Origin of the sequence: Pseudomonas sp. NFACC10-1 (assembly GCF_900119195.1) — a bacterium.
Lineage (GTDB): Bacteria > Pseudomonadota > Gammaproteobacteria > Pseudomonadales > Pseudomonadaceae > Aquipseudomonas > Aquipseudomonas cerasi.
This window is the reverse complement of the sequence record NZ_FPJB01000005.1, coordinates 113,683-491,559: the sequence shown is the minus strand read 5'-3', so window position 1 is coordinate 491,559 and position 377,877 is coordinate 113,683. Positions and strand designations below refer to the sequence as shown.

Annotated in this window: 325 protein-coding genes, 2 tRNA genes, 2 other RNA genes and 7 pseudogenes; 147 read left to right on the top strand and 189 right to left on the bottom strand. The window is 59.4% G+C overall.

All coding sequences use genetic code 11. The features are described from left to right. From BT119_RS17455 to BT119_RS17445, 3 genes are all read left to right on the top strand, one after another. Positions 1-147: DUF2875 family protein (locus BT119_RS17455; protein ID WP_139271366.1), on the top strand; the 147-nt coding region annotated here is incomplete at its 5' end. Beyond that, positions 144-413 (top strand): PAAR domain-containing protein, encoded by a 270-nt coding sequence (locus tag BT119_RS17450; protein WP_072366447.1) that lies wholly within the window; start codon positions 144-146, stop codon positions 411-413. The genes BT119_RS17455 and BT119_RS17450, both read left to right, overlap by 4 nt. 80 nt (positions 414-493) lie before the next feature. Then, positions 494-1,009, top strand: coding sequence for a hypothetical protein (locus BT119_RS17445; protein WP_072366463.1), 516 nt, complete (start codon positions 494-496; stop codon positions 1,007-1,009). A 173-nt stretch (positions 1,010-1,182) separates the two neighbouring features. Here BT119_RS17445 and BT119_RS17440 read toward each other — a convergent pair whose 3' ends face one another. Both BT119_RS17440 and BT119_RS17435 read right to left on the bottom strand, forming a co-directional pair. Further along, on the bottom strand, positions 1,183-2,013 hold the full coding sequence (locus BT119_RS17440) for a mechanosensitive ion channel family protein (RefSeq protein WP_072366445.1): 831 nt from the start codon (positions 2,011-2,013) through the stop codon (positions 1,183-1,185). 121 nt (positions 2,014-2,134) lie between these two features. After that, positions 2,135-2,614, bottom strand: a complete 480-nt coding sequence (locus BT119_RS17435; protein ID WP_003304827.1) for a YajQ family cyclic di-GMP-binding protein — start codon at positions 2,612-2,614, stop codon at positions 2,135-2,137. Between the two features lie 169 nt (positions 2,615-2,783). Here BT119_RS17435 and BT119_RS17430 point away from each other — a divergent pair, with 169 nt between their 5' ends. Genes BT119_RS17430 through BT119_RS17420 form a run of 3 tightly spaced genes read left to right on the top strand, consistent with a single transcriptional unit; the run spans position 2,784 to position 6,379 of the window. Further along, positions 2,784-3,704: a putative 2-dehydropantoate 2-reductase gene (locus BT119_RS17430; RefSeq protein ID WP_072366443.1), complete on the top strand. Its 921-nt coding sequence runs from the start codon at positions 2,784-2,786 to the stop codon at positions 3,702-3,704. Between the two features lie 44 nt (positions 3,705-3,748). After that, the gene (locus BT119_RS17425; protein WP_003363997.1) at positions 3,749-5,785 is read left to right on the top strand and encodes a sensor histidine kinase; all 2,037 of its coding nucleotides are present in this window, start codon (positions 3,749-3,751) and stop codon (positions 5,783-5,785) included. A 15-nt stretch (positions 5,786-5,800) separates the two neighbouring features. Then, positions 5,801-6,379 carry a cob(I)yrinic acid a,c-diamide adenosyltransferase gene (locus BT119_RS17420; protein WP_072366441.1) on the top strand — a complete coding sequence of 193 codons (579 nt, stop codon included), beginning with the start codon at positions 5,801-5,803 and terminating at the stop codon, positions 6,377-6,379. A gap of 250 nt (positions 6,380-6,629) precedes the next feature. Here the strand turns inward: BT119_RS17420 and BT119_RS17415 are convergent, their stop codons facing one another. The 4 genes from BT119_RS17415 to secA all read right to left on the bottom strand — a co-directional run bounded on the left by BT119_RS17415 (position 6,630) and on the right by secA (position 12,335). Beyond that, on the bottom strand, positions 6,630-7,580 hold the full coding sequence (locus tag BT119_RS17415; protein WP_072366439.1) for a Nudix family hydrolase: 951 nt from the start codon (positions 7,578-7,580) through the stop codon (positions 6,630-6,632). Between the two features lie 2 nt (positions 7,581-7,582). Then, the gene (locus BT119_RS17410) at positions 7,583-8,209 is read right to left on the bottom strand and encodes a glutathione S-transferase family protein (RefSeq protein WP_072366437.1); all 627 of its coding nucleotides are present in this window, start codon (positions 8,207-8,209) and stop codon (positions 7,583-7,585) included. Between the two features lie 57 nt (positions 8,210-8,266). Beyond that, positions 8,267-9,484 (bottom strand): bifunctional glutamate N-acetyltransferase/amino-acid acetyltransferase ArgJ, encoded by a 1,218-nt coding sequence (gene argJ, locus BT119_RS17405; RefSeq protein ID WP_054082051.1) that lies wholly within the window; start codon positions 9,482-9,484, stop codon positions 8,267-8,269. A gap of 109 nt (positions 9,485-9,593) precedes the next feature. Then, complete coding sequence (secA, locus tag BT119_RS17400; protein WP_072366435.1) at positions 9,594-12,335, bottom strand: preprotein translocase subunit SecA; 2,742 nt, start codon at positions 12,333-12,335, stop codon at positions 9,594-9,596. Positions 12,336-12,640: 305 nt separating this feature from the next. On the opposite strand from secA, the gene BT119_RS17395 reads away from it, so the two are divergent. Continuing rightward, complete coding sequence (locus BT119_RS17395) at positions 12,641-13,096, top strand: DUF721 domain-containing protein (protein ID WP_003313540.1); 456 nt, start codon at positions 12,641-12,643, stop codon at positions 13,094-13,096. 104 nt (positions 13,097-13,200) lie between these two features. Here the strand turns inward: BT119_RS17395 and lpxC are convergent, their stop codons facing one another. The 18 genes from lpxC to rsmI form a co-directional block, all read right to left on the bottom strand. Then, positions 13,201-14,112: a UDP-3-O-acyl-N-acetylglucosamine deacetylase gene (gene lpxC, locus BT119_RS17390; protein WP_003364012.1), complete on the bottom strand. Its 912-nt coding sequence runs from the start codon at positions 14,110-14,112 to the stop codon at positions 13,201-13,203. Positions 14,113-14,224: 112 nt separating this feature from the next. Beyond that, positions 14,225-15,412 (bottom strand): cell division protein FtsZ, encoded by a 1,188-nt coding sequence (gene ftsZ, locus BT119_RS17385; protein WP_002555041.1) that lies wholly within the window; start codon positions 15,410-15,412, stop codon positions 14,225-14,227. 101 nt (positions 15,413-15,513) lie between these two features. Next, the gene (gene ftsA / locus BT119_RS17380) at positions 15,514-16,770 is read right to left on the bottom strand and encodes a cell division protein FtsA (protein WP_003364017.1); all 1,257 of its coding nucleotides are present in this window, start codon (positions 16,768-16,770) and stop codon (positions 15,514-15,516) included. Positions 16,771-16,784: 14 nt separating this feature from the next. Continuing rightward, a complete protein-coding gene (locus BT119_RS17375) occupies positions 16,785-17,654 on the bottom strand; it encodes a cell division protein FtsQ/DivIB (RefSeq protein WP_003364019.1) in 870 nt (289 codons plus the stop codon). 3 nt (positions 17,655-17,657) lie between these two features. Then, the gene (locus BT119_RS17370) at positions 17,658-18,617 is read right to left on the bottom strand and encodes a D-alanine--D-alanine ligase (RefSeq protein ID WP_044308994.1); all 960 of its coding nucleotides are present in this window, start codon (positions 18,615-18,617) and stop codon (positions 17,658-17,660) included. Beyond that, positions 18,614-20,074, bottom strand: coding sequence for a UDP-N-acetylmuramate--L-alanine ligase (gene murC, locus BT119_RS17365; protein WP_003424493.1), 1,461 nt, complete (start codon positions 20,072-20,074; stop codon positions 18,614-18,616). Before murC ends, BT119_RS17370 begins: the two co-directional genes overlap by 4 nt. Beyond that, complete coding sequence (murG, locus tag BT119_RS17360) at positions 20,067-21,137, bottom strand: undecaprenyldiphospho-muramoylpentapeptide beta-N-acetylglucosaminyltransferase (RefSeq protein ID WP_003431460.1); 1,071 nt, start codon at positions 21,135-21,137, stop codon at positions 20,067-20,069. The genes murC and murG overlap by 8 nt, the downstream gene beginning before the upstream one ends. Next, positions 21,127-22,341, bottom strand: a complete 1,215-nt coding sequence (ftsW, locus tag BT119_RS17355; RefSeq protein WP_003431463.1) for a putative lipid II flippase FtsW — start codon at positions 22,339-22,341, stop codon at positions 21,127-21,129. Before ftsW ends, murG begins: the two co-directional genes overlap by 11 nt. Continuing rightward, entirely contained in the window at positions 22,338-23,684 is a 1,347-nt protein-coding gene (gene murD / locus BT119_RS17350) for a UDP-N-acetylmuramoyl-L-alanine--D-glutamate ligase (RefSeq protein ID WP_044308992.1), read from the bottom strand. Before murD ends, ftsW begins: the two co-directional genes overlap by 4 nt. Positions 23,685-23,689: 5 nt before the next feature. After that, positions 23,690-24,772: a phospho-N-acetylmuramoyl-pentapeptide-transferase gene (gene mraY, locus BT119_RS17345; RefSeq protein WP_003431468.1), complete on the bottom strand. Its 1,083-nt coding sequence runs from the start codon at positions 24,770-24,772 to the stop codon at positions 23,690-23,692. Beyond that, on the bottom strand, positions 24,772-26,142 hold the full coding sequence (gene murF, locus BT119_RS17340) for a UDP-N-acetylmuramoyl-tripeptide--D-alanyl-D-alanine ligase (protein WP_003431469.1): 1,371 nt from the start codon (positions 26,140-26,142) through the stop codon (positions 24,772-24,774). The genes mraY and murF overlap by 1 nt, the downstream gene beginning before the upstream one ends. Further along, positions 26,135-27,598, bottom strand: coding sequence for a UDP-N-acetylmuramoyl-L-alanyl-D-glutamate--2,6-diaminopimelate ligase (locus BT119_RS17335; protein WP_072366433.1), 1,464 nt, complete (start codon positions 27,596-27,598; stop codon positions 26,135-26,137). Before BT119_RS17335 ends, murF begins: the two co-directional genes overlap by 8 nt. Continuing rightward, positions 27,598-29,325: a peptidoglycan D,D-transpeptidase FtsI family protein gene (locus BT119_RS17330; RefSeq protein WP_010427469.1), complete on the bottom strand. Its 1,728-nt coding sequence runs from the start codon at positions 29,323-29,325 to the stop codon at positions 27,598-27,600. The genes BT119_RS17335 and BT119_RS17330 overlap by 1 nt, the downstream gene beginning before the upstream one ends. Further along, positions 29,325-29,618, bottom strand: a complete 294-nt coding sequence (ftsL, locus tag BT119_RS17325) for a cell division protein FtsL (protein ID WP_003340690.1) — start codon at positions 29,616-29,618, stop codon at positions 29,325-29,327. Before ftsL ends, BT119_RS17330 begins: the two co-directional genes overlap by 1 nt. Beyond that, positions 29,615-30,556: a 16S rRNA (cytosine(1402)-N(4))-methyltransferase RsmH gene (rsmH, locus tag BT119_RS17320; protein WP_072366431.1), complete on the bottom strand. Its 942-nt coding sequence runs from the start codon at positions 30,554-30,556 to the stop codon at positions 29,615-29,617. The genes ftsL and rsmH overlap by 4 nt, the downstream gene beginning before the upstream one ends. Before the next feature lie 2 nt (positions 30,557-30,558). Further along, positions 30,559-31,014 carry a division/cell wall cluster transcriptional repressor MraZ gene (gene mraZ / locus BT119_RS17315; protein ID WP_002555055.1) on the bottom strand — a complete coding sequence of 152 codons (456 nt, stop codon included), beginning with the start codon at positions 31,012-31,014 and terminating at the stop codon, positions 30,559-30,561. A gap of 308 nt (positions 31,015-31,322) precedes the next feature. Continuing rightward, an RNA gene (gene rnpB / locus BT119_RS17310) (RNase P RNA component class A) lies at positions 31,323-31,680 on the bottom strand. 85 nt (positions 31,681-31,765) lie between these two features. Further along, a complete protein-coding gene (gene rsmI, locus BT119_RS17305; protein WP_003431476.1) occupies positions 31,766-32,635 on the bottom strand; it encodes a 16S rRNA (cytidine(1402)-2'-O)-methyltransferase in 870 nt (289 codons plus the stop codon). A 280-nt stretch (positions 32,636-32,915) separates the two neighbouring features. Here rsmI and BT119_RS17300 point away from each other — a divergent pair, with 280 nt between their 5' ends. From BT119_RS17300 to BT119_RS17285, 4 genes are all read left to right on the top strand, one after another. Next, positions 32,916-34,730 (top strand): penicillin-binding protein activator, encoded by a 1,815-nt coding sequence (locus tag BT119_RS17300; RefSeq protein ID WP_024662621.1) that lies wholly within the window; start codon positions 32,916-32,918, stop codon positions 34,728-34,730. Continuing rightward, positions 34,727-35,101, top strand: a complete 375-nt coding sequence (locus BT119_RS17295; RefSeq protein WP_170846025.1) for a YraN family protein — start codon at positions 34,727-34,729, stop codon at positions 35,099-35,101. The genes BT119_RS17300 and BT119_RS17295 overlap by 4 nt, the downstream gene beginning before the upstream one ends. Positions 35,102-35,272: 171 nt before the next feature. Continuing rightward, positions 35,273-35,866 (top strand): phosphoheptose isomerase, encoded by a 594-nt coding sequence (locus BT119_RS17290; RefSeq protein WP_003418801.1) that lies wholly within the window; start codon positions 35,273-35,275, stop codon positions 35,864-35,866. After that, the gene (locus BT119_RS17285) at positions 35,863-36,441 is read left to right on the top strand and encodes a BON domain-containing protein (RefSeq protein ID WP_003364054.1); all 579 of its coding nucleotides are present in this window, start codon (positions 35,863-35,865) and stop codon (positions 36,439-36,441) included. The genes BT119_RS17290 and BT119_RS17285 overlap by 4 nt, the downstream gene beginning before the upstream one ends. Positions 36,442-36,500: 59 nt before the next feature. On the opposite strand, the gene BT119_RS17280 is transcribed toward BT119_RS17285, so the two are convergent. The 4 genes from BT119_RS17280 to rplM all read right to left on the bottom strand — a co-directional run bounded on the left by BT119_RS17280 (position 36,501) and on the right by rplM (position 38,672). Then, positions 36,501-36,920 carry a ClpXP protease specificity-enhancing factor gene (locus BT119_RS17280; RefSeq protein WP_003313571.1) on the bottom strand — a complete coding sequence of 140 codons (420 nt, stop codon included), beginning with the start codon at positions 36,918-36,920 and terminating at the stop codon, positions 36,501-36,503. Positions 36,921-36,937: 17 nt separating this feature from the next. After that, complete coding sequence (locus BT119_RS17275; protein WP_003431480.1) at positions 36,938-37,555, bottom strand: glutathione S-transferase N-terminal domain-containing protein; 618 nt, start codon at positions 37,553-37,555, stop codon at positions 36,938-36,940. Positions 37,556-37,836: 281 nt separating this feature from the next. Continuing rightward, positions 37,837-38,229 (bottom strand): 30S ribosomal protein S9, encoded by a 393-nt coding sequence (gene rpsI, locus BT119_RS17270; protein WP_002555064.1) that lies wholly within the window; start codon positions 38,227-38,229, stop codon positions 37,837-37,839. 14 nt (positions 38,230-38,243) lie between these two features. Continuing rightward, the gene (gene rplM, locus BT119_RS17265) at positions 38,244-38,672 is read right to left on the bottom strand and encodes a 50S ribosomal protein L13 (RefSeq protein WP_002555065.1); all 429 of its coding nucleotides are present in this window, start codon (positions 38,670-38,672) and stop codon (positions 38,244-38,246) included. Positions 38,673-39,166: 494 nt separating this feature from the next. Between rplM and BT119_RS17260 the strand changes: the two genes are divergently transcribed. Next, positions 39,167-40,072, top strand: a complete 906-nt coding sequence (locus BT119_RS17260; RefSeq protein WP_161429478.1) for a GlxA family transcriptional regulator — start codon at positions 39,167-39,169, stop codon at positions 40,070-40,072. A gap of 58 nt (positions 40,073-40,130) precedes the next feature. On the opposite strand, the gene zapE is transcribed toward BT119_RS17260, so the two are convergent. The 3 genes from zapE to BT119_RS17245 all read right to left on the bottom strand — a co-directional run bounded on the left by zapE (position 40,131) and on the right by BT119_RS17245 (position 43,305). Then, a complete protein-coding gene (gene zapE, locus BT119_RS17255; RefSeq protein WP_003340671.1) occupies positions 40,131-41,225 on the bottom strand; it encodes a cell division protein ZapE in 1,095 nt (364 codons plus the stop codon). A gap of 62 nt (positions 41,226-41,287) precedes the next feature. Continuing rightward, a complete protein-coding gene (locus BT119_RS17250; RefSeq protein WP_054082044.1) occupies positions 41,288-42,637 on the bottom strand; it encodes a tryptophan--tRNA ligase in 1,350 nt (449 codons plus the stop codon). 38 nt (positions 42,638-42,675) lie between these two features. Next, on the bottom strand, positions 42,676-43,305 hold the full coding sequence (locus tag BT119_RS17245) for an alpha/beta hydrolase (protein ID WP_003364064.1): 630 nt from the start codon (positions 43,303-43,305) through the stop codon (positions 42,676-42,678). A 145-nt stretch (positions 43,306-43,450) separates the two neighbouring features. On the opposite strand from BT119_RS17245, the gene BT119_RS17240 reads away from it, so the two are divergent. Beyond that, positions 43,451-43,894 (top strand): Z-ring associated ZapG family protein, encoded by a 444-nt coding sequence (locus BT119_RS17240; protein WP_003364066.1) that lies wholly within the window; start codon positions 43,451-43,453, stop codon positions 43,892-43,894. A 112-nt stretch (positions 43,895-44,006) separates the two neighbouring features. On the opposite strand, the gene cysN is transcribed toward BT119_RS17240, so the two are convergent. The 3 genes from cysN to BT119_RS17225 all read right to left on the bottom strand — a co-directional run bounded on the left by cysN (position 44,007) and on the right by BT119_RS17225 (position 47,745). After that, positions 44,007-45,905 carry a sulfate adenylyltransferase subunit CysN gene (gene cysN, locus BT119_RS17235; protein ID WP_003364069.1) on the bottom strand — a complete coding sequence of 633 codons (1,899 nt, stop codon included), beginning with the start codon at positions 45,903-45,905 and terminating at the stop codon, positions 44,007-44,009. A gap of 10 nt (positions 45,906-45,915) precedes the next feature. After that, a complete protein-coding gene (gene cysD, locus BT119_RS17230; protein WP_003313577.1) occupies positions 45,916-46,833 on the bottom strand; it encodes a sulfate adenylyltransferase subunit CysD in 918 nt (305 codons plus the stop codon). A 153-nt stretch (positions 46,834-46,986) separates the two neighbouring features. Beyond that, complete coding sequence (locus tag BT119_RS17225; RefSeq protein ID WP_072366427.1) at positions 46,987-47,745, bottom strand: Nif3-like dinuclear metal center hexameric protein; 759 nt, start codon at positions 47,743-47,745, stop codon at positions 46,987-46,989. A 111-nt stretch (positions 47,746-47,856) separates the two neighbouring features. On the opposite strand from BT119_RS17225, the gene algW reads away from it, so the two are divergent. Then, the gene (gene algW, locus BT119_RS17220; protein WP_002555073.1) at positions 47,857-49,017 is read left to right on the top strand and encodes a Do family serine endopeptidase AlgW; all 1,161 of its coding nucleotides are present in this window, start codon (positions 47,857-47,859) and stop codon (positions 49,015-49,017) included. A 674-nt stretch (positions 49,018-49,691) separates the two neighbouring features. Here algW and hisC read toward each other — a convergent pair. The 10 genes from hisC to BT119_RS17165 form a co-directional block, all read right to left on the bottom strand. After that, positions 49,692-50,744, bottom strand: coding sequence for a histidinol-phosphate transaminase (gene hisC, locus BT119_RS17215; RefSeq protein ID WP_072366425.1), 1,053 nt, complete (start codon positions 50,742-50,744; stop codon positions 49,692-49,694). Then, on the bottom strand, positions 50,744-52,090 hold the full coding sequence (gene hisD, locus BT119_RS17210) for a histidinol dehydrogenase (RefSeq protein WP_058397322.1): 1,347 nt from the start codon (positions 52,088-52,090) through the stop codon (positions 50,744-50,746). The genes hisC and hisD overlap by 1 nt, the downstream gene beginning before the upstream one ends. Before the next feature lie 123 nt (positions 52,091-52,213). Continuing rightward, positions 52,214-52,849, bottom strand: a complete 636-nt coding sequence (gene hisG, locus BT119_RS17205; RefSeq protein WP_002555077.1) for an ATP phosphoribosyltransferase — start codon at positions 52,847-52,849, stop codon at positions 52,214-52,216. 153 nt (positions 52,850-53,002) lie between these two features. Continuing rightward, complete coding sequence (gene murA / locus BT119_RS17195; protein ID WP_002555078.1) at positions 53,003-54,268, bottom strand: UDP-N-acetylglucosamine 1-carboxyvinyltransferase; 1,266 nt, start codon at positions 54,266-54,268, stop codon at positions 53,003-53,005. A gap of 22 nt (positions 54,269-54,290) precedes the next feature. Then, on the bottom strand, positions 54,291-54,530 hold the full coding sequence (locus tag BT119_RS17190; RefSeq protein ID WP_002555079.1) for a BolA family protein: 240 nt from the start codon (positions 54,528-54,530) through the stop codon (positions 54,291-54,293). A gap of 115 nt (positions 54,531-54,645) precedes the next feature. After that, the gene (locus BT119_RS17185) at positions 54,646-54,951 is read right to left on the bottom strand and encodes an STAS domain-containing protein (RefSeq protein ID WP_003431491.1); all 306 of its coding nucleotides are present in this window, start codon (positions 54,949-54,951) and stop codon (positions 54,646-54,648) included. Then, positions 54,948-55,598, bottom strand: coding sequence for an MlaC/ttg2D family ABC transporter substrate-binding protein (locus tag BT119_RS17180; RefSeq protein ID WP_003364082.1), 651 nt, complete (start codon positions 55,596-55,598; stop codon positions 54,948-54,950). Before BT119_RS17180 ends, BT119_RS17185 begins: the two co-directional genes overlap by 4 nt. Before the next feature lie 10 nt (positions 55,599-55,608). After that, the gene (gene mlaD, locus BT119_RS17175) at positions 55,609-56,076 is read right to left on the bottom strand and encodes an outer membrane lipid asymmetry maintenance protein MlaD (RefSeq protein WP_003313587.1); all 468 of its coding nucleotides are present in this window, start codon (positions 56,074-56,076) and stop codon (positions 55,609-55,611) included. Continuing rightward, positions 56,076-56,873: a lipid asymmetry maintenance ABC transporter permease subunit MlaE gene (mlaE, locus tag BT119_RS17170; RefSeq protein WP_003364085.1), complete on the bottom strand. Its 798-nt coding sequence runs from the start codon at positions 56,871-56,873 to the stop codon at positions 56,076-56,078. The genes mlaD and mlaE overlap by 1 nt, the downstream gene beginning before the upstream one ends. Beyond that, positions 56,873-57,682: an ATP-binding cassette domain-containing protein gene (locus BT119_RS17165; RefSeq protein ID WP_003313589.1), complete on the bottom strand. Its 810-nt coding sequence runs from the start codon at positions 57,680-57,682 to the stop codon at positions 56,873-56,875. Before BT119_RS17165 ends, mlaE begins: the two co-directional genes overlap by 1 nt. A gap of 304 nt (positions 57,683-57,986) precedes the next feature. Here BT119_RS17165 and BT119_RS17160 point away from each other — a divergent pair, with 304 nt between their 5' ends. The 10 genes from BT119_RS17160 to BT119_RS17115 all read left to right on the top strand — a co-directional run bounded on the left by BT119_RS17160 (position 57,987) and on the right by BT119_RS17115 (position 65,026). After that, positions 57,987-58,961 (top strand): KpsF/GutQ family sugar-phosphate isomerase, encoded by a 975-nt coding sequence (locus BT119_RS17160; protein ID WP_003400250.1) that lies wholly within the window; start codon positions 57,987-57,989, stop codon positions 58,959-58,961. Further along, entirely contained in the window at positions 58,961-59,500 is a 540-nt protein-coding gene (locus BT119_RS17155; RefSeq protein ID WP_003413390.1) for a KdsC family phosphatase, read from the top strand. The genes BT119_RS17160 and BT119_RS17155 overlap by 1 nt, the downstream gene beginning before the upstream one ends. A gap of 8 nt (positions 59,501-59,508) precedes the next feature. Beyond that, on the top strand, positions 59,509-60,081 hold the full coding sequence (lptC, locus tag BT119_RS17150) for an LPS export ABC transporter periplasmic protein LptC (RefSeq protein ID WP_024661038.1): 573 nt from the start codon (positions 59,509-59,511) through the stop codon (positions 60,079-60,081). Then, complete coding sequence (gene lptA / locus BT119_RS17145) at positions 60,068-60,616, top strand: lipopolysaccharide transport periplasmic protein LptA (protein WP_002555088.1); 549 nt, start codon at positions 60,068-60,070, stop codon at positions 60,614-60,616. The genes lptC and lptA overlap by 14 nt, the downstream gene beginning before the upstream one ends. Continuing rightward, a complete protein-coding gene (lptB, locus tag BT119_RS17140) occupies positions 60,617-61,342 on the top strand; it encodes an LPS export ABC transporter ATP-binding protein (protein WP_002555089.1) in 726 nt (241 codons plus the stop codon). Between the two features lie 183 nt (positions 61,343-61,525). Further along, on the top strand, positions 61,526-63,019 hold the full coding sequence (locus BT119_RS17135) for an RNA polymerase factor sigma-54 (protein WP_003364093.1): 1,494 nt from the start codon (positions 61,526-61,528) through the stop codon (positions 63,017-63,019). Positions 63,020-63,094: 75 nt separating this feature from the next. Then, a complete protein-coding gene (hpf, locus tag BT119_RS17130) occupies positions 63,095-63,403 on the top strand; it encodes a ribosome hibernation-promoting factor, HPF/YfiA family (RefSeq protein ID WP_002555091.1) in 309 nt (102 codons plus the stop codon). 10 nt (positions 63,404-63,413) lie between these two features. Then, on the top strand, positions 63,414-63,878 hold the full coding sequence (gene ptsN / locus BT119_RS17125) for a PTS IIA-like nitrogen regulatory protein PtsN (RefSeq protein WP_003364094.1): 465 nt from the start codon (positions 63,414-63,416) through the stop codon (positions 63,876-63,878). Positions 63,879-63,880: 2 nt separating this feature from the next. After that, a complete protein-coding gene (rapZ, locus tag BT119_RS17120) occupies positions 63,881-64,738 on the top strand; it encodes an RNase adapter RapZ (RefSeq protein WP_003364096.1) in 858 nt (285 codons plus the stop codon). Positions 64,739-64,753: 15 nt separating this feature from the next. Next, positions 64,754-65,026 carry an HPr family phosphocarrier protein gene (locus BT119_RS17115; protein ID WP_003364097.1) on the top strand — a complete coding sequence of 91 codons (273 nt, stop codon included), beginning with the start codon at positions 64,754-64,756 and terminating at the stop codon, positions 65,024-65,026. Positions 65,027-65,050: 24 nt separating this feature from the next. Here BT119_RS17115 and BT119_RS27540 read toward each other — a convergent pair whose 3' ends face one another. The 4 genes from BT119_RS27540 to pmbA all read right to left on the bottom strand — a co-directional run bounded on the left by BT119_RS27540 (position 65,051) and on the right by pmbA (position 68,221). Further along, positions 65,051-65,185: a hypothetical protein gene (locus BT119_RS27540; RefSeq protein ID WP_255301235.1), complete on the bottom strand. Its 135-nt coding sequence runs from the start codon at positions 65,183-65,185 to the stop codon at positions 65,051-65,053. Between the two features lie 27 nt (positions 65,186-65,212). Further along, positions 65,213-65,824 carry a superoxide dismutase gene (locus BT119_RS17110; RefSeq protein WP_003364098.1) on the bottom strand — a complete coding sequence of 204 codons (612 nt, stop codon included), beginning with the start codon at positions 65,822-65,824 and terminating at the stop codon, positions 65,213-65,215. A gap of 1 nt (position 65,825) precedes the next feature. Further along, a complete protein-coding gene (locus BT119_RS17105) occupies positions 65,826-66,287 on the bottom strand; it encodes a tetratricopeptide repeat protein (protein ID WP_003364099.1) in 462 nt (153 codons plus the stop codon). Between the two features lie 587 nt (positions 66,288-66,874). Beyond that, a complete protein-coding gene (gene pmbA / locus BT119_RS17100; protein WP_072366423.1) occupies positions 66,875-68,221 on the bottom strand; it encodes a metalloprotease PmbA in 1,347 nt (448 codons plus the stop codon). 107 nt (positions 68,222-68,328) lie between these two features. Here pmbA and yjgA point away from each other — a divergent pair, with 107 nt between their 5' ends. Then, complete coding sequence (gene yjgA, locus BT119_RS17095) at positions 68,329-68,850, top strand: ribosome biogenesis factor YjgA (protein WP_003364101.1); 522 nt, start codon at positions 68,329-68,331, stop codon at positions 68,848-68,850. Positions 68,851-68,897: 47 nt separating this feature from the next. Here yjgA and tldD read toward each other — a convergent pair whose 3' ends face one another. The 8 genes from tldD to mreB form a co-directional block, all read right to left on the bottom strand. Continuing rightward, on the bottom strand, positions 68,898-70,337 hold the full coding sequence (gene tldD / locus BT119_RS17090; RefSeq protein WP_003400228.1) for a metalloprotease TldD: 1,440 nt from the start codon (positions 70,335-70,337) through the stop codon (positions 68,898-68,900). 2 nt (positions 70,338-70,339) lie between these two features. Continuing rightward, the gene (locus BT119_RS17085) at positions 70,340-71,185 is read right to left on the bottom strand and encodes a carbon-nitrogen hydrolase family protein (RefSeq protein WP_072366421.1); all 846 of its coding nucleotides are present in this window, start codon (positions 71,183-71,185) and stop codon (positions 70,340-70,342) included. Between the two features lie 48 nt (positions 71,186-71,233). Next, complete coding sequence (locus tag BT119_RS17080; RefSeq protein WP_072366419.1) at positions 71,234-75,049, bottom strand: YhdP family protein; 3,816 nt, start codon at positions 75,047-75,049, stop codon at positions 71,234-71,236. Between the two features lie 180 nt (positions 75,050-75,229). After that, positions 75,230-76,687: a ribonuclease G gene (gene rng / locus BT119_RS17075; RefSeq protein ID WP_003364105.1), complete on the bottom strand. Its 1,458-nt coding sequence runs from the start codon at positions 76,685-76,687 to the stop codon at positions 75,230-75,232. Next, on the bottom strand, positions 76,684-77,286 hold the full coding sequence (locus BT119_RS17070) for a Maf family protein (RefSeq protein WP_003431505.1): 603 nt from the start codon (positions 77,284-77,286) through the stop codon (positions 76,684-76,686). Before BT119_RS17070 ends, rng begins: the two co-directional genes overlap by 4 nt. A 67-nt stretch (positions 77,287-77,353) precedes the next feature. Next, entirely contained in the window at positions 77,354-77,845 is a 492-nt protein-coding gene (gene mreD / locus BT119_RS17065; protein WP_003364106.1) for a rod shape-determining protein MreD, read from the bottom strand. Beyond that, a complete protein-coding gene (gene mreC / locus BT119_RS17060; protein ID WP_371857179.1) occupies positions 77,838-78,905 on the bottom strand; it encodes a rod shape-determining protein MreC in 1,068 nt (355 codons plus the stop codon). Before mreC ends, mreD begins: the two co-directional genes overlap by 8 nt. 231 nt (positions 78,906-79,136) lie before the next feature. Beyond that, complete coding sequence (gene mreB / locus BT119_RS17055) at positions 79,137-80,174, bottom strand: rod shape-determining protein MreB (protein ID WP_002555108.1); 1,038 nt, start codon at positions 80,172-80,174, stop codon at positions 79,137-79,139. 205 nt (positions 80,175-80,379) lie between these two features. Between mreB and gatC the strand changes: the two genes are divergently transcribed. The 6 genes from gatC to BT119_RS17025 all read left to right on the top strand — a co-directional run bounded on the left by gatC (position 80,380) and on the right by BT119_RS17025 (position 85,838). Further along, on the top strand, positions 80,380-80,667 hold the full coding sequence (gene gatC / locus BT119_RS17050) for an Asp-tRNA(Asn)/Glu-tRNA(Gln) amidotransferase subunit GatC (RefSeq protein WP_002555109.1): 288 nt from the start codon (positions 80,380-80,382) through the stop codon (positions 80,665-80,667). Positions 80,668-80,681: 14 nt separating this feature from the next. Further along, positions 80,682-82,133 carry an Asp-tRNA(Asn)/Glu-tRNA(Gln) amidotransferase subunit GatA gene (gatA, locus tag BT119_RS17045; protein ID WP_004411689.1) on the top strand — a complete coding sequence of 484 codons (1,452 nt, stop codon included), beginning with the start codon at positions 80,682-80,684 and terminating at the stop codon, positions 82,131-82,133. Between the two features lie 10 nt (positions 82,134-82,143). Beyond that, a complete protein-coding gene (gene gatB / locus BT119_RS17040; protein ID WP_058416185.1) occupies positions 82,144-83,589 on the top strand; it encodes an Asp-tRNA(Asn)/Glu-tRNA(Gln) amidotransferase subunit GatB in 1,446 nt (481 codons plus the stop codon). 353 nt (positions 83,590-83,942) lie between these two features. Continuing rightward, positions 83,943-84,311, top strand: coding sequence for a septal ring lytic transglycosylase RlpA family protein (locus tag BT119_RS17035; RefSeq protein WP_072366415.1), 369 nt, complete (start codon positions 83,943-83,945; stop codon positions 84,309-84,311). Positions 84,312-84,389: 78 nt separating this feature from the next. After that, positions 84,390-85,421, top strand: a complete 1,032-nt coding sequence (locus BT119_RS17030; protein ID WP_072366413.1) for a calcium/sodium antiporter — start codon at positions 84,390-84,392, stop codon at positions 85,419-85,421. 33 nt (positions 85,422-85,454) lie between these two features. After that, positions 85,455-85,838, top strand: coding sequence for a carboxymuconolactone decarboxylase family protein (locus BT119_RS17025; protein ID WP_044308971.1), 384 nt, complete (start codon positions 85,455-85,457; stop codon positions 85,836-85,838). Here the strand turns inward: BT119_RS17025 and BT119_RS17020 are convergent. Together BT119_RS17020 and BT119_RS17015 are read right to left on the bottom strand one after the other, a co-directional pair. After that, entirely contained in the window at positions 85,835-86,776 is a 942-nt protein-coding gene (locus BT119_RS17020; RefSeq protein WP_054082035.1) for an AEC family transporter, read from the bottom strand. The two genes, BT119_RS17025 and BT119_RS17020, sit on opposite strands and share 4 nt — an antisense overlap. Positions 86,777-86,883: 107 nt before the next feature. Further along, on the bottom strand, positions 86,884-88,467 hold the full coding sequence (locus BT119_RS17015) for an alkaline phosphatase D family protein (RefSeq protein ID WP_060708943.1): 1,584 nt from the start codon (positions 88,465-88,467) through the stop codon (positions 86,884-86,886). A 157-nt stretch (positions 88,468-88,624) separates the two neighbouring features. On the opposite strand from BT119_RS17015, the gene BT119_RS17010 reads away from it, so the two are divergent. From BT119_RS17010 to BT119_RS17000, 3 genes are all read left to right on the top strand, one after another. After that, positions 88,625-89,641, top strand: a complete 1,017-nt coding sequence (locus tag BT119_RS17010; RefSeq protein WP_003431522.1) for a class I SAM-dependent rRNA methyltransferase — start codon at positions 88,625-88,627, stop codon at positions 89,639-89,641. A gap of 123 nt (positions 89,642-89,764) precedes the next feature. Continuing rightward, on the top strand, positions 89,765-92,749 hold the full coding sequence (locus BT119_RS17005) for a DUF748 domain-containing protein (protein WP_175550590.1): 2,985 nt from the start codon (positions 89,765-89,767) through the stop codon (positions 92,747-92,749). Then, positions 92,746-93,084: a DUF2845 domain-containing protein gene (locus tag BT119_RS17000; RefSeq protein WP_003364124.1), complete on the top strand. Its 339-nt coding sequence runs from the start codon at positions 92,746-92,748 to the stop codon at positions 93,082-93,084. The genes BT119_RS17005 and BT119_RS17000 overlap by 4 nt, the downstream gene beginning before the upstream one ends. 150 nt (positions 93,085-93,234) lie before the next feature. Here BT119_RS17000 and BT119_RS16995 read toward each other — a convergent pair whose 3' ends face one another. The 16 genes from BT119_RS16995 to rlmE all read right to left on the bottom strand — a co-directional run bounded on the left by BT119_RS16995 (position 93,235) and on the right by rlmE (position 109,247). Further along, entirely contained in the window at positions 93,235-93,588 is a 354-nt protein-coding gene (locus BT119_RS16995) for a BON domain-containing protein (protein ID WP_002555119.1), read from the bottom strand. Between the two features lie 288 nt (positions 93,589-93,876). After that, positions 93,877-95,982, bottom strand: coding sequence for a polyribonucleotide nucleotidyltransferase (pnp, locus tag BT119_RS16990; protein WP_003431526.1), 2,106 nt, complete (start codon positions 95,980-95,982; stop codon positions 93,877-93,879). Between the two features lie 175 nt (positions 95,983-96,157). Beyond that, positions 96,158-96,427, bottom strand: coding sequence for a 30S ribosomal protein S15 (gene rpsO / locus BT119_RS16980; protein WP_002555121.1), 270 nt, complete (start codon positions 96,425-96,427; stop codon positions 96,158-96,160). A 159-nt stretch (positions 96,428-96,586) separates the two neighbouring features. Next, positions 96,587-97,504 carry a tRNA pseudouridine(55) synthase TruB gene (gene truB / locus BT119_RS16975; RefSeq protein ID WP_003431529.1) on the bottom strand — a complete coding sequence of 306 codons (918 nt, stop codon included), beginning with the start codon at positions 97,502-97,504 and terminating at the stop codon, positions 96,587-96,589. 3 nt (positions 97,505-97,507) lie between these two features. Continuing rightward, a complete protein-coding gene (gene rbfA, locus BT119_RS16970; RefSeq protein WP_003364128.1) occupies positions 97,508-97,924 on the bottom strand; it encodes a 30S ribosome-binding factor RbfA in 417 nt (138 codons plus the stop codon). A gap of 159 nt (positions 97,925-98,083) precedes the next feature. Next, a complete protein-coding gene (infB, locus tag BT119_RS16965; RefSeq protein ID WP_003431531.1) occupies positions 98,084-100,609 on the bottom strand; it encodes a translation initiation factor IF-2 in 2,526 nt (841 codons plus the stop codon). A gap of 27 nt (positions 100,610-100,636) precedes the next feature. Continuing rightward, complete coding sequence (nusA, locus tag BT119_RS16960) at positions 100,637-102,118, bottom strand: transcription termination factor NusA (protein ID WP_003364132.1); 1,482 nt, start codon at positions 102,116-102,118, stop codon at positions 100,637-100,639. Between the two features lie 59 nt (positions 102,119-102,177). Further along, on the bottom strand, positions 102,178-102,636 hold the full coding sequence (rimP, locus tag BT119_RS16955; protein ID WP_002555126.1) for a ribosome maturation factor RimP: 459 nt from the start codon (positions 102,634-102,636) through the stop codon (positions 102,178-102,180). A 130-nt stretch (positions 102,637-102,766) separates the two neighbouring features. Next, positions 102,767-102,843 (bottom strand) — tRNA-Met (locus BT119_RS16950). 96 nt (positions 102,844-102,939) lie between these two features. Beyond that, positions 102,940-103,025: transfer RNA gene (locus BT119_RS16945), tRNA-Leu, on the bottom strand. Between the two features lie 46 nt (positions 103,026-103,071). Then, positions 103,072-103,452 carry a preprotein translocase subunit SecG gene (gene secG, locus BT119_RS16940; protein ID WP_003313628.1) on the bottom strand — a complete coding sequence of 127 codons (381 nt, stop codon included), beginning with the start codon at positions 103,450-103,452 and terminating at the stop codon, positions 103,072-103,074. A gap of 4 nt (positions 103,453-103,456) precedes the next feature. Next, on the bottom strand, positions 103,457-104,212 hold the full coding sequence (tpiA, locus tag BT119_RS16935) for a triose-phosphate isomerase (RefSeq protein ID WP_072366402.1): 756 nt from the start codon (positions 104,210-104,212) through the stop codon (positions 103,457-103,459). Between the two features lie 66 nt (positions 104,213-104,278). Continuing rightward, entirely contained in the window at positions 104,279-105,622 is a 1,344-nt protein-coding gene (glmM, locus tag BT119_RS16930) for a phosphoglucosamine mutase (RefSeq protein WP_003431534.1), read from the bottom strand. A gap of 16 nt (positions 105,623-105,638) precedes the next feature. Then, on the bottom strand, positions 105,639-106,490 hold the full coding sequence (folP, locus tag BT119_RS16925) for a dihydropteroate synthase (RefSeq protein ID WP_054082031.1): 852 nt from the start codon (positions 106,488-106,490) through the stop codon (positions 105,639-105,641). Positions 106,491-106,498: 8 nt separating this feature from the next. Beyond that, positions 106,499-108,403 carry an ATP-dependent zinc metalloprotease FtsH gene (gene ftsH / locus BT119_RS16920; protein WP_003364143.1) on the bottom strand — a complete coding sequence of 635 codons (1,905 nt, stop codon included), beginning with the start codon at positions 108,401-108,403 and terminating at the stop codon, positions 106,499-106,501. Positions 108,404-108,596: 193 nt separating this feature from the next. Beyond that, the gene (rlmE, locus tag BT119_RS16915) at positions 108,597-109,247 is read right to left on the bottom strand and encodes a 23S rRNA (uridine(2552)-2'-O)-methyltransferase RlmE (protein WP_054082030.1); all 651 of its coding nucleotides are present in this window, start codon (positions 109,245-109,247) and stop codon (positions 108,597-108,599) included. 103 nt (positions 109,248-109,350) lie between these two features. On the opposite strand from rlmE, the gene BT119_RS16910 reads away from it, so the two are divergent. Further along, positions 109,351-109,662 carry a YhbY family RNA-binding protein gene (locus tag BT119_RS16910; protein ID WP_003340569.1) on the top strand — a complete coding sequence of 104 codons (312 nt, stop codon included), beginning with the start codon at positions 109,351-109,353 and terminating at the stop codon, positions 109,660-109,662. Between the two features lie 78 nt (positions 109,663-109,740). On the opposite strand, the gene greA is transcribed toward BT119_RS16910, so the two are convergent. The 7 genes from greA to grpE all read right to left on the bottom strand — a co-directional run bounded on the left by greA (position 109,741) and on the right by grpE (position 119,810). Beyond that, positions 109,741-110,217 (bottom strand): transcription elongation factor GreA, encoded by a 477-nt coding sequence (gene greA, locus BT119_RS16905; protein ID WP_003400161.1) that lies wholly within the window; start codon positions 110,215-110,217, stop codon positions 109,741-109,743. After that, a complete protein-coding gene (gene carB, locus BT119_RS16900; protein ID WP_003431538.1) occupies positions 110,214-113,435 on the bottom strand; it encodes a carbamoyl-phosphate synthase large subunit in 3,222 nt (1,073 codons plus the stop codon). Before carB ends, greA begins: the two co-directional genes overlap by 4 nt. A gap of 136 nt (positions 113,436-113,571) precedes the next feature. Then, positions 113,572-114,708 carry a glutamine-hydrolyzing carbamoyl-phosphate synthase small subunit gene (gene carA / locus BT119_RS16895; RefSeq protein WP_003418841.1) on the bottom strand — a complete coding sequence of 379 codons (1,137 nt, stop codon included), beginning with the start codon at positions 114,706-114,708 and terminating at the stop codon, positions 113,572-113,574. 216 nt (positions 114,709-114,924) lie between these two features. Beyond that, positions 114,925-115,728 (bottom strand): 4-hydroxy-tetrahydrodipicolinate reductase, encoded by an 804-nt coding sequence (dapB, locus tag BT119_RS16890; protein WP_003431540.1) that lies wholly within the window; start codon positions 115,726-115,728, stop codon positions 114,925-114,927. Positions 115,729-115,749: 21 nt separating this feature from the next. Continuing rightward, entirely contained in the window at positions 115,750-116,892 is a 1,143-nt protein-coding gene (dnaJ, locus tag BT119_RS16885; protein ID WP_003395180.1) for a molecular chaperone DnaJ, read from the bottom strand. Between the two features lie 326 nt (positions 116,893-117,218). Beyond that, complete coding sequence (dnaK, locus tag BT119_RS16880) at positions 117,219-119,135, bottom strand: molecular chaperone DnaK (RefSeq protein WP_003431542.1); 1,917 nt, start codon at positions 119,133-119,135, stop codon at positions 117,219-117,221. 111 nt (positions 119,136-119,246) lie between these two features. Continuing rightward, entirely contained in the window at positions 119,247-119,810 is a 564-nt protein-coding gene (gene grpE / locus BT119_RS16875; RefSeq protein WP_003364163.1) for a nucleotide exchange factor GrpE, read from the bottom strand. A gap of 270 nt (positions 119,811-120,080) precedes the next feature. Here grpE and recN point away from each other — a divergent pair, with 270 nt between their 5' ends. Next, positions 120,081-121,754 carry a DNA repair protein RecN gene (gene recN / locus BT119_RS16870; RefSeq protein ID WP_072366400.1) on the top strand — a complete coding sequence of 558 codons (1,674 nt, stop codon included), beginning with the start codon at positions 120,081-120,083 and terminating at the stop codon, positions 121,752-121,754. Positions 121,755-121,798: 44 nt separating this feature from the next. Here the strand turns inward: recN and fur are convergent, their stop codons facing one another. Next, positions 121,799-122,206, bottom strand: a complete 408-nt coding sequence (gene fur / locus BT119_RS16865; RefSeq protein WP_003313643.1) for a ferric iron uptake transcriptional regulator — start codon at positions 122,204-122,206, stop codon at positions 121,799-121,801. Positions 122,207-122,304: 98 nt separating this feature from the next. Here fur and bamE point away from each other — a divergent pair, with 98 nt between their 5' ends. Further along, positions 122,305-122,826 (top strand): outer membrane protein assembly factor BamE, encoded by a 522-nt coding sequence (gene bamE / locus BT119_RS16860; RefSeq protein ID WP_072366398.1) that lies wholly within the window; start codon positions 122,305-122,307, stop codon positions 122,824-122,826. Between the two features lie 64 nt (positions 122,827-122,890). On the opposite strand, the gene BT119_RS16855 is transcribed toward bamE, so the two are convergent. The 3 genes from BT119_RS16855 to BT119_RS16845 are packed head-to-tail and all read right to left on the bottom strand — an operon-like array spanning position 122,891 to position 125,043. After that, complete coding sequence (locus tag BT119_RS16855) at positions 122,891-123,205, bottom strand: RnfH family protein (RefSeq protein ID WP_054082028.1); 315 nt, start codon at positions 123,203-123,205, stop codon at positions 122,891-122,893. Beyond that, a complete protein-coding gene (locus BT119_RS16850) occupies positions 123,198-123,632 on the bottom strand; it encodes a type II toxin-antitoxin system RatA family toxin (protein ID WP_003431552.1) in 435 nt (144 codons plus the stop codon). The genes BT119_RS16855 and BT119_RS16850 overlap by 8 nt, the downstream gene beginning before the upstream one ends. Before the next feature lie 7 nt (positions 123,633-123,639). Further along, on the bottom strand, positions 123,640-125,043 hold the full coding sequence (locus BT119_RS16845) for a sodium-dependent transporter (protein WP_024648070.1): 1,404 nt from the start codon (positions 125,041-125,043) through the stop codon (positions 123,640-123,642). Positions 125,044-125,156: 113 nt separating this feature from the next. Here BT119_RS16845 and smpB point away from each other — a divergent pair, with 113 nt between their 5' ends. From smpB to BT119_RS16810, 6 genes and pseudogenes are all read left to right on the top strand, one after another. Beyond that, positions 125,157-125,639 (top strand): SsrA-binding protein SmpB, encoded by a 483-nt coding sequence (gene smpB / locus BT119_RS16840; protein WP_003313649.1) that lies wholly within the window; start codon positions 125,157-125,159, stop codon positions 125,637-125,639. A 306-nt stretch (positions 125,640-125,945) separates the two neighbouring features. Next, the gene (locus BT119_RS16835; protein ID WP_003364180.1) at positions 125,946-126,230 is read left to right on the top strand and encodes a hypothetical protein; all 285 of its coding nucleotides are present in this window, start codon (positions 125,946-125,948) and stop codon (positions 126,228-126,230) included. Between the two features lie 110 nt (positions 126,231-126,340). Further along, positions 126,341-126,732, top strand: a transfer-messenger RNA (tmRNA) gene (gene ssrA / locus BT119_RS16830). Positions 126,733-126,819: 87 nt separating this feature from the next. Next, positions 126,820-127,764: pseudogene (locus BT119_RS16825) on the top strand (hypothetical protein); the annotation flags it as partial. Between the two features lie 93 nt (positions 127,765-127,857). Then, positions 127,858-128,748, top strand: a pseudogene (locus tag BT119_RS16820) (chromosome segregation protein SMC). A 269-nt stretch (positions 128,749-129,017) separates the two neighbouring features. Further along, positions 129,018-129,383: a histone-like nucleoid-structuring protein, MvaT/MvaU family gene (locus tag BT119_RS16810; protein WP_017708916.1), complete on the top strand. Its 366-nt coding sequence runs from the start codon at positions 129,018-129,020 to the stop codon at positions 129,381-129,383. Between the two features lie 588 nt (positions 129,384-129,971). Here the strand turns inward: BT119_RS16810 and BT119_RS16805 are convergent. The 3 genes from BT119_RS16805 to BT119_RS16795 all read right to left on the bottom strand — a co-directional run bounded on the left by BT119_RS16805 (position 129,972) and on the right by BT119_RS16795 (position 137,725). Further along, positions 129,972-130,913, bottom strand: coding sequence for a hypothetical protein (locus tag BT119_RS16805; RefSeq protein ID WP_072366394.1), 942 nt, complete (start codon positions 130,911-130,913; stop codon positions 129,972-129,974). 1,073 nt (positions 130,914-131,986) lie between these two features. Beyond that, complete coding sequence (locus BT119_RS16800) at positions 131,987-136,393, bottom strand: NACHT domain-containing protein (RefSeq protein WP_139271364.1); 4,407 nt, start codon at positions 136,391-136,393, stop codon at positions 131,987-131,989. A gap of 552 nt (positions 136,394-136,945) precedes the next feature. After that, positions 136,946-137,725, bottom strand: coding sequence for a hypothetical protein (locus tag BT119_RS16795; protein WP_083553794.1), 780 nt, complete (start codon positions 137,723-137,725; stop codon positions 136,946-136,948). A 371-nt stretch (positions 137,726-138,096) separates the two neighbouring features. Here BT119_RS16795 and BT119_RS16790 point away from each other — a divergent pair, with 371 nt between their 5' ends. Then, positions 138,097-139,353 carry an integrase domain-containing protein gene (locus BT119_RS16790; protein ID WP_072366392.1) on the top strand — a complete coding sequence of 419 codons (1,257 nt, stop codon included), beginning with the start codon at positions 138,097-138,099 and terminating at the stop codon, positions 139,351-139,353. A 257-nt stretch (positions 139,354-139,610) separates the two neighbouring features. Here the strand turns inward: BT119_RS16790 and BT119_RS16785 are convergent, their stop codons facing one another. Both BT119_RS16785 and BT119_RS16780 read right to left on the bottom strand, forming a co-directional pair. Further along, positions 139,611-142,316 carry an amidohydrolase family protein gene (locus BT119_RS16785; RefSeq protein WP_256573024.1) on the bottom strand — a complete coding sequence of 902 codons (2,706 nt, stop codon included), beginning with the start codon at positions 142,314-142,316 and terminating at the stop codon, positions 139,611-139,613. 7 nt (positions 142,317-142,323) lie between these two features. After that, entirely contained in the window at positions 142,324-145,041 is a 2,718-nt protein-coding gene (locus tag BT119_RS16780; RefSeq protein WP_072366388.1) for a hypothetical protein, read from the bottom strand. Between the two features lie 293 nt (positions 145,042-145,334). Here BT119_RS16780 and BT119_RS27530 point away from each other — a divergent pair. Beyond that, positions 145,335-145,478 (top strand): annotated as a pseudogene (locus BT119_RS27530) (GNAT family N-acetyltransferase); the annotation flags it as partial. Positions 145,479-145,660: 182 nt separating this feature from the next. Beyond that, positions 145,661-146,746, top strand: coding sequence for a GGDEF domain-containing protein (locus BT119_RS16770; protein WP_072366386.1), 1,086 nt, complete (start codon positions 145,661-145,663; stop codon positions 146,744-146,746). A 15-nt stretch (positions 146,747-146,761) separates the two neighbouring features. Here BT119_RS16770 and BT119_RS16765 read toward each other — a convergent pair whose 3' ends face one another. Next, positions 146,762-147,193 carry a GNAT family N-acetyltransferase gene (locus BT119_RS16765; protein ID WP_003368626.1) on the bottom strand — a complete coding sequence of 144 codons (432 nt, stop codon included), beginning with the start codon at positions 147,191-147,193 and terminating at the stop codon, positions 146,762-146,764. A 392-nt stretch (positions 147,194-147,585) separates the two neighbouring features. On the opposite strand from BT119_RS16765, the gene katG reads away from it, so the two are divergent. After that, a complete protein-coding gene (gene katG / locus BT119_RS16760; RefSeq protein ID WP_003431573.1) occupies positions 147,586-149,856 on the top strand; it encodes a catalase/peroxidase HPI in 2,271 nt (756 codons plus the stop codon). A gap of 90 nt (positions 149,857-149,946) precedes the next feature. Here katG and BT119_RS27910 read toward each other — a convergent pair. From BT119_RS27910 to BT119_RS27295, 9 genes and pseudogenes are all read right to left on the bottom strand, one after another. Continuing rightward, positions 149,947-150,213, bottom strand: a pseudogene (locus BT119_RS27910) (methyl-accepting chemotaxis protein); the annotation flags it as partial. Between the two features lie 9 nt (positions 150,214-150,222). Next, positions 150,223-150,954 (bottom strand): annotated as a pseudogene (locus BT119_RS27905) (PAS domain-containing protein); the annotation flags it as partial. Positions 150,955-151,346: 392 nt separating this feature from the next. Continuing rightward, entirely contained in the window at positions 151,347-152,525 is a 1,179-nt protein-coding gene (gene nhaA, locus BT119_RS16750) for a Na+/H+ antiporter NhaA (RefSeq protein ID WP_072366384.1), read from the bottom strand. Positions 152,526-152,690: 165 nt separating this feature from the next. Next, entirely contained in the window at positions 152,691-154,205 is a 1,515-nt protein-coding gene (locus BT119_RS16745) for an ABC transporter substrate-binding protein (protein ID WP_042930652.1), read from the bottom strand. A gap of 50 nt (positions 154,206-154,255) precedes the next feature. Further along, the gene (locus BT119_RS16740; RefSeq protein WP_003368633.1) at positions 154,256-155,236 is read right to left on the bottom strand and encodes an ABC transporter ATP-binding protein; all 981 of its coding nucleotides are present in this window, start codon (positions 155,234-155,236) and stop codon (positions 154,256-154,258) included. Further along, positions 155,233-156,237: an ABC transporter ATP-binding protein gene (locus BT119_RS16735; protein WP_072366382.1), complete on the bottom strand. Its 1,005-nt coding sequence runs from the start codon at positions 156,235-156,237 to the stop codon at positions 155,233-155,235. Before BT119_RS16735 ends, BT119_RS16740 begins: the two co-directional genes overlap by 4 nt. Continuing rightward, positions 156,234-157,097 carry an ABC transporter permease gene (locus BT119_RS16730; protein ID WP_044309452.1) on the bottom strand — a complete coding sequence of 288 codons (864 nt, stop codon included), beginning with the start codon at positions 157,095-157,097 and terminating at the stop codon, positions 156,234-156,236. The genes BT119_RS16735 and BT119_RS16730 overlap by 4 nt, the downstream gene beginning before the upstream one ends. After that, the gene (locus BT119_RS16725; RefSeq protein WP_072366380.1) at positions 157,094-158,041 is read right to left on the bottom strand and encodes an ABC transporter permease; all 948 of its coding nucleotides are present in this window, start codon (positions 158,039-158,041) and stop codon (positions 157,094-157,096) included. Before BT119_RS16725 ends, BT119_RS16730 begins: the two co-directional genes overlap by 4 nt. Continuing rightward, positions 158,041-158,196, bottom strand: coding sequence for a hypothetical protein (locus BT119_RS27295; protein ID WP_003368637.1), 156 nt, complete (start codon positions 158,194-158,196; stop codon positions 158,041-158,043). Before BT119_RS27295 ends, BT119_RS16725 begins: the two co-directional genes overlap by 1 nt. Before the next feature lie 183 nt (positions 158,197-158,379). Between BT119_RS27295 and BT119_RS16720 the strand changes: the two genes are divergently transcribed. From BT119_RS16720 to BT119_RS16705, 4 genes are all read left to right on the top strand, one after another. Next, complete coding sequence (locus tag BT119_RS16720) at positions 158,380-159,144, top strand: LuxR family transcriptional regulator (RefSeq protein WP_003368638.1); 765 nt, start codon at positions 158,380-158,382, stop codon at positions 159,142-159,144. A gap of 95 nt (positions 159,145-159,239) precedes the next feature. Further along, on the top strand, positions 159,240-160,163 hold the full coding sequence (locus BT119_RS16715) for a proline iminopeptidase-family hydrolase (RefSeq protein ID WP_044309451.1): 924 nt from the start codon (positions 159,240-159,242) through the stop codon (positions 160,161-160,163). A 267-nt stretch (positions 160,164-160,430) separates the two neighbouring features. Further along, positions 160,431-162,056: a methyl-accepting chemotaxis protein gene (locus BT119_RS16710; protein WP_003431594.1), complete on the top strand. Its 1,626-nt coding sequence runs from the start codon at positions 160,431-160,433 to the stop codon at positions 162,054-162,056. Between the two features lie 415 nt (positions 162,057-162,471). Beyond that, positions 162,472-162,972: a GAF domain-containing protein gene (locus tag BT119_RS16705; protein ID WP_003431595.1), complete on the top strand. Its 501-nt coding sequence runs from the start codon at positions 162,472-162,474 to the stop codon at positions 162,970-162,972. A gap of 13 nt (positions 162,973-162,985) precedes the next feature. On the opposite strand, the gene BT119_RS16700 is transcribed toward BT119_RS16705, so the two are convergent. Next, positions 162,986-163,441, bottom strand: coding sequence for a GNAT family N-acetyltransferase (locus BT119_RS16700; protein ID WP_072366378.1), 456 nt, complete (start codon positions 163,439-163,441; stop codon positions 162,986-162,988). A gap of 362 nt (positions 163,442-163,803) precedes the next feature. Between BT119_RS16700 and BT119_RS16695 the strand changes: the two genes are divergently transcribed. From BT119_RS16695 to BT119_RS16685, 3 genes are all read left to right on the top strand, one after another. Continuing rightward, the gene (locus tag BT119_RS16695) at positions 163,804-165,627 is read left to right on the top strand and encodes a sensor domain-containing phosphodiesterase (protein ID WP_003431597.1); all 1,824 of its coding nucleotides are present in this window, start codon (positions 163,804-163,806) and stop codon (positions 165,625-165,627) included. Positions 165,628-165,719: 92 nt separating this feature from the next. After that, positions 165,720-166,505 carry a sulfite exporter TauE/SafE family protein gene (locus BT119_RS16690; RefSeq protein WP_003368645.1) on the top strand — a complete coding sequence of 262 codons (786 nt, stop codon included), beginning with the start codon at positions 165,720-165,722 and terminating at the stop codon, positions 166,503-166,505. Positions 166,506-166,724: 219 nt separating this feature from the next. Next, positions 166,725-166,925, top strand: coding sequence for a hypothetical protein (locus BT119_RS16685; protein WP_003313743.1), 201 nt, complete (start codon positions 166,725-166,727; stop codon positions 166,923-166,925). 264 nt (positions 166,926-167,189) lie between these two features. Here the strand turns inward: BT119_RS16685 and BT119_RS16680 are convergent, their stop codons facing one another. The 9 genes from BT119_RS16680 to BT119_RS16635 all read right to left on the bottom strand — a co-directional run bounded on the left by BT119_RS16680 (position 167,190) and on the right by BT119_RS16635 (position 176,857). Further along, complete coding sequence (locus tag BT119_RS16680) at positions 167,190-167,384, bottom strand: hypothetical protein (protein ID WP_003431599.1); 195 nt, start codon at positions 167,382-167,384, stop codon at positions 167,190-167,192. 190 nt (positions 167,385-167,574) lie between these two features. Beyond that, entirely contained in the window at positions 167,575-167,814 is a 240-nt protein-coding gene (locus BT119_RS16675; RefSeq protein ID WP_003431600.1) for a PLDc N-terminal domain-containing protein, read from the bottom strand. A 244-nt stretch (positions 167,815-168,058) separates the two neighbouring features. Further along, a complete protein-coding gene (gene garD, locus BT119_RS16670; RefSeq protein ID WP_003368648.1) occupies positions 168,059-169,612 on the bottom strand; it encodes a galactarate dehydratase in 1,554 nt (517 codons plus the stop codon). 10 nt (positions 169,613-169,622) lie between these two features. Continuing rightward, positions 169,623-171,008, bottom strand: coding sequence for an MFS transporter (locus BT119_RS16665; RefSeq protein WP_003431603.1), 1,386 nt, complete (start codon positions 171,006-171,008; stop codon positions 169,623-169,625). Between the two features lie 165 nt (positions 171,009-171,173). Beyond that, positions 171,174-172,085 (bottom strand): 5-dehydro-4-deoxyglucarate dehydratase, encoded by a 912-nt coding sequence (gene kdgD, locus BT119_RS16660; RefSeq protein WP_044309446.1) that lies wholly within the window; start codon positions 172,083-172,085, stop codon positions 171,174-171,176. 280 nt (positions 172,086-172,365) lie between these two features. Continuing rightward, entirely contained in the window at positions 172,366-173,115 is a 750-nt protein-coding gene (locus BT119_RS16655; protein ID WP_003313750.1) for a FadR/GntR family transcriptional regulator, read from the bottom strand. Between the two features lie 114 nt (positions 173,116-173,229). Next, on the bottom strand, positions 173,230-174,948 hold the full coding sequence (locus tag BT119_RS16650) for an ABC transporter ATP-binding protein/permease (protein WP_072366376.1): 1,719 nt from the start codon (positions 174,946-174,948) through the stop codon (positions 173,230-173,232). An 89-nt stretch (positions 174,949-175,037) separates the two neighbouring features. Then, on the bottom strand, positions 175,038-175,601 hold the full coding sequence (locus BT119_RS16640) for a response regulator transcription factor (protein WP_003395104.1): 564 nt from the start codon (positions 175,599-175,601) through the stop codon (positions 175,038-175,040). Further along, complete coding sequence (locus BT119_RS16635; RefSeq protein ID WP_003431607.1) at positions 175,598-176,857, bottom strand: ATP-binding protein; 1,260 nt, start codon at positions 176,855-176,857, stop codon at positions 175,598-175,600. The genes BT119_RS16640 and BT119_RS16635 overlap by 4 nt, the downstream gene beginning before the upstream one ends. 192 nt (positions 176,858-177,049) lie before the next feature. Between BT119_RS16635 and BT119_RS16630 the strand changes: the two genes are divergently transcribed. From BT119_RS16630 to BT119_RS16585, 10 genes are all read left to right on the top strand, one after another. Then, on the top strand, positions 177,050-177,763 hold the full coding sequence (locus BT119_RS16630; protein ID WP_003419020.1) for an SIMPL domain-containing protein: 714 nt from the start codon (positions 177,050-177,052) through the stop codon (positions 177,761-177,763). A gap of 137 nt (positions 177,764-177,900) precedes the next feature. Beyond that, entirely contained in the window at positions 177,901-179,508 is a 1,608-nt protein-coding gene (locus BT119_RS16625) for an ABC transporter substrate-binding protein (protein ID WP_003431608.1), read from the top strand. A 257-nt stretch (positions 179,509-179,765) separates the two neighbouring features. Next, entirely contained in the window at positions 179,766-181,394 is a 1,629-nt protein-coding gene (locus BT119_RS16620) for an ABC transporter substrate-binding protein (protein WP_003431609.1), read from the top strand. Between the two features lie 321 nt (positions 181,395-181,715). Next, a complete protein-coding gene (locus BT119_RS16615; protein WP_072366374.1) occupies positions 181,716-183,308 on the top strand; it encodes an ABC transporter substrate-binding protein in 1,593 nt (530 codons plus the stop codon). Between the two features lie 156 nt (positions 183,309-183,464). Then, positions 183,465-184,844, top strand: a complete 1,380-nt coding sequence (locus tag BT119_RS16610; RefSeq protein ID WP_003368668.1) for an OprD family porin — start codon at positions 183,465-183,467, stop codon at positions 184,842-184,844. 82 nt (positions 184,845-184,926) lie between these two features. Beyond that, positions 184,927-186,522 (top strand): ABC transporter substrate-binding protein, encoded by a 1,596-nt coding sequence (locus BT119_RS16605; RefSeq protein ID WP_003431611.1) that lies wholly within the window; start codon positions 184,927-184,929, stop codon positions 186,520-186,522. 74 nt (positions 186,523-186,596) lie between these two features. Further along, positions 186,597-187,607 (top strand): ABC transporter permease subunit, encoded by a 1,011-nt coding sequence (locus BT119_RS16600; protein WP_003313766.1) that lies wholly within the window; start codon positions 186,597-186,599, stop codon positions 187,605-187,607. Positions 187,608-187,617: 10 nt separating this feature from the next. Then, a complete protein-coding gene (locus tag BT119_RS16595; protein WP_003431612.1) occupies positions 187,618-188,529 on the top strand; it encodes an ABC transporter permease subunit in 912 nt (303 codons plus the stop codon). Positions 188,530-188,539: 10 nt separating this feature from the next. After that, positions 188,540-189,508: an ABC transporter ATP-binding protein gene (locus tag BT119_RS16590; RefSeq protein WP_054081996.1), complete on the top strand. Its 969-nt coding sequence runs from the start codon at positions 188,540-188,542 to the stop codon at positions 189,506-189,508. After that, positions 189,508-190,482 carry a peptide ABC transporter ATP-binding protein gene (locus BT119_RS16585; protein ID WP_003313770.1) on the top strand — a complete coding sequence of 325 codons (975 nt, stop codon included), beginning with the start codon at positions 189,508-189,510 and terminating at the stop codon, positions 190,480-190,482. Before BT119_RS16590 ends, BT119_RS16585 begins: the two co-directional genes overlap by 1 nt. A 299-nt stretch (positions 190,483-190,781) precedes the next feature. Here the strand turns inward: BT119_RS16585 and BT119_RS16575 are convergent, their stop codons facing one another. The 3 genes from BT119_RS16575 to BT119_RS16565 form a co-directional block, all read right to left on the bottom strand. Next, complete coding sequence (locus BT119_RS16575) at positions 190,782-193,304, bottom strand: PepSY domain-containing protein (protein ID WP_072366457.1); 2,523 nt, start codon at positions 193,302-193,304, stop codon at positions 190,782-190,784. A gap of 36 nt (positions 193,305-193,340) precedes the next feature. Further along, positions 193,341-193,604 (bottom strand): hypothetical protein, encoded by a 264-nt coding sequence (locus BT119_RS16570; RefSeq protein WP_046718983.1) that lies wholly within the window; start codon positions 193,602-193,604, stop codon positions 193,341-193,343. 108 nt (positions 193,605-193,712) lie between these two features. Continuing rightward, positions 193,713-194,876, bottom strand: a complete 1,164-nt coding sequence (locus tag BT119_RS16565) for a type III PLP-dependent enzyme (protein ID WP_003368674.1) — start codon at positions 194,874-194,876, stop codon at positions 193,713-193,715. A 468-nt stretch (positions 194,877-195,344) separates the two neighbouring features. On the opposite strand from BT119_RS16565, the gene BT119_RS16560 reads away from it, so the two are divergent. Beyond that, positions 195,345-197,819 (top strand): M60 family metallopeptidase, encoded by a 2,475-nt coding sequence (locus BT119_RS16560; RefSeq protein ID WP_072366455.1) that lies wholly within the window; start codon positions 195,345-195,347, stop codon positions 197,817-197,819. Positions 197,820-197,859: 40 nt separating this feature from the next. Here BT119_RS16560 and BT119_RS16555 read toward each other — a convergent pair whose 3' ends face one another. Genes BT119_RS16555 through BT119_RS16540 form a run of 4 tightly spaced genes read right to left on the bottom strand, consistent with a single transcriptional unit; the run spans position 197,860 to position 201,302 of the window. Next, entirely contained in the window at positions 197,860-199,017 is a 1,158-nt protein-coding gene (locus BT119_RS16555; RefSeq protein WP_003368676.1) for an osmoprotectant ABC transporter ATP-binding protein OsmV, read from the bottom strand. Beyond that, positions 199,014-199,667 carry an ABC transporter permease gene (locus tag BT119_RS16550; RefSeq protein ID WP_003400010.1) on the bottom strand — a complete coding sequence of 218 codons (654 nt, stop codon included), beginning with the start codon at positions 199,665-199,667 and terminating at the stop codon, positions 199,014-199,016. Before BT119_RS16550 ends, BT119_RS16555 begins: the two co-directional genes overlap by 4 nt. Positions 199,668-199,680: 13 nt before the next feature. Then, positions 199,681-200,574: a glycine betaine ABC transporter substrate-binding protein gene (locus BT119_RS16545; RefSeq protein ID WP_003431617.1), complete on the bottom strand. Its 894-nt coding sequence runs from the start codon at positions 200,572-200,574 to the stop codon at positions 199,681-199,683. Between the two features lie 14 nt (positions 200,575-200,588). Continuing rightward, on the bottom strand, positions 200,589-201,302 hold the full coding sequence (locus BT119_RS16540; protein ID WP_003368680.1) for an ABC transporter permease: 714 nt from the start codon (positions 201,300-201,302) through the stop codon (positions 200,589-200,591). 344 nt (positions 201,303-201,646) lie between these two features. On the opposite strand from BT119_RS16540, the gene BT119_RS16530 reads away from it, so the two are divergent. Together BT119_RS16530 and BT119_RS16525 are read left to right on the top strand one after the other, a co-directional pair. Then, positions 201,647-203,230, top strand: a complete 1,584-nt coding sequence (locus BT119_RS16530) for a peptide chain release factor 3 (protein ID WP_003368681.1) — start codon at positions 201,647-201,649, stop codon at positions 203,228-203,230. 265 nt (positions 203,231-203,495) lie between these two features. Further along, entirely contained in the window at positions 203,496-203,738 is a 243-nt protein-coding gene (locus BT119_RS16525; protein ID WP_003368682.1) for a PA4570 family protein, read from the top strand. A 79-nt stretch (positions 203,739-203,817) separates the two neighbouring features. On the opposite strand, the gene BT119_RS16520 is transcribed toward BT119_RS16525, so the two are convergent. The 5 genes from BT119_RS16520 to BT119_RS16500 form a co-directional block, all read right to left on the bottom strand. Continuing rightward, entirely contained in the window at positions 203,818-204,435 is a 618-nt protein-coding gene (locus tag BT119_RS16520) for a BamJ family beta-barrel-assembly machinery protein (protein ID WP_003340445.1), read from the bottom strand. 152 nt (positions 204,436-204,587) lie between these two features. Beyond that, on the bottom strand, positions 204,588-204,896 hold the full coding sequence (locus BT119_RS16515; protein ID WP_003368683.1) for a DUF6482 family protein: 309 nt from the start codon (positions 204,894-204,896) through the stop codon (positions 204,588-204,590). Between the two features lie 108 nt (positions 204,897-205,004). Beyond that, on the bottom strand, positions 205,005-205,493 hold the full coding sequence (locus BT119_RS16510) for a TIGR00645 family protein (protein ID WP_003313787.1): 489 nt from the start codon (positions 205,491-205,493) through the stop codon (positions 205,005-205,007). Between the two features lie 211 nt (positions 205,494-205,704). Continuing rightward, entirely contained in the window at positions 205,705-206,034 is a 330-nt protein-coding gene (locus BT119_RS16505) for a PA4575 family protein (protein ID WP_032609169.1), read from the bottom strand. 167 nt (positions 206,035-206,201) lie between these two features. After that, positions 206,202-208,637 (bottom strand): Lon protease family protein, encoded by a 2,436-nt coding sequence (locus tag BT119_RS16500; protein WP_003368685.1) that lies wholly within the window; start codon positions 208,635-208,637, stop codon positions 206,202-206,204. Positions 208,638-208,913: 276 nt separating this feature from the next. Between BT119_RS16500 and BT119_RS16495 the strand changes: the two genes are divergently transcribed. From BT119_RS16495 to BT119_RS16480, 4 genes are all read left to right on the top strand, one after another. Next, the gene (locus BT119_RS16495) at positions 208,914-209,402 is read left to right on the top strand and encodes a DUF3015 domain-containing protein (RefSeq protein WP_002555221.1); all 489 of its coding nucleotides are present in this window, start codon (positions 208,914-208,916) and stop codon (positions 209,400-209,402) included. A gap of 62 nt (positions 209,403-209,464) precedes the next feature. After that, entirely contained in the window at positions 209,465-211,318 is a 1,854-nt protein-coding gene (locus BT119_RS16490) for an Lnb N-terminal periplasmic domain-containing protein (protein ID WP_072366369.1), read from the top strand. Positions 211,319-211,451: 133 nt separating this feature from the next. After that, positions 211,452-211,805, top strand: a complete 354-nt coding sequence (locus tag BT119_RS16485) for a lipoprotein (protein WP_003368687.1) — start codon at positions 211,452-211,454, stop codon at positions 211,803-211,805. Positions 211,806-211,878: 73 nt separating this feature from the next. Beyond that, a complete protein-coding gene (locus BT119_RS16480; protein WP_072366367.1) occupies positions 211,879-212,376 on the top strand; it encodes a GreA/GreB family elongation factor in 498 nt (165 codons plus the stop codon). Positions 212,377-212,436: 60 nt separating this feature from the next. Here the strand turns inward: BT119_RS16480 and ettA are convergent, their stop codons facing one another. Next, positions 212,437-214,101, bottom strand: coding sequence for an energy-dependent translational throttle protein EttA (ettA, locus tag BT119_RS16475; RefSeq protein ID WP_003368689.1), 1,665 nt, complete (start codon positions 214,099-214,101; stop codon positions 212,437-212,439). A 455-nt stretch (positions 214,102-214,556) separates the two neighbouring features. Between ettA and BT119_RS16470 the strand changes: the two genes are divergently transcribed. The 4 genes from BT119_RS16470 (at position 214,557) to BT119_RS16455 (ending at position 221,983) form a co-directional block, all read left to right on the top strand. Further along, a complete protein-coding gene (locus BT119_RS16470) occupies positions 214,557-218,321 on the top strand; it encodes a sensor domain-containing protein (RefSeq protein ID WP_371857180.1) in 3,765 nt (1,254 codons plus the stop codon). Between the two features lie 138 nt (positions 218,322-218,459). Continuing rightward, complete coding sequence (locus BT119_RS16465; RefSeq protein WP_003431621.1) at positions 218,460-219,452, top strand: helix-turn-helix transcriptional regulator; 993 nt, start codon at positions 218,460-218,462, stop codon at positions 219,450-219,452. A gap of 96 nt (positions 219,453-219,548) precedes the next feature. Continuing rightward, positions 219,549-220,484 carry a SphA family protein gene (locus BT119_RS16460; protein WP_032609173.1) on the top strand — a complete coding sequence of 312 codons (936 nt, stop codon included), beginning with the start codon at positions 219,549-219,551 and terminating at the stop codon, positions 220,482-220,484. Positions 220,485-220,531: 47 nt separating this feature from the next. Beyond that, positions 220,532-221,983 carry an amidase gene (locus tag BT119_RS16455; protein ID WP_072366365.1) on the top strand — a complete coding sequence of 484 codons (1,452 nt, stop codon included), beginning with the start codon at positions 220,532-220,534 and terminating at the stop codon, positions 221,981-221,983. An 84-nt stretch (positions 221,984-222,067) separates the two neighbouring features. Here the strand turns inward: BT119_RS16455 and BT119_RS16450 are convergent, their stop codons facing one another. Next, entirely contained in the window at positions 222,068-224,806 is a 2,739-nt protein-coding gene (locus tag BT119_RS16450) for a HopW family type III effector protein (protein WP_072366363.1), read from the bottom strand. Positions 224,807-225,148: 342 nt separating this feature from the next. Here BT119_RS16450 and glyA point away from each other — a divergent pair, with 342 nt between their 5' ends. Further along, complete coding sequence (gene glyA, locus BT119_RS16445) at positions 225,149-226,402, top strand: serine hydroxymethyltransferase (protein WP_003340745.1); 1,254 nt, start codon at positions 225,149-225,151, stop codon at positions 226,400-226,402. 106 nt (positions 226,403-226,508) lie between these two features. Here the strand turns inward: glyA and yjiA are convergent, their stop codons facing one another. The 3 genes from yjiA to BT119_RS16430 all read right to left on the bottom strand — a co-directional run bounded on the left by yjiA (position 226,509) and on the right by BT119_RS16430 (position 229,882). Next, positions 226,509-227,486 (bottom strand): GTPase, encoded by a 978-nt coding sequence (gene yjiA / locus BT119_RS16440; protein WP_003368700.1) that lies wholly within the window; start codon positions 227,484-227,486, stop codon positions 226,509-226,511. A gap of 95 nt (positions 227,487-227,581) precedes the next feature. After that, positions 227,582-227,779, bottom strand: coding sequence for a YbdD/YjiX family protein (locus BT119_RS16435; RefSeq protein WP_003313802.1), 198 nt, complete (start codon positions 227,777-227,779; stop codon positions 227,582-227,584). A 27-nt stretch (positions 227,780-227,806) separates the two neighbouring features. After that, positions 227,807-229,882, bottom strand: a complete 2,076-nt coding sequence (locus BT119_RS16430) for a carbon starvation CstA family protein (protein WP_072366361.1) — start codon at positions 229,880-229,882, stop codon at positions 227,807-227,809. 285 nt (positions 229,883-230,167) lie between these two features. Between BT119_RS16430 and BT119_RS16425 the strand changes: the two genes are divergently transcribed. Next, positions 230,168-230,542, top strand: a complete 375-nt coding sequence (locus BT119_RS16425; protein ID WP_003368702.1) for a PilZ domain-containing protein — start codon at positions 230,168-230,170, stop codon at positions 230,540-230,542. A gap of 14 nt (positions 230,543-230,556) precedes the next feature. Here the strand turns inward: BT119_RS16425 and radA are convergent, their stop codons facing one another. After that, entirely contained in the window at positions 230,557-231,924 is a 1,368-nt protein-coding gene (radA, locus tag BT119_RS16420; protein ID WP_002555235.1) for a DNA repair protein RadA, read from the bottom strand. Between the two features lie 196 nt (positions 231,925-232,120). Between radA and mscL the strand changes: the two genes are divergently transcribed. Further along, complete coding sequence (gene mscL / locus BT119_RS16415; protein ID WP_003368707.1) at positions 232,121-232,567, top strand: large-conductance mechanosensitive channel protein MscL; 447 nt, start codon at positions 232,121-232,123, stop codon at positions 232,565-232,567. A gap of 244 nt (positions 232,568-232,811) precedes the next feature. On the opposite strand, the gene BT119_RS16405 is transcribed toward mscL, so the two are convergent. After that, complete coding sequence (locus BT119_RS16405) at positions 232,812-233,588, bottom strand: ferredoxin--NADP reductase (RefSeq protein WP_003368708.1); 777 nt, start codon at positions 233,586-233,588, stop codon at positions 232,812-232,814. A 336-nt stretch (positions 233,589-233,924) separates the two neighbouring features. Between BT119_RS16405 and BT119_RS16400 the strand changes: the two genes are divergently transcribed. Together BT119_RS16400 and BT119_RS16395 are read left to right on the top strand one after the other, a co-directional pair. Continuing rightward, on the top strand, positions 233,925-234,158 hold the full coding sequence (locus BT119_RS16400) for a helix-turn-helix domain-containing protein (protein ID WP_003340758.1): 234 nt from the start codon (positions 233,925-233,927) through the stop codon (positions 234,156-234,158). Positions 234,159-234,288: 130 nt separating this feature from the next. Continuing rightward, positions 234,289-235,413 (top strand): methyltransferase, encoded by a 1,125-nt coding sequence (locus tag BT119_RS16395; protein WP_003431638.1) that lies wholly within the window; start codon positions 234,289-234,291, stop codon positions 235,411-235,413. Between the two features lie 93 nt (positions 235,414-235,506). Here the strand turns inward: BT119_RS16395 and BT119_RS16390 are convergent, their stop codons facing one another. The 6 genes from BT119_RS16390 to BT119_RS16365 all read right to left on the bottom strand — a co-directional run bounded on the left by BT119_RS16390 (position 235,507) and on the right by BT119_RS16365 (position 242,283). Next, the gene (locus BT119_RS16390; RefSeq protein ID WP_003368712.1) at positions 235,507-235,674 is read right to left on the bottom strand and encodes a DUF2474 domain-containing protein; all 168 of its coding nucleotides are present in this window, start codon (positions 235,672-235,674) and stop codon (positions 235,507-235,509) included. A 21-nt stretch (positions 235,675-235,695) separates the two neighbouring features. After that, positions 235,696-236,703 carry a cytochrome d ubiquinol oxidase subunit II gene (cydB, locus tag BT119_RS16385; RefSeq protein WP_003368713.1) on the bottom strand — a complete coding sequence of 336 codons (1,008 nt, stop codon included), beginning with the start codon at positions 236,701-236,703 and terminating at the stop codon, positions 235,696-235,698. A 3-nt stretch (positions 236,704-236,706) separates the two neighbouring features. Continuing rightward, positions 236,707-238,146, bottom strand: a complete 1,440-nt coding sequence (locus BT119_RS16380; RefSeq protein ID WP_072366359.1) for a cytochrome ubiquinol oxidase subunit I — start codon at positions 238,144-238,146, stop codon at positions 236,707-236,709. Positions 238,147-238,568: 422 nt separating this feature from the next. After that, positions 238,569-240,770 carry a xanthine dehydrogenase family protein molybdopterin-binding subunit gene (locus tag BT119_RS16375; protein WP_072366357.1) on the bottom strand — a complete coding sequence of 734 codons (2,202 nt, stop codon included), beginning with the start codon at positions 240,768-240,770 and terminating at the stop codon, positions 238,569-238,571. Then, positions 240,767-241,756 (bottom strand): FAD binding domain-containing protein, encoded by a 990-nt coding sequence (locus BT119_RS16370; RefSeq protein ID WP_044309423.1) that lies wholly within the window; start codon positions 241,754-241,756, stop codon positions 240,767-240,769. The genes BT119_RS16375 and BT119_RS16370 overlap by 4 nt, the downstream gene beginning before the upstream one ends. Beyond that, positions 241,753-242,283 carry a (2Fe-2S)-binding protein gene (locus BT119_RS16365; RefSeq protein ID WP_003368718.1) on the bottom strand — a complete coding sequence of 177 codons (531 nt, stop codon included), beginning with the start codon at positions 242,281-242,283 and terminating at the stop codon, positions 241,753-241,755. The genes BT119_RS16370 and BT119_RS16365 overlap by 4 nt, the downstream gene beginning before the upstream one ends. Before the next feature lie 265 nt (positions 242,284-242,548). Here BT119_RS16365 and BT119_RS16360 point away from each other — a divergent pair, with 265 nt between their 5' ends. The 5 genes from BT119_RS16360 to BT119_RS16340 all read left to right on the top strand — a co-directional run bounded on the left by BT119_RS16360 (position 242,549) and on the right by BT119_RS16340 (position 248,559). After that, the gene (locus BT119_RS16360; RefSeq protein ID WP_003368719.1) at positions 242,549-243,844 is read left to right on the top strand and encodes an NCS2 family permease; all 1,296 of its coding nucleotides are present in this window, start codon (positions 242,549-242,551) and stop codon (positions 243,842-243,844) included. Then, positions 243,841-244,926, top strand: a complete 1,086-nt coding sequence (gene trmA / locus BT119_RS16355) for a tRNA (uridine(54)-C5)-methyltransferase TrmA (RefSeq protein WP_003399943.1) — start codon at positions 243,841-243,843, stop codon at positions 244,924-244,926. Before BT119_RS16360 ends, trmA begins: the two co-directional genes overlap by 4 nt. A gap of 289 nt (positions 244,927-245,215) precedes the next feature. Then, positions 245,216-246,502 carry an MFS transporter gene (locus tag BT119_RS16350; RefSeq protein WP_032609214.1) on the top strand — a complete coding sequence of 429 codons (1,287 nt, stop codon included), beginning with the start codon at positions 245,216-245,218 and terminating at the stop codon, positions 246,500-246,502. 172 nt (positions 246,503-246,674) lie between these two features. Then, entirely contained in the window at positions 246,675-247,565 is an 891-nt protein-coding gene (locus BT119_RS16345; protein WP_003368722.1) for a KPN_02809 family neutral zinc metallopeptidase, read from the top strand. 4 nt (positions 247,566-247,569) lie between these two features. Next, entirely contained in the window at positions 247,570-248,559 is a 990-nt protein-coding gene (locus BT119_RS16340) for a hypothetical protein (protein ID WP_003368723.1), read from the top strand. A gap of 240 nt (positions 248,560-248,799) precedes the next feature. Here BT119_RS16340 and BT119_RS16335 read toward each other — a convergent pair whose 3' ends face one another. The 3 genes from BT119_RS16335 to BT119_RS16325 all read right to left on the bottom strand — a co-directional run bounded on the left by BT119_RS16335 (position 248,800) and on the right by BT119_RS16325 (position 250,965). Beyond that, positions 248,800-249,390, bottom strand: a complete 591-nt coding sequence (locus tag BT119_RS16335; RefSeq protein ID WP_003431646.1) for an HAD family hydrolase — start codon at positions 249,388-249,390, stop codon at positions 248,800-248,802. Continuing rightward, positions 249,387-250,256, bottom strand: coding sequence for an acyl-CoA thioesterase II (gene tesB, locus BT119_RS16330; RefSeq protein ID WP_003368725.1), 870 nt, complete (start codon positions 250,254-250,256; stop codon positions 249,387-249,389). The genes BT119_RS16335 and tesB overlap by 4 nt, the downstream gene beginning before the upstream one ends. Before the next feature lie 139 nt (positions 250,257-250,395). Further along, positions 250,396-250,965, bottom strand: a complete 570-nt coding sequence (locus tag BT119_RS16325; protein ID WP_003368726.1) for a GNAT family N-acetyltransferase — start codon at positions 250,963-250,965, stop codon at positions 250,396-250,398. A 120-nt stretch (positions 250,966-251,085) separates the two neighbouring features. On the opposite strand from BT119_RS16325, the gene BT119_RS16320 reads away from it, so the two are divergent. Together BT119_RS16320 and BT119_RS16315 are read left to right on the top strand one after the other, a co-directional pair. Next, positions 251,086-252,003: a histone deacetylase family protein gene (locus BT119_RS16320; RefSeq protein WP_054081982.1), complete on the top strand. Its 918-nt coding sequence runs from the start codon at positions 251,086-251,088 to the stop codon at positions 252,001-252,003. Positions 252,004-252,109: 106 nt separating this feature from the next. Next, complete coding sequence (locus BT119_RS16315; RefSeq protein ID WP_175469382.1) at positions 252,110-253,348, top strand: TIGR03862 family flavoprotein; 1,239 nt, start codon at positions 252,110-252,112, stop codon at positions 253,346-253,348. A 160-nt stretch (positions 253,349-253,508) separates the two neighbouring features. On the opposite strand, the gene BT119_RS16310 is transcribed toward BT119_RS16315, so the two are convergent. Continuing rightward, complete coding sequence (locus tag BT119_RS16310; RefSeq protein ID WP_003368731.1) at positions 253,509-254,837, bottom strand: RNA helicase RhlE1; 1,329 nt, start codon at positions 254,835-254,837, stop codon at positions 253,509-253,511. 62 nt (positions 254,838-254,899) lie between these two features. Next, complete coding sequence (yedA, locus tag BT119_RS16305) at positions 254,900-255,814, bottom strand: drug/metabolite exporter YedA (protein WP_044309420.1); 915 nt, start codon at positions 255,812-255,814, stop codon at positions 254,900-254,902. A 167-nt stretch (positions 255,815-255,981) separates the two neighbouring features. Here yedA and BT119_RS16300 point away from each other — a divergent pair, with 167 nt between their 5' ends. Continuing rightward, complete coding sequence (locus BT119_RS16300; protein ID WP_003368733.1) at positions 255,982-256,449, top strand: Lrp/AsnC family transcriptional regulator; 468 nt, start codon at positions 255,982-255,984, stop codon at positions 256,447-256,449. Positions 256,450-256,453: 4 nt separating this feature from the next. On the opposite strand, the gene BT119_RS16295 is transcribed toward BT119_RS16300, so the two are convergent. From BT119_RS16295 to BT119_RS16285, 3 genes are all read right to left on the bottom strand, one after another. Further along, the gene (locus BT119_RS16295) at positions 256,454-257,065 is read right to left on the bottom strand and encodes a 3'-5' exonuclease (RefSeq protein ID WP_003368734.1); all 612 of its coding nucleotides are present in this window, start codon (positions 257,063-257,065) and stop codon (positions 256,454-256,456) included. A 21-nt stretch (positions 257,066-257,086) separates the two neighbouring features. Next, positions 257,087-257,563, bottom strand: a complete 477-nt coding sequence (locus BT119_RS16290; protein WP_003313837.1) for an NYN domain-containing protein — start codon at positions 257,561-257,563, stop codon at positions 257,087-257,089. A gap of 397 nt (positions 257,564-257,960) precedes the next feature. Further along, positions 257,961-258,665 (bottom strand): DUF2076 domain-containing protein, encoded by a 705-nt coding sequence (locus BT119_RS16285; RefSeq protein ID WP_044309419.1) that lies wholly within the window; start codon positions 258,663-258,665, stop codon positions 257,961-257,963. Positions 258,666-258,862: 197 nt separating this feature from the next. On the opposite strand from BT119_RS16285, the gene BT119_RS16280 reads away from it, so the two are divergent. From BT119_RS16280 to BT119_RS16270, 3 genes are all read left to right on the top strand, one after another. After that, positions 258,863-259,525 (top strand): YciC family protein, encoded by a 663-nt coding sequence (locus BT119_RS16280; protein WP_003368738.1) that lies wholly within the window; start codon positions 258,863-258,865, stop codon positions 259,523-259,525. 33 nt (positions 259,526-259,558) lie between these two features. Further along, positions 259,559-260,701, top strand: a complete 1,143-nt coding sequence (locus BT119_RS16275) for an endonuclease/exonuclease/phosphatase family protein (RefSeq protein ID WP_072366349.1) — start codon at positions 259,559-259,561, stop codon at positions 260,699-260,701. A gap of 173 nt (positions 260,702-260,874) precedes the next feature. After that, entirely contained in the window at positions 260,875-261,123 is a 249-nt protein-coding gene (locus tag BT119_RS16270; protein ID WP_058398053.1) for a hypothetical protein, read from the top strand. A 164-nt stretch (positions 261,124-261,287) separates the two neighbouring features. On the opposite strand, the gene hrpB is transcribed toward BT119_RS16270, so the two are convergent. The 9 genes and pseudogenes from hrpB to BT119_RS16225 form a co-directional block, all read right to left on the bottom strand. After that, positions 261,288-263,822: an ATP-dependent helicase HrpB gene (gene hrpB, locus BT119_RS16265; RefSeq protein WP_072366347.1), complete on the bottom strand. Its 2,535-nt coding sequence runs from the start codon at positions 263,820-263,822 to the stop codon at positions 261,288-261,290. 780 nt (positions 263,823-264,602) lie between these two features. Further along, the gene (locus BT119_RS16260; RefSeq protein WP_003431659.1) at positions 264,603-266,222 is read right to left on the bottom strand and encodes a methyl-accepting chemotaxis protein; all 1,620 of its coding nucleotides are present in this window, start codon (positions 266,220-266,222) and stop codon (positions 264,603-264,605) included. Positions 266,223-266,470: 248 nt separating this feature from the next. Then, positions 266,471-268,048 (bottom strand): sensor domain-containing diguanylate cyclase, encoded by a 1,578-nt coding sequence (locus tag BT119_RS16255; RefSeq protein WP_072366345.1) that lies wholly within the window; start codon positions 268,046-268,048, stop codon positions 266,471-266,473. Between the two features lie 66 nt (positions 268,049-268,114). Next, a pseudogene (locus BT119_RS16250) lies at positions 268,115-269,396 on the bottom strand (DUF2254 domain-containing protein). A gap of 108 nt (positions 269,397-269,504) precedes the next feature. After that, positions 269,505-269,750: pseudogene (locus BT119_RS16245) on the bottom strand (ATP-dependent helicase); the annotation flags it as partial. A 119-nt stretch (positions 269,751-269,869) separates the two neighbouring features. Beyond that, the gene (hopI1, locus tag BT119_RS16240) at positions 269,870-270,886 is read right to left on the bottom strand and encodes a type III secretion system effector HopI1 (RefSeq protein WP_072366343.1); all 1,017 of its coding nucleotides are present in this window, start codon (positions 270,884-270,886) and stop codon (positions 269,870-269,872) included. A 95-nt stretch (positions 270,887-270,981) separates the two neighbouring features. Next, entirely contained in the window at positions 270,982-271,605 is a 624-nt protein-coding gene (locus tag BT119_RS16235; protein WP_072366341.1) for a glutathione S-transferase family protein, read from the bottom strand. A 49-nt stretch (positions 271,606-271,654) separates the two neighbouring features. Further along, positions 271,655-272,644: a DKNYY domain-containing protein gene (locus BT119_RS16230; protein WP_083553793.1), complete on the bottom strand. Its 990-nt coding sequence runs from the start codon at positions 272,642-272,644 to the stop codon at positions 271,655-271,657. A 126-nt stretch (positions 272,645-272,770) separates the two neighbouring features. Next, positions 272,771-273,154 (bottom strand): RidA family protein, encoded by a 384-nt coding sequence (locus tag BT119_RS16225; RefSeq protein ID WP_003340858.1) that lies wholly within the window; start codon positions 273,152-273,154, stop codon positions 272,771-272,773. 167 nt (positions 273,155-273,321) lie between these two features. On the opposite strand from BT119_RS16225, the gene BT119_RS16220 reads away from it, so the two are divergent. Beyond that, a complete protein-coding gene (locus BT119_RS16220) occupies positions 273,322-274,017 on the top strand; it encodes a tRNA (adenine(22)-N(1))-methyltransferase (RefSeq protein ID WP_305882279.1) in 696 nt (231 codons plus the stop codon). A gap of 340 nt (positions 274,018-274,357) precedes the next feature. Continuing rightward, positions 274,358-274,897, top strand: a complete 540-nt coding sequence (locus BT119_RS16215; protein WP_072366336.1) for a DsbA family protein — start codon at positions 274,358-274,360, stop codon at positions 274,895-274,897. A 9-nt stretch (positions 274,898-274,906) separates the two neighbouring features. Here BT119_RS16215 and BT119_RS16210 read toward each other — a convergent pair whose 3' ends face one another. Beyond that, positions 274,907-275,878 carry an alpha/beta hydrolase gene (locus BT119_RS16210; RefSeq protein ID WP_044309524.1) on the bottom strand — a complete coding sequence of 324 codons (972 nt, stop codon included), beginning with the start codon at positions 275,876-275,878 and terminating at the stop codon, positions 274,907-274,909. A 75-nt stretch (positions 275,879-275,953) separates the two neighbouring features. Beyond that, positions 275,954-276,880: a Gfo/Idh/MocA family protein gene (locus tag BT119_RS16205; protein WP_044309525.1), complete on the bottom strand. Its 927-nt coding sequence runs from the start codon at positions 276,878-276,880 to the stop codon at positions 275,954-275,956. Between the two features lie 285 nt (positions 276,881-277,165). Between BT119_RS16205 and BT119_RS16200 the strand changes: the two genes are divergently transcribed. Continuing rightward, positions 277,166-277,585, top strand: coding sequence for a hypothetical protein (locus BT119_RS16200; RefSeq protein WP_003368770.1), 420 nt, complete (start codon positions 277,166-277,168; stop codon positions 277,583-277,585). A 25-nt stretch (positions 277,586-277,610) separates the two neighbouring features. Continuing rightward, positions 277,611-278,504: a cation diffusion facilitator family transporter gene (locus BT119_RS16195; protein ID WP_054081967.1), complete on the top strand. Its 894-nt coding sequence runs from the start codon at positions 277,611-277,613 to the stop codon at positions 278,502-278,504. A gap of 6 nt (positions 278,505-278,510) precedes the next feature. On the opposite strand, the gene BT119_RS27900 is transcribed toward BT119_RS16195, so the two are convergent. Continuing rightward, positions 278,511-279,230: a DUF6515 family protein gene (locus tag BT119_RS27900; RefSeq protein ID WP_058398091.1), complete on the bottom strand. Its 720-nt coding sequence runs from the start codon at positions 279,228-279,230 to the stop codon at positions 278,511-278,513. Between BT119_RS27900 and BT119_RS27895 the strand changes: the two genes are divergently transcribed. Together BT119_RS27895 and BT119_RS16185 are read left to right on the top strand one after the other, a co-directional pair. Beyond that, the gene (locus BT119_RS27895) at positions 279,174-279,722 is read left to right on the top strand and encodes a hypothetical protein (RefSeq protein WP_371857178.1); all 549 of its coding nucleotides are present in this window, start codon (positions 279,174-279,176) and stop codon (positions 279,720-279,722) included. The two genes, BT119_RS27900 and BT119_RS27895, sit on opposite strands and share 57 nt — an antisense overlap. Positions 279,723-280,058: 336 nt before the next feature. After that, entirely contained in the window at positions 280,059-280,550 is a 492-nt protein-coding gene (locus tag BT119_RS16185) for an Lrp/AsnC family transcriptional regulator (protein WP_003419292.1), read from the top strand. 13 nt (positions 280,551-280,563) lie between these two features. Here the strand turns inward: BT119_RS16185 and BT119_RS16180 are convergent, their stop codons facing one another. From BT119_RS16180 to BT119_RS16165, 4 genes are all read right to left on the bottom strand, one after another. After that, the gene (locus BT119_RS16180) at positions 280,564-281,196 is read right to left on the bottom strand and encodes a pseudouridine synthase (protein WP_058398060.1); all 633 of its coding nucleotides are present in this window, start codon (positions 281,194-281,196) and stop codon (positions 280,564-280,566) included. 79 nt (positions 281,197-281,275) lie between these two features. Continuing rightward, positions 281,276-282,739: an AMP nucleosidase gene (amn, locus tag BT119_RS16175; RefSeq protein WP_003368777.1), complete on the bottom strand. Its 1,464-nt coding sequence runs from the start codon at positions 282,737-282,739 to the stop codon at positions 281,276-281,278. Between the two features lie 52 nt (positions 282,740-282,791). Continuing rightward, the gene (locus BT119_RS16170; RefSeq protein ID WP_072366330.1) at positions 282,792-284,441 is read right to left on the bottom strand and encodes an acyl-CoA dehydrogenase family protein; all 1,650 of its coding nucleotides are present in this window, start codon (positions 284,439-284,441) and stop codon (positions 282,792-282,794) included. A 122-nt stretch (positions 284,442-284,563) separates the two neighbouring features. Beyond that, complete coding sequence (locus BT119_RS16165) at positions 284,564-286,558, bottom strand: sensor histidine kinase (protein ID WP_046718968.1); 1,995 nt, start codon at positions 286,556-286,558, stop codon at positions 284,564-284,566. A 365-nt stretch (positions 286,559-286,923) separates the two neighbouring features. On the opposite strand from BT119_RS16165, the gene BT119_RS16160 reads away from it, so the two are divergent. From BT119_RS16160 to BT119_RS16145, 4 genes are all read left to right on the top strand, one after another. Then, a complete protein-coding gene (locus tag BT119_RS16160; protein WP_046718967.1) occupies positions 286,924-287,721 on the top strand; it encodes a hydroxymethylpyrimidine/phosphomethylpyrimidine kinase in 798 nt (265 codons plus the stop codon). A 23-nt stretch (positions 287,722-287,744) separates the two neighbouring features. Then, positions 287,745-288,362 carry a thiamine phosphate synthase gene (gene thiE, locus BT119_RS16155; RefSeq protein WP_003368782.1) on the top strand — a complete coding sequence of 206 codons (618 nt, stop codon included), beginning with the start codon at positions 287,745-287,747 and terminating at the stop codon, positions 288,360-288,362. Between the two features lie 256 nt (positions 288,363-288,618). Then, the gene (gene hemL, locus BT119_RS16150; RefSeq protein WP_003368783.1) at positions 288,619-289,902 is read left to right on the top strand and encodes a glutamate-1-semialdehyde 2,1-aminomutase; all 1,284 of its coding nucleotides are present in this window, start codon (positions 288,619-288,621) and stop codon (positions 289,900-289,902) included. Positions 289,903-290,198: 296 nt separating this feature from the next. Continuing rightward, positions 290,199-290,747, top strand: a complete 549-nt coding sequence (locus BT119_RS16145; RefSeq protein WP_003368784.1) for a tetratricopeptide repeat protein — start codon at positions 290,199-290,201, stop codon at positions 290,745-290,747. A gap of 42 nt (positions 290,748-290,789) precedes the next feature. On the opposite strand, the gene BT119_RS16140 is transcribed toward BT119_RS16145, so the two are convergent. Next, entirely contained in the window at positions 290,790-291,116 is a 327-nt protein-coding gene (locus BT119_RS16140) for a DUF1820 family protein (RefSeq protein ID WP_003368785.1), read from the bottom strand. Between the two features lie 139 nt (positions 291,117-291,255). Between BT119_RS16140 and miaB the strand changes: the two genes are divergently transcribed. From miaB to lnt, 5 genes are all read left to right on the top strand, one after another. After that, positions 291,256-292,584 carry a tRNA (N6-isopentenyl adenosine(37)-C2)-methylthiotransferase MiaB gene (gene miaB / locus BT119_RS16135; protein ID WP_003368786.1) on the top strand — a complete coding sequence of 443 codons (1,329 nt, stop codon included), beginning with the start codon at positions 291,256-291,258 and terminating at the stop codon, positions 292,582-292,584. 176 nt (positions 292,585-292,760) lie between these two features. Further along, positions 292,761-293,783 (top strand): PhoH family protein, encoded by a 1,023-nt coding sequence (locus BT119_RS16130; RefSeq protein ID WP_058417072.1) that lies wholly within the window; start codon positions 292,761-292,763, stop codon positions 293,781-293,783. Next, positions 293,776-294,276: an rRNA maturation RNase YbeY gene (gene ybeY, locus BT119_RS16125; protein ID WP_003368789.1), complete on the top strand. Its 501-nt coding sequence runs from the start codon at positions 293,776-293,778 to the stop codon at positions 294,274-294,276. Before BT119_RS16130 ends, ybeY begins: the two co-directional genes overlap by 8 nt. A 5-nt stretch (positions 294,277-294,281) precedes the next feature. Then, on the top strand, positions 294,282-295,124 hold the full coding sequence (locus tag BT119_RS16120) for an HlyC/CorC family transporter (RefSeq protein ID WP_003368790.1): 843 nt from the start codon (positions 294,282-294,284) through the stop codon (positions 295,122-295,124). 28 nt (positions 295,125-295,152) lie between these two features. After that, entirely contained in the window at positions 295,153-296,673 is a 1,521-nt protein-coding gene (gene lnt, locus BT119_RS16115; RefSeq protein ID WP_003368791.1) for an apolipoprotein N-acyltransferase, read from the top strand. Positions 296,674-296,739: 66 nt separating this feature from the next. Here the strand turns inward: lnt and BT119_RS16110 are convergent, their stop codons facing one another. After that, complete coding sequence (locus BT119_RS16110; protein WP_003368792.1) at positions 296,740-297,510, bottom strand: YdcF family protein; 771 nt, start codon at positions 297,508-297,510, stop codon at positions 296,740-296,742. Between the two features lie 113 nt (positions 297,511-297,623). Continuing rightward, positions 297,624-297,965 carry a hypothetical protein gene (locus BT119_RS16105; RefSeq protein ID WP_058417074.1) on the bottom strand — a complete coding sequence of 114 codons (342 nt, stop codon included), beginning with the start codon at positions 297,963-297,965 and terminating at the stop codon, positions 297,624-297,626. A gap of 312 nt (positions 297,966-298,277) precedes the next feature. On the opposite strand from BT119_RS16105, the gene leuS reads away from it, so the two are divergent. The 5 genes from leuS (at position 298,278) to BT119_RS16080 (ending at position 304,495) form a co-directional block, all read left to right on the top strand. After that, entirely contained in the window at positions 298,278-300,884 is a 2,607-nt protein-coding gene (gene leuS, locus BT119_RS16100) for a leucine--tRNA ligase (protein WP_072366324.1), read from the top strand. Between the two features lie 89 nt (positions 300,885-300,973). Further along, positions 300,974-301,579 (top strand): LPS-assembly lipoprotein LptE, encoded by a 606-nt coding sequence (gene lptE / locus BT119_RS16095; RefSeq protein WP_003368795.1) that lies wholly within the window; start codon positions 300,974-300,976, stop codon positions 301,577-301,579. 39 nt (positions 301,580-301,618) lie between these two features. Continuing rightward, complete coding sequence (gene holA / locus BT119_RS16090) at positions 301,619-302,656, top strand: DNA polymerase III subunit delta (RefSeq protein ID WP_003368796.1); 1,038 nt, start codon at positions 301,619-301,621, stop codon at positions 302,654-302,656. Between the two features lie 262 nt (positions 302,657-302,918). Next, positions 302,919-303,074, top strand: a complete 156-nt coding sequence (gene arfA, locus BT119_RS16085; protein ID WP_002555325.1) for an alternative ribosome rescue factor ArfA — start codon at positions 302,919-302,921, stop codon at positions 303,072-303,074. A gap of 83 nt (positions 303,075-303,157) precedes the next feature. Continuing rightward, complete coding sequence (locus BT119_RS16080) at positions 303,158-304,495, top strand: lytic murein transglycosylase (RefSeq protein ID WP_003368797.1); 1,338 nt, start codon at positions 303,158-303,160, stop codon at positions 304,493-304,495. A gap of 120 nt (positions 304,496-304,615) precedes the next feature. Here the strand turns inward: BT119_RS16080 and lipA are convergent, their stop codons facing one another. The 12 genes from lipA to BT119_RS16020 all read right to left on the bottom strand — a co-directional run bounded on the left by lipA (position 304,616) and on the right by BT119_RS16020 (position 316,023). Beyond that, complete coding sequence (gene lipA / locus BT119_RS16075) at positions 304,616-305,623, bottom strand: lipoyl synthase (protein ID WP_002555327.1); 1,008 nt, start codon at positions 305,621-305,623, stop codon at positions 304,616-304,618. Next, positions 305,616-306,272 (bottom strand): lipoyl(octanoyl) transferase LipB, encoded by a 657-nt coding sequence (gene lipB, locus BT119_RS16070; RefSeq protein ID WP_003368798.1) that lies wholly within the window; start codon positions 306,270-306,272, stop codon positions 305,616-305,618. The genes lipA and lipB overlap by 8 nt, the downstream gene beginning before the upstream one ends. After that, positions 306,272-306,547 (bottom strand): DUF493 domain-containing protein, encoded by a 276-nt coding sequence (locus tag BT119_RS16065; RefSeq protein ID WP_003368799.1) that lies wholly within the window; start codon positions 306,545-306,547, stop codon positions 306,272-306,274. Before BT119_RS16065 ends, lipB begins: the two co-directional genes overlap by 1 nt. Before the next feature lie 90 nt (positions 306,548-306,637). Beyond that, positions 306,638-307,798, bottom strand: coding sequence for a D-alanyl-D-alanine carboxypeptidase family protein (locus BT119_RS16060; protein ID WP_003431689.1), 1,161 nt, complete (start codon positions 307,796-307,798; stop codon positions 306,638-306,640). Positions 307,799-308,039: 241 nt separating this feature from the next. Next, positions 308,040-309,068, bottom strand: a complete 1,029-nt coding sequence (locus tag BT119_RS16055) for a septal ring lytic transglycosylase RlpA family protein (RefSeq protein WP_003431690.1) — start codon at positions 309,066-309,068, stop codon at positions 308,040-308,042. Beyond that, a complete protein-coding gene (gene mltB, locus BT119_RS16050; RefSeq protein WP_002555333.1) occupies positions 309,068-310,075 on the bottom strand; it encodes a lytic murein transglycosylase B in 1,008 nt (335 codons plus the stop codon). The genes BT119_RS16055 and mltB overlap by 1 nt, the downstream gene beginning before the upstream one ends. Before the next feature lie 17 nt (positions 310,076-310,092). Then, the gene (gene rodA / locus BT119_RS16045; RefSeq protein WP_003368803.1) at positions 310,093-311,196 is read right to left on the bottom strand and encodes a rod shape-determining protein RodA; all 1,104 of its coding nucleotides are present in this window, start codon (positions 311,194-311,196) and stop codon (positions 310,093-310,095) included. A 31-nt stretch (positions 311,197-311,227) separates the two neighbouring features. Next, positions 311,228-313,123: a penicillin-binding protein 2 gene (mrdA, locus tag BT119_RS16040; RefSeq protein ID WP_003431692.1), complete on the bottom strand. Its 1,896-nt coding sequence runs from the start codon at positions 313,121-313,123 to the stop codon at positions 311,228-311,230. 28 nt (positions 313,124-313,151) lie between these two features. After that, entirely contained in the window at positions 313,152-313,619 is a 468-nt protein-coding gene (rlmH, locus tag BT119_RS16035; RefSeq protein WP_002555336.1) for a 23S rRNA (pseudouridine(1915)-N(3))-methyltransferase RlmH, read from the bottom strand. 9 nt (positions 313,620-313,628) lie between these two features. Continuing rightward, positions 313,629-314,015: a ribosome silencing factor gene (gene rsfS / locus BT119_RS16030; protein WP_002555337.1), complete on the bottom strand. Its 387-nt coding sequence runs from the start codon at positions 314,013-314,015 to the stop codon at positions 313,629-313,631. A 60-nt stretch (positions 314,016-314,075) separates the two neighbouring features. Continuing rightward, a complete protein-coding gene (gene nadD / locus BT119_RS16025) occupies positions 314,076-314,735 on the bottom strand; it encodes a nicotinate-nucleotide adenylyltransferase (protein WP_161420682.1) in 660 nt (219 codons plus the stop codon). Positions 314,736-314,757: 22 nt separating this feature from the next. Beyond that, positions 314,758-316,023 (bottom strand): glutamate-5-semialdehyde dehydrogenase, encoded by a 1,266-nt coding sequence (locus BT119_RS16020; RefSeq protein ID WP_003431695.1) that lies wholly within the window; start codon positions 316,021-316,023, stop codon positions 314,758-314,760. Positions 316,024-316,308: 285 nt separating this feature from the next. Between BT119_RS16020 and BT119_RS16015 the strand changes: the two genes are divergently transcribed. The 3 genes from BT119_RS16015 (at position 316,309) to BT119_RS16005 (ending at position 320,471) form a co-directional block, all read left to right on the top strand. Then, positions 316,309-316,980: a DNA-3-methyladenine glycosylase gene (locus BT119_RS16015; protein ID WP_003368807.1), complete on the top strand. Its 672-nt coding sequence runs from the start codon at positions 316,309-316,311 to the stop codon at positions 316,978-316,980. 3 nt (positions 316,981-316,983) lie between these two features. Further along, positions 316,984-318,300, top strand: a complete 1,317-nt coding sequence (locus BT119_RS16010) for a bifunctional DedA family/phosphatase PAP2 family protein (protein WP_003431697.1) — start codon at positions 316,984-316,986, stop codon at positions 318,298-318,300. A gap of 137 nt (positions 318,301-318,437) precedes the next feature. After that, positions 318,438-320,471: a TadG family pilus assembly protein gene (locus tag BT119_RS16005; RefSeq protein ID WP_054081957.1), complete on the top strand. Its 2,034-nt coding sequence runs from the start codon at positions 318,438-318,440 to the stop codon at positions 320,469-320,471. Here BT119_RS16005 and BT119_RS16000 read toward each other — a convergent pair. Then, positions 320,468-323,248, bottom strand: a complete 2,781-nt coding sequence (locus BT119_RS16000) for a PAS domain-containing sensor histidine kinase (RefSeq protein ID WP_032609183.1) — start codon at positions 323,246-323,248, stop codon at positions 320,468-320,470. The two genes, BT119_RS16005 and BT119_RS16000, sit on opposite strands and share 4 nt — an antisense overlap. After that, complete coding sequence (locus BT119_RS15995; protein WP_072366322.1) at positions 323,238-323,693, bottom strand: TadE/TadG family type IV pilus assembly protein; 456 nt, start codon at positions 323,691-323,693, stop codon at positions 323,238-323,240. Before BT119_RS15995 ends, BT119_RS16000 begins: the two co-directional genes overlap by 11 nt. A gap of 75 nt (positions 323,694-323,768) precedes the next feature. Between BT119_RS15995 and BT119_RS15990 the strand changes: the two genes are divergently transcribed. Both BT119_RS15990 and BT119_RS15985 read left to right on the top strand, forming a co-directional pair. Then, complete coding sequence (locus BT119_RS15990) at positions 323,769-324,239, top strand: A24 family peptidase (protein ID WP_003431705.1); 471 nt, start codon at positions 323,769-323,771, stop codon at positions 324,237-324,239. A gap of 167 nt (positions 324,240-324,406) precedes the next feature. Then, positions 324,407-325,201 (top strand): response regulator transcription factor, encoded by a 795-nt coding sequence (locus tag BT119_RS15985; RefSeq protein ID WP_161428937.1) that lies wholly within the window; start codon positions 324,407-324,409, stop codon positions 325,199-325,201. Between the two features lie 7 nt (positions 325,202-325,208). Here the strand turns inward: BT119_RS15985 and BT119_RS15980 are convergent, their stop codons facing one another. Then, a complete protein-coding gene (locus tag BT119_RS15980; protein WP_072366320.1) occupies positions 325,209-326,864 on the bottom strand; it encodes a response regulator in 1,656 nt (551 codons plus the stop codon). Between the two features lie 264 nt (positions 326,865-327,128). Here BT119_RS15980 and BT119_RS15975 point away from each other — a divergent pair, with 264 nt between their 5' ends. The 6 genes from BT119_RS15975 to BT119_RS15950 all read left to right on the top strand — a co-directional run bounded on the left by BT119_RS15975 (position 327,129) and on the right by BT119_RS15950 (position 333,665). Then, positions 327,129-328,208 (top strand): DUF2333 family protein, encoded by a 1,080-nt coding sequence (locus BT119_RS15975; RefSeq protein WP_003431710.1) that lies wholly within the window; start codon positions 327,129-327,131, stop codon positions 328,206-328,208. Further along, positions 328,208-328,753: an NUDIX hydrolase gene (locus BT119_RS15970; RefSeq protein ID WP_003368817.1), complete on the top strand. Its 546-nt coding sequence runs from the start codon at positions 328,208-328,210 to the stop codon at positions 328,751-328,753. The genes BT119_RS15975 and BT119_RS15970 overlap by 1 nt, the downstream gene beginning before the upstream one ends. Before the next feature lie 188 nt (positions 328,754-328,941). After that, positions 328,942-329,313 (top strand): translation initiation factor Sui1, encoded by a 372-nt coding sequence (locus BT119_RS15965; protein WP_003313912.1) that lies wholly within the window; start codon positions 328,942-328,944, stop codon positions 329,311-329,313. A gap of 88 nt (positions 329,314-329,401) precedes the next feature. Then, on the top strand, positions 329,402-331,315 hold the full coding sequence (speA, locus tag BT119_RS15960) for an arginine decarboxylase (protein WP_003431712.1): 1,914 nt from the start codon (positions 329,402-329,404) through the stop codon (positions 331,313-331,315). A 230-nt stretch (positions 331,316-331,545) separates the two neighbouring features. Next, positions 331,546-332,682, top strand: a complete 1,137-nt coding sequence (locus BT119_RS15955; protein ID WP_003431714.1) for a contractile injection system protein, VgrG/Pvc8 family — start codon at positions 331,546-331,548, stop codon at positions 332,680-332,682. Positions 332,683-332,762: 80 nt separating this feature from the next. Further along, the gene (locus BT119_RS15950; protein WP_054081955.1) at positions 332,763-333,665 is read left to right on the top strand and encodes an alpha/beta hydrolase; all 903 of its coding nucleotides are present in this window, start codon (positions 332,763-332,765) and stop codon (positions 333,663-333,665) included. On the opposite strand, the gene BT119_RS15945 is transcribed toward BT119_RS15950, so the two are convergent. Beyond that, positions 333,659-334,999, bottom strand: coding sequence for an MATE family efflux transporter (locus tag BT119_RS15945; RefSeq protein WP_054081954.1), 1,341 nt, complete (start codon positions 334,997-334,999; stop codon positions 333,659-333,661). The two genes, BT119_RS15950 and BT119_RS15945, sit on opposite strands and share 7 nt — an antisense overlap. Positions 335,000-335,345: 346 nt before the next feature. Between BT119_RS15945 and BT119_RS15940 the strand changes: the two genes are divergently transcribed. After that, positions 335,346-340,292, top strand: a complete 4,947-nt coding sequence (locus tag BT119_RS15940) for an alpha-2-macroglobulin family protein (protein WP_072366318.1) — start codon at positions 335,346-335,348, stop codon at positions 340,290-340,292. Between the two features lie 312 nt (positions 340,293-340,604). Here BT119_RS15940 and BT119_RS15935 read toward each other — a convergent pair whose 3' ends face one another. Next, positions 340,605-340,898: a hypothetical protein gene (locus tag BT119_RS15935; RefSeq protein WP_003307908.1), complete on the bottom strand. Its 294-nt coding sequence runs from the start codon at positions 340,896-340,898 to the stop codon at positions 340,605-340,607. 95 nt (positions 340,899-340,993) lie between these two features. On the opposite strand from BT119_RS15935, the gene pbpC reads away from it, so the two are divergent. Continuing rightward, a complete protein-coding gene (pbpC, locus tag BT119_RS15930) occupies positions 340,994-343,342 on the top strand; it encodes a peptidoglycan glycosyltransferase PbpC (RefSeq protein WP_054081952.1) in 2,349 nt (782 codons plus the stop codon). Positions 343,343-343,468: 126 nt separating this feature from the next. Here the strand turns inward: pbpC and BT119_RS15925 are convergent, their stop codons facing one another. Both BT119_RS15925 and BT119_RS15920 read right to left on the bottom strand, forming a co-directional pair. Beyond that, positions 343,469-343,876, bottom strand: a complete 408-nt coding sequence (locus BT119_RS15925; RefSeq protein ID WP_003368825.1) for a response regulator — start codon at positions 343,874-343,876, stop codon at positions 343,469-343,471. A 41-nt stretch (positions 343,877-343,917) separates the two neighbouring features. Next, entirely contained in the window at positions 343,918-344,157 is a 240-nt protein-coding gene (locus BT119_RS15920) for a Flp family type IVb pilin (RefSeq protein WP_065350625.1), read from the bottom strand. A 320-nt stretch (positions 344,158-344,477) separates the two neighbouring features. On the opposite strand from BT119_RS15920, the gene cpaB reads away from it, so the two are divergent. The 20 genes from cpaB (at position 344,478) to BT119_RS15815 (ending at position 367,027) form a co-directional block, all read left to right on the top strand. After that, positions 344,478-345,437 carry a Flp pilus assembly protein CpaB gene (cpaB, locus tag BT119_RS15910; RefSeq protein WP_054081950.1) on the top strand — a complete coding sequence of 320 codons (960 nt, stop codon included), beginning with the start codon at positions 344,478-344,480 and terminating at the stop codon, positions 345,435-345,437. Positions 345,438-345,457: 20 nt separating this feature from the next. Then, the gene (locus BT119_RS15905) at positions 345,458-346,708 is read left to right on the top strand and encodes a type II and III secretion system protein family protein (RefSeq protein ID WP_054081949.1); all 1,251 of its coding nucleotides are present in this window, start codon (positions 345,458-345,460) and stop codon (positions 346,706-346,708) included. Next, positions 346,705-347,895, top strand: a complete 1,191-nt coding sequence (locus BT119_RS15900; protein ID WP_003368829.1) for a CpaE/TadZ family protein — start codon at positions 346,705-346,707, stop codon at positions 347,893-347,895. Before BT119_RS15905 ends, BT119_RS15900 begins: the two co-directional genes overlap by 4 nt. Further along, entirely contained in the window at positions 347,895-349,151 is a 1,257-nt protein-coding gene (locus BT119_RS15895) for a TadA family conjugal transfer-associated ATPase (RefSeq protein ID WP_003368830.1), read from the top strand. Before BT119_RS15900 ends, BT119_RS15895 begins: the two co-directional genes overlap by 1 nt. An 18-nt stretch (positions 349,152-349,169) precedes the next feature. Continuing rightward, positions 349,170-350,054, top strand: a complete 885-nt coding sequence (locus BT119_RS15890) for a type II secretion system F family protein (protein ID WP_044309561.1) — start codon at positions 349,170-349,172, stop codon at positions 350,052-350,054. A 1-nt stretch (position 350,055) separates the two neighbouring features. Beyond that, positions 350,056-350,940, top strand: a complete 885-nt coding sequence (locus BT119_RS15885; protein WP_003431722.1) for a type II secretion system F family protein — start codon at positions 350,056-350,058, stop codon at positions 350,938-350,940. A gap of 35 nt (positions 350,941-350,975) precedes the next feature. Next, a complete protein-coding gene (locus BT119_RS15880) occupies positions 350,976-351,713 on the top strand; it encodes a tetratricopeptide repeat protein (RefSeq protein WP_072366316.1) in 738 nt (245 codons plus the stop codon). Next, the gene (locus tag BT119_RS15875) at positions 351,710-351,982 is read left to right on the top strand and encodes a DUF3613 domain-containing protein (RefSeq protein WP_044309564.1); all 273 of its coding nucleotides are present in this window, start codon (positions 351,710-351,712) and stop codon (positions 351,980-351,982) included. The genes BT119_RS15880 and BT119_RS15875 overlap by 4 nt, the downstream gene beginning before the upstream one ends. Before the next feature lie 105 nt (positions 351,983-352,087). Further along, the gene (locus BT119_RS15870) at positions 352,088-353,875 is read left to right on the top strand and encodes a protein-disulfide reductase DsbD (RefSeq protein ID WP_256332946.1); all 1,788 of its coding nucleotides are present in this window, start codon (positions 352,088-352,090) and stop codon (positions 353,873-353,875) included. 129 nt (positions 353,876-354,004) lie between these two features. After that, complete coding sequence (aroQ, locus tag BT119_RS15865; RefSeq protein WP_002555369.1) at positions 354,005-354,457, top strand: type II 3-dehydroquinate dehydratase; 453 nt, start codon at positions 354,005-354,007, stop codon at positions 354,455-354,457. 76 nt (positions 354,458-354,533) lie between these two features. Further along, the gene (gene accB, locus BT119_RS15860) at positions 354,534-354,995 is read left to right on the top strand and encodes an acetyl-CoA carboxylase biotin carboxyl carrier protein (protein ID WP_003368836.1); all 462 of its coding nucleotides are present in this window, start codon (positions 354,534-354,536) and stop codon (positions 354,993-354,995) included. A 17-nt stretch (positions 354,996-355,012) separates the two neighbouring features. Then, positions 355,013-356,356, top strand: coding sequence for an acetyl-CoA carboxylase biotin carboxylase subunit (gene accC, locus BT119_RS15855; protein ID WP_003368837.1), 1,344 nt, complete (start codon positions 355,013-355,015; stop codon positions 356,354-356,356). Positions 356,357-356,493: 137 nt separating this feature from the next. Continuing rightward, positions 356,494-357,372: a 50S ribosomal protein L11 methyltransferase gene (gene prmA / locus BT119_RS15850; protein ID WP_046718951.1), complete on the top strand. Its 879-nt coding sequence runs from the start codon at positions 356,494-356,496 to the stop codon at positions 357,370-357,372. A 24-nt stretch (positions 357,373-357,396) separates the two neighbouring features. Further along, positions 357,397-358,734 carry a DUF3426 domain-containing protein gene (locus tag BT119_RS15845; RefSeq protein WP_072366314.1) on the top strand — a complete coding sequence of 446 codons (1,338 nt, stop codon included), beginning with the start codon at positions 357,397-357,399 and terminating at the stop codon, positions 358,732-358,734. Between the two features lie 317 nt (positions 358,735-359,051). Beyond that, the gene (gene dusB / locus BT119_RS15840) at positions 359,052-360,065 is read left to right on the top strand and encodes a tRNA dihydrouridine synthase DusB (RefSeq protein WP_003368840.1); all 1,014 of its coding nucleotides are present in this window, start codon (positions 359,052-359,054) and stop codon (positions 360,063-360,065) included. Continuing rightward, positions 360,062-360,382, top strand: coding sequence for a DNA-binding transcriptional regulator Fis (gene fis / locus BT119_RS15835; RefSeq protein ID WP_002555375.1), 321 nt, complete (start codon positions 360,062-360,064; stop codon positions 360,380-360,382). The genes dusB and fis overlap by 4 nt, the downstream gene beginning before the upstream one ends. Before the next feature lie 80 nt (positions 360,383-360,462). Continuing rightward, positions 360,463-362,067, top strand: coding sequence for a bifunctional phosphoribosylaminoimidazolecarboxamide formyltransferase/IMP cyclohydrolase (purH, locus tag BT119_RS15830; RefSeq protein WP_003368841.1), 1,605 nt, complete (start codon positions 360,463-360,465; stop codon positions 362,065-362,067). A 118-nt stretch (positions 362,068-362,185) separates the two neighbouring features. Next, positions 362,186-363,481 (top strand): phosphoribosylamine--glycine ligase, encoded by a 1,296-nt coding sequence (purD, locus tag BT119_RS15825; RefSeq protein ID WP_003431732.1) that lies wholly within the window; start codon positions 362,186-362,188, stop codon positions 363,479-363,481. 90 nt (positions 363,482-363,571) lie between these two features. Beyond that, positions 363,572-366,361 carry a hybrid sensor histidine kinase/response regulator RetS gene (gene retS / locus BT119_RS15820; protein ID WP_072366312.1) on the top strand — a complete coding sequence of 930 codons (2,790 nt, stop codon included), beginning with the start codon at positions 363,572-363,574 and terminating at the stop codon, positions 366,359-366,361. 69 nt (positions 366,362-366,430) lie between these two features. After that, positions 366,431-367,027, top strand: coding sequence for a MarC family protein (locus tag BT119_RS15815; RefSeq protein WP_054081943.1), 597 nt, complete (start codon positions 366,431-366,433; stop codon positions 367,025-367,027). A 6-nt stretch (positions 367,028-367,033) separates the two neighbouring features. On the opposite strand, the gene BT119_RS15810 is transcribed toward BT119_RS15815, so the two are convergent. The 8 genes from BT119_RS15810 to cobG form a co-directional block, all read right to left on the bottom strand. Then, positions 367,034-367,669, bottom strand: a complete 636-nt coding sequence (locus BT119_RS15810) for a hypothetical protein (protein WP_072366310.1) — start codon at positions 367,667-367,669, stop codon at positions 367,034-367,036. 35 nt (positions 367,670-367,704) lie between these two features. Next, complete coding sequence (locus BT119_RS15805) at positions 367,705-368,340, bottom strand: hypothetical protein (RefSeq protein ID WP_072366308.1); 636 nt, start codon at positions 368,338-368,340, stop codon at positions 367,705-367,707. After that, complete coding sequence (locus BT119_RS15800; protein WP_024662968.1) at positions 368,333-369,031, bottom strand: hypothetical protein; 699 nt, start codon at positions 369,029-369,031, stop codon at positions 368,333-368,335. The genes BT119_RS15805 and BT119_RS15800 overlap by 8 nt, the downstream gene beginning before the upstream one ends. 58 nt (positions 369,032-369,089) lie before the next feature. Beyond that, complete coding sequence (locus tag BT119_RS15795) at positions 369,090-369,905, bottom strand: hypothetical protein (RefSeq protein ID WP_024662969.1); 816 nt, start codon at positions 369,903-369,905, stop codon at positions 369,090-369,092. Between the two features lie 347 nt (positions 369,906-370,252). After that, entirely contained in the window at positions 370,253-371,956 is a 1,704-nt protein-coding gene (cobJ, locus tag BT119_RS15790) for a precorrin-3B C(17)-methyltransferase (RefSeq protein ID WP_054081941.1), read from the bottom strand. Beyond that, a complete protein-coding gene (locus BT119_RS15785; RefSeq protein WP_054082175.1) occupies positions 371,956-372,687 on the bottom strand; it encodes a precorrin-2 C(20)-methyltransferase in 732 nt (243 codons plus the stop codon). The genes cobJ and BT119_RS15785 overlap by 1 nt, the downstream gene beginning before the upstream one ends. Beyond that, a complete protein-coding gene (locus tag BT119_RS15780; protein ID WP_003368856.1) occupies positions 372,687-373,313 on the bottom strand; it encodes a precorrin-8X methylmutase in 627 nt (208 codons plus the stop codon). The genes BT119_RS15785 and BT119_RS15780 overlap by 1 nt, the downstream gene beginning before the upstream one ends. Further along, positions 373,306-374,649: a precorrin-3B synthase gene (gene cobG, locus BT119_RS15775; RefSeq protein ID WP_072366305.1), complete on the bottom strand. Its 1,344-nt coding sequence runs from the start codon at positions 374,647-374,649 to the stop codon at positions 373,306-373,308. Before cobG ends, BT119_RS15780 begins: the two co-directional genes overlap by 8 nt. A 135-nt stretch (positions 374,650-374,784) precedes the next feature. Here cobG and BT119_RS15770 point away from each other — a divergent pair, with 135 nt between their 5' ends. From BT119_RS15770 to BT119_RS15760, 3 genes are read left to right on the top strand one after another with little or no spacing between them, the layout of a single operon-like run. Then, positions 374,785-375,987 carry a bifunctional cobalt-precorrin-7 (C(5))-methyltransferase/cobalt-precorrin-6B (C(15))-methyltransferase gene (locus tag BT119_RS15770; protein ID WP_003431745.1) on the top strand — a complete coding sequence of 401 codons (1,203 nt, stop codon included), beginning with the start codon at positions 374,785-374,787 and terminating at the stop codon, positions 375,985-375,987. Next, entirely contained in the window at positions 375,987-377,099 is a 1,113-nt protein-coding gene (locus BT119_RS15765) for a cobalt-precorrin-5B (C(1))-methyltransferase (protein ID WP_003431747.1), read from the top strand. The genes BT119_RS15770 and BT119_RS15765 overlap by 1 nt, the downstream gene beginning before the upstream one ends. After that, positions 377,096-377,815 (top strand): cobalt-precorrin-6A reductase, encoded by a 720-nt coding sequence (locus tag BT119_RS15760; RefSeq protein WP_003368866.1) that lies wholly within the window; start codon positions 377,096-377,098, stop codon positions 377,813-377,815. The genes BT119_RS15765 and BT119_RS15760 overlap by 4 nt, the downstream gene beginning before the upstream one ends. The last annotated feature ends 62 nt before the right edge of the window (positions 377,816-377,877 follow it).

Below are 377,877 nucleotides of genomic sequence, written 5' to 3'. Positions count from 1 at the left end.
GCCGTGGTCTACGCCGGCACCGATGGCAGCCTGACCGTACAAATGGTCCGCCCGCCCGATGAAGCCCGCAAAGCGAAGAACAGCCAGAACCGCGGCGCAGACCCGTTCACCTTCGGCTCGCCAACCGGCGGGGCACCTGCGGAGTGAGTTATCCCGTCTGCCTGGGCGACGCCATCAGCAGTGGTGGCCGAGTGGTGTCCTGCCAACTGGCAGGCACCCACACCCTCAACGGCAAGCCTCCGGCCGTGCTGGGCGACAAAGCCACCTGCCCGCTTCATTCAGGAGAGTTCGCCTTTATCGAAGGCCACCCCACCCGAAAACTGAACGGCATACCGGTGGTCCTGCACGGCCACCGACTGGCGTGCGGCTGTCAGGGTGTGGCCAGCCACGCCATGAATGTGCGAGTGGTTTAGGATATTTCGTGATCAGGTCATGCAGCGCAAGTACAGGAAACGACATGGAACTGCCCCCTCAATTGGAACAAGGAAGAAACATGTACACGCGTTTTTGTCAGGCCGTCGTAGGGATGCATTTAGTCGCCGGGATGGTTCTATTAGCGGGCTGTGCGCAAGAGTCAGTGTCCCCGTGTGACGAGTTGATTGGTGACTACGCCACAAAGCCCAAGAATCAGCCAAGGATTCGTATCGAGAAAAGCGGCGAGAAGTTCTTGTTCACGCATAGCGAATCGGGTGCACAGGTCTGTGAGCCGCTCACCCCCTTACCCAACGCCGAAATAGTGGAAATGTTTGAAGGCAAGATAGTCCTGCCTCGCTGCATTCTCACCGCTGATGGTATGAAGATAATGAAGCTCCCCACTGGCAGCGGCGTTAATCCCACACAGGATCCCGATCGGAAACTTTCGCAGTATCCCGAGCCGACCCCATTCCTCATGGGCATATCTGCGGGAATAGCGGCTGTACTGGGTCTTTACCCGGTGCCTCATCAAGAAAAACTCAAAGATATCAACGAGGAAGATGAGGACGACGACGGTTACATTTACAGTAAATAACCTACTTTTTGTGCCGGAGAGCTGAAAGGCATGTTCGTATCAACAGACGGTAAAGCGCCCGGGCATCGCTGAAGGCAGACAATCATCAACCATGGAAAGAGCCTTTTCCTGAACCTGCAACTAAAAAAGCCCCGACTCTCACGAGCCAGGGCTTTTTCATACCGCACTCACAACTATTCCTGAACCACCCGCACAATCCGTTGCGGCAATGGAATCTCGATGCCTGCGTCCTTCAGGCGGTCGCGCGCTTCGATGTTGAACATCGACGTCACGTCGCCCATGTCGCCACTGCTGGTCCAGACACGCAGGGACAAGGTAATCGAGTTCTCCCCCAGCGCTGCCACCACGGCCTGGGGGGCCGGGTCCTTGAGTACGCGTGGGTCGTCTGCCATGTCCAGCAGGACCTGCAATGCTTTCCTCAAATCCGCATCGTGGCTGACGCCGATGTCGAAGGTGATCTTGCGGGTCGGTTGACGGTTGGTGTTGGTGATGATGCCGTTGGACAGGTTGCCGTTGGGAATGATCACCGTACGGTTGTCGCCGGTGCGCAGTACAGTGTGGAAGATCTGAATGTTGTCGACGGTTCCCGACACACCTTGGGCTTCAATCCAGTCACCGATACGGAACGGACGGAACAACAGAATCAGTACGCCACCGGCGAAGTTCGCCAGGCTGCCTTGCAGGGCCAGACCGATCGCCAGACCGGCCGCACCGATCGCCGCCACGAACGAGGTGGTTTCCACGCCGATCATCGACGCGACGCTGACCACCAGCAGGATTTTCAGAATGATGTTGGCCAGGTTGCTGACGAAGCCCTGCAAGGCCAGATCGGCGTGTCGCAAGGCCAGCAAGGCGCCGAGTTTGCCGGTCAGCCGGTTGATCAGCCACCAGCCTACGCACAATGTAACGACTGCCAGCAGCAAGCGGCTGCCGTACTCCATGATCATCGGAATCCAGGCCTGCGACGCTTGCCACAGATGACCGACTTCTGCGTTTAAATCCATCGTTATCTCCTTACTCGTCACGAACTGCGATCAAAACCACGGCAGCCTGCCGTCATTTCAATGCTCAGGGCGATTCGGACTGGCCGGGGAACGCAGGGTTCCCTGGCTTTCAATGCAACGATCAGTCGCGGAAGTTGTTGAATTGCAACGGCATGCCCGAATCGTAGGCACGCAACGCTGCGATGGCTTCTTGCAGGTCGTCGCGCTTCTTGCCGGTCACCCGCACCTGCTCGCCCTGAATGGCGGCCTGGACCTTGAGTTTGGCTTCCTTGATGTGAGCGACGATTTTCTTCGCCAGCTCCTTGTCGATGCCTTCACGCAGGATGACTTCCTGCTTCATCAATTTGCCGGAAGCATAAGCGTCCTTGATCTCGAGGCACTTCGCGTCGATCTTGCGTTTGACCAGCGCCAGCTTGAGGATTTCGATCATGGCCTCCAGCTGGAAGTCTGCTTCTGCAGTCAGCGTGACGGTCAGTTCCTTGAACTCGAACGTGCCTTTGCCTTTGAGGTCATAGCGACGGTCCAGCTCTTTGATAGCGTTGTCGACGGCATTCGTGACTTCGTGTTTATCCAATTCGGACACTACGTCGAACGAGGGCATGTATGTTCTCCAGATAAACGGCGTGCGCACAATTCGGGCACGCATGACTTGACGGTGTGAAAGAACGCTCATTATAACGAGACTTTTCCAGCGTTCACTGTGAGCCTTCCATGCACATCCTTGTTTTCACCTTCTGCAGACCGCTTCAGCGCCATAACGTGCCGCTGTGATGGCGGTGACATGGCATGTTCTCGGTGCAGGCAGCCTGGGCAGTCTCTGGGCGACGCGACTGGCACGCGCGAATCTGCCGGTGCGGTTGATCCTTCGCAACGCTGATCGGCTGGCCGCCTATCAAGCCAATGGCAGCTGCGTGACGCTGGTCGAGAACGATATTGCCCATGCGTACCCGGTCGAAGCGCAGACCGCCGACCATCGACAACCCATCGAACGACTGCTGGTGGCCTGCAAGGCTTACGAGGCCGAGCAGGCTGTCGCTCAGTTGGCTCCGCGATTGACGGCGCAGGCCGACGTCATCCTGTTGCAGAACGGCCTGGGCAGCCAGGACGCAGTGGCTGCGCAAATCCCCCACGCGCGCTGCCTGTTTGCCTCCAGCACCGAAGGCGCGTTTCTGGAATCGGACTGGCACGTCAGGTTCGCTGGCCATGGTTTCAACTGGCTGGGGGATGCATCCAACCCGACAGCCCCCGCGCTTCTGCAGGACTTGCACGACAGTGGCATTCCCCACCAATGGACGCCGGACATCCTGACCCGCCTGTGGCGCAAGCTGGCCCTCAACTGCGCGATCAACCCGCTGACGGTGCTGCATGACTGCCGTAATGGTGGCCTGCTCGAGCACGCCTGCGAGGTCGCCACGCTGTGCGCCGAGCTGACCGAGCTGCTGGGCCGCTGCGGCCAGCCAGCGGCCGCGCAGGAGCTGCATGCCGAAGTGCTGCGGGTCATCCAGGCGACCGCCTCCAACTATTCATCCATGTATCAGGATGTGCTTCACGGACGACGCACCGAAATCAGCTACCTGCTGGGTTATGCGTGCGCAGCCGCAGCGCGTCATGGCAGCCCCGCACCGCACCTGCAGCATTTGCAGACGCGTCTGACAGCCCATCTGGCAAGCAAGGGTTTGCGTACCGACTAGCCCGCGCTACCCTGCTCGCATCACCCGTCACTGCGACTTGCCCAATGCCCTTGCGCCAACGCCTGGAAAACCTGCCAGTCGGCCAGAAACTGCTGGCCGCCCTGCTGGTCCTGATGACCACCGTACTGCTGGTCGCCAACCTGACCTTCATCAGCGCGGCCTATTACATCTCTCAGGAGGCGATGGCTCCGCAGGCCCTGCAGACCATTGGCCGGCTGATTAGCAGCGCCAACCTCAACGAACGGGCCTTGTACTCGCCTGATGAGGCGCGCGCGCTGCTCAAGGAACTGAGAAGCTACGGGCCGTTACGTGCCGCAGCCCTGTATGACAACAACGGCGAGCGGCTTGAGCAGATGCATCAGGGCGAAAGCCTTGAGCTGCCCAGACACTTCAAAGACATGGACAACTGGCGCCTGACCGAATTTCGCAGTACGCAGGTCATTACCGTACCGAAGGGCGACGAGCCGCCAGGGCATCTGTTGCTGGTTGCCAGCAGCGAGCTGCCCCCAGCGTTCTACACCGGCACGCTGACCGCCAGCCTGGGCATTCTGGTGTTCAGCGTGTTGCTGTGGCTGGTGGTGGCACGGCAGATTCGGCGCCTGATTACTGAACCTATTTATCAGCTTGAAGAACTGTCCCGGCAGGTGACCCGCGAAGAGAACTACGCACTCCGCGCAGAACCCGGTAACGAGGATGAAATCGGCAGCCTGGCCGAGGCGTTCAACACCATGCTGTCGCGTATCGAAGCGCGTGAACAGCAACTCAAGCGCGCGCGGGACGACTCGCAGGAAGCCTACGATCAGGCCCAAGGGCTGGCCGAGGAGACACGCCACACCAACCGCAAGCTGGAGCTGGAAGTCCAGGTGCGCAGCAAGATCGAGAAGAAGCTCACCGGCTTCCAGAACTACCTCAACAGCATCATCGACTCGATGCCGTCGGCGATGATCGCGCTGGATGAACAGCTGTACGTCACCCAGTGGAATCAGGAGGCGACGGCATTGTCCGGGACGACTCTGGACGAAGCGCTGAACCAGCCGATCTTCCTGGCCTTCGAGCCGATGCGCTCGTTTCTGCCGCAGATCAAGCACACCGTCGAGCGCCACAGCGTGACCAAGATCGAGCGCGTGACCTGGATCAAGAATGACGAGTCCCGCCACTACGCGCTGACGTTCTACCCATTGACCGGTGATGCCGGGCGCGGCGTGGTGATCCGGATCGATGACATCACCCAGCGCATATCGCTGGAAGAAATGATGGTGCAGTCGGAAAAAATGTTGTCCGTCGGCGGTCTGGCAGCAGGCATGGCGCATGAGATCAACAACCCGCTGGGCGCCATTCTGCACAACGTGCAGAACATCCGCCGGCGGCTGTCCCCGGAGCTGCCGAAGAACATCGAGCAGGCCGAGGCCGACGGCGTCGATCTGGCACAGGTCAACCATTACCTGGAAAGCCGCGAAGTGCCCAAACTGCTCGACGGCATCCAGCAGGCCGGTGCCAGGGCCGCAAAAATCGTCAGCCACATGCTCAATTTCAGCCGCCTGAGCAGTCGTCAGTTATCACCCTGCGACTTGCCGGCCTTGATCGATCAGGCCGTGGAGATCGCCAGTAACGACTTCGATCTGACCATCGGTTTCGACTTCAAGGGCCAGCACATCATCCGTCAGTTCGACCCCGAACTGGGTCCGGTGCCGTGCATTGCCAACGAGCTGGAGCAGGTGCTGCTGAACCTGCTGAAGAATGCCGCGCAGGCCATTCACCAGCGGCCGGAGAGCGAAGAGCCCGGGCGCATCACCCTGCGCACGCGCCTCAATCCGCCGTGGGCCGAGATCCAGGTCGAGGACAACGGCATCGGCATGTCGGAGAACATCCGCAAGCGTACGTTCGAGCCGTTTTTCACCACCAAGGAAATCGGCCAGGGCACCGGACTGGGCTTGTCGGTGTCCTACTTCATTGTCACCAACAACCACAAAGGCCAGATGGAGGTACATTCCTCTCTCGGCACAGGCACCTGCTTTACGCTGCGTCTACCGCTGGTGGCCAACCAGGTGAGCGTTCAGCAGCAGGTCATTTCAAAATCCTGATCAGGAATCGCATCAATGGGCTTTCGTTTGTCGAAGATTTACACGCGCACTGGCGATGCCGGTGAAACCGGTCTGGGCGATGGCCGTCGGGTCTCCAAGGATCATCCGCGCGTCGAGGCCATCGGTGAGGTCGATACGCTCAACAGCCAGCTGGGGCTATTGCTGGCAGGGTTGATCGATGAAGCTCAGCGCGTCCCGGCCCTCAAGGAAGTGATCGAAGTACTTGCACCGTGTCAGCACCGTCTGTTCGATCTGGGCGGCGAACTGGCCATGCCGACCTACAAGGCGCTGAACGAAGCCGAGGTCGAGCGACTGGAGGCCGCCATCGATGTCTGGAATGACGAACTGGGGCCACTGGAGAATTTCATTTTGCCAGGCGGTTCATCGCTGATCGCCCAAGCGCACATCTGCCGCAGCCTGGCGCGCAGTGCAGAACGTCGCTGTCAGCATCTGAATGCTGTCGAGCCGCTGGAAGGCGCAGGACTGGCGTATATCAACAGGCTGTCGGACCTGCTGTTCGTCGCTGCTCGATTGATCGCCAGAAGACAGGGCATTGCCGAGATCCTTTGGCAGCCCGCGCCCAAGCAGGTTTGACGGGCATATCCATTACACGGAGCTCACACACGCCAGCGGCCTGGCGTTATGTATAGGCCTTGTGGGAGTGAGCGAGGCGGGCTCACGAAGACATCGGTCCAGACGCCCCATTTTCAGGGGTTTTACTGGCCTCTTCGCGAGCAAGCTCACTCCCACGGCCTGCGGCCAGAATCAAGAGCAGACTTGTGTATAACGTCAGGTACTCTGCGTGGGCATGCCGTTCTGGGAGCTCTGCGTCCTCTGCTGAGCGTCAGACGATCTCGTCAGGCCAGAACGCGCGAATCCCGGCAACGCCCTGTGCGCCGCTTTCCCAGGCCTGTTGACGCTCGGCAGGGCCTACGCCACCCAACAGAAAGACCGGCTTATTGAAGCCTGCAATCAGTTGCGTTGCCTGCGGCCAGCCCAGTGGCTGCGCATCCGGGTGGGTCAGGGTTGGCTGAACAGGCGACAGGGTGACGAAATCCACGCCCATCTGCTCTGCCAAAGCCAGCTCTTCGGCGTTATGGCATGACGCCGCCAGCCAACGGTTCTCAGGGAACGGACGCCCGCGACTGGCGTACTTGCGCAGTTGCTCCGCCGTCAGGTGCCAACCGGCGGACGGAAAGTCGCCCAGCCACTCCAGAGGCCCTTTGAGCATGAGCTGCGCCTTGCCGGCACACAGGCCCGCCGCATCCACGGCCAGGTCACGGTACTTCGGGTCGTAACCACCCGGCGCACGCAACTGGACCAGTTTGATGCCGCCTTCGATGGCTTTCTGCATACCGCGCAACAGCTCGATATTGTCCAGCCCCTCAGGGGTGATCAGGTACTCGCCGGGCAAACGTGCCGCCGCGACGATAGGCTGATTGGCGGCCGGAAAGTCATAATTGGCCAGCTCACGCGGGCTGGCCCAGACCAGCGGCTGCCCTTCTGCACCATGCGCCAGGCCAGTGAAGGCCGAGACTTCCCAGACGTCCAGCAGCACCTGCTTGTCCGGATAGTCGTGACAAACCTTGATCAGCGGACGTGCCGCCGTCACCAGGATGCCCAGCTCTTCCTGCAGTTCACGTGCGAGCGCGTCCTGGACGGTCTCGCCCTCCTCGACCTTGCCGCCAGGAAACTCCCAGAGGCCGCCTTGATGCTGAGTGTCGGCACGTCGGGCAATCAATACGCTGCCGTCAGCGTCACGAATGACGGCGGCGGCCACATGAACTCGTTTCACGATCAGAACTCCTCCAGACCGGCCTGCTGCCAGCGTTTGAAAGCAGGCCACTGGTAAATGGTTTCGATGTACTTCAGCGCTTCTTCAGGCAACTCGACACGGTAGCTGCGCAGGCGAATGGCTACCGGGGCAAAGAACGCGTCGGCAATGCTTGGCTTGCCGAACAGAAACGGACCACTTTCGGCCGACGCAGTGCGGCATTCGGCCCACAGTTCGACGATACGGTCGATGTCGTTCTGGGTATCGACCGGGATTACTTCCAGTGCCTGATCCTGGCGCAGGTCCATCGGCATGTTCGAACGCAGACTGACAAAACCGCTGTGCATCTGCGCGCACGCAGAACGTGCCTGAGCACGCGCGGCGATGTCACTCGGCCACAGGCCAGCGTCCGGAAAACGTTCGACCAGGTATTCGCAAATGGCCAGCGAATCGATGATCGTGCCGTGCTCGCACTGCAACGCAGGGACCTTGCCGGTGGGTGAATACTTGAGAATGTTCGCACGGGTGTCAGGCTGGTTCAGGCGGATGACCTGATCGGTGAACGAAGCACCGGTCATTTCCAGCACCAGCCAGGGACGCAGCGACCAGGAGGAGTAGCGTTTGTCGCCGATAATCAGGTGCAGGCTCATGGTTCAGCTCCATTGAGCCCGGCGCGAAGACAGGATGCCGGCGCGCCGGGCATTGAATCAGGTGCGATATTCCGCGTTGATCTTCACGTACTCGTGAGAAAGATCGGTGGTCCAGATCGTTTCGCTGCAATTGCCGCGGCCCAGCTCGATACGGATGGTGATTTCTTCTTCGGCCATCACCGCCGAGCCCTGCTCTTCGGTGTAGGTCGTGGCGCGGCAGCCCTGGCTGGCGATGCACACGCCACTCAGGAATACGTCGATCTTGCTCACGTCCAGATCCGGCACACCGGCACGGCCGACAGCCGCCAGAATACGTCCCCAGTTCGGGTCGGAGGCGAACAGCGCGGTCTTGATCAGTGGCGAGTGGGCCACGGCATAACCGACGTCCAGGCACTCCTGATGATTGCCGCCACCGTTGACTTCAACGGTCACGAACTTGGTCGCACCTTCACCGTCACGCACGATGGCCTGAGCGACTTCCATGCACACATCGAACACGGCTTTCTTCAACGCTTCGAATAGCGGGCCTTTGGCCTCGGTGATTTCCGGCAGGTCAGCCTGACCGGTGGCGATCAGCATGCAGCAATCGTTGGTCGAGGTGTCGCCATCGATGGTGATGCGGTTGAACGACTTGTTGGCGCCGTCACGAATCAGGTCCTGAAGCACGCTCTGCGCCACTTTGGCATCGGTGGCGATGTAACCGAGCATGGTCGCCATGTTCGGTCGAATCATGCCTGCGCCCTTGCTGATGCCGGTCACAGTGACGGTCACGCCGTCATGGCTGAACTGACGGCTGGCGCCCTTGGGCAGGGTGTCGGTGGTCATGATCCCGGTCGCCGCAGCGGCCCAGTTATCCACAGACAGATCATCCAGCGCAGCCTGCAGAGCGCCTTCGATCTTTTCCACTGGCAGCGGCTCGCCGATCACGCCCGTCGAGTACGGCAGCACCGCAGAAGCATCGACGCCAGTCAGTTGCGCCAGTGTCTCGCAGGTACGCCGCGCCGCCACAAGACCTGGTTCGCCTGTGCCCGCATTGGCATTACCGGTGTTGGTCAGCAAATAACGCACGGTGCCCTGAACACGCTGTTTGGCCAGAATGACCGGCGCTGCGCAGAACGCATTCAAGGTGAATACACCGGCAACGCTGGAGCCTTCGGCACAGCGCATGACCACGACATCCTTGCGCCCCGGGCGTTTGATGCCGGCAGAAGAAATGCCAAGTTCAAAACCGGGAACCGGGTGCAACGCAGGCAAAGGACCAAGACCAACAGCCATCGGGGTGCTCCTCATGGAGTGTGGCGCCGTCCGCATCGGTACGGCGATCAATGAAAAAACGCCGCGACGGGCAAGCCGGTCGCGGCGCAGGTATTACACAGTCAAAGGCTTAGTTGATCTGGCCGTGACAGTGTTTGAATTTCTTGCCCGAACCACACCAGCACAGCTCGTTGCGGCCCAGTTTCTGGTCGTTGCGAACCGGTTCGGATGCAACGGCAACAGGCGCTTCACCACCCTCTTCGTCGAGCAGCGGCTGCTCGATACCCGGTGCAGGCGCGTGTTCGAACTGCATGCGACTGGCCAGCTCTTCGGCTTCCTGACGCAGGCGTGCTTCTTCTTCCTCTGGATCTTCGCGGCGAACCTGAACATGCGAAAGCACACGGATAGTATCGCGCTTGATCGAATCGAGCAGTTCCTGGAACAGCGTGAAGGACTCGCGCTTGTATTCCTGCTTAGGGTTCTTCTGAGCGTAACCGCGCAAGTGGATACCGTGACGCAGGTGGTCCATGGTCGACAGGTGATCTTTCCACAGGTCGTCCAGCACGCGCAGGAGGATCTGCTTCTCGAAGGAACGCAGGGCTTCGGCGCTGGCCTGGTCTTCCTTCTCGTTGTAAGCCACCAGCAGCTGCGCCATGATTTTTTCGCGCAGGCTGTCTTCGTGCAGGTTGTCGTCTTCGTCGAGCCACTTCTGGATCGGCAGTTGAACCGCGAAGTCGGTGTTGAGCGCCGATTCCAGACCGGCAACATTCCACTGCTCCGGCAGGGATTGTGGCGGAATATGCTGGCTGATCAGGTTGTTGAGCACTTCTTCACGGAAGTCGGCAATGGTCTCGCCAATGTTCTCGGCGGCCAGCAACGTGTTACGCATGTGATAAATCACTTTACGCTGTTCGTTGGCCACGTCATCGAACTCCAGCAATTGCTTGCGGATGTCGAAGTTGCGACCTTCCACCTTGCGCTGCGCTTTTTCGATGGCGTTGGTCACCATGCGATGCTCGATGGCCTCACCGGACTGCATGCCCAGCGCCTTCATGAAGTTCTTCACCCGGTCAGAGGCAAAGATGCGCATCAGGCTGTCTTCGAGCGACAAGTAGAAACGGCTGGAGCCGGTGTCGCCCTGACGGCCGGCACGACCGCGCAGCTGGTTGTCGATACGGCGCGATTCGTGGCGCTCGGAGGCGATGACGTGCAGGCCGCCCGCTTCGATCACCTGCTGATGGCGTTTCTGCCAGTCAGCCTTGATCTGCGCGATCTGCTCCGGAGTCGGGTCTTCCAGATTGGCGACCTCGACTTCCCAGTTGCCGCCCAGCAGGATGTCAGTACCACGACCGGCCATGTTGGTGGCGATGGTCAATGCACCCGGACGACCGGCCTGCGCAATGATTTCCGCTTCTTTCTCGTGGAACTTGGCGTTCAGAACCTTGTGCTCGATGCCTTCCTTGTTGAGCAGGCTGGACATGTGCTCGGAAGTTTCGATGGTCGCTGTACCCACCAGCACCGGACGGTTTTCTGCAAGGCAGGCCTTGATGTCGGTGACGATGGCGGCGTACTTCTCTTCCGCCGTCAGGTAGACGAGGTCGTTGAAGTCCTTGCGCGCCAAAGGCTTGTTAGGCGGGATGACCATCACGGCCAGGTTGTAGATCTGGTGGAATTCGAACGCTTCGGTGTCGGCCGTACCGGTCATGCCGGACAGCTTGTTGTACAGACGGAAGTAGTTCTGGAACGTGGTCGATGCCAGGGTCTGGCTTTCGGCCTGAATGTTCAGGTTTTCCTTGGCTTCGATAGCCTGATGCAGGCCCTCGGAGAGGCGACGACCCGGCATGGTACGGCCGGTGTGCTCGTCAACCAGCAGCACCTGACCGTCGGAAACGATGTATTCGACGTTGCGATTGAACAGCTTATGCGCACGCAGACCGGCATAGACGTGAGTCAGCAGGCCCAGGTTATGCGCCGAATAGAGGCTCTCGCCTTCAGCCAGCAGGCCGACTTCGGTGAGCATTTCCTCGATGAACTGGTGACCGGCTTCGTTCAGCTCGACCTGACGGGTTTTCTCGTCAACGGTGAAATGACCCGGCTTGGTGACTTCGCCTTCCACTTCCTCGATATGCTGCTCGAGCTTGGGGATCAGGCGGTTGATTTCGGTGTACAGCTTGGAACTGTCTTCAGCCTGACCGGAGATGATCAGCGGCGTACGCGCTTCGTCGATCAGAATCGAGTCGACTTCGTCGATCACGGCGAAATTGAGTTCGCGCTGGAACTTGTCGTCCATGCTGAACGCCATGTTGTCGCGCAGGTAATCGAAACCGTATTCGTTGTTGGTGCCGTAAGTGATATCGGCAGCGTAGGCGGCGCGCTTCTCTTCCGGCGGCTGGAATGGCGTAACGATGCCTACGGTCAGGCCGAGGAATTCGTACAGCGGACGCATCCAGTTGGCATCGCGGCGAGCGAGGTAGTCGTTCACGGTAACCACGTGAACGCCTTTGCCGGACAATGCGTTGAGGTAGACAGCCAGCGTACCGACCAGGGTTTTACCTTCACCGGTACGCATTTCCGCGATCTGACCTTCGTGCAGGGTCATGCCGCCGATCAACTGTACGTCGAAGTGGCGCATGCCCATGACACGCTTGCCCGCTTCACGAGCGACAGCAAAGGCTTCCGGGAGCAATTGATCGAGGGTCTCGCCTTTGGCTATGCGGGCCTTGAACTCTTCGGTCTTGGCGCGCAGTTGCTCGTCCGAAAGGGCCACCATTTGCTCTTCGAAGGCATTGACGATCTGTACCGTCTTGAGCATGCGTTTTACTTCACGCTCGTTCTTGCTTCCAAAAAGTTTTTTCAACAAAGGCGCAAACATATCGACAGGATCTTCCACACATAGGAATGGAGGGCGGCCCCGTGAGTCGCCCGTGCAGCCCAGATGGCCGCATGCGAACGAGCATTCTACCCGGAAACGATGGTGAGGAAAGTGGCGTTATTCCACGATGCTGGCACAGCGCTGTGACGGGGCAGGTTTACAATGGGGCCATTTTCAAGCACTTCAACCCGTTATCCGGGGAAGTTACTCATTGATTTGCATATGAAAGCACGGAAATGCCCTGAAAAGCAGCCGTCAGAACGCTTTCTGTTAAGATGTTCATCTTGTTACCCAGGCATCCCTCCATGGCCTTTCGTCCTCTGAACGCCCGCCCGCCCGCGGTTTTGCTGCGTGAAGCCAAGCCCCTGAAGGCTATATTTCGTCACGCCGAGCGACTCAGCCACTTGCAGCGCCTGCTCGAAAGCCAGCTGCAACCAGCGGCCCGGGAGCATTGTCGCGTGGCATCGTGGCGCGAAGGTACCTTGTTGCTGATCGTGACGGACGGTCACTGGGCCACGCGCCTGCGGTACCAGCAGAAACGCCTGCACCGGCAAATGATGGCCTTCGACGAATTCATCAACCTGACCCGCATTGTGTTCAAGGTGCAGCCGCCTGAAGCGCCACGCGGAGCTGCCACGCACACCATCGACCTGTCGGCAGTGGCTGCCGAAAACATTCAGGCCACCGCTGAAGGCATCACCGATCCGCGCTTGCGTGCCGCACTGGAAAGACTGGCCAGCCATGCAAAGGACAGGAAGTAACCCTGCCTGATCGCCGCCAGCACTGACCTCCCCTGAAAAACCCATAAAAAAAGGCCACCCGAGGGCAGCCTTTAAAGAACAAAAGGAAAGAGAGTAAAGCTTGCTTACACGGCCGCGACAGGACGCATGTAAGAAATAGGTGCCGTACTGGCATCCTCGAAAGTCACCACTTCCCAAGCGTCTTTCTGCTCGATCAACGTACGCAGCAAACGGTTGTTCAGTGCATGCCCCGATTTGAAACCCCGGAACTCACCAATCAGGCTGTTGCCCAGCAGGTAGAGGTCACCGATGGCGTCGAGGATTTTGTGTTTGACGAATTCGTCCTCGTAACGCAGGCCGTCTTCGTTCAGTACACCGTCCTTGTCGACCACGATGGCGTTTTCCACGCTGCCGCCGAGTGCGAGGTTGTGCTTGCGCAGGTACTCGATATCACTCATGAACCCGAAGGTCCGGGCACGGCTGACTTCCTTCACGAAGGAAGTACTGGAAAAGTCCACGCTTGCACTCTGGGTGCGGTCACGGAAGACGGGGTGATCGAAATCGATCTCGAAACTGACCTTGAACCCTTCGAAAGGCACAAAAGTAGCGCGTTTACCGCCCTCCTCGACTGTGACTTCACGCAGGATACGGATGAATTTCTTCGGCTCGTCCTGTTCTTCCAGGCCTGCCGATTGAATCAGGAATACGAAAGGGCCTGCGCTGCCGTCCATGATAGGAACTTCGGAGGCAGAGAGCTCGACGTAGGCGTTATCGATGCCAAGGCCAGCCATGGCCGAGAGCAAGTGTTCTACCGTGTCGACTTTGACATCACCATTGACCAGAGTGGTCGACAGAGTGGTGTCACCGACGTTTTCCGCACGCGCAGGGATCTGCACGACGGGGTCAAGGTCAGCTCGGCAAAACACAATGCCGGTATTCACAGGTGCGGGCTTGAGGGTCAGGTAAACCTTCTCCCCGGAGTGCAGGCCTACACCTGTGGCACGGATAATATTTTTCAGGGTGCGTTGTTTTATCATGGCATGGGCCGCTTCAGCGCAAGTTGCGAACTGGTATCAACAAAGGCTGGCGATGATAGCAGACCATGCCTTTGCTGAACACCAATCACCCTAATACCCCTGATACATTTCATCAATCGGCCTGACGACGCAGGAAAGCCGGGATGTCCAGGTAATCGAGATCATCGTTTGGATTCATCTTCGCCGCTGCTGTAGCGCCTGCGTGTGCCTGATTGCGCATCACGGTAGGACGATCCAGGTCACGGTAGTTGACCGACGGTGCTTCCTGACGGGACGCCTGCTGCGCAGGAGCCTGCTGGGTGGTCTGCAGCGTGTTGTCGATAACCTTGACAGGTTTCTCGATTTTCGCGCCCAGGCCGGTGGCAACCACGGTCACGTGCAACTCGTCACGCATGTCCGGATCGATAACGGTACCGACCTTGACCATCGCGTGCTCGGAAGCGAACGCTTCGATGATGCTACCCACGTCCGAGTACTCACCCAGAGACAGGTCAGGACCGGCAGTGATGTTGACCAGGATGCCGCGAGCGCCCTGCAGGTTGACGTCTTCGAGCAACGGGTTGCGGATCGCCGCTTCGGTCGCTTCACGTGCACGGTTAGGACCGCTGGCGCAGCCAGTGCCCATCATCGCCATGCCCATTTCGCTCATCACGGTACGCACGTCGGCGAAGTCGACGTTGATCATGCCCGGACGCTTGATGATGTCGGAGATACCGCGAACGGCACCGGCCAGTACATCGTCAGCCTTGGCGAAAGCCGACAGCAGGCTGGCGTCTTTACCGAGGATGGTCAGCAGCTTCTCGTTGGGAATGGTGATCAACGAGTCGACGCTTTCGGACAGCATGCGGATGCCTTCATCGGCGATCTGCATACGCTTGCGACCTTCGAACGGGAACGGACGGGTCACGACTGCGACCGTCAGAATGCCCATTTCCTTGGCCACTTCAGCAATGATCGGTGCTGCACCGGTACCGGTACCGCCGCCCATGCCAGTGGTGATGAAAACCATGTTGGTGCCCTGCAGAACTTCTGCAATGCGCTCACGATCTTCCAGTGCGGCCTGACGACCGACTTCAGGGTTGGCGCCAGCGCCAAGGCCCTTGGTCACGCCGGTGCCCAGCTGCAGAATGGTCCGCGCGCCGATGTTTTTCAGCGCCTGAGCATCGGTGTTGGCGCAGATGAATTCCACGCCTTCGATGTTGCTCTTGACCATGTGATTGACAGCGTTGCCGCCACCACCGCCTACGCCGATAACCTTGATAACCGGGCTTTGCGGGACGTTGTCTACGAGTTCGAACATTTTCTCTCTCCTTCCGCTTTCTAGTTAGTTTTGCCTACTGCCTGCCGATACTGCTGGTGAAGCCCTGAATCTGAAGCTGTGAAACCGTTGAACGTTGAAACTTAGAAATTGCCCTGCACCCAACGCTTGATACGCTCAAGCACCGGTGCCTTGGTTTCGTCGCTGTAGCTGCTGTTGCCGACAATCCCGGACAGCGAAATGCCATCCGATTGTTTTTGCAGCCCGTACATCAACAGGCCTACGCCGGTTGAGTAGATCGGGTTGCGGACGACATCAGCGAGCCCTTTGACGCTGTGCGGTACGCCCAGGCGAACCGGCATGTGGAAGATTTCCTCGGCCAGTTCGACCGCACCTTCCATTTTCGCTGTGCCCCCGGTCAGCACGATGCCGGCCGGGATCAGGTCTTCGTAGCCGCTGCGGCGCAGTTCGGCCTGGATCAGGGTGAACAACTCGTCGTAACGAGGCTCGACCACTTCTGCCAGGGCCTGACGCGACAGCTCGCGAGGTGGACGGTCGCCCACGCTCGGCACTTTGATGGTTTCGCCTGCACCGGCCAGCTTGGCCAGCGCACAGGCATAACGAATCTTGATTTCTTCGGCGTACTGAGTCGGAGTGCGCAACGCCATGGCGATGTCGTTGGTCACCTGATCACCCGCAATCGGGATGACCGCTGTGTGGCGAATGGCGCCTTCGGTGAAGATCGCGATGTCGGTAGTGCCGCCACCGATGTCCACCAGGCAGACACCCAGTTCTTTCTCGTCATCGGTCAGCACGGAATACGCCGAGGCCAACTGTTCGAGAATGATGTCGTCGACTTCCAGCCCGCAGCGACGTACGCACTTCTCGATGTTCTGCGCCGCGTTCACCGCACAGGTCACCACGTGAACCTTGGCTTCCAGACGTACGCCGGACATGCCCAGGGGCTCACGCACGCCTTCCTGATTATCGATCACGTAATCCTGAGGCAAGGTGTGCAGCACGCGCTGGTCGGCAGGAATGGCCACCGCCTGAGCAGCATCGAGCACACGCTCCAGATCCGCAGAGCTGACTTCGCGATCACGAATCGCCACGATGCCGTGTGAGTTCAGGCTGCGAATGTGGCTGCCTGCCACACCAACAAATGCCGAGTGGATACGGCAACCGGCCATCAGCTGCGCTTCTTCGATTGCGCGCTGGATCGACTGCACGGTCGATTCGATATTCACCACCACGCCCTTCTTCAGGCCGCGGGAGGGATGGGTACCGATACCCACGATTTCCAGCGAGCCATCGGCCGCGACTTCGCCTACCAGTGCCACCACCTTGGAGGTACCGATATCCAGCCCGACGATCATTTTGCCGCTTTGCACATTTGCCATGGTCCTGCCTCTTATCAATTCTTCGCGACGGCGGGTTTTTCCGTCGCCGGCGCTGCCTGTTCGCGCCAACCGACCGCAAGGCCGTTGGAGTAACGCAAGTCGACGCGCGCGATATTCGTTATTTGGTCTTTCAGCGTTTTGTCGTAAATCGCGATGAAGCGGCGCATTTTTTCGACAAGGTGGTCGCGTCCAAGCAACAACTCGATACCCGGGCCAGCACTACCGGCACCTGTCGTCAGGAACCAGCTGCCACGCTCGCGCAGCTCCAGGCGCACGATGGAGAAGCCCAGCGGGCGCAACATCTGACTCAACACCTGATACTGCTGCATCACCTGCTGCTGGGCCCGCTGCGGGCCGAACAACTGGGGAAGATGTTCGTAATTGGACAGTTCACGCGGTGTGAAAGCCTGCCCCTGGTTATTCAACAGCGCTTCATCGCCCCAACGGGCAACCGGCAACTGCTCTTCAAGACGAATCACCACCTGATCCGGCCATACACGGCGGACCTCGGCGTGCGCGATCCAGGGCATCTGCTCAAGCTCGGTGCGCATGGCAGCCAGATCGATCTTGAAAAAGCTCGACGCCACATAAGGCGCAATCCGCTGCTGCACAGCCTGCTGGCTGATGTAACTCAAATCGCCCTGCACGTTGATGCGGGTGATCGGGCGGTCGGCGTACGGCAGCAGACGCTGTGCTGCCTCATAAGTACCGAAGCCCAGAACCACCAACAGCACAGGCCAGAGCAAACGCTTCAGAAAACTGAAGTTGGCCTTGGGCAGGCGCGCCGACAAGGGCTCCTTGGCCACCATACGGCTGGCGCCGCGCGGCACCGGCTTGTTGCGGCCGGGAGCAGGTGGCTGAGGACGTGTCGACGCGCCGTACATGCCTTAACCTCTCGCCTGAACGCTGTCGGCCAGAATCGCCAACACCAGTTGTTGAAAATCCAGACCTGCCGCACGGGCCGCCATAGGCACCAGACTGTGATCGGTCATGCCGGGTACAGTATTAACTTCCAGTAACCAGAACTTGCCTTGTGCGTCCTGCATGACATCCGTGCGCGCCCAGCCTGCAATGCCGATGGCATCGCAAGCACGTGCTGCAAGTTGTTTGAGTTCCTGTTCCTGCGCATCGCCAAGTCCGCACGGAATCCGATACTGGGTATCGGACGCCAGGTACTTGGCATCGTAATCATAAAAACTATGAGGAGTGCCCAGGCCGATGGGAGGCAACACCTGGCCACGCAGAGACGCCACAGTGAACTCAGGTCCCTGAATCCACTGTTCGACTAATACTTGCGAATCGTAGGTACTGGCGGCTTTCCAGGCGGCGATCAATTCATCGACGCTGTTCACCTTTGCCATACCGATACTTGAACCTTCATGGGCCGGTTTGACGATCAAAGGCAGGCCCAGTTCCGTCACGGCGCAAATACAATCACTCTCGTTTTCAAGAACGGCATGCAGCGGTGTGGCGAGGCCGAGACTCTGCCAGACCTGCTTGGTGCGCAACTTGTCCATCGCCAGGGCAGAAGCCAGTACGCCACTGCCGGTATAAGGGATTTCCAGGCATTCCAGCAGGCCTTGCATGGTGCCGTCTTCACCGCCACGTCCGTGCAGAACGATAAAGGCACGGTCGATTTTCTCGCTGACCAGCCGCTGCAGAAAGTCGTCGCCCACATCGATGCCGAACGCATCCACGCCAGCCTCGAGCAACGCGCCGAGCACGGCATTACCCGAGTTCAGCGAGACCGCCCGCTCGGCACTCTTGCCACCGAAGAGCACGGCGACACGGCCGAAGCTTTTCGGCTCAAGTGTCGAGCGCAGGGACGACTGGGCGACAGCTGTCATTTCAGCTTCCCTTCGGTGGAGGCCACTTTGGCACCGGCGAACAGTGGGCTTTTCAGCAGCTGTGGCGCAAGACCACCGATGTCGCCAGCGCCCTGACACAACAGGATGTCGCCGGCACGCAACAGCGGCTTGACCAGCGGCGCCAGCTCGACACCACGCTCGATGTAGATCGGGTCCAGCTGGCCACGCTGGCGAATGCTGTGGCACAGGTTGCGGCTGTCCGCACCAGGAATCGGTTCTTCACCGGCCGGGTAGACTTCCATCAGCAGCAGCACATTGGCGTCCGCCAGCACCTGGACGAAATCGTCGTACAGGTCACGGGTGCGACTGAAACGGTGTGGCTGGTAGACCATCACCAGACGACGGTCAGGCCAGCCGCCACGCACAGCGTTGATAACGGCAGCGACTTCGCGCGGATGGTGACCGTAGTCATCGACCAGCATCACGTTGCCGCCGTCAACCGGCAGCTCGCCGTAGACCTGGAAGCGCCGACCGACGCCCTGGAACCCGGAAAGACCCTGAACGATGGCCTCGTCGCTGACGCCCTCGTCGGTGGCGATGGCGATGGTCGCCAGCGAGTTGAGTACGTTGTGATTGCCGGGCATGTTCACCGACACATCCAGCGGCTCGCGGTCGCGGCGCAGTACGGTGAAGAATGTCAGCATGCCGTCCTGACGCACATTGATTGCACGTATATCGGCAGACTCGCTGAAGCCATAGGTCAGCGTCGGACGCTTGACCAGCGGCAGAATTTCACGCACCACCGGATCGTCGATGCACATCACCGCCAGCCCGTAGAACGGCAGGTTGTGCAGGAACTCGACAAAGGTCTTCTTCAGTTTGTTGAAGTCGCCTTCGTAGGTCGCCATGTGATCGGCGTCGATATTGGTGACCACAGCGACCAGAGGCTGCAGGTGCAGGAAGCTGGCGTCGCTCTCATCGGCTTCGGCGATCAGGTAGCGGCTGGTGCCCAGCTGCGCATTGGTGCCCGCCGCGTTGAGACGGCCGCCAATCACGAAGGTCGGGTCCAGGCCGCCGGCAGCGAATACCGAAGCGATCAGGCTGGTGGTGGTGGTCTTGCCGTGCGTACCGGCAACAGCGATGCCGTGGCGATAACGCATCAGCTCGGCGAGCATCTCGGCACGCGGTACGACCGGAATGCGGCGCTCCAGCGCGGTGGCCACTTCCGGGTTGGAGGTGTTGACGGCACTGGACACTACCAGCACGTCGGCACCGATGGTGTTCTCGGCACGATGGCCGATAAAAATCTGTGCGCCGAACGATTCCAGGCGCTCGGTCACGGCCGAGCCCTTCAGGTCGGAGCCCGAGACTTCGTAACCCAGGTTCAACAACACCTCGGCGATCCCGCACATGCCGACACCGCCGATACCGACGAAGTGGATACGACGGATACGGCGCATTTCAGGTTGTGGCATGGCGCGTTGATTCTCAACCATGGGCCACCTCCACACAGACGTTGACGACAGTGCTGGTTGCATCAGGCATGGCCAGGCTGCGTGCAGTGCGGGCCATGCTGTTCAATTGTTCGGGTTGCATCAAAACCTCTTTCAGGCGTGCTGCCATCTCGGCGGCGCCAGTTGTCGCTTGCGGCATGACGAAGGCTGCGCCTTCGCGAGCCAGATAGTCAGCGTTACGTGACTGATGGTCATCAATCGCGTGGGGCAGCGGTATCAGCAACGACGGCAGGCCGGCGGCGGCCAGTTCGCTGATGGTCAATGCGCCTGCGCGGCAGACCACCAGATCGGCCCAGCCATAGGCTTGGGCCATGTTCTGTATGAATGGCGCAACCTGCGCCTCGACGCCCACGTTGCGATAGCGCTCGGCGGTGACTGCGTCATGATTCTTGCCCGACTGATGAAACACTTCGGGCTGGATGTCCTGAGGCAGCTGAGACAGCGCCTCGGGCAGCAGTTTGTTCAACGGCTCCGCGCCCAGGCTGCCGCCCAGTACCAGCAGACGAGCCTTGCGTCCGGCCAGAGCCTGACGCGGTGTTTCCAGAAACAGCTCGACACGCACCGGGTTGCCGGTGGTGCGACGCTTGGATGAATCCGCAAAGGTGTTCGGGAACGCTTCGCACACCCGGCTGGCGAACGAGGCCAGACTGCGGTTGGCGGTACCGGCAACGGCATTCTGCTCGTGAATGATCAACGGTACGCCTGCCAGCTTCGCCGCCAGACCGCCAGGGCCGGTGACATAGCCACCGAAGCCGACCACACAGACCGGTTTCACCTCACGCACAACCTTGCGTGCCTGCATCAGGGCCTTGAGCAACATGAACGGCGCCTTGAGCAGCGACAAGCGGCCCTTGCCACGCAGACCGGTAACGTTGATCAGGTGCAGCGTCAGACCGGCCTGCGGCACCAGTTCGTTTTCGATACCACGCGGCGTGCCCAGCCAATGGACCTTGTAGCCGCGTGCCTGGAACTCGCGCGCACAGGCCAGCGCCGGGAATACATGCCCGCCGGTTCCGCCTGCCATGATCAGCACGTTAGCGTCCATGCGGTGTGTCCTCGGCGAAGTCGCTTTCCTTGAACTCGGCTTCTTCACTGCCCATGTTGTTGCGCGATTCCCACTCGATGCGCAGCAGCAGCCCGAGGCTCGCGCAGCAGATCACCAGCGAGCTGCCGCCGTAGCTGAGGAACGGCAGGGTCAGCCCCTTGGTAGGCAGCAGACCGACGTTCACACCGATGTTGATCAGGAACTGACCGATCCACAGGAACGAAAGGCCGTAGGCCACATAGGCACCGAAGAACTGCTTGGCGCGCTCGGCCCACATGCCGATGTACATGCCGCGAATACTGACGAACAGGAACAGTGCGACGGTGATCAGCGAACCCACCACGCCCAGCTCTTCTGCAAGTACCGAGAACACGAAGTCGGTGTGCGCTTCCGGCAGATAGAACTGCTTCTGCACACTGTTGCCCAGTCCGACGCCGAACCACTCGCCGCGACCGAAGGCGATCAGTGCCTGGGTCAATTGATAGCCGGAACCGAACTGGTCGGCCCACGGGTCGGTAAAGTTGGTCAGACGCGCCATCCGGTAAGGTTGGGCCTGGACCAGCACAACCACAGAAGCGACCGCCAGCACCACCATCAGCGAGAAGCGGAACAGGCCGACACCGCCGAGAAACAGCATGGCTGCCGCCGAGCCCATCATTACCACGGTCGCACCGAAGTCAGGTTCCATGAGCAGCAGACCGGCCATCGGCAGCAGCACGATGAACGGCTTGAAAAAGCCCATCCAGCTTTCGCGAACTTCCTGCTGCTGACGAATCAGGTAGCCGGCAAGGAAGATCACCACGAATACCTTGGCGATTTCCGACGGCTGCACGTTGAACGCGCCGAAACCGATCCAGCGCATCGAACCGTTTACCTCGCGCCCGATTCCCGGCACCAGTACCAGCAGCAACAGGCCGAACGCGCCAAGCAGCATCATCCAGCCCAGGCGTTGCCAGGTGGCGACCGGAATCATCATGGTCACGCCACAGGCACCCAGACCGATCAGCAGATAAACCAGGTGACGGGTCATCATGTACAGCGTGTTACCGGACTGTACGGCGGCAACTTCCGACGAGGCCGAGGTAATCATCACCAGGCCAAGGCCGAGCAGCGCCAGGCAGCCGACCAGCATCGGGAAGTCCAGGTCGATGCCGCGCCCACTGATCAGTGGCGATGGATAAGGCTTGATCACACCGAAGATCATGACAAGCACTCCACTGCCTGCGCGAACACACGTCCGCGCTCTTCATAATTCTTGAACATGTCCAGACTGGCGCATGCAGGAGAAAGCAATACGGCATCGCCACGCTGAGCCAGTTTTGCGCTGTGCTCGACAGCCGCCTGGACGGTGTCGACATGCACCAGCGGGACAGCGTCGCCCAATGCCTGGGCAATAAGCTGGGCATCACGCCCGAGCAAGACCGCCGCGCGGCAATGCTCGGCGACTGGCGCGCGCAAACCGCTGAAATCAGCGCCTTTGCCATCGCCGCCGGCGATCAGCACCAGCTTGCCGTCGATATCCGAGCCCAGACCTTCGATGGCAGCCAGCGCGGCACCCACGTTGGTGGCTTTGGAGTCGTTGTAGTAATGAACGCCTTCGTGCTCGCGCAGCCACTGGCAGCGATGCTCCAGACCAGTGAACTCGCGCAGGCTGGCGAGCATGGCGTCGAACGGCAGGCCGACCGCATGCCCCAGGGCCAGGGCGGCAAGCGCGTTGGACTGATTGTGCGCACCACGCACTTTCAGCTCACGTACCGGCATGAGGTTTTCAAACTGGAACGCCAGGTACTTTTCGCCGTTCTCTTCACGCAGGCCGAAACCATGGAAGTCGGGCTTGTTGAGGCCGAATGTCCAGCACGGCAGGCCTTCGCCAATCAACGGACGTGACAGCGCATCCTGACGATTGACCACCACCTGCCGCGCGCCACGGAAAATCCGGTGCTTGGCCAGGTGGTAGGCAGGCAGGCCGCTGTAACGGTCCATGTGGTCTTCACTGATATTCAGCACGGTCGCCACTTCGGCATTGAGCTGGTCAGTGGTTTCGAGCTGAAAGCTGGAAAGCTCCATCACGTACAGCTCGACGTCGTCGCTGAGCAGGTCCAGCGCCGGAGTGCCGAGATTGCCGCCCACCGCCACACGCTTTCCAGCGGCAGCAGCCATTTCGCCGACCAGTGTCGTCACGGTGCTTTTCGCATTCGAGCCGGTAATGGCAATCACCGGCGCCTTCGCGTGACGCGCGAACAGTTCGATGTCGCCCGACAGTTTGACGCCACGTGCGTGAGCCTGCTGCAGGGCCGGGGTCGCCAGGGCCAGACCGGGGCTGACATACAGCTCATCGGCACGGCAGAGGAAATCCACGTCCAGCTCGCCACAACGCACTTCCACCTGCGGATAGTCGCGACGCAAGGTCGCCAGCTCAGGAGGATTCTCCCGCGTGTCGGCCACGGCAAAGGACACGCCCTGGTTCGCCAGGAAGCGAACCAGGGACATGCCGCTTTTGCCTAGACCCACGACAATGCGGAAGCGGTCGGAAACGATCAGGGACACTCGTTCTACCTCAGTTTCAGCGTGGCAAGGCCAATGAGCACCAGAATCACGGTGATGATCCAGAAACGGACGATCACACGTGGCTCGGGCCAGCCTTTGAGTTCAAAGTGGTGGTGGATCGGCGCCATGCGGAATACGCGGCGGCCGGTAAGTTTGAAAGACGCAACCTGAATGACCACTGAAAGGGTTTCCATCACGAACACGCCGCCCATGATGAACAGGACCATTTCCTGACGAACGATCACCGCCATGGTGCCCAGCGCCGCGCCGAGTGCCAGCGCACCGACGTCGCCCATGAACACCTGCGCCGGATACGTGTTGAACCAGAGGAATCCGAGCCCGGCGCCAATCAGCGCCCCAGAGAACACAATCAGCTCGCCCGCCCCCGGCACGTAGGGAATCAGCAGGTATTCAGCAAATTTCACGTTACCCGACAGGTAGCAGAAGATGCCCAAGGCACCGCCTACCATCACCGTCGGCATGATCGCCAGACCATCCAGCCCGTCAGTCAGGTTGACTGCATTGCTGGAGCCGACAATCACGAAATAGGTCAACACGATGAAACCGATACCCAGCGGGATACGCACATCCTTGAGCATCGGCACGATCAGCGTGGTTTCAGTCGCCGACGGTGCAGTCGTATAAAGGAAGATCGCTGCACAGAGGCCAAAAACCGACTGCCAGAAATACTTCCAGCGGCTCGGCAGGCCCCGGGAATTCTTTTCGATCACCTTGCGGTAGTCATCGACCCAGCCGATGGCGCCGAACAACAGTGTCACCAGCAACACAACCCATACGTAACGGTTGCTCAGGTCAGCCCACAGCAATGTACTGATACCGATGGACGACAGGATCAGCGCCCCACCCATGGTCGGCGTACCCGACTTGGACAGGTGCGATTGCGGACCATCGTTGCGCACCGACTGACCGATCTGACGCATTTGCAGGGTGCGGATCATCCACGGCCCCAGGCACAGCGACAGCGTCAGGGCGGTGAGCACGCCAAGGATCCCGCGCAATGACAGGTACTGAAAGACCGCGAAGCCTTTGTAGAACTGTTGTAAAAACTCGGCCAACAGCAGCAGCATTAATGTTTCTCCAGGCTAGAACCGCACAAGGCAGCCACGACGTGTTCCATCGCAGCGCTACGCGAGCCCTTGATCAGTAAAGTGGTATCAGGATTCTGCTCGGCGCCCAGCGCCGCGATCAGTTCAGCCTGACTGGCAAAGTGGTAAGCGTGCTCGCCGAAGGCGCTGACCGCGTGAGTCATCAATGGGCCGACGGCATACAGCGCCGACACCTTGCCAGCGGCATAGGCGCCCACTTCGCGATGGCCCTGCTCGGCCCATTCGCCCAGCTCACCGATGTCGCCCAGCACCAGTACGGTACGACCGGTGAAGCCGGTGAGGATGTCGACGGCCGCGTTGATCGAGGCAGGGTTGGCGTTGTAGGTGTCATCGATGACGCGCATGCCATTGCTGGCGATTTGCGCCACGGCACGGCCCTTGACCGGCTGCACGTTGTTCAGCCCGGTGACGATCCCTTCCAGCGGCACACCCATTGCGCAGCCCGCAGCCGCAGCGGCCAAGGCGTTGGACACATTGTGTGTGCCGAGCAGGTTCAACTGGACCCGGGCAGTGCCGAGCGGGCTGTTGAGGGTAAAAGCCGGGCAGCCCCGAGCATCACGGCTCAGCTCGCTGGCGTACACGTCAGCCGCAGAGTCGGTCAGTGCGAAGGTCAGGACATTGCGATCGCCGGCGCGCTTGCGCCAGATCGGAAACGCCTTGTCTTCCAGATTCAATACTGCAGTACCACCCGCGCCGAGACCTTCGAGAATCTCGCCCTTGGCTTCGACAATTCTGTCCGGGCCGCCGAACTCGCCGACGTGGGCAGTTCCGGCGTTGGTGATCATGGCGACGTGCGGCTTGGCGAGGCTTACGGTGTAGGCAATCTCGCCGACCCGCGACGCACCCAGCTCGATCACAGCGGACGTGTATTCCGGGGCCAGTTCCAGCAGAGTCAGTGGAACGCCCAATTCGTTGTTCAGGTTGCCTCGGGTCGCCAGCACCGGGCCGCGCGTGCGCAGGATGCTCGCGAGCATTTCCTTGACCGTGGTCTTGCCACTGGAGCCGGTGACTGCAGCAACCGGCCGGTCGACGAATGCATTGCGATTCATGGCACCCAGTTGGGCAAGCGCCTTGCGGGTATCCAGCACGACCAGTTGCGGCAAGGCGGCGCCCTGCACTTCGCGCTCGACCAGAGCACCGACCGCACCTTTGGCAGCCACTTGATCGAGGTATTCATGACCGTCAAAACGCGGCCCGGTCAGGGCTACGAACAGCTGGCCTGGCTCGATGCCACGGCTGTCGGTGCTCACGCCGGAAAAGCTGCAGTCGCCCCCGACCAGACGCGCATCGAGTGGTACAACCAGTTCGCTGAAGGTCATTGGCTTAAGCATTTGCAGGCTCCCATATGGCAAGCGCGTTGGCGGCTTCTTGCAAATCGGAGAATGGCTGCCGCTGACCATTGATTTCCTGATAGTCCTCGTGGCCCTTGCCGGCGAGCACTACGACGTCATCGGCATTGGCGCTGGCAATCAGTTCGGCAATGGCCTGACCGCGGCCTTCGATGAAACGCACCTTGTCCGCAGCAGCGAAGCCAGGGCGAATATCGTCAAAAATACTGGCTGGCGATTCGGAGCGCGGGTTGTCGTCGGTGACCCATGCACCGTCTGCCAGGCGTTCGACCACTTCAGCCATCAGCGGACGCTTGCCGCGATCACGATCACCGCCGCAGCCGAACAGGCACAACAGACGGCCTTTGGCGTGCGGGCGCAGTGCTTCGAGGACTTTTTCCAGCGCATCCGGAGTATGCGCATAATCGACAACCACCAGCGGCTTGTCGGCACCACCCAGACGCTGCATGCGCCCGACCGGGCCTTCGAGTTTCGGCAGCACCTTGAGAATTTCGTCCAGCGCGTAATCCAGGCCCAGCAAAGCGCCGACCGCAGCCAGCACGTTGCTCAGGTTGAAGCGACCCAGCAGGCTGCTGCGCAGGAAATGCTCGCCCTGAGGCGTGACCAACGTAGCGCGCACGCCATCATCATCGAATTTCGCATCGCGGCAATACAGGTAGGCCGAGCTATCCAGCTGGCTATAGGTGATCAACCGCGACTCTTGCTTGATACCGGCCAGTTCACGACCGAAAGTATCATCCAGGTTGATTACCCGGCATTTCAGGTTGGACCATGCAAACAGCTTGGCCTTGGCGGCAGCGTACGCTTCCATGGTGCCGTGATAATCCAGGTGATCACGGGACAGATTGGTCAGCACCGCCACATCAAACGCCAGCGCCGTCGCCCGCCCTTGATCCAGCCCATGAGAAGACACTTCCATCGCCACTGCGCGCGCACCGGCCTTTTTCAGATCGGCCAGCGTCGCCTGAACAGCAATCGGGTCAGGCGTGGTATGACGGCCGCTTTGCAGCGCGCCGTAGAATCCTGTGCCCAGTGTGCCGACGATGCCGCAGTGCTGACCCAGCGCATCAAGCGCCTGCGCAACCAGCTGGGTGACGCTGGTCTTGCCGTTGGTGCCGGTAACACCTACCAGATTCAGACTGCGACTCGGGTCGCCGTAGAAGCGGCCGGCAATATCGGACAACTGCGCGGCGAGCCCCTTGACCGGGATCAGCGGCACGTCAGTGATCGGCAGAACGGTCGAGCCTTCGACTTCGTACGCCACAGCCGCCGCGCCACGCTTGAGCGCGTCGGCAATATGCGCACGGCCATCGACCTTGATACCCGGTATGGCTAGAAACAGATCACCCGGACGGACATTGCGACTGTCGAGAGTCAACTCGCGAATCAGCGCATCGCGGTCGGTGTGAGCGAAAATCTTGCTCAGATTAAAGGCCATCAACCACGCCCTCCTTTGGCTGCCGGTGCGGCGTTGACTTGTTCAGGTGGCGCAAGGTTGTCCGGCGTCACGTTCATCAGACGCAACGTGCCGGACATGACCTTGCTGAATACCGGGGCCGAAACCAGACCGCCGTAGTAACCACCCTTGCTCGGCTCGTCGATGACGACCACGATGGCGTAACGCGGGTTACTCATCGGGCCGAACCCAGCGAACAGCGAGCGATAGGAGTTTTCCGCGTAACCCTTGGTACCGATGGACGTCTTACGCGCCGTACCACTCTTGCCACCGACGTGGTAGGACGGTACACGGGCGCGATAGACGCCGCGCGGGTCCTCGATAACCTGCTGCAACATGCCTTGCAGGGTCTTGGCGGTTTTCTCCGGAATGGCCTGGGTCGATTCCGGCTCTTTATCTGTTTTCAGAATGGTCAACGGCACAATGCGGCCATTGTTGGCCAGCGCGCCGTAGGCATGCACCAGCTGCAAAGCCGTGACCGACAAACCGTAGCCATAGGACAGCGTGGCGGTTTCAGCCTTGCGCCATTCGCGGTAGTTGGGCAGGTTGCCGACGCGCTCGCCAGGGAAGCCGAGGCCGGTGTACTGACCGAAACCGACGCGCTGCATGGCACGAAAGATCGCCTCACCGCCCACATCGAACGCGACCTTGCTCATGCCGACGTTACTGGAGTTGATCAGAATGCCGGTCAGATCGAGGATCGGGCCTTCGGTCTTGGTCACGTCACGAATCGTGTATTTGCCGATCTGCAGGGTGCCCGGATAAACCTCGACCTTGTCGGTCGGCTTCCAGCGGCCACTGTCCAGCGCCGCGGTCATGGAGATCGGCTTCATGGTCGAACCAGGTTCGAACACGTCGATGATGGCCCGGTTGCGCATGGCGGCAGGCACCATGGTGCGGCGGTTGTTCGGGTTGTAGGTCGGCTGGTTGACCATCGCCAGCACCTCGCCGGTCTTGACGTCCATGATCACCATGCTGCCGGCCTTGGCCTCGTTCTCGACGATGGCATTGCGCAGTTCACGGGTCGCCAGGTACTGCAGGCGCAGGTCAATGGACAAAGCCAAGGTCTTTCCGGCCTTGGCATTCTTGGTGACCTGAACATCCTTGATCAGTCGACCGCGCCGGTCCTTGATGACCTGACGTTTGCCGGGCACACCGGCGAGCCAGTCGTCATACGCCAGCTCGACGCCTTCGCGGCCATGGTCATCAAGGTCGGTAAAGCCGACCATGTGTGCGGTGACATCGCCGGCCGGATAAAAGCGGCGGAATTCTTCGATGCCGTAGACACCCGGTACTTTCAGGTCGATGACCGACTGGCCCTGCTCTGGCGTCAGGCCACGGACCAGATAGATGAATTCCTTGTTCGCCTGCGAGTCCAGACGCTCGGTCAATGCCTTGAGATCCTGACCCAGCGCGGCTGCCAGCATCGGCCACTTGGACTTGTCCTGCTGCATTTCACGCGGGTTGGCCCACAGCGTCGTCACCGGAGTACTGACCGCCAGCGGCTCGCCGTTACGGTCAGTGATCAGGCCACGGTGCGCCGGAATAGGAATATGCCGAAGGCTGCGTGCATCGCCTTGCTCTTTAAGAAAGGTATGGTCGATGACCTGCAGGTCGACGATGCGCCAGCAAATGGCGAGCACGAGGGACACCAGCAGCCCTACGACTACGCGAAAACGCCACGGATAAAGAGCGCCATCGAGCTTCATCATGGCGCCACCATCCGTACTTCGGCAGCGCTCGGGATGCGCATCTTCAGTTGTTCGGTGGCCAGAGTCTCGATACGGCTGTGTGCAGTCCAGGTGCTCTGCTCAAGAATCAGCCGGCCCCACTCTGCCTGCGCCTTGTCGCGCACGCTCATTTCCGAATACAGCGAGTTGAGCAGTTGACGATTCCAATGTGCGCTATAGGAAACGCCAATCGCCGAAATCAGGACAGCAATGAACAGCAGCAGCATAATGAAGCTGCCGCCGGGCAGAGGTTTAAGAAACAGACGGCTCACCTGAGCTTCTCCGCTACACGCATGACAGCACTGCGCGAGCGCGGGTTGGCTTTGGTTTCGACATCAGAGGCGAACTGGGCCTTGCCGTGAATTTTGATTTTCGGTTCGAACGGCTTGAACTGGATCGGCAGATTACGCGGCATGTTGTCGGCTTCGCCCTTGGCGAGCTTGCGCATGAACAACTTGACGATGCGGTCTTCCAGCGAGTGAAAGCTGATGACGACCAGACGGCCGCCCACTTCCAGCGCATCCAGAGCCGCTTCGAGACCGGCTTCCAGATCGCCCAATTCGTTGTTTACGTGAATACGCAGGCCCTGAAAGGCACGCGTTGCAGGATTCTTGCCCTTTTCCCAGGCAGGATTGGCGACCTTGAGCACTTCTGCCAGATCGGCTGTGCGCTCGAAAGGCTGGACTTCACGGCGCGCGACGACCGCATTGGCCATCCGCTTGGCAAATCGCTCTTCGCCGTATTCCTTGAAAACGCGGGCAATCTCTTCAGCCGGTGCAGTCGCGATGAACTCGGCAGCGCTCACGCCATGGGTCGGGTCCATGCGCATGTCCAGAGGACCGTCGTTCATGAAGCTGAAACCGCGCTCGGGATCATCCAGCTGCGGGGACGACACACCCAGATCCAGCAGAATGCCACTGACCTTGCCCGCCAAACCGCGTTCCTGAGTCTCGGATCCCAATTCGGCAAAGCTGCGCTGCACAATGACAAAGCGGCCGTCTTCGGCCGCTAGCGCTTGCCCGGTGGCAATCGCTTGAGGGTCCTTGTCGAATCCCAGGAGCCGACCCTCTGGGCCCAGCTGGCTGAGTATCAGACGACTATGCCCGCCACGCCCGAACGTGCCGTCCAGGTAGCAGCCATCGGCGCGCACCGCGAGAGCCTCCACGGCTTCTTCAAGCAGCACGGTGATGTGGGTAAAGCCGCTATTCATAGTCACAGGATCAAATCACGTAATTCGTCGGGCATCGCGCCAGGTTTTTGAATGGCAGCCAGGTCAGCATCAGCAAGAGCATTCCAGGCGTCCTCGTCCCACAGTTGAAACTTGTTGAGCTGGCCCACCAGCATTACGCGCTTATCCAGCCTGGCGTACTCGCGCAGGCGCGGCGGCACCAGAAAACGCCCACTCCCGTCGAGTTCCAGATCGACAGCATTACCAATCAGAAGCCTTTGCAGACGGCGGTTCTCTTCACGAAACGTCGCCAGATCACGAAGTTTTGCTTCTATCAGCTCCCATTCGGAAAGCGGATAAAGGCAAAGGCATGGATCAACGGCATCAATGGTCACGATAAGTTGGCCGGCGCTACGCGAATCCAACTCGTCACGGTACCGACTCGGCATAGCGAGACGGCCCTTGGCATCGAGATTGATCGCATTGGCACCACGGAACACAGGCGCATTCTCCGAATATTAGCTTTTTGCGCTAAAAAAACCCACTTCGTGCCACTTTCTGCCACTTGCGCACACTATAGGAACGCGCCCACCACACCGTCAAGGCACGGTCTTAAGGAAAACCCTTACATTTCGGAGATTTAGGAGAGGTATCAGGGCTAAAAAGGTAATTTTGCGAAGGAACTGACGGATAAATCCCACACAGCTCAAATCGTTGCGATTCAAAGTTAATGTGATTTATGAGCTGTAAGATTTTTTTGGTATTACGGAGGGGTTTTGCTGCGTGAAACGAAGGGGAAGAAAAAAAGGTGGAGAGTCGATCTGTAAGCCGGGTTCTGTCGAGAACAGTCATTCCTCTACGACGGCCATCACTGGACGCCTTTAGCAACCTACCCGGTTCCAGCGCGGGCCACGCCTAGGAACCCTATTTGGTCTTGCTCCGAGTGGGGTTTACCTTGCCACGAACTGTTACCAGACGTGCGGTGCGCTCTTACCGCACCTTTTCACCCTTACCGGCACCGAAGCGCTTAGGCGGTTATTTTCTGTGGCACTTTCCGTAGGCTCGCGCCTCCCAGGCGTTACCTGGCACTCCGCCCTATGGAGCCCGGACTTTCCTCCCCCCCTTGTTGCGGAACAACAAGAGGCAGCGACTGTCCAATCGACTCTCCGCCGACAAGGTTAGCGGCACACGCCATCAAGAACAAGCTTTAATAGCATTGTGTGGCTCGCTTACCCCCTTCAAAAGCCCCCGTTACTCCTTCTGTTTCTCCAGCGCCACCTGATACAGCAGGTTCTTGCGCACGCCGGTTATTTCGGCTGCCAGCGCTGCGGCGCGCTTGAGCGGCATCTCTGCAAGCAGCAGATCCAGCACCCGACGAGCCTCTTCACCAATGACATCTTCGTCATCCGGCGGCGTCCAGCCAGCCACCAGCACCACGCATTCTCCGCGCTGCTGATTACTGTCCGATTCGACGAATGCACGCAGCTCACCCAAAGGCAGACCCTTGAGGGTTTCGAAAGTTTTGGTTATTTCACGCGCCAGCAAGGCCTGACGGTCAGCACCGAAGACCAGCTCCATATCCTGCAGGCACTCCAGGATGCGGTGCGGCGCTTCATAGTAGATCAGCGTGCGTGGCTCTTCCCTGACACGCTCGAGCCTGGCCTTGCGACCCGCAGCCTTGGCCGGAAGAAAACCTTCGAAAATGAATCGATCCGACGGCAGCCCGGCCGCAGACAGAGCCGCAATCAAGGCACACGCGCCCGGCACCGGTACAACCTGAACACCTGCGGCACGCGCCTGACGCACCAGGTGATAACCGGGGTCGGAGATCAATGGCGTGCCGGCATCGGAAATCAGCGCAACGTCATCACCGGCCAGCAGACGTGTAATGAAGCGACTACCCTCATCACGTTCGTTATGTTCGTGACAGGCTGCCAATGGAGTCGAGATGCCGAAGTGCTGCATCAGCCGTGCGGAATGGCGCGTGTCTTCAGCTGCGATCAGCGCGACCTCACGCAACACCTTCAAGGCTCGCACACTCATGTCGTCCAGATTGCCGATGGGAGTCGCCACTACATAAAGCGAACCCGGAGTGGAATTCGAAACAACCGGAACAGTCAAAACGCAAACCTCGCAGGTTATAACAGGTGCTTGGAAAAACTGCATTGTACAGGCTGCGGCGCGGCGGAACGGTTCGCGCGTCAGGATGCCGACAAAAAAGGAATGAAAACATGTTCAGACCCGAGCAAGAAACGCGGCGCACCTCTCCAATTGAACGATTTGGCCGCCAGATGACCTTAACGCGACTGATATCACGGCTTTAAATACCTTCGACATCGCACCCCGGCCAGCGCTTGGGTACAATCCCCCGTTAATTCGCTCGAGTTTCAGGAACATACCAATGATCGCTTGTCTGCGGCTGCTCTCTGCCCTCTGCCTCGCTGCCCTCCTTGCAGCCTGTGCCAGCTCGCCCTCGTCCAGCCTTGGCGAGCTGCCTCGAACCCCTGATGCCAGCATCGAGCAACTGCTCGAGCAGGCCGCCAGCGCCAAAACCCCCGAGCAGGCCGCAACGCTGCGCTTGAGTGCGGCCGATCTGGCCAGCCGCCAGAATGACGCAGGACGCGCCGCGCAAATCCTCGGACAGGTGCAAATCGATCAACTCAAGCCCGGCTTGCAGGTTTTCGCCAGCACACTGTCCGCCGAACTGGCGATGGGCCGTAATCAACCCAAGGCAGCGCTGACCGCCCTGAATCATCCAAGCATGCAGCGCCTGGGCGAGCTGTCGGTCGAGCAGCAGATTCGCACGCACATGGTCAAGGCACGCGCTCTTGAAGCCGATGGCCAGGCGCTCGCAGCCGCCAATGAACGTGTTTATGCCGGCCCGTTGCTGCAAGGCGCAGACGCCAGCGCCAACAATGACGCGATCTGGACACTGGTCTCTGCCCTGCCCGCCGAGCAACTGCAGAGCACAGCGACCGACGATATGGGCGGCTGGCTGAACCTGGCTCGCTCGATCAAGGGCGCAGGCACGCTTGAGCAGCAACAGGCTGCCATCGACAGCTGGAAAGCGCAGAATCCGAAACACCCTGCTGCACTGCAACTGCCAACCGCTCTCGCGCAGCTGCGTGCACTGACCAGCGAGCCGATTACCAAAATTGCCCTGCTGCTGCCGCAGGATGGCCAATTGGCCGCAGTCGCCAAGGCGCTGCGCGAAGGCTTCATGGCCGCGCACTTCCAGGCTCAGCAAGCAGGTGAGAATCCTCCGGCCATTCAGGTCTTCGACAGCTCGCGAATCACCTCGATGGACGAGTTCTACCGTCAGGCTCAGGCCGCTGGTGTGCAACTGGTCGTCGGTCCGCTGGAAAAGAATCTCGTCAAACAACTGAACAGCCGTCAGCAGTTGCCTATCACCACTCTGGCGCTGAACTACAGCGATACCAGCAATGAAGGCCCGGCGCAGCTGTATCAGTTCGGCCTGGCCGCAGAAGACGAAGCCCGCGAGGTTGCTCGTCGTGCCTGGGCGGACGGCAAGCGCAGCGCCGTGGCGATGGTTCCGAAAGGTGAGTGGGGCGACCGCGTGCTGGATGCCTTCCGCAAGAGCTGGCAAGCCAAGGGCGGTACGCTGATCGCTGCAGAGCACGTTGATCAGCCGGTAGAACTGGCACAGCAGGTCGCCGACCTGTTCCAGCTGCGCAATAGCGAAGGCCGCGCTCAGCGCCTGCAAAGCACGGCCGGCACTCAGATCGCAGCTCAGCCGAGCCGTCGCCAGGACATCGACTTCATGTTCCTCGCCGCGACGCCACAACAAGCGCAACAGATCAAACCCACCATGGTCTTCCAGTACGCCGGTGACGTTCCGGTCTATGCCACTTCGCACTTGTTCACCAACAGCAACGATCACGCCCAATACATGGACCTGAATGGCGTGCGCTTCTGCGAAACGCCATGGCTGCTGAACGCCGAAGACCCGCTGCGCCAGCAGGTCACCGCACAATGGCCACAGGCTGCAGGCAGCCTGGGTCGTCTGTATGCGATGGGTATCGACGCGTATCGCCTGGCGCCGCGCCTCGCTCAACTCAAGGCGATGCCTGACAGCCGCATTGACGGGCTGTCCGGTAGCCTCAGCCTGAACCCTGGCCGCCGCGTCGAACGCCAGCTGCCATGGGCCGAGTTCGTCGACGGCAAGATCCAGCGCCTGCCGGACACCGCTCCTTGATGCAACGCAGCACCCGCCAGCAAGCAGGGCGCGAGGCCGAAGCCTTCGCCCTGCAGTTTTTGCAGCAGCAGGGCCTGCGCCTGATTGAACAAAACTGGTTATGCAAACGCGGCGAGCTTGATCTAGTCATGCTTGACGGCGATACAGTAGTATTCGTCGAAGTTCGCTACCGGCGCCATTCAGGATGGGGCGGCGCCACGGAAAGCGTGGATTTTCGCAAGCAGGAGAAACTCGTCACAGCCGCACAGCTTTTTCTGCAGCACGCAACGGCCTGGGCCAATCACCCCTGCCGTTTCGACGTGATCGCCATTGAAGGCGAGCCCGGCAAGGCCGCACCACTGAACTGGATCAAGAGCGCTTTTGACAGCTGACCTGGCGCAGTGAAGCAGCAATCCGACTTGAGTCATGACCTGCAACACACTACTAACCGTCACCGATTTCGCTATTTGTTTTGCCGGCTGCACACCTTGTGTGCCGGATAGCTCCCGGGAGAACCCGGCGCATCCGTCCCGCCGCCGTACGCTCTAATTAAGGTCACATTGATGGACATGCAATCCCGAATTCGCCGGCTGTTCCAGGCCAGCATCGAAACCAAGCAACAGGCGATGGAAGTCCTTGCACCCTTTATCGAGCAAGCCAGTCAGGTCATGGTCAATGCCCTGCTCAACGAGGGCAAGATGCTCGCATGCGGCAATGGCGGTTCAGCGGGCGATGCACAGCACTTCTCCTCGGAACTGCTCAACCGCTTCGAGCGCGAGCGGCCGAGCCTGCCAGCGATTGCACTGACCACCGACAGCTCGACGATCACCTCGATCGCCAACGATTACAGCTACAACGAAATCTTCTCCAAACAGATTCGCGCGCTGGGTCAGCCAGGCGATGTGTTGCTGGCCATTTCCACCAGCGGCAACTCGGCGAATATTATTCAAGCCATCCAGGCCGCACATGATCGCGAAATGATTGTCGTAGCATTGACGGGACGCGACGGTGGCGGTATGGCCTCGCTGCTATTGCCCGAGGATGTGGAGATCCGCGTACCCGCCAATGTCACGGCACGCATACAAGAAGTCCATCTGCTGGCGATCCATTGCCTTTGCGATTTGATCGACAGCCAACTGTTCGGGAGTGAAGAATGACCCCTAATCGTCTCAGCCTACTGGTTCTGACACTGTGCCTCAGCATCACCGGATGCAGTTCGGTGATCACGGCCACTCGCGAAAAACCGATCGAAGACGATCGCGGCACGCGCACCTTCGGCAGCAAGATCGACGATTCACTGATCGAGACCAAGGCAGCCGTCAACATCTCCAAGGCCAACCCTGACCTCGCAGAGGGCTCGCACATCGTCGTGACCAGCTTCAACGGCATCGTGCTGCTGGCTGGCCAGACACCGCGTGCCGACCTCAAGGCAATGGCCGAACAGGCCGCCAGCGCTGTTCAGCGCGTCAAGAAGGTCAACAACGAACTGCAGGTGATGGCACCCTCCTCGCTGCTGGCGCGCAACAATGACGCCTGGCTGACCACCAAGATCAAAAGCCAGATGATCGCTGACGCATCCATTCCCGGCTCGCGCATCAAGGTGGTGACCGAGAACGGCATCGTCTTCCTGCTGGGCCTGGTAACCCAGGACGAAGCCAATCGCGCCACCAACCTGGTACAGGGCGTCTCCGGCGTGCAGAAGATCGTCAAACTCTTCGAGTACATCGACTGACGGGTAACCGACAGGCATGAAAAAGGCGATCCGAAGATCGCCTTTTTTATTGCCGGTTTTTACTTCACGACCTTCAGACTCGGCCTGCCACTCGGACGAGGCGGTTCGCTGTCTGGCGGAGGCGTATCGTCTTCGATCTCGATCTCGATTTCTTCGCCCTCTTCCATGGAAGGCTCCAGATCGAAAACCATTCCCTGACCGTTCTCGCGGGCATAAATACCCAGGATGGCAGCGACAGGCACATAAAGCGTGTGCGGCACACCGCCGAAGCGGCCTTCGAAGCTCACCGCTTCGTTATCCATATGCAGATGACGCACGGCACTCGGCGAAACATTCAGGACAATCTGTCCGTCATTGGCAAACCCTTGCGGGACCTGCACCGACGGGTAATCCGCATTGACCAGCACATGCGGGGTGCAATCGTTATCGACGATCCACTCGTAAAGAGCACGAACAAGATAAGGGCGACTGGAGTTCATTAACGGCTCCTTAAGCCTTAGCGCATTTCACGTTCGGCAGCAGACAGACTCGCCTGAAAAGCCTCACGCGCAAATTGGCGCTCCATGTAATCAAGCAGCGGCTTGGCAGGCCGCGGCAATTCAATACCCAAAATTGGCAAACGCCAGAGTATGGGGAGTAGACAGCAGTCAACAAGACTTAGCTCGTCGCTCATGAAAAAAGCTTTTTCCGCGAACAACGGAGAAACCCCGGCCAGACTCTCGCGGAGCTCCTTGCGCGCCTGAACACGAGCAGGCTCTTTGCTGCGCGTATCCAGAATCAGGTCGACAAGGCCACACCAGTCTCTCTGGATACGATGGATCAGCAAACGACTGTTGGCACGGGCAACCGGATAGACAGGCAGCAGAGGCGGATGTGGATAGCGCTCATCCAGATACTCCATCACCACGGTCGACTCGTACAACGCCAGGTCACGATCGACGAGGGTCGGCACGCTGCCGTATGGATTTACTTCAATCAGCTGCGGCGGATGACGACCTGCCGCCACTTCAATGATTTCGGCGCTGACACCCTTCTCGGCGAGCACAATGCGTACGCGATGAGAATAGTGGTCGGCGGGGTCGGAGTAGCAGGCCAACCGGTTGGTCACGCCCATGGCGATCCTCCTCGCTTGTTAAAATTTATCGGACAGACGAACGAACGCGCTTCAAGGGCGCATCCGATAATGAACACAACATGACAGGCGTTCGTCGCGGGCCACAAGATAGCTCATTTACGCGATGTAAATTCCGTAATCTTCGTCGACAGGCGGATAAATTTCACAATATCGACGTAAAACGAGCAACGCAAAAACATCATGACCGTAAAAATCACGCCCATAAAAAAACGCCCAGCCCCGCGAGGGGATGGACGTTCTTTCTTTGAACGAAGAGCGTATTAACGCTTCGAGTACTGCGGACGCTTACGCGCTTTACGCAGACCGACTTTCTTACGTTCAACTTCACGAGCATCGCGAGTCACGAAGCCTGCTTTACGCAGAGCACCGCGCAGTGTCTCGTCGTACTGCATCAGAGCGCGAGTGATACCGTGGCGGATTGCGCCAGCCTGACCACTTACGCCGCCACCGATAACGGTGACGTAGATGTCGAACTTTTCAACGGTCTCGGTCAGTTCCAGCGGCTGACGAACTACCATGCGGGCAGTTTCGCGGCCGAAGAAATTGTCCAGGGAGCGGTTGTTGATCGAGATGTTACCAGTACCCGGACGCAGGAAAACGCGAGCGGTTGCGGTCTTGCGACGGCCAGTGCCGTAATTTTGAGTCGCCGACATAATGAACTATTCCGTTAAAACTTCAGTTCTTGGGGCTGCTGAGCAGTATGAGGGTGTACAGCGCCCGCATAGACTTTCAGCTTACGATACATGTCGCGACCCAGCGGGTTCTTAGGCAGCATGCCTTTGACCGCGGTCTCGATCACGCGCTCAGGAGCTTTGGCGATCAGCTTTTCGAAGTTGATCGACTTGATCCCGCCCGGAAAACCGGAGTGTGAGTAGTAGATCTTGTCGGTGGTCTTGGCACCAGTAACGCGGATCTGCTCGGCATTGATCACGACGATGTAGTCGCCGGTATCAACGTGCGGAGTGTATTCCGGTTTGTGCTTGCCACGCAGACGGCTCGCGATTTCGGTGGCCAGACGACCCAGGGTCTGACCAGCAGCGTCGACGACGAACCAGTCGCGCTTAACTGTTTCCGGTTTAGCAGTAAAAGTTTTCATTCTTTATAGCCTCAGGGGCCGCCCTGAAAATTAGACGGCGGATCTTACTGAATAGTGCGTACTTTGACAAGTCAAAGGCAGCCGGAAACAGACGCTATCGGGGGCTCGGGTCAGCGCGTCCGTTATACGGCAAGATTCTTCGGCAGACGGCGCATCACTTCCACTGCAAAGAGCTGGCGGATTATACAGACTGTAAAAATAACCTCAACCGGATTTTTTGTTCACATTCTGTTTATTGCCTGCGAGGCGTGGATTGGCGGATATTGACCCTCTTAGCACAAAGCCATCATGGGTGCCCTGCCAAGGGGCTCCACGTAACGAGACTGGACAGTTTTGGCAAAAAATAAGACGATCCAGCCGTAGCTTGACCATTTACCCATATAAGAATAACGATTATGCCGATCCGACACGCCACTCCTCTGCGCCGCGTAAGTATTCTGACCACGGACAAGATGTTTGCCTCCACTGTCATGCAGGCCAAGGACTTCTTCCACCTGGCGAGCCTGCGCTACAGCAAGCAACTGGGCCACGGCCTGGTGCCCGCCTTCGAAACGCGCCTGGTCAGCCCCGACGGGCTGCCTGTCAGCAGCTTCAGCGATGTCACCCTGCCGGTCGACGGCGCGCTGTGCCAGAGCGACATTATCGTCATCCCGGCCTTCTGGGACGATTTTGAAACCCTCTGTCAGCGCTATCCACAGATCCTGCCGTGGTTGCGCGAACAGCACGCCAACGGCGCCGTACTCTGCGCCGAAGCCACCGGCGTCTACTGGCTTGCCGAAGCCGGTTTGCTGGACGGCAAGGAAGCGACGACCTACTGGCGTTTTTTCAGCGCATTTGCCGAGCGCTATCCTAAGGTCCTGCTCAATCAGGAGAAGCACCTCACCGACGCCGACAACGTGTATTGCGCGGGCGGCACGACCTCAGCCTGCGATCTGTATATTTATCTGATCGAGCGCTTCTGCGGCGCCAATGTCGCCCAGGCCGTGGCCCGCGACATCCTCTATGAAGTGCGTCGCACCTACTCGCCCGGGCGAATCGGTTTTGGCGGTCAGAAGCTTCATCAGGACGTGGTCATCCTGCAGATTCAGCACTGGCTGGAAGAGCACTTTGCCGACAAGTTCCGCTTTGAAGACGTGGCCCGCGAGCATGGCATGAGCATTCGCAATTTCATGCGCCGCTTTCAGACCGCCACGGGCGACAAGCCACTGCATTACCTGCAACGACTGCGGATCGAAACGGCGAAGGGATTGCTCTCTGGGACGCGCAAGAGCATCAAGACCATCAGCTATGAGGTGGGCTACGACGACGCCAGCTTTTTTGCCCGACTGTTCCGCCAGCACACCGAGCTGTCACCCAATCAGTACCGGCAACAGTTCGAAGGCCATAAAGAGCGGCTTTGAGGTGCAAGGCGCAGCGTGATCGAGCTTCAGGCCTGTCGCCTGAAGCTCGCCGCAACTGCTAAGGCTTGTGCGCCCGCGAGAGGAATTCGTGGGATTGCATTTCCAGCAGGCGGCTGAGGGTACGCTGGAACTCGAACATCAACCGGCCGCCGGTGTACAGGTCCTTCAATTCAACCTCGGCCGAGATGATCAGCTTGACGTTGCGATCGTAGAACTCGTCGACCATGTTGATAAAGCGCCGGGCGATGTCGTCAGTAGCAACGTCCATCTGCTCGACGCCGCTGATCAGCACGGCATGGAAGATCTTGCCCAGCTCGATGTAATCGTTCTGACTGCGCGGGCCGTCGCACAACTCGCGGAAGTCGAACCAGGCCACATCATCACAGGTGCGCAGCGCGCGGATCTCGCGGTTTTCGATCATCAACACATCGTTTTCGATGGTTTCTGCGCAATCCGGCGTCAGGGCCTTGAAGCTTTTACGCAGGCTTTCCTGTGCAACTTCGTTAAGCGGAAAGTGGAACAGTTCGGCCTGCTCCAGGTGGCGCAGACGGTAATCGACGCCACTGTCGACGTTGACGATGTCGGTGTTCTGCTTGATCAGCGCGATGGCCGGCAGGAAACGCGCCCGCTGCAGGCCGTCCTTGTACAGGCCGTCCGGGACGATGTTGGACGTAGCCACCAGCGTCACGCCGTTCTTGAACAGCTCTTCCATCAGCGTGCCGAGGATCATGGCATCGGTGATATCGGAGACGAAAAACTCGTCGAAGCAGATGACCCGCGCCTCGTCGGAAAACCGCCTGGCGATGATCGTCAGCGGGTTTTTCTCGCCCTTGAGGGTCTTCATCTCTTCGTGCACGCGCTTCATGAAGCGGTGGAAGTGCGTACGGACCTTGTCCTGGAACGGCAGTGCGTCGAAGAACGTATCGACCAGATACGTCTTGCCGCGGCCTACGCCACCCCAGAAGTACAGCCCCTTGACCAGCGTCTGCTCTTTCTTGCCGAACAGTTTGCCGAACAGGCCAGGCTTGCTGTCGTGAGCGGCGATCAGATCGTCGTACAGGCGCTGCAGATGACGCACAGCGTTTTCCTGCGCGGCATCGTGAAAGAAGTCCGGGCGTTTCAGATCAGCTTGATATCGTTCTAGGGGCGTCATAATTCGTTAGCAAGGCAACAAAAACGGGTCGTCACTGTAGCGACGACCCCGGGGATTGGCAATCAGTCCTGTTGAGGAGCGAGCGCCAGCTTGAGAGTTTCGATGGCACTGTCGCGCGCGGCAGCGTCGGCGAATACCGGACTGTCCGCCACACAGGCGCCGTCCAGCCACAGCGTGAAGCGATCGTCTTCGCTGCGCAGGTCCAGTTCGCCGCCCTGCTGCAACTGCTTGCTGACCACGCCTGCAGCCTTGCCATCGGCAAAGTTGCGCGACAACAGCAACTGCTCGCCATCGGCTGCCAGCAGGCGGAAACGGAAGCTGCCGTCGTCTTCACGGAAGCTGACGAAACGAGCGCCCTTGCTGGCCTTTTTCTTGCCGGTGTCGGCGTTCTGCACCACGGTACGGAACGACCGCAGGCCCACCGCCTCGCGCAATTGCTCGAGAAACGGAGTGGCGACGCGACGGGCTTTCTGCGCGCCAGCGAGCAGGATGTCTTCGAGATCGGCAGGACGCTCGATCAGCCCCAGATACTTTTCACGGGGTTCGCTCAGTTGTGCATCCAGCAACGTGAACAGACGATTCTTGGCTTCGCCCCAGCCCAGGCCCTGCAACAGGTCAGAGCGGAATTCAGCGCACTGCTCGGCCGTCGAGAACGCCTGGTACAGAGTAAACAGGTGGGAGGTGTCCGGGTCTTTCGCTTCGCCCGGCGCACGCGAGTCGGTGACGATGCGCGATATCGCGCTTTTCATGTCCTTGGCACCGCTGAACAACGGGATGGTGTTGTCGTAGCTCTTGGACATCTTGCGACCGTCCAGGCCTGGCAGCGTGGCTACGCTCTCTTCGATCAATGCCTCGGGCATGACGAAGAACTCCTTGCCATTGCCGAACAGGTGATTGAAACGCTGGCCTATATCACGGGCCATTTCAACGTGCTGAATCTGATCACGCCCTACCGGAACCTGATGCGCATTGAACATCAGGATGTCGGCAGCCATCAGCACCGGGTAGCTGTACAGCCCCATGGTGATGCCTGCATCCGGGTCTTCGCCACTTTCCACGTTCTTGTCCACCGACGCCTTGTAGGCGTGGGCGCGATTGAGCAGGCCCTTGGCCGCGACGCAGGTGAGCAGCCAGGTCAGTTCCGGGATTTCGGGAATGTCCGACTGGCGATAGAAGGTCACACGATCAACGTCCAGCCCCGCTGCCAGCCAGGTCGCGGCGATTTCCAGACGCGAGCGCTGAATGCGCAGCGGGTCATCGCATTTGATCAGCGCGTGGTAGTCGGCCAGAAAGTAGAACGAGTCGAAATCGCTCTGACGGCTGGCGACAATGGCCGGGCGAATGGCGCCCGCGTAGTTGCCCAGATGGGGAGTGCCGGTGGTCGTGATACCGGTCAGGATACGAGTGGTCATGGCAGGTCGCTTATCAATAGGATGCAATACGGCTGCAATCAGCTGGAAAGTCGCGGCAGGAGCAGATCTTTCAGATCAGTCAGCTTGCCGTGAAAAAAGTGTCCGCATTCTGCCACTTTCAGCAGCTCATGGGGACGTTGCAACGCGGCGGACCATGCATAGACGGTCTCGGGCTCGATCACTTCGTCGTTCTCGGGCTGAATGATCGTCAGCGGGCAAGCCTGGGGCAGCACGCTCTGATCCTCGAGCCGCGAAGCCGCAGCAGCAACCAGAAACACGTGCGTGAGCTTTTCACCCTGCGCTTCCAGCCTGCCACCCAGGTTTGCAGCAACGTAGCCGCCAAAGGAAAATCCGAACAGGGTCATCGGCAGATCCGGATGTTGCGCCCGCAGCCATCGGGCGGCTGCCTGGGCATCATCAATCTCGCCCGGCCCGGCAACCGACGTACCGGCACTGGCGCCGACGCCGCGATAATTGAAGCGCAATGTGATCAAACCCTGATCGCGTGCGGTGCGCTGCAACGTCGAAACGACTTTATTGAGCATCGTTCCGCCCTGTATCGGGTTAGGATGGCAGATCAGTGCAACACCTCGGGCGTCGGGGACGTCCTGATACAGCGCTTCGAGCTGGCCCTCAGGGCCATCGATAAATAATGGGGTTTCACGCATGAGCAAAACAGAACTCCGTGACCTCGAAATGGGTCGACTCGTCTAGCTGATTGTCTGCGGCATGCATATCAACGATACGTCGCGGGTATACAGCGCAGGTTCGAGCCGTTAACGTAAAGCAAAGCCGTTTATAGAGGAAGGACTCGTGGAACACTCGCTCTTAGTCTGGTTGTTGCCGACGCTCGCCCTGGTGGCCGGTGTCGTCATTGGTTTTCTGGTGGCACGCCTGTTGCCCAACACCGTTCCGAACAGCACCCAGCGCCAGCTGGATGACATTCAGGAGCGTTTCGACACCTATCAGAACGAGGTAGTCACGCACTTCAACAGCACGGCCAATCTGGTACAAAAGCTTTCACAGAGCTATCAGGATGTTCAGGAACACCTTGCCGAGGGCGCCAACCGCCTGGCTCTCGACGAGCTGACCCGCCAACGCCTGCTGGCCGCCCTGCACCCTGAGGCCAATCATGCGCACCGCGATCATCGCGACCGCCTGACCCCGCCACGCGACACTGAAACGCCCAAGGATTACGCCCCCAAGTCGCCCAACACCCCGGGCATGCTGGACGAGCATTACGGCTTGAAGAAGTAAGCTTTCACAGCCACACAAAAAGCCCGCCGCAGAGATTGTCTGCGGCGGGCTTTTTTGTGGGATCGAAACTGCAATCCCCTGCAGATGTAAGCCCCTTGCTAGAGGCTATGAATCAGATCGCGCCGCGGCTGCGCAGCAGATCCAGCACCTGCCTGACGCTTTCTTCGACGTTGAGTGTCTGCGTGTCGATCACCAGATCGGCATTCAGCGGCACGTCATACGGGAAGGACTCGCCAGGAATGTTGTCGCCGTCGGCGGCATACAGGCCCTGTGGATCACGCTCGCGGCAGACCGCTGGCGATGCCTGCACATAGACCGTGAGCAGACGATCCTTGCCGATCAGCGCCTTGGCGCGCTCACGCCCTTCGGCGTCAGGGGCAACGAATGCGGCCAGAGTCAGCAGGCCGGCTTCGTTGAACTGACGCGCCACATGAGCAGCACGGCTCCAGTTCTCGGTACGACCGGCACGATCCTGTGGCAAGCCCTTGTTCAGGTCATGACGCAGGTTCTGACCGTCCAGTACATAGACCGCACGGCCCATGTCGAACAGCTTGCGCTCGACCGCATAGGCCAGCGTGCTTTTGCCCGCGCCGGACAGGCCGCTGAACAACACGGTGGCCGGTTGCTGACCGAAGCGCTGCGCGCGCTCCTCTGTGGAGACGTGGGCCAGTTCGCCATGGTGCTGCGAGCCACCACCTGAAACCGGCTTGGCAATGATCATGCCTGCCGCAACGGTGCCATTGGTCAAACGATCAATGACGATGAACGACCCCGTGGTGCGGTTGCTGCTGTAGCCATCCAGCGCGATGGGCGCATCGAGGCTGACCTTGACCCGGCCGATCTCGTTCAGTTGCAACGAGCTGGCAGGGCCTTCCTCCAGTGTGTTCACATCGACCCGGTGGGTGATGCTGGCAATCGAGCCCGGCACATAGCTGGTGGCGCGCTTGATGTCGTACTTCTTGCCCGGCAGCATCGGCTCTTCGGCCATCCACACCAGCATGGCCTCGAACGCATCGCTGACCTGCGGAACGTTGTCGGCATGCACCAGCAGGTCACCACGGGAAATGTCGATCTCGTCTTCCATGGTCAGCGTCACTGCCTGGCCCGGCCCGGCCTGCTCCAGCTCACCTTCAAAGGTGACGATGGACTTCACACGGCTGCTCTTGCCCGATGGCAGCACGACGATCTCGTCGCCCTTGTGCACGATGCCGCTGGCCAGCGTACCGGCGAAGCCACGGAAGTTCAGGTTCGGACGGTTGACGTACTGCACCGGGAAACGCAGGTCCGCATAGTTGCGGTCGCTGGCGATTTCGACCGTTTCGAGAATTTCCATCAACGACTGGCCGGTGTACCACGGCGAACGCTCGCTCTTGTTCACCACGTTGTCGCCCTTGAGCGCCGACATCGGCACAAAAGCCATGGTGGTCGGCTTGAACGCGATACCCTCGGCGAACTTCAGGTAATCGGCCTTGATCGACTCGAACACGCCCTCATCAAAGCCATTGAGGTCCATCTTGTTGATGGCGACGACGATGTGCTTGATGCCCAGCAGCGAAGCGATGTAGCTGTGACGACGGGTCTGGGTCTGCACGCCATAGCGCGCGTCCACCAGAATGATCGCCAGGTCACAGGTCGACGCGCCGGTGGCCATGTTGCGGGTGTACTGCTCGTGGCCCGGGGTGTCGGCAATGATGAACTTGCGCTTGGCCGTGGAGAAATAGCGATAGGCGACATCGATAGTGATGCCCTGCTCCCGCTCGGCCTGCAGACCATCCACCAGCAACGCCAGATCGACGTCATCGCCAGTGGTGCCGGACTTCTTCGAGTCACGGGTGATGGCTTCCAGGTGATCTTCGTAGATCATCTTGGAGTCGTGCAGCAGACGCCCGATCAGCGTGCTCTTGCCGTCATCGACGTTGCCACAGGTAAGAAAGCGCAGCATTTCCTTGCGTTCGTGCTGGCCCAGGTAGGCGAGGATGTCCTCGCTGATCAAATCAGATTGATGCGACATGTGACACCCCTTAGAAATAACCCTGACGTTTCTTTTCTTCCATCGAGCCAGCGCCGTCATGGTCAATGACCCGGCCCTGGCGCTCGGAAGTTCGCGTCAGCAACATTTCCTGAATGATGTCGGTCAGGCTGGTCGCTTCGGACTCGACAGCACCGGTCAGCGGGTAGCAGCCGAGGGTGCGGAAACGGACCTTTTTCTTGACGATGCGCGACTTCTCTTCATCGGTGAGATGCTCGAGGATGCGCTCGTCGTCGATCATGATCAGCGTGCCGTTCTTCTCGATGACGTCGCGCTCGGCGGCGAAATACAGCGGCACGATCGGGATGCCTTCGAGGTAGATGTACTGCCAGATGTCCAGCTCGGTCCAGTTGGAGAGCGGGAACACACGGATCGACTCGCCTTTGTTGACGTTGCCGTTGTAGACGTTCCACAGCTCGGGACGCTGGTTTTTCGGGTCCCAGCGGTGCTTGCTGTCGCGGAACGAGTAGACGCGTTCCTTGGCCCGGGACTTTTCTTCATCGCGTCGGGCACCGCCAAAGGCGGCGTCGAAACCATGCTTGTCGAGCGCCTGCTTCAGGCCCTCGGTCTTCATGATGTCGGTGTGTTTGGCGCTGCCGTGGGTGAACGGGTTGATGCCCTGTGCCACGCCATCGGGGTTGATGTGGGTGATCAGGTCCAACCCCATTTCCTCGACCATCTGGTCGCGGAAGCGATACATCTCCTGGAATTTCCAGCGCGTATCGACGTGCATGACCGGGAATGGCAGTTTACCGGGGAAGAATGCCTTGCGCGCCAGGTGCAGCATCACGGCCGAATCCTTGCCGATCGAGTACAGCATCACCGGGTTATCGAACTCGGCGGCGACCTCGCGGATGATGTGGATGCTTTCCGCCTCCAGCTGTTTCAGATGCGTCAGTTTGTCAACCATGGCTACTCACGGATTGCGTTCGTTATGGACCGGGAAACCCCGGGGCGGCCAGCGGGCCGTATTCGAGCCGGGCACTTTAACATGCGTGATATCGCTAATCAGCGACGCAGCTAGATCGAAACGATCTATGCATATGCCCTGCTGTTTGATCGTTCAAATCGGGTTCGGGCAGTCGATGAAGATATGCTCGAGCGCAAACCGTCGCGCCAGATAATCGCCCAGCGCCTGCACGCCATAGCGCTCGGTGGCATGATGACCGGCCGCAATGAAGCTGATGTCATTCTCGCGTGCGCTATGAAACGTCTGCTCTGACGCTTCGCCACTGAGGAACAGATCGACGCCTTCCAGCACTGCCTGATCAATGTAGTTCTGACCACCGCCCGTGCACCAGCCGACACGGCGAATCATCTGACTGCCTTCGATGAGCAATGGCTCACGCCCCAGCGCATCCTGCACGCGACGGGCAAAATCCCGCGCAGTCATGGGCTCGGACAACGAGCCGATCAACCCGACCACAAGCGGGTTTTCAGGGTCCAGAGGGCCTTCGACCGTGATGTCCAGTTGACGCGCCAGTTGCACGTTGTTGCCCACCTCGGGATGCACATCCAGCGGCAGGTGATAGGCCAGCAGGCTGATGTCGTGTTTGAGCAAAGTCTTCAGGCGACGCTGCTTCATGCCGACGACACACGGGTTTTCGCCCTTCCAGAAATAACCGTGGTGAACCAGAACCAGATCAGCCTGGGCATCGACTGCCGCATCCAGCAGGGCCTGACTGGCCGTCACGCCGCTGACGATGCGCATGACTTGCGGCCGCCCTTCGACCTGCAGGCCATTGGGGCAGTAATCCTGAATCCGGGCACTGTTCAGATAGCGGTCGGCTTCTTCGACCAGGGTGCTCAGGGCAACAGCCATAAAAGACTCCTAAATATGCAGTTCAGAGCTGCGTTGTACTCGTATAATGCCCGCCATTATGGCGCACCCGTGGCAAAACTTTCTGCGCCCGCAACCATCAGGACTTGTTAAATGTTCAAGGCACTGCGTTTTTTCGGCTGGCCATTGCTGGCTGGCGTGCTTATCGCCATGCTGATTATTCAGCGCTATCCGCAGTGGGTCGGTCTGCCGAGCCTGGATGTCAATCTGCAACAGGCCCCACAGACCACCAACGTCATGCAAGGTCCGTCTTCCTATGCCGACGCGGTCATTGCCGCAGCGCCCGCGGTGGTCAACCTCTATACCACCAAGATGGTCAACAAGGGCAACAACCCGCTTTTCGAAGACCCGCAGTTCCGCCGCTTCTTCGGCGACAACACGCCCAAGCAGAAGCGTATGGAATCGAGCCTGGGTTCTGGCGTGATGATGAGCCCTGAAGGCTACATACTGACCAACAACCACGTCACCACTGGCGCGGACCAGATCGTGGTAGCGCTAAAAGACGGCCGCGAAACCATTGCCCGGGTCATCGGCAATGACCCGGAAACCGACCTGGCGGTGCTCAAGATCGATTTGAAAAACCTGCCCGCGATTACCATCGCGCGCTCTGACAGCATCCGCATCGGCGATGTTGCGCTGGCGATCGGCAACCCGTTCGGGGTCGGCCAGACCGTGACCATGGGGATCATCAGTGCCACCGGGCGCAATCAATTGGGCCTCAACACTTATGAAGACTTCATTCAGACCGATGCGGCCATCAACCCGGGTAACTCGGGCGGTGCGCTGGTAGACGCCAGCGGCAATCTGATCGGTATCAATACCGCGATTTTTTCCAAGTCCGGCGGCTCCCAGGGCATCGGCTTCGCTATTCCGACCAAATTGGCAATGGATGTCATGAAGTCGATCATCGAGCACGGTCAGGTCATTCGTGGCTGGCTGGGCATCGAAGTTCAACCCCTGACCCAGGAACTGGCCGAATCCTTCGGGCTGAAGGATCGTCCAGGTATCGTTGTGGCCGGCATCTTCCGCGACGGACCGGCGCAGAAAGCCGGCCTGCAACTGGGCGACGTGATCCTGAGTATCAATGGCGAACCTGCCGGCGATGGTCGTCGCTCGATGAACCAGGTGGCGCGCACCAAACCCAAGGACAAGATTGCTATCGACGTGATGCGCAACGGCAAGGAGATGCGCTTGAGCGCCGAAGTCGGCCTACGCCCACCACCCGCCCCGACACCCGCCGCAGCGCCGGAGTGATGCGCCATTACCTGAAAGCGCGGTACAGCACAGATCTGTGACGCCGGGAATATAGGGCGTCCGGGCTTCTGCCCGAAGGGCGTGGGGGGCGAGCTTGCTCGCGAATACGGTGTTTCAGTCGATGCATTTTCGGCGCTTGTGCAGACCCTTTCGCGAGCAAGCTCGCTCCCACAGGTCCGGAGTGTTTCAAGCCATGTGAAACACTCACACAGGTCCGAAGTGTTTCAAGCCATGCGGATGCTCTGCGGCTGCGATGATCTTGTGGGAGCGAGCTTGCTCGCGAAGGCGGATTACCTGATCAATGGAGTTTCAGAGGCTGAACGGGCCTTTTCGCGAGCAAGCTCGCTCCCACACAGATCCGGAGTGTTTTCAAGCCATGCGAGACACTCACACAGGTCCGAAGTGTTTCAAGCAATGTAGATGCTCTGCGGCAGCGATGATCTTGTGGGAGCGAGCTTGCTCGCGAAGGCGGATTACCTGATCAATGGAGTTTCAGAGGCTGAACGGGCCTCTTCGCGAGCAAGCTCGCCCCCACACAGGTCCGGGGTGTTTTCGAGCCGTTTGGATTACTCACATAGGTCGGCGGTGTTTCCAGGCCATGCGGATGCTCTGCGGCATCAATGATCCTGTGGCAGCGCAAGGTCAGCCCGTTTTCGGGCTGACCGATCCGCGTCTCAGATGTCGCTCAGACCTTCCAGCAACGCCTGATGCTGCTCTGGCGTGCCGATGCTGATACGCAGAAACTGGGCGATTCGCTGATGTTTGAAGTGGCGGACGATGACGCCCTGCTCGCGCAGTTTGGCGGCCAGTGCTGCGGCATCGTGTTGCGGGTGGCGAGCGAAGATGAAGTTGGCTGCCGATGGCAGCACTTCAAAGCCCTTGCCCTGCAACTGCTCGACCAGCGCCTCGCGGCTTTCGATGACCTTGTTGCGGGTCGTCTCGAAGTGCTCGCGATCCTCGAAAGCCGCTGCCCCTCCCACGTTGGCCATGCGGTCCAGCGGGTAGGAGTTGAAGCTGTTCTTGACCCGCTCCAGCGCCTCGATCAGGTCAGGATGCCCTACCGCCAGGCCGACGCGCAGACCGGCCAGCGAGCGCGACTTGGACAGGGTCTGAGTGACCAGCAGGTTCGGGTAACGGTCGATCAGCGTAATGGCTGTCTCGCCACCAAAGTCGATATACGCTTCATCGACGACCACCACCGAATCCGGGCTGGCCTTGATGATCTGCTCGACCTTGTCCAGACCGAGCAGGCAACCCGTCGGCGCATTCGGGTTGGGGAAGATGATCCCGGCATTCGGCTTGGCATAGTCCACAGCACGGATCTGGAACTGCTCGTCCAGCGGGACCGTTTCATAGTCGATGCCATACAGGCCGCAATACACCGGATAGAAGCTGTAGCTGATATCCGGGAACAGCAGCGGAGCATCGTGCTGAAACAAAGCGTGGAAAATGTGCGCCAGCACTTCATCCGAGCCATTACCCAGGAACACCTGATTGGGTTGCACCTTGTAGTAATCGGCGACAGCGTGCTTGAGCAGATCACTGTTGGGGTCCGGGTACAGACGCAAGTCGTCGGTCAGCGCAGCGCGCATGGCGTCGATGGCCTTTGGCGAAGGGCCATACGGGTTTTCATTGGTATTAAGCTTGACCAGTCGGGTCAGCTTTGGCTGTTCGCCCGGCACATAAGGCACCAGATCGCTGACAAAAGGGCTCCAGAATTTGCTCATTATTTGCCGTCCTCTGTGTTGCCTGCTTTCCAGTCAGGGTCAGTGATTCGATATTCGGCACTGCGCGCGTGGCCGCTCAGTGATTCGCCACGAGCCAGCACGGACGCTGTCTTGCCCAGCTCGGACGCACCTTGCGGCGAGCAATAGATGATCGACGAGCGCTTCTGGAAATCGTAGACGCCCAGCGGCGAAGAGAAACGCGCCGTGCCAGAGGTCGGCAACACATGGTTGGGACCTGCGCAGTAGTCGCCCAGTGCTTCGGAGGTGTGGCGCCCCATGAAGATCGCACCCGCATGGCGGATCTGCGGCAGCCAGGCTTCCGGATCGGCGACCGACAGTTCAAGGTGCTCGGGCGCAATGCGATTGGCGACTTCGATAGCCTGGGCCATGTCAGCCACCTTTATTAGCGCACCGCGGCCATTGATCGACGTTTCGACGATGGCCGCCCGCTCCATAGTCGGTAGCAGACGGGTGATGCTGGCGGCGACCTTGTCGAGAAATTCGGCATCCGGACTGACCAGAATGGCCTGGGCGTCTTCGTCGTGCTCGGCCTGGGAGAACAGGTCCATGGCAATCCAGTCAGGATCGGTCTGGCCGTCACACACCACCAGAATTTCGGAAGGACCGGCGATCATGTCGATCCCCACCTGACCGAACACATGACGCTTGGCGGTCGCCACGTAAATATTGCCAGGACCGACCACCTTGTCGACTTTCGGCACGCTTTCAGTGCCGTACGCCAGCGCGGCAACAGCTTGCGCCCCGCCGATGGTGAACACCCGGTCAACCCCTGCAATACAGGCAGCGGCCAGCACCAGCTCGTTGATTTCACCACGCGGCGTCGGCACGACCATGACCACTTCGGTCACGCCTGCCACCTTGGCCGGTATAGCGTTCATCAATACCGAAGACGGGTAGGAAGCCTTGCCACCCGGCACGTACAGGCCTGCACGGTCCAACGGCGTGACCTTCTGGCCCAGCACCGTGCCGTCGGCCTCGGTGTAGCTCCAGGAATCCTGCTTCTGCTTTTCGTGATAGCTGCGTACACGCTCGGCGGCTTTTTCCAGGGCTTCGCGCTGAACCGGGGTAATGCGCGTCAACGCTAGCTCCAGGCGCTGGCGAGGCAGGATCAGGTCGGCCATCGACGCAACCTGTAGCCCGTCGAACTTCTGGGTGAACTCGACCAGCGCCGCGTCGCCCCGCTCACGCACCGCCTTGATGATGTCGAGCACGCGCTGGTTGACCGAATCGTCAGACACACTTTCCCAGCTCAGCAGATGATCCAGATGTCGTGCGAAATCCGGGTCAGCAGCGTCGAGTCGGCGAATTGCAGTGGGAGTGGTCATAGCGGGGCCTCAATAATTGGCGGATGCTCAGGAGCCTAAAGCTACCAAGCTATCCGCGCAGGCACCTGAGAAATTTGGCTATGACACGGATAGCTGGACGCAACTCAACGTTGCGTGAAGGGATCAGCTACGGTGTCGCGACTCCACTGCCTTGCGCAGGGTGTCGATGAGGGCCTGGATACGTGCGTGCTGCATCTTCATGGAGGCCTTGTTGACCACCAGACGCGAACTGATGGTCGCGATCAGTTCCTGAGGCTCGAGGCCGTTGGCGCGCAAGGTGTTACCGGTGTCGACCACATCGATGATCTTGTCTGCCAGGCCAATCAGCGGTGCCAGCTCCATGGAGCCGTACAACTTGATGATATCGACCTGACGGCCCTGCTCGGCGTAGTAACGCTTGGCAACGTTGACGAACTTGGTAGCCACGCGCAGACGGCCCTTGGGCTCGACCGCACCGATGGCGCCAGCGGTCATCAGCTTGCACTTGGCAATCTGCAGGTCCAGCGGCTCATAGAGGCCCTGACCGGTGTATTCCATCAACACATCCTTGCCCGCGACACCCAGATCGGCGGCACCATGCTCGACATAGGTCGGCACGTCGGTGGCGCGCACGATCAGCAGGCGCACATCGGCCTGAGTCGTGGGGATGATGAGCTTGCGGCTCTTGTCCGGATTCTCGGTCGGCACGATGCCCGCTTCAGCGAGAAGCGGCAGGGTGTCATCAAGAATGCGGCCCTTGGACAGTGCGATGGTCAACATGGGAAACGTAAGTCCTTATCAGGAAACTTTTGTCACGACGCAAGCGGCGCATGACAACCCTCAGGCCTGTTGACCTGAAGTGAAACGAATCAGAAATCACACCCGCGACAGAACAGGCGGCCCCGATGCCAGCGGCATCAGGGCCGCCTGCTGCTAGCCCGGAACGCGGCGGATCTTGGCACCCAGCATTTGCAGCTTCTCTTCGATGCACTCGTAACCACGGTCTATGTGGTAGATGCGGTCGATCAGCGTGTCGCCCTGAGCGACCAGCGCCGAGATCACCAGACTGGCCGATGCACGCAGGTCGGTCGCCATGACTGGCGCGCCCTTGAGTACTTCGGTGCCGGTGACAATGGCGGTGTTGCCTTCAACCTGAATCTGAGCACCCATGCGGTGCATTTCATACACGTGCATGAAGCGATTTTCGAAGATGGTCTCGATGACCGCCCCGGTGCCCTCGGCAATCGCGTTGAGCGAAATGAACTGCGCCTGCATGTCGGTCGGGAACGCCGGGTAAGGCGCGGTACGCACATTGACCGCCTTTGGACGCTTGCCGTGCATGTTCAGCTCGATCCAGTCTTCACCGGTCGTGACTTCAGCACCCGCCTCCTGAAGCTTGAGCAGCACAGCTTCGAGGATGGTCGGATCGGTGTCCTTGACCTTGACGCGACCGCCGGTAACAGCAGCGGCCACCAGGTAGGTGCCGGTCTCGATACGGTCAGGCATGACCTTGTAAGTGGCCGGGCCCAGACGCTTGACGCCATCGATGGTGATGGTGTCGGTGCCTGCACCGTGAATCTTGGCCCCCATTGCGATCAGGAAGTTGGCCAGATCGACAACCTCGGGCTCGCGTGCGGCGTTCTGCAGCACGCTGCGACCGTTGGCGAGGCTGGCTGCCATCATGATGTTCTCAGTACCGGTCACGCTCACGGTATCGAAGAAGAAGTTGGCACCGCGCAAGCCACCCTCGGGTGCCTTGGCCTTGATGTAGCCACCTTCGACGTCGATGATCGCGCCCATGGCTTCAAGACCACGGATGTGCAGGTCGACCGGACGCGAACCGATGGCACAGCCGCCTGGCAGAGCCACTTCGGCCTCACCGAATCGAGCGACCATCGGGCCCAGCACCAGAATCGACGCACGCATGGTTTTCACCAGTTCGTACGGGGCGACCAGGGTCTTGATGGTGCGCGGATCGATTTCGACACTGAGCTTTTCATCGATGACAGGCTCGATGCCCATGCGACCAAACAGCTCGATCATGGTCGTGATGTCGTGCAGGTGCGGCAGGTTCTGAACGGTGACGGGTCCGTCCGCCAGCAACGTGGCGGCAAGGATCGGCAGGGCAGAGTTCTTTGCCCCGGAAATGCGAATTTCGCCATCAAGACGAACGCCGCCGGTAATAATCAATTTATCCATTAGAGTCTCGACACCAATTGGCTCAGGAACGCTCGGCCCATGCAGCGCGGCTGAAAAATTTCATGGTCACCGCGTGGATGCTGCCATCGGCAATCCAGGGGTTCAGATGGGTATAAATCTGTTGCTGACGTTTGACCGGGCTCAGGCCGGCCAACTCGTCGCTGATGATGTTCAACTGGAAGTTGCAGCCTTCGCCTTCGACTTCCACTTTGATTTCCGGCAGCTTTCCTTCAAGGAAGCTTTTAACTTCTACGGCCTGCATGCTTAACCTCGATCGGCGCTGTACGCGCGCGGGTCTGGCATCATACAAAAAAAGCCCATGTTATGCGAAGCCCGACAAGCAGGTCCCGGATAAAGGGCTTTTTCGATGATGCCTTTCAGTGGGCGTCCAGCAGCTCGGTCAAACCTGATACGCGAGCTATCTGGCGCATGTCTTCGGGGAGTGCGCGGATGGTCATCGACTTGCCCGCATCCCGGGCGTCGCGCATGAACGCCAGCAACAAGGCCAGGCCGACGCTGCTGGACTTCTCGACACCCGAGCAGTCAAGCGTGAGGTCTGCCAGATCACCGGACTTGATCAGCGCCGCACCCTGCTTGCGCAGTTGCGGCCCTGTACGGTAATCCAGCACACCGATCAGCCTGAGCTCACCCGGCCCGACGAGGCGGACGGCAGATTCGGTCATTGCACCGGCTTCTGCGTGGCATCAACGGTAGATTTGGTCTTGGCCACTTCGCCAGCCCAGTTGTTGATGGTTGTATCCAGGTTGTTGCCGTTGCGCTGCATGGCATCGGCGAACTGATCACGGAACAGCTTGCCGATATTGATACCGTTGATGACAACGTTACGCACTTTCCACTCGCCGTTCAGCTTGACCAGCGTGTAGGAAACCGGATAGATCGCGCCGTTATTGCCCTTGACCTGCATGTCAACGCTGGTGCGGTCATCGCCTTCGTCCTTGGCAGGTGCGACGGTAATGCCCTGGTTGTTGAATTCAAGCAAGGCATTGCCGTAGAACTGCATCAGGCTGCGCTTGAAGTTTTCCTCGAAACGCTTCACCTGTTCAGGGCTCGCCTTGCGGGAGTACTTCACGGTCATGATGCTTTTGGAAATGCCATCGGCATCCACGACAGGACCGACAATGCGGTTCAGTGCATCATAGAACGCGCTTGGGTTGGCTTTGTACTGCTCGCGATTGGTCGCCAGGTCACTCAACAGTTCCTTGGTGGTGCGCTCCACCAGGTCATGAGCCGACGGAGTCGCCGCGGCATTCGCCAGCATTGGCAGAGTGGCCAGCAATACCAGCAGGCCACGGCGCAGAATAGAGATCATTTGAAGCTCCTCACTTGGCGTCTTTACTAACAGTATTGAGCAGGAATTTTCCGATCAGGTCTTCCAGCACCAGCGACGACTGCGTGTCATGGATAGTCCCGCCATCCTTGAGCAGCTTGTCATCGCCACCGACGCTCAGACCGATGTATTTTTCACCCAGCAAACCGGCAGTCAGAATCGACGCAGTCGAGTCCGAAGGCAGGTTATCGACCTTCTTCTGAATCTCCAGCGTGACGCGACCGGTAAAGGTATCGCGATCCAGATCGATCGCCGTCACCTTGCCGATCGTGACGCCAGCCATGCTTACCTTGGCTCTGACAGTCAAACCGGCAATATTGTCGAAGTAGGCATAAAGTTTATAAGTGTCGGTGCTCGCGCTCGTGCTCAGACCACTGACTCGCAGGGCCAGCAGGAGCAGAGCCAGTATCCCCGCCAGCAGGAACAGACCGACTCCGGTTTCGATGGCACGGTTTTGCATCAGAAATCTCCAAACATCAAAGCGGTCAAAATAAAGTCCAGTCCCAGCACGGCCAAAGAGGCGTATACGACGGTTCTGGTCGTCGCGCGACTGATCCCCTCGGAAGTAGGCTCGCAATCGTAACCCTGGAAAACGGCAATCCATGTCACCACGAAGGCAAATACGACGCTTTTGATCACCCCATTGAGCACATCGTTCGTGAAAGAAACGCTGTTCTGCATGTTCGACCAGAAAGAACCGTCATAGACTCCGAGCCAATCGATCGCCACCCAGGAAGCCCCCCAGATACCGACCACGCTGAAAATCATCGCCAGAATCGGCAACGAGATGAAGCCGGCCCACAGACGAGGCGCAACGATGTACTTGAGTGGATCGACACCGATCATTTCAAGGCTCGACAGCTGCTCGGTGGATTTCATGTTGCCGATCTCGGCGGTCAATGCAGACCCGGCACGACCGGCGAACAGCAAGGCCGTCACCACAGGACCGAGTTCACGCAGCAGGGTCAGGGCAACCATCTGGCCGACCGCCTGCTCCGAACCGTATTTGGTCAGGATGCTGAAGCCCTGCAACGCCAGTACCATGCCGATGAACATGCCGGACACCACAATGATGACCAGCGACATGACCCCCACCGAATACAGCTGCCTGACCAGCAATTGAAAACTGCTGCCCGCACCGCCGCGACCGAGCAGGGCGTGCACCAGAAACAGACCGGAACGCCCCAGAACAGTAACAATATCAATGGCCGAACGCCCCAGCAGGCTGACCCGGTCCATCAGTGACTTATTGCGCATCAGCGCTTCCCCAATAGATCTTCGCGAAAATCCGGCGCCGGATAGTGGAACGGTACAGGGCCGTCCGGCTCGCCGGTCATGAATTGACGAATACGTGGATTGTCCGAGGACATCAGTTCCTGCGGCGTACCCTGCCCCAGCACCTGCCCGTCGCCGACGACATATAGATAGTCGGCAATGCTCGCAGTCTCGCTGAGGTCATGGGACACCACGATGCTGGTGATACCCAGTGCGTCGTTAAGCAGCCGGATCAGACGCACCAGCACCCCCATCGCAATAGGGTCCTGCCCGACAAAGGGCTCGTCATACATGAGAATCTGCGGATCGAGAGCGATTGCGCGCGCCAGCGCGACACGACGCTTCATGCCGCCCGATAATTCGTCCGGCATCAGTTCCACCGCGCCGCGCAGGCCCACGGCCTGAAGCTTGAGCAGAACGATGTCGCGGATCATTTCTTCCGGCAGCTCGGTGTGCACGCGCAGGGGAAAGGCGACGTTTTCGAAAACATCCAGATCGGTAAACAGTGCACCGCTCTGAAACAAAACGCCCATCTGCTTGCGGGCATCGAACAGATCACTGCGCGACAGCTCCGGCAGATTCTGGCCATTGACCCACACCTGTCCCTCGCTCGGGCGCAACTGGGCACCCATCAGGCGCAACAGGGTGGTCTTGCCGCAACCTGACGGCCCCATGATCCCGGTAACCTTGCCGCGCGGAATACGAATATCAACGTTATTGAAAATGCTGCGCGCACCGCGTTTGAAAGACACACCTTTCAACTCGACCGCATAGGCGTCATCAGGACTCATCTAAACTCCTTGCGATACAGCTTCCGCCTTGAGCCGTCGGTTTTTGAACACCGACAGGCTGTCCAGGCGTGCCGAACAGGCCGCGAACTATATCACCGCAGCCACCCGCCCCCAAGAAGAGAACCGAGCGGTTCAGGTATTCGCTGAATTATTCTGTACCACAATGTTATGGCTACAGGCTTGAATACAGACCCGCAGGTACGTAGGAAATTCGTTTAAAAACAACACAACGACGATCAGACGTGAGGGAATCGTTCATTACCGCTATAATCGCCGCCTTTCAGCAGGCTGACCCTTTCCAGACATGAACCAATCCAGTGACCTGATCCAATCGGCGCAACGCACCATTCGCCTTGAGATAGAAGCCATGCAAGGCTTGCTTGAACGTCTTGACGGCGATTTCGTGCGCGCGTGCGAAATGATCCTTGCCAGCAAAGGGCGCGTGGTCGTGGTCGGCATGGGCAAGTCCGGACATATCGGCAACAAGATCGCTGCCACGCTGGCGAGCACGGGCACCACCTCTTTTTTCGTGCATCCGGCCGAAGCCAGCCATGGCGACATGGGCATGATCACCCGTGACGACATCATCCTGGCCTTGTCGAACTCTGGCAGCACCAACGAAATCGTCACCCTGCTGCCACTGATCAAGCGCCTGGGCATAAAGATGATCAGCCTGACCGGCGACCCCGAGTCCATTCTGGCCAAGGCTGCCGACATCAACCTCAACGCGCATGTCGTGCATGAGGCCTGCCCGCTCAACCTGGCACCGACGTCCTCGACAACCGCCGCACTGGTCATGGGCGACGCCCTCGCCGTAGCGCTGCTCGACGCCCGCGGTTTCACCGCCGAAGATTTCGCATTCTCCCATCCGGGCGGCGCATTGGGTCGTCGCCTGCTGCTCAAGGTCGAGAATGTGATGCACTCCGGCGAATCACTGCCCAGCGTGCAACGCGGTACCCTGCTGCGCGACGCACTGCTTGAAATGACTCGTAAAGGTCTGGGCATGACCGCCATCGTCGAAGCCGATGGCACCCTGGCCGGCATCTTCACGGACGGTGACTTGCGCCGGACGCTGGACCGCCCTGTCGATATCCGCCAGACCATCATCGATGAGGTCATGACGCTTCATGGCAAGACCGCCCATGCCGAGATGCTCGCCGCCGAGGCGCTGAAAATCATGGAGGACAACAAAATCAGTGCGCTTGTTGTCGTAGACCAGAACGACCGGCCGGTTGGCGCATTCAACCTGCAGGATCTCCTGCGCGCAGGCGTCATGTAATGGAAACCGAAATAATGACCCAGGATCTCATGCAACGCGGCAAGGCCATCAAGCTGGCAGTCTTCGACGTCGATGGCGTGCTGACCGATGGCCGCCTTTACTTCATGGAAGACGGCAGCGAGATCAAGACATTCAATACCCTCGACGGCCAAGGCATTAAAATGCTGATAGCTTCGGGCGTCACCACGGCGATCATCAGTGGCCGCAAGACCGCGATAGTCGAGCGCCGGGCAAAGAGCCTGGGCATTGAACACCTGTTCCAGGGGCGTGAAGACAAACTGGTAGTGCTGGACAAGTTGCTGGCAGAACTCAATCTGAGTTACGAACAAGTCGCCTATCTGGGTGATGATCTGCCAGACTTGCCCGTCATCAGACGCGTAGGTCTGGGCATGGCAGTGGCCAATGCTGCCGGCTTTGTACGCGAGCATGCACACGGGATAACCAGGGCGCGAGGCGGCGAAGGCGCAGCGCGCGAATTCTGCGAACTGATTCTGAGTGCGCAAGGCAACCTTGAAGCGGCTCACTCCGCCTATTTATAGAAGCCATTATGTTCACTAAAAAAATTCGCAAGTTCCTGCTTCTCGGGGTACTGGCGCTGCTGCTGGCAGCGGTCGGCTACTGGAACATCAGCCCGGAAAGCTTCATGGATCAACCGGTCTCGACGGTCGACGACACTGTCATCGACTACTATGCAATCAACGCCCACAGCGTTCAGTACCTGCCCGACGGCACGCTTCAGTACGACATGACCTCCGACAAGGTGGAGCATGTGAAAGCCACTGACGTGACCCTGCTGACCACGCCAGACCTGCACATGTACCGCGGCGGCGAGTTTCCCTGGCACGTGCAGAGCAAGAAAGGCGAGGTTTCGTCCGGCGGCGACCAGGTCGAGCTGATCGATTCCGTGCGCGTTGAACGCACCGATGAAAAACAACGTACGACTATCATCACCAGTAGTCGCATGACCGTATTCCCTCAGAAGCAATATGCGCAGACCGACCAAGACGTTAGAATCGACGGCGCAGGCGGTGTGACCACGGCCAAGGGAATGAAAGCGTATTTGAAAGACAGCAGGATGGACCTGCTGTCCAACGTAAGAGGACAGTATGAGGCTCGTTAAAACTCTTCCTTTATTGCTCGGCCTGGGCGCAGCACTGGGAAGCGCGAGCGCCTGGTCCCTGCCAACCGACCGAGATCAGCCTATTCACATCCAGTCTGACGATGCTCAGCTCGATGACAAGAAAGGCGTGGCGACTTACAAGGGCAATGTCATCATCACTCAGGGCTCGATGAAAATTACGGGCAACACCGTGACGATCACGCGTAATGCCCAGGGCGAAGTCGACGTATTCACCTCGGTCGGCAATCTGGCCTACTACGAGCAGAAGCCTGCCGTGGACAAGCCGATCGTGCAGGCCTATGCCGTCACCATTCAGTATTACGCCGGCCAGGACCGTATCGTCCTGATCGACAAGGCCAAGGTCATCAATGATGGCAACACCTCGGAAGGCGAGAAAATCGTCTATGACACGGTCAGACAGGTCGTCAGTGCCGGTCGGGCCAATGGCGGTGCCAAGGTGACTACACCACGTCCGCGTATCGACATGGTCATCCAGCCGAAAAAGAAAACCGATCAACCTCAGAAGGCCCAGTAAATGGCGACGCTCAAAGCCCAGCATCTGGCTAAAAGCTACAAAAGCCGGCAGGTCGTGCGCGATGTGAGCATCTCCATCGACAGCGGCCAGATCGTCGGCCTGCTGGGCCCGAACGGCGCCGGCAAGACCACCTGCTTCTACATGATCGTGGGTCTGGTCCAGGCTGATCAGGGTCGTGTGCTGATTGACGATCTGGATGTCAGCCATCAACCCATGCACGGTCGCGCCCGCGCGGGTATCGGCTACCTGCCACAGGAAGCCTCGATCTTCCGCAAGCTCTCAGTGTCCGACAACATCATGGCGATTCTCGAGACCCGCAAGGAGCTCGACGCCGGTGCGCGTCGCAAGGAACTGGAAAGCCTTCTGCAGGAGTTCCACATCACCCATATCCGCGACAATCTGGGCATGAGCCTGTCGGGTGGTGAACGTCGCCGTGTGGAAATCGCCCGAGCCCTGGCCACCGCGCCGAAATTCATCCTGCTGGATGAACCATTCGCAGGTGTCGACCCTATTTCGGTAGGCGACATCAAGCAGATCATTCACCATCTCAAGGCCAAGGGCATCGGTGTACTGATCACCGACCACAACGTCCGGGAAACACTGGATATCTGCGAAACGGCCTACATCGTCAACGATGGACAGCTGATTGCGGAAGGCGACTCCGAGACCATTCTGGCGAACCAGCTGGTGAAAGAGGTCTACCTCGGCCACGAGTTCCGCCTTTAATCGACTGCCCCTTTGCGCTTCGCAGCCGATTGATGCCTACGCAGTGTATTGACAACATTTTATTTGTCATATCACTCTAGGCAAATGCACAGGTTTCAGGCATATAATTTGCTTAAGTTGGCGCCACGGCGCCTGTAGTAGATGGCGCATGCGCGCCGGCGAATAAGGTGTTTAGCCCCTGCCATGAAACCATCGCTAGTCTTGAGAATGGGCCAGCAGCTGACGATGACACCGCAGCTGCAACAGGCAATCCGCTTACTTCAGCTTTCAACTCTGGATCTTCAGCAGGAGATCCAGGAAGCGCTGGAGTCAAACCCTATGCTGGAGCGGCAGGAAGAAGGCGACGACTTCGACAACTCCGACCCGCTTGCCGACAACATCGAACAAAAGCCCAACCCCGACGTTCAGGAACCGACCTATCAGGAATCCGCGCCTACCGTGGATAATCTTGAAGACGGTGAATGGAACGAGCGCATTCCCAACGAGCTGCCCGTGGATACTGCATGGGAAGACATCTACCAGACCAGCGCCAGCAGCCTGCCAAGCAACGATGACGACGAGTGGGACTTCACCACACGTACCTCCGCCGGTGAAAGCCTGCAAAGCCACCTGCTGTGGCAACTGAATGTTGCGCCGATGTCCGACAAGGACCGTTTGGTAGCGGTCACGCTGATCGACTGCATCAACAATCAGGGCTACCTCGACGAGACGCTCGATGAGATTCTCGAGTCGTTCGACCCTGAGCTGGACATCGAACTCGACGAGATCGAAGCCGTACTGCATCGCATCCAGCAGTTCGAACCTGCCGGCATCGGTGCTCGCAATCTGAGCGAATGCCTGCTGCTGCAACTGCGCCAGCTGCCAGCGAAAACGCCGTGGCTGACAGAAGCACAGCGCCTGGTCAGCGACTACATCGATCTGCTCGGAAGCCGCGACTACGGCCAGCTGATGCGGCGCATGAAGCTCAAGGAAGACGAGCTGCGCCAGGTCATCGAGCTGGTGCAAAGCCTCAACCCGCGTCCAGGCTCGCAGATCGAATCCACCGAAGCCGAATACGTAATTCCGGACGTGATCGTGCGCAAGGACAACGAACGCTGGCTGGTCGAACTCAATCAGGAGTCGGTGCCACGCCTGCGGGTCAATCCGCAATACGCGGGCTTCGTGCGGCGCGCTGACACCAGCGCAGACAACACCTTCATGCGCAATCAGCTGCAGGAAGCGCGCTGGTTCATCAAAAGCCTGCAAAGCCGCAACGAAACACTGATGAAGGTCGCCACGCAGATCGTCGAACACCAGCGCGGTTTCCTCGAGTACGGCGACGAGGCCATGAAGCCGCTCGTCCTGCACGACATTGCCGAGGCAGTGGGCATGCACGAATCGACCATCTCGCGGGTGACCACGCAGAAATTCATGCACACCCCACGCGGCATTTACGAGCTGAAATACTTCTTCTCAAGCCATGTGAGCACCTCCGAGGGCGGCGAATGCTCGTCCACGGCAATTCGCGCAATCATCAAAAAACTGGTTGCGGCGGAAAATCAGAAAAAGCCGTTGAGTGATAGCAAGATCGCTGGTTTACTGGAGGCACAAGGCATTCAAGTAGCCCGTCGCACAGTCGCCAAGTACCGTGAGTCTCTCGGGATCGCCCCTTCCAGTGAGCGTAAGCGACTGATGTGATGCAGGCCGAGCCACAGCGTCCCAGTGGCAGGCGCCATGCCTGCCTCTTTATGCACTGGCAAAGGAGAAAGCTGTATGCAAGTCAACATCAGTGGACACCAACTGGAAGTGACCAAACCCCTTCGTGAATACGTTGAGCTCAAGCTCAAGAAGCTCGAAGGGCATTTTGACAAGATTACCAACGTGCAGGTCACGATGACGGTCGAAAAGCTCAAGCAGAAGATCGAAGCCACGTTGCACATCCATGGTGGAGAGGTCGTTGCCAATGCTGAACATGATGACATGTACGCTGCCATCGACCTGCTCACTGACAAGCTAGACCGACAATTGCTCAAGCATAAGGAAAAGCAGCAAAGCATCCTCAAAGGTGCGGCCGCTCGCTAACGCCCATTTAATGATCCGAATCGAAAATATCCTGACCCCCGGCCGCTCCCTCGTGAACGTGCCGGGTGGCAGCAAAAAGCGTGTACTCGAAGAAATTGCCAACCTGATCGGCCGTGAAGTGCCGGGCATGGTCTCGGATACAGTATTCGCAAGCCTCGTTGCCCGGGAAAAACTGGGCTCGACCGGTTTTGGCAACGGTATTGCCATTCCCCACTGCCGCCTTGCTGACTGCAGCGAGCCTGTCAGTGCAGTCATTCACCTCGCTACACCCGTGGATTTCGACGCCATCGATGGCGCGCCGGTTGACCTGCTGTTCGTCCTGCTGGTCCCGCAAGCCGCTACCGATGAGCACCTGGAGCTGCTGCGCCAGATCGCCAGCATGCTCGACGACAAAGATGTGCGTAAGCGCCTGCGCAGTGCCGAAAGCGCTCAGGCGCTTTATCAAGTGGTGCTGGACGTGCAGAACGGAAACTGACCATGCGCATGATCATCGTCAGCGGTCGCTCCGGCTCAGGCAAGAGTACGGCGCTCGACGTGCTGGAAGACAACGGTTTTTACTGTGTCGATAACCTGCCGGCAGGTCTCTTGCCGGAGCTGGCGGAACGCGCGCTGATCAACACCGAACTCGCCGAACCGCTGCTGGCGGTTTCGATAGATGCGCGCAACCTGCCCAGCCATCTGACCCGTTTTCCGCAGATGCTGAATGAAGTACGCGCGCGCAATATTCAGTGCGACGTGCTCTACCTGGATGCAGACGAAGCCACACTGCTCAAGCGCTTCTCGGAAACCCGGCGCCGCCACCCCCTGAGCACGGCCGATCGTTCGCTGGCCGAAGCGATACGCGACGAGACCGCACTGCTTGGCCCGATCATCGATCTGGCCGACCTGAAGATCAACACCACCCACCTGAACCTCTATCAGTTGCGCGACGCGCTCAAGCTTCGCCTGCTGAACAAGCCCGAGCCAGGCACGGCGTTTCTGATCGAGTCATTTGGTTTCAAGCGTGGCATGCCCATCGATGCAGACCTGGTATTCGATGTGCGCTGCCTGCCCAATCCCTACTGGAAGCCAGAACTGCGCGACCATTCAGGGCTTGAACAGCCTGTTATCGACTACCTGTCGGTGCAGCCTGATGTCGAAGAAATGTTTCAGGACATCTTTGCCTACCTGAACAAATGGCTACCCCGGTTTGCAGCCAGTAACCGTTCCTACGTTACCATTGCCATCGGCTGCACCGGCGGACACCACCGTTCGGTCTACCTGACCGAGCGGCTTGGTCAGGTTTTGCAACAATCACTCAAGAACGTTCAGGTCCGCCACCGCGACCTCAGCTGAAGGATTTTCACTGCGATGCCCGCCCGTCAAATCACCATCATCAACAAACTGGGCCTGCATGCCCGCGCTGCCGCCAAATTCGTCGGCGTCGCAGGCAAGTTCCCCTGCAAGATCAGGGTCGGCCGCACTCCGGAGAGCATGGTTGACGGCAAAAGCATCATGGCCGTGATGATGCTGGCTGCCGGCAAGGGCACCGAGATCCACCTGCACACTGAAGGCGAATTCGAACAGGAAGCGCTCGATGGCCTGGTCGAGCTGATCAACAACCGGTTTGATGAGGGCGAATAAGCCCTCGGACAAACGCGGTATACGTCACCACCAGCCTTGCAAGTGCATCCAGCTCAGCCCATGGGCAACCAGTAGCGCCATACCCGCCAACAACAGCACGCTACCCACTACCAGCCGAAATAACCGCGCAGTACTGAGCGTAAGGAATCCGAAGCGCATGGGCTGCCTTGGGTCCGGTTGCCAGGCTCAGGCCAGGGCGGCCTGATAACGGCGGGACACCTCATCCCAGTTGATCACGTTGTAGAACGCGTTGATGTATTCGGGACGACGGTTCTGATAGCGCAGGTAGTAAGCGTGCTCCCACACGTCCAGCCCTAGAATCGGCGTGTTGCCGTTCATCAGCGGGCTGTCCTGATTACCGCTGCTTTCCACCACCAGCTTCTTGTCAGGCGTGACGCTCAGCCATGCCCAGCCACTGCCGAATCGGGTCAACGCGGCCTTGGTGAACGCTTCCTTGAAGCTTTCGTAGCCGCCCAGTTGTTCGTCAATCGCCAACGCGACAGCGCCTGTGGGCAAGCCTCCCCCGCCCGGCACCATGACTTCCCAGAACAACGAATGATTGGCATGGCCGCCACCCTGATTGATCACCGCTGGACGCAGGTTTTCAGGCAATTGCTGGACACTGGCGACGAGTTTCTCGACAGACCAGTCCGCAAACTCCGTGCCTTCCACCGCTGCATTGAGATTGTTGATGTACGTCTGGTGATGCTTGGTGTAGTGGATTTCCATGGTTTGCGCATCGATATGCGGTTCAAGGGCATCGTATGCGTAAGGCAGTGCGGGCAAGGTGTATGGCATGTCAGTGTGCTCCGTAGAAAAGTCCGGAAGGGGCTCCCGAATGGCGTTGCAGCGCTGAGCGCGTATGCTCGCCGCTGCTGTTCAGCAACCGATGGGTGCGCGGGTATTCGCCATGTTCGCTGATGAAACTCAGCAGCTCGGCGTATGTTTTGCTGCTATGACGCAAGGCCGCCTCGCGCAGGGCGGGCGGGAGGCGCTGATCCTGCAGGGTCCGCAACAGGTGCTGGTGGATGGCACACAGGTACTCGGCGCTCTCCTCCGGCTGGCCCAGACTCAGGTGCAGATCCGCTAGGTTATGGTGAGAAATCACACAGGCCGCGACCGCTTCGTCGGCATCCGCCCAGCGTTCGAACAGGACTTGCGCCAACGCCAGCGCCTGAAGGTACAACTCGCGGGCCTCGACCCACTCGCCGAGATTGAAACAGCGATTGGCCTGCTCGATGGTGCATTTCCAATGCTGCATGACATACCTCCAGGAACGTTGGCTAGGCAGCGACCATGGGCCAGGGCGTGGCGGTCAATCGCGTCAGGAACGCCTCTTGACGAGGTAATGCTTGATCAGCAGAGGCTCGTCGGTTTAAAGCGCACAACGAATCCGCAGACCCAAGCCACGCTGGTTTCCAGCTAAGACAACTCGTTCAAAGCAGACCCCGTGATCGCAGTTCATTTTATAAATGATATTCATTATTAAATGAGATACAGAATCAACACAAGCCCAATCGCTTCACCGCCTTGCGCCGGTGAGCGTGAACATGCTTTGAGGGAAGCGTAAAACGCGGGTTCGGAGGGAGGTTATTGGCGGTCAAAGCCGCAAGCGGATGGGTGACGCAGAGCGTCGTGAACTGCATTCCCACGCTGGAGCGTAGGGAACGATAACCTCAACTATCGTGCGGCGCTCCGCGTCGCATGCCGTTCCGGACGCTCTGCGTCCTCTTGACGACGCAGAGCGTCGTGAACTGCATTCCCACGCTGGAGCGTAGGGAACGATGATCACAACTATCGTGCCCACGCTCTGCATTTATGGGCACGATAGCCGGAATCGGGGGCCTGTCAGCTACCCGCTACGGTCATTCGCTCGATCAGTACCGAGCCGGTGCGGATGTTGCTGCGCAGCTCAAGATCGCTGCCAACGGCGACGATCTGCTTGAACATGTCGCGCATGTTGCCGGCGATGGTCACTTCCTGAACCGGGAACTGAATCTCGCCATTCTCGACCCAGAAGCCTGCCGCGCCACGCGAATAGTCGCCGGTGACCATGTTCAAACCGCTGCCCATCAGCTCGGTGACCAGCAAGCCGCGCCCCATGCGCCGAATCAGCGCAGCCTGGTCGTCCGAACCATGGGTGACGAACAGGTTATGTACACCGCCCGCGTTGGCGGTGCTCGGCATGCCCAGCTTGCGGCCGGAATACGTGCTCAGCACATAGGAAACCAGATCCCCACCTGCCACGAATGGCTTGGCGAAGGTCGCCAGACCGTCGCTGTCGAACGCCGAACTGCCCATCGCATGCTTCAGGTGCGGGCGCTCATCGATGGTCATCCACTCAGGGAACAGGCGCTGACCCAGCGCGCCTTCGAGGAACGACGATTTGCGGTACAGCGTGCCACCGGAAATGGCGCCGAGAAAGCTGCCGAAGAGGCCGCCCGCCAGTTCCGCAGCAAACAGCACTGGCACTTCACAGGTCGGCACCGGACGCGCACCCAGACGGCTTGCCGCACGCAACGCGGCCTTGCGGCCAATGCTCTGCGCATCGGCCAGCAGCTCGCCCTGGCGGTTGACGTCATACCAGTAATCGCGCTGCATCTGGCCTTCACCCTCGGCAATCATCACACAGCTGAGGCTGTGACGCGTTGAGGCATAGCCACCGATGAAGCCATTGCTGTTGCCATACACGCGGCAGCCCTGATGGGTATTGAGCGTAGTGCCATCGGCGTTCTTGATGCGGCTGTCGACATCGAAGGCCGCCGCTTCGCAGATCAGCGCTTTCTCGATGGCCTGCTCGGGCGTGATGTCCCAGGTGTGATAAAGGTCAAAATCCATGACCTCTTTGGCCATCAGCGCAGCGTCGGCCAGCCCGGAGCTTTCATCCTCGGAGGTGTGTTCGGCAATCGCCAGTGCAGCGGCGACCGTTTCACGAATCGCATCGGCGCCGGTTGCCGACGTGCTGGCCGAGCCCTTGCGCTGCCCGACATACAGGGTGATACCAAAGCCCTGATCGCGGTTGAACTCGACGGTTTCGACTTCACGCTGACGGACCGATGTCGACAGCCCCTGGTCCACCGACACCGCGACTTCGCAGGCGCTGGCACCCTGACGCCGGGCTTCGGCGATGATCTGCTCGACCTGTTCCTGCAGTTCGGGCAAGGCTTGTGGGCCGACGCTTTGGGTTGCACTCATGACTTTCTCCATCAAATTCTTCTTTCAGCACAGGCCGAATACCGACCGGGCCGGACAAGCGGCCCACGACTGGTTATCATGGCGGCGTTTCTTTGCGGACTGCCCCCATGGTTGATTCTTACGACGACTCCCTCGACGGGGAGAAAAGCAAAACCCAGGTCAAACGAGAGCTGCATGCTCTGGTCGACCTCGGCGAGCGACTGACAACACTCAAAGCCGATGTGCTGGCCAAGCTGCCGCTGACCGACGCTTTGCGCAAGGCCCTGGCCGAAGCGCCCAAGCACACGGCGAACATCGCGCGAAAGCGGCACATTCTGTTCATCGGCAAGCTGATGCGCGATCAGGACCAGGAAGCCATTCTGGTGTTGCTGGACCAACTCGATGCCTCCACTCGCCAATACAATGAACGTTTCCACAATCTGGAGCGCTGGCGTGATCGCCTGATTGCGGGCGATGACGCCGACCTCGAGAAATTCGTTGTCGAATACCCCGATGCCGACCGTCAGCAGCTGCGTTCGCTGATCCGTCAGGCGCAACACGAAGTTGCACGCAACAAACCGCCGGCCACCAGCCGCAAAATCTTCAAATACATCCGTGAGCTGGACGAACTTCAACGCGGTCTGCGTTGATTTCGCCCTCGGGGCTGGCAGCAGAGGCAGCCGGCCCCGACTCACATTCAGCTACCGGTGCCGCCCACGGTGATCGCGTCGATTTTCAGCGTAGGCTGACCCACACCGACCGGCAGCGACTGGCCATCTTTCCCGCACGTACCGACGCCGCTGTCCAGCGACAGATCATTACCCACCATCGACACCCTGCTCATGGCTTCCGGCCCGTTACCGATCAAGGTCGCGCCTTTGACCGGCGCGGTGATCTTGCCGTCTTCGATCAGATAGGCCTCACTGGTTGAAAACACGAACTTGCCGCTGGTGATATCCACCTGGCCACCGCCCAGATTGGCGCAGTAGATGCCGCGCTTCACTGAGGCGATGATTTCCTGCGGATCGCTCTGCCCGCCCAGCATGTAGGTGTTGGTCATGCGCGGCATCGGCAGGTGGGCATAGGACTCGCGACGGCCGTTGCCGGTACGTGCCACGCCCATCAGGCGCGCATTGAGCTTGTCCTGCATGTAGCCCTTGAGCACGCCATTCTCGATCAGCGTGGTGCATTCGGTCGGTGTGCCCTCGTCATCGACACTCAGCGAGCCACGACGCCCCGCCAGGGTGCCGTCGTCGACGATGGTGCAGAGTTTCGACGCAACCATCTCGCCCATGCGCCCGCTATAGGCCGAACTGCCCTTGCGGTTGAAGTCGCCCTCAAGGCCGTGACCCACTGCTTCGTGCAGCAGCACGCCGGACCAGCCAGAGCCGAGTACTACCGGCAAGGTGCCTGCCGGGGCGGGAATCGCTTCCAGGTTGACCAGTGCCTGACGCAGGGCCTCACGGGCATAGCCCATGGCGCGATCGTCGGTCAGGAAATAACGGTAGTCGGTACGCCCGCCGCCGCCATGCCCGCCCCGCTCGCGACGGCCATTCTGCTCGACGATGACACTGACATTGAAGCGCACCAGCGGGCGCACATCGGCGGCAAGGCTGCCATCCGCGGCGGCCACCAGAATGCGCTCCCAGACGCCGGCCATGCTCACCGAAACCTGCTGGATACGCGAGTCCAGCGCACGCGTCGCAACGTCGATGCGCTTGAGCAACTCGACCTTCTCGGCGCGGCTCAACACTTCCAGCGGGTTATCCGGGGCGTACAACTGCGCCACGTCCTGCGAGGTGAAAGCCTGCACGCGACCATTCTGGCCAGCGCGGGAGATGGAGCGCGCGGCCTGCGCGGCGGTGCGCAGTGCCTCGGCGGTGATCGCGTTGCTGTACGCAAAGCCGGTTTTCTCACCCGACTGGGCACGCACGCCCACGCCTTGATCGAGATTGAAACTGCCTTCCTTGACGATCCCGTCTTCGAGCGACCAGGACTCGGAGATCATGCCCTGAAAATACAGATCGGCCGCGTCGATTCCTGGCCCGGCCAGATCGCCCAGCACGGACTGCAGGCTGTCGAGGTTCAGGCCGCCGGGTGCCAGAAGGTGTTCGCTGACTGAGGACAGATCACTCATATTCACTCCGAAGCAGGCCGCATGGCGTCCTGCGAAAAAAAGCGCCGGTGACTGGACACCGGCATCCGCGCCCGTATGGACGCCTGTTCTTGACTGTCTCGTGTGGCCAGCAGCACCGCTTCACCCTGTGCCTGCTCGGCCAGTACGCGGCCCCATGGATCAACGATGGCCGCGTGTCCGTAAGTCTCGCGAGGCCCCGGATGGACCCCGCCCTGTGCTGCCGCCAGCACGTAACACTGGGTTTCGATGGCACGCGCGCGGATCAGAATGTCCCAGTGCGCAGCCCCGGTTACCGCAGTGAACGCTGACGGCGCGGTAATCAGTTCAGCACCGGCTTCACGCAGCGCGGTGTACAGCTCGGGAAAGCGCAGGTCGTAGCAGACGGTCAGCCCCAGACGCCCCACGGGCGTATCGGCTACCACCACACTGCTCCCATGAGCATAGTCATCCGATTCACGATAGCGGCCACGGTTGTCAGCGACGTCTACATCGAACAGATGCAGTTTGTCATAACGGGCCACCTGCTCACCGTGCTCGTCGATCAACAGCGAACACGCCGTCACCTTGCCATCCGGCCGCTCATCCGGCGGCAGTGGCAAGGTTCCGGCAACAATCCATAACTTGAGGTCGCGAGCGGCCAGTTTCAACCATGGCAGGATCGGTCCGTGCCCCTGAGCCTCGGCACGACCGATATCAGCAACGTCACGGCGCCCCATCGCGACGAAGTTTTCGGGCAGTACCGCCAACCGCGCGCCACCTTCAGCCGCCTGTTCCAGCAAACGCCGAGCACTGCCCAGATTAGCCAGGACATCGCTTTGGCTGACCATCTGAATCACCGCGAAGGACATGGCAACCCGCTCCTGAATGACATGGCCACCACTGTACTCCATGAGACGCTATTGGGGCTTTTCAAATGGCTTGTCGAACGTGATCTTCGGCTCTTTCCAGGGCCCTTCGACCTTGTATTGCACGCTGGCGAAACGCGCAACCCGGTCGCCCAGCAGCTTGTCGACCAGAAACAGCGCCCCGCCAATGGCGGGTGCGCCGACAATCAGCGCAGCAATAGGCAGGTTGTTGGTGACCGGCAAGGTCACCAGCAGCTTCGCATCGACGCGATCACGAACCATGTCCAGGGTACCGTTGAGCTCCAGATTACTCGAAGGCCCGGTCAGGGTGATCGGGTTGCGCGTCACATAGACACCGTCGCTGGCGACCAGCAGCCCTTTGACCCGGTCGTAGCTCAGGCCTTTGCCCAGAAGGTCGGAGAAGTCCAGGCGCAGACGCCGGCCGATGGAGTTGAAGTTCAACAGCCCGAATACCCGCAACGCCTGAGCACCGCCCTCGACTTCGACAAACTGGCCTCTGTTGAGCGTGGCATCCAGACTGCCGGAATAGCGCTTCAGACCGACCCAGGCAGGCGAACCCGGCCAGCGTCCGTCCACGTTCATCTCGAAGCGTTCACTGGTGACGGTGGGGGCGAAGTTCCACGCCTTGAGCACATCCGCGAGGTTATTGCCCGCCAGGCGGCCTTTGAACGAACTGCTGCTGGCCCCGGGCGTGCCCTCCCAGGTAGCGTCACCCTCCAGCAGGATGCCTTTGAGCCCCAGGCTCATGTCCGACATGCGCATGCCAGCAGGCGTCGGCCGGGATTTCAACGCCCAGGCCCCCAGCAACTGATCGCCCTGAAACAGTTGGGAGATCTTCACGTCCAGCGCAGGGATATTGTGCGGGTCGATATCCGCCAGAGGGTCAGGTGCGTTTTCCACCACGGTCGCTGTCGGATCGGATGCAGGCAGTCGAACGTAGAGCATGTTGATGCCGATCGGGGCAGACTTGGCGTCGGGCAGCGTTGCCGTGCCCTTGGCCAGCGCGCTGTCCAGCGACAGGGCCCAGGCTGCCGCGTTGCGCTGCAATTGAACACGCACGTCATTGAGTGTGGTGCCCATCGCGGTCAGCTTGCCGATCTGCAGGTCAACGCTGTTAAGCAGTTGCTTCGCGTTGCTGCCCGGATCATTCCCGGTGTAACGCGCGGCCAGTTCCTGCCAGGGCGCTATATCCAGCTCGGACAACTCGCCACGGATCCGCAAGCCTTTGGCGTCCGGCACGATCGCCCCGCCGCGCCCCAGATAGAGTTCGCCTCGACCTTCGGCAAACTTGCCATTCGGTGCAGCGAAAGCAAAGTTGGCCTGATCGTTATACGCCGCGCCGAGCCTGCGCTCCGCGCCTTGCAGAGTCATGCGGAACTCGCTGGGACGCTCCTGTTCGGCGGTTTTGCCAAACGGTGCGGGCAAATCGATCGCCACGCCCTTGAGCGTGGAGTTGATTACCAGCGGGCTGTCCTTGCTGTCCAGAATCAACTGCAACTGATACGGCAGGTCACCGGAGACCGGCAGCGGCTGCGTCACGTTCAGCCAGTCGGTCAGCCGCTTCACGGTGATTTGCCCGTTCGCCACAATGCGTGTCACGTTGTCGCCTGGCTTGCCCTCGGCGGCGATTTCTGCGGTCACAGGACGATCGAATGCCTGGGCCTTGATGCCTTTGCCACTCAGGCCAGTGGCGCTGTCGAAACGGAAATCGCCCTTCAGGCGAGTCAGCTCCAGCACCGGGTCAGCCAGTTTCAGACGCGCATTGTCGGTGCTGAAATCCACCACGACCTTTGGCTCGACGCCCTTGGCCAGCGGGATATCCAGCTTCAGTTTGCCGTCCAGCGGACCTTCGCCCTGCCATCCGGCAAATGTGCTGCCCGTGCCAATGGGCGCCTGCTGGAGAATCTTCAGGCCGTCGATCAGGTTTCCGGAGAAATTACCGTCCACCAGCAGGTGACTGTCCTGACCTGACGGCACATGAGGAATATTGACCAGCACGTTGCTGACCTTGGTATCGAGCAACTGGCCTTTGCTTGCCTTGACACGTACACCGCTGTTTTCGACGTAGACCTTGCCATCCACCCCGGTCAGCGACGGCCAGCCCGGCTGGAACGCCAGCGTTGCATTACTGACATCGAAGAACAGGCTGATGACACGCGCCGTATCGGGCGAATTCTTGTTCAGCGACCCTTGATACTGGAAGAACCCCTGCTTGACCGCGCCACTTACCACCGCGGTGCGCAACCAGTGATCGAGCTCCGGACTGAGCGCTGTCGGCAGGTACTTGCTGGTGTAACGGCCATCGCCGTCAACCATGCCGACCCGCAGGTCCATGTAATCTTCCTGATCATGACTGAGATGAATCTTGATCAGAAAGTCCGCCGCAATCTTGCCTTCGTCGCCAAGCACCTTGATATACGGGGCGATCAGCGTGAACGCCTGATCATCCAGTTTCCAGGTCAGACGGGCATTGGCCTTCTGGTAACGCCAGGGTTTGGCGAAGATCGGGTCCAGGTGCAGCATGAAATCATCGGTGTCGAGGCGCAGCTCGCCCTGGCCCAGATCCCCGCTGATGGCACCGGTGACATTTCCGGCCGCCGGGGCCCCGCGATACGCGTTGAAACCCACCTTGTCCAGATTGGCGGCAAAGCTCAGGCGCTGGTCGCCCACTGCCTGCGGCCGGTAGTCGAGCAGTACGTTATGCAGCCCGCCTGTCACCTTGAGGCCGTCGACCACTGCCATGGCCTTGTCAGGCAGGGGCGCGAGGGAGTCGATCAGCGGCGTGACGGGAGTCAGGTCCAGACGATCAGCCTGTACGTGCCAGAGCTCTTCGCTGTCGGGCGTCGCGGCGGTTTGCGTCAGTTGCACACGGCTTTCCCAGCGCGTGTCGCCAAGGCTCATCGCCAGTGAATCGAGGTTCAGGTCGAAACCTGTTTCAGTCCGTGCAAACCATGCGTTCAGCGCAAGGTTATCGATCGTCGCCGGTTTGCGACCGGCATAAACGCCTTTGACCTGCGGTGCATTGAGGCGCGTCGTCGCGCTTTGCACGGTGCCCTTGCCCCAATTCAACCAGACCTCGCCCCCGGCCTGCAGCTTCGACAGTGTCCATTCGCGCGTGAGGCTTTTCGGCAGCCACTTGGCCCAGTCGCTTTGCGGCAGGCTGGCGTAGACATCGGCCTCGCCGTCCTTCCACTGACTGGCCTGAATGCGCGAACGCACGTTGAGCGCGACCGGCTGACCATCCGGCAGGGTCAGGCGTGCGTCAAGTCGCTGGGCATAGCTGCCGGTGTCCAGGCTGAGGTTTACATAGGTGAGGGTCAGCGGCGCGGCGTCAAACGGTTGCACCGTAACCTGGCTATCGAGTAGCGACAAATGCGCGACCATCTGCATCTGCCTGAGCACCTGCTCGGGGTCGAAGGGGCTGTCGTTGTGCACCGGCAAGCCCTGAACCGACCATGCGCCGTCCTTGTCCTGCCTGAGACTGAACTGCAGGCCGTCCACTTCAAGATGAGCGATGCGTACGTCACGCGCCAGCAGGCTTTCCCAAAGGTCGGGAACAACCCTTACACGATCCAGACGCAGGGCACTGGTGCCCTCGCCGACCATCACATCGTTGGCCAGCAACACCGGAGCAAAGCGGCTCCAGCTGCCTTCCAGGCTGCCGATGCTCAACGGTATACCCAACGCGCTGCTGGCACGGGTTTCCACATCAACACGGTATTCGGCAACCAGCGGCGTCAATTGACGGCCGAGACTCACGTACAGCGCCGCAAGCACCAGCATCAGTGCGCACAGGCTCAGACCCCAGCGGGTCAGGGTTGCGACAAGGCGAGGAAGACGTCCCATCTCAGGAGGCCCTCCACTGCGAGGTGCGAGGAGCGGAATCGGCGAACGGATTCCGGCTCGGAGGTGCAGGTGCGGTCAGGTACAGGTTTTGCTCATTCGCCACGCATCATTCTCGATAAAACGGCATACCTGCCAGAAACCCGTAGGGCACTTTTCATATATTTCAAACGATCAGCACCCTCAGAGCAGCACCACGTCGTATTGTTCCTGCGAGTACATGGTTTCTACCTGAAAACGGATAGTGCGGCCAATAAAGCTCTCCAGCTCAGCCACGTTGCCGGACTCTTCGTCGAGCAGGCGATCCACCACGCGCTGATTGGCCAGAACGCGATAGCCCACTGCCTGATAGGCCCTGGCCTCGCGCAGGATTTCCCGGAAGATTTCGTAACAGATGGTCTCGGGTGTCTTCAGCTTGCCCCGCCCTGCGCAGCAATGACACGGTTCGCACAGCACCTGCTCGAGGCTTTCGCGGGTGCGCTTGCGCGTCATCTGCACCAGACCCAGCTCGGTGATACCGATGATGTTGGTCTTGGCGTGATCGCGTTCCAGTTGTTTCTCCAGCGTGCGCAGCACCTGACGCTGATGCTCACCGTCTTCCATGTCGATGAAATCGATGATGATGATGCCGCCCAGATTGCGCAGGCGCAGCTGCCGGGCGATGGCCGTGGCGGCTTCCAGATTGGTCTTGAAGATGGTTTCTTCGAGGTTGCGATGCCCCACGAACGCGCCGGTATTGACGTCGATGGTGCTCATCGCTTCGGCCGGGTCGATTACCAGATAGCCACCCGACTTGAGCGGCACCTTGCGCTCGAGGGCCTTCTGGATTTCGTCCTCGACCCCATAGAGGTCGAAGATCGGCCGCTCGCCCGGATAGTGCTCAAGCCTGTCGGCAATTTCCGGCATCAGCTCGGCCACGAACTGGGTGGTTTTCTGAAAGGTCTCCCGCGAGTCGATACGGATCTTCTCGATGCGCGGGCTGACCAGATCGCGCAAGGTGCGCAGCGCCAGGCCCAGGTCTTCGTAAATCACCGTGGGCGGACTGACGGTCTTGATCTGCTCGCCGATCTGATCCCAGAGCCTGCGCAGATAGCGGATGTCCATGAGGATTTCGTCGGCACCGGCGCCTTCCGCAGCGGTGCGCAGAATGAAACCTCCGGCTTCCTTGATACCTTCCTGGGCAACACAATCGCTGACCACTTTCTTGAGTCGTTCGCGCTCGGCTTCGTCCTCGATTTTCAGCGAGATGCCCACATGCGCAGTGCGCGGCATGTACACCAGATAACGTGACGGAATGGAGAGTTGCGTGGTCAGCCGTGCGCCCTTGCTGCCGATCGGGTCTTTGGTGACTTGCACGACAAGGCTCTGGCCATCATGTACCAGCGACGCAATGCTCTCGACCGCTGGCCCTTCCCGCATGGAGATTTCCGACGCATGAATGAACGCCGCGCGGTCCAGACCAATGTCGATGAACGCCGCCTGCATGCCGGGAAGCACCCGCACAACCTTGCCTTTGTAGATATTGCCGACAATGCCGCGACGTTGGGTGCGCTCGACGTGCACCTCTTGCAGAACCCCGTTTTCCACCACTGCCACGCGCGATTCCATCGGCGTGATGTTGATCAGAATCTCTTCACTCATGACTTGTCACCTTCCAGGCATTGCCAGCAGGGTATGCCGAAATGGCCGAGCAGTTCTGCGGTTTCGCACAGGGGCAGCCCCACCACCCCAGAATAGCTGCCTTGCAGACCCTCGACGAAAATCGCTGCCAACCCCTGGATGGCATAGCCGCCGGCCTTGTCGGCGGGCTCGCCACTGGTCCAGTAGGCGTGGGCTTCATGGGTTTGAATCGGGCGAAAGCGCACACGACTGGTAACAATACGGGTTTCGCTGCGTTGCCGATCACTGAGCGCGACAGCCGTCAGCACGTCATGCTCGCGCCCGGACAGGGCCATCAACATCGCCAAGGCATCTGACTCATCGACCGGCTTGCCAAGAATGCGTCCATCGAGCACCACCGCCGTGTCGGCCCCCATCACGCAGGCCTGGTGTTCGGCTGGCAGCACGGACAGCCCGGCCTGAGCCTTGCCCAGCGCAAGACGCTCGACATAGGCAGCGGGGGTTTCATGGTCGAAGGGGGTTTCGTCGATCTGAGCGCTCAGTACGGTAAACGGCACACCGATCTGAGTCAGAAGTTCGCGGCGGCGCGGCGAGCCAGAAGCCAGATAAAGCGAGGGCATAAGGACATCTCCGTGTCTGTGCGGGTGAGCGCGAGGGACGCAGCGGGGCGTCGCGCTCACCTTGCGCTTAATTGATTTTCAAACGTTTGCGCAATCCACGCAGGCCATAACTGATCCAGGGCCACAACAGAGCGCTGACCAACGCGGGCAGCACCAGCGCCAGCGTAGGCTGACGGTTGCCGGTCAATGCGCTCAGCCAGAGTTGCGCAAGCTGCGCCAGACCGAATACCACCAACAGCACCAGGCACTGTTGCCACATGGGAAACATGCGCAGGCGCTGCTGCAGGGACATCACCAAAAAGGTAATCAGGCTGAGGATCAGGGCATTCTGGCCGAGCAGTGTGCCGTACAGCACATCCTCCATCAGGCCCAGTATCCACGCGGTGGTCATACCGTATTTGTGCGGCAGCGCCAGAACCCAGAAGGTCAGCAGCAGGGCCAGCCACAGCGGGCGGAAAATTTCCATGAATTGCGGCAGCGGCGAAACGCTCAGCAACAGACCGATCGCAAACGTCAGCCAGACCACCCAGCCATTGCGCCCGGAAACATGACTAACCATCGATAGGCTCCCGAGCGGTGGAAGATCTTGAGGCAGGCGGCTGTGACGCCGCAGGCCGGGAGGCAGGTCTTGCCGGTGTCGCAGGCGTTGCCGCCGGTGCAGGGGTTGTCGATTGCGCCGCCGGCTTGTGCGTCAGCGTACTGCCCGGAAAGACCGGAACGACTGCCTGTGGCCACATCGGGAAGGCGGGTGTCGGCGGAGGCAACGTCGCCATCACGGAAGGCTCGATGCCCTTGTCGAGGGATTCCTGCGCTTGCGCCGCATCGGCAGCGCGCTCTTCCGGCGAGCGGCCGTCAGAGAACACCAGCAACAGATAGCGACTGCGATTCAACGCAGCGGTGGGCACTGCCCGAACGATCGCGAACGGCTGGCCGGAGTCGTGAATCACTTCCTTGACCGTTGCCACCGGGTAGCCGGCCGGGAATCGCTGGCCAAGGCCCGAGCTAACCAGCAGGTCGCCTTCCTTGATGTCTGCGGTGTCCGCCACATGCCGAAGCTCCAGACGTTCCGGATTACCGGTGCCGCTGGCGATGGCACGCAGACCGTTGCGGTTGACCTGCACCGGGATGCTGTGGGTGGTGTCGGTCAGCAACAAGACGCGTGAGGTATAGGGCATCAACTCGACCACCTGCCCCATCAGGCCGCGTGCATCGAGCACAGGCTGACCGAGCACCACGCCGTCGCGTTCGCCCTTGTTGATGATGATGCGATGGGTGAAGGGGTTCGGGTCCATGCCGATCAGCTCGGCGACCTCGACTTTTTCGTTGACCAGCGCCGAGGAGTTCAGCAACTCACGCAGCCGGACGTTCTGCTCGGTCAGTGCCGCCAGCTTTTGCAGGCGACCTTGCAGGAGCAGGGCTTCGGTCTTGAGTTTTTCGTTTTCGGCGATCAGCTCTGTGCGGCTGCCGAACTGACTGGCGACGCCTTGATACAGACGCTGTGGCAGGTCGACGATCCAGTAGGACTGCATGAGCACCATCGACATCTGGCTGCGCACGGGCTTGAGGATCGTAAAGCGGGCGTCGACAACCATCAACGCAACCGACAGAACGGCGAGCACCAGCAGACGTACGCCCAGCGAAGGGCCTTTTGAGAAAAGCGGTTTAATGGGCCGCTCCTCCGGGGCATGCGATCGTTGGATCGAACTTCGATTGGCAATTATTCATGCGGTATGTAACCGGCCCGGACAAATGAAAGAGATAGGCACCCTGTTTCGGCGTCAGCCTGAAGCATACAGGTAGCATATCCGCTACCTGCATACAAAAGACTCCGTGAAAGGCACCCCGGCGAATTATTCGCTGGAGAGCAGATCCATGGTGTGCTTATCCATCATTTCCAGCGCACGGCCACCGCCACGCGCTACACAGGTCAGCGGATCTTCGGCAACGATGACCGGCAGACCGGTTTCCTGCGCCAACAACTTGTCCAGATCACGCAGCAGCGCACCACCACCGGTCAGGACCAGACCACGCTCGGCGATGTCCGAGGCCAGTTCCGGAGGCGATTGCTCCAGAGCGCTCTTGACCGCCTGAACGATGGTCGCCAGCGACTCCTGCAGTGCTTCGAGTACTTCGTTGGAGTTCAGCGTGAACGCACGCGGAACGCCTTCAGCCAGGTTACGGCCACGGACGTCGACTTCGCGCACTTCACCGCCCGGATAGGCAGTACCGATTTCCTGCTTGATGCGCTCGGCAGTGGATTCGCCGATCAGGCTGCCGTAGTTGCGGCGCACATAGGTGATGATCGCTTCGTCGAAACGGTCACCGCCAACCCGTACGGATTCGGCATACACCACACCGTTCAGGGAGATCAGGGCGATTTCGGTGGTGCCGCCGCCGATGTCGACAACCATCGAGCCGCGAGCTTCTTCCACCGGCAGACCGGCACCGATTGCTGCGGCCATCGGCTCTTCGATCAGGAAGACTTCGCGTGCGCCTGCACCCAGGGCCGACTCGCGAATCGCGCGACGCTCAACCTGGGTGGATTTGCACGGAACGCAGATCAGCACACGAGGGCTGGGCTGCAGAAAGCTGTTTTCATGAACCTTGTTGATGAAGTACTGCAACATTTTTTCGCAGACGCTGAAGTCGGCGATAACGCCGTCTTTCATTGGACGAATGGCTGCGATGTTGCCTGGAGTACGGCCCAGCATGCGCTTGGCTTCGGTACCGACGGCCACGACACTCTTCTGGTTGCCGTGAGTACGAATGGCAACGACAGAGGGTTCATTCAGAACGATACCGCGCTCACGCACGTAAATAAGGGTGTTGGCAGTGCCCAGGTCGATGGATAGATCACTGGAAAACATGCCACGCAGTTTCTTGAACATGGGAAAGGGACCCTAGGGAACGCGTGGTAAAAAAAGTGCGGCAAACTCTAACAACGACAGGGATTTTGGGCAAGGAGCCAATATGCTAAATTGGCGGTTTTCCGAACACCACCCTCGACGTTAGCGGCTTGAGACAGTAATAACGCGATAGTGTTCCGCAATTGGCAACAAAGCAAATCCATAAGCATTCCACTGGAGATACCCCATGGCGCTTGAACGCTCCGACGTGGAAAAGATCGCTCATCTGGCCCGACTGGGTCTCAATGACGCCGATATCCCGCGTACCACCGAAGCACTTAACAGCATTCTTGGGCTGGTCGATCAGATGCAAGCAGTCGACACCACTGGCATCGAGCCGCTGGCTCACCCGCTGGAAGCCACCCAGCGCCTGCGCGAAGACGCCGTCACCGAGCGAAATCGTCGTGACACTTACCAAGCCATCGCACCAGCGGTCCAAGACGGCCTCTATCTGGTTCCGAAAGTCATCGAGTAAGGGAAAGCGCCTGCATGCATCAAATGACTCTGGCCGAGATCGCTCGCGGACTCGCCGATAAAAAGTTTTCTTCCGAAGAGCTGACTCGCGTTCTGCTGTCGCGCATCGCGACGCTCGACCCGCAGCTCAACAGCTTCATCAGCCTCACCGAAGACCTGGCCATCACCCAGGCGCAGGCGGCAGACGCGCGCCGCGCCGCTGGTGAAAACGGCCCGCTGCTCGGCGCTCCGCTGGCGCACAAGGACCTGTTCTGCACCCAGGGCATCCGCACCAGTTGCGGCTCGCTGATGCTCGACAATTTCAAGGCACCGTACGACGCCACGGTCGTTTCGCGTCTGGCATCGGCCGGTACTGTGACACTGGGCAAGACCAACATGGACGAATTCGCCATGGGTTCGGCCAACGAATCCAGCCATTACGGCGCGGTGAAAAACCCGTGGAACCTGGAATGCGTTCCTGGCGGTTCTTCCGGTGGTTCGGCAGCCGCTGTCGCTGCACGCCTGTTGCCCGCCGCGACCGGCACCGACACGGGCGGCTCGATTCGCCAGCCTGCGGCACTGACCAACCTCACGGGCCTCAAGCCGACCTACGGCCGCGTATCGCGCTGGGGCATGATTGCCTACGCCTCCAGCCTCGATCAGGCGGGGCCGATGGCACGCACGGCCGAAGACTGCGCACTGCTGCTGCAAGGCATGGCCGGTTTCGATCCGCAGGACTCGACCAGTATCGACGAGCCGGTTCCGGACTACTCCGCCAGCCTCAATACCTCGCTCAAGGGCCTGCGTATCGGTGTGCCGAAAGAGTATTTCAGCGCAGGTCTGGACCCGCGCATCGCGCAGCTGGTGCATGAAAGCGTCAAGGAGCTGGAAAAGCTCGGCGCGATCGTCAAGGAAATCAGCCTGCCGAACCTTCAGCACGCGATCCCGGCCTACTACGTCATCGCCCCGGCTGAAGCCTCGTCCAACCTGTCGCGCTTTGACGGCGTGCGTTTCGGCTACCGCTGCGAAGACCCGAAAGACCTGACCGACCTGTACAAGCGCTCGCGCGCCGAAGGCTTCGGCCCGGAAGTCCAGCGACGCATCATGGTCGGCGCCTACGCGCTGTCGGCGGGTTACTACGACGCCTATTACCTGCAGGCGCAGAAAATCCGTCGCCTGATCAAGAACGACTTCATGAGCGCGTTCGCCGATGTCGACGTGATTCTCGGCCCGACCACGCCCAACCCGGCCTGGAAGATCGGCGCCAAGACCAACGATCCGATTGCCGAATACCTGGAAGACTTCTACACCATCACCGCCAACCTGGCGGGCCTGCCCGGCTTGTCCATGCCTGCAGGCTTCGTCGACGGTCTACCGGTCGGCGTGCAGCTGCTCGCTCCGTATTTCCAGGAAGGCCGTCTCTTGAATGTGGCGCATCAGTATCAGCAAGTCACCGACTGGCACACTCGCGCACCTGAAGGCTTCTGAGGAGAAACACATGCAATGGGAAGTCGTCATCGGGCTGGAGATTCATACCCAGCTTTCGACCCAATCAAAGATTTTTTCCGGTAGCGCGACCACGTTCGGCTCCGAGCCCAACACGCAGGCCAGCCTCGTCGATCTGGGCATGCCTGGCGTATTGCCGGTGCTGAACAAGGAAGCCGTGCGCATGGCCGTCAAGTTCGGCCTGGCCGTCAACGCCGAAATCGGCCAGCACAACGTGTTCGCCCGCAAGAACTACTTCTACCCGGACTTGCCCAAGGGCTATCAGATCAGCCAGATGGAGCTGCCGATCGTCGGCAAGGGCCACCTGGACATCCCCCTTGAAGACGGCACGGTCAAGCGCATCGGCATCACCCGTGCGCACCTGGAAGAGGATGCAGGCAAAAGCCTGCACGAAGACTTCCAGGGCATGACCGGTATCGACCTGAACCGTGCTGGCACGCCGCTACTGGAGATCGTTTCCGAGCCGGACATGCGCAGCGCCAAGGAAGCCGTGGCTTACGTCAAGGCCATCCACGCGATCGTGCGCTACCTGGGCATCTGTGATGGCAACATGGCCGAAGGTTCGCTGCGCTGCGACTGCAACGTATCGATTCGTCCGAAGGGCCAGGTCGAGTTCGGCACGCGCTGCGAGATCAAGAACGTCAACTCGTTCCGCTTTATAGAAAAGGCGATCAACAGCGAGATTCAGCGCCAGATCGATCTGATCGAAGACGGTGGCAAGGTTATCCAGCAAACGCGCCTGTATGACCCGAACACCAACGAAACCCGCGCCATGCGCAGCAAGGAGGAAGCCAACGACTACCGTTACTTCCCCGACCCGGATCTGTTGCCGGTGATCATCGAGGATTCTTTCCTCGAAGAAACCCGCGCCACCTTGCCGGAGCTGCCACCACAGAAACGCGAACGCTTCCAGAGCCAGTTCGGCCTCTCGACCTACGACGCCAGCGTGCTGGCTTCGAGCCGCGAGCAGGCTGACTACTTCGAACAGGTGGTGAGCATCAGTGGTGACGCCAAACTGGCAGCCAACTGGGTCATGGTCGAGCTGGGCAGCCTGCTCAACAAGCAGGGCCTGGAGATCGACCAGTCGCCGGTCAGTGCCGAGCAGTTGGGCGGCATGCTCAAGCGCATCACCGACAACACCATTTCCGGCAAGATCGCGAAAATGGTCTTCGAGGCGATGGCCAATGCTGAAGGCAGCGCCGATGAAATCATCGAAAAGCGCGGCCTGAAGCAGGTCACCGACAGCGGTGCCATTGAATCGATGCTCGACGAGGTGCTGGCAGCCAACGCGGAGCAGGTCGAACAATATCGCGCCGCCGATGAAGCCAAGCGCGGCAAGATGTTCGGTTTCTTCGTTGGTCAGGCGATGAAAGCTTCCAAAGGCAAAGCCAACCCGCAGCAGGTCAACGAACTGCTGAAGACCAAGCTGGAGGGCTGATCCTCGTCACTCACGTTCCCATGCTATGCGATCAGCGTTATACACGAGTCTTGTGGGAGCGAGCTTACTCGCGAATAGGCCGGTACAGCCTCTAGAGACAGGGCGTTTGGACCAAGGTCTTCGTGAGCAAGCTCACTCCCACGGAGATCTTTATTCACCGCGATTGCGGTCAAAGACCCCGCCTTCTGGGCTCTTCATGACTTATGTATAACGTTGAGCGCTCCGCGTGGGAATGCAGTTCCGGACGCTCTGCGTCCGCTGTTGAGTACGCGGAACGTCACGAAATGCATGCCAGCATGGAGGATTGGCACGAGCGTCAACCACAACTACTCCGGCACTCAGGAACCCACCCCATGCGCCGCCTTATTTTTGCCTGCAGCCTGCTGACCTTACTGGCAGGGTGCGCCAATCACATCATCGACCCCCATGGTTACGACGAGACCGGCACCGCCGCCTATTACGGCGCCCGCCATCATGGCAACCGCACTGCCAGCGGCGAACCGTTCAATCAGAATGCGCTGACCGCTGCGCACCGACAACTGCCTTTCGGCACGCGCGTCAAGGTCACCAACCTGGACAACGATAGGTCGGTAGTCGTACGCGTCAATGATCGCGGCCCTCACACGCGCGGCCGTCTGATCGATGTCTCTCGCGAAGCGGCCAAACAACTGGGTATGCTGCGCAGCGGGACAGCGCCAGTCCGCGTGCAGGCCCTGGATTAACCCCAACCTCCGATCACCTCCGACAAGGACACTCGTATTCTCCAGCTATCGGCCCTGCCCGCCCCCGCGCTTATCCAAATGCTCAGCGGCTTGTTATTGCTGCTGATCGGGGCGGAACTGTCAGTGCGTGCAGCGGTACATCTGGCGGCGATTTTCAAGGTCCGGCCACTGATCGTCGGTCTGACCGTCGTGGCGATGGGCACCAGTGCGCCGCAGATGGCAGTCAGCCTGCAAGCCGCGTTTGCCGATAACACCGACATCGCCGTGGGCAGTGTCATCGGCGGCAACATTTTCAATGTACTGGTGATCCTTGGCCTCTGCGCGCTGATCATTCCTCTACGCGTTGCCCGTCAGGTACTGCACATCGATATTCCGTTGATGATCGGTGCCTGTCTGCTGGCTATCGGTCTTTCGTGGAACGGCGAATTCAGCAAACTGGACGGCGCACTGCTGCTTGCCGGGTTGCTGGCCTGCCTGATTATCATCATCCGTCAGGGTGGTCATGCGCCGCGCCACGGGCATGCCGAGACAGCCGAAAAACCTCGTACCTTCACACGCATGCTCATGCTTGCCACGGGCTTGCTGCTGCTGACCGCTGGCGGACACCTGCTGGTCGACGCTTCAGTGGTGATTGCCATCCACCTGGGGCTTTCCGAACGCATCGTCGGCCTGACCATCATTGCCATCGGCACATCATTGCCGGCACTGATGACCTCGCTGATCGCAGCGTTCCGTGGTGAACGCGATATTGCCGTGGGTAACGTCATCGGCAGCAACCTGTTCAACCTGCTGGGCGTACTGGGGCTGACCGCACTGATCGCCCCGGTGCCGCTGACGATCTCGCCAAATGCGCTGGTGTTCGACCTGCCGATCATGCTCGGCGTCTCGCTGTTGTGCGTGCCGCTGTTCTATTCCGGATACCGGATAGACCGTCTGGAAGGCCTGTTTCTGCTGTCGTTGTACCTGACCTACGGGCTGCATATCCTGTCGATCAGCACCGGCATGGCGCTGGCCGAACGGCTTGAAAGCAAAATGCTCACGCTGGTGTTGCCTGTGCTGGGTACCGTGGTTGTCTGGGGCACGATCCGCGCGTGGCGACGCCAGCACTGACCTCCAACCCGCATCGATACAAGGAGCAAGGCCATGACAGACAAAACGATCAGCGATGGCGAACAGATCCGTCGCCAGGTGATGGGCGATGTCTTCGTCGACCGTGCGCTGGGGAACGCCACCGATTTCAGCCAGCCGCTGCAGGATTTCGTCAACGAGCACGCGTGGGGCAGCGTCTGGAGTCGCGAAGGTCTGCCGCTGAAAACCCGCAGCCTGATCACCCTGGCCGCCCTCACCGCCCTGAAATGCCCGCAAGAACTGAAGGGCCACGTTCGTGGCGCACTGAACAATGGCTGCACGGTCGAGGAGATTCGCGAAGCCCTGCTGCACTGCGCGGTGTACGCCGGCGTGCCAGCGGCCATCGATGCGTTTCGGGCGGCCCAGGAAGTGATCGACAGCTACGTCAAAACCGATTAGATCCAGCCGCCCCATTGCAGGATGAAAATCCCCACGTTGGTCGTGACCGCGGCAGCCAGCGTGGTGATGACGATGATCGCAGCGGCCAGCTCGTAATTGCCGTTGGCCGTGCGCGCCATGATGTAGCTGGCAGCCGCTGTCGGGCTGCCGAAATACAGGAACAGAATCCCCAGTTCAGCGCCGCGAAAACCGGCCAGCCAGGCGGCCAGCGTGCACAGCACTGGCAGCGTGACCATCTTCATGACGCTGGCGCTGACAGCCAGTTTTCCACTCTTGCGCAACGACGCCAGCGACAGCGTGCCACCGATGCAGATCAGTGCCAGCGGCAGGGTCATCTGGGCAAGATAGCTGCCGGAGGTTTCCAGCCATTTGGGCAAGCCGATGGCGAAGTAAGCGAAGGGCGAGGCGATGATCACACTGATGATCAGCGGGTTGGCCAGCACGCTTTTGAAGATGCTCCAGGGGTCGGACTTGATCACCGGGCTGTAAACCGCCAATACCACCGTCGATAACGTGTTGTAAAAGACGATGACCAACGCGGCGAGAATGGCGCCCAGTGAAATGCCATCAGGCCCGTACATGCTGGCCGCCAGGGCCAGACCGATGACCCCGTTATTGCCACGAAACGCGCCTTGGACGTAGATCCCGCGCTCTTCGTACGGGCAACGCCAGATCGCCCATCCCCAGGCGAACGCGAAACTCAGGAGCGTCGCAACGCTGAAAAAAATCAGCAGTTTGGGCTGCAATGCGGTGCGCAGGTCGGCGTGAATAATGCCCAGAAACAGCAACGCAGGCATGGTGACGTTGAACACCAGCCCGGAAGCCGCAACGATGAAACCATCATTGATCGCGCCGATACGCCTGAGGAACACGCCCAGAAACAGCATGGCAAACACCGGGGCGGTGATGTTCAGGGTTTCGAGAAAAATAGCCAGCATGCAACGCATCCGGTCCCGTCGTTAGGTAGCTCATGATAGGCCACCGACGACAAGCATGTTGCACGGAATTTCCGAAGCCCTGATCAACCCGCCACAGCGGTTGTTTATCAGACGATGCGGCTGACTGCCTTCTCAGGCTGGAGCTTGCGCTCGAAGACCGAGACCCCGTCGAGATCGCGCAGCGTCACGGTCATCTCACCGGTCTGCCCGTCGATATTCACTTCACCAAAGAACTGAAAACCCGCAAATGGCGAGGTGTTCTGCGCAGGAGGCGCCTTCTGGAACACCAGCTCGGGGCCAAAGGTCTTGTCCAGCACATTGGGACCATAGCTACCGGCATTCAAAGGCCCGGCGACGAACTCCCAAAACGGGTCGAAGTCCTGAAACACGGCCAGATCCGGCTGGTAATGATGCGCAGCGCAGTAATGCACGTCGGCCGTCAGCCAGACACAATCGCGAATCTTCTGCGCGCGCAGGTACGCCAGCAATTCGGCGACCTCCAGCTCGCGCCCCGACGCCGGCCCGTCATTGCCGTTGGCGATGGCCTCCCAACGCTGTACGCCGGGGCTGACCTCACCATCCGGAACGCCCAGGCCGATGGGCATGTCCGCCGCGATGACTTTCCACTGCGCGCGCGACGCATTGAGCTCGCGCTTGAGCCAGTCCAGTTGCTCACGGCCCAGAAACGCAGTGGTCGGACCCGGTTTGTCAGCCAGGTTGGCATCGTTGCCGGCGCGATAGCTGCGCATGTCGAGGACGAAGACGTCGAGCATCGGACCGTAAGGGATCTTGCGATAAATGCGTCCGCCGTTGTCGGCTTCCTGCAAGCGTAATGGCGCGTATTCCAGATAAGCCTGGCGGGCACGCGAGGACAGCAGGCTGATGTCCTTGACCTTGTAGCGATCATCGAGCTGTTTGCTGGGCGACCAGTTGTTGGTGACTTCGTGATCATCCCACTGCCAGATCTGCGGTACTTCGGCGTTGAAGCGACGCAGGTTTTCATCCATCAGGTTGTAGCGGTAATTGCCCCGGTATTCGTCAAGGGTCTCCGCCACCTTGCTCTTGGCCTCGGTGGTGATGTTGCGCCAGATACGCCCGTCCTCCGTGGTGAGCTGCTCCGGCACCGGGCTGTCGGCGTAGATGGTGTCACCGCTGTGGATAAAAAAGTCCGGCAAGCGCAAACGCATGGCTTCATAAATACGCATGCCGCCAATATCGGGGTTGATGCCAAAGCCCTGCCCGACCGTATCGCCGCTCCAGACGAAGCGGATGTCGCGGCGCTGCTGCGGTGTGCTCCGCAAATGGCCGAACCACGGTTCACTGACGACACCGCTCTGCGCATCCTCGAAAGACACCCGGTAGAAAATCGCCTGATCGACCGGCAGCCCGCTCAACTCGACCCGCGCGGTAAAGTCGCTACGCTGATCGGCCAGCGCCGACACCACGCGGCGTGGCTGGGTGAACATGCTGCGCGTGTCCCACTCGACGACCATGCGCGAAGGCCGGTCGCTTCGGCTCCAGACGATCGCCTTGTCGCCGAACACATCGCCGGACTGCACGCCATCCATCATCTTCGGACGATCCTGCACCGAGGCGATGACCGCCGGTGCAACACCCGGTAACAGCAGACCGGCACCTACCGTTCCAACGGCCTGGATGACACGGCGACGCTTGAGATCGAACTGGCTCACGGTTATCCCCTCGCTGACAGGCAAAAAAGCACCGTAACAGGGGAATATTGGCGCTGTATGACAACGCAGGAGATCAAGCGCATGGCAGACTTCAAAAACCCCCGGCGTCCGGTAACTGGTAAACTCCCGCGCCTTATTCCAGCCCGAGGCGCTCAGCATGTCTTCCTTGAATCAGGCGCTCAGCGTCGCCCTCGATAATCGCCAGGCGTTGCTTGACCAATTGCATGGGCAGGGGACGGACTGCTATCGACTGTTTCACGGCAGCCAGGAGGGCGCCAGCGGGCTGACCATCGACCGCTACGGCCCGCAATTGCTGGTGCAGAGCTTTCATACCCGCCTGGATCGCGATGCCCTGCTGGCGCTGCATGAACAGGCCAACACGCGTCTGGGCCTGGATACCCTGCTGGTCTATAACGATCGCTCGCAAGGCAACTCGCGCGTGGATCGCCATGACACCGTGTACAAGGCTGAAGAAGCGGCTCTGGCCGATCATGTCGGCCACGAATGGGGGCTCAATTACCGGGTCCGCGGCCGGCATGCAGGCCAGGACCCGCTGTTGTTTCTCGACCTGCGCAACGCCCGCGGCTGGGTCAAGCAGCACAGCGCCGGGAAAAGCGTGCTGAATCTGTTCGCCTACACCTGCGGCGTCGGCCTCAGTGCTGCGGCCGGTGGCGCGAGTGAAGTGTGCAATCTGGACTTCGCCGAAGGCAATCTGGCGGTGGGTCGCGAGAATGGCGCGCTCAATCCGCAACTGCCGCCGATGCAATTCATCCAGTCGGATTATTTTCCGGCAATCCGCCAGTTGGCCGGGCTGCCCATTGCCGCACGCCGCAGCCAGCAATTGCCCAGCTACGTGAAACTGCAACAGCGCCAATATGATCTGGTCCTGCTTGATCCACCCGCATGGGCCAAGAGCGCGTTCGGCACCGTTGACCTGCTGCGCGACTATCAAAGCCTGCTCAAACCTGCGCTGTTGACCACGGCAGACGATGGCGTGCTGATCTGCTGCAACAATCTGGCGAAAGTCAGCATGCAGGACTGGCGTGAGCAGGTACTGCGCTGTGCCACCAAGGCCGGGCGTCCGGTGCGCGACTGCCAGGAGATGCGTCCCGCTGCAGACTTCCCGTCTCAGGACAATCAACCGCCGCTGAAAACGCTGATTCTGCAACTCTGATCCGGCGCTCGATAGCTTAACGTACAACCGGAAAGTTCCTACAAGCCGCGACGGCAGTGCCTTCGGAACCGAACAGGCATGCCATACTCCAAGGGCTTCCAAAAGAGAGAGACGCCGCTGCCCATGTCCAGAGGATTGAAACGCACACTTGGCTCCCTGCTGGCTGTGATCGCGCTCTACAGTTTGCTGGGTTTTTTCATTCTTCCCGGCGTCGCTCTGCGGATCGCGAACCAGCAACTGGCCAATTACGCCACAGTGCCGGCAAAGCTCGAACGCCTGGAATTCAACCCCTTCACGCTGGAGCTGACGCTCTGGGGCCTGAACATCGGCACGCCAGGCAAGGAGCAGGTGGCGTTTGAAAAGCTTTATGCCAATCTGCAAATCAACAGCCTTTGGACGCGGGCCCTGCATCTGCAACGCGTCGAGCTGATCAAACCACGCACCGAGTTGCTGTTCGACAAACAGGGCAAGCTCAATCTGGCACAGCTGTTCAAGCTGCCCGCCAGCGAACCGACAAAGGACGAACCCGCCACCAAGCCATTCCCGCTGCGTATCGACGAAATCAAACTGGCGGGAGGCTACGTTCACTTCCAGGACCTGCGCCCCAGCCAGCCCATCGAGTTTCTCTACGACGCGCTGGATTTCGAGCTCAAGAACCTCAGCACACTGCCTGAAGACAATGCCGACATGACCCTGGTCGCGGCGGGTCCGGACGGTGGGCAGATCGACTGGGTCGGCCGCATCAGCCTGATCCCGATCACCTCCGAGGGCACGCTGAAGGTCACCGACAGCAAGATGAAACTGTGGTGGCCTTACGTACGTGATGCCTTGCCGCTGGCGCTTGAGGACGGCGTGCTGAATTTCAGCACGGCCTACACACTGAACCTGTCCAAGAAGACCGAACTCAAGTTGACCAACGTCTCGGCCAGTGTCGCGCCTTTCGCGCTCAACGCTCCCGACGGTCGCCCGTTGGTACGCCTGCAATGCCTGGACGTCAGCGAAACATCGGTCGACCTCGCAAAGCAGCTGGTTACCGTAGGCAAGGTCCGCAGCCAGAAGCTGGAAACCTGGGCCGCACGTGAAACCGACGGGCAACTGGACTGGCAAAAACTGTTTGCCAGCCAACCTGGCAAGCCCGCAGCAACGCACACGCCAGCGGTGGACGAAAAAGCCGCCGAGCCGGCGCCTGCCACCGAGGCCTCAGCCAAAGCCAGCGATCAACCCGTGGCGCAGAGCAAGCCCTGGCAAGTCCTGTTGCGGGATGTGCAGTTGCGCAACTACATGGTCCATCTGGCAGATCGCGTACCTCAAGAGCCGGTCGCGCTGGACGTTGGCCCACTGAATCTGGACATCCAGAACTTCGACAGCCTGAACAAGGCGCCCTTCACGCTCAAGCTGGATACCGGGCTGGGCAAACAGGGCAATCTCACTGCCGCCGGTGACGTGAACCTCAACCCGGTCAGCGCACGACTCAACGTAACCACCCGCGACATCGACCTGCGCCTCGCTCAGGCCTACATCAGCCCGTTCATTCGTCTGGAGCTGCGCAGTGGCATGCTCGGCAGCGATCTGGCGGTCGACCTGAAAAGCACCGAGCCACTGGCGTTCAGCGTCACCGGTAAAGCACAGGTCAATCAGTTGCACACGCTGGATACGCTCAAGCAGCGCGACTTCCTGAAGTGGCAGCAATTGGCGCTCGAGGGGCTGGACTACCAGCACGGCCAGGGCCTGTCGATTGCCAAAGTGAACATGGATCAGCCCTACGCGCGCTTCATGATCAATGAGGACCGGACCACCAACATCGATGATCTATTGATCCCGCAGCCAGCCGATGCGGCTGCCGGCAAAACCGCCAGCCAGCCAAAGGCAGCCAGAACGCAAGCGGCAGGCAAGAAGGAAAACCCGCTGGCGATCTACGTGGGTGAAGTGAATATCAACGATGGCTCGGCAAACTTTGCCGACATGACCCTGACCCCCAACTTCGCCACCGCCGTGCAGCAACTCAATGGGCGTATCGGCACCATCGACAATCGCAAGCCTACACCGGCCCCCGTGAATATCGAGGGCAAGGTCGACCGCTATGCGCCGGTCACCATCAAGGGCAGCCTCAACCCGTTCGACCCGATGGCCAGTCTGGATATCACCACCAGCTTCAAGCGCGTCGAGTTGACCAACCTGACCCCCTACTCCGGCAAGTTCGCAGGTTTCCGGATCCGCAAGGGCCGGCTCAATCTCGACCTGCACTACCTGATTACCAAGGGCCAGCTCAAGGCCCAGAACAAGGTGCTGGTGGAGCAGCTGCAGCTGGGTGAACGGGTCGACAGCCCGGATGCGCTGGACCTGCCTATTCGTCTGGCGGTCGCGCTGCTCAAGGATACCCAGGGGCGCATTTCCCTGGAGCTGCCCATCGAAGGCGACTTGAACAACCCGCAGTTCAGCGTCATGCCGATTGTCTGGCAGACCCTGCGTAACCTGGTGCTGCGTGCAGCACAGGCCCCGTTCAAGATGCTCGGCGGGCTGGTTGCCGGTGGAAGCTCCGAGGACCTCGGCAGCGTAAGTTTCGCGCCAGGCTCCAGTGACTTGTCGGCAGAGGCGCAAAATGCCCTGGACAAGCTCTCGGTGGCGCTCAAGGAACGTCCGGACCTGAAGCTGGAGATCGAAGGCACCAGCGCCGCCAGCAGTGACGGTCCATTGATCGCTCAGCAAAGACTGGAACGCGAATACCAGTACACGTACTACAAGATCCTCCAGCGGCGCGGCGACAAGGTTCCAGCCAGGGCCGGTTTGATAGAGGTCCCGGAAGAGGAAAAGGCGCCTATGCTCGAAGGTATCTACAGGACACGCCTGAAACAGCAACCGCCCGCTGAGTGGGCCAGTCTGGGCAAGGAGCAGCGTGCTGCCCAGATGCGTGCCGCCGTACTCAAGTTCTGGAGCAGCAATGAGGTGCTGCTGCGCGAACTGGGCCAGAGCAGAGCCAGCAGCATCAAGGATTACCTGGTGGACAAGGGCAAGCTAGAAGACGCTCGCGTGTACTTCGTCGACGCGCAACTGGGTCAGGCCCAACCGGATGGTAAAGTCATCAGCCCCCTCCACCTCGACAGCGAATGAAGCCATTGGCACACACCCGAATCAAACGGCTGATCAACCTGACCCTCGCCGCCATGGCCGGGTCAGTTGTCGCATCAGCGTATGCCACCTCGACCCTGCGTTGCGGCAGCCAGCTGGTCAGCACCGGCGACCGGACGTTCGAGGTCCAGCAGAAATGCGGCGAACCGGTCAGCCAGGAAGTACTCGGCACTCGGGAAACCTTTAGTAGTAATTATCGAAGGTCAGAAGCCGTGAAGATCGAGGAATGGATCTACGGTCCTGATAACGGCATGTATCAGTACCTGCGCTTTGAAGGCGGTCGCCTGGTAGGCATCGAGAGCAAACGCCGCAACTGATCCCCCGGCTCCCCTTCCCTTCATGTGTTTCGTAGCGCCCATAGAAAAGGCCCCGACTCTTCAGTCGGGGCCTTTAATGGCTACATCCTTGTAGCCTCGCATGAACCTTCCATCAATCAATGACTGCGGGTGTTCATGAGCAGTATTCGATTACTCGGCTTTCAGGCCAGCAGCCGATACGTCTTTAACACCTTTGATTTTCTTGGTGATAGCGACGGCAGTGTTTTTCTGAGCTTCGGTAACTTTTACCATGGAGGACAGGGAAACCACGCCTTTGTTGGTCTCAACCTTGATGTCCGAACCTGGGATGCCTTTTTCAGTCAGCAGATCAGCTTTGACTTTGGTGGTGATCCAGGTGTCAGAAGTGTCTTCTTTGACTTCTTGAGTAGTGGTGTTAGCTGCCAGAACCATTGGCGCTTGAGCCGAGGTCTGTGCGAAAGCAGCGTTGGCCATGGTCAGAGTCAGGGCAGTAGCGGTAGCAGCGGCAATAGCGAACTTCTTCATACGATAACTCCTGTTTTTCTCAAAATCTGCACCAGCATGTGGTGGCAGGGTTAACAGGTATATCGCAAGCGGTGTGCCAAAAACGAGACAGTTAAAATAGCCTTTAAAATCAATTGCTTATGTTTTTCTTTGTTTTGCTGAGTCGTGCAGATTGCCCGTTCGTCCAAACCCGGGCTTGCAAGATGCATGTTTGTACCGAGCAGTTTGCATGCTCCATGTGTAAGCCTCTAATTGCGCTCATAAAAAAAGGACTCCGAAGAGTCCTTTTTCATCTGCAGCTCAGATCAATCAGACGCCCGACGCTTTCGCTGCGGCTACGTCCTTGATCGACAGCTTGATACGGCCGCGGTTATCCACGTCCAGTACCAGTACTTCGACTTCCTGACCTTCCTTGAGGATATCGGTCACTTTCTCTACGCGAGCATCGCTCAGCATCGAGATGTGAACCAGACCATCCTTGCCCGGCAGGATGTTGACGAATGCGCCGAAATCGACGATGCGCTCAACCTTACCGACGTAGATCTTGCCGATTTCCGCTTCTGCGGTGATACCCAGAACGCGCTGACGTGCTGCCTCAGCCGCTTCCTTGGACTCGCCGAAGATCTTGATCGAGCCGTCGTCTTCGATGTCGATCGAAGCCTTGGTCTCTTCGCAGATGGCACGGATGGTTGCGCCACCCTTGCCGATCACGTCACGGATCTTGTCGGTGTCGATCTTCATCGCAATCATGGTCGGAGCGTTGGCCGACAGTTCGTTACGCGACTGACCGATGATCTGGTTCATCTGACCGAGGATGTTCAGGCGAGCTTCAAGGGCCTGGCCCAGGGCGATCTCCATGATTTCTTCGGTGATGCCTTTGATCTTGATGTCCATCTGCAGCGCGGTAACACCTTTGGAGGTACCGGCTACCTTGAAGTCCATGTCGCCCAAGTGGTCTTCGTCACCCAGGATGTCGGTCAGAATCGCGAACTTCTCGCCTTCCTTGACCAGGCCCATGGCGATACCGGCAACCGGCGCCTTCATCGGCACACCAGCGTCCATCAGAGCCAGGGAAGCACCACAGACCGAAGCCATGGAGCTGGAGCCGTTGGACTCGGTGATTTCCGACACAACACGGATGGTGTACGGGAACACGTCTGCGCCTGGCAGCATGGCCTGGACACTGCGACGGGCCAGACGGCCGTGACCGATTTCACGACGACCTGCGCCGCCCATGCGGCCACACTCGCCCACCGAGAACGGAGGGAAGTTGTAGTGCAGCATGAAGGGGTCTTTTTTCTCGCCTTCGAGCGTATCGAGCAGCTGTGCGTCACGTGCAGTACCCAGCGTGGCAACAACCAGCGCCTGAGTTTCGCCACGGGTGAACAGTGCCGAACCGTGGGTCTTTGGCAGAACACCGACTTCGATGTTCAGAGGACGTACGGTGCGCGTGTCACGGCCATCGATACGCGGCTTGCCGTTAACGATGTTTTCGCGAACGGTGCGGTATTCGATTTCACCGAAAGCGGCTTTGACTTCGCTGGCAGACGGGCTGCCTTCTTCCACAGCCAGTTTGGCAACGATCTGATCTTTCAGCTCGCCCAGACGCGCATAACGGTCGGCTTTGACGGTGATGGTGTAAGCCTGGGAGATCGCTTCGCCGAACTCGGAGCGGATAGCGCTCAGCAGTTCAGTCGCTTCAGGCTTAGGCTGCCAGGCCCAGGTAGGCTTGGCGGCTTCGGCAGCCAGTTCCTTGATGGCGTTGATCACGACCTGGAACTCGTCATGCGCGAACAGCACAGCGCCCAGCATCTGGTCTTCGGTCAGCTCTTTGGCTTCCGATTCAACCATCAGGACGGCTTCGGAAGTACCGGCAACGACCATGTCCAGGCTCGAAGCCTGCAGCTGCTCGTAAGTCGGGTTCAACAGGTAGCCGGTGCTTTCGTGGAAAGCAACGCGGGCAGCACCAACCGGACCGTCAAACGGGATACCGGAGATGGCCAGGGCAGCCGAAGTACCGATCATCGCAGCGATGTCCGGATCGGTTTTCTTGCTGGTGGAGACGACGGTGCAGACAACCTGCACTTCGTTCATGAAGCCTTCTGGAAACAACGGGCGGATCGGGCGGTCGATCAGGCGCGAAGTCAGGGTTTCTTTCTCGGAAGGACGGCCTTCACGCTTGAAGAAACCGCCAGGGATCTTGCCGGCAGCGTAGGTTTTTTCCTGATAGTGCACGGACAGAGGGAAGAAGCCTTTGCCAGCGTCAGCCTGTTTGGCGCCGACCACAGTCACGAGTACGCTGACGTCGTCGTCAACGGTGACCAATACTGCACCAGAGGCTTGACGGGCGATACGGCCTGTCTCGAGGGTTACGGTCGATTGACCGAACTGAAACTTTTTGATTACCGGGTTCACGGTTTCCTACCTTTCTTTGTGGCTCTTGGGGAACTGGTTTCTTGCGAATTCTTGGGCAGCGTGGGGAATCGGCCCCTTCCACAGCCCAGATAAAACTTGAGGCTGGGAGCCTGCCAGAACCACCGGGCAAACCCGACGGATCGTGACAGACAACCAACCTCTAGCAACGTCGTTATTAGCGACGCAGACCCAGACGACCGATCAGGGCGCTGTAACGGCTAACGTCCTTACCTTTCAGGTAATCCAGCAGCTTGCGACGCTGGTTTACCATACGGATCAGACCACGACGCGAGTGGTGGTCCTTACCGTTGGCCTTGAAGTGGCCTTGCAGTTTGTTGATGTTGGCGGTCAGCAGTGCAACTTGCACTTCTGGCGAACCAGTGTCACCAACAGCTTGCTGGTAGTCGGTTACGATCTGAGCTTTTTCTTCAACGCTGAGTGCCATGTGGGCAATCCTTTTGTGCAAGGAAGCGCTTCCGGAGAAACGTTTCCAACAGGCCGAGGACAGATCCTCGTATTAAAAAATGAGGTATGACCGTGCCTGTTGACAGCCATCCTCGTTCCACCCCACTCGCCGGCAAGCCGACGCCTGGACTGGTTTCGGTCACTCTGACCGAATCAAGCGACGCGGCGCAATGCGCCCGTCTTCGGCGACTTCACCGATACCGATGAAGCGACCTTCGTGATCCTGCACGCGAACCATACCGAATTTCGGTGCGTCCGGCGCGCGTACTGGCTGACCATGCAACCAGTAAAACGAACTGTGTTCCGAAAACTTCAACAGCGGCCAGTCCAGCAGACCGCTGTCCGATGGCATCAGGAAACGGTCGACCGCTTCATTGCCGCCATCGGCATGCACCTGCTCGAGCTCTTCCAGCGTCACTGTCTGAGCCAGCGTGAAAGGCCCGGCCTGGGTACGACGCAATTCTGCGACATAAGCACCACAACCGAGCTTCTCACCGATATCCTCGACCAGCGTGCGGATATAGGTGCCTTTGCTGCAATCGACGGACAGACGTGCTGTGTCGCCTTCGCAATCAAGTAATTCCAGGCGCGTAATAGTAACAGAACGGGGCTCGCGCTCCACTACTTCCCCTGCACGCGCCAGCTTGTAAAGTGGCTGGCCATCACGCTTGAGGGCCGAGTACATGGGAGGTATCTGGCTGATTTGTCCGCGAAAATGCGGTAGAGCCGCTTCGATATCGTCGCGACCAACGGTCACCGGACGCGTGAGCAAAACCTCGCCTTCAGAATCGGCAGTGGTCGTGGTCTTGCCCAGTTGCGCCAGGGTCTCGTAGGACTTGTCCGAATCGAGCAGGTACTGAGAGAACTTGGTCGCTTCACCAAAACACAACGGCAGAACACCCGTTGCCAGAGGATCAAGGCTGCCGGTATGCCCGGCTTTCTCGGCATTGAGCAGCCAGCGAACCTTTTGCAGAGCGGCGTTGGACGTGAAACCCAGTGGCTTGTCGAGCAGGATGATCCCGCTGACATTGCGGCGTATACGCTTGACCTGAGCCACTCTTTATTCCTCGGTACTTTCAGGCTTTGCATCCGTCGATGCGGGGCCTTCCTGATGCTGACCGTCTTCTGCAACGGCACGCTCGATCAGTGCCGAGAGATGCGCGCCACGCACGACGCTTTCGTCATAGTGGAAGTGCAGTTGCGGTACGCTGCGCAGCTTCATTTCGCGGGCCAACTGCATGCGCAGGAAGCCTGCGGCAGCGTTGAGCACCTTGATGGTCTGCGCGATTTCTTCCGCGCTGTCCTGGCCCATGACGGTCATGAAAATCTTCGCATGACCCACGTCACGGCTGACGTCTACGGCGGTGATGGTGACCAGACCCACACGCGGGTCCTTGATTTCGCGACGGATCAGCTGCGCCAGTTCGCGCTGCATCTGATCGCCGATACGTTGGGTACGGCTGTATTCTTTTGCCATGCTTGTTACCTGTTACTGATCCGGGACCAAACCCTGACAGTCTGAAAGCGGCAAACGCCCGGCCTGACAATTGCCAGACCGGGCGTTGCGTTTAGAGCCCATGGGGAAAGCAGGGCATTTGCATGCGAGGCTCCCACCATGACTCCTGAAGCTCGCGATTTAGAGGCTGCGAGCCACTTGGACCTTCTCGAAGACTTCGATCTTGTCACCAACCTTGACGTCGTTGTAGCTCTTGACGCCGATACCGCATTCCATGCCTGCACGTACTTCGGCAGCGTCGTCCTTGAAGCGGCGCAGGGATTCCAGCTCGCCTTCAAAGATAACGATGTCTTCGCGCAGAACACGAATCGGACGGTTACGGTAGACAGTGCCTTCCAGAACCATACACCCTGCGATCGCGCCGAATTTCGGCGAACGGAACACATCGCGGACTTCGGCGATACCCAGGATATTCTCCCGGACGTCGCTGCCAAGCATGCCGGTAAGGGCTTTCTTGACGTCTTCGATGATGTCGTAGATCACGTTGTAGTAACGCATGTCCAGACCTTCCTGCTCGACGATCTTGCGCGCGCCAGCATCGGCACGCACGTTGAAGCCAAACAGTACAGCGTTGGAGGCCAGTGCCAGGTTGGCGTCGCTCTCGGTGATACCACCGACACCGCCGCCCACTACGCGCACTTGCACTTCGTCGTTACCCAGGCCGCCAAGGGCGCCCTGCAATGCTTCCAGAGAACCGCGGACGTCGGACTTGAGGACGATGTTAAGCGTCTTCTTCTCTTCCTGACCCATGTTCTCGAAGATGTTCTCCAGCTTGCCGGCATGAGCGCGAGCCAGTTTGACCTCGCGGAACTTGCCCTGGCGGAACAGTGCGACTTCACGGGCTTTCTTCTCGTCAGCCAGCACCGACATTTCGTCGCCAGCATCCGGAGTACCGTCAAGACCCAGGATTTCGACCGGAATCGAAGGACCTGCTTCTTTGACCGGCTTGCCGTTCTCGTCGAGCATGGCGCGGATGCGGCCGAAGTTCGAACCGACCAGCACCATGTCGCCCTGACGCAGCGTACCGTCCTGAACCAGAACAGTAGCGACCGGACCACGGCCCTTGTCCAGACGGGACTCGACAACAACACCACGACCCGGGGCCGACGGGGTTGCCTTGAGTTCCAGGACTTCGGCCTGCAGCAGAACAGCTTCCAGCAGCTCGTCGACGCCAGTACCCATTTTCGCGGAGACCGAAACGAAAGGCGTATCACCGCCCCACTCTTCGGACGTCACGCCATGGACCGACAGCTCGCTGCGGATACGATCGAGGTCAGCACCAGGCTTGTCGATCTTGTTCACCGCAACAACCAGCGGAACGCCAGCCGCAACAGCGTGCTGAACAGCTTCGATGGTCTGCGGCATCACGCCGTCGTCAGCTGCAACCACCAGAATCACGATATCCGTTGCCTTGGCACCACGGGCACGCATGGCGGTAAACGCGGCGTGACCAGGGGTGTCGAGGAACGTGACCATGCCGCGTTCGGTTTCAACGTGGTAGGCACCGATGTGCTGGGTGATGCCGCCGGCTTCGCCAGCTGCAACCTTGGCACGACGAATGTAGTCGAGCAGCGAGGTCTTACCGTGGTCGACGTGGCCCATTACGGTCACAACCGGTGCACGGGAGAACGACTCACCTTCGAACTTCAGCGATTCGGCCAGGGAATCTTCCAGGGCGTTGTCGCTGACCAGCGTGACCTTGTGGCCCAGCTCTTCGGCGATCAACTGGGCAGTTTCCTGATCCAGTACCTGATTGATGGTCACCGGGGTGCCCATCTTGAACATGAACTTGATGACTTCCGCAGCCTTGACCGACATCTGTGCCGACAATTCGCCGACAGTGATGGTCTCGCCAATGGCAACGTCACGGATGACCGGGCCGGTAGGGCTCTGGAAACCATGAGCATTGCGCTTCTTCAGCTTGGACTTGCCACGGCCACCGCGACGGAAGCTGTCGCTTTCTTCGTCGGTAGTGCGAGGAGCAACGCGAGGGGCCGGAGCCTTCTCCTTGACCGAAGCGCGATGCGGAGCGTTTTTACGCTCGCCGTCGCCGCCACGGGCGTTGCGGTCGTCAGCACGAGGCTTGTCAGGGCGACGTTGTTCGTCACGCTTGCGAGCATCGGCAGAAGGCGCTGCGCTTGCCGGTGCCGGAGCAGCGGCTGGCGATGCTTCACGCACAGGCTCGGCGGCGACAACAGGCTCGGCAGCAGCCGAAGCGGGCTGGCTTGCAGCAGGCTGATTGCGCGCATCTTCTTCAGCGCGACGCTTGGCTTCTTCTTCAGCCTTTTGACGAGCGGCATTTTCTACCGCACGGCGTTCGTCCATCTCGCGCTTGCGCTCGGCTTCGATCTCTTCCGGGCTACGCTGCACAAAGACTTTCTTCTTGCGCACTTCAACGCTGATGCTCTTGCTGCCAGCAACGCGCAGGGTGCTGGTGGTCTTGCGCTGCAAGGTAATCTTGCGAGGCTCTTCCACCTTGGCCTTGTGACCGCTTTTCAGGTGCGTCAACAAGGCTTGTTTTTCGTTATCGGTCACAACTTGCTCGGCGGCGGTGTGCGGCAGACCTGCCTCACGCATCTGCTGTAACAGGCGCTCTACCGGTGTGTCGACCACTTTGGCCAGTTCTTTCACCGTGACTTGCGTCATGCACTTCTCTCCTCAGGCCGCGCCCAATTACTCGAACCAGTGGGCTCGGGCGGCCATGATCAACTTGCCGGCACGATCATCGTCAATGCCGTCGATGTCGAGCAGGTCATCTATAGACTGCTCGGCCAGGTCTTCGCGGGTAATTACGCCGCGCACCGCCAGTTCCATCGCCAAATCCTTGTCCATACCCTCAAGCGAGAGCAGGTCTTCGGCCGGATGGGCGTCTGCCAGCTTTTCCTCTGTAGCGATGGCTTTAGTCAACAAACAATCCTTGGCACGAGCGCGAAGCTCGTTGACGATTTCTTCGTCAAAGCCGTCGATGTTGAGCATTTCTTCCAACGGTACGTAGGCAATCTCTTCCAGGCTGGTGAAGCCTTCATCAACCAGCACCTGCGCCAATTCTTCCTCGACTTGGAGTTCTTCGATGAAATTGCGCAGGATGTCACCGGTTTCAGCTTGCTGCTTGGCCTGGATGTCCGATTCGGTCATTACGTTCAGGGTCCAGCCAGTCAACTGGCTCGCCAGACGCACGTTCTGACCGCCACGACCAATAGCCTGGGCCAGGTTGTCCGCTCCCACTGCGATGTCCATTGCATGCGCGTCTTCATCTACGATGATTGCCGCTACTTCTGCAGGAGACATTGCATTGATCACGAACTGCGCCGGGTTATCGTCCCAAAGAACGATATCCACACGCTCGCCACCCAGCTCGCCGGAAACAGCCTGAACTCGCGAACCGCGCATGCCGATACAGGCACCTTGCGGATCGATTCGTTTATCCTTGGAGCGAACAGCGATTTTCGCACGAGAACCCGGGTCACGGGAGGCAGCCATCACCTCGATGAGACCTTCGGCAATTTCCGGCACTTCAATGCGGAAAAGCTCGATCAGCATCTCTGGCGCAGTACGCGACAGAATCAGCTGAGGACCACGGTTTTCAGTACGAATTTCCTTCAGCAAAGCACGGACGCGAACACCGACCCGGAAAGTTTCCCGGGAAATGATGTCTTCACGAGCCAGCAAGGCTTCGGCATTGTTACCCAGGTCAACGATGACATTGTCACGTGTAACCTTTTTAACAGTACCAGAAATGATTTCACCCAGACGCTCACGGTAGGCATCGACCACCTGAGCACGCTCGGCTTCGCGAACTTTCTGCACAATGACTTGCTTGGCGGTCTGCGCAGCGATACGACCGAATTCGATGGATTCGATTTTTTCTTCGATCAGGTCGCCGGCAACAGCACCCGGCTTTTTCGCCTGGGCCTGATCCACAGCAAATTCGTGCGCAGGATCGTCCAGATCTTCGTCTTCGACAACTGTCCAGCGACGGAAAGTCTCGTAGTTGCCTGTCTGGCGATTGATCTCTACGCGCAGTTCTACTTCATCTTCAAAACGTTTCTTGGTAGCGGTGGCAAGAGCCAGCTCCAGCGCTTCAAAAATTACACTTGCCGGAACGCCCTTTTCATTGGACACCGACTCAACAACCAGCAGTACTTCTTTGCTCATCGTACGCCTCGCCTTTCGCAAGCCATTGGATCCGCGGGATCCGCAGTAACCGGCACGTCTCAGTCAAACGTGGGAATAATGTTGGCCTTGTCGATCATGTCGATCGGCAACAGGAACTCATGGTCTTCAACCTGCACCACGACATCCTGCTCCTCCACCCCGCGGAGAAGGCCTTGAAAGTTGCGTCGACCTTCGAAAGGTGAACGCAGCTTTATTTTCACTTGTTCCCCGGCGTACGAAGCAAACTGCTCAATAGTGAACAGCGGGCGCTCCATGCCAGGAGAAGATACTTCAAGGGTGTACTCGGTGCTGATTGGATCTTCTACGTCCAACACACCGCTGATCTGGCGACTGACGATTGCGCAGTCGTCGACCAGAACGCCCCCTTCCTTGTCGATATAAATGCGCAGCACCGAATGCTTGCCCTGGGAACTGAAATCAATTCCCCAGCACTGATAGCCAAGGGCCACGACCACTGGGGCCAACAAGTCCTGCAACTGTTCTAGCTTGCTCGACACCTGAACCCCCTCGTGCATGCTTTAGAAATAAAAAAATGGGCAAAAGCCCATCCCTGAAAACGCCGCTGAACATCGACGTCATGTACTGTCCAGCTAACAAAAAGCCCCTTAAAAGGGGCTCCGCTAAAACTGGTTGCGGGGGCTGGATTTGAACCAACGACCTTCGGGTTATGAGCCCGACGAGCTACCAAACTGCTCCACCCCGCGACAAAGCTGGGGCGGAAGTATACGACCGATCCATTGCTGGGTCAATCCAACATCCACCTACAAGAAAGCCCGCTAGCGCGGGCTCTCCTGCTTAATTGGTACCGAGAAGGGGACTCGAACCCCTACACCCTATGGGCACAACCACCTCAAGGTTGCGTGTCTACCAATTCCACCACCTCGGCATTACAACTCTTTTTGGCGACCTCACGAACATCGCCGAATTCTGTCTTACTTCTTCTCTGGGGCTTGAGGTACGTCAGCTGGAACAGCGGCTGGCTTTTGCCCTTCGAGAACCGGTACATCGTCTGCTGCCGGTTTTTGCTTCACTTCCAGTACTGCCGGGTCTGGCAAACCTACTTGAGTCAGCTGTTGAGCTTTCTCTTTAGCAAAGTAACCTAACCCCAAGCTGGTTATGAAAAAACATGCGGCAAGTATAGCAGTAAACTTACTGAGAAAGGTAGAGGTTCCTTGACCTCCGAAGACAGTATTTGATGCACCTGCTCCGAACGACGCGCCTGCGTCAGCACCTTTACCCTGCTGCAGCAATACCAGAGCGACAACGCCCAGAGCGCCCAACAGGTGAAAAACGATTACGACTGTTTCCAGCATTTTTTCAGTTTCCCGCGGCGCGACAGATCACACCGAACTCATCTGCATTCAGGGAAGCCCCACCAATGAGCCCCCCATCGATATCCGGCATGCTGAAGAGCTCGACCGCATTGGCCGCCTTCACGCTGCCGCCATAGAGAAGTCGCACGCCTTGTGCGACTTCGGCATTCTCTTTTGCCAGTTGCGCACGGATGGCTGCGTGCACTTCCTGCGCTTCCTGAGGCGAAGCAGTCAATCCGGTGCCAATGGCCCAGACCGGCTCGTAGGCAATGACAGCATTGACCAGTGCATTGACACCAAACTCGGCGATGACACTGTCCAGCTGACGACCTACCACTTCGAGCGTTTGCCCCGCCTTGCGCTCTTCAAGCGTTTCACCTACGCAGAGCACAGGTGTCAGACCTTTCGCCTGGATCGCCGCAAACTTCTTGTTCAAGACATCATCCTGTTCGCCAATCAACTGACGACGCTCGGAGTGCCCGACAAGTACCAGCTTGCAACCTGCATCAGCCAGCTGACTCGATGCAACCTCACCTGTCAGCGCGCCTTGCTCAGCCTGAATGGCTGCATCCTGCGCACCAACGATGATCGATGTTGCCTTGAGCCCCTCGATCACCTGATGGGTAAACAGACTGGCAGGCATCACGGCGATATCGACGCTGCCTGGCAACGACTGCTTGCACAAACCCTCGATCAGCTCAGCGACGCTGGCGCGGGTACCGTGCATTTTCCAGTTACCAGCTACCATTGGGCGACGCATGCTACACCTCGTGGGTCAAAGTGGGCGCAGATGTTACCCAACAGTTCCGACACTGGCAAGCCGAAATCAGGCGCAAACTTCAGTAACCAGTTTTGCGAGTTCTTCGGCGTACGCCCTGACCTGCGTTTCGTCCTCGCCTTCGACCATCACGCGCACCAGCGGCTCGGTACCCGATTTGCGCAGCAGCACCCTGCCACGCCCGGCCATCTGCTCGGTGACGCGGGCGCAGGCTTCCTGGACCGACGGATGCGAAACCGGGTCTACACCCGACCCGGCGAAGCGCACGTTGATCAGGATCTGCGGGCATTTGCGCAATTTCAGACGCGCTTCGGCCAGACTTACGCCACTTCGGCGCAGAGCCAATATCACCTGCAATGAGGCGATAATCGCATCACCGGTGGTGGCGTGCTGGAAACAGACGATATGACCGGAGTTTTCACCGCCGATCTGCCAGTTGCGCTCGAGCAACTCGGCGATCACATAACGGTCACCGACATTGGCCCGAACAAAGGGAATACCTTGTTCAGCCAGGGCCAGTTCAAGCCCCAGGTTGCTCATCAATGTGCCCACTACGCCGCCCTGCAAGCGTCCCCGTTCGTGCAGGTCGCGGGCGATGATGTAAAGCAATTCATCACCATCGACGATGGTCCCGGTGTGATCGACCATCAACACGCGGTCGCCATCACCGTCGAAACCGATGCCCATGTCTGCATGCTCGGCAAGCACGGCCGCCTGCAGGGCTTCCATATGCGTGGAGCCACAGGCCTTGTTGATGTTGAGCCCGTCAGGCTGCGCGGAAAGCACCACTACCTGCGCGCCCAGTTCACGAAATACGTTGGGTGCCACCTTGTAGGTCGCACCGTGGGCGCAGTCGATGACGACCTTGAGGCCGGCGAAATCGGTGCTGGTAGGCACGCTGCTTTTGCAGAATTCGATGTAACGCCCGGCAGCATCGTTGATCCGCGAGACCTTGCCGAGGTTCTCGGACTCGGCCACGGTCATCGGCGCGTCGAGTAACTCTTCGATCATCATCTCGATCTCGTCAGGCAGCTTGGTGCCCTGACCGGAGAAGAACTTGATGCCGTTGTCGTAGTGCGGGTTATGCGAGGCGCTGATGACGATGCCAGCCTCGGCATGGAAGGTACGTGTCAGGTAGGCGATGGCCGGTGTCGGCATCGGCCCCAGCAAGAGAACGTCAGCACCCGCAGCGGAGAGACCAGCCTCGAGAGCGGACTCGAACATGTAGCCGGAGATGCGCGTGTCTTTGCCGACGAGAATCCGGCAGGCGCCCATCTTGCGGAAAGCCATGCCTGCCGCCCAGCCCAGTTTCAGCATGAACTCGGGCGTGATCGGAAATTGCCCTACGCGACCGCGAATGCCGTCGGTTCCGAAATATTTTCTGGTAGTCATGGATGCCCCACTGTTGTTATTCAGCTGCTTCGACAGCTGCGATCATGCGCACCACGTCAGCCGTTTCGGCGACATCATGCACACGCAGAATTCTTGCCCCCTTGGCCATCGCCAGAACCGCCAGGGCGAGCCCGCCGGACAGACGCTGGTCGACGGGACGCCCCAGCACAGCACCGATCATGCTCTTGCGCGAAACACCCACCAGCAAAGGGCGGCCGAGCGCATGCAGCGCTTCCATATGCTTGAACAGGCTCAGATTGTGCTCCAGTGTCTTGGCAAAGCCAAAGCCCGGATCAAGAATGATCTGCTGCTGACCGATTCCCGCCGCAACACATTGTTTCATCCGCTCAGCCAGGAAGGCACAAACCTCGCCCACCAGGTCTTCGTAGTGCGGATCATTCTGCATGGTTCCGGGCTCGCCGAGCATGTGCATGAGACAGACCGGCAAACCGGTGCTTGCGGCCGCCTCAAGCGCGCCAGGGCGCTGCAGCGAGCGAACGTCGTTGATGAGCCCGGCACCCAGCCCAGCCGTAGCCAGCATGACCTCAGGCGTGGAGGTGTCCACAGAGATGATCACATCCAGCTCGCGCGCGATGACCTCGACCACCGGAGCCACACGCTCCACCTCTTCCGACGCAGAGACAGCACGCGCACCCGGCCGGGTTGACTCGCCACCGACATCGATAAGCGTGGCGCCGGCCTGCACCATTGCCTCGGCATGACGCAACGCAGCATCGCGCTGGCTGTAGCGGCCACCATCGGAAAATGAGTCTGGGGTTGCGTTGAGGATACCCATTACATGCGTATGGGCCAAATCAAGAACCCGGTTGCCGCAAGGCAACCGGGTTGGATACAGCGCAGATGTCATGTCAGACCTTAGTGCTCGGCAGCAGGGCCGCCAATCGGAGTTTCCGGACGAGGGTCAGGCGTGATCGGAGTACCGTTGGTCCCCGAACCACCACCCCAGTCACGCGGCTCACGCGGAGTACGACCGGTCATGATGTCGTCGATCTGGTCGGCATCAATCGTTTCGTACTTCATCAACGCGTCGGCCATCGCTTCCAGTTTGTCGCGATTATCCGTCAACAACTGCTTGGCGGTGCCGTAACAGTGGTCGATGATGCTGCGCACTTCGGAGTCGATGAGCTTGGCAGTATCGCCGGAAACACTGGAGTTCTGGCTGCTGCCGCGCCCCAGGTAACCTGCATCCTCGTCTTCCGAGTACATCAGCGGGCCGAGTTTTTCAGACAGCCCCCACTTGGTGACCATGTTCCGGGCAATCTGGCTGGCACGCATGATGTCATTGGAGGCACCGGTTGTGACGCCATCGAAGCCAAGGGTCATTTCTTCCGCAATACGACCACCGTACAGCGAGCAGATCTGGCTGATCAACGCACGTTTGGACAGGCTGTAACGGTCTTCTTCCGGCAGGAACATCGTCACACCCAGCGCACGACCACGCGGGATGATGGAGACCTTGTAGACCGGATCATGCTCTGGCACCAGGCGCCCAACGATAGCGTGACCCGCCTCGTGGTAAGCCGTGTTGCGCTTTTCCTTATCGGACATGACCATCGATTTGCGCTCGGCGCCCATCATGATCTTGTCCTTGGCCAGTTCGAACTCTTTCATTTCTACAACGCGCTTGCCGGAGCGAGCAGCGAACAGCGACGCTTCGTTGACCAGGTTGGCCAGATCCGCACCGGAGAAGCCCGGCGTACCGCGAGCGATAACGCCTGCGTTGACGTCTTCGCCCATCGGAACCTTGCGCATGTGAACCTTGAGGATCTGCTCGCGGCCACGAATGTCCGGCAGACCTACAACTACCTGGCGGTCGAAACGACCTGGACGCAGCAGCGCCGGGTCCAATACGTCAGGACGGTTGGTTGCGGCAATGACGATGATGCCGTCATTCATTTCAAAACCGTCCATCTCGACCAGCAACTGGTTGAGCGTTTGCTCGCGCTCGTCGTGACCACCGCCCATGCCGGCACCGCGATGGCGACCGACTGCGTCGATTTCGTCGATGAAGATGATGCACGGCGCGTGCTTCTTGGCTTGCTCGAACATGTCGCGAACGCGGCTCGCACCGACACCCACGAACATCTCGACAAAGTCGGAACCGGAAATCGTAAAGAACGGAACCTTCGCTTCGCCAGCAATGGCCTTGGCGATCAGCGTTTTACCGGTACCCGGAGGGCCGACCATCAGCACACCGCGCGGGATTCGACCGCCCAGGCGTTGGAACTTGCCCGGATCACGGAGGAATTCGACCAGCTCGCCGACTTCTTCCTTGGCCTCGTCGCAACCGGCAACGTCAGCCAGGGTGGTCTTGACCTGATCTTCGGACAGCAGACGCGCCTTGCTCTTGCCGAAGCTCATCGGGCCGCCCTTGCCGCCCGCCCCGCCCTGCATCTGGCGCATGAAGAACATGAACACCGCGATGATCACCAGTATCGGGAAGCTGGCCACCAGCAACTGGGTCCAGATGCTCTGCTGCTCAGGCTGCTTGCCTTCGATCACGACGTTGTTGCTGACCAGATCACCGATCAGGCCATTGTCCGGGATGTTCGGGCGGATGGTCTTGAAGGTGTCGCCATCGCTGCGCTTGCCCGTAATGACGTAGCCGTCGACAGAAACCTTCTCGACCTTGCCATCCTTGACCTGCTGGATGAACTCGGAATAGTTGAGGTTCTGCGGCTCGTTAGGGCTGGAGAAGTTGTTCATCACCGTCACCAAGACAGCTGCGATGATCAACCACAGGATCAAATTCTTTGCCATATCGTTCAATTAGCTACCCTCTGAAGCAAGCTCCACGCAGCAAGCGTGCCTCGCATGATATTCACCGGCCTAACTTACTACAGAACCTACAGATACGGCAGACACCGTCTGTAACCCTTTGTGAAACTTTGACAACATAATGTTCAGTCATGCTGCATCGGCAACGCCATTTGAAAAAAGCTATCGCGCCTTGTCAAAAACGCTCGATGCTGGCTGCGCCATCAATGCCGCGAAAGCCGCGAGCCAGCAGGTATTGCTCGCGTGACCTGTCGCGGGACGACGACGGTTTGCGCATCTGCACCCTGTCGAACAGCTTGCGAATATCCTTGTGGTAGACATCGAAGCCTTCACCCTGGAAGACCTTGATCAGAAAATCGCCACCGGGACGTAGTACCCGACCAGCAAGATCGAGCGCCAATTCGCAGAGAAACATTGCACGCGGCATATCTACAGCGCTCAATCCACTCATATTGGGGGCCATATCGGAAATCACAAGGTCTACCTGCGTATTACCGACTGCCTCCAGGATCTGCTCAAGAATCGCATCCTCGGTAAAATCCCCCTGAATGAAGGTCACATCGGGGATGCTGTCCATTTCAAGGATGTCGGAAGCGATCAGACGACCTTGACCGCCGATCAGACGACTGGTCACCTGTGACCAGCCTCCCGGCGCTGCGCCGAGGTCGATCACGGTCATGCCAGGACGGATGAGCTTGTCCTTTTCCTGAATCTCCAGCAGCTTGTAACTGGCACGCGAACGGTAACCGTCCTTCTGCGCCATTTTGACGTACTTGTCGTCGAAGTGTTCTTTGAGCCAGTTATGGCTTGTCTTGGAACGGGCCACGGGGCACCTCAAAAATAAACGAGTCGTGATTAACTGGGCGGTCCCGGACTCGCTCGGGTAAACTGGCCGCCGCTTTTAAAAGATCAGACGCAGAGGTCAGATTATGCCGCTCACTCCAGAGCAGAAGAAACAATACAAATCCATTGGCCACCATCTGAAACCGGTATTGATCGTGGCTGACAATGGTTTGACTGAAGGTGTACTTGCAGAGCTTGAACGCGCACTGAGCGATCATGAGCTGATCAAGATCAAGCTCAACATCCTCGACCGCGAAAGCCGTCTCGGTGCCATCGCAGAACTGTGCAAGGCCGGTTCTGCCGACCTGGTTCAGGTCATCGGCAAAATGGCGTTGATCTATCGCAAGAACCCAAAGGTAAACAAGCAACTGTCCAACGTCCACCGCGCACACGGATAAAAACAGAAGTCAGGGCCGCCAAAAGCGCGCCCTGACTCTTTTTTGCCGCTGAAAGCGCCCGTAAAACGGGCGCCAGCATCAGATGTGACGTACTTCGATGATTTCGTACTCGATAACGCCACTCGGCGTTTTCACCACGACGACATCACCTTCTTCCTTGGCAATCAAGGCACGGGCAATGGGCGAGCCCACTGAAATCTTGCCTTTCTTGATATCCGCTTCGTCCTCGCCCACGATCTGATAGACCACGCTTTCGTCAGTCTCGACGTTAGCGATTTCGACTGTCGTGCCGAAAATCACCTTGCCGGTGTGCGGAATAGTCGTGACGTCGATGATCACAGCGTTCTGCATGCGGCCTTCGATATCACGTATACGCGCCTCGACCATCCCCTGCTGCTCGCGGGCAGCATGGTATTCGGCGTTTTCCTTGAGGTCGCCCAGTTCGCGCGCAGTACCGATGTCCTGGCTCAACTTGGGACGGACCACCTTGGTCAGGTGGGTCAGTTCTTCTTCCAGGGCGCGAGCGCCCTGGACGGTCATTGGGTATTTGATCATGCCTTCAATCCTGCATGGAGATCCTGCAAGCGACGTACGGTCTTCTCCGGACCAAACTTGAGCGCTTCACAAATCGCTTCGCCTGCTGCAATGGTAGTGGTGCAGTAAATCTTGTGCTGCAGGGCGTTGCGACGGATGGAGTAGGAATCCGCGATCGACTGGCGACCTTCGGTGGTGTTGATGATCAGGGTGACTTCGTCATTCTTGATCATATCGACCACATGCGGACGGCCTTCGGTCACCTTGTTGACGCGACGCACTTTCAGGCCTGCCGCTTCGATCAGCTTGGCAGTGCCTGCGGTGGCAACGATCTCGAAACCGAGATTGATGAGGTCACGAGCGACCGCTTCAACCAGAGGCTTGTCATCGTCACGTACGCTGATAAACGCGGTACCACCAGTTGGCAGCACTTCGCTCGCGCCCATCTGGGCCTTGGCAAACGCTTCACCGAAGGTATCACCCACACCCATCACTTCACCGGTCGATTTCATTTCCGGGCCGAGGATCGGGTCAACGCCAGGGAATTTGGCAAACGGGAACACTGCCTCTTTCACGCTGTAGAAGTTCGGAATGATTTCCTTGGTAAAGTTCAGCTCTTTCAGGGTTTTGCCTGCCATCACGCGGGCAGCGACCATCGCCAGGGAAACACCAATGCACTTGGAAACGAACGGCACGGTACGCGATGCGCGCGGGTTGACTTCAATGACGTAGATGTCTTCGCCCTGAAGCGCCAGCTGCACGTTCATCAGGCCGACAACGCCCAGTTCCAGCGCCATCTTCTTGACCTGCTCACGCATTTCGTCCTGGATGTGAGCCGGCAGCGAGTAAGGCGGCAGCGAGCACGCGGAGTCACCGGAGTGAACGCCCGCCTGCTCGATGTGCTGCATGATCGCGCCGATCACCACATCAGTACCGTCGCAGACCGCATCGACGTCCATCTCGATTGCGCAGTTCAGGAAGTGGTCCAGCAGCACAGGGCTGTCGTTGGACACCTGAACCGCTTCGCGCAGGTAACGCTTGAGTTCGTCTTCCTGGTAAACGATTTCCATCGCACGGCCACCCAGTACATAGGACGGACGCACCACCAGTGGATAACCGATCTTCGCTGCGGCACGAATCGCTTCGTCTTCGCTGCGCACAGTGGCGTTTGGCGGCTGACGCAGGTTCAGACGCTCGACCATGTGCTGGAAACGCTCGCGGTCTTCGGCACGGTCGATGGCATCAGGGCTGGTACCGATGATCGGTACGCCGGCGGCCTCAAGAGCCCGCGCCAGTTTCAGAGGCGTCTGGCCACCGTACTGGACGATCACACCTTTCGGCTTCTCGACACGGACGATTTCCAGCACGTCTTCCAGGGTAACAGGCTCGAAGTACAGGCGGTCCGAGGTGTCGTAGTCAGTGGAGACGGTTTCCGGGTTGCAGTTGACCATGATGGTCTCGTAACCGTCTTCACGCAGTGCCAGCGCGGCGTGCACGCAGCAGTAGTCGAACTCGATACCCTGGCCGATACGGTTCGGGCCGCCACCCAGGATCATGATCTTGTCACGCGTCGAAGGGTTGGCTTCGCACTCTTCCTCGTAGGTCGAGTACAGGTACGCGGTGTCGGTTGCGAACTCGGCGGCACAGGTGTCGACGCGCTTGTAGACCGGGAACACTTCCAGCTTGTGACGATGAGTCCGCAGGTTTTTCTCGGTAACGCCCAGCAGCTTGGCCAGACGCGCGTCAGAGAAGCCCTTGCGCTTGAGACGGAACATCAGGTCGCGGTCGATCGCCGACAGACCCAGGGTCTTGATCTTCTCTTCGTCCTTGATCAGGTCTTCGATCTGCACCAGGAACCACGGGTCGATCATGTTCATGGCGAAGATTTCTTCGACCGTCATACCGGCGCGGAAGGCATCGGCGACATACCAGATACGCTCGGCGCCCGGCACGGTCAGCTCGCGCTTGAGCGTGCTCATGCTTTCCGGATGGCTCAGATCCAGTTTCGGATCAAGACCGCACACACCGACTTCCAGACCGCGCAGGGCTTTCTGCAGGGATTCCTGGAAGGTACGGCCGATGGCCATCACTTCACCGACCGACTTCATCTGAGTGGTCAGACGCGCGTCCGCCTTGGCGAATTTCTCGAAGGCAAAGCGCGGCAGCTTGGTGACGACGTAGTCGATCGACGGCTCGAACGAAGCCGGGGTCTTGCCGCCAGTGATTTCGTTCGACAGCTCGTCGAGGGTGTAGCCAACGGCCAGCTTGGCGGCAACGCGGGCGATCGGGAAGCCGGTCGCCTTGGAGGCCAGCGCCGAGGAGCGCGATACACGCGGGTTCATCTCGATCACGACCATACGGCCGGTGTTCGGGCAGATGCCGAACTGAACGTTGGAACCACCGGTTTCAACGCCGATCTCGCGCAGCACTGCCAACGAGGCATTACGCAGGATCTGGTATTCCTTGTCGGTCAGGGTCTGTGCAGGCGCCACGGTGATCGAGTCACCGGTGTGCACACCCATCGGGTCGAAGTTTTCGATCGAGCAGACAATGATGCAGTTGTCCTTTTTGTCGCGGACAACTTCCATTTCGTACTCTTTCCAGCCGATCAGCGATTCGTCGATCAGCAGCTCCTTGGTTGGCGACAGGTCCAGACCACGGGCGCAGATTTCTTCAAACTCTTCACGGTTGTAAGCGATACCGCCGCCGGTACCCCCCATGGTGAACGAAGGACGGATGATGCAAGGGAAGCCGAGCTTTTCAAGCACCGCGTTGGCTTCTTCCATGCTGTGCGCAATACCGGAGCGCGGGCACGCCAGGCCGATGGACTTCATCGCCTTGTCGAAACGCGAACGGTCTTCTGCCTTGTCGATGGTGTCGGCGTTGGCGCCGATCATTTCGACACCGAACTTTTCCAGAACGCCTTCGCGCTCCAGATCCAGTGCGCAGTTCAGAGCCGTCTGGCCGCCCATGGTTGGCAGCAGTGCGTCAGGACGCTCTTTTTCGATGATCTTGGCAACGGTCTGCCACTTGATCGGCTCGATGTAGGTGGCGTCGGCCATGGCCGGGTCAGTCATGATGGTGGCCGGGTTGGAGTTCACCAGGATGACGCGGTAACCCTCCTCGCGCAGAGCCTTGCAGGCCTGGGCGCCGGAGTAGTCGAATTCACAGGCCTGGCCGATCACGATGGGGCCGGCGCCGAGAATCAGGATGCTTTTAATATCTGTACGTTTTGGCATGGGTTGTCACTCAAATCCGCAGGTCAGTCGGCAAGCCGTCTTGAACATTTGTCTGAGGTGGCCTGGGCGGCAGCGACCGGACATTGAGTCCGGGGCCGCCCTGGGCACCTGCGTATTACCGTCTCAAGGCAACCGGTCAGCGGCGCTTGGCCATGGCTTCGATAAAGCGATCGAACAAAGGCGCGACGTCGTTCGGGCCCGGGCTCGCTTCAGGGTGACCCTGGAAGCTGAATGCGCTCTTGTCGGTCAGCTCGATACCCTGCAGGGTGCCGTCGAACAGCGACTTGTGAATGGCGCGAACGTTGCTCGGCAGGGTCGCCTCATCCACCGCAAAACCGTGGTTCTGGCTGGTGATCATGACCACACCGGTGTCCAGATCCTGAACCGGATGGTTGGCACCGTGGTGGCCGTGGCCCATCTTCACGGTCTTGGCACCCGCGGCCAGCGCCAGCAACTGGTGGCCCAGGCAGATGCCGAACACCGGAATGTCGGTTTCCAGCACTTCCCTGATCGCCTTGATGGCGTAATCGCACGGCTCCGGATCACCTGGGCCGTTGGACAGGAAAACGCCGTCCGGCTTGTAGGCGAGCACTTCACTGGCAGGCATTTGTGCAGGCACCACGGTTACGCGGCAACCGCGCTCGACCAGCATGCGCAGAATGTTGACCTTGACGCCGTAATCGTAGGCGACCACATGATAAGGCAGCTCGGACGCGGCGATTTCAGGGTGGCTGTCGGTTTTCAGATCCCAGACGCTGGAGCGCCACTCGTAGGTATCCTTGGTGCAGACTTCCTTGGCCAGATCCATGCCCTTGAGGCCCGGAAAGCTGCGAGCAGCGGCAATGGCCGCCTCTTCGGTGATGTTATCACCGGCCAGGATGCAGCCATTCTGGGCGCCTTTCTCACGCAGGATGCGGGTCAGGCGACGCGTGTCGATGCCAGCGATGGCAACGACGTTGTTGGCTTTCAGGTAATCACCGAGGGACAGCTTGTTACGCCAGTTGCTGGCTACCAGAGGCAGGTCGCGAATGACCAGGCCGGCGGACCAGACGCGATCCGACTCTGCGTCTTCAGGGGTGGTGCCGGTGTTGCCGATATGCGGGTAAGTCAGGGTAACGATCTGCTGGGCGTAGGAAGGATCGGTAAGAATTTCCTGATAGCCTGTCATTGCGGTGTTAAACACCACCTCACCAACGGTCTGACCGTCGGCTCCAATGGCTTCGCCGCGAAAAATGCTGCCATCAGCAAGGGCGAGTATGGCTGGCTTAGTCAAGAAGACCTCCCGTAAATAAAACCTGAAAGGGCGATCGCAGGCTGCAAAAAAGCGGAATGACGTAGTTACGTCACCCCGCTTTCTTATGGAATCATCTGCGCGCTTTTAGTGGACACACTAAAGCTGTAGCTTACAGAAAAGGCCCATTTTGGTCTACCACCAATGAGCCTGAAATGCGGGGAAATGCGACAGGGCCACGAATGGCCCTGTATGAAATCAATGCAGACCCAACACATCCTGCATGTCGTAAAGCCCAGGTGCCTTGCCGTCGAGCCACATTGCAGCCCGAACGGCACCCTTGGCGAAGGTCATGCGACTGGATGCCTTGTGCGTGATCTCGACCCGCTCACCGTCCGCGGCGAACAGCACGGTGTGATCACCCACCACGTCACCGGCACGAATGGTCGCAAACCCGATGGTCTGGCGATCACGCGCACCGGTCTGCCCCTCACGACCGTAGACCGCAACCTTTTCCAGATCACGACCCAGCGCATTGGCAACCACTTCACCCATGCGCAAGGCGGTGCCGGACGGCGCGTCGACCTTGTGCCGATGGTGCGCCTCGGTGATTTCGATATCAACCTCATCACCCAGAACGCGCGCGGCGGTGTCGAGCAGCTTCAGGCACAGATTCACACCGACGCTGAAGTTGGCAGCAAAGACGATCGGAATGTCTTTACCCGCCTCTTCCAGACGCAGCTTTTCTTCCGCACTGAAACCGGTGGTACCGATAATCATCGCCTTGCCTGCCTTGCGACAGAACGCCAGATTTTTCAGCGTCACCGAAGGATGAGTGAAGTCGATCAAAACGTCGAACTCGTCCGCCACCTTTGCCAGATCACCCGACAGCGGCACGCCGATACGACCCAGCGCAGCCAGTTCGCCCGCATCAGCGCCCACCAGCGTGCTGTCAGGACGATCAATAGCGGCGGTCAAGCCGGCGCCCGGCGCCTGCTGAACCGCCTCGATCAAGGTCTTGCCCATACGCCCGGCGGCGCCTACTACAGCAATACGTCGCATGCCCTGCTCCCGTTGATAGCCTTACAGATCGCCGAAGAAACGCTTCACACCCTCAAACCAGCCACTGGCTTTCGGAGAGTGAGACTCGTCGTTTTCAAGCGAGGTGCGGAACTCTTCAAGCAGCTCGCGCTGGCGCTTGCTCAGGTTGACCGGGGTTTCGACTGCAACACGGCACATCAAGTCACCGGCACCGCCGCCACGCACCGGAGCGACGCCCTTGCCACGCAAGCGGAACTGCTTGCCGGTCTGGGTACCTTCGGGGATTTTCAGTTTGACGCGACCGTCGAGCGTCGGCACTTCAAGCTCGCCGCCCAGCGCTGCATCGGTGAAGCTGATAGGCACTTCGCAGAACAGGTGCTTGCCGTCACGCTGGAAGATCGCGTGTTCGCGCACATTGATCACGACATACAGGTCGCCGGTAGGGCCACCCTGGGTACCCGCCTCGCCTTCGCCAGACAGACGAATGCGGTCACCGGTATCGACACCTGGCGGCACTTTGACGGAAAGCGTCTTGGACTCTTCGACGCGGCCTTCGCCATGACAGGAATCGCACGGATCGGAAATGATCTTGCCGTGGCCGTGGCAGCGCGGGCAGGTTTGCTGCACAGAGAAAAAACCCTGCTGCATGCGCACCTGACCAATACCACCGCACGTAGGGCATGTAACAGGCGAAGAACCCTTCTTGGCACCGCTGCCGTCGCATGGCTTGCAGTTGACCAGCGTCGGAACGCGGATATTCACGTTAGTACCGCGAACTGCCTCCTCCAGATTCAGCTCCAGCGTATAGCGCAGGTCACTGCCGCGCTGAGCGCCGCCACGACCACCGCCGCCACCGGCACGGCCGCCGCCAAAGAAGTCGCTGAACACATCGCCGAAGATATCGGAGAAGTTGGCGCCACCGGCACCGCCACCAAAACCACCGCCGCCACCCATGCTCGGGTCGACACCGGCATGGCCATACTGATCGTAGGCCGCGCGCTTGCTGGCGTCGGAAAGCACTTCGTAGGCCTCGTTGGCCTCTTTGAACAGCTCTTCCGATGCTTTGTCATCAGGGTTGCGGTCAGGGTGATGCTTCATCGCCAGACGGCGATAAGCCTTCTTCAGGTCCGCCTCGCTGGAGCCTCGCTCCACTCCCAACACTTCGTAATAATCACGCTTTGCCATAATTCTTCCGCACTCTTGAGGACGTTCGGCGAAAGCTCTCCTGAGCCACACCAAACTCGTTGAGCCCCATACAGGCCCGGACCCAACTCACGTCGATTCAACGATCCTGGTCTTCGTTCAGAGCCAGATGCATCCGGCCGAGAAAGCGGCAGAATGATTCGCCACGCAGGAGCGTCGCGATCTTGCCACGTGGCTTGCGGAGCAACTCCGCACGCCGAAATTTTTGCTTGTTCCAGACACGCCAACGCGGGAGCAAGCTCCCGCGCGGCGACATCCTACCAGTCAGCGCTCGAAAGAGGTCAACCGGCTTTCAAGTGAGCCTGCGCTTACTTGTGGTCTTTTACTTCTTCAAACTCGGCGTCGACAACATCGTCAGCCTTGGCAGTTTCTTCAGCTGGCTTGGCCGCAGCGTCCGGGTTTTCAGCCTGCTCGGCGTACATCTTCTGAGCGATTGGCGCGGAAACCTTGGACAGCTCTTCAACCTTGGCTTCAATGGCGGCCTTGTCGTCGCCTTTGATAGCGGCCTCCAGAGCAACCAGTGCAGCTTCTACCGCAGTCTTCTCTTCAGCAGTGACCTTGTCGCCCGCGTCAGCGATCATCTTGCGAGTCGAGTGGACCAGCGCATCACCCTGGTTACGGGCAGAGGCCAGCTCTTCGAACTTGCGATCTTCTTCGGAGTTGACTTCAGCATCGCGAACCATCTGCTGAATTTCTTCCTCGGACAGACCGGAGTTGGCCTTGATCACGATGGACTGCTGCTTGCCGGTGGCCTTGTCTTTCGCGCCAACGTGCAGGATGCCGTTTGCGTCGATGTCGAAGGTCACTTCGATCTGTGGCACGCCACGTGGAGCAGGTGGAATCTCGGCCAGGTCGAACTTGCCCAGCGACTTGTTCTGACCGGCTTGCTTACGCTCGCCCTGCAGGACGTGGATGGTTACCGCGTTCTGGTTGTCATCGGCAGTCGAGAACACCTGGGATTTCTTGGTAGGAATCGTGGTGTTTTTCTCGATCAGCGCAGTCATCACGCCGCCCATGGTTTCGATACCCAGAGTCAGCGGGCTGACGTCCAGCAGCAGAACGTCTTTGACATCACCGGCCAATACTGCGCCCTGGATGGCAGCGCCCATGGCAACGGCTTCGTCAGGGTTGACGTCTTTACGTGCTTCTTTGCCGAAGAACTCGGTCACCAGCTTCTGCACCAGCGGCATACGCGTCTGACCACCGACCAGAATCACGTCGTTGATCTTGCTGATATCGATACCCGCGTCTTTCAACGCCATGCGGCAAGGCTCGATGGTGCGCTGAACCAGGTCTTCAACCAGCGATTCCAGCTTGGAGCGGGAGATCTTCACTACCAGGTGCTTAGGACCGGTTGCGTCTGCAGTGATGTACGGCAGATTGACTTCGGTCTGGGTGCTGGAAGACAGCTCGATCTTGGCTTTTTCGGCAGCTTCTTTCAGACGCTGCATCGCCAGCGGATCACCCTTGAGGTTCATGCCGCTTTCTTTCTTGAATTCGTCGACGAAGTAGTCGATCAGACGAATGTCGAAGTCTTCACCACCCAGGAACGTGTCGCCGTTGGTGGCCAACACTTCGAACTGGTGCTCGCCATCGACTTCAGCGATCTCGATGACCGAAACGTCGAAGGTACCGCCACCCAGGTCATAAACGATGACAGTGTGGTCGCCCTTGGCCTTGTCCATACCGTAAGCCAGTGCAGCTGCGGTAGGTTCGTTGATGATGCGCTTGACGTCCAGACCGGCGATACGGCCAGCGTCCTTGGTAGCCTGACGCTGACTGTCGTTGAAGTAGGCCGGAACGGTAATGACCGCTTCGGTAACCGCTTCACCGAGATAGTCTTCGGCAGTCTTCTTCATTTTCTTCAGGATTTCAGCGGAGATCTGAGGAGGCGCCATTTTCTGGCCATTCACTTCAACCCAGGCATCACCGTTGTCAGCCTTGACGATCTTGTAAGGGACCATCTGGATATCTTTCTGAACGACTTCCTCTTCGAACTTGCGACCGATCAGACGCTTTACCGCATAGAGGGTGTTGTGCGGGTTAGTGACCGCCTGACGCTTGGCGGACTGACCGACCAGGATCTCGCCATCATTTGCATAAGCAATGATCGAAGGTGTAGTACGAGTACCTTCGGCGTTCTCGATAACCTTGACGTTACCGTTTTCCAGAATGGAGACGCAGGAGTTGGTAGTCCCCAGGTCGATACCGATAATTCTGCCCATCTTTGACTCTCCCGAAACTTGCAAAACTTGGATTGGGTTGCCGCCAGTGCGTTTACACCGTGCGGTAGCTCTTAAACGCTTGACCTTTAAATGGGGGCCTTACAGCTGATTTCAAGCCTGCTCGTTGATTGACGGCGTTGCAGGCGACGGTGCCTTGCTGACCACGACCATGGCCGGGCGCAGCAGGCGACCATTAAGCTGATAACCCTTCTGAAATACCTTGAGCACCGTATTGGGCTCAACGTCGGCACTTTCCTGCATGGCCATAGCCTGGTGCTGGTCGGCACTGAACGGTTGACCGTGTGGATCGATGGCTTCCAACTGATAACGCTTGAGGGTGTCCTGGAACATCTTCAAGGTCAGCTCGATGCCTTCACGCATCGGGCGAATGCTTTCATCGTCCGGACTGGACAGATCAAGGCCTCGCTCCAGACTGTCGATGATCGGCAACAAATCACCGGCAAATTTTTCCAGCGCAAACTTGTGCGCCTTTTCAACATCCTGTTCGGCACGGCGGCGGACATTCTGCAGATCCGCAGCCACGCGAAGGGATTGGTCCTGCGCAGCAGCCAGTTGCTCTTCGAGCACCTGCACGCGAGTTGTCAGTTCATCACCCACGCCCGCTTCGGCAGCCTGATCCTGCGCCTGCGCATCCAGATTCTGTTCGTCAGCCATACATGTTCTCCTCTAAAGACGTCCGCGATCCCGATTCGCGCTTCTGCCCACCTATATGGGATCGGATTTTCCGGCTTCAAGGGTTTCATGTGATCGAGATACGCATTCCCTGACAAATAATCCGGATTCCAGCCCAACAAAAAATGGCGACTTGACACAAGAGGGACTAAAAACCACTACCGACCGATCAAATCGAGCTAAGCAAGGGCATTGTCAGCCACAAATAAAACACTGTATAAATAACCAGACAAACAGCCCGGGAGCCGCTCAATGCTGGTGCACCTTTCCGTACACAACTACGCCATCGTCGAACACCTTGACCTTGAACTGGATCGAGGCATGAGCGTCATCACCGGCGAAACCGGCGCGGGCAAGTCGATCATGCTCGACGCCCTCGGCCTGACCCTGGGCGACCGCGCCGACAGCGGCGTGGTCCGGCCAGGCGCCGACAAGGCCGACATCTTGGCCACGTTCGACCTGGGCGACATTCCCGAGGCACAGACCTGGCTCAAAGAGCGCGACCTGGACAACGACGGCCCCTGCATCCTGCGCCGGGTCATCACGGCCGAAGGCCGGTCACGCGCTTATATCAATGGCACGCCCTGCCCTCAGGGCGACCTTAAAGCGCTGGGCGAACTGCTCATCGATATTCACAGCCAGCATGAGCACCAGTCGCTGCTCAAGACCGATACACATCGACGCCTGCTCGACGAATACGCGGGTGCGACCGATCTGGCCCGTCAGGTCCATCTCGCTGCACAGCGCTGGCGGCAGACGCGGCAGGAGCTCGAACGCCTCTCCAACTCGGGTGACGAGCAACGCGCACGGCATCAGTTGCTGAGCTATCAGCTCGAAGAACTGGAAAGCCTGAGCCTGGGTGAAAACGAGCTTGAACAGCTCGAACAGGAACACAAGGACCTGACCAACGCCGAAAGCCTGCTGAGCATTTGCCGACAAGTGGTCGAGCAGTGCAGCGAAAGCGATTCCGGCAACGTACTCAATGCCCTGACCGCCAGCCTGCATCGTCTTGGCAGCGTCGACCATTCACCCTCCGCCCTCAGCGAGGCCACAGGGCTGCTGTCCAGCGCGCAGATACAGGTAGAAGAAGCGGTAGGCGAACTGAATCGTTTTCTGGATCACTTCGATGCCGATCCGGCCAGACTGCAACAGCTTGAAGAACGTCTCGATGCCATTTACACACTGGCGCGCAAACACCGCATCCAGCCGGGCGAAGTCGCGACACTGCAACAAAAGCTGCTGGATGAAATAGAAACACTGAATGCCAACGACGAATCCATCGAACGGCTGGAGCATGAAGTGCAGGCATTTGCCAGGCACTATCAGGATAAAGCCCGCGAGCTGAGCGACCTGCGTCACAATTCGGCGACGAAACTGGCCAGCGCTGTAGAACAGGAAATTCATCGTCTGGGCATGCCCGGCGGCCGTTTCCAGATCGACCTCAAAGCCAACGCCAGCGTAGAACCCTCGCCTCACGGCCTGGAGCAGGTAGAGCTACTGGTCAGCGCCAACCCCGGCCAGCCATTGAAAGCGCTGGCGAAAGTCGCGTCGGGTGGCGAACTGTCGCGCATCAGCCTGGCGATTCAGGTCATCACCGCACAAACTTCGCGGGTGCCGACGCTGGTATTCGATGAAGTGGATGTGGGGATTGGCGGGCCGACCGCCGAGATCGTGGGGCAACTGCTGCGTCGCCTGGGCGAGCGCGGTCAGGTAATGACCGTCACTCACCTGCCGCAGGTCGCGGCGCAGGGCCATCAGCACCTGTTCGTGCACAAGGTGCGGGACAACGACGCAACGCGCACCGCCGTGTCCAAGCTCAGCAAGACTGAACGTATAGAGGAAGTCGCCCGAATGCTGGGCGGCATCGACCTGACCAAGGAATCTCTGGCGCACGCCAAAAAGATGGTCGTTACGGCTAAAAGCTGAGCCATAGAAAGCACAAAGGCGACCGCGGTCGCCCCTGTTGCTGATTACGCCTTCTTGTTGCGGACGTAGAGCACCAGATTGTGGTCCACCAGGTCAAAGCCGTGTCTTTCGACGATGGCTTTCTGAAGCTTCTCGATTTCTTCGTCGAAGAATTCGATCACCTCACCCGACTCCACGTTGACCATGTGGTCGTGGTGGCCGCCATCAGCCAGCTCGAATACCGCATGACCGCCATCGAAATTGTGGCGCACCACCAGTCCAGCGGACTCGAACTGAGTCAGAACACGGTAAACCGTGGCCAGACCGACGTCCTCGCTGGCCTCCATCAGAGCCTTGTAGACATCCTCGGCACTCATGTGGCGTTGCTCTGCAGAATCGAGCATTTGCAGTATTTTGACCCGCGGTAAGGTTACCTTGAGTCCTACTTTACGTAGTTCGTTATTTTCAACCATGGTCAGCTTTCTCGCAGACGCTGCTTCGCAGCTTCTCTTAATGCAGGTATGATCGGAGTTTACGTTGTCCCAGCCAAGATAGTGGAAGTCGCCCACCGATGCAAAACACCAAGCTCTTGCTAACCAGTTTCACCTTCGTGGGACTGCTCGCACTCGCCGGTTGTTCATTCCCCGGGGTTTACAAAATCGACATCCAGCAGGGTAATGTCGTCACGCAGGACATGATAGACCAGTTACGCCCCGGAATGACCCGGCGGCAAGTACGGTTTATCATGGGCAACCCCCTGTTGACCGACACTTTCCACTCCGATCGGTGGGATTACCTGTACAGCCTGCAACCAGGTGGCGGTGAACGCCAGCAGGAGCGTGTCAGCCTTATATTCAACGGCAATGACCAGCTCGTGAGCCTGTCTGGCGACTTCATGCCCGGCGTCAGCCGCGATGACGCCATTCTCGGCAAGGGCAGCGACACCACTGTCCCGGCAGAGAACCAGCCAGTGCAGCAGCCTGAAGAACCGGCCAAGCCAGGTTCATTGCTGGATACAATCCAGAAGGACGTGGACAGCGTCGAGACCGTACCGGTCCCGACCCAGGAGCCGCTGGACACCAACACCCGGTAGTCCAAAGCGCCCAACAAAAAGCCCGGCATGCCGGGCTTTTTTGTGCCTTCCATTCAGCCAGCGTTCAGCCGGGAGGCGTTCTTTTCTCACGCGCCTTGGCGGCACGCAGACGTCTGATCTCCATGGGGTCGGCCACCAGCGGGCGATAAATCTCTATCCGCTCACCCGCCTCGAGCACCCGCGCAGCAGGATCAGCCACCACTTTGCCGAAGATACCCACGGCACACTGACCAAGATCCAGCTCGGGAAACTCCTTGTCCATACCGCTGAGTGCCAGCGCCTGACGTACCGAAGATCCGGCCGGGACATCGATCGTCTTCAATGCCTGGCGCTGTACAGAGGCGTAGACCACCTCTATCTGAATCGATGCGTCAGCCATGCAGCTCTTTCGCTCGCTGGCAGAACGCATCCACCAGCGTGTTGGCTGCCTGATTGAACAGTGGCCCTAGTGTGGCGCGAACGAGGGTGCCGGCATAATCGAAGGACAGATCCAGACTGATCTTGCAGGCTTTCTCGCCCAGCGGCTTGAACGTCCAGACGCCGTGAAACTGTTCGAACGGCCCTTCGACCAGGTCCATCACGATCGACTCACCGGGAACCAGCGTGTTGCGCGTCATGAACTTCTGGCTCAGACCGCCCTTGGCGATCTCCAGGCTGGCGCGCATCTGCGCCTCACTGGCTTCAACCACGGTAGCGGACGAACACCACGGCAGGAACTCGGGATAACGAGCCACATCATTGACCAGGTCATAAAGGAACCCGGCCGGGTAAGGCAGTAAAGCAGAGCGTTGTATATGCGTAGTCATGTGAGCGTCATTTCCAGAGCTGAGCGGCAAACACTACAAGAATGCCGAGCGGCGCCACGTAGCGCATCAAAAAGTACGTCAGGTTGAAGAGCAGCGGACTGCGAATCGACAATTCGTCGCGCACCGTCTCACGGCCCATCACCCAACCGGCGAATACTACAAAACACAACCCACCCAGCGGCAACATGATCCGCGAAGTGAAGAAATCAATGACTCCGAAGAAGTCCAGGCCAGTCGATGCGCCCCATTGATAGAGGTGGAATGCGCCTCCATCGTTCACGAAAAACTTGGCTTTTTGCCAGATATTGAACGAGAACACCGTGCCGAGGCCCACAAACCAGCAGGTAAAGGCCAGCCAGAACGTCACCCAGGCGCGGCGAATACGGGTGCGCTCGACCAGGTAGGCGACCATTGGCTCTAGCAACGAAATCGCCGAACTCCAGGCTGCGACGGCCACCAGCACGAAGAACACGATGCCCATCAATTGGCCGAATGCGACGTTGCCGAACGCGTAAGGCAGCGTAACGAACATAAGGCCCGGCCCCTCGCTGGGGTTCAGGCCCGCAGCAAACACGATCGGGAAAAGCGCAAGGCCGGCCAACAGCGAAACGAAGGTATCGAGCAACGCGATACCGACGACCGTACTGCTGATCGACGCGCCTTTGGTCATGTACGCGCCGTAAACCATGATCGAGCCGACACCGACGCTCAGGGAAAAGAACGCATGGCCCATCGCGGGCAGCAAGCCATCCAGCACCTTCTCCGGGTTGAAGTCGAACATGAAATGCACGCCTTCCATGAAATGCCCTGTGGTCAGGCTATAGCCCAACAGCGCGAGCATCAGCAGGAACAGCATCGGCATCATAATGCGCAGGCTTTTCTCCAGGCCGGCCTCGACACCCTTGCCGATCACCACCGCCGACAGCAGCATGAAAATGGTGTGCCACAGAATCAGACGCCATGGGTCGGCAATCACCGCACCGAAATACGCACCGACCTGATCCGGCGACACGCCTTGAAAGTCGCCGCGCCCCATGTCGATGATGTAATCCAGCGACCAGCCGCCCACCACACTATAAAAGGAGAGAATCAGCAGCGCCGTGATCATCCCGGCAAACGCCCCCCAGGACCAGCGCGGCGAATGCCCGGCTTCCTGCGCCAGCGTCTTGAGCGCATTCGCAGGACTGAGCCGGGAACGACGGCCAATCAGCGTCTCGGCGATCATGACCGGAATACCGATCAGCGCGATGCACGCCAGAAAAACCAGTACAAATGCACCGCCGCCATAGGCACCGACCATGTACGGAAATTTCCAGATACTGCCCAGCCCCACAGCAGAGCCGGTAGCAGCCAGGATGAACACCCAGCGACTTGCCCAGCTACCGTGGACCGAAACCTTGTCCGTCGACATTATCGAAACGCCCAGCCAAAAAAGATCGCGCATTGTCCGGGATTCAACCTTTGTGCTCAAGCACGCGCTTTCCCGTAGCCGACATTGATGCAACTGCCTATAATGCGCCCCCTATGGCTAAGCTCAAGAAACACCCTACAGGGACCATCGCGCAAAATAAGAAAGCGCGTCACGATTACTTCATCGAACACAAGTTCGAGGCCGGTCTGGTCCTGTCTGGCTGGGAAGTAAAAAGCCTGCGTGCCACCAAGGTACAGCTGGTCGACAGTTATGTGCTGCTCAAGGATGGCGAGGCCTGGCTGATGGGTTGCCACATCACGCCTCTCAAGACTGCCAGCACGCACGTCATCGCTGACCCGACACGCACCCGCAAACTGCTGCTGAACAAGCGCGAGCTCGAAAAGCTCACCAGCTCGGTTCAGCAGAAAGGCTATGCCTGCGTAGCCCTTTCCGTTTACTGGAAGGAGCACCTGGTCAAGTGCGAAATTGCGCTGGGTAAAGGCAAGAAGGAATACGACAAGCGCCACACCGAACGTGAACGCGATTCGGACCGTGAGCTGCAGCGTGCCGTACGCTCCAAAGGCAAGGAAGACTAGCCCCTGGCGCTGGCGTGTGCCAAATGTCCTGACCCGGACATTTGGCACTTCGTATCCACCCCTTCATCCCACCCCCCTCTCCACTCCCCCGCTTCAACCCGTTCGATACCCCAAAGCGAAGATCGCCTCATTTTGGTGCTTGAATGCGCAATGTGGCTATTTCGCAGTATTCCGAAAATAAAATAGAACGCCTGCGTCACACCACAGTCAATCCTTTAGGCCCAACTGTTAAACGGGCTTTCAAACCCTCGGGCGACGGCCTCAAATACCGGCCATACCGAGTCCACAGGTTATAAGGAGACACACATGAAGCGTACCGCCCTCACTGGATTGTTCCTCAGCGCCGCCCTGTTGGCTTCGCCGGTTTTTGCCGCCGATGATTTGTGCGCTGCAAACATCAAGACCATCGAAAACGCCAACACCTCGTCCAGCACCAACTTGAGTCCCGAAAACAAGACTATGCTCGAGACCACTGTGAAGAACGCCAAAGCGGCCCAAGCGCAGAATGACGAGAAAAAATGCGTTGAGATCACCACCAAGACCATCACTTCCCTGAAAAACACCGGTTCGGGCAGCGAAGGCACCAAGTAAACCTTCGAGCAGGCCAGCCACTCAGGCTGGCCTGAACGATTGCAGCAGACGGGTCGACGTGCCACGCCAATTGGCGTACACTGCGCCCCAGCGATTGCGAAAGCAGTCTCGGGGCCGATTTGGATTCGACGCCGGTGATGAAACTTTAGGTGCATGCCGAGTTGGTAACAGAACTCGTAAATCCACTGTTGCAACTTTCTATAGTTGCCAATGACGAAACCTACGGGGAATACGCTCTCGCCGCGTAAGCGGTGCTAGCCTTCCTTCTGGTAGCTTCGGCTCCAGCAATCATCAGGGGATGCCTGTAAACCCGAAATGATTGTCATATAGAACAGGATCGTCGCCTAGTACGTTGTGGACGAAGCGACTAAAACTTACACAACTCGCCCAAAGCACCCTGCCCGTCGGGTCGCTGAGGGTTAACTTAATAGACACGGCTAAGCATGTAGTACCGACAGCGGAGTACTGGCGGACGGGGGTTCAAATCCCCCCGGCTCCACCAAATTGCAAATGAAGACGCCCTAGGGCGTCTTTTTTTGTGGGCGGAATTCTATGAATACTGCCCTTACAAGAAGTCGCCAAGCGCAGATCGGGCAAGGCAAGGGCAAATGATCGAGGTCAGGCTAGTCGGCAGATGCAGGAGTGGCGTTTGCTGTTCCTCTCCACCGGCGAGAAGACATTAGCCCAGCATATGGCCGAAGCGAACAAGGAGCTGAAAGCGGGCATGGAAATACGCATGCTCGCCGTTCCGGCCGATGCTAGCAAAGGCTTAGGCATGTTCGACACCCTGAACGATTTTGAAGATGCGGCAACACTGTCCGACGCGCTCAAGGCGCGAGTCGCGAAATACTACGGCACACCGCTCACCGCCTTTCTCACAGCCCTGTGCGAACCCGATAAACGCCACGCCTAGTCCGCCATTCTGCGCCGCACGCTGGAAGGCTTTATCGCCCGATCGTTACCCGCGTCGGCCAGCGGACAAGCACACCGTACCGCCGCTCGCTTTGGGCCCGCTGCCGCAGCGGGTGAGCTGGCCACCGCGATGGGGATAACAGGCTGGCCCGATGGCACCGCCACCACCGCTGCTCGGGTGTGCCTCAACGCATGGATGAACGAGCGTGGCGGCGTCGGTAACTTCGAGGGTGACGCAATCGTGTCGCGACTGCGCCAGGTCATCGAGCGCTTCGGCGAGAGCCGATTTACCCGCTGGGAATCGGCAGCGGCAAAGATCGACGAACACGGTCCGCGCACCATCGACCGGCTTGGCTTTCGCAAGACGATGGAACACGGCCTGGGCGACTCACTGCACACCACCAACACGTACTACGTGCTCCCCGAGTCATGGCGTTCGGAGATCTTCCGGGGCATGAACATTAATGCAGTGAACAAGGAGCTGCTGCAGCGCGGGGTCATTGAGCCGGGGAACGACGGCAAGGCATCGAGTCTGGTGCGCCTGCCCGGGCTGGGCACGCAACGCTGCTACATCGTGAAGACAATTCCGGGATTGGCTGAAAGCGAGGCTCGGGCTGCCTGAGTGCATCTCTGCTGATCGAGGTAGCGCCGGCTGATTCCCGGCCTCGCCAGCCACACAACCAACTCCCTATCGAATTGAACAGAGACCAGACACATGAACGAGATCCAAGAACTGAAAGACCGCCGCGATCAACTGCTGAAAGAGGCTGATCAGTTGCATACCCAGATGCTGCCTTTTGAAGCAGCGCTGGAAAGTGAGCAGTCCATTGAGCCTGCCCATGAGCGCGAGCTGCGCGACAAGTACAACGAGCTGAAAACGCGTTTCGATGCGCGCAAGCACAATGCGTACCTGTTGGATCAGAAGATCAATCGCCGCGAGCCCCTTATCAACAGCCATTCCTTGATGGCGGGTTACATCGAGGCCATGAACACCTGGAAAGCCGATGAGCAGGAGCTGAATGAAAAACGTCAGAGCCTCAGCACCCGTCTTGAACAGATCAAATAACAGGCCGTAGAGGACATGGCCAAAGCCCGGCAGGCCGAAACGGACGCTGCGACTGCGTATGCACAGGCCGTCGCAAGGGGCGACACCGAAGGCGAAAAGACCGCCAACGCCGATGCGCAAAAAGCCGCAAAAAACCTGGCAACCGCCGCCGAACATGATCGTCGACAAGGCCTGATCATATCCGCGCTGGAGCAGGAGCTGCTCACCGTAGATCGGTACATCGCCGAAGCACAGGAAAAGCATAAGGGGATAGAGCGCGAAGCCCTGTGGCTTTCTCAAACAGTGCTGGAAGAGAAATGGAACGAGGCCGCTGAGGCACTCTTCGATGTGGGCGGAAGGCTGTGGGCAAATTACAACCTGCTCGGCCTTGATCAGGTGAGCCTGTTGAAACTGGCGGTTCCGCAGGAAGGCGAAACCGTAGGGAACTGGACGTGGCATGAACTATCCGACCGGGCGCGCAACTACGGCGCGCAGGATCTGCTTCATCTGAACGAAATCCCAGCACGTCAGCAGGCCGAACAGAGCAGCCACATGGCGTAACTACAGAGTAATTACAATGACCAAGCGACCTCAGAACGCCGCGAGTTGGTCTGACACGATCAAAGCCCGGAAAGCTCATCTGGAGACACTGTTGAAAACCATCAACGCGGCCCCGGGCAGAACCATTCAGATCCAAGCACTGACGATCAACGCAATCAAAGCGGAACTGGCCCACATTGAGAGCCAACTGAAACGCCGGAAATAGGCTGAACTGGCGAACGACGCATTCGATCTGAATAACCACACGCAATCAAAAACAGGGAAAAATAATGTCCAAACTTGCAGAGTACCGCCAGTTGGAAAAACACCTCGCCGAGCAGCTCCGGGCACTGGAATCGATGAAGGGCGATGAGGGGCTCAAGAAAGAAATCGAGTTCGAATCGAAGCTGCGCAAGCTGCTTGATCAGTACGGCTTCAGCCTAAAGCACATCGTCAATCTGCTCGACCCAAAGGCCCCGGCCCGAAGCACGATCGCCGAAAAACCTGCAGGCACACGCAAGCCACGTGACCTAAAGGTCTATAAAAACCCAAATACAGGTGAAGTGATCGAGACCAAAGGTGGGAATCACAGAGCTTTGAAGGAATGGAAAGCAGAACACGGCGCAGACGTTGTGGAGGGATGGCTGAAGAAATAAAGCCGCTTCACCTGAAAAAGGGCCCAGCAGGGCCCTTTTTGCTGCGGGCCTAAAGCCCACCAACTCACCAGACAGCTTCAAGCTGCAGTTACAAACGACCTGCACAGTCGTGAATTTTATAGCAAAACTGGAAGCCCGCTGTCGGCCAAAAGCGGACAGTTTCCACACGGACTGCATGCTCCCCTTGAGATATCCAGCGCAAGACCCGGCGATGAGCCAGAATTTACTAGAGCCTTGCAAATCACGCCGCCTCTTGCGTCCCCGCCGCGGATCCCAGTACCAGGATCACCTCACCGCAGTCATCCTCCTTCTTCTCGAACATCCGTTAGCCAGTGCCGCCTCTTAAAGCGCCAGCCGGAAGGCGATGATCGGTTCTCGCTGTAGCCGAACAGCGCGGCGTCCGGCGAGATGCCTTTCTTTTAGCTGATCGAGCTGCGGTTGATGTTGGTGGTCTGCCAGGTGGAACACAGGCCGGTTACGGCGGAGCGTGTGTATTGATTGCCCTCGCGGAGAACGCTGTGGGGTTTCGGGTGTTTGCAGGGGAGGCTCGGGAGAATGGCTGAGAGTTTCCCAGTTGGCTGGATGGGCTCACTTGAAATTGTCGTGGGCGTCAACGATGTAAGCCAGCTCTCTGCCGGGCGCTTTCAACTCCGCTTCACGTACGGCCAAGTGAGCCTCGCTGATCTTGAATGGCATTTCTGCGAGAGCTTTGAACTTGAGTTTGGTCAACGACTCGAGTACCTCCGCAGCACCAGTAACGATGGTTCTCAGGGTGCTGGTCGAGAATTTCGCTTTCTGAATTTTCATGTATTGCTGGTATTCATCCAGAAGGTACAGAACCTCATCCCTCAGGTGATCGGGGTTCAGGTCCTTGCGTTCGGAGGTCTTGTTCATCCAGTTTTTCAGACGCCTGAATTTGATCTTCGCTTCCTCATCATTTCGCCAATCTAGTATCGCTTCCCATGGGGTTTCGATGCTTGGTTGGGGAACGTTGGCAAGCATCAGATCAAGAACGAGATTCTGGTTGTCCTGGGCCGCAGCCCTGGATTGCTGTTGTTGAAGGGACCTGCTACCCAAGACGATGGGTATGTTATGCAACGAGTTGCGGATTCCGGAGATTCCCAATTCAGGCGTCGCTTCCATAAACCATTCGGGACGAGTCATCTCCGAGAGGGTTTCGTCGAACGAACCTTTTCCTGGCTGGAAGTAGCAAGTGCTCTTTGCTGTTCTGATGACCCATACCGGGAGGTTACCGTCAAAGTCTTCCATCTCGAATCCCGACGATATCGGATCTTCCGTTGGAGCATCCAGCAGACCATGGTCGAACAATAAGTTGAGATCTGTGGAGACGCGGCGAATCTGATCTTCATTGTAGTAGGCAACTGACAAGGGAAATCGCGCGCGTTTGGCACGGGGAATGCTCGTCAGGAACACTAGGGTGACCTTGTCGACCATCAAGGCGGATTTCTTGAGACTCTCCAGCGAATCTTCTCCAACAAAGGGCAGCAAAGCGTTTCCAGCGTTGTCCATGGGCAGATCCCAAACAGGTAATGGAGCAGAATGTATGACCTGACAGCCCGTCAGGTCCGTGCTTTGCTAGGAAGAATGCCAATTGTGCCACGCCTATACAACCTGTCCCCTCCTGCATCGCCAGCAACAGATTCCTGCCCCAGATCATCGCCAGATCCTCCTCACTGTAGCCTGCATCCAGCAACCTCTAGCTGAATCCTCGATGTGGGCGCATCAGCGCTACTCAGAACATCACCGATGCCAGGCCGAGCAAGACTTTGCTGGTGAGCGTCAACATCGGCAGACGGCGGACGAACAGCCCGCCGGTAATCAAAAAAATCAGCAGGGACGTTACACCGTAAACCGACAGCCCCAACGTCAGTGCGGCGGGCTATTCCTGTCACCGTTGACCCATCGTGCTAACTCGCCATGCGTATGAGCTATCTCGGCCCTATCTCCCGACTCAGCAGCCTCCACCAGCGTTTCTGGCAGGGATGACCGACTAGGAACCATTTATTTTATCTGCCAGTCGCAGTCTGCCTCTGAAGTGGAGCCCAGTGGGCACGCAAGAAAACGCCCCCTGGAAAGACAGGGTCTCGGAAGTGAAGAAAGCTAAATCTCGCCAGTTCTTAATGAATGACTGCTTCTGGCCCAGAGTGTGTAAAAACGCATTCGTCATTTTGAAGTCTGCGTCGCTATGTGAAATCTGCCAGCGCTCGCTCAAACGGACCTACTATTTGAGTAGGAACACGATTTCCGGACTGTTTTCGTCCGTAGCTGCTGGTCAAAAGCGTTTTTACACAGCCTCGGCCGATTGCTGCCGCTCACGAACGGTCGCTTTCGGCCCAGGCTGTGTGAAAACGTTTTTGAGCGAGTTTGGCAAGTGGACACGCAACAGAAATCGCGTTCCTACGCAAATTTCAGTTTTGCTTACCAGACAAACACCAGCAGATTTTACGTAGCAACACAGGCTTCAAAACGGTGCATGCGTTTTCACACGGCCTGGGCCAACAGCGGTCATTCGTGAGCGGCTGCTCTCGGTAAGACGCGACCGCTCGAAGGTATCTACCAATCAAAGAGCAATTCCTTGGTGATTAGGGGGCGTCCTCACTGACCTCTGTGACCGACTCTGTATTAAGTCGGGGTCGAAGATCCAGTATTTTCACTAGAATTCGGACTTCGTGGCCCACCGCCTCCATAATTTGATCGGCTTCTTCTTCCAGCATGCCCCTTAACTGTACAAGGTCGATCCTTTCGCCAGTGTCAGGGTGGTCCCATTGTCGCGAAGACGCTACGGTCACCATCAAACAGCCAGTTTTGCAGCTGTCAGCCGCCATATATTTAGTTAACAGCTGATCTCGCAAGGTGCGTTTCAATACTGCACCGGACCAACCGTTCTCACCTACTTTTAATTCAATTGTCGCTTGCTGGCCGGACGTTGAGCGCATTCGTACGTCCGTCTCTTTCTCATCAGCAGTCACAGCCTCTTGATCAACTGTGTAAAGTTCGTTCGCTGTCTCCCTCAACCTCCGCGCAATTTCCCGGCGCATGAGTTTTTCTGATTTTATATTCGCCCAACTTTCACGAGGGGACACATCTTGCAGCAGTAGGTCATCGATATCGTCCAACCTGTCCTGCATCAAGCTAAACATTTCATCGCGGGTCTTTGGGGGGGCTTCGCCGATGTCGTCCAGAGGTGAGATTTCGTCCTCAGTCATCTCGGCCTTATCCATTTCCTCCGCTGCCTTTTGCTTCGCCAAGAGTGCAAGCCTATCGCTAAAATGCGCAAATAGCGGATCGACAACCAACTCCATCTTGGCAGCCCAAGCTTCGGGTCCCGTCAGCGCGAGCACAGCATTTAGGAGCGTATTACGCGCCTGCTCTGCATCGTCTCGCGCTGTAGGCGTAAACGAACCCTCCCTGCGCAGATCATCGCTGGGACGGACATGCTGGTAGGCGAGTCGCAAGAGCCGTACGCGCTGGCTGACGGTGAAACGTTCGAAACCCAGATCAAAAGCCCACCCGCTCCATCGACCACCAAATACACTGGAAAAAAAGTCGACTCCGGGCCCCTCGGCCGCCGGGACTATTTGTAGAAGAAGTCGTGTCAATTCGAGTGTAGCCGCTTCAGGGTCCAATGCGAAAAGCGCAGACAGCCACAGATGGACGAACGCTGGTTTGTCGGCATTTCGTAGCTTTTCCAATACGGTATCGCGAAGAACGACTTGCTCGCCCTCGAAGTTTTGGCTCATGAGTATGGCCAAGACCGTCTTTGGCCGCTCCCAGATAGTAGGGCCACTGTCTTCAGTCTGAGATGGCTCTATAAAAATGTTCAACCAGCTTTGCAAGTCGACAATGAAAAGCTGTGCGACGAATGGCGGTGAATTTTTGACGACGTTTAATACGTTGAGATAATCACCAAGTTCACTAACCTTTTCGAGCTCCCACCGCAACTGCCTGCCAAGGACACTCTGAACGACATCAGGAAACGCTTTTGTGAGCTGCTCTATCCACTCAGGACAGCCCAGATACTCCAATGGGATGTAATGTGCAGCTGTCCGAGCCTGTGCTTCGCTGATTTTTGTTGCCCAAAGCGGATCTTCGGCTTCCGCCCATAGCGCCGTCAGTCCAAGTTGCCAGCGAACCTGAACAACACGGACTTCGTCTTGCGGTCGATCCATGGGTAAGGTCGGGCATTGTGCCGGCCATAGCGTAAGCATCTTGGTGTGCAAATTATTGGTGACCGAGATGCCAAAGTGCTGCTCCAGAAAACGCCGGTTCCAGCTAGATGCCTGGTTCGACCCAGTTGCCCTTTTCATGATTTCCCAAAGCGCTTCTAGCGTACGCTCGCCAACAGGGGAGTCCAGCACCCCCTCTGGGTCGCCTATCAGCTGGCGCCAGAAATCCATCCAGTACTGTTTCTCGTCGCTGGCACGGCGCTCGGCTATAAGCTTATGCTCCGCATCACGCCTCTCAAATTCCACCATCTGCGCGGACTTGCTTGGTGGCTGCAACGCTTCATCTATCCTCGCCAGTAATGTCTGATCGTCACTAACCAGAGGCCTCAGCGTTTCTACGTAGCTCGCCCATTCCTGAGAACGATCAGCCGCATTCATGAGTGATGCTTCCAACATCAGTTGGCGCATGTCGAGAGAGCGCTGGCGGTCGGCCAGGGCCGCCTGAATCCATTCAGAATCCTGAGCATGATTCAGGTATATCGCCCCGCTAGAATTCGATGCGTATAACCGTGGCCAAGGTTCGCTTTTAGCTTTAAGTCGTTGCCGTAAGCTGTCCTCGCAGGAAAACACAAGCTCTCTTATCTGCGAGGGCGCACTAGCAAACATCGTTTTGATCGATTTGAAGTGTTCGCCGCGAAGGTGAAGTGACGAAGCTATTGCCAAGGCGAGAACGAGTCCTTCGACCACCTCTTGAGTGGCCAGCCCCAAGATAGAGAGCTGCAGCCCCGCTATCGCGAGCAACGGTACAAGATCAGGACGAGATACACAGATGTGCGGCCAATCTTCTGACCAAGACACGCTTTCATTAAGCTGCATCGAGACCGCATCAAACAGTCGCTGGAGCTCATCGGCACTGAGGTTGGCGTCCCGTAGCGTTCGTGTTAGATACCCCATTCGCCCGCTTTCCGGATTCGGAACCACCGGTAGGCTGGCCAACAGTTGCACCAGCACCTCGGGTCCTAAATAGGCTGGAAAAAGCTCATTTATAGCCCCACGAATAAGCCGTTCTGACCAACGTTCAGAAGATTCGTGCATCTCTTGTACGAGCGTTGATAACCGTGGATCAGTCAACTGCACGAGGGCATCGATCGCAGTCAGGCGTTCGTCATCTTCAACAGACGGATCTGTGGCGATCGCATACACGAGGTCACTGCAATCACTCATCTCTGCGTAGGCAACGAGCTGAAGCAGTAGCTGTCGAACTTCCGTATTCTCAATCCCCCGCTCCAGCATCTCCCTGAGCGTTGAAGACAAATCTTGCGAAGCGAAACGGCTAACCTGCAACGACGGTATTTTCAACCCGCGCCAGCCCCCATTGCCGTACCGAGAGACAAAAGCTTGAAGCGCCTCGATTCGCTGCCTTGGGCTTAGGGACTCCGGGTCACCCTCAGAGAGTAAAACTTCGGGTTCACGATTTCGGACTTCTTCGAAAATGCTGGGGTTTAACCGCGCTAACCACGCTGCGATCGGCCGCATGGATGGTTTGATGACTTTGATTTTGTGCGACGTCTCAGCGAACAATAGGCGCTTGACGGCTTTGAGCGACATGCCCAAGGACAAGCGATCGTCGAGGCGGTGAGCCGCCAAGTACTCGACCACCGAACGGTGGTGAAACCGGACACGACCATAGCTTGCGAACCCAAAAATACTACGCTCCAAAAGAGTCTGGATTTCTTTGGCACTCCAGTCGCTCAGTACGCGACCAGGATCTAACGCGATTGATTGCGGGTTGGCCTCCAAATCGGATTCCGTGTTGTGACGAATCGTCAACTTACGGGCCAGCAGCGCTGCGAGGGCAAGTCGGCTAGCGCCCTCCAGCGCACGCGCAGGCGATATCTCGTCAGGTCGATCAGTGCGTGCTTTGAGCTTCACCTGAACATTTTGCGAAACCTGTTCCCGGTGGGTTCGGATGCTTTTTGAGGCTCGCCAGTCAGCGCAGAGTTCAATCAGGTCTTGCGGGCGTCTAGCAAAATCCTGAGCGTTCTTCTCACGAATTGAGGCGACAAAGCCATCGATGTCCGTCACGAGTTGAGTGGCAGCCATTTCTCGAATTTGCGTGTCAGACAGCGGGTGTAGCATGGCAACAAGAAGCTCTGCTGCGCGGCCCACCTTGTCTTCTGCATCTTTTTGTTTACCTTGGCATGATGCGACCTCCGCAAATCGTTCTGCGCTGGGCGAAGCGGTATTTTCGAGGCTGATCTGGCACGGAAAATATTGACGAATCAAATGTTGGTCCACGGGAATCGGCCGGGTCGTAATGACGATGCGTACCCTGTCCAGGTTCCCATGAAGCTTTTTGCTCAGCTTGTTTAATGCGACCTTGAATGAACCCAGCGTGAGCTGTAGCTCATCGATTGAATCCAAAAAAAAAGTCGCGACGTCGGACTGGCTCGTATGCCAAGCATGAAAGCGATTTTCTTCCTCCTGAGACAGGAGATCCTCGAATGGAGACTGCGCCAAATCTGATAACTCCAGGAAAAACGCAGGCTCACCGCCTTCCCAGAGCTGCTGGTGTTGAGTCCGACACTCAAAAGTTTTGCCCGTCCCTGCCTCAGAAACAATTAACACGCGCATTGACTTCAGCAGCGCATCCCAGTCGATGGTTGGAGTCAAACCCAGCTGGTCGCGCAGCATCAGATTCTCGATATCTGCGGCTTTTTCTTGAGAGAGGGTGCCAAAGGTGCGTCGAATGCGTGAGGACTGCGTACTTACTGAGCTCATAGAAAGGATGCCGAGAGACGAAATTTCGCCTTTGTAGTTCATTTCTCAGATGGTGTCTGCAAAATTTCAGACTGAATCGCCCCTAGTTTTGGTAGATAGGCGGAATGACCGCTCCTGGCCGCTAGCGGCCATCGTACACGGTTGCCCTAGGGCACAGGGGCAACGGCTGCGTTACACAGTTCCGTATTGTTACATCACATACACAGAAACTCCCAGCGAAGTGTTACAACTATTTTATTCTTATCTTTCATATAGTTAAGAATTACCGCTACACCTGAAACACCAGTTACACCGCATTTGAAGGGTCTGGCCCCCGCCCCCCTATGAAGTGAGCCCCATCAGCGAATGGAATCCGTTATAAGCCGGGGGCCCCTGAGGACTTCCGATGCATACGGGGCAGGGAACCCGCGCATCTTGAGTAGCCGACGTTTTCACAGCTTAGTGAACTGGTGAACCCGGTGAACTCACCCAATCGGGTGGTGAACCCAGATGTTCATTCCTTCAGCTACTGATCTGCTGCTGTCAACCCGTCAACTGTCAACCAACGTCAACCGATCAACCGCTACCAAAGCCACGCGGGTTTCCTGCCCCGTATCAAAGGCCTTCCTTCAGGGTCCCCAGCCCAAGGTTGGTTGTCAGCGAAAGGAAGCTGCAATGCGCAAGCGCAAACGCCGAAGTAGCATCTAGAAACTCTTCGACCTTGGCTGCACGACTGCGTACACGTGCCACCCATTCGCTTGTGACCTTTCGGTAAGCTCTTTCTCGCTCCTCCTTCCAACCAAGACCCTTCGGGTCTCTAGACAGCGTGTGGGTTAAATAAATACGGTCGATTGCCTGGTCCGAGAAGCGCTGATGGTGATGCACAGAATTCCTAGCTCTCAGTTCCTGATCGAACTCCTTGTCGAACAGCTTTATGTACCTGCCTACGTCTACCTTATTGTTTGACACCGAAGCGTCTAGGGCATTGAGGTAGTTCTTGAGCCGCTCCCTAAACTCATAGAATCGGCCAAAGTACATTTCGCATACGTTCGTTAGGTGATCCGAATGGCTGACAGGCAAACCGCGAAAGGGATACCGTCGGAAGTAATACTCACAGTCGCGCAGTACCTGGATCGTCTGATGAAGGCCCAAGTATTGATAGACGACTGCGTATTGCCCATCCACCTCTGGAGGAAAATTGAAATCTTCGAGCGGCTCGCGCTCCTCGTCTGACAGCCATTCATCGTCAAACAGCACCCTGTCAAGTTTTTTGCGGTTCCACTCTCTCCAGCCTGGGTAGCTATCGAGTCTACGAATCCATTCGTAGACTGCTTCCAGCATTAATTTGTTGTTCGGCCACGGCTCGGTCGAAATTGTACTCACCGGATCAGCCATCTAATCAATTCCCCAGCTCCGCTTATCATTGACGTTATGTACGTCAATTTAGCCGTTTCTTTTGACATTGGCAGACGCAGCGTCCAGCACCCTGTATCCCTGCATGTATCCCCAGAAACTTACAACCCGGCCTCCCCCTTTAAATACGGACACTTTGCCGCCCGGTTCAAACGACCCCGGCCCACCAAATTGCAAATGAAGACGCCCTAGGGCGTCTTTTTTTGTGGCTGAAATTCAGCAAAATCAAGGCCTTAGGGTCTATCAGCGTCCATAGACGTCCGGCATAATCCAGAACATCGGGTATTCCAGATGGTATTCCAAGCCCTTCAGTATTAATTTTTGGAATACCAATTGATGTCATGGAACACCTCATGTGCGCCCAAGCCACCCGCCTCTCTGACCGCCAGCTCAAAGCGGTAAAGCCGAAAGACAAAGACTACGTCCTCAGCGATGGAGACGGTTTACAGCTGCGCGTGAGGATCAATGGCTCGACGCTCTGGAATTTCAACTATCGGCAGCCGATCACCAAGAACCGCATCAATATGGGCCTCGGCACCTATCCAGAGCTCTCACTCGCACAAGCCAGGAAGAAGACGGTCGAAGCCAGAGAGCTTCTCGCCCAGGGCATCGATCCGAAAGAGCAACGTAGCGAGTTGGAGCAGACAAAAAGGCAGGCAACCGAGCACACGTTCGAGAACGTGGCCTCTGCTTGGTTTGAACTGAAAAAAGATTCGGTCACTCAGGCGTATGCCGAGGACATCTGGCGCTCGCTTACGCTGCATGTGTTTCCATCGCTGGGAACAACACCTATCTCGCAGATCAATGCCCCGAGGGTCATCGAGCTGCTGCGCCCTTTGGAAACCAAAGGCAGCCTGGAGACAGTGAAGCGACTGACCCAACGACTCAACGAGATCATGACCTACGGTGTGAACTCGGGAATGATCTTTGCCAATCCGCTCAGCGGCATTCGGGCCGTTTTCAAGAAGCCGAAAAAGCAGAGCATGGCAGCCCTCCGCCCCGAAGAGCTGCCAGAGTTAATGGTCGCCATCGCCAATGCGAGCATAAAGAGAACAACCCGCTGCCTGATCGAATGGCAACTCCACACCATGACCCGCCCTGCGGAAGCCGCCACGACGTCCTGGGCTGACATCGACCTCGACAAGAAAATCTGGACGATCCCGGCGGAACGTATGAAGAAGCGACGCGCTCACGTCATACCGCTGACCGAACACGCACTTGCTCTGATAGAGACGATCAAGCCCTACAGCGGACACAGAGAGTACGTGTTCCCAGCCGGCAGAGACCCACGAACTCACTGCAATAGCCAGACGGCAAACATGGCCCTGAAACGGACGGGCTTTGAAGGGCGCTTGGTGAGCCATGGCATGCGCTCCATGGCCAGTACCATCCTGAACGAACAGGGATGGGACCCCGAGCTGATCGAGGTCGCACTTGCGCACGTGGACAAAGATGAGGTGCGTAGCGCCTACAATCGTGCCGATTACATTGAGAGAAGACGCCCGATGATGATCTGGTGGAGCGAACACGTCCAGCAAGCAGCTACCGGCAACCTGTCGGTATCAGCCATCAAAGAAAATCGGGACAAAAAAGTCGTTTCGATACGCTGATTAAGGGCTTCTACCAGCCGATTCTGTTGAAAAAATCCGGCCGGCCTATCTACAAGTGTCTTATGCGGAAGAAACGCATTTTTCGCAAGCTGCTACGTGAATTCTGAGCCATTGAAACTTCGGGCCAAAACACGGATTTCAATCTCATGCGTACACTTTTCTTCCGTGGAACGTGAGCTGACTTTTTCAACTCATCGGCCAAAAGAGACTCTCGGAAGCATCCACGCAGCCCCGGGCGATTCAAGAGTAGTGGTTGATCAGAAACGATATCGCTTAGCATCTACACACATCCTCTGAAGCAAGTCTTCAGCGCGCGAGGTCTTGGTGACAGCATTCGAGTGGGCTTTCAACATGCGTAAGAGATGAGCATATTCGGTGCGCAGTCCAGTCGCGAAGATGCCGGGGTCGTCTGAGCCGATTACTACGCTAACACCCCTTTCTGTGGACCTTTTTCCCAGGCCCAGCCAGTGCTGAGCGTGGTGCTCCTCGTAGCCCCTGTGGACACTGATCCGCACATTGCTGCTTGGGAGTGTTTCGATAGCAATACAGCGTTCATGCAGGAGTTGCAGAACAGCACTTTGAATCCCGCGCATGACCTTCGGACTGAGAACGTCGTTTTCCTGAGAGACGACGAGATCCTCACGTGCCCGTTTCAGCTCATCGACGGTTGCCCCTTGACCGTGGCGGCGCAAGAAAAGCTCGTGCGCTTTAGGCGCTCGGCTACGCGCCTCCTCGAAACGTCGAACTTCTGCCCTCCGGTTTGGATCTACGTCGTCTTGCCGCAAACCTTGGACGAGCGGGTCAAGCGAGCGAAGTATCCAGGCATCGGCCAGAATTTCTGGTGTGATGCTCGGATTACTCCAGATTCTCATGGACAACCGATGTATCTCTGCCTCAATCAAAGGCAAGCGGTCGATATGTACCCTTACTCGAAGAAGCATCTCCCTGGCGAAGACCAAGTCGTCCAACCGATCCTCGGTTGACATCACCACATATCCCTCAACCGCGGCCCACCAAACCTTCGGATCCAAGCCTGATGCCGTTCCGTGCCCGATACGACAACCTGCATCCAAGTCGAGGTAGAACACTGCCTCGGCCATAGCTCTGAGGCCAGAAGTAAGGTGAGCAAAGTCCTCACCGGCATGATAGGTAAAACGCCGAATTCCGGCATCTCTCATGCGGCGGAATACAGGAGCAAACACCTCAGGCCCTGCGTGGCGTTCGTTACTGGCTGCGTCGATTCCGCGTATAAGCGTATCAAGTCCCGTCGTCCGGCTAATGAGTGCAACCAAGGCACGCGCGCTCTGATCGACCTCTCGCCGCAACTTCACATCGCGGCACATCGAACGAAGCCTCAATGTATTGAAGAAGGCACCCCTTTCCTTGGCGTCTGTCCGCTTAATGAAATGCGGCACGAGTCCGAGGCGCAGGCGCCTCATAGAACGTGAAACTCGACCATCCGCCTCCTCCGTCGTCGAGGCAGACTCCTCACTCCCACTCTCCAGCTCGCGTACAAGCTCTAGCAACTCAGCCAGAGAACCATATTGACCGACCTTCCTTATGATGCCGGCTTGTCCCGCTTCACTTTCACCCAGGAACTCTAAATAGCCACGCAATATGCGACTTATCAGCTCAGCAGAGCCGTCAGGATTGGACTTAGGCGCAAATCGTCCTTCCAGGAAATCTACACCCTTTTGGTGTGCGCGTTCGATCTGACGAAATCGCTCTGCATAATCCTTCTCCGTCGCCTCCCGCAACTCGTTTAGGGTGATGTATTGAAATTGGTCGAAGCCTTTCTGATGCGTTTGCTGGACTAGTAGGCGGCAAAACTGAGCTCTCAACAGGGCGTAGTGCCAGAAGACTAAACCACTGTTGGTCTCCACTCGCCCACTCTCGAAAACTTTCAGAATTGCCACTAGCTGCCACGCTTCTCTAACCACTCGAGGAATTTGGTTAGTCGGAATGTGCGGTAGACAGGCATTTTGCGCACGCCGATAGGCTGCCACTGCGCCTTCACTTTTCTCTGGTTTAACACTCGGAATCGATCCCGGCGCGGCATAGCTCAAAAGCAGAGCCTTCAGTGCAACGGCATCTTCGACCCGCTGCAAAAGCAGATCCGGCGTGAGCTCAGAATCCTCTTGACACAGCAAGCGCCCCACACCACTACCGATTGCCACATGCAAACCGCTGTCTTTCGCTATGGTCTTCGCTGTGAGCCCACCTACAACGCGCTCTGGTCGCTCCAAGGCGTCACACCAGATTTTCTCGGCTTCGGTCGTTCCGTTGAGATGCATGTGGGTTTCGTCCAGCCCTTCGCTGCGGCACAGATGATCAAGAAACGGATCATCATCCACCGGTAGAGTGGAGTCGCACAGCCATCGCCTCATCAGGGACAAAGCCTGCTGCTGCTCACCAAAGGTTAGCGTGGTCACGTCCGTTGAAAAAATCCGCTTCGCCATCCAGGCCGAAGTAATCAGCAACGGTGGGACTACCAGCACAAGATCCTGCCAATGAGCCAACAATCTTGCTCGCACTCTAATCGCCCCATCACGCCCTTCGCACAGGAAGGTCTCGGCAAGGCAGCTCAGCAGCCTAGGAAGTGCCAGCCCCGGATCTTCGAAGGGCTTGACGCACGCGGCCTGAACTTCTCTTGTCATAGGGGGGCTGGACATTGACGCCGCGGGGTCTAATCGCTTTACGGTGCGCGCGATACGATTTTCTAGAGCTTCATCTGTCAAAAGCGGATGCAAGCGGCGCATCTGACTGAAGCGTCCGCGAGCATGGGCATCACTCAGGAGATCATAGCGTTCGCGTGCTATGGGCAAAAGTACCATCCTTACACCTCGCTCTCCCTTCTCCGAACGTTCGAGGGTGCGCAATAGGTCGAGGTTCATGAGCACGGCCTTCGCGTAATCAACCAGCTCCCGTACGTCAATCAGTTCGTCCGTGAGGGGCGGAATCATTTGCGGCTCACTTCGGGGCATAACGTGGTACGACGTTCAGAACGTCAAAGAAACCATCTAGCTCGACAAAACGTTTCGTGACTGTCTTGGGACCAAACTTGACCTGGATTTTCGGCGGCACTAACCAATGGCCGAAGTCAAGTAGGTGGTTGAGTTCGATACCGTTATTCGACGCCTCTTCCTTCCAGCTTTCTAATGCCCTCTCTACCGCCTCTTTCAATTTTCCGGTGGAAGTACCACTGAGGTCGTATTTCTCCTTCGGATTGAGGAATATCCATACCAATGGGCAAGAGAGAAGGATAACCGCTAGCGGATGGAGGGTTTCATTTACCCCAGTTGTTATTTGCCCCAGCGCTTTACCGAAAGGCAAATCGGACATCTTTGGGCTTTCCTTACGGCCTGACAGATTAGATGTAACCACAAGGATGACGTGGAGAATGGTAGTAATCTGCCGGTGCAGAATTTCCCCACTTTTCCAGGACAAGGTGACCTTTTCATCCAATCCCATTAGGTCATCATGGATCCGTGAGGCGATGCTGCCCAGCATCGCCGGAGAAACGGCGGCTCTTGTTGTGTGCTTGCGCGAGAAGGCGTGCCAATTTTTCAGGTTGGTCATGAACTGAGCAAAAGCGACGTTTTGCTCAGCAGTGGTAGCCTCTTCGTCGCTTTCTGTGTCGTCATTGCTCGGTTCGTCGATATCTTCCTCTGTGGTCGGATCATAGTCGTCTGGCGCAGCCACGCTTCCGAAAGCAGGGACGGTTGAAGTTACGGCATGAGCTGCGAAGTCGATAATCTCATCAGTCATTAGTAGATCGCCTATGACGGCGAAGAGTGAGAGAGCCGAAATCGAGCGAAAAGCTTCTCCCCGTTTACTAAAGCGTTTGTAGACGACCCGATTGAGGATGTCGCCAAATTTCTCGCATCGCTCTTCTTGGAGATCGTCGATCGAGAACCATCCAACACCATTTCGAACCAGCAGGTCACCCCCGCCAGCGTTAGAAATTTCATCGATCCAATTTCGGGTAATAACTCCGCCGTTTACCTTTTCTTTAAGCTCATTGACTGTCAGTTTTCCTTTCACATCTTTTACGCCGTAGATGCGCGGCAAAATATCTTCCCTTTTGAATTGGCTGGCCAGCCCGACCGAACCGAAAGAACTTGCGGGCATTCTTCCTATTTCTTGCCAGGACCGGTCAATGGAGCCAATACGCGCTGCGAGTTCTGGCAGTGGCGGCGACGATTGCGTCCAGAGGAAGTCGAAGACTGATTTACGGGTCTTTTCATCACCTAGCTCTGGGCGGTGCATCATGGTGATAGGGAGAGCTAGGGCAAACAGAGCCTGGAGCACTCCACCGTGCCGTACCTCAAGGCCCTGCGAAAGCGCCAACGCCAGGCAGTGAACCACAATTGCTTTGGTCCGATCGGGTGGAACCCCGAAACGGAGCAAATCAGGGGCATTTTCCTGCCTAACCAACCAGTTGAAGGTTGCCCGCAACGCATAGTCATAATTGCCATTATCAATGAGATCGATCGGAACGCCCATAGTCCGTAGCCGAGCCTCGAACACGGTCAGAACCGCTTTGCGGCTTTGCTGCAAATCATCAACGGCAAGAGCTCTCAGGTAGCCGATCACCAGCCGTAAGTGCTCCATGGCGACGAAGTCGAAGAATGGGTGGAGTCGTGAATTGGTGGTTTCAATCAGTTGATCCCGGATTCGTCCACTGGCCCAGGATTTCAGCTCATATGTGCCGTTGTTCGAGCTCAGTACGATTTGAACGTCGCCTTGCCGGCTCTGAATGATGCCGCCTAAAGGTAACATCGAAATTCGGTGCTGCGGCGGGACGACCTTGAGCAGATATTGCTCTTCCAACTCCAGAACTGCATTGGCGACATTTTGCTTGTCGTCCCCAATAATGCCGGGGTCTTGTTTCAGAATTTTGTTGCCAAAAGTATCGTAGATACTGCGGCGTAAAAGCCGCCCATAAAGATCAAGGTCTCCCGACAGAAGCAGAACCAGACGAGGAGACGTCAGGTATTTTCGAATCGTCTCCAGAATCGTGTGTCCTTGAGCGAAATTGGTATCGACATCGTCGAAGGCTAGGACGAAGGCTTGTTTCTTGAGGAGGTTAAGAGCTGCTTCGATGTAGGCACTTAGCTTCCGTTCGAAGAGCCGCCCTTTCATTGCCTTATGTAGGCCACGGCTCATGACCCAGTTAGCGTCTTCCCACTCGCTTCCATAGGCCGAGTTTGCTCCGATCCCATCGAGAAGGCCAAGCCCCTCTGCCAAGGCCTGCTTAGCCTTGTCCAACTGGCCATGATCGCCCGGGACATGCGCAGCCGCCGCCTCAATCATCGAAAGGATGACGATGATGATATTTTCCTTAGTCTCGATCAGTGTGGGGTCGATCATAGGCAGTACATGGAGCTTTTGCGCGATTTCACTGACTTCATCGCGAGCGTCTCTCAGGCGTAGCAGCGCGGTTAGGAGAAACGTTGTTTTGCCGCTGCCGCGCCCCCCTTCGATAAGTACCGCGTTGTGTGTCCTTGGATAGCTCAAGTCGGTATCTCTGATATCGGCGAATGAGTCCTCAGGAATAAAATCCAACTGGTGTTGAATTAGCCTGGCCAGACGCTCGAAAGCACCTCTCTGCAGAATGTCAGCTGGATTTTTAAGCCTTTCCGTCTCGCTTTTGGAAAGGTCGATTACCAGCTTCAGCTCACCCATCGTCAATGCCCTACAGAAATAAGTTAAACGGATTATTATAAGTCGAGTTAGTGGCGAATGCCCGACTTCTCCACCGATTTGAGTAGCACACTGAGGCGACCCAGCCTTATGGAGACCCAATATCGCCCAGCCGTGAGCGCTTCATGCTGCAAGGCTGCTTGAGCTCAGCATCTGATCGCCTATGCCAAAAACCCGCTGCAGCGGCAGACATCAGGCAGAATGCAGTGCGCCGCGTGCCTGCATGCGGTCTTTGTATGAATACATGAACTACCTCTAGGTAGTCCAAGATCACAGGACTCACCGAAATCCATCTCGAAGCCACATTGAATGCGGAGAGGTTCTATCAACGTTGTGGCTTCACAGGAAGCGCCCATGCTGTCTACATCTCCCCCTCAGGGCTACGTTTGGCATGCGTACCTATGCGCAAGCAACTGTAGATCAGACTGGCCGCTGCCCTGCCCCTCATTCAACAAGGCCTGCGCGCGCCGCCCACAGCAAGACCAGCGGCCATGCCCCCCCATCTGACAATCACGTATAGTGGCCATATATCATCACCCCTCTCGACCAAGGCGTGTGCCGTCGATAATGGTTCGGCTGGCATAAGTATGGAAAACTGCACATGCCGCAAAGAAGAAACCTGAAAAACTCTATTTTCATACCCTTGAAGCTCTCTCAACTGATCGGTCTTTTCAGTTGGGTTATCAGTTGGTGCCTGAACCCGTCCATTGATCGATCGCTGGATGTATTCATCTGTTGCGCGCTGACGGGGGCGACGCTGTCGATCATTGTCACGTCCAATAGCAGGAGCATGCTGGCGTGGCGTCTGTTCGGCATTATTTACATGGCGTCACTGACCTTTCTGTTCAATGAACAGATCGAACGCATGGGCGTGGAAGCGTCGATGTGGGGGCTGGTTGTCACCTCCCTGCTCATCACGGGAATGAGCGTGTTCTTCGTCAAGTTTATTGATTACATCGCCGCCACTGCGCTGATCTGGTTGATCATGTGGCACACGGACCTGACGGCCATCGGCGTGGGCCATAAGCCGCTGTTTTATGTGTTCCTGATCAGTTCGACCTTGCTGGGCGGCTGCCTGAATGCGACCTTCCTGGGTCTGATCATGCAGACCATGGCAGCCAGGGACCGCTATCAGGAACTGTCCGAAACCGACACCCTGACGCACGCCCCCAATCGCCGTGCGCTGGTTGACAGTCTGAATACTGCGCTGGCGTCCGCTGAAAAATCGTCGTTGTGGTTTGCCATGCTTGATCTGGATCACTTTAAAAGTATCAACGACACCCATGGGCATGAGGTGGGTGACAATGTCCTTATAAGTTTTGCGACACGCCTCAAAGACACTAAGGGGCGAATCGCTTTTGGGCGCTTGGGTGGGGAAGAGTTTGGTGTGATCTTATCGGCGGCGAACGCCACAGACGCTGTACACGCACTGGAAGAGTTATTGATGCTCACGCAAAAGGATGAAACGGCTCAAGTGCCCTATTCATTTAGTGGCGGTGTTGCAAGTTTGTCGCGGGTTGAAACGTTCAATGACCTGTTGAAAGAGGCTGATGAGAACCTGTATCACGCCAAGCGCAGTGGCAGAAAATGTATCGCCTTTGAAGGCAGGATAGTTTCATCGAGCACTGCCAGCACGACAACGCAGAATCAAGCGATGCAATTAGTTGACGCGCCTACGCATGCGTAGCGCCCGTCTCCCCCTTCAAACATTCCCGCCCCGCCGCACCTTCGAATACCGATCGATATCCTCCCGCAACGTCCACCCCTGCCCGTGCCAATAACGCCCGGCCGCTTCATTACTCTTCATGACGTCCAGGTGACACTTGTAAATACCCAGCGCTTCCAGACACTCGAGGCAGCGTTCAACCAACTCATGGGCAATACCGCGCCGGCGATACTCGGGCAGCACGATCAGATGCTGCAGATAACCGCGGCGTCCGTCGTGCCCGCACATCACACAGCCGCACAGCGCGCCGCCTGCCTCGGCGACGAAGCTCATGCCGGGGTTGCGTTCAAGGTAACGTGCGGTCGCTTCGCGTGAGTCGGCGTCGCGCAGGGAAATGCCCGGCGTGCTGCGCATCAGTTCGATGACCGCATCGTAGTCGTCCAGGGTCATGCGGCGAATCGTGATCATGGGCTAAGCCTAGCCTGCAGTCTTATGGGCTGGACAGGTTAGCAGAGCCGCTTGATGCCTTGATGACAGCGCCGCCAGAGTCTGCCTATCAACCCGTAATGTTCTTTCTATTAGAAATCTTCGCGAAGAAGGCTAATCTGGATAAGCGTCGGTGAGAGCCGCGCGGTTCCACCCTGATAAGGAGATAAGAATGAGCTCAAGTTTGCGACGCACGTTGCGGGCTTGCCTCGCAGCAATCTGATGATCGCTGTGCTGCGTATCTGTAGAGCTGGCCCGATCGTTGACCGAACGGCCGGCATGAACCCAGTGCTGTTGAGTTTCGTCATCACTGTCTGAGGTCCCGCGAGTGGACTGGATGGCCGGATGCAAATGACAAAAAAGGTGTATCAAGCATGTCAACTGAATCGAAATGCCCCTTCAACCACGCTGCTGGCGGCGGCACTACCAACCGTGATTGGTGGCCCAAGCAGCTGAATCTGAAGATTCTGCATCAGCATTCCTCGCTCTCCGACCCGATGGGCGAGAGCTTCGACTATGCCAAGGAATTCAAGAGCCTTGACATCGAAGCGGTCAAACAAGACCTGCGCAACGTCATGACTCAGTCCCAGGACTGGTGGCCGGCAGACTTCGGCCACTATGGCCCGCTGTTCATTCGTATGGCCTGGCACAGCGCCGGTACCTACCGCACAGGCGATGGTCGTGGCGGTGCAGGTGCTGGTCAGCAACGTTTTGCGCCGCTCAACAGTTGGCCTGACAACGTCAGCCTGGACAAGGCGCGCCGCCTGATCTGGCCGGTCAAGCAGAAGTATGGCCGCAAGATTTCCTGGGCTGACCTGATCGTGCTGACCGGTAACGTCGCGCTGGAGTCCATGGGCTTCAAGACCTTCGGTTTCTCCGGTGGTCGTGCGGATGTCTGGGAACCGGAAGAAGACGTGTACTGGGGTTCAGAGACCACCTGGCTGGGTGGTGAAGAGCGCTACGGCGCGCAGAAGAAAATGCAGCAACCGGGCGACGGCACGCTGGTGGCCGAGCCGGAGAACCATGCCAACGAAGAAAGCCGTACTGCCAGCGGCGAACGCAATCTGGAAAACCCGCTCGCCGCCGTGCAGATGGGCTTGATCTATGTGAACCCTGAAGGCCCTGAGGGTGTGCCGGACCCGGTTGCTTCGGCAAGGGATATCCGTGAAACCTTCGGTCGTATGGCGATGAATGACGAAGAGACCGTGGCGCTGATCGCCGGTGGTCACGCCTTCGGCAAGACCCACGGTGCCGGCCCTGCCGACAACGTTGGTCCGGAGCCTGAAGCAGCCGGCCTTGAAGAGCAGGGTTTTGGCTGGAGAAACAAATTCGGCAGCGGCAAGGGTGGCGACACCATCACCAGTGGCCTGGAAGTGACCTGGACTTCGACGCCGACCAAATGGAGCAACGAGTACCTCGAAAACCTCTTTGGCTTCGAATGGGAACTGACCAAGAGCCCGGCAGGCGCGCATCAGTGGACGCCGAAGAACGGCGCTGGCGCGGGCAAGATTCCGGATGCCCACGATCCCTCCAAGCGTCATGCACCGAGCATGCTGACCTCTGACCTGGCGCTGCGCTTCGATCCGGCTTACGAGCAGATCTCCCGCCGTTTCCTGAACAACCCTGAGCAACTGGCCGACGCGTTCGCCCGCGCCTGGTTCAAGCTGACTCACCGTGACATGGGCCCGCTGGCCCGCTACCTCGGCCCGGAAACACCGACCGAAGAGCTGCTGTGGCAGGACCCGATTCCAAACGTTGATCATGCGTTGGTCGATGATCAGGATGTGGCCGCACTCAAGGCCAGGATTCTCGCTTCGGGCCTTTCGGTCTCGCAGCTGGTATCGACGGCTTGGGCGGCAGCTTCTACCTTCCGTGGCTCGGACAAGCGCGGTGGTGCCAATGGCGGCCGTCTGCGTCTGGCTCCGCAGAAGGATTGGGCGGTCAACCAGCCTGACCAACTGGCGGGCGTGCTGAAGACCCTCGAGGGCATTCAGAGCGAATTCAACGCGGGTCAGTCGAGCGGCAAGAAGGTATCAATCGCCGACCTGATCGTCCTGGCGGGTAACGCAGGTGTCGAGCAGGCTGCGAAAAATGCAGGCCAGCACGTCACCGTTCCATTCGCACCGGGCCGCGCCGATGCGTCTCAAGAGCAGACCGATGTTGAGTCGTTCGGCTTCCTTGAGCCAATCGCTGATGGTTTCCGCAACTATCAGAAGGGGCATTACAAGGTCTCGGCAGAATCGTTGCTGGTCGACAAGGCGCAATTGCTGACCCTGACTGCACCGGAAATGACTGTACTGCTGGGCGGCCTGCGGGTCTTGAACATCAACGTCGGACAGAGCAAGCATGGCGTCTTCACTGATCAGCCGGGCACCCTGACCAACGACTTCTTCAAGAACCTGCTGGACATGGGCGTGGAGTGGAAAGCGACTGCAGGTGGCACTGATACCTTCGAGGCCCGTGACCGCAAGACTGGCGCAGTGAAATGGACCGGCACCCGTGTTGACCTGGTCTTCGGCTCGCATGCTCAACTGCGTGCGATTTCCGAGGTATATGGCAGCTCGGATGCGCACGAGAAGTTCGTCAAAGACTTCGTGGCAGCCTGGACCAAGGTGATGAACCTGGACCGCTTCGACCTGGCTTGATGTGTCTGATGTGCTGAGTTGAAAAAACGCCTCCCTTGCGGAGGCGTTTTTTTTGCTGCGATCAAAAAGCGAAGGCTGGTCTCATGAGCGGCTCATCATGCTTGCCGCCTGCTCCGTCGCTTCGGTCGTTCGGGTCGCCAGCTTGCGGACTTCATCTGCCACAACCGCAAAGCCCCGCCCTGCCTCACCGGCGCGCGCAGCTTCGATTGCCGCATTGAGCGCCAGGAGGTTGGTCTGGCTGGCAATGCTCTGGATAGTGCCAACTATCTGGGTCAGTTGAGCGATGTTCTCTTCCAGGTTTTTCTGATGCTGTGCTTCGGTGTCGCGAAGAGCGTCCTGTTCATGCTTCAAATGCACATCCACCAACGCACCCACCACCCTGAGTGGAACACCTTCGGGGTCACGGCGAGTCTGGCCGCGCGCACGGAACCAGCGGTACTCGCCGGTTTTCATCTTCAGGCGGTACTCGATATCGAACGGCGTCTTGCCAGTCCGGTCATTCAGGTGCTCACCAAAAGCCGTCAGACTGCGCTCCTTGTCTTCAGGGTGCAGCCGTGACGCCCAGCTATCCAGTACGTCGGGAAACTCTTCCACCGTTTCAAAACCCAGCAGACGCCTGAATTGTGGAGACCACCAAAAAGGATTGCGCGCATTGACCGGGTCGCCAGCAATGACCTCCATGTCCCAGAGCCCGTCGGAGAGCATCTCCCGGGCCAGTTCGAATCGGGTAATGATCACATCGTGTTCAAGATCACGTTCAAGCTCGTCGTGGATATCCCGAAGAGAGCCGGCGACCCGCAGCGGCGTTCCGCGTGCGTCTCTTAACGTTTCGCCCTGGGCATAGAACCAGCGATACGTGCCATTCTTCATCGCCAGACGATTCTTGACTCGGTACGGCGTGTTGCCGGAACGGTCATTCAGGTGCTTGGCAAATGCGTCGAGCGTGGCTTGTTTATCCTGAGGATGAAGCCGGTCTGCCCAGCTCGCCAGTACGTTGGGGAAGTCGCGCTCGTCGTTGAAACCGAGAAGCGTGCGTAGTTGCTGAGACCACCAGAATCGGTTGTTCGGATTGACCGGATCGCCCGCGACCACCTCCATATCCCAGAGACCCTCGCTCGATGCACGGTTGACCAGATCAAAGCGGGTTTCATAAGCGGCAGCCGAGGCAGAGGCTTCACCCAGTAGATGGCGGGCAGTTTCCAGTTCTTGCTCAAGATCGGCAATACGTTGCTCGTCAAGGCGACGCTGGGTGCTCAGCGAGCTCCAGCATTCAAGTACTGCGGTTTTTTCAGCACATCCCCCTACCGCGGGCTCAGTGCCGCCCTTGAGCGAGGAGATCAGTTGCTGAAGGGCCTTTTTGTCACGACGGGGACTGAACAGGTGAAGCATGCTGTGGGCTCTCAAAGTAGGAGAAGTTGGCCGAGTCCCTGGCACGTCCCGTCTTTATCGTCCTGCCGCCCGGTTTCTGTAATGCCAGATTGCGATCAGATTCACCCCCGCTGCGCAAACCTGCGCAACACAACCACACCCAACACAGCCGACAACACCGAACCGATCAGCACACCCACCTTGACCTCGTCGACCAGTTCCGGCGCGCCCGGAAAAGCCAGTGCGCCGATGAACAGGCTCATGGTGAAGCCGATACCACACAAGGCCGCAACGCCGTAAAGCTGACCCCAGTTGCTGCCGTCCGGCAAACGGGCCAAGCCTGCGCGAATCGCCAGCGCGGCCATGGCGAATATGCCGACCTGCTTGCCGACCAGCAGCCCTAGCGCAACGCCGAGCGGGACCGGGTCCACGAGCTTGTCGGCGGTAATGCCCGACAGTGACACGCCAGCGTTGGCAAAACCAAAGATCGGCACGACGGCAAACGCCACCCAAGGGTGCAGCTTTTCTTCCAGATGCAGCAGTGGCGAGCGAGCCTCTTCATCGGGTTTGCCCAACGGGATGCACAGCGCAAGCGCAACGCCAGCGAGGGTGGCGTGGATGCCGGACTGGAGCATAAAGAACCACAGCAGCGCGCCAACGATGAGGTAAGGCAGCAGTTTTTTAACACCCAGACGATTCAGCGCGACGAGCACGGCTATGGAACCCAGCGCTGCCAGCAACATGGGCATGGAGAGATCGCTGGTGTAGAACAGCGCGATGATCAGTACGGCGCCGAGGTCATCGAGAATCGCCAGTGCAGACAGGAATATCTTCAACGACAGCGGTACGCGCTTGCCCAGCAGGGACAGCACGCCCAAGGCGAATGCGATATCGGTCGCTGCCGGAATGGCCCAGCCGCCGATGGTGTCTGGCCGTCCCCAGTTGAAGGCCACGTAGATCAGCGCCGGAACCACCATGCCGCCCAGTGCCGCAAAGCCTGGCAAGGCTCTCTGGTTCCACGACGCGAGCTGACCGGCGAGCACTTCGCGCTTGATCTCCAGGCCGACGAGCATGAAGAAGATCGCCATCAGACCGTCATTGATCCAGTGCGAAACCGATAACCCGGCGAACACTGCGTGCAGCGCGGCGAAGTAGCTGTCGGCCAGCGGTGAGTTGGCAACGATCAAGGCCGCCAGCGCAGCCGCCATCAACACCAGCCCGCCAGCGGATTCAGCAGCGAAGAAACGCGTGATGAACGCCAGCGCGTTCGGGGATTCGGTACGGGAGGTGGGTTTATGCATGACGGCTCCGCGGGGGTACAGCGCAAAAAAGGCCGCAACCTTACCATCCGCGGAGTCTGTTGAAGGCTTGGTAAACCTGAGGATACAAATTAACGCTTCCCGGCCGAAACCGGGCCGGGAAACGTCGCTGAACAATGCCTGCCGATCAGGCAGATATTGTTCATGTCACTTCTTGACCGTTTCCTCGAGCGTAAAGCGGCCCAGCGGGTTCTGACCGAAGTGCTCGATGTTCTTGCGCGACACACTGATGTAGGGACTGTAGTAGAGGTCGATCCAGTTGACGTCGGCCTTGGCCATTTTCTGCAGGTCGATGTACATCTGCTCGCGCTTTTTCGGGTCCATTTCGACCCGTGCGGCAGCGACCAGCTCCTTGACCTTGTCGTTCTTGTAATGGGTCATGTAGTTATTGTTGGTGTCGTGGCCGAGCACGAAGGTGGTCTTCTGGTCCGGGTCGAGGATGTCGTTGGTCCAGTACATCACGGAGATGTCGTAGTCACCGGCAATCAGCATGTCCCAGCTCTGGCTCGGGTCGACTTTCTGCAGCGTTGTGGTCACGCCGACCTTGGCCAGTTGCTGTTGCAGCATGACCGCGATTTGCTCGTCGACTTCGTTGCCCGCGTTGACCACGTAATTGAGTTTCAGGTCCGACGCGCCGGCGTCCGCCAGCATCTGTTTGGCCTTCACCGGGTCATAAGGGCGTTGCAGGTTGTCGGCGTAGTGGTACAGCGCGCCTTTGGGAATGTAGGAATTGGCCACGGTGCCCAGCCCGAAGGTAGCGGCTTCGACCAGCGATTTCTTGTCGATGGCCATGTCCAGCGCCTGACGCACTTCAGGCTTGGCCAATGCGCCGTGTTCGTGGTTGATCAGCAGGTGATCCTCGCGAGTGGAGGGGTCGAGGTGGACCACCAGATCGGGGTCCTTCTGCAGATTTGCGATGCGCGAGAACGGTATCCATATCGCAGCATCGAGCTCGCCCTTCTGGACCATGAGCGTGCGGGTGTTGTCGTCCGGCACCGAGATCCACTCGACACCGTCCAGGCTCACGCTCGGCGCTTCCCAGAAGTTGGGGTTCTTCGCCAGAATTACCCGGTCACCGCGCCGCCATTCCTTCACAGTAAATGCGCCGGAGCTGACAGGCTGCTCGGCATACGCCTCTTCGCCCATGCTCTTCATGGCTTTCTCGGAGAGAATCGACACGTTGGGCAGGGCCAGTTGCGAGAGGAACGAGGCCGAAGGATTCTTCAGCGTGATGACCAGCGTATGCGGATCTGTCGCAACGGCCTTGTCGATAATCTTGTAGGAATCGCTCCACAGCGAACCCTTGTCGTCGCGAATTCGCAGCAGGCTGAACACTGCGTCACTGGCTGTCAGGTCCGAGCCATCGGAGAATTTGGCCGGGCGCATCTTGAGCGTATAGGTCAGCCCGTCAGGCGAGATCGACCAGCTTTCCGCCAGCCCCGGCACCAGCTTGGTGCCTTTGTCATCTACGCGGATCAGCACATCGTAGACGTTGGAAAACACCCAGTTGTCGATGTTCTGCGCACTTTTGATCGGGTCGAACGTGGTGCCGTCCTCACGACGGCCGATGGTCAGCACGCCCGCAGCTTCGGCAACACCCGCCGCCAGTGAACAGGCCGCCAGCATGGCGACGGTCAGCATTTTCATTGGTCGAGCTTTCATACGCATGAACTCCTTGTCGATGTCGGGACAGATGTCGTTACAGATCAGGATCAAAAAATCGGGGCTTCCAGCACACAGTCGTAGCGCTGCTGGCCGACATGCCGCGTCGGTGGCGCGACGCTGGAACAGGTCGGCCTGGCAAACCGGCAACGCGGATGAAACGCGCAGCCGTCGGGTAGCTGCAGGGGGCTTGGCGGCTCACCCTGCAACGGCTCGCCGGGCAACGGGCGATCCGGATCGATTTCCGGAATCGCCTGAATCAGCGCAGCGGTATAGGGGTGACGCGGCGAGAGAAAGACGTCCTCTACCGGGCCTTCTTCAACAATTTTGCCCAGGTACATGACCGCCACCCGATCGCACAGGCGACGCACGATGGCCAGGTCATGAGCAATGAACAGAATCGCCAGGTTCATGCGCTGGCGCAGCTCCAGCAGCAGGTTGATGATCTGTCCCTGAATGGAGACGTCCAGCGCCGCCACGCATTCGTCGGCAATGATCAGCCGTGGCTCGATGGCCAGCGCGCGGGCGATACCGACACGCTGACATTGTCCGCCACTCAAGGCACCCGGTTTGCGTTCGGCAAATTCGGGCCGCAGACCGACCATGTCGAGCAGCTCGATAACCCGCGCCGGAATGTCGGAAGTGGCGACCTTGCGCTGCACGGCGAGCACCTCGGCCAGCGTCGCACCGATGGTCATGCGCGGGTTGAGCGAAGAGGACGGGTCCTGAAAGACCATCGCGGTTTCGCTGCGCAGGCGTTGCAGATTGATACCGCTGCCCTGGGCCATGTCGACGTCATCGAAGACGATCTGCCCGGAGGTGATGTCATTCAGGCGCAGAATAGCCCGCCCCAGCGTGCTCTTGCCGCTGCCGGACTCGCCGACCAGACCCAGCGTTTCACCCGCACAAATGCTCAGCGACACCCCGTTGACGGCGTGCACCCAACGCTTGTTGAGACCGAGGAAACCCGAGCCGGGGGCCGGGAAGCGCACCACCAGATCATTGACGTTCAGCAGTGTGGTGCCGCTCATGAAACGGCCTCCCGGGATTGCACCAACGGGTGGTGACAGGCCGCAGCATGGGCAACGCCCATCGGCCGCATCAGCGGCAGCTTGTCAGGGCAGTCTGCCCCCGCATGACTGCAGCGGGCATGAAAACGACAACCGCTTGGCAGTGCGTCGAGCAAGGGCGGCTGACCGGGAATGGTCCGTAGCAGTTCGCTGCCCGCGCTGCTGGCGGGCTGGCATTCGATCAGGCCGTGGGTATAAGGATGGCGTGCGCGAGCGAGCACGTCGCGCTTGCTGCCGTGCTCACACAGGCGACCGGCATACATCACCGCGATAGAGTCGCAGGTTTGCGCCACCACGCCGAGGTCGTGGGTGATCATGATCAACGACAGCCCGTGCCGGTCGCGCAAGTCCAGCAACAGACGCAGGATTTGCGCCTGCACCGTCACATCCAGTGCGGTGGTCGGCTCATCGGCGATCAGGACCTGCGGCCCACAGCCCAGCGCTACGGCAATCATTGCGCGCTGGCGCATGCCACCGGAAAATTCGTGGGGGAAGTTATCCACACGCGACGCCGGATCGGGAATGCCGACCTGGCGCAAAAGATCGATGGCCTGCGCCCGGGCTTCACGCTTCGACGCGCCCTGATGCAGACGCACACCTTCGGCGATCTGCTCGCCGATGCGCATCAGCGGGTCCAGGTGGCTGCTGGGATTCTGGAAAATCATGCCGATCCGCCGTCCGCGCATGGCACGCATTGCAGCGGCATCCAGCGTCAACAGATCGACATCATTGAGGCGTACCGAGCCGCCGCGCACGTGCAGATCCGGCGACGGCATCAATTGCATCAACGCCCGGCAGGCCATGGTCTTGCCAGAGCCACTTTCACCGACCAGCCCGAGAATCTCGCCCTGGTGCAGGTCGAACGACAACCGGTCAACCAAGGTCACTTCGCGATTTCGATGGTTCGCTGCATGGCTCGCCACCACGCTCATCTCGCTGACCTGCAGCACGGGCGTACTCATTGCCGTTCTCCCAGGGTTTCGGCGACGCCGTCCGCCAACAGGCTGAAGCCCATAGCCAACGTCACGATGGCCAGGCCCGGAAAGGTGCAGATCCACCACGCCGAGGTGAGGAACGCCTGCCCTTCGGCGACCATGGTCCCCCACTCCGCCATCGGTGGTTGCACACCCAGGCCCAGGTAGCTGACCGATGCGCCGCTGAGCAGCACCAGAACCGCGTCAGACATGGAAAACACAATCGAGCCGAACATCGCGTTGGGCAGCAGATGGCGGAACAGGATACGCAAGTGACCAAAACCCAGGCTTTTGGCCGCCAAGGCAAAATCGCTTTCCTTGAGCACCAGGATCTGTGAGCGGATCAGCCGCGCATAAGACACCCAGCCCACCAGTGCCATGGCGATGTAGAAGCTGCCCAGGCCCGGCCCGAGAATCGCGATGATCGCCAGCATCAACACCAGAAACGGGAACGCCAGCACGATGTCGATCACGCGCATGCACAGGTTGTCGAAGCGCCCGCCAATGTAGCCCGACAAGGCGCCGATGAAGGTCCCGATCATGAACGGGAAGATCACCCCGAGCACGCAGATCTGCAGGTCGACGCGTGCCGCCCAGATCACTCTGGACAGAATGTCGCGACCAAAATTGTCGGTGCCGAACGGATGCGCGAGGTGCGGCGCGAGCATACGCAGCTCGGTGTTCTGGTAGATCGGATCGTAAGGTGCCAGCCATGGCGCAAACAGCGCCAGTATCAGCCACCCGCCCAGTAAGCAGCCGCCCAGCAGCATCGCCAGCCGGCCATTGCGCAAACGCAGGCGCAGCCGGGAACGCCAGTGCGGACGAAGATGCGCATGGGCTACGGTCATTTGATATTCACCCGCGGGTCGATGGCCACCGTGGCCACATCGGCAAGGAAGTTCACGATCACCGTGGCGCATGCCAGCACCATCGCCACACCCTGCACCACCATGTAATCGTGGCTGAAGATGCCGCGCACCAGCAACTGACCGATGCCGGGAATCGCAAACAGACTTTCGATCACCACGGTGCCGCTGATCAGCCAGCCGATGTTCACCGCCAGCAGGTTGATCGAAGGCACCAGCGAATTGGGCAACACGTGGCGCCGAAACAGCGCACTTTCACTGAGGCCACGCGCCCGGGCCGCCGTCACATGATCGGCTTGCAGCTCCACGAGCATGCTCGCACGCAGGTTGCGAATCAGCACCGCAGACAGGGCCAGAGCGATGGTCAGACAGGGCAGCACCAGGTGATGAACCTTGTCCAGCCAGTCGCTGCCGTAGCCCGACACCGGAAACCAGCCAAGCTGCACACTGAACATCAGGATCAGCATGATCCCCAGCCAGAACGCCGGCATGCCCAGCCCGGTGGTGGTGAAGACGCGGATCAGGTTGTCGCTCCAACTGCCTTTGTTGCGCGCCGCGAGCGTGGCGAGGGGCACGGCAATCAGCAACGCCAGCAGAACGCTGCCCAACACCAGAAATACGGTGGGCTCGATCCGTGTGCTGATCAGCTTGAGTACGTCTATCTTGTACAGCAGCGATTTACCCATATCGCCCTGCACCAGGTTTTTCATGAAATACACGTACTGTGTCCACAGAGGCTCATCCAGACCATACTGGGCGCGGATGTTGGCCAAGGCCTGCGGTGTGGAACGCGAACCCAGCAGGATGCGCGCCGGATCGCCGGGGATCGAACGCACCAGAATAAAGGTGACCAGGCTGATGCCGAACAGCACCGGCAGCAGCTGCAACGGACGCTGGAGAATGAAACGATAACGACCCAGATTCATCAGACGCCCCGATGCTGTGACAGAAAATTCAGCAGGACCGGAAAGTACGCCGCCGCCCCCTCTACGTAAAAGGGCAGAGCAAAGTTGTAGTCGAACATTGACCATCCGTCGACTTTGATTGTTTTCAGCTCATCCGGCCTGTGTTCATAGCCCATTGCATTGCACCTTTGCGGACGACGCTCATGGCATCAACCCTATCCTGCAAGGCGAGCGCAGACAGCTAGCAATTCTTATAGGTTTTACAGGACTGTCAGCCGATTGGGCGCACGCGTGGCACCGTCCTTGCTAATTGCTATATTAGGGCCCTACATCGGCTCAATGACAAAGGAGGTCATGCCATGCATATCAGGTTGTCGGATTTCAATTCGCGGCTGCAGTCTGCATCCACGCTGGATCAGCAAATGGATTGCGCGCTGCTGCTGGCATCGGATCTCGGATTCGATGCCGTAATTTATGACTACAGCCCGGTGCCGGTGTCCCATGATGGAGCACTGATCACCCCGTCGCTGCTGTCATTGCGCAATACACCTGCGGACTGGTACGCGCTTTGGTGCAGTCAGGGCTATTACCAGATCGATCCGGTGCAACACCTGGCCGTCGCCAGCGTCTCGCCTTTTGTATGGTCATACCAGCCCAGGGCCGAGACGGTCCTGAAAACCTTCATCACGGATATGCACAAGCCGGTGGTGCGCTATCTGCATGACTCACACATGACCTGTGGCGTGACGGTGCCGATCCACATGCCCAAAGGCGGTTTCGCCACATTGACCGGTCTGTGTGCGGACGGCAGCGACGTCGCCCTTGAGGACGCCCGCCAGAGCCTGGCCGAGTTCGGCCTGCTGGCTCACGCCTTTCAGGAGGTCGCCTACCCGCTGTTCGACCAGAAAATTCGCTCGTGCAATGCGATCAGGCTGACCCCGCGCGAGCGCGAATGCCTGAGCTGGTCTGCCGAGGGACTGACGGCCAGGGAGATTGCCGATCAGCTCAACCGCTCTGTCGCCACGGTGACCTTGCACCTGAATTCGGCCATGCAGAAGCTGGGGGCCAAAAACCGTGTACAGGCGGTAGTGCGTGCCGTTCATTACCGTTTACTCGACCACTGACCGGTTTATCGGCCAAAACCTATCATTTTCTATAGTTATGAGGCGCAAGACGCCGCGCTATGGTGCCCCCAAACTATCCAGCAGGGACCGGCGACATGGCAGATATGACGATCAAGGAAGGTTTTGCGCCTTTTGGCGACTATCAGACGTGGTATCGCATCACAGGCGACCTGCACGGTCCCGGCACACCATTGGTCATTCTGCACGGCGGCCCCGGTTGTACGCACGACTACGTCGATTCGTTCAAGGACATCGCCAGCACCGGCCGGGCCGTTATCCACTACGACCAGTTGGGTAACGGAAAGTCGACCCACTTGCCCGACAAGGGTCGCGACTTCTGGACGGTCAAACTGTTCCTGAGTGAGCTGGATAACCTGCTTGAGCACCTGGGCATCGAAAACAACTACGCATTGCTGGGCCAGTCGTGGGGCGGCATGCTGGCTTCAGAGCATGCCGTGCGTCAGCCCGAAGGGCTGAAAGCGCTGATCATCGCCAACTCCCCCGCAGACATGCGCACCTGGGTAAGTGAGGCCAACCGGCTGCGCGAGGATCTGCCATCTGACGTACAGGCCGCGTTGCTCAAGCATGAAAAAGCGGAAACCTTGAAAGACCCGGAATACCTGAAAGCCTCGCGAGCATTCTATGACCGTCACGTGTGCCGCATCACACCGTGGCCGGAGGAGGTAAAACGTACCTTCGACGCGATTGACGCCGATCCGACCGTATACCACGCCATGAATGGCCCTACCGAGTTTCACGTTATCGGCACGATGAAGGACTGGACCATCGTCGATCGCCTGAAACTCATCAGCGTTCCGACCTTGCTGATTTCCGGTAAGTATGACGAAGCCACACCGCTCGTCGTGAAGCCCTATGTGGATAACGTCCCCACCATCAGTTGGTCTGTTTTCGAAGAGTCCAGTCACATGCCCCATGTAGAAGAGCGAATGGCCTGCATGGGATGCATCGCAGGTTTTCTTGACACGTTGGTCGAATCGGTTGCAGAGTCCGCAGCTTGATGTTCAGGCCTGATGGGTCCACGCCCTGAGAGTTGCATTATTAGAGTGAATACTTTAGTAGCATTCACCCGACTAACGGTTAACTTTGCTCACAGTGTTACTGGAACTTTTTGCCAACATACCGCTGCCTTACAGCAGATAGTTGCAAAAGGCCATTATGAAATAACTTTCATGGCTATTTTGTTAAAGCTCTCTCGTTTTCAGCAGAAAAACAGTTACTGGAAGGAAAGTATTGGCCTTCCGCCTGTTTTGCCGCTGGAGGCAACCATGAACCTCAGATCGTTAAGTATTTCACGCAGGGCCTCCCTGTGCTTTGGCGTCATTACCTTACTGTTGATCGGTCTGGGTGCCTTCTCCTACGTGCAGATCGACCATCTGCGCAAGGCTGAGCAGAACATTGAAGAAAACTCACTGCCCAGCATCCAGGTGGTCGACGACATTCAGATCGCCCTGCTTCACGCTCGCCTGGAAAGCATCAGGATGCTTGCGAGCACCGATCCCGCTGTACACGCCACCGCGGAAGCCAAGGTCCGGGAAGCGATCGAAGCGCTGCGTGCCAACAGCGACTTTTATCAAAAACACCTGCTTTCAGGTGAAGCCGACCGCGCGCAATTCGAAGAAGCCAACAACAAGATGAGCGTATACATTGATGGCTTGAAACAGGTCGTCGCGCTGGACAGCTCTGATCATGAAAGAGCGGTCTCCCTTGCCAACGGAGAGCAGGCCCAAAAGGCCACTGCGTACCAGGAAAAACTTACCAGACTGCGCGAGCAAAATGCCACGGAAGCCGTGAGCTCCGGGAAAGATGCAACCGAGGTCTACAATCACAGCGTCAACGTCCTGATGATTGTGCTGATCGCAGCGTTCCTGCTTACCGTGGTCCTCGCTATTGCCCTGACACGCAGCATCGTCGACCCGATCAGCGTCTCGCTTAAACTCGCAGAAGACATCGCCGCCGGTGACCTGACCCGACAACTTAGCGTTGCCGGCAGTGATGAAGCATCACGCTTGATGACGGCCCTGAATACCATGTCGGGGAACCTGCGCACCACCATTCACGAAATTTCCGGCGCCTCCGCACAACTGAGCACTGCCGCCGTCGAGATGACGTCGATCACCGAAAGTGCCGACCGCACGCTGCAGCAGCAGAACAGCGAAATTGAGCAGGCTGCTACTGCGGTAAACGAAATGAGTGCTGCCGTAGAAGAGGTCGCTCGTAATGCTACGTCGACCTCGCAGGCCGCCCAACAGTCGAGCCTTTCCGCCGACCTGGGTAACCAGCGCGTTAACGAAACCCTGACGGCCATGCAGAACCTGACAGGCCTGGTCGAGGGCTCTTCAGCGCAAGTCACTGCGCTGGCTGGCCAGGCTCAGGACATCAGCAAAGTGCTGGGCGTGATTCGCGGTATTGCCGAACAGACCAACCTGCTGGCACTCAACGCAGCCATCGAAGCGGCGCGTGCCGGTGAACAGGGTCGCGGCTTTGCTGTGGTAGCCGATGAAGTGCGGGCTCTGGCGCATCGCACACAGACGTCCACCCAGGAAGTCGAACAGATGATTTCAGCGATTCAGGCCGGTTCTTCCGCCACGGTCGAGTCCATGCAGAAGAGCACTGAGGAAGTTCACAGCACCCGCAAGACGGCAGAGGACGCCGGAGAGTCGCTGCGTCAGATCACCAACTCGGTACTCGAGATCAATAACCGTAACCTGCAGATCGCAGCGGCCTCCGAGCAGCAGGCGCATGTAGCGCGTGATGTCGACAGAAGCCTGGTCAGCATTCGCGACCTGGCCGTGCAGAGCAGCGAAGGCACCCGTCAGACCCTGATCGCCAGTACCGAACTTTCGCAGTTGGCGGTCAACCTGAATGATCTGGTGCTGCGCTTCAAGACGTAATCCAGAACAACACCCACACATGCCGGGCATGACAGAAGGGCAGCAGATTCGTCTGCTGCCCTTCTTTATATAGCGTCAGTACCGTTTTCGGCAAAAAACCCGCAATGGTTCCTCCAGCCGGCGGTCCCCTCCTCTCAAAAACTGTGAGCCGCGTCTCTCTGCTGACAGCCTTTCAAACACATAGTCTTCATTAGTTGAAATAGGATCCATAAAGACCTATTTACAAGCACAGGCTATTTGAAAAAGCCCGCAACGTTGACAGGGGCATTGAACTCATTCAATAGTTGGCGTCGAACAACACAATATTTATGTAAGCCACGATCAGGTATGACACGATCACTTCCTGCACGGGATCGGCAGCGCCCGGCGTACCGCCAAGGCCGCATCAGTGCTTTTATGACCAGGGTGACACATTTTGAACAACAAACTGACTTCAGCAGAGCTGGCAGTCATCAGTGAAATCGAGGCCACTTCCAGTCTTTTACGACTGGTGACCCGGCTGACCGGGCTGAGATTTGCGGCAATTGCCAAAGTAACCGAGGCCAGCTGGACCGCATGTGCTGTATACGATGAAATCCAGTTCGGGCTGGAACCCGGTCATCAGCTCAAGCTGGAGACCACGTTCTGCAATGAGTTGCGTCAGCACCGCCAGCCTATCGTGATCAACGAAGTCGCGACCGACCCCGTCTACGCAGAGCATCCCATTACTAAAATGTACGGTTTCCAGAGCTACTTCTCGTTGCCGATCATTTTTCCCAACGGAGAGTTCTTCGGCACCCTGTGTGGCCTGGATACCAAGCCTGCGCCACTCGATGACGCCAATACCCTCGATACCCTGAAAGTGTTTTGCACGCTGATCGCCAGCACGCTGTATGCGCACTATCAATTGCAGGAAATGCAGGAAGTCACCGCTTAAGGCATGGAATGCCTCAGACGCGCAGTTTCCGCTCCATGATCAATGTGCGCTCCTCTCCCTCCAGGTGCTCCCGCACCACGTTGAAACCCAGCGCCAAGTAGAACGCCTGCGCAGTCAAGGATGACGGTACAACCATTCGCACCGCGCCCGCATTGCGTGCGACAGCCTCCAGCTCGGCCATCAATAAACGCCCGATCCCTTGCCTATGCCTGTCAGGGTCGACGAATACCGAGCGCACGACCTCCCCCTCCAGACTCGCAGTGCCCACCACCACATTGCCCTCTGACGCCACGAACACCTGACGCTGCAGCATGAACCGCTCGATCGCACCCGGGCCGAAACCCGATTGCACGCGCTCGATCACGCTGACGGGATAATCCCTGGCATTGCTGGTTCGCAAGGCCGCCAATATCACTCGACTGATGGCATCCGCTTCGGCTATGCGGGCGGGTCGTACCTTGATGCTCATGGCGTGGTTCCTGGTTACCCTGCAGTAGGTGAATTCATTTCGAACGCGCAATGGCAAGCAAGACACCGCTCATACGGCGAAGGATTTGCGCACTCCTCATACAAAAAATGTAGGCGAACAGCCCGAATAACGACGTTCGGTCAACTTATTTTCGGCCAGTCGACGAATGGTAGTGCTCACAAGATACCGTAAACAAATGGCCAACCCCTCGCCGTGCGCGGCTTGAACAACGATAGCGTTCAAAAAATCCGATCTGCGGCCGATTAATCGGTATCTCGCCGCTGTGGTCGGAATATTTTCGTCTGTTAAAGTGAGTTTCGTGATGTCATATAGTCATCATCGAGCACCCATTGAGAATTGTCATGAACGCCAGTGCCCCTATTCCCTTGAATGAAACGCAACGTCTGTTGCGCATACGGGAGCTGTGCGTGCTTGAAGATACGTCCGATGACGTATTCGATGAAATCGTCGCGATGACCGCTGCCTTTTTCGAGACGCCGATTGCCTTGATCTCGATCGTCGATGAGCACCGTCAGTGGTTCCGCGCAAGGGTAGGCCTGAATGCCCGCGAAACACCACGCAACGTGTCCTTCTGCGCCTACACCATCCTTTCCGAAACACTGTTCGAGATTCCCGACGCCACGCTCGACGAGCGCTTCGTCAACAACAGCCTGGTGACCGGACACCCTGACATTCGCTACTACGCAGGCGCGCCACTGATCACCGATGACGGCATTGCCCTGGGCAGCCTATGCGTGATCGACACCAAGCCGCGCGAGCCGATGAGCGAGTACCAGACGCAGATGCTCAAGCGCTTTGCGTCGCTGGTCATGAAACGCATTGTCGGCCTCAGGCTCAGTTGCTTTATCGACCAGCCCACCGGCTTGTACAACCGCTCGCGCCTGCAGGAAGATATTCATCAGGCCGTGGCATCCAGTGTCGATTATCAGTTGGTCGTGGTGGATATGATTACCTCCGCGTTCCTCAACGATATCGTCAAGGCCCTGGGTTACAGCTTCTCCCAGGACCTGGTAACAGGTATCAAGAGCCGCTTGGAGCGCCTGTTGCCGCCGACCTGTTCTTTATACAAGGTCAGTCCTACGCGCTTCGGCTTTCTGTTGGCAGGCGACCGTACGCCCGAACACCTGTTCCGCACCATCCTCAAGGATTTCGAGACGCCCGTTGAGTGCCGGGGAATTCCGGTGCAGATGCAGGTCGGCCTGGGCGTCGTGACCCTTAACCGTAATCCGGTCGAAGAACAGGACTGGATGCGCATGGTGATCAGCGCTGCCGACGATGCCCGCGACCGCGACCTCGGCTGGGCGATGTATGAACCGCACTTTGACGCCGCCCAGCAGCGTGCTTTCAAATTGCTCAGTTCGTTGACCGGGGCGGTGCATGCTGACGATCAACTGCGTCTGGTCTACCAACCGCGCATCGACCTCGACTCTGGCCTGTGCACCTCGGTAGAGGCCTTGCTGCGCTGGAATCACCCGACGCTCGGCGCCATCGGGCCTGCCGAGTTCGTGCCGCTGGCCGAGAAGACCGCTCTGATGCGCCCGCTGAGCCTCTGGGTGCTGACCAGTGCAATCGAACAGGCCGCTCGTTGGCAGCAGCAGGGTTTCGATTTCCGTATTGCGATCAACGTGACGCCCGAAGACCTCACCGGCCCGGCGTTCACCGACCGGATGATACGCCTACTGGGCAAGCACAAGATTGACCCCACCCGCTTTGAGCTGGAGTTCACCGAAGGCGCGTTGATGCACAACCCGGCAGAAGTGCGCCACCAGCTGGAGCGCATGCGCCAGGAGGGCATGGATGTGGCGATCGATGACTTCGGTACGGGCTACAGCAACTGGAATTACCTGCGGCAGCTGCCTGCGACGACGGTCAAGCTCGACCAGTCGCTGATCCGCAATCTGGCGTCCGACAAAACCGATCAGCGTCTGGTCAAGGCATTGATCGGTCTGGCCAAGAAACTTGGCTACTGCGTCGTGGCCGAGGGCATCGAAACCGACGAGATTCGTCGCCTGGTCAAGCAGTGGGGCTGCGATGAAGGTCAGGGTTATCTGATCGCCAAACCCATGGAAGCCGAGGCGTTGCTGAACTGGCTGGGCCCCAACCAGCGCCTGCAGAGTGCCTCCGAAGCCGCAGAAGCCGCCATCATCCGCGACAAACGGTTATAACCTTAGAACACATCTTCATAACCGATTACAACGCAAGCCGTTATGCTGCCCGCCACTTTTTGCCTGATGCGTTTGCTTGAAAAAGGTTGGATATGGAAGCGGGTGGTCTGGGTTTCGTAGTTGCAGGACTGGTAGTCGGTTTCATCGTGGGCATGACCGGAGTCGGCGGCGGCTCGCTGATGACTCCGATACTGCTGTGGTTCGGGATCAATCCGGCCACGGCGGTCGGCACGGACTTGCTGTACGCGGCGATTACCAAATCCGGCGGGGTTCTGGTTCATCGCAGGAACGACAACATCGACTGGAAAGTTACCGGGCTGCTGACTCTGGGCAGCGTCCCGGCGGTGCTCATGACACTGTGGTTTCTGAGCACCCTGCACACCGCCCCCGAAGCACTTAACGCGATCATCAAGCAGGCCTTGGGCTATGTGCTGCTGCTTACCGCACTCGCCGTTCTGTTCAAGAAAAAACTGCTGGCCTTCGCTCATCGGCGCGGAGACGGGTACTCGTTTTTCAGCGGCACCAGCCTGACGGTACTGACCGTCATCACCGGTCTGATCCTCGGCACCATGGTTGCACTCACCTCCATCGGTGCAGGCGCGCTGGGCACGGTGGCCCTGTTCATCCTCTATCCATTGCTGCCGACCCGACGTCTGGTGGGTACGGAGATCGCCCATGCGGTCCCGCTCACGCTGGTCGCAGGCCTGGGTCATGCGAGCATGGGCAACATGAACTGGGAGTTGCTGGGCTGGCTGCTGATGGGCTCACTGCCCGGCATCTACCTGGGCAGCCACATGGCCGGCCGCGTCTCCGATGACCTGCTACGGCCCTTCCTGGCCATCATGCTGGGCACCATCGGCTTCAAGCTGGCGTTCTGATCGGCGCCTATCCATCAGCCTGTCACATTTCTGAGTCAGGCTTGCCCACGAACATAGCCTCGAAAGCCGCAGAGCCGGTTTGCTTGCAGGCTGTGCGCACTCATCGGGAATTGTAATTTTTTGTAGCGAGACACCGATTTTCGGCGCAGGATTTCGTGCGTCAGCTTCAGCGCCGATGACCCGGCACAGACTTACCCTCACTGAAAGGAGATGCCAACAATGCTCATCCGAATTGAAGAAGGTGTATATGGCGACGCTTGGGTTGTAATACTGGACGACTACCCGGTCAAATGCCGGAGCTGGCAGGAAGCCAGAGAATTTGCCGACCGCATGAAATCCAGAATCGACGCGCCTCATTCGCTGCCGCATATGGCACGCCGCGCAGCGGCCGAGATAAGCGTTCAGGCGGCCGCCCGCTAGACCGCCCCCTCCCCGCGAATTAATCCCTACAGCGTTGCCAGGCAATGGGCGACGCTGCTTCACCCTGTCATGTTCGCCCTGTCATAACGCCGCTTGAATTATCGAACCACTTCTCGTTTCCATGACATCCGTTTCACATCCCCTTCACGTCCGGCTGCGTAAATTGGCCCTACTCCTTTGATGAATCCCATTTGGCCCACCCCGTTGTGGGCCATTTTTTTGCCTGCAGAAAAGTGCCGGTGCTCCCACGCTGATGCGGCGGGATTACTCGTCTTGCGCTGCGGGCGACGATGATACAGCCAGCACTTGGCTGCCCAATACGCCAGCATTCAGCTCTGCCAGCCGATCACTGCCGGTGCCATTGGCAACGTGATTGCTCCAGCTCGCCACCGAAACTGCCATCCAACCCAGCACAAACAACGCAGCTGCCTGTAACGCCCACTTGGTCATGATCGACATACGCTTTCTCCTTGTTCAGGTCTGGATGGCAAGCATGTAAACACCTCACCATTGCAGAAGAATTGCAGAGATTTTTATTTTTGCCAGCCGACATTCCACCTTTGTGAGCAAAGGTGTCGAAAAACAGGAGGGAGCGATCTACATGAGGAAATACCCACGCCCGCAGGCGGGGTATTTTTGAAAAGCGGGGTCAGTACTTGGTGCTTTGCTGCTCAGGTCTGGCCGGTGTGTCCACATGACTCGGACCCGCAATCAGCAGAGCCAGCACGCCAACGATTGGCACGGCAACAACGACAATGATCCACATCAGCTTGTTGCTGGATTGTGCCTTGCTCTTGCGAATACGCAGTACTGCCCAGATGTCCGAAATCACGATCAGGGCGGTCAGCGCTGCGAACAACCACAAATGATTTTCTGATATCCAACCCATTTGAAATCTCCTGCACCATCAACGAAGGCAACCAGATCGGCTGCCCTACTGTAGAAGAGGTCAAAAAGAGCCTTAAAGTTCAGAGAATATTTCGGATTGTGACCGGGTGCTCAGCGCAGAGGCAAGAGCGTCCAGAACGGCACGCCCAAGCAGAGCATGGGCACGATAGGCGTATTCCTCTGCACATCGCTCCTCACACTCCAGCGTGGGGTTGCCGTTCGTGACGCTGCGCGTCACATCCCCGTCAGGTAATCGGTGCCGGGTTGAAGAGCGTGATGTCGTTGTGCAGCCGGTAATGCTCGGTCCAGGTCTTCTTCTTGCCGCTGGCCACGTCCAGGTAGAAGTGGAAAAGCTCCCAACCCAGGTCCTCGATGCTCGCGCGTCCGGTCGCGATGCGTCCGGCGTCTATGTCGATCAGGTCAGGCCAGCGCTGGGCCAGTTCGGTGCGGGTCGAGACCTTCACCACCGGCGCCATTGCCAGACCGTATGGAGTACCGCGGCCGGTGGTGAACACGTGCAGGTTCATGCCGGCAGCCAGTTGCAAGGTGCCGCAGACAAAGTCACTGGCCGGTGTCGCGCAGAAGATCAAGCCCTTGCCGCTGACCCGCTCGCCCGGGCCGAGTACGCCGTTGATGGCGCTGCTGCCTGACTTGACGATCGACCCTAGAGACTTCTCGACGATGTTCGACAACCCGCCCTTCTTGTTGCCCGGCGTGGTGTTGGCGCTGCGATCAGCCTCGCCTTTGGCCAGATAGCGGTCGTACCAGTCCATTTCCCGCACCAGCGCCTGTGCGACGTCCTGATCCTGTGCGCGGGAAGTCAGCAAATAGATGGCATCCCGCACTTCGGTCACTTCGGAAAACATCACTGTCGCCCCAGCGCGCAACAGCAGATCCGATGCGTAACCCAGCGCCGGGTTGGCGGTAATGCCGGAAAACGCATCACTGCCGCCGCACTGCATGCCCAGAATCAACTCCGACGCCGGAACCGTTTCGCGACGCCGCAGATCCAGCTTTTTCAAACGTGTTTCGGCCAGCTCCATGATCTGTTCGATCATTTCATTGAAGCCATGACTGGAATCCTGCAAGCGATACAGCCAAGGCTCGCTGAGGTCCACCGAGCTGTCGCCCTCATGCATGACCTGTCCGGCCTGCAACTTCTCGCAGCCCAGGCTGATCACCAGCGCTTCGCCGCCCAGGTTCGGGTTGCGCGCCAGGTTGCGTACTGTACGAATCGGGATGTAGGCATCGGTGGCCGTGATTGCCACGCCGCAACCATAGCTATGGGTCAGCGCCACGACGTCATCGACGTTCGGGTACTTGGGCAACAACTCGTCACGGATGCGCTTGACCGCGTGGTCGAGCACACCGGTCACGCACTGCACGGTAGTGGTGATGCCGAGAATGTTGCGAGTGCCCACTGTGCCGTCGGCGTTGCGATAGCCTTCGAAGGTGTAACCCTCGAGCGGCGCCTGCTTTTCCGGCACGGCATCGGACATCGGCAGGCTGTCGAGCGCAGGCGCGGAAGGCATGCGCAACTGGTCTTCCCTGACCCAACTGCCGCGCGGTATTGGTTGCAATGCATAGCCAATGGTGTGGCCGTAACGAATCACGGCTTCGCCCACGGCCAGGTCAACGGTGCTGACCTTGTGGCTCTGCGGTACATTATCGACAGTGACCAGGCCGTTGTCGAATTCGGTTCCGGCCGGCACACCCTGGTCGTTGACCACGACCACGACGTTATCCAGCGGATGCAGCCGGATATAGCGTGGCGAATCGGCATGTTGAATCAGGTTCATCACGGTTTCCTCAGGATTTTGCTTCGGAAAGGTCGCTGACCGAGTCGTTCAGCAATGGCCCCTTGGCAGGCGGCTCTTTCAATTCCACACGCTTGATTTCACCCACGATGAAAATGTAACTGATCACCGCCAGCAGCGCGTTGGCGCCCACGAACACCAGCGCCCATTTGAACGAGCCGGTGCTGCTGATGATGTAGCCAATCACGATCGGAGTGGTGATCGATGCAATGTTACCGAAGGTGTTGAACAGGCCGCCGCTCAAACCGGCGATCTGCTTGGGCGACACGTCGGACATCACAGCCCAGCCCAGCGCACCCACGCCCTTGCCGAAGAATGCCAGGGCCATGAAGCCCACGACCACCCATTCGATGTCGACGTAGTTGCAGGTCACGATCGAGGTCGACAGCAGCAGGCCTCCGATGATCGGCGCCTTGCGGGCGAAGGTCAGCGAATGGCCCTTGCGCAGCAGGTAGTCGGAAATGATCCCGCCCAATACCCCGCCGATGAAGCCGCAGATAGCCGGCAGAGAGGCGATGATGCCAGCCTTGAGTATGGTCATGCCGCGCTCCTGAACCAGGTACACCGGGAACCAGGTCAGGAAGAAGTAGGTGATGCCGTTGATGCAGTATTGGCTGAGGTAGATACCCAGCATCATGCGGTTGGTCAGCAACTGGCGGATGTAATCCCACTTGGGGCCGCTGCTGGCTGTTTTTTGCGCGCCTTTACCCTTGTCCTGATCCAGATCGACCAGCGCGCCATTGCTGGAAATGTGCTCCAGTTCGGCCTCGTTGATCATCGGGTGGTTGCGCGGGCCGTAGATGACCTTCATCCAGATCATGGAGAACACGATACCGAACGCGCCCATCACGACGAACACGTGCTGCCAGCCGTAGGTGTAAACGATCCAGCCCATCAGCGGAGCGAACAGCACGGTGGCGAAGTACTGCGCCGAGTTGAAGATCGCCGAGGCGGTGCCGCGCTCGGCAGTCGGGAACCAGGCGGCGACGATGCGCGCGTTGCCCGGGAAGGACGGCGCTTCGGCCAGACCGACCAGAAAGCGCAGCATGAACAGCGCAACGATTGCCGTGGAGACGCCGAACTCACCCACATAGCCTTGCAGCAGGGTGAACAGCGACCAGGTGAAAATGCTCATGGCATAGACTTTCTTCGACCCGAAACGGTCGAGCAGCCAGCCACCGGGAATCTGACCGGCCACGTAGGCCCAGCCGAATGCGGAGAAAATATAGCCCAGAGTGACGGCACTGATGCCCAGGTCTTTCTGAATGCTGGAACCAGCGATAGCGATGGTGGCGCGGTCGGCGTAGTTGATCGTAGTGACCAGAAACAGCATCAACAGGATCAAATAGCGGACGTGCGTCGGCTTGGACTTTTGCATGGTAGAGCTCCCACTGATTATTTTTTTACGCGGGTAAATCTGTTTTTTGGGTGTAGCGTTACAGGCCCCTTGGCAGTATCACGGCGACGACATCTGCCACCTGTAAGGGTCATGCAGTGCAATGAAAAAACCGCTGATCGCTCAGCGGCTTTGTCGTGGCAGGTGTTATTGCTTGCCTTGCTTGTCCATCAGAGCGGCGAGCATGTCGCACTCGTCTGGCGTCAGATCGGTCAACGGCGCGCGCACCGGACCTGCGTCATAACCTGCGATCTTCGCGCCGGCCTTGACGATACTCACGGCATAGCCAGCCTTGCGGTTGCGGATTTCCAGGTAAGGCAGGAAGAAATCGTCGATGTATTTACCGACCGCCTGATGATCGTCGCGGGCGATGGCGTGGTAGAAGTCCATCGCCAGTTTCGGTACGAAGTTGAACACGGCAGACGAGTAGACCGGCACGCCCAGCGCCTTGTAGGCAGCGGCATAGACTTCAGCGGTCGGCAGCCCGCCCAGGTACGAGAAGCGGTCACCAAGACGGCGGCGGATCGAAACCATCAGCTCGATATCACCCAGGCCATCCTTGTAACCGATCAGGTTCGGGCAACGCTCGGCCAGTTGCTCGAGCAGGGTCGGCGTCAGGCGGCAGACATTACGGTTGTAGACCACCACACCGATCTTCACCGATTTGCACACGGCTTCGACGTGCGCGGCAACGCCGTCCTGGCTGGCTTCGGTCAGGTAGTGCGGCAGTAGCAGCAGACCCTTGGCGCCCAGACGCTCGGCTTCCTGCGCGTACTCGATGGCCTGACGAGTCGGCCCGCCTACACCGGCGAGGATTGGCACACTGGTGGCGCAGGTGTCGACGGCAGTTTTGATGATTTCGGAATACTCGCTGGCAGCCAGTGAGAAAAACTCACCTGTGCCGCCCGCAGCGAACAGAGCGCTTGCGCCGTACGGGGCCAGCCACTCGAGACGTTTAATGTAGCCGGCGCGGTGGAAGTCGCCCTGGGCATTGAAATCGGTAACCGGGAAAGACAGCAGACCGGACGAGAGGATGGACTTCAGTTCTTGTGGATTCATTATTCGAACACCCTGGAGGACTTAATTGTTAGAGGATCACCGGGTCAGCGCCGATGTCGTAAGTCATCGTACAACTGATAATAAAATCACTCAACAGGGATTTTCGGGTTTTTTCAGGGGGAGCGGACAGAGCCCGGTTTTGACTTTTGCGCTGCCGCATAGATGTGTGACGCAGAGCGTCTGGCGCGTGAGGAACGATAGGTGTTCCCCCAGCCATCTATCGTACCCAAGCTCCAGCGTGGGTATGCCGTTCCGGACGCTCCGTGTCCTCTTTTAATCCTCAAGCCCGCTGCGATTCAGCCTCTTCATGCGCATGGCGCAGGCGTTCGCGGCTGTTGGTGAGGTGCAGGCGCATGGCCGCGCGGGCCGCATCGGAATCCTGGCGGGCGATGGCGTCGAAGATTTCTTCGTGCTCACGGCTCAGCCGATCCATGTAGTGCTGCTGGTCATCATGCGCCAGACGCGCGGAATTGAGCCGGGTACGCGGGATGATGCTGGTGCCCAAGTGGGTCATGATGTCCGTGAAGTAGCGATTGCCGGTCGACAAGGCAATCTGCAGATGGAACTGGAAGTCCGACGCCACGGCATCGGTGGCGTGTGCCGCACTTTCATTGAGCGCGTCCAGCGCCGAACGCATGGCTGCCAGTTGTTCATCACTGCGCCGCTGGGCTGCAAGGCCTGCCGACTCGACTTCCAGACTGATGCGCAACTCGAGAATCGCCAGTACATCACGCAGGGTGACGATGGTCGCCGGGTCAATCCGGAAGCCACTGGGGCTCGGCGTGTCGAGCACGAAGGTGCCGATGCCGTGACGGGTCTCGACCAGACCGGAGGCCTGCAGACGCGAAATCGCCTCACGCACGACAGTCCTGCTGACGCCCTGCTCTTCCATGATTGCGGATTCGGTGGGCAGTTTGTCGCCGCGCTTGAGCTGACCGCTGCGAATACGCTCGGACAGCTCTGTCACCAGCTCCTGCGCGAGGCTGCGGTGTTTTCTGCGGGCGCGGGGCAGAGCGCTTTGATTTTCCATCCAACATCGATCTCTGGACTGCTAAACATGGGGCTAATCATAGCTCAGCGGTTGTATGATCACACCCTCAAAAGCGCCGTGTCCCCTATAGCATCGACCTCAAAACGTTGCGAATCACGGTTGCTCGATCAATTTGCCGCCCTCGACACGCACATGCCGGTCATGAAAGCGTTTGAGGCTGCTGCGGTGCCCGACGCTGATCAGCGTCAGGCCCGGCAGCCCGTCGATGACTGCGCGGTGCATGGCCGTCTCGTCATCTTCGTCCATGGCCGAGGTGGCTTCATCCACATACAGCCAGTTCGGCGCGACCAGCAGGGCACGAGCGAACGCCACCCGCTGCTGCTCGCCCGGTGAGAGAAAACGCTGCCAGTGATTACTTTCGTCCAGACGCGGTATCAGGTGCTCCAGACGGCACTGCTCCAGTACCTCGGCAAATCGCTGAGCCGGGTAATGTTCCGCGGGTTGTGGATAACTCATCGCCTCACGCAGTGTGCCAATAGGCAGGTAAGGCCGCTGCGGCAGGAACAGCGCCGTACCAGTGGGCAAGCGAATCTGCCCCGCCCCCTCAGGCCAGAGACCGCCCAACGCCCTCAGCAACGAGCTTTTACCACTGCCCGAACGACCGCTGAGCATCACCCGCTCTCCCGCGCCGACCTGCAGACTCGCGTCGCTCAGCAATTGCCGCCCACCGGCGATGCTCAAGCCCAGATTGCGCAGGTCAAGCGTGTCGTTGGCGTGAATTCTTTCGATGGCCGGCTGCCGATCTTCATTGTCACTCATCGCCTGACGGAAGCTCAGCAGACGGTCGCTGGTGGCGCGCCATGACGCCAGCGTGCCATAGGCGCTGATGAACCAGCTGAAGTTCTCCTGTACATTGCCGAATGCCGAGTTGATCTGCATCACATCACCCAGCTCGATCTTGCCGGCGAAATACCGTGGCGCGGCCACAATGAACGGAAAGATCAGCGCAATCTGCGAATAGCCCGAGGTGAAGAACGTCAGCCGCTTCTGGACCTTCATCGACGCCCGGAAGTTATTCCAGATCATCATGAAACGCGCGCTCAGGCGCTGGTTTTCATTGCGTTCGCCCTCGGACAAGGCAATGCTTTCAGCGTTTTCGCGCACACGCACCAGCGCAAAACGCAGGTCTGCCTCGAATCGCTCCTGCTGGTTGTTCAACGTGATCAGCCGCTTGCCGATCCAGTGGGTCAGCAGGCTGCCCACCAGCGCATAGAGCATGGCCGCCCAGAACATGTAACCGGGAATGGTGACGCCGAACACCTCGATACTGCCCGACACGCCCCAGAGGATCACTGAAAACGACACCAGACTGACCACCGCGCTCATCAAACCCAGGCCCAGGCTGAGCGTGCTGGTGGTGAACTCGTTGAGGTCTTCGGACAGACGCTGGTCAGGGTTATCGGTGTAACCGCCCTGCTCCAGGTGGTAGTAGTTCTTGTCCGCGAGCCAGCGCGCGAAGTGTTTCTCCGTCAGCCAGCGGCGCCAGCGGATGGTCAGCAACTGGGTCAGGTACAAGCGATAGACCGCCGCCAGAATGGCGATCGCGGCGATGCCGCTGAAGTACAGGATCAGGTGGGTGAACGCGGCAAGATCCTTGTTCTGCAGAGCGTTGTAGAAGTCTCGGTACCAGCTGTTGAAGAACACCGAGACCTGCACGCTGAACAGCGACAGCGCGATCACCGAGACCAGCAGCAGCCAGGCAGTGGCCTTTTCCTCACTGCGCCAGTACGGCGTTATCAGCTTCCAGACGCGGGGTAGAAAGGCTCCTTGCACAGTATCGTTGACGGCAGAATATTCAGCATTGCGATTCATGTGGTTCAGGCTCGCTCTCTTCGAAAGTACGATGCCTGAGCACAATGAAGCAAAAAAACGCCTAAAAGATCACTATGAAAAAACCTTCATCAACGCCGCACGGGACGCTTCTGCAACTTGCGCTGCAATGTGCGGCGGTGCATGCCCAGCGCCCGCGCAGTTGCGGAAATATTGCCCTCGTGCTCGGTCAGCACGCGCTGGATATGCTCCCACTGCAAGCGATCCACCGACATCGGATTCTCGGGAACCAGCGTGTCGAGGTTGGCGTGCTCGGACAGCAGGGCCGCCAGTACGTCATCCGCGTCAGCCGGTTTGCACAGGTAGTTGCACGCGCCGCGCTTGATCGCTTCGACCGCCGTGGCGATGCTCGAATAACCGGTGAGAATCACCACGCGCATGTCCGGGTCCATTTCCAGCAGCTTGGGCAGCAGCACCAGACCGGAATCGCCGTCCATCTTCAGGTCCAGCGCGGCATATTCGGGAATGTCCTGTTGCGCCAGGGCCAGACCTTCTTCGGCCGAGCCGGCGGTGCTCACGCGAAAACCACGACGGCTCATGGCCCTCGCCATCACACGGGTGAACGTCGCGTCGTCATCGACCAGCAACAGGTGCGGCAGCTCTTCGCCTTCGACCTGGATGTCATCGTCACTCATGCTTCTTCTCCTCGCGTATCTCGGGGCAGGCGCAGCTCGGTGAGCGTACCGCCTTCTTCATGACTGTAGAGCTTCACCGAGCCACCCGCACGGGTGACGCTGGCCTTGCTCAGGAACAGCCCCAGGCCGAAACCTTTGCCCTTGGTAGTAAAGAACGGCTTGCCGATCTGTTCGGCAATCGCCAGCGGCACACCCGCGCCATGGTCGCGAATGCTGATGCAGACTTCCGCACTGTCCCAGTCCAGATTGACTTCAAGGCCATCGGGGCAGGCATCGGCAGCGTTGTTGAGCAGGTTGAGCAGCGCCTGGGTCAGGTCCGGCGGCGGTGCCAGCATCGGCGCCTCGCCCTTGCCCAACTGATAGAAACGGTAACTCACCTCCGGGCGCATCAGATGCCAGCGGTTGAGGGACTCGTCCAGCCAGCGGGTGGCGGTCTGATATTCGACGGCCATGCGCCGATTGGCTTCGGCGGCACGCACCAGTTGCTGCAGGGTCTGCTTGCACTGTTTGACCTGCTCCTGCAGCACGGACAGATCATCCTGCAACGCTGGGTCGCTGTGATCCTGGCGCATTTCCTTGAGCAGCACGCTCATGGTTGCCAGCGGCGTTCCCAATTCATGGGCGGCCCCTGCAGCCTGGGTCGCGACGGCGAGCAATTGCTGATCACGCAGGCCTTCTTCGCGACGCTCGGCACGCAGTTGCTCCTGGCGGCGCAGCTCCTCGGCCATCTTCGCAGCAAAGAAGGTAATCACCGCAGCGGCCAACGCAAAACTCAGCCACATGCCGTAGATCTGCATGTTTTCCCGGGCAATGGAGTCGGTTTCCAGCGGGTAGGAGCGCACCATCAGCAAGGTGTACATGCTCAGCGCAAAGCCGGACAGAATCAGCGAGTAACGCCATGGCAGCGTGGCGGCGGCAATGGTCAGCGGCACCAGATAATAGGAAACGAACGGGTTGGCCGAGCCGCCCGAGTAATACAGCAGCGCGCTGTGAATCAGCAGGTCCAGCGCCAGTTGTAGCGCATATTCAAGCTCGGTGAGCGGCAGCGAGGTGCGCAGACGAATGACTGTCAGCCCGCAGAGCACCAGCGAACAGCCCAGGGTGATCGACAGTTGCAGCCACGGCAACGGCAGAAAGTCGAACAGCCAGGCCATACCGACCGAGCCGGCCTGAGCGGCCAGCACCAGAATACGGATGAATGTCAGGCGCCACAGGTTTTGCCGTGTGGCTGAAAGCATTTGAACGGGGGCGAGCATGAGCTCTCCTGATGAGTGCTCCAGGCGGATCGCAGCGAGTATAACCAAGCGGGAGACAAAACTGAAAAAGTGCGTCAACGCACCGCACGCCAGAGCACTCGGTCATCGCAGGAACCGGACCAAAGCGCTACAGTCAGAACACTTTGCGCCGCCCGACCATCGTCGGAGGCCGTTTGATAACAAGGAGCTCTCATGTTCAACCTTCGCCCTGCCGCCACCCTCGTCGCGCTGGCTGCGGCTTTGTCCAGCCTGCCCGCCATGGCTGAAGAGGCCCGTTACAACCAGATTTCATTGCGCGCCGAGGTCAATCAGGAGGTGCAGCGCGACCTGATGCTCGTCACGCTGTACACCGAAGCGCAGGACAGCGATCCGGCCAAACTGGCCGCGCAGATCACCGAGACGCTGAACAAGGCGCTGGGGCAGGCGCGCCAGGTCAAGGACGTAAAGATTCGCCAGGGCAGCCGCAACAGCTACCCGGTCTACGACGATAAAGGCCAGAAGATTACCGGCTGGCGTGAACGCGCCGAACTGCGCCTGGAAAGCGCAGACTTTGCTGTGCTGTCCAAGCTGACCGGCGAGCTGCTGACCGACCTGAAAATGGGCGGCATGGACTTCTCGATCTCGCCATCGACGCGCAAGACCAGTGAAGACGCCCTGCTCAAGGACGCCGTGACTGCGTTCAAGGCTCGCGCGCAACTGGTCACCGAGGCGCTGGGCGGTACAGGCTACAAGCTGGTCAACCTGAATCTGAATACCTCGGGCTACCCGCAGCCGTATCTGCGCGCGCCGGTCATGATGATGGCCAAGTCCTCGCGCGAAGACGCAGCTCCGACGCCCGATGTCGAGGCTGGCACCAGCCAGGTCAGCGTCGCCGCGGATGGCGTGATCGAAGTCGCGATACCCTGAGCAGGGTTGATCATTGAGCCCGAGCCCGGAAAAGCGAGCTCCAATCAGCACAACCATCGTTCCCATGCTCGGCGTGGGAACGCAGTTCCGGACGCTCTGCGTCCGATCTTGAGAACGCAGTACCACGCGAGGGATCCATGGGACACACACTTTTCAAACCGCTGCTGTTGACCACCGCGCTGCTGGCCTGCGCACCTTTGGCCCAAGCGGCAAGCACGCTGGTGTATTGCTCGGAAGCAAGCCCGGCCGGTTTCGACCCCAGCCAGTACACCAGCGGCACCGACTTCGATGCCTCGGCCGAAACCGTTTTCAACCGTCTGACCCAGTTCAAGCGTGGCGGTACGGAAGTGGAGCCGGGTCTGGCCACGCGCTGGGACGTTTCGCCGGATGGTCTGACCTACACGTTTCACCTGCGCGACGGCGTGAAATTCCATACCACGGATTATTTCACCCCGACTCGTACGTTCAACGCCGATGACGTGCTGTTCACGTTCAATCGCCTGCTTGATGCCAACCACCCGTTCCGCAAGGCGTATCCGTCCGAGTCGCCCTATTTCACCGATATGGGGCTGAATACGACGATCAAGAGCGTCGAGAAAGTCGACCCGCTGACCGTCAAGTTCACCCTGAACAACATTGATGCCGCCTTTGTGCAGAACCTGGCGATGAGCTTCGCCTCGATCCAGTCTGCCGAGTACGCAGACAAACTGCTCAAGGAAGGCAAGGCCGAGGACTTGAACCAGAAGCCCATCGGCACGGGTCCGTTCGTCTTCAAGCGCTATCAGAAGGATTCACAGATCCGTTACGTCGGCAATACCGAGTACTGGAAGCCGGAGGATGTGAAGATCGACAACCTGATCTTCTCGATCAGCAGCGATGCCGCCGTGCGCCTGCAGAAGCTCAAGGCCAACGAATGCCAGGTCAGCGGCTATCCGCGTCCGCAGGACATCGAGGAGATGAAAAAGGACCCGAAACTCAAGGTCCTCAGTCAGCCGGGCTTCAACCTGGGCTTCCTGGCCTACAACGTTACGCATCCGCCACTGGATCAGCTCAAGGTGCGTCAGGCGCTGGACATGGCCATCGACAAGCCGGCAATCATCAAGGCGGTTTATCAGAGTGCAGGCCAGCTGGCTGAAAATGCCCTGCCGCCGGGTCAGTGGAGCTTCGATCCGACCATCAAGGACGCCCCGCACGACCTGACCAAAGCCAAACAACTGCTCAAGGAAGCAGGTGTGGCACCGGGTACCAAAATCGATCTGTGGGCCATGACCGTCCAGCGCGCGTCGAACCCCAATGCACGCATGTCGGCTCAGATGATTCAGTCCGACTGGGAGAAGATCGGTATCAAGGCCAACATCGTCAGCTATGAATGGGGCGAATACATCAAGCGCGCCAAGGCCGGCGAACATGACGCAATGATCTATGGCTGGACCGGTGACAACGGCGACCCCGACAACTGGCTCGGCGTGCTTTACAGCTGCGCAGCCGTCAAAGGCAGCAACTACGCCAAGTGGTGCGACCCGGCTTACGACAAGCTGGTGCAGAAGGCCAAGCTGACCAGCAACCGCGATGAGCGCATCAAGCTCTATCAGCAGGCTCAGCACATTCTCAAGCAGCAGGTGCCGATCACCCCGATCGCCAACTCCAAGGTGTTTCAGCCAATGCGCCAGGAAGTGCAGGACTTCAAGATCAGCCCCTTCGGCCTGACACCCTTTTATGGTGTCAGCCTGGGAACAGTGAAGTAACAACACAGCGCCAACCGGGTGCATTTTTCTCACCCGGTTGCGCTTATTTGGTGCACGAAACAATTGAAAAAGCGTCGCGCAAACGATCAACTACCAAGAAAGTTACACTTTCGCGACATTCCTGTACGATCGTGCCACTCTTTGTCGCTTCTTTCGCCTCACTGTCTTGCTTTGGGTATGGCCCCTGCATAAGTATCGGACGGATCGGCTCACGAGGTCGTTCCCTCTAATCAAAAATGACAACAACTGAGGCAACCATGCTCAAACACGCGGTCATTCCGTTTCTGGTCGGCGCCAGCTTGCTCGCCAGCGCACCTTTCGCTCACGCTGCATCGAATCTGGTGTTCTGTTCCGAGGGCAGCCCTGCGGGCTTCGATCCAGGTCAATACACCACAGGTACTGACTTCGACGCCTCAGCCGAGACCATTTTCAATCGCTTGAGCCAGTTTGAACGCGGCGGCACCGCCGTGGTGCCAGGTCTGGCAACCAAATGGGACATCTCCGACGATGGCCTGACGTACACCTTCCACCTTCGTGAAGGCGTCAAGTTCCACACCACGCCCTACTTCAAGCCGACCCGTGAATTCAATGCCGATGACGTGCTGTTCACGTTCAATCGCATGATCGACAAGGACATGCCTTACCGCAAAGCGTATCCGACCGAGTTCCCGTACTTCACCGATATGGCGATGGACACCAACATCACCAAAATCGAGAAGATCGACGACCACACCGTCAAGTTCGTTCTGGGCAAGGTCGACGCCGCGTTCATCCAGAACATGGCGATGAGCTTCGCGTCCATCCAGTCCGCAGAATATGCCGCCCAGCTGCTGAAGGAAGGCAAGCCGGAGCTGATCAACCAGCAGCCGATCGGCACTGGCCCGTTCGTGTTCAAGAGCTACCAGAAAGACTCCAACATCCGTTACACCGGCAACAAGGATTACTGGAAGCCTGAGGACGTCAAGGTCGACAACCTGATCTTCGCCATCACCACCGATGCTTCGGTGCGCATGCAGAAGCTCAAGAAAAACGAATGCCAGATCACTGCCTACCCGCGTCCTGCCGACCTCGAACCGCTCAAGGCCGACAAGAACCTGAAGATGCCCGATCAGGCAGGCTTCAACCTGGGGTACATCGCCTACAACGTGATGCCTGAGATCAAGGGCGAAGACCATCCAAATCCCCTGGCTCAGTTGAAAGTGCGTCAGGCGCTGGACATGGCGGTCAACAAGCAGCAGATCATCGACTCGGTTTACCAGGGTGCAGGTCAATTGGCGGTCAACGCCATGCCGCCGACCCAGTGGTCCTATGACACCACCATCAAGGACGCCAAGTACGATCCTGAGAAAGCTCGCGAGCTGCTCAAGGAAGCCGGTATCAAGGAAGGCACCGAAATCACCCTGTGGGCGATGCCGGTTCAGCGTCCTTACAACCCCAACGCCAAACTGATGGCCGAGATGCTCCAGTCCGACTGGAAGAAGATCGGTATCAACGCCAAGATCGTCAGCTATGAATGGGGCGAGTACATCAAGCGCGCCAAGAATGGCGAGAACGGCGCCATGCTGATTGGCTGGAGCGGTGACAATGGTGACCCGGACAACTGGCTCGGCACCCTGTTCGGCTGCGACGCACTGAATGGCAACAACTTTGCCAAATGGTGTGACAAGCCGTTCGACACGCTGATCCATCAGGCCAAGGAAACGTCCGATCAGGCCAAGCGCACCGAGCTGTACAAACAGGCGCAACACCTCCTGAAAGACGCCGTGCCAATGACGCCTATTGCGCACTCGACGGTCTATCAACCCATGCGCACCAGCGTGCAGGACTTCAAGATCAGCCCGTTTGGCTTGAACTCCTTTTACGGTGTGAGCGTGAGCGGCAAGTAAAAAGTGACAGCTTGCTGCGCCGCTCATCCGGCGCAGCAAACCGCTCTACTTGAATAGCAAGCCCCGAGCGATGGGTTGAAAAAGTGCCGATAACGGCATTCTTCTACTATCACTAAGATATTTCCTACGAGCTTTGCAGCCTTCGAGCCTATATACCGCGGGCCTCTGACGACTTACCGTCGAAGGGCAGCGGCAATGGCAGGAAGCCCGTCGCTTCGTGTCCAGGTGCGCCGGGCATGTCGTGCGAAGTTGCGTGGGGCGACGCCTTTGGGCCAGTTAGACATTCGAGCCTCGGCTCATCCTTCGAGGATAGGGATCATCATGCGTAAAACTCTTGCGATGACGTCGTGCCTGGGACTGTTGGCACTGGCCCCGTTTGCCCAGGCGGCAAGCAATCTGGTGTTTTGCTCCGAAGCGAGTCCGGCTGGCTTCGACGGTGCGCAATACACCTCCTCCACCGATAACGATGCATCCGAGCCGATCTACAATCGACTCACCGAATTCAAGCAAGGCGACACCACCGTGGTTCCAGCGCTGGCGACTTCCTGGGACATCTCGGAAGACGGCCTGGTCTACACGTTTCATCTGCGCGAGGGCGTGAAGTTCCACAGCAACAAGAACTTCAAACCCAGCCGTGACTTCAACGCCGACGACGTGCTGTTCACCTTCAATCGCATGCTCAAGCCCGATCATCCGTTCCGTGTCGCTTACCCGACCGAGTTCCCCTACTTCACCAGCATGGGCCTGAACAAGAAGATCAAGTCCGTCGAGAAGACCGACCCGCTGACCGTCGTGTTCACCCTCAATACGGTCGACGCGGCCTTCATTCAGAACATCGCGATGAACTTCGCCGGCATCCTCTCCGCCGAGTACGCCGAACAGCTGATGGCCAAGGGTGACGTACGCGACATCAACCAGCAGCCTATCGGCACAGGCCCGTTCGTGTTTCAGCGTTATCAGAAGGATTCGCAGATTCGCTACAAGGGCAACAAGGAGTTCTGGGACCCGAGCCGGGTGAAAATCGATCAGTTGATCTTCGCCATCGTGACCGACGCCTCTGCGCGCATGCAAAAGCTCAAGGCCAATGAATGCCAGGTCTCGGTCAACCCGCGCCCGGCGGACCTCGCCAGCCTCAAGGCAGACAAAAGCCTGCAGATCATCGAGAAACCAGGCTTCAATCTCGGCTACATCGCCTACAACGTGCGCCACGAACCGTTGGGCAAGCTGGAAGTGCGTCAGGCGCTGGACATGGCCGTCAACAAGAAGGCGATCATCAACGCGGTTTACCAGGGCGCAGGGCAACTGGCAGTCAACGCCATGCCACCGACCCAGTGGTCCTATGACGACACTATCAAGGACGCCCCCTACGACCCGGAAAAAGCCAGGACCCTGTTGCGTGCCGCAGGCGTCAAGGAAGGCACCGAACTGACCCTGTGGGCCATGCCGGTTCAGCGCCCTTACAACCCTAACGCCAAACTGATGGCCGAAATGCTTCAGGCCGACTGGGCCAAGGTCGGCATCAAGGTCAAGATCGTCAGTTACGAATGGGGTGAATACCTCAAACGCACCAAAAATGGCGAGCACGATATCTCGCTGATCGGCTGGACTGGTGACAACGGTGACCCGGACAACTGGCTGGGCACGCTTTACAGCTGCGCCGCGATTGGCGGCAACAACTACTCGATGTGGTGCGACGAAAAATACGACCAACTGGTCAAGGCCGCGGTTGCGACCACTGACCGCGCGAAGCGTATCGACCTGTACCAACAGGCGCAGCGCTACCTCAAGGAGCAGGTGCCAATCACACCGGTTGCCCACTCGACCGTCAATCAGCCATTGCGCGCCGAGGTCAGGGACTTCCACGTCAGCCCGTTCGGTCGCAACAATTTTTCAGGCGTCAGCATCGTCGATTGATCGAAAACTCCGCACGCCCTCGCCGTCTTGTGTCACGGCGAGAGCGGGCACTTGCGCGTCGATACCTATAACAACGCAGGACCCAAAGTCCTGCACCACCAAAAGCCAGGCTTAAAGAACTGGCATATAAAAAAGTGATAAAGGGAGCTGCACATCGTGAAAACAACTAGCACTGCATTATTGGCATTGTCTCTCTCGTCGTTTGGCGCACTGGTTCAGGCTGAACCGGCAAGCCAGACGTTCGTACCGACCGAGCTGAGTTCAAAGAATGCACAGGCCGACGCCAACGGCTTTATCGAAGACCAACACCTGACCGGCACAACCCGTAACTGGTACGCCAATGAACTCAAGCGTCGCGGCGAAGTGTTCCGCTACAACGACAACGGCGTTGCCGAGCAGACCTCGCGTCGCATCAACTGGCAGCAGGGCACGATCGTCAACTACACCTCCGGTTATACGCAGGGCGTTGTAGGTTTCTCCACCGAACTGGCGCTGTACAACGCCATTGCGCTGGACCGTGACACCGACGACTTTGCCGGCAACTCCAACCGTACCCTGGCACACAGTGACGGTGATGCAGTGGGTCAGTGGAGCAAGATGGGCCTGGGCAACGTGAAGGCGCGGGTTTCCAACACCGTCCTGACCATGGGTCGCCAATCGGTGAACACCCCGGTCATCGCCTTCATCGGCAACCGCGCACTGCCGTCCAGTTTCCAGGGTTTTGCAGTCCAGAGCGACGAATTCAACAACCTGTCCCTGCAGGGCGGCAGCTTCGACCGCGTATCGCCACGTATGGAACAGAGCCTGGACAAGTTCCGCTCCGAGTACGGTGATCGCAGCAAGACGGCCGACCGTCTGGACATGTTTGGTGGTGACTACAAGCCGACCGACAGCCTGACCGCCAGCTTCTATGCGTCCAACCTCGAAGACTTCTGGCACCAGTACTACTTCGGCTTCACCCACGAACTGGGTGACAGCAAGGTGTTCGCCCTCAGCACCAACCTGAACTACTACAAGACCAAGGATGCAGGTCAGAGCAAGCTGGGCGCGATCGACAACGATACCTACAGCCTGTCCTTCACCGGTACACATAACGCGCACAGCATCAGCGTTGCGTACCAGGAAGTTAACGGTAACGAGTATTTCGACTACGCCCACGACACCAACGCGATTTTCCTGGCCAACTCCCTGCTCTCGGACTTCAACGGCCCGAACGAGAAGTCCCTGCAGGTCGCTTACGTACTGAACATGGCCGAATATGGCGTGCCGGGCCTGAAATTCAACATCTACCAGGCACGTGGCTGGGACATCGACGGTACGCACTACAAGGGCACCGGCTACACCGACGTACTGGCAATGGACGGCGAGACTCACTACGAATACGGCATTGGTTCGTCGTACTCCGTGCAGTCCGGCCCGCTCAAGGCCACTGCCATCCGCGCCACCTACACCACGCACCGCGCCAGCGAGAATCAGGCTGATGGCAACATCAACGAATTCCGTCTGGTGACCACCGTTCCGTTCAACATTCTTTGATTCGCTGAAAACCGTTGGGGCGCAAGGCAATGGCCTTGCGTCCCATCATCACCATCGGCGTCAACTCTATGGAGGGTTCACAATGAAACTGTTATCGCTACGAAACTCGATCGCCCTGGCCCTGCTCAGCGTCGCCGTCAGTGTTTCGGCAAAACCCCTGGTGGTCTGCACCGAAGCCAGCCCCGAAGGCTTCGACATGGTGCAATACACAACAGCAGTGACGGCCGATGCCGTGGCTGAAACCGTGTTCAACCGCCTCGCGGATTTCAAACCCGGTACCACGGAAGTGATTCCTGCGCTGGCTGACTCCTGGGAGATCAGCGACGACGGCCTGACGTACACCTTCCACCTGCGTAAAGGCGTCAAGTTCCACACCACCGATTACTTCAAACCGACCCGCGACATGAACGCCGACGATGTGCTCTGGAGTTTTCAGCGTCAGCTGGACCCGAAGCACCCGTGGCATGACAAGTCGAGCGTCGGCTTCCCCTACTTTGAAAGCATGGGCTTCAAAGAGCTGCTGAAAAGCGTCGAGAAAACTGACGACTACACCGTCAAGTTCACCCTGACCCGCCGCGAAGCACCATTCCTGGCCGACCTCGCGATGGCCTTCGCGTCGATCTATCCGGCTGAATACGCTGACCAACTGTTGAAAGCCAACAAGACCGGCGACCTCAACAGCAAGCCGATCGGCACCGGCCCGTTCATCTTCCAGCGCTATGCCAAGGATGCGCAGGTACGCTTCAAGGCAAACCCGGACTACTTCCGCGGCAAGCCGCCTGCCGATGCCTTGATTCTGGCAATCGCCACCGACAACAACGTGCGCCTGCAGAAGCTCAAGGCCAACGAATGTCAGATCGCGCTGTATCCGAAGCCGGACGACGTACCGAGCATCAAGAAAGACCCGAATCTGAAAATCGATGAGCTGGAGGCAATGACCACCGGCTACATCGCTATCAACACCACGCACAAGTACCTGAGCGACGTGCGCGTCCGCAAAGCCATTGACATGACGTTCGACAAGAACGCTTATGTCAACGCGGTGTTCGGCAAGGGCAACGCGCTGGTAGCGGTCAACCCGTATCCGCCGACCCTGCTGGGTTATAACAAAGACCTGAAGAACCCACCGATTGACCTCGACAAGGCACGCGCCTTGCTGAAGGAAGCTGGCGTTCCGGAAGGCACCACGTTTACCCTGTTCACCCGCAACGGCGGCGGACCAACCAACCCCAACCCGATGCTCGGCGCGCAAATGATGCAATCCGACCTGGCGAAGATCGGCATCAAGATCGACATCCGCGTCATGGAATGGGGTGAAATGCTCAAACGTGCCAAGAATGGCGAACATGACATGGTGTCTGCTGGCTGGGCAGGCGACAATGGCGACCCTGATAACTTCCTGACTCCGATGCTGAGCTGTGAAGCGGCGAAAAACGGCGAGAACTACGCCCGCTGGTGCAACGCCGATTTCCAGAAGCTGATCGATAAGGCGCGTGAAACAGTGAACCCCGAGGAGCGCGCTGGGCTCTATGAACAGGCCCAGGCCATATTCAACAAGGATCAGCCATGGATCAGCATGGCTCACACCAGAATGTTCACCGCCATGCGTAAAAATGTGGAGGGCTACCAAATCAGCCCGCTCACAACCAACAACTTCGCCACTACCCAGGTGAAGTAGAAAAACAATCCGGCGAGCTCATAACCCGAGACTCGCCGGAGCATGCCTAACCGGCTGATGAGGTACACACCAAGATGTTTAGTTTTATCGCCCGCCGAGTGGGGTTGCTGATACCCACTTTCTTCGGCATCACCTTATTGACCTTCGCCCTGATTCGTCTGATTCCGGGCGACCCGGTCGAAGTCATGATGGGTGAGCGCCGTGTCGATCCGGAAATGCACGCTCAGGCCATGGAACGTCTGGGTCTGAACAAACCCCTCTACGCCCAGTACATCGATTACATCGGCAAGCTCGCCCAGGGCGACCTCGGTGAATCGTTGCGTACACGCACCAGTGTCTGGTCCGAATTCACTTCGCTGTTCCCGGCAACCCTGGAGTTGTCGCTGGCGGCGCTGATTTTCGCGGGTATTCTCGGCCTGCTGGCCGGGGTGATCGCCGCACTCAAGCGAGGGTCCCTGTTCGACCATGGGGTCATGGGGATTTCCCTCGCCGGCTATTCCATGCCGATCTTCTGGTGGGGCCTGATCCTCATCATGTTCTTCTCGGTAACACTGGGATGGACCCCTGTTTCCGGGCGGATCGACCTGCTGTACGACATCCCACCGGTCACCGGCTTCATGCTGATCGACACGCTGCTGAGTGACGAACAGGGTGCGTTTCTCGATGCCCTGCACCACATGATTCTGCCGGCCATCGTGCTGGGTACCATCCCGCTGGCGGTGATCGCCCGGATGACCCGCTCGTCGATGCTCGAAGTATTGCGGGAAGACTACGTGCGAACCGCCCGCGCCAAAGGCCTGTCGCCTGCCCGTGTGGTCTTCGTTCACGGCCTGCGCAACGCGCTGATTCCGGTACTGACCGTGTTCGGCCTGCAAATCGGTACGTTGTTGGCCGGTGCGGTACTCACCGAAACGATCTTCTCCTGGCCGGGTATCGGCAAGTGGTTGATCGAAGCCATTGGCGCCCGGGACTACCCGGTCGTGCAAAACGGCATTCTGCTGATCGCCTGTCTGGTGATCCTGGTCAATTTCGTGGTGGATATCCTCTACGGCTTTGCCAACCCACGCATTCGTCACCAGCGCTGAGATCATCGATATGAGCACCCCTACTCCTGCGGTAGCAGTCGATCAAAGCCTGCTTTACCCATCCCCGTACAAAGAATTCTGGCAAGCCTTCTCGAAAAACAAAGGCGCGGTTGCCGGCCTGCTGTTCATGACCCTGATCGTGTTCTGCGCCCTGTTCGCGCCCTGGGTTGCCCCCCATGACCCGAGCGAGCAATACCGCGACTTCCTGCTCACGCCGCCGGTATGGCTTGAAGGCGGTCAATGGCAATTCATCCTCGGCACCGACGAACTGGGCCGCGACCTGCTGTCACGCCTGATCCAGGGTTCGCGCCTGTCGCTGCTGATCGGTCTGGCATCGGTGGTCATGTCGCTGATCCCAGGCATTCTGCTGGGCCTGCTGGCGGGCTTTTTCCCGCGCATTCTGGGCCCTTCGGTGATGCGTCTGATGGACATCATGCTGGCCCTGCCCTCGCTGCTGCTGGCTGTGGCCATCGTGGCGATCCTCGGCCCTGGCCTGATCAACACCGTGATCGCCATCGCCATCGTGTCGCTGCCTTCCTATGTTCGTCTCACCCGCGCTGCGGTGATGGGCGAACTGAACCGCGACTACGTGACGGCCGCCCGTCTGGCCGGCGCCACCCTGCCGCGCCTGATGTTCATCACCGTGCTGCCCAACTGCATGGCACCGCTGATCGTTCAGGCCACCCTGAGCTTCTCGTCGGCGATTCTCGATGCCGCAGCGCTGGGCTTCCTGGGTCTGGGCGTACAGCCACCGACGCCTGAGTGGGGCACCATGCTCGCCTCGGCGCGCGACTACATCGAACGTGCCTGGTGGGTCGTGAGCCTGCCCGGTCTGACCATTTTGCTCAGCGTGCTGGCAATCAACCTGATGGGCGACGGTCTGCGCGATGCGCTGGACCCGAAACTCAAGAACGCCGCCTGAGGAGATTCGCATGTCACTTCTTGAAATCAAGAATCTCAACGTCCGCTTCGGCGACGCCAAGGCCGTACCTGTTGTGGACGGCCTGTCCCTGAGCGTCGAAAAGGGTGAAGTACTGGCCATCGTCGGCGAATCGGGTTCCGGTAAATCGGTGACCATGATGGCGCTGATGGGGCTGATCGACTCCCCCGGCATCATCACCGCCGACGCGCTCAATTTCGACGGCAACGACCTGCTCAAGCTCAACGCACGGCAGCGTCGACGCATTATCGGCAAAGACCTGGCGATGGTCTTTCAGGACCCGATGACCGCTCTGAACCCCAGTTACACCGTGGGCTTCCAGATCGAGGAAGTGCTGCGCCAGCACCTGAACATGTCGGGCAAGGCTGCACGCCAGCGTGCACTGGAACTGCTGGAAAAGGTCGAGATCCCTGGCGCCGCCGCGCGCCTGAATGCCTACCCGCATCAATTGTCCGGCGGCATGAGCCAGCGTGTGGCGATTGCCATGGCGATTGCCGGCGAACCGAAACTGCTGATCGCCGACGAACCGACCACCGCGCTGGACGTGACCATTCAGGCGCAGATCATGGAGCTGCTGCTGAGCCTGCAGAAAGAGCAGGACATGGCACTGGTGCTGATTACTCACGACCTGGCTGTCGTGGCCGAAACCGCCCAGCGTGTCTGCGTGATGTACGCCGGTCAGGCCGTCGAAGTCGGGCAGGTGCCGGGGCTGTTCGATGTCCCTGCCCACCCGTACAGCGAAGCCTTGCTGGCCGCCATTCCCGAGCACAGCATGGGCGCCGAGCGCCTCGCCACGCTGCCGGGGATGGTCCCGGGCCGCTATGACCGTCCACAGGGTTGCCTGCTGTCACCGCGCTGCCCTTACGTGCGCGACAACTGCCGAATCGAACGCCCTGCCCTTGATCCCAAGGCGCACAGTCTGGCGCGCTGCTTCTATCCCTTGAATCAGGAGGTGGCGTAATGAGCGTCGTACTTACCGCCCGCGACCTTACCCGTCACTACGAAGTCTCCCGCGGCCTGTTCAAGGGCACAGCGCTGGTGCGTGCGCTTAACGGCGTGTCCTTCGAACTGGAAGCCGGCAAGACCCTGGCTGTGGTCGGCGAGTCCGGCTGTGGCAAATCGACACTGGCGCGCGCGCTGACGCTGATCGAAGAGCCTTCATCCGGCTCGCTGAAAATCGCCGGTCAGGAAGTTGCCGGGGCCAGCAAGGCCGAGCGCAAACAGTTGCGCAAGGACGTGCAGATGGTCTTCCAGAGTCCTTATGCCTCGCTCAACCCGAGGCAGAAAGTCGGGGATCAGCTCGGCGAGCCGCTGCTGATCAACACCAGCCTGTCAGCCGCCGAACGCCGCGAGAAAGTCCAGGCGATGATGGCCCAGGTCGGTTTACGCCCTGAGCACTATCAGCGCTACCCGCACATGTTCTCCGGCGGTCAGCGTCAGCGTATCGCGCTGGCTCGGGCGATGATGCTGCAGCCCAAGGTGCTGGTAGCGGACGAGCCGACTTCAGCGCTGGACGTGTCGATTCAGGCGCAGGTACTGAACCTGTTCATGGACCTGCAGCAGGAATTCAACACCGCCTACGTGTTCATCTCCCACAACCTGTCGGTGGTGCGCCATGTCGCCGATACGGTATTGGTGATGTACCTGGGCCGGCCTGCGGAAATGGGTCCCAAGGAAGAGATCTACAACCGTCCGCTGCACCCGTACACCCAGGCGCTGCTGTCGGCGACTCCGACCATCCACCCGGACCCGCTCAAGCCGAAGATCAAGATCGTCGGCGAGCTGCCCAACCCACTCAACCCGCCAAGCGGCTGCGCCTTCCACAAGCGCTGCCCCTATGCGACCGAGCGTTGTGCAGCCGAAGTGCCAGAGCTGCGCCTGGTGGATAACCGCCAGGTGGCTTGCCACTATGCCGAGCAATTTGTAGCGGCGTAGCTAAAAGCCAAAAGACTATCGTGCCCACGCTCCAGCGCTCAGCGTTATACACAAGTACGCTTTTGATTCTGGCCAGCGGCCGTGGGAGCGAGCTTGCTCGCGAAGAGGCCAGTAAATTCCCTGAAGATGGGGCGTCTGGGCCATCGTATTCGTGAGCAAGCTCACTTCCACAGGGCTCTTGGACGCCCCGCGTCCGGTTTTGAGTATGTGGTGCGGCGCAGATTTGTGACGCAGAGCGTCAACCAAGGCATTCCCACGCTGGAGCGTGAGGAACGATACTCTCAACTATCGTGCGATGCTTAATACACATCCCGCCGATAACGCCCTTCCTCGATCAATTCGCTGATCGCCTGCTCGCCCAGCACCTCGTTCAACACCTGATCCACGCCCGCCGCCATACCCCGCAAGCTGCCACAGATGTAAATCGCAGCCCCTTCGTCGAGCCATAGACGCAGTTCCTCGGCCGCCTCGCGCAAACGATCCTGCACGTAGATTTTCTCTGCCTGATCGCGGGAAAAAGCCAGGTCCAGGCGCGTCAGAAGACCAGCCTCCAGCCAGCCCTGCAGCTCAGCGCCGCAATGAAAGTCATGCGCCCGGTTACGTTCGCCGAACAGCAACCAGTTGCGCACCTGACCTTGAGCGATACGCGCCTTGAGCAGGCTGCGTAAACCGGCCAGCCCCGTACCATTGCCCAACAGGATCAGCGGGACAGGTTCGACAGGCAGATGAAAGCTGCTGTTACGGCGCAAACGCAGGCTGACGGCACCGCCCACGGCACAATGTTCGGTAAGCCACCCCGAACCCAGCCCCAGGCTACCGTCGGCATGCACTTCCTGACGCACGATGAGTTGCAGAATGCCGTCCTGCGCAATCGAGGCAATCGAGTATTCACGTACGGAGACCGGCACCAGCGCACCGATTAACGCTTGCGCATGCAGCCCCACCAGATGTGAACGGTTCTGCGGTAACTGGCGGCTTTCCAGCGCCTGCGCGAGCGGTTCCTGCAAGCCATCCACGCTGACCGATGCGCCCGGATCGACACCCAGCCCGGCGAGAAACGGCTCGATGACCTGCAGTGTGTGGCGCGGCATCACCTCGACCAGATCCCCCGCCTGCCAATGCGCAAGGGCTGGCGGCGTCAGGTCCAGCAGATAGACCTCCGAACCACTGCTGCCAGCGTTTAAAAGCACGCGCCGGGCCAGCGTCCAGTTCTCGAAAACCGGTGTCTGCCAGTGCGCTGCCGGCACGGAGCCAGTCAACTGCCCCAATTGCTGCTGCCAGTGTTGCAGGGCCACAGGATCGGCGCTGTCCACTTCAACAGGCGGAAACACGCTGCGCCCGCCCTGCTCGGTCAACCAGTCATGCAAACGATGGGCAAAGCCGCAAAAATGCGGATACTGCCGGTCGCCGAGCGCCAGAACGGCGTAATCGAGCTGGTTCAGTGAAAGCGGACTACCCAGCAGATTGCGCTCAAAACGTCGGGCACTGTCCGGTGCCTCTCCGTCACCAAAGGTACTGACAACGAACAAGGCATTGCGGCTTCGGCATAGCTCTTCTTCGCTCAGATCGCCCAGTTGCTTCACGCGCACCGACAATCCTGAAGCCTGCAACTGGCCAGCGGTCTGCCAGGCCAATTGCTCGGAGAAACCGCTTTGACTGGCGAAACAGACGAGCCAGGATGCGTCATCGTCGTGGTCATCACCCTGAACCTCGCCGCGTGCACGCTCGATATCACGCTTCTTGCGACGTCGATCCAGGTACAGCAACCAGCCAGTAATGAAGAACAGCGGCATCAGCAACGATGCGCCGGTCATGATGATTCGACCGACGAGCCCGAAGTAGCTGCCGACGTGCAGCGCATAATTGCTGGCCAGCAATTGCGCACCGAAACTGCGCTCGGCATAGCGTACAACCGAGCTGACCTGACCATTGGCCGGATCAAGGGTGATGGTGTTCAGCGCGCGCGGGTGCGGTGAATCCTTGAGCAGGTAAAACACCGTGGCAGGCTGACCGCCGGCAGCAGGCAGGCGCAGGTTGTAAGCGCGCAAGTCCGGCCCGGCAGCCTTCTGGATACTGTCCCAGACCGCCACGTAATCGACCACCAAGGGCGATCTTCCAGCAGCCTTGGCTGGCGCAGCTACGTCTTCGTTGAGCGGCGAATCCCCGATCAGTTTATTCAGACCGTTGCTCACCCAGTCATACGACCAAGTGAGTCCCGTGAGGGCGAACAACAGGTAGAACAACAGGCACCAAGTGCCGAAGACCGAATGCAGGTCCCAATTGAAACTTCGGCCTTTCTTTGCCCAGTCAACCGTCAGCCAGACCCGCCAGTTCCGCACTGCGCGAGGCCAGCGCAGGTAAAGCCCGGACAGGCAAAAGAACACCAGAATCAGCGTACACGCCGCCGTAACCTGCTTGCCCGCCTCGCCCATGGCCAGATAACGGTGCAGCTTCAGGACAAAGTCGAAAAAACCCTCCCCTACTGCATTGCCTTTAAGCTCGCCGGTGTAGGGGTCGAAATTGCGTTTGGGGCCTCGACGCTCACCTGCTTTGGGCGTGAAAAACACCTGAGCGACACGGTTGCCAGTGGTTTCGACACGCAGAATAGCGACCGTCAGGCCGGTCGCGGCCTCCAGCCTGCGCACCAGTTCAACGGGTGGCAGCGTGGCACCACGCGACTCGACCAACAGCACATTCGGGTTCAGCGCGTCGAGAATTTCGTCCTCGAACGAATACAGCGCACCGGTCATCCCCATTAGGGTCAACACCAGACCTGCCGTGATCCCGAAGAACCAGTGCAACTGAAACAGGACTTTCTTCAGCACGCTCGCCACTCTCACTCATATTTCGCGGGGCAATTAATGCACTGACGGCCATGGCCTGTCTATCTGTAACGTGTCTTTTGCATGTTTCAACGCTTCGAGCAATTTGCTCATCTCGCGAACGTAATCGGTCTTGCAAAACTCGACCGAGGCAAGGGCCGAGAGCTGGTCACGCTTGCCCACTTCGACGTCCAGCGCTGCATGCTTTTCGTCAACCGCTGCCTGCAGTTCGGTCAACTGCGTTCGCTGCTTTTCCCTCAAGCCTACCAACTGATCCTGGAACGTATCGGGTTTCGGCAAAAAAAACGCTGCACTTATCGTACGGATCAGCGCCTAAAGGCTTGTATAACTATTTTTTTACGGGCAAAAAAAAGCCCACTTTCATGGGCTTTTTCTGACGCAGGTAATTTACAGGTAGAACGACTTCAATGGCGGGAAGCCATTGAATTCCACTGCGCTGTAGCTGGTGGTGTAGGCACCGGTGGACAACCAGTACATACGGTCACCGATGGCCAGGTTGAGTGGCAGACCGTACTTGTAGTTTTCGTACATGATGTCGGCGCTGTCGCAGGTAGGGCCGGCGATGACCACTTCTTCCATTTCGCCTTTTTTCTCGGTCCAGATCGGAAACTTGATGGCTTCGTCCATGGTTTCGATCAGACCGGAGAACTTGCCCACGTCGGTGTATACCCAACGCTCGACCGCAGTACGCGACTTACGGGCGACCAATACCACTTCGCTGACCAGAATACCGGCGTTGGAGATCAGCGAACGGCCTGGCTCCAGAATGATTTCCGGCAGGTCATCACCGAAGTCTTCCTTCAGGAAGCGGATGATCTCTTCAGCGTAGGTTTCGAGGCTGTTGGTGCGGGTGATGTAGTTAGCCGGGAAGCCGCCACCCATGTTGATCAGCTTGAGAACGATGCCGTCTTCTTCTTTCAGACGCTCGAAGATCACTTTGACCTTGGCAATGGCAGCATCCCAGACGCTGATGTCGCGCTGCTGCGAGCCGACGTGGAAGGAGATGCCGTAAGGCACCAGACCCAGGTCGCGGGCAAGAATCAGCAGGTCCATGGCCATGTCGGTCTGGCAGCCGAATTTGCGCGACAGAGGCCAGTCGGCAGTGGTCGAACCTTCGGTCAGAATGCGCACATAGACTTTCGCGCCCGGTGCAGCCTTGGCAATGTTACGCAGGTCGGCTTCGGAGTCGGTCGCAAACAAACGCACGCCCTTCTCGTAGAAGTAGCGAATGTCCTTGGATTTCTTGATGGTGTTGCCGTAGCTCATGCGCTCCGGACCGACACCACAGCTCAGGACCTTGTCCAGCTCGTAGATCGACGCAATGTCGAAGCTCGAACCCTTTTCCTTGAGCAGATTGATGACTTCAACGGCAGGGTTGGCCTTGACCGCATAATAAACCTTGGCGAATTCGAAGCCCGCACGCAGGTCGTCATATGCCTTGCTGATGATGTCAGTATCAATGACCACGAACGGGGTTTCTTGCTTGTCAGCGAACGCCTTCATTTTCTTGAAGGTTTCGGCTGAGTAGTAGTCTTCGACATTGATCGGCATGCTGCTGGAACTCCTATTGGCAAACGGTATTGGTCAATGGGTACAAATGAACGCCCTCCGTATCCCCACTTTGGTTCGCCTACTTCCCAAGGCATGTCGCCGAAAGCAAAAAGGCCCTGAAGGGCTGCCTTCCTGGCCTTGCTGTCTCGTCGTCAGTACTTGAGCCGGATGGATCGTTTCCAGCATGGACGTTCGGCGCGAACTTTAGGACCTGAGGGGCCGGATATCAACAAAAAATGTCGCGTTTTTGCACAGGGCTCTTGAGTTGCCTTCCCAAGGACCTGTTTAACCGACCTGCATGACAGGCAGATGTTCCCCACCTCCGTCGCCAATGCCTTTTCGCAGCACGCTGGGCATCACCTTATTCACCGGCACGCAAAGCAAATCAGCCTGTCAGTTCTGTCAGTAGACGGATGCAGGGGTTGCGCGCTCAATAAACAGCTCAGACCGCCTTTTCAGGTAACGATCATGGATGACCGACACCTTCACGCCGCAAGCTCCGTTGCGCCCAGTGCAGTTCAAGCCCGGTGGCAAGCCTTCGGCTTCGGATCTGCCGAAAGTCATCGCCAACGTCACGCCCGTACCAGGACACACACCGACTTTCAGCCGACTAATATTTATGTAACGAAAGGCGATCGGCTGGAAATCACAGCAACCAGTCTGTACATGAATCTGGTGTCTGCAGTGATCGGGGTGCCAGAACTGGATACCCCCACCTCGTACCCGCTGCACCGTGGCATGAACGTTCTTGTCGCTACCAACACAGGCCTGCTGGGCTTCACCAACCTGGACCCCCTTGGCCACGTGGTTCTGGACATAACAGGACAGTACAACCATGTGCCGTTTTTCAGAATGGATATGACCAATCTGGAATGGGAACAGCAAATGGCGCACTACAGCGAAGCGCCTGTCGTGCTGCTTACCAGCCCGAGGGCTATTGTCGTGGTGCGCTATCAGAGCGCACAGCTCTACCTGACCGATCCCGTAAAGCTGATGGGCAATTTCGATGGTGCCATTAGCGCGCAGGATGGTATTTCAGGCTTGATCGACTACGGCACGATGGAATGGGCGCTTGATCCCAGTAAACATTTCTACGTGGAAGCGGACCGGCTTTACATGTTTGCCACAAACGGTCATATGGGGTTTAACGGATCGGCTGCGCTGGCGCGTTTACTGTCGACCGCCCCTGAAGATGGTTGGGGCCCTTGGCACGAAAGCGGCCATCAACGACAACTCAGCCCTATGACATGGGGCACCGGCACCGGAATGACAGAGGTCACGGTCAATCTCTACTCGATGGCCGCCCAAGAGTTTTTCCTTGGCCGTGCTACAGGCGCCGACTCCAGTTACCCCCCCGTGAAAGAGTACCTGGCCAGTAGCCTGCGAGCGTACGACAACATCAAGGAGGCCGGACACAAGCTTGTCATGCTCTGGCAATTGCGTCTTAGCTTCGGTACTTCGTTCTACCCGCAATTGCACCAGCGCTATCGGCTCATGCACAACCCGCCCACCGTCAGCGACGATAAAGCGCAGCGCTTCATCGTCGAAACCTCGCTGCTGAGCCACCTCAACCTGGCGGAATTCTTTGATCGCTGGGGGTTGTACCCAACCCCTGAAACCCTCAACCAGATCGCCGACCTGCCCGCATTGACGCGGGCCATTTGGGAAAATGACGCTGAGACGACGATCCCGATCGATCTGCCGTTGCTCACTTACACCCCGCCGCTTGCCCATATCCTGTCCAGCGTGCACGCTACCTTTCAAGACCGGATAAAGTTTACCGTTGCCAAGCAATGGTACACGCCATACCGTTACGAAATAACGCTCAACGGCACGTTAGTGGCGTGGGCAGACAACGGCGAACACGTGGGTTGTGAAGCCCGTATCGAGGAAGGCATCGCCTACGTTGAAGCCAGCACTCCCCTCTCCGAAGGGGATGAGGCGTCAGTCAAGGTGTTTGCTGGAGGCAAGCCATACACTGTGGCCAGCACCGCATCACGACCCATCCTGCTGTTCAATATCAAGGCCATGTTTACCGATGACCGTTGTGCTGAACTGAGGCCCGGCATTACCCAGCCAAGGCTTGACGTTCTTTTCTTCAATCTGGAGAAAGAAAAGACCGATGAACTGCACGGCCGACTATTGAACCGTGCACAACGGTTGCTCCTGCAAAAAACCATAAGAAGCGTGATCGTCAGCGCAGGACTTGTCCAAGTGACGTTCGAGGGTGAGGCTTTCAAGAATTATGATTACACGATCGTCTTCGGAGCCCCTCCTTATGCAACGCTTGAGAAGGGCTACCCCAACGGCTCAGGACTTATTGACAACACCTGGATACGCCTCGGCGGCGTAGGCCATCAAGAGGTGACCATCACGGCAATTGCAGGCATAGGGAAACCCTATACCCTGTTCTCCGGCAATGTCGAACAGGCAAAAATCGCCCTGCCCATCCGCCAGCTCTTCACCGACTCAACGATGACCCAACTGGTAGCAGGTGTCGATCAGGCAAGCGTTGATGCCCTGTACATGACCGTCAATGGCAACCCTCTCATCAGCGTGACAAACCGGGCGTCTTACCGTTCTTATCTGGCCATTGCCCAGAGTATGTTGTTGCGACTGACAGTCGCGAAGGTCGTCAGAACAGATGACCTGCTGGAGGTCTATTTCGAGGGAGACACGTTTAAAAAGCTTAACTACAAGCTTTTGGTCAATGACCTCTATGCCTCCGAGATCACCCAAGGCAAAGCCTACTATTCAAGTGTGTCCAACCAGGTCTGGACCAGCAGCAAGAAGTTCGAGGGTAATGACCACTGTAAAGTGAACGTCGAGTATCAGGGGGTCGTGACAACGTTGTATGAGAGCGACGCTGCAGACGCAATGACTGCGTCTGCATTGCAGAAAAACAACGTTACTCAATGTGGCATGGAGAATTTCCAAGTGTGAACATTGCCGCCAGCCATGATGCTGGCGGCAATACATCCGGTCAGGAAGCCACTTGCTCGGCTGGCGAGACAATACTGGTCTTCATGCCACGCGAACGGCCGGAGCTCAGATAAGCCGCAATGGACTCTTGCGTCACTTCACCCAGGAACACGTTCTCGGCGTCCAGCACCGGCAGCCAGGCGCGGTTGAACTCGTACATGCGCGACAGCAGGATGCGCAAGTGCTCGTCGTAAGCGGCGGTGGCGTTGAATTCACGCAGGAACTGCGCGCACGTGCCCTGCTGACGGTGCAGGTCACGACGACGTACATAGCCCATCGCCTTGTTTTCGCTGTCGGTGACCACGATATAGCGACGGTCGTTTTCGTCCATCACTTCCAGCGCATCGGCCACCGGGGTTTCCGGGCTGACCGATGGCGCGTTGTCGGCGGCGTCTTCGGCCTTGACCAACAGCAGACGCTTGAGGGTGCTGTCCTGGCCGACGAAGCTGCTGACGAAGTCGTCGGCCGGATGCGCGAGCAAGGTGTCCGGGTGATCGATCTGCAGCAGTTTGCCACCACGGAAGATCGCGATCTTATCGCCCAGCTTGATGGCTTCATCAATGTCGTGGCTGACCATGATCACGGTCTTGTTCAGCGCGCGCTGCATCTCGAAGAACTCGTTCTGAATCATCTCGCGGTTGATCGGGTCGACCGCACCGAACGGTTCGTCCATCAACAGCAAGGGTGCGTCGGCTGCCAGGGCACGGATCACGCCGATACGCTGTTGCTGACCACCGGACAGTTCACGCGGGTAGCGATGCAGGTACTGTTTGGGCTCCAGCTTGATCATGCTCATCAATTCACGAGCACGGTCATGGCAACGCTGCTTGTCCCAGCCGAGCAGCTTGGGCACGACCACGATGTTTTCTTCGATGGTCATGTTCGGGAACAGACCGATCTGCTGAATCACGTAGCCGATGTTGCGACGCAGGGTCACTTCATCCAGATCAGTGGTGTCTTCGCCATTGATCAGCACTTTGCCGGAGGTCGGCATGATCAGGCGGTTGATCATTTTCAGCGTGGTGCTTTTGCCGCAGCCCGAGGGGCCGAGGAAGACGCAGATTTCGCCTTCGTTGACCGTGAGGCTGACCGAATCGACAGCCTTCACTTCTTTGCCGTTGCTCTGGAAAGTCTTGGAGAGGTTCTGGAGTTCGATCATTTCAGTAATCCTTTTGGAGTCAGCGTGCGTTGCAGCCATTGCAGGAGAAGGTCGGCGATGATGGCCAGAATGCTGACCAGTACCGCGCCGACGATCAGCATCGACATATCGCTGCGGCTGATAGAAGCAAGAATGAGTACACCCAGACCACCGGCACCGATGGTCGCGGCAATGGTCATGACACCGATATTCATCACCACGGCGGTGCGCACACCGGCGAGGATCACAGGCACGGCGATGGGCAGCTCGACCATCCGCAGACGCTGGCCGAAGGTCATGCCGATGCCTTTGGCGGCCTCGCGGATACCCGGTTCTACGCCAGTCAGCGCCAGGTAGGTGTTACGCATGATCGGCAGCAGCGAATAGAGAAACACTGCGGTAATAGCCGGCATCGGGCCAAGGCCCTGGCCGAATTTGGAGTAGAACGGCAGCAACAGGCCGAACAGGGCAATCGACGGCACGGTCAGCAATACCGTGGCGCTTGCCTGCAACGGGCCCGCCAGTGCTGGAAAACGCGTCATCAGCACGCCCAGTGGCACGCCGACGACAATCGCCAGGGTCACGGCGATGCCCACCAGCGTAATGTGCTGCCAGGTCAGTTGCAGAACCTGTGCCCAGTCCAGATGGGAGAAGGCGCTCAAGAAACTCATATCGTCTCCTTCCTTAATTCAATGGGTGCTGGCGCAGAAAGTCTGCAGCAACCGTGGAGGGGCTTTCATGGCCGACGTCGACGCGCGCGTTGAGGTCGATCATGGTCTGGTTGTCCAGCAGGTCAGCCAGCGGCTTGAGCAGCGTGGCGATGTCCGGATGCTTGTCCAGATATTCCTGACGGATCACCGGCGCTGCGGTGTAGTCAGGGAAATAGTGCTTGTCGTCTTCCAGCACTTTCAGCTTGAACGCATTCAGACGACCGTCGGTTGTGTACACCAGACCGGCGAAAACCTGACCGTTGCGCAACGCGGTGTAGACTAGCCCGGCGTCCATCTGCCGGGTGTTTTCACGACCGAGGTTCATGTCGTAGTGCTTGACCATGCCGATCAGGCCGTCGGAACGGTTGGCAAACTCGGTGTCCAGCGCTACGACATGACCCTCTTTGGCTTCGTCCTTGAGCACTTTGGTCAGGTCGGTCATGGTGTTGATCTGCGGGTACTTGTCAGCCACTTTCTGCGGCAGTGCCAACGCGTAGGTGTTGTTGAACTTCGACGGTGAAAGCCAGACCAGGCCTTTCTTCGCATCCACTTCCTTGACCCGCGCATAGGTCTGGGCGCTGTCGAGTTTTTCGTCGATGTGGTTGTAGGCCACCAGCGACACACCGGTGTATTCCCACAGCAGATCCAGCTGACCGCTCTCCTGAGCGCTGCGCGCCAGGTTGCTGCCAAGGCCGCCGGTAATCTGGACGTCGTAGTTCTTGGTCCGCAGGTATTGCGCGGTCAGTTCGGCAAGCATGGTCTGTTCGGTGAACACTCGTGCGCCGATACGTAGCAGCGGCTTTTCCGCAGCCTGGGCAAGTGCCGGAAACAGCAAGGCAAAGCCTAAAAACAAGCATATTCTTTTCATGAGAATTCCTTCGCTCAGCGAGCCAGTCCGCGTTCCAGCCAAAGACGACTGGCCAGTGTCACCAGACCATCGAGCAGCAGCGCCAGCAGAGCGGTACACGCTGCACCCAGCACCAGTTGCGGCTGGTTGTTCAACGCAATGCCCGGGAAAATCAGGCTGCCAAGGCTGTTGGCGCCGATGAGAAACGCCAGTGGCGCGGTCCCGACATTGATCGCCAGCGCGACACGCACACCGCCGACAATGATCGGCACGGCGTTGGGCAGCTCGACACGCCACAGCACCTGACGCGGAGTCATGCCAATACCGACGGCAGCTTCCTTGAGTGAACCCTGGACGTTTTTCAGGCCTTCGTAGGTATTACGCACGATAGGCAACAGAGAGGCGAGGAACAGCGCGAAGATCGCCGGCCCGCTGCCGATCCCGAGAATTCCGAGGGCAATGGCCAGAACGGCGAGAGGAGGAACGGTGTTGCCAATGTTGAAGATCTGCATGAAGCGTTCAGCGCGGCCAACCATGCTCGGTCGGCTGAGGGCAATGCCTGCAGGGATGCCGACCACCAGGGCCGCCAACATTGAAACCAGAACCAGAATCAGGTGAGCCTGAAGGTAGAACAGCAGGTCATCCTGGTATTGCTTGATAGTACTGATGCCGATCCAGTGGATCAGCAGGGCCAGGAGTGCGATCGCAACCGCACCTCCCAATAGCCCCTTGCCATAGCGATTTGCCACAGGCGGACTCCTTATTTCAGTCGGCGAACGCGTTGACCTGGGCGTCCGGAAAGGACGCCGGCAATAACGTTCGCGAAGAGCAGCGGGTGGGTCGCCGGTAAGGGTTTAACCTCGGCGAAAACACAAGCCATAAGCGCAGCTTCGTCAAACCAACATGCTGATGAATCAGCCCCTTGCGTTGGCTTCGTTGCGAGCCTTGACGGGGGAGTGGACGTCTCCACGACCTGAAAGGTTCCCACACGAGACATTATCTGGCCATCGTTTATTGTCTGAACGGTTCGGTTATTGCCGCGAGTTGAGCTATAATCTGCGCCCTTTTTCAATCCCATCCCAGGCGATTTCCCATGACCCAACAGGCCGCCGAAGTCGCGAAACGCCGCACTTTCGCCATTATTTCCCACCCGGATGCGGGTAAAACCACCATCACGGAAAAACTCCTGCTGATGGGCAAGGCCATTTCCGTCGCCGGTACGGTCAAGTCGCGTAAATCCGACCGTCACGCCACCTCCGACTGGATGGAAATGGAGAAACAGCGTGGTATCTCCATTACCACGTCCGTGATGCAGTTTCCGTATCGCGACCACATGATCAACCTGCTCGACACCCCGGGCCACGAAGACTTCTCCGAAGACACCTATCGCACCCTGACGGCAGTCGACTCGGCCTTGATGGTCCTCGACGGCGGTAAAGGCGTCGAGCCACGCACCATCGCGCTGATGGATGTCTGCCGTCTGCGCGACACGCCTATCGTCAGCTTCATCAACAAGCTCGACCGCGATATCCGCGACCCGATCGAGCTGCTCGATGAAATCGAAGCGGTCCTCAAGATCAAGGCGGCACCGATCACCTGGCCGATCGGTTGCTACCGGGACTTCAAGGGTGTCTACCACCTGGCCGACGACTACATCATTGTCTACACCGCAGGTCACGGCCACGAGCGCACCGAAACCAAAATCATCGAGAAGCTCGATTCGGACGAAGCCCGCGCTCACCTGGGCGATGAATACGAGCGCTTCGTCGAGCAACTGGAGTTGGTGCAGGGTGCCTGCCACGAATTCAACCAGCAGGAATTCATCGACGGTCAGCTGACCCCGGTGTTCTTCGGCACCGCACTGGGCAACTTCGGCGTCGATCATGTACTCGATGCCGTGGTGAACTGGGCGCCCAAGCCGCTGGCACGTGTGGCCAACGAGCGCACCGTCGAGCCGGCGGAAGAGAAATTCAGCGGTTTCGTGTTCAAGATCCAGGCAAACATGGACCCCAAGCACCGCGACCGCATCGCCTTCATGCGGATCTGCTCGGGCCGTTACGACAAGGGCATGAAAATGCGCCATGTGCGTCTGGGCAAGGACGTACGGATCGGCGACGCGCTGACGTTCTTCTCGTCGGAGCGCGAACAACTGGAAGAAGCCTATGCCGGTGACATCATCGGTTTGCACAACCACGGCACCATCCAGATCGGCGACACCTTCACCGAAGGCGAAGCGCTGGGCTTCACCGGTATTCCGCACTTCGCACCGGAGCTGTTCCGTCGCGTACGCCTGAAGGACCCGCTCAAGTCCAAGCAATTGCGTCAGGGTCTGCAACAGCTGGCCGAAGAAGGCGCCACGCAGGTGTTCTTCCCGCAGCGCAGCAACGACATCATCCTCGGCGCCGTCGGTGTGCTGCAGTTCGATGTGGTCGCCAGCCGTCTGAAGGAAGAATACAAGGTTGAATGCGCCTACGAGCCGATCACTGTGTGGTCTGCCCGCTGGATCGACTGCGACGACAAGAAGAAGCTCGAAGAGTTTGAGAACAAGGCGGTGGAAAACCTGGCAATGGACGGCGGCGGTCACCTGACCTACCTCGCCCCTACCCGCGTGAACCTGGCGCTGATGGAAGAACGCTGGCCCGACGTGAAATTCCGCGCTACCCGCGAGCATCACTGACAGGCCGACGGCGTCGCTGTGTGACGCAGAGCGTCACGAACGGCATTCCCACGCTGGAGCGTGAGGAACGATAAGCGTCCGAGAGAACACCTATCGTGCCGATGCTCCGCGTCGGCATGCCGTTCTGGACGCTCCGCGTCCTCTCTCGACCGGCATTCGCTGATCTGGATCAACCATTCAGCGCAAAATGAGAATTAATCTCAATAGAGCCTTGCTATTATCCCGATAAGAATTATTCTCATCTAACTTGCACAGGAGATGAGACATGACTTATTTGATCGATGCATGGCTGGACAGACCCCACCCTTACCTGAGAATTCTCCACCGCGAGACGGGGGAAGTGTGTGCCGTACTGGAAGAGGAAGCGCTGGAAGAGTTACGCGATCAGGGCGATCTGGATGTGTGCAGTTTGAGTTCCAGCGAGCCATTGGTGCTCAAGGAACTGGTGAGAAACCTGTTTCTGTTCTGCTACGCGCGGGCGTTGCGCCCCATGAGTGAGTTGCACTGAGCATGAAGCATCAGCACAACTGCGTCGCTGAACGAATCGGCGCGATTCGTTCAGCGACTATCTGCATCGACCGGGTCGCTTACAGAACGTCCAGCAGTTCCACATCAAACACCAGCACGCTGTGCGGTGCGATACTGCCTACGCCCTGAGCGCCGTAAGCCAGCTCGCTCGGCACGTGCAGACGCCATTTGCTGCCGGCGTTCATCAGTTGCAGCGCCTCGGTCCAGCCGGCAATCACGCCGCTGACAGGAAATTCGGCCGGCTCGCCGCGATCGTAGGAGCTGTCGAAGACGTTACCGTCGATCAACGTGCCGTGGTAGTGAACGCGTACCTGATCTTCACGGGTTGGCTTAGGGCCAGTGCCAGCGGTCACGACTTCGAATTGCAGACCCGAAGCCAGGGTGGTCACGCCTTCGCGCTTGGCGTTTTCAGCCAGGTAGGCCTTGCCGGCGCCCGCAGCCTGCTCGGCTTTGGCGGCTGCTTCAGCCTGCATGATTTCGCGGATGACCTTGAAGCTGGCGGACATTTCTTCCTGACCAACACGGCTTGGCTGACCGCCGAACGCATCGCGCAGGCCTGCCACGATGGCTTCCAGATCGACACCCGGTGGCGGGTTGTCGCGCAACTGATCGCCCAACTGACGGCCAATGCCGTAGCTGACGCGGGTTTCGTCGGTGGACAGATTGACTTCGGACATGACACTGCTCCGTAGAGGGGCACGCAGTCGGTATCGCGCAAAACCTGAACGGCAATCACGCTATACGCTGATGCGCCCCGAACCAAAAGGCCGAGCAGCCTAGCACAATTGCCGCTACAGCCCCTACCGCAGCAGCAATACGCGGCTGGCGATCAGGACCAGGAGGAATGAAACGAGATCGGCAGGCGCATTTCAGAGCGGTCATTGACCGGCATGCCGCACAGCTCGTCATGGACCACACAATGGACCAGGTAAAAAGGCACCACCGGTATGTCCTTGAGCAAATCCCGCGCATGCTCCACCGAGCGAAGATGCAGGGTCTTGCCCGCTGGGTCCTTGAGCATCACCGAAGTGCCATTCATGCGCACATCCAGCAGATAGATGCCGCCTTCGATGGAGATCAGGTTCAGCTCATCGACCCGCCCGGCCTGGGCGTGGTCGATAAATTCCTGATAATTCATGATCGAACCTCCTGCGCAAATGCCTGATGCATCGGAACGGACGTTTTACAACACACAGCGCCGACATGCCAGAAACGATAACGCCCGCCCCTTTCATCGCGCGTCGCCTTAGTGCTTGGTGACCTTGTCCAGATAGCCCATCGCAAACGCCGATATCACGAACGTCATGTGGATAATCACGTACCACATCAGGTATTCGGGCTTGATGTTGGTGGCATCCATGAACACCCGCAACAGGTGGATGGAGGAAATCGCGACAATGGATGCTGCAACTTTCATCTTCAACGAAGACGAATCCATAGTGCCCAGCCAGTTGAGCTTTTCCTTGTCCTCGTCGATGTCCAGCTGCGACACGAAATTCTCGTAGCCGGAGATCATCACCATCACCAGCAAGCCACCGACCAGCGCCATGTCGATCAACGACAGCAGCACCAGAATCAGGTCAGCTTCGGCCAGCGAGAAGATGTTGGGAATGACATGAAAGATTTCCTGGAAAAACTTCAGACACAACGCCAACAGGCCAAGGGAGAGGCCGAAATAGATCGGCGCCAGCAGCCAGCGCGATGCGTACATGGCATTTTCAAAAAAACGTTCCATTGATACTCGCAAGGTGTTTTGAAGGAGCGGGCGAGTATATCAGCGGTAATGCACCGCTCTGGCCGTGCGACAAAATATCGCACAGCGGCAGTTAGCGCACTTGAGGAACCGGATTGAAGGCTAGGCTCTGTACGAAAAGTCGGCGAGCGAAGGCCAAGCGAGCCTGTTTTTAACGAAGCATCACCGAGCGCAGACACTTTTCGTACAGAGCCTAGAACAGCGACGAGCTTTGACAGACCGTCCTGCCGCTATCGATACGACGCAGTTCGGCCTGAATGTGCAGCATCCAGATAGGTACGTCATCGGCACATTGATAACCATGCAACGACAGGCTTTCGAGAATGCTGGTCAGCACCGATTGCGCTGCGGGCAGGCCCTTGAAAGGCCCTTGGGTCTTGATTGCGGAAGGCTGTTCCTCGGCCATTCCGGCCGCGAAGAGCACCATCCATTGTCCGCTGTCATGAGGGAGGGGCCGGATGACGCACTCGATACGTGTCATCAGCCCCATGCATTCTCGGGTAAGGCAAAGGCTACGCTGCATGATGCGCTCCTGATCAGCAACACTATTCATCCTTCTCGTGAAACAGGATTTACGCCAATCTCTTTGGCCACTGCGATCACTTCAAGACTAGAAGAAAACCGCTCTGCGAGAAACTATCCCTGATGAACGGAGCACCGGGCGGCCCTCACCGCCCGGCTCCTGCGCTGTCAGACCTTGAGTTCAGGCTGCAACTGCGCAGGCTCCTTTTCCAGCTCTTCCTTGAGGTCTTCATCACTGAGCATCTCTGCGATATCGCGCAGACGCTCCACGACGCGTGCATTGACGCTGCCCTCAGGGAATTCGCCATGCTCGTCAGGCGCACCGGCAGGTTCGCCCACCAGCAGGCTCAGCGCCTCATCGGCCTGACGTACGGCATAGATGTGGAATTGCCCGGCACGAACAGCCTGCACCACGCGCTCGTCAAGCATCAGCGTGGTGACGTTGGCGTGCGGGATGATCGCGCCCTGCTCGCCAGTCAGCCCACGTGCTTCGCAGAGACGGAAGAAGCCCTCGATCTTTTCATTGACCCCGCCCACCGCCTGAACTTCACCAAACTGGTTGATGGAACCGGTAATCGCGAAGCACTGCTTGAGTGGCGTGCGTGACAGCGCCGAGATCAGCGTGCAGACCTCGCCAAGCGACGCACTGTCGCCATCCACGTAACCGTAGGACTGCTCGAGCGCGATACTTGCGGAAATCGCCAGCGGAAATTCCTGGGCATAACGGCTGCCAAGGTAGCCGGTGAGGATCATCACGCCCTTGGAGTGGATCGGCTGGCCAAGATTGACCTCGCGCTCGATGTCGACAATCCCGCTGCCGCCCGGGTACACCGTGGCGGAAATGCGCGCGGGCACGCCGAAGGCCGAGTCGCCGACCTCCAGCACCGTCAGGCCGTTGCATTTGCCGACGGCCGCGCCGTCAGTGTCGATCAGAATCACACCAGCCATCATGTCATCGAGAATCCGCGCCGAGACCCGCCCGGTACGGGTGGCTTTGGCCTTGAGCGCACGTTCGATATGCCCGGCGTCGGTCTTGTCGTCGTTGGCCAGCTGGCGGATGAAATCGGCCTCGCTGACCAATTGGAACAGGTCACCGATACGCGCCGACAAACGCCCTTGGTGCTCGGCCAAACGGGCGCTGTAAGTCGCCAGTCGTGCCACCGCATCGGCGGTCAGCGGCGCCATGCCCTCTTCCGAGGTCCGGGTCTTGAGTAGCTGAGCGAATTGCTCGAGCGTCTCGTCGACCATCGGAATCTCTTCGTCAAAGTCGACCAGCACCCGGAACATCTCCTGAAAGTCAGGATCGAGGTCTTGCAGGGTGTAATACAGCGAGCGGGAACCGATGATGATGATTTTGACGTTCCACGGGATCACCTGCGGCGTCAGGCTCACGGTTGCAACGCGGCCGAGCTCGCCCAGCGGCGACTCCATCTTCAGCTTGCGCGATTGCAGGGTACGCTTGAGCGCATCCCAGACGAACGGCTCGCCCAGCATCTTCTCGGCTTCCAGAATCAGGAAACCGCCGTTGGCACGATGCAGCGCGCCGGGGCGCAGTTGCCGGTACGTGGTGTACAGCGCGCCCTGATCGGTGCTGTATTCGATGCGTCCGAACAGGTTGTCGTAGGTGGGGTGCTGTTCGAAAACCACGGGCGCACCGCCATCACGAGTATGCCCGACCACCAGACTCGGGCTGTATTGCTCTTCCAGCAGCTTGCGCGCCTGAGCGTCGGTCTTGGCGTCATCGACCAACTGCTCGACCAGAGTCTTGAGCAGGTAAACCTGCATGGCCTGCAGGTAGGCGCAGACCGCAGCGTTCTCGGCGTACTTTTCAGAAAGCGGTGCCAGCAAGGGCTGCAGGGTCAGGGTGATGGTCTCTTCATTCAACTGACGCAGCTGATTGTTGGACTCGCGCTTCCACTGCGGCAGGCTGGCCAGTTCTTCGTTGAGACGCTCCTCGAGCGCGGAGATATCTTCGTGGAAGCGCTCGCGATCCGCTTCGGGTAACTGGGAAAACTCGGCCTCATCCAGCGCCTTGCCATCGGCCATCGGCGTGAACGCGATGTTGGAGCTGTCGCGATACAGCGCGATGTCCTTTTCCAGCGACAGGCGCTCGATGACGTCCAGGGCGCGGTCATAGCGCTGATTGAACGCACGGTCGATCGAGCTTTTCTTCTGCTGATACGACGGGTGCTCGAAAACCGCCGGGAAGGTCACCAGCAGGTTGTCGATCAGGCCACCGATGTCGGCGGTGAACTCATGGGCAGTGCCAGGTGGCAGCTCCAGCGCCTTTGGCTCGCGGGGCTCGTCGAAGTTGTTGACGTAGACCCAGTCCGACGGCGTCTGCATCCGTTTGCCTTCGGCCTTGAGATAGCGTTTTACGAACGAAAAGCGCCCGGTGCCGGGCTCGCCCATGACAAACACGTTGTAACCGGGGCGCGGCATCGCAACGCCGAACTGCAGGGCCTCTACGGCTCTCTCCTGGCCAAGGACACCGCGAAAGGGTTCGAGCTCGTGGGTGGTCGCAAAGCTGAACTGCTCAGCGGAAAACGGACGGGTCAGCGCGTTGGGCGCCAGGCGTAGGTTGGCTGCGACAGAATCGGGCATCAGTAATCCTTACATCAGGCGGGGCAGATGTCGGCATTCTGGCGCTCGCTGTGCACGACTTGCAAGGCAGGAAAGAGCCGAAAAGCATTTGCGTGTGTAGCGTCACCCGCCGCGTTCTGAAAAAAGCCGTTTTCAAGTAATAATCTGTAATCCCTCACGGAACCCTTGGAACCTGCCTAAACTCCAAACTGCACAGGTGGCTGCTGGCTAACCATCTGTCTTGATGTGACAACTCAAGAAACTCGACCCTTGGCTGAACTAAAAAGAGAAAAAGCTATGAAACGGATTCTTCTTGGAACGCTCTTCGCCGCTGTATCGATCAACGCTATGGCTCAAGCACCAGGCGGTCCTGACTGCGGTTGGGGCAACATGCTGTTTGAAGGCCAACGCGGTACTCCAGCTCACTTCCTCGCTTCGACCACCAACGGTACATCGGGTAACGCCACCTTCGGCATGACCTCCGGCACCAACGGCTGCTCGACCAACGGCGCGCTGACTTATGGCGGTAAATCCTGGCTTGCCATGAACGGCATGATGGATGAACTCTCCAAAGACATGGCCATGGGTCAGGGCGAAGCACTGACTACCTACGCTGTGGTACTGGGCGTTGCACCAGAAGACCGCGAGCACTTTGCCGCCGTCACTCACGAGCACTTCTCGCAAATCTTCAGCAAGGCCGACGCCACTGCCGAAGACGTTCACACCAACACCGTCAATGTTCTGAAAAACGATCCGACTCTGGCCAAGTACGCTACCCAGGCTTAAAGTCGTTCGCCCGCCCTTTCTTCGCAAAGGGCGGGATCCCCTTTTCTGACTAGTTGCCCTCTATGCTCAAACGTCTTGTATCGCTGGCGCTGTTCGTCTGTGCCCCCTTGTCTGCGGCACCTCATGCCAGCGCTGACCGTTTGCAGCAATTGGCCAATGAGCCGTTCTGGATTTCCCTGGGTCACTACGAAGCCGGCAAGCTCGGTGGCTGGCGCAGCTATGTCACAGACCCGAAATTCTTTCTCGCCGCCAACGGTGCACACGACCCGCAGGCAGAGCTGAGCGCGACACTCGACGCTATTTACGCACCGGTCAGCAACGAACAGACTCACGCCCAGTGCGTATACCCGGCACGCACCCGCTGGCTGCGTGACCAGTTGCACCTGACTGACCTGCCGACGCCGGACTGTAAGGAATTCAAGGCCTGGTACAAGGATGTGGCCCCGGACAGCACAGTGCTGATTTTCCCGGCCGCCTACCTCAACAGCCCCTCGTCGATGTTTGGCCATACGCTGCTGCGCATCGATCCGGCCAGCGCGAAGACCAACAACACCACCTTGCTGAGCTACGCGATCAACTTCGGTGCCTATATCGAAGGCATGGACAACAGCATTCTGTACGCGTGGAAAGGTCTGGCAGGCGGCTACCCGGGGTTGTTTGCGCTGGTGCCGTATCAGGAAAAACTGTCGGAATACCGCAGCCTGGAAAACCGTGACCTGTGGGAATACCGCCTGAACCTGACTGCGGAAGAAACCGGGCGCATGGTCGAGCATGTCTGGGAGCTGAAACAGATCCGTTTCAGTTATTTCTTCTTCGACGAAAACTGCTCCTACCGGCTGCTGGAATTGCTGCAGGTCGCCCGACCGGGCCTGAAGCTTACCGATCAGTTTGGCCTGACCGCGATCCCGACCGATACGGTCAAGGCGATCAAGGCCGCCGGGCTGGTGGAGAAGATCGACTATCGCCCGTCACGCGAACGCGAGTTGCTGAGCCGCGCCGAACCGCTCGATGCAGACGAGCAACAGTGGGTATTGAAGGTCAGCGCCGATCAGAAACAACTGCACAACAGCGAGTACCTCGCGCAGCCCAAAGAACGCCGCGCGTTGATTCAGGACGCTGCCTATCGTCTGGAGCGCTATCGCGCCAACGGTCTTGAGCGCGATACACAACGCTCGCAACGCAGCTTCGAGCTGTTGCAGGCGATCAATCAGAACCCGCCGCCACAGCTGGACATCCCGCGCCCCGGCCTGCCGGAAGAAGGCCATGAATCACGTACCTGGCAGTTGGGTGCGGGCACACGCGGTGACAAGGCGTTCGCTGAATATGGTCTGCGCATGGCCTATCACGACCTGAACGACAATGCCTACGGTTTCCCGCTGGGTGCGCAGATCGAGATCCTTCAGCTCAAGGTGCGTCAATACGAAGGCAATGACTGGCAGGTGCAACAACTGGACCTGGCCACCATTCGCTCACTGACCCCGCGCACCGAACTGCTGAAACCCTGGTCATGGCAAGTCACCGGGGGGCTGGAGCGGGTTCTCGGCAAGCACGGCGACGAAAACCTCGTCAGCCACGTCAACGGTGGTGGCGGCGGCACCTGGCAGCTGTCCGACGATATGCTCGGCTTTGCACTGGGCACCGTGCGAGTCGAGCACAATAACGATTTCGCCGAATTCATCTCCCCCGCCGCAGGCTTCAACACCGGCGTGCTGTGGCGCAACCCGCTGGGCAACCTGAGCCTGGAAGCCAAGGGCGACTATTTCACCAATGGCGAAGTGCGCCGCAGCGTCAGCCTCAACCAGCAATGGGAGCTGTCGCGCAACCTTGGTCTGCGCCTGAGCGCCCAGCGCGAATTCAGCCAGATGAGCTCGCCGCAGAACGAGGTGATGCTTGAGGTGAAGTGGTATCACTACTGACCGGATCAGTGTCAATTGCCGGCAGTGTGCCTGGAAAAAACCGGCACACTGCTATTACACGTTCCCTACATCGCTTTTACGAATAACTCACAAATTACCTTCTAGACTCCTCTCATAAGCAGAGGGAATCACCATGAAGCGGTATTGGCTGTTGTTGTCGCTGGCCATCGTGCTGGCGGGTTGTCAGTCCACCCGTGACCAGATGCTGGCCGAGGGTTATCCGCCGGGTTTTGCAGACGGCTATCAGGACGGTTGCAGCAGCGGCAGGGACGCAGCAGGTGCCACTACCGGCCAATTTCGCAAGAACGTGCCCCGCTATCTGAAGGACAAGCTCTACGCCCAGGGCTGGACCGATGGCTTTCGTCAGTGCGAGACCTCGCAGGACAATCGCGACCGGCTCGACCCCGGCCAGGTCTTCAATGAGCGTGACCGTGCCTGGGAGCAGGAAAAAACCCGCAGCGCGGCCAAGGCCTATCGTCCCAACTGATCAGGCATCGGTGCAATCCGACGAAACCAATGATGTCCTGCTGTGGCCCAAAGCCTATTAGGGAGGACTCTTCATGAGCCGCGCATTCGTAAACGAAGACAACGCTGCCGCCGAGGCCGAACAACCGGTCGAGCGGCTGGTCAGTACACAGATCAACTACGTCACGGCCGAAGGCCTGATCTTGTTGAAGAAACACGTCAATAGCCTGCAGGCGCAGCACAGCGCGCAAACCGCGTTGGGCGAAGCGGCGGACAAGCAGCGACTGGCCGACCTGGAACGCGACCTGCGTTACTTCAATCAGCGCCTGCAAAGCGCGCAGGTCGTCGCCCCGGCTGTGTCGACCGAAAAGGTGCAGATCGGCAGCTGGGTGACGTTCGCGGATGAACAGGATAACCAGCAGCGCGTGCATCTGGTCGGAGAGGATCAGGCCGATGCAGCCAACGGGCTGATCAATTGGGGATCGCCACTGGGCCGCGCCCTGATCGGCGCGCAGAAAGGCGATGAAGTGTTGTGGCAGCGCCCGGCGGGCGATCAATCGATTGAAGTGCTGCTGATCGAACCTGACGCGTGAGCCAGGCCAGCCAACGGCAGCGCCGCTCCTTGCAAGGAGCGGCGCGTGCCTGAACGCTGATCAGGCCAGCTTTTTGTGACGCACGCGATGCGGCTGAGCAGCCGCTTCGCCCAGACGCTTCTTGCGATCGGCTTCATACTCGGTGTAGTTGCCTTCGAAGAAGATCGCTTGCGAATCGTCTTCGTACGCCAGGATGTGCGTGGCTACACGGTCAAGGAACCACCGATCGTGAGAGATCACAATGGCAGCGCCCGGGAAGTCCAGCAGCGCTTCTTCCAGTGAACGCAGGGTTTCCACGTCGAGGTCGTTGGACGGTTCGTCGAGCAGCAGCACGTTGCCGCCCTCTTTCAGGGTCAGCGCCAGGTGCAGACGACCACGCTCACCACCGGACAGGTCCTTGACGAACTTCTGCTGATCGCCGCCCTTGAAGTTGAAGCGACCGACGTAGGTGCGCGACGGAATCTCATAGTTACCGATACGGATCACATCGGAACCGTCGGATACCGCCTGGAATACCGACTTGCTGCCGTCCAGGTCATCACGGCTCTGGTCCACGCAGGCCAGTTGTACGGTTTCACCGACTTCGATGCTGCCCGAATCCGGCTGCTCCTTGCCCATCAGCATGCGGAACAGGGTCGACTTACCGGCACCGTTACCGCCGATCACGCCAACGATGGCGCCTTTGGGCATGGAGAACGACAGGTTGTCGATCAGCACGCGGTCGCCATAGCCCTTGGTGACGTTCTTGAACTCGATAACCTTGTCGCCCAGGCGCGGACCGGCCGGGATGTAGATCTCGTTGGTCTCGCTGCGCTTCTGGAACTCCTGCGACTGCATCTCTTCGAAGCGTTGCAGACGCGCCTTGGATTTGGACTGACGCGCCTTGGCACCCTTGCGAACCCACTCCAGCTCGTCTTTCATGGCCTTTTCGTGAGCAGTCTGCTGCTTGGATTCCTGCGCCAGACGGTCGGACTTGGCTTCAAGCCAGCCGGAATAGTTGCCTTCGTAAGGAATGCCCGCGCCGCGGTCGAGTTCCAGAATCCAGCCAGCCACGTTGTCCAGGAAGTAACGGTCGTGCGTGATCGCAACCACAGTTCCCGGGAAGTCGTGGAGGAAGTGCTCCAGCCAGGCGACAGAGTCGGCATCCAGGTGGTTGGTCGGTTCGTCGAGGAGCAGCATGTCCGGGGCGGAGAGCAGCAGGCGGCACAGCGCGACACGGCGCTTCTCACCACCGGAAAGGACCGAAACCTTCGCATCCCAGGCCGGCAGACGCAGCGCATCGGCGGCGACTTCCAGCTGGCGCTCCAGGTTATGGCCATCGCTGGCCTGCAGGATGGCTTCGAGCTTGGCCTGCTCGGCCGCCAGCTTGTCGAAATCAGCGTCCGGCTCGGCGTACTCGGCGTAGACCTGATCGAGACGCGCCTGTGCGTCCTTGATCACGCTGACCGCCTCTTCCACGACCTCACGGACCGTCTTGTTCGGGTCAAGTTGTGGCTCCTGCGGCAGATAACCCACATTGAGCTCCGGCATCGGACGCGCTTCGCCATCAAACTCGGTGTCGACACCCGCCATGATTTTCAACAGCGTGGATTTACCCGAACCGTTGAGGCCCAGCACACCGATCTTGGCACCGGGAAAGAATGACAGAGAGATGTTTTTCAGGATTTCACGCTTCGGCGGCACAACTTTGCTCAGCCGATGCATGGTGTAGACGTATTGAGCCATGAAATGAAAACCTAGCGTCTGTAATGAGGACCGATTTGGGTAACGAGCTTAAAGCTCCGGCCGGAAAAAAGCTTTTATTTGTCCTTGAGACTTGCCGCGAGACCGTTCCGAGCCTTGAATAAACTCAGTGGTAAACCTGTCGGGGCAGTGCTGGCAAATATAAAGCCTGATCGATATTGCAAAAAGTGGAGTCACTCATGCAGGAGTCGGTGGATACCACGCGTTGCGCAAAGCTACCCGAATGCGTCGTGCAGGGCAAACGATACGGCCCAACGGGGCTGGCACTTTGCCACAACTAAAGGCATGCTAGCCGCCCTCTTTGAGCGACCCGCCTATTTTACATAAAGCACCACTGCTTCAGTCCAGCAGTCAGGAACAGCGATTTGCCCACTTTAACGCCTCTGTCGTCATCCAGTGTCGCTCCAGACAGTGCGACCAGGCCTTTGCGTGGGTCAGTGAAAGGCATGCTGGCGGGCCTGGTTCTGGTGGTGCTTGCCCTGTTGCTCTGGCAACTGATCGAGCAGTTCCACCAGACCCAGGAACGTCAGCGTCAGCGCAGTCTGGAGTACAGCGTCCAACTGTCCGACCGGATGAGTCTGAACATGGCGCTCAAGGCGCAGATCGCCATGAACCTGCTGGACGAGGCGCTATCCGCCGGAGAGCGACTGGAGCAGTCGACCACGCTGGTGAACCTGCGCACTGCCCTGCCCGCGCTGCGCAGCGTCGCTCGCCTGAACCGGGAGGGTGAAATTGTCAGTGACAGCGCCGAGGCCTCGCGCGACAGTGAGTTTCTTGAACAAGCCATGAAACAGGCGCGAGGTCGCCCCTACTTCTATACCGGCTCGGAAGACGGCAACCAGATTTATATACTGATTCGCCTGGGCAACGGCGTGAGCGGCGATTACTGGGCATTGCGCGTGGCCCCCGAAGCCTTGAAGGAACTTGCCAGCCAGCCGGCTCAGGACTTTCAGCACCTGTGGCGTCTTGAACAGCGCAAGACGCAGCGGGTCATTCTCCATGAACCGGTGCCCGCCAACGAAGCGGAGAGTGGCCTGTCCGATACCATTCTGCTTCAACCACTGAGCAATAGTGACTGGCAACTGCGGGGGCTGTTCGACACCTACAAGGCGCGCAGCGAACTGCTCGCGCCACTGATCGGCAAGTGCCTGATCGGCCTGCTGCTGTCGATCCTGCCGCTGATCGCGCTGATGAGCCTGCGCAGGCGCCAGCGCCAGATGCTGCAGAGCCGACGCCGCTATCGGGATATCTTCGAGGGCGCGGGCGTCGCCATCTGTGTCATGGACATGTCCGGCCTTCAGGAGCAACTTGAAGCACTCGAGGTCAGCACCGGCGAGGACTTCGAGCGCCTGCTCAAAAGCCAGCCAGCCGCTCTGAAACGCCTTTTGCAGCAATTGCGCATCAGCGAACTCAATGAAGTCGCCCTGAGCCTGCTGGACATCGAGCACCGCGAACAGGCATGGCAACCGTTGATCGAGGGCGAGTCGCGCTCGCGTCCGGGCGTCGGCATTCCGATCATCCAGGCGGTGCTTTCCGGACAGCCACGACTGGAACTGGAAATCTGCCTGACCCGTGCGGGTGGTCATGACCAGCACCTGTGGCTGGTCATGCGCCTGCCCGAGACACGCAGTGACTTCGATGCGGTGATTCTCAGTATTGGCGATATCACCAGCCGCAAACAGGTCGAGCTGTCGTTGCTGGACCGCGAGAGCTTCTGGTCCGACGTGGTACGAACCGTACCGGACCATTTGTACGTTCAGGATGTGCTCAGCCAGCGGGTGATCTACAGCAACCACCACTTTGGCTATACGCTGGGTTACAGCAAGTCAGAACTGCACGCCATGGGCGAGTTCTTCTGGGAAGTCCTGCTGCACCCCGACGACGCCCGAAACTATCAGGACATGCGCCTGCGCCAGCGTCACCACGGGCACAATGAATTACTGCAACGCGTGCTGCGCTTTCGGGACCGCGAGAGCAACTGGCGGTCCTTCGACATTCGCGAGCAGGCACTGGCCTGGGACGAAGAAGACCGGGTCACGCGTATCATCGGCATTGCCAAGGACATTACCGAACAGGTCGCGTCCAGCCAGTCGCTGCGTGACAGCGAACAGCGTTACCGCATGCTGGCCGAAAGCATCAGTGATGTGATTTTCTCCACCGACGGCCGGTTGGCAGTCAACTACGTCAGCCCTTCGGTAGAACGTGCGTTGGGCTACAGCGCCGAGTGGATCCTGCAGAACGGCTGGTCCGCCGCCATTGCCAACCCCCAGCAAACAGTCGGTTTTGATGCGCTCATGGGCCGCATCGACAAGGTCCTCGACAAACCTCAGGAACTCGCCAGGCTGCGCGAAGAAGTCACCACCAGAATGTTTCTGTTCGACTGCCTGCGTGCCGACGGTCGCAAGATTCCGGTGGAGCTGCGCGTGGTCCTGGTGTGGGGCGAAAACGGCAACTTTGAAGGCATCTTCGGGGTAGGCCGCGACATCAGTCAGCAGCGTCGGGCCGAGAAAGACCTGCGCATGGCTGCCACGGTATTCGAGCATTCCACATCCGCCATCCTGATTACCGACCCCGCCGGCTATATCGTGCAGGCCAACGAGGCCTTTACCCGCGTCAGTGGCTATGAAGTAGCTCAGGTGCTCGATCAGTTGCCGGGCATGCTCACCGTGGAAGCCGAACAGGAAACCCGTCTGCGCCATATCCTCAGGCAACTGAACGGACAAGGCACGTGGGAAGGTGAAATCCGGCTCAAGCGGCGTAACGGCGAACACTATCCGGCCTGGGTCGGCATTACCGCGGTCCTCGACGATGAAGGCGATCTGGCCAGCTACGTGTGCTTCTTCAGCGATATCAGCGAGCGCAAGGCCAGCGAGGACCGTATCCACCGCCTGGCCTACTACGACGCGCTGACTCATCTGCCCAACCGCACCCTGTTTCAGGATCGTCTGCACTCGGCGCTGCAGCACGCCGAGCGCCAGCAGGCCTGGGTCGTACTGATGTTCCTCGACCTCGACCGTTTCAAACCGATCAACGATTCTCTGGGCCATGCCGCTGGCGACCGGATGCTGCAGGAAATGGCCACGCGGCTGCTTGCCTGTGTGTCGGTGGATGACACCGTGGCCCGCATGGGCGGGGATGAATTCACCCTGCTGCTGGAACCGGATGAAACCCGTGAAGCCGCGCTGAGCCGCGCCATTCACGTTGCCGAACGTATTCTGACCAGCCTGATCACACCGTTCGTGCTGGAAGGCCGCGAGTTCTTTGTGACCGCCAGTATCGGCATCGCCCTCAGCCCGCAGGACGGCAAGGAACTCAGCCAGTTGATGAAGAACGCCGACACGGCGATGTATCACGCCAAAGAGCGTGGCAAGAACAACTTCCAGTTCTATCAGGCGGACATGAACGCCACCGCGCTGGAGCGTCTGGAGCTGGAAAGCGACTTGCGCCACGCCCTGGAGCAGAAGGAGTTCACCCTCTTCTACCAACCGCAGTTCAGCGGCGACGGCAAACGCCTGACAGGCGCGGAAGCCCTGCTGCGCTGGCGCCATCCACGCCGCGGGCTGGTGCCGCCCAACGACTTCATCCCGGTGCTCGAAGAGCTCGGGCTGGTCGTAGAGGTCGGCGATTGGGTCCTGGCCGAAGCCTGCCGCCAACTCAAACACTGGCATCAGGCAAGGGTTCGCGTGCCCAAGGTGTCGGTCAACATCTCGGCACGGCAGTTCTCGGACGGCCAGCTCGGCAAGCGCATCGCCCACATACTCGAACAGACCGGCCTGTCACCCGCCTGCCTGGAGCTGGAACTGACCGAAAGCATCCTGATGCGTGAGGTCAACGAGGCCATGCAGATACTCGACGGCCTCAAGAACCTCGGCCTGAGCATCGCTGTCGATGACTTCGGCACCGGCTACTCGTCGCTGAACTACCTCAAACAGTTCCCGATCGACGTGCTGAAGATCGACCGCACCTTCGTCGATGGCCTGCCATCCGGCGAGCAGGACGCCCAGATCGCCCGCGCCATCATCGCCATGGCCCACAGCCTGAACCTCTCGGTGATCGCCGAAGGCGTGGAGACCCATGAGCAACTGGAGTTTCTTCGCGAACACGACTGCGACGAAGTGCAGGGCTACCTGTTCGGCCGCCCGATGCCCCCCGCCCAGTTCGAAGCGCAATTCAGCAATGATGCGCTGTTCATGCTGGATTGAGGGCGAGCCTTGCGACCCGGCCATCGTCCATTTGAACGATAGCCGAACCCTTGAATATGAGTAGACTTGAGCCACTGCCTCGCACAGCGTCAATGACAGCGAGCGCTCTACCCATAACAAAGAACACAAGGGGGTAGCATGATCAGCGATACAACGTCCCTGGACAGTGTTTCCTGTCAGGTCGTCGAAGCCTTGAACAAGGTGATTCTCGAGCTTCAGACCGAGGTCAGCAGCGCGTCGATCTCTACATTCCATCAACAGGCGCTTGAACGGGTGCGCGCACTGGTGCAGTTCGACAAGGCCTGGTGGGGAAGATCTACCTGGCGTGACAACTGGCCCGTCGAGCACAGTTCCTTTTTGCTGGGCCTGCCCAACGGTTACGCCGCCGAGTGGGAGCAACTCAAGACCTCGGACGCCAGCGTCGGCAAAATGCATCAGACTCAGGGCGTCTGTCAGGTCATTCACTGCACGGCAGCGGATGCACCTCCTGCGCTTGCCGACCTCGGTCGCCAATACGATCTTTGCTTCGCGCTGGGCATTGTCCTGACCGACCCTCACACCCAGCAGGGCGTGCATCTGACACTGTTTCGCTCGGCTGGCCACACGCCCTTCTCGCCCTTGGACAAACGCCTGATCGAGTGGCTGATGCCGCATCTGATCGCCGCTGAACAGGCCAGTTATCTGCGTACGCTCACGACTCTGCGGGAAACTCAGGGCGCCTACGATGAGACCGCCATGGCGGTGAGCGACCGTTACGGCGTGCTGCTTTCCATGGAGCCTGCGTTCTCGTCGATGCTGGGCTCGGAATGGCCCGACAGACCGTCCAATCGTCTGCCCCGACAGTGCAACCCTCAAGAGGGCTATTCGAGTCATAACCTGCACATCACGTCGCAGCCGGTGGGCGACCTCGTTCTATTGACGGCGCGGCGACGCAGCAGTCTGGAGCTGTTGAGCACGCGCGAGCTTCAGGTTGCCCGAGGCTTTGCGGTCGGACAGACGTACAAGGAAGTCGCGCGCAACATCGGTGTATCCCCCTGCACCGTCCGGCACCACTTGAGAAAGATCTACAACAAGCTCGGTGTCACCCGTAAAGCGCAGATCGCCCAGTTACTGCATTTGACTGACGGCTGACGCCAACGCGCTCTACCCCATTTCCGGTTTTTCCAATAACTGCCACCCCGCAAGGGAGGGCTGTGCTCGCCCATAAAAATAACAAGGCACTTACCGATGTCATTAAAAAACCACTTCCTTAGCGCTTCAGGGCTCGCCATGGCGATCCTGTGGTTATCGTCCACGGCCTGTGCCACCGAAAATGCTGCGCCCACGACAGCTGCTGGCGTTTTCGACTTTGGCGCAGGCTTCATGCCGCCCACCACCCCCAATGGCACCGTCGGCCTGCGCATCAGCAACTACCACGCGGATGTCATCAAGGACAGCCACGGCAATGACAGCCCCAACGACTTCCAGATCAACGTCCTGGCGATCGGCCTCGCCTACTTGCGAATGACCGAGCAGGAGTTTTTGGGTGCCCGCTATGGTTTCGCGGTGGTGCCGGTCTTTTTCAAGATGGATGCCGACCTGGGCGTGAACGTCGGGGGGCAGCGGGTATTCAGCGACAGTGCATCGCTGTTTCGTCAGGCGGACCTGCAAGTGGTGCCGATCATCCTGGACTGGAAGCTCGCGCCTGGGCTGGGCATCAATACCCAACTGATGATTCAGGCGCCCACGGGGGACTACGACAAAAACCGTCTGGTCAGCCCTGGCACCCATCACTGGACGGTTTCTCCGCTGTTGAATGCGACCTACATTTCACCCGGCGGCTTCGAGGTTTCCTCGAGTTTCCAGATCGATATAAATGCGCGTAACCCCGACACCGATTACCGCAGTGGCGTTGAGTACCGACATGAGTTTGCAGTGGGCCAGCATGTCGGCGACTGGACCGTCGGCGTGGGCGGCTACTACTACCGGCAGCTGTCGGACGACGACGCGCCGGGGCTGACCCGCGGCAATCGCGCCCGGGTAATCGCCGCAGGCCCTGCAGTAAGTTACTTCAAACCCGGCGCCGGGCTGCCCCCCATCTGGTTGCACGCCTACAAGGAGTTCGACGCCCACAACCGTGCCGAGGGCTACACCGTGGCGCTGCGTACCGGAATCAGCTTTTAAGTGGCGCGCGTAACGCGACGACACGCTTTCAATCCTGGAGACCATCGATGAAAGACCTGCACGAATTATTCAATACGCTGGACGGCCGTGGCCTGGCAACACTGGTACGCAATGGCGAGGTGAGCCCCGGCGAGCTGCTGGAAACCGCCATCGCACGGGTCGAGCAGGTCGAGCCCGGCCTGAACGCCGTCAGCGAAAGGCTTTACGATCAGGCGCGCAGCCAGGCGAGCGGGAGTAGCGTCAGACAGGGCGTCATGGCAGGCGTACCGACCCTGGTGAAAGACATGTTCACCCCCATGACCGGGGCACGGATGACCAGTGGCTCGCATGCGCTGGGCGAGTTTCGCTCAGACATCGACTGCGAAATCGTCAGTCGGCTGCGTCATGCAGGCTGCCAACTGCTCGGCACGACCACCGCTCCAGAATTCGGCGTGTCCTACAGCACCGAATCGCAACGCTTCGGCGCGACCCGCAACCCCTGGAATCCGCAACACAGCGCGGGCGGTTCCAGTGGGGGCGCAGCCGCTCTGGTTGCGGCACGCGCCATCCCTTTCGCGCATGGCAACGATGGCGGCGGCTCGCTTCGCGTACCGGCCTCCTGCTGTGGCGTATTCGGCTTCAAGCCATCACGCGGCCTGCTGCCTTCAGGCCCGATGGTCGGCGAGGGCTGGGCAGGCCTGAGCACCGCTCACGCGATTACCCTGTCGGTAGGCGACAGCGCCGCCCTGCTCGACGCCACTGCCGGGAGTGACCTGGGGGCTCCCTACGCCGCGCCCATGCCAGCGACGCCCTTTGCACACGCCGCAGGACGCGATCCCAAGCGTCTGAAAATCGCCCTGATCTCGGCAATATCGCCGTGGCCGGCAGAACCGGAGGCCCTGGCTGCACTGCAACACACTGCGGCCTTGCTGGAGGCGCTCGGGCATTACGTGGTCCCGGCGACGTTGCCGGTCCGGCTGCCTGAATTCCTCGACGCGACGTTCGACATCATCGGTTCACACACCCAGGGCTACCTCGATCTGCTGGGCAAAATGCGCGGCTTCCCGGTCGCCATGGACGAACTGGAGCCGCGCACCCGAGTCATTCTGCGTGAACGCGGGCAACTGCCTGCGACACGCTACATTTCCGCGGTCGAGTCGATGCATGCACTGGGCCGGGCGATGGCCGGTTTCTTCGAAGAGTACGATATTGTTCTCACCCCGACGCTCAACCGCGCGCCACCCCGCCTGGGAGAACTGGCCTTCGATGACGACAGCCGGTCCCTGCAGGACTTCATCGCGCTTTCGCACAGCTACTCGCCCTACACGGCGATCTTCAACGCGACTGGCCAGCCAGCCATGTCCGTGCCCCTCTATTGGACAGCCGATTCGCTGCCGCTGGGTTCTCACTTTGCCGCGCGGTTTGGCGACGAACTGACCTTGCTGAGCCTTGCCGGGCAACTGGAGCGCGCCCAGCCGTGGGCCGCACGCAGGCCGCCGTTAAACGCTTGCGCGGGTTGATGCGAAGGGATTATTGGCGGTGATGGTGGTAAGCCAGGCAAGACCACCGCCTGCGTTGCTGGCGGCGGTCTACCGGCTACAGGCTTATGGCTCGCCAGCCGCTTGCGGTGCAGGCGCCGGGTGCGACCAGGTCAGGTACCGGAAGCGGTCGTAGAGACCCGCCACGACCTGCCCGCCTGCAATCCTGCCCGGAATTGCCGTTTGCAGGGTGCCGACCGCGCTCCCCAAACGCGAGGTGCTGACGTAATCTCCGGCCCAGGACGCTGCCGCCCTGCCGGCCTGATGCGCCGCCTTGCCTTTGTCAGTCAGGTAGCTCAACCCCTTGCCGGCTGCTGCGCCAGCCACTTCTCCAACCATACCGGGAAGTGTGAGGTTGGCTGCGGTCAGGACCGCAGCACCGGAGGCGTAGCCTTTGATCCCCTTGTCGAGAAAATTCCAGACTTTGTTGACGCCCAGAAACCCCGTCATCACCAGATTCAGACCGACGATTTCCTTGAAGACCTGAACCGCCTTTTGCATATCGACTTCAGGGTTCATGGCCAGTTTGAGCATCTCCGATACGCACCAGACGCCATCCGCCGCGTAATCGGCTTTGCCGACCATGCTTTTCATCAACATCACCAGCGCCGCACCGATACTCGCCGTCAAGGCCACCAGGCCCAGCTTGGTGTAGAAGTCAGGGTCCGCCTTGCGCTCCCCCTCGGCCAGTTGCAGCCCTGCGCGCAGGGCATCGGCGACTTCGAACCTGGCCTGGAACTCGCTGCTTTGGGTGCCCAGGTATGTCAGGCTCGAGTTCATGATGTCGGTGATGCTTTTGTCTTGCTTGTACAATTCGGTCGCCACTTTCATCTGCTGGGCAAAATGCTCGCTGACGTCGAAATGCTTGACCACGGCCAGATGGTCTTCCTCCGGGATGCGGGCGTTCCCGGTGTCTTGCCTGGAAAGCTTGCTCTTGGCGAGCTTGAAGGCAGCGACGATCGATTCACGGTTGAATACGCCCAGCGTGGCTGCGCCCGATGCCACGGCCGTTGCGATACCGAAGCCGACCTGCTCCAGCAGGTGTTCGTTCCTGGCAAAGGTGGGCTGCGCCACGATGGCGTTGGCCAGCACGGTGACGAAGTAGCGGTTCAGGCCATGATCGACATTGGTCCGCGCGTTGGTCAGCTCGTTCATCATCAGGCCAGCCATGAACACCGCGTTCTTGGTGAAGTGGGCAACCAGCGATGAGCTGTAGGAGTTGTCCTTGCTGACGAACGCCACGGCCAGTGGCAAGGGTGCCAGCGCGAGCAGCATCGCCGGGCTTGCAAGGACGCGACTCTTGAGCGAGGCGCCGTTCTTGAGCGTGCCCAGTTCGGCATTCATGCTTTTGTTGAGGCTGAGCAACTCGTCTTTCACATCAGAGGGCAGCCCCGAGCGGCTCAAGACTGCAGGCAACTGTTCGTTGTGAGCGCGCCAGGCGTCGAGTTGCCCCTGAGCATTGGCGTGAACGATTGCGCCCAACATGTCACGCTCGGCTTCGCTCAGCGCAGACGATGGCTTTTCCAGCAGCGTCTTCACAACGTCGGACGTCGTGGTAGCGGCACTTGGCAAATCACCAAGACGGGCCAGTTGCTCCTCGCTCAACACCAGCGAACCGTTGGCCAGCGCCAATCGCAGTTTTTCATCGAAACCCATGCCGCACCTGGCCTCGATGTCTTCTTCAGGGGCGAAGGGCAGCGGGGTATTGCTGACGATATCGCGTTGTTCTTGCGTGAGATGCAGCACATGCTTGTTCAGGAAGGCATGCATCTGATCGGGCGACAGGTGTGGCGCCGGGGTGCGCATCAAAGCCAGCAACGCCTTGTCATCCATCGGCGCGAGCGCCCCGTAGGCATCAAACTTGCGCACCAGATTGCCGCCGGCCTTGAGCAATGCCTGGCGTGTGGTCAGCCTGGGCTCGGCAGGCTCGTGGCCAGGTGCAGGTGCCTCGCCTGGCTCAATGGAGATTTCTTCCAGCCTCGGCAAAAGATCGTGTTCGCGCAATAGCTGCAGCAGCGCCCCCGCCACTTCCGCCAGCTCGCGCAATTCATTGCAGGCTGGCGCGTCCTGGCAATTTTCGGTCAATGCCTGCAATGCGCCCGGCAACATCTCCAGATCATTGAGCGTGTCGGCATGTGAGCGCAGCAGACTGACGACCGCGTCGGGTTGACGCTGGAGGCTGTCATTCAAATCCGCCGTACGCTGCTTGGCCGTGCGAACGAAATGACTGAAGAGCGTGTAAGACGAAACAACGGGGGGCTCTGCGCCAAGCGTCTCGGGATCCAGATGAGTCAACGTCAGCAGATCCGGAACCGCACGGGCCAGGGCGGACGGTCGGGCGGTCAAACGAGCGACGGATTGGTGCAGCCGTGCCGTCCTGAGCCCTTCACAGGCCAGCGACAGCGAGTCGTGAGATGCGTGAGAGGCCGGCATATCGGCCAGCCGGTGAGTACAACGGTCAAGCAGTTCTCTCAGCGCCGGCACCTGATCCTCGCTTGCCAGTTGATGCCAGCCCTGCTCGGTCGTGCCGACCTCGGCGAGGCTCTGACAGAGTTGAGCAACGGTGTGCCAGGACGGATGCTGTTTATCCAGCTCACGCTGAAGGGCAGACAATAGACGCACAGAGTCCTGCGCTGGCGCAGCCGAGGTGCGACCAAATGCCACGGCCAGCTCGCCGGAGGCAAAAAACGCTACGGTACGAGCCTGCTGCGGAGTTTGCTCACTAACGCCGGTTGCATCGCCGGACGCAGGAGCAACCTCCGGCAATGAGGAATGAGAGGAGCGCGTGATCTGAGAGGGCATCATGGCGTTTTTACCTACTGTCGGTGGGTATGGGCAACAGACCGACTGAGTGTCGTCCGGCCCGGAACGGTTCCGGCAGTTGAAGGTAAATAGATGCGTGATCGCTGAAAATTCGAGTGGATGTGCCCGGTTCACGCCGCCGATGACTAAATCGATCTCGACCCTCTCATGTGGGCGAGCACCCTACAGAACGAGCCTTGCGCCTGCGGCACGTCCATGATTTGAGGCCTTGTCGAAACCCGCGTGAACGGCGTCACTGGTCAAGATGACTGCCTTTCATATGCCAGATAAAACCCGATGGGGTAGAATAGCCGCCTTTTCCGCCATGCCCCCTTGAGGACTGCCATGTTCAGCCGTGATTTGACTATCGCCAAGTACGACGCCGATCTGTTTGCCGCCATGGAGCAAGAAGCTCTGCGTCAGGAAGAACACATCGAGCTGATTGCCTCGGAAAACTACACCAGTCCGGCCGTCATGGAAGCTCAGGGCTCGGCCCTGACCAACAAGTACGCCGAAGGCTATCCAGGCAAGCGCTACTACGGTGGTTGCGAGTACGTCGACGTTATCGAACAACTGGCCATCGACCGCGCCAAGGAGCTGTTCGGCGCTGATTACGCCAACGTCCAGCCACACGCGGGTTCGCAAGCCAACTCGGCGGTCTACCTGGCCCTGCTGCAAGGCGGCGACACCATTCTGGGCATGAGCCTGGCTCACGGTGGTCACCTGACCCACGGCGCCAGCGTTTCGTCCTCGGGCAAGCTGTACAACGCCGTTCAGTACGGTATCGATGCCAACGGCATGATCGACTATGACGAAGTCGAGCGCCTGGCTGTCGAGCACAAGCCAAAAATGATCGTCGCCGGCTTCTCTGCCTACTCGCAGATCCTCGACTTCCCGCGCTTCCGTGCAATCGCTGACAAGGTCGGTGCCTACCTGTTCGTCGACATGGCTCACGTAGCCGGTCTGGTCGCCGCAGGCGTCTACCCGAACCCGGTGCCATTCGCTGACGTCGTGACCACCACCACGCACAAGACCCTGCGCGGTCCACGTGGCGGCCTGATCCTGGCGCGCGCCAACGCCGAAATCGAGAAGAAGCTGAACTCCGCAGTATTCCCTGGCTCCCAGGGCGGCCCGCTGGAGCACGTCATCGCAGCCAAGGCCGTGTGCTTCAAGGAAGCGCTGCAGCCTGAGTTCAAGACCTACCAGCAGCAAGTGGTCAAGAACGCCAAGGCGATGGCCGGTGTGTTCATCGAGCGTGGCTTCGACGTGGTTTCCGGCGGTACTGAAAACCACCTGTTCCTGCTGTCGCTGATCAAACAGGACATCTCCGGTAAAGACGCCGACGCCGCTCTGGGTCGCGCCTTCATCACCGTCAACAAGAACTCCGTTCCAAACGACCCACGCTCGCCGTTCGTCACCTCCGGCCTGCGCTTCGGCACCCCGGCAGTGACCACTCGCGGCTTCAAGGAAGCTGAGTGCAAGGAACTGGCGGGCTGGATCTGCGACATCCTGGCTGACCTGAACAACGAAGCCGTGATCGACGCTGTTCGCGAGAAGGTCAAGGCCATCTGCGCGAAGCTGCCGGTTTACGGCGCTTGATAAGCCTGGTTTAAACGCAGTACCAAAAAGCCCCGGCTCGTGAGAGTCGGGGCTTTTTGTTGGGCAGATCACTCTATGGGCAGAAGCTCAGCCGCTGCCTGACCTCTCAGCCGCATACCCTCTCGAACCCCGCCCGGATCTTCTCCTCCGGCAATTCATCGGCAATGAACACGATCACGCTCTCGCGTTTTTCGCCTTCGGCCCACTCGGTGTCCCAGTCAAAGCCGTACAGCTTGAGCACGCCCTGAAACACCATCTTGCGCGGTTCGTATTCGATGTTGAGCACGCCCTTGTAACGCAGCAGTTGCTTGCCATGGTCTTCCAGCAGTTCGTTCATGAACTCGCTGAGGCGGTCCAGGTTCAGCGGTTTTTCACTGCGCAGGACCAGGCTGCTGATGCGGTCAGCGGAATTGCCGGTCGGGGCCAGTGGGCGCAGGATCATGCCGCCGCCGAGGTCGGCGTTGAGGTTGAAGCCGCGTACGTCGAGCAGTTCGGCGAGGTCGATCCTGCCGTGCTCGACGATACGGATCGGCGCGCGGCGGTTGATGCGGGTCAGGCGCGCGCTCAGGGCATCGAAGGCTGCATCGTCGACCAGATCACGCTTGCTGACCAGCAACCGGTCGGCAAAGCCGATCTGCGCCTGGGCGATGGTTTGCGCCAGGTGAGTATCGGCGTGCGCGGCGTCGACCAGGGTGATGATGCCGTCGAGGATGTAACGCTCGCGCAGCTCTTCATCGATGAAAAAGGTCTGCGCGACCGGCGCGGGATCGGCCAGCCCGGTGCATTCGATCACCAGCCGGTCGAACACGATCTCGCCGCTGTCAAGACGCTCCAGCAGCAGGTAGAGCGCCTTGGTCAGGTCAGTGTGGATGGTGCAGCACACGCAACCGTTGGACAGGGTCATGATCTGCACGGGATCCGTGCCGAGCAACTGGCTGTCGATGCCTGCATCGCTGAATTCGTTTTCGATCACGGCGATTTTCAGGCCGTGTTCGGCCTTGAGCAGGTGGCGCAGCAAGGTGGTCTTGCCGGCGCCCAGAAAGCCGGTCAGCACGGTCACGGGGATGGGTTGCAACTCAGTCATAAGGCTCCTGGCGTGAGGCATTCAGCTGAAATGAAAACGCGCCACAGGTGATGGCCTGCGGCGCGTCGGATCAAACAATAACGCAGATCAGCGGATCAACAGCATTTCGGACCGGCCTTGCCGCCGTAACGGGCCTCTTGCCGCTCCCGAAAGAACTGCTCATAGGTCATCACCGGCTTGTCCGGGTGGGTGTTCTGCATGTGCTCTACGTAAGTGTCGTAGTCCGGCATGCCCACCATCAGGCGCGCGGCCTGACCGAGGTATTTGCCGAGGCGACTCAGGTCATTGAACATGGGCAAATCCTCTATGGGTAAGCATGGTCACACCTGCGACGCTGGCGGCATGGCCTGAAACGGAGCTTCCTTGTCGGTGCGCTCCTTGGTGCTCCAGGCCGCTCGGCCGACTTTAATGGCGTAGAACAGGATGCTGAACACCACGAACAGGAACAGCACGGTCAGCCCGGCGTTGGTGTAAGCGTTGAAGATCACATGCTGCATCTGATCCATGGTCTTGGCCGGGGCCAGAATCTGACCGGCATCGGCCGCCGCGCTGTATTTCTTGGCCAGGGCCAGGAAACCTACCGCAGGGTTGGCATCGAACAGCTTGATCAAGCCAGCCGTCACGGTGCAGATCAGCAGCCAGGTGGCAGGCAGCACGGTCACCCAGACATAGCGCTGGCGCTTCATCTTGATCAGCACCACGCTGGCGAGCATCAGGGCGATACCGGCGAGCATCTGGTTGGAGATACCGAACAGTGGCCACAAGGTATTGATGCCACCCAGCGGATCGATTACACCCTGATACAGCAGATAGCCCCACAGCGCTACGCAACCGCCGGTGCCGATGGCGTTGGCCGTCCACGACTCGGTGCGCTTCAAGGCCGGGACGAAGCTGCCCAGCAGGTCCTGCAGCATGAAGCGTCCGGCACGTGTACCGGCGTCGACGGCGGTCAGAATGAACAGCGCCTCGAACAGAATCGCAAAGTGGTACCAGAACGCCATGGTGTTTTCACCCGGCAGCACCTGATGGAGGATCTGCGCGATACCGACGGCCAGCGTCGGAGCACCGCCGGCACGGGCCAGCACGGTGTTTTCACCGATGTCTTTCGCAACAGCGGTCAGTTGCTCCGGCGTGATGGCAAAGCCCCAGCTGGACACGGTCTGCGCCACTGTTACCACGTCACTGCCGACCACCGCAGCAGGGCTGTTCATGGCGAAGTACACACCCGGCTCGATCACCGAAGCGGCAACCATTGCCATGATGGCCACGAAGGATTCCATCAGCATGCCGCCGTAACCGATGTAGCGGGCGTTCTTTTCGTTATCCAGCAGCTTGGGCGTCGTGCCCGACGAGATCAGTGCGTGGAAACCCGATACCGCACCGCAGGCAATGGTGATGAACAGGAACGGGAACAATGCGCCCTTCCAGACCGGGCCTGTGCCGTTGGTGAACTGGGTCAGGGCCGGCATTTTCAGCTCGGGCGCCAGAATCAGGATGCCGATTGCCAGCGCCAGAATGGTGCCGATTTTCAGGAAGGTCGACAGGTAGTCACGTGGCGCAAGCAGCAGCCAGACCGGCAGCATGGCCGCGACAAAACCGTAGCCGACCAGCATCCAGGTGATCTGCACACCGGTGAACGTGAACATCGGACCCCAGGTCGGATCCGCCGCGACCATGCCGCCGACCCAGATCGAACCGAGCAACAGAATGACGCCGACGATGGAGATCTCACCAATGCGTCCCGGACGGATGTAGCGCATATAAATGCCCATGAACATCGCGATCGGGATCGTCGCCATGACCGTGAACATGCCCCAAGGGCTCTCGGCCAGGGCCTTGACCACGATCAGCGCCAGCACCGCAAGGATGATGATCATGATCAGGAAACAGCCGAACAGCGCGATGGTGCCGGGAATACGGCCCATTTCCTCGCGCACCATGTCGCCCAGCGAGCGACCGTTACGGCGTGTGGAAAGGAACAGGATCATGAAGTCCTGCACCGCACCGGCCAGCACCACGCCGGCAATCAGCCAGAGCGTACCGGGTAGATAGCCCATTTGCGCTGCCAGTACCGGGCCGACCAGCGGGCCTGCGCCGGCGATGGCTGCAAAGTGGTGACCGAAGAGGATGTGTTTGTTGGTCGGCACATAGTCCAGACCGTCGTTGTTGACCACTGCCGGTGTCGCACGCAGCGGATCGAGCTGCATGACGTGAGTGGCGATGAAAAGACTGTAGTAACGATAGGCAACCAGGTAGATAGCTACCGCAGCGACCACTATCCACAAGGCGTTGATCGCCTCTCCGCGACGCAAGGCCACGACCCCAAGGGCACATGCCCCGACAATGGCGATGATGAGCCAGGGAACATGGCGCATCAGACTATTATTATTTTTCATTTTTTTTATTCCAGCAGAGTTGACTAGAAGGCAAGCCATGCGAGTTTAGCGCCGGATCAGCGAAAGACCACCCCCAACCAAGGTCTAGGTCGAAATTTGATCAATTGCGGCAGATACCCGGCATAGAGGGCTGGAATGGCCTCGACAGATGGCGTCCCGATCACAAAACCGTGATGCGGAACTGTTCTGCAATTGCTTTACGGTCTATCGTGCATGGACAACAGAATCGATCAGATAACGACCTGCACGCTGACTCCGGCGGCGGTCAACAAGAGAGTTCATTCGATGACCGACTCACCTGCAGATCGCCGTCGTTTCAAACGCATTGCCTTTGATGCCAAGACCGATCTGAAGCAAGGCGACAAAAGCTGGAAAGTGCAACTGGTCGACCTGTCCCTCAAAGGGCTGCTGATCGAACGGCCTGATCCGTGGAACGGTGATCAGACGCAGCCCTTTGAAGTCGACATCATTCTAAGCAACGATGCCCATGTGAAAATGGATGTCGAAATCACTCATGACAACAAACGGCAACTGGGATGCGTTTGCCGGCACATAGGGCTGGACTCGATCAGCCACCTGAGGCGGCTGGTCGAATTGAACCTCGGAGACCCCGAGGAACTGGATCGGGAACTGGCAGCCTTGATCGAACTGCAGGAATAATCCTCAGGGCGAGGTTACTCGAACAGCGCATCCAGGGCCTGTTCCAGTCGCGTAACGGCAATGATCTGCAAACCGGGCGGCGCCTCCTTAGGCGCATTGCCCTTGGGCACGATGGCGCGTTTGAAGCCGTGCTTGGCGGCCTCCTTGAGGCGCTCCTGCCCACTGGGCACCGGCCTGACTTCACCCGACAGCCCCACCTCACCGAACACCAGCAAGTCATGCGGTAGCGGACGATTGCGCAGGCTGGACATTACGGCTGCCATCAAGGCCAGGTCGGATGCGGTTTCCAGCACCTTCACCCCACCTACCACGTTGAGAAACACGTCCTGGTCGTGAGTGGGAATGCCGCCGTGGCGGTGCAGAACAGCCAGCAGCATGGCCAGACGATTCTGATCCAGACCCAGCGTCACGCGGCGCGGGTTGGACATGTGACTGTCGTCCACCAGCGCCTGCACCTCCACCAGCATCGGCCGCGTGCCTTCCCAGGTCGCCATGACCACACTGCCCGGCACTTCTTCCTGCGCACGGGTAAGAAAGATCGCAGACGGATTGGAGACTTCCTTCAGGCCCTTGTCGGTCATGCCGAACACGCCCAGCTCGTTGACCGCGCCAAAGCGGTTCTTCACCGCCCGCAGCAGGCGCAGGCGCCCGTCCGACTCGCCCTCGAAATACAACACGGTGTCGACCATGTGCTCAAGCACGCGCGGACCGGCCAAGGCGCCTTCCTTGGTGACGTGACCGACCAGGAAGATCGCCGTGCCGCTCTGCTTGGCGTAACGCACCAGCAAGGCAGCGCTTTCGCGAACCTGCGACACGCCGCCGGGGGCCGACTGCAACTGTTCGGTGAAAATCGTCTGGATCGAATCGATCACCATCACCTTGGGCTTCTCGACCTTGGCGGTGGCAATGATGGTCTCGATGCAGGTTTCGGTCATGACCCGCAGCTTGTCCTGCGGCAGTCCCAGACGACGGGCACGCATGGCGACCTGCTGCTGGGATTCCTCACCGGTGACGTACAACGCGGGCATGCGCTGGGCAATGTTGCACAGCGTCTGCAAGAGGATCGTGGACTTGCCGATGCCGGGGTCACCGCCGATCAGCACCACCGAACCATCAACCAGACCGCCGCCGAGCACCCTGTCCAGCTCGGTGGAGTTGGTGGAGAAGCGCGGAATCTCTTCGACACTGACCTCCGCCAGGGTCCTGATCTGCGCCTGGGAACCGGTCCAGCCGGTACGCCCGGTAGGCGGCGCGGCGGCACCGCTTTCAATCATGGTTTCGACCAGTGTGTTCCAGGCACCGCATTCGCTGCACTGGCCCGCCCACTTGGGAAATGTCGCGCCGCACTCGGTGCAGCCGTACAAGCGTTTGGCCTTGGCCATGACAACCCCAGTCGTTAGAAAACGCCCATGATAACGCAGGTTGCAACACCTGCCAGTCGCAGGGCGACGACTGCTTTTGAAAACCGGATAAAACTTACGCGGACGACTCCGGTCGATTGAAAGTGGCACGGGCGGCAGCAGTACGTCTGGGCTACACTCATCCGGATCAAATTTATCTGCTACAAGGAATTACCCCATGAGCGTGCTTAAGGAATTCAAGGCATTCGCGGTCAAAGGCAACGTAGTTGATATGGCCGTCGGTATTATCATCGGCGCGGCATTCGGCAAGATCGTTTCTTCGTTCGTCGGCGATGTCATCATGCCGCCGCTGGGCCTGTTGATTGGCGGCGTCGACTTCAGTGACCTGGCGGTCACCCTGCGCCCCGCGCAAGGGACCGCACCTGCGGTACTGCTGGCTTACGGCAAGTTCATCCAGACCGTTATCGACTTCATCATCGTCGCGTTCGCGATCTTCATGGGCGTCAAGGCCATCAACCGCCTGAAACGCGAAGAAGCCAAAGCGCCTACCCTGCCGCCAACGCCCACCAAGCAGGAAATCCTGCTGAGCGAAATCCGCGACCTGCTCAAGGAGCAGAGCAAACCGGCAGCGCCCATTACCGTGGATCCTGCGCGTACGCCTTGATTGAGTAAGGCCTGCACCTGCAGGCCATCGCCCCCACGCAGCGCCTTTCAACCGCGATGTCACTAATGACGCAAATTGCGACGTAAGTGACGGCTGCGTCCTGGCGCTGATCCGCCTGACAAAGAAAAGCCGCTGTGTGACGCGGAGCGTCATGAACTGCATTCCCACGCGGAGCGTGAGGAACGATAGTTATGTGACTATCGTGCCAATGCTCGGCACGATAGCCATAGCCAGCTGCCAGCCATCACCAATACGTTTCCACCGCCACTTGCCCCGGCTTGCGTGACAGGCTCAAGCGCATCTCGCGCTGCTTGAGAATCGCCCGAGTGTCATCGATCATCTGCGGATTGCCACACAACATCACCCGCGAATGCTCCGGCGTGAGGGCAATACCGGCAGCGCGCTCCAGCTCTCCGTTTTCGATCAACTGCGTGATACGCCCATTCAATGCACCCGGATGCTGCTCGCGGGTCACCGTAGGCAAAAACAGAAACTTGTCCGCGTATTCAGCCAGGTACTCACGCTGCATCAGTTCGGCAATCAATTGCTGATAGGCCAGCTCGCGCGACTCACGAACGCTGTACACCAGAATCACCCGCTCGAACTTCTCCCAGACCTCGAAATCCTGAAGGATCGACAGAAACGGTGCGACCCCAGTGCCTGTGGATAACAGCCAGAGATCGCGACCGTCAATGAAACGATCCAGAGTCAGATAACCAAACGCCTGCTTTTCCACCAACAGACTGTCGCCCTCCCGCAAGCGGCTCAACTCGCTGGTGAATTCGCCATCCGGCACCACGATGGAAAAAAACTCCAGAAACTCATCGTGCGGAGAAGAAACCATCGAATAGGCACGCCATACCACCGTGCCGTCGGCCTTGGTCACCCCGAGACGCGCAAACTGTCCGGCACGAAAGCGAAAACCGGGATCACGCGTGGTACGCAGGGTGAACAGGTTCGCGGTCAGCGGCGTGACACGCTGCAGTGTCTGTCGGGTGAATTTGTCGTCACTGACGGTCATGGTGCGCTTTGAACTCCTGAATATGGAAAGCAGCGCCCAGTGTCCCGCAAAGCAGGCTCGATAAACACCGGCTGTTTGTGATGGATTACCCGGCAACGGGCTCTGCAGCTTAGAGTATTTGGTTCTTGGATCAGCCCTTGCAGGGTCGAACATCCACAGAGCCGATTACCCCGACCCTTCTCGCGCGAGGGTTTCAGCCGACAGCCCCAGAACACGCTGCCAAGTGCCATCAGCCCATCCGTCCGGCTGATCCGCGCCACCACGGACTGTCATGTATTTGTCCCTAAACTGGATAAACACCCAGCAAGGTCTGTACACGTACTGCAAGGAGGCTACATGAACACGATGGACATAAATTTCTCACAGCCCTCGCCAGCAAAAAACCTGACTCAGAGAGAAATCGAAGTCCTCAAATGGTCCGCTGAAGGCAAAACAGCTGGCGACATCGCAATGATCCTCTGCCTGAAGGAGCGCACCATTCACTTCCACATTGCCAGCGCCATTCAAAAAATGGGCGTTTGCAACAAGACGGCTGCCGCCGTACAAGCCGCACTCAGCGGGATGTTCTGACAAAACGGGCAATCACCGCGTAATCAGACAGGTATCGAAACGAAAAAATACGTAAAATCGTCTGTCTCAGCGAGCCCACCTGTCATCGGGCTCACTGACATACCTTCGATTGCACAGAGTTTTCCCGCCAATGCCCCTGCTCATCAGTCCCTTCGCTGAACTTGATCTCATTCGCCAACCCGAGCAACAGGATGAGCCCCTGCAGGCCTTCGATGCCGCTGACGAGTACCTGCTCAATCATGTTGCAGAAGCAGGGCTGAGCCTGCAAAGCCGGGTTCTGGTGCTCAATGACAGTTTCGGCGCGTTGGCGGCAAGTCTCGCGCCACATGCCACGGTGATCAGCAGCACCGACTCGTTTCTGGCGGCGCAGGGGCTGGAAAAAAATCTGGCACGCAACGGCATGAGCTACGACGCAGTACCGCACATACCGGCCAGCGAAGCGTTGCAGGGGCCATTCGACTGGGTGCTGATCCGGGTGCCCAAGACCCTGGCGCTGCTCGAAGAGCAACTGATACGCCTGCAAGGTCAACTGGCCCCCGGCGCTCGGGTCATCGCTGCGGCAATGGTCAAGCATTTGCCGCGCTCGGCGGGCGACTTGCTGGAGGAATATGTCGGACCGGTACAGGCCTCGCTGGCAGTGAAAAAAGCCAGATTGCTGTTCGCCACGCCACAGCCCATGGAAGTGCGCACCTCGCCCTACCCGACGCGCTACCGGCTGGATGATCCGGCCATCGAACTGCTCAACCATGCCAATGTGTTCTGCCGCGACGGGCTGGACATCGGCACCCGCGCCTTCCTGCCGCATCTGCCGAAAAACCTTGGTACGGCAAGGGTCGCAGACCTGGGTTGCGGTAACGGCGTGCTGGCCATTGCCAGCGCGCTGGACAACCCGCAGGCGCACTACACGCTGGTCGACGAGTCGTTCATGGCCGTGCAATCGGCAGCCGAGAACTGGCAAGCGACGCTGGGGGATCGCGACGTACAGCTTCGCGCAGGCGACGGTCTGGAGATGCAGGAGCCTGACTCGCTGGATGTGGTGCTGTGCAACCCGCCCTTCCACCAGCAGCAAGTGGTTGGCGACTTTCTTGCCTGGCGGATGTTTCTTCAGGCCCGGGCCGCTCTGGTGACCGGCGGGGCGCTGTATATCGTCGGCAATCGCCACCTGGGTTATCACACCAAGCTGTCGCGCCTGTTCCGCGGCGTCGAGCAAGTCGCCGCCACGCCGAAATTCGTGATTCTGAAAGCCCGCAAGTAACCCAGGCCCACGGCAAAAAAAAAGACCCCCTTGCCACGCGAGTGGCAAGAGGGTCGCAAAACGTGTCCGGAGGACACGAACGGGAATTCAGTATCAGTGTGTCGTCAGGCCCGCTGCACTCATGAACATGCGCATCAGGCTGGCCACGATGAACAGCGCAAATACGCTGCCCGCCCAGATTCCGACCAGCCAGGCCAGTCGTTGCCAGAGCGGCTTGCTCAGTGCCGGATCAGGATCGTGCATGGAATGCTTACCAGACATCGTCATTCTCCTCGGTTCGGACTAGTGATAACCGTCTGCAGCCGTCACCTTGCCGCGGAACACGTAGTAGCTCCAGAAGGTGTAGCCCAGGATGAACGGAATGATGAACAGCGTGCCCACCAGCATGAAGCCCTGGCTCTGCGGCGGTGCGGCGGCTGCCCAGATCGATACCGAAGGCGGAATGATGTTCGGCCACAGGCTGATCCCCAGACCGCTGTAGCCCAGAAAAATCAGCAACAGGGTCAGCAGAAACGGCGTGTAGTGAGCATTGCGGGCCACCGCCTTGAACAGACCGTACATGGTCACCAGCACCAGAATGGGTACCGGCATGAACCAGAACAGGTTGGGCGTGCTGAACCAGCGATGCGCGATATCAGCATGAGCCAGCGGCGTCCACAGGCTGACCACGGCCATGACCGCGAGCACTGCAAGGGCCAGCGGACGTGCCAGATCATGCATCGCCTTCTGCAGCGAGCCTTCGGTTTTCATGATCAGCCAGGTGCAGCCCAGCAGCGCATAGGCAACGATCAAGGCCAGCCCGCAGAACATCGGGAACGGCGAGAGCCAGTCCAGCGAGCCTCCGGCAAACTGGCGATCGACCACCGGAATGCCTTCAATGTAGGCGCCCAGTGCCACGCCTTGGAAGAAGGTCGCAGCCAGCGAGCCGCCAATGAACGCCTTGTCCCACCAGTGGCGCTTCAGCTCGGTCGCCTTGAAGCGGAACTCGAATGCCACGCCACGGAAGATCAGGCCCATGAGCATGAACATCAGCGGCAGGTACAGCGCAGACAGGACCACCGAGTAGGCCAGCGGGAAAGCACCGAACAATGCCGCACCGCCCAGCACCAGCCAGGTTTCGTTGCCGTCCCAGACCGGCGCGACGGTGTTCATCATCACGTCGCGGTCGGAGCTGTCCTTCATGAACGGGAAGAGAATCCCGATACCCAGATCGAAGCCGTCCATCACCACGTACATCATGATGCCGAAGACGATGATGACGGCCCAGATCAGCGGAAGATCGATACCCATGGCTTAAATCCCCTTGCCGAGCGGGTCAAGATTGCCGCCATCTTCTTCGCCTTCAACAGCGGCGGAGAGCGGACGGGCCGGTGTGCGTTGCTGGCCGGGACCACCGTGAGGCACATGTTCGATGTAGGCTTTCGGCCCTTTGCGAACCAGACGCATCATGTAGCCAAGACCTGTACCGAAGAGCACGAAGTAGACGACCACGAACAGCACCAGGGTGATGCTCATCTGCGCCACGCTGTGCCCGGACGACGCATCCGCGGTACGCATCAGGCCGTACACGACCCACGGCTGACGACCGATTTCGGTGGTGAACCAGCCGGCGAGAATCGCGATCAGGCCAGACGGCCCCATCCACAACGCCAGGTACAGGAACGGACGCGAGTTATACAGCGTGCCGCGCTTGCGCAGCCACAGGCTCCACAGGCCGGTGAAGATCATCAGCATGCCGAGGGCGACCATGACCCGGAACGACCAGAACACGATTGTCGAGTTAGGGCGATCCTCAGGCTTGAACTCCTTGAGCGCCGGCACCTGCTTGTCGAGACTGTGAGTCAGGATCAGGCTGCCCAGGTACGGAATTTCCACCGCGAACTTGGTCCGCTCTTCCTTCATGTCGGGAATGCCGAACAGGATCAGCGGGGTCGGTTCGTCACCGACGTTCTCCCAGTGACCTTCGATGGCCGCGATCTTCGCAGGCTGATGCTTGAGCGTATTCAGACCGTGGAAGTCACCGACGACAGCCTGGACAGGCGCCACCAGCAGGGCCATCCACATGGCCATCGAGAGCATCTTGCGTACCGCAGGTGTGTCACGGCCCCGCAACAGGTGCCAGGCAGCCGAAGAACCGACGAAGAACGCCGTCGCCACGAATGCGGCAATCGCCATGTGCGTCAGGCGATAAGGGAACGACGGGTTGAAGACCACGGCGAACCAGTCAGTGGGAATGACCCGACCGTCAATGATCTCGAACCCTTGCGGCGTCTGCATCCAGCTGTTGGACGACAGAATCCAGAAGGTGGAGATCAGCGTGCCGATGGCGACCATTACCGTGGAGAAGAAGTGCAGGTTGCGGCCGACACGATTCCAGCCGAACAGCATGACGCCGAGGAAGCCCGCTTCGAGGAAGAACGCGGTCAGCACCTCGTAGGTCAGCAACGGGCCGGTCACAGCACCTGCGAAGTCGGAGAAGCGGCTCCAGTTGGTGCCGAACTGGTAGGCCATGACGAGCCCGGAAACCACGCCCATGCCGAAGTTGACAGCAAAAATCTTCGACCAGAAGTGGTACAGGTCACGGTAGACGTCATCGCGGGTCTTCAGCCACAGGCCTTCGAGCACAGCCAGGTAACTTGCCAGACCAATAGTGATGGCAGGAAACAGGATGTGAAACGAAATCGTGAATGCGAACTGGATCCGGGCGAGATCTATAGCCTCTAAACCGAACATAGGATGTTCCTCTCTCAGATGAAACCTGCTGCCGGCCGCAAGCCAACAGCGATTGCCCCCACGGTAATGAGTGCTTATGTTTCTTTATTCTGGCGTTTCCAATGGCGAAAACGCTGGTCGATGCACCGATCATTGCCTGAACGCAATGATGCAGATCAATCGACCATCAAAGAGTAGTCCTGTTCAGCCATTAAAGTCGTGTGGTCTATTGTCGCGTGGCGGGTTGTCTCACCTGCACAGCGCTTGCAGATGCGGAGTCCTTCCGGGCACCTATCGTTCCTCACACTCCGCGTGGGAATGCCGTTCGTGACGCTCCGCGTCACACCTGCGCCGCACTGCCTGCGCAGGAGGATGTAGAGCGTCACGCACTGCATGCCAATGCAGAGCATTGGCATGATAGGCCGTTGGATTTGCGGTCGCTGTTACAACAGCTTATCCAACGTGATCGGAAACTCGCGGATCCGCTTGCCGGTGGCGTGATAGATCGCGTTGGCGATCGCTGCCGGGACGCCTACGATGCCGATTTCACCGACGCCCTTGGAGCCCAGCGCGTTGACGATATCGTCGTGTTCTTCGACAAACAGCACGTCGATGTCGCCGATGTCAGCGTTCACCGGGATGTGGTACTCGGCCAGGCTGTGGTTCATCGGACGGCCCAGGTCGTGGTCAAGCATCGCCTCTTCCTGAAGCGCCATGCCCATGCCCCAGACAACGCCACCCAGAATCTGGCTGCGCGCCATTTTCGGGTTCACGACCCTGCCCGCTGCCACGGCACTGACCACACGATTGACCTTGATAGTGCCCAGATCCTCGTCAACCAACACTTCGACGAACACCGCCGAGTGCGTCGCTGCCGCATAGGCTTCGCGCTTCTTGTCCGGCTCGGAGTCGACTTGCACCTCGATGACACCGTGAGCCTGAGACGCTGCCAGTTCAGCCATCGATAGCGCCTGATCGCCTATGTGCAGCTTGCCCGCTTCGAAGCGAACCTGATCCGGCGTCACGGAAGCGAATTGTGGATGCTGCCCCTTGGCAACTTCCAGTACCTGACGCTGCAAAGCCTGACAGGCCTGTTGCACCGCAGTACCGACTGAAGAAACCGTGAACGAGCCACCCTGCAACGGCGCAGTCGGCAATGAAGAATCACCCAGCAGGAAGCTGACGTTATCCACTTCGATACCCGACGATTCTGCAGCGATCTGCGTCATGACGGTATAAGTGCCGGTGCCGATGTCGGTGGTAGCACTACTGACCACCAGCTTGCCGTCACCTTGCAGACGCGCCTTGGCGCTGGCCTTCATCTGCATGGCCTCCCAGACACCGCCGGCCATGCCCCAGCCGACCAGTTGACGGCCCTGGCGCATGCTGCGTGGCTCAGGGTTACGGCTGGACCAGCCAAAGCGTTCGGCACCCTGGGCGTAGCATTCGCGCAATTCCTTGCTCGAATACGGCTTGTCTTCGTTACCGTTGCGCTCGGCGTAGTTGGTCAGACGCAGGCGCACCGGGTCGATGGCCAAGGCGTAAGCCAGCTCGTCCATGGCGCATTCCAGGCCAATCATGCCCAGGGCAGCACCTGGCGCACGCATGTCGAGCGGCGTGAACACATCCAGCGGCACCAGCTTATAGGTCAACTTCACGTTGTCGCAGTGATAGAGCATGCCGCTCCATTCCACCACGTGTTCGCTGAAATCTTCGAAGCGCGAAGTCTGCCCGATGGCCTCATGACCGACCGCCAGCAAACGGCCGTTGGCAGCCGCACCCAGACGCAGACGCTGAATGGTGCGCGGGCGATAACCGAAGGTGAACATTTGCTGCCGGGTCAGCGTCAGGCGCACGGAACGCTTGAGGTGCAATGCAGCCATCACCGCCAGCGGCAACTGATATTGCGGGCGCAGGCCGGAGCCGAAGGCACCACCGACAAAGGCGGCCAGCACACGGATCTTGTCCTTTTCCAGGCCAAAGACCTTGTGCAGGTAGTCCTGACAGTTTTGCGTACCCTGCGTCTTGTCGTGAATCTGCAAGCTGCCGTCGGCCTGATACAGGACGGTCGACGCGTGCGGCTCCATTGGGTTGTGGTATTCGCTGGGCGTGCTGTATGTCACGTCCACACTCAGCGCAGAGCTGGCCAGTTCACCCTCAAAGTTGCCACGCGGCGGCGGCAATTCGGCAGGCGCGTCATAAGCGGTGTCGAGCATGGCCTGCAGATCGGTCTGGTGCTCCTGCTGCTCGTATTCGATACGCACCAACGAGCCCGCATGCCGCGCCAGCTCCAGCGTATCGGCAACGACCAGCGCGAGCGGTTGGCCGCTGTACATCACGTTGTCGTTGTAGAAAGGACGAAACGGCGACCCGTCAGCCGAATCGGCGTCCTCATAGTTTTCGTCGTAGCTGGCCAGCGAAGGACGATTGGTGTGGTCAATGACCGCGACCACACCCGGCACCTTCATTGCCTCGCTCGTATCGATGCTGGCGACGCGCCCGTTGGCGATGGTGCTGGAGACCACGCTGCCGTACAGCAACCCTTCTTCAGGGTATTCACCGGCGTAACGTGCGCCACCGGTCACTTTCAATCGGCCGTCGACGCGGTCCACAGGCTTGCCCATTGGCGAAAATGGCTGGTTCATTGGGCGCTCCCTCCTGTTGCGGCATCGCTCAAGGCACGAATGATCGCGCGGCGGGCCAGTCTGACCTTGAAACCGTTGTGCTCCAGAGGCTGAGCATCTTCCAGCATGGCGTCTGCGGCAGCGGCGAAGTTCTCGCGGGTGACCGGCTTGCCGATCAGCAGCGCTTCGACCGCCTTGTCGCGCCATGGCTTGTGCGCGACACCGCCCAACGCCAGACGCACGTCGCGAATCACCTCGCCGTCCAGTTCGATGGCGGCAGCCACCGATATCAGGGCAAACGCGTAGGACGCACGGTCGCGGATTTTCAGATAAGCGTTGTGGCTGACAAAGCCGTTTGCAGGCAGCTCGACAGCAATGATCAACTCATCGTCGGCCAACTGATTGTCACGCTGCGGCGCATCACCCGGCAGGCGGTGGAAATCCGCGAACTCGATGGTGCGACGACCGGCACGTCCCTGGACATGCACCACCGCTTCCAGCGCAGCCAGGGCCACGCACATGTCGGAAGGGTGAGTCGCGACGCAATCTTCGCTGGCACCGAGAATCGCGTGAATGCGATTCACGCCGGTGCGCGCCGGGCAGCCGCTGCCCGGTTCGCGCTTGTTGCACGGCACGCCGGTGTCATAGAAGTAATAGCAGCGGGTGCGTTGCAGCAGGTTGCCGCCAGTGCTGGCCATGTTGCGCAACTGCGGCGACGCACCGGCCAACACCGCTTTGCTCAGCAGCGGGTAACGCGCTTCGATCAACGGGTGATAGGCCAGGTCGGCGTTGCTGACCAACGCACCGATCATCAGACCGCCCGAGGCGGTTTCAGTGACATCCCTTAAAGGCAGGCCGGTGATGTCGATCAGGTGCTCGGGCGTGGCGACGTTTTCTTTCATCAGGTCGAGCAGGTTGGTGCCGCCCGCAATGAAGCGCGTGGCCGGGCCGCTCAGGTTGACCGCTGCGGTGATGTCGGTCGGCTTGCTGTAGGTAAACGGATTCATGCGTTCACCTCCGGCTTCGGCGCCGCATTGTGGAACTGTGGCAACGCCTCTTCGACGGCGGCGAGAATATTGCTGTAGGCACCGCAGCGGCACAGGTTACCGCTCATCAGTTCCTGAATCTCGGCACGCGTGCTGGCGCGACCTTCATTGGCAAGCCCGACAGCCGAGCAGATCTGCCCGGGCGTGCAGTAGCCGCACTGGAACGCATCGTTCTTGATGAACGCCTGCTGCATGGGGTGCAACTGGTCGCCATCGGCCAGGCCTTCAATGGTGGTCAGCTCGGCGCCGTCACACATGATCGCCAGCGTCAGGCAGGCATTGATGCGCGTGCCGTCGCGCAGTACGGTACATGCACCGCACTGGCCGTGGTCGCAGCCTTTCTTGGTGCCGACCAGATCGAGCTGATCGCGCAGCAGGTCAAGCAAGGTGGTCCAGGGCAGCACATCCAGTTGGCGGAGCTGTCCGTTCAGGGTCAGAGAAATCGCGTGGGTGGCGAAGTCCTGGGGGTTCGGGGTCGTTGCACTCATGGAAACCTCACGGTAGGCGGTCGCTTAGCGCACTTTTTATGCGTCTTAAGGGGTGGGACTTCGCGAGGTTTGCAACGTTCAGGCTTTCTTGATGAGCGTACTTGTCATCGAAAGGCCGTCATCCACAGGCAGCCATCCCGCCAAGCTGCTGGTATGATGCGCGGCTTTTTCCGAGCCGCAAAAATCAAACGGGCTGCCCTGCAGTCTGTGCTTTGCTGCTGGAGTCGATCATTCACGACGCGCGCCGCGTCACGGAGAGCCAGACATGCTGGAAAGGCTGTTTCAACTCAAGGCACACAACACCAACGTGCGGACCGAGATTCTTGCGGGCGTCACGACTTTCCTGGCGATGGCTTACATCCTGTTCGTCAACCCGAGCATCCTCGGCGAAACCGGCATGGACAAGGGCGCCGTGTTCGTCGCCACCTGCCTGGCAGCGGCCATCGGCTCGACGGTCATGGGCCTGATCGCCAACTACCCGATCGCCCTGGCACCGGGCATGGGTTTGAACGCATTCTTTACCTACACCGTGGTCCTGCACATGGGTCACAGCTGGCAGGTGGCGCTGGGCGCGGTGTTCATTTCAGCGGTGATGTTCTTCATCCTGTCGATCTTCCGGATCCGTGAATGGATCATCAACAGCATTCCCCTGCCCCTGCGCTCGGCGATTGCAGCCGGTATCGGCCTGTTTCTGGCGCTGATCGCCCTGCGTAACGCCGGTATCGTGGTCAGCAACCCGGCGACCATGGTCGGCATGGGCGATCTCAAACAGCCAGCCCCGGTACTGGCGACGCTGGGATTCTTTTTGATCGTGGCCCTGGATTACCTCAAAGTGCGCGGCGCCGTGCTGATCGGCATCCTCGCGGTCACCCTGGTGTCCATCGCCCTGGGCTTTTCGCCGTTTGGCGGTGTGGTGTCGATGCCGCCTTCGCTGGCACCCACGTTCATGCAACTGGACATCATGGGTGCGCTGGACGTCGGTCTGGTCAGCATCATCTTCGCCTTCCTGTTCGTCGATATCTTCGACAACTCCGGCACCCTCATCGGCGTGGCCAAACGCGCCGGGCTGATGGGCAAGGACGGGCACATGCCGAAGATGGGCCGTGCGCTGATCGCCGACAGTACTGCCGCAATGGCCGGCTCCCTGCTGGGCACCTCGACCACCACCAGCTACATCGAGTCGGCTGCAGGCGTAAGTGCGGGTGGCCGCACAGGTCTGACCGCCGTAGTGGTCGCCGTGCTGTTCCTGCTGGCGCTGTTCTTCGCCCCGCTGGCCGGCAGCGTGCCGGCCTTCGCGACCGCACCCGCGCTGCTGTTCGTCGCCGTATTGATGGCGTCCGGCATGGCGGAAATCGACTGGGATGACATCACAGTCGCAGCGCCAGTAGTCATCACTGCCCTGGCCATGCCATTCACCTACTCCATTGCCAACGGCATCGCCTTTGGCTTCATTTCCTGGACCGCGATCAAACTGCTGTCGGGACGCTGGCGCGAGCTGAATTCAGCGCTGGTGATCCTGTCGATCCTGTTCGTGATCAAGCTGGGCTGGTTCAACGCATGAGTGTTCCCTTCGACCCTGCGAGCTACGACCGTCAGCTCGAAGAAAAAACCGTCCGCCTGCGCGAGTTACTGGCGCCGTTCGATGCACCCGAGCCGCAGGTGTTCGACTCGCCACGCGAACACTATCGGCTGCGCGCCGAGTTCCGCCTGTGGCGCGAAGACCAGAAGCGCTACTACGCGATGTTCGCGCCGGGCGACAACAGGACGCCGATCCTGCTCGAAGGCCTGCCGATCGCCAGCGAGCGTATCAACGCGCTGATGCCGGTGCTGCGCGAACGCTGGGAAGCCAGCCCGACGTTGAACCACAAGCTGTTTCAGGTGGACTTTCTGACCACGCTGGCAGGCGACGCGATGATTACCCTGTGTTATCACCGCCCGCTGGACGCCGAATGGCAGGCCGCAGCCGAGCAATTGGCTGCCGAACTGGACGTCAGCCTGATTGGCCGCTCCAAGGGTCAGAAGCTGGTCATCGGTCATGATTACGTGACCGAGAAGCTCGACGTGGCTGGCCGTACGTTCAGCTACCGGCAACCGGAAGGCGCTTTCACTCAGCCCAACGGCACGGTGAACGGCAAGATGCTCAACTGGGCCTTCGACGCGCTGGGCGAGCGGCAGGACGACCTGCTGGAGCTGTATTGCGGCAATGGCAACTTCACCCTGCCGCTGGCCACCCGCGTGCGCAAGGTGCTGGCGACCGAAATCAGCAAGACCTCGGTCAACGCGGCGCTGAGCAACCTGGATGACAACGGCGTGGACAACGTCACGCTGGTGCGCCTGTCAGCCGAAGAACTGACCGAAGCCCTGAATGAAGTGCGCCCGTTCCGTCGTCTGCACGGCGTGGACTTGAAGAGCTACGATTTCGGCAGCGTGTTCGTCGACCCGCCCCGCGCCGGCATGGACCCGGACACCTGCGAACTGACCCGGCGCTTCGAACGCATTCTGTACATTTCCTGCAACCCGGAAACCCTGGCCGCCAACATCGCCCAACTGCACGACACCCACCGGGTCGAGCGCTGCGCGCTGTTCGATCAGTTTCCGTACACCCACCACATGGAATCGGGCGTGCTGCTGGTTCGCCGTTGAAGCTCCCCGGACGCCACTATCGTGCGACGCTCCGCGTCTTCTTGCGACGCAGAGCGTCGTGAACTGCATTCCCACGCAGGAGCGTGAGGAACGATAATCTCACTATCGTGCGGCGCTCTGCGTCGCATGCCGTTCCGGACGCTCCGCGTCCTATCCTGTACATGCGACGCGGCGCAGATTCTTTCATACCCGTCACGGCGAAACTGTCAGAATATTTATTAGCTTCCTATCGATACGCTGGGGTATAAACCAAAAACCTGAATCAGCTGCTTCGATGGGATCCTTTTTCTTGAGCTCCGAGTCTTCCGCGCCTTCTGCCCCGGTCAAGTTGTCCAGCCAGCCCGGTTTCGTCAGTTTTATCCTCTCGCGTCTGATGGCGGTGTTTGCCATGCAGATTCAGGCGGTGGTCGTTGCCTGGCAGGTGTATGACATGACCCGCGAGCCGATGGCGCTGGCGTATGTGGGCCTTGCTCAGTTCATTCCCATGTTGCTGCTGTTGATGCCTGCCGGGGATCTGATCGACCGCTACAACCGCAAGATCATCCTGATGCTCAGCTGGGGGGTGCAGGCGATTTGTGGCGTCATTCTGCTGGTGTTCTCGGCGCTGAAGCTGCAAGACCTGCGGCTGATCTACGGCGCGCTGATGCTGTATGGCTGCGCCCGCGCCTTTACCGGTCCGGCGCTGCAAAGCCTGTTGCCGCAGATTGTCCCGCGCGACCAGCTGCCCTCGGCCATTGCCACCAACAGCGTGATCATGCGCTGCTCGACCGTCGGTGGCCCGCTGATCGGTGGCTATCTGTACTGGCTGGGCGGCGCAGAGCTGACGTATTCGGTCTGCGTCGCAGCCTTCATTGCCGGCATCCTGTTTCTGTCCCCCGTGGCAACGCCCTTTGCCGGTAAACCGGTGGAACTGGGCTCCAGCGCCTGGGGCCGGTTCACCGCAGGTATCGCCTTCATTCGCTCGCGGCCAATCATCCTTGGCACCATTTCGCTGGACCTGTTCGCCGTGCTGCTCGGCGGCGTGGTGGCGCTGCTGCCGATCTACGCCCATGAAGTGCTGCACCTCGGACCGCAAGGGCTGGGCATGCTGCGGGCGTCGATGAGCCTGGGAGAACTGGGCGTGGGCATTTACCTGAGCATGCGCCCGCTGCAGCGCAACGTCGGCATGACCATGTTTCTCGCCGTCGGCCTGTTCGGCGTAGCGAATCTGGTGTTTGCACTGTCGACGCTGTTCTGGCTGTCATGCCTGGCCCTGCTGATCGCGGGCGCGGCGGACATGGTCAGCGTGTTCATTCGTTCGGCGCTGGTGCAGTTCTCGACGCCGGACAACATGCGCGGCCGGGTCAATGCCGTGAACATGCTGTTTATTGGCTCCTCCAACGAGCTGGGCGAGTTCCGCGCAGGCACCAGTGCCTCGCTGGTCGGCGCAATCCCTGCCGCAATCATGGGTGGCGTCTGCACGCTGGGCGTGGTCGGTGCCTGGATGACGGGCTTCAAATCGTTGCGCCAGGTCGACCGTTTTGCCGACGCCTCGCCGCCGGACGTGCTCAACGCGCAGACCGTCAAACAGGCCTGACAGCGGCGGATTTCAGCAAAACACAGCCACGGTACAGCTTGCGCGAACCAATCAGCCCCGGCGCACCTCTATACCCTCGCATTCTGCACACGACGCTGGCCGGAACACGCCGGACTGGCGTATTCGCGTATCAGCAGCGACACTCATTGCACGAAAAGAAGAGGGATCCGACATGCTCTGGAAAAAAGGCCGACGCAGCGACAACGTAGTCGATGCGCGCGATGGCGGCAGCAGTGGTGGCGGCGGTGGCATGCGCATCGGCGGCAAGGGCCTGGGTCTGGGCGGCATCGTCATCATCGTCGCCATCGGCCTGCTCACCGGTCAGGACCCGATGCAGATTCTCGGGCAACTGACCGGGCAAGTAACCGAGCAAAGCGCTCCACCCAGCGCGCAGACGCGTGAAGCGCCGCCGGCCAACGACCAGCAAGCCGAATTCGTGCGCAGCATCCTTGGCGATACCGAGGACACCTGGCGTGCCGTGTTCGCCCAGAATGGTCGCGAATACAAGGACCCTACGCTGGTGCTGTTCAGCGGCCAGGTGAACTCGGCCTGCGGTCGCGCGACCTCGGCAACCGGTCCGTTCTATTGCCCGGCTGACCAGCAGGTCTATCTGGACATGGACTTCTTCCGTGAAATGGCCCAGCGCTTTTCCGCCGCTGGCGACTTCGCTCAGGCTTACGTGATCGCTCACGAAGTCGGGCACCATGTGCAGACCCTGCTGGGCATTTCCGCCAAGGTCGACAAGGCTCGCCAGGCCGGGCAGAAAATGGAAGGTGCCAACGGTTTACTGGTCCGCCAGGAGCTGCAGGCGGACTGCTTTGCCGGTGTTTGGGCGTACAACGCACAAAATCGTTTGAACTGGCTCGAGCCGGGTGATATTGAAGAAGCATTGAACGCGGCCAACGCTATCGGCGATGATCGCTTGCAACAGCAAAGCAGTGGTCGAGTCGCTCCGGACTCCTTCACTCACGGCACGTCTGCACAGCGTGTACGCTGGTTCAAGGCAGGCTTTGCCCAAGGTCAAATCAATCAATGCGATACGTTCGCCGCCAAGAGTCTCTGAGCACATGATTAAACCGCTTCTGGTCCTGTTGTTGAGCACTGCCTTCGTGAGCCTCGGGGCGCATGCCGAGGATCAAGCGGTCAATTCCATCAGCCCGGATCGCCTCGCCATCAATGGCGCTGAGGCGACTCTGGGGTTGAGCCAGGAGTGGGTACACCCCAAACCGAAGATCGAGCGCGTAGTGATCGTCCTGCACGGTCGCCTGCGCAATGCGCAAACCTACCTGCGCAGCATCGAACGTGCGGCCAACCAGTCCAGAGAGCGCAGCAAGACCCTGCTGATCGCCCCGCAATTTCTGGATGAAAAGGATATCGTCGCGCACCACCTGCCGGACTCTATCCTGCGCTGGCGCCAGAACAGCTGGATGGAAGGTGCAACCTCCACCGATCCCAAGCCGGTCAGCTCGTTTCTGGTGCTGGACCACATCCTCAAGCGCCTGAGCGACAGCAAGCTGTTTCCAAACCTGAAGGAAATCGTCATTGCCGGGCACTCCGGTGGTGCCCAGGTGGTCCAGCGCTACGCGATGATCGGCGGCAAGGAAGACGCCTTGCTGCAACGTGAAGGCGTGAAGCTGCGCTACGTGATCGCCAACCCGTCGTCCTACGCTTATTTCGACGCGGAACGGCCTGAGCCGGTAACCGCGCAGAGCTGCCCGAACTTCAACGACTGGAAATACGGCCTCAACAAGATGCCGTTCTACTCGGGCAAGGAAAAGCCGGCTGACATCGAGAAGAATTACGTGAAGCGCGACATCACTTACCTGATGGGCGAGCTGGACACCGACCGCAACCACCCGGCGCTGGACAAGACCTGTGCCGCCGAAGCGCAAGGTCCCTACCGCCTGATTCGCGGACAGAACTACTTCAACTATCTGCAGAAGCGTCACCCGGAAGGGCTGAACCAGCGTCTGGTGATCGTGCCGAAAGTCGGCCACAACGGCGACGGGATCTTCACTTCACCGGAAGGCCAGGCGGTGCTGTTCAAGCCGTTTTGAGTGATAGGGATATAACTATCGTCCCCACGCTCCGCGTGCAACGCCACATACAAGTCCGCTTTTGATTCTGGCCGGAGGCCGTGGGAGCGAACTTGTTCGCGAAAGGGTCAACATAATCGTCGAAAATGCATCGACTGAAATACCGTCTTCGCGAGCAATGCGGATCGCCGCCCCGGTCGCTCCCACAAAGACTTGTGGATAACGGTGAGCGCTCCGCATTGGCACGGTAGGCAGCTCAGATCACCTCAGCATCCCGCGCAGCACTGTGCAATCCTCCGCATGCCAGTCAGTCAGCTCCGGCCAGGGGTTGTCCTTCAGGTTGACCAGAACAGTCTTGGCGCCCGCCGCACGGCCGCAGTTCAGGTCATGCATGTAGTCGCCGATCATGACCATCTGCTTCGGCTCGACACTCCAGCGAGTGGCCAGTTTCAGCAAACCTGCAGGGTCCGGTTTGGGGGTCGCCTCGTCGCGGCCCAGGACATCCTCCACCGCAAAGCAGTCATCCAGGCCGATAGCCTTCAAGGTGATATACGCCAGCTCCTGAGCGTTACGGGTGAGTATGCCCAGTCGATAACCGCGCGCCGATAACTCGCGAACCAGCTCGACCGCGCCCTCGGCAGGCTGCGAAGCCAGCGCCAGCTCGCGTTCATGCTCCAGCAGCCAAGCGTGCTTGGCCGCCGATTCCTCAGCAGGCAACGCAGCAAGATGCCCGAGAATGTCATCGTCCTGAGGGATGCCCAATTCACGTTTGATGGCCGGGAAGTCGTGGATAGGGACGGTCAAGGTACCGTCCATGTCGAACACCCAGTGCCGTATACCTTCGAGTGTCATGCCCAATCCTTACGATGGCGGATCAGCCCTTCCTGACTGACCGATGCGACCAGTTGCCCGGCGCGGTTGAAGATACTGCCGCGCGAGAAGCCGCGCGAATTGCCTGCCCAGGGGCTGTCCATCGCGTAGAGCAGCCAGTCATCGGTGCGCAGGTCGTTGTGAAACCACAGCGAATGGTCAAGGCTGGCAACCTGCATATCGCGCTGCCAGACCGTCTTGCCATGTGGCAGCAGCGACGTGGTCAGCAAGTTGAAGTCGGAGGCATAGGCGAGCATGTAACGATGCAGTGCCTGCACGTCCGGGAGGCTGCCATCGGCGCGGAACCACACGTACTTCACGGGCTCGCCGGGCTTGGGATCGTACGGATCCTCGGAGGTCACCGGACGGAACTGGATCGGTTTGGGACGCAGAAACTTGTCGTGCATCGCTTCAGGGATCAGGTGTGCGCGGCGGGTCAACAACTCGAGCTCGGACGGCAGGTTTTCCGGACCGACAATCTGCGGCATCGGTGCCTGATGCTCGAAGCCCTCTTCATCGTACTGAAACGACGCGCTGCAAGTGAAGATCGGCTTGCCCTTCTGGATGGCAGTGACGCGGCGCGTGCTGAAACTGCCGCCGTCACGTACGCGATCCACCTGATAGACCACCGGCAAACCGGCATCGCCGGGACGCAGAAAGTAGCCGTGCAGCGAGTGAACATGACGGTCCTCTTCAACCGTCTGACTGGCGGCAGACAGCGACTGACCCAGCACCTGACCACCAAACAACTGGCGAAAGCCCAGATCCTGGCTATGCCCGCGGAACAGGTTTTCTTCAATGGCTTCCAGCGTCAGCAACTCAACCAGATCATCCAGCACTTGGCTCATTCTCATTCCTCTCATACATCGACTTTGCACTGGTACGGCAACGGCAGTCGCTGCATTTTCCGACAGGCCTCAAGCCCATCCCACTGGAATGGAATGATACAGATTTAAAATGGTTGGCTTAATTCAATCTACACCCTGATCAAGGCTTCAGCGTCTTGAGCCACTGCTCATGACTGATCCGGTACAGCACGTGCGGCTTGAGCGGGTGGCCGTCCTCCAGATTGGGGTGATCGAAGTTGCCGGACTCATCCTGCTGCATGCCGATTGCCTGCATGACCTTTTGCGACGGCTGATTATTGACCGCGGTAAACGACACGATCTCCTTCAGCTCCAGGCGTTCGAAACCACAGCCCAGCGCGGTCCAGGCCGCCTCGCTGGCAAAGCCCAGGCCCCAGTGGTCATAAGCCAGCCGCCAACCGATTTCCACAGCGGGCGTAAAAGGTGCCTTGAAACCCACGACATGCAGCCCGGTAAAACCGATGAATTCGCCGGTATCCTTGCGCTCCAGCGCCCAGAACCCGAAGCCCAGCTCGGCAAAATGACCACGCAACCGTCCGATCATGGCAGCACTTTCAAGACGGCTAAGGGGTTGCGGAAAATAGCGCATGACACGAAGGTCCGCACACATGTCGGCGAACGCTGGCAAGTCATCGTCACGCCACTGCCGCATCAGCAGTCGGGCGCTATCAAGCTTGAGTATCGGTTCCATCGATTCCCCCGTGTAACGAGACATGAGTGGGCGTCAGTGCGGGTATCCAGTGCGCCACACAACTGGGCGTGCGGATACTTTACTGGCACTATCGGGTTTCGGCCCTTCAACGGACGCAAAATGTCCCTACCGCTTATCTACCACGAAGACTACAGCCCGGATTTCCCGGCGGATCATCGCTTCCCGATGGACAAGTTTCGTTTGTTGCGCGATTACTTGATCGACAGCGGCCTGACCAGTGACGTTCAATTAATGCGTCCCGAGTTGTGCCCGGCGGACATTCTGGCGCTGGCTCACGATCCTTCCTACATTAACCGCTACCTTGACGGCGATCTGTCGCGCGAAGACCAGCGACGTCTCGGGCTGCCATGGAGCGAGGCTCTGGCACGCCGAACCATCCGTGCGGTGGGCGGCTCACTGCTGACTGCCGAGCAGGCTCTCAAGCATGGTCTGGCCTGCCATCTGGCGGGCGGCACCCACCATGCGCACTATGACTACCCGGCGGGTTTCTGCATTTTCAATGACCTGGCGGTGATCAGTCAGTTCCTGCTGCAAAGCGGCCGCGTGGACAAGGTGCTGATCTTCGACTGCGATGTGCATCAGGGTGACGGCACGGCGCGCATTCTGGCTGATACCGAGGACGCCATTACCGTCTCGCTGCACTGCGAAAAGAACTTCCCGGCACGCAAGGCGCAGAGCGACTGGGACATCCCGCTGCCGATGGGCATGGGCGACGCCGATTACCTCAACGTGGTCGACGACCTGCTCAACTACCTGCTGCCGTTCTACAAGCCGGACCTGGTGCTGTATGACGCAGGGGTCGATGTCCACAAGGATGATGCGCTGGGTTATCTGCAGCTCACCGACCAGGGGCTGGCCAATCGCGACGAAGCGGTGCTGCGCCATTGTCTGGGCCGCGACATTCCGGTCATGGGCGTGATTGGCGGTGGCTACAGCAAGGACCGCCGGGCACTGGCAAGACGCCACGGGATTCTCCACCACAGTGCACAACGGGTCTGGAACGACATGGGCTTGTGACCCCGCTCGGTACTTCGCTTGAGTCGCAGGCCATGACGTGCGCCACACCTTGAAAGAACGCTCGGGTAGAATGCCCCACCCCTCTGCTATCGATATTTCGCTGACCATGACCGACCTCGCCCCCTCCGCTGCCCGAACCGTCGCCATCATCGGAGGCGGCCCTGCAGGGTTGATGGCAGCAGAAGTATTGAGCCAGGCCGGGCTGAAGGTCGATCTGTACGACGCCATGCCGTCGGTTGGGCGCAAGTTTCTGCTCGCCGGGGTGGGCGGTATGAATATCACCCACTCCGAGCCCTACCCGGCATTTCTGGCGCGCTATGCCGAACGTTCGCCAATGATCGCACCGCTGTTGCGCGGCTTTGACGCTGATGCCCTGTGCCAGTGGATTCATGCGCTGGGTATCGAGACCTTTGTCGGCAGCTCGGGGCGCGTGTTTCCCACAGACATGAAAGCAGCCCCCCTGCTACGCGCCTGGCTCAAGCGGCTGCGTGATGCGGGTGTCACGATTCACACGCGGCATCGCTGGTTAGGCTGGAAGGCTGATGGCAGCCTGCGCATCACTCATGCTGACGATGAACTGGCAATCAAACCTGCAGCCACGTTGCTGGCGCTGGGCGGTGCCAGTTGGGCGCGGCTGGGGTCTGACGGGGCCTGGCTGCCATGGCTGCAAGCACAGCAGGTCGAGGTTGCGCCTTTGCAGGCCGCCAACTGTGGTTTCGAGGTGAGCGCCTGGAGCGACCTGCTGCGCGACAAGTTTGCCGGTGCGCCGCTGAAGAATATCGCGATGGGCCTGCATGGCCACGCTCTGCGCCTGGGCGAATGCGTGCTGACTGCGACGGGTGTCGAAGGCAGCCTGGTGTATGCGCTGTCGGCGCAGATTCGTGAACAAATCAACCTGCACGGCTCAGCGGTTGTGGATATCGATCTGCTGCCCGGCAAAACGCTGTCGGACATTCACAAAGCCCTGAGCAAACCGCGCGGCTCGCGCTCGATGTCCAAGCATTTGCACAGCCAATTGGGGCTGGACGGCGCGAAGGCAGCGCTGCTGCGCGAGCTTGCGCCTCGTGAAGCGTTTGCCGATCCGCTGTTGTTGAGCGAGGCGATCAAGGCGTTGCCACTGCCCCTGATCAAACCACGCCCCATCGATGAGGCCATCAGCACCGCAGGGGGCGTCACCTTCGAGGCCATGGACGAACGTCTGATGCTCAGGCAATTGCCAGGCGTATTCTGCGCCGGTGAAATGCTCGACTGGGAAGCGCCAACCGGCGGCTACCTGCTGACCGCCTGCTTCGCCAGCGGCCGCGCTGCGGGGTTGGGGATGGTGGAGTGGCTGAACTCACAGTGATTCCTGTGCGTATGCTCTGCGCTCAGCGTTATACATAAATCCTTCTGTGGGAGTGAGCTTGCTCACGAAGACGATGGTCCTGCCGCCCTACTTCCAAAGTCTGTCATGGCCTCTTAGGGAGCAAGCGAAGCGTCGCCCGGCTCGCTCTCACATGTGTATATCACGGCTTCTTCTTGCGCGGGCCGGTGTTGAAAACCGGGACCTTGCGTACCGGTTTGACCACCGGCGCAGGCTCGGACTCGCCGCTGTCGACCCATTTGCCCAGGTTGCGCTTGCTGCCCGACACTTTGGGTTTTTTCGGTTTCTTGGGCTTTTTCAGGATCTGGCCGCTGGCATCCGTACTCGGCACGCGATGCTCCGGTTCGAAGTCCTGCTCTTCCTTGCGCTCCAGGGTCTGGCGGGTCAGCACTTCGATGGCTGACAGCAACTCGACCTCATCGGCACACACCAGCGAAATCGCCTCGCCCGTCAGCCCCGCACGGCCGGTGCGGCCAATACGGTGAATGTAATCCTCGGCCACGATCGGCAGGTCCAGGTTGACCACAGTCGGCAGGTCATCGATGTCCAGACCGCGCGCCGCCACGTCGGTGGCCACCAGAATCTTCACTTCGTTGCTCTTGAAGCGGTCCAGCGCACGCTGGCGGGTGGCCTGCGGCTTGTCGCCGTGAATACCGTCGGCGTTCATGCCCAGCGCCTGCAAGCGATCCACCAGTTGATCGACGCCAACCCGGGTCTTGGCGAACACCAGCACCTGACCCCAGCGATGTTTCTTCATCAGATGGATGAACAGATCCGCCTTGCGTTTCTTGTCGACGGTCACGACCCATTGCTTGACCGAAGACGCCGCGACGTTGCGCGGGCTGACTTCGATGGTCAGCGGGTCATTGAGCATCTGCGCGGCCAGCAGACGAATCTCGTCGGAGAACGTCGCAGAGAACAGCAGTGTCTGGCGCTGCTTGGGCAGCACGGCATAGATACCGCGCAATTCCTCGGCAAAGCCCAGGTCGAGCATACGGTCGGCTTCATCGAGGATCAGCGTCTGCAACTGGGAGAACTTGACCGCGTTCTGACGATGCAGATCGAGCAAGCGACCGGGGGTCGCGACCAGCACGTCCACGCCCCTGCGCAGCTTCATCATCTGCGGGTTGATGCTCACGCCGCCGTAAGCCGCGTAGGTGGTCAGCGGCAGGTGCTCGGCGTACTGACGAATACTTTCGTGAACCTGATCGGCCAGCTCACGGGTCGGCGCCAGCACCAGCGCGCGAATTGAGTTGGGAGCGACTTTCGGGCCTTCCATGGTCAGCCGTTGCAGCAGCGGCAGGGCAAAACCTGCGGTCTTGCCGGTGCCGGTCTGCGCAGCTGCCATCAGATCGCGGCCCGCCAGTACCGGAGGAATTGCCTGGGTCTGTACAGGCGTCGGAGTCTGGTAACCGAGCGCTTCGAGGGCGCGCAGCAAGGGTTCGATCAGGCCGAGAGAGGCGAATGTCATGGTAATACCGTAGGAAAGATTCAACGCAAGGCGCGCAGTTTAACCTGTCCGGCGCGCCTCGGTTAGCTTGTGCGTGTCGATACAACCTCTTGCGGCGGCGACCTGCGCCATTGCGGCAGGCCAATCAGCACGACGGCGCTGATGATCACCACCATGGCCATGCACTCTTCGACACCGATCGTTTCGCCAGCGAACACCACGCCGAGCATCACTGCCACGGCCGGGTTGACGTAGGCGTAGCTGGTCGCCGCAGCCGGACGCACGTTCTTGAGCAAGTACATATAAGCGCTGAACGCGACGATAGAGCCGAACACCACCAGATACAGCAGCGCACCCCAGCCCGCCGCCGTCGGCATATGCGCCAGACGCTCGCCACTCAAGGCACTGCCGATCAGCAGCGTCGCTCCCGCCGTGATCATTTCCGCCGCACTGGCCATCGGGCCTTTCGGCAACGGCAAGTGCTTGCTCAGCACCGAACCGAACGCCCAGGCTGCGGCGGCAAAGATCACCACGGCGGCGCCATAAGGGCTGGCCTGCAAATTGGAGCCGAGGTTCAGCAGGCCGATGCCGATCAGGCCCAGCACGATGCCCGCCCACTCAAGGTTAGTGGTGCGATTGCCCCAGAACAGGCCGAACAGCAGGGTAAACAGCGGCATGGTCGCCACCGCCAGTGCTGCAACGCCAGATGCAACGCCTGCGTGTTCAGCCAGGGTCACACCGCCGTTACCGCAGGCCAGCAGCAGGAAGCCGATCACGAACGCGGCTTTCCACTCGCGCCAGGTCGGCGCAGGCACGCCGCGAAACCGCAGAAAGCCATACATCAGGCAGCCGGCAATCAGAAAGCGCACACCCGCCATCATCAACGGTGGCCATGACTCCACACCAATGCGGATCACCAGATAGGTAGAACCCCAGATCAGGTACAAGGCCAGAAAGGCACCGATGAGCAAAGGTGAAACACGAACGGACTGAGGCATGGCAAGGCCCTGGGATCATTGTTATGGTTGACCTATTGTATGAAGGCCCAAGGCAGATATTAAGCAGACAAACCTGTTTAAACCGCGCTGAAACTTACGATTCAATGCTTGTAAGACCTGCTTTCCTTTTATTTTAAAATTGCCTACCGCACGGTACGAGGCACGCCATGACCCTGGATAAATACGATCGGATTCTGCTTGATGAGCTGCTGAAAAATGGCCGGGCGTCTTTTGCGCAGTTGGCGAAGCTGGTCAATCTGTCCGCGCCCGCCGTGGCCGAGCGGGTCGCCAAGCTGGAGGCCAGTGGTGTGATTACCGGCTACGAAGCGAAGGTTGACCTGTCGAAAGTCGGCTTGCCGATTCAGTGCCTGATCGAGTTGCGCATGGGCAGTCACGGCAATCAGCAGGCGTACAAGGAACTGTGGAAAGTCCCCGAACTGATCCAGTGCTACCGGGTGACGGGCGACCCATGTGTGATCATGCGCGCGGCGGTCGATTCGATGCCGCACCTGGAAGACCTGATCAACCGGATCGCCAAGTTTGGCTTCAGCAAGACATCAATCGTGCTGTCAACGGCAGTGGAACGCAGCCTGCCGGCCGATTACTTGATCAGCAATGGCAAGCAAGAGCACTGACCGGTCAGACGCCGCGCTGACGCTTCAGCGTTTCGTTGATCTTCGCGGCGGGGACTTTCTGCAGGGAGCACAGCATCTGGTGGGAGATGGCTGAGATACCGTGGGTCTGGCGCAATTCGTTGGTCAGGTACGCCGTCAGGTTGGCCGCCATTTCCGCATCGGCCATCGCCCGGTGAGCCTTGCCGGTGTCGGGCAGGCGCGCATAGCGGGTCAACGTGCCGAGCTTGTGGTTCGGTGCGCCCGGCATCAGACGTCGGGCCAGCAGCAGTGAACAGGCAAAGCTCTGTTCGCGCGTGCGCTGGATACGTGACAGCTCGTAATCCCAGAACTTCTGGTCGAACGAGGCGTTGTGCGCCACCAGCGGTGTCGAGCCGACGAAATCCGCCACATCGCCCATCACCCGCTCGGCGCTGGGGGCGGTACGAATCATGTTGTTGCTGATGCCGGTCAACCCTTCGATGAACGCAGGAATACGCACGCCCGCATTCATCAAGCTCTGAAAACGCTCGACGATACGCCCCTGCTCCATGATCACCACCGCAATCTCGGTCGCCCGGCAGCTATGGCCTGGGGAGATACCGGTGGTTTCAAAGTCGATGACTGCAATACGTTCCAACACTGGCCTGGCCCTGTAAATTCATTTCAACAACAACGCGCCTTCGATCGGCACGTAACGGCTGGCGGCGCGTATCAACGAATTCGCGGTCAGCCCCGGTACGCCGTAGGCGACCGCCTCGACCCCATGCTTGCTGATCACGCGTTCGAGCAACATGTCGAAATCGCCATCACCCGACGCCAGCACGATTTCGTCCACTTGCGGCGCGAAATCCATAATATCGATGGTGATGCCGACATCCCAGTCCCCTTTGGCCGAACCGTCGCTGCGCTGGATGTACGGCTTGAGCCTGACCGTGAACCCCAGATTGCGCAGGATCTGTTGGAACTGCTGTTGCTTGCTGTCGCCACGATCAATGGCATACGCAAACGCGTGAACGATCTCGCCGCGCTTGCTGATATCCGCCCACAAGGCGGCGTAATTGAAATGACAGCCATGCGCCTGGCGCACGGTGTAATACAGGTTCTGCACGTCGGCGAACACCGCGATCTTCTTCACCGCAATTCCTCATGGCGGGCAACATGCCCACGGGTTACAGCGATCCGGAACGTGAATCGGCGCCCAGTATGCCAGTTTGAGGAAGGAATTGAGGGATGGATCGGTATCGGCCGCTGCGAGGCCCGAGCGGCATGGCACAGATTATCGTTCCCACGCTCCAGCGCTCATCGTTATACACAAGTCTGCTCTTGATTCTGGCCGCAGGCCGTGGGAGCGAACTTGCTCGCGAAGAGGTCGGTAACCCCTGAAAATGGAGCATCTGCACCATCGTATTCGTGAGCAAAGCGGATCGCCGCCCCCGACCTGCGGGCAGAAGCCCGAAAGTCACGCTTTTCGGGCTCTTGGAGATTTGTGCATAACGATGAGCGCTGGAACGTGAAGAACGACCGTCACGTCCTCAAACGAACGAATCATCGTCAGAGAACATGTCACCACCATCGTCGAAACTGTCGTCAGCCGTGTACTGCTGATCCGGCTGTCCCCAACCGCCCTGATCATTGAACGAGCCGGTGTCCTGAGCCTGTGGCGCGTCGTGAATGACTTCGACGATCTCCTGCGGCTGGCTGTGGTGGCTGAACATGCTGCTGATGCCCTCTGCCAGCAGCACACCGCCCGCTACACCGGCCGCGGTCTTCAGCGCCCCGCCAAGAAAGCCGCTGCCGGCAGCCGGAGCAGGCGCGGCATAACCGCCCTGTGGCGCTGCGGGCGCAGGTGCAGGATTGAAACCACCACCATCACGCCAGCCGCCACTGGAAGGCTGGCTCGGTTGCGGCTGCGAGGCGCGCGGTGCGCTGCTGCCAAAGATACTCGACAAAAACCCGCCACTCGCTGGCGCGGACGAGGACTGCCCCCTGGCCTGCTGAAGCTCGGCCTGCAACTGCTGAATCTGCTCATCACGCTGTTTTACCTGCTGATTGAGCTGATTGACGGCTGCTTCCTGAACCAGAATCGCCTGCGTCATGTAGTACGGCGCAGCGGGCTGGCGGGTCAAATGCTCCTTGATACGCGCCTCGGCCGCAGCATCTCGCGGGGCGGATGCCGTTTCAGCGTCTTTCAGTTTCGAGAAAAGACCATCAATCAGGGTTTGCTCTTCGCTGTTCATGACCACCTCACTGAGTTGCCACTGGAATTCTTCCCTGCCGCAATAGCAGGACCATGTGCAGAAAATGGGGCCTCATCGACGCGCTTCAATGACATGAAGAAAAAGATAACAAGCCGTGCGCCGAAAACCACTGCGCTTGGTTAGACAGGGGGCATGGGCTAAAGTGTGCGCCTGCTTTTAGCCTGCGATCTATCTCCATGAACCCGTTGAACATCATCCAGGATTCGCTTTATTTCTTTCGGCGTAATCTGGGCAGCATCGCGCTGCTGTGCCTGCCTGTCGTGATCCTTGAAGTGCTGGCCAAACAAGCGCTGGGCAGCGCCATGTCCGCCGACACTTCGCCTGCCTATGCATTGGTGATCGGACTGTTCTTCTACCCTGTCTATACAGCCGCGCTGATCCTGTTTCTCGACGCACGCAGCCGTGGCGAGGACGTACACACCCGCGATGTACTGGCCATGGCCGTGCGCCTGTGGCCGACCTTCGCCGTGCTGTCGGCCATGAGCACCCTGCTGATCATGTTCGGCCTCTCACTGTTTGTGGTACCCGGCATCTGGGTAATGATCAAACTGGCGTTCAGCGAATACCTGCTGGTTCTGCGCAAACTCACGCCGTTCATGGCCATGCGCGAAAGCATGCAGATGACCACCGGACACTTCACGCGCATTCTGGTGTGCGTACTGAGCGTCTACATTCCCCTGTGGCTGCTCGAGGGCGCCAGCCTATACCTGTTTCCGGAACCGCAAAGCGCAGCGGTTTCCGTGATCACCGACAGCATCGGCAGCTTCCTGCAACTGTTCACCACCATCGTGACGTTCCGCCTGTTCATGCTGATCAGCGAACCCGCACACCGCGCCTGAAGCAAAGGCTGACGTCAGGTGCGTCGATTCGGTATGCTCAATGCCGAATCCCTCACTGAGCGCCAGGCGCTCCAAGTCGAGCCGATGCCCCGTTTACTGCTACGTCTGACCCTGTACGGCTTGCTGCTGGTCGCCGTATTGCTGTTACTGGTTTTCCAACTGACCTGGCGCCCTCCAGCCCGTGAATTACTCACGGCGAGCTGCAACCCAGCGGTCGAAGCACCGAAACTGGTGCCGGGGCAAGCGCTGAAAGTCATGACCTGGAACATCCAGTACCTGGCGGGTAAACGCTATGTGTTCTGGTACGACATGGCCGACGGCAGCGGCCCGGACGAACGCCCGACCCATGAAGACCTTGCCTACAATCTGGATGAAGTGGCGCGGGTCATCCGTGACGAACAGCCCGACATCGTGCTGCTGCAAGGCGTCGACGATGGCGCCAAGAACTCCGACTATCAGGATCAGCTGGCGCTGATCAAGGAACGTGTGGCGGACCTCTACCCGTGCAGCACGCAGGCCTTCTACTGGAAGGCAGAGTTCGTACCCAACCCGCATATCTGGGGCAGCGTCGGCAGAAAACTCGCGACCCTCAGCCGCTTCCACATCGACAGCGCCGAACGTATACAACTGCCGGTGCCCGACGCCAACATCATCAGCCGTCAGTTCCAGCCAAAGGATGCCTTGCTGGTCAGCTACCTACCCTTGCGTGACGGCGGCAAACTGGCCGTCATCAACACCAGCCTGACCACCGCCAGACACGCCGGCGACACCGCACAAAAACAGGTCGCGGCCACTGAAACGCAGCTGGACAAGCTGGAAAGCGGCGGCACGCCCTGGCTGATCGGCGGCGACTTCAACCTGCTGCCGCTGGGCCAATACCAGCGCCTCCCCGAGCAGCAACGCCTCGGCTACGCCGCCGACAGCGAGCTGCACGCGCTGTGGGAAAAATACCCGATGATCCCCGACAACGCCGAATCCAGCGGCATCGACCGCAGCAAATGGCTGACGCGCTTCCCCAACGACAGCCGCATCAACGGGCCGGACCGGACGGTGGATTACCTGTTTTACAGCCCGAGTTTGAAGCGAGTGAGTGCGAGGGTGCGCAGGGATGACACGTTGTTGATCTCTGATCACTTGCCGGTGATCGGGCGGTTTTTGTTGCCGGTTTTGCCTTGAGGGAGCGAGCAGCATTCAGGTTTCAATACTCTGGCTGGCCACCAAACTTTCGAATAGCGCTCTCACAGCCGACAGTGTCAAAACAGTTTGAACCGTTTCTCAGCGCGTTCGCCTAATGATTAGCCCATGGATACTTCCATGGACGTCGTGCCAATACCGGCATACACCAAAGGGTGATCAACGTGGCTAAAGATGACAAGAAAAGCAAAGGCGAAGCCTCGAAAGCCAGCAAGGATCTGAAAGACAAGAAAGCATCACCGGCCAAGAAATCTGAAGCGGCCTCGACGCTTTCCAAGTCTTCCGAAAAGAAAGACAAGAAAAAAGACACCGAGCCAAAGAAAGCTGCCAAAAAAGCTGATAGCAAGCCGGAAAAGGCCAAGAAATCAGAAAAGGCTGAAAAGCCGGCTAAAAAGAAAAAGTGACATCTGCTGCCTGCCAGGGCTTTGCGCCCTGGTGTTCTGTGGTTCTTTGGATATCCAACATCTGATCAGGTGTTCCAAGCCAGATACATTGCACAGCAAGTTTGCGCAGCTATAGCGCAGAATGCTCATATTGGTCTCAAAATCAGTGCATTGGTTTACAGACCTCAAGTGCCCCTAGGCTTGACCCGAGCCGTAGCCTCCGCCACCAATGGATCATCTGGCCAGTAATGCTTGGGATAACGCCCCTTCAAGTCCTTCTTCACATCTATATAGGTCGACCGCCAAAAGTTAGCCAGGTCCTGCGTCACCTGCACCGGGCGGCGTGCCGGGGACAGCAAGTGCAGTTTCAGCACCTGCCGCCCATTGGCGATACGCGGCGTATCGGACAAGCCAAACAGCTCTTGCAGCCGCACCGACAGAATCGGCGGATGCTCGCTGTAGTCGATACGGATATTCGAGCCGGAGGGCACTTGCAGAGTCTGGGGTGCCTGCGCCTCCAACTGTTGCGGCAATGGCCATGGCAGGAGGTTGCGCAGGATGGATGACAGGTCGAGCTGGCTGAAATGGCTGAGCCGGGTGACTTTGCCCAGGTAGGGCATCAGCCAGTTTTCGAGTGTCGCCAGCAGTTGTGCGTCGCTCAGATCAGGCCACTCGCTCGCTGAGCTTTTCTCGATATCCAGGCTGCGCAACAGCGCGACACGCGCCTGCCACTGGCGCAGTTCGGGCGTCCACGGCAGCAATTCCAGGCCTTTGCGACGCACCAGCGCCAGCAACGCATGGCTGCGGGTTGCGTCGTCGAGGCCGGTCAGTGGTTCGCGACTGATGATCAGTTCACCGACTTTGCGCTGTCGTTCGGCGCGGAATACACCTTCGCGTTCGTCCCAGTCGATCTGGTCCACGCTGATGACCTGCTCGGCCAACACCGAGTCGAACAGTGCCGGATCGAACTCGGCGGCGAGGTAAATGCGTTCTTCACGCTGGCCCTGGCGGCTGCCCAAATCCGCGATGACCAGCCATGGCTGTTTCATCAGCGCATCCGCCTCGGCGAACAGTGCCGCGCGGCCGTTGGCCAATCGGTATTCCGCTCCGCCCGCTCGGCGTTGCTGTGCGACGCGATCCGGGTAAGCCAGCGCCAGCAAGGCGCCCAGCCAGCGGGAGTGGTCCGGATCGCTGACCGGGCTGCTCGCCGCGCCGCGCAGATAACCGCGATATTGCCGCGACAGTTGTCTGGCCCGTTGTACCCCGCCTTGTGCGCCGCGCGCCGCGCGTTCGGTGCCGGCCAGCAGGGTCAGGCGGCTGTGCAGGTCCGCGCCAGCGCCGCGCAAGATATCGCGCTCGCCCAGCAAGGCCGCCACGTCGCACGCCAGTTCGCCCAGCCCTAGCGCATGGCCGCGCAACAGCAGATGGGCGATGCGCGGATGAGCAGGCAGCTCAGCCATCGCCTGACCGTGTGGCGTCAGGGCTGGCGGCTGACCCGGCTGATTGTTCAATGCCTCCAGACGCACCAACAAATCCTGCGCCTGTGCATAAGCCGCGGCTGGCGGTACATCCAGCCAGACCAGTTGCGCAGGCGTGACGCCCCAGCTAGCCAGTTGCAGCGCGAGCCCGGCGAGGTCCGCCTGAAGAATTTCTGCCGCCCCGTAGGCGGCCAGTTGATCGTGCTGCGCTTCGGACCACAGCCGGTAACACACGCCCGGCTCCAGCCGCCCTGCCCGCCCGGCGCGCTGGGTGGCGCTGGCACGGGAGATACGCTGTGTTTCCAGACGCGTCATGCCGCTGCCCGGATCGAAACGCGGCACCCGCGCCAAGCCGGCATCGATCACCACGCGCACGCCGTCGATGGTCAGACTGGTTTCCGCAATGTTGGTCGCCAGCACCACCTTGCGCGTGCCCTTGGGAGACGGTTCGATAGCCGCGCGTTGCGCATTCAGATCAAGCTCGCCGTGCAAAGGGCACAGCAGAATGTCGGCGCGCTCACCCAGTGCTTCCGCCAGTTGCTGGTTGACCCGACGAATCTCGGCCTGCCCCGGCAGAAACACAAGCAGGCTGCCGGACTCGCTGCCCAGCGCATCCAGCACCGTCTGCACGACACGCGGCTCGATGAATTCACCCGGCTGAAAAGGACGCCCCCACTGCATCGTCACCGGAAACATCCGCCCGTCGCTGCGCACTACCGGCGCATCGTCCAGCAACGCCGCCAGCCGCTCGCCTTCCAGCGTGGCCGACATCAGCAGAATCTTCAGCGGCTGATCGTCACGAAACAGCTCACGACCATTGAGGCTCAGGGCCAATGCCAGATCGGCGTCCAGACTGCGCTCGTGAAACTCATCGAAAATCAGCAGCCCCACACCTTCCAGCGCAGGGTCGTCCTGCAAACGACGCGTGAGAATCCCCTCAGTCACCACTTCAATACGCGTCTTCGGGCCGACCCGACTTTCCAGACGGATTCGATAACCCACCGTCTCACCGACCTTCTCGCCCAGCTCACTGGCCAACCGCTCGGCGGCTGCTCTTGCGGCCAGTCGCCGAGGCTCCAGCATCAGAATGGTCTGCGCGGCCAGCCAAGTCTCCTCAAGCAGCGCAAGCGGCACGCGCGTGGTCTTGCCCGCGCCGGGAGGGGCTTCGAGTACGGCTTCATGGCGCGTGATCAGGGCCTGGCGCAGGGCTGGCAGGACGGCATCGATGGGTAACGAGGTCATGGGGGCTCCCAAGTAAGCTGGCTATTGTAACGGGTAACCATCCCAACTTCGCCTGACGCCTTTCACTCCAAGCGCGCTAACGCATAAGTTGCCGGTGCCATGAAAACCCCGTGAGATGTTCGCACAGAGTCCGCCCCGCCCAAAGCTTCGCATCTGCATCAAATAGGTCACGAGAGACAGTGCGAGACTTGATCTCATCGATATCCTGTATATCCGTTGCAAATACGTAGCGGTTGGCACCATTGAGGATCATCGTCCAAATAAATGCTGCTTCGGTAAGACTCAGCGTGGTGCCTCGTTGAGGGGGTCGATAGCCAACACAAGCGAATAGAAGATGCCTGGGGCTCAAAGGAAGGAAAAGTTTTGTGTCTGGCACACCCCTGCCACCTTCAAGGCTCAGTTTGCCGTTCGCTCCAACGCCGAGCCTCGTGAACGGGTTATCGGTGGTTGGCCAAGTAATTCCAAGTGGAACCTACAGGAGGGTCCATCGATAAGTTGGCATACGATGGATTGTGCCCTTGAGGATGTGTTCGAGCTGTAAGCGTACGGGCATCCCCCCCTTTTCTGAACACACTGAGTCAGGCTGAATATTGAGACTAATCGTGTGCGCTTTGCCAATTCAGTCATTTGGGACGTTTAATGCCGGGAACAACCATTACGCTTGAGGCAATCCCGATTTATCGGAATTGCCGCGTAATCAGAAAACCTGAGCATTTCGGGCACGTTGCTTTCAGTGCCTGGCTAGTCCGAGGTTAGCCCTCAGCTTCCCTAAAGCCTTTGTCATACCACAAATCGGTTAACCAACTGATTCAGGTTAACAGCCAGTTTTGACATTTCACCGCATGCACTTGCTGTCTGGCTGGCACCCGCAGCGTTTTGCGCTGCTAACTCGCGGATACTGACCAGATTGCGATCAACCTCGCGGGCTACATGCGATTGTTCTTCAGAGGCCGTCGCGATCATGAGGTTACGTTCATTGATCTGAACAATGGCCGTGGCTATCTGATCCAGCGAGGTACTGGCTTCCTGGGCGACGCCAAGCGATTCGGTCGCAAGGTCTCGGCTCGTGTTCATTGCCTTCACGGCCAGATCAGAATCGTTCTGGATGGCAGCGATCATCTGCTCGATTTCCTGGGTCGACACTTGAGTGCGATGGGCCAAAGCTCTTACTTCGTCCGCAACCACCGCAAACCCACGACCTTGCTCGCCTGCGCGTGCTGCCTCAATGGCTGCGTTCAAAGCCAACAGGTTGGTTTGTTCTGCAATTGCCCGAATCACCTCGACCACTTTAGTGATGCTCTGGGCACGATCTGACAACCCTTGAATCTGCTCGCTGGTGTTTTCAACGTTACCGTTCAGCGTTTGAATTGACTTTAACGTCTGAGCCACCCGCGCCAAACCGACCTCTGTATACCCTTGGGTACGCTTCGACTCTTCAGAAGCTGACTCCGCATTACGTGCGACCTCATCAACTGCCGCGCTCATTTCTGTGACCGCTGTGGCTGCTTGATTGACCTCGTCATTTTGGGCGACAAGACCACGACTCGACTCCTCAGTGACCGCTGTCATCTCTTCTGACGCAGAGGCCAGTTGGGTGGACGAGTCGGATATCTGCAGAATCGTGTTGCGCAGGTTTGTCTGCATCTGCGCAAGTGCTTTCAACAATCGCCCTGCTTCATCAGTCCCGCTAACCAATACCTCCTTGGAGAGGTCACTGGCCGCGATACGCTCCGCGACGGACAACGCATCGTTAATCGGAGAGGTAATACTTTTCGTCAGCAGTAATGCCAAGCCAATCGTCAAAATGACTACGCCCGTTATAAGGCCAACGACAAGCCACAGGCCGTTGTTATAGAGATCGGTTGCGGTTTGCCCAGCCCGAGCTGCACCCTCGTTGTTAAAATTGGTCAAGTCTTTAATCTGCTGCTCCATCGCATTCGTGAGCGGGCGGATACCTGTACTCACCAGGTTGACCGCTGAGGCTATGTCACCTTGTCTCATCAACGGTTCGAGAATATCCAGTTGTTTGGAATAGGCATCGGCGCTGTTTTTTACTGGCGTGTAAAACGAGCGCTCTTTATCGCTCGCTATCAGTGGCTCATAGCCCGCCACCACATCGGTGAAAGCCTTGCGATAGCCAGCGAAGTTTTCAATGTTCTTTTGAATGGATTGAGGGTCAGCGAGGCCTCGCTGGGTCTCGAGCCTCAGGCGAAGTGTCGCTTTGTCCATCAACGCAGTTTGTCGGATGCTGGCCATCCAATTGAGTTCGACGTCTTTTTCGGCATCCCGTAGCTTGCCCATTTGGAGGACTGCGAATATACCCAGCACAAAAACTAGAATGATGATTGAAGTGAAAAACAGGGCCGCTCGTGGCGCTAAATTGAGATTTCTAAGGCGCATGTTAGATTCCTGCTCTCCAATGATGGTTGACATATTCAACAAGCTATCGACCCAAAATTGGAAACTTTAAGCTTTTCGTCAAGAGGCGATGTGGCTGCTGGACGGCTGTCAAAACCTGGCATGCATATTCAAAGGCAACGAAGCAGGTTGAATGATCAGGCCAGCGGCACCAAAGGCCTACACCCATCGCAATTGGGGTGCATGGCAATGGGGTTCAGAAGGCGAGACGGGCAGCAAGTCGGCCATAATCAGCATTGGCCTGTGCCTAGAACGGGCTGGCATATGAACTGCTTTCTGGTGGTGTCGGCCATTGCTCGTCCCTCGACGCAGTTGCGACCTTTGGTTTTAGCAGAGTAAAGAAGTAGATCTGCTTCCCTCAGGGCGGCTATATAGCCCTCCTTCTCCGGTGCGTTGATCGCCACCACACCTGAACTGATTGTTACATTCCCCACTGGACTGCCGGAGTGCTCTATAAATGAGTTTTCAATGGATAACCTGACTTTTTCGGCAACGCTCAAAGCACCCGCTAAATCTGTTTCAGCTAGCAGGATCACGAACTCCTCACCGCCATACCGTGCCGCTAGATCGCCAGCCCGGTTGATGCAGCTTCCGATGATCCCGGCTACCTGGCGCAGGCAGTCGTCCCCCCGCAGATGGCCGTAGCAGTCGTTGTATTGTTTGAACCAGTCGATATCCAACAAAATGATCGCAATGACCGCGTTATTTCGAGACGCTCGTCCCCACTCTTTTTGCAACGTAGCGTCGAAGCAACGTCGATTGGCCAAATGCGTCAGACTGTCGGTCTGAGCGATGACCTCAAGCTCGGTTCGGGCGCTGCTCAGCTCACTTTCCGCAGTGATCAAGTGCTGAATTTGCCTGTACAACAAGAGACCTAGCGAAGCCAAAGATAAAGTGATCATAGCCACCAGAGCCATGGATCGATACGCATAGGCCCACCAGGGGGCGAATACATGCTGGCAGGAAACGCCAGCAGCAGCGACGATGGGTAACCCGGAAACCCGCCGATAGGCATAAATCCTTTCCACGCCATCCACTACAGACTTGATCACAGCGGTACCGCTATCGCTGTATGGCAGGTAACTGGTGAAAAGATCCCCTTTGGCCACATTGGTTGTCATAAGTGCCGTCATTGTCGGTCGCCGAGCCAGCAAGTCGCCATTGTTCAGCGCGAGAAAAATAACGCCCTTGTCGTCCACATCCATGCGCTTGAAGAATGATTGGAAATAGGCAACGGGCACAGTCGCTAATGCCACACCTGCAAACGTACCGTCGGCAGCATTGATGCGTCGACTGATAGGGATAACCATCTCCCCCGTAATGCGACTCTCGACAATGGAACCGACGTGGATGGACTCATCGGCGTTATCGCGGTGATACGCAAAGTACGCGCGGTCGCTGTTGTTTTTCACCTGTATACCTTGGGAAAAGGAGTTGGCGACCCAGTTGCCTTGGGCATCGTAGATGAAAAGCCCCTGGATGCCGTCCACATTCACCACATCCTGGGCCATCAGTTTCGCCAGTCGAGCTTGCTGAGCCCCCTCTAAACCGTCGCGCTCCACTCGCTCCACGAGATCACGCAGCGTATTATCAGCTTGTCGTACCGTATCCCGAGCTTGCTGCTCGGCGGCAAGAACGATGTTTGAAACCGCAATTTTGGCTGTAGCTACGCGCTCACGCTTGGACTGATTCATCTGCCAGGCTGTAGCCAAAATCAACGAGAGACACACTAGAGCAATGAAGCCAAGCAGTGCTTTGGTGAGCATGGAAGGCGCGAGTCTGGTGGAGGTAAGGTAAAAAGGCTTCATAGAGGGCGTCATCAAATTGGCTTTTGAGCGCTCTATGCAGCTTTCGTACCTTAGTAGTGAGGCTGGTTAGTTAAACAGCAACTTGTCTGCCAGTGTCCTTAGTTGGCACTTTTCCTCGTTCAAAGCCAAGGCGCTGTCTGATCTTCTCAACAGGATATTCGCGTGCCTCACGCAAACGGCTTTGAACAAAGCGGGATCGATCTGAGCAAGGCTGATCAGGGCTTTCATCAGGCGCAGATCCACTTCGATGATTGCTGCGCCATCTCTGGCTATCGGCGCAAAGAAGTCATCGAACAAGTCGTCCACAGTCAAACCATGCAGAAAAACCTGGCCGCAGCTTTTTTCATGCTCAGGGGCAACTGGCTGTGGCTTACACCACGTAGTCAAGCTACGTACGCCTCGCCCGATGACATCAATGGCCGTGCCGGGGTCATTCACTGCGGGAGACAGCGCGCGGGATGCTATTTCCGACAGCACTGAAAGTCCAAAGCGGGGATCGTGTTCGAAGGTTCTCCGGGTGCCTATTGTCAGCGTAGCGAGCACCTTCTCCGACGGCTCGCCAGTGATCTCGACAGACTCTTTGGCCAGCGGTACGAGATAGGCCAGCGGCCTCCCCAGGTGGACGAAACTACCGGGGAGAATATCCACGAATATTTTGAGGTTTCCGGCCTCCGCTACCTCGCTCAGTGCCTGAACATCGATATGCTGTACATATCCAGTCGATTCACTGGTAACGATCTGAGAGCCGATAGGCACAGTCCACCCCTTTGGGAAAGCGACTCCGCCCAGGTATGGCCACCGTACTCTATGATCGATTGCATCAATGGCCGCTTTCTCCACCAGATCAATCGTCTCGCCCATTCGCCCCAACTTTGAAAGGTGATCAATCCAGCGCAGAAGCGTGTAAACGATGAGGATGACCACCACTATGGTCGCTGCGAACAGGAGTACGCGTCCTTGGGCGCCATAGACTCCAGTGCTCAAGGCGATGATGCCTACCAGGCTAAATAGAAATGAGCCGATGAACGTCGCGAGCGCGTTTTGTGTTGTCGTGTCCTCCATTACCAACGTCGTCGCACGCGGTGTTACGCCACTGCTGGCCGCGCCGTACGCTGTCACCATAGTGCTTAGCGAAAAGGTGGTCACTGCAAGCATGCTGGAGGCAATGATGCTCAGAATCTTGTCAACGGCATCTGCACCTATACGGTGCCGACAGAGAAAATGGAATCGAGTCCTTGAGCAAGATTGATATCAAGGCGGTCGCTACGCCCAGCAGTGAAAACAAGGTAGCTCTGAGCCAAAGCTTCTTTGTAAGTTGCACCAGCATCCAATGCCATCGAGCGATCATAGCCTTACCTTTTTGGACAACTGCTTCGGAAGCAAACGGAATCATCCTCCGACTACCTAGACTGATTGAGTTCGTTCACCAACAGAAGGTTCAGCGCATAGGCGCCTACCCCACCGTTTCGCCGACCTTCTCGCCCAGTTCACTGGCCAACCGCTCGGCAGCCGATCTCGCGGCCAGGCGCCGAGGTTCCAGCATCAGAATGGTCTGCCCGGCCAGCCAGGTTTCCTCAAGCAGCGCAAGCGTCACGCGCGTGGTCTTGCCCGCGCCGGGAGGGGCTTCGAGTATGGCTTCATGGCGCGTGGTCAGGGCCTGGCGCAGGGCTGGCAGGACGGCATCGATGGGTAACGAAATCATGGGGGCTCCCGGAGAGATGCAGGGAGCATACCGGGGTGGGGTTGGGGAATCAGGCGGCGTATTTTAGCTGAACGGCAGTCGCCAGAAACACTGCCGCCAGCACGCCTCACGCCGAAAAGTCAGGTCTTGAACTCGTTACCGTTCTCATCAATAAGGCCATTGTCGTATTTCTTGCGCAATTCTGGATCGGACAAAATCCTGAACGCATTTGAAATCACTTTGAAACGCTCAGTCGCCTCAGCCTCGTTACCGACGTTCTTATCAGGATGATTCTTCAGCGAGGCTTTCTTGTAAGCCTTTTTGACTGCGGAGAGGTCCGCCGTCATGTCCGAGAGGCCCAAGTGCTCGTACAACTGCTTGACGGGTGGCTTGGCGGGGGCGGAATTGTCCACCTTCGCGGACGCGCCAGCAGCGGGCGTGTCGTGGGGCCGATCTGCTGACGGCCGCTGAGCGCCTGCACGGGGCTCGGCTTTCGGCGGTGGCGGCGGCGCGCTGTTGGCAGCCTGGGGGCGAGTGCGTGGAGGCGTTTGTGGGCGTGCTTGCTGTTGAGTGCTTTCAGGTCTCCAGGACGGGCCCGGCGTGGGTCGTCGCACGCGATCGGTGTTCGACTGACGAATCTCGTTGATCAGTTGATCAGCGATGTCGTTCATCAGTTTGTTCAGCTTCAGGTTGCTGGAGAAGAACGCATAGTTCGCCTCACTGTTGTGCTTGCCATACTCAGGTTCGGGCTTGACCATCGCCTCAGCCAGCGTCTTGCCCAGAGAGAACAGCAGGTTGCCCTTGCTATCGCTGACGCCCAAAAAGCTCATCACGTTGCGCATCGACTTGTCGCGCTCCCAGACAACGCTGGCCACGTCGAAGGCAGCTCGCGCCAGATTGAATCGGCCTCCCCCTTCGTGCGTCTCGACATGGGTCACCGGTTCCTTGCCACGCAACGCGTCCAGGATTACCGCGAGGCCTTTCTGCTGACGCTCGTTGAGCCGGCCTGTCCGCTCCAACAATGAGCTGTTGACCTGCAACGCCACTTTGCCAGCGATATGGCTGACGACGTTCATCGCGCGGTCTATCGTTGGCTTTGTCGAATCGCTGAGCGCTACACGCGCCAACGAAGATGCAATGCTGGTGAGGTTGATCATCGGCTTCTCCGGAAACTCATACCGCCTTGGTGGCAAGCAACGAGATCCGGTTCCACGGGCGAGTCAATATTCGATGCAGGGCTCGGGTATAAGGCTCACGGCGTTCCGTTTCGGCCGTGCAAGCGGTAGCCGGGACGGTCGCTCAGTCGTTCGTAATAGGCCTTCACTGCCGGGAAGTCCGGATGACTTAACGGGGTTTCAAACCAGCGATTTACTGAAAGGCCCATCGGGATGTCTGCCAGCGAAAACTCGCTGCCGCTAACGTACGCCCCGGTAGCATCAAGCTGTCGATCCAGGATCGCCATGTGTCGGGTCCATTGACGGCATCCGGCAGCCAGCGCGTCAGGGTCTTGATGGGCGACGCTGTGCCTGACCAGCGACATGAAGGCATAACCCCAGGATTTGTTGAGATCTGTGGCCTGCCAGTCGATCCATTGATCCACTCTGGCTCTGGCTATTGCGTCCGCTGGATAGAGATGCACGGCGTTGTCGCGGTTCGCCAGGTACCTGATGATCGTGTTCGACTCCCACAGAACGAAGCCATTGTCCTCAATGACTGGAACCATCGCATTGGGGTTGAGTGCCATGAATTCAGGCGTGTTGGTTTCCCTGAAACCAGAGCCCCAGTCCTGCCGTTCGAACGGGATTTCCAACTCTGCACAGGTCCAGAGCACTTTGCGGACATTGATCGATGAGGCTTTGCCCAGTATCTGTAGCATTCCATCTCCTTATGGTTAGCCCGCCTTGGCCGCCATCGCAAAAATCGAATCACCCACGATTATTTGTAAAGTCATTCACGTCCATCGGTACCAATTTTTTATTAAATGAATACTCACCGCCGAGTTCATAAAATTTTGCTTTGGTGTAAACATAGATTTTCTTGCTGGTCGCGAACATAAATGTGTCGGAAGACGCCATATCAGCAAATCGCTCAGCGCCAGAGGTATGCAGAAAGACGAGATCATTGCCTACCACCCCCAGCAGGCCTTGACCCCAATTATCATACTTTAAAAAATCTTCTAACTCTCTATGCCCCGCACATTCAGAGATACCGTGCTCAGGACAATCAACAGGAATCAACGGACGAAAATCGTATAAATCAATGTCGCCAATACTCAAACCGCCGACGAACATCTCGTTGCCGCTCATAGAGACACTAAGACTGCGCCACTTTTTGTCATCACCCAAGGGAAAAACCACCGAAAAAAGATGTGGATCTGCGCCCTTTATCTTTCGTCCCCCATAGTAAACAGAAATATCGTCTTTGGCGTAATAGGCAAGCTGATCAGTCTGCCAGTCAACACCCCCCTGAAGGCTGCCCTCCAGCGGCTTGAAGGAAGGCGAGTAATGTGCCACCAGGTTAAGCTCGCGCGTCTCGATCGAGTTGATCTGACCTTGTTTTGATAACAGGCATGAAAACGAAAAATTACTAATCGCTCCTGAGGCATCACCGGCGCCAGTGATGCAGGGTTTCTCCTTATAACGTACTTGGTTCATCCAATAGACGTCGTCGTCAAGCACCACGTAATGGGCAGAAAGAGTACGAAGATCCGAAGAACACTTTCGTGTCTTCTTTTTTGAATCATCAATGGTCCCGTCTCCATTGAAGCGTCCGCTAACAACCTCCTCGCATACGACATTGATATGATCATTACCCATATCACCGGGCAGAGCTTCATATACGGCATGGCCAACAAAACCCAGTACTGCCAGCCCTCCCGCGATTATCAACAGTCTAGGACCCGGTCTCACATACATCTCCTTATGTTTAGTGCTGCTGGAGGCTGACAGACTTGCTTCGCCTCATTATTCATGACAAGCATGTTATGACGAAGAGCGTTACAAACTGCGTCCCCACGCAGAGTGTGGAACGAGCGACTGCATTCAGCCCGCCTTGGCCGCCATCGCCGTTACTTCCACGCGCATGCCTTCAACCGCCAACGCAGCCACACCCACTGCTGCGCGCACGGGCCACGGCTTTTTGAAGAAGCGTTTGTACACTTCATTGAAAGCCGCCCGGTCCGCCATGTCGGTCAGGTAGATGGTCAGGTGCATGACCCGGTCCATCGAGCTGCCGGCGCGTTCGAGGGCGTCTTTCAGGGCACGCAGGGTGCATTCGCTTTGCTCGGTGATGCCGCCCAGTTCCAGGCTACCGTCGGGATGAGTAGGGATCTGGGTGCTGACCAGCACGCCGTTGAAGTCGGCGACGTCCGACGAGATGGACTCCGGATCTGGATCGGGGGTAAAGGTGATGTCTGCGTTTGCCATGGGATCTCTGCTTTGCAAAGGATGGAAAACGCTAAGCCTACGCGAGCGACAGGTGGGGGTCGAGCCGTGGGCTTTGTCGCGGAAAGTTGAAATGCGCCGCGTTGCTCTACAGAATCGCGCCCGGACCCGGCCATGCTGTCGGACGTTTGGGGTGAAAGGGGTTGCCGTTGAACGAACAGAGATTGTCCATGCGCCTTGAGCGTGTGGCGACGCACGTACCCGCCGGTGCACGGCTGGCTGATATCGGCTCGGATCACGGTTATCTGCCGGTCGCGCTGCTGAACCGTGGCGCCATCTCGGCGGCGGTGGCTGGCGAGGTGGCATTGACGCCGTTCTGCGCAGCCGAGCGCACCGTGCGCGAGAACGATCTGGAGGATCAGGTCAGCGTGCGCCTGGCCGATGGTCTGGCGGCGATCGAAGCGCAGGACGCGATCACGGCGATCAGTCTCTGCGGCATGGGCGGCGAGACGATTCGCGGCATCCTTGAAGCGGGCAAGGCGCGCCTGAGCGGTCAGGAACGCTTGATCCTGCAACCCAACGGCGGCGAGCAACCGTTGCGTGTCTGGCTGATGGAGCATGACTACCGCATCGTCAGCGAAGAGGTGCTGCGGGAAAACCGTTTCGACTACGAAATCATCGTCGCCGAACGCACAGGCCCCGTTAAGTACACGGCTGAGGAACTGTATTTCGGCCCGCTGCAGATGCAGGCGCGCAGCCCGGCGTTTCTGCTCAAGTGGCAGCGTTTATTGGGCAAAAAACAGAAAACGCTGAACAACTTCGAAAGAGCACAGAAAGGCGTGAGCGAAGAAAAAGGGCAGGAGGTTGCGCAGCAGATTCGCTGGATTAGCGCATTGCTGGCCTGAAAATCGAACTCATGCCCGAACCTGCTCTCAAACCCGCATGATCCGCAGTTCAGGCTTTTATGGCGCCTCAAGCTGGTGGTGTCAAAGTTGCAATGTGTGACGCGGAGCGTCACGAACTGCATTCCCACGCGGAGCGTGAGGAACGAGAGGTGTGCGGGAGATTACTTCTCGTGACCATGCGCGGCGCAGGGCAATCAGCCCGGCGCGCCTGTTTGTCTCGCGCCAATGCTCTGCGTGAGGAACGAGAGGTGTCCGGGAGAATGCTTCTCGTGACCATGCCCGGCGCGGGCAACCAGCCCGGCGCGTTTTCTGTACAACCATCGACGGGAGCAACACGACCATGTATTCAGACGTACTTTCCTGGGGCCACGGACCTCGTCTGTTCGAAGTCTTTCTTGAGCCAACCTGCCCTTTTTCAGTGAAGGCCTTCTTCAAGCTCGATGAGCTGCTGGCTCAGGCCAGAGAAGACAGGATCACGGTCAAAATCCGCCTGCAATCGCAGCCCTGGCACATGTTTTCGGGTGTCATCGTGCGCTGCATTCTGGCGGCTGCGACCCTTGAAGGCGGCAAGCAAAGCGCCAAGGCGGTCATGACGGCGGTTGCGTCGCACCGTGAAGAATTCGAGTTCGAACACCACGCCACCGGCCCGAACATGGACGCGACGCCCAACGACATCATCGCGCGCATCGAGCGTTACAGCGGCCTGGCGCTGGCGGAGGCATTCGCCAATCCCGAGCTTGAACAGGCCGTGAAATGGCACGCCAAATACGCTCGCCAGAACGGTATACATGTTTCGCCGACCTTCATGATCGACGGTCTTGTGCAGCCGGGCTTGAGCAGTGGCGACCCCGTGTCGAAGTGGGTCGCAGAGTTGGGTTGAGCAGCGGGCTCAACCCAGCGCACCGATCCGCTCATTGATCCATTCACGGCTGCGCGCCAGCGCCTTGCGCGCCAACGTGGTCGGGAAATGGATGAAGCCGTGCGGCGACTCGGGCATGAGGTGCATTTCGACCTCTGCCGAGTTGGCCCAGCGCTCGGCCATTTGCAGAGTGTCATCCAGCAGCGGGTCGATCTCTCCGACGAACATCAGTGCGGGCGGAAGGCCGGTCAAATCGCCATACAGCGGTGACAGTGGCGGCTCGCGGCGTTTATCGTCGCTTCGGTCGGGGGTAAGCGCGCGCATAGCGCCGACCATGCCCGGACCGTCCAGCACCAGCGTCTCCGGCCCTGCGGTACGCACGCTCTTGGTGCCCGTCAGGTCGTAAACGCCGTAGTACAGCACCGTCCCCACTATCCGCTCGAGCAGATCAGGTCGGCTTTTCAATTTCAGAAGCGTGGCTGCGGCAAGATGTCCGCCAGCGGATTCGCCGACCACAATAACCGGAAGGCCGGCAAACTCCTCGCAGTCTTTGCCCAACAGCCAGCAGGCGGCAGAAAAACAATCCTCCATCAGGCCCTCGATGGGGGTTGTTACAGCAAGTCGGTAATCAACCGAAACAATGGCCACGTCGCAGGCGTTGACCATGCCGACGTTGAGATCATCGTTCATCTGGGCATTACCGATCACCCATCCGCCGCCGTGGATGTCGAACACCACGCCCTTGGGTTTACCTTTGGGGCGGATGATGCGCACGGGCACCGGTACGTTATCCGAACTGACCGTTCTTTTCTCGATGCGCAGGTCATGGCCTCCCGGTTTCAGGGCGCTGCCGATCTGAGCTGCACGCAACAGCGCCTGAATCAGCCGGGGCGTGACGCGATTGCGAATCTGGAAACGCGGCATCCGCGCGAGGGTTTTATTAAACCGTCGTACTTCTACCAATTCCTGCTCACTGGAAGGCCAAGGCTGTTTTGTGTCCACTTTCTGCTCTCTTGTCAGGCTGACGTATGCAGGGGCGCGCAACGCGGTTTGCCCCCACCTGTACCTGAGAGGCTTTTAGTCGTAGAACGGTTCAACGGATGCCCGACTGCCCACGAAAAAACTGTCCGCGACCAGCCGCAACGGTTGCAGGTCCAAGTCACTGGCTTTATCGCCGATCAACTGTTGGAAGTGGCGATACACCGCTGCGTACTCGCCCTCTTCCGAAACAGCCTGACGCACGCCATCGATACTCAACACTGCACCGCCGTTGTCCAGGCGCAACGTCCCCTCAGCGCAGCGAATCTCGATGCTCCAAAGCTCGTCGTGACCATGATCGAAATCGAACTCGGCGCGGATATCGAGATGGCGCGTGTCGGACATTTTGATGGACGCAGCGATAGGCGACTGGCAATTGCTCGGCACGCGCAGTTCGGCAGACTCGACGAACAATGACAGTGGCAGCAGGTGGGTCACGATCGACAGGGCATTGATGCCCGGATCGAACACGCCAAGGCCACCGGGCTGCCAGATCCACGCCTGACCGGGGTGCCATTTGCGCACGTCTTCTTTCCAGTCGATCTGCACGCTGTGCAGGGTGCGGGTGGACAACCACTCACGCGCCGCTTCGATACCTTGCGCGTAACGCGAATGCCAGGCAAACAGACCGCTGACGCCCTGCTCTTGCACCTGGGCTACCAACGCCATCGCCTCCCCCAGGGTCGCGCACGGCGGTTTCTCGACCAACACATGTTTGCCGGCCGCCAACGCTTCCTGCACCAGGGCAAAGCGACCTTGCGGGGGCGTACAGAACGCAATCGCGTCAACCTGCAGCCCGCTCGCAAGCAGTTCGCCCAGGGATTTGAAATTCTCTACCCCAGCGCACGGCTGGCCTTGCGTGGCCACGGCCACCAGCTCAAACGCGGGGTTGGCGTGGATCGCCGGGACGTGTTGATCCTGCGCAATCTTGCCGTAGCCCACCAGACCGAGACGAATCGGTTGCATACATGACTCCTGAGTTTTTGTAGTTATCGTGCGGCACAGTAAACCAGATGTTAATCGTGGTCGGTAAGGGGCATCGGCGCGGGAGCTGTGTTCCTGGCCGATCTCACCTTCGATAATCTTCAGCGCCCGCTCAGGGCCTTCGTGAGCAAGCTCACTCCTACCACTGCGATGGCTCCGCATCCCATGTGGTTAACTTAACGGCCGCAGAACCACGCCATCACTCAATAGTCTTAGCCTTGCAGTCATTGCCTTGTATAGTTGCCCTCTTCATCTCAGGAGCTTTCCATGCGCATTCCTTCTCGCTTGATCGGTGGCGTTCTGGTCGCCACGTTGCTGACTCAGATTTCGGCCTGCGGCAGTATTTTCTATCCTGATCGTCGTGGTCAGATCGATGGCAAGGTTGACCCGGCCATTGCGGCGCTGGATGCTTTCGCGCTGCTGTTCTATATCATTCCAGGGGTGATTGCGTTTGCGGTGGACTTCGCCACTGGTGCGATCTATTACGGGCCTGGCGAGCATGCGCAGATCGATCCGCAAAAGCTGCAAAAAGCGCTCAAGGCTGACGGCAGTGTCGACAACACCAAGCTGCAAGCCATCATTGAAACCGAGCTGGGCCGTTCCCTGCCGTTGAACGATCCACGCCTGATCCAGCACAAAGGCAGTGTCGAACAACTGGCAGCACTGGGTCTGGTCCCGGCTGCCTGATATCAATTCCGTTCAAGGAAGCGTCATGAGCACCACTGCCGAACATTCCCGACTGCTGCGTCTCGCGACACGGGCCTCGCTGGCAGTTGCCACGACGCTGATCCTGGCCAAGGGCGTTGCCTGGTGGCTGAGCGGTTCGGTGAGTCTGCTGGCCGGTCTTACCGACTCGCTGCTCGATGGCGCCGCCTCGTTCCTCAACCTGCTGGCGGTGCATTACGCACTTAGGCCTGCAGATGACGATCATCGCTATGGCCACGGCAAGGCGGAAGCGCTGTCGGGCATGGCGCAGGCGTTGTTCATCACCGTCAGTGGTGTGCTGATTGCCGTTCAGGCGGTCGAGCGCATCCAGAATCCCGAACCGCTGGGCGCGCCGCTGCTGGGCATGGTCGTGATGGTGGTTTCCATCGCGCTGACGATCGCACTGCTCACCCTGCAATACCGGGTGATCAAGGCGACCGGCTCGGCAGCGATCCGCGCCGATTCGCTGCACTACCGTTCAGACCTGCTGCTTAACGCCAGCATTCTGGTGGCGCTGACGCTGGCGTATTTCGGCTGGCAACAGCTGGACGCGTATTTTGGGCTGGGCATCGCGCTGTATATCTTGTGGAGCGCCTTTCAAATCGCCCGCGAAACGATATCGGTGTTGATGGATGCGGAGTTGCCGGCCGATGTCAGCACTCAAATGCTGGCACTGGCGTGCGATGTGCCGGGCGTGCTCGGGGCGCATGATCTGCGTACACGAATCTCCGGTAATCACTGGTTTGTGCAATTGCACCTTGAGCTACCGGGCACCCTGACGCTGTCGGTCGCCCACGCCATTTGTGATCAGGTGGCCGACGCCATTCACAAGCAATTCCCGAAGGCCGAAGTGCTGGTGCACGCCGACCCTCAGGAAGTCGTCAAGCAGGCCAGTGCCTGACCGGCATCAGTTGACGCTGTAACCTCGCCCCGCCAGGCACGCGCCCATCGAGCGACGATACAGATCGACCATGTCAGGCGATGGCTGACCGGTGACATTGGCCGGGTCGAAACCGCTTTGCTCCGCAGCCCAGCGGTAGCACTGGTATTTATCCAGCTCGACCTGCTGCGGGCTCTGCCCGTTGGCAGGGTAGGCCACCGGATCATAGCCATTGCCCTGTTGTTCGGCCGGCGGAGCCTGATACACGGCTTCGTTCTGCGGCGGATTGACCACCACATAGTCCTGACTGTCCGGCTGGTAGGCGTAATAGGTGCCGGCAGCCAGAAACAGCAGGCTGCTGCCGATCCATACTTCCTGAGAGTAGGACGGTAGTCTGCTGACACGCACGCCGTAGGGCGGTGTCACCACGACATAACGCGGGCCTTGCGGGCGATACCAGTAGCCACCCGAGTAGTAATAGTCCTGCCCACGATAGGGAATACGCGAGTAGCCACCCGGTACACGATCTATCGCATAGCCAGGCCGGTATTGCGGGCCGGGTCCCCAGCCATTGCCACGCCCATCGGGGCGTCCTTCCCAGTGATCATTAGGGCGACCGTTACCGGCCTGCCAGTTGCGGTTGTTGCCGCGTGGAATGTCCTGGTAATAGCCCTGACGCGGCGGCTGGGTTTGCCACGCCTCTTTCGGGCCGCTCTGAATCGGCAGGTTGTCCTGAGCCTGGCGCAACTGCTGACGCTGCTGGCTTTGCTGCTGCTGAATCTGGCGCTGCTGATCGCGCTGTTGCTGCTCGATCTGCTGTTGCTGCTGGCGCTCGACGTTGCGCTGCTGAAGCTGCTGTTGCTGGATCTGCTGCTGTTGCTGACGCTCGACCTGACGCTGCTGGTTCTGCTGTTCCTGAATCTGGCGTTGCTGATTGGTCTGCTGCTGGTTGATCAGTTGTTGCTGCTGACGCTCGACCTGGCGCTGCTGGTTTTGCTGCTGTTGGATCTGCCGCTGCTGATTGTTCTGCTCTTGAGCACGCTGTTGCTGCTGCTGACGCTGCTGCGCGTTTTCACCGGGGCTGCCGTAAAGCGGATTGCGCGGCGGTTCATCACGTTCGTCGGCCAGCGCCTGAGCACCAATGCTCAGACACAACAGACTTACACCCGCAAACTGCCAGATGCCAGATTTCATGCTTTCCTCACTAGAGCGCGGGTTGACGTCATTAAGACTGTTTAAGCGTAGCGCCGTTCTGCGCACTTTATCAGCAGACAAAGAAAAGGGGACCAAATGGCCCCCTTGAGATACTTCGTCCTGGCGCAGCGCTTTTGACGCTGGCTCACCTCATGCCGTCTTCTGGACAGTATGTAGCCCGGGGGCCTGACACACCCTGTTGGGTGGGAGGCCGCGACTGGCCTGATTCGGCGGGTCGCGCTGGACGCTGTGTCCGGGCAGTGATTCTGTTTAAAAGAATAGGCCTGAGGCTGAGGCAGAAGATTGCTAATATTGCGGATTGAAACATTACTTGCGCAATTTTTGACTTCAGATGAATAATCCAGCGCAATTGAATTGATAATGGGGTGCATCGTGAGCAAGCTCGACAGATACGACCTGAGCATTTTGGCTGAATTGCAACGGGACGCACGGATATCCAACCAGGAATTGGCCGAACGCATTGGTCTGTCGCCGTCGCCCTGCTCGCGCCGGGTCAAGCAACTGGAAGACGACGGTTACATCGTGCGCCAGGTTGCCCTGCTGGACCGCAAGAAACTGGGCCTGAACCTGACCGCCTACGTGCTGATCGGCATGGACCGGCACACACCCGAGCGCTTCGAGAACTTCGAGCAGCAGATCCGCAACCTGCCTCAGGTACTGGAATGCAGCCTGGTGACCGGCATGGACGCGGACTATCAACTGAAGGTGGTGGTGCCGGACATGGATCACTATCAGAAGCTGCTGTTGGGCCATCTGACCCGCATCGAAGGCGTGACCAGCGTCAAGTCGAGCTTTGTCCTCAATCAAGTGCTGGCCAGCACCGAAATGCCGCTGACTCACCTGCGCAACTGAGCCAGCACCGGTATCACAGTTTTGCGGCGACTTCCCTGTACTGGCCCTGATCCAGGCCCTCCAGCGTCCAGTCGCCAATCCTGACCCGCACCAGCCGCAGGGTCGGCAAGCCGACGGCAGCGGTCATACGCCGCACCTGCCGATTGCGCCCTTCCTTGATCACCAGCTCCAGCCAGCTTGTCGGCACACTCTTGCGAAAGCGCACGGGCGGGTTGCGCGGCCAGAGTTGCGGTTCATCGAGCTGCCGCGCTTCGGCGGGCAAGGTCGGCCCGTCATTGAGCTGGACACCGTCGCGTAACTGCTGCAACTGCTCATCGCTCGGCTCGCCTTCGACCTGCACCCAGTAGGTCTTGGCCAGCTTGTGCTTGGGATCGGCAATGCGCGCCTGCAACTGGCCGTCGTTGGTCAATAGCAGCAAACCTTCGCTGTCGCGATCCAGACGCCCGGCCGGATAGATGCCGGGGATCTTGATGAAGTCCTTGAGCGTGGCGCGCCCTTCCTCATCGCTGAACTGGGTCAGCACGTCGAAAGGCTTGTTGAACAGGATCAGCCTGGGCTCGGCCGGTAGCGCTTTGGCGACACGCCGGGCAGTGCCTGTCGGTGTGGGGGCAGGACGGCGGGAAACGGGGCGTTGGGTGCGGGACATGAGAATTCGGCAATCGGAAAACAGAAAGGGCCACTTTAGTGGCCCTTGGTGCAAATACCAATCTATTAACGGCAAGCCATCAACGGAATGGCGGCTCGTCGAAGCTGCGCAGTTTGCGTGAGTGCAGCGAGTTCACCTCGGTACGCAGCAGGTCCAGCGCAGCGATGCCGATTTTCAGGTGCTGACTGACAGCACGCTCATAGAACGCATTCGCCGAACCCGGCAGCTTGATTTCGCTGTGCAGCGGCTTGTCGGATACACACAGCAACGTGCCGTAAGGCACACGCAGGCGATATCCCTGAGCAGCTATGGTGCCGCTTTCCATGTCGACCGCCACTGCGCGCGACAGGTTGATCAGCGGACGTTCCTGAGCCCAGCGCAGTTCCCAGTTACGGTCGTCATAGGTCAACACCGTGCCGGTGCGCAGGCGCTTCTTGAGCTCTTCGCCGCGCTCGCCGGTAATCTGCGCAGCCGACTCCTGCAAGGCCAGTTGCACTTCGGCAAGCGCCGGAATCGGGATATGGGGCGGCAGTACGCGGTCGAGAATCCCGTCGCGACGCATGTAGGCGTGAGCCAACACGTAATCGCCGATGGTCTGCGACTGACGCAGGCCGCCGCAGTGACCGATCATCAGCCAGCAATGCGGACGCAGCACCGCGAGGTGATCGGTGATGTTCTTGGCGTTGGACGGGCCGACGCCGATGTTGACCAGCGTCACGCCATGACCGTCTTCGGCGATCAGGTGGTAGGCCGGCATCTGATAGCGGTGCCAGACCACGCTGGCGACGATGGCCTGGGCTTCTTCCTGGCCCATGCTCTTGTCGACCACCACGTTACCCGGCAGGACCATGCGCACGAAACGCGGGTCTTCGCGGAGCTTTTCCAGGCCGTGCAGAATGAACTGGTCGACATAGCGATGGTAGTTGGTCAGCAGGATCCACGGCTGCACATGGCGCCAGTCGCTGCCGGTGTAATGCACCAGACGGCGTAGCGAAAAATCCACCCGCGCAGCGTCGAACAGCGCCAGTGGCAGCGGATCGACGTTGGCCCAGTCGTAGAGGCCGTCGGCAATGCCGTCGGTGGCAGCCGACAGGTCGGTGCTCGGGAACACTCGTGCCAGCGCCGCCGCGGTGACGCCCGTGCCGGCCAGCTCATCGCCCTGCTCGACCACGTAAGGATAAGGAATGCTCTGCTCGCTCATACCGACTTCGACCGTCACGGTGAAATCGTTCATCAGCGGGACAAGTTGTTCGAGCAGGTACTTTTTGAAGGCCTTGGGCTGCGTGACGGTGACGCTGTAAGTGCCCGGCAGTTGCACCTTGGCGTAGGCGCGCGTAGTGACCGGCACTTCGCCCTGGCATTTGTAGACCAGGCGCAGTTCCGGGTAGCTGAATTGCGCTCGCTCTTCGGCAGTGGGTTCAACGCGGTCTTTCAGGTAGCGCTTGAGCGCCTGACTCAGCGCACTGGTGGCGCGTTCATGCAGCTCGGCGAGCCGTTCTACAGCCTGCTCGGCGGTGTCGACAACAACAAAGGCTTGGGTCACGATTCATGTCCTGTCTGATCTTGCAGACGTGCATCGTAACGGGTTCGCGTGCTCATGCCACCTGCGGCGAGGCCCTTTGCAGCAATGTTTCTACGTCAACACCCTTGGGCAAAGCGCCATACACCCGCCCGCCAGACACCAGTCGACCGGCAATGAAGCCGTCACTGACCGCCGCGTTACCCGCTTCCAGCAACAACTTGCCCTGCAAAGCGATGGCGATGTCTTCGGTCAGTTGGCGGGCGCGGTACTGAATGTCGCCGGTGTCCTGAAACGCCGCCTTGAGCTTGCCGATATGTGCCGCCAGCTGCCGGTCGCCATGTCCGTCGCCCAGTTCGTCGAACAGCGCATCGAGTGCGCCGGGCTCCTTGGACAGGGTTCGCAGCACGTCCAGGCATTGCACGTTGCCGGAGCCTTCCCATGTCGAGTTGACCGGCGCTTCGCGGTACAAGCGGGGCAGAATGCTGTCCTCGACATAACCGGCGCCGCCCAGGCACTCGGCGGCTTCGTTGATCATGGCCGGGGCGCGCTTGCAGATCCAGTATTTGCCCACTGCCGTGACCAGACGCACAAAACGCTTTTCGTGGTCATCATCCAGGTGATCAAGCGCGCGCCCCATCCGCAGGGTCAGGGCCAGCGCGGCCTCGCTTTCCAGTGCCAGATCAGCCAGCACGTTCTGCATCAACGGCTGCTCGGCGAGCAACCGGCCACTGACCGTACGGTGCGCGCAATGGTGAGTCGCCTGAGTCAGCGCCTGACGCATCAGGGCACTGGAGCCAATCATGCAGTCGAAACGGGTCATGGCGACCATTTCGATGATGGTCGGGACGCCGCGCCCTTCTTCGCCGATCATCCATGCCAGCGCGCCACGAAACTCGACTTCGCTGGAGGCGTTGGACCAGTTGCCGAGCTTGTTTTTCAGGCGCTGAATGTAAAACTCGTTACGCGTGTCGTCCGGCCTATGGCGCGGCAGCAGAAAACAGCTGAGGCCCTTGTCGGTCTGCGCCAGGGTCAGGAATGCATCGCACATCGGTGCCGAGCAGAACCATTTGTGCCCGACCAGCTCGTAGGCCTGGCCGGGGCCGCCTGCTCCCACCGGGAACGCACGCGTGGTGTTGGCGCGCACGTCGGTGCCGCCCTGCTTCTCGGTCATGGCCATGCCGATGGTCGCGCCACGCTTGTGCGCAATGCCCACGTTGCGTGGATCGTACTCAGTCGACTGCACCTTGGGCAGCCAGATTTCTGCAAGATCCGGTTGCAGCCTGAGCGCAGGAACGCTGGCGAAGGTCATGGTCAGCGGACAGCCGCTGCCAGGGTCTGCCTGGGTATGCAAATAACTCATGGCCGCACGCGCCACGTGAGCGCCGGGCTGCGGATCGGTCCATGGCAACGACGGGATGCCATGCTCGATGGCCGTGCTCATCAACTGGTGATACGCCGGGTGGAATTCGACCAGGTCGATGCGGTGCCCGTAACGGTCATGGCTGGCAAACTCAGGCTTGTGCTGGTTGGCCAGAAAGCCCGCCGCCATCAGCGGGCCACCTGCCAGCGCACCGTAGGCATCGATACGCGACTGCGCCCAGCCCGCCCCGAATCGCCTGCTCCATTCCTGAAGTGGCACGTCGATATGGTAAAGGTTTGCCCCGTCCAGCGGCGGCGGTTGATTGGTGACTTCGTGGGTTTCGGCGAATTGATTCAGGTTCATGAGTCATCTCCTGCCTGAGTACACACACAACATGCACACAGTGAATCACGCACCCGGCCCTCGCAAAAGTGCCGTAGCCGCCTAACCGTCGGCGCTTTCAGCTGATGACGCTATAAGGCCGCTTATATACCCCATTGAGCCTTGAGTTCAGGCGCCCTGCGCACCGCGCCCGGCACGACCATCAGCATCGGCACGCTCAGCGTGAAACAGCTGCCCTTGCCGGGCTCGGAACGATGACTCAGTTCGCCGCCCTGCAACTCGACCAGTTTCCGGCAGATCGCCAGTCCGATGCCCAGCCCGCCGTATTCGCGGGTCATGGAGCCGTCGACCTGAAAGAAATGCTGATACAGCCGGGCTTCGTCCAGGCGGCTGAAGCCGATACCGCTGTCCATCACTTCGACCCGCAGGTACAGGCGCTCCAGGTCTTGTGGATGGCCACTGAAACGCACCTGCACCGCGCCCTTCCGGGTGAATTTGATCGCGTTGTCCACCAGACACTCGATGCACTGGTAGAGCTTGCTCGCGTCGCCACGAAGGCTTGGCGGCAGTTTATCGTCCAGATCGAGCGTCAATATCAGGCCCTTGGACTGAGCCGCGCCGCTGAAACGCTCCTCTAACCTGTCAGCCAGATCCTCGGGGGAAAACGCCTCGCAGTCGGCGTACAGCACACCGGCCTGCAGCTCGGTGAGGGTCAGGATACCGTTGATCATGCTCATCATGTCGCGTGCCGAACTGGCGGCGGTTTGCTGATACATCTCGACTTCGTCGTCCATGTCCAGCGTCTGCATGACCTCCAGCGATCCGATCACCCCGTTCATCGGCGTTCGCAGCTCATGGGTGAGCGTGGCAAGGAACTCGTCCTTCAGCCGGTTGCTGTTGGCCAGTTGCTGGTTGAGGCGCTCCAGATCCTGACCGGCGGCCAGCAAGGTTTGCGCCTGCTGCCTGCGGGCGTGGTTGATACGGTCGGCCAGCGCCATCGACAGGAAGGCCATTTCCAGCACCGTGCCGATGTGCGAGGCGTACATGGTCAGGAAGGTATTGGGCAGATAGCCAAGCAGCATCAAGCCGAAGATCAGTCCGCTGACCATGAATACCGACCAGGCAAGTACGAAGTAGCGCCCGACCCGTTCGCCTTTGATGACCGCAACGATACCCGCCAGGTAGATCGTCAGAGAGCCCGCCATGACCAGCTGAGTGGCACCGCGCAGAGCCGGCCCGTAGCTGAGGAACAAGGCCATGAACATGACCAGTACGGCAGCGCCGATAACCGCCAGCAGCAGCCGGTCCAGCCAGCGGCTCAACTGCGCGGTGCCCAGAAAGCTACGCGAAAACTGGCATGCGAATAACGTCGCCAGAGACATCAGGAAGGGGGTCGACGCATTCGCCCACCAGGGGCTGTCAGGCCACAGGTATTCGATGGCGACGCCGTTGATCGACATCTGATAAAGCCCGAACGAGGCGACATACAGCAGGTAATACAGGTAATCCACCTCACGAACGCTGAGGTAGATGAACAGGTTGTAGACCAGCATGCCCAGGAGCACGCCGTAGATCAGACCGAAGACGTAAACCTTGGTGGGCTGAGCGTCCAGATACGCGTGGGTAGACCAGAGGTTGAGCGGTGCCTGAACAGAGCCTTCGCTGCGAATACGCATGTACAGGGTTCGCGCCTGGCCCGGCGGCAGGTCCAGCTGGAAGAGGTAGTTGTTCTGGGCGAACTGGCGGCTGGAGAACGGCAGCATGTCTCCGGTCTGCCAGACCCGCCCGGGATTCCCGTCGGCATCCGGGACATAGAAATCAATGTGGTCCATTGGCGGATAGGCCAGTTCCAGCAACCAGTCGTTATGGATGCTGGCGTCCGTCGGGCGATAGGTCAGCTCGACCTTCAGCCAGAAGGCGGAACGCGAATAACCGGCGTTGAAGGTCCCGGAAGGCACGGACTGAAAGGCACCGGCGTGAGCGGCGGCGCTGACGCTTTCGATGGTCGCCTCGCCGGTCGGGTCTTCGAATACCTGAATGGCACGGCCCAACGGCAGAAAACGAGTGTTTTCATCAAACTCGACTGCATGACTCTGCAACGGCAGCCAAAGAGCCAGAATGATCAACAGATAGCGCATTGAAGCCCCAAGGTAGGTCGTCGCGTTCAATCCATCCATTGATTACGACGTCCCGCAAATTTCTATCCTTGAAACAGGCTAATGATTCAAACAGACCGTTGAACGTGCACATGTACCGGCAGACATCAGTAAAGACCCGAACCGTCACTTGTCAGCCTTGCCACTCAAGCATAGCCGCTAATAGCTTAAAGACAGTATCGCGATCAAAATCAAGGCAATAGCTCTATATCGGTGACCGCAAGGCAAACATGAGTACTTTTTAAGGTTTTGTCGAGCCTGCCGTTGTCACCGATCGGGCTCGATCCGCAAGAAAAAACCGGCACCCCGAGCGGCCCGCGAAAGGTTTAGTGATAAGCTCGCGCACCATGAATATCTATAGCTCCCGCCCCGTAGTCCTTTGCCTGTCCGGTCACGACCCTAGTGGCGGCGCCGGTATGCAGGCCGATATAGAAGCCCTGCTCGCCCAAGGCTGCCATGCCGCTCCGGTGATTACCGCGCTCACCGTGCAAGACACGGTGAACGTCAGTGATTTCCGCGTGCTGGATCGCGAATGGGTGATGGCGCAAGCCAATGCAGTCCTCAACGATTCGAGCGTAGCAGCCGTCAAGCTGGGCATGCTGGGGTCACTGGAAATGGTCGATACGGTAGTCGAACTGCTTCTGGCCCACCCGCATTTGCCCATGGTCTGTGATCCGGTGCTACGCGCTGGCGGCGGCGGCAGACTGGGCAAGGACGAGGTCGGCTACGCCATGCGTGAACGCCTGTTGCCCCTGTCGACCATCGCCACTCCGAACCTTCCGGAAGCCCGCATCCTTGCCGAGCTTCCCGAAGGGACTGCGGACGAGTGCGCTGACAAACTACTGCCGTTTTGTGAATATCTGTTGATCACAGGCGGACATGGTGACGAGCAGCAAATCCATAACCGTCTGTACCTGCGTGACGGCCGGACCCACACTTTCGTCTGCGAGCGTTTGCCCGGCAGCTACCACGGCTCTGGCTGTACCTTGGCCAGCGCACTGGCCGGGCGCATCGCCCAGGGTGAAGAGTTGGTCAGCGCGGTGAAGTCGGCACTCGACTACACCTGGCGGACCCTGAGGGATGCGGAACAGTTGGGCCGGGGGCAATTCGTGCCACGTCGACTGCCGCTGGATTTTTGCTCGTAACACATCGCCATGAGGGTCGATTCATGAAACTGCGTGGCCTGTATGCCATTACCGACAGCCAGTTGCTGTCCGGAAAATTTCTGTCGTATGTCGAAGCTGCGCTGGACGGCGGCGTGACGCTGCTGCAATACCGCGACAAGAACAGTGACGAGTCCCGGCGTCTGCGCGAAGCGACCGAACTGCTCAAGCTCTGCGAGCGCTACAAGACCCGACTGATCATCAACGATGACGCTGAGCTGGCTGCGCGGCTGGGAGTGGGCGTGCATCTGGGACAGTCCGACGGCTCGCTGCCCGATGCCCGCGCCCTGCTCGGACACAAGGCGATTGTCGGTGCCACCTGTCATGGCCGCGTGGAGCTGGCCGAGCAAGCCAAGGCTGACGGCGCGACGTACGTGGCATTTGGCAGGTTCTTCAATTCCCTGACCAAGCCTGGCGCCCCCGCTGTACCGCTGGACCTGATCGCTCAGGTGCGTGCCAGGGTCCACCTGCCGATCGCGGTGATTGGCGGCATTACCTTGGAGAACGCACCGCAACTGGTTGAACACGGGGCCGACCTGCTCGCCGTGGTGCACGGCTTGTTCGGCGCTGAAAACACTCAGGAAGTGACGCGCCGGGCAAAAGCTTTCACGGCGTTGTTGTAGAGCGGAATGGTCGTGGGCCAGAAACGGGCGACGCTTCGTTTTCTCGCGAAGGCGATGGTTCAGAATGCTCTGTTTTTGGAGCCTGCACTGCCCCCTTCGCGAGCCAGTACGTGGATCCTCCTTCATTTGATATAGTGCGTGTTCCTGCGCCTTCTCTGGCTCATGCCACCCAATAAAGCAGCCCACCCTGAAGCTGCCCGCCTCGGCTGACCCCAGCGTAGACACGAATTCCCCGTTTCAAAGCAGAGACCCGATCATGTCCCGTTCCGAAACACTGTTCGCCAACGCCCAAAAACACATCCCCGGCGGCGTCAATTCGCCGGTTCGCGCCTTCAAGAGCGTGGGTGGTACGCCACTGTTCTTCAAGCACGCTGCGGGCGCCTACGTGACTGACGAAGACGACAAGCGTTATGTGGATTACGTCGGCTCCTGGGGCCCGATGATTCTTGGCCATAGCCACCCCGACGTGCTCGACGCCGTGCGCAGCCAGCTGGAACACGGCCTGTCCTACGGCGCACCGACGGCCATGGAAACCGAAATGGCCGACCTGGTCTGCGAACTGGTGCCATCCATGGAAATGGTTCGCATGGTCAGCTCGGGCACTGAAGCGACCATGAGTGCAATCCGTCTGGCCCGTGGCTTCACCGGCCGCGACAGCATCCTCAAGTTCGAAGGTTGCTACCACGGTCACTCCGACAGCCTGCTGGTCAAGGCCGGCTCCGGTGCGCTGACCCTCGGCGTGCCCAGCTCGCCTGGCGTACCTGCTGCTTTCGCCAAACACACCCTGACCGTGCCCTTCAACAACCTCGACGCCGTGCGTGACCTGCTGGCCGAAGTGGGTCAGGAAGTGGCGTGCATCATCGTCGAACCCGTGGCTGGCAACATGAACTGTGTGCCGCCTGCGCCTGGCTACCTGCAAGGGCTGCGCGACCTGTGCGACGAGCACGGCGTGGTGCTGATTTTCGATGAAGTGATGACCGGTTTCCGAGTTGCCCTCGGTGGCGCACAGGCTTACTACGGCGTGACGCCCGACCTGAGCACTTTTGGCAAAATCATCGGCGGCGGCATGCCGGTCGGCTGCTTTGGCGGCAAACGCGAAATCATGTCGCACATCGCACCGCTCGGCCCGGTCTATCAGGCCGGCACCCTGTCGGGCAACCCGCTGGCGATGGCGGCCGGCCTGACCACCCTGCGCCTGATCAGCCGTCCGGGCTTTCACGATGAACTGAGCGACTACACCCGCCGCCTGCTCGAAGGCCTGCAACAGCGCGCCGATGCCGCGGGTATCCCGTTCGTGACGACCCAGGCCGGCGGCATGTTCGGCCTGTATTTCAGCGAAGCCGACCAAATCGTGACGTTCGAAGACGTGATGACCAGTGACTCCGAGCGCTTCAAGCGCTTCTTCCACCTGATGCTGGAAGGCGGTGTTTACCTCGCGCCGAGCGCTTTCGAAGCGGGTTTCACTTCCATCGCCCATGGTGATGCCGAGCTGAAACTGACACTGGATGCCGCAGAAAAGGCATTCGCTGCGCTGAAATAAGCTCGTCAGGCATCACTCGCGCAGGGTGTCAGTGAACCGGCGCGAGTGATGACTGCGAATGAAACTGAACGTTAAGTACGTATTTTGCTTCTACAATGCAATGCGAACGCTGCACAGACACGCTGACAACAACCCTCTTTCAGGTAATCCGCCCGTAAAAAAGGATGTTTTCAGGCCGTGCAGCAGAAAATCCGTAAAGACTTTGTAAGGTTGGCTCTGCTTATTTCATAATGCGCAGCCAGCACGTTTAGCTGGTCGGGCATGCCCGCACCTTTTTCAGAGGTAAGTCGACTCCCATGAACCGCACCGGCCGCACCCTTGTATTGGGCTGCCTGTTGCTTGTCTATCCTCTGCTGGCAACTGCCGGCGGCAACTCGTTGTTAGTCCCGGCGATGGGTCGTTGCACCCTCAATACCCAGCCAGAGAACCTGCCTGCAGCGCTCGAAGCCTGCCAGCAGGCCGCCAAGGGTGGGGACGCGCAGGCGCAGTACGAGTTGGGTGAGTTCTATTACGAGGGCAGAAATGCACCTCGCGATTTGTCGCAGGCGCTGAATTATTTCGAGCAGGCTTCGCTGCAGGGCCATGCCCAGGCGCAGTATCAACTGGGCTTGATGTTCAGCCGTGGTGAAGGTGTGCAGGCCAACAACATTCAGGCCTACATCGTGCTGAAGATGGCCGCGGTCAACGGTTCGGAAGACGCGCTGGACGCTGCCGACGAAGTCTCGGCGAAGATGCCGCGTGACGAGCTCGAAGTCGCCACTCAGGTACTCGGGCAGATTTTCCGCAAATACCTGCTTGAACTGCAGACCGCCGAAGGTCGCAGTCCTTTTTCTCCGTTGCCCTGATCAGGAATCTTTCAGGGCAATCGCGATTCACACCTGCAACGCTTACTTTTCCGGCATCGGCATGGGGAACGGCATCACATTGCTGCTGCCGCGCGCTTCGCTGATCTTCGGCGTGCCCATGCGTTCGACTTCATCGATGCGCACAATCGAATGCATCGGCACGAAACTGCGCACCACACCTTCGAACTGGGCCTTGAGCTTCTCTTCGCTCGGGTCCACCACAACGGTCGTGCGCTCGCCGAAGACGAATTCTTCAACTTCCAGAAAGCCCCACAGATCACTTTGGTAGATCTGCTTGGCGTACATCTCGAACACCTGTCCCTGGTTGAGGAAAATCACCTTGTAGATTGGAGCTTCGCGTTTGGTCATAACGGGCGGGTAACGATCGGAGATGAAAAAGGGGCACGGACTATAGCATGTCCGCCCGCCTCGTCGGACAGCCGACGCTAGGAACCCGAGCCCTTCATCCTTATAATGCGCGGTTCACTGACACGGTTGATCATCACGCATGGCCAAAAAGCTTTATATCGAAACCCACGGTTGCCAGATGAACGAGTACGACAGCTCGCGCATGGTCGACCTGCTGGGCGAACATCAGGCCCTGGAAGTCACCGCTCGCGCGGAAGACGCCGACGTGATCCTGCTCAATACCTGCTCGATTCGTGAACGCGCCCAGGACCGGGTGTATTCCCAGCTCGGCCGCTGGCGTGAGCTGAAGCTGGCCAATCCGGAAATGGTTATCGCTGTCGGCGGCTGCGTGGCCAGCCAGGAAGGCGCAGCCATTCGTGATCGCGCGCCCTATGTGGACGTGGTGTTCGGCCCGCAGACCCTGCACCGCCTGCCGGAAATGATCGACGCCGCACGCGTGACCCGCTTGCCGCAGGTCGATGTCTCGTTCCCGGAAATCGAAAAATTCGACCACTTGCCCGAGCCGCGCGTCGATGGCCCGAGCGCTTATGTGTCGGTGATGGAAGGCTGCAGCAAATACTGCACGTTCTGCGTGGTGCCCTACACCCGTGGCGAGGAAGTCAGTCGCCCATTCGACGATGTGCTGAGCGAAGTCATCCACCTGGCCGAAAACGGCGTGCGTGAAGTCACCCTGCTGGGGCAGAACGTCAACGGTTATCGCGGCACCACCCACGACGGCCGCGTCGCAGACCTGGCGGACCTGATCCGCGTGGTCGCCGCCGTCGATGGCATCGACCGAATTCGCTACACCACCTCGCACCCGCTGGAGTTTTCCGACAGCCTGATCCAGGCCCACGCGGAAGTGCCGGAACTGGTCAAACACCTGCATTTGCCTGTGCAGTCGGGCTCCGACCGTATTCTGGCGGCGATGAAGCGCAACCACACCACGCTGGAATACAAGTCGCGTTTGCGCAAGCTCAGGGCCGCAGTGCCGGGCATCAGTATCAGTTCCGACTTCATCGTCGGCTTCCCCGGCGAGACCGAAAAGGATTTCGACAACACCATGAAGCTGATCGAGGACGTGGGTTTCGACTTCTCGTTCTCGTTCGTCTACAGCCCGCGCCCGGGCACGCCCGCCGCGGACCTCAAGGACGATACGCCCGAAGCCCTGAAGAAAGAGCGCCTGGCAGCGCTGCAACATCGTCTGAACCAGCAGGGTTTCGAGATCAGCCGGCAGATGGTGGGCAGCATCCAGCGCATTCTGGTGACCGACTACTCGAAGAAAGACCCAGGCGAACTGCAGGGCCGCACCGAGAACAACCGGATCGTCAATTTTCGCTGCGACAACCCCAAATTGATCGGGCAGTTTGCCGATGTACACATCGATGATGCGCAGCCTCACTCGTTGCGCGGCTCGCTGCTACAGTAAAGCTTGAGTGTCGCCGCAGAAACGAATCGCCGAATGAATTCGTTTCTGCGCGGTCCCTACCATTGAGCACGGTGAATCCCTGGCGCGGCCTTTAACAAGGCAACGCTTTCGCACAATCAGCGCTAGGGGTATTCTTCAATACATCTCAATTGCCGCCGGACGGCCATTAAACGACCTTGAACGCACCCATAGAACCTCATCGCTTCACCCTCGAGCCTTTCGAGGCCCATCGTTTCGCCAACTTGTGCGGGCAACTCGACGAGCACTTGCGCCTGATCGAGCAACGCCTGGACATCGAGATCCGCAATCGCGGCAATCAATTCGAGCTGATTGGCGAAGCCAAACAAAATCATTCCGCCGAGAACCTTCTGCGCCGTCTGTACCGGGAAACCAAAGGTACCGAACTGACGCCGGACATGGTCCACCTGTTCCTTCAGGAATCGGGTGTGGACGGCCTCGACAATCACCCTGCCGCCGAAGTCGGCGTCTCGCTGCGCACCAAAAAGGGCATGATTCGCCCGCGCGGCCTGAACCAGCAGCGTTACGTCAAGGAAGTCCTCAGCAACGACATCAACTTCGGCATCGGCCCGGCGGGTACCGGCAAGACCTACCTGGCGGTGGCCTGCGCGGTGGATGCACTGGAGCGCGAGCAGATCCGACGCATCCTGCTGGTGCGCCCGGCGGTCGAGGCTGGCGAGAAGCTGGGCTTCCTGCCCGGCGATCTGGCACAGAAGATCGACCCGTACCTGCGCCCGCTGTACGACGCGCTGTACGAGATGCTCGGTTTCGAATACGTCGCCAAGCTGATCGAGAAGCAGGTCATTGAAGTGGCACCGCTGGCTTACATGCGCGGACGCACCCTTAATAACAGCTTCATCATTCTCGACGAAAGTCAGAACACCACCGTCGAGCAGATGAAGATGTTCCTGACCCGTATCGGCTTCGGCTCCACGGCCGTGATCACCGGCGACATCACCCAGGTCGACCTGCCGAAGGGCACTCGCTCCGGGCTGACGCACGTCATCGATGTGCTCAAGGACGTGCCGGGCATCAGTTTCACGCATTTCAAACCCAAGGATGTGGTTCGCCACCCGCTGGTTCAGCGCATCGTCGAAGCCTACGAGCGTTTCGACGACCGCCTCAGCGATGGTCCGTCGGGCAACAACAGTTACCCACGGGACAACCACCGCGATGCTTGAGCTGGACCTGCAGATTGCAAGCGAGACAAGTGCCCCTGACGAAGCCCGATTCCGCCTCTGGTGTGAAATGGGCCTGCGTCAGCGCAGTGCCGACTCAGAGCTGACCATCCGCCTGGTTGACGAAACCGAAGGGCGTGAGCTCAATCACACCTGGCGACACAAAAATTACGCAACAAACGTGCTTTCATTCCCGGCAGACGTTCCAGACGACATGCTGGACATCCCGTTGCTGGGTGATCTGGTTATCTGCGTTCCGGTCGTCAACCGTGAAGCCGTTGAACAGGGCAAGTCCGTCGACGCGCACTGGGCGCACATGGTCATTCATGGCTGCCTTCATCTGCTGGGTTACGACCACATCGATGATGAAGAAGCCGAAGAAATGGAAGCACTGGAACGAACGTTGCTTGAGGAGCTGGGCTATCCCGATCCCTACGCCGACGACGAAAGTGCCGACCATCCACATTCAGACACACCAAGCAAGGACCACGAGTAAGGGCTATGAGCGAAGACCGATCGAGCAACGGGCAAAAGTCATGGTTGGGTAAACTGACCCAGGCCTTTGTCCATGAGCCGAAAAACCGCCAGGAGCTGCTTGAGCTGCTGCGCGAAGCCCACCAGAACAAACTGCTGGACAGCGAAGCGCTGGCCATCGTCGAGGGCGCCATTCAAGTGGCTGACCTGCAAGTGCGCGACATCATGGTGCCGCGCTCGCAGATGATCAGCATCAAGGCGACCCAGACACCCCGGGAATTTCTGCCTGCGGTCATCGATGCTGCGCACTCGCGCTATCCGGTGATCGGCGAAAGCCACGATGATGTGCTCGGTGTGCTGCTGGCCAAGGATCTGCTGCCGCTGATCCTCAAGGCCGACGGTGACAGCGATGACGTCAAGAAGCTGCTGCGTCCGGCCACTTTCGTGCCCGAATCCAAGCGTCTCAACGTGCTGTTGCGCGAATTTCGCGCCAACCACAACCACATGGCCATCGTCATTGACGAATACGGCGGCGTGGCGGGCCTGGTAACCATCGAAGACGTACTGGAACAGATCGTCGGCGATATCGAAGACGAGCATGACGTCGAGGAAGACAGCTACATCAAACCGCTGCCCAGCGGCGACTTCCTGGTCAAGGCCCTTACGCCGGTCGAGAATTTCAACGAATTCTTCGACAGTACCTTTTCGGACGACGAGTTCGACACCGTGGGCGGCCTGGTGATGAATGCCTTCGGCCATCTGCCCAAGCGCAACGAAATCACTGAAATCGGTGCCTATCGTTTCCGCATCCTGAGCGCTGACAGCCGCCGCATTCATTTGCTGCGCGTGACGCCCATTTCACGTCCGTAAACACTTGATGCTGCTTTAAGGAATCTACATGCGCTGGATAACCCGCCCCGGCTGGCCCGGTAACCTGCTGGCCCTGGCGGCTGGCGGGCTCACGACCCTGGCCCTGGCGCCCTTTGACCTCTGGCCTCTTGTGCTGGTCGCAGTGGCGATGTTCTATCTGGGCCTGCGCGACCTGAACCCGCGCCAGGCACTGGCCCGTGGCTGGTGCTATGGCTTCGGTCTGTACGGCGCCGGCACCAGCTGGATCTACGTCAGCATTCACACCTACGGCGGCGCTTCCGTGCTATTGGCCGGGCTGTTGATGCTGTTGTTCATCGCCGCCATTGCCCTGTTCTTCGCCCTGCCCGCCTGGGTCTGGGCGCGCTGGCTGCGTCGCAATGAAGCACCGCTGGCCGATGCGCTGGCCTTCGCAGCGCTATGGCTATGGCAGGAAGCGTTTCGCGGCTGGTTTCTCACTGGTTTCCCGTGGCTCTACTCCGGCTACAGTCAGCTCGACGGCCCACTGGCCGGGCTTGCCCCCGTCGGCGGCGTATGGCTGATTTCGTTCTCGCTGGCGCTGACTGCTGCACTGTTGTGCAACCTGCACCGCCTGCGTGCACGCAAATCGTTTCTGGCCATGGGCGTGGTGCTGTTGCTGGCCCCGTGGGTGACAGGCCTGGCCCTCAAGGGTCACGCCTGGACATCGCCGTCCGGCGCGCCACTGAAAGTCGCGGCGATGCAGGGCAACGTCGAACAAAGCATGAAGTGGGACCCGCAAAAGCTTAACGATCAGCTGGCGCTGTACCGCGACATGACCTTCCGCTCGCAGCAGGCAGACCTGATCGTCTGGCCGGAAACCGCCGTGCCGGTGCTCAAGGAAAGCGCAGAAGGCTATCTGTCGATGATGGGCAAGTTCGCTTCGGACCGCGGCGCTGCGCTGATCACCGGCGTACCGGTGCGTGAACCGACCGGGCGCGGTGAGTATCGTTATTACAACGGCATCACGGTCACGGGCCAGGGTGACGGCACCTACTACAAGCAGAAGCTGGTGCCGTTCGGTGAGTACGTGCCGCTGCAGGACCTGCTGCGCGGGCTGATTTCCTTCTTCGACCTGCCAATGTCGGACTTCGCGCGCGGGCCGAACGATCAGGCGTTATTGCAGGCCAAGGGTTATCACATCGCGCCGTTCATCTGCTACGAAGTGGTCTATCCAGAGTTCGCCGCAGGCCTGTCGGCGCAAAGCGACCTGCTGCTGACGGTCAGCAACGACACCTGGTTCGGCACCTCGATCGGCCCTCTGCAACACTTGCAGATGGCCCAGATGCGCGCCCTTGAAGCAGGCCGCTGGATGATCCGGGCAACCAACAATGGCGTGACCGCGCTGATCGACCCGTTTGGCAAGATCACCGAGCAGATTCCGCAGTTCGAACGCGGCGTGCTGTACGGCGAAGTGGTGCCCATGCATGAACTCACGCCTTATCTGCACTGGCGCTCGTGGCCGCTGGCGATTGTCTGCCTGCTGCTGTTTGGCTGGGCGTTGATGGCGGCACGGATTTCCAAGACCGTCTGACTGCACCAAGCCGGTTTCATCTGCCTGCAGGTGGAATCGGCTTCAGATGGCCATTGCTTCAAATGATCATTGCCCCTTCCGATAGATCCACGGATAAACCAGCAAGCCTGCGGCTTCATTGAGCAGCATCCCGCTCTGCGTGAACACGCGACTTTCAGGCAGCCAGCCGCCAAAAGGCCGAGCGTTGTCGACACCCAGATAGCCGACCGGCGCACTCACCACAGTAAAGCCCGCCTGCTCGAAGCTCCAGCGTGCCCGCGGCATGTGCCAGGCCTGAGTCACCAGCACCACGCGCTTGATGCCTTGCGGCTGCAGAACTGCGGCGCTCATGGTCGCGTTTTCCCACGTGGTGCGACTCAGCCCCTCCTGCCAGCGCACCGTCACAGCAAAATCGTCCTGCAGTGACTGCGCCATGATCGCCGCCTCGCTGGGCGGCTGGTCAAAATGCAGGCCGCCGGAGGTCAATATCGGCAGTCCGGATTCTTTCGCCAATCGAGCCGCCAGACGCAGGCGCTCCAGTCCAAGACCGGTGGGCGTGTCTGCACCCCAGGTCGGCGAATTGCGCTCGCGCCCATTGCCCAGCACCACAATGGCGTCGGCCTGCTGCGCCAGCGTCGCCCATTGCTGTTGCGGCAAGGGCGGGATCTGCTCAAGTTTACGCGCTGCGAACTCTACGGCGACCGGCAGGCTCATCAGCCACAACCCGCCGAGGCCGACCGCAAAGGATACCGTCGCCAGTCGTGGCCGGGAGCGACGCAGCCACCAGCCAAGAATCAGCAGGACAAACAGAATACCGGGCGGCAAAAGAAGGGTTTTGAGCAGGTAGCGCAAGGGCATCGGGACATCTCCATGAGTGCCCGCAGCCTAGAATGTTTACAGACACGCGACAATGCCAGAAGCAGGAAGCCCGAAATGGCCAGGCCCTTGGCCCGCGTGCAGGCAGGCAATGCCTAAGTGTTACGGCCCAGCCGCACTGACGCCCTGGCTCGTCGCCGATCTTTCAGCCACACGATGGTGGCTGACGCACGGGGCGACCTGCCATGCTCCGCAGCCGCCAGAGCGCTGCCCGCAGGCATGTCGACGACAACTGCGCCTGCGTCCCCGTTGCCCTTTTCGAGATAGGCTTCGATCAACCGGAACTCGGCATGGCTCAACCCCTTGAGCTCAAGCTCGGCAGGCGACTCGTTTCGGAGCCGGACCGAGGTACTCGCCGTCTCGAGTGCCAGTCCGAGACGATCGATCAGACGCTCATACAGCCTGGTCAGGCTTGCAACATGCTGCAACTCTGTCATCCACTCACCTCATCGAAGATAATCATCACCCTCGCGTTTGAGCTTAGCGCTGCTGCAAGAACCGGTAGGGGACTACGACCAACGGCCAGATGAGGTTGCCGGCCGGGCGTTGAGCCCGCAAGGGACGCAATCAGGGTTTCCCTCGATAGACGGCCCTCATGTATGCTACTGCGCTTCCTGTAATTCCACTTCCGCGCTCTTGAGCCTGAACGCACCGCACAGACAGTTGCAAATGTCCGCCACGCGGTGCCGACCTGACTCGGCGAAGCAATGAAGAGGTCAAGGGTCACTAATCCTTAGTAAAAAGTAGCCATGCACGAACTCTATCAGCCCCGTGAAATCGAAGCCGCCGCCCAAACGTTCTGGGATGAGCAAAAGTCTTTTGAAGTCAGTGAACAGCCAGGCAAGGACACCTTCTACTGCCTGTCGATGTTTCCTTACCCGAGCGGCAAGCTGCACATGGGTCATGTGCGCAACTACACCATTGGTGACGTGATCTCCCGCTACCAGCGCATGCTGGGCAAGAATGTTCTGCAACCACTGGGCTGGGACGCTTTCGGCATGCCGGCTGAAAACGCCGCCATCGACAACAACGTCGCGCCGGCCAAGTGGACCTACGAAAACATCGATTACATGAAGACCCAGCTCAAGAGCCTGGGTCTGGCGGTTGACTGGTCGCGCGAAGTCACCACCTGCAAGCCTGATTACTACCGCTGGGAACAATGGCTGTTCACTCGCCTGTTCGAAAAGGGTGTGATCTACCGCAAGAACGGCACCGTGAACTGGGACCCGATCGACCAGACCGTACTGGCCAACGAGCAGGTCATCGACGGCCGCGGCTGGCGTTCCGGCGCGCTGATCGAAAAGCGCGAAATCCCGATGTACTATTTCAAGATCACCGCGTACGCCGATGAGCTGCTGGAAAGCCTCGACGAACTGCCGGGCTGGCCTGAACAGGTCAAGACCATGCAGCGCAACTGGATCGGCCGTTCGCGCGGCATGGAAGTGCAGTTTCCGTACGACCAGGCCTCGATCGGCGAAGCCGGTGCCCTGAAAGTCTTCACCACCCGCCCTGACACCCTGATGGGTGCGACCTACGTCGCAGTGGCGGCCGAACACCCGCTGGCAACCCTGGCCGCGCAAGGCAACCCAGCCCTGCAGGCGTTCATCGATGAATGCAAGGGTGGCAGCGTTGCCGAAGCCGACGTTGCCACGCAGGAAAAGAAAGGCCAGGCGACTTCGTTGTTCGTCGAGCATCCACTGACTGGCGAGAAACTGCCGGTGTGGGTCGCCAACTACGTGCTGATGCACTACGGCGATGGCGCGGTCATGGCTGTACCGGCGCACGACGAGCGTGATTTCGAGTTTGCCACCCAGTACGGTCTGCCGATCAAGCCCGTGGTCCGCACCAGCGCCGGCGACGAAACACCTGCCCCATGGCAGCCGGCCTACGGCGAGCATGGCGAGCTGATCAATTCCGGCGAATTCACCGGCCTGACCTTCCAGGACGCGTTCGACGCCATTGAAGCCGCACTGGTCAAGAAATCCCTGGGCCAGTCCCGTACCCAGTTCCGCCTGCGCGACTGGGGTATCAGCCGCCAGCGTTACTGGGGCTGCCCGATTCCTATCGTGCATTGCGACACCTGCGGCGACGTGCCGGTCCCGGAAGACCAGTTGCCGGTTGTCCTGCCGGAAGACGTCGTGCCCGACGGCGCTGGCTCGCCACTGGCACGCATGCCCGAGTTCTACGAGTGCAGCTGCCCGAAATGCGGCGCACCGGCCAAGCGTGAAACCGACACCATGGACACCTTCGTCGAGTCCTCGTGGTACTACGCACGCTATGCCTCACCTCATTACGAGGGTGGTCTGGTCGAGCCGAACGCTGCCAACCACTGGCTGCCGGTGGATCAGTACATCGGTGGTATCGAACACGCGATTCTGCACCTGCTCTATGCGCGCTTCTTCCACAAGCTGATGCGCGACGAAGGCCTGGTGACCTCGAACGAACCGTTCAAGAACCTGCTCACCCAGGGCATGGTCAACGCCGAAACCTACTTCCGCATGGAAACCAGCGGCAAGAAGATCTGGATCAACCCGGCCGATGTGACCCTCGAAAGAGACGCCAAGGCCAAGGTGATCAGCGCCACATTGACCAGCGATGGCCTGCCGGTGGAAATCGGCGGCACTGAAAAGATGTCGAAGTCGAAGAAAAACGGCATCGACCCGCAGACCATGATCGACCAGTACGGCGCCGACACCTGCCGCCTGTTCATGATGTTCGCCTCCCCGCCCGACATGAGCCTGGAATGGTCCGACTCGGGCGTCGAAGGTTCGCATCGTTTCCTGCGTCGCGTATGGCGTCTGGCCCAGGCGCATGTGGCTCAAGGCCCGTCGACCGGCCTGGACGTTGCGGCATTGTCCGATGAGCAGAAAGCCATCCGCCGCGCGATTCATCAGGCGATCAAACAGGCGAGCCAGGATATTGGCCAGAACCAGAAATTCAACACCGCTGTCGCGCAAGTGATGACGCTGATGAACGTGCTGGAAAAAGCCCCGCAGGACACACCGCAGGATCGCGCACTGATGCAGGAAGGCGTGGAAACCGTCGCCCTGCTGCTGGCGCCTATCACGCCACACATCAGTCACGAACTGTGGAAGCAACTGGGCCACAATGAGCCAGTGATCGACGCGGGCTGGCCTGCATTCGATGCAAACGCACTGGTGCAGGACAGTCTGCAACTGGTGATTCAGGTCAACGGCAAGCTGCGCGGTCACATCGAGATGCCTGCCAGCGCCAGCCGCGAAGAAGTCGAAGCGGCCGCACGCGTCAACGAGAACGTATTGCGCTTCACTGATGGCCTGACCATTCGCAAGGTGATCGTCGTGCCTGGCAAGCTGGTCAACATCGTCGCAAGCTGATTGGATCGGGCGCCCGGCAAACGCAGGGCGCCGAACATATTTCCAGGGCACGCACTGGCGGCCCAAACGGATTCAAGGGGAGCATCAAGATGATCAAACGCAATTTGCTGGTGATGGGCCTGGCTGTTCTGTTGAGTGCCTGTGGCTTCCATCTGCGTGGCACCGGCACCACCGAGCTGGCGATCAAGGAGCTGGATGTCAGCGCCCGCAACGCCTACGGCGACACCGTGACGCAACTCACTCGCCTGCTGACCAGCTCTGGCGTCAAGGTCTACACGGGCGCGCCTTACAAGCTGATGCTGACCAACGAAGCCGAGACTCAACGGGTCATCAGCTACTCGGGCTCGGGTCGCTCGGCTGAATACCAGCTGACCACCACCCTGACCTATGAAGTGCATGGCGACAAGGATCGCTTCCTGCTTGGCGATAAAGTCACCGCAGACCGTTCCTACGTACACGACGGCAACAACCTGACCGGTTCCGACCAGGAAGCCTCTCAGGTTCGTCAGGAAATGCGCAACGACCTGATCCAGAAACTGATGGCTCGCTTGCAGCAACTGACCCCTTCGCGTCTGGACGAGCTGCAGGCCAAGGCTGATGCGGTTGCCAAGGCCGAAGCCGACGCACTCGAGGCTGCTCAGCGAATCCGCGACGAGACGCCTCAGCAGTCGCCTGTCGAAGTTCCAGCCAGATAAGTGTTCGGGGCCGGCTTTCCGGCCCCGACGCTCTGACGCATGAAACTCGCCCCCGCCCAACTCGGCAAGCACTTGCAAGGCACACTTGCGCCCGTCTATGTGATCAGCGGTGACGATCCGCTGCTCTGTCAGGAAGCGGCTGACGCCATTCGCGCGGCCGCACGCCAGCAGGGCTTCGATGAGCGCCAGGTGTTCAGCGCCGACGCCAGCTTCGACTGGGGCACATTGCTCCAGGCGGGTGCCAGCATGTCGCTGTTTGCCGAACGCCGTCTCCTGGAGTTGCGTCTGCCCTCCGGCAAGCCCGGCGACAAGGGTGCTGCGGCGCTCATGGAATATTGCGCCAGACCTGCCGAAGACACCCTTCTGCTGATCAGCCTGCCCAAGCTCGATGGCAGTGCGCAGAAAACCAAATGGGGCAAGGCTCTGGTTGAGGGTGCGCAAACCCAGTTCGTGCAAATCTGGCCGGTGGACATCGGCCAACTGCCGCAATGGATTCGCCAGCGCCTGTCGCAGGCGGGTCTGGCAGCGACTCAGGACGCTGTCGAACTGATCGCGGCCCGGGTCGAAGGCAACCTGCTGGCCGCCGCGCAGGAAATCGAAAAGCTCAAGCTGATGGCCGAAGAAGGCCAGATCACCGTCGAGACTGTGCAGGCGGCGGTAGCCGACAGTGCACGCTTCGACGTATTTGGCCTGACCGATGCCGTGCTCAATGGCGAAGCTGCCCATGCCCTGCGCATGCTCGAAGGCCTGCGTGGCGAAGGGGTCGAGACGCCGGTGATTCTCTGGGCATTGACCCGCGAACTGCGCGCCCTGGCCAATATGTCGCAACAGTTCAGTCAGGGCGTGCCGCTGGACAAGGTCTTCAGCTCGGCACGCCCGCCGATCTGGGACAAGCGCAAGCCACTGATGAGCAAAGCCCTGCAACGCCACTCGGCAAAACGCTGGAGCCAGTTGCTCATGGATGCGCAACGCATCGATGCGCAGATCAAAGGCCAGGCAGCAGGCTCGCCCTGGAGCAGCCTGAGCAGGCTGGCGCTGCTGATGGCGGGGCAACGGCTGGCACTGCCTGCGGAGTAGGCAGATGTTGTCGACTCTCGTTCCCACGCTCTGCGTCCTCTTTTGACGTGGAGCGTCACTAACTGCATGCCGACGCAGAGCATCGGCACGATAATCAAGCGATGGTTCTATTCATGCCCCTTCGCGAGCAAGCTCGCTCCCACAGGTCTACAGTCACTCGGCCAATCACGTGCTCAGCGTCATAGCACACGACTATTAGACACACGCGCCGTTCTGCCCGATGATTTGCATCGCTTTACAACACCCATCAGGAGCACCCGCCATGAGCAAGCCAAAGCGGCCGAACAAGGCCAAATCCATCATCGCCCAGCCCTTGTTCCGCAGTCGTCAGGAACAACCCGCCAAGGGCAAAGGCAGCTACCGCCGCGAAGCCTTCCAGTCTAAAAGCTGGGAGGCTTCCTGCTTTATGGCAGCCTGATATCGAGCAACATTTCCGGGGCGCTTTCAACCGCTTAGCCGTGTTATGGTCTGCACCTAACGGTAATACCCTTGGACTCAAGCATGCCTTCTCGTTTTACCCATCGCCCGCAGCTGCGCCAACTCATCGCTGCCTCCAGTCTTGTTGCCCTGGTAGCCTGCGCAGAAAAACCCACTGCAGCCGATGCCACGCCTCTTCAATCCAGCAAGGTGCAGACAAACGCTCCTGCCGTGGCGCCTACGCCAGCGCTGGTCGTTGATGACAACCTCACGATTCAGCCCGCCGTCAGCTTCAGCGAATGGCAGGCCGGCTTTCGTGCCCAGGCGTTGAAGGCAGGTATCCGTGCGGACGTATTCGATCTGGCATTTGCCGGCGTCACCCCCGACATGAGCGTGGTCAAGGCCGACCGCAGTCAGCCTGAATTCAGCCGCCCGGTCTGGGAATACCTCGACGGTGCCATCTCTGCCGTACGTGTGCGCAAGGGTCAGGCGCTGCTTTCGCAGTATGCCGACGACCTGCAGAAGATCGAGCAGCAGTACGGCGTGGATCGTCAGGCGCTGGTCGCGGTATGGGGCATGGAAAGTAACTTCGGCTCGTTCCAGGGCACGCAATCCGTCATTCGCTCACTGGCAACACTGGCCTACGAAGGCCGTCGTCCCGGCTTTGCACAGAGCCAATTGCTGGCCGCGCTGGAAATCATCCAGCATGGCGACATCACACCGGACAAGATGCTGGGTTCGTGGGCCGGTGCGATGGGCCAGACCCAGTTCATCCCGACCACCTACAACACCCATGCCGTGGATTTTGACGGCGATGGCCGTCGCGATATCTGGAACACCCCTGCCGATGCCCTGGCCTCCACCGCACACTACCTGCAAAGCTCCGGCTGGCAGCGTGGTCAGCCCTGGGGCTTTGAAGTGGTGCTCGGCTCGGGATTCGATTACTCGCTGGCCGACTCGACGACCCGCAAGAGTCTCGCTGAATGGCAGCAACTGGGCCTGAAACAACCGGACGGCTCAGCCATTCCGGTCGCCGCCAGTCAGCAGCAAGCCACCTTGTTGTTGCCAGCCGGTTATCGCGGGCCAGCCTTTCTGGTGCTGGACAACTTCCGCGCGATTCTCAAGTACAACAACTCGACCTCCTACGCGTTGGCGATCAGCCTGCTTTCCGATCGCTTCAAGGGCGCGGGTTATGTAGTGGGCAGCTGGCCACGCGGAGACCTGCCGCTGAGCCGCTCAGAGCGCATTGAGTTGCAAACCCTGCTCTCGGCACGCCAGTACGACGCAGGCGCGCCAGACGGCATTATCGGCGCTAACACACGCAAGGCTATCCGCAGTGCGCAGCAATCGTTCGGCTGGCCAGCCGATGGTTATCCGACACATGAGTTGCTGGAGAACCTGCGCAAGCCTGTCGGGCAGTAATCAGGAGGACGCGGAGCGTCCAGAACGGCATGCCCACGCGGAGCGTTGGCACGATAATCAACCGCAAACAAAAAGGGCCAGGTATCGCTACCTGGCCCTTCTTGTTTTTGCAGCGTGCTGTCAGAGCATTGCCTTGGCGATCTTGGCCTGCTCGTCGGCGTGGTACGAAGAGCGTACCAGTGGCCCGGACGCGACGTTCTTGAAGCCCATCTTGTAGCCTTCTTCGGCGAACCAGGCAAAGGTGTCCGGGTGGACAAAGCGCTGCACGGGCAAGTGATTGCGCGAAGGCTGCAGGTATTGGCCCAGAGTGAGCATGTCGATGTCGTGCTCACGCATGCGCTGCATGACCTCGATGACCTCTTCGTCAGTCTCGCCCAGCCCCAACATCAAACCGGACTTGGTCGGTACGTGCGGGACCATCTGCTTGAAGCGCTGCAGCAGGGTCAGCGACCACTGGTAGTCCGAACCCGGACGCGCAGCCTTGTACAGACGCGGCACGGTTTCCAGGTTGTGGTTGAACACATCCGGCGGCTCGGCGGCGGTGATTTCCAGCGCAACGTCCATCCGGCCACGGTAATCCGGCACCAGCGTTTCGAGCTGTACGCCCGGCGACAGCAGGCGGATTTCACGGATGCAGTCGGCGAAGTGCTGAGCGCCGCCGTCACGCAAGTCGTCACGGTCCACCGAGGTGATGACCACGTACTTCAGGCGCAGGTCGGCAATCGCGATGGCGAGGCTCTTCGGTTCGTTGACGTCGAGCGGCTTCGGACGGCCGTGGCCCACGTCACAGAACGGGCAGCGACGGGTGCAGATGTCGCCCATGATCATGAACGTTGCAGTGCCACCGGAGAAGCACTCGCCCAGGTTGGGGCAGGACGCCTCTTCACAGACGCTGTGCAGCTTGTGCTTGCGCAGCAATTGCTTGATGCGGTCGACTTCCGGAGAAACCGGGATGCGCACGCGAATCCAGTCGGGCTTCTTCGGCAGATCTACCGTCGGGATGATCTTGACCGGGATGCGCGCAACCTTTTCCGCTCCGCGAAGCTTGACGCCCGCTTCGACTTTCGGACGGGCCACTCGCTCGGAAACATCCAGCGTCGGGATCAGGGTTTGCACGGTGTCAGTCATAATGGTTTATTCCGCCCGTAAGGGTCGCCTGCTCAGCGTAGTCGAGGTGTTTGACGAGCTGCGCACGCAGTCGGGCACTTACCTCGGAAAATTCTATCTGCCCTGCCTGATCGCTCAGTTGGGTCATGGCCAGCCCCGCGTATCCGCAAGGGTTGATGCGACGGAACGGCTCAAGGTCCATGTCGACGTTCAACGCCAGGCCATGAAACGAACAGCCGTTGCGAATGCGTAGACCGAGTGACGCGACTTTCGCGCCATCAACGTATACGCCAGGGGCATCAGCCTTGGCTGCTGCCTTGACGCCGTAGTCGGCGAGCAAGGCGATGAGGGTGTTCTCGATCCGGGTGACCAGATCACGAACACCGAAACCAAGGCGCCTGACGTCCAGCATCAGATAAGCCACCAGTTGGCCCGGGCCATGATAAGTCACTTGGCCGCCACGATCGACCTGTACGACAGGAATATTACCCGGCAGCAGCAAATGCTCGGGCTTGCCGGACTGTCCCTGGGTGAAAACCGGCGGATGCTGGACCAGCCAGACTTCATCGGCAGCCTCGCGGCCACGCTCGTCGGTAAAGCGCTTCATGGCGTGCCAGGCGGTTTCGTAATCGATCAGGCCCAGATCACGAAAACCCAGCGTACCCGCCATCAGAGCACCATGTGCACGAAACCCGTAGCGCGCAAGGCACTATTGATATCGCGCAACTGGTCTTCGCCGGTAGCAACAATGTGCAATTGCACAGTGGTGTATTTGCCGTTGCTGCTCTGCCGCTCGGCGAGCGTCTTGAGGTCGACCGTGGCGTGCTTCTTAAGCACTTCCATCACGGCCGCCGTAAAGCCCACACTGGTGTCACCGATCACCTTGATCGGATAGTCATTGCAGGGAAATTCGATTTTGTGCGACTTGATGTCGGTATCGGTCATGGCAGTAAAGGTCTCACAAGCCGTGACGACGGACACGCGGCCCGCTCAGATCATGAGCAGGCCGCGAGAAGGTCGGCATTGGTTACTGGATCAGTTGAACAAGCCGTAGAAGAACAGGCGGATGCTATCCCACACGCGGCGGAAAATACCACCTTCCTCAACCGCATCAAGGGCAATCAGATTGGCGGTGTGAACCACCTGATCGTCTTTCTTGACCTCGACCTTGCCGATCACGTCGCCCTTGGCGATTGGCGCAACCAGTTGCGGGTTCATGGTCATGCTGGCAGACAGCTTCTTCATGTCGCCTTTTGGCATGGTCATGCTCAGATCTTCAGCCAGACCGGCCTTGACCTGACGCTCTGTACCTTTCCAGACCGTGGCCTGAGCCAGCTCAGTGCCCTTCTGGTAGAAGTTCTGGGTTTCGAAGAAACGGAAGCCATAGGTCAGCAGCTTCTGGGTTTCAGCTGCACGAGCCTGTTCGCTGTTGGTGCCGAACACCACGGCGATCAGACGCATGCCGTCACGCACTGCCGAAGAGACCATGCAATAGCCGGCTTCATCGGTGTGGCCGGTTTTCAGACCGTCAACGGTCTTGTCGCGCCACAGCAGCAGGTTGCGGTTAGGCTGCTTGATGCCGTTCCAGAAGAACTCCTTCTGCGAGTAGATCGCATAGTGAGCCGGGTCTTCGTGGATGATTGCGCGCGCCAGGATCGCCATGTCGTGAGCCGACGAGTAGTGCTCAGGGTTCGGCAGACCGGTCGGGTTCATGAAGTGGCTGTTGGTCATGCCCAGATCGGCAGCAGTCTTGTTCATCATGTCGGCAAAGGCATCTTCGCTGCCGGCAATGTGCTCGGAGATCGCGACGCTGGCGTCGTTGCCCGACTGAATGATGATGCCGTGCAGCAGGTCGCTGACCGTGACCTGGCTGCCGACCTTGATGAACATCCGCGAACCGCCTGTGCGCCAGGCGTTTTCACTGATCGTCACCGGATCGTTTTCGCCGATCTGGCCGCGACGGATTTCCAGGGTCGCGATGTAGGCGGTCATCAGCTTGGTCAGACTGGCAGGAGCCAGACGCTGATCACCGTTGTTCTCGACCAGGACGTTGCCGCTGGTCGCATCCATCAGCACGTAGGCCTTGGCCGCCAGTTGCGGTGCAGCAGGCGTCATCTGCTCTGCCGCCCACACAGTCGGGGTGATAATCAGTGGAACAAGCAGGCACAAACGTTTTGCAAAGGTGGTGATGTTCATCCGTCTCTCGAGAATCCTAATGGGCAAACATGCCCTTGCGGGCAAAACTGAACAGACCGGCGAAGCGAAACGCCTCGGTACGGCTCGTGGCGCCAGGCTGTAACCCTGGCTGACAAAGTCGCCTGTTCGACACACGACCTTGTGGGCAGTTACCTGCAACGCTTGCCCTGAAAGCAAATCTGCGCCGCCTGCGACTGCATACCGTCCCCCATTGCTGCCGGGGAACGATTGTCGAAAAAACTTACTGATCCGATGTCACTACGCTCGGCTGACCCAGATTGGCCGACCTGACGCTGTTTTGCAGCTGCTGGGCTTCACCCTGCGTGTCGATCGGTCCCATCCGCACTCGATAAAGCGTTTGCTGATTGCGCGCTATCGAGCTGACGAACACCGGCGCTCGAACCATCCCGCTCAATTTCGACCTCAGGAGTTCCGCAGCGTCCGGGTTGGCGAAGGCTCCCACCTGGAGAAACAGCCCAGCGGCTTGTCCTGAAGCGTTTTTTTTTGCGTCAACCTGCAACGGCACGACAGGTGCGGCGTGCTGCTGAGGGGGTGGCGTGTACTGCTCGACGGTGCCGGTCGAAGTGGACAGCGCGGGCGGCGTCGCCTGGGCAACGACCTGCGGCTGATTGAGCATCAGCGGCGCCGGACGACCACGTTGCGCCCACCATTCCTGAGGGTCGATCCCTTCTACCTTGACGCGTGCAGTGCCGGTTTCGGCGTAGCCGAGCTTTTTGGCGGCCGCATACGAAAGGTCGATGATACGGTCGGAATAGAACGGCCCGCGATCGTTGACGCGCAGGATCACCGTACGATTGTTGTCCAGGTTGGTCACTTTGACATAGCTGGGCAGCGGCAGGGTCTTGTGCGCGGCACTCATGCCGTACAGGTCGTACACCTCGCCATTGGCGGTGTTCTGGCCATGGAACTTGGTGCCGTACCAGGAGGCGGTGCCCGAAGCGACGTAACGCTTGGCATCGCTCATGGGGAAGTAGGTCTTGCCCAGCACGGTGTACGGATTGGCCTTGTAGGCCCCGGTGTGCAGGGTCGGCGTTGCATCAGGGATACGCGAGACATCCACATCCCACCACGGCGCGCCGTCCTTGTGGGCCCGGTTGATATCCAGCCCCGGCATCGAGCGCACGACTGCACCGCCTTTTGGCGACTGCGACGACGTTGTGCGTGACGGCGACGAGCAGCTGGCAACCAGCACTGCCAGGCCGGTCAGCGCCAGAAGCTTGAATGATTGAAGAATTGGCGATGCCCGCATTACTTGACGCCTCGAGCTTGAACCAACGATTCAGACAGCTGATATACGGCCATGGCGTACATCACACTGCGGTTATAACGGGTAATTGCATAAAAATTGTTCAAACCCAGCCAGTATTCAGGACCATTGTCGCCTTCCAGACGAAACGCCGTCACCGGCATATCGTCGCGCAGCGCATCATGACTCGCCCAGCCCAGCTGTCGCAACTCCCCGACCGACATTACCGGATCAAGCGCAGGGCTCAACCCCTCGTCAACCCGGTCGCCACGCGCCGTGGCACGACTGACCACCGGCTGCCCGGCCACCCAGCCATGACGTTTGAAATAGCTGGCGACACTGCCGATTGCATCGTCCGGGTCGGTCCAGATATTGATGTGGCCGTCGCCGTCGAAATCCACTGCATAGGCACGGAAACTGCTCGGCATGAACTGCGGCAGCCCCATTGCCCCGGCATACGAGCCCTTGAGGGTCAGTGGATCGACCTGCTGCTCGCGAGCCAGCAGCAGAAACTCGCGCAACTCCTTGCGGAAAAACTGGGCGCGTGGCGGGTAATCGAAGCCAAGCGTCGACAATGCGTCGATGACCCGATAGTTACCGGTATTGCGGCCGAAAAAGGTTTCTACACCAATGATCGACACGATGATCTGCGCCGGCACGCCGTATTCCTGCTCGGCACGCGCCAGGGCCGCCTCATGCTGACGCCAGAAGTCGACACCGCGAGCGATGCGCGTGTCGGTGATGAACATCGGCCGATACTCTTTCCACTGTTTGACCCGTTCGGCCGGGCGGGAAATGGCATCGAGAATGGCCTGCTTGCGCTCGACCTCCCGAAACAGACTCATCAACTGCTCACCGGCAAAACCATGATCGCGGGTCAGTTCACCGACGAATTCCGCCACTTGGGGCGAACCTTCATAGTCGCCCGCCAGTGCCTCTTGCACCGAGCCAAGGATGCCCACCAGACCGACCACCGGAGCATATCGAGCCCAGTTACGCATTGCTTGCATTGAATAGTTCACCTTAATCAAACCTGAGCGATCCATTTACGATGCGTATGGATCGACATCAAAACCCCAAACGCTGACAGTAGGGTCACGAGCGAAGTTCCGCCGTAGCTAATGAAGGGCAACGGCACCCCCACCACTGGCAGCAGGCCACTGACCATACCGATGTTGACGAAAACGTAAACAAAAAACGTCATGGTCAACGCGCCAGCCAGCAGTTTGCCGAATAATGTCTGCGCCTGTGCAGTGATCACAAGCCCGCGACCGATCAGCAGCATATAGATGATCAGCAGCGCACAGATGCCTACCAGGCCGAATTCTTCACCCAATACTGCAATGATGAAGTCGGTATGGCTTTCCGGCAGAAAGTCGAGGTGCGACTGGGTGCCAAGCAGCCAGCCTTTGCCGAACACGCCGCCCGAACCGATGGCAGCCTTTGATTGAATGATGTTCCAGCCGGTCCCCAGCGGATCGCTTTCGGGGTCCAGAAACGTCAGTACGCGCTGCTTCTGGTAGTCATGCATGAAGAAGAACCACATGGCCACCGCCGCCGGTACGGCCGCCGCCAATACGCTGATGATCCAGCGCCAGCGCAAACCGGCCATGAACAGCACAAAGGCACCCGAGGCCAGAATCAGCAGCGACGTCCCCAGGTCAGGCTGGCGAACGATCAGAATGAACGGCACACCGACCAGTGCGAGACTGACCGCCACATGCTTCAAATGCGGGGGCAGCGTGCGCTTGGACAGGTACCAGGCGATGGTCGCCGGCATGATGATCTTGAGAAACTCCGAAGGCTGGAAGCGGATCACCCCGGGAATGTTGATCCAGCGCGTCGCGCCCATGGCGTTGTGGCCCATGACATCCACCACTACCAGCAGCAGGACACCGATGACATACAGTACCGGCACCCAGCGCGCCATGAAGCGCGGCTCCAGCTGGGCGATCACCACCATCGCCACCAGACCGATACCGAACGAACTGGCCTGCTTGATCAGCAGATCCCAGTTCTTGCCGCTGGCCGAATACAGCACGAACAGGCTGCCCGCCGCCAGCGTCAGCAGCAGGATCAGCAATGGACCATCGATATGAATGCGCTGCAGAAAGGTAGCGCGGCGACGCATCACGTCTTCACTGGACAGGATGCGGTCGAAATTACTCTTCACGGGCCGCAGCCTCCAGATTCAGGGAACCGGCGTACTCGGGTTTGAGATGGCCGTTTTCGTCGAGCAACCAGGCGTCCAGGACCTGACGCACGACGGGTGCAGCAACGCCGGAACCGGATTCGCCGTTCTCGACCATCACTGCAACAACGATTTTCGGGTTGTCGGCCGGGGCGAAGCCGACGAACAAGGCGTGGTCGCGATGACGTTCCTGCACCTTGGTGCGGTCGTATTTCTCGCCCTGCTTGATGGCCACCACCTGGGCCGTACCACTCTTGCCGGCGATCCGGTACTGCGCACCGATGGCGGCCTTGCGCGCCGTACCGCGCGCGCCGTGCATCACTTCCTGCATGCCGTGGTTGACGCGCTCCCAGTTGGCCGGATCGCGCAGCACGATGTTCGGCATCGGGTTTTCATCCACAGGCGCCTTGCCTTCAATGGTTCTGGCCAGATGCGGACGGTTCCACACCCCCTTGTTGGCCACCAGCGCGGTCGCCTGGGCCAGTTGCAACGGCGTTGCCTGCATGTAGCCCTGACCGATCCCGAGGATCAGCGTCTCGCCGGGGAACCAAGCCTGACGACGCGTGGCGCGCTTCCATTCACGGGAAGGCATCAGGCCGGGAGATTCTTCGAACATGTCCAGCGAGACCTTCTGCCCGATACCGAACTTGTTCATATAGGCAGCGAGCCGATCAATGCCCACCTTGTGCGCCAGATCGTAGAAGTACGTGTCATTTGAACGCATGATCGCCGTGTCCAGATCAACCCAACCGTCGCCGGTGCGGTTCCAGTTGCGGTACTTGTGATCGTAATTGGGCAGTTGGTAATAGCCTGGATCGAATACCCGCGAGCCAGGCGTCACCGCACCGGTATCCAGCCCGGCAATCGCCACCGCAGGCTTGATGGTCGACCCCGGCGGGTAAAGTCCTCGCAGGATGCGGTTGAACAGCGGCCGGTCGATGGAATCGCGCAGCTCGGCATAGGCCTTGAAGCTGATGCCGGTGACAAACAGGTTCGGATCGAAGCTCGGCGCACTGACCATCGCCAGCACTTCACCGGTAGCCGGATCCAGTGCGACGACCGCGCCACGACGACCGCCCAGCGCGGCTTCGGCAGCCTCCTGAAGGTTGATGTCCAGGCTCAGGACGATGTCCTTGCCGGGGATCGGGTCGGTGCGCTTGAGCACACGCAGTACGCGACCACGGGCGTTGGTCTCGACCTCTTCGTAGCCGACCTGACCATGCAGCTCGGGCTCATAAAAGCGCTCGATACCGGTCTTGCCGATGTGGTGCGTGCCGCTGTAATTGATCGGGTCGAGGCTCTTGAGCTCTTTCTCGTTGATCCGTCCCATGTAGCCGACCGAGTGGGCAAAGTGCGGCCCTTGCGGATAATGCCTGACCAGTTGCGCAACCACTTCGACGCCCGGCAGGCGGAACTGGTTGACGGCGATCAGGGCGATCTGCTCTTCGCTCAGCTCGAACAGGATGGGCACCGGCTCGAACGGCCTACGCCCCTGCTTCATGCGCTTTTCGAAGATGATGCGATCGTCAGGGGTGAGCTGCAGGATCTCGACAATGGTGTCGAGCACGCTGGACCACTCGCCTGCGCGTTCACGGGTCATGCTGAGACTGAAACTGGGCCGGTTATCGGCGACCACAACGCCATTGCGATCGTAGATCAGCCCACGGCTGGGCGGAATCGGCTGAACGTGAACGCGGTTGTTTTCCGAAAGCGTGGAGTGATACTCGTACTGGATGACCTGCAGGTAATACAACCGGGCAATCAGCACGCACACCAGCAACACCACCGCCACGGCACCGAACACGACCCTGCCGCGCACCAGGCGTGCGTCCTTTTCGTGGTCTTTGAGGCGGATCGGTTGAGACATTTAGGCCGTATTCACAGTAAAGACGATGCTACTTGTGATAAGGGTGCCCGGACAGGACCGTCCAGGCGCGATACATCTGCTCGCCGATCAGGATGCGCACCAACGGGTGCGGCAGGGTCAGCGGCGACAGAGACCAGCGTTGTTCACTGCGGGCACAGACTTCAGGTGCCAGCCCCTCGGGGCCGCCGACCATCAGGTTGACCGTGCGTGCATCGAGACGCCAGCGATCGAGTTCGACCGCCAACTGTTCGGTGCTCCACGGTTTGCCATGCACTTCCAGCGTGACAATCCGCTCGCCCGGCTGCACTTTTGCCAGCATCGCCTCGCCTTCCTGACGGATAAAGCGTGCGACGTCGGCGTTTTTGCCTCGGGTATTGAGCGGAATTTCCACCAGTTCCAGCGCAAGCTCGGAGGGCATCCGCTTGGCATACTCGTGCCAACCTTCTTCCACCCACTTGGGCATGCGCGAACCCACAGCGATCAGACGCAGACGCACATCAAAGCCTTATTCGTTGCCTGGTGTGTGGTGCGCAGCGCTGGCAGCACGGCTTTGCTCTGCACCCTGCCACAAGCGCTCAAGGTCGTAGAACTGGCGTGCGGCAGCGGTCATCACGTGGACGATCACATCACCAAGGTCCAGCAGGACCCAGTCGCTGTCACCCTTGCCTTCTTCGCTCAGGGACTTCAGGCCGGCAGCCTTGACCTTGTCACGGACGTTATCGACCAGTGCGTTCAACTGACGGTTGGACGTACCGGTGCAGATCAGCATGTAGTCGGCGATGCTGGTCTTGTCGCGCACGTCGATGGTCAGGATGTCGGCACCCTTGACCTCTTCAAGGGCTGCAATCGCAACATTGATGACTTCTTCACTGCTCATTTTTTGCTTTGTCATATAAAACTCATTCAGCTCGTATGTGTGGGACCGTCCAGACGCTTGTCGATCAAAGCAGTTTCAGGACGACCCATCAGTGTTCGGCGCGCGGTAAAGTCCGCGTGCATCGATATAGGCCAGTACCGCGTCTGGCACCAGAAAACGTACCGACTTACCGCTGGCCAGCAGTTGACGGATCTGGGTGGCAGACACCGATAAAGGCGTCTGCCAGACGAATGTAATCTGTCCACCCGGCCCTTTCAGGGCCTTGGGATCGCTGACTGCGCGGGCCGCCAGCAGATTGCGCATGGCATCCGGCGACTCGCTGTCCGCATCCGGGCGTTGCAGCACCACGATATGGCAGTGCTCCAGCAGTTCTTCCCATCTGTGCCAGGTCGGCAGCCCGCAAAAGGCATCCCAACCGAGCAACAGGAACAACTGGTCCCGAGGCGCCAGTTCGGCGCGCATCGATTCCAGTGTGTCGAGGGTGTACGACGGTTTGTCACGCTTCAGTTCACGGTCATCCACCGTCAGGGGCGACACACCCGCAACGGCGCTTTGAACCATCGCCAGACGATCCTCTGCGGTGACGCTCGGCATGTCACGATGCGGAGGCCTGGCGCTGGGCGTCAGGCGCAACTCATCGAGTTCCAGCAATTCGGCCACTTCGAGCGCACCGCGCAAATGACCGATATGAACCGGGTCGAACGTGCCCCCAAGCATGCCGATACGTCTGGGCAGCGCGGTCATGGGGCTATTCAAGTCAGGCTTGTCCGCGCAATTGGCCGTCACCGATCACGATGTACTTCTCGCAGGTCAGACCTTCAAGACCGACAGGACCGCGGGCGTGCAGCTTATCAGTAGAAATGCCGATCTCGGCACCCAGGCCGTATTCGAACCCGTCAGCGAAGCAGGTCGGCGCGTTGACCATGACCGAACTGGAGTCGACCTCGGCCATGAATCGGCGCACCTGACTCTGGTGGTCCGAGACGATGGCGTCGCTGTGATGCGAGCCGTAGTGGTTGATGTGCTCGATGGCTTCATCCAGACCGGAGACGACGCGAATCGACAGAATCGCCGCCAGGTACTCGGTGTGCCAGTCGTCCTCGGTGGCCGGGACCACGTCGATCAAGTCACGGGTACGCTCGCAACCGCGCAACTCGACGCCCTTCTCGCGAAACTGCGCGGCCATCGACGGCAGAAAGTCGGCGGCAATGGTCTGATCGACCAGCAGGGTTTCCATCGCGCCGCAGATCCCGTAACGGTAGGTCTTGGCGTTGAAGGCGATCTTCTGCGCCTTGGCCAGATCGGCGTGGGCGCTGACATACACATGGCAGATGCCATCCAGATGCTTGATGACCGGCACACGCGCGTCGCGACTGACGCGTTCGATCAAACCCTTGCCGCCGCGCGGCACGATAACGTCCACGTACTCGGGCATGGTGATCAGCGCGCCAACCGCCGCACGGTCGGTGGTTTCGACCACCTGCACGACAGCAGCGGGCAGCCCGGCCTCGGCCAGACCGCGTTCGATGCAGGCCGCGATGGCGCGATTGGAATGAATGGCTTCGGAACCACCGCGAAGGATGGTTGCGTTTCCGGACTTCAGACACAGACTGGCAGCATCGATGGTCACGTTCGGACGTGACTCGTAGATGATTCCGACAACACCCAGCGGCACGCGCATCTTGCCGACCTGAATACCCGAAGGCCGATAGCTCATGTCGCGGATCGCACCGACCGGGTCTGCAAGCGCTGCAACCTGACGCAAGCCGACGATCATGCTGTCGATCCGGGCGGGGGTCAGCGCCAGACGCTCGAGCATGGCCGGCTCGAGCCCGTTCGCCTGACCATTGGCCAGGTCCAGCGCATTGGCGGCAGACAGCTCGGCGCGGGCTTCGTCCAGAGCGGCGGCAGTGGCCTGCAGGGCGCGGTTCTTCTGCGCAGTGCTGGCACGACCGATCACTCGCGAAGCTTCGCGGGCGGCGCGACCCAGGCGGGTCATGTAGTCAAGAACGGACTCAGTCATTGGTCTCAGAGGTCTTGGCAAAGAGGAAAGCGGCTGATTATAGCTGTCGTGCCGTCCGAACGACAGCGCAGACAGGCGGATGGTCGATATCAGTGCGCAGATTTTTCGCCACAGTGACGGGTGTTGCCGGCGGCAATGCGCAGACAGGCATCACGCACGGGCCTAACGACATGTCATGCGTCGGTCACGTTCAGAAACAACAAAGTGCCTAATCCAGACACATTCAGCTGCAATTAAAGTTGCGCTTGTTATCATCGGGCTCTTTCCCAATGTACCCGTCTGATTATGCCCACAGCCCTACCCGACCACTTCTTTCACCGCGATGCCCAGTTGCTGGCGCGCGATCTACTGGGCAAAGTCATCCGTCACAAGGCAGGCGATCTGTGGCTGGCCGCGCGGATCATCGAAACCGAGGCTTACTACTGCGCCGAAAAGGGCAGTCATGCCTCGCTGGGCTATACCGAGAAACGCAAGGCGCTGTTTCTCGACGGCGGCCACATCTATATGTACTACGCGCGCGGCGGAGATTCGTTGAATTTCAGCGCCGAAGGGCCGGGCAATGCCGTACTGATCAAGTCGGCATTTCCCTGGACCGACGCGACCAGCGACGAAAACGCGTTGGCGCAGATGCAGTTGAACAACCCCGACGCCAGCGGTGCGATGCGCCCGGCGCAACGGCTGTGCGCTGGCCAGACGCTGTTGTGCAAGGCGCTCGGCCTGAAAGTCCCGGTGTGGGACGCCAAGCGCTTCGACCCGCAGAGGTTACTGGTCGAGGACGTCGGTCAGACACCCGCACGCGTTATCCAGACCACCCGACTGGGCATTCCTGCCGGTCGCGATGAGCACCTGATGTATCGCTTCGTGGATGCCGGTTACGCCCGTTTCTGTACACGGAACCCTCTCAGACGCGGTCAGGTCGAAGGCCGCGACTACCTATTTCTCGATCAAGGAAACTGACCGATGGGCGATCTGCTCAATGGAATGACCGGCTGGCTGACCGCAAATCCTTCCTGGGTGGCTGTCGCGATCTTTTTGGTGGCCTTCACTGAATGCGTCGCGATCGTCGGGATCGTCGTGCCGGGCACGGTCATCATGTTTGCCATCGCCGCCTTGGCGGGCAGCGGCATACTGCCGTTGAGTGAAGTGCTGTTACTGGGTTTTCTCGGCGGGCTGCTGGGTGACGCGGTGTCGTACTTCATAGGCCGGCGCTTTCATCAGAATATCCGTCAGTTGCCCGGCTTGCGCACGCACCCGGAGTGGATGGAAGGTGCGGAAAAATACTTCCACCGTTACGGCATTGCCAGTTTGCTGGTCGGACGTTTCATCGGTCCGCTGCGCCCGATGCTGCCGATGATCGCCGGTATGTGCGACATGCCGCTGCCGCGCTTCGTGGCGGTCAGCGTGCTGGCGGCGGCCGGCTGGTCGATTGCCTACCTGATGCCGGGCTGGGCAGCCGGCGCGGCCATTCGCCTGCCACTGCCGGAAGGCTTCTGGCCCGAGGCGGCCGTGGTCGGCGGCAGCCTGGCCGTGCTGTTCGGGCTGAGCATCCAGAGCAGTATTCGCCAGAAACGCTACGCAACCCGACTGATCTCCGCGCTCAGCCTTGTGCTGGTCGCGGCGCTGTTCTTCGGCTTTCCCTTGCTGGCCGACTTCGACAACGGCTTGATGACGCTCATCCAGGAACACCGCAGCGAAGCCACGCAGCACATCGTGGTCTTCGTCACCAGCATCGGCGATTTCAGGGCGCAGTTGCTGGCCGCCAGCCTGCTGATCATCGTGCTGGCGGTTGCCAGGCAATGGCGCCACGCAGCCTTTGCCCTGACCGCCACACTGGGCACCGCGATCGCCAACGGCGTCCTGAAAACGTTTTTCGCCCGCGCTCGCCCGGAGGTGCTGTTAGAGCCGCTGACGACGTACAGCATGCCCAGCGGCCACAGCTCGGCAGCCTTTGCGCTGTTCATGACTCTGGCAGTGCTGGCCGGACGCGGCCAACCCGTGCGCCTGCGCCTGACCTGGATGCTGGTCGCCGGTATTCCGGCCCTGGCAATCGCGCTGTCGAGGGTTTACCTGGGCGTGCATTGGCCCACCGACATTCTCGCCGGCATGCTTCTGGCGTTCTGCGTCTGTGCCGCCAGCCTGGCGTTCATCCAACGCAAGGACCCCTTGCCGGCCATGTCGGTGCGCGTCTGGTGGCTCGTTGTGCCAGCCATGACCGCACTGCTGGGTATCTTCGCCGTTCGTGCCCTGTCGCATGGGGTGCTGCGTTACCAGTATTGATCGACAGCACTGATCGCGCCCGCCCATGACGGGTGCGACACTTCTCAAATCTGGCACCTTGCCAGTGCTCTTTCGGGGCGTTGACTACACTCTCCAGTGACAGATGAGTGTGCAACGGCGTGATCGAAGGAGTGTTGATGTCTCCACTGGATGGTTATACGGCGATGCCCTCCCGGCAGCGCGGCGCAATCGGCCTGATGGCAGCGCTGACCATGGGCCTGGCGCTGCTGTGCACGCTGACCGTTATCGACAGCGGCAGGCTGTATCTGGAAAAGCGCTCGTTGCAGCGGGTTGCGGACATTGCCGCACTGGAAGCGGCGGGCCGTAGAGGAACGTGCAGCGGCACAGCGGCCACGGCGCCCGATTTCGCCAATCAGAGCGCCACTCGCAACGGTTTCACCCCCAATACCGATGGCCGCACCCTGGCGACTCGTTGCGGAACACTCACGGTGGACGTCGCGGGACCGCGCGTATTTGTCGCTGATTCGACGCAGGCGCTGGCTATCCAGGTGGTCGCGTCTCATCCGGTGCCGCGCAGCATTGCAGCCGGTATTGGCGCACTGTTCGAAAAAACGCCCTCCCCACCCAACGTCACGATCAGCGCCACCGCGGTTGCCGCCAGTGCTGCGCCGCTGGCGGCACTGACCATTCGCAGTGCGGCAGTCACCGTGGATAGCACCGGTGCCGCCCTCCTCAACCCGGTGGTCGGCAGCCTGCTGGGGGGCTCGTTGAACCTGAGTGTTGCCAACTGGCAAGGCATCGCCGACACCAACCTGAGCCTGCTGAGCTACCTGAACAGGCTGAAAACCGACCTCAGCCTGACGGCCGTGGGCTACAACGATGTACTCAACACCTCGGTATCGGTCAGTCAGTTGCTGCAGAGCGCAATCAATATCATCAGTCCGAACGCCACGCTGGGCGGTGCCGCCGCCATTCAGGGCCTGCAAGCCTTGAAGCTGGCCGCGGGAACGACCACCGTGCTGCTGGGGGATCTACTGTCGGTGCAGAGCGGCACGGACCTCGCCGCGCTGAATACCAATCTGCGGTTGATGGATCTGGTTCAGGGCCTCGCGCAACTGGCCAACGAAAAGACCGGTGTTCTGACCGCGTCCCAGATCAATGTCGCCGGGCTGGCGCAGGTCACCACACGCATTCAGGTAATCGAGCCGCCTCAGTTGTCGGCCATCGGCGACCCGAGCAAAATCGACCCGCTCAACCCTCGAAACGGTGCAAACCGGATTTACGTGCGTACGGCACAAATGCGCGCGCTGGTGTCGATCAACCTGCCGGTGCTCGGCACGATAACCTCGCTGGCCAATACCGCAGGTTCGGTGATCGGCAGCCTCACGCCGATCCTCAACAGCGCATTGGGCCTGAACATTGCCGGGCTGGGGACCTCGGCCACCTGCGCGCTGGGACTGAACAGTTGCATGGTGACCGACTTCAAGTTTCTGACAGACAGCTCGTCAAACTCGGGCCCGAGAATCGACATGAGCCTGTCAATGGCCAGCGCCGACAGCTACGTCACCGGTTTTACCTGCACCAGCAACGCCAGCAAAACCCTTAACGTCAAGACCGACGCAGCGCTGCTCAGTGCCAAGATCGGCTGGATCGACAGTGCATCGGCCTTCCCCGCCAGCACTGATCCGGCGGCAATCACCGCACTGCCTCTGCCTGTCATCGATATCGGCACCAAAACCTGCCAGAAGATCGCCGGGCTGCTGGGCAATTGCACCGCCCGCACGCCTTTCGGGGGTGGCGGCATCGGCCTGACCTTCGACAATGTCAGCCAGTCGGCACTGGGCAGCTCGACGGTGACCAGTACGACGTTCAGCTCGCCCAACCTGCCGGAGATCAACAGCGCCCCGTATTACCTGACAGGCGTTGCGCACACCAAGCCGAGCACCTTGCTCAACGGCACGGCGTCAAGCGTCAAAGTGAATGTGTATAAACCGGCGACCAGCAATGTGCTGGGCAACGTCATCACCGGCGCGGCCACCACGCTGAGCAGCCTGACCCTGGCGCTGGACGCGATGGTCGATGACACCCTGACACGCTTGCTGACGTCGGTTGTCGACCCCCTGTTCGAATCGCTGGGCGTGAGCATGGGGGCTACCGACGTCGGCACCAACCTGAGTTGCAACCTGGGTCAGGCGACACTGGTCATTTAGCTGCCGGTCTGATCGGCGTTGAAGATCGGCAGCTCGATCTGGAATCGAGCACCCTCGCCGACGTTGGCGACGCTGAGCTGGCCGCCCATCTGGTCAACGATGCCATAACTGACGGACAAGCCCAGACCGGTGCCGACCCCCACCGGTTTGGTGGTGAAAAACGGCTCGAAAATGCGCTCCAGCAACCGCGGGTCAATGCCCCCGCCATTGTCCTGAACCGCCAGGCGGATGATGTTTTCATCGCGTTCTGCCTCGACGCTGATCCACGGCTGGAAATCGCGGTCCTTTTCCCGACGCGACAACAAGGCATCACGGGCATTGACCATCAGGTTGATCAACACCTGCTCAAGTTGATCGACATGGCCACGAACCTGTACCGCGTCGATCATCGCGCCGACCCGCAACTGCACGGCCTTGCCTTTCATGCCTTCAGCCAGCATCGAGATCGTGCCTTCCACCGCCTGGGCCGGATCGAACAACTGCTCCTCTACCTCAGAGCGGCGACCGAATACCCGCATATGATCGACCACCCGGGCGGCACGCTGCACCTGGGTGTCGATGCGATTGAGTTTTTCGGTGAGGTATTCGATGTCCACATCACCCCGGCCCAGACGCTTGAGAACGTTGACCACGGCCATGCGCATGACGTTGAGCGGCTGATTGATCTCGTGGGCCAGACCGGTGGACATCTCGCCAAGCGTTGCCATCTTCGCGCTCTGATTCAACTGCATGCGCGAGCGACGTACATCAGTGTTGTCACGGCCTACCGCCTGCACTTCGACCAGTTTGCCGTGCTCATCGAATACTCCCCGGTCGGCCCATATCCACCAGGCATACTCGCGTCCCGGCAGCTCGATGCAGATTTCTTCGGTACTCACCGGCGCCTCCGGAGTCAATTGACCGATACGCCGGATGAACGCCTCACGCTGCTCGTCCGACAGCCAGTCGCCCAGGTTGATCCCGGTCAGTTGCTCGGGTGTGCACTCCATATAATTGGCCAGCGGCCGGTTGCCGAAACTCAACACCAGATCCGGCGTGTAGCGGCAGATCATGGCCGGCGAATCCTCGACCAGAATGCGGTAACGCTCCTCGCTGCGTCGTATATGCTCGGCGGCCAGGGTGGCCTCGGTCACGTCCAGCCACAGCCCCACCGCCTCCACCGGCATGCCAAGGTCGTCACGCAGCAATCGCGCCTCGTCCAGCAGCCAGTGGTATTGACCGTTCCGGTTGCGCAATCTGAACCGGCGACTGACGAATCCTTCGCGCAGCAGTTGGCGGTTACGCTCGAACCAGATGTCGTGATCTTCGGGATGGATGTATCCCGCCAGTTGCCCATCGACGCAATCGGCCAGCGTCCAGCCCAGCAAAGGCGTGAGGCTGTCACTGAAAAAGGTTGGCTCCAGATTGCCGCGATCGTAACGCTGCACGTAAATCACCGCTGGCGAACTGGCAATCAGGTTATCCAGCCGGGCATGGGCGGCAGCGGCCTCGGTTTCCTGATTCTTGATATCGCTGACATCCAGCATGAACCCCAGCACACGCTGAACCTGCCCTCGGATCAACGCCTGCCCCTGAATACGAAACCAGAGGGTTTCCTGGGCGGGATCGCTTTGCGCCAGACGCACACAGAGCAACAGCGGTGTGCCCTTGTCGCGTAACTGCGCGAGGCGACTGGACAGTTCCTGTCGATCGGCGGGATGAATCAGCGCCAGCCAGTCCTGACGTGACAGGCTCTCGACCTGGTCGCCCAGACGCAGACTGCGAGCCAACTGTGGCGCCAGCAAAACCTCGTCACGATCAGGCACCAACTCCCACCATCCGGTGCCCAGCAGGTCCTGAAGCACTGCCAGGCGTTCGACATGATGACGGTTGGTCTGCTCGGACAGGCGAAAAAGCACCGGCCCGGCCAAGGCCGAGCACAGGTTCAGCCACTCTCGCTCGCCAAGGTCCGGAGCCTGCTGCTGCGCGTTATAAAATCCGAACATCAGCCAGGCCTTGGCAACGTTATCGCGACTGTGCGGGATCAGAAAACCGTCAGCGTTGCCGAAAGCACTTTGCAGCGCCCCCTGATCGACACCGCCGTCAAACCTCAGCTGTCGCGTAGCGTCGGCGTTGAATCGATCCAGCGCGGAACCCAACCGCTGCCCGACCTGCCACAACTCGGGCGCCGTATGGGCGCTGTACTGACAATACACGCGCCAGCCAACACCGCCGACCTCCGGCAACACCAGCGCTACACAGGGGATGCGCCACAGCTGCGCGAGTTCCTCCAGTTGCTCGCTCACCACCGCAGTCAGGCGGTCGACGCTGCACCCTCGCACACGCTCGGCCATTTGCCCGGCGAACCGCAGGCACTGTTGACGGCTGCGTGCGGCACTGGCCTCCTCCATCAGGTCGCTGATATCCAGCAATTGCAAGAGCCAGCCCTTGCCATGCGCCTGCACCCAGCCTCGGGCGTGCAAGGTGTGTGCGTCGGCACTCTTGAAGTCCAGGTCGAGCATGTGCCCCAGCCAGTCACGCGGCACGCCTTCGATGACCAGCGCGCTATTGGGTAACAGCAGACTCATCAATCGCTGGGCAGCCGGCAGTGGCGCAGCCATGTCCAGGCGGGCAAGCAAGTGCGGGCTGATGCTTTGGATGCGGCCCTCGTCATCCAGCAGCAGATAGAGGTCCGCACCGATCGGACCGGGCTCGCTCGATACGGGCAGGGGCTGCGGCACTTGTGTTGCTTCACCACGCCCCAGCCAACGGCTCAAACGATTCTTTTCAAGGGACAAGTTGCAGACTCGCTTGTGCAGTCAGGTTGCTCGGCAAGCGCGGGACCTCCCCGATACCAGGGAGGGTCAGCAAGGGCAGAACCTGAGCCAGTCGGGCCTTGGGGTACTGGATGGTCACTGTCAGAATGCCTGCGCTGTAAGTCACGCTGGTGTAGCTGACATTGAAGCCCAGCGCTGGAGGTATCCACGACAACTGGTTCATGACCACACTCTGGGCCTGACTCTTCAACACCTCGTTATAGCCAGTAACTGTCGGACTGAGGGCAACACTACTGCGCACCGCTTCACTGGCGGCGGCATTGAATGACTGGACCATGAGCAACGGCAGGCTATAACTCACCATGCCGTAAAACACAGCAAAGAAAATAACGAACACCGCAGAGAATTCAATAGCGGCAGCCCCGTGTTGACGGCGGGGCAAGGTATGTTGCGGAACTGTTTTCATATCGACGTCTACCCTGACATGTACTGCATCAACACAGCATAGATTCTTTCCCGATAACAGGATGTCTTCGGCGTGATGAAATTATTTTTCCTACTGATATGGTTTGCAATTTGCGCCGAACAGGATGCGCGTTGCAAGCAGATTTCCAACGGGCTGACACTCGGCGCAACAGCGCTGGCTATTATCTACCTGGCTTTGACCGGTATGACCTGGCTCGGCTCGCCTGCGCTGGAGGCCTTGCTGGCCGTGACCCTGGCATGGGCGCTGACATTGCCAGGCTATGCCCTCGGCAAGTTGGGCGCCGCAGACGTCAAACTGATGACGGCATTGGCGCTGGCCTCAAACAGTGCTTACCTGCTGTGTACGTTTATTGGCGCCGGCCTCACCATGGCAGCCTGGCTTATCGTCGGAAAGAGTACCTGGCCTCATACGCAGCAATGGGTTGCGCAACGCTACCGGTATATGAACCCCGGCACGCCAGATAAATATCCTTTTTCACCTTTTTTATTCGCAGGTTTACTCCTGAGCACAGCACTGCTCCATTAGTCGAATAACGGCACGGGAATATTTTAATGCTATGTACATAGTCAGGAAGTACGACTACGGTTAAGTCATGGCTATGGCGTACTGTCAGCAATACCCGCACCGATCAAATGACGCCGAATCATGGTTTGCTGAATGGATCGGGGCGCCGTCGAAGGCCCCCCAACAGCATGGAGTCGCCTGTGGATAATTACCCGCTCACGAAAGTTCTGGTGGTCGATGACCAGCCCCTTATCGTTGAAGAGCTCTGCGAGTTTCTGGAGAGCAGCGGCTATGAGTGTGTGCGTTGCTATTCAAGCCTGGAAGCCATCGAGCGTTTCAGCGCCGACAGCACCATCGGCATCGTACTCTGCGATCTGGAAATGCCCGGCATGAACGGGATCGAGATGGTCGAAGCGATGAAGATGACCGGCGGCAAGACGCATCTGTTCGAGGCCATCATGCTGACCGGCGAGGCCGAGAAAAAAGACGTCATCAAGGCGCTTCGGGCCGGCATCGCCGATTACTACCAGAAGCCGGTCGATCTGGAAGAATTGCTCGAAGGTGTGCAGTTGCAGGTCCAGGCGCTGAACGAGCGGCAGAAAAACCGTCAGCAGCTGGGCCTGCTCAACGAAAAGCTTCAGTTTTTGGCCGCGTCCATTGATGATCTTTATCAGAACCTGGACAGCGTCCAGAACAGGCCTCAGCCCGAACGAAAAGCGCGTGACGGTGTGGCGCGTGAGGTGCAGATGCCGGTGGCTCTGGCCAAGCTGTCACCTCGCCAGCTTGACGTAGCGCGCCTGGTCAGCACCGGACTGACCAATTATCAGATCGCCTGCGAACTGGGGATTACTGAAAACACGGTGAAACTCTATGTGTCGCAAGTGCTGCGCCTGACGCACATGCATAACCGCACGCAGCTGGCATTGGCATTTTCACCGGGCAAATCGGCGGAGCGGCAAAGACTGATCGAAAGCCAGGGCTGAATGGAACTCAGGCTTCGATCTCGCTCAGCACGACGTGAAAAGGCACATCGACCAGCACCGAATACACTTGATTGCGGCCTGCGTGCTTGGCGCAGTACAACGCCGCATCGGCCTGGGACGCAAGGCTCAGGCTGTCGTCATTGGCACCGAGCGAAACCACCCCGGCGCTGAAGGTGCAGAACAGGTCGACGGGCTGCGCCGGGTAATGGATCTCGGCAAAGCGCTGGCGGATGTCATCCAGCACCCTATGAGCGCTTTGAATGTCGGTGTCCGGCATGACAATGGCAAATTCCTCACCGCCGTAACGACCGATGAAGTCGGTTTTGCGCAGGCGTTGCTTGAGAAACAGCGCAAGGCTCTTGATGACACGATCCCCCATCGGGTGACCGTGGCTGTCATTGACCCTCTTGAAGTGGTCGATATCAAGCATGGCAAAGCACAGCGGCTTGCCTTCACGTCGCGAACGAAAGCAGCAATCTTCCAGCAGTTGCAAAATGTGCGTGTGATTGTAAAGCCCGGTCAGGCTGTCGCGGACCATGCGCGCCTTGAGGTTGCGAGCCCTCGCGGCACGGTTGCGCACAGTGGTGATGAGATGACGGGGTTTGATCGGCTTGGTCAGGAAGTCGTCGCCGCCTTCGCTCATGGCATCGAGCTGCTTGTCCTGATCGTCTTCAGCCGACAGATAAATGATCGGCACACTGACGTAACGGTCGTTATGGCGAATGACCTTGGCCAGCTCCGTGCCGGTACACCCCGGCATGTACATGTCGAGGATGATCAGGTCCGGCTGAAACTCGGCCAGCTCGGACATTGCCTGAATCGGGTCGAGCAACACCCGCGTAACGACTCCGGCAGCATTCAGAACACGCTCGGTGTGCAGCGCCTGCGCGCGGGAATCGTCGATGATCAGCACTTTATAGGGCTCGTATTGAGCCACGCAGGTCAGGACTTCAATTTTTTCCAGCAGACTCGACGCTTCCAGCGCGCCGGTCAGAAACTCCTCACCACCGGCCCTGACTGCGGCCAGGCGGGTGGGCGTATCGGTTTCATTGAGGCTGAAAAACAACAGCGGAAGTTTCTGCTCCAGCCCTTCCTGAGCCTGGGAGGCCAGTTCGAGCCCCTTGCCGGGCCCGCTGAAATCGACATCCATGACAATCGCCGCCGGATGCCGCTGGGCCATCGCCCGCTGAAACTCGCCGACATTGTGCAGCGACAGCGCCGCCAACCCGAAAAACTCCAGCTGCTTGGCCAGACGCTCGGCCCGCTCGTGATCATGAAGCACCACATAGACGGGCTTGCGCAACGGTGGCAGCGTCGTTTGCTCAAAACGGTCGCCGTGTCGCAGCCCGGTTCGGGAAAGGCGCTGCATCAGACGATTGAGATCGGTGATGACCCGGCTGTTGAGGCGACCGCGATTGGCTTCCACCGCATCGAGCGCCTGGCTGATTTCCTGCGCCAGCGCGCTGTGTTCGGCCTGCTCGAAGCGTTCGGCAAAGCGCGAAAGACGCAGCGTGGACTCCTTGAGCTCGGCCATATCGCCAATCGACCACTCGGCCTTCTGCAGACGTTGCCACGTCTCCAGAATCTGGCGCGCCTGGTGAATGACCCTCTGGGCAAAGTGGTGCTTCAGGCGGTCTCGGCTAGGGTCTTCGGGGTCGGTCATATTCAGACTACTGTGGTTTTGCTGAGCGATACGGCTGATGGCGCTATGCTAGCACCTCCGTTACAACAGAACAGTGTCGCAAGTCACTTATTTGACAACAGTTTGGTGGCGCATAGCCATTATGCAAAATCAATCGGTGCATAGACTGCGCCTATCAACGTTACAGTTCAAATCTCAAGATAATGTCTGCCAGCCGCACCTTGAGGTAAGGTTGCGGTCGAACGCCTCGTGAAGCATTCAACTCAAGATCGAAAGGACCCTACCATGCTGGATTGGAAGAACCGCGCAGGCAGCGCGGGTGCGCGCACCGCAGACACTTCATCGACCAAACGCCGCGGTTACCTGGGTAACCTGTTCTATAGTCGCGCGCTGGGCGCCCTGATCTTGATCTACCTGCTGGTGGCACTGGCAGTCGGCTGGTACTGGAGCAAGGAACCTGCGCTGTTCCCGGTACAGCAAAACGCCCAGGCTGCCGCCGAGCGTGAAGGCAAACAGATGGTCATCGGTTACACGACAGTTGAAACGCTCAAGACCGTGGCGGGCACGTTGCTTAACAAGCCCGGTGGCTACCTGTCCAACGACCGCATGCCACCGGGCCTGTGGCTGGACAACATCCCGAGCTGGGAATACGGCGTGCTGGTTCAGGTGCGTGACCTGAGCCGTGCGCTGCGCAAGGACTTCGCGCGTTCCCAGTCGCAATCGGCTGAAGATGGCGACCTGGCGCGTGCCGAGCCGTTGTTCAACTTCAATAATCGCAGCTGGGTCCTGCCTTCCAGCGAATCGCAGTACGCCGAGGGGATCAACTCCCTGAGCCGCTACCAGGCACGTCTGTCCGATCCGAACCAGAAAGGCGCGCTGTTCTATGCCCGCGCCGACAACCTGAACAACTGGCTGGGCGATGTCGGTACCCGTCTGGGCTCGCTGTCGCAGCGCCTGTCGGCCAGCGTTGGCCGGGTCAAACTCAACAGCACGCTGAAAACCGAAGCTGCTGTTTCGGTCAAGCCCGGTGAAGTACCGCAGGTCGATGAGGAAATCGTCGAAACGCCATGGCTGGAAATCGACAACGTGTTCTACGAAGCACGTGGTCAGGCCTGGGCGCTCTCGCACCTGCTGCGCGCCATCGAGGTTGATTTTGCCGACGTACTGGCGAAAAAGAACGCGACGGTCAGCGTGCGCCAGATCATTCGTGAACTGGAGGCCTCGCAAGAGCCAATGTGGAGCCCGATGATTCTCAACGGCAGCCCGTTCGGCGTGTTCGCCAACCACTCGCTGGTCATGGCCAACTACATTTCGCGTGCCAACGCCGCAGTCATTGACCTGCGCCAGCTGCTGAATCAAGGCTGATGTCCATACCTGCCAACGAGGCCGCGCATCGCGCCGCCTCGGATGCCGAGCAGATCGCCTGGGTCGACGAACAGGATCGGCTGCTCGGTTCACTGGTCCGCGCCGACCTGCGTGAACGCGGGCTGATTGGACGCGGCACTTATATCCTGCTGTTCAACAGTCTGGGTGAGCTGTGTGTGCACCGACGCACGCTGAGCAAGGCGATCTATCCCGGCTACTGGGACGTAGCCGCAGGCGGAATGGTCCAGGCGGATGAAAGCTATGCGGAGTCTGCTGCGCGCGAGCTGGAAGAAGAACTGGGGGTCAGTGGCGTGCCGCTGCAGGCCCACGAACAGTTTTTCTTCGATCAGCCGGGCAACCGGCTCTGGTGTGCAGTGTTTTCAGCCGTGTGGGACGGCCCTTTGAAACTGCAACCTGAAGAGGTGCTGGAAGCGCGCTTCATGCCCGTCGTCGAAGTTCTGCAACAGGCTGAGCACAATCCCTGGTGCCCCGACTCCCTGGCGGCGCTGAAACGCTACCTGAAACAGATAGAGAACGAGCAGTAAGCGAGTGTTCAGAAATTGGCGCATTCAGCCCCTTAGCAACCGGCCGGTTTGCCGTTACACTGCGCGACCTTTTCAAACTGAACCGGCCCTGCCGTTTCAGTAGCGCTGCCCCTGCCAGAGTGGGGCTTCGCGGTCGATGGCTCATACGAGCCCGACCCATCTTCAGTCCTCAACAAGAGGATTTTTGCGTGGCTAAAAAAGCCGCTTCTCTCGCTGCCCTCGGTGGCCTGGTATTTTCAACCGACGCAGGGCGCCACTGCCCCGATTGTCGTCAACCCGTTGCCGAGTGCACCTGCAAACAGACGGCCATCCCCGAAGGTGACGGCATTGCCCGTGTACGTCGTGAAAGCAAGGGCCGTGGCGGCAAGACGGTTACCACCATCAGCGGCGTCCCGCTGGCCGAAGAGCCGCTCAAAGAGCTGGCCAAGGCCCTCAAGCAGCGCTGCGGCACAGGCGGATCGCTCAAGGAAGGCGTGATCGAGATTCAAGGCGATCACGTCGAACTGCTGTTGGCCGAGCTGATCAAAAAAGGCTTCAAGGCTAAAAAGTCCGGCGGCTGAACCCGCGAATCAAATCGTCATTTCCACTCATTACAATGCGCGCAGCTGGCTACTGGCTGGCGCTACGACTTCTTTATAGGGGACTTCGATGTCCGTACGACGCACACGCAAAGACGATGGCAGCCAATGGACCGTTGCGGACAGCCGCAGCGTTTATGGCATTCGCCATTGGGGCGCGGGTTATTTTGCAATCAACGAAGCGGGGCGCGTTGAAGTCCGCCCCAACGGGCCGGACAGCTCGCCCATCGACCTTTACGAACAGGTCGACAACCTGCGCAAGAGCGGCCTCTCGCTGCCTTTGCTGGTGCGTTTCCCGGACATCCTGCAAGACCGCGTGCGTCAGCTGACCGGCGCGTTCGACAGCAACATTGCGCGCCTGGAATACCAGAGCAAATACACCGCGCTGTACCCGATCAAGGTCAACCAGCAGGAAGCGGTGGTGGAAAACATCATCGCCACGCAGAACGTCTCCATCGGCCTGGAAGCGGGCTCCAAGCCTGAACTGATGGCTGTGCTGGCACTGGCGCCGAAAGGCGGCACCATCGTCTGCAACGGTTACAAGGACCGTGAGTTCATCCGTCTGGCGCTGATGGGCCAGAAGCTGGGCCACAACGTGTTCATCGTCATCGAGAAAGAATCCGAAGTCGAACTGGTGATCGAAGAAGCCGCCGAGCTGAAGGTCGCCCCCCAGGTCGGCCTGCGTGTGCGTCTGTCTTCCCTGGCATCGAGCAAATGGGCGGATACCGGTGGCGAGAAATCCAAGTTCGGCCTGTCGGCAGCGCAATTGCTGTCGGTGGTCGAGCGTTTCCGCATGGCCGGCCTGGATCAGGGCATCCGCCTGCTGCACTTCCACATGGGCTCGCAGATCGCCAACCTGGCCGACTATCAGCACGGTTTCAAGGAAGCGATCCGTTACTACGGCGAACTGCGCAAGCTCGGCCTGCCGGTGGACTACATCGATGTCGGTGGTGGTCTGGGTGTCGATTACGACGGTACGCACTCGCGCAACGCCAGCTCGATCAACTATGACATGGACGACTACGCAGGCGTCGTGGTCGGCATGCTCAAGGAATTCTGCGACGCGCAAAGCCTGCCGCACCCGCATATTTTCTCGGAAAGCGGCCGCTCGCTGACCGCCCACCACGCCATGCTGGTGGTTCAGGTGACCGACGTCGAAAAACACAACGACGAAGTCCCGGAAATCGCCGACAAGGCCAGCCTGCCGGAAACCGTGCAATGGCTGGTCGACCTGCTGGGTCCGACCGACATCGAGATGGTCACCGAAACCTACTGGCGCGCCACGCACTACATGAGCGACATCGCGGCCCAGTACGCCGACGGCAAGATCAGCCTGTCGGAAAAGGCACTGGGCGAGCAATGCTACTTCGCCGTCTGCCGCCGTCTGTACAACTCGCTGAAAGCCCGTCAGCGCTCCCATCGTCAGGTGCTGGACGAGCTCAACGACAAGCTGGCCGACAAGTACATCTGCAACTTCTCGGTGTTCCAGAGCCTGCCGGACACCTGGGCCATTGGCCAGGTACTGCCGATTCTGCCCCTGCACCGCCTGAACGAAGAGCCGGTGCGCCGCGCCGTGCTTCAGGACCTGACCTGCGATTCGGACGGCAAGATCAAGCAGTACGTCGATGAGCAGAGCATCGAGACCAGCATGCCGGTGCATTCGCTGAATGAAGGCGAAGACTATCTGCTGGGCATCTTCCTGGTGGGTGCCTACCAGGAAATTCTCGGCGACATGCACAACCTGTTCGGTGATACCGACTCGGTGAACATCTACCAGAACCCGGACGGCAGCGTTTACCACGCCGGCATCGAAACCCACGACACCATCGAAGACATGCTGCGCTACGTGCACCTGTCGCCGGAAGAACTGATGACCCATTACCGGGACAAGGTCGCCAGCGCCAAGATCACCCCACGCGAGCGCACCTACTTCCTCGATGCCTTGCGCCTGGGGCTGACCCGCTCGTCGTACCTGTCGTCCTGATCCTTGCGCGGAGCCAGATCTGACTGCTTATCATGCCAATGCTCCGCATTGGCATGCAGAGGCGTGCGTAACCATCGCCGCCCATGCTCCGCGCTCATACAGCCCACCCACTCGACGTAATCCCCCACCGACACCTGCTGTAGGCAACGTCCTGTTCTACCTGCAGACCTCTACCCTGCCCGGCTTCTGCGCGAGAATCCGCGGTCGCATTCCCGGTAGAGAAACCCTCCATGCCCGACCCCGCCAGCGCGCCGTTCTTTCATCTGGAGATTGCAAGCCTGCAGCGCCGTTTCACCGTCGTATCGTTCAGCGCAACCGAAGCGATCAGCCAGCCGTATACCATTGAGCTGGAAATCCTCGGCGACGGTTTCGATCTGGACCTCACCAGGCTGATGTACCAGCCTGCCTGGCTGAGCTGCGGTGGCGAGCAGGGTTTTCCGGGGCAGAGTTTTCAAGGGCAGGGCTTTCACGGTCAGATCCACGGCGCGACACGCAAGCATTACCACCCCGGCCCGGCCTGCTACACGCTGCTGATGGGGCCTCGACTGGCCTGCCTCGGGCTGCGCCACCACTCGCGTATCTTTCAACACATGACTGCCACGCGGATCATTGCCCAGGTGCTGGAAGAACATGGTTTGAGGAACACCTTCCGCTTTGACCTGCAGACAGAATGCATCGAGCGCGAAAGCTGCGTGCAGTACCAGGAATCCGACCTGCAACTGGTCCAGCGGCTGTGTGCAGAAGAAGGCATTCACTACCATTTCGTCCACTCACGTCGCCGCCACCAGTTGGTATTTGGCACCATCCCTTGGGAAGCCGGGTTCACAGCACCTGCCCCGGCACCGCGTCCCGGCATTGCGCCTCTGCAGCGTGGCTGGATCATCGGTCGCGACGGCGAACCGGCAAGGACCGATGCGTCAGGCCGGTTGCACGTGCGCCTCGAATGGGACTGGCAACACCCGGAAGGACCCGATGCTGGCTGCTGGCTGCATCTGGCTGCGGGGCTGGATGTCGAATGTCGGGGTGGGATGTCGGTGATAGTGAGCTTTTGCGCAGACGATAAACGCCCGCCGCAGATCAGTGGCTGCCTGTCAGCGCTGGCAGATGACGGCTGCCACAGGCGTGATCAAGCACCCGCCGATAACGTTGAGATGCACCTTGACTGGCAGGCGATCACCGGGCCAGACCGACGACTGCAACTGGCGAACGGGACCCGCATAGAACTGGCTGAAGGCAGCACACTGATCGTCGACGCCGGGCCGAGCAAGGTACAGATCGACGACAGCGGTCTCACGCTGAGCAGCCCGCGCATCAGCTTCGCCAACAAAGCGGATGGCAAATCGAGTGATCCACACGCCATTGAATGACGTAGCAGCAACTGTGCGGCACTGGGATGAAGCGTGATGGTCTCAGGCATATCCGACTCACCTTCCAGAGCCCCTCCGCCATGATCCGAGTGATTTTCCTGACACTGATGACCGGTGCCGTACTGGCAGCCTTGTCCGGTTGCTCGCCTTTGAAGCTGCTCAATACGTTGAACCCCAGCGGGCCTGTCGATCATGTCTACAACCTGGCGTACGGGCCGGATCCACGCAATACGCTGGATATCTACACGCCCAAGGCGAAACCGGCCAAGGCACCGGTCGTGGTGTTTTTCTATGGTGGCAGCTGGAACAGCGGCTCGAAGGCCGATTATGCGTTCGTCGGCGAAGCGCTGGCTGCGCGAGGCATGGTGGTGGTTATCGCCGACTACAGGCTGTATCCACAGGTACGTTACCCCAGCTTTCTGGAAGACTCGGCCAAGGCGCTGGCCTGGGCGCACAAACATGCGAACACCTACGGTGGCGACCCGAGCCGCCTGTACGTGATGGGCCACAGCGCGGGTGCCTACAACGCCGCAATGCTCGCGCTTGACCCGCGCTGGCTGGCTCGTGAAGGCTTGTCCCCCTCCATCCTCAGCGGCTGGATCGGACTGGCCGGGCCTTACGACTTCCTGCCCATCGAGAACCCGGACGTGAAGCCGGTGTTCTTCTTCCCGAATTCACCGCCAGACTCGCAACCCATCAACCACGTCACGTCCAGCGCGCCACCGGCATTGCTGATGGCCTCGAACACCGACTCGCTGGTCAACCCAAAGCGCAACACCGGCGGCCTGGCCAGGTCGCTGCGTGAAGCCGGCGTGCCGGTGCGAGACTTGTATTTCTCGCGCACCAATCACGGCACGCTGGTCGGCGCATTTGCCAGATTGCTGAGCGGTCTGGCCCCTGTGATCGATGAGGTGGACATGTTCGTCAGCCACACCCCGCAAATGGCGTCGGACAAGAACGGAACCGGGCAGAAGGCTCAGTGAACGAACCAGCCGTCGCTGCGCGTCAGCCGCCAGGCAATGAACCCAAGGCTCAGGCCGCGCAGCAGGGTAAAGGCCAGGAACGTCAGCCATAGGGCGTGGTTGCCGTGGCTGGCAGCCAGATAAGCCAACGGCGCGATGCCCGCTGCGCTGAACAGCATCGCGTTGCGCATTTCCCGCGCACGGGTAGCACCGATGAACAGGCCGTCCAGCAGGTAGCTCCAGACGGCCAGCAACGGCATCAGTGCCAGATACGGCAGATACGTCATCGCGGTGGCGCGTACTTCCGGGATATCGGTCTGCAGGCTGACGAAGCCATGCCCAGCCACCAGAAAGAACAACGCAAACACCATGCTGGAAATCAATGACCAGCCTCCCGCAACCACCAGGGAGCGTCGCAACGTATCCCGGTCCCGCGCGCCGATGGCATGGCCACACAGCGCTTCTACCGCATGCGCCAGCCCATCCAGGGCATGGGCAGTCAACAGCAGGCCGTTGAGCAACAAGGCATTGGCAGCAACCGTCGCATCCCCCAAACGAGCGCCCTGCACGGTGATCAGGAACATCACCGATTGCAGCGCGAGTGTGCGCAAAAAGATGTCCCGGTTGACCGCCAGCAGGGGCCGCCAGTTACTCCATAGCCGCAAGGCCGACCAGACGATCCGGCCCGGCCAGGCGCGCAAGGTGTTACGTGCCAGCAGCAGACCGAGCACCACGCCAGTCCACTCCGCGAGTACCGACGCACGCGCCGAACCGATCACGCCCCAGTCCAGCCCGATGACGAACCACAGATTGAGAACGATGTTGACCGCATTGGTCAGCAACAGAATGGCCAGTGGCGCCCGCGCGTTCTGCGCGCCAAGAAACCAGCCGACCAGCGCATAACTGGCCAGCGCCGCAGGCAGGCCGAACAGTCGGGTGTGGAAGAAATCCAGTGTCATTTGCTGCAAATCGGCAGACGGCTGCATCATCGTCAGCGCCAGATGGCTGAAAGGCAAGGCGATCACACCCAGCAATACCGCCAGCCCGACGGCCAGCAGCAACCCCTGCAACAGAATGCGGCGCAACGCTGCGCTATCACTGCGCCCTGCCGCCTGTGCGGCAAAACCGGTGGTGCCCATGCGCAGAAAGCCCATCGCCCAGGCGAGAAAGGTATACAGCGTAGAGCCCACCGCCACAGCGCCCAGCTGATGGGCGTGCGGCAAATGACCGATCACCGCGCTGTCGACCAGCGCCACCAGCGGCACGGAAATATTCGACAGAATCATCGGCGTCGCAAGCGCCCAGACACGACGATGGGTTGAGCGATGACGCCAGTCAGTGAACAACGTAGACATGAGAGCTCCCGGCAAGGCCGGCATTGTAGCCAGATCAAACGCAGGGTGTCCCAGCGTTTCGATACGTCCGTAAACGGTACTCATGCCTCGAAAGCGGCAGCGTTATCATTCAGCACGCTCCACTGGAGCGTGAGGAACGATAGTCAACTGTCTAACTTTTTGGGGTCAGTCCACAACGTGTGAGTGCATTTCGTGACGCTCTGCGTCACCCGCTGCATGCCAACGCGCAATGGCACGATAGTCAGTCCGCTCGATATGTGACCTTACTGGTCAATCTGACAGTAATACTTGTCATCACGACTGTTATATAGTCGCATCCTCTCTACCGTTGCCGATGAGTGCCCCCATGTTAAACAAAGGATTGTTTCTGGCTTGCGCGCTTGCGCTGTTGAGCGCCTGTGATTCTTCTTCCACGGATAAACCCGCGCCTGCCACGGCCCCCACGACCCAGGCAACGGTCAACGACAAAAAGCCCAAACCCGCAGTCGACCTGGCCGCGCTGAGCAAGCGCTACGCAGGCCGCGAACTGACGGTCATCGACGTGTCGGAAATCCAGGTCGACGGCGCAAGCACCCTGTCGGTGAGCTTCTCGGTCCCGCTCGACCCCGAACAGAAATTCGACGAAAAACTTCACCTGGTGGACAGCAAGAACGGCAAGGTCGACGGTGCCTGGGAACTATCGGATAACCTCATGGAATTGCGCCTGCGCCACCTGGAGCCGCAGCGCAAACTGGTCCTGACCGTCGATGCCGGTCTGCTGGCCGTCAACAAGGCCAAACTTGCCGCCGAATACATCAGCCGCCTGGAAACCCGCGACTTGCAGCCCTCGGTCGGTTTCGCCAGCCGTGGCAGCCTGTTGCCAACCCGTCTGGCCGAGGGCCTGCCGGTGATCGCGCTGAACGTCGACAAGGTGGATGTCGAGTTCTTCCGCATCAAACCCGACTCGATGCCGAATTTCCTCGCCCAGTGGGACGGCGCGTCGAGCCTGTCCAGCTACAGCTCCGAAGAACTGCTGCCCATGGCCGAACTGGTCTACAGCGGCCGCTTCGACCTCAAGCCCGCGCGCAACACCCGTGAAACCCTGCTGCTGCCGATTGCCGGTATCAAGCCCCTGCAACAGCCAGGTGTTTATCTGGCGGTGATGCGCGCCTCGGGCACCTACAGCTACTCGCAGCCGGCCACCCTGTTGACGCTCAGTGACATCGGCCTGTCGGTGCACCGTTACAGCAACCGTCTGGACGTCTTCACTCAAGCGCTCGAGGGTGGCAAGGCGCTGAGTGATATCAGCGTCGATGTGTATGACGACAACGGCAAGGTCGTCGCCCAGGGCAAGACCGACAGCGACGGCCACGCGCAACTGCCATTGCCTGCCAAGGCTGCCGTGGTACTGGCGCACAAGGACGAACAGACCAGCATGCTGCGCCTCAACAGCTCGGCACTGGACCTGGCCGAGTTCGATATCTCCGGCCCGCAGGCTCACCCGCTGCAGTTCTTCATCTTCGGCCCGCGCGACCTGTATCGCCCCGGCGAAACCGTGCTGCTCAACGGCCTGCTGCGCGACAGCGACGGCAACACCGTCAAGCCGCAGCCCATCACCGTCGAAGTGCGCCGTCCCGATGATCAGGTCAGCCGCAAATTCGTCTGGGAAGCCGACAGCAACGGTTTCTACCAGTATCAATTGCCGCTTGCCGACGAAGCGCCCACCGGACGCTGGCAACTGATGTTCGACCTGGGTGACGGCAAACCGCAGCTCTACGAGTTCAAGGTTGAGGACTTCCTGCCCGAGCGTCTGGCGCTGGAACTCAAGGGCAGCGACACGCCGGTGGCGCCTGCTGACAACCCGCAATTCGATATCACTGGCCGCTACCTGTACGGCGCCCCCGCTTCGGGCAATACGCTGACCGGTCAGGTCTATGTCCGCCCGCTGCGCGAGGCGGTGCCGAAGCTGCCGGGTTATCAGTTCGGCTCGATCACCGAGGAAGACCTCAAGCATGATCTGGAGCTTGAGCCCGTCACCCTCGATGCCGAAGGTCATTCGACGCTCGCCGTGCAGAGCGAGTGGGCGCAGGCCAAATCGCCGCTGCAACTGATTCTGCAAGCCAGCCTGCAAGAGTCTGGCGGGCGGCCGATCACCCGTCGTCTGGTGCAGCCGATCTGGCCTGCCGAACACCTGCCCGGCGTGCGTGCACTGTTCGGCAGCAGCACGGGTGGTGATGACTACGACAACGAGGCCAAGGGCGAAGCGCAGACCAACGGCGACGGCCCGGCCGATTTTGAAATAGTCATGGCCGACGCGGCGGGCAACAAGCTGGGCGCTGACAACGTGAAAGTCCGGCTGATCCGCGAGCGTCGCGATTACTACTGGAACTACTCGGCCGACGACGGCTGGAGTTACCACTTCAACGAGAAATTCCTCAACCTCAACGAAGAAACCGTCAGCATCACCAAGGACGCCACCGCCAAGGTCAGCTTCCCGGTCGAATGGGGTCCTTACCGTGTCGAGGTGGAAGACCCGTCCACCGGAATGGTCAGCAGCCTGCGCTTCTGGGCCGGTTATCGCTGGCAGGACAACACTGACGGCGGCGCGGTCAGACCGGATCAGGTCAAGCTGGCGCTGGACAAACCGGCCTACAACGATGGCGACACCGCGAAAGTCACTGTCACCCCGCCGGCTGCGGGCAAGGGTTATCTGTTGGTCGAGTCCAGCGAAGGTCCGCTGTGGTGGCAGGAAATCGACGTGCCTGCCGAAGGCAAATCGTATGACATCCCGCTGGACAAAAAATGGGCACGCCACGACCTGTACGTCACCGCTCTGGTGATACGTCCCGGTGAACGCAAGGCCAATGTCACACCCAAGCGCGCCGTGGGTGTGCTGCACCTGCCGCTGGACCGGGCGCAGCGCAAGCTGGCGCTGACGGTCACCGCGCCGGAGAAAATGCGCCCCAGACAACCCCTGACCCTCAAGGTCGCCGCCAAAAATGCTGACGGCAGCGTCCCCAAACAAGTCCACGTGCTGGTATCGGCGGTGGACGTCGGCATCCTCAACATCACCAGCTACGCGACGCCCGATCCGTTTGCCAGCCTGTTTGGCCGCAAGCAGTACGGAGCCGACCAACTGGACATCTACGGTCAGCTGATCGAAGCCGGTCAGGGGCGCCTGGCAAGCATGGCGTTCGGTGGCGATGCACTGGCGAAGGGCGGCAAACGTCCGGACACCAGCGTCACCATCGTGGCGTTGCAAAGTGCGCCGGTGACGCTCAATGACGCCGGTGAAGGTGAAGTCAGCGTCGATATCCCGGACTTCAACGGCGAGCTGCGCGTAATGGCTCAAGCCTGGACCGACGACCGCTACGGTATGGCCGAGGCGAAAACCGTGGTTGCCGCGCCGATCATCGCCGAACTGTCGACGCCGCGCTTTCTTGCCGGTGGCGACCAGACCAGCATGGCGCTGGACGTCTCCAACCTGTCGGGCAAGGCACAGAAGCTGGACGTGAAAATCAGCGCTGAGGGCCAGTTGAGCATTCCGGGCGGCGACCAGAGCAAGCCCCTGCAGCTCAAGGAAGGCCAGCGCGTCACCCTGAAGGTTCCGGTGCTGGCGCAAGGCGGCCTGGGTCAGGGCAAGATCAAGGTGCTGGTCGAAGGTCTGGACCTGCCGGGCGAAAACCTGCCGGCCTTCACACGCGAATGGACCGTCGGCGTACGCCCGGCCTACCCGGCAATGCTCAAGCATTATCGCGCCACGCTCAATGATCAGCCCTGGAGCCTGCCGGAGGGCGCGCTGGAAGCGTTCGAACCGGCCGGTCGTGAGGCGCTGCTGTCGTTGTCGAGCCGTCCGCCCTTGAACCTCGGCGAACAGATTCGCGCATTGAAAGCCTACCCCTACGGCTGCCTGGAACAGACCGCCAGCGGTCTGTACCCGTCGCTGTATGCCGATGCCGCAACCCTCAAACGCCTGGGCCTGACCGGCGAAACGGATGCCGAACGCAAGCGCAAGGTCGAGATCGGCATCGAGCGGCTGCTGGGCATGCAACGTTACAACGGCAGTTTTGGCCTTTGGGGCTCGGACAGCGACGAGGAATACTGGCTGACGGCGTATGTCACAGACTTCCTGCTGCGCGCCCGCGATCAGGGCTTTGCCGTGCCGCCGGATGCGCTGAAGAAAGCCAGTGAACGCCTGCTGCGTTATCTGCAGGATGCCGGCCAGATTCAGGTCAATTACAGCCAGAACGCCGAACATACGCGCTTCGCCGTGCAAGCCTATGCCGGGCTGGTGCTGTCGCGCAGTCAGCAGGCACCGCTCGCCGCCTTGCGCAGCCTGTTCGACCGCCGCAGTGACGCCCGCTCCGGCCTGCCATTGGTGCAATTGGCAGTCGCGCTGGAGAAGATGGGCGACAAACCCCGCGCCGACCAGGCCCTGATGGCGGGTCTGGCCGCCAGCCGCAAGAATGAATGGCTGGCCGACTACGGCAGTTCGCTGCGTGATCAGGCGTTGATACTGGCATTGCTGGAAGAAAACGACCTCGCCAAAGACAAGCGTGATGAGCGCCTATTCGCCTTGGCGGATGAGGTGACGGCCAATCGTTACCTGTCGACCCAGGAAAGCAATTCACTGTTCATGGCTGGCCGTAACCTGCTGGGCAAACCGGAAAAAGACTGGACCGCCAGCATTGTCAGCGGCACTCAAAACCGCGAACTGAGCAACCTGCAGCCGGGCCTCAAGCTGGACGGTTCGCTGCTGGCCTCGCCGCTTTCGGTGCACAACCAGAGCGGCGAAGCGCTTTACCAGCAACTGACCGTCTCCGGTTATCCCACCCAGACGCCTGTAGCGGGTGGCGAAAACCTGAGCATTCGCCGCGAGTACCTGAACCTGAGCGGCGCACCGCTGAACATCGGCGCCTTGAAAACCGGGCAACTGGTGCTGGTGCACTTGGAAATCGGTGCCAAACAGCGCGTCCCGGATGCGCTGGTGGTGGACCTGCTGCCTGCAGGCCTGGAGCTGGAAAACCAGAACCTGGCGCAAAGCGCGGCAAGCCTGGAAGACGCCAGCGAGGAGGTGAAAACCATCCGCGAATCGATGGAAAACGCCGGGATCAAGCATCAGGAATATCGTGGCGACCGCTACGTGGCAGCCCTGGACATCGACGGCAGCAGCACTGTGCACCTGCTCTACCTGGCGCGAGCCGTCACCCCGGGCACCTACCGCATACCGCCGCCGCAGGTCGAATCCATGTACCGCCCGAACTGGCAAGCCCTGGGCGAAGCGCCAGCGCAGATGGTGGTGAAGGGAAAATGATCGCCAATTGATTGGAATGCATGACAGTGGAAGCAAGCTTGCTCACAAAGGGGCCGACGCACCACAGATCCAGTAGGAGCGACCGGGGCGGCGATCCGCATTGTTCGCGAAAAGACCGGTACAGGCTTCGGAAACAGCGTGCCCGAACCATCGTCTTCGCGAGCAAGCGAAGCGTCGCCCGGCTCACTCCCACAAAGGCCTCACTGCATCGACAGCAATGGTGGTTCTTCGGTGTATCTACGTGGGAGCGAGCTTGCTCGCGAAGGCGTCGCCCCGTTCACCCACCATGGCGGCAGGCTAGCCTTCAACGCATCAATGAATGATCCAGCTCAGCAACCAGAGGCCCAGCGCCAGCCAGATGATGCCAAGGATGATCGAAGCGCGCATGAAGGCGCGGACCGCCGAGTACAGCAGCATCAGGCCGATGACCAGTGCGATGATGCTGATCAGCGAGGTGTCCATGCCCAGCGTGCGGGACAAGCCATCGACAAAATTTCCCCCAGCATGGGTAAACCCGTTGAACAACCACGCCAGACCGTCGACAAAGAAGCGAATGATCGCGCCGATGGCCTGCCCGAGCCATTCAAAAAAGCCTTCTACCTGCATATGTACGTCCTGATTGGGGTCGTGAAGAAAATGGTCTGTCCGCTTTGGCTGTCGCAATGCGTGTCAGGTTCCGTGGATCATAAAGGCTCTTTGCGTTGAAACCTGAATTTCTTCTGCGCCTGCCGCGAACATTCAAGTGGCTGGCGGGCGCGATCATGCTGCTGATCGCCCTCCTCTGGCTGGCCGACCGACTTTGGCCGCTGCCACTGCCCAGAGACGATCTGGCTCGCGTCGTCCTGGCCGAGGACGGCACGCCACTGTGGCGCTTTGCCGACGCCAATGGCGTGTGGCGCTACCCGGTCAGCAACGAGCAGGTCTCGCCCTACTACCTCGAAGCCCTGCTGACCTACGAAGACCGCTGGTTCTACAGCCATCCCGGGGTTAATCCGCTGGCGCTGTTACGCGCCACCTGGCAAAACCTCAGCGGTGCCCGTGTAGTCTCGGGTGGCAGCACGCTGTCGATGCAAGTGGCGCGGTTGCTCGATCCGCATTCACGCACGCTATCCGGCAAGTTTCGTCAGCTGTGGCGTACGCTGCAGCTTGAGTGGCACCTGTCCAAGGATCAGATCCTCAGTCTGTACCTCAATCGCGCCCCGTTCGGCGGCACACTGCAAGGCGTCGCAGCCGCCAGTTGGGCCTATCTGGGCAAGTCGCCGCAGAACCTGACCCGCGCCGAGGCAGCATTGCTGGCGGTGCTGCCACAGGCGCCAAGCCGCCTGCGTCCTGATCGCCACCCGCAGCGGGCGCAGCAGGCCCGCGACAAGGTGCTGAGGCGCCTGGCAGAGTTTCAGGTGTGGCCGCAAGCAAGCGTGAACGAAGCACTGGAAGAGCCTTTGTGGCTGGCACCGCGACAGGAACCGAGCCTGGCGCCGTTGCTGGCCCGACGCCTGAATCGCCCCAACAGCCCGCCACTGATCCGCACCACGCTGGACGCCTCACTGCAACGGCGCATGGAAGACCTGCTGATGGGCTGGCGCGCACGACTCCCGGAGCGAACGTCGGCAGCGATTCTGGTGGTCGAGGCGGAAAACATGGCCGTGCGCGCGTACGTCGGCTCGGTGGACATCAACGACGCCAAGCGTTTCGGCCATGTGGACATGGTCACTGCCCTGCGTTCGCCGGGCTCGACGCTCAAGCCGTTCCTGTACGGCATGGCCATGGACGCCGGGCTGATCCACTCCGAATCCCTGATGCAGGATGTACCGCGGCGCTATGGCGACTATCGACCAGGCAACTTTTCGAGCGGTTTCGGCGGGCCGGTGGCGGCCAGTTCGGCGCTGTCGATGTCGCTCAACCTGCCTGCCGTGCAATTGCTCGAGGTCTACGGGCCGAAGCGCTTCGCCGCCGAACTGCGCAATGGCGGCGTCCCCCTGACCCTGCCGCCGCTGGCCGAGCCGAGTCTGGCACTGATTCTTGGCGGCGCAGGCAGTCGGTTAGAGGACTTGGTGACAGGCTACAGCGCCTTCGCGCGCGGCGGGCGCAGTGCCGATGTTCGACTGCAACCGCAGGACCGACTGCGTGAACGGCGGATGATGTCACCGGGCGCTGCGTGGATCATTCGACGCATTCTCAGTGGCCAGTCGCGCCCGGACATCGACCCGCGCGCCGAGCTGGTACAGCGCCCGCAACTGGCCTGGAAAACCGGCACCAGCTATGGCTTCCGCGATGCCTGGGCGATTGGCGTCGGGCCGCGTTTCCTGGTCGGTGTCTGGATCGGTCGGCCGGATGGCACACCGGTGCCAGGGCAGTTCGGGCTGGCGTCGGCGGCGCCGCTGATGCTTCAGGTGCACGATGTGCTGGTCAATCGCGACAGTCAGCGCGGGATCGCCGCACCGGTGCAACCCGTGCCGCAGAACGTCGGTGTGGCCGCCATCTGCTGGCCGCTGGGTCAACCGATGAGCAAAAGCGACCCCAATTGCCGTCGCCAACGTTTCGCCTGGACGCTTGACGGCACCACGCCGCCCACCCTGCAAGCGGCCGACCAACCGCTCGGGCTGGGTTTGCAGGAACGTGTCTGGGTCAATGCCAAGGGGCTACGCGTCGCGGCCAATTGCCCGGACGCCCGAGCGCAGGACATCGCGCTGTGGCCTGCGCCTCTTGAGCCCTGGCTGCCCAGAGCAGAGCGGCGTGATGCACGCCTGCCGCTCGCTGACCCGGATTGCCCACCGCAGAACCTGAACCTGGCGCCCCCGCTGAGCATTGTCGGCGTGCGCGAAGGCGACAACCTGCGCCTGCCTGCCGCCAGTCGTCAGGCTTTACGCCTCACGCTCTCGGCGCTCGGCGGCAGTGGCCATCGCTGGTGGTTTATCGATGGCAAACCTCTGGCAGACACCGACACCCGGCAAGACTTCACCCCCACCCTGAGTAAACCGGGGCGTTATCAGTTAAGCGTGCTGGACGAGAGCGGCCAGACGGCGCGGGTTGAATTCAGCGTGGTGGAGTGAACGCAGACGGGTGTGACGCAGAGCGTCACGAAAGGCGTTCCCACGCTGGAGCGTGAGGAACGCTAGCCCTTTAACTATCGTACCCATGCTCCAGCGTGATCATGCTGCAGGGCGCGATGCCTGTCGTCACTGAACCTGGAAAACCTTCGGCTCGGGAAACAGGTTGTTGAGGGTTTCCAGCAAACGGACGTGATAGATCGGTTTGCGGAACAGGTCGAGCACATGCAGGCGCAGCAAATCGCTGACGTCATCCATGTCGGCATGGCCGGAGGTGACGATAACGGGCAAATGCTGGCGTGAGGTGTGATCGCGCAGATGGCGAATCAACTGGATGCCGCTTTCCTCGGGCATACGCAGGTCAGTGATTACCAGCGCGATATCCGGATGAATGGTCAACTGGTGCAGGGCCATCTTGACGGAAGACGCCGTGAAACAGCAGAACCCCTCACCTTCGAGCAGTTCTGCCAATTCCTCGTTTGCGTCCTCTTCGTCATCAACCAGAAGCAGTTGTTGGCGGATGGGGTGGACAGCCATGTGGTTATCTCAACAGGGTGAACTCATAGCGCAATCATAGACTACCCCGCCGCAGGTGTGGAGGCCCCAGGCGTTGTACCCGTCGTGGTACCCGTCAAGGCAGTCTGAATTTTTGTGAAAATCGCCCCCACACTTGTGCTGATCGTTGGAACAAAAGCAATCAACGCCACGGCAACCATCGCCGCTACCAAAGCGTATTCAATACCTGACGCCGCTTCACGATCCCTCAAAAAACAACTGATCCGGGTATAGGCGCCTACATAAATCTTGGTCAGGAACATCTCATTTCTCCTTGCGCCTCCGAGACGCGAACATGCATGACACATGCGAAACTGTGTGCACCTCCAGCATTGTCTCCAATCCATAAACCCACAATCGCAACAAAGCATTAACCAGAAAGTTATAACCCCTGCACATGCCCCAAAACAAAGGCTTCAAACGGAGTCTCGTCAGCAAAAAACCCTTACACACCAAAGCATAATGGCGCTTTTGAATGAATGAGCTAATGTCACTAAAAGCCGTTATGCCGTTCACCGTTGCTTGGTTTAAAAGTTGATGCACCGGTTCGAGAATGTCCTGCGATGACAAAGGGAAACTTGCCATGAGCAGTCGTGTCACCATGGTGCTCGCTGTAGTGTTTTTGCTGGGTGCGTTAATCGCTGGGTATCTGGGAATTATTGTCGGCAGACCAACCGAAGTGTCTGTTGATGCCCCACAATCGGCACCACCTGTAACCACCGAACAAACCACCCCGCCCGCTCCGACTCCGCCCGTCGAGGATGCTGTGCGTCACAACGTTGTGGTGCTGGCGCGGGATGTTCCTGCCTACACCGCAATCATGGCCGATGACCTGACCATCGAGCGCCTCAAGGTCGCCCCACCCGGTAGCTTTGAAGCCATCGACAAGATTGTCGGGCGCAGCAGCTGGCGCACGCTGACCGCCGGGAGCTGGCTCACCGAGAGCAGCTTCGACACAGGCGGCACCCTGGCGCGGATGATTCGGCCACATGAGCGGGCCCTGGCGTTGCAGGTCGATGAAGTGACGGGCGCCTCCGGACAACTCAGCCCCGGCGACTACGTGGATGTACTGCTTTACCTGCCTGAGGACGTGAGCAATCCGAATCGGTCGAGCCAGGTCGTGGTGCCTGCCCTGCGGATTCTCGGCGTTGGCGCGCTGCTCGGTCCGGACCGCAACGGCAAGCCGGTGCAGGACCTCAACGCTGACGAACGCCTCAAACAGGAGCAGCAGCGAATCAACGCGCGAACCGTCACGGTCGCGGTGCCGCAGGCCCTGGTGGCGCGCCTGATGCTGGCGTCGCAAACCGGTGTTCTGCGTCTGGCCGTGCGCAGCGCCGACGAGGGCAACCTGCAGGATTACTGGGCCAACGAAGCCGGCGGCCCTGACGCTGCCGAGCGACTCGATTCAGCCAACCGCCAACTGGTCAGCTTCAGACAACTGAGCCTGGGGCCGGCCAGCGCGCCAACAGCAGGCGCAACCCCGCGTACGTCTCGCGCTGTCGAGGTCATACGCGGTAACCAGATCACGCAACAAACTCCCTGATTGAGCAAGGATTGCATTTGATGAGCTGTTGTTCCGTGCCAGTTATAAAACCCCGGCTGCTGGCGTTAGTCATTGCAGCACTGTCCGCGCCAGGCGCGTGGGCCGCTTCGGGCAATTGTGCCGGCCTTGCCGCCATGCCGGCGGCCGTGGAAATCGACCAGGGCATTCAACGGGAGGTGCGCTCTGCGGTGCCCATCACCCGCATCGCCGTGGGTGATCCGAAAATCGCCGATGTGCACGTCAACGGCACCGACGGTTTTCTGTTGACCGGCGTCGCGCAGGGTACGACCAGCCTGATGGTCTGGACGGCCTGCGCAAGTGCGCCGCGCCAGAGCATGGTCTTCGTGCGTGGCCGGGCGACGACCGCCATGGTCGAGAGTGTCACTGCGCCGTCTGCCGATGCGCAGTTACCCAGCCAGGTGCAGACCGACATTCGCTTTATCGAAGTCAGCCGCACCAAGCTCAAGGAAGCCAGTACCTCGATCTTTGGCAAGGGCTCGAACAACTTTCTGTTCGGCGCGCCCGGCACGGTGCCGGGTGTCAACGTCACGCCCGGCACCGTCAGCGGCACAAAGCCAAACATTCCGCTGAACAACAGCAATTTCAATATCGTCTGGGGCGGTGGCAGCAGCAAAGTGCTGGGCATGATCAACGCCATGGAAAACAGCGGCTACGCCTACACCCTGGCACGCCCCAGCCTAGTCGCTCTCAACGGGCAAAGCGCGAGCTTTCTGGCCGGCGGCGAATTCCCGGTGCCGGTGCCCAATGGTGAAGGCAACGGCATCTCCATCGAGTACAAGGAGTTCGGTGTGCGCCTGACCCTGACCCCGACAGTCGTGGGCCGGGACCGGATTCTGCTGAAGGTCGCACCGGAAGTCAGCGAGCTGGACTTCTCGGCCGGTATCACCATCGCCGGGACCACTGTGCCGGCACTCAACATCCGTCGCACCGACACCAGCATTGCGCTTGCCGACGGCGAGAGCTTCGTGGTCAGCGGCCTGATCAGTTCCAGCAACAGCGGCTCGGTGGACAAGTTTCCCGGCCTCGGCGACATCCCGATTCTCGGTGCATTTTTCCGCAGCTCGCAAATCCAGCGCGACGAGCGCGAACTGCTGATGATCGTCACCCCGCATCTGGTCCAGCCACTGGCCGCCAACGCCCGCCTGCCGTCACTGCCAGGCGAGGGGCTGCGCACCTATGACCCGAGCTTCCCGCGTCTGTATTTTCTGGAAAACGGCGATTTCGACCGCCGCGACGGATTATCCAAATGAGCCAGAGCCTGAGCCAGACCTTCCTGGCAATCACCCGTAACAATACCGACCTGGAGTGGCTGCAAAGTGCTCTGGGTTCGCTGGGTCAGGTGGTCAGTGCCGGTACGGGCAGCCTCGACGACCTCCTGGCGCTGGTGGACGTGACGTTTGCCAGCGTGGTGTTCGTCGGGCTCGACCGTGAGCATTTGATGACTCAGAGCGCCCTGATCGAAAGTGCGCTGGAAGCCAAGCCGATGCTGGCCATCGTTGCGCTCGGCGATGGCATGGACAACCAGTTGGTGCTTAACGCCATGCGCGCCGGGGCCAGGGACTTCGTTGCCTACGGGTCCCGCTCCAGTGAGGTCGCCGGCCTGGTCAGACGTCTGAGCAAGCGCCTTCCCGCTGTGACGCCCAACCCGAACATGAGCGGCCTGTCGGTGCTGTACGGTGTGCAAAGCGATGACGACGGGGCCTTGATCGCGACGCACCTGGCGATGGTCGTGCACAAGACCGGCCAGCGCACGCTGCTGCTGGACCTCGGCCTGCCACGCGGCGACAGCCTGTTGATGCTCGGTCTTGAATCGACCTTCAGCTTCGGTGACGCCCTGCGCCATTTGCGCAGGCTCGATGCAACGCTGATCGACAGCGCCTTCACCACCAGCGAAAGCGGCCTGCGCATTCTGGCCTACAGCGAAGCCGACGATCATCTGGAACAGTCCAGCGCCGCCGAGCTTTATATGCTGCTCAGCGCACTGCGCCAGCATTTTCAGCATGTGGTCGTGAACCTGGTGGGTCAGCCGGACAGCGAGGCCTTGCGCTCGCTGGTCAGCCATTGCGATCAGTTGCTGTGGTACACCGACCAGAGCGTGCTGGGCTGTCGACGCAACCTGACGGTGCTCAACAACTGGCGCGAAAAAGGCATGAAAATGCAGCACGCCAGCCTGCTGGTCGATCGCTATCAGCGCTCGGTTGCACCCAATTCCGAAACCGTGAGCAAAACCTTCGGCCTGCCGGTGCTGGCGGTACTGCCGCTTGCCCCGGAGCTGCGTCTCAACGCCAAGAATCAGGGCGTGACGCTGTTCGAACTGGCCTCACGCGACGCTCTGTGCTCCGGGCTGCGGCGGCTTGGCGAGCATTTGGCACGGCATGCCGAGGCACGCGAGAAACCCGATCAGGGCTGGCTCGCTCGACTGTGGGGGAACCGGTAATGGCGGAGAAACTGTTTGGCGTCTCATCGCGCACGCAAGGCAAGCCTGACGAGGGGCAAGGCCTGAAACTGGTGCTGCACCGTTACATCATCGATGGCATGGAGGAAAGCGGCAAAAGCCTGCTCGAAGGCTCAAGGCCAGCCCTGGCGCAATTCGTCATCGACAAGGTGGCCGAATACGTCGCACGGCTGCGGCTGGCCATCTCGCGTTACGAAATGGAGCGCCTGGCTGAAGAGCTGGTCGATGAACTGACCGGCTTCGGCCCGCTGGAAGTGCTGCTGCGCGACACTTCGGTGACGGAAATTCTGGTCAACGGGCCAGGCAAGGTATTTGTCGAGCGCGATGGCGTGCTGCACCACACCGACCTGCGCTTTATCGATTCGCACCATGTCGAGCGCGTGATGCAGCGCATCCTGGCACCACTCGGGCGCCGCCTGGACGAATCCTCACCGATGGTCGATGCGCGTCTGCCCGATGGCAGCCGGGTCAACGCGATCATTCCGCCCATCGCGCTGGACGGCCCGTGTCTGTCGATCCGGAAGTTTCGCAAGGACATGCTCAAGAGCGCTGACCTGGTGGCCATGCAGACCATCGATCAGTCGATTTTCGAATTCTTCCAGGAGGCCGTCGGCAAACGCTGCAACATTCTGGTCAGCGGCGGCACCGGCACGGGCAAGACCACCATGCTCAATGTGCTGAGCCAGTTGATCGACAGCAATCAGCGCTTGGTCACCATAGAGGACGTCGCCGAGTTGCAGCTCAGTCACCCGCATGTGGTGCGCCTGGAAACCCGCCCGCCCAACGCCGAAGGGCATGGCGAGGTGCGCGCCAGCGACCTGATCCGCAACTCGCTGCGGATGCGCCCGGACCGCATCATCCTCGGCGAGATCCGCGGTGTCGAAGTGCTGGACGTGTTGACGGCGATGAACACCGGCCACGACGGTTCGATGAGTACCGTGCACGCCAACAATGCACAGGATGCCCTGCTGCGCCTGGAAACGCTGGTGGGCCTGACCGGGCGGCTGATCCCGGAAAAGACCCTGCGCCAGATGGTCTGCGCGGCACTGGATGTGATTATCCAACTGACGCGTCTGCCTGACGGGCGCCGCTGTGTCAGTGAAGTGGTGGAAGTGGTCGGCATACGCGATGACATCTATGTCACCAATACCCTGTTCCGCGTTGATCGTCGCACCGGGGTCGGCTTCATGCGCGAAGCGGCCCACGCTGCCGGCGACAAGCTGCGGCCTGGCTACTGACATGACCAGGGAGTCGGCATGAGTGCGTCACTGGTACTGGGCCTGATCTCCGTGATGCTGCTGATGGCGTCCATTCGCATGTTCTATCTGGCGCTCAACCAGGGTGCCAGTGAGCGGGTCAGGCAGCGGCTGATGGCCGGGCAAGTGCAACCCGTGGTCGAAAAGACCGGCTGGACCTACCTGGATCGGGCCTTTTTGCGCGCTGGGCTGGGACAGCCGACCAAGCGCGCGGGCCTGGCCTTGACGCTGTATGCGCTGCTGATACTGATCGGCTACGCAATGGCGGGGGGCGTCGGCGCGATCAGCGTCATGCTGGCGGTGCCTTTGACACTGCGCCTGTTCGTTTCATGGCGCTATGAGGTGCGCGTGCGCCGCATGATCCAGCAACTGCCGCAATTGCTCGACCATACCGTGCGCAGCCTCAAGTCCGGCAGAACCCTGGCCGACGCGGTACTGCACGGCATCGATGCCACGGACCAGCCGCTCAAGGACGGCATGAGCCGGATCGAGCGTAACGTACAGCTGGGCGTCAGCCTGCCGGATGCGGCGAGGGATTTTGCCGAACTGTATGAGCGCGACGAGTTTCACCTGTTCGCCATCGGCTTGCGGGTCAATCACCGTTATGGCGGCAATGCCAGCGAACTGATGGAAAACCTGATCAAGCTGATTCGCGATCGGGAACAGGCCGGTCGTCAATTGCGCGCCATGACCGGCGAAACCCGCATGACTGCGTTGGTGCTGGCCCTGCTGCCGATCACCATGGCCGGTTACTTTCTGGCGGTGAACCCCAGTTATCTGCTGCATATGTGGGACGACGACAGCGGCAAGATCATGCTGAGCATGGCCTTCGCGCTGCAGGTCACGGGCTGCGTGGTGCTGTGGCGCATGTTGAGGAGCATTTGAGATGGAACTGGTATTCGCTGCCATGATGCTTGCCGCTGCAGCATTTCTGCTGTTGTCCGGCGTAGCCCGTCAACGCCGCAATGAACGTCTGGTGGCCAGGCGCTTGAGGGGCCAGGTGATCCGCGAAAGCCGCATCGGCAGCCTGTTGCGCTTGCTCGGCGATACCCGCATAGGCCAACGCAGCATCAGCCTGGATTCGGAAACCCAGATACTGCTCAACCGCATCGGCTGGCGGCGCGCCAGCAAACGTTCGTTGTTCGCGGCCTGCCAGGTCGGCGTTCCGGTCGGCCTGATGGTCATGGTCATCCTCGGCCAACTGCTGTTTTTCAAAGGCGTCCAGCAACCGCTCATCGCGCCGATCTTTGCCTTGGGAGTCGGTTATCTGCTGCCCAAGCGGATTCTGGCGGCCGCAGCTCGGCGCCGTCAGAAACAAGTGGTGGTGGAAATCTCTACCTTTATCCCGCTGCTGCGCATCCTGTTCGAGTCCGGTATGGCGGTCGAGCAGGCCCTTCGGGTGCTCAGCAACGAAGGCAAGGACCTCTTGCCGGTGCTGTCCGAGGAAATCCGCGTAGTGCTGGTGCGCGTCGACTCCGGCCTGGAGCTGGGCGAGGAACTGAGAAAAACCGCTGCCCTGCTGGCTGTCGACGAGTTGAGCGACACCTGCGTGATCCTCAATCAACTGATTCATCAGGGCGGCGGCGCGTTGAAGTCTCTGCTCATGCTCAAGCAACTGATCGACGACCGACGCCTGACCCGTCTGCAGGAATACATTTCCAAACTCTCGGCAAAGATGTCGGTGGTCATGATGGTGTTTCTGTTCCCCGCCCTGCTGATTGTGCTGGCCGGGCCAGGCTTCATGGCAATAAGCCGCGCACTGGGCAGTTGACCCGGTGTTACCCGTGGACGAAAGGACGCATTGCAATGAAACCAGTGATCGTACTACTCGGGCTGTTGTTGCTGGGCGGATGCGCCAGTGATGGTCGCCCCCTCTGGACGCAGGCCACGGCTCAGCCAGGCCAGTGCCCCAAGCTGACCTCGGATCAGGAGTTCTCCCTGAATCTGGCTCAGAACATGGCCGATGAAGGCCGCCTGCATGCCAGCCTTGCCAATCTGGAAAGCCTGCCCGACAGCCTGGGCGAGGTTCGCCTGCGCAAGGCCCGGGTGTTGCGGCTTTTGGGCAGCAACGAGGCCGAGCCTCTGTACCGCAGCCTGCTGGGCACCTGCCGGGCAGCCGAGGGTGAGCATGGCCTAGGGCAACTGGCCGCAGCGCGTGGTGACAACACGCTGGCACAGCAACACCTGCTGATGGCCAGCAAACTGCAACCGACCGATGAAAAGATCCGTAATGACCTGGGCGTCGTCTACCTCAATCAGTTGAAACTGGAACAGGCACGCTTTCAGTTCCTGACGGCCATGGAGCTCAAACAATCGGACTCGCTGGCGGCGGTGAACCTGGCCACGCTGCTGATCTATCAGAATAACTGGACGCAAGCCGCCGAACTGGCGTCGCGGGCCGGGCTGACGCCTGAGCAGGTGACCGATGCCCAGGCGCGTGCCGAGCAATTGCGGAAGCCCCCTGCCGCCCCTCGAGCATCTGCACGGCCCATTGCGAGCCTGACAGGACAAAATGATCGTCAGTCCCAGGAGGTACGACCATGAAGCGCCTCATACTCACCGGATGTGTACTGCTGTTGAGCGCAGGTGATGCCTGGGCAGACAACAATGAAACTGCGGCCTCTGAAACCAGACAGACCGAGACCTGGCTGCAGCTTCAAGCCAGCGGCAAGGCCGCTTCGCCGACGCCGCAGGTCAATACCGCGGCAGAACGTGACCTCAGCCTGCAACGCTGGCTGGACACGTATAAGTACAAGATCCCGGATTTTTACGACCAGGAAGCGGGTGGCAGCTTTTCCTCGGGCAAGAAATAATTCCGGCACGTCGTGGGCCTGCTGACACCCACACTTACAACCTGCCCTCGGCACGCCGCCGGGCACTCCGTTATCATGCGCAGACTTTCGAGATTCGAGACTGCCATGCGCCGTTTGTTATGCCTGCTGTTATTGATCCTGGCCCTACCCGCCTCCGGCGCCGGTCTGCTGGACAGCCGACCTTCATCCACGCTGGGCGGCGGCTCGCTGGATAACAGCAAGGACTTCCTGCCAGTGCGTCAGGCCTTTCAGTTGAGCCTGATCGAAACGACGCAGGAGTCGATCAAGCTGAGGCTGGTCGCCACCGATGGCTACTACCTGTATCGCCACCGCTTTCAGTTCCGCACCGAGCCTGCCGACATCGGCCTTGGCGAAGCGCAACTGCCCAAGGGCGAGCAGAAACACGACGAGTATTTTGGCGATGTCGAGGTCTATCACGGCATTCTCGATATCGACCTGCCACGCAAACCCGGCGAACAGCGCCCCTTCACCCTCGCCGTCACGTACCAGGGCTGCGCCGACAAGGGCTTGTGCTATCCACCTGAAACCGAGCGTTTGAGCATTGGCGACGTAGCCGCCAGCCCGAGCGACCAGGCGTCTGCCAGCGCAGCCACAGCGGCCGCCTGGAGCTGGAAAGAACTGGCGCTGTTTTTTCTCGCAGGCGTAGGCCTGACCTTCACACCGTGTGTACTGCCGATGTTGCCGATTCTGTCCGGCGTGGTGCTGCGCGGCCAGGTTGGCGGGTTGCGCGGGCTGAGCCTGTCTCTGGCTTACGTACTGCCGATGGCGGCGTGCTTTGCCCTGCTGGGCGCGCTGATGGGTGTGTTCGGTGCAGGCCTTAACCTGCAGGCGCGCTTGCAATCGGCCTGGGTACTGGTGCCGTTCTCGGCATTCTTCGTGATCTTCGCCATTGCCATGTTCGGCGCTTTCGAACTGCGCCTGCCGCAGTCCATCAGCTCTCGTCTGGACCGTATCGCCGGCAAGACCCAGGGCGGTTCATTGTGGGGTGCAGCGGTGCTGGGCGTGGTCTCCAGCCTGTTGGTGTCACCTTGCGTATCGGCGCCTCTGGCCGGTGCGCTGTTGTATATCAGCGCCAGCGGCGATGCACTCGGCGGCGCTCTGAAACTGTTCGCGCTGGGCCTGGGCATGGGCGCGCCGCTGTTGCTGATCGCAACCGGTGGTGCCACATGGCTGCCGAAAAGCGGCCCTTGGCTGGTGACGGTTAAAAACGCCATCGGTGTGCTGCTGCTGGGGCTGGCCATCGGTCTGCTGAGCCGCGTACTGCCAGGGCAAGTCACGCTGTTGCTGGTGGGTCTGTTGTCGGCCGGTGTCGCACTGTTTCTCGGCACCCTGGAATTCAATGTCAAAACCACACGGCAGAAACTCGCCCAACTGCTGGGGCTGGCGCTGCTGGTCTATGCGCTGGCGTGCTGGTACGGCGCGCTGTCCGGGCACACCGACCCCATGCGCCCGCTGGGCCGCGAGTACGCCACGGCGAATAACGGAGCGGTAGCTCCGGCCGCCTCACAGTGGCAGACGATCACCACCTCCGCCGAACTGGACCGTGTGATGCACGAAGCCCGGCGCGAGGGCAAACCGCTGGTGCTCGACTGGTATGCCGACTGGTGCATCAGTTGCAAGGTCATCGAACACGAAGTCCTGCCTGACCCGGGTGTGGTCGCCCGCTTGTCGGGTTACAAGCAGGTGCGTTTCGACATGACCGACAGCAACGCAGAGCAACGCGCCCTGCTTGACCGGTACAAGCTGTTTGGCCCGCCAGCGCTGCTTTTCTTCGATAAAAACGGCGAAGAACAGCAAACTGTACGGGTCGTCGGCGAAATCGACGCGGCAGGCCTTATCGAGCGTCTGAACAGCGCCAATGACCAAAACTGATCCCTGAGTCATAAACTTTGCGCGAATATCGCTCATTGTGCTGGCTACTGTTGTTAACTGGACAGTCCACTGCCCTTCCGGCATAGTCGCCGGGCGTAAACCGCTCGCAGACAATAAAAGGAACACGCAATGGCGACTATCCTGGTCCTACACGGGCCCAACCTGAACCTGCTGGGCACTCGGGAACCCGGGGTCTACGGCACTATCACCCTGCCTCAGATCAATCAGGACCTGGAGCAGCGCGCTCGCGATGCCGGTCACCATCTGATGTATCTGCAAAGCAACGCCGAGTACGAACTGATCGACCGCATTCACGCCGCTCGCGGTGAGGGTGTGGATTTTATTTTGATCAATCCGGCTGCTTTTACGCACACCAGCGTTGCAATACGTGACGCGCTGATGGGAGTGAGCATCCCATTCATCGAAGTGCATTTATCGAACGTGCACAAACGCGAACCTTTCCGCCATCACTCCTACTTTTCAGATGTCGCTGTAGGAGTGATCTGCGGCCTTGGCGCCAGCGGTTACCGACTGGCCCTGGAAGCCGCCCTGGAACAACTGGCCGCCAGTGCCAAGCCATGATGAGTCCAGCCTGAAGCTGACCATATGGCTTGAGCCGGCCGACACATTGCCCTTACAGAACCTTGGGAGTTGATTAATGGATATTCGCAAAGTCAAGAAACTGATCGAATTGCTGGAAGAGTCCGGCATCGACGAGCTGGAAATCCGTGAAGGCGAGGAATCCGTACGGATCAGCCGCCACAGCAAGACTCCGGCACAGCCTTACTACGCACCGGCTCCGGTTGCTGCACCTGCAGCCGCTCCGGCTCCGGCAGCAGCACCGGTTGCGGCCGCTGCAGAAGCGCCATCGGCTCCGAAACTGAACGGCTTTGTAGTCAAGTCGCCAATGGTCGGTACGTTCTACCGTACCCCGGCGCCTACTTCGCCTGCATTCGTTGAAGTCGGCCAGACCGTCAAGAAAGGCGACACCATCTGCATCGTCGAAGCGATGAAAATGATGAACCACATCCAGGCAGAAGCCAGCGGTGTGATCGAATCCATCCTGGTAGAAAACGGTCAGCCGGTTGAGTTTGACCAGCCGCTGTTCACAATCGTTTGACCCGGGGAGAGCCTGCGATGTTGGAAAAAGTTCTGATCGCCAACCGCGGCGAAATTGCCTTGCGCATCTTGCGTGCCTGTAAAGAACTGGGCATCAAGACCGTCGCTGTACACTCCACCGCAGATCGCGAGCTGATGCACCTGGGCCTGGCAGACGAAACCGTCTGCATCGGTCCGGCACCGGCCAATCTGTCCTACCTGAACATTCCGGCGATCATTTCGGCTGCCGAAGTGACCGGCGCCACGGCGATCCACCCGGGTTACGGGTTTCTCGCCGAGAACGCCGACTTCGCCGAACAGGTCGAAAAATCGGGCTTCGCTTTCATTGGCCCCAAAGCAGACACCATTCGCCTGATGGGCGACAAGGTTTCCGCCAAGGACGCCATGAAGCTGGCCAATGTGCCGACCGTTCCCGGTTCCGACGGCCCGCTGCCGGAAGACGAGGCAACCGCTCTGCGCATCGGTCGTGAAGTCGGTTACCCAGTGATCATCAAGGCCGCCGGTGGCGGTGGTGGTCGCGGCATGCGTGTGGTTCATCGCGAAGAAGACCTGATCGAAGCTGCGTCCCAGACCCGCGCCGAAGCAGCGGCCTGGTTCAGCAACCCGATGGTCTACCTGGAAAAATACCTGACCAACCCACGTCACGTGGAAGTCCAGGTAATTTCCGACGGTCAGGGCCAGGCCATTCACCTGGGCGATCGCGACTGCTCGCTGCAGCGCCGTCACCAGAAGGTTCTGGAAGAAGCGCCGGCACCGTTCATCGACGAAAAGGCGCGCGAGGATGTCCTGGCCGCCTGCGTCAAGGCGTGTATCGATATCGGCTATCGTGGTGCGGGTACTTTCGAGTTCCTGTACGAAAACGGTCGTTTCTACTTCATCGAAATGAACACCCGTGTTCAGGTGGAGCACCCGGTTTCGGAAATGGTCACCGGCATCGACATCGTCAAGGAGATGCTCAGCATCGCCGCCGGCAACAAACTGTCGTACACCCAGGATGACGTGGTCATCAAGGGTCATGCGCTGGAATGCCGGATCAACGCCGAAGACCCTAAGACCTTCGTGCCAAGCCCTGGTCTGGTCAAGCACTTCCACGCACCGGGCGGCAACGGTGTACGGGTCGATTCGCACCTGTACAGTGGCTACAAGGTACCGTCCAACTATGACTCGCTGATCGGTAAAGTGATCACTTGGGGCGCGACCCGCGAAGAAGCCATGGCACGCATGCGCAATGCCCTGGACGAAATCGTGGTCGACGGGATCAAGACCAACATCCCGCTGCACCGCGACCTGACCCGCGATGAAGGCTTCTGCGAAGGCGGAATCAACATCCACTACCTGGAGCACAAACTGGCCAATCAATAAGCCAGTCTGCTTCACCACGACAAAGCCGCAGTGATGCGGCTTTGTTGTTTGCAGCGCATAGCAGTAAACTTGCCCGCTTCCTGCGGCCGCACCGGCTGTAAAAGCCGCACTTATTTCCAAATCGAAGGTAATCCGCCATGCCTTGGCTGCAAGTCCGTCTCGCCATCAGCCCAGAACAAGCCGAAACCTACGAAGACGCCCTTCTTGAAGTCGGCGCCGTGTCCGTGACCTTCATGGACGCCGAAGACCAGCCGATTTTCGAACCCGAACTCAATACCACGCCGCTGTGGGCGCACACCCACCTGCTCGCACTGTTCGAAGCCGACACCAATGCTGAAATGGCCCTGGCACACCTGAGCCTGCTGACCGGCGAAGAGTTACCCGAGCACAGCGCCGAAGTCATCGAAGATCAGGACTGGGAACGCAGCTGGATGGATAACTTCCAGCCGATGTGTTTCGGCAAGCGCCTGTGGATCGTGCCGAGCTGGCATGCCGCACCACAGCCGGACGCCGTGAACCTGTTGCTCGATCCGGGCCTGGCGTTCGGCACCGGGACCCACCCGACCACCGCGCTGTGCCTCGAGTGGCTGGACGGCCAGGACCTCGAAGGCTGCAACGTGCTGGATTTCGGCTGCGGCTCGGGCATTCTGGCCATCGCCGCACTGCTGCTGGGTGCCGAACAGGCCGTTGGTACCGATATCGACGTGCAGGCACTGGAAGCCTCTCGAGACAATGCCGGACGCAACAATATCGCGGCCGAACGCTTCCCGCTGTACCTGCCCGAGGATCTGCCGCCCCAGAAGGCCGACGTGCTGGTCGCCAACATTCTGGCTGGCCCGCTGGTTTCCCTGGCGCCGCAACTGGCAACCCTGATCAGGACCGGCGGACGCCTGGCACTGTCAGGCATTCTTGCCGAACAGGGTGAGGAAGTCGCGGCAGCCTATGCTGAAAGTTTTGATCTGGACCCGATCGCAAACCGAGATGGCTGGGTACGCATCACGGGTCGCCGCCGTTAATCGCCGCTTCAACCGGACAGCCGCATGACCGACAGTTTCGTCACCCAGTGCCCGCACTGCCAGACCAGTTTCAGAGTCAGTCACGCTCAACTGAGCGTGGCCCGTGGCGTGGTGCGGTGCGGAGCCTGCCTGCAGGTGTTCAACGCAGCGCGGCAGTTGCTCGAGCAGCGCGCCAGCGATGACGCCGAAAAAGAGACCCTGCCCGCCTCGCCGGTGATCGCGGCCCTGCCCGGACCGGAGGCCCTGCCGACGCCAGTGCCCGAGCCCGAGCCCGAGCTGAAGCCGGAGCCCGAGCCGGAGCCGGAGCCGGAAAAGACGCCCGAAGAGGACGATCCCTGGCAGGTCAGCGAGCTGGATCTGGACAATCTCAATCTGGACGAAGAACTGGCCCGCCTCGAACAACGCGAGACCCGCAGGCCTGACACCTTCGCCCGCCCTGTAAGCGATATCGGCAACGACGATGTGAGCCTGACGGCGAAGCGTGACAGTCGGCAGAGCGACGAGGCGGCATGGGTCGATACGCTGCATAACGACGATGTCGAGCAACTGCCCGAGCTGCATGCAGAAGTCATCCCGGACACCGACGCTGTAGACGCTCCAGAGCCGCTGGAGGATGACACGCGTACCGAGCCGTCGCTGTCACTGGACAAGCATCTGGACGATGACGAGCCCCCGATGCCCGTCATCATCCAGCGCAAAGCTCCGCCTGCCGAAAAAGTCGAGCGCTGGTCTGCGGTGGATGACGATGATGAAGACGACCATGAGCCGGAGCCAGAACCGCGGGGCAAGCGCAGCCGCAACGAACCGGCAGTGCGCGACCAGACACTTCTTGACCTGACCGACGACCCTTTGCAACTGGACTGGCAACGGCCCAAACCGCGCTGGGGGCGACGCCTGGCCTGGGGTCTGTTGATCGTACTGGCGCTGGCGGGCTTGGCAGGACAATACGTCTGGTACCACTTCGATCAGCTGGCACGCCAGGACCAGTATCGCCCGTGGTTTCAGCAGATTTGCCCGCAGGTCGGCTGCAAGGTGCCGAGCAAGGTCGACATTTCCCAGCTCAAGAGCAGCAACCTGGTCGTGCGCAGCCACCCAGAGTTTCAGGGGGCTCTGGTGGTGGACGCAATCATCTACAACCGCGCCTCGTTTTCCCAGCCGTTTCCCCTGCTGGAACTGCGTTTTTCCGATACCGGCGGTCAGTTGATTGCCAGTCGTCGGTTCAAGCCCAGTGAATACCTGAGCGGCGAAATGGCCGGCAAGGAAGAGATGCCACCCCAGACGCCGATCCATATCGCGCTGGATATCCTTGATCCAGGTGCCAAGGCCGTGAACTACAGCCTGAACTTCCGCTCGCCGGAATGACTCGTCCGGCGCGACAGCGTCGGCCGAGACTCCTTTTTTACACGCTACTTTCATCAAAGAACGCTGCATGATCGCAGAAATTCAGCAACAAAATACCCTCTGACCGGACTCATCGAACTCAGGCAAGAGCTGTTCAGATTTTATCCAATTCAGCCTTTATCCAGTCATCGAGAGCGGGTATCATGCCAACCCTTTTTCAAACTCTCGGTTCGATCTGACGGTGGCGCATGCGGCTGGCGGGATGAGCCGTTGCAGACCGGGTGAAACGGTTTTTTACACGGCCTGCGGATGATTTGGCCTCCACAACAGGTAAGGCTATGTCGGCAGTACGCATCGGCCCATATACAGTGCAAAACGGCTTGATCCTCGCCCCGATGGCGGGCGTCACCGACCAGCCTTTCCGTCAGCTGTGCCGAAGACTCGGTGCCGGCCTGGTGGTGTCGGAGATGGTCACCAGTGACATGAGCCTGTGGAACAGCCGCAAATCGCGTCTGCGCATGATCCACGAAGGTGATCCCGAGCCGCGCTCGGTACAGATCGCCGGTGGTGATCCGCAGATGCTGGCGGACGCAGCACGTGCCAATGTCGAACTGGGCGCCCAGATCATCGACATCAACATGGGTTGCCCGGCCAAGAAAGTCTGTAACAAGGCGGCTGGCTCGGCGCTGTTGAAGGATGAGCAACTGGTCAACGACATCCTGCAGGCCGTCGTGGCTGCAGTCGATGTACCGGTCACGCTGAAGATCCGCACCGGATGGGATCGCGACAACCGAAATGGCCTGACAGTGGCGAAAATCGCCGAGCAGGCAGGCATTCAGGCACTGGCAGTGCACGGGCGAACCCGTGCCGACCTGTACACCGGCGAGGCCGAGTACGACACCATTGCCCAGATCAAACAGGCCGTGTCGATACCGGTCTTTGCCAATGGCGACATCGATTCACCGGAAAAGGCCCGGCACGTGCTGAAGGCCACCGGAGCAGACGGATTACTGATTGGCAGGGCCGCACAGGGGCGTCCCTGGATTTTTCGCGAGATAGAACACTTCCTGCGGACCGGAGAGACACTCCCGGCGCCGCAGTCGAGTGAAGTGGAACGCATTCTGCTTGAGCATCTGGCAGCGCTCCACGTTTTCTATGGAGACGTGATGGGCGTGCGCATTGCACGCAAACACGTCAGCTGGTATCTCGCAACCCTGCCGGGCGCCAGAGAGTTTCGCGCCCACTTCAATCGTTTGGAAGATACGGAAGCACAGTGCGCCAACGTCCGGGAGTTCTTCAGCCAAGGCTGCAAGGGCCCGGATAACGAGAATGATAAAGAGGTGGCCGCATGACGATGATGACCGAGACTTTAGTGAGTGGAACAACACCCGTGAGCGACAACGTCAATTTGAAACAGCACCTCAACACGCCGAGCGAAGAGGGTCAGACCCTGCGCGGAAGTGTCGAGAAGGCGCTGCACAATTATTTCGCCCACCTCGAAGGCGCATCCGTCACTGACGTCTACAACCTGGTGTTGTCGGAAGTCGAGGCTCCGCTTCTGGAAAGCGTGATGAACTACGTCAAGGGCAACCAGACGAAGGCCTCCGAGCTGCTGGGACTGAATCGCGGCACGCTGCGCAAGAAACTCAAACAGTACGATCTGCTTTAAAGCATTCAAAACAGAAAAGGCGACCTTGCACCGCGGTCGCTTTTTTTTGCTGACTTCTTTTGCTTTTGATGGAAATCGAGATGACCGACCAGACTACCCGCCTGCCGATCCGCCGCGCCCTGATCAGCGTATCCGACAAGACAGGAATCCTTGAGTTTGCCCGCGAGCTTGAAGCGCTGGGCGTCGAGATTCTTTCCACTGGCGGTACGTTCAAGCTGCTCAAGGACAACGGCGTCGCGGCAGTCGAAGTGGCCGACTACACCGGCTTCGCTGAAATGATGGATGGCCGGGTCAAGACCCTGCACCCCATGATCCATGGCGGGATTCTGGGTCGTCGCGGCATAGACGACGCCATCATGACCGAGCACGGCATCAAGCCGATCGATCTGGTTGCGGTCAATCTGTACCCGTTTGAAGCCACTGTCTCCAAACCAGGCTGCGACCTGCCGACCGCCATCGAAAACATCGACATTGGCGGCCCGACCATGGTCCGTTCCGCAGCGAAGAACCACAAGGACGTCGCCATCGTGGTCAATGCCAGCGATTACGGCCAGGTTCTGGAAAGCCTCAAGGCCGGTGGCCTGACCTACGCCCAGCGCTTCGACCTGATGCTCAAGGCGTTCGAGCACACCGCCGCCTACGACGGCATGATCGCCAACTACCTGGGCGGCGTCGACCAGACTGCCGAAACCCTCAGTACCGAAGGCCGCAGCCAGTTCCCGCGCACCTTCAACACCCAGTTCGTCAAGGCTCAGGAAATGCGCTACGGCGAGAACCCGCACCAGAGTGCGGCGTTCTACGTCGAAGCCAAACCTGCCGAGGTCGGCATCGCCACCGCCACCCAGCTGCAAGGCAAGGAGCTGTCGTTCAACAACGTGGCCGATACCGATGCCGCACTGGAATGCGTCAAGAGCTTCGTCAAACCGGCCTGCGTGATCGTCAAGCACGCCAACCCGTGCGGTGTCGCGGTCTGCCCGGACGATGAAGGCGGCATTCGCCAGGCTTACGAACTGGCCTATGCCACCGACTCCGAGTCGGCATTTGGCGGCATCATCGCCTTCAACCGCGAGCTGGACGCTGCAACCGCCAAGGCCATCGTCGAGCGCCAGTTCGTCGAAGTGATCATCGCCCCGAGCGTCAGCGCCGAAGCCCGCGCCATCGTCGCGAGCAAAGCCAACGTGCGCCTGCTGACCAGCGGCCAGTGGAGCGAGCGCCTGCCTGCCTGGGACTACAAACGCGTCAATGGCGGCCTGCTGGTACAGAGCCGTGACATCGGCATGATCACCGAGGCCGACCTCAAGGTCGTCACCCAGCGTGCGCCTACAGAACAGGAAATGCATGACCTGATCTTCGCCTGGAAAGTCGCCAAGTACGTCAAGTCCAACGCCATCGTCTACGCCCGCAACCGCCAGACCGTCGGCGTCGGCGCTGGCCAGATGAGCCGTGTGAACTCGGCGCGTATCGCGGCCATCAAGGCTGAGCATGCCGGGCTGCAGGTTCAGGGCGCCGTCATGGCCTCCGATGCCTTCTTCCCGTTCCGTGACGGCATCGATAACGCGGCCAAGGTCGGCATCACCGCTGTCATCCAGCCAGGCGGCTCGATGCGTGACAACGAAGTGATCGCTGCAGCAGACGAAGCCGGCATCGCGATGGTGTTCACCGGCATGCGTCACTTCCGGCACTAATCAGAAAAACGGCCGCACTGGCGCAGGCGTCTGCTGCGTCATTGCGGCCTCGTACGGCGGGTTAGGTCGCCTCAGGCACACCGCGTACTCCAGAATCAGCGTCATCGAGGTTTTTGAAATGAATGTTTTGATCATTGGCAGCGGCGGTCGTGAACACGCCCTGGCATGGAAAGTCGCTCAGGACCCACGCGTGCAGAAGGTGTTTGTCGCACCGGGCAATGCGGGCACGGCGATCGAGGCCAAATGCGAAAACGTGGCCATCGACGTTCTGGCACTGGAGCAACTGGCGGATTTCGCTGAAAAGAACGTTGCGCTGACCATCGTCGGCCCGGAAGTACCGTTGGTTGCAGGCGTCGTCGACCTGTTCCGCAGCCGAGGCCTGGACTGCTTCGGCCCGACCGCTGGCGCTGCCCAGCTTGAAGGCTCCAAGGCGTTTACCAAGGACTTCCTGGCGCGTCACAAGATTCCTACTGCCGACTACCAGAACTTTACCGAGATCGAGCCTGCCCTGGCCTATCTGCGTGAAAAAGGCGCGCCGATTGTCATCAAGGCCGACGGCCTGGCCGCGGGCAAGGGCGTGATCGTCGCCATGACCCTGGCAGAAGCCGAAGACGCCGTACGGGACATGCTGGCTGGCAACGCCTTTGGCGACGCCGGTTCGCGCGTTGTCATCGAAGAGTTTCTCGATGGCGAAGAGGCCAGCTTCATTGTCATGGTCGACGGCAAGAATGTACTGCCCATGGCCACCAGCCAGGACCACAAGCGCGTCGGCGACGGTGACAGCGGGCCGAACACCGGCGGGATGGGTGCCTACTCCCCTGCCCCGGTGGTCACCGCCGAGGTTCATCAACGTGTCATGGACCTGGTTATCTGGCCGACCGTCAGGGGTATGGCCGATGAAGGTAACGTTTACACCGGCTTCCTCTATGCTGGTTTGATGATCGATAAAGCGGGCAACCCGAAAGTCATCGAGTTCAACTGCCGCTTCGGCGACCCGGAGACCCAGCCGGTCATGCTGCGCCTGCAATCGAGCCTGGTACTGCTGGTCGAGGCTGCGCTGGCGCAAGCGCTGGACAAGATCGAAGCACAGTGGGACCCACGCCCCAGCCTGGGTATCGTGCTGGCCGCAGGCGGTTATCCTGGCGATTACGCCAAAGGCGCGGTCATCGAGGGTCTGGACGCAGCGGCACAGCTCGAAGGCAAGATATTCCATGCAGGCACGGCCTTGCAGGATGAGCGTGTCGTGACCAGCGGTGGTCGTGTACTGTGTGCCACAGCGCTGGGTGACAGCGTCGGCAACGCGCAGGAAAATGCCTATGCGCTGGCCGCAAAAGTCGACTGGCAAGGGTGTTTCTACCGCAAGGACATTGGCTACCGTGCCATTGCCCGCGAGCGTGGCGAAGACCAGGAATAATCGATCGGACCAGCCTCTTCAAGCAGAGGCTGGCCGGTTGCTCCGGTATTCGCGGTTTTACCAGGCATTCACTCACGAAGGGATTTCATTGTGCGCTGGCTCAGGATTGCCATAGCCTCAACCGTTGGACTGCTGACCCTGCTGTTCATGCTTTCGGCGCAGGCCGAGCATGGTGCAGGCTGGTCGACGCTGCTCGACGAAAAGGCCCATCTGACGCTGGATGAAATCCGCTCGGCGCGCTATCAGAATCAATTCAGCCCCACCGAGCTGGAACGGGTCGCTGCAGCGGATCGCGGCAGCGCGGTATGGCTGCATTACCGCCTGCAACCGACCCAGCACGAGCAATTGCTGCGTATCTTCGCCCCGGACCTTTCCAGCGCCGACATGTATGTCGTGGACGGCGATCGACAGATTGATCATCTACGCACGGGCAACGACGTGCCGATTGAAGATCAGCGACTGCCATCCAACGATTTCCTGCTGCCGGTTCCGCAAAGCTCGGCCTCGCTGGATATCTACCTGAGACTGGTATCTGCGCAGAAAATGCGCCCCAGCATCACCCTTGAACCGGCCATCGAAAGCGCCGCCAACGAAACCCAGCCATTGCTGTTCGGACTGCTGTTTGGCGCGCTGTCCATGCTGATCGTGCAGAATCTGACGCGTTACGGACACACCCGGTCGCGCAGCAATCTGTGGCTGGCCGCCTGCGAATCGTTACTCGGGCTCAGTGCGCTGTTGCTCCTCAACCTGCTCCGCCCGATCGACCCGTGGAATATCGCGCAAACCCCGAGCGCACACCTGGCGCTGCTGCTGGCCGCTGTCGCAGGCCTGATCTACACCTACTGTTTCTTCGTCCATCGCAATGCCCGCAAACTCGATCGTCTGTTGCTGGGCAACGCGGTGCTCATGGGGATCGGCGCCTTGCTGGTGCTGTTCGACGAAAAGCTGCCGATCAACTTCCTGACGTTCGGCCTGGTCTCGCTGACGACACTGAGCATTCTGGCGGTGTCGATGTGGCACTGGCAGAAGGGCTATCGCTCGGCGCGCCTGTTTGTCCTCGGAATGATCACCTTCAATATCGGCTACATGGTGGTCCTGCCCGGCCTGCTGTGGCTGAGCCTGGTGCCACCGCAATGGCTGCTGCTGGCGCTGCTCAGTGTGTTCTGCATCAGCGGCCTGCTGATGAGCCTGGCCCTCAGCGAACGCCATCGCAGTATCACCGAAGACCGTTTCAGCATCAGCCGCGATCAGGCGGCCAGCACCGCCGAAATCAACGCCAAAGCCGAGTTTCTGGCCAAGATCAGCCACGAGATTCGTACCCCGATGAACGGCGTGCTGGGCATGACCGAGCTGCTGCTCGGCACCCCGCTGTCGGTCAAACAGCGCGACTATGTGCAGACCATTCACAGTGCCGGTAACGAACTGCTGACGCTGATCAACGAGATTCTCGACATCACCAAGCTCGAGTCAGGACAGATCGAACTGGACGACGTGCAGTTCGACATCGGCGCGCTGGTCGAGGACTGCCTGAATATCTTCCGCGCCAAGGCCGAACAGCAACAGGTCGAGCTGATCAGCCAGATCCAGCCTCAGGTGCCACGTGTCATCAATGGTGACCCGACCCGCCTGCGCCAGACACTGCTGAGCCTACTGGAAAATGCCCTGAAGAAGACCGACGAAGGTGAGATTCTGCTGGCCGTCGCCCTCGAGTCCTCGAAAAGCGGGAATACGCGGCTGCGCATTTCGGTTCAGGACAGCGGCGAAACGCTTTCCGACGAAGAACGTGAAGAACTGCTGCACGCCGAACTGCACAGCCGGAACTTCCTGGCCAGCAGCCGGCTCGGCGGTCATCTGGGACTGGTGATCGCTCGTCAGTTGATCGTACTGATGGATGGCGAATTCGGCATTCAGAACAATGGCGCGCAAGGCAATACGCTGTGGCTGAACCTGCCTCTGGACGCCAAGCTGCTCGAACAGCCGACCATTGATCTGGACAGCCCGCTTAAAGATGCCAGGGTGCTGGTGGTCGATGACAACGACACATGCCGCAAAGTGCTGGTTCAGCAATGCAGTGCCTGGGGCCTGAATGTCAGTGCAGTGGCATCCGGCAAGGAGGCACTGGCCTTGCTCAGGACCAAGGCGCACCTGCGCGACTATTTCGATGTGGTCCTGCTCGATCAGAACATGCCGGGCATGACCGGTATGCAACTGGCCGCCAAGATCAAGGAAGACCCGAGCCTGAATCACGACATACTGTTGATCATGCTGACCGGCATCAGCAATGCACCCAGCAAGATCATCGCGCGCAACTGCGGCATCAAGCGCATTCTGGCCAAACCGGTGGCGGGCTATACGCTCAAGACCACGCTGGCAGATGAACTGACCCAGTTGAACAAGGGTGTCGTGTCGAACAAGCCCGGCCCGGTCGTGACGCCGCCGGTCAGCGTCCCCGGCGACTTCCGTATTCTGGTGGCCGAAGACAACAGCATTTCGACCAAGGTCATCCGCGGCATGCTCGGCAAGCTCAACCTCAACCCCGATACCGCGAGCAATGGCGAAGAAGCGCTGCGAGCCATGAAAGCGCAGCGTTATGATCTGGTGCTGATGGACTGCGAGATGCCGATACTCGACGGCTTCTCGGCCACCGAGCAATTGCGCGCCTGGGAAGTCGGCAATCAGCGTGTACGCACCCCGGTCGTTGCACTGACCGCGCATATTCTCACCGAGCATAAAGACCGCGCACGCCAGGCCGGCATGGACGGCCACATGGCCAAGCCCATCGAACTGTCGCAGTTGCGCGAACTGGTCGAGCACTGGGTGGCGCACCGTGACAAGGCCCGAGGGCTGACGTCGGACGGCGAGCACTATCGGCAAAACTGACGGCGACGGGAAAGGCCTGTGGCCTGATAGACTGCCGATGCCATCCACCTGCTGCTGTGAGTCGAAGCCATGCTTCACGTGTTGTTCAGCGTCTATCTGAAAATGCTGGTGCTTTACAGCCCGTTTTTCGTTCTTTCCTGCTTCATCAGCCTGACGCGTGGTCACTCGCGCAAGGAACAGCGGCGCCTGGCCTGGAAGGTGGCACTGGCGACACTGGTTTCCAGCGTCTTGCTGTATCTGTTCGGGCGCGTGATTTTCGATGTCTTCGGCATCACGGTGGATGCATTCAGGATTGGTGCCGGCAGTGTGCTGTTCATCTCGGCACTGAGCATGGCCCAGGGCAAGTCGGCGGTCCAGACCGACAATATCCAGCAGGATGTGACCATCGTTCCTCTGACCATCCCGCTGACCGTCGGCCCCGGTACGATCGGTGCGCTGCTGGTCATGGGCGTCAGTCAGCCCCACTGGGACGACAAACTCACCGCCATTCTGAGTATTGCGCTGGCCAGTCTGACCGTTGGCGTCGTGCTTTACCTCTCCAACCGTATCGAACGCATCCTCGGCGATCAGGGTTTGCAGATTGTCAGCCGTTTGATGGGACTGTTCGTCTGTGCACTGGCCGCGCAAATCATTTTCACCGGCATCAGGGGCTACCTGCTGCCCTGACAGGACTCAGATACTTGCAGCCCGCACCATGCCTTGCGCCCTGCCGTCCAGATAACGCATCACCGCGTCACGATGAGCTGCATACACCTTGCTGTCAAAGATGTAACTGCCGCCCTTGAAGTGAAACAGCAGTCTTCGCCTTCCTGGCGCATGGTCGTCCACACTCAGGTGCAGACTGCAAAGCAACAGGAGCATCCGGTCAGGTTCATACTTTTCGCAGGGTACGATCTGAAAACTGCCCAGACGTCCCTGGTCGAAGCCGCGCTGAAAGTACGACTCTGCTGCCTGCCCCACCCCCATTGCAGCAACCGCACGCTGCACCATGCCGCCAAGACGCTTACGATCAGCAGGATGACTGACCTTGAACGTGGCCTGCAATAAATCGTCGACACTGCTCACCACCAGCGAGTCTCCAAGGACCACGCCCTTTTGCTGTATGCCGCGCGCCTTGAGGCGGCTGCGGTAGTAATACATCCAGGTCCCCCACTGGGTTTTGAAATCAAACTGCCTGCCCGCGAACAACTGGGCGTCCAGAAGAACGTTCTGAACATCCGTGCGCTCTTCGTTCGAAAGCCCGGGCAAAAACGCGACCATACTGGCGATAGTGCCCAGATAGGCCGCGTTACCTGTGTCTGCATTCATTTGCGTTACTCCCTTCCATGGGCTTATCCAGGTTGCTAAAGACTGATGATTTCGGCTGCAGCACGATCAGCCAGGGCGTCCTGCACCGTCTGGCGAAAAGGCTCGAAACTCTGGCGACTGAAGCGGAACGCAGTACTGACGGCATGCACCTGCATCTCGCCGCCCAATATCTGCCAGAAATAACGCGCGGGCCGCAGCGCCAGGGTGGTCATCTGCAGGCTGCACAGAAGGATCGACACCTCGTCCTTATTGCGCATTGCACAGGGCATGAGCTGAAAGCTTTCTGAGCGCCCGGACGTAAACCAGCTGCTGAAAAAACTCGTCGCATGATCACTGCTCAATAGCCTGTCGAGCGAACTGCGGTAGAGTTGGCGAAGCTCGCCAGCGTTATCGACCACGGATAGCTGCAGTTTTCCAATGTCACTGAAACTGTGGATTTTCAATCGGGCATCGTTGATCCCGGCGCTCCGCGAACCGCCTGTGGCGGCAATCGAGCGCTGGTAAGCATCCAGCCATGCACGCCAGTTCACTCTGGAAGAATGGCGATCATCTGCGACCAGTCGGGCATGGTGCAGACAATCCATTATGTCCTGGCGCAAATCAGGTTCGACATTGCGGGCGAAGGACAGCACGCTGGCACCCGTCAGTAGAGTTTCATCCGGATCAGACATCGGGACTGCCCCCGAGCGGCATGATCAGGCACGCACGCTTGCTCGACAGCGCGGTGTCGATGCCATCGCGAAACTGCGAATAGACCTGTTCAAACAGTTGCATTGCATGGACAGTCACAGCGATGTTGCCGTAGACACTCTTCGACTCGATGACCTCGAAAAGAAACCCGGATGACAACGGCTGACGTGTGGTGAATTGAAGCTGCACCAGCTTGAGCTTCTGTCGGGTGTCGACGAAAGCCAGTTGCAGAACTACGCTGACCTGCAATTTTCCCGAGTGATTCAAACCGCTCTGTACCGTCTGACTGCGCAACAGATGAAGCGCTTCGCTCGCGACGGACTGGCTGCCTGCCCTGCGCATGAACGCCTCCGCACGCAGGAGCGTCTCGGCTGACACCCACGGTACAAGCGCACGCACCATGCAACTCCACACTGTTTCAGCGGAGTCTTCAGGCAAAGGCTGGCTGATATGTTCGCTGGCGCTCGGCAGCCAGCCGAAACGCTGCGCAGCGGTGAGACGGGTTTCATTCCATTTTTCGGGTTCGGCAAACTTCGAGTGTTGTTTCGATGCGGCCAGCTGCACGTACAGCATCGAGTCCAGCACATCATTTTTCAGGGCGACCCGCTGCGGCTCGGGGAAAAACATCAAACAGCCCGCATTGACGACTACGGCATCCAATTCCTGCTTCATGGGAGAATTCCTTTTATCCCGAAAGCGGAGGCAGTCCGCGCCTCCGCCAACACTCCGATCAGATTTCGTACTCTGCAATCGCATTACTGACATTGTCGCCAAGCCGTTGCTCGATCAGCTTGCGATAGCGCGCATACAGGTCCGTGTTGAGCAACAGGTTGTGCTCGCCCTTCCAGGTCTGGACACTGGTGCCCTGCCATTCCCAGAACAGCACATTGGTGACGTCACTGTCGGCCTGAAAGCTGACTGCCGCCATGGCCAGACTGACGATGCTGTCCCCGGATTCGATACAGGAGGCGATACGGAAGCTACCGCCACGGTGTGCCTTGGTCTGGCTCTCGAACAGGCGCAGGGGTTCTTTCCTGGCCTGCAGCGCGGCGACGGCATCTGCAGCCACTTTGAGCATCAGCAGCGATGCAGGCCCGGGTAACGCGGCAGCTGCAATGGCCGAACCGAGGATCTCCAGACCGACTTCGTCCATGGTGAAACGCTGCTGGGTGGCACGGTAGCGCGCATAGTTCCAATGGGTGGAGAGCCAGCCCACCTTGGAAAGCACTTCGTTGAATTTGTCATACCACTGATCGCCCTGGGTTTCAGAGCTGAACGCCTTGTTGGCCACAAGGGTGGCGAACAGAAAGGAATTCATCACGTCCTGCTTGCTCTGCGCCGACATACCGTTGGGAAATGCCAGCACACTGCCTGCAACCACCGCACCTTCATGGCCGGACTGTGCGTCAGTGACGTCACCTGCCTGAGGCAATCCGGGGATTGCGGGGGCCGCGAATGCGCCCAACGAAGCTGGGCATTCAGCCAGCTCGCAGGCGGCAATGTAATCGAGGTTGTCAGTGCTGTTCATGGTTTTGTCCTGTGTCATTTCATTAGTCCTTTAACTCATGCGTCCTGATGGACTGAATCGAGACTAACGAAATAAATCAGGCGGTTTTTTCGGAGCTTTCCGTTGCCCTCTGGTGGCTTTCGGGCACTTGGCTGCCGAACTCGATACGCAGAGCCAGATTCAACCCGCCATCTGCCTCCCGGCGTACCGCAGGTGAGCGAATATTCCGGGGAGGCTTCTGGAATCGGACTACCGACGACGACGGTTGAAGAGAGCCGATTCGCTCAAGCCCGTGGGCCGAAACAAAGGCTCACAGGCTTGAAGTGACATCGCCACTTCAGCACTTTCCCACGATAAATGGCAGCAGGTATGACACGCGTGCGCGCTCAACCTGTAGGCTTGTTGCCGTACCAACGCGGCGTATAGACCCAGTTGCCGCCTGCGTGGCGCGTAAAGGTGCACGTCAGGGAAGAGCCGATCAACACCATGGTGCGCATGTCCACCTGCTCCGGTGTCAATTCGCCCAGCGTGATAACCCTCAATGTCTGCCCGGGACGGCCGATGTCGCGGCCCAGCGTCACAGGGGTTGCAGGGATGCGATGCTGGCGGACAATCTCCAGCGCACGCCCCAGTTGCCAGGGTCGGGAGCGAGATATCGGGTTGTAGAATGCCAGCGCCAGATCGGCCTGACAGGCGAGGTCCAGACGCTTTTCGATGATGTCCCAGGGCTTGAGGTTGTCGGACAGCGACAGCACGCAGAAATCATGCCCCAGCGGCGCACCAGCCTGAGCGGCGGTTGCCAGAGAAGCCGAGACACCCGGCAGAATCTCCAGCTCGACCGCATGCCAGTGAGGATTATCCGACTCATGCAACGCCTCAAGCACCGCTGAAGCCATGGCGAACACTCCCGGATCACCGGACGACACCACGACCACCGAACGGCCTTGAGCCGCCAGCTCGAAGGCATGCCGGGCACGCTGCATTTCTTCGCGATTGTCAGTGCAGTGCAGTACCTGATCGGCACGAAACGGCCCTGCCATGCGCACGTAGGTTTCATAGCCCAGCACATCATTGGCACGTGCCAGTTCGGCCTTGACCGCAGGCACCATCAGGTCTGCTGCGCCAGGGCCCAGACCAATGACTGCAACGCGGCCACGCCCGCGGCCGATGCTCTGCACCTCCAGCGGTTGCGCCGCGACAGCAATCGCGGTGTGGGCGTCGACGCAGAGCGGTGGCAACAGCTGCGGCACAGCCTTCATGGCCATCTCGCTGGCCGCAGCGGCGCTGACGAATCGCACCGCAACGTCCAGCTCGGCGGCAGCCTTGTGCAGGTGCGGATTGGCCATCTGCTCCTCGGCAGCCAACAGGCACGCCAAGGACTGCCCGGCAATACGTACCTCGCGCAGGGCCGAGCGCACGTGCTCAGCCAGTTCGTCACTGAGGTCAGTCACCGCCACCAGCACGTTACGCGGGTAGATCAGCAATTCATGGGGTGACGGCTCGCGCAGGGTACTGCCAACATGAATGGCCAGCGCGGCCTGTGGATCTTCGGGCAGTTGCGCCTGGGCCAGCCAAGGGGCTTCGCCCTCGATGCGTACAGGTTCGCCGGACAGCAGGTCGGAAACGAAACGCTTGCCCAGCTCCAGATCGCCCAGCGCATAGCCGCTTGGCGGGTTGAGCAGACAGGTGCCGAAACGCAGCTCGCCGCTGGTGGTGATCGCTGGCGCAACGCCAAGCCCGCTGGCGATGCTGCGCGCCAGGACATTCACCCCGCCAAGGCCGCCAAGCAGTGGCACTACGGCGCTGCCGTCTTCGGCCACGGCGAGCACTGGCGGTTCGGCGCCCTTCTCCAGCAGCACGGCGGCCAGGGTGCGAATAACGATACCAGCTGCGCAAAGGGCGATGATCGGTGTGTTCTGTTGATACAGCTGGCGCAGCGTCGCGCCGAACTCGCTGTAAGTGCGGTCGGCCCCCTGCACGCGCTCGGCCAGGCCATGAATCAGCGCATCGGGAAACAGCTGTTGAATGCGCCGCGCGGTGGCAAGGCTGCCATTGCCTAGAATGACGATGGCCGGGGTCATGGAGGTCATCAGCCTTGCCACCTGTCGCCAGGAACGATAATCAGCGAAAAATACGGCGAAGACATCGGGTCGACCTGGTCCAGCGGGACGATTTTCTGGTTGATCATCGTGGCGCGCTCGACATACAGCGCACGCCCGGCCATCCCCAGCTCGGTCAGCACCTCGCGAACCTTGTGGAAATTGCGCCCCAGTTTCATGATCACCGCCGCGTCGGCGTCGGCCAGCTTGCGTTTCAGGTCGTCGTGGGACAGCACACCGGACAGCACTGACAGGCTCTGGTTGCGATACACCAGCGGCGCGCCCAGCACCGAAGCGCCACCGAGCATCGAGCACACACCCGGGATCACTTCGGCCTCGTAGCGCTCGGCCAGACGATCGTGCAGGTACATGTAGGAGCCATAGAAAAACGGATCGCCTTCGCAGATCACCGCCACGTCACGTCCGGCGTCCAGGTGCGCGGCAATGTGCCGGCTGGATTCGTCGTAGAAGTCGCTGATGAGCTTTTCGTAGGACAGTGTCGGCGGCAATGCCTCAGTGGTCACCGGGTAGACCAGCGGCATCAGGGTCTGAACGTCCTGCAGATGCGCTTCGATGATGCCGAATGCGTTGCCCTTTTTGCCCTTGGCCACGAAATACGCCACCACCGGCGACTCGCGCAGCAGACGCAGGGCTTTGACAGTGATCAGCTCCGGGTCGCCGGGACCTACGCCCAGGCCAATCAATCGACCGCGTGCCTGCATCATTCGATCTCCGTGGCCAGTGCGTTGACTGCGGCCACGGCCATGGCGCTGCCGCCACGGCGGCCCTGCATGATCACGAACGGCACACCGCGGCTATCGGCGGCAAGCATCGCCTTGGACTCGGCGGCGCCGACAAAGCCGACCGGAAAGCCGAGAATCAGTGCAGGCTTCGGCGCACCGGCATCGAGCATTTCCAACAGATAGAACAGCGCGGTCGGCGCGTTGCCGATGACCACCACGCTGCCTTCCAGGTGCGGACGCCACAGCTCAAGCGCCACCGCAGAACGCGTATTGCCCAGCTCCAGGGCCATTTCCCGCACGCCTTCATCATGCAAGGTGCAGATAATCGGATTATTGGCGGGCAGACGGGTGCGAGTGATGCCTTCGGAGACCATGCGCGCATCGCACAGGATCGGCGCTCCGGCGGCCAGAGCGTTGCGCCCGGCAGTACCGGCACCCGGCGAGAAGCGCAGGTCTTCGATGACTTCGACCATCCCACAGGCATGGATCACGCGCACGGCGAGTTTTTCCAAGTCGGCAGGGATCGTGTCAAGACGCGCTTCGGCGCGAATGATCGAGAAAGAGTTGCGATATATCTCCTGACCATCGCGGATGTAATCAATCATGCATATTGCTCCGTGAGCCGGCGTTCAACTGCGCGCCGACTGCTTCAATAGTAAGGTTGCGCGCGCGCAGCACGCCGAAACCGGCATGCGCTGCATCGCGAAAATAAAGATCGTAACGGCCCGGCGCGACAGCCAGCAAGGTTACTGGCGCTACGTGAGCGGCGGCGCAGGAACGCGTGCAGCCGCTCACGTGCACAGCCTGGCCGGTAGCCAGCCCGGCAGCCAGTTGCAGGGCGTCGGACTTGGTATCGGCCAGCCCCTTGGCGCACCCGGCAGAACCGGTACAGGCGAGCATCTGCGCCAGTGGTTGCTCGGCCGCCGCGACGAATCCCGATGCCTGCAACGCGTCCAGCACCGCCGCGGCGCGCTCGACCGGCACGTTCGGCAACAACAGGCTTTGCCAGGGCGTCAGGCGCAGCGTGCCGTCGCCCTGATCCGCCGCCAGTTGCGCCACGCTGGAAAGCATCGCCGCATCGAGACGCCCCAACGGTACTGCAGCGCCCACCGCCACCTGATTCGGCTGGGCCTGTGGATAAACACCAATGTGGCGAATGCCTTGAATGGCCGGACGCTGCCAATCGGTGATCGCCTTATCGGTCCGCACTGTGCAGCCGGACCGGGTCGACAGCTCGCGCAGCATATCGTCGGTCGAAACCTCGGCCAGCAGGTGTCGCATCCGGGTGTGCTCGGGACGGGCAAGGTCGAGAAACAGCTCCAGCAGTGCGACAACCAGCGTCTTCCCCTCGGCCACAGGGACAGCGGCCAGCGGTCGGTCATGGGCCGGGCAGCCGGCCAGCCCGAACGCCAGCAACACTTCGCCATCGACTTTCAGCGCCGACAGCCACACGTCATGCGGGTGTTCGAGCATGACCAGCGTTTCACCAGCGTCCAGCGACAAGGCAAACTTGGGGGACAGCTCATGAAAACGCGGATGATGTTCCAGCGCGTCGAGAATCTGCGCCGCCAGCGGCCGGGCATCGAAGAGCATCTGCGGGTCCAGCCCGGCCGTCGGGCTGAGCATCAGGTTGCGCACATCGTCGCTGGCCGGGTTGGCGGGGCCGAGCCCTGCCGCCATCAAGGCGCCGATCAACCCGTCGTGATTGGCACCAATGCCGCGAATCTGCAAATTGGCGCGGTTGGTGGCTTCGATAACACCCTGTGCATACGTGCTCGCGGCCTCGGCAACGGCCATGGCCTGCGCACGGGTGATCACCCCGCCCGCCAGCTTGATCCGGCAGATCCCGCCGTCCAGTGCCGGGACGATACGCAGCAACCCCGGGCAGGCCGAGGGGCGTAGCGTTGCAGAGGATGTGCGAGCGGACTGCTGCTCGTTCAATGGGTCACCCGATGTGAACTGGCTGGAAACGGACGTTGATTAGAGCACTTGTACCCCGTCGGGCGCGGTATTATGCCTGCTTTGTCCGCAGGCATGAAAAGGCGCTCTGTCGGAAGTTCGGATTGAGGTAGGTACATGTCACCGTGGCTGACAGTCGTGGGAATCGGAGAAGACGGTTACAAAGGGCTCGGCAAGAACGCCAGACACGCTCTGCTGCACGCTGATCAGGTGTTCGGCGGCCCGCGTCAGCTGGCGTTGCTGCCGCCGTGCATTCGCGCCGAACGACGTGCGTGGCCGAGTCCTTTCTCGTTGAACCCGGTGCTCGAGCAGCGGGGTGCCGAGATCTGCGTGCTGGCCAGTGGCGACCCGATGATGTTCGGCGTCGGCGCCAGTCTTGCACGCGTGGTCAGCATTGACGAAATGCGCATTCTGCCCGCGCCCTCCTCTTACTCTCTGGCCGCCGCCCGCCTCGGCTGGCCGCTGCAGGACGTTGTCACCCTGTCGGTGGTTGCCCGGCCGGCGGCCGCGCTGAACGCACACGTCCACCATGGCATGCGTCTGCTGGTGTTGAGTAACGACGGCAGCAGCCCCGCCCTGATTGCCGGTTTGTTGCGCGAACGCGGCTTTGGTCCAAGCCGCATGACCGTCCTGGAGCATCTGGGTGGCGAAGCCGAGCGGCGCGTCGAAGGACTGGCCAGCGAGTGGGGCAACCCCGAGATCGCCGCGCTGAACCTGGTTGCCATCGACTGTCGTGCCGACGCCAGCGCCATCCGTCTGAGCCCCATTTCAGGTTTGCCGGACAGCGCGTTCGAACATGACGGCCAGCTTACCAAGCGCGACGTGCGCGCCATCACCCTCGCCCGCCTTGCACCGCTGCCGGGCGAACTGTTGTGGGATGTCGGCGCGGGTTGCGGCTCCATCGGCATCGAATGGATGCGCGCGCACCCGACCTGCAGGGCGATGGCCATCGAAGCCGATGAAGGCCGCCAGCAACTGATCGAATTCAACCGCGACGCACTCGGCGTGCCCGGCCTGCAATTGGTGCGGGGCAGCGCGCCCCAGGCCCTGAGCGGTCTGGAACGCCCGGATGCGATCTTCATCGGCGGTGGCGTGACGCGTGTCGGCGTGCTGGAAACCTGCTGGGAACAACTGCGTCCGGGCGGCCGACTGGTCGCCAATGCGGTCACCCTGCAAAGCGAAACGGCCTTGATGGCCTGGCGCGAACGGCATGGCGGCGAACTGACCCGTATCCACGTCGCCCATGCACAACCCCTTGGCGAATTCGACACGTGGCGTCAGGCGTTGCCGATCACCCTGCTGGACGTAGTCAAACCCTGATGCGCGAAGAAACCGCCGAACAGCCTGCGCCACTGCGCAGTGGCCTGACCACTGGCAGCTGTGCGACCGCAACCAGCCTCGCAGCGGCGCGGCTGTTGCTCTGCGGGCAGATCAGCGATGCGGTGGACATCGTTCTGCCCAAGGGTAAACAGGTACAGATGCGCCTGGAATTCTGCCGGCTTGTGGATGAATTCGCGGAAGCTGCAACGCTCAAGGATGCAGGCGACGATCCGGATGTCACCCACGGCGCCCTGGTATTTGCCCGCGTCAGGTTACAGGCGGCAGCAGGCGTGCGCTTCATGGCGGGTGCAGGCGTCGGCACCGTGACCCGCCCCGGGCTGGTGCTGGCAGTCGGTGAGCCGGCCATCAACCCGGTGCCCCGGCGCATGATGACCGAGCATCTGCTTCGGCTGGCCGAAGAACAAGGCTACAGCGGCGGATTCGAAGTCACGATCGGCGTCGAGGGCGGCGAGGCGCTGGCGCTCAAGACCATGAACCCGCGCCTGGGCATTCTCGGCGGACTGTCGATTCTCGGCACCAGCGGGATTGTCCGGCCGTTCTCCTGCGCGGCCTATATCGCCTCGATCCATCAGGGCATCGACGTCGCCACCACCAACGGCTATCGGCATATCGCCGCCTGCACCGGCAATGCCAGCGAAGACACCATGCGCCGCGTCTATAAAATCCCCGATATCGCCCTGATCGAGATGGGCGACTTTGTCGGTGCGGTGCTCAAGCACTTGCGCAAGGTGCCTGTGGATAAGTTGAGCGTGTGCGGAGGCTTCGGCAAGATCAGCAAGCTGGCCGCCGGCCATATGGACCTGCACAGCCGCCATTCCAGCATCGACCTGCCGCAACTGGCGCACTGGGCTGCGCAGGTCGGCGCGGATGCAGGCCTGCAACAACGGATCCTTGAAGCCAACACCAGTCAGCAAGCGCTGGCGATGAGCGCTGCGGCAGGTGTGCCACTGGGTGACGAAGTGTGTCGCCACGCGCTGAGTTTCGCGCGCAGCATCGTGCCTGCGAGCGTTCAGGTGGAGGTTTTCGCCATTGACCGTCAGGGCGGACTGGTGGGTCAGGCTGGCGTTGATTTACAGAGAGAAGCGACATGAAACGCATCCTGCTGCTGGGCGGCATTACCGAGGCCTTGGCGATTGCGCGGAAGCTCGGGCCTGAGCACATCTACAGCCTCGCGGGCGTGGGCCGGGTGCCGTCTGACCTGGCCTGCCAATTGAAGGTCGGCGGTTATGGCGGCGCCGAGGGGATGGCGCAGTACATGGGCGAACAGGGCGTCGACTTGCTGCTGGACGCCACCCACCCGTACGCCGCACAGATCAGCCACAACGCAGCGCGAGCGGCCAGGCTGGCCGGCATTCCCTGCTGGGCCTTGCGCCGCACCGCGTGGCAGGCAGGTCCAGAGGACGACTGGCGCGAAGTGGCTGACTGGTCAGAACTGGCCAATGCCCTGCTCCCGTTCAAGCGCCCGTTGTTCACGCTGGGTCGCGAGCCCTTGCAGCACCTGAACGAAATCCCGCCGCACCAGTTCTGGACACTCCGGGCACTGGACGACTACCCCGGCAACCAACACTGCGAAGTGATCGGCGCACGCGGCCCGTTCATGCTGGAAGACGAGCGCCAGTTGTTCGAACAACGCCGCATCGACGTACTGATCAGCAAAAACAGCGGCAGCAGCTCCACCGAACCCAAGCTCGACATCGCCCGCGAACGCGGCCTGCCCGTCCTGATCCTCAAACGCCCGCAGTTGCCTGACGCTGATAGGCTGTTCTGGGGTGTGGATGCAGTGCTGGAGGCGTTGGGCCTGGATTGATCAGCCGTCTTTAGTCCTCACTGAATGGACCTGTGGGGAGCTTGCTCACGAAGAGGTCGGGG

Bases quoted from the DNA above. Each gene is read 5' to 3' on its own strand.
- BT119_RS17445 (WP_072366463.1), top strand. From the start codon at position 494: ATGTACACGCGTTTTTGTCAGGCCGTCGTAGGGATGCATTTAGTCGCC.
- BT119_RS17440 (WP_072366445.1), bottom strand. From the start codon at position 2,013: ATGGATTTAAACGCAGAAGTCGGTCATCTGTGGCAAGCGTCGCAGGCC.
- BT119_RS17435 (WP_003304827.1), bottom strand. From the start codon at position 2,614: ATGCCCTCGTTCGACGTAGTGTCCGAATTGGATAAACACGAAGTCACG.
- BT119_RS17430 (WP_072366443.1), top strand. From the start codon at position 2,784: ATGGCGGTGACATGGCATGTTCTCGGTGCAGGCAGCCTGGGCAGTCTC.
- BT119_RS17425 (WP_003363997.1), top strand. From the start codon at position 3,749: ATGCCCTTGCGCCAACGCCTGGAAAACCTGCCAGTCGGCCAGAAACTG.
- BT119_RS17420 (WP_072366441.1), top strand. From the start codon at position 5,801: ATGGGCTTTCGTTTGTCGAAGATTTACACGCGCACTGGCGATGCCGGT.
- BT119_RS17410 (WP_072366437.1), bottom strand. From the start codon at position 8,209: ATGAGCCTGCACCTGATTATCGGCGACAAACGCTACTCCTCCTGGTCG.
- argJ (WP_054082051.1), bottom strand. From the start codon at position 9,484: ATGGCTGTTGGTCTTGGTCCTTTGCCTGCGTTGCACCCGGTTCCCGGT.
- secA (WP_072366435.1), bottom strand. From the start codon at position 12,335: ATGTTTGCGCCTTTGTTGAAAAAACTTTTTGGAAGCAAGAACGAGCGT.
- BT119_RS17395 (WP_003313540.1), top strand. From the start codon at position 12,641: ATGGCCTTTCGTCCTCTGAACGCCCGCCCGCCCGCGGTTTTGCTGCGT.
- lpxC (WP_003364012.1), bottom strand. From the start codon at position 14,112: ATGATAAAACAACGCACCCTGAAAAATATTATCCGTGCCACAGGTGTA.
- ftsZ (WP_002555041.1), bottom strand. From the start codon at position 15,412: ATGTTCGAACTCGTAGACAACGTCCCGCAAAGCCCGGTTATCAAGGTT.
- ftsA (WP_003364017.1), bottom strand. From the start codon at position 16,770: ATGGCAAATGTGCAAAGCGGCAAAATGATCGTCGGGCTGGATATCGGT.
- BT119_RS17375 (WP_003364019.1), bottom strand. From the start codon at position 17,654: ATGTACGGCGCGTCGACACGTCCTCAGCCACCTGCTCCCGGCCGCAAC.
- BT119_RS17370 (WP_044308994.1), bottom strand. From the start codon at position 18,617: ATGACAGCTGTCGCCCAGTCGTCCCTGCGCTCGACACTTGAGCCGAAA.
- murC (WP_003424493.1), bottom strand. From the start codon at position 20,074: ATGGTTGAGAATCAACGCGCCATGCCACAACCTGAAATGCGCCGTATC.
- murG (WP_003431460.1), bottom strand. From the start codon at position 21,137: ATGGACGCTAACGTGCTGATCATGGCAGGCGGAACCGGCGGGCATGTA.
- ftsW (WP_003431463.1), bottom strand. From the start codon at position 22,341: ATGATCTTCGGTGTGATCAAGCCTTATCCATCGCCACTGATCAGTGGG.
- mraY (WP_003431468.1), bottom strand. From the start codon at position 24,772: ATGCTGCTGCTGTTGGCCGAGTTTTTACAACAGTTCTACAAAGGCTTC.
- murF (WP_003431469.1), bottom strand. From the start codon at position 26,142: ATGCTTAAGCCAATGACCTTCAGCGAACTGGTTGTACCACTCGATGCG.
- BT119_RS17335 (WP_072366433.1), bottom strand. From the start codon at position 27,598: ATGGCCTTTAATCTGAGCAAGATTTTCGCTCACACCGACCGCGATGCG.
- BT119_RS17330 (WP_010427469.1), bottom strand. From the start codon at position 29,325: ATGAAGCTCGATGGCGCTCTTTATCCGTGGCGTTTTCGCGTAGTCGTA.
- rsmH (WP_072366431.1), bottom strand. From the start codon at position 30,556: ATGAATAGCGGCTTTACCCACATCACCGTGCTGCTTGAAGAAGCCGTG.
- BT119_RS17300 (WP_024662621.1), top strand. From the start codon at position 32,916: ATGATCGCTTGTCTGCGGCTGCTCTCTGCCCTCTGCCTCGCTGCCCTC.
- BT119_RS17290 (WP_003418801.1), top strand. From the start codon at position 35,273: ATGGACATGCAATCCCGAATTCGCCGGCTGTTCCAGGCCAGCATCGAA.
- BT119_RS17285 (WP_003364054.1), top strand. From the start codon at position 35,863: ATGACCCCTAATCGTCTCAGCCTACTGGTTCTGACACTGTGCCTCAGC.
- BT119_RS17280 (WP_003313571.1), bottom strand. From the start codon at position 36,920: ATGAACTCCAGTCGCCCTTATCTTGTTCGTGCTCTTTACGAGTGGATC.
- BT119_RS17275 (WP_003431480.1), bottom strand. From the start codon at position 37,555: ATGGGCGTGACCAACCGGTTGGCCTGCTACTCCGACCCCGCCGACCAC.
- rpsI (WP_002555064.1), bottom strand. From the start codon at position 38,229: ATGTCGGCGACTCAAAATTACGGCACTGGCCGTCGCAAGACCGCAACC.
- rplM (WP_002555065.1), bottom strand. From the start codon at position 38,672: ATGAAAACTTTTACTGCTAAACCGGAAACAGTTAAGCGCGACTGGTTC.
- zapE (WP_003340671.1), bottom strand. From the start codon at position 41,225: ATGACGCCCCTAGAACGATATCAAGCTGATCTGAAACGCCCGGACTTC.
- BT119_RS17250 (WP_054082044.1), bottom strand. From the start codon at position 42,637: ATGACCACTCGTATCCTGACCGGTATCACGACCACCGGCACTCCCCAT.
- BT119_RS17245 (WP_003364064.1), bottom strand. From the start codon at position 43,305: ATGCGTGAAACCCCATTATTTATCGATGGCCCTGAGGGCCAGCTCGAA.
- cysN (WP_003364069.1), bottom strand. From the start codon at position 45,905: ATGTCGCATCAATCTGATTTGATCAGCGAGGACATCCTCGCCTACCTG.
- cysD (WP_003313577.1), bottom strand. From the start codon at position 46,833: ATGGTTGACAAACTGACGCATCTGAAACAGCTGGAGGCGGAAAGCATC.
- BT119_RS17225 (WP_072366427.1), bottom strand. From the start codon at position 47,745: ATGGCTGTTGCCCTGAGCACCCTGGTCGAAGAAGCCGACCGCTATCTG.
- algW (WP_002555073.1), top strand. From the start codon at position 47,857: ATGTTCAAGGCACTGCGTTTTTTCGGCTGGCCATTGCTGGCTGGCGTG.
- hisC (WP_072366425.1), bottom strand. From the start codon at position 50,744: ATGAGCAAATTCTGGAGCCCTTTTGTCAGCGATCTGGTGCCTTATGTG.
- hisD (WP_058397322.1), bottom strand. From the start codon at position 52,090: ATGACCACTCCCACTGCAATTCGCCGACTCGACGCTGCTGACCCGGAT.
- hisG (WP_002555077.1), bottom strand. From the start codon at position 52,849: ATGTTGACCATCGCACTGTCCAAGGGCCGCATTCTTGATGACACCCTG.
- murA (WP_002555078.1), bottom strand. From the start codon at position 54,268: ATGGATAAATTGATTATTACCGGCGGCGTTCGTCTTGATGGCGAAATT.
- BT119_RS17190 (WP_002555079.1), bottom strand. From the start codon at position 54,530: ATGCAGGCCGTAGAAGTTAAAAGCTTCCTTGAAGGAAAGCTGCCGGAA.
- BT119_RS17185 (WP_003431491.1), bottom strand. From the start codon at position 54,951: ATGACCGAATCTGCCGTCCGCCTCGTCGGGCCGGGTGAGCTCAGGCTG.
- BT119_RS17180 (WP_003364082.1), bottom strand. From the start codon at position 55,598: ATGATCTCTATTCTGCGCCGTGGCCTGCTGGTATTGCTGGCCACTCTG.
- mlaD (WP_003313587.1), bottom strand. From the start codon at position 56,076: ATGCAAAACCGTGCCATCGAAACCGGAGTCGGTCTGTTCCTGCTGGCG.
- mlaE (WP_003364085.1), bottom strand. From the start codon at position 56,873: ATGCGCAATAAGTCACTGATGGACCGGGTCAGCCTGCTGGGGCGTTCG.
- BT119_RS17165 (WP_003313589.1), bottom strand. From the start codon at position 57,682: ATGAGTCCTGATGACGCCTATGCGGTCGAGTTGAAAGGTGTGTCTTTC.
- BT119_RS17160 (WP_003400250.1), top strand. From the start codon at position 57,987: ATGAACCAATCCAGTGACCTGATCCAATCGGCGCAACGCACCATTCGC.
- BT119_RS17155 (WP_003413390.1), top strand. From the start codon at position 58,961: ATGGAAACCGAAATAATGACCCAGGATCTCATGCAACGCGGCAAGGCC.
- lptC (WP_024661038.1), top strand. From the start codon at position 59,509: ATGTTCACTAAAAAAATTCGCAAGTTCCTGCTTCTCGGGGTACTGGCG.
- lptA (WP_002555088.1), top strand. From the start codon at position 60,068: ATGAGGCTCGTTAAAACTCTTCCTTTATTGCTCGGCCTGGGCGCAGCA.
- lptB (WP_002555089.1), top strand. From the start codon at position 60,617: ATGGCGACGCTCAAAGCCCAGCATCTGGCTAAAAGCTACAAAAGCCGG.
- BT119_RS17135 (WP_003364093.1), top strand. From the start codon at position 61,526: ATGAAACCATCGCTAGTCTTGAGAATGGGCCAGCAGCTGACGATGACA.
- hpf (WP_002555091.1), top strand. From the start codon at position 63,095: ATGCAAGTCAACATCAGTGGACACCAACTGGAAGTGACCAAACCCCTT.
- ptsN (WP_003364094.1), top strand. From the start codon at position 63,414: ATGATCCGAATCGAAAATATCCTGACCCCCGGCCGCTCCCTCGTGAAC.
- rapZ (WP_003364096.1), top strand. From the start codon at position 63,881: ATGCGCATGATCATCGTCAGCGGTCGCTCCGGCTCAGGCAAGAGTACG.
- BT119_RS17115 (WP_003364097.1), top strand. From the start codon at position 64,754: ATGCCCGCCCGTCAAATCACCATCATCAACAAACTGGGCCTGCATGCC.
- BT119_RS27540 (WP_255301235.1), bottom strand. From the start codon at position 65,185: ATGCGCTTCGGATTCCTTACGCTCAGTACTGCGCGGTTATTTCGGCTG.
- BT119_RS17110 (WP_003364098.1), bottom strand. From the start codon at position 65,824: ATGCCATACACCTTGCCCGCACTGCCTTACGCATACGATGCCCTTGAA.
- BT119_RS17105 (WP_003364099.1), bottom strand. From the start codon at position 66,287: ATGCAGCATTGGAAATGCACCATCGAGCAGGCCAATCGCTGTTTCAAT.
- pmbA (WP_072366423.1), bottom strand. From the start codon at position 68,221: ATGAGTGCAACCCAAAGCGTCGGCCCACAAGCCTTGCCCGAACTGCAG.
- yjgA (WP_003364101.1), top strand. From the start codon at position 68,329: ATGGTTGATTCTTACGACGACTCCCTCGACGGGGAGAAAAGCAAAACC.
- tldD (WP_003400228.1), bottom strand. From the start codon at position 70,337: ATGAGTGATCTGTCCTCAGTCAGCGAACACCTTCTGGCACCCGGCGGC.
- BT119_RS17085 (WP_072366421.1), bottom strand. From the start codon at position 71,185: ATGTCCTTCGCGGTGATTCAGATGGTCAGCCAAAGCGATGTCCTGGCT.
- BT119_RS17080 (WP_072366419.1), bottom strand. From the start codon at position 75,049: ATGGGACGTCTTCCTCGCCTTGTCGCAACCCTGACCCGCTGGGGTCTG.
- rng (WP_003364105.1), bottom strand. From the start codon at position 76,687: ATGAGTGAAGAGATTCTGATCAACATCACGCCGATGGAATCGCGCGTG.
- BT119_RS17070 (WP_003431505.1), bottom strand. From the start codon at position 77,286: ATGCCCTCGCTTTATCTGGCTTCTGGCTCGCCGCGCCGCCGCGAACTT.
- mreD (WP_003364106.1), bottom strand. From the start codon at position 77,845: ATGGTTAGTCATGTTTCCGGGCGCAATGGCTGGGTGGTCTGGCTGACG.
- mreB (WP_002555108.1), bottom strand. From the start codon at position 80,174: ATGTTCAAGAAACTGCGTGGCATGTTTTCCAGTGATCTATCCATCGAC.
- gatC (WP_002555109.1), top strand. From the start codon at position 80,380: ATGGCGCTTGAACGCTCCGACGTGGAAAAGATCGCTCATCTGGCCCGA.
- gatA (WP_004411689.1), top strand. From the start codon at position 80,682: ATGCATCAAATGACTCTGGCCGAGATCGCTCGCGGACTCGCCGATAAA.
- gatB (WP_058416185.1), top strand. From the start codon at position 82,144: ATGCAATGGGAAGTCGTCATCGGGCTGGAGATTCATACCCAGCTTTCG.
- BT119_RS17035 (WP_072366415.1), top strand. From the start codon at position 83,943: ATGCGCCGCCTTATTTTTGCCTGCAGCCTGCTGACCTTACTGGCAGGG.
- BT119_RS17030 (WP_072366413.1), top strand. From the start codon at position 84,390: ATGCTCAGCGGCTTGTTATTGCTGCTGATCGGGGCGGAACTGTCAGTG.
- BT119_RS17025 (WP_044308971.1), top strand. From the start codon at position 85,455: ATGACAGACAAAACGATCAGCGATGGCGAACAGATCCGTCGCCAGGTG.
- BT119_RS17020 (WP_054082035.1), bottom strand. From the start codon at position 86,776: ATGCTGGCTATTTTTCTCGAAACCCTGAACATCACCGCCCCGGTGTTT.
- BT119_RS17010 (WP_003431522.1), top strand. From the start codon at position 88,625: ATGTCTTCCTTGAATCAGGCGCTCAGCGTCGCCCTCGATAATCGCCAG.
- BT119_RS17005 (WP_175550590.1), top strand. From the start codon at position 89,765: ATGTCCAGAGGATTGAAACGCACACTTGGCTCCCTGCTGGCTGTGATC.
- BT119_RS17000 (WP_003364124.1), top strand. From the start codon at position 92,746: ATGAAGCCATTGGCACACACCCGAATCAAACGGCTGATCAACCTGACC.
- BT119_RS16995 (WP_002555119.1), bottom strand. From the start codon at position 93,588: ATGAAGAAGTTCGCTATTGCCGCTGCTACCGCTACTGCCCTGACTCTG.
- rpsO (WP_002555121.1), bottom strand. From the start codon at position 96,427: ATGGCACTCAGCGTTGAAGAAAAAGCTCAGATCGTAACCGACTACCAG.
- rbfA (WP_003364128.1), bottom strand. From the start codon at position 97,924: ATGGCAAAAGAATACAGCCGTACCCAACGTATCGGCGATCAGATGCAG.
- infB (WP_003431531.1), bottom strand. From the start codon at position 100,609: ATGACGCAAGTCACGGTGAAAGAACTGGCCAAAGTGGTCGACACACCG.
- nusA (WP_003364132.1), bottom strand. From the start codon at position 102,118: ATGAGCAAAGAAGTACTGCTGGTTGTTGAGTCGGTGTCCAATGAAAAG.
- secG (WP_003313628.1), bottom strand. From the start codon at position 103,452: ATGCTGGAAACAGTCGTAATCGTTTTTCACCTGTTGGGCGCTCTGGGC.
- tpiA (WP_072366402.1), bottom strand. From the start codon at position 104,212: ATGCGTCGCCCAATGGTAGCTGGTAACTGGAAAATGCACGGTACCCGC.
- glmM (WP_003431534.1), bottom strand. From the start codon at position 105,622: ATGACTACCAGAAAATATTTCGGAACCGACGGCATTCGCGGTCGCGTA.
- folP (WP_054082031.1), bottom strand. From the start codon at position 106,490: ATGACATCTGCGCTGTATCCAACCCGGTTGCCTTGCGGCAACCGGGTT.
- ftsH (WP_003364143.1), bottom strand. From the start codon at position 108,403: ATGGCAAAGAATTTGATCCTGTGGTTGATCATCGCAGCTGTCTTGGTG.
- BT119_RS16910 (WP_003340569.1), top strand. From the start codon at position 109,351: ATGCCGCTCACTCCAGAGCAGAAGAAACAATACAAATCCATTGGCCAC.
- greA (WP_003400161.1), bottom strand. From the start codon at position 110,217: ATGATCAAATACCCAATGACCGTCCAGGGCGCTCGCGCCCTGGAAGAA.
- carB (WP_003431538.1), bottom strand. From the start codon at position 113,435: ATGCCAAAACGTACAGATATTAAAAGCATCCTGATTCTCGGCGCCGGC.
- dapB (WP_003431540.1), bottom strand. From the start codon at position 115,728: ATGCGACGTATTGCTGTAGTAGGCGCCGCCGGGCGTATGGGCAAGACC.
- dnaJ (WP_003395180.1), bottom strand. From the start codon at position 116,892: ATGGCAAAGCGTGATTATTACGAAGTGTTGGGAGTGGAGCGAGGCTCC.
- dnaK (WP_003431542.1), bottom strand. From the start codon at position 119,135: ATGGGCAGAATTATCGGTATCGACCTGGGGACTACCAACTCCTGCGTC.
- grpE (WP_003364163.1), bottom strand. From the start codon at position 119,810: ATGGCTGACGAACAGAATCTGGATGCGCAGGCGCAGGATCAGGCTGCC.
- recN (WP_072366400.1), top strand. From the start codon at position 120,081: ATGCTGGTGCACCTTTCCGTACACAACTACGCCATCGTCGAACACCTT.
- fur (WP_003313643.1), bottom strand. From the start codon at position 122,206: ATGGTTGAAAATAACGAACTACGTAAAGTAGGACTCAAGGTAACCTTA.
- bamE (WP_072366398.1), top strand. From the start codon at position 122,305: ATGCAAAACACCAAGCTCTTGCTAACCAGTTTCACCTTCGTGGGACTG.
- BT119_RS16855 (WP_054082028.1), bottom strand. From the start codon at position 123,205: ATGGCTGACGCATCGATTCAGATAGAGGTGGTCTACGCCTCTGTACAG.
- BT119_RS16850 (WP_003431552.1), bottom strand. From the start codon at position 123,632: ATGACTACGCATATACAACGCTCTGCTTTACTGCCTTACCCGGCCGGG.
- BT119_RS16845 (WP_024648070.1), bottom strand. From the start codon at position 125,043: ATGTCGACGGACAAGGTTTCGGTCCACGGTAGCTGGGCAAGTCGCTGG.
- smpB (WP_003313649.1), top strand. From the start codon at position 125,157: ATGGCTAAGCTCAAGAAACACCCTACAGGGACCATCGCGCAAAATAAG.
- BT119_RS16835 (WP_003364180.1), top strand. From the start codon at position 125,946: ATGAAGCGTACCGCCCTCACTGGATTGTTCCTCAGCGCCGCCCTGTTG.
- BT119_RS16810 (WP_017708916.1), top strand. From the start codon at position 129,018: ATGTCCAAACTTGCAGAGTACCGCCAGTTGGAAAAACACCTCGCCGAG.
- BT119_RS16805 (WP_072366394.1), bottom strand. From the start codon at position 130,913: ATGGACAACGCTGGAAACGCTTTGCTGCCCTTTGTTGGAGAAGATTCG.
- BT119_RS16800 (WP_139271364.1), bottom strand. From the start codon at position 136,393: ATGAACTACAAAGGCGAAATTTCGTCTCTCGGCATCCTTTCTATGAGC.
- BT119_RS16795 (WP_083553794.1), bottom strand. From the start codon at position 137,725: ATGGCTGATCCGGTGAGTACAATTTCGACCGAGCCGTGGCCGAACAAC.
- BT119_RS16790 (WP_072366392.1), top strand. From the start codon at position 138,097: ATGTGCGCCCAAGCCACCCGCCTCTCTGACCGCCAGCTCAAAGCGGTA.
- BT119_RS16785 (WP_256573024.1), bottom strand. From the start codon at position 142,316: ATGATTCCGCCCCTCACGGACGAACTGATTGACGTACGGGAGCTGGTT.
- BT119_RS16780 (WP_072366388.1), bottom strand. From the start codon at position 145,041: ATGGGTGAGCTGAAGCTGGTAATCGACCTTTCCAAAAGCGAGACGGAA.
- BT119_RS16770 (WP_072366386.1), top strand. From the start codon at position 145,661: ATGCCGCAAAGAAGAAACCTGAAAAACTCTATTTTCATACCCTTGAAG.
- BT119_RS16765 (WP_003368626.1), bottom strand. From the start codon at position 147,193: ATGATCACGATTCGCCGCATGACCCTGGACGACTACGATGCGGTCATC.
- katG (WP_003431573.1), top strand. From the start codon at position 147,586: ATGTCAACTGAATCGAAATGCCCCTTCAACCACGCTGCTGGCGGCGGC.
- nhaA (WP_072366384.1), bottom strand. From the start codon at position 152,525: ATGCATAAACCCACCTCCCGTACCGAATCCCCGAACGCGCTGGCGTTC.
- BT119_RS16745 (WP_042930652.1), bottom strand. From the start codon at position 154,205: ATGAAAGCTCGACCAATGAAAATGCTGACCGTCGCCATGCTGGCGGCC.
- BT119_RS16740 (WP_003368633.1), bottom strand. From the start codon at position 155,236: ATGAGCGGCACCACACTGCTGAACGTCAATGATCTGGTGGTGCGCTTC.
- BT119_RS16735 (WP_072366382.1), bottom strand. From the start codon at position 156,237: ATGAGTACGCCCGTGCTGCAGGTCAGCGAGATGAGCGTGGTGGCGAGC.
- BT119_RS16730 (WP_044309452.1), bottom strand. From the start codon at position 157,097: ATGACCGTAGCCCATGCGCATCTTCGTCCGCACTGGCGTTCCCGGCTG.
- BT119_RS16725 (WP_072366380.1), bottom strand. From the start codon at position 158,041: ATGAATCTGGGTCGTTATCGTTTCATTCTCCAGCGTCCGTTGCAGCTG.
- BT119_RS27295 (WP_003368637.1), bottom strand. From the start codon at position 158,196: ATGGGCTATGAACACAGGCCGGATGAGCTGAAAACAATCAAAGTCGAC.
- BT119_RS16720 (WP_003368638.1), top strand. From the start codon at position 158,380: ATGCATATCAGGTTGTCGGATTTCAATTCGCGGCTGCAGTCTGCATCC.
- BT119_RS16715 (WP_044309451.1), top strand. From the start codon at position 159,240: ATGGCAGATATGACGATCAAGGAAGGTTTTGCGCCTTTTGGCGACTAT.
- BT119_RS16710 (WP_003431594.1), top strand. From the start codon at position 160,431: ATGAACCTCAGATCGTTAAGTATTTCACGCAGGGCCTCCCTGTGCTTT.
- BT119_RS16700 (WP_072366378.1), bottom strand. From the start codon at position 163,441: ATGAGCATCAAGGTACGACCCGCCCGCATAGCCGAAGCGGATGCCATC.
- BT119_RS16695 (WP_003431597.1), top strand. From the start codon at position 163,804: ATGAACGCCAGTGCCCCTATTCCCTTGAATGAAACGCAACGTCTGTTG.
- BT119_RS16690 (WP_003368645.1), top strand. From the start codon at position 165,720: ATGGAAGCGGGTGGTCTGGGTTTCGTAGTTGCAGGACTGGTAGTCGGT.
- BT119_RS16685 (WP_003313743.1), top strand. From the start codon at position 166,725: ATGCTCATCCGAATTGAAGAAGGTGTATATGGCGACGCTTGGGTTGTA.
- BT119_RS16680 (WP_003431599.1), bottom strand. From the start codon at position 167,384: ATGTCGATCATGACCAAGTGGGCGTTACAGGCAGCTGCGTTGTTTGTG.
- BT119_RS16675 (WP_003431600.1), bottom strand. From the start codon at position 167,814: ATGGGTTGGATATCAGAAAATCATTTGTGGTTGTTCGCAGCGCTGACC.
- garD (WP_003368648.1), bottom strand. From the start codon at position 169,612: ATGAACCTGATTCAACATGCCGATTCGCCACGCTATATCCGGCTGCAT.
- BT119_RS16665 (WP_003431603.1), bottom strand. From the start codon at position 171,008: ATGCAAAAGTCCAAGCCGACGCACGTCCGCTATTTGATCCTGTTGATG.
- kdgD (WP_044309446.1), bottom strand. From the start codon at position 172,085: ATGAATCCACAAGAACTGAAGTCCATCCTCTCGTCCGGTCTGCTGTCT.
- BT119_RS16655 (WP_003313750.1), bottom strand. From the start codon at position 173,115: ATGGAAAATCAAAGCGCTCTGCCCCGCGCCCGCAGAAAACACCGCAGC.
- BT119_RS16650 (WP_072366376.1), bottom strand. From the start codon at position 174,948: ATGAATCGCAATGCTGAATATTCTGCCGTCAACGATACTGTGCAAGGA.
- BT119_RS16640 (WP_003395104.1), bottom strand. From the start codon at position 175,601: ATGAGTGACGATGACATCCAGGTCGAAGGCGAAGAGCTGCCGCACCTG.
- BT119_RS16635 (WP_003431607.1), bottom strand. From the start codon at position 176,857: ATGCTCGCCCCCGTTCAAATGCTTTCAGCCACACGGCAAAACCTGTGG.
- BT119_RS16630 (WP_003419020.1), top strand. From the start codon at position 177,050: ATGTTCAACCTTCGCCCTGCCGCCACCCTCGTCGCGCTGGCTGCGGCT.
- BT119_RS16625 (WP_003431608.1), top strand. From the start codon at position 177,901: ATGGGACACACACTTTTCAAACCGCTGCTGTTGACCACCGCGCTGCTG.
- BT119_RS16620 (WP_003431609.1), top strand. From the start codon at position 179,766: ATGCTCAAACACGCGGTCATTCCGTTTCTGGTCGGCGCCAGCTTGCTC.
- BT119_RS16615 (WP_072366374.1), top strand. From the start codon at position 181,716: ATGCGTAAAACTCTTGCGATGACGTCGTGCCTGGGACTGTTGGCACTG.
- BT119_RS16605 (WP_003431611.1), top strand. From the start codon at position 184,927: ATGAAACTGTTATCGCTACGAAACTCGATCGCCCTGGCCCTGCTCAGC.
- BT119_RS16600 (WP_003313766.1), top strand. From the start codon at position 186,597: ATGTTTAGTTTTATCGCCCGCCGAGTGGGGTTGCTGATACCCACTTTC.
- BT119_RS16595 (WP_003431612.1), top strand. From the start codon at position 187,618: ATGAGCACCCCTACTCCTGCGGTAGCAGTCGATCAAAGCCTGCTTTAC.
- BT119_RS16590 (WP_054081996.1), top strand. From the start codon at position 188,540: ATGTCACTTCTTGAAATCAAGAATCTCAACGTCCGCTTCGGCGACGCC.
- BT119_RS16585 (WP_003313770.1), top strand. From the start codon at position 189,508: ATGAGCGTCGTACTTACCGCCCGCGACCTTACCCGTCACTACGAAGTC.
- BT119_RS16565 (WP_003368674.1), bottom strand. From the start codon at position 194,876: ATGCCGATCAATGTCGAAGACTACTACTCAGCCGAAACCTTCAAGAAA.
- BT119_RS16560 (WP_072366455.1), top strand. From the start codon at position 195,345: ATGGATGACCGACACCTTCACGCCGCAAGCTCCGTTGCGCCCAGTGCA.
- BT119_RS16555 (WP_003368676.1), bottom strand. From the start codon at position 199,017: ATGATCGAACTCCAGAACCTCTCCAAGACTTTCCAGAGCAACGGCAAA.
- BT119_RS16550 (WP_003400010.1), bottom strand. From the start codon at position 199,667: ATGAGTTTCTTGAGCGCCTTCTCCCATCTGGACTGGGCACAGGTTCTG.
- BT119_RS16545 (WP_003431617.1), bottom strand. From the start codon at position 200,574: ATGAAAAGAATATGCTTGTTTTTAGGCTTTGCCTTGCTGTTTCCGGCA.
- BT119_RS16530 (WP_003368681.1), top strand. From the start codon at position 201,647: ATGACCCAACAGGCCGCCGAAGTCGCGAAACGCCGCACTTTCGCCATT.
- BT119_RS16525 (WP_003368682.1), top strand. From the start codon at position 203,496: ATGACTTATTTGATCGATGCATGGCTGGACAGACCCCACCCTTACCTG.
- BT119_RS16520 (WP_003340445.1), bottom strand. From the start codon at position 204,435: ATGTCCGAAGTCAATCTGTCCACCGACGAAACCCGCGTCAGCTACGGC.
- BT119_RS16515 (WP_003368683.1), bottom strand. From the start codon at position 204,896: ATGAATTATCAGGAATTTATCGACCACGCCCAGGCCGGGCGGGTCGAT.
- BT119_RS16510 (WP_003313787.1), bottom strand. From the start codon at position 205,493: ATGGAACGTTTTTTTGAAAATGCCATGTACGCATCGCGCTGGCTGCTG.
- BT119_RS16505 (WP_032609169.1), bottom strand. From the start codon at position 206,034: ATGCAGCGTAGCCTTTGCCTTACCCGAGAATGCATGGGGCTGATGACA.
- BT119_RS16500 (WP_003368685.1), bottom strand. From the start codon at position 208,637: ATGCCCGATTCTGTCGCAGCCAACCTACGCCTGGCGCCCAACGCGCTG.
- BT119_RS16495 (WP_002555221.1), top strand. From the start codon at position 208,914: ATGAAACGGATTCTTCTTGGAACGCTCTTCGCCGCTGTATCGATCAAC.
- BT119_RS16490 (WP_072366369.1), top strand. From the start codon at position 209,465: ATGCTCAAACGTCTTGTATCGCTGGCGCTGTTCGTCTGTGCCCCCTTG.
- BT119_RS16485 (WP_003368687.1), top strand. From the start codon at position 211,452: ATGAAGCGGTATTGGCTGTTGTTGTCGCTGGCCATCGTGCTGGCGGGT.
- BT119_RS16480 (WP_072366367.1), top strand. From the start codon at position 211,879: ATGAGCCGCGCATTCGTAAACGAAGACAACGCTGCCGCCGAGGCCGAA.
- ettA (WP_003368689.1), bottom strand. From the start codon at position 214,101: ATGGCTCAATACGTCTACACCATGCATCGGCTGAGCAAAGTTGTGCCG.
- BT119_RS16465 (WP_003431621.1), top strand. From the start codon at position 218,460: ATGATCAGCGATACAACGTCCCTGGACAGTGTTTCCTGTCAGGTCGTC.
- BT119_RS16460 (WP_032609173.1), top strand. From the start codon at position 219,549: ATGTCATTAAAAAACCACTTCCTTAGCGCTTCAGGGCTCGCCATGGCG.
- BT119_RS16455 (WP_072366365.1), top strand. From the start codon at position 220,532: ATGAAAGACCTGCACGAATTATTCAATACGCTGGACGGCCGTGGCCTG.
- BT119_RS16450 (WP_072366363.1), bottom strand. From the start codon at position 224,806: ATGATGCCCTCTCAGATCACGCGCTCCTCTCATTCCTCATTGCCGGAG.
- glyA (WP_003340745.1), top strand. From the start codon at position 225,149: ATGTTCAGCCGTGATTTGACTATCGCCAAGTACGACGCCGATCTGTTT.
- yjiA (WP_003368700.1), bottom strand. From the start codon at position 227,486: ATGACTGAGTTGCAACCCATCCCCGTGACCGTGCTGACCGGCTTTCTG.
- BT119_RS16435 (WP_003313802.1), bottom strand. From the start codon at position 227,779: ATGTTCAATGACCTGAGTCGCCTCGGCAAATACCTCGGTCAGGCCGCG.
- BT119_RS16430 (WP_072366361.1), bottom strand. From the start codon at position 229,882: ATGAAAAATAATAATAGTCTGATGCGCCATGTTCCCTGGCTCATCATC.
- BT119_RS16425 (WP_003368702.1), top strand. From the start codon at position 230,168: ATGACCGACTCACCTGCAGATCGCCGTCGTTTCAAACGCATTGCCTTT.
- radA (WP_002555235.1), bottom strand. From the start codon at position 231,924: ATGGCCAAGGCCAAACGCTTGTACGGCTGCACCGAGTGCGGCGCGACA.
- mscL (WP_003368707.1), top strand. From the start codon at position 232,121: ATGAGCGTGCTTAAGGAATTCAAGGCATTCGCGGTCAAAGGCAACGTA.
- BT119_RS16405 (WP_003368708.1), bottom strand. From the start codon at position 233,588: ATGACCGTCAGTGACGACAAATTCACCCGACAGACACTGCAGCGTGTC.
- BT119_RS16400 (WP_003340758.1), top strand. From the start codon at position 233,925: ATGAACACGATGGACATAAATTTCTCACAGCCCTCGCCAGCAAAAAAC.
- BT119_RS16395 (WP_003431638.1), top strand. From the start codon at position 234,289: ATGCCCCTGCTCATCAGTCCCTTCGCTGAACTTGATCTCATTCGCCAA.
- BT119_RS16390 (WP_003368712.1), bottom strand. From the start codon at position 235,674: ATGTCTGGTAAGCATTCCATGCACGATCCTGATCCGGCACTGAGCAAG.
- cydB (WP_003368713.1), bottom strand. From the start codon at position 236,703: ATGGGTATCGATCTTCCGCTGATCTGGGCCGTCATCATCGTCTTCGGC.
- BT119_RS16380 (WP_072366359.1), bottom strand. From the start codon at position 238,146: ATGTTCGGTTTAGAGGCTATAGATCTCGCCCGGATCCAGTTCGCATTC.
- BT119_RS16375 (WP_072366357.1), bottom strand. From the start codon at position 240,770: ATGAACCAGCCATTTTCGCCAATGGGCAAGCCTGTGGACCGCGTCGAC.
- BT119_RS16370 (WP_044309423.1), bottom strand. From the start codon at position 241,756: ATGAATCCGTTTACCTACAGCAAGCCGACCGACATCACCGCAGCGGTC.
- BT119_RS16365 (WP_003368718.1), bottom strand. From the start codon at position 242,283: ATGAGTGCAACGACCCCGAACCCCCAGGACTTCGCCACCCACGCGATT.
- BT119_RS16360 (WP_003368719.1), top strand. From the start codon at position 242,549: ATGCTGGAAAGGCTGTTTCAACTCAAGGCACACAACACCAACGTGCGG.
- trmA (WP_003399943.1), top strand. From the start codon at position 243,841: ATGAGTGTTCCCTTCGACCCTGCGAGCTACGACCGTCAGCTCGAAGAA.
- BT119_RS16345 (WP_003368722.1), top strand. From the start codon at position 246,675: ATGCTCTGGAAAAAAGGCCGACGCAGCGACAACGTAGTCGATGCGCGC.
- BT119_RS16340 (WP_003368723.1), top strand. From the start codon at position 247,570: ATGATTAAACCGCTTCTGGTCCTGTTGTTGAGCACTGCCTTCGTGAGC.
- BT119_RS16335 (WP_003431646.1), bottom strand. From the start codon at position 249,390: ATGACACTCGAAGGTATACGGCACTGGGTGTTCGACATGGACGGTACC.
- tesB (WP_003368725.1), bottom strand. From the start codon at position 250,256: ATGAGCCAAGTGCTGGATGATCTGGTTGAGTTGCTGACGCTGGAAGCC.
- BT119_RS16325 (WP_003368726.1), bottom strand. From the start codon at position 250,965: ATGGAACCGATACTCAAGCTTGATAGCGCCCGACTGCTGATGCGGCAG.
- BT119_RS16320 (WP_054081982.1), top strand. From the start codon at position 251,086: ATGTCCCTACCGCTTATCTACCACGAAGACTACAGCCCGGATTTCCCG.
- BT119_RS16315 (WP_175469382.1), top strand. From the start codon at position 252,110: ATGACCGACCTCGCCCCCTCCGCTGCCCGAACCGTCGCCATCATCGGA.
- BT119_RS16310 (WP_003368731.1), bottom strand. From the start codon at position 254,837: ATGACATTCGCCTCTCTCGGCCTGATCGAACCCTTGCTGCGCGCCCTC.
- yedA (WP_044309420.1), bottom strand. From the start codon at position 255,814: ATGCCTCAGTCCGTTCGTGTTTCACCTTTGCTCATCGGTGCCTTTCTG.
- BT119_RS16300 (WP_003368733.1), top strand. From the start codon at position 255,982: ATGACCCTGGATAAATACGATCGGATTCTGCTTGATGAGCTGCTGAAA.
- BT119_RS16285 (WP_044309419.1), bottom strand. From the start codon at position 258,665: ATGAACAGCGAAGAGCAAACCCTGATTGATGGTCTTTTCTCGAAACTG.
- BT119_RS16280 (WP_003368738.1), top strand. From the start codon at position 258,863: ATGAACCCGTTGAACATCATCCAGGATTCGCTTTATTTCTTTCGGCGT.
- BT119_RS16275 (WP_072366349.1), top strand. From the start codon at position 259,559: ATGCTCAATGCCGAATCCCTCACTGAGCGCCAGGCGCTCCAAGTCGAG.
- hrpB (WP_072366347.1), bottom strand. From the start codon at position 263,822: ATGACCTCGTTACCCATCGATGCCGTCCTGCCAGCCCTGCGCCAGGCC.
- BT119_RS16260 (WP_003431659.1), bottom strand. From the start codon at position 266,222: ATGCGCCTTAGAAATCTCAATTTAGCGCCACGAGCGGCCCTGTTTTTC.
- BT119_RS16255 (WP_072366345.1), bottom strand. From the start codon at position 268,048: ATGAAGCCTTTTTACCTTACCTCCACCAGACTCGCGCCTTCCATGCTC.
- hopI1 (WP_072366343.1), bottom strand. From the start codon at position 270,886: ATGATCAACCTCACCAGCATTGCATCTTCGTTGGCGCGTGTAGCGCTC.
- BT119_RS16235 (WP_072366341.1), bottom strand. From the start codon at position 271,605: ATGCTACAGATACTGGGCAAAGCCTCATCGATCAATGTCCGCAAAGTG.
- BT119_RS16230 (WP_083553793.1), bottom strand. From the start codon at position 272,644: ATGTATGTGAGACCGGGTCCTAGACTGTTGATAATCGCGGGAGGGCTG.
- BT119_RS16225 (WP_003340858.1), bottom strand. From the start codon at position 273,154: ATGGCAAACGCAGACATCACCTTTACCCCCGATCCAGATCCGGAGTCC.
- BT119_RS16215 (WP_072366336.1), top strand. From the start codon at position 274,358: ATGTATTCAGACGTACTTTCCTGGGGCCACGGACCTCGTCTGTTCGAA.
- BT119_RS16205 (WP_044309525.1), bottom strand. From the start codon at position 276,880: ATGCAACCGATTCGTCTCGGTCTGGTGGGCTACGGCAAGATTGCGCAG.
- BT119_RS16200 (WP_003368770.1), top strand. From the start codon at position 277,166: ATGCGCATTCCTTCTCGCTTGATCGGTGGCGTTCTGGTCGCCACGTTG.
- BT119_RS16195 (WP_054081967.1), top strand. From the start codon at position 277,611: ATGAGCACCACTGCCGAACATTCCCGACTGCTGCGTCTCGCGACACGG.
- BT119_RS16185 (WP_003419292.1), top strand. From the start codon at position 280,059: ATGGGGTGCATCGTGAGCAAGCTCGACAGATACGACCTGAGCATTTTG.
- BT119_RS16180 (WP_058398060.1), bottom strand. From the start codon at position 281,196: ATGTCCCGCACCCAACGCCCCGTTTCCCGCCGTCCTGCCCCCACACCG.
- BT119_RS16170 (WP_072366330.1), bottom strand. From the start codon at position 284,441: ATGAACCTGAATCAATTCGCCGAAACCCACGAAGTCACCAATCAACCG.
- BT119_RS16165 (WP_046718968.1), bottom strand. From the start codon at position 286,558: ATGCGCTATCTGTTGATCATTCTGGCTCTTTGGCTGCCGTTGCAGAGT.
- BT119_RS16160 (WP_046718967.1), top strand. From the start codon at position 286,924: ATGAATATCTATAGCTCCCGCCCCGTAGTCCTTTGCCTGTCCGGTCAC.
- thiE (WP_003368782.1), top strand. From the start codon at position 287,745: ATGAAACTGCGTGGCCTGTATGCCATTACCGACAGCCAGTTGCTGTCC.
- hemL (WP_003368783.1), top strand. From the start codon at position 288,619: ATGTCCCGTTCCGAAACACTGTTCGCCAACGCCCAAAAACACATCCCC.
- BT119_RS16145 (WP_003368784.1), top strand. From the start codon at position 290,199: ATGAACCGCACCGGCCGCACCCTTGTATTGGGCTGCCTGTTGCTTGTC.
- BT119_RS16140 (WP_003368785.1), bottom strand. From the start codon at position 291,116: ATGACCAAACGCGAAGCTCCAATCTACAAGGTGATTTTCCTCAACCAG.
- miaB (WP_003368786.1), top strand. From the start codon at position 291,256: ATGGCCAAAAAGCTTTATATCGAAACCCACGGTTGCCAGATGAACGAG.
- ybeY (WP_003368789.1), top strand. From the start codon at position 293,776: ATGCTTGAGCTGGACCTGCAGATTGCAAGCGAGACAAGTGCCCCTGAC.
- BT119_RS16120 (WP_003368790.1), top strand. From the start codon at position 294,282: ATGAGCGAAGACCGATCGAGCAACGGGCAAAAGTCATGGTTGGGTAAA.
- lnt (WP_003368791.1), top strand. From the start codon at position 295,153: ATGCGCTGGATAACCCGCCCCGGCTGGCCCGGTAACCTGCTGGCCCTG.
- BT119_RS16110 (WP_003368792.1), bottom strand. From the start codon at position 297,510: ATGCCCTTGCGCTACCTGCTCAAAACCCTTCTTTTGCCGCCCGGTATT.
- BT119_RS16105 (WP_058417074.1), bottom strand. From the start codon at position 297,965: ATGACAGAGTTGCAGCATGTTGCAAGCCTGACCAGGCTGTATGAGCGT.
- leuS (WP_072366324.1), top strand. From the start codon at position 298,278: ATGCACGAACTCTATCAGCCCCGTGAAATCGAAGCCGCCGCCCAAACG.
- lptE (WP_003368795.1), top strand. From the start codon at position 300,974: ATGATCAAACGCAATTTGCTGGTGATGGGCCTGGCTGTTCTGTTGAGT.
- holA (WP_003368796.1), top strand. From the start codon at position 301,619: ATGAAACTCGCCCCCGCCCAACTCGGCAAGCACTTGCAAGGCACACTT.
- arfA (WP_002555325.1), top strand. From the start codon at position 302,919: ATGAGCAAGCCAAAGCGGCCGAACAAGGCCAAATCCATCATCGCCCAG.
- BT119_RS16080 (WP_003368797.1), top strand. From the start codon at position 303,158: ATGCCTTCTCGTTTTACCCATCGCCCGCAGCTGCGCCAACTCATCGCT.
- lipA (WP_002555327.1), bottom strand. From the start codon at position 305,623: ATGACTGACACCGTGCAAACCCTGATCCCGACGCTGGATGTTTCCGAG.
- lipB (WP_003368798.1), bottom strand. From the start codon at position 306,272: ATGGCGGGTACGCTGGGTTTTCGTGATCTGGGCCTGATCGATTACGAA.
- BT119_RS16065 (WP_003368799.1), bottom strand. From the start codon at position 306,547: ATGACCGATACCGACATCAAGTCGCACAAAATCGAATTTCCCTGCAAT.
- BT119_RS16060 (WP_003431689.1), bottom strand. From the start codon at position 307,798: ATGAACATCACCACCTTTGCAAAACGTTTGTGCCTGCTTGTTCCACTG.
- BT119_RS16055 (WP_003431690.1), bottom strand. From the start codon at position 309,068: ATGCGGGCATCGCCAATTCTTCAATCATTCAAGCTTCTGGCGCTGACC.
- mltB (WP_002555333.1), bottom strand. From the start codon at position 310,075: ATGCAAGCAATGCGTAACTGGGCTCGATATGCTCCGGTGGTCGGTCTG.
- rodA (WP_003368803.1), bottom strand. From the start codon at position 311,196: ATGCGTCGCCGCGCTACCTTTCTGCAGCGCATTCATATCGATGGTCCA.
- mrdA (WP_003431692.1), bottom strand. From the start codon at position 313,123: ATGTCTCAACCGATCCGCCTCAAAGACCACGAAAAGGACGCACGCCTG.
- rsfS (WP_002555337.1), bottom strand. From the start codon at position 314,015: ATGACAAAGCAAAAAATGAGCAGTGAAGAAGTCATCAATGTTGCGATT.
- BT119_RS16020 (WP_003431695.1), bottom strand. From the start codon at position 316,023: ATGACTGAGTCCGTTCTTGACTACATGACCCGCCTGGGTCGCGCCGCC.
- BT119_RS16015 (WP_003368807.1), top strand. From the start codon at position 316,309: ATGCCCACAGCCCTACCCGACCACTTCTTTCACCGCGATGCCCAGTTG.
- BT119_RS16010 (WP_003431697.1), top strand. From the start codon at position 316,984: ATGGGCGATCTGCTCAATGGAATGACCGGCTGGCTGACCGCAAATCCT.
- BT119_RS16005 (WP_054081957.1), top strand. From the start codon at position 318,438: ATGTCTCCACTGGATGGTTATACGGCGATGCCCTCCCGGCAGCGCGGC.
- BT119_RS15995 (WP_072366322.1), bottom strand. From the start codon at position 323,693: ATGAAAACAGTTCCGCAACATACCTTGCCCCGCCGTCAACACGGGGCT.
- BT119_RS15990 (WP_003431705.1), top strand. From the start codon at position 323,769: ATGAAATTATTTTTCCTACTGATATGGTTTGCAATTTGCGCCGAACAG.
- BT119_RS15985 (WP_161428937.1), top strand. From the start codon at position 324,407: ATGGAGTCGCCTGTGGATAATTACCCGCTCACGAAAGTTCTGGTGGTC.
- BT119_RS15980 (WP_072366320.1), bottom strand. From the start codon at position 326,864: ATGACCGACCCCGAAGACCCTAGCCGAGACCGCCTGAAGCACCACTTT.
- BT119_RS15975 (WP_003431710.1), top strand. From the start codon at position 327,129: ATGCTGGATTGGAAGAACCGCGCAGGCAGCGCGGGTGCGCGCACCGCA.
- BT119_RS15970 (WP_003368817.1), top strand. From the start codon at position 328,208: ATGTCCATACCTGCCAACGAGGCCGCGCATCGCGCCGCCTCGGATGCC.
- speA (WP_003431712.1), top strand. From the start codon at position 329,402: ATGTCCGTACGACGCACACGCAAAGACGATGGCAGCCAATGGACCGTT.
- BT119_RS15955 (WP_003431714.1), top strand. From the start codon at position 331,546: ATGCCCGACCCCGCCAGCGCGCCGTTCTTTCATCTGGAGATTGCAAGC.
- BT119_RS15950 (WP_054081955.1), top strand. From the start codon at position 332,763: ATGATCCGAGTGATTTTCCTGACACTGATGACCGGTGCCGTACTGGCA.
- BT119_RS15945 (WP_054081954.1), bottom strand. From the start codon at position 334,999: ATGTCTACGTTGTTCACTGACTGGCGTCATCGCTCAACCCATCGTCGT.
- BT119_RS15940 (WP_072366318.1), top strand. From the start codon at position 335,346: ATGTTAAACAAAGGATTGTTTCTGGCTTGCGCGCTTGCGCTGTTGAGC.
- BT119_RS15935 (WP_003307908.1), bottom strand. From the start codon at position 340,898: ATGCAGGTAGAAGGCTTTTTTGAATGGCTCGGGCAGGCCATCGGCGCG.
- BT119_RS15925 (WP_003368825.1), bottom strand. From the start codon at position 343,876: ATGGCTGTCCACCCCATCCGCCAACAACTGCTTCTGGTTGATGACGAA.
- BT119_RS15920 (WP_065350625.1), bottom strand. From the start codon at position 344,157: ATGTTCCTGACCAAGATTTATGTAGGCGCCTATACCCGGATCAGTTGT.
- cpaB (WP_054081950.1), top strand. From the start codon at position 344,478: ATGAGCAGTCGTGTCACCATGGTGCTCGCTGTAGTGTTTTTGCTGGGT.
- BT119_RS15905 (WP_054081949.1), top strand. From the start codon at position 345,458: ATGAGCTGTTGTTCCGTGCCAGTTATAAAACCCCGGCTGCTGGCGTTA.
- BT119_RS15900 (WP_003368829.1), top strand. From the start codon at position 346,705: ATGAGCCAGAGCCTGAGCCAGACCTTCCTGGCAATCACCCGTAACAAT.
- BT119_RS15895 (WP_003368830.1), top strand. From the start codon at position 347,895: ATGGCGGAGAAACTGTTTGGCGTCTCATCGCGCACGCAAGGCAAGCCT.
- BT119_RS15890 (WP_044309561.1), top strand. From the start codon at position 349,170: ATGAGTGCGTCACTGGTACTGGGCCTGATCTCCGTGATGCTGCTGATG.
- BT119_RS15885 (WP_003431722.1), top strand. From the start codon at position 350,056: ATGGAACTGGTATTCGCTGCCATGATGCTTGCCGCTGCAGCATTTCTG.
- BT119_RS15880 (WP_072366316.1), top strand. From the start codon at position 350,976: ATGAAACCAGTGATCGTACTACTCGGGCTGTTGTTGCTGGGCGGATGC.
- BT119_RS15875 (WP_044309564.1), top strand. From the start codon at position 351,710: ATGAAGCGCCTCATACTCACCGGATGTGTACTGCTGTTGAGCGCAGGT.
- BT119_RS15870 (WP_256332946.1), top strand. From the start codon at position 352,088: ATGCGCCGTTTGTTATGCCTGCTGTTATTGATCCTGGCCCTACCCGCC.
- aroQ (WP_002555369.1), top strand. From the start codon at position 354,005: ATGGCGACTATCCTGGTCCTACACGGGCCCAACCTGAACCTGCTGGGC.
- accB (WP_003368836.1), top strand. From the start codon at position 354,534: ATGGATATTCGCAAAGTCAAGAAACTGATCGAATTGCTGGAAGAGTCC.
- accC (WP_003368837.1), top strand. From the start codon at position 355,013: ATGTTGGAAAAAGTTCTGATCGCCAACCGCGGCGAAATTGCCTTGCGC.
- prmA (WP_046718951.1), top strand. From the start codon at position 356,494: ATGCCTTGGCTGCAAGTCCGTCTCGCCATCAGCCCAGAACAAGCCGAA.
- BT119_RS15845 (WP_072366314.1), top strand. From the start codon at position 357,397: ATGACCGACAGTTTCGTCACCCAGTGCCCGCACTGCCAGACCAGTTTC.
- dusB (WP_003368840.1), top strand. From the start codon at position 359,052: ATGTCGGCAGTACGCATCGGCCCATATACAGTGCAAAACGGCTTGATC.
- fis (WP_002555375.1), top strand. From the start codon at position 360,062: ATGACGATGATGACCGAGACTTTAGTGAGTGGAACAACACCCGTGAGC.
- purH (WP_003368841.1), top strand. From the start codon at position 360,463: ATGACCGACCAGACTACCCGCCTGCCGATCCGCCGCGCCCTGATCAGC.
- purD (WP_003431732.1), top strand. From the start codon at position 362,186: ATGAATGTTTTGATCATTGGCAGCGGCGGTCGTGAACACGCCCTGGCA.
- BT119_RS15815 (WP_054081943.1), top strand. From the start codon at position 366,431: ATGCTTCACGTGTTGTTCAGCGTCTATCTGAAAATGCTGGTGCTTTAC.
- BT119_RS15810 (WP_072366310.1), bottom strand. From the start codon at position 367,669: ATGAATGCAGACACAGGTAACGCGGCCTATCTGGGCACTATCGCCAGT.
- BT119_RS15805 (WP_072366308.1), bottom strand. From the start codon at position 368,340: ATGTCTGATCCGGATGAAACTCTACTGACGGGTGCCAGCGTGCTGTCC.
- BT119_RS15800 (WP_024662968.1), bottom strand. From the start codon at position 369,031: ATGAAGCAGGAATTGGATGCCGTAGTCGTCAATGCGGGCTGTTTGATG.
- BT119_RS15795 (WP_024662969.1), bottom strand. From the start codon at position 369,905: ATGACACAGGACAAAACCATGAACAGCACTGACAACCTCGATTACATT.
- cobJ (WP_054081941.1), bottom strand. From the start codon at position 371,956: ATGACCTCCATGACCCCGGCCATCGTCATTCTAGGCAATGGCAGCCTT.
- BT119_RS15785 (WP_054082175.1), bottom strand. From the start codon at position 372,687: ATGCAGGCACGCGGTCGATTGATTGGCCTGGGCGTAGGTCCCGGCGAC.
- BT119_RS15780 (WP_003368856.1), bottom strand. From the start codon at position 373,313: ATGATTGATTACATCCGCGATGGTCAGGAGATATATCGCAACTCTTTC.
- BT119_RS15770 (WP_003431745.1), top strand. From the start codon at position 374,785: ATGTCACCGTGGCTGACAGTCGTGGGAATCGGAGAAGACGGTTACAAA.
- BT119_RS15765 (WP_003431747.1), top strand. From the start codon at position 375,987: ATGCGCGAAGAAACCGCCGAACAGCCTGCGCCACTGCGCAGTGGCCTG.
- BT119_RS15760 (WP_003368866.1), top strand. From the start codon at position 377,096: ATGAAACGCATCCTGCTGCTGGGCGGCATTACCGAGGCCTTGGCGATT.